Source organism: Peribacillus sp. NPDC097197 (genome assembly GCF_050278025.1).
Lineage (GTDB): Bacteria > Bacillota > Bacilli > Bacillales > DSM-1321 > Peribacillus.
Genome location: NZ_JBNNST010000001.1, coordinates 115,343 through 502,348, shown reverse-complemented (window position 1 = coordinate 502,348; position 387,006 = coordinate 115,343). Strand labels below are relative to the sequence as shown.

364 protein-coding genes, 1 tRNA gene, 1 other RNA gene, 5 pseudogenes and 4 riboswitches (1 of these 375 running past the window's edge) are annotated in these 387,006 nt (G+C 41.9%); of the genes and pseudogenes, 96 read left to right on the top strand and 275 right to left on the bottom strand.

Going from position 1 to position 387,006, the window contains the following annotated elements:
- Positions 1 to 162 precede the first annotated feature (162 nt).
- Together purT and katA are read right to left on the bottom strand one after the other, a co-directional pair.
- Positions 163 to 1,320: a phosphoribosylglycinamide formyltransferase 2 gene (gene purT / locus ACQKL6_RS02410; RefSeq protein ID WP_402989901.1), complete on the bottom strand. Its 1,158-nt coding sequence runs from the start codon at positions 1,318 to 1,320 to the stop codon at positions 163 to 165.
- A gap of 820 nt (positions 1,321 to 2,140) precedes the next feature.
- On the bottom strand, positions 2,141 to 3,595 hold the full coding sequence (gene katA / locus ACQKL6_RS02405) for a catalase KatA (protein ID WP_402871193.1): 1,455 nt from the start codon (positions 3,593 to 3,595) through the stop codon (positions 2,141 to 2,143).
- A gap of 528 nt (positions 3,596 to 4,123) precedes the next feature.
- Between katA and ACQKL6_RS02400 the strand changes: the two genes are divergently transcribed.
- The 3 genes from ACQKL6_RS02400 (at position 4,124) to ACQKL6_RS02390 (ending at position 7,490) form a co-directional block, all read left to right on the top strand.
- Complete coding sequence (locus tag ACQKL6_RS02400) at positions 4,124 to 4,456, top strand: phage holin family protein (RefSeq protein ID WP_402871190.1); 333 nt, start codon at positions 4,124 to 4,126, stop codon at positions 4,454 to 4,456.
- Between the two features lie 217 nt (positions 4,457 to 4,673).
- Positions 4,674 to 5,819 (top strand): endonuclease, encoded by a 1,146-nt coding sequence (locus ACQKL6_RS02395; protein WP_402989904.1) that lies wholly within the window; start codon positions 4,674 to 4,676, stop codon positions 5,817 to 5,819.
- Between the two features lie 303 nt (positions 5,820 to 6,122).
- A complete protein-coding gene (locus ACQKL6_RS02390; RefSeq protein WP_402871185.1) occupies positions 6,123 to 7,490 on the top strand; it encodes an amino acid permease in 1,368 nt (455 codons plus the stop codon).
- A 104-nt stretch (positions 7,491 to 7,594) separates the two neighbouring features.
- On the opposite strand, the gene ACQKL6_RS02385 is transcribed toward ACQKL6_RS02390, so the two are convergent.
- Positions 7,595 to 8,110 (bottom strand): GNAT family N-acetyltransferase, encoded by a 516-nt coding sequence (locus ACQKL6_RS02385; RefSeq protein ID WP_427650478.1) that lies wholly within the window; start codon positions 8,108 to 8,110, stop codon positions 7,595 to 7,597.
- 154 nt (positions 8,111 to 8,264) lie between these two features.
- On the opposite strand from ACQKL6_RS02385, the gene ACQKL6_RS02380 reads away from it, so the two are divergent.
- Positions 8,265 to 8,723 (top strand): TspO/MBR family protein, encoded by a 459-nt coding sequence (locus ACQKL6_RS02380; RefSeq protein ID WP_402871182.1) that lies wholly within the window; start codon positions 8,265 to 8,267, stop codon positions 8,721 to 8,723.
- Positions 8,724 to 8,854: 131 nt separating this feature from the next.
- Here the strand turns inward: ACQKL6_RS02380 and ACQKL6_RS02375 are convergent, their stop codons facing one another.
- The 5 genes from ACQKL6_RS02375 to ACQKL6_RS02355 form a co-directional block, all read right to left on the bottom strand.
- Complete coding sequence (locus ACQKL6_RS02375; protein ID WP_427650476.1) at positions 8,855 to 12,652, bottom strand: bifunctional 2',3'-cyclic-nucleotide 2'-phosphodiesterase/3'-nucleotidase; 3,798 nt, start codon at positions 12,650 to 12,652, stop codon at positions 8,855 to 8,857.
- Between the two features lie 219 nt (positions 12,653 to 12,871).
- Positions 12,872 to 14,419, bottom strand: coding sequence for a BCCT family transporter (locus ACQKL6_RS02370; RefSeq protein WP_427650474.1), 1,548 nt, complete (start codon positions 14,417 to 14,419; stop codon positions 12,872 to 12,874).
- Between the two features lie 370 nt (positions 14,420 to 14,789).
- The gene (locus ACQKL6_RS02365; RefSeq protein ID WP_427650500.1) at positions 14,790 to 15,248 is read right to left on the bottom strand and encodes a DinB family protein; all 459 of its coding nucleotides are present in this window, start codon (positions 15,246 to 15,248) and stop codon (positions 14,790 to 14,792) included.
- Between the two features lie 49 nt (positions 15,249 to 15,297).
- The gene (locus ACQKL6_RS02360) at positions 15,298 to 16,146 is read right to left on the bottom strand and encodes a GNAT family N-acetyltransferase (protein ID WP_427650473.1); all 849 of its coding nucleotides are present in this window, start codon (positions 16,144 to 16,146) and stop codon (positions 15,298 to 15,300) included.
- A 395-nt stretch (positions 16,147 to 16,541) separates the two neighbouring features.
- Positions 16,542 to 16,703 (bottom strand): YvrJ family protein, encoded by a 162-nt coding sequence (locus tag ACQKL6_RS02355; RefSeq protein ID WP_402871171.1) that lies wholly within the window; start codon positions 16,701 to 16,703, stop codon positions 16,542 to 16,544.
- A gap of 157 nt (positions 16,704 to 16,860) precedes the next feature.
- On the opposite strand from ACQKL6_RS02355, the gene ACQKL6_RS02350 reads away from it, so the two are divergent.
- Positions 16,861 to 17,481 carry a sigma-70 family RNA polymerase sigma factor gene (locus ACQKL6_RS02350; RefSeq protein WP_402871169.1) on the top strand — a complete coding sequence of 207 codons (621 nt, stop codon included), beginning with the start codon at positions 16,861 to 16,863 and terminating at the stop codon, positions 17,479 to 17,481.
- A complete protein-coding gene (locus ACQKL6_RS02345) occupies positions 17,474 to 17,692 on the top strand; it encodes a hypothetical protein (protein WP_402871166.1) in 219 nt (72 codons plus the stop codon). The genes ACQKL6_RS02350 and ACQKL6_RS02345 overlap by 8 nt, the downstream gene beginning before the upstream one ends.
- Positions 17,693 to 17,808: 116 nt before the next feature.
- Here ACQKL6_RS02345 and ACQKL6_RS02340 read toward each other — a convergent pair whose 3' ends face one another.
- The 3 genes from ACQKL6_RS02340 to ACQKL6_RS02330 all read right to left on the bottom strand — a co-directional run bounded on the left by ACQKL6_RS02340 (position 17,809) and on the right by ACQKL6_RS02330 (position 21,884).
- On the bottom strand, positions 17,809 to 20,181 hold the full coding sequence (locus tag ACQKL6_RS02340; RefSeq protein WP_427650471.1) for a penicillin acylase family protein: 2,373 nt from the start codon (positions 20,179 to 20,181) through the stop codon (positions 17,809 to 17,811).
- Positions 20,182 to 20,382: 201 nt separating this feature from the next.
- Complete coding sequence (locus ACQKL6_RS02335; RefSeq protein WP_427650469.1) at positions 20,383 to 20,820, bottom strand: hypothetical protein; 438 nt, start codon at positions 20,818 to 20,820, stop codon at positions 20,383 to 20,385.
- 197 nt (positions 20,821 to 21,017) lie between these two features.
- On the bottom strand, positions 21,018 to 21,884 hold the full coding sequence (locus ACQKL6_RS02330; RefSeq protein ID WP_427650467.1) for an STAS domain-containing protein: 867 nt from the start codon (positions 21,882 to 21,884) through the stop codon (positions 21,018 to 21,020).
- 168 nt (positions 21,885 to 22,052) lie between these two features.
- Here ACQKL6_RS02330 and ACQKL6_RS02325 point away from each other — a divergent pair, with 168 nt between their 5' ends.
- Positions 22,053 to 22,202, top strand: a complete 150-nt coding sequence (locus ACQKL6_RS02325) for a hypothetical protein (RefSeq protein WP_402871155.1) — start codon at positions 22,053 to 22,055, stop codon at positions 22,200 to 22,202.
- Between the two features lie 43 nt (positions 22,203 to 22,245).
- On the opposite strand, the gene ACQKL6_RS02320 is transcribed toward ACQKL6_RS02325, so the two are convergent.
- From ACQKL6_RS02320 to ACQKL6_RS02300, 5 genes are all read right to left on the bottom strand, one after another.
- Positions 22,246 to 23,499, bottom strand: coding sequence for a methyl-accepting chemotaxis protein (locus ACQKL6_RS02320; protein WP_427650465.1), 1,254 nt, complete (start codon positions 23,497 to 23,499; stop codon positions 22,246 to 22,248).
- 185 nt (positions 23,500 to 23,684) lie between these two features.
- Positions 23,685 to 24,014: a hypothetical protein gene (locus tag ACQKL6_RS02315; RefSeq protein ID WP_402871149.1), complete on the bottom strand. Its 330-nt coding sequence runs from the start codon at positions 24,012 to 24,014 to the stop codon at positions 23,685 to 23,687.
- 110 nt (positions 24,015 to 24,124) lie between these two features.
- A complete protein-coding gene (locus ACQKL6_RS02310) occupies positions 24,125 to 25,309 on the bottom strand; it encodes an MFS transporter (RefSeq protein ID WP_427650463.1) in 1,185 nt (394 codons plus the stop codon).
- Positions 25,310 to 25,452: 143 nt separating this feature from the next.
- Positions 25,453 to 26,772, bottom strand: a complete 1,320-nt coding sequence (locus tag ACQKL6_RS02305; RefSeq protein WP_402871145.1) for an APC family permease — start codon at positions 26,770 to 26,772, stop codon at positions 25,453 to 25,455.
- 530 nt (positions 26,773 to 27,302) lie between these two features.
- On the bottom strand, positions 27,303 to 28,130 hold the full coding sequence (locus ACQKL6_RS02300) for an undecaprenyl-diphosphate phosphatase (RefSeq protein ID WP_402871142.1): 828 nt from the start codon (positions 28,128 to 28,130) through the stop codon (positions 27,303 to 27,305).
- A gap of 155 nt (positions 28,131 to 28,285) precedes the next feature.
- Between ACQKL6_RS02300 and ACQKL6_RS02295 the strand changes: the two genes are divergently transcribed.
- Positions 28,286 to 29,026: a glycerophosphodiester phosphodiesterase gene (locus tag ACQKL6_RS02295; protein WP_427650461.1), complete on the top strand. Its 741-nt coding sequence runs from the start codon at positions 28,286 to 28,288 to the stop codon at positions 29,024 to 29,026.
- A gap of 57 nt (positions 29,027 to 29,083) precedes the next feature.
- On the opposite strand, the gene ACQKL6_RS02290 is transcribed toward ACQKL6_RS02295, so the two are convergent.
- Positions 29,084 to 29,287: a small, acid-soluble spore protein, alpha/beta type gene (locus tag ACQKL6_RS02290; RefSeq protein ID WP_402871137.1), complete on the bottom strand. Its 204-nt coding sequence runs from the start codon at positions 29,285 to 29,287 to the stop codon at positions 29,084 to 29,086.
- 167 nt (positions 29,288 to 29,454) lie between these two features.
- Between ACQKL6_RS02290 and ACQKL6_RS02285 the strand changes: the two genes are divergently transcribed.
- Entirely contained in the window at positions 29,455 to 30,741 is a 1,287-nt protein-coding gene (locus ACQKL6_RS02285; protein ID WP_402989940.1) for a glycosyl hydrolase family 18 protein, read from the top strand.
- A 241-nt stretch (positions 30,742 to 30,982) separates the two neighbouring features.
- Entirely contained in the window at positions 30,983 to 31,978 is a 996-nt protein-coding gene (locus tag ACQKL6_RS02280; RefSeq protein WP_402954255.1) for a potassium channel family protein, read from the top strand.
- On the opposite strand, the gene ACQKL6_RS02275 is transcribed toward ACQKL6_RS02280, so the two are convergent.
- From ACQKL6_RS02275 to ACQKL6_RS02265, 3 genes are all read right to left on the bottom strand, one after another.
- The gene (locus tag ACQKL6_RS02275; RefSeq protein WP_402871129.1) at positions 31,975 to 32,379 is read right to left on the bottom strand and encodes a YugN-like family protein; all 405 of its coding nucleotides are present in this window, start codon (positions 32,377 to 32,379) and stop codon (positions 31,975 to 31,977) included. The genes ACQKL6_RS02280 and ACQKL6_RS02275 overlap by 4 nt on opposite strands.
- Positions 32,380 to 32,639: 260 nt before the next feature.
- The gene (locus ACQKL6_RS02270) at positions 32,640 to 33,986 is read right to left on the bottom strand and encodes a glucose-6-phosphate isomerase (RefSeq protein ID WP_402989946.1); all 1,347 of its coding nucleotides are present in this window, start codon (positions 33,984 to 33,986) and stop codon (positions 32,640 to 32,642) included.
- Between the two features lie 126 nt (positions 33,987 to 34,112).
- Positions 34,113 to 35,276, bottom strand: coding sequence for an iron-containing alcohol dehydrogenase (locus tag ACQKL6_RS02265; RefSeq protein WP_402871123.1), 1,164 nt, complete (start codon positions 35,274 to 35,276; stop codon positions 34,113 to 34,115).
- A 199-nt stretch (positions 35,277 to 35,475) separates the two neighbouring features.
- Between ACQKL6_RS02265 and ACQKL6_RS02260 the strand changes: the two genes are divergently transcribed.
- Entirely contained in the window at positions 35,476 to 35,709 is a 234-nt protein-coding gene (locus ACQKL6_RS02260) for a DUF378 domain-containing protein (protein WP_402871121.1), read from the top strand.
- 118 nt (positions 35,710 to 35,827) lie between these two features.
- Here ACQKL6_RS02260 and yugI read toward each other — a convergent pair whose 3' ends face one another.
- Entirely contained in the window at positions 35,828 to 36,232 is a 405-nt protein-coding gene (gene yugI, locus ACQKL6_RS02255; RefSeq protein WP_402871118.1) for a S1 domain-containing post-transcriptional regulator GSP13, read from the bottom strand.
- Between the two features lie 332 nt (positions 36,233 to 36,564).
- On the opposite strand from yugI, the gene ACQKL6_RS02250 reads away from it, so the two are divergent.
- Both ACQKL6_RS02250 and ACQKL6_RS02245 read left to right on the top strand, forming a co-directional pair.
- The gene (locus ACQKL6_RS02250) at positions 36,565 to 37,914 is read left to right on the top strand and encodes a sodium-dependent transporter (RefSeq protein ID WP_402989949.1); all 1,350 of its coding nucleotides are present in this window, start codon (positions 36,565 to 36,567) and stop codon (positions 37,912 to 37,914) included.
- A gap of 143 nt (positions 37,915 to 38,057) precedes the next feature.
- Positions 38,058 to 38,417 (top strand): helix-turn-helix domain-containing protein, encoded by a 360-nt coding sequence (locus tag ACQKL6_RS02245; protein ID WP_402954270.1) that lies wholly within the window; start codon positions 38,058 to 38,060, stop codon positions 38,415 to 38,417.
- 160 nt (positions 38,418 to 38,577) lie between these two features.
- Here the strand turns inward: ACQKL6_RS02245 and ACQKL6_RS02240 are convergent, their stop codons facing one another.
- Both ACQKL6_RS02240 and ACQKL6_RS02235 read right to left on the bottom strand, forming a co-directional pair.
- The gene (locus ACQKL6_RS02240; protein WP_402954273.1) at positions 38,578 to 39,750 is read right to left on the bottom strand and encodes an aminotransferase; all 1,173 of its coding nucleotides are present in this window, start codon (positions 39,748 to 39,750) and stop codon (positions 38,578 to 38,580) included.
- Entirely contained in the window at positions 39,747 to 40,247 is a 501-nt protein-coding gene (locus ACQKL6_RS02235) for an Lrp/AsnC family transcriptional regulator (RefSeq protein WP_402871106.1), read from the bottom strand. Before ACQKL6_RS02235 ends, ACQKL6_RS02240 begins: the two co-directional genes overlap by 4 nt.
- A gap of 319 nt (positions 40,248 to 40,566) precedes the next feature.
- Between ACQKL6_RS02235 and ACQKL6_RS02230 the strand changes: the two genes are divergently transcribed.
- Positions 40,567 to 41,397 carry an alpha/beta fold hydrolase gene (locus tag ACQKL6_RS02230; protein WP_427650459.1) on the top strand — a complete coding sequence of 277 codons (831 nt, stop codon included), beginning with the start codon at positions 40,567 to 40,569 and terminating at the stop codon, positions 41,395 to 41,397.
- 50 nt (positions 41,398 to 41,447) lie between these two features.
- Here ACQKL6_RS02230 and ACQKL6_RS02225 read toward each other — a convergent pair whose 3' ends face one another.
- Complete coding sequence (locus tag ACQKL6_RS02225; RefSeq protein ID WP_427650458.1) at positions 41,448 to 41,693, bottom strand: DUF1871 family protein; 246 nt, start codon at positions 41,691 to 41,693, stop codon at positions 41,448 to 41,450.
- A 130-nt stretch (positions 41,694 to 41,823) separates the two neighbouring features.
- Between ACQKL6_RS02225 and ACQKL6_RS02220 the strand changes: the two genes are divergently transcribed.
- Positions 41,824 to 42,999 carry a MalY/PatB family protein gene (locus ACQKL6_RS02220; RefSeq protein ID WP_427650456.1) on the top strand — a complete coding sequence of 392 codons (1,176 nt, stop codon included), beginning with the start codon at positions 41,824 to 41,826 and terminating at the stop codon, positions 42,997 to 42,999.
- A 44-nt stretch (positions 43,000 to 43,043) separates the two neighbouring features.
- Here the strand turns inward: ACQKL6_RS02220 and ACQKL6_RS02215 are convergent, their stop codons facing one another.
- Positions 43,044 to 43,796 (bottom strand): TraR/DksA C4-type zinc finger protein, encoded by a 753-nt coding sequence (locus ACQKL6_RS02215; RefSeq protein ID WP_402954282.1) that lies wholly within the window; start codon positions 43,794 to 43,796, stop codon positions 43,044 to 43,046.
- A 142-nt stretch (positions 43,797 to 43,938) separates the two neighbouring features.
- Between ACQKL6_RS02215 and ACQKL6_RS02210 the strand changes: the two genes are divergently transcribed.
- Complete coding sequence (locus ACQKL6_RS02210; protein WP_402871092.1) at positions 43,939 to 44,796, top strand: manganese catalase family protein; 858 nt, start codon at positions 43,939 to 43,941, stop codon at positions 44,794 to 44,796.
- Positions 44,797 to 44,846: 50 nt separating this feature from the next.
- Here ACQKL6_RS02210 and ACQKL6_RS02205 read toward each other — a convergent pair whose 3' ends face one another.
- The 4 genes from ACQKL6_RS02205 to ACQKL6_RS02190 form a co-directional block, all read right to left on the bottom strand.
- A complete protein-coding gene (locus ACQKL6_RS02205) occupies positions 44,847 to 45,461 on the bottom strand; it encodes a PH domain-containing protein (protein WP_402954285.1) in 615 nt (204 codons plus the stop codon).
- 15 nt (positions 45,462 to 45,476) lie between these two features.
- The gene (locus tag ACQKL6_RS02200; RefSeq protein ID WP_402871088.1) at positions 45,477 to 45,953 is read right to left on the bottom strand and encodes a GNAT family N-acetyltransferase; all 477 of its coding nucleotides are present in this window, start codon (positions 45,951 to 45,953) and stop codon (positions 45,477 to 45,479) included.
- Positions 45,954 to 46,096: 143 nt separating this feature from the next.
- Positions 46,097 to 46,321, bottom strand: a complete 225-nt coding sequence (locus ACQKL6_RS02195; protein WP_402871085.1) for a hypothetical protein — start codon at positions 46,319 to 46,321, stop codon at positions 46,097 to 46,099.
- 131 nt (positions 46,322 to 46,452) lie between these two features.
- The gene (locus tag ACQKL6_RS02190; RefSeq protein ID WP_402871083.1) at positions 46,453 to 47,043 is read right to left on the bottom strand and encodes a peptidylprolyl isomerase; all 591 of its coding nucleotides are present in this window, start codon (positions 47,041 to 47,043) and stop codon (positions 46,453 to 46,455) included.
- Between the two features lie 180 nt (positions 47,044 to 47,223).
- Here ACQKL6_RS02190 and ACQKL6_RS02185 point away from each other — a divergent pair, with 180 nt between their 5' ends.
- Positions 47,224 to 47,610: a kinase-associated lipoprotein B gene (locus tag ACQKL6_RS02185; protein WP_427650453.1), complete on the top strand. Its 387-nt coding sequence runs from the start codon at positions 47,224 to 47,226 to the stop codon at positions 47,608 to 47,610.
- A gap of 40 nt (positions 47,611 to 47,650) precedes the next feature.
- Here the strand turns inward: ACQKL6_RS02185 and kapD are convergent, their stop codons facing one another.
- Positions 47,651 to 48,274 carry a 3'-5' exonuclease KapD gene (kapD, locus tag ACQKL6_RS02180; RefSeq protein ID WP_402871079.1) on the bottom strand — a complete coding sequence of 208 codons (624 nt, stop codon included), beginning with the start codon at positions 48,272 to 48,274 and terminating at the stop codon, positions 47,651 to 47,653.
- A gap of 289 nt (positions 48,275 to 48,563) precedes the next feature.
- Between kapD and ACQKL6_RS02175 the strand changes: the two genes are divergently transcribed.
- Positions 48,564 to 50,426, top strand: a complete 1,863-nt coding sequence (locus ACQKL6_RS02175) for a transglycosylase domain-containing protein (protein WP_427650451.1) — start codon at positions 48,564 to 48,566, stop codon at positions 50,424 to 50,426.
- 34 nt (positions 50,427 to 50,460) lie between these two features.
- Complete coding sequence (locus ACQKL6_RS02170) at positions 50,461 to 50,718, top strand: hypothetical protein (RefSeq protein ID WP_402989979.1); 258 nt, start codon at positions 50,461 to 50,463, stop codon at positions 50,716 to 50,718.
- A 77-nt stretch (positions 50,719 to 50,795) separates the two neighbouring features.
- Here ACQKL6_RS02170 and ACQKL6_RS02165 read toward each other — a convergent pair whose 3' ends face one another.
- Entirely contained in the window at positions 50,796 to 51,368 is a 573-nt protein-coding gene (locus ACQKL6_RS02165) for a DUF5366 family protein (RefSeq protein WP_402871073.1), read from the bottom strand.
- Positions 51,369 to 51,684: 316 nt separating this feature from the next.
- Between ACQKL6_RS02165 and ACQKL6_RS02160 the strand changes: the two genes are divergently transcribed.
- Genes ACQKL6_RS02160 through mnhG form a run of 7 tightly spaced genes read left to right on the top strand, consistent with a single transcriptional unit; the run spans position 51,685 to position 57,407 of the window.
- On the top strand, positions 51,685 to 54,084 hold the full coding sequence (locus ACQKL6_RS02160) for a Na+/H+ antiporter subunit A (RefSeq protein WP_427650450.1): 2,400 nt from the start codon (positions 51,685 to 51,687) through the stop codon (positions 54,082 to 54,084).
- Positions 54,081 to 54,503 (top strand): Na(+)/H(+) antiporter subunit B, encoded by a 423-nt coding sequence (locus tag ACQKL6_RS02155; RefSeq protein WP_402871069.1) that lies wholly within the window; start codon positions 54,081 to 54,083, stop codon positions 54,501 to 54,503. The genes ACQKL6_RS02160 and ACQKL6_RS02155 overlap by 4 nt, the downstream gene beginning before the upstream one ends.
- Entirely contained in the window at positions 54,503 to 54,844 is a 342-nt protein-coding gene (locus ACQKL6_RS02150; protein WP_402871066.1) for a Na(+)/H(+) antiporter subunit C, read from the top strand. The genes ACQKL6_RS02155 and ACQKL6_RS02150 overlap by 1 nt, the downstream gene beginning before the upstream one ends.
- On the top strand, positions 54,837 to 56,318 hold the full coding sequence (locus ACQKL6_RS02145; RefSeq protein ID WP_427650448.1) for a Na+/H+ antiporter subunit D: 1,482 nt from the start codon (positions 54,837 to 54,839) through the stop codon (positions 56,316 to 56,318). Before ACQKL6_RS02150 ends, ACQKL6_RS02145 begins: the two co-directional genes overlap by 8 nt.
- A gap of 6 nt (positions 56,319 to 56,324) precedes the next feature.
- Positions 56,325 to 56,801: a Na+/H+ antiporter subunit E gene (locus ACQKL6_RS02140; RefSeq protein WP_402871061.1), complete on the top strand. Its 477-nt coding sequence runs from the start codon at positions 56,325 to 56,327 to the stop codon at positions 56,799 to 56,801.
- Positions 56,802 to 56,848: 47 nt separating this feature from the next.
- Entirely contained in the window at positions 56,849 to 57,085 is a 237-nt protein-coding gene (locus tag ACQKL6_RS02135) for a Na(+)/H(+) antiporter subunit F1 (RefSeq protein WP_402871344.1), read from the top strand.
- Positions 57,069 to 57,407, top strand: a complete 339-nt coding sequence (gene mnhG / locus ACQKL6_RS02130; RefSeq protein ID WP_402954303.1) for a monovalent cation/H(+) antiporter subunit G — start codon at positions 57,069 to 57,071, stop codon at positions 57,405 to 57,407. The genes ACQKL6_RS02135 and mnhG overlap by 17 nt, the downstream gene beginning before the upstream one ends.
- Before the next feature lie 52 nt (positions 57,408 to 57,459).
- Here mnhG and ACQKL6_RS02125 read toward each other — a convergent pair whose 3' ends face one another.
- The 5 genes from ACQKL6_RS02125 to ACQKL6_RS02105 all read right to left on the bottom strand — a co-directional run bounded on the left by ACQKL6_RS02125 (position 57,460) and on the right by ACQKL6_RS02105 (position 61,573).
- Positions 57,460 to 57,852, bottom strand: coding sequence for a hotdog fold thioesterase (locus ACQKL6_RS02125; RefSeq protein ID WP_402871057.1), 393 nt, complete (start codon positions 57,850 to 57,852; stop codon positions 57,460 to 57,462).
- A 162-nt stretch (positions 57,853 to 58,014) separates the two neighbouring features.
- On the bottom strand, positions 58,015 to 58,581 hold the full coding sequence (locus tag ACQKL6_RS02120; RefSeq protein ID WP_402871341.1) for a 5' nucleotidase, NT5C type: 567 nt from the start codon (positions 58,579 to 58,581) through the stop codon (positions 58,015 to 58,017).
- Between the two features lie 16 nt (positions 58,582 to 58,597).
- The gene (locus ACQKL6_RS02115; RefSeq protein ID WP_402954309.1) at positions 58,598 to 59,692 is read right to left on the bottom strand and encodes an FAD-dependent monooxygenase; all 1,095 of its coding nucleotides are present in this window, start codon (positions 59,690 to 59,692) and stop codon (positions 58,598 to 58,600) included.
- Positions 59,693 to 59,713: 21 nt separating this feature from the next.
- Complete coding sequence (gene ribD / locus ACQKL6_RS02110; protein WP_402989990.1) at positions 59,714 to 60,808, bottom strand: bifunctional diaminohydroxyphosphoribosylaminopyrimidine deaminase/5-amino-6-(5-phosphoribosylamino)uracil reductase RibD; 1,095 nt, start codon at positions 60,806 to 60,808, stop codon at positions 59,714 to 59,716.
- A 15-nt stretch (positions 60,809 to 60,823) separates the two neighbouring features.
- Positions 60,824 to 61,573: a GTP cyclohydrolase II gene (locus ACQKL6_RS02105; RefSeq protein WP_402954312.1), complete on the bottom strand. Its 750-nt coding sequence runs from the start codon at positions 61,571 to 61,573 to the stop codon at positions 60,824 to 60,826.
- A gap of 241 nt (positions 61,574 to 61,814) precedes the next feature.
- Here ACQKL6_RS02105 and ACQKL6_RS02100 point away from each other — a divergent pair, with 241 nt between their 5' ends.
- Positions 61,815 to 62,213 carry a hypothetical protein gene (locus ACQKL6_RS02100; RefSeq protein ID WP_402871049.1) on the top strand — a complete coding sequence of 133 codons (399 nt, stop codon included), beginning with the start codon at positions 61,815 to 61,817 and terminating at the stop codon, positions 62,211 to 62,213.
- Positions 62,214 to 62,249: 36 nt separating this feature from the next.
- On the opposite strand, the gene ACQKL6_RS02095 is transcribed toward ACQKL6_RS02100, so the two are convergent.
- Both ACQKL6_RS02095 and ACQKL6_RS02090 read right to left on the bottom strand, forming a co-directional pair.
- Positions 62,250 to 63,755 carry a leucyl aminopeptidase gene (locus tag ACQKL6_RS02095; protein ID WP_402954320.1) on the bottom strand — a complete coding sequence of 502 codons (1,506 nt, stop codon included), beginning with the start codon at positions 63,753 to 63,755 and terminating at the stop codon, positions 62,250 to 62,252.
- A 123-nt stretch (positions 63,756 to 63,878) separates the two neighbouring features.
- The gene (locus ACQKL6_RS02090) at positions 63,879 to 64,415 is read right to left on the bottom strand and encodes a GNAT family N-acetyltransferase (RefSeq protein WP_402989993.1); all 537 of its coding nucleotides are present in this window, start codon (positions 64,413 to 64,415) and stop codon (positions 63,879 to 63,881) included.
- A gap of 280 nt (positions 64,416 to 64,695) precedes the next feature.
- Between ACQKL6_RS02090 and ACQKL6_RS02085 the strand changes: the two genes are divergently transcribed.
- Both ACQKL6_RS02085 and ACQKL6_RS02080 read left to right on the top strand, forming a co-directional pair.
- A complete protein-coding gene (locus ACQKL6_RS02085) occupies positions 64,696 to 65,178 on the top strand; it encodes a divergent PAP2 family protein (protein ID WP_402871041.1) in 483 nt (160 codons plus the stop codon).
- Between the two features lie 11 nt (positions 65,179 to 65,189).
- Positions 65,190 to 65,984, top strand: a complete 795-nt coding sequence (locus ACQKL6_RS02080; protein ID WP_427591394.1) for a cobalamin-binding protein — start codon at positions 65,190 to 65,192, stop codon at positions 65,982 to 65,984.
- A 55-nt stretch (positions 65,985 to 66,039) separates the two neighbouring features.
- On the opposite strand, the gene ACQKL6_RS02075 is transcribed toward ACQKL6_RS02080, so the two are convergent.
- From ACQKL6_RS02075 to ACQKL6_RS02060, 4 genes are all read right to left on the bottom strand, one after another.
- Positions 66,040 to 66,735, bottom strand: a complete 696-nt coding sequence (locus tag ACQKL6_RS02075) for a 3D domain-containing protein (protein ID WP_402871035.1) — start codon at positions 66,733 to 66,735, stop codon at positions 66,040 to 66,042.
- 137 nt (positions 66,736 to 66,872) lie between these two features.
- The gene (locus ACQKL6_RS02070) at positions 66,873 to 67,190 is read right to left on the bottom strand and encodes a YuiB family protein (protein ID WP_402871034.1); all 318 of its coding nucleotides are present in this window, start codon (positions 67,188 to 67,190) and stop codon (positions 66,873 to 66,875) included.
- 103 nt (positions 67,191 to 67,293) lie between these two features.
- Entirely contained in the window at positions 67,294 to 67,773 is a 480-nt protein-coding gene (locus ACQKL6_RS02065) for an NUDIX domain-containing protein (protein ID WP_427650445.1), read from the bottom strand.
- Positions 67,774 to 67,891: 118 nt separating this feature from the next.
- Complete coding sequence (locus ACQKL6_RS02060) at positions 67,892 to 69,109, bottom strand: NAD(P)/FAD-dependent oxidoreductase (RefSeq protein WP_402871029.1); 1,218 nt, start codon at positions 69,107 to 69,109, stop codon at positions 67,892 to 67,894.
- 379 nt (positions 69,110 to 69,488) lie between these two features.
- Between ACQKL6_RS02060 and ACQKL6_RS02055 the strand changes: the two genes are divergently transcribed.
- Positions 69,489 to 70,481 (top strand): NAD(P)/FAD-dependent oxidoreductase, encoded by a 993-nt coding sequence (locus ACQKL6_RS02055; RefSeq protein WP_402871026.1) that lies wholly within the window; start codon positions 69,489 to 69,491, stop codon positions 70,479 to 70,481.
- Positions 70,482 to 70,660: 179 nt separating this feature from the next.
- A complete protein-coding gene (locus ACQKL6_RS02050; RefSeq protein WP_402954331.1) occupies positions 70,661 to 71,302 on the top strand; it encodes an SDR family oxidoreductase in 642 nt (213 codons plus the stop codon).
- A 96-nt stretch (positions 71,303 to 71,398) separates the two neighbouring features.
- On the opposite strand, the gene ACQKL6_RS02045 is transcribed toward ACQKL6_RS02050, so the two are convergent.
- On the bottom strand, positions 71,399 to 71,533 hold the full coding sequence (locus ACQKL6_RS02045; RefSeq protein WP_427650501.1) for a hypothetical protein: 135 nt from the start codon (positions 71,531 to 71,533) through the stop codon (positions 71,399 to 71,401).
- A 383-nt stretch (positions 71,534 to 71,916) separates the two neighbouring features.
- Complete coding sequence (locus ACQKL6_RS02040; RefSeq protein WP_402871018.1) at positions 71,917 to 72,279, bottom strand: HesB/IscA family protein; 363 nt, start codon at positions 72,277 to 72,279, stop codon at positions 71,917 to 71,919.
- Positions 72,280 to 72,482: 203 nt separating this feature from the next.
- On the opposite strand from ACQKL6_RS02040, the gene ACQKL6_RS02035 reads away from it, so the two are divergent.
- Positions 72,483 to 73,208, top strand: a complete 726-nt coding sequence (locus tag ACQKL6_RS02035; RefSeq protein WP_402954334.1) for a DUF2225 domain-containing protein — start codon at positions 72,483 to 72,485, stop codon at positions 73,206 to 73,208.
- 70 nt (positions 73,209 to 73,278) lie between these two features.
- Here the strand turns inward: ACQKL6_RS02035 and ACQKL6_RS02030 are convergent, their stop codons facing one another.
- The gene (locus ACQKL6_RS02030) at positions 73,279 to 73,515 is read right to left on the bottom strand and encodes a YuzB family protein (protein ID WP_402871015.1); all 237 of its coding nucleotides are present in this window, start codon (positions 73,513 to 73,515) and stop codon (positions 73,279 to 73,281) included.
- Positions 73,516 to 73,818: 303 nt separating this feature from the next.
- Here ACQKL6_RS02030 and ACQKL6_RS02025 point away from each other — a divergent pair, with 303 nt between their 5' ends.
- Positions 73,819 to 74,886: an NAD(P)/FAD-dependent oxidoreductase gene (locus ACQKL6_RS02025; RefSeq protein ID WP_402871012.1), complete on the top strand. Its 1,068-nt coding sequence runs from the start codon at positions 73,819 to 73,821 to the stop codon at positions 74,884 to 74,886.
- A 73-nt stretch (positions 74,887 to 74,959) separates the two neighbouring features.
- On the opposite strand, the gene ACQKL6_RS02020 is transcribed toward ACQKL6_RS02025, so the two are convergent.
- Positions 74,960 to 75,286 (bottom strand): YuzD family protein, encoded by a 327-nt coding sequence (locus ACQKL6_RS02020; protein WP_402954337.1) that lies wholly within the window; start codon positions 75,284 to 75,286, stop codon positions 74,960 to 74,962.
- A gap of 154 nt (positions 75,287 to 75,440) precedes the next feature.
- Here ACQKL6_RS02020 and ACQKL6_RS02015 point away from each other — a divergent pair, with 154 nt between their 5' ends.
- On the top strand, positions 75,441 to 75,677 hold the full coding sequence (locus tag ACQKL6_RS02015) for a NifU family protein (RefSeq protein WP_402871006.1): 237 nt from the start codon (positions 75,441 to 75,443) through the stop codon (positions 75,675 to 75,677).
- 169 nt (positions 75,678 to 75,846) lie between these two features.
- Here ACQKL6_RS02015 and thrB read toward each other — a convergent pair whose 3' ends face one another.
- The 5 genes from thrB to yutH all read right to left on the bottom strand — a co-directional run bounded on the left by thrB (position 75,847) and on the right by yutH (position 81,360).
- Complete coding sequence (gene thrB, locus ACQKL6_RS02010) at positions 75,847 to 76,791, bottom strand: homoserine kinase (RefSeq protein WP_427650443.1); 945 nt, start codon at positions 76,789 to 76,791, stop codon at positions 75,847 to 75,849.
- Positions 76,788 to 77,849, bottom strand: a complete 1,062-nt coding sequence (thrC, locus tag ACQKL6_RS02005) for a threonine synthase (protein WP_402871001.1) — start codon at positions 77,847 to 77,849, stop codon at positions 76,788 to 76,790. Before thrC ends, thrB begins: the two co-directional genes overlap by 4 nt.
- Positions 77,846 to 79,144 carry a homoserine dehydrogenase gene (locus tag ACQKL6_RS02000; protein WP_402871000.1) on the bottom strand — a complete coding sequence of 433 codons (1,299 nt, stop codon included), beginning with the start codon at positions 79,142 to 79,144 and terminating at the stop codon, positions 77,846 to 77,848. Before ACQKL6_RS02000 ends, thrC begins: the two co-directional genes overlap by 4 nt.
- Positions 79,145 to 79,321: 177 nt before the next feature.
- Positions 79,322 to 80,239, bottom strand: a complete 918-nt coding sequence (locus ACQKL6_RS01995; RefSeq protein ID WP_427650441.1) for an SH3 domain-containing protein — start codon at positions 80,237 to 80,239, stop codon at positions 79,322 to 79,324.
- A 119-nt stretch (positions 80,240 to 80,358) separates the two neighbouring features.
- Complete coding sequence (gene yutH / locus ACQKL6_RS01990) at positions 80,359 to 81,360, bottom strand: spore coat putative kinase YutH (protein ID WP_402990005.1); 1,002 nt, start codon at positions 81,358 to 81,360, stop codon at positions 80,359 to 80,361.
- Positions 81,361 to 81,510: 150 nt separating this feature from the next.
- Here yutH and ACQKL6_RS01985 point away from each other — a divergent pair, with 150 nt between their 5' ends.
- On the top strand, positions 81,511 to 82,008 hold the full coding sequence (locus tag ACQKL6_RS01985) for a phosphatidylglycerophosphatase A family protein (protein WP_402870991.1): 498 nt from the start codon (positions 81,511 to 81,513) through the stop codon (positions 82,006 to 82,008).
- Between the two features lie 78 nt (positions 82,009 to 82,086).
- Here the strand turns inward: ACQKL6_RS01985 and ACQKL6_RS01980 are convergent, their stop codons facing one another.
- The 3 genes from ACQKL6_RS01980 to ACQKL6_RS01970 are packed head-to-tail and all read right to left on the bottom strand — an operon-like array spanning position 82,087 to position 84,637.
- Positions 82,087 to 82,854 carry a TIGR01457 family HAD-type hydrolase gene (locus tag ACQKL6_RS01980; protein ID WP_402954349.1) on the bottom strand — a complete coding sequence of 256 codons (768 nt, stop codon included), beginning with the start codon at positions 82,852 to 82,854 and terminating at the stop codon, positions 82,087 to 82,089.
- 24 nt (positions 82,855 to 82,878) lie between these two features.
- Positions 82,879 to 83,316: a DUF86 domain-containing protein gene (locus tag ACQKL6_RS01975; protein ID WP_402870987.1), complete on the bottom strand. Its 438-nt coding sequence runs from the start codon at positions 83,314 to 83,316 to the stop codon at positions 82,879 to 82,881.
- 22 nt (positions 83,317 to 83,338) lie between these two features.
- On the bottom strand, positions 83,339 to 84,637 hold the full coding sequence (locus tag ACQKL6_RS01970; protein ID WP_427650438.1) for an EAL domain-containing protein: 1,299 nt from the start codon (positions 84,635 to 84,637) through the stop codon (positions 83,339 to 83,341).
- A gap of 229 nt (positions 84,638 to 84,866) precedes the next feature.
- Here ACQKL6_RS01970 and ACQKL6_RS01965 point away from each other — a divergent pair, with 229 nt between their 5' ends.
- Positions 84,867 to 85,133 (top strand): DUF3055 domain-containing protein, encoded by a 267-nt coding sequence (locus ACQKL6_RS01965; protein WP_402871339.1) that lies wholly within the window; start codon positions 84,867 to 84,869, stop codon positions 85,131 to 85,133.
- Positions 85,134 to 85,199: 66 nt separating this feature from the next.
- Positions 85,200 to 85,493, top strand: a complete 294-nt coding sequence (locus ACQKL6_RS01960; protein ID WP_402870984.1) for a cytosolic protein — start codon at positions 85,200 to 85,202, stop codon at positions 85,491 to 85,493.
- Positions 85,494 to 85,534: 41 nt separating this feature from the next.
- On the opposite strand, the gene ACQKL6_RS01955 is transcribed toward ACQKL6_RS01960, so the two are convergent.
- Complete coding sequence (locus ACQKL6_RS01955) at positions 85,535 to 85,810, bottom strand: YutD family protein (protein ID WP_230159383.1); 276 nt, start codon at positions 85,808 to 85,810, stop codon at positions 85,535 to 85,537.
- A gap of 123 nt (positions 85,811 to 85,933) precedes the next feature.
- On the opposite strand from ACQKL6_RS01955, the gene ACQKL6_RS01950 reads away from it, so the two are divergent.
- Positions 85,934 to 86,587 (top strand): YhcN/YlaJ family sporulation lipoprotein, encoded by a 654-nt coding sequence (locus ACQKL6_RS01950; RefSeq protein WP_402871337.1) that lies wholly within the window; start codon positions 85,934 to 85,936, stop codon positions 86,585 to 86,587.
- A gap of 48 nt (positions 86,588 to 86,635) precedes the next feature.
- On the opposite strand, the gene lipA is transcribed toward ACQKL6_RS01950, so the two are convergent.
- Positions 86,636 to 87,550: a lipoyl synthase gene (lipA, locus tag ACQKL6_RS01945; RefSeq protein ID WP_402870983.1), complete on the bottom strand. Its 915-nt coding sequence runs from the start codon at positions 87,548 to 87,550 to the stop codon at positions 86,636 to 86,638.
- Positions 87,551 to 87,784: 234 nt separating this feature from the next.
- On the opposite strand from lipA, the gene ACQKL6_RS01940 reads away from it, so the two are divergent.
- Both ACQKL6_RS01940 and yunB read left to right on the top strand, forming a co-directional pair.
- Positions 87,785 to 88,750 carry a M23 family metallopeptidase gene (locus tag ACQKL6_RS01940; protein ID WP_402955114.1) on the top strand — a complete coding sequence of 322 codons (966 nt, stop codon included), beginning with the start codon at positions 87,785 to 87,787 and terminating at the stop codon, positions 88,748 to 88,750.
- Positions 88,751 to 88,840: 90 nt separating this feature from the next.
- Positions 88,841 to 89,599, top strand: a complete 759-nt coding sequence (yunB, locus tag ACQKL6_RS01935; protein WP_402954355.1) for a sporulation protein YunB — start codon at positions 88,841 to 88,843, stop codon at positions 89,597 to 89,599.
- 15 nt (positions 89,600 to 89,614) lie between these two features.
- On the opposite strand, the gene ACQKL6_RS01930 is transcribed toward yunB, so the two are convergent.
- The 24 genes from ACQKL6_RS01930 to ACQKL6_RS01815 all read right to left on the bottom strand — a co-directional run bounded on the left by ACQKL6_RS01930 (position 89,615) and on the right by ACQKL6_RS01815 (position 112,836).
- Complete coding sequence (locus tag ACQKL6_RS01930) at positions 89,615 to 90,199, bottom strand: HD-GYP domain-containing protein (RefSeq protein ID WP_427650436.1); 585 nt, start codon at positions 90,197 to 90,199, stop codon at positions 89,615 to 89,617.
- A gap of 41 nt (positions 90,200 to 90,240) precedes the next feature.
- Complete coding sequence (locus ACQKL6_RS01925) at positions 90,241 to 90,720, bottom strand: hypothetical protein (protein ID WP_427650435.1); 480 nt, start codon at positions 90,718 to 90,720, stop codon at positions 90,241 to 90,243.
- 143 nt (positions 90,721 to 90,863) lie between these two features.
- Positions 90,864 to 91,166: a YunC family protein gene (locus ACQKL6_RS01920; RefSeq protein ID WP_402870974.1), complete on the bottom strand. Its 303-nt coding sequence runs from the start codon at positions 91,164 to 91,166 to the stop codon at positions 90,864 to 90,866.
- Between the two features lie 60 nt (positions 91,167 to 91,226).
- Positions 91,227 to 92,612, bottom strand: coding sequence for a bifunctional metallophosphatase/5'-nucleotidase (locus tag ACQKL6_RS01915; protein ID WP_427650433.1), 1,386 nt, complete (start codon positions 92,610 to 92,612; stop codon positions 91,227 to 91,229).
- Positions 92,613 to 92,627: 15 nt separating this feature from the next.
- Entirely contained in the window at positions 92,628 to 93,455 is an 828-nt protein-coding gene (locus ACQKL6_RS01910; RefSeq protein WP_427650431.1) for a sulfite exporter TauE/SafE family protein, read from the bottom strand.
- An 84-nt stretch (positions 93,456 to 93,539) separates the two neighbouring features.
- The gene (locus ACQKL6_RS01905; protein ID WP_402870967.1) at positions 93,540 to 94,388 is read right to left on the bottom strand and encodes a DUF72 domain-containing protein; all 849 of its coding nucleotides are present in this window, start codon (positions 94,386 to 94,388) and stop codon (positions 93,540 to 93,542) included.
- Between the two features lie 288 nt (positions 94,389 to 94,676).
- Positions 94,677 to 94,856, bottom strand: a complete 180-nt coding sequence (locus ACQKL6_RS01900; RefSeq protein WP_427650430.1) for a hypothetical protein — start codon at positions 94,854 to 94,856, stop codon at positions 94,677 to 94,679.
- 232 nt (positions 94,857 to 95,088) lie between these two features.
- Entirely contained in the window at positions 95,089 to 96,486 is a 1,398-nt protein-coding gene (sufB, locus tag ACQKL6_RS01895; RefSeq protein WP_402870963.1) for a Fe-S cluster assembly protein SufB, read from the bottom strand.
- Positions 96,487 to 96,542: 56 nt separating this feature from the next.
- Positions 96,543 to 96,971 (bottom strand): Fe-S cluster assembly sulfur transfer protein SufU, encoded by a 429-nt coding sequence (gene sufU, locus ACQKL6_RS01890; protein ID WP_402870960.1) that lies wholly within the window; start codon positions 96,969 to 96,971, stop codon positions 96,543 to 96,545.
- On the bottom strand, positions 96,961 to 98,190 hold the full coding sequence (locus ACQKL6_RS01885; protein WP_402954373.1) for a cysteine desulfurase: 1,230 nt from the start codon (positions 98,188 to 98,190) through the stop codon (positions 96,961 to 96,963). The genes sufU and ACQKL6_RS01885 overlap by 11 nt, the downstream gene beginning before the upstream one ends.
- A complete protein-coding gene (sufD, locus tag ACQKL6_RS01880; protein WP_402870955.1) occupies positions 98,190 to 99,491 on the bottom strand; it encodes a Fe-S cluster assembly protein SufD in 1,302 nt (433 codons plus the stop codon). The genes ACQKL6_RS01885 and sufD overlap by 1 nt, the downstream gene beginning before the upstream one ends.
- Positions 99,492 to 99,506: 15 nt before the next feature.
- Positions 99,507 to 100,292: a Fe-S cluster assembly ATPase SufC gene (sufC, locus tag ACQKL6_RS01875; RefSeq protein WP_402870953.1), complete on the bottom strand. Its 786-nt coding sequence runs from the start codon at positions 100,290 to 100,292 to the stop codon at positions 99,507 to 99,509.
- A gap of 431 nt (positions 100,293 to 100,723) precedes the next feature.
- The gene (locus ACQKL6_RS01870; RefSeq protein ID WP_402870951.1) at positions 100,724 to 100,927 is read right to left on the bottom strand and encodes a hypothetical protein; all 204 of its coding nucleotides are present in this window, start codon (positions 100,925 to 100,927) and stop codon (positions 100,724 to 100,726) included.
- Between the two features lie 103 nt (positions 100,928 to 101,030).
- Positions 101,031 to 101,864 carry a MetQ/NlpA family ABC transporter substrate-binding protein gene (locus ACQKL6_RS01865; RefSeq protein WP_402870949.1) on the bottom strand — a complete coding sequence of 278 codons (834 nt, stop codon included), beginning with the start codon at positions 101,862 to 101,864 and terminating at the stop codon, positions 101,031 to 101,033.
- A gap of 15 nt (positions 101,865 to 101,879) precedes the next feature.
- Entirely contained in the window at positions 101,880 to 102,548 is a 669-nt protein-coding gene (locus tag ACQKL6_RS01860; RefSeq protein WP_402870946.1) for a methionine ABC transporter permease, read from the bottom strand.
- Positions 102,541 to 103,575: a methionine ABC transporter ATP-binding protein gene (locus ACQKL6_RS01855; protein ID WP_402870943.1), complete on the bottom strand. Its 1,035-nt coding sequence runs from the start codon at positions 103,573 to 103,575 to the stop codon at positions 102,541 to 102,543. The genes ACQKL6_RS01860 and ACQKL6_RS01855 overlap by 8 nt, the downstream gene beginning before the upstream one ends.
- Before the next feature lie 144 nt (positions 103,576 to 103,719).
- Positions 103,720 to 103,831, bottom strand: a riboswitch (SAM riboswitch).
- 112 nt (positions 103,832 to 103,943) lie between these two features.
- Positions 103,944 to 105,254, bottom strand: a complete 1,311-nt coding sequence (locus ACQKL6_RS01850) for an O-acetylhomoserine aminocarboxypropyltransferase/cysteine synthase family protein (RefSeq protein ID WP_402870940.1) — start codon at positions 105,252 to 105,254, stop codon at positions 103,944 to 103,946.
- Positions 105,255 to 105,590: 336 nt separating this feature from the next.
- The gene (locus tag ACQKL6_RS01845) at positions 105,591 to 105,899 is read right to left on the bottom strand and encodes a thioredoxin family protein (RefSeq protein ID WP_402870937.1); all 309 of its coding nucleotides are present in this window, start codon (positions 105,897 to 105,899) and stop codon (positions 105,591 to 105,593) included.
- Between the two features lie 3 nt (positions 105,900 to 105,902).
- Entirely contained in the window at positions 105,903 to 106,268 is a 366-nt protein-coding gene (locus tag ACQKL6_RS01840) for a toprim domain-containing protein (RefSeq protein ID WP_427650426.1), read from the bottom strand.
- Between the two features lie 67 nt (positions 106,269 to 106,335).
- A complete protein-coding gene (gene gcvH, locus ACQKL6_RS01835; protein WP_402870932.1) occupies positions 106,336 to 106,716 on the bottom strand; it encodes a glycine cleavage system protein GcvH in 381 nt (126 codons plus the stop codon).
- Between the two features lie 97 nt (positions 106,717 to 106,813).
- Positions 106,814 to 107,170 carry an arsenate reductase family protein gene (locus tag ACQKL6_RS01830; RefSeq protein ID WP_427650424.1) on the bottom strand — a complete coding sequence of 119 codons (357 nt, stop codon included), beginning with the start codon at positions 107,168 to 107,170 and terminating at the stop codon, positions 106,814 to 106,816.
- 142 nt (positions 107,171 to 107,312) lie between these two features.
- Complete coding sequence (locus ACQKL6_RS01825) at positions 107,313 to 109,100, bottom strand: acyl-CoA dehydrogenase family protein (protein ID WP_427650422.1); 1,788 nt, start codon at positions 109,098 to 109,100, stop codon at positions 107,313 to 107,315.
- An 89-nt stretch (positions 109,101 to 109,189) separates the two neighbouring features.
- The gene (locus ACQKL6_RS01820) at positions 109,190 to 110,368 is read right to left on the bottom strand and encodes an acetyl-CoA C-acetyltransferase (protein ID WP_402870923.1); all 1,179 of its coding nucleotides are present in this window, start codon (positions 110,366 to 110,368) and stop codon (positions 109,190 to 109,192) included.
- 77 nt (positions 110,369 to 110,445) lie between these two features.
- On the bottom strand, positions 110,446 to 112,836 hold the full coding sequence (locus tag ACQKL6_RS01815) for a 3-hydroxyacyl-CoA dehydrogenase NAD-binding domain-containing protein (RefSeq protein ID WP_427650420.1): 2,391 nt from the start codon (positions 112,834 to 112,836) through the stop codon (positions 110,446 to 110,448).
- A 204-nt stretch (positions 112,837 to 113,040) separates the two neighbouring features.
- Between ACQKL6_RS01815 and ACQKL6_RS01810 the strand changes: the two genes are divergently transcribed.
- Positions 113,041 to 113,172 (top strand): YuzL family protein, encoded by a 132-nt coding sequence (locus ACQKL6_RS01810; protein WP_402870919.1) that lies wholly within the window; start codon positions 113,041 to 113,043, stop codon positions 113,170 to 113,172.
- Positions 113,173 to 113,221: 49 nt separating this feature from the next.
- On the opposite strand, the gene ACQKL6_RS01805 is transcribed toward ACQKL6_RS01810, so the two are convergent.
- Positions 113,222 to 114,136 (bottom strand): proline dehydrogenase family protein, encoded by a 915-nt coding sequence (locus ACQKL6_RS01805; RefSeq protein ID WP_427650418.1) that lies wholly within the window; start codon positions 114,134 to 114,136, stop codon positions 113,222 to 113,224.
- Positions 114,137 to 114,289: 153 nt separating this feature from the next.
- Here ACQKL6_RS01805 and ACQKL6_RS01800 point away from each other — a divergent pair, with 153 nt between their 5' ends.
- A complete protein-coding gene (locus ACQKL6_RS01800; RefSeq protein ID WP_402990031.1) occupies positions 114,290 to 114,568 on the top strand; it encodes a hypothetical protein in 279 nt (92 codons plus the stop codon).
- A 13-nt stretch (positions 114,569 to 114,581) separates the two neighbouring features.
- Positions 114,582 to 114,917: a spore coat protein gene (locus tag ACQKL6_RS01795; RefSeq protein ID WP_402990034.1), complete on the top strand. Its 336-nt coding sequence runs from the start codon at positions 114,582 to 114,584 to the stop codon at positions 114,915 to 114,917.
- Positions 114,918 to 114,955: 38 nt separating this feature from the next.
- On the opposite strand, the gene rodA is transcribed toward ACQKL6_RS01795, so the two are convergent.
- From rodA to ACQKL6_RS01770, 5 genes are all read right to left on the bottom strand, one after another.
- Positions 114,956 to 116,125: a rod shape-determining protein RodA gene (rodA, locus tag ACQKL6_RS01790; RefSeq protein WP_402990037.1), complete on the bottom strand. Its 1,170-nt coding sequence runs from the start codon at positions 116,123 to 116,125 to the stop codon at positions 114,956 to 114,958.
- Positions 116,126 to 116,276: 151 nt separating this feature from the next.
- A complete protein-coding gene (locus ACQKL6_RS01785) occupies positions 116,277 to 117,158 on the bottom strand; it encodes a metal ABC transporter permease (RefSeq protein ID WP_427650416.1) in 882 nt (293 codons plus the stop codon).
- Positions 117,155 to 118,078, bottom strand: coding sequence for a metal ABC transporter permease (locus ACQKL6_RS01780; RefSeq protein ID WP_427650413.1), 924 nt, complete (start codon positions 118,076 to 118,078; stop codon positions 117,155 to 117,157). The genes ACQKL6_RS01785 and ACQKL6_RS01780 overlap by 4 nt, the downstream gene beginning before the upstream one ends.
- Before the next feature lie 10 nt (positions 118,079 to 118,088).
- A complete protein-coding gene (locus ACQKL6_RS01775; RefSeq protein WP_402870903.1) occupies positions 118,089 to 118,841 on the bottom strand; it encodes a metal ABC transporter ATP-binding protein in 753 nt (250 codons plus the stop codon).
- Between the two features lie 11 nt (positions 118,842 to 118,852).
- Positions 118,853 to 119,770 carry a metal ABC transporter solute-binding protein, Zn/Mn family gene (locus ACQKL6_RS01770; RefSeq protein ID WP_427650411.1) on the bottom strand — a complete coding sequence of 306 codons (918 nt, stop codon included), beginning with the start codon at positions 119,768 to 119,770 and terminating at the stop codon, positions 118,853 to 118,855.
- Positions 119,771 to 120,037: 267 nt separating this feature from the next.
- Between ACQKL6_RS01770 and ACQKL6_RS01765 the strand changes: the two genes are divergently transcribed.
- Together ACQKL6_RS01765 and ACQKL6_RS01760 are read left to right on the top strand one after the other, a co-directional pair.
- Positions 120,038 to 120,241 (top strand): helix-turn-helix transcriptional regulator, encoded by a 204-nt coding sequence (locus ACQKL6_RS01765; RefSeq protein ID WP_402954408.1) that lies wholly within the window; start codon positions 120,038 to 120,040, stop codon positions 120,239 to 120,241.
- On the top strand, positions 120,241 to 120,540 hold the full coding sequence (locus ACQKL6_RS01760) for a hypothetical protein (RefSeq protein WP_402870897.1): 300 nt from the start codon (positions 120,241 to 120,243) through the stop codon (positions 120,538 to 120,540). The genes ACQKL6_RS01765 and ACQKL6_RS01760 overlap by 1 nt, the downstream gene beginning before the upstream one ends.
- A gap of 1 nt (position 120,541) precedes the next feature.
- On the opposite strand, the gene ACQKL6_RS01755 is transcribed toward ACQKL6_RS01760, so the two are convergent.
- Positions 120,542 to 120,694 (bottom strand): hypothetical protein, encoded by a 153-nt coding sequence (locus tag ACQKL6_RS01755; RefSeq protein ID WP_402954412.1) that lies wholly within the window; start codon positions 120,692 to 120,694, stop codon positions 120,542 to 120,544.
- Positions 120,695 to 120,781: 87 nt separating this feature from the next.
- Here ACQKL6_RS01755 and ACQKL6_RS01750 point away from each other — a divergent pair, with 87 nt between their 5' ends.
- Both ACQKL6_RS01750 and ACQKL6_RS01745 read left to right on the top strand, forming a co-directional pair.
- A complete protein-coding gene (locus ACQKL6_RS01750; protein WP_402954415.1) occupies positions 120,782 to 121,744 on the top strand; it encodes a LacI family DNA-binding transcriptional regulator in 963 nt (320 codons plus the stop codon).
- 230 nt (positions 121,745 to 121,974) lie between these two features.
- Positions 121,975 to 122,157: riboswitch (Lysine riboswitch) on the top strand.
- A 97-nt stretch (positions 122,158 to 122,254) separates the two neighbouring features.
- The gene (locus ACQKL6_RS01745) at positions 122,255 to 123,706 is read left to right on the top strand and encodes an amino acid permease (protein ID WP_402870890.1); all 1,452 of its coding nucleotides are present in this window, start codon (positions 122,255 to 122,257) and stop codon (positions 123,704 to 123,706) included.
- A 47-nt stretch (positions 123,707 to 123,753) separates the two neighbouring features.
- On the opposite strand, the gene ACQKL6_RS01740 is transcribed toward ACQKL6_RS01745, so the two are convergent.
- The 4 genes from ACQKL6_RS01740 to ACQKL6_RS01725 form a co-directional block, all read right to left on the bottom strand.
- The gene (locus tag ACQKL6_RS01740) at positions 123,754 to 125,436 is read right to left on the bottom strand and encodes a glycoside hydrolase family 13 protein (RefSeq protein WP_427650409.1); all 1,683 of its coding nucleotides are present in this window, start codon (positions 125,434 to 125,436) and stop codon (positions 123,754 to 123,756) included.
- 187 nt (positions 125,437 to 125,623) lie between these two features.
- Positions 125,624 to 126,190, bottom strand: a complete 567-nt coding sequence (locus ACQKL6_RS01735; protein WP_427650407.1) for a YhcN/YlaJ family sporulation lipoprotein — start codon at positions 126,188 to 126,190, stop codon at positions 125,624 to 125,626.
- Between the two features lie 53 nt (positions 126,191 to 126,243).
- Positions 126,244 to 126,564, bottom strand: coding sequence for a quaternary ammonium compound efflux SMR transporter SugE (gene sugE / locus ACQKL6_RS01730; RefSeq protein WP_427650405.1), 321 nt, complete (start codon positions 126,562 to 126,564; stop codon positions 126,244 to 126,246).
- Between the two features lie 46 nt (positions 126,565 to 126,610).
- Positions 126,611 to 126,711: riboswitch (guanidine-I (ykkC/yxkD leader) on the bottom strand.
- A 44-nt stretch (positions 126,712 to 126,755) separates the two neighbouring features.
- Entirely contained in the window at positions 126,756 to 127,085 is a 330-nt protein-coding gene (locus ACQKL6_RS01725) for a DUF948 domain-containing protein (protein ID WP_427650403.1), read from the bottom strand.
- Between the two features lie 276 nt (positions 127,086 to 127,361).
- On the opposite strand from ACQKL6_RS01725, the gene ACQKL6_RS01720 reads away from it, so the two are divergent.
- The 4 genes from ACQKL6_RS01720 to ACQKL6_RS01705 all read left to right on the top strand — a co-directional run bounded on the left by ACQKL6_RS01720 (position 127,362) and on the right by ACQKL6_RS01705 (position 130,636).
- A complete protein-coding gene (locus tag ACQKL6_RS01720) occupies positions 127,362 to 127,898 on the top strand; it encodes a PadR family transcriptional regulator (protein ID WP_402870878.1) in 537 nt (178 codons plus the stop codon).
- 154 nt (positions 127,899 to 128,052) lie between these two features.
- Positions 128,053 to 129,174, top strand: coding sequence for an ABC transporter permease (locus tag ACQKL6_RS01715; RefSeq protein ID WP_402870875.1), 1,122 nt, complete (start codon positions 128,053 to 128,055; stop codon positions 129,172 to 129,174).
- Positions 129,174 to 129,854, top strand: a complete 681-nt coding sequence (locus ACQKL6_RS01710; RefSeq protein WP_402870872.1) for an ABC transporter ATP-binding protein — start codon at positions 129,174 to 129,176, stop codon at positions 129,852 to 129,854. Before ACQKL6_RS01715 ends, ACQKL6_RS01710 begins: the two co-directional genes overlap by 1 nt.
- A 161-nt stretch (positions 129,855 to 130,015) precedes the next feature.
- Positions 130,016 to 130,636: an RraA family protein gene (locus ACQKL6_RS01705; RefSeq protein WP_427650401.1), complete on the top strand. Its 621-nt coding sequence runs from the start codon at positions 130,016 to 130,018 to the stop codon at positions 130,634 to 130,636.
- Positions 130,637 to 130,694: 58 nt separating this feature from the next.
- Here ACQKL6_RS01705 and ACQKL6_RS01700 read toward each other — a convergent pair whose 3' ends face one another.
- The 5 genes from ACQKL6_RS01700 to ACQKL6_RS01680 all read right to left on the bottom strand — a co-directional run bounded on the left by ACQKL6_RS01700 (position 130,695) and on the right by ACQKL6_RS01680 (position 137,356).
- A complete protein-coding gene (locus ACQKL6_RS01700; protein WP_427650399.1) occupies positions 130,695 to 132,665 on the bottom strand; it encodes an LTA synthase family protein in 1,971 nt (656 codons plus the stop codon).
- An 889-nt stretch (positions 132,666 to 133,554) separates the two neighbouring features.
- Complete coding sequence (locus tag ACQKL6_RS01695; RefSeq protein WP_402990083.1) at positions 133,555 to 134,508, bottom strand: siderophore ABC transporter substrate-binding protein; 954 nt, start codon at positions 134,506 to 134,508, stop codon at positions 133,555 to 133,557.
- A 205-nt stretch (positions 134,509 to 134,713) separates the two neighbouring features.
- On the bottom strand, positions 134,714 to 135,472 hold the full coding sequence (locus tag ACQKL6_RS01690; RefSeq protein WP_402870864.1) for an ABC transporter ATP-binding protein: 759 nt from the start codon (positions 135,470 to 135,472) through the stop codon (positions 134,714 to 134,716).
- Positions 135,466 to 136,413 carry an iron chelate uptake ABC transporter family permease subunit gene (locus ACQKL6_RS01685; RefSeq protein ID WP_402870861.1) on the bottom strand — a complete coding sequence of 316 codons (948 nt, stop codon included), beginning with the start codon at positions 136,411 to 136,413 and terminating at the stop codon, positions 135,466 to 135,468. Before ACQKL6_RS01685 ends, ACQKL6_RS01690 begins: the two co-directional genes overlap by 7 nt.
- On the bottom strand, positions 136,406 to 137,356 hold the full coding sequence (locus tag ACQKL6_RS01680; protein WP_402870859.1) for an ABC transporter permease: 951 nt from the start codon (positions 137,354 to 137,356) through the stop codon (positions 136,406 to 136,408). The genes ACQKL6_RS01685 and ACQKL6_RS01680 overlap by 8 nt, the downstream gene beginning before the upstream one ends.
- A 354-nt stretch (positions 137,357 to 137,710) precedes the next feature.
- On the opposite strand from ACQKL6_RS01680, the gene ACQKL6_RS01675 reads away from it, so the two are divergent.
- The 4 genes from ACQKL6_RS01675 (at position 137,711) to ACQKL6_RS01660 (ending at position 143,226) form a co-directional block, all read left to right on the top strand.
- The gene (locus ACQKL6_RS01675; protein WP_402870857.1) at positions 137,711 to 137,983 is read left to right on the top strand and encodes a DUF1450 domain-containing protein; all 273 of its coding nucleotides are present in this window, start codon (positions 137,711 to 137,713) and stop codon (positions 137,981 to 137,983) included.
- A 119-nt stretch (positions 137,984 to 138,102) separates the two neighbouring features.
- Entirely contained in the window at positions 138,103 to 139,758 is a 1,656-nt protein-coding gene (locus ACQKL6_RS01670; protein WP_407406519.1) for a M14 family metallopeptidase, read from the top strand.
- Between the two features lie 122 nt (positions 139,759 to 139,880).
- Positions 139,881 to 141,776: a squalene--hopene cyclase gene (shc, locus tag ACQKL6_RS01665; protein WP_402870851.1), complete on the top strand. Its 1,896-nt coding sequence runs from the start codon at positions 139,881 to 139,883 to the stop codon at positions 141,774 to 141,776.
- Positions 141,777 to 142,149: 373 nt separating this feature from the next.
- The gene (locus tag ACQKL6_RS01660; RefSeq protein ID WP_427650398.1) at positions 142,150 to 143,226 is read left to right on the top strand and encodes a tetratricopeptide repeat-containing glycosyltransferase family 2 protein; all 1,077 of its coding nucleotides are present in this window, start codon (positions 142,150 to 142,152) and stop codon (positions 143,224 to 143,226) included.
- Positions 143,227 to 143,317: 91 nt separating this feature from the next.
- Here ACQKL6_RS01660 and ACQKL6_RS01655 read toward each other — a convergent pair whose 3' ends face one another.
- From ACQKL6_RS01655 to ACQKL6_RS01610, 10 genes are all read right to left on the bottom strand, one after another.
- Positions 143,318 to 143,869, bottom strand: a complete 552-nt coding sequence (locus tag ACQKL6_RS01655; protein WP_402954441.1) for a PepSY domain-containing protein — start codon at positions 143,867 to 143,869, stop codon at positions 143,318 to 143,320.
- Between the two features lie 64 nt (positions 143,870 to 143,933).
- A complete protein-coding gene (locus ACQKL6_RS01650) occupies positions 143,934 to 145,289 on the bottom strand; it encodes a sensor histidine kinase (RefSeq protein ID WP_427650396.1) in 1,356 nt (451 codons plus the stop codon).
- Complete coding sequence (locus ACQKL6_RS01645; RefSeq protein ID WP_402954447.1) at positions 145,286 to 145,981, bottom strand: response regulator transcription factor; 696 nt, start codon at positions 145,979 to 145,981, stop codon at positions 145,286 to 145,288. Before ACQKL6_RS01645 ends, ACQKL6_RS01650 begins: the two co-directional genes overlap by 4 nt.
- 155 nt (positions 145,982 to 146,136) lie before the next feature.
- Positions 146,137 to 146,658, bottom strand: a complete 522-nt coding sequence (gene msrA, locus ACQKL6_RS01640; RefSeq protein WP_427650395.1) for a peptide-methionine (S)-S-oxide reductase MsrA — start codon at positions 146,656 to 146,658, stop codon at positions 146,137 to 146,139.
- Between the two features lie 118 nt (positions 146,659 to 146,776).
- Positions 146,777 to 147,385 (bottom strand): response regulator, encoded by a 609-nt coding sequence (locus ACQKL6_RS01635; protein WP_402870835.1) that lies wholly within the window; start codon positions 147,383 to 147,385, stop codon positions 146,777 to 146,779.
- 11 nt (positions 147,386 to 147,396) lie between these two features.
- Entirely contained in the window at positions 147,397 to 148,515 is a 1,119-nt protein-coding gene (locus ACQKL6_RS01630) for a sensor histidine kinase (protein WP_403123891.1), read from the bottom strand.
- 93 nt (positions 148,516 to 148,608) lie between these two features.
- Positions 148,609 to 149,661, bottom strand: a complete 1,053-nt coding sequence (locus tag ACQKL6_RS01625) for a fatty acid desaturase (RefSeq protein WP_402870829.1) — start codon at positions 149,659 to 149,661, stop codon at positions 148,609 to 148,611.
- A 328-nt stretch (positions 149,662 to 149,989) separates the two neighbouring features.
- Positions 149,990 to 152,059, bottom strand: a complete 2,070-nt coding sequence (locus ACQKL6_RS01620; RefSeq protein ID WP_402954456.1) for a Na+/H+ antiporter — start codon at positions 152,057 to 152,059, stop codon at positions 149,990 to 149,992.
- A gap of 312 nt (positions 152,060 to 152,371) precedes the next feature.
- Positions 152,372 to 153,169, bottom strand: a complete 798-nt coding sequence (gene fdhD, locus ACQKL6_RS01615; RefSeq protein ID WP_402870822.1) for a formate dehydrogenase accessory sulfurtransferase FdhD — start codon at positions 153,167 to 153,169, stop codon at positions 152,372 to 152,374.
- A 61-nt stretch (positions 153,170 to 153,230) separates the two neighbouring features.
- Positions 153,231 to 153,593: a DUF2294 domain-containing protein gene (locus tag ACQKL6_RS01610; protein WP_402870818.1), complete on the bottom strand. Its 363-nt coding sequence runs from the start codon at positions 153,591 to 153,593 to the stop codon at positions 153,231 to 153,233.
- Positions 153,594 to 153,928: 335 nt separating this feature from the next.
- Here ACQKL6_RS01610 and fdhF point away from each other — a divergent pair, with 335 nt between their 5' ends.
- The 3 genes from fdhF (at position 153,929) to ACQKL6_RS01595 (ending at position 158,526) form a co-directional block, all read left to right on the top strand.
- Positions 153,929 to 156,862: a formate dehydrogenase subunit alpha gene (fdhF, locus tag ACQKL6_RS01605; protein WP_402870815.1), complete on the top strand. Its 2,934-nt coding sequence runs from the start codon at positions 153,929 to 153,931 to the stop codon at positions 156,860 to 156,862.
- A gap of 17 nt (positions 156,863 to 156,879) precedes the next feature.
- Positions 156,880 to 157,353: a DUF1641 domain-containing protein gene (locus ACQKL6_RS01600; protein ID WP_402870812.1), complete on the top strand. Its 474-nt coding sequence runs from the start codon at positions 156,880 to 156,882 to the stop codon at positions 157,351 to 157,353.
- 123 nt (positions 157,354 to 157,476) lie between these two features.
- Positions 157,477 to 158,526 carry an Mrp/NBP35 family ATP-binding protein gene (locus ACQKL6_RS01595; RefSeq protein WP_402870809.1) on the top strand — a complete coding sequence of 350 codons (1,050 nt, stop codon included), beginning with the start codon at positions 157,477 to 157,479 and terminating at the stop codon, positions 158,524 to 158,526.
- A gap of 15 nt (positions 158,527 to 158,541) precedes the next feature.
- Here the strand turns inward: ACQKL6_RS01595 and ACQKL6_RS01590 are convergent, their stop codons facing one another.
- The 5 genes and pseudogenes from ACQKL6_RS01590 to ACQKL6_RS01570 form a co-directional block, all read right to left on the bottom strand.
- Positions 158,542 to 159,531 carry a nuclease-related domain-containing protein gene (locus tag ACQKL6_RS01590; protein WP_402990065.1) on the bottom strand — a complete coding sequence of 330 codons (990 nt, stop codon included), beginning with the start codon at positions 159,529 to 159,531 and terminating at the stop codon, positions 158,542 to 158,544.
- Between the two features lie 415 nt (positions 159,532 to 159,946).
- Positions 159,947 to 161,601: pseudogene (locus ACQKL6_RS01585) on the bottom strand (FAD-binding dehydrogenase).
- Positions 161,602 to 161,797: 196 nt separating this feature from the next.
- Entirely contained in the window at positions 161,798 to 162,787 is a 990-nt protein-coding gene (locus ACQKL6_RS01580; protein ID WP_427650393.1) for a ketoacyl-ACP synthase III, read from the bottom strand.
- Between the two features lie 97 nt (positions 162,788 to 162,884).
- Positions 162,885 to 163,229, bottom strand: coding sequence for a hypothetical protein (locus ACQKL6_RS01575; RefSeq protein WP_427650392.1), 345 nt, complete (start codon positions 163,227 to 163,229; stop codon positions 162,885 to 162,887).
- Positions 163,230 to 163,531: 302 nt separating this feature from the next.
- A complete protein-coding gene (locus tag ACQKL6_RS01570; protein WP_427650390.1) occupies positions 163,532 to 165,292 on the bottom strand; it encodes a methyl-accepting chemotaxis protein in 1,761 nt (586 codons plus the stop codon).
- Between the two features lie 753 nt (positions 165,293 to 166,045).
- Between ACQKL6_RS01570 and ACQKL6_RS01565 the strand changes: the two genes are divergently transcribed.
- A complete protein-coding gene (locus tag ACQKL6_RS01565; protein ID WP_427650389.1) occupies positions 166,046 to 168,760 on the top strand; it encodes a class I SAM-dependent DNA methyltransferase in 2,715 nt (904 codons plus the stop codon).
- Positions 168,761 to 168,886: 126 nt separating this feature from the next.
- Here ACQKL6_RS01565 and ssrA read toward each other — a convergent pair.
- The 5 genes from ssrA to secG all read right to left on the bottom strand — a co-directional run bounded on the left by ssrA (position 168,887) and on the right by secG (position 173,416).
- Positions 168,887 to 169,249: a transfer-messenger RNA gene (ssrA, locus tag ACQKL6_RS01560) on the bottom strand.
- Positions 169,250 to 169,372: 123 nt separating this feature from the next.
- The gene (gene smpB, locus ACQKL6_RS01555) at positions 169,373 to 169,840 is read right to left on the bottom strand and encodes an SsrA-binding protein SmpB (RefSeq protein WP_402870780.1); all 468 of its coding nucleotides are present in this window, start codon (positions 169,838 to 169,840) and stop codon (positions 169,373 to 169,375) included.
- Between the two features lie 59 nt (positions 169,841 to 169,899).
- Positions 169,900 to 172,269 (bottom strand): ribonuclease R, encoded by a 2,370-nt coding sequence (gene rnr / locus ACQKL6_RS01550; RefSeq protein ID WP_427650388.1) that lies wholly within the window; start codon positions 172,267 to 172,269, stop codon positions 169,900 to 169,902.
- A gap of 33 nt (positions 172,270 to 172,302) precedes the next feature.
- Positions 172,303 to 173,049, bottom strand: a complete 747-nt coding sequence (locus ACQKL6_RS01545; protein WP_402991322.1) for an alpha/beta hydrolase — start codon at positions 173,047 to 173,049, stop codon at positions 172,303 to 172,305.
- A 133-nt stretch (positions 173,050 to 173,182) separates the two neighbouring features.
- The gene (gene secG, locus ACQKL6_RS01540; RefSeq protein WP_402870772.1) at positions 173,183 to 173,416 is read right to left on the bottom strand and encodes a preprotein translocase subunit SecG; all 234 of its coding nucleotides are present in this window, start codon (positions 173,414 to 173,416) and stop codon (positions 173,183 to 173,185) included.
- Between the two features lie 177 nt (positions 173,417 to 173,593).
- On the opposite strand from secG, the gene ACQKL6_RS01535 reads away from it, so the two are divergent.
- Both ACQKL6_RS01535 and ACQKL6_RS01530 read left to right on the top strand, forming a co-directional pair.
- Positions 173,594 to 174,142, top strand: a complete 549-nt coding sequence (locus ACQKL6_RS01535) for a hypothetical protein (protein ID WP_402954481.1) — start codon at positions 173,594 to 173,596, stop codon at positions 174,140 to 174,142.
- Between the two features lie 55 nt (positions 174,143 to 174,197).
- Positions 174,198 to 175,016, top strand: a complete 819-nt coding sequence (locus ACQKL6_RS01530) for a M15 family metallopeptidase (protein ID WP_402954484.1) — start codon at positions 174,198 to 174,200, stop codon at positions 175,014 to 175,016.
- A 167-nt stretch (positions 175,017 to 175,183) separates the two neighbouring features.
- Here the strand turns inward: ACQKL6_RS01530 and ACQKL6_RS01525 are convergent, their stop codons facing one another.
- From ACQKL6_RS01525 to ACQKL6_RS01480, 10 genes are all read right to left on the bottom strand, one after another.
- Positions 175,184 to 175,822, bottom strand: coding sequence for a hypothetical protein (locus ACQKL6_RS01525; protein WP_427650387.1), 639 nt, complete (start codon positions 175,820 to 175,822; stop codon positions 175,184 to 175,186).
- Between the two features lie 171 nt (positions 175,823 to 175,993).
- Positions 175,994 to 177,289, bottom strand: coding sequence for a phosphopyruvate hydratase (gene eno, locus ACQKL6_RS01520; protein ID WP_402870762.1), 1,296 nt, complete (start codon positions 177,287 to 177,289; stop codon positions 175,994 to 175,996).
- Positions 177,290 to 177,316: 27 nt separating this feature from the next.
- Positions 177,317 to 178,852 carry a 2,3-bisphosphoglycerate-independent phosphoglycerate mutase gene (gene gpmI, locus ACQKL6_RS01515; protein ID WP_427650385.1) on the bottom strand — a complete coding sequence of 512 codons (1,536 nt, stop codon included), beginning with the start codon at positions 178,850 to 178,852 and terminating at the stop codon, positions 177,317 to 177,319.
- Positions 178,845 to 179,606 carry a triose-phosphate isomerase gene (tpiA, locus tag ACQKL6_RS01510; RefSeq protein WP_402954493.1) on the bottom strand — a complete coding sequence of 254 codons (762 nt, stop codon included), beginning with the start codon at positions 179,604 to 179,606 and terminating at the stop codon, positions 178,845 to 178,847. The genes gpmI and tpiA overlap by 8 nt, the downstream gene beginning before the upstream one ends.
- Before the next feature lie 47 nt (positions 179,607 to 179,653).
- Entirely contained in the window at positions 179,654 to 180,838 is a 1,185-nt protein-coding gene (locus tag ACQKL6_RS01505; protein WP_427650383.1) for a phosphoglycerate kinase, read from the bottom strand.
- A gap of 200 nt (positions 180,839 to 181,038) precedes the next feature.
- Entirely contained in the window at positions 181,039 to 182,046 is a 1,008-nt protein-coding gene (gap, locus tag ACQKL6_RS01500; RefSeq protein WP_402870751.1) for a type I glyceraldehyde-3-phosphate dehydrogenase, read from the bottom strand.
- A gap of 35 nt (positions 182,047 to 182,081) precedes the next feature.
- Complete coding sequence (locus ACQKL6_RS01495) at positions 182,082 to 183,116, bottom strand: sugar-binding transcriptional regulator (protein WP_402870748.1); 1,035 nt, start codon at positions 183,114 to 183,116, stop codon at positions 182,082 to 182,084.
- Between the two features lie 138 nt (positions 183,117 to 183,254).
- The gene (locus ACQKL6_RS01490; protein WP_402870745.1) at positions 183,255 to 183,497 is read right to left on the bottom strand and encodes a glutaredoxin family protein; all 243 of its coding nucleotides are present in this window, start codon (positions 183,495 to 183,497) and stop codon (positions 183,255 to 183,257) included.
- A gap of 15 nt (positions 183,498 to 183,512) precedes the next feature.
- Positions 183,513 to 184,850, bottom strand: a complete 1,338-nt coding sequence (rpoN, locus tag ACQKL6_RS01485) for an RNA polymerase factor sigma-54 (protein WP_402870743.1) — start codon at positions 184,848 to 184,850, stop codon at positions 183,513 to 183,515.
- A gap of 258 nt (positions 184,851 to 185,108) precedes the next feature.
- Positions 185,109 to 185,180: transfer RNA gene (locus tag ACQKL6_RS01480), tRNA-Arg, on the bottom strand.
- 289 nt (positions 185,181 to 185,469) lie between these two features.
- Here ACQKL6_RS01480 and clpP point away from each other — a divergent pair.
- Positions 185,470 to 186,075, top strand: coding sequence for an ATP-dependent Clp endopeptidase proteolytic subunit ClpP (gene clpP / locus ACQKL6_RS01475; protein ID WP_402870740.1), 606 nt, complete (start codon positions 185,470 to 185,472; stop codon positions 186,073 to 186,075).
- 77 nt (positions 186,076 to 186,152) lie between these two features.
- Here the strand turns inward: clpP and ACQKL6_RS01470 are convergent, their stop codons facing one another.
- The 15 genes from ACQKL6_RS01470 to ACQKL6_RS01400 all read right to left on the bottom strand — a co-directional run bounded on the left by ACQKL6_RS01470 (position 186,153) and on the right by ACQKL6_RS01400 (position 199,616).
- Positions 186,153 to 186,410, bottom strand: coding sequence for an HPr family phosphocarrier protein (locus ACQKL6_RS01470; protein ID WP_402870738.1), 258 nt, complete (start codon positions 186,408 to 186,410; stop codon positions 186,153 to 186,155).
- Between the two features lie 24 nt (positions 186,411 to 186,434).
- Entirely contained in the window at positions 186,435 to 187,388 is a 954-nt protein-coding gene (whiA, locus tag ACQKL6_RS01465; RefSeq protein WP_402954504.1) for a DNA-binding protein WhiA, read from the bottom strand.
- Positions 187,389 to 187,453: 65 nt separating this feature from the next.
- A complete protein-coding gene (locus ACQKL6_RS01460; RefSeq protein WP_402954508.1) occupies positions 187,454 to 188,434 on the bottom strand; it encodes a gluconeogenesis factor YvcK family protein in 981 nt (326 codons plus the stop codon).
- Entirely contained in the window at positions 188,424 to 189,323 is a 900-nt protein-coding gene (gene rapZ, locus ACQKL6_RS01455) for an RNase adapter RapZ (protein WP_402991305.1), read from the bottom strand. The genes ACQKL6_RS01460 and rapZ overlap by 11 nt, the downstream gene beginning before the upstream one ends.
- 43 nt (positions 189,324 to 189,366) lie before the next feature.
- On the bottom strand, positions 189,367 to 189,825 hold the full coding sequence (locus ACQKL6_RS01450) for an 8-oxo-dGTP diphosphatase (RefSeq protein ID WP_402871330.1): 459 nt from the start codon (positions 189,823 to 189,825) through the stop codon (positions 189,367 to 189,369).
- Positions 189,826 to 190,262: 437 nt separating this feature from the next.
- The gene (gene trxB, locus ACQKL6_RS01445) at positions 190,263 to 191,213 is read right to left on the bottom strand and encodes a thioredoxin-disulfide reductase (protein ID WP_403079749.1); all 951 of its coding nucleotides are present in this window, start codon (positions 191,211 to 191,213) and stop codon (positions 190,263 to 190,265) included.
- Between the two features lie 101 nt (positions 191,214 to 191,314).
- Complete coding sequence (locus ACQKL6_RS01440; protein ID WP_402870725.1) at positions 191,315 to 192,817, bottom strand: tetratricopeptide repeat protein; 1,503 nt, start codon at positions 192,815 to 192,817, stop codon at positions 191,315 to 191,317.
- A gap of 168 nt (positions 192,818 to 192,985) precedes the next feature.
- Positions 192,986 to 193,642 (bottom strand): bifunctional phosphoribosyl-AMP cyclohydrolase/phosphoribosyl-ATP diphosphatase HisIE, encoded by a 657-nt coding sequence (gene hisIE, locus ACQKL6_RS01435; protein ID WP_402870724.1) that lies wholly within the window; start codon positions 193,640 to 193,642, stop codon positions 192,986 to 192,988.
- A complete protein-coding gene (gene hisF, locus ACQKL6_RS01430; protein WP_402870721.1) occupies positions 193,639 to 194,397 on the bottom strand; it encodes an imidazole glycerol phosphate synthase subunit HisF in 759 nt (252 codons plus the stop codon). The genes hisIE and hisF overlap by 4 nt, the downstream gene beginning before the upstream one ends.
- Positions 194,398 to 195,132 (bottom strand): 1-(5-phosphoribosyl)-5-[(5-phosphoribosylamino)methylideneamino]imidazole-4-carboxamide isomerase, encoded by a 735-nt coding sequence (hisA, locus tag ACQKL6_RS01425; RefSeq protein WP_402870718.1) that lies wholly within the window; start codon positions 195,130 to 195,132, stop codon positions 194,398 to 194,400.
- Positions 195,129 to 195,761 (bottom strand): imidazole glycerol phosphate synthase subunit HisH, encoded by a 633-nt coding sequence (gene hisH / locus ACQKL6_RS01420; protein ID WP_402954523.1) that lies wholly within the window; start codon positions 195,759 to 195,761, stop codon positions 195,129 to 195,131. Before hisH ends, hisA begins: the two co-directional genes overlap by 4 nt.
- Positions 195,762 to 196,349: an imidazoleglycerol-phosphate dehydratase HisB gene (gene hisB / locus ACQKL6_RS01415; RefSeq protein ID WP_402870712.1), complete on the bottom strand. Its 588-nt coding sequence runs from the start codon at positions 196,347 to 196,349 to the stop codon at positions 195,762 to 195,764.
- 107 nt (positions 196,350 to 196,456) lie between these two features.
- On the bottom strand, positions 196,457 to 197,737 hold the full coding sequence (gene hisD / locus ACQKL6_RS01410; protein ID WP_427650379.1) for a histidinol dehydrogenase: 1,281 nt from the start codon (positions 197,735 to 197,737) through the stop codon (positions 196,457 to 196,459).
- A 24-nt stretch (positions 197,738 to 197,761) separates the two neighbouring features.
- Entirely contained in the window at positions 197,762 to 198,394 is a 633-nt protein-coding gene (gene hisG / locus ACQKL6_RS01405) for an ATP phosphoribosyltransferase (protein ID WP_402870706.1), read from the bottom strand.
- The gene (locus tag ACQKL6_RS01400) at positions 198,387 to 199,616 is read right to left on the bottom strand and encodes an ATP phosphoribosyltransferase regulatory subunit (protein WP_427650377.1); all 1,230 of its coding nucleotides are present in this window, start codon (positions 199,614 to 199,616) and stop codon (positions 198,387 to 198,389) included. The genes hisG and ACQKL6_RS01400 overlap by 8 nt, the downstream gene beginning before the upstream one ends.
- 452 nt (positions 199,617 to 200,068) lie before the next feature.
- Between ACQKL6_RS01400 and ACQKL6_RS01395 the strand changes: the two genes are divergently transcribed.
- The 3 genes from ACQKL6_RS01395 to ACQKL6_RS01385 all read left to right on the top strand — a co-directional run bounded on the left by ACQKL6_RS01395 (position 200,069) and on the right by ACQKL6_RS01385 (position 201,935).
- Complete coding sequence (locus ACQKL6_RS01395) at positions 200,069 to 201,103, top strand: processed acidic surface protein (RefSeq protein ID WP_402991295.1); 1,035 nt, start codon at positions 200,069 to 200,071, stop codon at positions 201,101 to 201,103.
- Position 201,104: 1 nt separating this feature from the next.
- On the top strand, positions 201,105 to 201,725 hold the full coding sequence (locus ACQKL6_RS01390) for a class D sortase (RefSeq protein ID WP_402870697.1): 621 nt from the start codon (positions 201,105 to 201,107) through the stop codon (positions 201,723 to 201,725).
- Positions 201,726 to 201,788: 63 nt separating this feature from the next.
- A complete protein-coding gene (locus tag ACQKL6_RS01385; RefSeq protein WP_402870694.1) occupies positions 201,789 to 201,935 on the top strand; it encodes a hypothetical protein in 147 nt (48 codons plus the stop codon).
- A 14-nt stretch (positions 201,936 to 201,949) separates the two neighbouring features.
- Here the strand turns inward: ACQKL6_RS01385 and ACQKL6_RS01380 are convergent, their stop codons facing one another.
- Genes ACQKL6_RS01380 through hprK form a run of 5 tightly spaced genes read right to left on the bottom strand, consistent with a single transcriptional unit; the run spans position 201,950 to position 205,871 of the window.
- Entirely contained in the window at positions 201,950 to 202,468 is a 519-nt protein-coding gene (locus ACQKL6_RS01380) for an acyltransferase (RefSeq protein ID WP_402954544.1), read from the bottom strand.
- Positions 202,465 to 203,133, bottom strand: coding sequence for a pyrophosphatase PpaX (ppaX, locus tag ACQKL6_RS01375; RefSeq protein ID WP_427650375.1), 669 nt, complete (start codon positions 203,131 to 203,133; stop codon positions 202,465 to 202,467). The genes ACQKL6_RS01380 and ppaX overlap by 4 nt, the downstream gene beginning before the upstream one ends.
- A complete protein-coding gene (locus ACQKL6_RS01370) occupies positions 203,123 to 204,067 on the bottom strand; it encodes a nucleoside recognition domain-containing protein (RefSeq protein WP_427650373.1) in 945 nt (314 codons plus the stop codon). The genes ppaX and ACQKL6_RS01370 overlap by 11 nt, the downstream gene beginning before the upstream one ends.
- A gap of 27 nt (positions 204,068 to 204,094) precedes the next feature.
- Entirely contained in the window at positions 204,095 to 204,907 is an 813-nt protein-coding gene (gene lgt, locus ACQKL6_RS01365; RefSeq protein WP_402870683.1) for a prolipoprotein diacylglyceryl transferase, read from the bottom strand.
- 28 nt (positions 204,908 to 204,935) lie between these two features.
- Positions 204,936 to 205,871 (bottom strand): HPr(Ser) kinase/phosphatase, encoded by a 936-nt coding sequence (hprK, locus tag ACQKL6_RS01360; protein WP_402870680.1) that lies wholly within the window; start codon positions 205,869 to 205,871, stop codon positions 204,936 to 204,938.
- Between the two features lie 185 nt (positions 205,872 to 206,056).
- Between hprK and ACQKL6_RS01355 the strand changes: the two genes are divergently transcribed.
- The gene (locus tag ACQKL6_RS01355) at positions 206,057 to 206,734 is read left to right on the top strand and encodes an N-acetylmuramoyl-L-alanine amidase (protein WP_427650371.1); all 678 of its coding nucleotides are present in this window, start codon (positions 206,057 to 206,059) and stop codon (positions 206,732 to 206,734) included.
- A 47-nt stretch (positions 206,735 to 206,781) separates the two neighbouring features.
- Here ACQKL6_RS01355 and ACQKL6_RS01350 read toward each other — a convergent pair whose 3' ends face one another.
- The 5 genes from ACQKL6_RS01350 to ACQKL6_RS01330 all read right to left on the bottom strand — a co-directional run bounded on the left by ACQKL6_RS01350 (position 206,782) and on the right by ACQKL6_RS01330 (position 215,157).
- Entirely contained in the window at positions 206,782 to 207,888 is a 1,107-nt protein-coding gene (locus ACQKL6_RS01350; RefSeq protein WP_427650369.1) for a DUF4097 family beta strand repeat-containing protein, read from the bottom strand.
- A gap of 221 nt (positions 207,889 to 208,109) precedes the next feature.
- Positions 208,110 to 210,989 carry an excinuclease ABC subunit UvrA gene (uvrA, locus tag ACQKL6_RS01345; protein WP_427650367.1) on the bottom strand — a complete coding sequence of 960 codons (2,880 nt, stop codon included), beginning with the start codon at positions 210,987 to 210,989 and terminating at the stop codon, positions 208,110 to 208,112.
- 6 nt (positions 210,990 to 210,995) lie between these two features.
- Positions 210,996 to 212,981: an excinuclease ABC subunit UvrB gene (uvrB, locus tag ACQKL6_RS01340; RefSeq protein ID WP_427650365.1), complete on the bottom strand. Its 1,986-nt coding sequence runs from the start codon at positions 212,979 to 212,981 to the stop codon at positions 210,996 to 210,998.
- 219 nt (positions 212,982 to 213,200) lie between these two features.
- A complete protein-coding gene (locus tag ACQKL6_RS01335; RefSeq protein WP_402870665.1) occupies positions 213,201 to 213,431 on the bottom strand; it encodes a DUF2198 family protein in 231 nt (76 codons plus the stop codon).
- A 148-nt stretch (positions 213,432 to 213,579) separates the two neighbouring features.
- A complete protein-coding gene (locus ACQKL6_RS01330) occupies positions 213,580 to 215,157 on the bottom strand; it encodes a catalase (RefSeq protein WP_427650363.1) in 1,578 nt (525 codons plus the stop codon).
- Positions 215,158 to 215,504: 347 nt separating this feature from the next.
- Here ACQKL6_RS01330 and ACQKL6_RS01325 point away from each other — a divergent pair, with 347 nt between their 5' ends.
- The 3 genes from ACQKL6_RS01325 (at position 215,505) to ACQKL6_RS01315 (ending at position 220,298) form a co-directional block, all read left to right on the top strand.
- Positions 215,505 to 217,235: an SH3 domain-containing protein gene (locus ACQKL6_RS01325; RefSeq protein ID WP_427650361.1), complete on the top strand. Its 1,731-nt coding sequence runs from the start codon at positions 215,505 to 215,507 to the stop codon at positions 217,233 to 217,235.
- A 176-nt stretch (positions 217,236 to 217,411) separates the two neighbouring features.
- On the top strand, positions 217,412 to 219,604 hold the full coding sequence (locus tag ACQKL6_RS01320) for an MMPL family transporter (protein WP_427650496.1): 2,193 nt from the start codon (positions 217,412 to 217,414) through the stop codon (positions 219,602 to 219,604).
- Between the two features lie 160 nt (positions 219,605 to 219,764).
- Positions 219,765 to 220,298 (top strand): YceI family protein, encoded by a 534-nt coding sequence (locus ACQKL6_RS01315; RefSeq protein WP_402954577.1) that lies wholly within the window; start codon positions 219,765 to 219,767, stop codon positions 220,296 to 220,298.
- A gap of 69 nt (positions 220,299 to 220,367) precedes the next feature.
- Here the strand turns inward: ACQKL6_RS01315 and ACQKL6_RS01310 are convergent, their stop codons facing one another.
- From ACQKL6_RS01310 to secA, 10 genes are all read right to left on the bottom strand, one after another.
- Positions 220,368 to 220,850 carry a hypothetical protein gene (locus ACQKL6_RS01310; protein ID WP_427650360.1) on the bottom strand — a complete coding sequence of 161 codons (483 nt, stop codon included), beginning with the start codon at positions 220,848 to 220,850 and terminating at the stop codon, positions 220,368 to 220,370.
- Between the two features lie 79 nt (positions 220,851 to 220,929).
- A complete protein-coding gene (locus ACQKL6_RS01305) occupies positions 220,930 to 222,123 on the bottom strand; it encodes a PDZ domain-containing protein (protein WP_427650358.1) in 1,194 nt (397 codons plus the stop codon).
- Between the two features lie 199 nt (positions 222,124 to 222,322).
- Positions 222,323 to 223,747 (bottom strand): S41 family peptidase, encoded by a 1,425-nt coding sequence (locus ACQKL6_RS01300; protein ID WP_427650356.1) that lies wholly within the window; start codon positions 223,745 to 223,747, stop codon positions 222,323 to 222,325.
- 131 nt (positions 223,748 to 223,878) lie between these two features.
- Positions 223,879 to 225,252: a murein hydrolase activator EnvC family protein gene (locus tag ACQKL6_RS01295; protein ID WP_427650355.1), complete on the bottom strand. Its 1,374-nt coding sequence runs from the start codon at positions 225,250 to 225,252 to the stop codon at positions 223,879 to 223,881.
- A 113-nt stretch (positions 225,253 to 225,365) separates the two neighbouring features.
- Positions 225,366 to 226,259, bottom strand: coding sequence for a permease-like cell division protein FtsX (gene ftsX, locus ACQKL6_RS01290; protein ID WP_402870641.1), 894 nt, complete (start codon positions 226,257 to 226,259; stop codon positions 225,366 to 225,368).
- Positions 226,249 to 226,935, bottom strand: a complete 687-nt coding sequence (ftsE, locus tag ACQKL6_RS01285) for a cell division ATP-binding protein FtsE (RefSeq protein ID WP_402870638.1) — start codon at positions 226,933 to 226,935, stop codon at positions 226,249 to 226,251. Before ftsE ends, ftsX begins: the two co-directional genes overlap by 11 nt.
- A 276-nt stretch (positions 226,936 to 227,211) precedes the next feature.
- A complete protein-coding gene (gene cccB / locus ACQKL6_RS01280) occupies positions 227,212 to 227,556 on the bottom strand; it encodes a cytochrome c551 (protein ID WP_402870636.1) in 345 nt (114 codons plus the stop codon).
- Positions 227,557 to 227,609: 53 nt separating this feature from the next.
- Positions 227,610 to 228,473, bottom strand: coding sequence for a YitT family protein (locus ACQKL6_RS01275; RefSeq protein ID WP_402954594.1), 864 nt, complete (start codon positions 228,471 to 228,473; stop codon positions 227,610 to 227,612).
- A gap of 171 nt (positions 228,474 to 228,644) precedes the next feature.
- A protein-coding gene (prfB, locus tag ACQKL6_RS01270; protein ID WP_402870630.1) for a peptide chain release factor 2 occupies positions 228,645 to 229,743 on the bottom strand; the annotation gives its coding sequence in 2 pieces (ribosomal slippage) (positions 228,645 to 229,670 and positions 229,672 to 229,743; 1,098 coding nt in all).
- Positions 229,744 to 229,912: 169 nt separating this feature from the next.
- Positions 229,913 to 232,426 (bottom strand): preprotein translocase subunit SecA, encoded by a 2,514-nt coding sequence (gene secA / locus ACQKL6_RS01265; protein ID WP_427591441.1) that lies wholly within the window; start codon positions 232,424 to 232,426, stop codon positions 229,913 to 229,915.
- Between the two features lie 412 nt (positions 232,427 to 232,838).
- Here secA and ACQKL6_RS01260 point away from each other — a divergent pair, with 412 nt between their 5' ends.
- Positions 232,839 to 233,159, top strand: a complete 321-nt coding sequence (locus ACQKL6_RS01260) for a helix-turn-helix domain-containing protein (protein ID WP_402954602.1) — start codon at positions 232,839 to 232,841, stop codon at positions 233,157 to 233,159.
- 109 nt (positions 233,160 to 233,268) lie between these two features.
- On the opposite strand, the gene ACQKL6_RS01255 is transcribed toward ACQKL6_RS01260, so the two are convergent.
- From ACQKL6_RS01255 to flaG, 6 genes are all read right to left on the bottom strand, one after another.
- Positions 233,269 to 233,397, bottom strand: coding sequence for an anti-repressor SinI family protein (locus ACQKL6_RS01255; protein WP_427650353.1), 129 nt, complete (start codon positions 233,395 to 233,397; stop codon positions 233,269 to 233,271).
- A gap of 32 nt (positions 233,398 to 233,429) precedes the next feature.
- Positions 233,430 to 233,516, bottom strand: a riboswitch (cyclic di-GMP riboswitch).
- Positions 233,517 to 234,215: 699 nt separating this feature from the next.
- On the bottom strand, positions 234,216 to 234,773 hold the full coding sequence (gene hpf / locus ACQKL6_RS01250; protein ID WP_402870618.1) for a ribosome hibernation-promoting factor, HPF/YfiA family: 558 nt from the start codon (positions 234,771 to 234,773) through the stop codon (positions 234,216 to 234,218).
- A gap of 256 nt (positions 234,774 to 235,029) precedes the next feature.
- Entirely contained in the window at positions 235,030 to 235,374 is a 345-nt protein-coding gene (locus tag ACQKL6_RS01245; protein ID WP_427650351.1) for a flagellar protein FliT, read from the bottom strand.
- On the bottom strand, positions 235,374 to 235,775 hold the full coding sequence (gene fliS / locus ACQKL6_RS01240; protein WP_427650349.1) for a flagellar export chaperone FliS: 402 nt from the start codon (positions 235,773 to 235,775) through the stop codon (positions 235,374 to 235,376). The genes ACQKL6_RS01245 and fliS overlap by 1 nt, the downstream gene beginning before the upstream one ends.
- 24 nt (positions 235,776 to 235,799) lie before the next feature.
- Positions 235,800 to 237,353 carry a flagellar hook-associated protein 2 gene (locus ACQKL6_RS01235; protein ID WP_427650494.1) on the bottom strand — a complete coding sequence of 518 codons (1,554 nt, stop codon included), beginning with the start codon at positions 237,351 to 237,353 and terminating at the stop codon, positions 235,800 to 235,802.
- A 14-nt stretch (positions 237,354 to 237,367) separates the two neighbouring features.
- Positions 237,368 to 237,730, bottom strand: coding sequence for a flagellar protein FlaG (flaG, locus tag ACQKL6_RS01230; protein WP_402991236.1), 363 nt, complete (start codon positions 237,728 to 237,730; stop codon positions 237,368 to 237,370).
- A 213-nt stretch (positions 237,731 to 237,943) separates the two neighbouring features.
- On the opposite strand from flaG, the pseudogene ACQKL6_RS01225 reads away from it, so the two are divergent.
- The 3 genes and pseudogenes from ACQKL6_RS01225 to ACQKL6_RS01215 all read left to right on the top strand — a co-directional run.
- Positions 237,944 to 238,120 (top strand): annotated as a pseudogene (locus ACQKL6_RS01225) (recombinase family protein); the annotation flags it as partial.
- 146 nt (positions 238,121 to 238,266) lie between these two features.
- Entirely contained in the window at positions 238,267 to 238,854 is a 588-nt protein-coding gene (locus ACQKL6_RS01220) for an IS110 family transposase (RefSeq protein ID WP_427650347.1), read from the top strand.
- A gap of 22 nt (positions 238,855 to 238,876) precedes the next feature.
- Positions 238,877 to 239,482 (top strand): transposase, encoded by a 606-nt coding sequence (locus ACQKL6_RS01215; RefSeq protein WP_427650346.1) that lies wholly within the window; start codon positions 238,877 to 238,879, stop codon positions 239,480 to 239,482.
- Between the two features lie 67 nt (positions 239,483 to 239,549).
- On the opposite strand, the gene hag is transcribed toward ACQKL6_RS01215, so the two are convergent.
- The 14 genes from hag to ACQKL6_RS01145 all read right to left on the bottom strand — a co-directional run bounded on the left by hag (position 239,550) and on the right by ACQKL6_RS01145 (position 251,064).
- Positions 239,550 to 240,449 (bottom strand): flagellin Hag, encoded by a 900-nt coding sequence (gene hag, locus ACQKL6_RS01210; protein ID WP_427650344.1) that lies wholly within the window; start codon positions 240,447 to 240,449, stop codon positions 239,550 to 239,552.
- A 139-nt stretch (positions 240,450 to 240,588) separates the two neighbouring features.
- On the bottom strand, positions 240,589 to 240,822 hold the full coding sequence (gene csrA, locus ACQKL6_RS01205) for a carbon storage regulator CsrA (protein WP_427650342.1): 234 nt from the start codon (positions 240,820 to 240,822) through the stop codon (positions 240,589 to 240,591).
- Complete coding sequence (gene fliW, locus ACQKL6_RS01200) at positions 240,822 to 241,268, bottom strand: flagellar assembly protein FliW (protein ID WP_427650340.1); 447 nt, start codon at positions 241,266 to 241,268, stop codon at positions 240,822 to 240,824. The genes csrA and fliW overlap by 1 nt, the downstream gene beginning before the upstream one ends.
- An 8-nt stretch (positions 241,269 to 241,276) precedes the next feature.
- Complete coding sequence (locus ACQKL6_RS01195) at positions 241,277 to 241,855, bottom strand: DUF6470 family protein (protein WP_427650338.1); 579 nt, start codon at positions 241,853 to 241,855, stop codon at positions 241,277 to 241,279.
- A 50-nt stretch (positions 241,856 to 241,905) separates the two neighbouring features.
- Positions 241,906 to 242,787 carry a flagellar hook-associated protein FlgL gene (gene flgL, locus ACQKL6_RS01190; RefSeq protein ID WP_427650337.1) on the bottom strand — a complete coding sequence of 294 codons (882 nt, stop codon included), beginning with the start codon at positions 242,785 to 242,787 and terminating at the stop codon, positions 241,906 to 241,908.
- A 15-nt stretch (positions 242,788 to 242,802) separates the two neighbouring features.
- Positions 242,803 to 244,359, bottom strand: coding sequence for a flagellar hook-associated protein FlgK (gene flgK, locus ACQKL6_RS01185; protein WP_427650335.1), 1,557 nt, complete (start codon positions 244,357 to 244,359; stop codon positions 242,803 to 242,805).
- A 30-nt stretch (positions 244,360 to 244,389) separates the two neighbouring features.
- Positions 244,390 to 244,878, bottom strand: a complete 489-nt coding sequence (locus ACQKL6_RS01180) for a flagellar protein FlgN (protein ID WP_427650333.1) — start codon at positions 244,876 to 244,878, stop codon at positions 244,390 to 244,392.
- Positions 244,879 to 244,954: 76 nt separating this feature from the next.
- On the bottom strand, positions 244,955 to 245,218 hold the full coding sequence (gene flgM / locus ACQKL6_RS01175) for a flagellar biosynthesis anti-sigma factor FlgM (protein ID WP_427650331.1): 264 nt from the start codon (positions 245,216 to 245,218) through the stop codon (positions 244,955 to 244,957).
- A 247-nt stretch (positions 245,219 to 245,465) separates the two neighbouring features.
- Positions 245,466 to 245,876: a TIGR03826 family flagellar region protein gene (locus ACQKL6_RS01170; protein WP_427650329.1), complete on the bottom strand. Its 411-nt coding sequence runs from the start codon at positions 245,874 to 245,876 to the stop codon at positions 245,466 to 245,468.
- An 88-nt stretch (positions 245,877 to 245,964) separates the two neighbouring features.
- Positions 245,965 to 246,657, bottom strand: coding sequence for a ComF family protein (locus tag ACQKL6_RS01165; protein WP_427650328.1), 693 nt, complete (start codon positions 246,655 to 246,657; stop codon positions 245,965 to 245,967).
- Positions 246,650 to 248,119, bottom strand: coding sequence for a DEAD/DEAH box helicase (locus ACQKL6_RS01160; protein WP_427650327.1), 1,470 nt, complete (start codon positions 248,117 to 248,119; stop codon positions 246,650 to 246,652). Before ACQKL6_RS01160 ends, ACQKL6_RS01165 begins: the two co-directional genes overlap by 8 nt.
- A gap of 35 nt (positions 248,120 to 248,154) precedes the next feature.
- On the bottom strand, positions 248,155 to 248,997 hold the full coding sequence (locus ACQKL6_RS01155) for a DegV family protein (RefSeq protein ID WP_427650325.1): 843 nt from the start codon (positions 248,995 to 248,997) through the stop codon (positions 248,155 to 248,157).
- A 183-nt stretch (positions 248,998 to 249,180) separates the two neighbouring features.
- Positions 249,181 to 249,864: a response regulator gene (locus tag ACQKL6_RS01150; protein ID WP_402870571.1), complete on the bottom strand. Its 684-nt coding sequence runs from the start codon at positions 249,862 to 249,864 to the stop codon at positions 249,181 to 249,183.
- 48 nt (positions 249,865 to 249,912) lie between these two features.
- A complete protein-coding gene (locus ACQKL6_RS01145) occupies positions 249,913 to 251,064 on the bottom strand; it encodes a sensor histidine kinase (protein WP_402954656.1) in 1,152 nt (383 codons plus the stop codon).
- 634 nt (positions 251,065 to 251,698) lie between these two features.
- Here ACQKL6_RS01145 and ACQKL6_RS01140 point away from each other — a divergent pair.
- Positions 251,699 to 252,334, top strand: coding sequence for a YigZ family protein (locus ACQKL6_RS01140; RefSeq protein WP_427650324.1), 636 nt, complete (start codon positions 251,699 to 251,701; stop codon positions 252,332 to 252,334).
- A 161-nt stretch (positions 252,335 to 252,495) separates the two neighbouring features.
- On the top strand, positions 252,496 to 253,518 hold the full coding sequence (locus tag ACQKL6_RS01135) for an LCP family protein (protein ID WP_402954662.1): 1,023 nt from the start codon (positions 252,496 to 252,498) through the stop codon (positions 253,516 to 253,518).
- Between the two features lie 151 nt (positions 253,519 to 253,669).
- Here the strand turns inward: ACQKL6_RS01135 and ACQKL6_RS01130 are convergent, their stop codons facing one another.
- The 3 genes from ACQKL6_RS01130 to ACQKL6_RS01120 all read right to left on the bottom strand — a co-directional run bounded on the left by ACQKL6_RS01130 (position 253,670) and on the right by ACQKL6_RS01120 (position 256,664).
- Positions 253,670 to 254,722 (bottom strand): glycosyltransferase family 4 protein, encoded by a 1,053-nt coding sequence (locus ACQKL6_RS01130; protein WP_427591464.1) that lies wholly within the window; start codon positions 254,720 to 254,722, stop codon positions 253,670 to 253,672.
- A 72-nt stretch (positions 254,723 to 254,794) separates the two neighbouring features.
- Positions 254,795 to 255,901, bottom strand: coding sequence for a glycosyltransferase family 4 protein (locus tag ACQKL6_RS01125; protein ID WP_427650322.1), 1,107 nt, complete (start codon positions 255,899 to 255,901; stop codon positions 254,795 to 254,797).
- Between the two features lie 19 nt (positions 255,902 to 255,920).
- On the bottom strand, positions 255,921 to 256,664 hold the full coding sequence (locus ACQKL6_RS01120) for a WecB/TagA/CpsF family glycosyltransferase (RefSeq protein ID WP_402992086.1): 744 nt from the start codon (positions 256,662 to 256,664) through the stop codon (positions 255,921 to 255,923).
- A 111-nt stretch (positions 256,665 to 256,775) separates the two neighbouring features.
- On the opposite strand from ACQKL6_RS01120, the gene ACQKL6_RS01115 reads away from it, so the two are divergent.
- The 3 genes from ACQKL6_RS01115 to ACQKL6_RS01105 are packed head-to-tail and all read left to right on the top strand — an operon-like array spanning position 256,776 to position 260,952.
- Positions 256,776 to 258,200: an O-antigen ligase family protein gene (locus ACQKL6_RS01115; protein WP_427650320.1), complete on the top strand. Its 1,425-nt coding sequence runs from the start codon at positions 256,776 to 256,778 to the stop codon at positions 258,198 to 258,200.
- A gap of 4 nt (positions 258,201 to 258,204) precedes the next feature.
- The gene (gene murJ / locus ACQKL6_RS01110; RefSeq protein WP_427650318.1) at positions 258,205 to 259,731 is read left to right on the top strand and encodes a murein biosynthesis integral membrane protein MurJ; all 1,527 of its coding nucleotides are present in this window, start codon (positions 258,205 to 258,207) and stop codon (positions 259,729 to 259,731) included.
- 42 nt (positions 259,732 to 259,773) lie between these two features.
- A complete protein-coding gene (locus ACQKL6_RS01105) occupies positions 259,774 to 260,952 on the top strand; it encodes a glycosyltransferase family 4 protein (RefSeq protein ID WP_427650316.1) in 1,179 nt (392 codons plus the stop codon).
- Between the two features lie 13 nt (positions 260,953 to 260,965).
- Here ACQKL6_RS01105 and tagH read toward each other — a convergent pair whose 3' ends face one another.
- From tagH to ACQKL6_RS01075, 6 genes and pseudogenes are all read right to left on the bottom strand, one after another.
- The gene (tagH, locus tag ACQKL6_RS01100; RefSeq protein ID WP_402870547.1) at positions 260,966 to 261,763 is read right to left on the bottom strand and encodes a teichoic acids export ABC transporter ATP-binding subunit TagH; all 798 of its coding nucleotides are present in this window, start codon (positions 261,761 to 261,763) and stop codon (positions 260,966 to 260,968) included.
- A gap of 15 nt (positions 261,764 to 261,778) precedes the next feature.
- Positions 261,779 to 262,588, bottom strand: coding sequence for an ABC transporter permease (locus ACQKL6_RS01095; RefSeq protein WP_427591471.1), 810 nt, complete (start codon positions 262,586 to 262,588; stop codon positions 261,779 to 261,781).
- Positions 262,589 to 262,591: 3 nt separating this feature from the next.
- Positions 262,592 to 263,794, bottom strand: a pseudogene (locus ACQKL6_RS01090) (CDP-glycerol glycerophosphotransferase family protein); the annotation flags it as partial.
- Positions 263,795 to 263,971: 177 nt separating this feature from the next.
- Positions 263,972 to 265,510, bottom strand: a complete 1,539-nt coding sequence (locus ACQKL6_RS01085) for a glycosyltransferase family 2 protein (RefSeq protein WP_427650314.1) — start codon at positions 265,508 to 265,510, stop codon at positions 263,972 to 263,974.
- A gap of 74 nt (positions 265,511 to 265,584) precedes the next feature.
- Positions 265,585 to 268,914 (bottom strand): CDP-glycerol glycerophosphotransferase family protein, encoded by a 3,330-nt coding sequence (locus tag ACQKL6_RS01080; protein ID WP_427650312.1) that lies wholly within the window; start codon positions 268,912 to 268,914, stop codon positions 265,585 to 265,587.
- A 347-nt stretch (positions 268,915 to 269,261) separates the two neighbouring features.
- Positions 269,262 to 271,418 (bottom strand): CDP-glycerol glycerophosphotransferase family protein, encoded by a 2,157-nt coding sequence (locus ACQKL6_RS01075; protein WP_427650310.1) that lies wholly within the window; start codon positions 271,416 to 271,418, stop codon positions 269,262 to 269,264.
- A gap of 389 nt (positions 271,419 to 271,807) precedes the next feature.
- Between ACQKL6_RS01075 and tagD the strand changes: the two genes are divergently transcribed.
- From tagD to ACQKL6_RS01060, 3 genes are all read left to right on the top strand, one after another.
- On the top strand, positions 271,808 to 272,206 hold the full coding sequence (gene tagD, locus ACQKL6_RS01070; protein WP_402954698.1) for a glycerol-3-phosphate cytidylyltransferase: 399 nt from the start codon (positions 271,808 to 271,810) through the stop codon (positions 272,204 to 272,206).
- A complete protein-coding gene (locus ACQKL6_RS01065) occupies positions 272,199 to 273,368 on the top strand; it encodes a CDP-glycerol glycerophosphotransferase family protein (RefSeq protein ID WP_402954701.1) in 1,170 nt (389 codons plus the stop codon). Before tagD ends, ACQKL6_RS01065 begins: the two co-directional genes overlap by 8 nt.
- A gap of 105 nt (positions 273,369 to 273,473) precedes the next feature.
- Positions 273,474 to 275,198, top strand: a complete 1,725-nt coding sequence (locus tag ACQKL6_RS01060) for a transglycosylase SLT domain-containing protein (protein WP_427650308.1) — start codon at positions 273,474 to 273,476, stop codon at positions 275,196 to 275,198.
- Between the two features lie 36 nt (positions 275,199 to 275,234).
- On the opposite strand, the gene ACQKL6_RS01055 is transcribed toward ACQKL6_RS01060, so the two are convergent.
- The gene (locus tag ACQKL6_RS01055; protein WP_427650306.1) at positions 275,235 to 277,439 is read right to left on the bottom strand and encodes a PA14 domain-containing protein; all 2,205 of its coding nucleotides are present in this window, start codon (positions 277,437 to 277,439) and stop codon (positions 275,235 to 275,237) included.
- 263 nt (positions 277,440 to 277,702) lie between these two features.
- On the opposite strand from ACQKL6_RS01055, the gene ACQKL6_RS01050 reads away from it, so the two are divergent.
- The 5 genes from ACQKL6_RS01050 (at position 277,703) to ACQKL6_RS01030 (ending at position 284,972) form a co-directional block, all read left to right on the top strand.
- The gene (locus ACQKL6_RS01050; RefSeq protein ID WP_427650304.1) at positions 277,703 to 279,853 is read left to right on the top strand and encodes a S8 family serine peptidase; all 2,151 of its coding nucleotides are present in this window, start codon (positions 277,703 to 277,705) and stop codon (positions 279,851 to 279,853) included.
- Positions 279,854 to 280,023: 170 nt separating this feature from the next.
- The gene (locus tag ACQKL6_RS01045; RefSeq protein ID WP_427650303.1) at positions 280,024 to 281,091 is read left to right on the top strand and encodes a LysM peptidoglycan-binding domain-containing protein; all 1,068 of its coding nucleotides are present in this window, start codon (positions 280,024 to 280,026) and stop codon (positions 281,089 to 281,091) included.
- Positions 281,092 to 281,216: 125 nt separating this feature from the next.
- Positions 281,217 to 282,995, top strand: a complete 1,779-nt coding sequence (locus ACQKL6_RS01040) for a M14 family zinc carboxypeptidase (RefSeq protein ID WP_427650301.1) — start codon at positions 281,217 to 281,219, stop codon at positions 282,993 to 282,995.
- Positions 282,996 to 283,200: 205 nt separating this feature from the next.
- A complete protein-coding gene (locus ACQKL6_RS01035; RefSeq protein ID WP_427650299.1) occupies positions 283,201 to 284,127 on the top strand; it encodes an LCP family protein in 927 nt (308 codons plus the stop codon).
- Between the two features lie 437 nt (positions 284,128 to 284,564).
- Complete coding sequence (locus tag ACQKL6_RS01030) at positions 284,565 to 284,972, top strand: hypothetical protein (RefSeq protein WP_402954722.1); 408 nt, start codon at positions 284,565 to 284,567, stop codon at positions 284,970 to 284,972.
- A 111-nt stretch (positions 284,973 to 285,083) separates the two neighbouring features.
- On the opposite strand, the gene ACQKL6_RS01025 is transcribed toward ACQKL6_RS01030, so the two are convergent.
- Together ACQKL6_RS01025 and secA2 are read right to left on the bottom strand one after the other, a co-directional pair.
- On the bottom strand, positions 285,084 to 285,965 hold the full coding sequence (locus ACQKL6_RS01025; protein ID WP_427650297.1) for an accessory Sec system S-layer assembly protein: 882 nt from the start codon (positions 285,963 to 285,965) through the stop codon (positions 285,084 to 285,086).
- Positions 285,965 to 288,352 carry an accessory Sec system translocase SecA2 gene (gene secA2 / locus ACQKL6_RS01020; RefSeq protein ID WP_427650296.1) on the bottom strand — a complete coding sequence of 796 codons (2,388 nt, stop codon included), beginning with the start codon at positions 288,350 to 288,352 and terminating at the stop codon, positions 285,965 to 285,967. Before secA2 ends, ACQKL6_RS01025 begins: the two co-directional genes overlap by 1 nt.
- A gap of 241 nt (positions 288,353 to 288,593) precedes the next feature.
- Between secA2 and ACQKL6_RS01015 the strand changes: the two genes are divergently transcribed.
- The 4 genes from ACQKL6_RS01015 to ACQKL6_RS01000 all read left to right on the top strand — a co-directional run bounded on the left by ACQKL6_RS01015 (position 288,594) and on the right by ACQKL6_RS01000 (position 294,791).
- Positions 288,594 to 289,250 (top strand): NlpC/P60 family protein, encoded by a 657-nt coding sequence (locus ACQKL6_RS01015; RefSeq protein WP_402954731.1) that lies wholly within the window; start codon positions 288,594 to 288,596, stop codon positions 289,248 to 289,250.
- Between the two features lie 461 nt (positions 289,251 to 289,711).
- Complete coding sequence (locus ACQKL6_RS01010; RefSeq protein WP_427650294.1) at positions 289,712 to 292,591, top strand: YhgE/Pip family protein; 2,880 nt, start codon at positions 289,712 to 289,714, stop codon at positions 292,589 to 292,591.
- Positions 292,592 to 292,679: 88 nt separating this feature from the next.
- Positions 292,680 to 294,101, top strand: coding sequence for an alkaline phosphatase (locus ACQKL6_RS01005; protein WP_427650292.1), 1,422 nt, complete (start codon positions 292,680 to 292,682; stop codon positions 294,099 to 294,101).
- Between the two features lie 141 nt (positions 294,102 to 294,242).
- On the top strand, positions 294,243 to 294,791 hold the full coding sequence (locus ACQKL6_RS01000; RefSeq protein ID WP_427591510.1) for an undecaprenyl-diphosphatase: 549 nt from the start codon (positions 294,243 to 294,245) through the stop codon (positions 294,789 to 294,791).
- A 98-nt stretch (positions 294,792 to 294,889) separates the two neighbouring features.
- On the opposite strand, the gene ACQKL6_RS00995 is transcribed toward ACQKL6_RS01000, so the two are convergent.
- The 18 genes and pseudogenes from ACQKL6_RS00995 to ACQKL6_RS00910 all read right to left on the bottom strand — a co-directional run bounded on the left by ACQKL6_RS00995 (position 294,890) and on the right by ACQKL6_RS00910 (position 316,637).
- Positions 294,890 to 296,104: a right-handed parallel beta-helix repeat-containing protein gene (locus ACQKL6_RS00995; RefSeq protein ID WP_427650290.1), complete on the bottom strand. Its 1,215-nt coding sequence runs from the start codon at positions 296,102 to 296,104 to the stop codon at positions 294,890 to 294,892.
- Between the two features lie 179 nt (positions 296,105 to 296,283).
- A complete protein-coding gene (locus ACQKL6_RS00990; RefSeq protein WP_427650288.1) occupies positions 296,284 to 298,365 on the bottom strand; it encodes a SpoIID/LytB domain-containing protein in 2,082 nt (693 codons plus the stop codon).
- A gap of 436 nt (positions 298,366 to 298,801) precedes the next feature.
- A pseudogene (locus ACQKL6_RS00985) lies at positions 298,802 to 298,952 on the bottom strand (IS1595 family transposase); the annotation flags it as partial.
- 132 nt (positions 298,953 to 299,084) lie between these two features.
- Entirely contained in the window at positions 299,085 to 299,411 is a 327-nt protein-coding gene (locus ACQKL6_RS00980) for a hypothetical protein (protein ID WP_402954749.1), read from the bottom strand.
- A gap of 364 nt (positions 299,412 to 299,775) precedes the next feature.
- On the bottom strand, positions 299,776 to 299,910 hold the full coding sequence (locus ACQKL6_RS00975) for a hypothetical protein (RefSeq protein ID WP_427650286.1): 135 nt from the start codon (positions 299,908 to 299,910) through the stop codon (positions 299,776 to 299,778).
- 198 nt (positions 299,911 to 300,108) lie between these two features.
- Positions 300,109 to 300,984: a tyrosine-type recombinase/integrase gene (locus ACQKL6_RS00970; RefSeq protein WP_427650285.1), complete on the bottom strand. Its 876-nt coding sequence runs from the start codon at positions 300,982 to 300,984 to the stop codon at positions 300,109 to 300,111.
- 435 nt (positions 300,985 to 301,419) lie between these two features.
- On the bottom strand, positions 301,420 to 301,680 hold the full coding sequence (locus ACQKL6_RS00965; RefSeq protein WP_427650283.1) for a hypothetical protein: 261 nt from the start codon (positions 301,678 to 301,680) through the stop codon (positions 301,420 to 301,422).
- A 1-nt stretch (position 301,681) separates the two neighbouring features.
- Positions 301,682 to 301,996: a hypothetical protein gene (locus ACQKL6_RS00960; protein WP_427650281.1), complete on the bottom strand. Its 315-nt coding sequence runs from the start codon at positions 301,994 to 301,996 to the stop codon at positions 301,682 to 301,684.
- Positions 301,993 to 302,444: pseudogene (gene radC / locus ACQKL6_RS00955) on the bottom strand (RadC family protein). The gene ACQKL6_RS00960 and the pseudogene radC overlap by 4 nt, the downstream one beginning before the upstream one ends.
- A gap of 454 nt (positions 302,445 to 302,898) precedes the next feature.
- A complete protein-coding gene (locus tag ACQKL6_RS00950; protein WP_427650279.1) occupies positions 302,899 to 304,929 on the bottom strand; it encodes a hypothetical protein in 2,031 nt (676 codons plus the stop codon).
- Positions 304,930 to 305,115: 186 nt separating this feature from the next.
- Positions 305,116 to 305,961, bottom strand: a complete 846-nt coding sequence (locus ACQKL6_RS00945; RefSeq protein WP_427650277.1) for a tyrosine-type recombinase/integrase — start codon at positions 305,959 to 305,961, stop codon at positions 305,116 to 305,118.
- Positions 305,962 to 305,969: 8 nt separating this feature from the next.
- Positions 305,970 to 306,851 (bottom strand): tyrosine-type recombinase/integrase, encoded by an 882-nt coding sequence (locus ACQKL6_RS00940; protein ID WP_427650275.1) that lies wholly within the window; start codon positions 306,849 to 306,851, stop codon positions 305,970 to 305,972.
- Positions 306,852 to 306,869: 18 nt separating this feature from the next.
- A complete protein-coding gene (gene xerA / locus ACQKL6_RS00935; protein WP_427650273.1) occupies positions 306,870 to 307,703 on the bottom strand; it encodes a site-specific tyrosine recombinase/integron integrase in 834 nt (277 codons plus the stop codon).
- Positions 307,704 to 307,708: 5 nt separating this feature from the next.
- Positions 307,709 to 308,602, bottom strand: a complete 894-nt coding sequence (locus ACQKL6_RS00930; protein WP_427650271.1) for a tyrosine-type recombinase/integrase — start codon at positions 308,600 to 308,602, stop codon at positions 307,709 to 307,711.
- A gap of 319 nt (positions 308,603 to 308,921) precedes the next feature.
- Positions 308,922 to 309,089: a hypothetical protein gene (locus ACQKL6_RS00925; RefSeq protein ID WP_427650269.1), complete on the bottom strand. Its 168-nt coding sequence runs from the start codon at positions 309,087 to 309,089 to the stop codon at positions 308,922 to 308,924.
- A 351-nt stretch (positions 309,090 to 309,440) separates the two neighbouring features.
- Positions 309,441 to 312,452, bottom strand: coding sequence for a hypothetical protein (locus ACQKL6_RS00920; RefSeq protein ID WP_427650267.1), 3,012 nt, complete (start codon positions 312,450 to 312,452; stop codon positions 309,441 to 309,443).
- A 580-nt stretch (positions 312,453 to 313,032) separates the two neighbouring features.
- Positions 313,033 to 315,045 carry a penicillin-binding transpeptidase domain-containing protein gene (locus ACQKL6_RS00915; RefSeq protein ID WP_427650266.1) on the bottom strand — a complete coding sequence of 671 codons (2,013 nt, stop codon included), beginning with the start codon at positions 315,043 to 315,045 and terminating at the stop codon, positions 313,033 to 313,035.
- 152 nt (positions 315,046 to 315,197) lie between these two features.
- Positions 315,198 to 316,637 (bottom strand): hypothetical protein, encoded by a 1,440-nt coding sequence (locus ACQKL6_RS00910; RefSeq protein WP_427650265.1) that lies wholly within the window; start codon positions 316,635 to 316,637, stop codon positions 315,198 to 315,200.
- Positions 316,638 to 316,860: 223 nt separating this feature from the next.
- On the opposite strand from ACQKL6_RS00910, the gene ACQKL6_RS00905 reads away from it, so the two are divergent.
- Positions 316,861 to 317,007, top strand: a complete 147-nt coding sequence (locus ACQKL6_RS00905; RefSeq protein ID WP_402954797.1) for a hypothetical protein — start codon at positions 316,861 to 316,863, stop codon at positions 317,005 to 317,007.
- A gap of 31 nt (positions 317,008 to 317,038) precedes the next feature.
- Here ACQKL6_RS00905 and ACQKL6_RS00900 read toward each other — a convergent pair whose 3' ends face one another.
- Positions 317,039 to 317,371: a hypothetical protein gene (locus tag ACQKL6_RS00900; RefSeq protein ID WP_402870447.1), complete on the bottom strand. Its 333-nt coding sequence runs from the start codon at positions 317,369 to 317,371 to the stop codon at positions 317,039 to 317,041.
- A 536-nt stretch (positions 317,372 to 317,907) separates the two neighbouring features.
- On the opposite strand from ACQKL6_RS00900, the gene ACQKL6_RS00895 reads away from it, so the two are divergent.
- Positions 317,908 to 318,801, top strand: a complete 894-nt coding sequence (locus ACQKL6_RS00895; RefSeq protein ID WP_402954800.1) for a helix-turn-helix domain-containing protein — start codon at positions 317,908 to 317,910, stop codon at positions 318,799 to 318,801.
- A 211-nt stretch (positions 318,802 to 319,012) separates the two neighbouring features.
- Here the strand turns inward: ACQKL6_RS00895 and ACQKL6_RS00890 are convergent, their stop codons facing one another.
- Positions 319,013 to 319,561: an REP-associated tyrosine transposase gene (locus ACQKL6_RS00890; protein WP_402954803.1), complete on the bottom strand. Its 549-nt coding sequence runs from the start codon at positions 319,559 to 319,561 to the stop codon at positions 319,013 to 319,015.
- A 145-nt stretch (positions 319,562 to 319,706) separates the two neighbouring features.
- Between ACQKL6_RS00890 and ACQKL6_RS00885 the strand changes: the two genes are divergently transcribed.
- Both ACQKL6_RS00885 and ACQKL6_RS00880 read left to right on the top strand, forming a co-directional pair.
- A complete protein-coding gene (locus ACQKL6_RS00885; protein ID WP_427650262.1) occupies positions 319,707 to 321,329 on the top strand; it encodes a hypothetical protein in 1,623 nt (540 codons plus the stop codon).
- Positions 321,322 to 324,294: a DEAD/DEAH box helicase gene (locus tag ACQKL6_RS00880; RefSeq protein WP_427650261.1), complete on the top strand. Its 2,973-nt coding sequence runs from the start codon at positions 321,322 to 321,324 to the stop codon at positions 324,292 to 324,294. Before ACQKL6_RS00885 ends, ACQKL6_RS00880 begins: the two co-directional genes overlap by 8 nt.
- A gap of 35 nt (positions 324,295 to 324,329) precedes the next feature.
- Here the strand turns inward: ACQKL6_RS00880 and ACQKL6_RS00875 are convergent, their stop codons facing one another.
- The 9 genes from ACQKL6_RS00875 to ssb all read right to left on the bottom strand — a co-directional run bounded on the left by ACQKL6_RS00875 (position 324,330) and on the right by ssb (position 335,541).
- On the bottom strand, positions 324,330 to 324,752 hold the full coding sequence (locus ACQKL6_RS00875; RefSeq protein ID WP_402954813.1) for a hypothetical protein: 423 nt from the start codon (positions 324,750 to 324,752) through the stop codon (positions 324,330 to 324,332).
- Between the two features lie 199 nt (positions 324,753 to 324,951).
- Complete coding sequence (locus ACQKL6_RS00870; RefSeq protein ID WP_427650259.1) at positions 324,952 to 328,692, bottom strand: S8 family serine peptidase; 3,741 nt, start codon at positions 328,690 to 328,692, stop codon at positions 324,952 to 324,954.
- A gap of 221 nt (positions 328,693 to 328,913) precedes the next feature.
- Positions 328,914 to 329,816 (bottom strand): ABC transporter permease, encoded by a 903-nt coding sequence (locus tag ACQKL6_RS00865; RefSeq protein ID WP_402870427.1) that lies wholly within the window; start codon positions 329,814 to 329,816, stop codon positions 328,914 to 328,916.
- A 12-nt stretch (positions 329,817 to 329,828) separates the two neighbouring features.
- Positions 329,829 to 330,833 carry an ABC transporter permease gene (locus tag ACQKL6_RS00860; protein ID WP_402871314.1) on the bottom strand — a complete coding sequence of 335 codons (1,005 nt, stop codon included), beginning with the start codon at positions 330,831 to 330,833 and terminating at the stop codon, positions 329,829 to 329,831.
- 114 nt (positions 330,834 to 330,947) lie between these two features.
- Positions 330,948 to 332,567 carry an ABC transporter substrate-binding protein gene (locus tag ACQKL6_RS00855; RefSeq protein ID WP_402954819.1) on the bottom strand — a complete coding sequence of 540 codons (1,620 nt, stop codon included), beginning with the start codon at positions 332,565 to 332,567 and terminating at the stop codon, positions 330,948 to 330,950.
- Positions 332,568 to 332,608: 41 nt separating this feature from the next.
- A complete protein-coding gene (locus tag ACQKL6_RS00850) occupies positions 332,609 to 333,577 on the bottom strand; it encodes an ABC transporter ATP-binding protein (RefSeq protein ID WP_402954822.1) in 969 nt (322 codons plus the stop codon).
- Complete coding sequence (locus ACQKL6_RS00845; RefSeq protein ID WP_402870419.1) at positions 333,558 to 334,562, bottom strand: ABC transporter ATP-binding protein; 1,005 nt, start codon at positions 334,560 to 334,562, stop codon at positions 333,558 to 333,560. The genes ACQKL6_RS00850 and ACQKL6_RS00845 overlap by 20 nt, the downstream gene beginning before the upstream one ends.
- Positions 334,563 to 334,884: 322 nt before the next feature.
- Positions 334,885 to 335,157, bottom strand: a complete 273-nt coding sequence (locus ACQKL6_RS00840; protein ID WP_402954828.1) for a hypothetical protein — start codon at positions 335,155 to 335,157, stop codon at positions 334,885 to 334,887.
- Between the two features lie 18 nt (positions 335,158 to 335,175).
- Positions 335,176 to 335,541 (bottom strand): single-stranded DNA-binding protein, encoded by a 366-nt coding sequence (gene ssb / locus ACQKL6_RS00835; RefSeq protein WP_402990445.1) that lies wholly within the window; start codon positions 335,539 to 335,541, stop codon positions 335,176 to 335,178.
- A gap of 320 nt (positions 335,542 to 335,861) precedes the next feature.
- Here ssb and ACQKL6_RS00830 point away from each other — a divergent pair, with 320 nt between their 5' ends.
- Positions 335,862 to 336,308 carry a YwpF family protein gene (locus ACQKL6_RS00830; RefSeq protein WP_402870411.1) on the top strand — a complete coding sequence of 149 codons (447 nt, stop codon included), beginning with the start codon at positions 335,862 to 335,864 and terminating at the stop codon, positions 336,306 to 336,308.
- Positions 336,309 to 336,372: 64 nt separating this feature from the next.
- Here the strand turns inward: ACQKL6_RS00830 and ACQKL6_RS00825 are convergent, their stop codons facing one another.
- The 8 genes from ACQKL6_RS00825 to ACQKL6_RS00790 all read right to left on the bottom strand — a co-directional run bounded on the left by ACQKL6_RS00825 (position 336,373) and on the right by ACQKL6_RS00790 (position 342,898).
- The gene (locus ACQKL6_RS00825) at positions 336,373 to 336,687 is read right to left on the bottom strand and encodes a hypothetical protein (protein WP_402990451.1); all 315 of its coding nucleotides are present in this window, start codon (positions 336,685 to 336,687) and stop codon (positions 336,373 to 336,375) included.
- A 274-nt stretch (positions 336,688 to 336,961) separates the two neighbouring features.
- Positions 336,962 to 337,390, bottom strand: coding sequence for a 3-hydroxyacyl-ACP dehydratase FabZ (fabZ, locus tag ACQKL6_RS00820; RefSeq protein WP_402870407.1), 429 nt, complete (start codon positions 337,388 to 337,390; stop codon positions 336,962 to 336,964).
- 129 nt (positions 337,391 to 337,519) lie between these two features.
- A complete protein-coding gene (locus ACQKL6_RS00815; RefSeq protein WP_402870404.1) occupies positions 337,520 to 337,783 on the bottom strand; it encodes a DNA-directed RNA polymerase subunit beta in 264 nt (87 codons plus the stop codon).
- Between the two features lie 180 nt (positions 337,784 to 337,963).
- Positions 337,964 to 338,812 (bottom strand): flagellar hook-basal body protein, encoded by an 849-nt coding sequence (locus ACQKL6_RS00810; RefSeq protein ID WP_427591717.1) that lies wholly within the window; start codon positions 338,810 to 338,812, stop codon positions 337,964 to 337,966.
- 54 nt (positions 338,813 to 338,866) lie between these two features.
- Entirely contained in the window at positions 338,867 to 339,703 is an 837-nt protein-coding gene (locus tag ACQKL6_RS00805) for a flagellar hook-basal body protein (protein ID WP_427650258.1), read from the bottom strand.
- Between the two features lie 284 nt (positions 339,704 to 339,987).
- Positions 339,988 to 340,989, bottom strand: a complete 1,002-nt coding sequence (locus ACQKL6_RS00800) for a rod shape-determining protein (RefSeq protein ID WP_402870397.1) — start codon at positions 340,987 to 340,989, stop codon at positions 339,988 to 339,990.
- A gap of 298 nt (positions 340,990 to 341,287) precedes the next feature.
- Positions 341,288 to 341,560 (bottom strand): sporulation transcriptional regulator SpoIIID, encoded by a 273-nt coding sequence (gene spoIIID / locus ACQKL6_RS00795; protein ID WP_402870395.1) that lies wholly within the window; start codon positions 341,558 to 341,560, stop codon positions 341,288 to 341,290.
- 438 nt (positions 341,561 to 341,998) lie between these two features.
- A complete protein-coding gene (locus ACQKL6_RS00790; RefSeq protein ID WP_402954846.1) occupies positions 341,999 to 342,898 on the bottom strand; it encodes a peptidoglycan DD-metalloendopeptidase family protein in 900 nt (299 codons plus the stop codon).
- A gap of 152 nt (positions 342,899 to 343,050) precedes the next feature.
- On the opposite strand from ACQKL6_RS00790, the gene ACQKL6_RS00785 reads away from it, so the two are divergent.
- Positions 343,051 to 343,476 carry a VanZ family protein gene (locus tag ACQKL6_RS00785; RefSeq protein WP_402954849.1) on the top strand — a complete coding sequence of 142 codons (426 nt, stop codon included), beginning with the start codon at positions 343,051 to 343,053 and terminating at the stop codon, positions 343,474 to 343,476.
- Positions 343,477 to 343,497: 21 nt separating this feature from the next.
- On the opposite strand, the gene spoIID is transcribed toward ACQKL6_RS00785, so the two are convergent.
- The 45 genes from spoIID to ACQKL6_RS00560 all read right to left on the bottom strand — a co-directional run.
- Positions 343,498 to 344,532: a stage II sporulation protein D gene (gene spoIID / locus ACQKL6_RS00780; protein WP_402954852.1), complete on the bottom strand. Its 1,035-nt coding sequence runs from the start codon at positions 344,530 to 344,532 to the stop codon at positions 343,498 to 343,500.
- Between the two features lie 207 nt (positions 344,533 to 344,739).
- Positions 344,740 to 346,038, bottom strand: a complete 1,299-nt coding sequence (gene murA, locus ACQKL6_RS00775) for a UDP-N-acetylglucosamine 1-carboxyvinyltransferase (RefSeq protein WP_402990460.1) — start codon at positions 346,036 to 346,038, stop codon at positions 344,740 to 344,742.
- A 32-nt stretch (positions 346,039 to 346,070) separates the two neighbouring features.
- Positions 346,071 to 346,820 carry a YwmB family TATA-box binding protein gene (locus ACQKL6_RS00770; RefSeq protein ID WP_402990463.1) on the bottom strand — a complete coding sequence of 250 codons (750 nt, stop codon included), beginning with the start codon at positions 346,818 to 346,820 and terminating at the stop codon, positions 346,071 to 346,073.
- Positions 346,821 to 346,980: 160 nt separating this feature from the next.
- Positions 346,981 to 347,226, bottom strand: a complete 246-nt coding sequence (locus tag ACQKL6_RS00765; RefSeq protein WP_402870379.1) for a DUF1146 family protein — start codon at positions 347,224 to 347,226, stop codon at positions 346,981 to 346,983.
- A gap of 149 nt (positions 347,227 to 347,375) precedes the next feature.
- Positions 347,376 to 348,902: an NADH-quinone oxidoreductase subunit NuoN gene (nuoN, locus tag ACQKL6_RS00760; protein ID WP_427650256.1), complete on the bottom strand. Its 1,527-nt coding sequence runs from the start codon at positions 348,900 to 348,902 to the stop codon at positions 347,376 to 347,378.
- Between the two features lie 2 nt (positions 348,903 to 348,904).
- The gene (locus ACQKL6_RS00755; RefSeq protein ID WP_427650254.1) at positions 348,905 to 350,428 is read right to left on the bottom strand and encodes an NADH-quinone oxidoreductase subunit M; all 1,524 of its coding nucleotides are present in this window, start codon (positions 350,426 to 350,428) and stop codon (positions 348,905 to 348,907) included.
- Positions 350,425 to 352,296, bottom strand: a complete 1,872-nt coding sequence (gene nuoL / locus ACQKL6_RS00750; RefSeq protein ID WP_427650252.1) for an NADH-quinone oxidoreductase subunit L — start codon at positions 352,294 to 352,296, stop codon at positions 350,425 to 350,427. The genes ACQKL6_RS00755 and nuoL overlap by 4 nt, the downstream gene beginning before the upstream one ends.
- Positions 352,297 to 352,338: 42 nt before the next feature.
- Positions 352,339 to 352,653, bottom strand: a complete 315-nt coding sequence (gene nuoK, locus ACQKL6_RS00745) for an NADH-quinone oxidoreductase subunit NuoK (RefSeq protein ID WP_402870369.1) — start codon at positions 352,651 to 352,653, stop codon at positions 352,339 to 352,341.
- Positions 352,650 to 353,174, bottom strand: a complete 525-nt coding sequence (locus ACQKL6_RS00740) for an NADH-quinone oxidoreductase subunit J (RefSeq protein ID WP_402990474.1) — start codon at positions 353,172 to 353,174, stop codon at positions 352,650 to 352,652. Before ACQKL6_RS00740 ends, nuoK begins: the two co-directional genes overlap by 4 nt.
- Positions 353,171 to 353,590, bottom strand: a complete 420-nt coding sequence (gene nuoI, locus ACQKL6_RS00735) for an NADH-quinone oxidoreductase subunit NuoI (RefSeq protein WP_402870364.1) — start codon at positions 353,588 to 353,590, stop codon at positions 353,171 to 353,173. The genes ACQKL6_RS00740 and nuoI overlap by 4 nt, the downstream gene beginning before the upstream one ends.
- Before the next feature lie 33 nt (positions 353,591 to 353,623).
- Entirely contained in the window at positions 353,624 to 354,631 is a 1,008-nt protein-coding gene (gene nuoH / locus ACQKL6_RS00730; protein WP_427650250.1) for an NADH-quinone oxidoreductase subunit NuoH, read from the bottom strand.
- Complete coding sequence (locus tag ACQKL6_RS00725) at positions 354,632 to 355,732, bottom strand: NADH-quinone oxidoreductase subunit D (RefSeq protein ID WP_402870357.1); 1,101 nt, start codon at positions 355,730 to 355,732, stop codon at positions 354,632 to 354,634.
- 4 nt (positions 355,733 to 355,736) lie between these two features.
- On the bottom strand, positions 355,737 to 356,858 hold the full coding sequence (locus tag ACQKL6_RS00720) for an NADH-quinone oxidoreductase subunit C (protein WP_427650248.1): 1,122 nt from the start codon (positions 356,856 to 356,858) through the stop codon (positions 355,737 to 355,739).
- Positions 356,859 to 357,335 carry a NuoB/complex I 20 kDa subunit family protein gene (locus ACQKL6_RS00715; protein ID WP_402871312.1) on the bottom strand — a complete coding sequence of 159 codons (477 nt, stop codon included), beginning with the start codon at positions 357,333 to 357,335 and terminating at the stop codon, positions 356,859 to 356,861. It abuts the gene before it with no gap.
- A gap of 26 nt (positions 357,336 to 357,361) precedes the next feature.
- On the bottom strand, positions 357,362 to 357,736 hold the full coding sequence (locus ACQKL6_RS00710; protein WP_402870349.1) for an NADH-quinone oxidoreductase subunit A: 375 nt from the start codon (positions 357,734 to 357,736) through the stop codon (positions 357,362 to 357,364).
- Positions 357,737 to 358,084: 348 nt separating this feature from the next.
- Complete coding sequence (locus ACQKL6_RS00705; RefSeq protein ID WP_402870346.1) at positions 358,085 to 358,486, bottom strand: F0F1 ATP synthase subunit epsilon; 402 nt, start codon at positions 358,484 to 358,486, stop codon at positions 358,085 to 358,087.
- A gap of 24 nt (positions 358,487 to 358,510) precedes the next feature.
- Entirely contained in the window at positions 358,511 to 359,908 is a 1,398-nt protein-coding gene (gene atpD, locus ACQKL6_RS00700) for a F0F1 ATP synthase subunit beta (protein ID WP_402870343.1), read from the bottom strand.
- An 87-nt stretch (positions 359,909 to 359,995) separates the two neighbouring features.
- Positions 359,996 to 360,856: a F0F1 ATP synthase subunit gamma gene (locus ACQKL6_RS00695; protein WP_402870340.1), complete on the bottom strand. Its 861-nt coding sequence runs from the start codon at positions 360,854 to 360,856 to the stop codon at positions 359,996 to 359,998.
- 37 nt (positions 360,857 to 360,893) lie between these two features.
- A complete protein-coding gene (atpA, locus tag ACQKL6_RS00690; RefSeq protein ID WP_402870337.1) occupies positions 360,894 to 362,402 on the bottom strand; it encodes a F0F1 ATP synthase subunit alpha in 1,509 nt (502 codons plus the stop codon).
- Positions 362,403 to 362,426: 24 nt separating this feature from the next.
- Positions 362,427 to 362,963, bottom strand: coding sequence for a F0F1 ATP synthase subunit delta (locus tag ACQKL6_RS00685; RefSeq protein WP_402954879.1), 537 nt, complete (start codon positions 362,961 to 362,963; stop codon positions 362,427 to 362,429).
- Complete coding sequence (gene atpF / locus ACQKL6_RS00680) at positions 362,960 to 363,481, bottom strand: F0F1 ATP synthase subunit B (protein ID WP_402870335.1); 522 nt, start codon at positions 363,479 to 363,481, stop codon at positions 362,960 to 362,962. Before atpF ends, ACQKL6_RS00685 begins: the two co-directional genes overlap by 4 nt.
- Positions 363,482 to 363,649: 168 nt before the next feature.
- Positions 363,650 to 363,874: a F0F1 ATP synthase subunit C gene (gene atpE / locus ACQKL6_RS00675; RefSeq protein WP_402870332.1), complete on the bottom strand. Its 225-nt coding sequence runs from the start codon at positions 363,872 to 363,874 to the stop codon at positions 363,650 to 363,652.
- Positions 363,875 to 363,937: 63 nt separating this feature from the next.
- Positions 363,938 to 364,633, bottom strand: coding sequence for a F0F1 ATP synthase subunit A (gene atpB, locus ACQKL6_RS00670; RefSeq protein ID WP_402870331.1), 696 nt, complete (start codon positions 364,631 to 364,633; stop codon positions 363,938 to 363,940).
- Between the two features lie 22 nt (positions 364,634 to 364,655).
- Positions 364,656 to 365,024 carry an ATP synthase subunit I gene (locus tag ACQKL6_RS00665; protein ID WP_402870330.1) on the bottom strand — a complete coding sequence of 123 codons (369 nt, stop codon included), beginning with the start codon at positions 365,022 to 365,024 and terminating at the stop codon, positions 364,656 to 364,658.
- Between the two features lie 482 nt (positions 365,025 to 365,506).
- Positions 365,507 to 367,738, bottom strand: a complete 2,232-nt coding sequence (locus ACQKL6_RS00660; RefSeq protein ID WP_427650246.1) for a S8 family serine peptidase — start codon at positions 367,736 to 367,738, stop codon at positions 365,507 to 365,509.
- A 98-nt stretch (positions 367,739 to 367,836) separates the two neighbouring features.
- Positions 367,837 to 368,976, bottom strand: coding sequence for a non-hydrolyzing UDP-N-acetylglucosamine 2-epimerase (wecB, locus tag ACQKL6_RS00655; RefSeq protein WP_402870325.1), 1,140 nt, complete (start codon positions 368,974 to 368,976; stop codon positions 367,837 to 367,839).
- A gap of 21 nt (positions 368,977 to 368,997) precedes the next feature.
- A complete protein-coding gene (upp, locus tag ACQKL6_RS00650; protein ID WP_402870323.1) occupies positions 368,998 to 369,627 on the bottom strand; it encodes a uracil phosphoribosyltransferase in 630 nt (209 codons plus the stop codon).
- Between the two features lie 257 nt (positions 369,628 to 369,884).
- Positions 369,885 to 371,126 (bottom strand): serine hydroxymethyltransferase, encoded by a 1,242-nt coding sequence (gene glyA, locus ACQKL6_RS00645; RefSeq protein WP_402870321.1) that lies wholly within the window; start codon positions 371,124 to 371,126, stop codon positions 369,885 to 369,887.
- Positions 371,127 to 371,476: 350 nt separating this feature from the next.
- Positions 371,477 to 372,070, bottom strand: a complete 594-nt coding sequence (locus ACQKL6_RS00640) for a TIGR01440 family protein (RefSeq protein WP_402870318.1) — start codon at positions 372,068 to 372,070, stop codon at positions 371,477 to 371,479.
- A gap of 58 nt (positions 372,071 to 372,128) precedes the next feature.
- On the bottom strand, positions 372,129 to 372,575 hold the full coding sequence (gene rpiB, locus ACQKL6_RS00635; protein WP_402870315.1) for a ribose 5-phosphate isomerase B: 447 nt from the start codon (positions 372,573 to 372,575) through the stop codon (positions 372,129 to 372,131).
- A 127-nt stretch (positions 372,576 to 372,702) separates the two neighbouring features.
- The gene (locus ACQKL6_RS00630) at positions 372,703 to 373,992 is read right to left on the bottom strand and encodes a methyl-accepting chemotaxis protein (RefSeq protein WP_402870312.1); all 1,290 of its coding nucleotides are present in this window, start codon (positions 373,990 to 373,992) and stop codon (positions 372,703 to 372,705) included.
- Between the two features lie 19 nt (positions 373,993 to 374,011).
- Positions 374,012 to 374,455: a low molecular weight protein arginine phosphatase gene (locus tag ACQKL6_RS00625; protein WP_402870310.1), complete on the bottom strand. Its 444-nt coding sequence runs from the start codon at positions 374,453 to 374,455 to the stop codon at positions 374,012 to 374,014.
- Between the two features lie 214 nt (positions 374,456 to 374,669).
- Positions 374,670 to 375,236, bottom strand: a complete 567-nt coding sequence (locus ACQKL6_RS00620; protein ID WP_402870307.1) for a manganese efflux pump MntP family protein — start codon at positions 375,234 to 375,236, stop codon at positions 374,670 to 374,672.
- Between the two features lie 87 nt (positions 375,237 to 375,323).
- The gene (locus tag ACQKL6_RS00615; RefSeq protein WP_402870304.1) at positions 375,324 to 376,367 is read right to left on the bottom strand and encodes an L-threonylcarbamoyladenylate synthase; all 1,044 of its coding nucleotides are present in this window, start codon (positions 376,365 to 376,367) and stop codon (positions 375,324 to 375,326) included.
- Positions 376,368 to 376,659: 292 nt separating this feature from the next.
- Positions 376,660 to 377,427: a stage II sporulation protein R gene (gene spoIIR / locus ACQKL6_RS00610; RefSeq protein ID WP_427650243.1), complete on the bottom strand. Its 768-nt coding sequence runs from the start codon at positions 377,425 to 377,427 to the stop codon at positions 376,660 to 376,662.
- A 120-nt stretch (positions 377,428 to 377,547) separates the two neighbouring features.
- Complete coding sequence (prmC, locus tag ACQKL6_RS00605) at positions 377,548 to 378,417, bottom strand: peptide chain release factor N(5)-glutamine methyltransferase (protein ID WP_402870297.1); 870 nt, start codon at positions 378,415 to 378,417, stop codon at positions 377,548 to 377,550.
- Entirely contained in the window at positions 378,410 to 379,480 is a 1,071-nt protein-coding gene (gene prfA / locus ACQKL6_RS00600; protein ID WP_402870294.1) for a peptide chain release factor 1, read from the bottom strand. The genes prmC and prfA overlap by 8 nt, the downstream gene beginning before the upstream one ends.
- A gap of 160 nt (positions 379,481 to 379,640) precedes the next feature.
- Positions 379,641 to 380,093, bottom strand: coding sequence for a hypothetical protein (locus tag ACQKL6_RS00595; RefSeq protein WP_402870292.1), 453 nt, complete (start codon positions 380,091 to 380,093; stop codon positions 379,641 to 379,643).
- A 176-nt stretch (positions 380,094 to 380,269) separates the two neighbouring features.
- On the bottom strand, positions 380,270 to 380,875 hold the full coding sequence (locus ACQKL6_RS00590) for a thymidine kinase (RefSeq protein WP_402870289.1): 606 nt from the start codon (positions 380,873 to 380,875) through the stop codon (positions 380,270 to 380,272).
- 137 nt (positions 380,876 to 381,012) lie between these two features.
- Entirely contained in the window at positions 381,013 to 381,213 is a 201-nt protein-coding gene (gene rpmE / locus ACQKL6_RS00585; protein WP_034315847.1) for a 50S ribosomal protein L31, read from the bottom strand.
- A gap of 148 nt (positions 381,214 to 381,361) precedes the next feature.
- On the bottom strand, positions 381,362 to 382,651 hold the full coding sequence (gene rho / locus ACQKL6_RS00580) for a transcription termination factor Rho (protein ID WP_402870287.1): 1,290 nt from the start codon (positions 382,649 to 382,651) through the stop codon (positions 381,362 to 381,364).
- 314 nt (positions 382,652 to 382,965) lie between these two features.
- A complete protein-coding gene (gene glpX / locus ACQKL6_RS00575) occupies positions 382,966 to 383,928 on the bottom strand; it encodes a class II fructose-bisphosphatase (protein WP_402870284.1) in 963 nt (320 codons plus the stop codon).
- Positions 383,929 to 384,025: 97 nt separating this feature from the next.
- Complete coding sequence (locus ACQKL6_RS00570) at positions 384,026 to 385,309, bottom strand: UDP-N-acetylglucosamine 1-carboxyvinyltransferase (RefSeq protein WP_403124169.1); 1,284 nt, start codon at positions 385,307 to 385,309, stop codon at positions 384,026 to 384,028.
- 217 nt (positions 385,310 to 385,526) lie between these two features.
- A complete protein-coding gene (fsa, locus tag ACQKL6_RS00565) occupies positions 385,527 to 386,177 on the bottom strand; it encodes a fructose-6-phosphate aldolase (RefSeq protein WP_427650241.1) in 651 nt (216 codons plus the stop codon).
- A gap of 147 nt (positions 386,178 to 386,324) precedes the next feature.
- Positions 386,325 to 387,006, bottom strand: partial view of a class II fructose-bisphosphate aldolase gene (locus ACQKL6_RS00560; RefSeq protein ID WP_427650239.1) — the 3' portion only. 176 nt of this gene lie beyond the right edge of the window; 682 of the gene's 858 nt are visible here — the last part of the coding sequence; its start codon lies beyond the right edge, outside the window — the gene reads right to left on this strand; it ends in the stop codon at positions 386,325 to 386,327.

The following is a 387,006-nucleotide window of genomic DNA, read 5'->3' as shown; positions in this document are numbered from 1 at the left end:
TTTCAAGTTGATCTCGCTGAATAGAATCATGTTTCGAAAGCATCTTTATCACCTCAAGTTTTAATACTTTTATTTTAAAATAAAAAAGACTGTAGGCAAAGTCGATTTTCATCGAGTTTGTCTACAGTCTGAAGCACTCCATTCCTGGAGTGCTTTTGTGTTTTATTTTTCAACCTTCATGTAACTCAGTGCACGGGTTGCGGCTTCCCTCGCCGTTTCGACAGAATCAGCTGTGGATAATGCAACAGCAACCCTTCTGCCAACCTTCGTGACCGGTTTTCCGAAAACGCGCACCTGCGTATTCGGTTGAGCCAAGGCTTTATCTACCCCGACTATAGAATATTCTGATAACTCAACCGGTGCTTTCAAGGGACGGCTTGCTCCTGGGGTGATCAGTGTGATTTCAGGGATCGGGAATCCTAGAATCGCACGGGCATGAAGGGCAAACTCCGATAGGTTTTGGGTGACCAATGTTACTAATCCTGTATCATGCGGACGTGGGGAGACTTCACTGAAATAGACCTTATCCCCTGAAAGGAATAACTCCACTCCAAATAATCCATATCCACCAAGTTCATCTGTAATCTTCTTGGCAATCCTTTTTGCTTCGATGATTTGTCCTTCCGTCATAGCATGTGGCTGCCAAGATTCTATATAGTCCCCGCCCTCCTGGACATGACCGATTGGTGCACAAAACATCGTTCCGTTAACGGCACGGACAGTTAGCAACGTAATTTCCGAATCAAAGCGAATGAACTCTTCAATGATCACTCTTCCATTTTGGACCCGGCCACCTTCCATCGCTATTTTCCAGCAGGCTTCCAAATCATCTTTTGAACGACAAACGCTTTGCCCTTTACCAGAAGAACTCATTAGCGGTTTCACGACATTAGGAAAACCGATTTCTGTAGCAGATGAAACAAATTCTTCATATGTATTGGCAAATCGATAAGCTGCCGTTGGTAACTTTAGCGTTTCAGAGGCCAACCTTCTAATTCCTTCACGGTCCATCGTCAATTTAGCCGCTCTTGCCGTTGGGATAACCGCGAACCCTTCTTCCTCCAATTTAAGCAATTCGGAAGTGGCGATGGCCTCAATTTCCGGCACGATTAAATCAGGTTGTTCTTTTTCAACGACTTCCCTAAGCTGCTTCTCATCCAACATATCAATCACATAACTTCGATGGGCCACTTGCATGGCAGGTGCATGTTCATACCGGTCGACTGCAACGGTATCAATACCAAGCCGCTGAGCTTCTAGGATGACTTCCTTGCCTAATTCTCCTGAGCCCAATAATAAAACCTTTTTTGTTCTATACATATTCCACTTCTCCCCTCCATGTGTTCAAAACCATTATATACGAACTATATACTAATAAAAACATATTTTGTTCGCTTTTTATTTTAATTTTCCTCTAAAATCCTTGATTTCATATAAAATATTTTGTTTTTTAATCATATATCTTTATAAACAAAGGAAGATACCATTTGATTGGAGGACGGAATGCCAAGTACGCTCAGTGAAATCAGCACCGTTCTTTACAGAATGGAGGAGTGATATCTTATACATGTCGAAATTTGTACTACGATACTTTTTGAAAATGTAAGCGCTTTCCATTATAATGTAAGTAGGTTGGATGGCATGCGTGGCCGTCAAAGTATTCGGCGTAGGCGGGGCCAATACTAGCGTTAAAAGGAGGAAAACGCTTTTAACGCACAACTATTAGCACTCCTTGGATAAGGGCTGTTAAAGATTCTTAACAGTTACTTGCAAGATGTATGCACCATACATAGTCATGGACAAGGGTTGTCTAAAATTCCCTCGTCTTTGCAGCAGCCCTCATCGTTTCAGTCTAATAGTTTATAAGATTAAAAGCTCTTCCACTGAAAAATCAGAGAAGAGCTTTTTCGTTTGTACCTAACATTCTAGTTCCTTCCCCATCTCATCCAGGATGGTCAAGACTTTCAAAAATCCAATAGCAGACCATTTAAAAACACAAGCTGAGACTGTAGATGATGCATGTGCTGTGATTGACATGAACTGTATACCGACATCTCCAACTAGGTAGGACCTTCGCTTAATACGAAAAAACAGGCATCCATTGCACTAATGGATGCCTGTTTAGATGTTGATTCTATTCTTAGACTTCTTGCGGTACAGCTAATCCAAGTCCTTCAGCAATACGTGTTCCGTATTCTGGATCGGCTTTGTAGAAGTGTCCGATTTGACGAAGTTTAATTTCTTCTAATTCTACTGGTTTCATTGCACCCACGACATTTTCTACAAGACGTGTTTTTTCTTCGTCGCTCAACAGGCGATATAGATCTCCTGCTTGAGTGTAGTGATCATGATGATTATAGGCAACCTGAGCAGCTTGTCCAGACACTTCAAACGGCGCAAGTTTGTTTTCGTTTGATTCAGCTGGTCCCCCAAAGCTATTTGGTTCGTAATAAACGGAACCTTTCCCATTATCATCGGCACGCATGAAGCCATCGCGTTGATATGTGTTTGCTTCGACTTTCGGACGGTTAACCGGAAGTTGGTTATGGTTAGCACCTACACGATAACGATGGGCATCGCCATAAGCAAATAAACGGCCTTGAAGCATTTTATCTGGAGAAGCTTCAATTCCAGGTACGAATGTTCCTGGGGAGAATGTTGCTTGCTCTACTTCAGCAAAATAGTTTTCAGGATTTCTGTTCAATTCCACGCGGCCAAGTTCGATTAATGGATAATCTTTTTGCGACCAGACCTTAGTCACATCGAATGGGTCAAAGCGGTATGTGTCCGCGTCTTCCAAAGGCATGATTTGTACGCATAATTTCCAAGCCGGGAAATCACCTTTTTCAATCGCGTTGAATAGATCTTCCGTATGGTAATCAGGGTTTTCACCTGCAAGTTTAGCAGCAAGGTTCACATCAAGGTTTTTGATGCCTTGCTCTGTTTTAAAGTGGTATTTCACCCAAACAGCTTGTCCTTCTTCATTCACCCACTTGAATGTATGGCTTCCGAATCCATGCATATGGCGCCATGTTGCTGGAATCCCACGGTCGGACATCAGCGTAGTTACTTGATGAAGTGATTCTGGTGAATGAGACCAGAAATCCCATACGGCAGTCGGATTTTTCAAGTGTGTTCTAGGATCTCTTTTTTGTGTGTGGATGAAATCAGGGAATTTGATTGCATCACGGATGAAAAATACAGGTGTATTGTTCCCAACGATATCGTAGTTTCCTTCTTCTGTGTAGAATTTGACCGCGAAGCCCCTTGGATCACGTAATGTATCGGCAGAACCAAGTTCCCCAGCTACCGTTGAAAAACGGATGAACATCTCCGTTTCTTTCCCTACACCATTGAATACTTTGGCTTTCGTATATTTGGACAAATCATTCGTAACGGTAAAAGTACCAAATGCGCCACCGCCTTTAGCATGGACGACACGTTCAGGAACACGTTCACGATTGAAATGTGCCAGTTTTTCTAATAAGTGAACATCTTGTATAAGCACTGGTCCACGTGACCCAGCAGTAATTGAATTTTGGTTATCGCCAACCGGGGCACCCCAGCTAGTTGTCAGGTTTTTCTTATTCGACATAAATGAACCACCTCTTCATTAGTTTTAATATACATATAATAATATAGTTTCTTAGAAAAAAATCAATACTTATTTATAATAATTTTAATATAATAATAAGATTCAATAAGCATAATTTCTTTTCTAAATGCTAGTAAAGTATAAACTATGTAGAAAAAATGAGGTATTATGCATTTATTCAGGTATTCACTATCTATATATTGGTATAACTCCAGCGGTAGCACATTCTCTTTATTCTTTCTTTTTTATCAATTATAAGAAAAATATAATAGTAATCGAGAATACTAGAGGGTTAAATTGGAAGTGTTATCAATTATGATGCTTCGCTTTCTCTCATTTTATAGGAAATCAGCCTGTTTAATCAGTGAAAATTCCGTGAATTTTACTTTCACGTGTACCCATTCGCCAAACAGTCGAAAGATGCCTCTAAATATAGAAGATTTTTTGTGCCAATTCAGCAAATTCCCCCCTGATTTGCATGAGGTTTTAGTATAATAAGGAATGCATATAGTGTTTTAGGAGGTTTCCATGAATATAATCATGCGTTTTCTTGCCAATGGGCTGATATTACTTTTCATAGACTGGCTTCTCGACTCCATCACGATAAAATCTTATGGCACAGCTTTGCTGGCTATCTTCATATTATCGATTATGAACATGTTAGTTAAACCCATTCTACAGCTCATCACTTTACCAATCACGATCCTGACATTCGGATTGTTTTCCTTCATCATCAACGCTTTCACTTTTCTGATTACGTCGTATGTGGTCAGTGGTTTTGTCATTCATTCTTTTTGGGGCGCGCTCATCGGTTCGTTTTTACTAACCATCAGTCAAAGTTTACTAGTCAAAAAAGAGTAGGAACACTCGTCAGTCGACATGCTGACGATTTTTTTATCTCGTGACTTTTTCCATAACACCGTTCGATATTTCCTGGGCTATTTCCCTAATTTTTGCAAATCATCACTAGCAGTATTCACTCATTTTCGAAAAACAAAAAGGGAATGGAACCACCTTTGCATAAGTTTAACCATACATACGCTAAAAACAGGTATGAATCGACTTATGGAGGAATGACATGTACACCAATCGTAAACCAAGAATTCTTCTGTCCCTCATGCTCGTGCTCGCTTTCCTTATTCCAGCTTCATCCTTAGCCGCAACCGGGGATGGAAGCCCATCTTCTCCTTACTCCGTCTCTCAGGCTTTCGTAAACCAAAATAGTTCCATTCGTACTGTCAGTGGCTTTGTAATCGGCCAGCCCACTTCAGCCACTAGCGTCGAGTTCAGCAACTATCCAAGTGATTATGCGCTGGCAATTGCTGATAGTTCCTCGGAAACAAACGTATCGAATATGCTTTTTGTCCAAATTCCCTCCTCCTTCCGTTCTGAATTCGGATTGCAATCGAATCCTGATTTAAAAGGTCAAAAAGTCGCCATAACCGGAACACTGACTTCCTACTTTTCTCATTCTGGCTTGAAGGACCCCTCAGTCATGGTGAAAAACGGGAACACTCCAGAATCAGGAACTCCGAATGCCGGATCATATTATGACTCAGCTACCGGAAAAACCGGGCGTGCTCTAAAAGATGCCCTCCATGAAATCATTGATGACCATACGAAAATTTCCTACGCAAATGTGTGGGAAGCCTTGCGAGAAACCGATGAAGATCCAAACAACTCCAATCATGTCATTCTTCTATATACAGGGCGTTCACAGGCAAAGACCACCAATGGTGCAGGCGTGAATGACTGGAACCGTGAGCATGTCTGGGCAAAATCCCATGGCGGATTCGGGACATCCATGGGTGCTGGCACCGATTTACATCACTTGCGGCCGACCGATGCGTCCGTCAATAGTACGCGCAATAATCTCGACTTTGATAATGGGGGATCCGAACATTCCGAAGCCAAAGGGAACTATTACGACTCCGATTCATGGGAACCACGGGATAAGGTGAAAGGAGATGTGGCGCGGATGCTCTTCTATATGGCAGTGCGCTATGAAAGAGAGAACGGTGAAGTCGATTTGGAATTGAATAACCTAGTCAACAACGGCTCAGCTCCATATCATGGGAAACTGGACGTGTTGCTTGATTGGCATGAACAAGATCCAGTCGATGCATTTGAACGAAATCGAAATGAAATCATTTATAACGACTACCAACATAATCGAAATCCTTTCATCGATCATCCCGAATGGGCTGCTTCCATCTGGGAGTAATGAAACCGGCTGCCCATTTCCTAAGGGCAGCCGGTTTCATACAGACATCAAGTAGTAAGAAAAATTAGTTAATTAACTTTCGCTAAATAACAATTACCTTACAAACTTCATATATTCTCTTAAAAATTCCCTTATTTGGTAAGCGTTTTCATTTTTTTCTTTACAAATAAACTATTAGTATATATTATTTAATTGTAATATTTTGAGAAAAGACAATACATATTATGCTCCTCAACTCTACTAGTGATAAAATAGTAGAATGCGTTAAAAACCCATATTCCTACACAAGAAAAGAGGAAAATTATGCAAAACTCCAAAGATTCTCAATTACATAGAGGATTGGAAGAAAGACACATCGCATTAATGTCTCTTGGCGCTGCCATTGGGGTCGGGTTGTTTCTTGGCTCTGCATCGGCCATTAAATTAGCCGGTCCCGCAATTATTTTGGCTTATGCCATTGGCGGCTTTATTATTTATCTCATCATGCGGGCTTTAGGGGAAATGGCCATTAAAAACCCCGTTGCCGGTTCCTTCAGCCGCTATGCAAGCGATTTTATCGGTCCTCTCGCCGGATACATTACAGGCTGGAATTACTGGTTCCTTTGGATTGCAACGTGCATGGCCGAAATTACGGCTGTCGGCATTTACATGCAGTTCTGGTATCCAGACACTGCACAATGGGCTTGGGCATTAGGCGCACTTGTGATTATGACAACCGTTAATTTCCTTGCCGTTAAAGCTTATGGTGAATTAGAGTTTTGGTTTGCCCTAATTAAAATTGTCACGATTATCTTAATGATCGTTTTAGGATTTGGCATGATTTTCTTTGGTATCGGTAACGCTGGGGATGCAGTCGGATTCAGTAATCTATTCTCACATGGAGGCTTCTTCCCTAATGGTATCTCGGGCGTTGTTCTTTCATTCCAAATGGTGATGTTCGCCTATTTAGGCATCGAGATGCTTGGAGTGACGGCTGGGGAAGTAAAGAACCCTGAGAAATCACTTAAACGGGCAATCAATACCGTGTTTTATCGAATTTTACTGTTTTATGTTTTGGCTCTTACTGTCATTCTTTCAATTACTCCATGGGATCAAATGACAGGGGAAAACAGCCCGTTCGTTATGATGTTCGATAGAATCGGCATCCCAGGGGCGGCAGGCATCATCCAGTTCGTCGTACTGACAGCAGCTCTCTCTTCTTGCAATAGCGGAATCTTCAGTACGGGTCGAATGCTGTTTAACCTGGCACAGCAAGGCGAATCACCAAAAAGTTTCGGTCGTGTCACAAAGAATGGCGTGCCTGGCACAGCCATTATCGTATCGGCCGTCGTTCTCCTTTTTGGCGTCTACCTGAATTATATGAAAGCTGACAAAGTATTTACTTATGTGACTAGTGTGGCGACATTTGGAGCACTATGGACATGGGGCACCATCCTTATCACACACATCAGTTCCCGAAAGAAAATGAGTGGACAGGAAAAACAAAACTTAACATTCAAAATGCCGTTTTTCCCGCTCACTTCTTATTTCGCCCTTGCCTTTCTAGTATTTGTCATGGTCGTTCTCGGCTTTTCTCCTGATACGAGAATCGCTTTGATCGTTGGTCCGATCTGGATTATCCTGCTTGTCGTGTTGTACTACATAACAGGATTGCATAAGCGAAAAAAATAAATAGCGAAGAAAGGGTGCCCATTGAACACGGGCACCCTTTCTTTAGCTATTTTCCCTTCTTTTCAACCTTTGCTAGTCCACCTAGGGGAAACATGACAGCGACATTAAAGAAATAACTCCATTTCACTGCCTTTCTCACTGAAACCCATTTTCTTGTATAGATGTTTCCCGTTTTCGGATGTATGCAACCAAATCCGTTTAACGCCCCTTGTTTTACTGTTATCTATACAATGCTCGAGTAGACGCCCTGCCAACCCGTTTCCACGATGCTCTGGGACTGTATACATATTAAGAATATAGGCTTCAATCCCTTTTAGATTTTCTAAATATGGTGGTCTTTTGAATAAAACCATTCCACTGATGCTTACTGCTTTCCCATTCGCTTCTGCCATAAAGGATATAAATTCGTTGTCTGGAAGTGCTTTTTGTAAATACTCTCTTGTTGATCTTTCCATAAGCTGCTCCTCTTTTGGAGACTGTACCTCACCTAATTCCATTAAAAGCGCTAATCGCAAACCAACTATATGATCAATGTCTTCCATAGTAGCCCTAGTAATAGTAAACGGAGTATTGTTTTGAAAACCTGGTCCTTTATTAGACGTTAGATGTCTATCATTCATTTTTTCACCTTCCATTCGTTTTACTCTTACTTTCTCATGATAATAAAAAATGGAATAAAGTTACACTTAATAACCCATTAAAATGTTTTATTTAGACAATTAGAGGTAATGGTATAACAACGACCAAATATGTAGAAAGATGGTGGATGGCATTATGAATTATCGAAAATTAGCAAAAAGCGTGTTGATTCCTGTTGTCGGAGGGTCCATTGTCGGGGCAATTGCCACAAGAAACTCCAAAGAGATTTACAATGACCTCAAGAAACCTTCCTTTGCTCCCCCTTCATGGGTTTTCCCCGTCGCTTGGACAGGCCTCTATACCGTCATGGGAATCGCAAAGTATCGCGTATCCGTGAAGGAAAAAAACACAAAATCACCGGAACTCCTCTATGATACCCAGCTCGGACTGAACTTTTTATGGTCTTTCCTCTTCTTCAAATGGGGCTTGCGTGGAACGGCTTTCATCGAAATGGCTGCCCTATTGACCTTGATTACTTTGACGGCCTTCGAGTTTTACAGCATCGACCGTACGGCTGGCCTCGCCATGGTTCCTTATATCGGCTGGGTGACCTTCGCTTTGGGCCTTAACTACTCTATGTTCAGAAATAACTGATGGAGAAAAAAGAGCATTCCATGTTTCGGAATGCTCGCTTTTTTTGAATTGGACCGATAAAACATCCAGTTTGACCGATATATCTGCCAAATGGACTGATATCCTTCCTGAATGGACCGATAAAACTCATTTTAGTTATTGATGTTCGTGATTCTACCTTCCGTAACCGCCGTGATTTTTCCACCTTTAAAAGTGTTTTTCACATATTCAACGAAAGCCTCTAAATCGGCATGGCCGAATACTCGCTCTTTATCTTTTAACACGGTATAGTTATCGCCGCCGCTTGCCATGAAATCATTGACAGTCACGGTGTACGTTTTTGACTCGTCGATTGGGGTGCCATCCGCTTTCTTCATTTCCGTGACGCGCTCTGCCACTGGCTTACTGAAATCAGCGGTATAGCTCAATCCGGAGATTTGCAAAGTTTTCGGATTGCCTTCAACGACCCACTGCTGTTGCAGCAATGTTTTCACTTCCGCACCTGTTAATTCAAGTTTGACCAGTACGTTTCCGAATGGCTGGATTTTTGCCAAATCCGCATATGTTACTTCACCTTGTGGAATATCGGCACGAATTCCACCTGGATTCATGAAAGCGAAATCAGATTGTAGATCGGCTTTCATTGAATCCGCGATTAAATTTCCAAGACCCGTTTCCTGGGTATAGGCGTTCGCTCTTAAAATCTTTTCATCCGTCGTTCCTAGTGGCGCTTTCAGTTCTGGGAACTGATCCAAATATGAGTTTATGAACTTCGTCGTTTCAGCATCTGGTGTGATTCCGTCTTGTGTGACTGTCACGATCTCAGCTGATTTTTTGACAATGTCCTTTGTTTTCGGATCAATTTCCAAGTCAATGTCTTCAAAAGCCGTTCCGTAAGAATACGCTTGAACGATTAACTTTCCATCGACCGTACTATTATTCTTGGCATGATTGTCTCCAGCTAAAATGACATCGACTTCATCATCGATATCTTTTGCCAGTTCCGCCACTTCCCCTGTAATGACCCCATCTTTCTCAGTACCTGGATCATGCGAGACAACGACAATCGATTTGACGCCTTTTTCCTTTAACTCATCGACCGCTTTATTGACGGCTGGGGCCTGCTCAATGAATTCTACATTCTTGATACCGGCAGGGCTTACCTTTTGAGGTGTCGTATTCGTGACGACACCAATAAATCCGATTTCCACACCGCCGACCTCTTTAATGACATAAGGATCTAATATAGGTTTTTTTGTGTCTTTATACACGACATTTGCCACCACATACGGGAAGTTCAACTTATCGAAGACAACATCCGAAGTGGGTGACTTTCCGCCATTAATTTGGGCCATCAGCGTTTCGATTCCTTTATCGAACTCATGGTTTCCGACCGTTCCTACATCAAACCCCATATTATTCAGAAACTGAAGAGTTGGTTTGTCCTGTAATAGAGAGGAAACAGGAGCGCTCGCACCAACGGCATCCCCAGCTGAGATTAACAGGGTATTTTCCGGATTCTCTGCCTCACGCTTTTTTAAGTGGGCCGCTAAGTAATCGGCACGTCCTTGTTTGACTCCGCCAAACTCAGAAGTAGTATCCATTTGACCGTGAAAATCATTGATGCCCAACAATTGTACTTGAATGTTGTTATTGGCTAGATTGAATTTGTAGATACCAAATCCTTTATCATCCGTTTTGCCTGTATATGAAATAGCACTGTCTTCATTTAAATATTCTGCACCTTTTGGCGATGAAGTGAATGTAACATTCACCTTGTCGGAAATCGGGGCAATCGACCAGTTATTGTCTGCGGTCGGATTGATTTCCTTCTCTTGTGTAATGTAATCCATCAAGATCTGACGGTTTTCATCAGCGGAATCGACAATGTATTCACTGCCTTTGACGCCTGGGAAATTTCCTCCGCCCGAAGCACGGTAATTATTCGTTATGACGATGAATTCTTGATTTGGATCAACGGCTTTACCCTCGTATTTCAAGTTGGTGATCCTGCTTGAGTCTGAAAGCTTTTCGCCTTTTTCATCATAACGGGGAGCTTTCGTGACATCGACTTGATACGTCACGCCATCAATCACGTCAAAGTTATAGACTGCAAACTTTTCATTCAGTAATTTCTGTTCCTCTGTTTTCGCAGGATCGATTGTATTGAATTTCCCTGCGGACATTTCAAGCCATTCTTTGACCACGGACCCCTTGATTTTGATGGCTTTTAATGTATTATCGTACAAATATAGGTCGCCAGCGCTGCGGATTGTCAAATCACCCGTTTTTATATCGGTGTATTCCTCGACTCCATTGCGGCCAGCCTTGAATGGTGCCCCTACAGAAAGGATTGGTAAGTCCTTATATTCAGGACGATTGTTCTTAAGGTAATTTTCAACATACCACTTTTGTGCACTTGTTACGACCTGTACAGAAGGATCATCCTGCACAAGGGCAAAATAACTGTGGATTGGCGCTGTTGTTTTACCGATCGGCGTGTTAACATACTTAACCGTTGCCTCGTGGTCTTTTTTGACCGCCTTCACAACAGCCGCATCTTCCGCCGCTTTCTTACCGGTTACTTTGTCATTGATTGCCCGGGTTGAAGAATCTGAGTTGATGACTTTCCATTTTCCCTTGATATTCTGAATATCAAGGTCGATGATGCCAAGATTACTTCCACCATATCCTGCTTGGACGGCTGGTACCCCATTGATCGTTCCCTTTTTATTATCAACGCCCGCAAGGACTTTGCCTTGACTGTCTTTGAACAGGTTGTCCAATGATGCCTCATCTTGGGCCGGGAAGACTTTATGAGTATGTGAGAACGTGATGGCATCAATATTGGCCACTTTACTTAATGAATAGATAACATCCTCGGTATTTTTGGCGTCGCCGCTAAAACCGGAATGCGTAAGTGCCACGATGACATCAGCACCCTTTTTCTTCATTTCAGGAACATATTTTTTGGCTGTCGCAATGATTTCCTTTGTTACGACTTTCCCTTCAAGATTTGTTTTATCCCAATCCATGATTTGTGGAGGGGCAAATCCGATATAGCCGATTTTCACGGATTTTTCATTGCCATTTATATCTTTCACTTTCTTCGTCACGATCTTATAAGGCGTGTATTTATTTTTATCATTATTTGGATTTTTGTCTTTGTCTTTTTTATAAACGTTTGCATTTACATAGGGGAATTTCGCATCATTGATGGCTTCATCCAAATAGGATAAGCCATAGTTGAATTCGTGGTTACCGAATGTAGCCACATCATAGTCTAGTAGATTCATCGCTTTATAGACAGGGTGCACTTCTCCCTTTTTAAGCGGGGCTATATTCGCTTTGTATGTACCAAGCGGCGTGCCTTGAATGAGGTCCCCATTATCTACTAAGACACTATTTTTCACTTCTTTTCTTGCCTGTTTGATCAAGGTTGCCGTGCGGGAAAACCCTACTGAATCCGATACGGCATTTTTGTAATAATCATAACTTACTAGATTGGTGTGTATGTCTGTCGTTTCCATGATTCTCAGTTCAAATGGCGCGTCGGAAACCGAAGTGGCCAAGCTTGTTCCGAAATTACTCGTTTTTCCATTATAGTTGGAAACGACGGATACCTTGATCCAATATCCTGACTTGTACGTGTTGAAGTGAGCAGAAAACTTTTGTGCTGTCTTGATGTCCGTCTCTACTGCTGATTGCGAAACGACCTTTGTCCCATTCATTAACTGAAAAACAACGGCTTCTTTCCCCTTATTGCCCTTTTTGGGCGTAACGGTCACAGTGGCTTTTGCCCCATTTGTGTAACTTACCGAAGGAGCGGATATGGCAAACGGTTTCGCTTTTGCCTCTCCTTTAGCGGATGCATCCACCGGAAGGGCAAATGGTGCTGTAATTAAACTTACAGCAAGGATAGGGACTAGCATTTTGGACTTGAACGACATACTTCACAACCTCTCAGATTTTATCAAATTCTAGAATAATATAACATATTCTTATCAGAATTTTTACACATTTTATTATGATCTTACATTTTTTGATAAAATACTTCTTTTGCATCATTTATTTATTGACAACAAGGGAGAATATACCATTTTATTTTTCTTATATACTTGCAAAAAAAGACCGGCTCATTATATGAACCGGCCTACTAATCTATTTGATTATCTTGTGATTTCCTCTTCCCTTAACGGTGTTTTTTTCACTGTTGCAGGTTTAGAGGCCTTTCTAAAGTCCTTACGCAGCGTTTTATAAAAGGCAACCATGATGAGTATCAGTATGATCGTGAATGGCAAGGCCGAAACCACTGATGCAGACTGTAATCCGGTCAATCCACTCGATAAGAGAAGGACCAAGGCAATTGCCCCCATCAGGACGCCCCAAATCACTCTGACGAGCACTGGAGGGTTCAAGCTACCATTCGTCGACATCGAGCTTAAGATAAAAACGGCTGAATCGACTGATGTCACAAGGAAAGTCAGGATTAAAATCAAGACGAAAACCGTGACGCCACCTGTGAAGGGAAGCCCTTTAAGCATGGTAAAAAGGGCACTCGTTATATCATTATTCACAGCTGTTGCAATTTGCGTCCCTTCAAACAAGTCCATATGAAGGGCTGTACCACCAAATATGGCAATCCAGACTAACGCGATGACTGGTGGTGCGACCATCACACCTATGATAAATTCACGGATGGTGCGCCCCCTCGAAACGCGGGCGATGAATGATCCGACGAACGGCGACCAGGCAATCGCCCAAGCCCAGTAGAAGATTGTCCATTGATAGACCCAAGGATTGCCCGTATATGGATTCAACCTTAGACTATACGATACGAAATTAGAGATATAATCACTAATCCCCACAATGAATGTATCCAGGATAAATTGGGTCGGCCCCGTAATGAAGATGAACAGCATGATCACGAATACCGCAAATAAGTTATAGTTACTTAACCATTTCATCCCTTTGTTCAAACCCGTGATGGCAGAAGTTAAAAAAAGGGCTGTCATCGCGATTACGATGATAATCTTGATCCAGTTTGCATCCGGCACATTATAGGCGAAACGCAAACCACCATCTATCTGCATGATGCCTAATCCCAATGAAGTGGCAACACCCATGATCGTTGCGGTGATGGCAAGGATATCAATGATTTTTTTTGTTGGTTTCACATGCCGTCCCTTCCCGATTACAGGAGAAAGCGTGGTTGAAACCAGACCGTTTTCCTTTTTCCGGAACTGAAAATAAGCCATGGCAAGTCCCACGATTGCGAATATGGACCATTGACTGACGCCATAATGAAAGAAGGAATACCCCATTGCCAATCGGGCGCTTTCTGTCGTTAATGGTTCGACGTCTTTGTATGGTGGCGTAAAGAAGTGGGTCATCGGTTCTCCTATCCCGTAGAATACTAAAGCAATGCCAAACCCACAGGAAAATAACATGCCAATCCATGTGAACATAGGGAATTCCGGACGTTCATCATCCCCGCCCAAACGAATTTTTCCGTATTTGCTAAAAACGAGATAAATCAGGAAAACAACGAATAAGAAGACAGCGGCCAAAAATAGCCAGCCAAAAGAAGATGTAGTAAATGCTAGAGCGGCATTGGCCCCTTTCGCAAAAGTGTTAGGAACCATCGCTCCTATAATGACAACTAACGATACAATCATAGCAGAAATCCAAAAAACGCTGTTTAATTTTAAACGCATCGATTCTTCCTTTCTAAGGTGCATGGTTTTTTATTGAAATGGGTTATGTTATACGAATGGTCATTCGAGGGGAAAGAATTGAATTGGATGAAAACAAGAAGATAAAAAAGGAGCTTGCCTATTCATGAATAAACGCTAACCTGTGCTGCTTATTTCATTTTTTTAGATCACGGAATGCTGGAATCCAAAAATCTTCTACGTCCCTTTAACAAAATCAATTCTTTAATATAGCTACCATTTCTAACCGGCTTTTTGAAAACATATCAGTCTAAATTTCTATATACCCCATTTTTTAATTGATAATCATAAAATTTGGCCATACAAGAAAGGAACTGGAAATGTGGGTACATTCACCAGTTCCCCTTTGTCCTTATAAATGACGGTCAATCAAACTGGCGGAGACCGGTTGGATGCCCATCTCCCTCGACCAAATCGACAGTTGCCCGATATGATGGATTTCGTGGGCAATCAGGTGCCTTAATACCTTGCCCTTTTCATAACTCCCTTCCATCCATGGAACCTCTATACATTCAAACTCCATGGCAGGTGACCACGTCTCCAAGAACTCTTTCACTTCCGGATGATACCTTGCGGATAAGTCCTGAATCGCTTCAACTGTATGAAAGGAATCCAAATCTATCTCGAGATCCGGCTTTCCCTGTATGGCCCTGATCCAACTACTTTCGACATCGATGACATGGGCGAGCGTCTTCAATATTTGGCCCATCCCCCCGTTCCTCTTCCTTAGTAGTTCATCAGAATGGAGTTCGTGACACCAACGAAACCACTCGCTTCTTACTTGCCAGTTATAGCTAAAAAGTGTAAGCAGACCATCATCTCCTTTACCTAAAAGCTCGAACGCCTCCTATTTAGAGAACTCATAGATGAGCGGATCGAGCCTCCCTGTTCTCTTCCTTATACCGATAATAATCCTGCCGCTGTATCGTCTTGAACCCACATGATTCATAGAGCCTGAGGGCATGGGCGTTCGTCGCTTCCACTTCCAAAAAGATTTCATAGCCTAGACCATGCTGTTTTGCCACTATCTTTTTCAACACCTTTTTGCCAATGCCTTTCCCCTGATATTCCGGAAAAATGGAAAACCCGTAAATCCACGCTTCCCCTTCACTATGATCGACACGGATCTTGCCGACGGTCTTCCCATCTGCCTCGATCATCAAGGTCTTCAATGTATGTTCAAACTGAATGCGCTGATAATATTCCCTCGCTTCCTTCTCCAGAAATTGAAAACACTGAATGTCCAACTGAATCTCCGTTTCTGCATCCATTTCTCGTGAAGGGCGAATGACAATATCTTCATAGTCTGACAGTTCGGTAGGCGTCCATTTCATTTGGTACTCCGAGAAAGCAAATTCACAAGGTAGCCGTTTCAAAAACTCCTTCCCCGATTGTGATGGTCCCGGAGTGTTCAGGATGATCTCTCTGGCCTCCCTTCCCAACGCAGCATCCAATGCTTCATTCACCAGGTTAGTGAAAATCCTCCGCCTCCGGAACTCCGGGTGAACCATGCCACACATCTCCAATTTACTTCCGAAGTCATATAACCCCACAAACCCGACAAGCTGTCCTTTTTCGTAATGAAGAAAATCATTTTGCATGATGCCATTCCGGCTCCGGAGTGTATCCCAATTCAGCTTCAATGTAAAATCTCCTTGTTCACTTTCTTTTTGTAAGCATTCAAGGTCCCTTAGTTGTTTTTTATTCAAAATAGTTCGCCCCCATCCTTCATTCCATTTTATTCCTATTCAATAAAAAATACAGCATCCTCAAATGGATTGCTGCATTTTTTTTCATATCTTATAAAAATGTTGTTTTTTCAAAAGTATTTTCACTTTACTCTATAAAACTATAAACGTATGGAAGGGGGATTTCCACTAATTCTAAGGACCGATGCATTATATCAATAAAATGATTCTATTTGAGGATTATTTTTTCCATTTTTTGTGTTATATTCCAAGCTAGGGGAACATAATATCCTATTCGGGCAAAATATGAATAGAAGGAAATAGGCTTCGTCACCTCATGTTCAATCAGATTTTGGATCCGATTGAATATAGGATCCAAAATCCATTTTTCAACCTAGCCCCTCGTTACCTTTATGTCAACTTCTCTTTTTATGGCCTGTTTTCTTTAGGTTTTCTACTTCTACAGTTAGTTCGTTTAGTTTTTTTCCGAAGCGGAAGAGCAAAAACATTGAAACGACGAATGGATAGCCAAAATCGCTAACTAATGATACCCACACAGTAGCATCCTCAATCATCATCCTCTTCACCCCTTTTCTTGTATCTATTAAGTAAAGTGAATAATGTCCGAGCAAAATCAATCTAGCACTATCGGTTTATAGCAAAAAGAACAAATGTTCGTATATAATTGATTTATTCCCCTTGTCCATCACTTTAGAACTTAAGGAGGGATAATAAATGAACAAGTTAACGGCCCATTTCTTTTCTTATTCACTTGATGTGTTACATCAGAGATATGCTTCATTCTTTGATCAACCCATCATCCAGGTTTTTTTACAGAATCCTGAACATTTGAAGATTTTCACGGATACGCTTGAATCCCCTTCTACCAACAACCTTTGTCATCTCAACGAGACATTCCAAATTTTCTATTACAGGGCCAAGGTGTACAAATACTTATGCTCTTTAATTTACTTTTTCTCAGTTGATTATGATAAAAGGGCGCGAAAGCAACGGGAACGCTATCGAATGGATCTCGACATGACCTCGGATAGCGGCGGTATCATCGACCGAATCGGAAATGTAGATGTTCAACTTGAAAAGATGGGGGAAACCGGCGACCTTTCTTCCCACATTAGTGATGAACAACTGGTGAATGCGCTGCAAAAACTAACGCCCAAACAAAATAGGGTACTCACGATGGTCTATTCCTACGGCCTAACCAACAAAGAAATCGCAGCTTATTTCAAAGAATCACCCCAGAATATTTCAAGCATTCGCAAACAGGGACTCGAAAAACTGCGAAAACACTATTTGAATGAGATTTATGTTAGGAAGGAGAACAGGTACTGTGGATAACAAACTATCAAAGAAAGAATTGATGGAAATGATTGATTCTTTAGACCCCAAAATAAAAAAGTCCTTAAAGAATACACACCATCAGGACAGAAAAGACCTGGAACAAGAGATAAAGCTCAAAATCATAGAATCCTATGAAAAAATTGCAGCCATCGAAGCTCCCAACTTCGAGGAATTCCTGACAGAATTCTTGAACAAACAGAAACGGTAAGGAGTGCCAAGTTCAGCTCTTGCTGGGCTTGGGGCTCTTTTTTTATGTGGCTTTTCGTCCAAGCCTTTTTCAAGGACAAAAAGGACCTCACTTTTTAGAAAGTGAGGTCCCTTCTCCTATTCAGGCTTCAATGTCAGCGTATCGCCTTTTGGTTTATCTAGCCTGGTTTTGTGATACTTCCCTTCCGCCCAATCTTCGAGCTGGTCATGATACCATTTACTTTTGACATGTCCGGATTGCCCAGGACCGACGAGGTGATAAGCTTGATTCATATCGGAAAGATCCATGACAAACCTCCAGGAGCCGCCATGATTGACGGTACCGTCGTCAAGAAATGCAGCGGCCTGGACAGTGACACTGCTCCCGCCAACGGGAATCCCTCCTTCTCCGTTAAACAAATAGTTTAATGGGGAAACGCTTGAAAGCGGATGATCGAAGCGGACTTGGTGGTACTCTCCCCACTCCCAATCGGTTAGGTCGCCTCCTTGCGTTTTCTCCAATTCTTTCAATGTCTCCTGTAATGACTTCGCCAATACCTGCTCAAGTCCTCCTGCTTCCTCGATCCATGGACCTGGCTTTCCGCTCAGGGCCTCCCGCAGCAATTCATCAATCGCCGATTTCCTTCCATTAAAAAGCTTAAGGGTTTCCTCTGGAATTTCATCCGTCAGCAGGACATCCCCGATTTTTTTCATCCACACATTGAAGATCATCGGTGCAGTGGCATCTGCAGAATCTATCTGATTCCATTTTTGTAGAATTTCTAACGCCTTTTGTTCCTGCTTTCCTGATGGCCCGTTTAAGATCGTTAAGAATTGCGGGACAAATTCTCTCGCCTGCAAATTCACCTGATCCATCTGCAGACTTTGCATATCCACTGCAGTCAGTTTCTTATTCGCTTCCAAGAACTCCTGAATCCTCATCTGACGATAGGGCTGTGCCCAGTTATTACTGATGTGGTACGGATAATCATCTGAAATGACCTTGTTATTCGCGGTCGAGATGAATCCCTCCTTTGGATTGATCGTTTTTGGAAGTTCATCGAAAGGAATATAGCTTTTCCATTCATATTCATCCGTCCACCCTGGCACCGGCAACATGCTATCCCCTTTTTTACGGATTGGAATCTTCCCGTTCGCCTTATACGCTATCGTCCCATCGTTGGAGGCGAAAACGAAATTCTGTGCAGGCGTTTCGAATTTCAAAAGCGCCTTTTCGAATTCATTCCAATTCTTTGCCTTATTCATATTCAAAACCGCTTCCAGTTCTGCTGACGGATCTAGTGCCGTCCACCTTAATGCCAGGACCGTATTTTTCCCGCTTTTACCGGCGAATTCAGAAACGACCGGGCCATGACGTGTAATGGTCACCTGGTAATCAATCGTCTTACCGTCTTTCACCTTGATCGGTTCATCGATTATTTTGGCCTTTTCCCATTTCTCCTTATAAGCAAATTCATTCTCGTTCTTTGGGTTCCTCTTCTCAATATACAGATCCTGAACATCCGGACCCGTATTCGTCACACCCCAGGCAACGTTTTCGTTATGACCCAATATGATGCCAGGAATTCCTGCAAAAATGACCCCACTCACATTGACGGTCGGTGCCTTCAGATGCATTTGGTACCAAACCGAGGGAGTGGCGAGTCCAAGATGGGGATCGTCGGCTAAAAGCGGCTTTCCCGTATCCGTCTTTTCACCGGAGACCACCCAGTTATTACTGCCATTGAATTCATAAGGTATGACGGCACCAGCAAAGCTCTTCTCAATGTCCAGCTCTTCCTTGCCGATGATATAAGGTGCATCCTTTGGATAATCCGGGAATAAGTCATAGGCCTTTTCCTTTGGGAACGTTTGGAGTAAGTACTGTCTGAATGCCTGATCTTCCCAGTTCCCGCCTAGATCAAACGCCATATACTTCCCAATCGTCAATGAATCCACAGGTGTCCAGGGTTTCGGCTCATAGCCAAGCAAAGTGAACTCGACCGGCCATTTTCCATTATCCTTCAATTCGTCGATATAGAGATTCACACCTTCAGCAAATACATCCAATGCTGCTTTCCCCTCACTTGAGTAGCCAGCGTAAGAAGATTCGGCAGCCCGCCTTAACCCAAGCGTTCGAAAGTATTTATCATTTTTCACGGTCTTCTCACCAATCACTTCACTTAATTCCCCGGATGCCTGACGCCTGCTTAGGTCCATCTGAAACAAACGGTCCTGCGCCTGAATATACCCTTGAGCCAAATACAGATCATGTTCATTATCAGCCGTAATATGTGGAATCCCACTCGAATCACGTATCACTGTAACCGGTTTCAAAAGACCGGGCAATAATAAATCCCCCTTCGTTTCAGGAAGCGACCTGGATAAAAATACATTTGCCGCAATCACGGCTATCACTAAAAGCAAGAGCAGCGATACAAAAACCCAAAGGACACGTCTTTTCCATTTTCTTTTTGGTTTTGGCTTTGACTGAGGTAGGACTGCTTCCATTGTTTCATCTCCTTTTCTAGTAACTCTCTCTTTCTACTTTAAAGTATTCGCTTTCATATCCGACTTCCCTACCAATCCTTCAATATTTTTCTACTTATTCTGAAAGCATTGGATATATGCCTCTCCTTTTTCCTATGTACGATTAAGGAAAAATTCCTTCTAAACGCAAATGAAACGCATCGATGAACCGATGCGTTTCATTTAGGCGTTAAGGTTAAGATATTCAATCACTTTCTCCACTTCATCCGTATACAAAAGGGACTTATCAAAATCATGGACGGCTTTCGTCTCCGCTTCGAGGTAGTCATATCGGGAAATTAGATTCAAGTATCTTTTCCACTTATGTTTTTCCTGCAAAAGCCTCTTTTCCCTTTCAATATCTTCCGGAATCACTTCATTAATGATAAAGCAAGGATCCGAAAGAACCGGATGATCGAATCGTTCGTTTAAGGTAATCAATTTTGCTTTATCCCATTCGACCCTGACCAGGTCCGATATGGCCCCTACATTATCGACTGAATCAAGGATACGCTTTGATAGCGCCTCATACTCTTCATATTCGAGGCCGTTATCCGTCATGATCCCCACACTGAACCATTTTACTTGTGGATCGAGCGTGTTTTTTTGTTTGAAAGCCACTATTCATTCATCAACCTTTCGTCTATGTAAGTCATGTTTTCCATATATACGATTGAAGATAGCAGGCACCCGTTTCTTATGCTTTTCTTTTGATCTTATCATGATTCTTCAAAGTAAAGAAATACCGGTCACTTTTGGTCAAAAACATCATCACTCTATATGCTATAAAAAAAGGATCCTCATTCATAAGGATTCCTTCAATTCGAATACTGGATTGTAATTCCCCTCTGTTTAACGATATACTCCATGGCTTGGGCGAATGATAAGAATGATTTAACCTGGTGGGAGAAATCAAGCTTGATAATTTGCCTGACTACGGCCGGTGTAAACCCGACAAACATCGTTTCTGTACCCATCAATGCTAACGCGCCAACCAACTGGTCGAGCAGGGAAAACATGTTATCATCCTGCGTATAAGTGATGCCGGAGAAATCCAAAATCATTACTTCAGCATGGGAATCGTTACACTTTTGCAGGACCGTCGACTGCAAGGACCCCATTCGCCATTCGTCGATACGTCCGATTAACGGTACGAGCAACACATCGCTTAACATGGTCTGGACGATTGGCGTCGCCAACTCCTCCATGACTTCTTGATTTTCTTTTACTTTTTTTAAAGACTCGTTTGCCGATTTGGCAATTTTCTTATAATAGTTCACAAAACTCACACTCATGCAATAGAGGAACTCGTCCAATACGGCATCAATGATTGAACTAGCTTTCAACAAGACTTCGATAGAATAGTGTCGATTGCTGACTTCCTCTTCAATGAAGCTCCAGAAAAGGTTACGCGCCAGCTGAATCTCCCCAATGATTTTATCTAACGAAACGCCCATCTCCACAATTCGATTCCCAACTCTCATCCCGATTTCACTCATGCTTTCCATCGCCTGGGCTTTTCCATGGATCAAGGCATCAGCATGGATTTGAATGATTTGTGCCCGAATCACCTTGCTGGTTTCCAAATCATATGGCGAATCTTCTTCGAAAAGTTCGAGATGTTGGACCAATATATATTTGAATTTTTCGATTTTTCCTCCAATCAATACCAATTCTTCCTCCAAAACGGCAACAGCCTCCATTCAGCTCTTGATTTAAATATCAAGCCTTTTTTTAATTTTAGCAAATTTTTATTTAAAAGCGATATAAAAACCTTATATTACCAAAAGGATAAAAGAAGTTTCATTTTATTAAAATAAGGGTATTACAATAACTTGGAGGAGGGATTCCTAATGAAAAAAGAACAACAAGACTTTGAAGCAGAAAATATGAGTGATTTAGTTGAACTGATCAATAGTAAAAATAATAGCCGGAGAATCTTAGATGTACTTCGTCGTAATAAGAAAGACAAAAAAGAAAATAGAGATGAAAAAGGCAAATGAAAACCCAGACCAAAAAGGTCTGGGTCTTCATTTCCGATGAGGCTTAAATTTTGAAAGTATGGATGATGCCATCCATTTCTCCGGCTAATTTCCGCAAGTGTTCAGCAAAGGCGCTGATTTCTTCTATTGCGGCAGATTGTTCCCCCGTAGCGGTCAAGACATTTAGTGTCGCCGCCTCTGATCCCGCCGCTGCAGTGGATATCATCTCCATCGACTGTACAGCCATCCTCGTTCCCGCTTCCATTTTTTCAATCGTCTCCCCCACTTGCCCCACTTGATCAGAAAGATCGTTTATGGAGTGGTGAATTTCTATAAATGTATCTCCAGCTCCGGTCATCACGTTGATTCCTTCGCTTACCTCGCGATTGACAGACCCCATTTGCTCGGCCACCTTCTTTGTTTCTTTTTGGATATGGTTGATGATTTCACTGATTTGCTGAGTTGCATGGCTTGATTGCTCTGCAAGGTTCCTCACTTCATTGGCCACCACGGCAAACCCTTTTCCTTGATCACCAGCCCGTGCCGCCTCTATGGAAGCATTCAAGGCCAATAGATTCGTCTGAGCAGCTATCCCTGTAATCACTTCAACTATTTTCCCTATCTCGACGGAACGTTCCCCCAATCCATTGACGACCCTTGCCAATTCATTCACATTCGAATAAATGGACTCCATTTGTTGGCCCGCCTGTTCGATTGAGTTTTTTCCTGCATTCGCTTTCTCCAAGGACTTATGGATGGAGCCAGATACCTTCTCCGCCCCGATTGTTACCCTTGAAAGGCTGGATGACATCTGATAAATCACCTCAGTAGTCTCGTTCACTCCCTTTGCCTGATTTCTGGCTCCTTGTGCGACATCTTCTATCGAGCAGGAGATTTCTTCCGTCGCGCTGCTTGTCTGATGCGCTCCTTCCGCCAATTCATTGGAATAGGCGTTCATATTCTTCGATGCATCCTGAACCTTTTTCAATACGTCGCTCCAAGATTCCACAGTGTGATTGATATGAAGTGCAATCGTTTTCAAAAAACCTAACTGATCTTCACTTATCCTTTGTTTAAGGTCACCGTCCGCAATTTTCTCTAGATAACGATTAATCAATCCAATCGGACGAATGAACCTTCGATGGTTGATCACGGAGGAAATAATTCCGACAACCACACCGCAAATTGTAATGAAGACCAGATTCCATAGCATGGGCATTCCCGAAATACCATTTGCGAGACAAACGAACAGCCCAATCATGAAGGTACCTGGTACCACAACCAAGCTCGTCCGAATGATATATTGAATTAGTCTCATTAGTATCCACTCCTATGATTTTAAATTTTTAAAAATGTTCACAGAATTATCATACTATTTTCCTATTATAATTTCCACATTTATCCTTAAATAGTACTTATTTATCACAAATAAAAAAAGCCGATTTTGTTTAGCAAGGACAAAATCAGCTTTCTATTCTACTATTCACTTATTTAAGAACGGCGCTATCTTTTCCTTTGGATAGTCTTGACTTCATCACCGTCCGAAGAGATATAGACCGTTTCATCTACTTTATAGGATAAATACCGGTCACAATCTATTTCCAATATCTTTCCGTTATCGAATTTCATTGCGCAATTCGAACCCTCTTCTGTTTTGCTCACGTTAATGACTTCATTCGTCTTAAAGCCAATCGCCTTGCCATCGGAAAAATGAGGGTAGTACTTCTCGACGATCACCACTTTGTCCAACCGGCCTGGACCTGTTAAATATACAACCAATAATATGATTAAAACGGCTATTAAACCACCTAGGATTACTGTTTTTCGTTTCACTCTATCTATTACCCCTTCTTTTTATCAATCTATTACTTACTATCCTTTTTCAATAGATTATATTCAGAAACCTAGTAAATATGATAGAAAAGAGACTTTGTTTTCCTCTTTTATTTTACCTTTTTCACCATCCATATACAAATGGCCGCCAAAATGATCAAGATGGATACAACGGAAATGACTCCTCCCCAGCCGAACCGGATTAAGAATATACCGCCCGTGGCCCCCACTATACTGGATCCTCCATAATAGAAGAAAAGGTACAGAGCCGAGGCTTGGGCCTTCTCGTTTTTATCCGCCAACCTTCCGACCCAACCACTCGCAATCGAATGGGCCCCAAAAAAACCAAAGGTGAAAAGAGCCAATCCCAATATTTTCATCGATAGAGGAACTGCCAAGGTCAGGAGGGCCCCTGCTAGCATGATCAGAATCCCGGTTAGTAACACGCGTCCCCGGCTATAGCGGTCAGCGAGCTTCCCCATCCAAGTCGAGCTGAAGGTACCGACGAGATAGATAAGGAAAATGAAACCGATCAGTGTTTGTGATAATTGATAAGGCGGTTCCATCAAGGGAATTCCCACGAAGTTATAAACGGTGACAAAGGAACCCATTAATAAGAAAGCCATGCCAAATAGCCATAATAATTGTGGATTCTTCATGTTATGTCGTAAGGATTCTATCATTCTCTTCACAGACATGTTCGTGTGCGTGACATGCTGAGAGGAAGGCAGCATCCACCAAAAGAACAAGCTGATAAGTAAGCTTAAAACGCCAAGACTTCCAATCGCTACATTCCATGAGTAGTGATCCGTCAACACCCCGACAATCAATCTCCCTGCCAGCCCTCCAATTGACGACCCACTAACGTAGATGCCCATCACATACCCCAGGCTTTTCGGATGGAATTCTTCATTGATATAAGCCATGGCGATTGCCGGGAACCCTGCAAGGACTGCCCCTTGAACCGCCCGGATGGCAATCAACAGGTAGATGTCATCCTGGACAAAACTGACACTGATCGACAGCAAAGCAGACATGGTCAGAGCTACACCCATTATCTTCTTTCGATCAATGCTTTCCGAAAAAAAAGAAACCAGCAATAGGCATATGGAGAGCGTCCCGGTTGCAAAAGACAACGTAAGACTTGCCATTGGTGGAGAAACCCCAAACTGCTTCGCAAAAACCGGTATGACCGGTTGCGTACTATATAAATCTGCAAATGTTACAAAGCTTCCAAGAAATAAAGCCAAAATCGTTTTCCGAAATGATTTACCCGCAGGTTCAATATAATTCAATTCTGCTCAGACCTTTCAATTCCTTATTTCTTATGTTAATACGTCTGGACTCAATTGTCTATTTTACGAATAAGGAGCAGGCCCATTGGATTGCCAGGCATAAAAAAGTCCCTTCACAGTTACCGTGAAGGGATGGAAAATCGTTAATGAACTTGTCTATCCTTCCGCTCACTCTTGACCATCAGCCAATATACAGGTAAGCCGATTATCAAAATAATTATGGAGTAGAGGGCATCCATCGGTGTATCGATTAATGTGCTAAGCACTATGTATACCGCACCGATAATTGCCAGGATAGGGATGAACGGATAAAGCGGCACTTTATACGTTTTTGCATCCGGATCTTTTTTACGTAGAATGAAGACTGCAAAGAAGGCTAGCCCATAAAAAGAAAAGACAGAGAATATCGCCATATTCGATAGCTTATCCGGATCTGTCACAATCATCATGATGATTGCAATGACCACTTGTAGAATCGTGGCATTGACAGGTGTCCTGAATCTAGGTGATATCTTCCTTATCTGTTTATGACCAGGAACCATCTTATCCTCAGCCATCGCAAGTGTAATCCTTGGGAAGGTTAGAAGCTTGCCGTTCAGGCACCCGAAGATTGAAATCAAGATTCCGATTGCAATTAATTTTCCGCCTAGCTCGCCAAAAAGAACGGTGGCTGCAACATTAGCGGAATTCGTTCCATTCGCAATGATTCCATCAGGGCCCAGAACGTGTAGCATGGCCAGGTTTACAGCTAAATAGGCTACCATGACCACGACTATCCCCGTGATGATGGCCCGTGGTAATGTCTTCTGTGGATTCTTCATCTCACCAGCCATAAAGCCGACATTGATCCAGCCATCATACGCCCAAAGTGTTGCAAGAATGGCCCCTGCCATACTCACCTTCACCGTCGTTTCAACATCCATGTTGAAAACAGGCATCTCGCCTTGAGCCATACCGAACACAGCTATGAAGACGATTGGAATCAATTTGGCAACCGTTGAAACGGTTTGGATCAACCCGCCATATTTCGTCCCCAACAAGTTCATGGCCGTCAAAAAGACAATCGTGATTATTCCAATACCCATTGTATAATCCATGGATATATTAAATAAACCGGCCACCAACGCTCCAAAGTATAAACAAAGTGCGCCCATTACTGCAGGTCCATAAACTAGCGTTTGAACCCAACCGCAAAGAAAGCCCCACAACTTTCCATACACTTCTTCTAAATACGCATATAAACCGCCCGTTTTAGGAATTCGTGTACTCACTTCGGCGATTGTCAATCCACTTGCCAGCGTAATCAAGCCACCAATCAGCCAAGCCAATAAGGACATCGTTGAATTACCACTTAACTCAAGTACCACTCCTGGCTTCATGAAAATACCAGAGCCTATGACTGTACCCACTACTATAGATGTTCCAACCCAAAAGCCAATCGTTTTCTTCAATTGATCATTCACATAATGTCCTCCTTCCGTGTACACACCTTCTATTTTCTCAGAAAAATTATACCACGAAAAATATACAAGAATAGTTTATCGAATAATCTAAATAGTCAATTTACTATTTCAGATGTTGTTACCTCTATATTGTATCCGTTTTCATAATTAATTAATATTTCCCTCTTTCTTCTTAAAATCCGAATTATTTTTTCGTTAATTGAATTTATTATGTTTCAAAAGGATTTAAAACGAATTATATAGTTAATTAAAAGTGCAATCATTCGTATTTGATGATTCCACCTTCATTATTTCATTTTATTTCATTTATCGTCACAATGTGAATCGGATGATGCACGTAAGGTCTATCAGATTCATATCTTTATCCTTAAATAGAGATTTAATCCAATATGAATATAACATTAACATTCTTTTGTGCTCGCTAAGCCTCACTCTTTTAATGAAGCTCTATCCTTTATACGAAAAAAGGCAGAAATGTTGATGTCGCAACATTTCTGCCTTTTTCTTTTCATTTTGTTAAACCCTGCTTCTTACCAAACAATAAATAACAGGATAATGGCTAAGACCATACGATAAATAGCAAATGGCGTCAACTTCACTTTATTAATCAATAATAGGAAGAAACGTATGCAGAATAACGCAAATATGAAGGCACTGATAAACCCTGCGATAAAGAATGGTAACACGTCAGGCGTAAAGTACTCCCAGTATTTTACGATTTTCAGCAAACTGGCTCCTGCCATGATAGGCACAGCCATGATAAACGTGAAATCGGAAGCTGCACGGTAACTCATCCCCAGCAGTACGCCGCCTGATATGGTGGAACCCGAACGGGAGAAGCCTGGCCAAAGGGCTAGACATTGTATCAACCCGACACCTAAGGCTTGTTTATAAGTAATCTGATCAACCGTTTCGGCTGTCAATTTCGGTCGGAACCTATCCGCTGCAATCATCAGCAAAGCACCGAGGAATAATCCGACGATTACCGTCTTTACAGTGAATAAATGGTCATCAATATAATCTTCGAACAATAAACCTAATACGGCCGCAGGCAGCAACCCTACGATGATTTGAAGCAAATTCAACTTTTTCCCTGCCACGGCAGAGGGGTTCTTCATCTTTCGTAATCCGAGCAAGTCCATGAACCGCCCCCAAAAGAGCACAACAACAGCCAGTATCGATCCCAGCTGAATGACGACCTTGAATGCATTCGCTACTTCACTACCAAATATTTCGGTAGATTTCAGCCATAGATCATCCACTATGATCATATGCCCCGTAGAAGATACTGGTGCAAACTCCGTCAGGCCTTCCACAAGGCCAAGGATAACGGCCACAAAAATTTCCCATATATTCATTGTTTTCACCTCATTATTTCTCCGCTTGTAAATGGAAATACCATTGTATTTTACTCGTTGTTTAAAATATTGTCTATTAATCATTGCTGAAAGAAAGAAGAGATACATGTATCATAGATTCAAGGTTCTTTTTTTCAGAAAAAGGAGTGATGCATGTGAAAAACACCCAAATCTATGCCCACCGTGGATCCAAAGGAACGCATCCTGAAAATACGATGATTGCATTCAAAGAAGCCCTACGAGTCGGGGCGGATGGCATCGAGTTCGATGTCCACCTCAGTTCGGATGGGGAATTGGTAATCATCCATGATGAAACACTTGACCGGACGACCACTCTTTCCGGGTATGTAAAGGATTTCTCCGCAGAAGAGTTAAAATCAGCGGATGCGGGAAGCAAATTTTCCGAGGAATTCCATGGTGAGAAGATTCCATTCTTGGGTGAAATTTTCCAATGGGCGAAGGAACATACATTGTGGATGAATATTGAGCTTAAAACAGATAAGCTCCCTTACGAAGGCATCGAAAAAAAAGTTGTGGATGTAATCCGGCAGCATCACATGGAAAATCGAGTGATTCTTTCTTCTTTCAATCATCAATCGATTGAAAACGTAAAGACGCTGGCCCCGGAACTGGAGCGGGCTTTATTATTCGAGGGACTGCCAGCAAACGTCGAGGAAATTTTAGCCGAGAAAAAAGAAGCTGGCTTTCATCCTGACAAAAATAGCCTGACCCCATCCATTCATGCCACTGCGAAGAAACTTGGATACAAAGTCCGCCCTTGGGTGGCCAATAAACCAGAAGATATCGAGCGGCTAGTCAAATGGGGAGTCGATGTCATCATGACCGATTTTCCTGAGAAAGCCATCACGACTCTGAAAGGCATGTCAGCTAAATAAAATGTGAAAGAGAAGGGGAACATTCCCCTCCTCTTTCAATCCATGTTTATTCAGTTATTAACGAGTCGATCCGCCTAATTGTTGTTCAGCCATTTGCACTAAACGTTTTGTAATTTCTCCACCAACTGATCCATTAGCACGTGATGTTGTGTCTGCACCAAGGTTTACACCGAATTCAGAAGCAATTTCATACTTCATTTGCTCTAGAGCTTGTTCTGCACCAGCTACTACTAGTTGATTGCTGCTATTGTTGTTTGCCATGTGTTTCTCACCTCCTTATATATATTTATTTACATCTCCCCCTCCAATTATGTTTTCCAATTTATTGAATAATCGTAACTTTATGAAGATAACTTCTTCGCTCGCTATCATGAATTTCTTCCTATGCTCATAAACTGTTAGGAAACTTTCAGTAAGGGGGAAAAGACGTGCAAATTCATGTGGTTAGGCCTGGCCAAACGTTATTTGGCATCGCCCAAACATATAGCGTGAGCGTTGACCGGCTCGTTGAATCAAATAAAATTCCTAACCCAAATAATCTTGTCATCGGGCAGGCCATTGTCATTCCAATCGTCGGCAGCTATTATTTTGTCCAGCCTGGTGACACTTTATTTTCGATTGCTCAAAAAGTGGATGTACCCTATCAAGAATTAGCGAGGATCAATGGCATTTCCGATCAGGACTCCTTATCCGTGGGGTACCGCCTATATATTCCTGCCCGAAAAAAACGGACTGCTGAATTCAACGGCTATGTCGAGCCCCGTGGTACAACAGTCGCTCCTGCCCTTGAAACAGCTGCTCAGGAAGCCGCGCCTTATTTGACATACTTAGCGCCATTCAGCTTTCAGGCACTGCGAGATGGCACCTTAAAGGAACCGTTGCTCAATAACTTTCCCACCATTGCAAAAGAAAACAAGAATGTCCTCATGATGGTCATCACCAATCAGGAAAACGATCAATTCAGTGATGAACTTGGTCGGATCATCCTGACGAACACCTCCGTGCAGAATAAGTTCCTAAACAACATTGTGACCACAGCCAAGAAATATGGATTCAGGGATATTCACTTTGACTTTGAGTTTCTCCGCCCGTCCGATAAAAATGCCTATAACCAATTCTTACGTAAAGCAAGGGATCGTTTCAAAAAAGAAGGTTGGTTCATCTCGACGGCACTTGCACCGAAAACCAGTGCAGAGCAAAAAGGTGGCTGGTATGAGGCACATGACTATAAGGCACATGGTGAAATTGTCGACTTCGTGATCATCATGACGTACGAATGGGGATACAGCGGCGGTCCAGCACAGGCGGTATCCCCGATAGGACCGGTTCGGGACGTACTGGAATATGCCATCACCGAAATGCCGGCCAATAAGATTCTGATGGGCCAGAACCTATACGGATATGATTGGACATTGCCTTTTGTCCAGGGCTCCATCGCCAAAGCGATCAGCCCTCAGCAGGCCATCCAGATTGCTGCCGCGAACAATGTATCCATAGAATACGATGAGAAAGCGCAGGCGCCCCATTTCAATTACACGGATGCAGATGGGAAGGAGCATGAGGTCTGGTTTGAAGATGCCCGGTCCATTCAAGCAAAGTTCGATTTGATCAAAGAATTGAACCTTAGAGGAATGAGTTACTGGAAGCTAGGCCTTGCCTTCCCGCAAAACTGGTTGCTCATCAGTGAGAACTTCAATGTCCGACGACGGGTCTGAGGGATTTTCATATTTTTTTGCATAAACCATGTGGTCCTCGCATATCATCAAGTATTGAGCATGAAGTCCTTTTCTGGATACGTGACTCCACATGATAAAAACCTTCCGTCAGGTCACGGAAGGTTTTTATCATGTATTTGATCTCATGTTCTTACTAGAACTTCTATATATATATCCGTTAAATCCTTATGAGTTCAGTCCATTTTGTCCATACTAAAAGGACTGTCGTAGGGGGGATAACATGATCCGAATCAATCCGTTCAGCAACACTTTTAAAAGGTCTCCACGTTTACTCAAACTATTTTTGACCATCATCCTATTTTTACTTGTATTCGGTTGGCTGATTCATCTAGTCGAGCCTGATAATTTCCCTTCCATATTCGAGGGAATTTGGTGGGCAATCGTCACGATATCGACCGTTGGATATGGGGATTTCACCCCACTTACGAAGTTTGGGAGAATCCTCGGGATGCTTCTCATCTTATCGGGTGTCGGGCTCATCACTTCTTATTTTGCCTACATCGCCAAAATGTCCATCTCAAGCGACCAACAATTCCTTTCCGGAAGAAAGGAGTTTAGCGGCACCGGTCACTTTATTATCATCGGCTGGAATGGACGTTCAAAACGAATCATCAAGAACATTCATGAACGCATGCATAACCAATATATTGTCTTGATTGACGACACATTGACCAAGCACCCTTTGCCACGGACGAATATACATTTTGTCCAAGGGAAAGCCAGTTTGGATTCCGTTTTGCAACAGGCCAATATTAAACAGGCGGCACGGGTCCTCATCACTGCCGATCTCCAACAAAACGAACTGCAGACCGACATGTTCACCGTGTTGGCTTTACTGGCTATAAAAGGACTGAACCCTCATGTATATTGTCTTGTTGAAATTTTAACGCAGGAACAGAAGGAAAATGCATTACGTGCGGGAGCAGATGCCATTATCGAAACGAATAAGTTTGCGAGTGATTATATGCAGGAATGTTTATGGAGAGGAATGGAAAAGCGGGAAGAAGAAAATTCGGCCACCGAAAATGGTTTAAAGATTGAACAGATGCCCGTCCAATTCGATTGGAACGGGCAAACATTCAAACAATTGGGGATTACATTATTAGATAAGGATATTCTCTTGGTTGGCATCATTTCAGGAGGCGAGACACGTATCAAGCCTCCTGCAGATGCAATCATCCATCAAAATGATATCTTGCTCATCATCGATCGTTAATCCAATAAGATTTTTTCAAGGTCCCGAACGAGAGATTTCCCATACGCAATATATTCCTGAGGAAATTCAGCATCGGGGTCTTCCGGCTCGGCAAATTGATTAAATGAAGCGGAGAGATTCCCGATATTTCCCTCGCGGTCGATGCCATCTTCATACTTATGAGATAATAAATACGGCGTCATGATTTCAACCATGGCCCCGTCCGTATCAAGTGATCCATCGACAGCTTTGAAGGGAACACGTAAAAACTGATAGCCATCTTTGTCGTCCATTTTGAAATCGAAGGTGCCGTGGTCATAATCCCAACCGCCACCGATCATATACCCTTCTGGTTTAAGCTTCGTTTCCAAATCGAATAATCCAAAAGTTTTCCCTTCCAACTTAGAAGATATTTCAATCATGTTAAAAACCTCTTTTGCTAATTTTAATAATTAGCTTACCCAAAAGTCTTAAAATAACCCCTATTGATCACTACCCTCTTTCGATTGGGTAAAAAGCAAATTGGCTTCGTCACTGATTTCAAGGCGATCTTTTTGTCTTTTTTCTAGGTATCGGATTACATAGCATTATCAACCTTTTTTCTTAACCTTTTCTTAAGCCGATAAATAAAAGCATCATGCGTGGACAATCTAGTCCAGCATGATGCCTTCTTCACTTAATTTTATAAACGCTGTTCGAGTTCCGCCTTTTTCTCTTCATACCCTGGTTTTCCTAGCAGGGCAAACATATTCACCTTGTAAGCTTCGACCCCAGGCTGATCAAACGGATTGACCCCCAACAGATAGCCGCTCATCGCGCAAGCCTTCTCAAAGAAATAAACAAGGTAGCCGAATGTGAAGGCATCCAGTTTTGGTACGGAAACAATCAGGTTAGGAACACCGCCATCCGTATGAGCCAATAAGGTACCTTCAAATGCCTTGTTATTGACGAATTGTACGGTTTCACCAGCCAGATAATTCAAACCATCTAAATCATTTTCTGCTGCTTCAATCGAGATTTCATGACGTGCCTCTTCCACTTTGATGACCGTTTCGAAAAGGTCGCGTCGCCCTTCCTGTACATACTGCCCCATCGAATGCAGGTCCGTAGAGAAGTTGGCGGCTGCCGGGAAAATCCCTTTCTGGTCCTTCCCTTCACTTTCGCCGAACAACTGCTTCCACCACTCTGAGAAATATTGCAGACCAGGTTCATAGTTGATCAACATTTCAATGGTTTTCCCCTTATTATAAAGGACGTTACGGACGGCCGCGTATTGATAAGCCTGGTTCTCGGAAAGCTCCGATGAACTGAAGTCCGCTCTAGCGCTCTCCGCCCCTTCCATCACTTGATCTATATCCGCACCACTTACAGCAATCGGAAGCAAGCCCACTGCAGTAAGTACAGAATACCTTCCACCGACATCATCCGGAATGACGAACGTTTCAAATCCCTCTTCCGTGGCCACTGTCTTTAATGCGCCCTTTTCTTTATCGGTAGTCGCGAAGATACGGCCTTTCGCTGCTTCTGGACCATACTTTTGCTCGAGAAGCTTACGGAAAATCCGGAACGCAAGGGCAGGCTCCGTCGTTGTGCCCGATTTGGAAATCACATTGATTGAAAAGTCCTTGTCGACCAATACGTCCATGACATCTTGCATATATGTAGAACTTATATTGTTACCAACGAATATGATTTGCGGAGTGTTTCTTTTATCAGAAGGTAAAAGGTTATAGAAACTATGTTGCAGCATTTCGATGGCTGCACGTGCTCCTAAATACGAACCACCGATTCCGATGACCAACAGGACGTCCGAATCTTCTTTTATTTTGGCGGCAGCTTTCTTGATCCTGGAGAACTCTTCTTTATCATAATCCTTCGGTAAATCAACCCAGCCCAGAAATTCATTGCCCGCACCGGTCTGTTCGTGTAGAGAATGATGTGCCACTTTTACAGCATCCTGTAAATAGGTCATTTCGTGCTTTCCGAAAAACGGTAGAGCTTTTGAATAATCGAAATGTAGATGGGACATGCCAATTCCTCCTTTATTCTTTGGTTACTCTTTTACTTTATCTGATGTATTTAGCAGAATCAAGAAATCGCTAAGTCTTTTAGAAAAACTCCCACTATCGAATAGTGGGAGCATATCGTAAGGTTCTTATAATGAAGCACGTAGAATCGCAAGGACATCTTCGCGATTCAATACTTTAAACCGACCGAATTCTCCATTGCTCATCGCTTTATCGGCAATGACTTCAAGTTGTGAATCGTCGATATCGTAATCTGCAAGACGCGACGGGGCCCCTAAGCTGCTCCAGAATGACTGAAGGCGTTCAATTCCCTCAAGCGCAACCTCTTCACTGGATTTGCCCTCTGGGTCGACCTGAAAGACACGGACGGCAACTTGTTTGAACCGCTCGACATTTTCATGGAGCACATGTTTCATCCAATTAGGGAATAATATTGCCAGGCCTCCCGCATGGGGAATATCATAGACCGCAGAGACGGCATGTTCAATATTATGAGTGGCCCAATCGCCAAGATATCCTACTCCCAGTGAACCATTTAACGCCACATTGCCCGCATACAAAATCGTAGCACGATTTTCATAATCCTCGAGATCTTCCAATAACTTTGGAGCCGTTTCCATGACCGTCACCAGAAGTGATTCACAAAAGCGGTCCTGAAGCGGAGCATGCGTTTCTTGATGGAAATACGTTTCGAAAACATGTGACATCATATCGACCATGCCATAGACGGTTTGATTTTTTGGAAGTGAAAAAGTATTTTCAGGATCAAGGACCGAGAATTTAGGAAATAACAAAGGACTTCCCCATCCGTATTTCTCTTTCGTTTCCCAATTCGTAATGACCGAACCCGAATTCGCTTCAGAACCGGTGGCAGCAATCGTAAGGATTGTCCCAAAAGGAAGGGCTTCTTTGACGGGAGCCTTTTTGGTGACAAGATCCCAAGCGTCTCCTTCATACTTCGCACCCGCAACGATGCCTTTTGTTGCATCGATAACACTTCCGCCGCCTACCGCTAGCACGAAGTCGATTTGATGTTCCTTACACAACTCCACACCTTTACGGACAGTCGTGATCCTTGGGTTTGGTTCAACTCCTGCTAGTTCATATACTTCCACCTGGATTTCTTTCAATTCCGCCATCACTTTATCATACAGCCCGTTTTTCTTGATGCTTCCGCCACCGTAGACGAGCAGCACTCTCTTTCCGTAGGCAGGAATTTCCTCTTTTATGCTTTTCAATTGGTTTCTACCAAAGATGATCTTAGTAGGATTCTTATACGTGTAATTTTCCAATATATATAATCTCCTTTTGCATTGCCTTTTTTCAGCGGCCCCATGCCACTGCAGCAATGGATATTTTATCCCTTCATTATGACGAACATTCCATATAAATACAAAATATCCGTTTAGAAGTTTTTTCTGGGGTGTATATAATTATCTTCAAAAAGCATGATAAGTAAAGAAAGATGCTTATAAAAAAGGAGGCTATACAATGAGTGGATTACAAAAAACGGCCCTTGTTTTAACAATCATCGGAGCCATCAACTGGGGACTAATTGGATTTTTTCAGTTCGATCTAGTCGCAGCGATATTCGGCGGACAAGATGCTGCTTTGGCTCGCATCGTTTATGGCTTAGTGGGAATCGCCGGGCTTATCAATCTTGGTCTTCTCTTCAAGCCAAGTCCCCAAACGTCTCGTGAAACTGAAACAAAACCAACTCAATGAATCGCTAAAAGAAAATATGTATAAAATAAAGCCGGTCCATGAAACATGTCCCGGCTTTATCAATTATTGAAGAATAATAAAAAAACCGGATGGTCCTATGACCATCCGGTTAAAAAAATTATTTTTTGATTAAGTCTTCGCGTTCAGATTGATCGATCCACGCTTGAAGTTTATCTTTTAAAGAGTTGAATCCTTCAGTAGACTCGATGTGTGATGTTGCTTTAACAGATGCTTGGCGTTTTTTTGGAGCTTTCTTAGGAGCTTCAGTACGCTCAGGAGCTTCTTCTGTTGCGCGGATTGATAAGCCGATTTTTCCAGCTTTTGAATCGATTGAAAGTACTTTAACTTTCACTTCATCGCCCACTTTTAAATGTTCGTTAATATCTTTTACGAACCCGTGAGTGATTTCAGAAATATGAACTAATCCTTGAGTTGAATCATCTAAAGCAACAAATGCACCGTAAGGTTGAATACCAGTTACCTTACCAGTAACTACTGCACCAATTTCGAATTTTTCAGACATGGTAACACTCCTATTTTATATATATTTTTTCGGCTTTTCACGCAATACAAAATTATATCACAGAGCTGGAAATAATCAAAGTTAAGTATACCATACTTTTTCCGCTAAAACGTAAAAATTTTGTAATTGAGTGTCCATTACGATATATGGCTATTATTTATAACTTATCCTAAAAGTTTTCATTTAATTCTTTGTCCCCATTTTTTCGATCATTAATTTTTCAAAAAATTAGCATAACAAAAAACTACCAAATTGAGATTAATCGTAGTAAGATGAGAAAATGTTTATCTCTACATTCACGTATTTCTATACCTCTAAAGGAGTTTTTCACCATGGCAAAACAAGAGCAATGGTCTTCCAAAATCGGATTCATTCTAGCAGCGGCTGGGTCCGCTATTGGTTTGGGTGCCATCTGGAAGTTTCCATATATGACAGGGACAAATGGAGGCGGCGCTTTTTTCCTTTTTTTCGTGATTTTCACCCTCATGATCGGCACACCCTTACTTATTGCCGAATTCACCATCGGCCGGAATGCACAAAAAGATGCCATTCGGGCCTACAAGCACATTTCACCAGGTAAACCCTGGGTGTTACTAGGATATGGCGGAGTTCTAGCATCCATCATTTTACTTTCCTTCTATAGTGTTGTTGGTGGCTGGATCCTTTCCTATTTATGGAGAAGCTTTACCGGGTCCCTATCAAATTTAACCCAATCGGAATACAGTGGCCTTTTCAATACCGTTATCAGCAGTCCTTATGAAACGGTCATTGCGCAGCTTCTTTTCATGGTCTTGACGATTTGGGTCGTTCAAGGTGGCGTATCCAAAGGGATTGAAAAGGCCAATAAGTACATGATGCCTTCCCTGTTCGTCCTTTTTCTTGTCCTTCTCGTTCGTTCCATGACACTTGAAGGTGCGATGGAAGGTGTCCGTTTCTTTTTGAAACCGGATTTCTCCTCCTTGACGGAGCAGACGATTTTATTAGCGCTAGGACAATCCTTCTTTGCATTGAGTGTAGGTATTTCCGTGATGGTCACCTATGCTTCGTACTTAAGTAAGAATGATGATATTACAAAATCGGCATTATCCGTAGTCGGGTTGAATATTTTCATTTCCTTATTGGCGGGCTTGGTCATTTTCCCGGCCGTATTTGCCCTTGGTTTCGATCCTTCAAGTGGACCAGGACTCGTCTTCGTCGTGTTGCCTGCGGTCTTTAATGAAATTACCTTCGGTGGCATTTTCATGGCGATTTTCTTCGTATTATTATTATTCGCTACGCTTACTTCAGCGTTCTCCATTCTGGAAATCATCGTAGCATCCATGATAAAGGGCGATGCTCGGAAGCGCCGGAAATCTTCATGGATAGCCGGCCTTGTTGTTTTCGTGATCGGGATTCCAAGCGCATTATCATTTGGCGTACTCTCTGATGTGAAGATTTTCAACTTGACCTTCTTCGACCTCGCTGATTATGTGACAAGCAACATCGCCTTGCCTATCGGAGCCTTATTCATTTCTCTTTTCATTGGCTATCAGATGAAAAGGCTCCAAGTTCAGAATGAGTTCGAAATGGGGGCAAGCCCAGGATTCTCTTTCTTTAAACTTTGGTACTTTCTCATTCGCTATATCGTTCCGGTAGCGATACTCGTCGTCTTTTTGAGTTCAATCGGTCTATTTGACAAGTAATGTTTCTTCATTCAAAACGCCGCATCGGTAATCGATACGGCGTTTTCTTTTCACAAAATATCCATATCATTCCCACTGTGAACAAGTTAAAATATGGTAAAATGACCTTATTACTACTATTTCCTGAAAAAGGAGTGATTGACATGTCAAATATCGCAAAGAATATTCGGCAATACCGGGAAGATCATAATCTCACTCAACAAGAACTGGCTTTGAAACTACGTATGGGCACCAAAAAAATTGAAATGTATGAATCAGGGGAAGTCACGCCTGATACCCAGACCATTTTACGGCTTTCCACCGTTCTTGATATCCCTGCCTCAGAGCTAATCCAAAATGGCCCCGTTGCGAATGCTTCAGGTTTGGATGAAGAAATGGAAGAACTCATTCAGGAAATTGGACTCAAACAGGCTAAGCTCATCCTCCGTACCGCGAAAGATTTCAGTGAAGAACAAATTTTAAATATCATGCATCATTTATATAACACACAAACTAAATTGTAAAAATATCCATATCAGGCGTATTATTTTCTATAAACTGGATATACTATGATTAACACTTTCTATGTTAATCCATTAAGATTAACTCTTTTTTCTAATTCCCCCTATGGATAGGGATTCGCCGTATATTACGGCGAATCCCTATTTTTTTGCGTATGGGGTTTTAGTACTTGCTATATTTCTGCATGAACCGATCCATTCTTTTAATGGCTTCCTGAAGCTGTTCCATGGAAGAAGCATAAGAACAACGGATATGCCCCTCACCACTTTCCCCGAAAACATCTCCCGGTACCACGGCCACAAGTTCTTCAGTAAGCAGTTTTTCTGCGAACTCCATGGAAGTCATGCCCGTTTTCTCAATGGATGGGAAGGCATAAAAAGCTCCGCCTGGATTATGGCAGTCCAGACCGATTTCGTTAAATGACTTTACGATATAGTTGCGTCTTCCTCTGTAGCTGCGGCGCATATCTTCCACATCTTGCATTCCATTCTTCAAAGCTTCCAATGCTGCAAACTGTGCCATGGTCGGAGCGCACATCATCGCGTATTGATGGACTTTGAGCATCGCTGCGGAAATTTCCGGAGGCGCACATACAAATCCAAGACGCCATCCAGTCATCGCAAACGCTTTAGAGAACCCGTTGATGACGATCGTACGCTCAAGCATGCCGTCGATGGCGGCAAATGACGTATATTTCTCATCATATGCAAGCTCCGCATAAATCTCATCGGAAAGGACTAATAAATCATGCTTTTTGATGATTTCAGCAAGTGCTGCCAACTCCGATTTCTCTAACTGAGTTCCAGTCGGGTTATTCGGCGAACAAATCAAGATTGCCTTCGTCCTTGGTGTGATGACCGCTTCGAGTTGCTCCGGCATTAACTTAAAGTCATGCTCCCTGGAAGTTTGGACAGTGACCGGCACCCCTCCTGCCATCGTTACCAATGGTGCATAGGCAACGAAACAAGGTTCGACGACGATGACTTCCTCACCAGGATTCAAGATTGTCCTAAGGGCAATGTCGAGGGCCTGACTTGCACCCACCGTAACAATGATTTGATTCTCGGGATCATACGAAACCTCAAACTGCTTTTTCATATATCCACTGATTTCCTGCCTCAATTCCATCAAGCCGGCATTAGCTGTATAAGAGGTGTATCCTTCTTCCAATGAGTTGATTGCCGCTTCCCGGACTGCCCAGGATGTAACGAAGTCCGGTTCTCCCACTCCAAGTGAAACGACTCCTTCTAGATTGGCAGCCAAGTCGAAAAATCGACGGATACCCGATGGTTTTAGCTCTGAAACCGTTTTTGACACGAAACTCGTTTTAATCATGGTGATACCACTATCCTTCTGTCTTCTTCTGTTTGTTCAAAAATTGTCCCATCATGCTTATATTTCTTCATAATAAAGTGAGTTGTCGTGGAAATGACAGAATCGAGCGTCGAAAGTTTTTCCGATACAAACCTTGCCACTTCATTCATTGAACGACCTTCCACGATGACGGAAAGGTCATACGCACCGGACATCAAATAAACGGACTCCACTTCTTTGAATCGATATATACGTTTGGCGACTTCATCGAAACCAACTCCGCGTTTTGGGGTTACTTTAACATCGATCATGGCTGTCACACCGTGATATTCATCTACTTTTGCCCAGTTAATCACGGTCAAGTAACGTACAATCACACGCATATCTTCCAATTTCTTCAACGTTGCTTCAATGTCCGCTTCAGATAACTCGGTCATTTTAGCCAAATCCTTCTGATCGATCCGGCTGTTATTTTCAATGATTCTTAAGACTTCCAATTCCCCTTCATTCAAATGCATTGGAAAACCTCCCTATTAGAATTCATAAATGTAGACATGATGGTTTGGCTGGCAGAAAGCCCGATCAATTTCCTTTTAAAGCCTTGTTTAAAGGCATGTATGACACGATTAAATTAATAAGTTCTATTCTGTCAGGATAAACTTACACTATTATACCAAAGTTCACGTAATATCTGTTATAGTAATTGTATTTTTTAATGGGGATAATTTCTGGTATTGTTATGTAACAGGATAAAGAGGAAATTATTTAAAACTAAGGAAGATAAGCAACAGCAGTAGCTTCTTATTTTGCTTAGGAATGGTAGAGGAGAACACGAATATGGAAAGTTACGTAAAGAAAGACATTGAGCAGATCGGGGATATCGATATGTATTATGAACACATTCATGTTCATGACTCTTTCCCCACCCTGGTATTAATCCATGGGTTTTTATCATCAAGCTTTAGCTTCCGGAAACTGATACCCCATTTAACGAAAGACTATAATGTCATCTCGATAGACTTGCCTCCATTCGGTCAAAGTGGGAAAACTAATCGCTATACATACTCTTTCCGGAACATCGCAGGTTCCGTCGTACAGCTTTTGGAAGAAAAGAACATCAAGAAGTTCAGCATCATTGCGCATTCCATGGGTGGACAGGTTTCCTTGCAACTCATCAAAGCTTATCCTGGCCTGGTCGAGCGCGCCGTCCTTCTTGCCGGATCCGGGTACGAGCCAAGCTTCCCGAGAAAGATGAAGATGCTCAGCTACTTCCCTTTCTTTTCATTTGGGGTAAAGGGATATCTCCAAAGGTCCGGCATCGAAAAGAATCTAAGGAATGTCGTCCATAATCAGACGATGATCGACGATGAAATGCGCCAGGGCTATCTCGATCCTTTCATGAAGAAGCATGATATATTTCGTGCCTTAGGAAGGATGTTACGTGATAAGGAAAGCGATTTATCATCCGAACAACTTCATTTAATCGATACGCCCTGCCTGCTTGTTTGGGGGCGGTATGATCGAGTGGTTCCGCTCGACATTGGAAGAAGACTACATGAAGACCTCCCCAATTCCAAGCTCATTGTCATGGAAAACACGGGCCATTTACTTCCGGAGGAGAAACCCGAAGAAGTGTATCAGTTAATCAAGGAGTTTTTAGACGAATAGACGAAACCATATAAAGAGGGATGACCCGAATTCGGAGTCATCCCTTTTCTTTAAATCGAGCAGCTGGCATCATTTTTGATGATCAGCAGTTTTTGTGCAACCTGTAGACACCGTTCCAACTGGACGGGTTCATCAAATGCAAATTCGTAGATGGACTTGATTTTTTCCGCCAGTTCCTGAAGGTCATCTATATCGCGTAAGGCCACGACCGTGTCGGCAATCTCCGGTTCATATAATTCCCCGCCAATCCCATACGGATCCCATTCTTGCAAAGTAGCCACAAACGCTATATTCATTTGTTGTGTATCCATTATAATCACCTGCTCCATAATTTCGGAAAGAACATGTTATCATAGTATCATAACAAGTATCTTTTCGTTAAGACGTTAACAGGGCATGAAAAAAAATGATTTGGCGGTGAATATATTGAACAGATCTATTTTTGATGAACACATCAGTAGGGAACATACCGGTTCTGTTAAGTGGGACAAAATGGCCCTTACATCATTGTATGGCAGGGAAGACGTCCTGCCTATGTGGGTGGCCGATATGGATTTCCCTTCTCCTGAACCTATTCAAAAAGCATTAATCGAACGAGCGAATCATCCGGTCTTCGGATATACCGTCCCTTCAGAGTCGGTGTACGGCGAGATTCAAAAATGGGTGAAAGACCGGCATCAATGGTCCATCACAAAAGACATGATCACATTCAGTTCTGGCGTCGTTTCAGCCATCGGTTCCACCATTCAGGCCTTTACGGAACCTGGGGATAAGATTCTGGTGCAATCTCCTGTCTATACCCCTTTCTTCGACATGATTAAAAACAATGGACGGGAAGTGGTCAATAGTCCCCTTCTCTTGGAAGCTAACGGATTTGCCATCGACTTTGAAGATTTTGAGGAAAAGTTGAAGACCGGCGTTAAGCTATTCCTCCTTTGCAGCCCCCATAATCCTGGCGGTCGCATTTGGACAAAGGAGGAGTTATTGCGCATCGGGGAACTTTGCTTGGCCCATCATGTCACCATTGTCAGCGATGAGATCCACGCAGACCTCTTTCACTCAACAGCCATGCATCATCCTATCGCTTCATTGGCGGACAAGTTAGCCGATATCACGGTCACGTTAATGGCACCAAGCAAAACGTTCAATATCGCTGGTCTCCAGGCCTCGTTCTTGATTACCAGCAATAAAGAGCTCCAGATCAAACTGCAGAATGCCCAAACAAGACAGGCCTTTCACGGTTTGAATATTTTTGCCTTAACGGCCATGGAAGCCGCCTACCGGGATGGGCTTAGTTGGCTCACCGATTTGATTGAGTATATTGAAGAAAATGTTAAAGTGGCCGAGGAGTTCATTTCTGCTGAAATTCCTTCCCTTCGCGTCATGCATCCTGATGCCTCTTACCTCCTATGGATTGACTGTCGCGAACTCGGTCTTTCCGATAAGGAAATACAAGAACGACTGATCCATAAAGGAAAAATCGCCTTAGAGCCTGGAACAAAATATGGTGCAGGCGGAGAAGGATTTGTCCGGATGAATATCGGCTGTTCACTCAGCCTGCTGCAAGATGGATTAACTCGTCTCAAACTGGCTTTTTCATAAAACAGACAAAGAACCAGGCGAATTGCCTGGTTCTTTGCTTTTGGCTATTGGTTTTCTTCCTCGACATACGGAGCTTTTTCATAACGCGGCAAATCTCCAAAGGGAGTCTGAGTATCCTCTTCTATTAAATCATCTTCTATTTCCTGGTATTGGACGTTATGATAAACCGTTAAGTTTTCCCCATATAGATCCACACCGGCTATATTCTCATAGTTCTCGACGAATCCTACATTTTCAGACGAATCGATATACGTATCCTCATAATCACTTGGTGGATAGGCAAAGTCGGAAGGCGTCTCCGATGTACCATATCTAGCTACGTCTTGCCAGCTATCTTCCGCATCATATCCGACAGAGCTCGTCCCATCACAATCATATGTGGCGAAGCTTGGACCAAGCACCTCCTCTTCGACCGGACGATTATGGGAAGTCTCTTGAGATGGGCTATGCTCCACACAAAAAGTCGTGGTCGGAACAATATTCAGCCTTTCAAGCGGAATCTCCTTCGAACAAACCTCACATTTTCCATAATTCCCTTCATCAATGGCCTTAAGCGCTCGATCGATATCCCTGATTTCATCACGATAATGCTCCCCAAGTGCCAAATCTTTTTCACGTTCGAATAATTCCGTTCCTTGATCCGCCGGATGGTTATCATACACGGATAGTTCCCCTGTCCAATTTCGTACGTTCTTTCTTAAGCCAAGTGCGTAAGATTCCTCTAATTGCTCTCCCAACCGGTGCTTCGTTTGCTGAAGTTGCTGTTGGAAGCTATTTAGTTGCTGATTGGATAGCATATGCAACACCCTTTCATAATCAACCTTTCCCTAGTATTTCTCTCTTTGGCGCATTCCATAAAGGTATTTTTTCCCTCGAGAATAAATTGAACAATCCTGCAAAAACTAACTAATGATACCAAATCTTAAAGGAGGCTAATCATTGTATTTTTATAAAGAGGATCTAATTAATATGATCGTACCGGACAAACCGGATCCACATGCTGCAAAAGTCCTTCAAGAAGCGCTCGGTGGCCAATTCGGAGAGATGCGTACGTTGATGCAGTTTTCGTTTCAAAGCGCCAACTTCCGTGGTAAGGAAAAAAAATATAGAGATTTAATACGCGGCATTTTTATAGAGGAGCTAAGCCATGTAGAGCTTGTTCAGACCACAATCAATCAGCTGCTAAATGAAGCGGGTGGAAATCTACCGGGAAATTCAGGTCCGAATGGTGCACCACTTGAGGAAGTGATTCAGTCTGGTGCGAACCCCCACCATTTTATCATCGGTGCCAAAGCTTCCCTTCCCGTAGACGCGGGAGGTAACCCTTGGAATGGGTCATGGGTATACGATCATGGAAACTTAATTGCCAACCTTTTAAACAATGTGATGCTTGAATCGACGGGGGTACTCCAAAAATCGAGAATTTATGAAATGAGCTCCAATAAAACCTTGCGTGAAACCATTGCGTTCCTCATGGTACGTGACAACGCCCATCAAAATGCGTTTGCAAAGGCTTTAGAAACACTGGGAGTGGATTGGGGTAAAATCTTCCCTGTCCCAAATTATGACCTGAATAAATATCCGGAATGCCGGAAATATGTAGATTTGGGCTACCATAATGCCCAATTCAACTTCAGGCTTGACCAAACCCAGATCGGCGAAGTATTCCAAGGGGAGACACCAAGCCGTAATGGCGGCAATCTTTCTGTCATGGAACCACCTAAAGGATTTCCAGTTCCAGAGATGCCGGACATGCCTAGTGAACATGCTCCAGGTTTGAATGACCTCAATAACTAAACGAAAAAGCGGACACATCGCTGTGTCCGCTTTTGTATGGATTGTGGATATTAATTATTGATATATTTTTCGAACACATACCCGAAATCTTTCACATGGTACTTCTTGCGGCTATCCATCAACCAGTCAAACGCAGCGGCATTGATATCCTTGAAGCTGGACACCATTTGGCTGCCATCTGTACGGACTTGATTCAATGTCGATGAGGCCAAATTTACGCTTTGTTGCGCAAATTGAAGGGCATAGGCATTCTCATGGCAAATTTCCGAAATTTTAACGAGTGATTTAAATAGATCCTTCAATTCCTCGATGAATTTCTTATGCACGTCAATCGAGAAGGTTTTAGCACCGATCGAGAATTTAATCTCAGCATCTAAATCGACGGTACCAGCGGTTTCTAATGTCACATGCGAAAACTCATACTGGCTATAGCTATATCTGGTCAGCATCCGTTTCTTGCTGATGGCACTTGTTCCGTCGAGATGGATGAACGCTTGGTTCGTGAAGCAATATTCATCCGTTTTCGATTTAATCAAGAAATAAATTTTCTCGTCATCTTCATGCATGATGTAATCATCAGCATCGACCTTATCATAATCAGCAGGCTTAATCACACTTCCTATATCACTGAGACCCAGAGCATCTGCTGCCATTTTCTTAAACATATCCATTCCTCCTATTTAAACTAGTTTTTCGAGAATGATTTCATCCCGTATTGGAATGCCATCGGAGCTGTAAAACGGGATTTCCGGTTTTGTCTTTCTTGATTCTTCCACGGCATTCCTCACAATCTCGGAAATGACATACCCACGTTTTTGAAAGAACTTCAAAGCCTGTAAATTATCATTCGTGGTAATGGCTTTAATGGAGTGGCAATTCTTTTCCTTGGCGATATTCTCAATCACATAAAGTAAGGATGAGCCCACGCCCTGATTCTCATGCTCACTGTTCAGGGAAATGATTTCACATTGTTGATTCAGCACTTTATACGTGACCATCCCCGTGATTTTCTCATCCCCATCCATTACCGCAAATCCATCGAGTTCCGCATAATGGAACATGCCGATTGAAAAGACGACTTGAGTCGTCTCCCAATGTTCCATGAAGAAGCTCTTGACCGTATCTGTCGCAATCATTCTCTTCGCTATGATTTGCATAACACTTTCCGCCCCCAAAACTCTCTCTCTATAGCTTATAGTATAAAATGCTTATGCCAAAATGGGAACTAGTTTATTTGTTTCATTTTTTTCTAAAGTATTCCCGTTTTGCTAAAACGAGGTAGTCAGAAGCACAAAGCCGTTCAAGAAAGGGAATCATCTTGTAGATGCCGGTTTCTTTTCGTCACTTCCTCCTCGAACTTCTTCGTCTTCAATTCTTCTTTCTTCGAGTATCTGATGATGGCCCTCATCGTAAACCCAGCTGCAATCAAAAAGATGACACAGGTAATGCCTGCGGGAATATATTCACTTTTGTCTTCCGGAAAATAAAGAAACATGCCTAATAGTGCGGAGTAGAGAACGTCCATCTATTTCATCCTTCCTGAAAAATGATCTTTTTCCTCATTATAGCAATTATTGAATCAATCCACTAGTCAAGTTCCTCCCCTAGAAACTAAAAAGCGAGAGGCCCTATGCCCCCCGCTTCACGTACCTTCGTTTATAAAATCGTAATGCCTTTAATGACTACATCCACAGCTGGCTTGTCTCCCGCAACCGTCTCTACATTGGCGATCGTATCGACAACATCCATGCCCTCGATAACTTGGCCAAAAACGGAATGTTTGTGGTCTAACCATGGTGTTCCGCCATTTTCCATATACGCACTGATGATTTCTTCCGGATATCCGGCTTGCTTCATTTGTTCACCCATTCTGCTGTCTACATGCTGTGCCTGAACGATGAAGAATTGGCTTCCGTTCGTTCCTGGACCCGCATTCGCCATGGAAAGGGCTCCGCGCAGATTGAACAGTTCCATGGAGAATTCATCTTCAAAATTCGTGCCCCAGATGCTTTCCCCACCCATTCCTGTACCTGTCGGATCTCCGCCTTGTAGCATGAAATCCTTTATGACACGGTGGAAGATGATTCCATCGTAATATCCATTCTCGGCATGTGTTAAGAAGTTTTCTACTGTTTTAGGAGCATGCTTGGGAAACAGCTTGATTTTAATATCACCAAGCGTCGTCTGCATGATCACCGCTTTTTCATTTTCCGATATTTCGGTTGTTAATTGTGGAAATGTTGTCATGGTTCATTACCTCTTTCGTTTTTAAATAAATGGCTCATATCTCCATTCTTTAACCTTCATTTCTACACTTTACACGACTTCGGAAAAAAATGCATCTTTGATACAGTAAACAAATTCATTGTATAAAATCATCGTACTTATGTATCATGTAGGGAGTGAACAAGAAAGGTGGATGAAGGAATGTCCGAGCATGAATTCAAGGTTGGCGATAAGGTAACCGCCATTTATAAAACAGGGAAATATATCGGGGAAATCACCGATATCCGTCCTTCTGCATATCTTGTAAAAGTATTGGCAGTCATGAAGCATCCTATGCAGGGAGACCTTCATAATCCGAAGCAAACGGAAGTATCCATGTTTCATCAACGACGTGCCCTTGCATTCCGGGAACAAACCAATGTCCCGATGAATATGGTGAGGGTATACGATGGGGACATTCCAGATTATAAGGAATCCTTACGGGTATCTGTTGAGAAGATGTCCCGCACTTTAACCGAAAGCCAAACAGAATGGAACAACAAAAGTTTGGAGCTGCTTGAAGACCTAGCAGCGGATTATTTTAAATAACATATAATAAAAGCCAAATCAATAGAAATTGATTTGGCTTTTATAACGCTAAATGATTCAATACTTTGGATAAATCGATGCGGTCACCGATTGTCGTCGGTTCGTGATTTTTCATATAACTTTTGTCTTTCTCCACCAGTTTAAAGATATTATACGTGGTAATGGCATCATCAAGGGCCCTATGATGCTTACCTGTCCCCTCTTTTCCATAGGCCTGTACGGCTTTCCATAATCCCGTTTGATTTTGATCTCCGAAGAAACGCTTGTATTCCAGGCAAAGATCGCTCTGTTTCCCCGTGAAAGGGAAATTCAGACCTGCTTTTTGACAGTTCTGACGAAGCACCTTCATATCCATGTTACCCCAGGTGACGATGGTCGTTGGATGCTTCTCATCCAATTTTGCTAAAAAGGAAACCAATTCTTCAAATGAAATTCCACGATCCACCTGGTTTTGGGTAATATTCAGGAATTTCTTGCATCGATTCGTCAATTCTGGAAACCTTGACGGATTAACGTAGGAAGAAAACTGTTCTTGGACTGTATCGTTTACGACTGCGATTAAACCGACCTCAATGATCTCCGGATAGAAACCAACTGGATTTGCCTTTCCTTCGGGCATTGTAAATTCAAAATCAATGAATACATACTGCTGTTGTCCATCCATTTTCCGAACCCTCCTTATTCATGACATCTTTCCGCCGACTAAATTTGGTTATTTTTTCCGTAAGAATATTATAACAGAAGATTGAAATAAGTTTTTATTTGATTTTCATTAAGCCAGAGCCATTCACCCAGCCAGTTTTTCCCCATTGCGTTAAGCAACTTCAGAAGAAACCCTTTATCATCTTCCTTATTTGGATTATGATGGATGAAACGGAGCGAAAGGACCACTCTTTTTTACCCACATATTTTCCATTAAGTTACTAAAAATATATTAGTTAGGAAGTTGAACTATGCGCGCGTACCTTGGCTATATCACGATTTTCTTCTTAGTTCCTGTCTTATCCATCTTCATCTTTCTTTCCTATCAGGAGTGGTCTTTAGCTGAAACTCCCCATCATGTCTTGGATGAACGCATCCCCTTCGATCAGATTGACCTGGCTCAGACCAGTTACATGACGGCCGCAAATGGGAAAGTGATTAGTGAAATTCCCAATGGAGAAAACCGGATCTATTTGAAGCTTGACGATATCCCCGTGTTTCTAGAAGACCTGTTCATTGTCACGGAAGATCAAAAATTTTATGAGCATAGGGGAATTGATATAACCGCGATCAGTAGGGCCTTGCTTGTCAATTCACAGAAGAGTGCGATCAAACAAGGCGGGAGTACCATCACCCAGCAATTGGCCAGGAATGTTTTCCTTACCCATGACAAGACGTATAACCGAAAGCTAAGTGAACTCTTTTACGCCTACCAGCTAGAACGGAAACGGTCCAAGTCCGAAATCATCGAGCTCTATATGAATGCCATTTACTTCAACAACGGGGCTTACGGAATCGAGGCGGCTTCCCAACTCTACTTCAGCCGATCGATCAAGGATCTATCAAAGGCCGAAGTGGCCTTTCTTGCAGCCATTCCTAATAATCCCGAACTCTATAACCCTCTTAAACACTTTGATAACACGAAAAAGCGTCAGGAGCGGATACTAAAACAAATGGTTGTCCAAGGTAAACTTGAGCAGAAGGAATTCGATAAACTCATTAAAAAGGAAATCAGGTTGGACTTGTCCACCAACATCGATTTATACCCTGATTATGTGACATATGTCCATCAAGAGTTGAAAAACCTGGTCGCTTCGGCGGAAGGTCTGACAAAACCATTGAAAAGCTCGGATGAAGTCACACGCAATCAAGCGGAAGCCAAACTGAATGAACAGGTCACAAAGCTTCTGAAATCTGGCGTGACCATTCACACGGCACTCGATATCAATCTACAGACCCAGGCCAAGTCGGCCATGCAATCGAAAATCGGATTCAATGATATCGAAGGTGCGTCAGTGGTTATACAGCATCATACGCACCAGCTTGTCTCTTTGATTGGGGGAAAGGATTATAAAAAAAATTCTTTCAACCGGGCATACCAAAGTTACAGGCAACCTGGTTCGACCATAAAGCCTCTTCTGGATTATGCACCTTATATAGAAGAAACGGGAGCGGAAATCGATCAGCTTGTTAGCGGCGCAAACTATTGTAGCAACAGCTACTGTCCACAAAATTACAATGGGGCGAGCTACGGCATGGTCACGATAAGGAATGCTTTTGCACAATCCTATAATACGCCGGCCATCAGGCTTTTTGAAAAGACCGGCATAGAAAAGAGCTTCAGCTATCTTAATGCCTTTCAATTCAAAAAGGTGTCCATCCAAGATCACCACATCAGTTCGGCCATCGGCGGATTTGAATACGGGATGAGCCCTCTCGAAATGACCAATGCCTTTACATCATTCAATGATGGCCGCTACCAGCCTGCACGGGCAATCACGAAGGTCACGGACCAAGAAGGAAACGTTCTTTATAAATGGAAAAATCAATCGAAAAAGGTGTGGAATAAAGAAACCGTCAGCAAAATGAGGCAGCTTCTTCACGAAGTCACCATGAATGGGACGGCACGCTCAGCCTATTTCCCGTCTGAATATATCGGGGGGAAAACAGGCACAACCAATGATGCCAAAGACATTTGGTTCGTCGGCCTGACAGGAAACTATACAACCGGCGTCTGGGTTGGGAAAGATAAGCCAGCCAACCTGCAAGCCGTCTATTCGCGACAGCCCCAGATAGAGATATGGAAGGCAATCAGCCAAGCCGCTGAATGGTAAAAGCAAGTCATGATAAGACGACGGAGGGATTATGATGCTAGGAATCGCAATTGAAAAATCACAGGATCATTTACTCATTAAATGGCAACTATCCACAATAGAAATACCCATTTCCGAAATCATAAAGGTGACTCAAGATGATACATATGCGGGTGAAGATAAACGTGCGATCAGAATTGGCACGCCATATGCTACAACGGATCGTATCGTGCTTCATACTGTATCTGATACGTATATCTTGTTCACAACGAATGCCACTTCCATACAAAACAAGATCAACGCACTCATATAAGGAACCAAGTACACGATGAGAAAAGAGCTGCCGGATGTTCCCGGCAGCTCTTTTCTCCGTATATGGATGAGTATTCGCTATATCGGTAGGCTGGCAATCACGCTGTTATACAACTTCAACCCTGAATAAGCGACGATGGCGACTAACGCGGTCCATACGAAGATGGGAAAGAAGATGAGTCCGACCAGCCCAGATACATTCACACTGGAGCTTAACTTAAACACAAAGTAAATCAGGGCCACGACATTCGTGATAAGGAAGATGGAAATGAGCCCCGGGAGGAATTGGACGCTGAACAATGAACAAGCTCCGCCGATCACATAAATGACCGACCCCATCCTGATGCTCGTCAATGCTTTCCCATCCGAATCTTTGGAAAAGAATAGAAGGGAAAGCTCAATGACCGTGTCCGAGATTAACTTCAGCGCTGCAAACACCATGAACATGACCAACAACAACACAATCATCAAGGCAAGCTTAATTCCTGTCTCGGAAAAGAACTCCAACATCCCTTGATAGATTCCTAAATTCCCGAATAAGATAAGCACCTGCATTTCCCCATAAATCGCAAAGGACAGACTAAACAGTAGTATCGCAATGATCGGGAAATAACTAAGTAAATACGTGTTTTTCATTTTTTCTCCATCCATGTATCTTTTATCCTATTATTATGCAAGATATAAAAGGATTTCACAATGGATTTTTACATATATTCCCCTCTTTGCACCCCTCTGAAAATATTTTTTGAGCCGTTTCACGCTCCTTTTCTACCTATATATAAAACTCGATATCAATCAGTATTCCTCGCTCCTTATGTCATGCAAACCCTCAAAAATTGGGTTATACTTTTAGGAATGACACGTAACACATATAAAAAAAACACATTCAACGAAGATACTTTACCGTCTAGGATTGTGTAAAAAAATGCATGATAAGGCGATGACTTCGTTTATAAGGGGGGAGTTTATGTCTTTGCTTCATTGGGCGGTATTATCACCATTTCTTTTGGCCATCTTAATACCGTTTTTATACAAGTATTTACGTCGAATACATACTGGCTGGTTTGTACTGATTTTACCCGTTCTTCTATTTAGCTATTTTTCCCGGTTCATTTCTTCAACCAAACAAGGGGAGACCATAACTGAACGGGCTACTTGGATTCCTTCACTAGGAATACATATTGACTTTTATGTAGACGGACTAGGTCTTTTGTTCGCTCTGCTCATAACGGGGATTGGTTCACTCGTTATTTTGTATTCCATCTTTTATCTATCAAAAGAAAAAGAAAAACTGAACCAGTTTTATGTCTTTCTCTTACTATTCATGGGCGCCATGCTTGGTGTGGTCCTTTCCGACAATTTAATCGTTCTCTATTCATTTTGGGAATTTACAAGTTTGTCATCCTTTTTACTCATTGGGTATTGGAACGAAAGGGAACGCTCACGTTATGGAGCTCAAAAATCCCTGCTGATCACCGTCTTTGGCGGATTAAGCATGCTTGGGGGAATCGTGCTCCTTTCCATCATGGGAAACACCTACAGCATAAGGGAACTGATAGCTCAAAGCAGCGAACTGTTGGATCATCCGCTTTTCATCCCTGCTCTTCTACTCATTTTACTGGGTGCCTTCACTAAATCGGCACAGTTCCCATTTCACATCTGGCTACCTGATGCCATGGAAGCACCGACACCAGTCAGTGCCTATCTCCATTCCGCGACAATGGTCAAGGCTGGCATTTATCTGGTTGCCCGTCTAAGCCCGGTGTTTGCGGAATCCGGTGTCTGGTTCTGGCTCGTTTCGATTGCCGGGTTGGTCACCTTATTCTGGGGTTCATTCTCAGCTGTGAAACAAACGGACTTAAAGGGGATTCTTGCCTTTTCCACCGTCAGTCAGCTTGGTTTGATCATGTCTCTATTGGGAATCGGAGCCGCTGCCCTTCACTATGACACGCTGGGAGACAATATATACCTGGCCGCAACAGTGGCCGCCGTCTTCCACTTGATTAACCATGCAACCTTCAAAGGAAGTCTATTCATGGTGGCAGGTATTATTGACCACGAAACTGGTACAAGGGACATCCGCAAGCTTGGTGGCTTGATGCAGCTGATGCCCATCACCTTTACGGTGGCCATCATCGGTGCCTTTTCCATGGCCGGGCTTCCTCCGTTCAATGGGTTCTTAAGTAAGGAAATGTTCCTGGCTGCCATGGTGAATGTATTGGAACTGGATATATTCAATATGGAGACATGGGGCGTGTTATTCCCGGTAGTGGCTTGGGTTGCTAGTGTTTTCACTTTCATTTACAGCATGATTGTCGTTCTTAAGCCTTTTACAGGGAAACTTCGACATTTGGATAAGAAACCGCATGAAGCACCGATTGGCATGTTGATTTCACCGATTATCCTTGCGTCTTTGGTCCTTGTATTCGGGATTTTCCCTAATCTACTATCTTCGTCAATCATCGAGCCGGCTGTGGCGAGTATACAGCCAAGCTTGGCAGACCCGGATTATCATGTTCATATCGCATTCTGGCATGGTTTCCAGCCGGAAGTATGGATGACGATCGGAATCATTGTGGTAGGGATCATTTTATACAAAACGTTATCCAAATGGAACGGCATCTATCGGATAGTGCCAGACCGTTTTTCATTGAACTCCCTTTATGATCATGGATTAAAGGGGATGGAACGCTCGGCATCTACCATCATGAAGTTTCTCATGACAGGGTCGATTCGAAACTATCTGCTCTCGATTTTCCTTTTCTTCATCCTTTCCTTAGGCTTTTCCCTTTACTGGAAAGATGCCTTTGTACTCGATACAGGAAACTTTGCTCCATTCGGCGTCTATGAAGTCGTTTTGGCGGCTATCATCGTGATTGGATCGATTGCCATTCTATTTGCGAAATCCCGTTTAACATCGATCATCCTCTTAGGGGCGGTCGGCTATACCATTTCCCTATTTTTCGTCTTGCTTAGAGCACCGGATTTGGCATTGACGCAACTTGTCATTGAAACCATCTCCGTCGCGCTTTTCCTGCTCTGTTTCTTCCATTTACCATTACTTGCAAGCAGGAAGGAAGAGCGGATGACATTCAGGTTGAATAATGCCTTGATTTCAATTGGCGTTGGCGTGATCGTCACATTGATTGCTTTATCAGCGCATAGCAATAAGCTATTTGCTTCCATTTCAAGTTATTACCTTGAAAATGCGTATAAGGAAGCAGGAGGAAAAAACGTGGTCAATGTCATTCTCGTTGACTTCCGCGGACTTGATACGATGTTTGAAATAAGTGTTCTTTCCATCGCAGCACTCGGGATCTTCGCGATGATTAAATTGCGACTGACTGGGAGGAAAGATAAATCATGAAACAAAATGACTTGATTCTTCAAACGGTGACAAAGGTTGCGGCCTTTGTTATCCTACTTTTTTCCGTTTCCATCTTTTTAGGCGGCCACTACTCACCGGGGGGCGGGTTTGTCGGCGGATTGATGACATCAGCGGCGATTGTCCTTCTTTTACTCGCCTATGACATTAAAACCGTCGCGGAGATCTTGCCGATTGACTATAAACTGATGATAGGTGCAGGTTTATTCATCTCTGCCCTGACTGTAGCCGGTTCGCTCCTGTTCGGGGTTCCGCTCATGACTCATGTGTACCGTTATATCGATTTTCCCATCCTTGGTCACATCTCGCTTCATACAGCGGTACTTTTTGATTTAGGCGTTTACCTCGTGGTTGTTGGTGTAACGATGACCATTATTCAAACGATAGGGGAGAGTGAATAATGGAACTTTTAATGGCCATTGTCATAGGAATTCTATTTATGTGTGCAACCTACTTGATGCTATCCAAGAGCATTTTGCGGATCATCATCGGTACAGGGTTGCTTAGTCATGGGGCCCATCTTTTGATTTTAACGATGGGTGGTTTAAAAGGAGGTTCCGTCCCATTGCTTGGGGATGTGGCGACGTCTTATGTTGACCCGCTTCCACAAGCTCTCATCTTAACGGCGATCGTCATCAGCTTCGGCGTCACTTCCTTTTTATTAGTGCTTGCCTACCGCACCTACCAGGAACTGGGGACGGATGATATGGAAGAAATGAGAGGTACCGACACAAATGATTAATCTACCATTATTGCCTGTTTTATTACCGCTTTTTACAGGCATCATCCTTATTTTCTTTTCAAAAAAAATCAAGCTTCAACGAGGGATTTCTTTCATTTCATCCCTCATCGGAATCGGGATTGCTATCTATTTGGTCCTTTCCGTTCATAATGAAGGGATCTTGACACTGGGAGTCGGCAGCTGGGATGCGCCTTTCGGTATTGTGATTGTCGCTGACATGCTTGCCTCCTTACTCGTTCTGACCACGAATATCATTGGATTGGCGATACTGGTTTACTCGTTTTACTCCATAGGGAAAGAACGTGAGGCCCATTATTACTATCCTGTCTTTCAATTTTTACTGATTGGCGTGAATGGGGCATTCCTTACCGGTGACCTGTTCAACCTATTCGTCTTTTTTGAAGTCATGTTGATGGCCTCCTACGTACTCCTTGTCTTGGGAGGAACGAAAATTCAGCTAAGGGAATCATTGAAGTACATCATCGTCAATGTTCTTTCTTCCTCCTTTTTCGTCATCATGGTCGCTTATCTGTATTCGGTGCTCGGCACGTTGAATATGGCACACCTGAGTCAGCGGATAGCAGAGGCAGGACAACCTGCCATCCTATCGGTCATCGCGATCGGCTTCTTGATCGTCTTTGGCTTGAAGGGAGCCATTTTTCCGCTATTCCAGTGGCTTCCGGGTTCTTACTATGCACCGCCTATCCCCGTGATGGCCTTATTTGGAGCCTTGCTTACCAAAGTCGGGGTCTATTCCATTTTCAGGACCTATACACTCATGTTTCATCATGACCAAGATTTCACCCATATGTTTCTCCAAGTCCTGGCGATTTTAACCATCATCATGGGAGTCATCGGTGCAATCGCCTATTGGGATGTTAAAAAAATCATCATTTATAATATCATCATTGCCGTCGGCGTCATCATCTTCGGAATTTCGTTGATGAATGAACCAGCCTTATCCGGATCGATCTTATACATCATTCATGACATGTTGATCAAAGCCGCACTGTTTTTATTGGTGGGCATCATGATTAAGATCAGTGGCTCTGATGATTTACGGAATATGGGCGGATTGATCAAGCAATATCCTGGCCTTGCCTGGACCTTCTTCATCGCAGCCATATCACTGGCCGGAATCCCTCCATTCAGCGGATTTGCCGGCAAGCTGATGATCCTTCAAGGGGCAGCCGACAAAGGAGCCTATATTGGCTTGGCAATGGTCTTGCTATCAAGTTTGATGGTCTTATATTCTGTGATGAAAATTTTCATACACGGTTTTTGGGGAACCCCGAAAGTCGCGTATACCCTAGGTAAGGCAACGGTCAACACAATGCTTGTCCCTGCGGTCCTGCTTGTCGCCATTTCCGTCTTATACGGAGTGGGAACAGAAGCGGTTTACCCCTATATTTCACAAGCCGTTGACACATTAATGAATCCCGATATTTATATCGATGCGGTTTTAAAGGAGTAATGCCTGATGTCCTTTCAAATTTTACTGAATGTATTCCTGGCTATCATCTGGATGTTTTTGAAAAATGAATTCAACGGAAGCACCTTCATCATTGGCTATGTTTTAGGACTTGGCATCCTGTTTATCTTCCGTCATTTTTTCACCAGCCGTTTTTATCTCAACCGAGTGTATGCCGTCATCCGGCTGTTCTTCATTTTCGCCAGGGAGCTCCTGTTATCCAATATTAGCGTACTTAAGGTCATACTTAAGCCAAGGCTCGATATGAAACCGGGTATCTTCGCATACGAGACCGTGCTTACGAAGGATTGGGAGATTACCGTCCTATCCAATTTAATCACGCTGACCCCAGGCACCCTGGTTGTGGAGGTTTCGGAAGACAATCGCATCCTTTATATCCACGCGATGGATATCGCTGATAAAGAAGAAGCCGTCGACAGCATTAAATACACATTTGAAAAAGCAATCATGGAGGTGAGCAAATAATGTTCGATCTTTTACTTAAAATCGCTTTGCTCGGTGTCTCACTATCCATGCTCGGGTTTCTATACCGGTTAATTAAAGGACCTTCTGTTCCTGACCGGGTCATTGCCCTGGATGCGATGGGCATCAACCTCATCGCTCTCGTGGCGCTCGCATCCATCGTCATGGATACGAATGCTTATTTAGAAGCCATCCTGTTGCTCGGCATCCTGTCATTTATCGGAACGGTCGCTTTCGCCAAGTTCCTTGAGAAAGGGGAGATCATCGAAAATGACCGAAATCGCTGAAATTCTTTCTGCAGGCTTTATTTTGATCGGTGTCTTTCTATTCTTGGTATCCGCCTTCGGCATTATCCGGTTGCCTGATGTTTATACACGAAATCATGCCGTATCCAAAAGTTCCACCCTCGGGATCATGTTCATCCTGATTGGGACACTCTTATACTTTTATTACAAGCACAGTCATTTCGATTTCCGTGTCGTACTAGCCATCATCTTCATCTTCATGACCAGTCCAGTAGCCGGACATTTGATCAACCGCTCCGCCTACCATTCTGGCGTTAAAATGTGGGATCAAAGTGTCCAGGATGATTTGAAGAAAAGCCGATGAAGCAAAAAAGGAGCTGCCGTTTTACCCAACGGCAGCTCCTTTTTGTTCACTCTCACTTTGGCAGGTCGATGACTGCCAGCGTACATCTGGAAACGCAGACCAGGTTTCCTTCTTCATCCCGGATCTTCACATCCCATATCATGGTCGTTCTCCCATGATGAAGGATGTTCCCTTCTGCAGTGACAAGGCCCGAACGGACACCCCTTACATGATTTGCGTTGATTTCAAGCCCGACGACCGCTTGTTTCGTGCCGTCGACCAGCTGGAAACCACCGATGCTCGCAACCGACTCGGCCAGGGCGACCGATGCGCCTCCATGCAATAGACCAAATGGCTGTTTTGTCCGTTCGTCGACGGGCATGGTCGCAATGACTTTCCCATTACTCAATTCCTTCATTTCTATCCCAAGTGCGCCAATCAACGAACCTTCCACATTGATATCCATCTTAGACCCATCCCTTTCATTTTAGAATTCTATCATTAAAACCATTCTACCTTGTCTGGGTGAGTTATAACAGATATAAATGAATAACCATTCATTATTGATGAAAAAAGAGGATGATCCGGGTACCTTCCAGTCATCCTCCATCTCATATGCATGCCTGTCTTACTTGGATATAACCTGCTTCAGCTCCGACCAGTTTGTCAGTCTAGGGATGGATTCTATCTCACGGTTATAGGAATTATCGATGGCATATACCTTCGTTTGAATGCCCACCAACGTTTCCAAAACGGCCGGTTTATCATCGAAATAATAGTCCAGCTCCAATTTCTTGATCGTTTCAATTTTTTCATGGTCTTTCATGCCGCAATAAAAATGGTCGTCCTTTACAGGGAATCCATTCTCGATCATCCATTGTTTCGTCCGTTCACCATGCTCGGCTTTTCTTGCCGTAATATAAAAGATTTCATGTCCTTCGTTTTCAAGGGTCTGTAATGCTTCCACTGCCCCCTCAAACGCCGGGCACGAGGAATAATAGATTTCTTCGGCAAGGCTATTCCACATTTTTCCGCCTTCTTCTTTACTCATCTCGAACAATTCATGAATCTCCAAGGTTTTCAAGGCTTTGAATTTTGTTAACTCTACATTTTTATTGAGCTTTTCATTATATAACTGGAATGCATATTCCCTTAAATTAATCAAAGTATCATCTATATCAAAACCGAATCTCATCTTCTTCACTCTCCATTTAAACATACGCGGTAAACAAGGATTCAAAAGATTTCTCCATGTCCACCTGTAAGGCCTGTAGCTTTTCAATATAAGCTCTTCTTTTTGGCTCCGCCCTTTTGAGCCCAGTTAATCCGCTATCTCCCAGAAGGATGTGTTCATAAATTTGTTGGGCCACTAGCTCAGCGTCCCCAAGGGCACAATTGAGTCCGAAAGCACCAGTGGGGGTCATGGTATGGGCCGCGTCCCCCACTAGCAGAACACCATCTTTGGTCCACGTTTCACATGAGCAACTATGAACGTCCAATAAAATGAAGTCCTGCCAGGATTGGATATTTTCACGGACTACACTCCGTAACTCTGGGAAATTCATGATCAACTTTTCAATAAAAGGTTCAAAAGGCTGTTTCCGAAGCTGAGGGTACGAACCATGTTCTATATTCCATCCGATTTGGATGAAACCCCCCGCCTGAGTGAAGAGTGCCAACTGGGAACCATTGACCAATGCATTCTTGATCGATGGCTTCCATCCGTAAGGGGCCGGTATTTTAGCCCAGAGTAAATCATAGCCGTGGTTCTTGACCTCAACCGGGATTTTCGCTTTTTTCCGGACCGTTGAAAACCTTCCATCCGCCCCGACAATCAATCGGCTTTGAATGGTGAATTCACTCCCATCCTTAACGGCTTTCACTCCACAGAACCGCCCCTCTTTGTCCTGGACGAGATCTGTCACCCTCGTGTTCAGCATCAAGTGGAAGGAATCTAACTTTTCAGCTTCATCCAAGATCACCTTCAACAGATGCTTCTGCGGAACATGAATGCCCAGATTATCTTGATGGTCGTCCGGATAAATCTCTTTTACCAGTCGCCCCTCCTGCCAATATTCAATCTGTTCCATTCTAAGCAGGCCCAGATTCTCCACTTTCGCAAATAAGCCAAGCTTTTTAAGGATGCTCTCCCCTTCATCGTTTAAGAATTCCCCTCGAAATTCCTGTGCGACTGCCTGATTTCGCTCAAGGAGGATGACCGAAATGTTCTGTTTGGCCAATAAATAGGCTAAAAGCGCCCCTCCAGGTCCTGAACCAACAATGCAAACATCCGTTTTACCCATCATGCTTCTCACCTGTTGTCTATTTTATTTTGGATAAGCCGTTATGCGGATGTCTTCCCCAAACGTATCAACATGAGAGATGGAAACATCCAAGGCTTCATCCATTTGATCTACATCGTCCCCTGAAAAAGGAGTAAGTGAGTTTCTTCCACCCAATAGTTTAGGAGCTACATAGATTAGATATTTATCGATGAGTCCTGCCCTTAAGAATGAAGCATTTACCTCGCTTCCGCCTTCAAGCAAGACATCCGTTATCCCCTTTTTATATAGTTCGGCCATCAGGATCTCCAAATCCAACCCTGCTTCTGTTTTGGGGACCATGATGAATTCGACTCCTCTTTCGCTTAGGGAGGCGATTTTTTCCAACGAGGCATTTTCATGCGTGACAATGACCGTTCTCGCTTCTTCTACCTGTAAGACATGGGAATCTAGAGGTACGCGGAGTTCACTATCCAAAATGATGCGGACCGGATTTTTTCCCCCGCCTTCAGGAAGCCGGGTCGTCAAGGATGGATTATCGGCCAGGACCGTTCCGATGCCGACTAAAATTGCATCGACCTCATTACGTAGCAAGTGGACCGAGTGACGGGATTCTTCCCCTGTAATCCATTTCGAATGTCCAGTGTGGGTCGCCAGCTTCCCATCGAGCGTCATCGCAAATTTGGACAGGACAAAAGGCCGCCCTGTCGTCATATTATGGATAAAGCGTTCATTCAGCCTTCGTGCTTCTTTTTCCAAAATGCCCACTTCTACTTCAATGCCTGCCTCTTTAAGAAGCGCGATTCCTCTCCCTGCAACTTCCGGGTTGGGATCTTCCATGGCCACTACGACCCGTTTAATTCCCGATTCCTTCACCAAGTTCGCACATGGTGGTGTTTTCCCATAATGGGAACAAGGTTCAAGCGTCACATATAAAGTTCCACCTTTGGCATACTCTCCCGCCATTTTGAATGCATGGACCTCGGCATGCGGTTCACCGGCTTTGCGGTGAATCCCTGTTCCGGCAATCACGCCGTCTTTCACAATAACAGCCCCGACGATGGGGTTCGGGTTCGTCTTCCCTTTAGCACTGCCCGCTAGGTCCAAAGCCAGTTTCATGTAATATTGATCATTATTCATCATCACAGCTCCCCTTCACACAATTACAGTGGGATCCTCTAGTGGGATATGCCCGGATTTCTTGATTTTTGTATCCAGATAGAAACTATTCGTTTCAGTCAAACCACCCCAAAGCGGGATATGATTCTTCGCCGTCAAGCCATGCTCCTTAAGCGCTGCCAGCTTTTTAGGATTATTCGTAATCAGCGTTACGGGTTTATGACGCAGAGCTTTCAACACCGTGATCGCTCCTTCATAAGATCTTGTATCATCTTCGAATCCCAAAGCATGGTTCGCTTCAACGGTGTCAAATCCTTCTTGCTGAAGCAAGTAAGCCAATGATTTTGTAAATAAGCCAATACCTCTTCCCTCATGATCCGCAAGGTAAAAAATGGCGCCGGTTCCGGCGTCGGCAATCATCCTCATCGATTGGTGAAGCTGGTATCCGCAATCACAACGTTGACTGCCAAATATATCCCCCGTATGGCAGATGCTGTGCATACGGACGAGTGCATCCTCCGCTTTCTCGAAATCACCATACACCAATACCGAAGATTGCTGGCCAAAAGCCAAGTTGGCAGTCGAAAGCGATTCGAGCACTGCTTCTTCAACATTATCCTCGCCATCAAGCTGAAGCCAGGTGTACCATTGGAAGACAGCCGAAAAGTCACCTTGCTTAACAGGGAGATTCACGGGACCGACCAGGCATAGATCATCTTTACCCGGTGTTTTCAGGATGTTCATTTTATCTATTAAAAGGTCTTTTATTTGCTTTGTTATTTTCATAGTAAAATCACCTATTTTTTAGTTTTATATAGTACGGTCTCGCTACTTACTTAAGGTAAGCAAGTATTTTAAGTATACTACCAAGTGAGGATTTTTACAAATAATAGTGTACACTTCTTTCTATTTTCCAAGTAAGAAAAACGGCTTTCTAAAACACTATCATAATCTTCTACATCCACTCATATTTTAACCTATATAATAAACCTGTCTATGGAAAGACATAGGAAAGGGAGGCAAACCTTTGGCTGATATCCCTTATTTTTTTTTCGACCAAGATTTTTTCCAGAGAAACCGTGATTGGGGAATGCCTTATCGCAATCAGGTAGATCCGCTGCTTCGCCCTTTCTCCGCCGGAAACCCCGACCTCTTGATTCAATCGGCTAAATCTTCGCAATCGTTAATGGATGATGCAAAAAAAGTAGTGGATATGATTGCCTCGTCCAAACCATTTTCGACACGGCTCATGTCCGCCGCCCAAGAATCGAAAACGGCTGCCGTCACCGACATGATCAAAAAGACAGGTATTAAAAACGAACCAGATATCAAGTACAATCCCGATGGCATCCGTTTTGATTTTTATCCGAAAAAAGGAGAGATAAATTGCCATGTCATCATCAGTTTGAAGTGGAGCAACATATGAAAAAACCGAAGCCTCTTTCCGGCTTCGGCATCGATCCTAGTTCTTGCCCGGATTGAATGTTTCCACAAGAAGGGCAAGGGTACGGGTCATGACTCCAGTCGCCCCGGCCGTACCCAGTTCATTTGCGCTCGCTGTCGTGGATGTTCCCGCAATATCGAGATGGACCCATGGGGTCGATTCGGCAAATTCACCGACAAAGGCACCACCCATGATGGCATGCCCGGCTCCTCCCGGCGAATTATTCAAATCCGCAATCTTACTATTACGCACACGCTCTTTATCCTTTTCGGTAATCGGCAGGCGCCACATTGGCTCACCGGCTTCCTCAGAGGCCTTTTGAACTTGTTCATAGAATTCCACGTTATTGGTCATGGCACCTGTCATATCATTGCCCAAGGCCGTTATAACACCACCCGTTAAGGTGGCAACATCGACAAGGTATTCCGCACCATGGTGTTTCGCATATGTCACGGCATCCGCCAATACAAGCCGTCCCTCGGCATCCGTATTCAGCACCTCGATGGTTTTACCACTCATGGCGGTAATCACATCATCCGGTTTAAATGCATTTCCACTGATCATGTTATCGGTAGAAGGAATGACGGCAACGACATTTTGATCCGGGCCCAATTCCCCGATGATTTCCATCGCACCCAAGACGGCCGCTGCACCGCCCATATCCGTTTTCATTCCAACGATTCCAGCCTTCGTTTTTAATGAGTAACCTCCTGTATCAAAGGTAATTCCTTTTCCGACCAACCCGATTACATCCGTCCATTCTTCTTTTCCCTGATATTTGAGGACGATCATTTTCGGTGGTTCGACCGATCCTTGATTGACCGCTAGAAGAGCACCCATTCCAAGCTTGAGCATGTCTTCCTTCTCGAGGATTTCAACCTCGAATCCATACCGGTCCCCCAATTCCATGGAATAGTTCGCTAAATCCGTGGAAGTCAGTAAGTTCCCAGGTGTATTAACTAGCGTCCTCGCTGAATTCGTCGCTTTCCCAAACACACGGCCGACATGTAGGGCCGCTCCCACTTCATCCGTTTGGCACTCACTATAAACCGTGATGGCTTCCAAACTTTTTTCTATCTGGTTCGATTTCTGTTTATACCCGGCAAATTTATAGCCTGCCAGCTCAAATGCCTCGGAGAATGCATGCGCCGCATCCAGTGCGTCCAACTGTTCAGTCGTGAAGGTGTCCAAAGCGATGCTGATTGTGGTAAGCCTTGATTCAGCCACCACTTTGCGGGCCTTCCCTAAAGCTTCCCTTAAAGTCTCGAAAGATAGTTCTTTTTCTTTCCCTAGACCGACAAAAATCAGCCTCTTTACGCCTAGTTTTCCTAAAGTATGTATTTTAGTGATGGACTTCTTCTTGGAAGAGATATCACCATCCTTCACCAATTGTGTAAGATGTCCCGATAATTTCTCATCCGCTTCCTGCCCAATCCCCGTGAATTTAATCGGCCGATCAAACACACCCATTAACAGGCATTCTTCCGTAACATCTAAGTTTAATGTATGTTTCACTGTAAACATTCTGATACGCCTCCATTCGAATACTCCTATTATAACCAAATTCCCCGAAATTTCCGAATTCAATGCACAAAGTGGATTTAAAATGCCCGCTTCATTCATTTAAACGAGATGATCCATTCGATTTCACTTAACCAGTTTGTACATCAGGATATCATCGACATATTCATTTTCACTCATTTTAAATTCTTTAACCTTGCGACCTTCTTCAATGAACCCCATTTTCTTGTACAAAGAAATAGCACCGTGATTTGATGCGAAAACGCCTAAACTCACTTTTTCGATGAAGGGATTGCTCTCTGCCCAATCCAATAATGCCTGTAGTAGCATACTTCCAATCCCCATTTCTCTGTAACCCTTTCTTATCATCATGCCAAAGGTGCCTGTATGGGACAATCGCATTCTATTTTTGGCCATTTCGAATACTATCCAACCAACGACTTCTCCCTCACTTTCAGCTACCAGTAATGTTTCTCTTTCATGATCCAATATGCTCTGAACCCATTCGCTTTGTTGGGAAGATGTTTTATTGAACTCTGTGGATAACGCGATTAGGAATTCACCTTCTGACACAACGGATTTCTGGATGTCTAAAATCGCCTCGGAGTCTTCCAGTTTTCCAGGACGAACCATGTAACTAACCGGGTCTTTTGAAATAGACAATACTATCTCCTCCTTATAAAACATATGATTACTATTCATATTCTTTATCGACCTACCTAGACCTTCTAAAGAATCGCCTCTTCTTTCTAAATCTTAGCTTTATTTCACCTGCCTAGTAAGGAAGTAGTTTAGAAAGCCGCCCTTTAGAGAAATAGTATAAGAAAGATCATATTTATTTCCAATAAGCAGGGAATCAAGAGGATATGATGGAAAGTATTAGTAAGAATGAATATTTTTCCGTCTAACCGTTACTTTATAAATGGAAAGAAGGCTGAAACCTTTGGAATTTTTTTTAAACTTCCCTTTAATTGCCGCTTTAATCGCCATCTTCTTTGCCCAATTCATTAAAGTCCCGATTCATTTCATCGCCTTTCGTAAATGGGATTGGTCGTTGATCAACTCTACGGGCGGTATGCCAAGTTCACATTCGGCCGCCGTGACTGCACTTACCGTAGCAGTGGGGATTGAAACGGGCATGGACTCACCCATCTTTGCCGTTGCGACACTTTTTGCCATCATTACGATGTTTGATGCAACGGGTGTTAGGAGGCAGGCAGGGGAACAGGCTGCCGTCCTGAATCAGCTTGTCACAGATTTCAATTTATTTGTCGAACAAGCGAAGAATTGGCAGAAGAAAGAGGAGAAGCAGAAGCAACAGCAATTGAAGGAATTATTGGGCCATAAACCGATTGAAGTCTTTTTCGGAGCATTGACTGGAGTATTCATCGCACTTGTTCTTCACTTTTTAATCTTTCAAGGGTAGGTGACTTATAAATGAAATTAATCTCTCTTTGCCCAAGTAATACCGAACTCTGTACATATCTCGGAATCGAAGACCAGTTGATTGCCATCGATGACTATTCGGATTGGCCCGACTCCATACAGCATCTGCCTAAAGTCGGTCCGGATCTGTCCATTAACATCGATCTCGTGGAATCATTAAAACCTGATTTGGTTCTTGCTTCCCTCAGCGTACCTGGTATGGAAAAAAACATCGAGGCACTCAAAAAACGACAGATTCCTTATATCATCTTTAATCCGCAATCGCTTGAAGATATCGCCCAGGATTTACTGACCCTTGGGGAAGCCGTTCAGGTACAGGAAAAGGCCGCGTTGCAGGCGGACAAATTCCGTTCCACCATCCGGCAATATAAGATGGTAGCGGACAGCATCGACCATCCCCCTTCCCTCTACTGGGAATGGTGGCCCAATCCCCTTTTCTCACCTGGCGGGGTCAATTGGTTAACGGAAATCAGCCGTCTGGCTGGAGGGTATAACCTCTTTGAAGAAGTACACATGGCAAGCATTCAAGTGCCATCGGAAGAAGTCCTAGAAAAGGACCCGGACCACATTTGTTTAGCATGGGTCGGCGTCCCGTTACATAAGGTCAACCCTGAATTAATCAAGAAACGGAAGGGCTGGTCCGAAATGAAAGCCGTCCAAAACCATGCGATTCATATCATGGAAGAACCCTTATTCTGCCGGCCGTCCCCCAGATTGCTGGATGGACTATCCAAACTGGCTAGGACGCTTCATCCCGAAGCCTACCTCCACATCCCTACAGATTGAACGGCAAAAAAGCCGGCTCTACATTGAGTCGGCTTTTTTGCGAGCATTCATGTATTTAAAACACAAAGGAAGACATGCTTGTATGGACCGCTTTTTCGGCGATCGTATGTTTGAAGACCTGCCTCACTTTCATTTCATTCAACTCATATAACTGTTCCTCTGAAAAACGCCCGTTTCCTTTTTGTACAAGATAGACCTCCAGGGTTTTCTTTCCCCACTTCTCATACACATCTTGCACAGTGTCGTAATACAGGTCAAGGTGGTTCCCTTTAATCGCCCCACCCTTATCGGCTACCACCCCAAAACCATAATCAGGGATCCAAAGGATGGTACCTAGCGGAAACACGGATAGATCAGCAGCAATGGTCGAAAACATATCCCGCTTCACCTTCACCCCAGAATAGGTAATGCCATAAGACGGGCTATCCGGATATTTACCGGTGGATTCATAGCCTGCTGTATATCCCGTTGCCAACACCTTATGTTTTGGATACTTCGAAAGCTCTATAGCCTCTTCTATCGTTGGCGGTCCCCCACTTTTTTTCGTGGACGATGCTATAAAGGTCGCTTTATGGTGCCCACGATGAAAGGCTTTGTATTCCAGCTCGAATACCGTATTTTTCCTAATCGTTTCTTCCAAAGGATGGACTTCGGGCTCGGCTCCAAAAACATGATGAACGGTTGATTCAATAGCCAAGAAAAACAATAGGATGATGGCAACCCGCAAAAATAATGTCCGTATGATTTTCATATGTATGTCATTCCACTCCTCTCACAAGGATATTTGTTCCCTAACATGAGGAAAAGTATTCATATAGACCCAAAAATGACTACATATCACTAGAAAAACAGAAAAAAGGACCACCACTAAATGGCAGCCCTACCTATTTAAAACATTTGGTACCCCTTATTCCTCAATATCTTAATCGTGATTCCAGCCCCTATTGCACCAATTAATCCACTTGATAAAATCATCAGATCCGCCGCATGCAAGGATGCTAGGCTCGTCCCAAGTTCGGAAAACGTGTCACTGGGTTGTCTGAAATATTCAATCAACTTGGCTTTATTCACTATGACAAGGAATACGATAGGAAAAAGGACGACCATGATCCATGATGATCGAAAAAGCATGTTAAGTAAAAAGCCTATCCCGAAAAACAATACAAAGAATAAAAGTATTGAGATGACCAATACCGGTAATGGCATAATCTTCTAGACCTCCTTAAAAGAACCACTTTTAGTTTACAGAATACATAATTGGTTCGTCAACGACATAATACCAATTAATCCCTTGTGATGCATCATTGTCTTACATAAATAATTTATAAGAGGTATATCCGAAATGATTCCCTGGATTGACTCCGTCGAGCATCGTCTGCATTCTTTCTTTTTTAAAGGATAAAAGATGATTCAATAACACAGACTGCTTGCCTTCCGCAATGAGGGCTTCCGGATCATAGACCTTAGCTTCATATAGCTCGTCCATTTGAGCCGATACATCAAAACTAAGCGGCTTAAGTAAAAACACCAACATATTATCACTTATTTCCCCTTTGATGACTCCACTCCTGACGCCTACCATCCCTTCAATTTCCGTATGAATCCCCGTCTCCTCCAGCACTTCTCTAATGACTGCCTCATCCACCGTTTCATCATTTCGAACGAAGCCGGCAGGGAGGGACCATTGACCTTCCAATCCTCCATACCGTTTATTAACGACAAGCCATTCGCCTTTATCGGAAATCACGAGACCCGATACAGCCAACCAGACATTTTTGCAACGTTCCAATCATTTCACTCCTCATTTCTCTCAATATTTGTATTATAAACCTTTTTTTTCAGTCATACACAATAGAAAAAAGCCATCCCGGAAATTTCTTGAATGGCTCATACCTTTTATTATGAAATTACAGGATGTTGAATTTACCCTTTTTCGCAACCAAATAAGGGCCGCCTATCAATAATAACGCTCTGTTATCCACCATTTTCTTCATGAACGAGGCCGTTTTCCCCGTCACTTTCTTACCAAAAACAACCCCGATTGCATCATGCTCACCAAGTGAACATACCGTCCCTTTGTTTTCGAACGTAAAGGTATCTAGGTCGGTTTGGTTGCGGACCAACTTGGTAATGTTCTTCGCAATGACTTCTCCTTGCTGCATGGCAATCTGTGCGGTAGGGGGATATGGCCGGTTTATTTCTTCATTGATGATCAATGAACAGTCACCCACGATGAAGATATCATCATGACCTGGTGCCCGCATATCGAGGTTCACTTTTATGCGACCACGCATTGCATCGAATCCCGAAGCTTCAATGACGGAATTCCCACGAACTCCAGCTGCCCACACAACGGTCCCTGCCTTGATCTCCTCGGTTTCCTCTTCACCAATTGCCACGATGATTCCTTCAGGGGTAGCTCCCTTTATGGGCGTGCCAATCTTGAATTCCACTCCTTTTTTTTGAAGATATGAAACGGCATAATCCACTAATTCGGGATCGAAACCAGGAAGTACCGCTGGTGCAGCTTCTACACAGTACATGCGGACTTTCTGAGGGTCAATATCATATTCCTTACACAGCACAGGAACACGATTGGCTAACTCCCCAAGGAATTCAATGCCCGTAAACCCAGCTCCACCGACTACGATGGTCAAGCGATTTTCGTCTTTTTCCATTTCCGAGCTATATGTGGCAAATTGCAATTGGATATGATCCCGTATTTTCCGGGCCGAGTTTAAATTGGAAATGGAGAAGGCATATTCCTTTAATCCTGGAATGCCGAATGTTTCTGATTCTGGGCCAAGCCCGACCACTAAGATGTCATACGAAACTTCGCCATTTTCTAGAATGACTTTTTTCTGTTCGGTCTTGATTTCTAAAACGGAGTCTTGAACGAACCTCACTTTACTTTTGTTGATGACATTCTTGATGGGATAGCGCACACGATCATGATGAAGGGTTCCGGCAGACGCCTCATGCAACCAGGTTGTTTCATAATGATAATCATTTTTATTCACTAAGATGATTTCCGCTTCATTTTGTCCCAATGCTTTTTGTAATCGGGTTACGGTCATCAAACCGCCATAACCTGCTCCCAAAATAACGATAGTTGGTTTTTTCAAGTAATCTTCCACCTTTACAGTTTTTTCTTTATCCCGCTTTCCATCTCAATTTCTATGCGATATCCTTAATTTCCATTAAAGAAGGCAATCCTATTCATATGTGATGCCTTTCACTAATTAAAGTTCACGAATGAACCAAAAAATTCCATATAATTGAATATTATTCCATTCTCTCTCATTTTTCAAGGAAACCGATTTCCCCTTGATTAATGGAAAATCCGTCTACTTGATACCGTAACTTTTCATTTTGATGATTAGTATGCCTGATTACTCGCACGAACTTTCTCATTTTTCAAAAAATTTATCCATCTTCTTTAACTTCAACTATGTTAAAATGAAGAAAGAATTTCAACAAACCTAGTATATCGGAGGGATAGCGTTGGAAGTAAATGAAAAAGTATATGATATTACCATCATTGGTGGTGGACCTGTAGGCTTATTTACCGCATTCTATGGTGGTATGAGACAGGCATCAGTCAAAATCATTGAAAGCCTCCCACAATTGGGTGGACAATTATCCGCTCTTTATCCTGAAAAATACATCTATGATATCGCAGGTTTTCCTAAAGTGCTGGCTCAGGAATTAGTCAATAATTTGAAAGAGCAAATGGCGAAATTCGAACAAACCGTCGTCTTGGAACAATCCGTTCAAGAAGTGGAGAAACAGGCCGATGGCGTCTTCATGTTAACCACGGATAAAGAAGTACATTATTCCAAAACAATCATAATCACTGCCGGAAACGGGGCTTTCCAACCTCGACGCATCGAAATCGAGAATGCTAAGCAATATGAGGGTACGAACCTTCATTATTTCATTGATGACCTTAACCGTTTTGCAGGGAAAAAAGTGGTGGTCTTCGGAGGCGGCGATTCCGCAGTGGACTGGGCACTCATGTTAGAGCCTATCGCTGAAAAGGTGAGCATTGTCCATAGAAGGGATAAATTCCGCGCTCACGAACATAGTGTCGAAAATCTAAAAAATTCTAAAGTAGAAATTAAAACCCCTTACATACCTGCAGATTTAATTGGTACGGAAGATCGAATTCAAACAGTCGTCCTTAAGGATACGAATGGAGAAGAAACCGAAACATTGGATGTTGATGCAGTCATCGTCAACTACGGCTTTATCTCCTCTCTTGGTCCCATCAAAGAATGGGGGCTCGATATTCAGAAAAACAACATCTTAGTCAACTCCAGAATGGAAACGAACATCCCCGGAATCTACGCGGCTGGTGACATCGCAACCTACGATGGCAAAGTCAAATTAATTGCCAGCGGCTTTGGCGAAGCCCCTACTGCCGTCAATCATGCGAAGCAATACATTGACCCAAAAGCAAAAGTGCAGCCCATGCACAGCTCTTCCATGTTTTAGCATTCTATCGCTCATTTCACTTTTAACCGGCTCTGAATTGAGCTGGTTTTTTTATTTGTTTTATTAACTTGTGGATAACTTCCGGGAAAGCAGTTATCCACAATGGGTTCTAGATGTTTTCGGACTCTTCGATAAAGGGTAATGAATGTAAGAGAAGAAAAAGAAAGGAGTTTACATTCATGAATATCTTAATAGCAGGCGCGAATGGAACGACTGGTAAGAAAATCATCGAAGAACTATCAAAAACCCAACAGGATACGGTATATGGAATGATCCGGAAAGAAGAACAAGCACAAGGGATAAAAGACCTTGGCGGACAGCCCATCCTCGCTGATTTAGAGGAAAATGTGGATAAAGCGGTGGATAACATGGACGCCATCGTATTTGCTGCAGGTTCAGGTCCGAAGACAGGACCTGATAAGACCACGGCTGTGGATAAGAACGGAGCAATCAAACTGATTGATGCCGCTAAGAAAAAAGGCGTCGGGCGCTTTGTCATGTTAAGCTCCGTCGGTTCCGATCAGCCCCAACAAGGCCCCGAAGGAATGCAACACTATCTCGAAGCCAAGCATGATGCGGATGAACATTTAAAGGAGAGCGGTCTCACTTATACCATCGTCCGTCCCGTCGCATTGACTAATGACCAAGCGGTTGGGAAAATTAAGGCAGATGCAAAAGTCAATCATGTCGATACTTCCATACCACGAGCGGATGTCGCTAAAGTATTGGCCCAAGCCATCTCCGAAAAAAACACCTTCAATAAAACGTTCGAAATTCATAGTGGTGACCAACCGATCAAGGAAGCCTTGAAAACCCTATAAGAATGATGAAAAAAAGGGGGGACACTTCAAATGTGTCTCCCTTTTTCCATAAGAAAACCCTAGGGAGATTTTAGTCTTCCTAGGGTTTCATTCATATTATTTATCTGTTTGTTTTTGCTTTTTTTTCAAATACTCCGCACGCAGATTTTCAATATGCTGCTTTTTATCAAATTTGGCAGTCGTCTGCTTTTCCTGATATCTTGTCACAGCTGCCTGGCCTTTGTAATCCAATTGATATTTTCCCACTATGTTCACCTACTTTTCCTGTCTTTAAAGAGAATCTATTCAATAAATATATCATACCTTATTTTTGTGAAGTAAACCTTATTACTTTATTTGTGTCCTGCTAACCTTCCATATATACGGTTCGTGCACACACGTAATACTAACATAGCAAGGGACTTTATGCTTTAATCGACAAAAGACGACGAATCCACATAAGCATTTCATTATCATTTTAGAATGCTCGCTTCTACGTGTTTATTGGATAAGTCTTTTATCCTGACATAAAAAGACGCCTCCCAACGTATCGTTACATACGTCAAGAAGCGCCAGATATAAACGTTGATATCGAATTAACTAAACGCTAACGATCACTGACCGTCAACCAACCATTAACAGTTCTCCGGCGTACCTTTTTCGGTAGCCGTCCTGAAGGAAGATCCACAACCGCATGACGCGATGGCATTAGGATTTTCAATCGTAAATCCTCCACCCATCATCGTTTGTTTATAATCGATGACCGTTCCATTCAATATGCTGGCATCCTCTTTGTCCACAAGGATATGGATCCCAAATTGCTCCAACTTCTCATCCTTCTCGCCAGGTTCCTGTTCCAACCCCATGCCATAGGATAATCCACTGCAGCCTCCGCCTTTTACAGCCACTCTTAAAAACGATCCCTCTTCTTCGTTTTGCTTCATCATTTCTTTTATCTGAAAAGCAGCTGCTTCCGTAATCTGAACAACTTCACTCATTATAAACCGCTCCCTCTCCTAAAGATGTGAGATAGAATCTTTCTTTACTTATAGTATATACCAAAGAAATTCCCCTGCTCAATTTTCCAGCTTGAAAAAAATTAAATGTTCCAGATCATTATCCCCCCACATTTCATGAAAAAACTAGATTAAATCGTGATTTATGGGTATAATTACCTGTGTAATTAGTCTTACAAGATTTTATGAAGGAGGTAATCTCTATCGAAGAATTACAGCCTCTATATGATAAAAGTATAGAATGTCTTCATTGTAAACAAACATCAACCACTAAGAAAATACGTTCACGCTTTATTAAAGTATCCCGTTATGACACTGATTTTTGTCCTATATATGAAAACCCGGACGCTAACGCCCTTTACTATTATATTCACGTTTGTCGACACTGCGGTTTTTCCTATTCTGAAGATTTCTCACGATATTTCCCACCTACCACAAAAGAAGTCATCGAAGAGAAAATCTGTTCTAAATGGAATCCCCATCATTTCAGTGATGTACGTTCCGTTGAAGATGCAATCAAAACCTATAAACTGGCCAGTTATTGCGGTTCCTTGAAAAAGGAGAAACATATCATCCTGGCCGGTATTCATTTACGGATTGCCTGGCTGTATAGATTTCAAAATAAACAGGAGCAGGAAAATAGGTTCCTACGACTTGCTCTTCAGGAATATGAAGCATCTTATTCATCAGGGGACTTCAGCGGCACGCAAGTATCGGAAGTCAGGATTTTATACCTTGCCGGCGATATATCCAAAAGGATCGGAAATACACAGGCAGCCATTAAATTTCTTTCCATGGTACTTGAAAGGCAAAAACACGCCAGGGAATCGTCCATTATCCAAATGGCCAGAGACCGGTGGCATGAAATCAAGGAAGAATCGGAAATGGGTGGTATCGCGGCAAATGCCTGAGGAAATGTATCCTCCACCAAAAAGGAGGCGGCCCAACATGTTATTCGGCTGCCTCCTTTATTTATGTCGATTAAAACATTTGATATTCATCAATAAATTTATATATATTTTTCACAAGTTCATCCGTTGTATCCCCAGAAACTACTTCGCCATTAACAAGGGCATATAAAGAACTGGAACATTTCCCACAATATCCTAGGCAACCATATTCAATAATATCTAAATTAGGATCCTTCTCTAATCTTTCGAAAGCTTCCTGTGCCCCACTGGCCAGATTGCTTACACAGAACTCAATGATTGGATACATCGTTTCACCTCGCTGTCATTAACAGTTTATCCTAAACCTTTTCACATTAACAGTCAATAAATACGCACAAAAATACGCCGTTTTTAAGATATCGGTTGTGATTTACAGTTATATTCGTTATACTTTTGTCGGGGTATGTAAACAAGAAATCATATAATATTTTTATTATTCTACAAATTAGGCATATATTTATTCACATAATTCCATAGGATACAAATGGGGAATCCTATAGTAGGATAATTTATTTTCACAAGTGAAATACTTAACATTATTTCTAGAGATCAAACAAAGGGGAAAAAACATATGAAGAATTTAGTCATACTTGGTGGTGGGTATGGTGGTATGCGCATGTTACAAAGATTGCTGCCTAATCAGCTTCCTGAAAACGTGAGCATCACACTAATCGACCGCAATCCTTATCACTGCTTAAAAACCGAATATTATGCACTAGCAGCAGGTACTATTCCTGATCAGCACATCCGTGTTGCATTTCCAGAACACCCTCGCTTAAAGAACGTATACGGAGAAGTACTTTCCATTGATATGGAGAACAAACAAGTCATTATCGAGAACCAAGAGCCCGTTGCTTACGACGATTTAGTTATCGGCCTTGGATGTGAAGATAAATATCACAATATTCCTGGTGCTGATACACACACATATAGCATCCAAACCATCGATAAATCACGTCGCACTTATTCAGCTTTGAATAATTTGGGCGCTGGTGCAACCGTATCAATCGTTGGCGGAGGCCTTAGCGGTGTCGAGTTAGCCAGTGAATTAATTGAAAGTCGTTCTGATTTGAACGTAAAGCTTTTCGACCGTGGACCACATATTCTATCTGCTTTCCCAGAAAGACTAAGTACGTTTGTCGAATCATGGTTTGATAAACATACCATCGAAATCGTTCATCATTCTAATATCACTAAAGTTGAACCTAACCTGCTTTATAATGGGGATGAAGCGGTTCATAGTGATGTTATTGTCTGGACAGCCGGCATACAACCAAGCAAGATCATTCGTGACATGGATATCGAAAAAGACCGTCAAGGAAGAGCCGTTCTTACACCACAGCATTTCCTTCCTACCAATGACAGCATTTTTGTAGTCGGCGACTGCGCTAGTTTGCCACATGCACCGAGTGCTCAATTAGCGGAATCTCAAGCCGAACAGATTGTTCAAGTTCTCTTGAAAAAATGGGCCAATGAACCACTTCCTGAAAGTTTCCCTCCCGTAAAATTAAAAGGGACATTAGGTTCTCTTGGGAAGAAACAAGGTTTTGGACTTGTCGCTAACCGTCCTATCACAGGAAGAGTGGCACGCCTAATGAAATCCGGGATACTTTGGATGTATAAATACCATAACGGTTAATCTAAAATTTCATGAACCTATTCTTGAACTGACTCAAAAAGCTGCTATAAAGCTTCCTCCTGGGTCAGTTTTTTCATTTCCCTTTATATCCGTAGTTCTCCATTAATTCCACAATTTTTTTCAGGTGAACGTTCCCTTCGGCCACAATCTCATCTTCAATGAGGACAAGTGGATAAAATAAATCTTCTTCGACCATCTTCGCCGCCATGTTTTTTTGCCTATCAACATCAGGCGGATTCAACATATCAATATAAGTAATGGAAAATGGTTGCTCTGGAAACTTTCGTGTCAATGCGGCTTGAAGCCATTCATATGTATCTTTCGAAGAGGGAAGATTAACACAACTCGCACATATTTGCGTCGCCCCATATACCTCTATTTCAATTTTTTTCTTTATCATCTGTTACCTCCACCATGTATTTTCTCTGTGATTTTTGGAATCTTTTCCCTATTAATGACAGATTCGAAAAGAATAGATTTAATTTCCGCAAAGTTACAGTTGGATTTTTTACTATGTTCGCATTATAATATGATTAGGAAAGGAGTCGATTGCAATGTCTGACCAACAAATGGAAACACAAGTTCAAGATGTTCTAGATAAACTTCGTCCGTTTCTACTTCGTGATGGCGGTGACTGTGAACTAGTTGACGTAGAAGATGGAATTGTAAAATTACGATTACTAGGAGCATGCGGAAGCTGCCCAAGTTCGACCATTACTCTAAAAGCTGGGATTGAGCGCGCACTTCTTGAAGAAGTTCCCGGGGTAGTGGAAGTTGAGCAAGTTTTCTAATTAGCCTTTAATAACGGGTTGAGCATTCAACCATATTAGATACAACACATACAGACTAAATATATTTAGTCTGCTATAGAAATAAAGCTGACTCCGCTTTATCAGTCCTATCAATCCTTGATTGATACGGCTTAAAGGGAATCAGCTTTTTTACTGTTGCAATGAACATCTATGATTTATTAAAGCTCCATTCCTTCTTCTCTTCCTCTGATAGGATCGCCGTCTGGCTTCCATCATTGTCGACCCTCAGCTCTTTCACCTGAAAGTCAGGAAATGCTTCCTTCAAACTTCTTAGCAGTTGTGCTGTTTTTTCGCCAGACACTAGGCTGAGGACGGTCGGACCTGCTCCACTTAGAGAGGCACCATAGCCGCCTTCCCGACGTACAATTTCTTCGATTTCCGCTAAATGCGGCACTAAGCCAGCGCGAAAGGGTTGGTGAAACCGATCGTTCTGCATCATTTGACCGACAAGATTCCAGTTATTCGTCAAGATTCCCGCAAGTAGCACATTAGCTGCCGCACTTCCGCTTATTGCTTCTTTATACGGAAGTGTTTCGGGAAGGACATTCCTTGAATCCTCTGTAAGCAATTCAAAGTTAGGAATCACGGCAATGACATTTACCCCTTCTATCGGAAATGAAAGAACATCCGTTTTTTCATCCGTATGCATACCGACGACCAAACCACCATGAACAGATGCCCCTGCATTGTCCGGGTGTCCCTCAAAAGTAGAGGCATGTCTGTTTTTTTCCTCAGCGGATAAGTTCAGTTTAGCGACTAGATTCGCTAATTCAATCCCGGCTACGATGGCTGAAGCACTGCTTCCAAGTCCCCTGGCAAGCGGGATTTCACTAGAAACGGAAATCCGGCACGGTGACAGGTCTTTCCCATAATATGCCGCCGTTTTCTTTGCGATTTGAATGATGTAATTCGTGTCATCTTTCGGGAAAACGGACATTTCCTCAGAAAGCGGAATGACTTCCCAATGATTCGATAGGGATCCGTGTATCTCCAAGTACAATCCAAGGGCAAGACCGATTGAATCGAACCCGGGCCCAAGATTAGCCGTACTTGCTGGCACACGGATCAAAAACATCTCCGATTCCGCACTCATGCCTGGTTCACACCTTGTAAATGTTCTAAAATGATTTTTTCATCCATTGGTAGTAATGTCGGATGAATCGTGCTTGTATCGACAGCCACGTTCGGATCCTTCAATCCATTTCCAGTAAGGACAGCCACAACTTTGCTTCCTTTTTTGATTTCGCCGCTTTTTAATTGTTTATACACGCCGGCAATGGAAGCACATGATGCCGGTTCAGCAAATACGCCTTCCTTTTTAGCCAGGAAGTGATAGGCTTCAAGGATTTCCTCATCCGTTACCTCATCAATTTTACCATTTGATTCGCTTGCCGCTTCCACAGCAAACTTCCAGCTGGCAGGATTACCAATTCGTATCGCGGTTGCGATCGTTTCAGGGTTTTCAATGACCGCATCACGGACAATCGCTGCTGCCCCTTCGGCTTCGAACCCTCTCATTTCAGGTAGCCCTGTCTGTTTTCCTTCATTGTACTCCTTAAACCCTTTCCAGTACGCGGTGATATTCCCCGCATTCCCGACTGGCAATGCCAAAATATCAGGCGCAGATCCAAGCGCATCACAAATTTCGAACGCAGCCGTCTTCTGGCCTTCAATCCGATATGGGTTAACTGAGTTTACTAGAGTGATAGGTGAATGTTCGCTAAGGGACCGGACGATCTTTAAAGCTTGGTCGAAATTGCCTTCAATCGAAATGATCTCTGCTCCATACATAACCGCTTGAGCCAATTTACCCATGGCAATCTTTCCTTCTGGAATGACAACAATGCAACGGATATTGGCACGCGCCGCATAAGCAGCAGCCGCAGCTGATGTATTCCCCGTGGATGCACAGATGATCGTATCACTTCCAGCCTCGATCGCTTTGGCAACGGCCATGACCATTCCACGGTCCTTAAATGATCCCGTTGGATTGGCTCCTTCGTATTTTACATGGAGCTCAATTCCCCACTCTTCTGATAAACGGTCCAATTTAATCAAAGGTGTATTTCCTTCTAAAAGGGATAATGCCGGTGTATCTTCATTTACAGGTAAAAATTCTCTATATTCGCTAATTAGTCCTTGCCAACTCATTTGTTGTCCTCTCCTTCTACACGGTATGTGCTTTTCACTTCTTTTACCATATTGTAATCATTCAATTCGTATTTAATTTGATCGAAAGCCGCCATTGGGGCTTTATGGGTAACCAATACAATTTCCGAGGACTCTTTTTCATCCAGCGGCAATTGTAGGATCTTATCGAAACCGACCCCATGCTCCGCGAATAAATTCGTGATCCTAGCTAGGACACCCACTTCATCCTGTACATGGAGTCGAATGAAGAACTTAGCCAGAATCTCCGTATGATCTTTTAATTGTTTCGGGTATTGAGGAGAAACGGCACTTCTCCCGTTCACGCCCAATCTCATATTCTTGATGACCGTTACCATATCCGAAACGACAGCCGTTGCTGTTGGCAGGCTACCTGCCCCAGGGCCGTAAAACATCGTTTCCCCCACTGCTTCACCATAAACGTACACTGCATTATACTCATTGTTTACAGAAGCTAGTGGATGTTCCTCCGGAAGCAAAGTCGGCTGCACGCTAACTTCGACCCTATCCCCCGTTCTAGTCGCTACGCCAATCAGCTTCATGGTATAGCCAAGCTTTTGGCTGTATCTCAGATCCTCTTCGGTTATTTCTGTGATTCCCTGCACTTCGACATCATGCAAGCCGATATTCATGGAAAAACCGAGAGTCGATAGGATGGCCATTTTCCGTGCGGCATCCAGTCCACCTACATCCGCGGTCGGATCGGACTCGGCAAAACCCAGTTCCTGAGCTTCTTTCAGCACGTCTTCATAAGCCCTTCCTTCTTTGCTCATCTTCGTTAGGATGAAATTTGTCGTTCCATTAACGATTCCCATCATTTTTGTGATCCGGTCCGAAGATAGCCCATCAACTAAACCGCGCAATATCGGGATGCCCCCGGCCACGCTTGCTTCATAGAATAAATCACATTGGTTTTCCGTGGCTAACTCCAAAAGTTCCGGACCATACAGGGCCATCAGGTCCTTATTGGCCGTTACGATATTTTTTTTATTTTTCAAGGCTTTGATTAAGTATTCACGCGTTTCTTCAATTCCGCCCATCACTTCAATAACTAAATCGATTTCAGGGTTTGAAAGAATATCCTCCGGATTGGAAGTTAGCATACTGTTATCCACCGATACGAGTCGTTCCTTTGACGTATCTTTGACCAGTATCTTCTTAATGGTGATTGAGCAACCTACTTGGTGCATGAGCTTGTCTTGATGTCTCTCAATGATTTGTACGACTCCGGACCCGACAGTGCCCAGCCCCAATAATCCGATCGAGATGGCTTTCATTTTGGTTCCCCCTTAAAGTATCTGTTTTCCCCAAGAAAACATTTGTATTTGCATAGTAGACATTATATGTTTTATTCGTTCAATTATCAATAGTTAGAATATACAGTTTTCAATTCTTTTTCGAAGTCCTTGCTAGGTATGACAGGAAAAACCGACGTTTAAGGGCGAACCTCGTATTTATTTCACAGAGTTCAACGAATCATACGTCCCCATGATTATGTGCGGATTCTTCTCGGGATCCATCCACTTCAGCAAGCTAAGGACATTCTTCTCGGAAGTAGCTGTACAACCCGCTGTTGGCTTGTTTTCCCCTCTCCATATATGAAGGAAGATTGCACTGCCCTTTCCCTTGATGATCGGATTCCTATTATAATTGATGACGGCTCCATATTTATAAAGTTCATGGTTCATCCTTTCGAAAGATTTCCATTTCTCATACGGATTCTTTCCTTTATACGTGACCCACTTGTTATAGTCCTTGGACGCCGGATCATCGATCCAATAATCATACTTGGTTGTTTTCCGGTAATCCATCTTCACTTTATCTGGCTTGGATGTGCTTCCAAAGGCCGTTCCGAAAGAATACATCCCGACAGGTGCTTTCCCGTCGCCCTCTTTCTTATTCTTCGTGAATCCATTCTTCCCGGTAACGCCCTTCATATCGCCTAAGGCTCGCCGCCATTCACCCTTCTTCTTCTCATAGGTTCGGATTGTCACCTTCATCCCACCCATGGTTTTGCCTGTGGCGGCTACGAGTTGGCTGATATCTTTCCGCTTATCCAATTTCTTGAGGATGGTCTTCTCGCCTGAGCTAAATACTTCCCTGGCATTTTTCATGGCAATATAACCAGTATGGTTGGAATGGCAAACCTTATACCAATTACCCGTCTTCCCAATAACCGATAACTCTTTATTTTTCCGATATGTCTCTACTGTTTTACTGTCCTTCGATGCCGACTCTTTCAAATCCGTTGTCGTTTTAAGTACAATTTTGAACTGCGTCGCATCACAGCTGGTTTTGATTGTTGTCTTGGCAGAAACCGCAGCTGGAAAAACGAATAGGACAATCAATAAAGCCAGCATTGTACGTTTCATTGCATGCATCCTTTCTCCACTTGAACAAGTTTCGAAACCACTTATCGAACTATTCTAAAAAATCATATTATTATCATAACATAGTAAATGAGGTGGTATCATATTTCTTCCAGTTTTTTTTAAATCCAATCAATCTTCGGAAGGTTAAAATGGTTAACTGGAATTTCGGCCAAATCGTAAAACTGCTTGAGAAACGTCTCATACTTCTCCGATGTATTCGTGATGGAGGACAGCTTATCTTCCAATTCATTCGATCTTGCTTCTGATACTTTTGAGAAATACTCTTCAACTGCCTCAAAGTAATGAATGGGAAACAGCATTCTTGAATACAGTAAGCGTGCCGAGAAACTGGAGAATGGTTCAATGCCTTGATATTCACGAAAAAAGGTGGTGATGCCCCGTTGATGCGTATGCACATTTTGAAAATAATGCTCCCTCACCCATTCCGCGGCATCCCGTGTCCCATGGTCAAATACCCAATCAAACGGATTCTTCATCCACTTATTGTTCTTCCAGGTATCATTTAAAAACCGCTCATAACACACTGTACCGCTGTCTATAGGTTGTGGTGTATCATCGATTTCCGTGTCGACTAAATATTGAATCGCATTCTCACCTAGTACCATATAATAGGGAAAGGTTTCTACAAACATTTTTTCGAATGGGTTATCCGGATGGGCTTTTAATTTGTCCCTCCAAATGTTCTCCAGCTGATCGATTCTTTGCTCCCAAAGTTCTTTCCATTGGCCAATCCGTGAACAGGATCGAATCGTCTCCGTTATGGCTCTTCCACGTTGGTGGAACCTTGCTATGTGACGTCCCGGATTGAAATTTTTCGGCCCTTCCAAGTCCTCATTGGCAAGGAGGATAAATAATTGGTCCTCAGCTTCCGAAACAAAACTGCCGTGATTGGCAAGGACGAACGCTGAAACATGACGATCTCCTAGGGCAATCATGTGCTCAGCCATTCTATGGCGCTCTGCCAATTCCTCTTGTTCCCTGTCTTCTAATGGAACGATGCTGTAAATGAAAGGCCCGGAACGAAAGCTAGGAAACCGGCTATTGGCTTCCTCCCGCTCCACCTCGATTCCGTAATTATTAAAAATGATTTCTTCTATCATAGCGTTTTCCTCCCTTTTCAAATGGATACAAACAAATTGGGCATCATATACTTATATATATGAGGAATACGCTCTTTTCTGAATAACTATCGATACCGAAAATTCACGCATGAAAAATTTTTCCTATAAATATGGAGATTGGATGATGAAATGACTAATATAAAACAATCAATGTCTGAACAAACAGCGCGAAAATGGCTTGGTGAACGAGGAGTGAAAGTGGAGGATATCGCAGAGCTGGTCATGTATCTACAATCAAGCTACCATGAAGACTTGCAAATGGCAGACTGCCTCCACAATGTTGAACGGGTCATTTCGAAACGCGAAGTGCAGAATGCGATCCTTACCGGCATCCAACTGGATATGTTAGCCGAAAAAAAACTGCTTGAAGAACCCCTTCAAAGCATCATTGAGATCGACGAAGGACTATATGGCGTGGATGAAATATTGGCTTTATCCATAGTCAATGTATACGGGTCGATTGGCTTCACCAATTATGGATTTATCGACAAGCAAAAACCGGGTATTCTAAAATATTTAAACGATAAAAGCACCGGCAAGGTCCATACCTTCTTGGATGATATCGTCGGTGCCATAGCCGCTGCTGCATCCAGCCGGCTCGCACATAGGGTCGAAAACGTGGAATGACGCCATAATGGAAAGCGGGGAGCACGTAGGTTAAAACAAAAAAGATCCAGGTCTGCATCTGCAAACCTGGATCCTTTTTTACTCAAACTGCCATAAATCGAGGGTATCCACCACATAAGTCGGTTGTTTTTCGTATTCCTTTAACCGTTCCTTTGTCGTGACGCCCGTATGTACAAGTAAGGTATCAATCCCTGCATTAAGCCCTGCCAAAATATCCGTATCGTAATTATCGCCGACCATGATTGTCTGTTCTTTAGGCACACCTAATACCCTAAGGGCCTGCTCAACGATGACAGATTCCGGTTTACCGATGAAAATCGGCTGAACTTGCGTAGAAACGGAAACGACAGAAGTCAACGCCCCGTTCCCTGGTAAAAGACCCTGTTCGGTAGGAATGGCGATGTCGCCATTCGTCGAAATGAAAACGGCTCCATTTCTGACAGCAAGGCATGCTTTGGATAACTTTTCATAATTCACGCCACGATCAATGCCCATGACCAGGAAATCAGGATGTTCATCAACAAGTTTCATACCCTTTTCTCTCAACGCCTCGGTAATGCCTTCTTCACCCACGACATAGACGGACGCATTTTCCTTTTGTTCAGCAATGTAGTTTGCCGTCGCCATGCTTGTCGTGAATACCTGGGCATCGTCAGTCGCAATTCCGATACTGCGCAGCTTTTGGGCCACTTGCTCAGGTGTCCTGGATGAATTATTGGTCACGAATAAATAAGGGATGTCCCTTTTTCTTAACTCATTTATAAAACCGGCCGCTTCCGCTATTTGCTCGGTGCCACGGTACATTGTGCCATCTAAGTCAATTAAATATCCTTTATACGCCTTCATGCACATTCCCCCTATTTAACCAAATTAGTTTTTGAATGCTGAAACTGGGCCCAATTCGTTTAATAAATAGTTCCTTATTAACTCAGGGAATTGCTTGAATGCTTCAATGTTTTCCTTGAAAACGGTTAGGAGCACTGTATGATCCACTTCAATGAAGTCCTGAACGAGCATCTTTCTTAATGGCAATGCCTTTTTAAATTGTAAGGAAATCGGTTCGGTAATGACCTTTTCGTCTAGCAGGATATCGACAATATCTTCATAGCTGCCTGGGTCACGCATAATGAAACCATCGATCATGGCATTCCCCGCATCCAAAACGGAATCAATGGAGGTTTGAATGATCCTCTCGACACTATGTTCCATAAGTTTCCCGTTCCAGCTTTCCTGTCCTTCAAAAAGCTCCAATTGTTTTTCCAGATACTCTAAAATCCGTCCGATTTTTTGTCGGTCTACAAAGTACATACTCCCAGATCCTTTCTGATTCTTAAGATGATATAGAAATTTTATCTACAGTTGAAGGTCTAGCGTAGTAATACCCCTGCGCCAAATCAACCCTATTCCTTGATAATACCATAGCTTCTCCTATACTCTCAATTCCTTCTGCCACGACAACGGATCCTGTCTCCTTGGCAATCAGTAAAAGTCCTTTTAACATCGTTTCTTTCACGGCATTATGATCGATATTCTCGATGACCGATCGATCGATTTTTATAATCTCCGGCATGATTTCTATGATCGCGTAGAGACTTGAGTATCCTACTCCCGTATCATCCACTGCTAGACGGAACCCCAATTCACGTAACCCTCTAATGCTTTCAATGAATTCTTCTATATTTAGAATCGGGTCTCTTTCGGTAATTTCCATGACGATCTGATTAGCATACACACCTTTGTATTTCTTGAGCATATCCTTTACTTCATTTACGAACCGGGGATCACTGAGCGTTACCGGGGTGAAATTGATAAACACATTCTGAGGGGACTCATTCTCGGAAATCTGTCTGAAGGACTTTTCCAAAACGATTTTCTCCAAATCATATAACCGCCCCGTCTGCCTGGCCACTGCGAAAAGCGCCAATGGGTTCTCGAGCTCTGTACCACGCGGGCCACGGGTCAGCACTTCATATGCCTTGATTTGATTGGTCGCCACATCAAAAATGGGTTGTGCCAGTAAGTTAATATTCCCATTCTCGATAATTTGATTAATCGATTCCCGCATTTCATTCATCGGTGATTCAGCTTCTGCCATGGTGACCGCTTGCCTATGCGCTTTATCAAGGGCTCCCTCAATCGAATAATGCTTATGCTCCACGAACATGTATCCTGTGTTTAAAGTGACCGGTTGTTCAGGGTTAACACTAAGCAACCTTTCTTTCACTTCCCTGGAAATGGAACGGATTAATTCATCCATATAGATCAATGATTTCGACGACCCTTTTATGTTCATTAAGAGAGTAATGCCGTCTGAATAATAGTCATGTATCGTCAATAGGTTTTCTTCCCGTACTTTATCTATTACAACCTTTTTAAATGCCTGTTTCAAACTGGTAATGAACTGGGGAAGTTCTTCGTGCTGGCCCTTTTCTTTAAGTTCGAGTAATTCTTTTACGTTAAAAACTATGACTGCCACTTCATAATCATGGGAAATAGCCGCTTCCACCGCCCGAACCACTGGCTTTCTTAGGGCGAACTGTGGCGGGTAGAACCGAAGTTTGGCTGATGAGGAAAATACCTTGAACCATTTTCCTAGTAATATATACCCTTTACCCTTTAACGATGTCATAGAATCTTCCTCTATTCCGGGTTATTTTTCCTATATTCTAACATAAATAGGGATTTTTTTAGCTTAAAACAGAAAAAATTTGTCGTTTTATCAGAAACTTCATACTAAATACTCATTTCTTGAAGAAACGGCAACTTGGCAGGCGACAAAAATGTCTGTTTCCCTATGGCAGCCGTTTTGTTATGATGATGGTACTACCAATTGCAGGCAAGGGGAAAGGTGTGATACTGTGGAAGATCGTTTTTATTTATACAATGATTTAGTTGATACGAAAACCAGGTTCATTAGTTTTATGGGAGAGGAATCCAGATATGATTTTGCCATTACGATGACCGACCGTTTTTATGGAAAAAAACTTGTGCTGAATATGCAGAGCAATCGTTTTGCCATTATCGGGCCGGATGATTTGGAAGAGGAAGGCTATCTTGAACATGCATTTTCACTGACAGAAGCGGAAGCGGAGGAACTTACCCACTTTTTAATGGAAATCATCTAAGTGCGCCGTTTTTTCTTAAAAGAGGGTAACCTACTGAATGTATGGAGTACATGAGGAGGGATTGCCTTGGATAAAAAAGAGGAAACATACCACGATTTTTCAACCGTGCAAAAACAACAGGACTTTCTAATTCCAGAAGAGTTTCCAGAGGGACCGTTCGGATCGCCCATAAATCAGGATGCTCCCGTTGAGAATAAAACCACGCCGTGGCTGGAAGGACAACGTTATCAGAGTGCATTCAATTATGAAAATAAATCGCTTCATGAAAACCTACAGCGGAAGTATCCCGGTGCTCATCCTACCCATGATGACCCGGAAAAACATATTCAACCTCCATATAAAGGATACGGAAACTCGTGATCGAGAGAAATGAAAAAGGCCAGAATCCATTCTGGCTCTTTTTACTTTTTGATTTTCTTTACGACGAAATACGGGCAACCAAAATTACAGTATTCATATAGATATTCACTGAGCGTGCTAATTTTCGTGTCAAAGGTGGCTTTCTGATTAGTGTCGTCGAAAAAACCGCGGAGTCTCAATTGACCGTAACCCCAATCCCCGACAATATAATCATACTTCGTTAATATCTCACTGTATCTTGCCTTAAATGCTTCTTCATTATAGCCTTCTCTTTCGTCTTCAATGATTTCATACGTCAGGTTATTGATGTTGATCATACGTTTCACCTCTTTAAAATGCATTCCTTCTTTAAATTATAACTGATTCCCCATTAATTACTAAGCGAAAAATCAAGAAATATGTTCACCCTATTAGACAAGGGGGTGTTTCCGTTGAAAAAAATGATCCTAACGGTAGGTTTAAGCTCAATTATTGCTCTAACGGGCTGCTCGGGCAATCAAGATCAAAGCAACGGTTTGATGAATAATGACAGGGGTGCAGGTGACCCACAAAATGTAAATAACCCGTCGAAGTATTATGACGAGGATAATCGTAATCAAGACACCAATCGTGACGATTTCGGCTTTACCCGTACGAATAAAACGACCGTTGATGGAAGAAACATCGACAATAAAACGGCCTCCATCGATCGCGAACAGCTAGCTGATATGATTTCAACACTAAGCGTTCAGCTACCAAATGTCAATGACGTCGCTACACTCGTCACGGATGAGGAAGTACTAGTCGTTTATGATACGGATTCAAAAAACCGGACTGAAACGGCTGACCAGGTGAAACGTACTGCCATGGGCGTCGTACCCCGTTACTATCATGTATATGTAAGTGACGACCAAACACACGCACAGGATATCGAGAACTTCGCCACACTGGGTTCTGGCAGTCAAGGAATGGATTATACAATTGAACAAACCATCAAAAATATGCTCAAGTCCCCTCAAGGCTACAAGATGAGTAATGTAGAAAATGAAAATGGCGAAATGATGAATGACAAAAGAGATCGTCATGATAACATTCGTCAAAAGACCATGGATTAACTAGCATGAACCTAAGAAAGGACCGAATAAGAATCGGTCCTTTCCTTTTTATTTCAGTAACTCTTCACCTTTACTATGTTTATGCTTGGCCGCAGCATTCACCTGTTCATCTGCATGGTAGGAAGAACGGACGAGCGGACCGGATTCACAATGGCTGAACCCCTTTTCCAATGCCCTTTCCTTTAATTCCGCAAACTCTTCCGGTGTATAGTATTTCAACACCCTTAAATGCTTTTTCGTCGGTTGTAAATATTGGCCGATCGTCATGATATCCACATGATGTGCTCTAAGGTCATCCATGGTTTCAAGGATTTCTTCACGCGTCTCCCCTAGCCCTACCATTAAACTGGATTTTGTCGGTATTTCCGGCTGTAATTCTTTTGCCCTTTTTAATAGCTCCAATGATCGCTCATATTTCGCTTTAGCCCGTACTTTATCGGAAAGGCTTCTTACCGTCTCGATATTATGGTTCAGGATATCAGGCTTAGCATCCATCAACATCTTAATATTGTCGTATTCGCCACCCATGTCAGAAGGTAAGACTTCAATGGATGTAAACGGATTCTTACGCCGGATAGCCCGGACTGTTTCAGCAAAAACAGCGGCGCCCCCATCCTTTAAATCATCACGGGCCACGGCCGTAATCACCACATGCTTTAGATTCATTAACACGACGGAATCCGCTACACGTTCAGGTTCGGCCCAATCCAATTCATTGGGAAGGCCTGTCTGGACTGCACAAAACCGGCAAGCCCTCGTGCAAATTTCACCTAAAATCATGAATGTGGCTGTCCGTCTAACCGCCCAGCATTCATGGATATTCGGACATTTTGCCTCTTCACAAACGGTATGAAGATTTTTTTCCCTCATCATATTTTTCAGACCCATATAATTTTCATTTGTATTTAATTTAATTTTCAGCCAGTCTGGTTTACGAAGAATTTCTTTATTAGTAGTAGACAAGAAAGTCACTCCATTCTGAGAAATTATGACACCCTACTTTAACAATAATAACGCAAATATACAAGTTATAGGAGGTTTACCATTATTTATTTTTCATGTTTAAAGCTAAATCAGTAAAACTATAGAAGAAGCAGAAAGAAAAGCATTTAGGCTCGATGTCCAGCTACACGAAAGGATGAATACGAATTGTCTACGAAAGGAGCTGCCTCTTTGAAAAAGGGATTACTTTTCTTCATCGCCTGTTTGTTTTGTTTGAATACCCATATACCATCAGTATCGGCAGCCGAAACCCCGGATCCCTATCAAGGGAGGATGGAACTATATAAAAACATGGAGGCCACCTTGCAGATTCCTTGGTATTACCTTGCAGGAGCCGACCAATACGAACATAGCCTGCGACTTTCCCGGAACGATTTGGAACCGGCCAAGGGCCTGATAGGGATCCACATGGAGCCTTCGAGGTGGAGAGGGGCCCTCAATCCTAACCTCACCGACTCAAACCCGCTTTCCATCTCTTTCTTCGATGGATTGGGGCAGGATGGCAACGGGGACGGAAAAGCGGAACTGGAAAACGACACCGACCGTTTATATGCCTTTGCCAAGCATCTCCTGTATTACGGCACAGATGAAGATAATATCCGGATTGGACTATTTGATTATTATAAAAGGGACAAGACAGTCAGCATCATCATTGGCCACGCCCATATCTATAAAAAGTATGGCAGGCTAGATTTACAGGAAAAAGCCTTCCCTGTACCCGTACGGACTCATTATACGTATTTAAATACATGGGGGAGTGCTCGAGGATGGGGAGGCCGAAGGATTCATGAAGGAACGGATATATTCGCGGACTATAGCCTTCCCGTCCGTTCTACGTGTTATGGGATCATTGAAATGAAGGGGTGGAATAAATATGGAGGGTGGCGGATTGGCATACGTGACCTAAACAATACGTACCATTACTTCGCCCATTTAAGCGGTTTTTCTGAAGGTTTGAAGGTGGGACAAATCGTCGAGCCTGGTCAGGTCATCGGCGGTGTGGGCAGTACGGGTTACGGACCGCCCGGGACATCCGGAAAATTCCCGCCTCATCTCCATTATGGGATGTATAAAGATAATGGAATCACCGAGTGGAGTTTTGATCCCTATCCTTATTTGAAAATGTGGGAACGAAAGGATTTAGCAAAAAAAACAAGATGAGCGGCGTTGGGTTCCTCCGCTGCTTTTTGTTATATAACGAACATAAACCCCCGAACTTTATGCATAAGTATTAGTAAAGGGGGCTAAAGTGTGTTTCGAAAAAGATTCCGCCCAAAAAAGTTCCGCAAAAAAGGACCTCTTCCTACCAGAAAGGTTTTTCTTTATTCATTCATCCTTTTTATCCTATCAAGCATCCTGACGCTTCGTTACGTTGATAAGGAAATTGAACCGGTCATCATGAAAGTGGCAGAAAATGAAATCAAGCGGATTGCAACCGAGACCATTCACGAAGCTGTTGATGACAATATCTCTAAAGTCGATATGGAAAAGATCATCGTCACCAACAAAAATGACGATGCCAACCCCTCCTACAGCTTTAACCCTGGGATCTATAATGAATTACGTTCCAACATCACAAAGGATATTCAAAATAATCTCGGAATTAAAAAGGGAAATCCCTTCAACAAAAAGGAACCAGCCAAACTTAATGATGAACAATATAAAACAGTGGTGTATTATGTCCCCTTAGGGGTGGTAACCGGAAATAGCCTTCTTTCCAATTATGGACCCAAGATTCCCGTGAAAATGTCCGTCATCGGGAATGTCCAGTCGGATTTAAAAACCAAACTCACAAACGCCGGCATCAATAATGTGTATTACGAAATGGCCGTCGATTTCAATGTCAATATCCAGATTGTCATCCCCTCATTCACAAAAGAAACCAAAGTCAGCCAGGAAGTGAAGGTTGGCAGCATTTTGATGCAGGGGGATGTCCCAAGTTATTATAGCAACGGAAGCGGCACGGTCGCTCCTGCCATCATGAAGGACGAGAAGGAAGATAAGAAGTAAAAAACAGCTTGCCCTTTATAAGGTTAAGCTGTTTTCTTGTATATTCAGGCACTCCTTTATCAGCAAATGGAGGTCTGTCCGTAAATCCACCTCATATGGATGCACTACTTTATTGTTAGGTTCCTCAAGGATACGTACAACGGGTCGATCCCCTATTCCCTCGTTTTGGGAAGAGACGATTCCTTTTCTCCCATCATTCAGTTCCACAGTTAATCCGTTAGGATAAATGGCCACCGCCCGGCGAAAAGCCTCGATTATCTGTTTGTCGAACTTTTTCCCTGCACCTGCATATAAGATTTCCAAGCCCTCATGGGGAAGCATCGCCTTGCGGTAAACGCGATTAGATGTAACCGCATCGAATACATCGGCGACCGCAATGATTTTACCGTAATAATGAATTTCGTCCCCCTTGACCCCACGGGGATATCCAGACCCATCCAGCCTTTCATGGTGTTGATAGGCGCAATTCGCGACGATGAGTGAAACCGTATATACGTTTTTAATTAAATGAAATCCATACTCGGGATGCTTTTGAATTTGCTCAAACTCTTCCTCGGTTAGCTTACCCGGCTTTCTCAAGATATCCACTGGTACAAGCATCTTGCCGACATCGTGTAGAATGGCGCCCAGCCCAAGAACTTCTAACTGTTTTTTTCTAGCCTCAATTCCATACCTAAAGCAAGTGTGTATAGCGTCACATTAAAGGAATGAGTAAAAATATAATCATCATATGTATAGACGTCAGCCAGTAAAGTCAGCAATTCGTTGCTGTTTTTCAACTCTTCCATGATACTTCGTACGAGATGGGTGAATTTCAACGCGGCCTTCTCGATGGTAAATGCACTATTCACCTTGACGCCATTTTTGATTTCAAGAAAAGTGGCTTCTATCGTTTGAAGGGCCTCTCGCCTTAGTTCCCCAGAAATCGGTGGCTTTGGCATGATGTCATCCGTTCTAGAATCTTGAATATAAACAAAGGGAATATTAAGGGCAACCAATCGATTGATCATTTTTTGTGTCAATGTTAGCCCCTCGCTCAAAAGGATGGTGCCCTGCTCATTATAGATGTTCATACCGAGCCGCTCTCCCGGATTAAGCGACGCTGTAATGGATAGCCTCATACTAATACTCCGTTTCAGATTCAAAATTTTAAATAGTTCCTTTTAGGAAATATCGGCTATATTTGTGGAAATTCAACCTGAAACCTATTTATTTTTTTCAATTAAAAATAAGGCTCCCTCTATTTAAAGGAAAGCCTTTATAATTAAATCATTTTCATTAATGCCTTCCTTCCAATCATTCCCCGGTAAATGCCCTTTTCTTCAGCCTCCCACGTAACGGTTTCGAGAGGTGCATCCAGTAACTCTTCTATCGTTTTAACGCCTATAGCCCTTCCTGCAAGGATTTTCCGGTCCTTTAACGTTTCATTCAAAAGACCGACGTCTAATGCTCCGCACATGATATATCCCTTTTCGGATGCTACGGCAAGCAGATTGGTTTTGGGCAGTTGGACGGAGATGGCTAAGAATGTTTTGCTATCGATCATTATTGGCATCATGTTAATCAATTGGTTTCGCCCCCTCTTTCTCATATATTATGAAAAAGAGGGAGGAACCGTGATATATACCTAGTTGTCGGGATACATTTTTTTCAACTTCCATAAAAGGATATCACGTAAAAATTCTGGCATTAAGTACTCCTTTTGTTTGGAGCGCTGAATGCTTGGGAAGAAGTGCCCGAACGTAAACATATCTGGTAGGGCCAGTTTATAAGTTTGATCCGGTTGAATCTTTGTACCTTTCACGCTGATTTCTTTAATGATTCCGTTTTTCGTCCGTTTAAATTCTAATTGATCATAGTGCATGACTCCCATGATCTTTCCTCGGAATCCGAAGCCCTTCACCTGGATATGGGGCCACTCCTCATTTCGGGAAAGCATGAGGATTTCCTTCAATTCCCGGCCATTCACTTCAACGATGCACGGATTGATCGGATGGGGACATATTTGGTGAATATCCCCTTTGGAGACGGGACCTTGTGGCAAGCCTTCCAATAACAGCCCAGCATTCACAAAGGAACAGTCCGCTTCGCTCCACTCTCGTAACGCTTCACCTAGAATCTTCGTAAGCGGCGACACTTTAAACCAATCATTCTCCAAAGGTTCAGGTAAGGATAGGACAACTTGTTTGAGAGCATCCCTCCCGACTTGGTTCATCTCTTCAATCCAGCTCCGCTCGCCCTTCAATTCGGGAAGGTCGTTGGTATCGTAGAGCATGGCCGTCTTCTTGATTACTTCTTTTTTGTCATTAAGGGTCAATTCCACTTGACCAATATAAAACCCATATTTTCCCGCGCCACAAAGTAATGCTTGGTTGACGAGTTTTCCTTGGTGAAGAATATGATGGGTGTGAGCACCAAGAATGATATCTATTTCCGGAAAGTCTTCTGCCATTCTTTCGTCATCATGTATGCCCAGATGAGAAAGAACGATCACTACATCCGCCATTTCCTTGATCTTTTCTATCTGTTTTTGTAACTCCGCAAATGGATCGGCAATATGCCAATCCAATGCACGATAAAACTTTTGGAAAAAGGCGGTCAGCCCGATCATGCCAAGCTTTGTACCTTTTTTCGTGGTATGTATCCAGTAAGGAAGCGCCCATTGGGGCCTAGTATCGTTCAGGTAATAGATATTCGCTGCCAATACCTTGAAATGAGCTTTATTATACAAAGTATCCAACGCTTCATGAGGCAATGTAATGCCTTCGTTATTGCCGATCGTTACATATTGATAACCCGCTTCGTTCAGAAGGTCAATATTCCCCTTACCCATCGTACCTTCTGAGAATGGGTGCCAGCGGTCGACATGGTCTCCTATATCTAGTATGACCGCTTCCTCTCCCGTTTCTTGATGAAGTTGTCTTCTTTCTTTAAGAAACTTATCAATACGAGGCCAATTTTCAAAATGACTGTGAAAATCATTGGTGTGATATAGATGTATGATTTCTGACATCATTTTTCCCCCTCGTTATCCTGTTATACCTTGGTAAATAAGACGTAGCCCAATAATGATCAGAACCAATTTCAGCATGTTCTCAAGTGCTGAGCTGTTCAGGCGTGTATTCACAAAAGCTCCAAGTTTCGCACCAAGCCAAGCCCCTGGAATCAAGGCAATCACATATGGCCAATGAACATTCCCCAGAGAGATATGCGTGATGGAATTCGTAATGGAAGACAAAAATACCATGAACATCGATGTCGCCACAGCCACATGGGGCGGGAAGAAAAATACCAGCATCATGACCGGGACCATGAGCGATCCTCCGCCAATGCCAAATAACCCGGAACTGATCCCCACGACAAATGAGATGGATATGGCCGCCAAGGGCTGATATCCATAAGTGGATGCCTGTCCATTTTTGTTTATATAAGTCTTGGTGATTTTTCCGGTCCCCGGTTTGAAGGTGATCGGTCGCAATCTATCTTTCACCAATAAGACGATGGCCATCACTATCATAAAAAGGCCGAAGTACAGCGAAAATGCATCCACATTGAGAACTTTGTTCACATAAGCTCCGATGATCCCCCCTGGGGCGCTTCCAGCAAAGAAAATGAAACCGGCCTTATAATCCACCACTTTATGCTTCATATAAGATAAAGTGGAGGCCAATCCAGTGAAAATCATGATGACTGTTGAAACACCGACCGCTACTTGTGGCGTCAAGGCGCCCATCACCTCTGTGGAGCTACCTAGAAATAAGAGCGAAGGCACTATGATGATTCCGCCCCCTAATCCTACAAGGGCCCCGATTGTACCTGCCAATAAACCCACACTAATTAATAATACCCATATCATGAAGAAATCCGCCTTTATCGATTTGTGAGCTAAAGCCCTTCTTCTAGTTTGCCCACCCAGTCTTTATTCATTATATAGTCCAAATTAAAACAAACCAAGTTGCTTAGGAGCCAATCCTTCATATGTAAGGCCTAGCAAATCGATAAATTGTTTGGCATTATCCGCCGCGTCCCCACCAGAGTTATTGTTGAACAATACATATACATCCTTACTCTGCTTTTCTAATAGGCGAAGTTTCTCCACCCAGTCGGTTAATTCCTGTTGGTTATAGCGATATAAATAGCGCACTTCCCGCCAGTTTGCTCCAGAGGCTGGTTTCTGCCAACCGTGGATATTGCGTCCATGAAAGCGTACTAACGTTTTATCTGGATGCGTAGCCTTGAGGACAAGGGGGATGGAACCTTCTCCTGCCTGTGGTTCGTCACATACCGTGTGAATCCACCCTTCTTGCTCGATGAACTCGAGTGTCTGCTGGACCCTATTCGGTCGGTACCAACTTTGGTTCCTGAACTCAATGGCCACAGGAATATCCCCCATCTCCGCCCTACACCATCGGAGATACTGAACATTCTCCCGTTTGCAATCAAACCATGGCGGAAACTGAAAAAGGACCATCGCGAGTTTACCCGACTTTTGAAAAGCTTCAAGAGATTCCCGGAATGCAGTGAACATCTCTTTTTTACTTTCAAAAGGAATCTCACCTCTTTGGTGACCAGTCATTCCCTGATAGGCTTTTACAACAAATTGAAAGGAATCTGGTGTCTCGGCTATCCACTTCTCTATATTCCGCCTCGGCTGAATGGCATAAAAAGATGCATCCACCTCAACCGTTGGAAAATGCGCTCCATATACCTTCAGCTTGTCACGAGTGGGAACTTTATCGATTGATAATGAATCATGGTCCCCCCAACCTGTTAAGCCAATGTATATCACTCTTCACCCCTCCTAAACCACTTACACTATACTTTTTTTACCCTTTCACTACTGACTTCAAAACGTATAAGCACTGTCACTCGATTCACTCTTCCTGCTTCTCATACGACTGGTTTCCTATTCCTTTATCATATCAAAATCTACCGGTTGTTACACATACATCCAGCAAGGATTCTTCCCTTTTAACCTATCATTTCGTGCAGATAATGAGTAAATGAAAAAGGCCCTTGGATAAGGACCTTTTTCAGACTTAATATTTTAGAACCATTCTAGCCAAAACGGTTCAGTTTATTCATCATGATGCCTAATCGCACCACTATGATCCCTTCCATGACTCTTAGAACGACTCCCTGAGACCGGCTGGGAGTTTGGTTCCCCCTTTTTCAGGAATATCCCAGTCAGCCCTAAAACAAGGCTAACACCGATTCCTACGAAAACCCATTCTTTATTCTGAATCAGCCATTCCACAATATCCACCTCTACCTATATGTACTTTCTTTTAAAGACAAAAAAAGTACCTGCTTGATTGGTACTTTCCCTTCAATCGTCTAAACCCTTTAAGAGGATCAACAGAAAAAAATAGAAGAAGACGAACTAAGTTCGCCTTCTTCCGGCAAAGGAAAACCGAAATGGCATGTGCACACCCGGTTTCCTTCACTTTATTCCATCTACAACGTTTGTTTAAAACATATATAGATGATTAACCAATAGAACCTTCCATTTCGAACTTGATTAAGCGGTTCATTTCTACCGCATATTCCATCGGAAGCTCTTTCGTGAATGGCTCAATGAAGCCCATGACGATCATTTCTGTTGCTTCTTGCTCAGAGATTCCACGGCTCATCAAGTAGAACAATTGCTCTTCTGATACTTTGGAAACCTTCGCTTCATGCTCAAGAGAAATATTGTCATTTAAAATTTCATTGTATGGGATTGTATCAGATGTTGACTGATTATCCATGATTAATGTATCACATTCGATATTTGAGCGGGCTCCCTCGGCTTTACGTCCGAAATGGACCATACCACGGTAAGTTACTTTCCCGCCTTGTTTAGAAATCGATTTTGATACGATTGTTGAAGAAGTGTTAGGAGCAAGGTGAATCATTTTCGCTCCTGCATCTTGATGTTGACCTTTACCAGCAATGGCAATGGATAATGTCATACCACGAGCGCCTTCACCTTTTAAGATGACGGCTGGGTATTTCATCGTCAGTTTAGAACCTATGTTTCCATCAATCCATTCCATCGTTGCATTCGCATCACAAACCGCACGTTTCGTAACCAAGTTAAACACATTGTTAGCCCAGTTTTGAATTGTCGTATAACGGCAATATGCGTCTTTTTTGATGACAATTTCCACGACCGCACTATGAAGGGAATTGGTTGTATAAACTGGTGCTGTACAACCTTCAACATAATGAACGGATGCTCCTTCATCGACGATGATCAGCGTACGTTCGAATTGACCCATATTTTCTGAGTTAATACGGAAGTATGCTTGAAGCGGTGTATCCACTTTCACGCCTTTTGGTACATAGATGAATGATCCACCGGACCATACAGCTGAATTCAAGGCAGCGAATTTATTATCCGTTGGCGGAATCGTTTTACCGAAATGCTCGCGGAAGATATCTTCATTTTCACGAAGAGCGGAATCCGTATCTTTAAATACGATACCCATGTCTTCTAATTCTACCTTCATGTTGTGGTAAACCACTTCGGATTCATATTGAGCAGAAACCCCTGCTAAATATTTTTGCTCCGCTTCAGGAATTCCTAATTTATCAAACGTTTGCTTGATTTCATCAGGCACTTCATCCCATGATTTCTCGGACTTCTCAGATGGTTTCACATAGTAAGTGATTTCGTCGAAGTTCAAGCTTTTTAGGTCTCCGCCCCACTGAGGCATCGGCATATTGTAAAAATGCTCCAATGATTTCAAACGGAAATCTAGCATCCATTGTGGTTCACTTTTCATGCGTGAAATTTCTTCCACGATTTCTTTTGTCAGGCCGCGCTTTGAACGGAAGATGGAAATATCTTTATCCGCAAAGCCATATTTATAATCGCCAATTTCAGGCATCTTTTTAGCCATAGCTTGTATTCCTCCATTTCAAATGGCTGAATCTACAACAGCTCATTTAAATTTAATTATTCCTTTAAACCTTTTTCCATGGCCTTCCAGGCTAGAGTCGCGCACTTGATTCGTGCAGGGAACTTAGAGACCCCTTGAAGTGCTTCAATGTCACCAAGGTCGATTTCATCATCATACTCTTTTCCTTGTATCATTTCTGAAAAAGTCTTGGACATCGCTAAAGCCGTATCTATATCTTTTCCTTTGATGGCTTGAGTCATCATGGAAGCCGAGCTCATTGAAATCGAACAGCCATCGCCATCGAATTTAACATCACTGACCTTATTGTCTTCGATTTTCATCGTTAAACGAATACGGTCGCCGCATGTGGGATTATTCATATCGATGGTCAAACTTCCATCTTCAAGCATACCCTTGTTACGGGGTTTCTTATAGTGATCCATGATGACCTGACGGTAAAGTGTATCTAAGTTATCAAAAGACATTACTGAAATACTCCTTCGTTTTGACAAGCCCGGACACTAGCTTATCGATCTCTTCTTCCGTGTTATATAGATAGAAACTTGCTCTTGCTGTCGATGATACGTCCAGCCATTTCATTAAAGGCTGAGCGCAGTGATGACCGGCACGGACAGCGATTCCATCTGCATCTAGGACGGTAGCGACGTCATGTGGATGGACGTCATCTATATTAAAGGTTACTACACCGGCACGTTTTTTCGGATCTTTTGTGCCATAAATCGTAAGGCCTTCCACTTCAGACAACTTATCGATCGCATAGGCAGCAAGTTTGTGTTCATGCTGTTCGATTTGATCCATGCCGATTTCTTCCAAGAAATCAATGGCAGCACCAAGACCGATGGCACCTGCGATGATTGGAGTTCCGGCTTCGAATTTCCAAGGGAGTTCTTTCCAAGTAGATTCATACAAACCTACGAAGTCAATCATCTCTCCACCAAATTCAATCGGCTCCATTTTTTCGAGAAGTTCCTTTTTACCATATAATACGCCGATTCCAGTCGGACCGACCATTTTATGGCCTGAAAGAGCAAAGAAATCACAATCTAAATCACGGACATCCACTTTCATATGCGGTGTACTTTGCGCTCCGTCCACCACCATGATTGCATGATGTTCATGCGCGATCTTTGCGATTTCCTTAACAGGATTAATCACACCAAGCACATTGGAAACCTGCATGACAGACACGATTTTCGTGGCATCCGTAATGGTAGCCCGCACATCATCAAGCGAAATCGTTCCATCCTCTTGTAGCGGAATATATTTCAGTACAGCACCCTTTTCTTTAGCGAGCTGCTGCCATGGAATGATATTACTATGATGTTCCATATAGGAGATGACAATTTCGTCACCTTCTTTAATATTTGCACCACCGTAACTCTTCGCTACGGTATTTAAGGATGTAGTCGTTCCTCTAGTGAATATGATTTCTTCAGTAGAGGATGCATTGATGAATTTACGAACTTTTTCACGTGCACCTTCATACGCATCCGTAGCTTTTGTTCCAAGTGTATGCACACCACGGTGAACATTAGAGTTGAAACCGCGGTAATAATTTTCAATCGTTTCAATGACAGCAGCCGGTTTTTGAGATGTTGCAGCGCTGTCTAAATAAACTAATGGCTGACCATTGACTTCTTGATCTAATATCGGAAAAAGCTTACGAATTTCGTATGGGTTCATTACTGTACTTTCCTTTCAATGACCTCGACTAGTTGTTTTCTAACTCCTTCGATTGGAAGTTGATTTACAACAGGGGCCAAGAATCCGTGAATGACAAGTCTTTCTGCTTCTTTTTTCGCGATACCACGACTCATCAAGTAATAAAGTTGAAGGGGATCAACACGGCCGACAGACGCAGCATGTCCTGCCGTAACATCATCCTCATCGATTAACAGGATTGGGTTAGCGTCTCCACGTGCCTTTTCACTTAACATCAATACACGTGATTCCTGTTCCGCATTGGCCTTTGTGGCACCATACTCTATTTTACCAATACCATTAAAGATGGTTGATGCACTGTCTTTCATAACACCATGCTTAAGGATGAAGCCTTCAGAGCGTTTTCCGAAATGAACAACGGCTGTCGTGAAGTTTTGTTTTTGTTCCCCGCGTCCAACCACTACGGATTTTGTATCTCCGTAAGAGCCATCACCTATTAGATTGGTTGTATTATCTGAAATCGTATTACCATCGTTCATCAATCCAAGTGCCCACTCAAGACGAGCATCGCGTGCAACTACCCCACGACGGTTCACATATGTTGTGAATCCTTTGGATAGAGTGTCAACAGCGCCATATTCCACTTTCGCATTTGCATTCGCAAACACTTCCGTTACGATATTAGCGATGCCTTCATTAGACTCAACGGCCGAGAAGTAGTTCTCCACGTATGTTACAGAACTATTATCTTCCGCTACGATCAATACGTGATTGAACAGTGTAGTTTCAGGATTATCCACCAAGAATACTGCTTGGATTGGTTCCTTGATTTCTACATTTTTCGGAACATATAGGAATGCTCCCCCGTTAAGCAATGCAGCATGTAGAGCCGTTAAACGGTGTTCATTCACTTTCACGCCATCTTTCATGAAATACTTCTGTACTAACTCAGCATGATCTCGAGCCGCTGTGAAAATATCCGTGAAGATAACGCCTTGTTCTTTTATAGCTGCTGACAAATTAATATGTGCCGGCGTATTATTGCGTTGAATGTATAGATTTTCATTTTCTTCAATGATCGATTTAATCTCTTTTGGAAGTTCTTCTAAAGAAGCAAATGCTTCACTTTCAACCGTATGGGTTTTGAATGAAGTGAAATTCCATTTATCTATCTTCGTTTTATCCGGTCTAGGCATCGGAAGCTCTTCTAAATCTGAAAAAGCTTTGATTCGAAGGTCTGATAGCCAAGATGGCTCATTATTTTTTGTTGAATAAGAGCTTATGTCCTCTTTTTCAAGCGATAATTTCATTTCTGTAGTCATTGCAAATCCTCCTACTTACGCTTCTTCGCCAACAGTTTCGTCTTCAATGCCCAATTCTTGTTTAATCCAGTCATAACCTTCTGCTTCTAGTCGTGCAGCTAATTCAGGACCGCCTGATTTAACGACGCGACCTTGCATCATAACGTGTACGAAATCAGGTGTGATGTAGTTTAGTAGACGTTGGTAGTGAGTGATGATCAAGCAACCGAAGTCTTCTCCACGCATTTCATTGATTCCTTTAGAAACGACTTTAAGTGCATCGATATCAAGACCTGAGTCAATTTCATCCAAAATGGCGATTTTTGGTTGAATCATCATTAATTGAAGGATTTCATTACGTTTTTTCTCTCCGCCAGAGAATCCTTCATTCAAATAACGTTGAGCCATATCTTCATCCATTTCAAGGAATTCCATGTTTTTATCCATTTGACGGATGAATTTCATAAGTGAAACTTCGTCGCCTTCTTCACGGCGTGCATTGACAGCCGAACGCAAGAAGTCTGCATTTGTAACACCACTGATTTCACTTGGATATTGCATAGCAAGGAAAAGACCAACACGAGCACGTTCGTCAACTTCCATTTCCAATACGTCTTCACCATCAAAACTGATGCTTCCGCTTGTTACTTCATATTTAGGGTGACCCATGATTGCTGAAGATAAAGTGGATTTACCTGTTCCGTTCGGCCCCATGATTGCATGGATTTCTCCGCCTTTTACTTCCAGGTTAACCCCTTTTAAAATTTCTTTGCCTTCTATTGATACATGAAGATCTTTTACCGTTAATGTTGAACCTGACATAATAATACCTCCGTGAACTTAATTCCTATTTTATTACAGAAAGTGAAAATCACTTTCTTGACTATAGTTTTCAAAAAATCATTCTCACTTTATTCTCATTACAATTTTATAACAAATCCAATTTAGAATCAACTAATATAGATGGAGGTTTTTACTCGCTAGGGAGTGGAAACCTGCCCTATTGTTATAAAACGACCGTATAAAGGCTTTTCACTGCAAATATGCCCTTATTTTAGTTTTCGTTAATGTAAGCTAATTATTCGGGATTCCATTCATAATAAGATATTCCCGAAAAGTTCAAGGGGAAGACGGTTGGCCCTTATCATGAAAAAAATCGATCTGCAGGAGTAATGAGCAGGATCCGGTACGTACAACAGATCACTTTTCATTTTACCTCTACAGACCGATTTTTGAAAGACTCTAATATATGCTTATCCGTGGATTTTACGTTGTAATTCCAGAACCATTTTATTGCATTGCTCATGTTCCCTATCTCTTACTTTTTCAACCTCGATACGAAGGTCTAAATTTCTGCTGTATTCACTGTACCCAACCCCATGTGATAACTGCATAGCTTTTTCCATTTCGCTCGTTACGTTTAAATCTAAAGTATTGATAGTGAACCATCCTTTCAAATTTGTGAATCATTTTGTTTCTTCGTCTATTCTATACCCTTTGCTTTCAACTTTAAACCCCAACTTAAAAACGACCTGGAAATCCAGGTCGTCTTTCGTTGCTTTATTCCTTTGCAGGTACGACTGCACCCTCATATTCCTCAAGAATGAAATCTTGAATTTCTTTGGAATGTAATACTTCCACAAGCGTCTTGATTTCTTCTTTGTCTTCGTCACCTTTATTAACAGCGATCACGTTCACATATGGTGATTCAGAATCTTCTATTGCAATGGAATCTTTAAGTGGATTCAAGCCAGCGTCGATTGCATAGTTAGAGTTGATTAGGACCGCATCTCCTTCGCCGCTTTCATAGATCTTCGGAAGTAATGCCGCTTCATAATCTGCATCGAATTTAATGTTCTTCTTATTCTCGACAATATCTTTTACTGTAGCTGTCGTTTTATCAATGCCTTCTTTAAGAGTAATCAGGCCATTCTTTTCTAAAAGTGATAAGGCACGTCCATGGTCTGCAACAGAGCTGCTTAAAATGATTGTTGCTCCTTCTGGAAGCTTATCAATGCTTTTATATTTTTGTGAATACAAAGCAATTGGTTCAATATGGATGCCGCCTGCATTAACAAAATCATATCCATTTTCCTTAATTTGAGATTCTAAATAAGGAATGTGCTGGAAGTAGTTCGCGTCCAGTTCTTTATTGTTCAAAGCCTTGTTTGGCAAGATATAGTCTTGGAATGTTTCCACTTCCAATTCAATGCCTTTTTCTTTAAGAAGAGGAATCGCTTTTTCAAGAATCTCTGCATGTGGTACATTCGATGCACCCACCACTAACTTCTTCGTATCATCGCCACTACCTGTATCTTTCTCTTTATCCGTTCCGCAAGCCGCCAATGCAATTGATAAAACTAGAACGAATGCAAACCCTAAAAACTTTTTCATCCTTTTCATCTCCCCTTATCTTTTATCCAATTTAGAAGTAATCACATCACCGATAATCTGTATGATGAAGACAATAATTAATATGACAATCGTCGCTACCAGGGTAACGTCGTTGTGATTCCGTTGATAACCGTCCAGATAGGCTAAGTTACCCAATCCACCAGCCCCGATGACACCTGCCATTGCCGTGTATCCAACCAATGCAATCGATGTTACCGTGATGCCTGATATAAGGGCCGGCATCGATTCTGGAAGGAGGACCTTATAAATGATGGTGCTGGTTTTGGCTCCCATTGATTTAGCCGCTTCAATCACGCCTTTATCAATCTCACGAAGGCCGATTTCGACCATCCGCGCATAAAACGGTGCTGCACCGATAATGAGTGCTGGTAATGCCGCATTCTCACCAATCATGCTACCGACAAGTAATTTGGTGAACGGAATTAATAATACAATCAAGATAAGGAATGGAATCGAACGGAAAATATTAACGAAAGCACTTAACACACCGTTAACGCCCCGATTCTCCCACATATTCCCCTTGCCTGTTAAAAACAGAAGCAACCCCAATAGTATCCCTATAAAAAAGGTCGCTACAACTGAAATACTTGTCATATACAGCGTTTCTTTCGTCGCTTCTATGATGTCTTCCCAATCTACATTCGGCAATAATTCTTCAAGCATGAGTAATCACCTCCACGCCTACCTGCTGTGCTTTTATGAATTCGATTGCGCGGAGCATTTCATCTTCACTGCCATCAAGGTGGATGAACAATGTTCCATATGAGCCGCTTCTCGTTTGTGATATCTTCCCCTGGACAATGTTCACATCCAACTCAAAATTACGTACCAATTTTGTGATCAACGGGCTTTCTGCATGATCCCCCACGAATGTCAGTTGAATCACTTTTCCTGCTGGATACCGTTCAAACAAATGCTCCATCGTTTCTTTTGTCTCTTCTGGTTCCGTCACCTGCTGAACAAAACGCTTAGTCATCTGTTCTTTAGGGTTTCTGAATACTTCCAGGACAGCTCCCTGTTCGACTACCCGTCCACTTTCCATCACAGCCACTCGATTGCAAATCTTCCGAATGACATGCATCTCATGTGTAATCAAGACAATGGTTAAACCAAGGCGTTGATTTATATCCACAAGCAATTCCAGGATGGAATCGGTTGTCTGGGGATCTAGAGCGGACGTGGCCTCATCACACAAAAGCACTTTCGGGTTATTGGCAAGAGCCCTCGCTATTCCCACCCTTTGCTTCTGTCCACCACTTAGCTGCGATGGATACGCTTTTTCTCTTCCTTCCAATCCAACTAACTTAATGAGTTCATTGACGCGCTTGATACGTTCTTGCTTGGAGATGCCTGCAATTTCCAAAGGAAAGGATATATTTTCTTGAACGGTCCTTGACCACAAGAGATTAAAATGCTGAAAAATCATGCTAATCTCTTGACGGGCTTTACGAAGCTTAGACCCTTTAATTGTTGAAACTTCATTTCCCGCAACGTTCACGGAGCCCTCAGTAGGCCGTTCCAACCCATTCAGCATACGTATGAGCGTACTCTTGCCAGCCCCACTGTATCCGATGACTCCGAAAATCTCACCTTTATTTATTTCTAAATTCACACTATTCACGGCATGAATCGTTTCGCTATTTCCTTTTCCTGTTCGAAAAAGTTTACTGACGTTTGACAATGTAATCATGTATGCTCACCTCTTTATCCAATTAAGCCTATGAATTTAGTCGATTTATTTTTATGGCCTCCTGATGAATCTATCCTCTATGATTCAAAGAAAATAGAAAAAGCCCTTCTGCATGAGCAGAAAGGCAGGGAAAAGCAGGCCTTCCTCTCATCTCCCAAAGCCTCTACGCTTTGTGTGAATTGGCACCTTTCCAAGGAAAATCCTTGTCGGTTGCCGGGTTTCAACGGGCACATCCCTCCACCTCTCTTGATAAGAGCTATATATGGACTATTCTTTTTTGTCTTAACATTCACTTTACTATGTCTGAAATTTTAACACAGATAAAAAAGGAGTGCAATGTAAAATCCTAGGGTGTACCTGTTTCTCCATTAAACTCTTTGAGAATTCACTGACACGATATTCGTCGCTTTTTCAATCGCTTGCTCTAGATCTTCAAGTAAATCGTCTACATTTTCAATACCGATTGAAAGGCGAACCTGGTCGGCGCTGACACCGGCCTTGACCAGTCCTGCATCATTCAATTGCTGGTGAGTTGTACTTGCTGGGTGGATGATTAGGCTTTTAGCATCCCCGACATTGGCGACATGCGACCATAACTCTACCGAATTGATGAGTGTGGAACCTGCTTCACGTCCACCCTTAATTCCAAACGTCACCACAGATCCGGCTCCCTTAGGCAAGTATTTATCCGCTAGGGCTTTATCGGGATGATCATCGTTACCCGGATAAGAAACCCATGAGACTGCCGGATGGTTCTCCAAGTATTGAATGACCGTCCTCGTATTCAACAGGTGTTCCTTCATCCTGACATGGAGCGTTTCCAGGCCAAGCGTGAACTGGAATGCACTTTGAGCACTTAACGTCGGTCCCAAATCCCGAAGCAATTGCACACGCGCTTTCGTGATAAAGGCAGCAGGCCCTACCGCTTCGGAATAGACAAGTCCATCGTAACTAGGGTCAGGTTCCGTAAAGCCTGGATAATTAGGCGAATTCCAATCGAATTTACCACCGTCGATGATGACTCCCCCTAATGTCGTACCATTACCCAATAGCCACTTTGTAGCTGAATGGATGACAATATCCGCCCCAAAGTCTATTGGTCGGCACAGATACGGCGTTGCGAAAGTGTTATCAATGATAAGAGGTATCCCTGCTTCGTGGGCTATTTCCGCCACTGCTTCGATATCAAGAACCCTTAAGCTTGGGTTGCCGATTGTTTCGGCAAATATGGCCTTCGTTCGTGGAGTGATTGCCCGTTTGAAATTTTCCGGATCATCAGGTGAGACGAATTTCACTTTGATTCCGTATTTAGGGAGTGTATTTTCAAATAAATTATAGGTCCCGCCGTACAGTGTTGAAGCAGAAACGATTTCATCCCCCATACCAGCGATATTAAGGATGGAAAGGGATATAGCGGCCATGCCGCTTGCAACTGCCAATCCACCGATTCCCCCTTCTAACAGGGCCATTCTTTCTTCAAAGACACTGACAGTGGGATTGTGAAGCCTCGTATAGATATAGCCATTCTCTTTTAATCCAAACAGATTCGCTGCATGATCTGTATCTTTGAACAAATAAGCATTACTTTGATAAATGGGCACGGCGCGGGCACCCGTTTCGTCGACTTTTAAACCGCCATGCACACTCAACGTCTCAAAGCGGTAATTTTTTTCTGTCATTATTCTCCCCTTCTTCCATTGTTTTAGTAGGGATTAAAGCGATATTGCCTCTTCTCTTGTTATATGCAAGGAACCTTATAATATGAAGAAGTCGGAACTTCCCGCCACCGTCCATAGAAATTTCCCTATTGAACGATGTCGCCTGGATAAGCGCGTTTTGTAAATGGCAGACATTCCATCCTCGTGTATGATGCGTCTATAACGTATGTACTTCATACAAAATATAGCACTTTAGTAACAGGTAGTCAATTAGTTATTAGAATATTCAATCATTAATACGAATGCTATTTCCCCCCATGACTTCAACAAAAAAACCAATCCATGTAGGATCGGCTTTTAGCTTATCTCTTTCAGCAATCCATACAAATAAGGAACAGACTGAAAGGCATATATTTTTTTTGTCATCTTTCCTTTTTCAAAAAGCAAAAGACAAGGTACGCTCTCAATTTCATATCGTTCAGCCAATGTCTGGACATAATTCATGTTCATTTTTCCAGCCTTCATTTCCGGGAACAGCTCTAGTGTTATGGAAAGCATTCTTGAAGCCACCTGGCAGGTTCCACACAAAGGTGTGTATAGATATAAACTAAAAGTGTTCCCTTGATCAACAGCTTGCTTAAAGTCTTCTTCTTTCCATTCCTCCATCAGTTACTCTTCCATCCCTTTACTTATAAATTTAGTTTTCACTTTCATATTTGCAGTCAGTAGCACGGAAGCGATGTGATGTTCTGGGGTATCCTCGACTTCCTTGTACATCCTATCTATGTACAAATGCCTTGCTTCCGGCAGTTCCCGACGAAATTGTTTCCTTAGCTTTTCCCCTGACTCATCTGCGTCAAAAAGGATGTAAACATCCCGGCCTATCAATTCATCCACCATTTCATCCAACTTCGTTAAAGAAATGGTGCCATTGGTACATCTGATTTCCACTTCTTCGTCCAGAACGGATGCCACTTTGCGCTTGTCTGAAAGGCCTTCAACCATGATCACTTTCTCGGATACACCCCATTCCATCTCATCACCCCGTCTCCACTCAAATTGAAAAAGAGCAGGCTTAATTAAAGCCTCCCCCTCACCTTACTTACCCGTTTATCAGGCTATCATATTCGTTTGCACTCATCAGTTTTTCAACTTCACTGCTGTCTGATGGTTCAAGGACGATCATCCATGCTTTTTCAAACGGAGATTCATTAACGAATTCAGGATTGTCATTTAACTCTTCATTGATTTCAACGACCTTGCCGCTAATAGGAGCATAAAGTTCAGAAACCGTTTTAACGGATTCTACACTACCAAAGGGCTCGTTCGCTTTCAGTTCAGATCCGACCTCTGGAAGTTCAACAAAAACGATGTCCCCAAGTTCAGACTGGGCGAATGCAGTAATCCCTATGCGTACTGTACCCTCTTCCGTTTTGACCCATTCATGTTCTTTTGTATAACGAAGTTCTTTTGGCGTTGACATATTAATTCCCTCCATATTACAGCTTATATTTTATCTATTACATTATAAGGTAGATTCTTTGTTATGATAAGGAATTATCCAAATGTTTTGTAAAGTCTTAGCTCCAGGTCTGATCGAATTGTTCTTCTTTGAAACCTACTGTCACTTTTAAGCCGTCCGTCACAATTGGTCTTTTCAAAAGCATGCCATCCGTAGCCAATATATCGAGCATCTCTTTCTCTGAAGCTTCTTTGAGTTTGTCTTTTAAACCGAGCTCGCGATATTTTTGCCCGCTCGTATTGAAAAACTTCTTCAACTCTAGTCCACTACTTTTATATATTTGTTCAATTTCTGCCCGAGAAGGGGGATTTTCCACGAGATGAATCGCTTCATATTGCAACTCATGACGATCCAGCCACTTCTTTGCATTACGGCATGTGCCGCATTTTGGGTACCAGTATAAAGTTAAGCCCATCGTTTCACCACCTTCCCTTAGAATACCCGTTTTTTTGGGGCAATACAACGATAGACTCTCTCTTCGCATCCCCATGAAAAACCTACAAAATAAATCAAGGGAATACCCGATATGGGCATCCCCTTGATTAAGACTTTAAGAATTAAAGTGCATATTTTTCATTTTCGATTACTTTGACGGAAGCTTCACGTTTTTTCGCAATAACATTGATTGGATTATGTCTAGTCAACTTGCGAAGGGAAGAAAGCATGATGCGCAACGTATCGCCAGTTTCAACAGCAATCAACGTTTCTTTTGCATGTTGCTCGATTTCATTGAAAGCTTCTTGAACGAAGATTTCAGTGTAAAGCACTTTTTGTTGGTTCTTTTCTAGACCTGTAGTCACGATTGCTTTTTCCGTACGTAGCACCACTGATTCAGCAGCATAGGCAAGAGATACGATATCAGCAATATTTGAAAGGATTTCTTGTTCTTGATCAAGTTTTTTACCGAATTTTTGTGCAGCAAGACCTGCAGCCAGGATGCCAATTTTCTTAGCATTTCTAACCAGCATTTTTTCTTGTGCCAACGGCTCATCGCCTGGCTCTTCCGGCATCATCATCATTAACTCTTCTTGTAAGCCTTGTGCTTTTTGAAGAAGAGGAAGTTCACCTTTAAGTGCCTTTTTCAGGAATGTGCCTGGAACGAGCAAGCGGTTGATCTCATTTGTCCCTTCAAAGATGCGGTTAATACGAGAATCACGGTACGCTTTCTCAATTTCATATTCTTGCATGAAGCCATACCCACCATGAAGCTGAACCCCTTCATCAGTTACATAATCCAACACTTCCGAAGCGAAGAATTTATTCAATGAACACTCGATTGCGTATTCAGCAACGGCTGCGGCCATGGATTTACCGTCTTTTACTTGCTCATCAGTCAGTTTGCTTTGTCTTTGGTCATAAAGGCCGACCGTACGATAAACAGAGCTTTCCGCGGCATAGATTTTAGAAGCCATCGTCGCTAATTTTTCTTTTGTTAGGTTGAAATCAGAAATTTTCGTTTTGAACTGCTGACGCTGATTTGTATAAGCAGCTGTAAGTTCAAGAGCACGTTTTGAACCGCCTACTGCACCGACACCCAATTTATAACGTCCGATGTTCAAGATATTGAAGGCAATGACATGGCCTTTACCCGCGACACCTAGAAGGTTCTCAACCGGAACGGCTACATCTTCAAGGATCAATGTACGTGTAGAAGAACTCTTAATGCCCATTTTCTTTTCTTCGGCACCTGTAGATACACCAGGATATTCACGTTCTACGATGAAAGCGGAAAACTGTTCGCCATCGATTTTTGCGTAAACACAGAATACATCTGCAAATCCTGCATTCGTGATCCATTGTTTTTCTCCATTTAAAATATAATGAGTGCCTTCTGCATTCAATTTTGCCGTTGCTTTCGCACCCAACGCATCAGATCCCGAGCTCGGTTCAGTTAAAGCATATGCCGCAATTTTTTCACCTGTTGCAAGTAGTGGAAGGTATTTTTGTTTTTGCTCTTCATTACCGAATAATACGATTGGTAAAGAGCCGATTCCTACGTGCGCACCGTGCGTAATTCCGAATCCGCCAGCAAGTGCCATTTTTTCCGTAATTAATGCAGAGCTGATTTTATCAAGGCCAAGACCGCTATATTCTTCTGGTACGTCAGCGCCTAGTAAGCCAATTTCCCCAGCATGCTTCAGCAATTTTACAGAACGGTCAAATTCATGGTTTTCTAAGTGTTCAACTTGCGGAAGGACCTCGTTCACTACGAAATCTTCAGAAGTTTTGGCAATCATTTTGTGCTCATCAGAATAATCCTCTGGTGTAAACACTTGATCATACGTAATATCTTCGACTAAAAATGCTCCACCTTTAATCAAGTTTTCTGTTGTTGGATTGGACATAAAAATTCCTCCTATATGGTAAGTTTCATTATAGTAAGTTTCATTGAAGGCCGGATACAGTGATTACACCTGCATCCGGATAAAAGGTTCTATGCTAATAATTCGAATACTCCGGCAGCACCCATACCGCCGCCGATACACATGGTGACGACTCCGAATTGTTGGTTTCTGCGTTTCATTTCATGAAGCAGGCTTAGGGTCAATTTGGCACCCGAACAGCCAAGTGGATGACCAAGGGCGATGGCCCCTCCATTGACGTTGACAATCTCTTCGTTCAAGCCAAGCTCCCGGATGATTTGAATGGATTGAGAAGCGAACGCCTCATTCAATTCGAACAAACCGATATCAGATAGCTCAAGCCCTGCAAGTTTTAATGCTTTAGGAATCGCAGCGATTGGGCCGATCCCCATGATTTCAGGCGGAACTCCCGCTACCGCAAAGGAACGGAACTTACCAATTGGCTTCATGCCTAAAGAGGAAGCTTTCTCTCCCTCCATCACCATGACGGCAGCAGCTCCATCACTTGTTTGCGATGAATTTCCTGCGGTAACGGATCCAGTTACAGAAAATGCCGGTCTTAGCTTTTTAAGGACTTCGACTGTCGTCCCCTCACGGACGCCTTCATCTTGAGTGAATTGAAATTTCTTTTCCTGCAGTTTCAAATCCGGACCTACAGAACGGAGAGTTACGTCTACCGGAACGATTTCATCAGAGAATTTCCCTTCTGCAATGGCCTTCGCCGCTCTTTGATGGCTGCGTACAGCAAATGCATCTTGGTCATCACGGGAAATCCCATATTTATTCGCTACAGCTTCGGCTGTGTGGCCCATACCCATGTAATACTCAGGAGCCGTTTCAGCAAGATGTGCGTTTGGACGGGTAACATGCCCCATCATTGGCACTAGACTCATAGATTCTGCGCCACCTGCGATGACCGTATCGCTTTGGCCGAGCATGATTCTTTCCGCTCCATATGCAATGCTTTGCAAACCACTCGAACAGTAACGATTGATGGTAATGGCCGGCACCGTGTATGGCAAGCCCGCCAATGCTCCGATATTCCTTGCCATATTCAGGCCTTGCTCTGCCTCCGGCATCGCACAGCCGATGATCAAATCATCGATATTGCCTTCATAATTTCCAGCACGCTTCAACGTTTCCTTTACCACAAGAGCCCCTAAATCATCTGGACGAACGTTAGCAAGAGAACCTTTTTTTGCTCTTCCTACCGGAGTCCTTGCTCCAGCTACTATTACTGCTTCTTTCATGAGGATCCCCCTTACTTCATTTTTAAGCTATCAACCTATTGAACTTTAGTTATTTGACTCTATCTTTGGACGATCAATTAGTTACGAAGTGGTTTTCCCTTAACAAGCATGTGTTGCATCCTTTGTTGTGATTTCGGTGTTGAAATCAATTTTAAGAATGCTTGTTTTTCTAGGTCCAGGATATACTGTTCATCTACTTCTGTACCGAATGGAAGTTTCCCACCAGCCAGGACATACGCAAGCTCTTTAGCGATGACTAGGTCATGCTCGGAGAGGAAGCCTGAAAGACGCATCGCTTCTGCCCCTAAAAGAAGTGCGGCATAACCGGTCTCACCAACCACAGGGATTTTCGTGCGGGTTGGTGCTGTGTAACCTTGGTCATACATCGAAATGACGGACTGCTTCGCATCATATAACTGATGATCGGAATTCACACTGATTCGATCAGAAGCACCAAGGAAATTATTTCCCCGCGCCTCTTCGGCAGAAGTAGAAACCTTAGCCATGGCAACCGTTTCAAATACCCGATTCGCTACCTTCTGCAAATCAAAGTCGACGCCTTTTGGCATGCTCTTCAATGTTTTCACATAAAGTTCTTTGGTTCCGCCACCACCAGGTATCAAGCCAACGCCAGCTTCCACTAGACCCATATACGTTTCCGTAGTCGCCTGAATGCGTGCGGCAGGAAGGGAAACTTCTGCACCTCCGCCAAGCGTCATATTGAATGGCGCTACGACGACAGGGACCGCACTATATTTAATTTTCAACATCGCTTTTTGGAATTGGCTGATCACCATATCCAATTCGAATATATTGTCATCCTGGGCTTCCATCAACATCATGGCAATATTGGCGCCTACACAGAAGTTTTTGCCTTGGTTTCCAATGACCAAGCCTTTATAATTTGCTTCAGCCTCATCAACAGCCGCATTGATCATCTGCATGATATCCAGACCAATTGCATTGTTCGGTGACGTGAACTCAAGAAGTACGACACCGTCGCCAATATCAATCAAACTTGCACCACTGTTTTTCTTGATTACGCCTTTTTGCTTCTTGATCGCTTTCAGGTTGATCACCTTTGGATTCTCAAGAAGTTCCTTATATTCACCATTGTGATAGTAGGAAACTACACCATTTTCTTCTTTATAGAATGAAGTGATGCCTTTTTCCAGCATTTCCTTCACCCATTGAGGAACAGTGACACCTTCTTGTTCTAAGCGTGCTACTGATTTTTCGACACCAATTGCGTCCCACGTTTCGAAAGGTCCTGTAGACCAACCGAAGCCCCATTTCATTGCCTGGTCAATTGCCACAATATCGTCAGCAATGTCCCCTAGCAGTTGTGCAGAATACACAAGGGCTGGATTCAACACATTCCAAAGCAGGAGGCCAGCACGGTCATCACTATAAACAAGCGCTTTCATTTTATTAGAAAGACCTTTTGCCTGTTTCGCCATTTCTATAGAAGGCGTTTTCAGTTTTTTCCGTGGTTCGTATTCAAGTGTTTCAGGGTTCAGTTCAAGGATTTCCTTGCCTTTTTTCAGGAAAAATCCTTGTCCGGATTTGCTTCCAAGCCAACCGTTTTCAAGCATTTTATTCATGAAGTCAGGAATGCGGAAAACTTCCTTTTCCTCTCCTTCAACCTGGTCATATACGTTCTTCGCAACATGTGCAAAAGTATCAAGACCAACTACATCAAGCGTACGGAATGTTGCGCTCGTCGCCCTGCCAATCAATGGACCTGTTACAGAATCCACTTCACCCACGCTGTACCCGCCTTTTTGCATTTCACGAAGGGTAACTAGCAGCCCATACGTACCGATGCGGTTGGCGATGAAATTCGGTGTATCTTTGGCTTCGACCACTCCTTTACCAAGAACGTCTTCACCAAATTGCTTCATATATTCAAGCACTTCAGGAGCAGTGGCTTTCGTAGGAATGACTTCCAAAAGTTTCAAATAGCGTGGAGGGTTGAAAAAGTGAGTTCCCAAGAAATGCTTTTGGAAATCTTCAGAACGTCCCTCGGCCATCGCCTCAATTGATATACCTGATGTATTGGAAGAAATGATGCTGCCCGATTTACGGTATTTATCAACCTGAGCAAACACACTCTGCTTCACATCAAGTCTCTCCACGACCACTTCAATTACCCAATCTACTTCATTTAAACGGCTTATATCATCTTCCAGGTTCCCCGCTTCAATCAAGGCCAGATTGCCTTTTGCTGATAACGGAGCTGGTTTTTGTTTTAGAAGTTTAGTAATCGCAGTCTGACTAATGCGGTTACGTACTTGTTTATTTTCTAATGTAAGACCTTTTTTCTTCTCGTCCTCCGTGAGTTCACGAGGTACAATATCCAATAATAAAGTCGGAATGCCGATGTTAGCAAGGTGTGCAGCAATCCCTGATCCCATAACTCCTGACCCTAGAACAGCAGCCTTTCGTATTTGTCGAACCAAGTTCATATCCCCCTTACACAATGTATTGAATGAATGCTCATTCATTTTTGTCCCAAAAAATTTTTGAATATTTATTCTTATTACTAATATAGAATAAATTTGGAAATTCTGCAATGATTAAACAGGAAAAATTAAATATTTTTATCGTAAAACCCCTGGTTATTTTTCACTCTTTAGAAGAAAATAACGAACAGGAGGTGACGTATACTCATGAAGCATAAAGATAATCCTTCCAAAGGAGCCGTAAGTGCCGCAAGCGTGAAAGGAAACGCGGGTCCTGGCGGTGAACGTAACAACGGAAAGAATAAGGTGAACAGCCAGAACAATCAATTTAAAAAATAGATTCCAAAGTAGAGTAGCCGTCCCTTATCCGGGCCGGCTCTTACTTCTGCTACCTTTTCCATATCCCCTTTAAAACGAAGGAAACATTGGCTGGCCTCTCCGCAAGGCGGCGCATGAAATATCCGTACCAATCCGTACCATATGGAACATACACCCTAACCTTATAACCCTCATCAGCTAATTCCAATTGCTTTTCATTCCGGATGCCGTATAACATTTGAAATTCGAACCGATCCGGGCTGATGCCATGTCTCTTGACGAGGTTTTTCGTGTAATCAATGATTTTATCATCATGGGTGGCGACCGCCGTATAGTTCCCATTTAGCAGATGCTTTTTAATGATTTTCTTGAAGTTTGCATCCACCTTCTCTTTTTCTGGGAAGGCGATGTCACTTGGCTCTTTATATGCTCCTTTAACCAGTCGAAGATTCGGATGGAGGAAATTCAACTCGTCGAGATCTTTCTCCGTCCGATAAAGATATGCTTGTATAACCGTACCAAGATCATTATATTCAGCTTTTAGTTTTTTGAACACTTCTAATGTTGGCTGACAGCGCGGAAAATCTTCCATATCTAGCGTAACGAATACCCGGGCGGCTTTTGCTTCTTCTAAAATCCTTCTCATATTCTTCATGACAACATGTTCCGAGATATCCAAACCCATCGAAGTCGGTTTCAAGGATAACTGGGAATCGAGACCATGCTCGGAAATGGCTCGAATCGCATCGATGCACTGGTTTGCCATCTCTTCTGCTTCCTGCTCATGATCTATGAATTCACCTAGATAGTCTATCGTCACAGATAACCCTTTCCGATTTAGTTCTGCAATGACCTTAGTCGCTTCAACCAAAGTTTCTCCGGCAACAAAGCGGGCTGCCCCAAAACGCAATCCATATCTCCGTGCAGCCTTAATTAATGGTTTATTCTTCGATAGGTAGAGAAAGAAGTTCCTCATTAGTTCCATCTGCGTTCCCTCCAAATCCCCGTTTGAAAAAATAGATGTTAGGGTTAGGCTCTTATATCCTTCATGTATATTCAGTCACTTGCTCTTCTCGAATATAAAATTAAAAACAGGGGAAATTAATCTCGTTCAGACCACAATGAAGGAGGTAAGATGATGGAACAACAAAACTCGATGAACAATCAGCAACAAACGACCGGTTTCATGAAACAGCCACCCGAAATGGTATCTGTAAAAGATAGTATGTACCTTACCGATATGCTTTCCTGGAACTTGATTGCGATTAAAAAAGCACACTTTTACGCTAAACAATGTAAAGATCCTCAAATCATAAACGCTTTAACCCGCTGTGGACAGATGCATCAACGTCATTATGACACCATCTTGTCCCACTTAAATCCAAACCAACAGCAAAGCCAACAACAATTCCAGTAAAGGAGGTTTCTTGATGCCTAATCAAAACAAGGTCCAAAATCCCGAATCAACCATTGCTAAAACACCAGAAATGAATGACCGCGATTTTACAAATGACATGCTGGCAACAGAGAAGTATTTCTGTAACTCTTATTCAGTTGCCCTCCATGAGATGAGTAACCAAGCTTTATTTCAAGATGTTTTCTCGGTCTCAAAAGAAACCCAGGAAATGCAACGGGAACTTTATAACCTGATGTTCGAAAAAGGATGGTATGGCTTGGAAAAGGCACAAACCGATAGTTTAGGCCAGTCCTACCAACAGTTCTCTGGATATAAAGATCAATTCCCATCCGGTTCAAAGCTTCAATAACTATAAAAACGCCGGCCATGGTGAATGGCCGGCGTTTTTTATATATCCGTCGAAAACATGTACTTTTTATAATGATACCTTATGCTGAATATCAAGCCCATGGCCATCATATTCCCCATGAGCGAGCTTCCCCCGTAACTGATGAACGGAAGCGGAATTCCGGTGATCGGTAATACGCCGACCGTCATTCCGATATTTTGAAACACGTGAAACGTTAACATGCTGATGATGCCCACACAAATATATGTATAGAAATTATTCCGCGTTTCCATGCCGGTTTTTGTAATATGGTAAACCAATAAGAAGAACAAGGAGATAATGATACTGGAACCGATGAAGCCGAATTCTTCCCCGATGATACTAAAGATGAAATCCGAATGACTTTCCGGTAAATATACTTCCCTTGACCCAATACCCTTACCTGTGGTCTGCCCCGAACCTATGGCCAGCAAGGATTTTGTCAAATGATACCCTTCCGAACTCGCATAGTTATAAGGATCCAGCCATGAATAAATACGGCCGAACTGATACGTTTTCACACCTATTTTCTCAAGCAGTTCCGGATGCCAGAGGACGAAGTACATGATGGTGGAAACAGCAACGATACCGGCTGTCACGATTGGAAGCAAGATTTTCCATGATATCCCCGAAATGAAGATCATTCCGATCATGATTGACATTAAAACAAGCGATGTACCTAAATCCGGCTGTTGCATGATCAACAGCAACGGAGCTCCTGTCACAAGCCCTATCTTAACAAGGAGCCAGAGATCGGTTTGGATGGTTTTCAACGTATTCTTGAGATGATGATTTGAAATGACATTCGCCAAGGCCAAAATGAGAAAAACCTTCATGAATTCCGAGGGCTGTATCGATCCCAGTGGCTTAATGATGAACCAACTTTTCGCACCATTACGTACGGGCGCAATGGAATCTGGCATGACAAGCAATAATAACAATAGCAATAATCCGAATCCATATGCATACCAAGATATCTTCTTCAACTGGTCTGAATCCAGCGTGATGATTCCGAGAACAATCCCGACTCCAACCGCATACCAAAATATTTGTTTTATTAAGAAGTTTTCTTCGTATTGTCCAGTAGTCTGCGCACTGTATATGGCCAAACAACTACCAATACATAACAACAATAATATCGTGACCAAAGAAAAATCTATTCGCGATGAAAATTTATTTTGTTCTTCCATAATGAACTCTCCCTTAAAAAGGTTCCTGCTTCTTTAAATTACACTTACTCATTATACTTTAAACAAAGAAAATCACAACTATATCTAAGGATAGTTTGATGGCAAAAAGGCCACATGAAGTGAAAATCATGCAGCCTCTAAGTGGAATGTACTATAAATGGGTTTCCCTTGCCCTTCTTCGTTTTATAAACCTAGTGGCCACCCCGTTGATCGGTGAAAAAAGGAAAGCCAAGCCGAATAAGAAAGCGGCTGAACCAACCATGCACCCTGAGATGGAAGCATCAAGAAAAGTTGCTGAATAATACCCAATGACCGAGCTCAAGATCCCGACCCCGATGCTGACGACAATCATCCGACTTAATCGGTCCGAAAGCAAATAGGCCGTTGCCGCAGGAATAATGAGCATCCCCACCACCAAAATCGAACCTACACTATCAAATGACGCCACAGTTGTCAGCGAAACGAGACCCATCAGTAAATAGTGAAAAAATATAACCGGTATGCCCATCGCTGCAGCAAGTGCGGGATCGAAGGAAACCAGCTTAAATTGCTTGAAGAAAAGAAAAAGTAAGAGAAGATTGATCATGAAACAACTTCCTACAATCCAAACGGCCTTTGGCCCTGCCATAACCCCACCGATTGACATCATATTCCATGGGGTATATGCAATCTCGCCATACAGGACATGATCCAGATCAAAATCGATTTGCTGTGTATATAAACTGACCAATACAATCCCTACTGCGAATAGGGAAGTGAACACGATGCCTATCGCTGCGTCGGATTGAACCCCGGATGTTTGGAATAGCTGGATTAAGAATACGGTAAGTAAACCGAGTGCTGCTGCACCAATCAGCATGGGAATCGAATCACGCGACCCCGTTATTAAAAACGCCAATACGATGCCGGGTAAAACCGAGTGACTGATTGCATCGCCAATCAAGGTCATCTTCCTTACTATTAAAAAACACCCCAGTACACTGCAGGAACTCGCTACAAGTGCCCCGACTAAGATAATCCAAAAATCGTTCATGCTGAATGGCTTCCTTTCCTTTTTTCCTGTTCATGTACATAGATCTTTTTTGCCGAAACCCTTCTCCACGTCTTGGAGATGACTCCACGTTTAGGAGCAAAAAGCATGGAAAAGAAAAACCAGACCGTGGCCGATAAAACAATCAAAGGGCCTGTTGGCAGGTTATTGACCGACGTGCTGATTAATGTCCCGGACACCCCACTCAACAAACCGAAAATTCCAGAGAGGATGACCATGATATGCAGGCGCTCCGTCCAGTACCTGGCAGAAACGGCTGGGGTAATCAGCAAGGATGCCATCAACACCACCCCTACCGCCTGAATGCCGATGACGACAGCCGCCACTATCAGCATCATGATGAAATAGTCGAGGAATACGACCGGCAATCCCATCCCCTTGGCAAATCCAGGATCGAAGGACAATACCTTAAATTCCTTGAAAAATAACGTACAAGTGAAAATGAGTATAAAGGAAACGGCCATCATCATATACACATCCGACATCACCATCGATGCCGTTTGCCCGAACAGAAAAGTGTCCAGTCCGCTTTGGTTGCCATATTCACTCTGCTGGATCTGGGTCAGCAATACGATTCCCAATCCAAAGAATGAAGTCAATACGATGCCTAGTGCCGCATCCTGTTTGATTTTACTGTACCTCGTCAGTATGCTAATCAGAAAAACCGCCACTAAACCTGCGACGGCCGCTCCGATCAGAAAGAAGGAGGTCGACTTCACCCCTGTTACTATGAAAGCGACGCAAATCCCAGGCAAGGCCGCATGTGCGAGCGTGTCACCCAGTAAGGATTGCTTTCTCAAGTAAGCAAAACTTCCGATGACTCCACTGCTTAAGCCAAGGAACATGGTGCCTAGCAATATCCATCTTGTGTTGGGGTCCGCAAGTATATCCAGTACGTTCATCGTGTACACCTCATTTCAATAGCAAGCCTGACTCAGCATCGGATAATATCGCTAACCGTCCTCCATATGTCTCCTGCAAAAACTCAGGAATGAAGACCTCTTCTGTCGGACCAATCTTCATCACCTTTTTATTCAGCAACATCGTCCAATCGAAATATTCCTTCACAGTCGACAAATCATGATGCACTACAAGAACTGTCTTCCCTTTTTCTTTCAGCTCCATCAATAGCTGGATGATTGCCTTTTCCGTTGCGGCATCAACACCAACAAATGGTTCATCCATGAAATAGATGTCCGCTTCCTGCGCCAACGCCCGTGCCAGGAAAATCCGTTGCTGCTGCCCGCCGGAAAGCTGACTAATCTGACGGTCGGCATACTCAACCATCCCTACCTTTTCCAGACATTCCATCGCCTTCATTCGTTCAGCCTTCCCGGGACGCTTCAACCAGCCCAGGTGCCCGTACCTGCCCATCATCACGACATCGAGTGCATTTGTCGGGAAATCCCAGTCCACCGATTCTCGCTGTGGTACATAACCGATACTCTTCCTCATGGATTTATAAGAAGCACCATGGATCGTGACTTTCCCGGCTAGTCTTGGAACCAATTCAAGAATCCCCTTGATCAAGGTGGATTTCCCCGCCCCATTCGGACCGATGATACCAATCAGATTCCCTTCCGGAACCTCGAATGTAACATCTTCGACCACCGGCTTTTTATGATAAGCTATCGTCAGATTCTCGACTTTCAACGCATAATTCATCCCATTTCCTCCTATTTTAATGCCTTCACGATCGTATCGGTATTATGCCGGACCATTCCGATATAGGTTCCTTCTTCCGTGCCTTTTTCCCCCATTGCATCCGAGAACAGCTCGCCGCCTATTTCCACGCTATGGCCTTGCTTTTCAGCTCCCTGAATGACCGCTTCGATAGCCTTTTTCGGTACGCTTGATTCCACGAAAATGGCTTTGATTTCATTTTCCACAAGATATTCACGCATATCCGTTACATCCTTCGAACCATATTCCGATAGAGTATTCATCCCCTGAAGCCCTCTCACTTCCAATCCATATGATTTGCCGTAATACCCAAAAGCATCATGTGCCGTGACGAGGACCCGCTGATTCTCCGGAATCTTATTTATCTCCTCATGGACATATTCATCAAGTTCCTTCAACTGGATAACATAGGCTTCATAATTTTCTAGATAACTAGCTTCATGGTCCGGGTCATTTGCAATCAGCTCATCCTTCACGGCTTCCGCTGCCACCATCCAAAGCTTTACATCAAACCAGACATGCGGGTCATGTTCCGTTTCACTGACCTTATGAAGCTGATCCCCCGTAAAGTCTTTCGTCACCGCAATCGTCGGTTTCTCCTTACTCATCATTTCAAAGATATCCGTCATTTTCCCTTCAAGGTGCACACCGTTATAAAAAATCATGTCAGCTGAATCAAGTGTTTTCACGTCCCCCTGCGTTGCCTTATATAGGTGGGGGTCGACTCCCGGCCCCATTAAACTTGTGACCTTCACATGTTCACCGCCGATATTCTCGACCAAGTCCCCAATCATCCCCGTCGTAGCTACTACATTCAGCTTTCCTTGAACGTGATTCGATGGTTCATTGCTACATCCTGATATCATGACCACTGCCATAAGCAAGCTTCCAACCCATTTCAAAAACTTCATGTATTCCCCTCCATTTTATAGCCCTATATAAAAAAGTTTACCAAGGGCAAGATTTAGGCCAAAAAAAATCCGTTATATTTTGTCCTACGCGCTAAAATGTTTCCTCTATACAACTTATTTTATACTATACACAATTATTCGTAAAAAGTGCAAATTTTTAAATGTTGGACTGAAGAAATTTAATGCAGGAAAATATATACAAAACAACTTTTGTAAAGTATACTTTACGTACAGTGAGCTTTACATTAAAGAAAGGAGCCTGAGGGGTTGAAAAACAAATTACGGGATATGCGCAAGTCTCATCAACTTACACAAGAAAAGCTATCCGAACTAACGGGCGTATCCCGGCAGACGATTATTTCTATAGAATCCGGAAGATTCGATCCATCCATCAAGCTTGCTTACAAACTGGCAAAAGTGTTCGATTTGACCATTGAGGATATATTTCTATTTGAGGAGGAGGAAATGTAATGGATTTTAACTGGTGGGCTTTTTTAGGAAGTACCCTTGGCATCATCGGAGGGCTGGCTGGATTAAGGGGAGGTCGCCGTGCCGCTGCCAAGCGACGGGGATTGGATGAACGATTTGACCTCATCCGAACTAAAGCACGGGCAACCAGCTGGTTTTTCACCCTTTTTGGGATCTATATCTTTTTCTTCTTATTATTTTTTGGCGTAAAACTCTCTGTTGCCCCTGTTCTAGGTATTCTCTTACTTCTTCATCTCGGGTCATGGGCGATTTCCGTTTTTTATTATGAAGCAAAGCTTTAAATCATTTTTGTGATTTTACTGCTAGATAAGCTAACCCCAACTCAATCCCGCAAAGCACGATCAAACAAAGCAAAGTCGTTAACATCTTCATCCCTCCTTCAAGACTTTTATTAATCTTAAAGGATGAAACCCATACCAGAACAAGTCCCAGCATGAAGGCATTTCCCCTTTATGCTTTCGTTCTCTTGCTCTGAAATGGGTTTCATAGGGTAGACTGTAAAAAACGAAAAATGGTGATCTAATGACGAACATAAAAAAAATCGCTGAATATGCAGGTGTATCGATTACGACCGTATCTCGCGTGATGAATAACCATCCTTATGTAAGTGAGGAAAAGAGAAAGAGTGTACTAAAGGCCATCGAGCAATTGAACTATACGAGAAATATCAACGCCATCCATCTTACGAAAGGCAAGACTCATCTGATTGGCGTCATCATTCCATACACCAATCACCCCTATTACGGAGCAATCATCCAGGGAATTAATAAACAAGCAAATGTCCTTGGTTACCATATTGTCATCTTCCAAACACAATATGAAAGAGAGAAAGAAATCCAAGCACTGAAAATGTTACAAATGAAGCAACTCGATGGCATCATCGTCTGTTCTAGAATCTCAGAAATGAAAGTGCTCTTGGAGTATCATGTCTACGGTCCGATTATCTTATGTGAAGATACATCGCAGTCAGAATTTTCTTCGATCAGCATCGACCATTATGCCGCCTTTTCCTCAGCCCTCGACTACTTGGTAAACAAGGGATATAAGAAAATAGGCTACAGCCTTGGGCGAAAAAAGAGCAGGAATAGTTCACTTCGGATAAAGGCGTTTGAAGATAGCATGAAAAAACATCATTTTATAAGTAAAGAGGAATGGCTGTTTGAAGGCAGTTACTATATCAAAGACGGAGAAAGGGCCTTTCAAGAATGGGTCGCCATGCAGGATAAGCCGGAGGCCATCATTATAACGAACGATGATACGGCAGCTGGCTTCATCATTTCCGCTCAAAAAGCGGGAGTTAAGATACCTGAAGACGTCGCCATCCTTGGTTTCAATAACGATAGTATTAGCGAAATGCTGGACATCTCGACTATATCCCTACCCTTGGATTCGATTGGGAGAATGGCTGTTGACCTTTTTGAGGATCCTGCCACGATCAAACATGTAAAGCTAGGTTTCAGCCTTATAACGCGAAAAAGTGTATAATAATCAGAATTATTTGATTTTATTATTCACCTATATTATCCATTTGAGCGCGAAATGGTTTGATTCATGTCTAATTAGGGAAAAAGATACTTGAAAAATAAACATTGCGCTCTCTAGAGGAATATTTTATAATTTTAATATAGCAAATTTCACTCGGTGACTCACCAACTGTATGTCACCATTTAAAATTCGCGTTATTAACAGTACGAATTGAATACTTCCTCATTTACCGATGAGTTAGAGGCTGCGGCTTATAAAAGTAACACGGACGAGATTCAGGAAAGTTGACGACTCCGTATGAAAGGATAAGTTGCCGAAGTGTAGAAATATTCCTTGTATTTCTGGGCTGGCGATGTTTTCGAACAGGAACATCACTGTCACGTTTTCATAAAACGTGGGGAGCTATCTTCGGAAGGATTAAACGGGTATCTATATACAGCCGTCGATCTTTTTCGACTGCTGTTTTTTTTATATTCCGTCCCCTTCCCATAAAAAGGAGTGTAACATCAATTGAAAAATCAACAACAAAATTCAAATCCTACTGAACTGAAAAGGAGTCTGAAAGCTAGGCACCTTATGATGATATCTCTAGGTGGAACAATCGGTACCGGACTATTTTTAGCGAGTGGTGGTGCCATTCATACGGCTGGCCCCGGTGGTGCATTAGTCGCTTATGCGGTAATTGGCGCCATGGTCTTTTATTTAATGACAAGCCTTGCCGAGATGGCTGCTTATATGCCAGTTGCCGGTTCGTTCCGCGTTTATGCATCCAAATTCGTCGATCCCTCTTTCGGTTTTGCGATTGGGTGGAATTATTGGTATAACTGGGCCATTACGATTGCAGCTGAACTGGCGGCCGTTGTCCTGATCATGAAATTTTGGTTCCCGGATACCCCATCATTCATTTGGAGTGCCGTTGCATTACTCATCATGTTCTTAATTAACTATATGTCCGTTAAGGGCTTTGGCGAAGCCGAATATTGGTTTGCGATGATTAAAATCGTGACCGTCATTATCTTCTTAATTACTGGTTTTTTAATCATTTTTGGCATCATGGGCGGAAATGATCCGATTGGTTTTTCTAATTTCACCATGGGTGATGGGCCATTTAATGGAGGCTTCTTTACCATTCTAGGAGTCTTCATGGCAGCTGGCTTCTCCTTCCAAGGAACGGAATTGCTTGGAGTAACCGCTGGAGAAAGTGAAGATCCTGAGAAAAACATCCCTAGGGCGATCAAATCCGTTTTTTGGCGCATTATCTTATTCTATATCCTTGCAATCTTTGTCATAGGAATGATCATTCCTTTCACGGATGCACGTTTACTAAGTGAAGATGTTGCCGTCAGTCCATTTACGCTTGTTTTTGAACGCGCAGGCCTTGCCTTTGCCGCTGCTGTCATGAACGCAGTCATTTTAACATCCGTACTTTCAGCTGGTAACTCTGGTATGTATGCCTCAACCCGTATGCTATGGGATTTAGCACGTGACGGAAAAGCACCGAAGTTCCTTGGCAAGCTTGATAAAAGAGGCGTACCTGTAAATGCCCTTATCGTGACTTCTTTAGTCGGATGTCTTGCTTTCTTGGCTTCCTTCTTCGGGGATGGAGTCGTGTATATTTGGTTACTGAACGCTTCCGGTATGGCTGGTTTCGTCACATGGGTCGGGATTGCCCTTGCCCACTATCGATTCCGAAAAGCTTATATCGCTCAAGGTCTGGATTTAAATGACCTCCCATACCGTTCAAGAACCTTTCCGTTCGGTCCGGTTTTTGCGCTTGTCCTTTGCCTCTTCATCATCCTTGGACAAGGCTATCAAGCTTTCAGCACGGACGGAATTGATTGGAACTCCATGTTTGTTTCCTACATTGGTCTTCTTTTGTTCTTCGTTCTCTGGCTCGGATATAAAATTAAACATAAATCCAAAATCATTCCCCTTGAGGAATGTGATCTAAAAGTGAAATAAAAAAAAGGACCTGAATCTCTCTTCAACAGAGAAGTTCAGGTCTTTTCTTATTTTAAAAGGTAGACACGGCATTCATATGGACGCAACGGTTCACTGGAGACCGTGTCGCTTTCCTCCTGCTCATAATTGCCGATCAACAGGGTAGCCTTTAATGAATGTAACTCCGTCGGTATCGTCAAAGTCGCTTCTTGTCCCTTAAAGTTGCATAGCACAAGCACCTTTTCCTCACCTAGCGTCCTCGTATAGGCAAAAATCTGTTCATCATCCGGACAAAGTAAATCAAAACGACCATATACGATAATGTCATGTTGTTTACGTAATTGAATGAGCTTTTTATAAAAATGAAAAATGGATTGATGATCATTATAGGCCTTCTCTGCATTGATTTCCGGGTAGTTGGCATTCACGCCGATCCATGGAGTTCCTGTCGTGAATCCCGCATTCCGTCCATCATTCCACTGCATGGGTGTTCGCGCATTATCTCGACTACGTGCATGAATGGCAGCCATCATCTTTTCTTTTGGCCATCCATACGTATTCACTAATTCTTCATAGGAATTCATCGTTTCTATGTCACGATACTCTTCTATGCTTTCAAAAGCGATATTGGTCATTCCCAGCTCTTCCCCCTGGTAGATATAGGGTGTCCCCTTTAACATATGAAGACAAGCAGCAAGCATCTTCGCACTTTCCACCCGATACTCCCCATCATCTCCGAACCTTGATACAACTCTTGGCTGGTCATGGTTATTCCAGTACAAACTGTTCCAACCTACCTCTTCCAACCTATATTGCCATTTTGAGAGAATCCCTTTTAAATCGCTCAGATCCCATTTTTCATTATTCCATTTTCCTTCCGGTCCTCCCCCTATATCCATATGTTCAAATTGGAAGACCATATGTAATTCCCCACGATCCTCCCCTGTGTAGAGTACCGCGTCATCTGGTGAAACACCGGGCATTTCTCCAACTGTCATCACATCATAATCAGAAAGGACGCGTTGATTGACTTCCTGCAAGAACTCATGAATTCTGGGTCCATTCAGGAAATAGGGACTTCCATCGCCGTGCTGTTTTCCATCCAAAATGTTTCCATCCATGTATCGCTGGTCCTTCGATAGAAAGTTAATGACATCCATCCGGAATCCATCAACCCCTTTATCCAGCCACCACTTCATCATGCTATAGATTTCCTCACGAAGTTGAGGGTTCTCCCAATTCAAATCGGGCTGTTTTTGGCTAAATAAGTGTAGATAATATTCATCCGTTCCCTCATCATATTTCCATGCCGAACCTTTGAAGACAGACTCCCAATTATTCGGTTCCTTTCCATCCTTACCAGGTCTCCAAATATAGTAATCTCGCTTCGGGTCATCCACGGAGGAACGGGAAGCCAGGAACCATGGGTGTTCATCTGACGTATGATTCACTACGAGATCCATCATGATTTTCATTCCCCGTTCATGGACCGCACTTAAAAGCCGATTAAAATCATCCATCGTCCCGAATTCCGTCATGATTGACTGATAATCACTAATATCATACCCGTTATCATCATTCGGTGATTTGTATACGGGAGAAAGCCAAATTACATCCACACCAAGCTCCTGTAAGTAATCAAGCTTGAGTAAGATTCCTTTCAAGTCACCTATTCCATCTCCATTGCTATCCATAAAACTACGAGGGTACACTTGATAAACAACCGACTCTTTCCACCACGTCTTTTCCATACCTACCACTCCCTCCATAACCTTTACATAATTATACAATAATCTTTCTATTATAAAGAGTGAAACTTCAGAATATTACCAATAACATATTTTCTACACCTAAAAAAAGGCTCACCCGCTTTATCTTCAAGCTCTTCAGCTGAAAATCAATCGGACAAGCCTTGATCATGAATGGATATATGCTAGTTTAACTAGGGAAAACCCTGTGTACAAGATTCTGAAACTCATCTGTAAACCCTTCAACCGGTTTTCCACTTTTAACATCTTTCACGTATTGATCCATCCTCTTTACAAAATCGGGGTTGGTCGATACATGAACATCATTGATGGAAGTATCACTGTTTCTTACAGCACCTTCAATTTTGTTTTTCACTTCCGTGGTAAGGGAGTCTTCCCCTTTTCTGAGTACGGCACCCACATATGCAGCATTATCGATCACGATAACTCTAGCTCTTTTTACTTGCTTCAATTCCTCGATGCGGTCAGCAATATTCTCAGTTACCCTCATCTGATTGTTACCTTGACCAGCGTTGTTGTTGTTGTTGTTGTTGTTGTCGTTATTGTTATTATTAGTTTTAGTATCCGTTCTATCGTTCACCGTCGTAGGATTATAACCAGTTTGACTCAAATCTCTATCCTGATTGGTCCGATTCAGCCCGAGGTTTTCGTTTGCTCCTTCATTTTCATTCGCGGAACATCCTGTAATGAATAAAGCCACCATTGCGCTTGTCACTAACGCTTTGTATTTTTTCATTTTTTTCCCTCCTCACATATGGTTTCCCTTACTATTTGCAAGGAGGGAAGGAATTATTCAGAAGAAGTGATTTTCAACCCGAGAATCCCCACGACAATACAACCAACGAAGACCAGGCGCATGGCATCCTTCGGTTCGTTAAATGCAATGATGCCCACCAATACGGCGCCGACTGCTCCAATTCCCGTCCATATCGCATACGCCGTTCCCATCGGTAGCGTCTTTATTGCTGAGGACAGAAAGTAAAAACTAATAATCATGCCTACAATCGTGATGACAGAAGGAAATAATTTCGTGAAGCCTTCCGTATATTTCAAACTTGTAGCCCAAACCACTTCAAATAATCCAGCAATAACGAGTTGAATCCAAGCCATCTTATTTTCCTCCAATACAGAATAAGCCCGGGAGGTCACGAACATAACCTCCCGGGCTTTTATCCCTCCGTGTACGCAGAGTTTTTCTCTGCGCGTCTCTCTCGGACCAGTCCGGCCTTGGACCGCGGAACCCTAGAAACATTTCATTACCTGTACTATATCATTTCGATTTAATGGGGGTCAAACGTTTCTTACCCATTTCTTCTGCTCGTCATTGTCCCTTTATCGCCTTTAATGGTATGCCAGATATTCTTAAATGGTTGTGGTGTTTGTTTCGCGGCATCCACCGTATACTGAACCGCTTCTTTTTTATATTGAACATCTTCTGTGATTTCCTGCTGTGTCTCCGCAAGATGATCCGTCTCCGACTTAATCTGATCTGTTTTCGCCTGCATGCGCGCAACAGTTTCATTTACATTATCAATGGTTGGTTTAGAATCCTTAAATGTCTTAAAAGCAAAAAATGCTAAATAAATAATCGAACCAATAAAGAGGGCCAGACTAATATATACAATGATCACGTATCGTTTCCTCCTTCTTCTTCTCTTCTTTCCACTACTATACCCATTATACCCGCTAGAAAACAGTACACATGTAATTTCTCATAAGCCTGGGTTTAACAAAGCGAGGCAGCAACACCGAATGATGCAATCCCCGGTAGACCCGCTTCGTCCATTGGTCTCTTTTCAGAAAAGACTATGGGCCTCGCTTCATCCATTTATCGACCAACTCTTGCTATAGATTTGATGTAAAACATGCTACTATAAGAGTAGATACCATCGGAAAGGGGCCCCATTATGGATACTCGATCACTTATTTTACTTGGATTACTTATGGCCCAGAGTCAACATGGCTACCAAATTAATGAATTCATAGAAAGAAACTTAAGTACCATTACAGATATGAAGAAGCCAACCGCTTATGCAACATTAGATAAATTAAGTAAACAAGGCTACATTGAGGTACACACTGAGCAAGAAGGCAACAGACCACCTCGTAAAGTGTATTCCATTAATGAAAAGGGAAAACAATATTTCTACGAGCTGCTCATTCAAAACCTCTCCTCTGCGGAAAGTGTAAAGTTCAGCGGGGATATCGGCCTGATGTTCATTGATCACCTCCCCTTGGAAAATGTCATTCCAGCTCTTGAAAACAAGCTCACAGAGAATGCGAAACTGATTACCGTGTTAAAAAAGACTCCCGTACACGGTTCAGGACATGGCGTCGATTTTGCCGTAGCTCATAAGATTGCCATGCTTGAAGCAGAAACGGAATTCATCAAGAACACCGTACTCACCCTTAAGGATCAGCTGAAAGAACTGAAAAGTACATGATAGTCTAAACCCTTGCCAAGTAGCCTGCACTTCCTACTCGGTGGGGTTTTTTGTTTGCATGGAATTTCTATTTGACTATTAATACAGACGGTACTATACTTTAGGAGTAATAGTCATAACTGACTAATCACTATAAAACTAAAGAGGTGTTACGATGTATCTTGCACTAAAGGAACTCAAGCACGGAAAATTCCGATTCATGATGATAGGTATCATCCTAGTGCTCATATCTTGGCTAGTCTTCATCCTTTCAGGACTTGGCAATGGACTTTCTACATTAAGTGCCGCATCCTTCAAGAATATGGATGCCGATTATGTAGTCTTTGAAGAAGGATCCCGAAACTCGATGACACGGTCCATGTTTAGTGGAGATCTTGCAGATGAACTAAAGGAATTCCCGGAAGTCAAAGCTGTATCTCCCATGGGACATTCAATGGCAACTGTTTTAAAAGGGGATACTGACGCAACGGAGGAAAAAACGGATATCGCCTTGCTTGCGATAGAACCCGGTAGCTTCCTGGAGCCTGAAATCATCGAAGGACATGCTCTATCTAAAGATCGTCCCAAAGATGTTGTCGTAAATGATTCATTCAAGGAAGAAGGCTTTAAGCTTGGCGATACCTTGGAATTGGAAGGAACGACAGAGAAAGTTACGATTGTTGGATTTACAGAAAATCAAACATACAACCATGTGACATCCGTCTTTACAACACTTGATAAGTGGCGGAGCATTCACTATGCAGCTCCTGGTTCCGATAATGGAGTCAATGAACCTGTTAACGCCATTATGCTTCAAGGCAAAGATATTGACGTTGATTCCATAAATAAAGAATTCAAGGGTTATGATATCGTTACTAAATCCCAAGCGGTTCAAGGTATGCCAGGTTACGTGGAAGAAAATGGGACAATCGTTATGATGCTTGTCTTCCTTCTTGCGATTTCAGCTTTCGTCCTAGGTGTATTCTTCTATGTACTAACGCTACAAAAATCCAACCAATTTGGCATCATGAAAGCGATTGGAGCAAGCAATGGGTTCCTTGGTAAAGCGATTGTTTCCCAAGTGTTCCTATTATCACTTATCAGTATAATCGTAGGTATCCTCTTAACATATGGTACGGCACTTATCTTACCAGCAGGCATGCCATTTGAACTGGATACGAAGTTAGTGATTATCTACAGCATAATTTTACTTATCATATCCGTTGTAAGTTCATGGATTTCAGTTCGTAAAATCACGAAAATCGATCCATTGCAAGCTATTGGGAGGGCAGAATAATGACTGGATTACAACTTGAACATGTATCGAAATTTTACGAAGAGGGTGGCCATAAGATAGCGGCCCTTCAAGATGTTTCTTTATCCGTCGAACAAGGGGAATTTGTGGCCGTCATTGGCCCATCCGGTTCTGGTAAAAGTACCTTCCTTTCCATAGCAGGAGCCCTCCTTCAAGCTTCTGCAGGTGCAGTCAGCCTGAATGGTAAGGATCTAGGTGGCCTCAATGCGAAAGAACTGGCCAATGTCCGTTTGAACGATATCGGTTTTATCTTACAAACATCGAACCTCATACCGTATTTAACGGTACTTGACCAATTACTTGTCGTGAAAAAAATGGCAGGCAAGATCACAAAGCAAGATAAAGCATTTGCTAAAAGTCTACTCACTGACTTAGGTCTAGGAAGTAAAATGAGTAAGTTTCCAAACGAGTTATCAGGTGGAGAACGCCAGCGGACAGCCATCGCCAGAGCCTTCATGAACCAACCCAATATCATACTTGCAGATGAACCAACTGCAAGCCTTGATTCCAAACGAGGACATGAAGTCGTCCAACTTATCGCCAAAGAAGTTAAGTCACGGAAGAAAGCAGCCATCATGGTAACCCATGATGAACGCATGCTACAATATTGCGATAAAGTGTATAAGATGGAAGACGGTCAATTATCACTCGTCTCCAACTGATATATAAAGCCCATCCTTGTATAAGGATGGGCTTTACTAATGGAATAATGTGAGCAGGTCGACTAGCGAAATCCTCTGGGACCTATCCGGATTTAGTTATCAGAAAATTAAAATAACATGTATAATGAAGGTGTCTTTTTAAAATGAGGAGGATGAAGAATATGGATCATTTAATTCAACAATTCAAAGAGATTCCTACCACGGCCATTTCAGATGCAATGGAGGGCATGAACAACGTAGATTCAGGCATTAAGCCCTTAAAGGAAGGGTATAGATTTGCCGGACAGGCTTATACGGTTCAATTACCCGTTGGTGATAACTCAGCCGTGTTAAAAGCAATCGGCGAGGCACGTCCAGGGGATATATTGGTGGTCGACAGTAAAGGAGATACATACCGGGCCATTGCTGGTGACTTCGTCATTGGCATGATGAAGACGATGCAAATTGGGGCACTCGTGGTTGATGGAGTGATACGTGATCTCGGTGCTATTAAGGAACTTGATTTTCCTGTATTCAGCAAAGGCACCACCGTTGCCTCAAGTGGAAAATATGGAGTGGGAGAGATCAATTTGCCCATTTCCTGTGGTGGAGTCACCGTAAACCCAGGGGACTTGGTTATTGGGGACATGGATGGAGTAGTCGTCGTCCCTCAGTCAAAAGGTGAGGAAATTTTAAAAAAGGCAAAAGATAAACTACTTAAAGATGAACAGCGTGCCGAAAAATACGCCGGAAATCCCGAAGAAATCAAAAAGTACATTGCCATGATGACTTCAAAGTCTTAACGTACCTAAAGAAAGCAGGGTGGGAAGCATTTGCTTCCCATCCTGCTTTCTTTCATTATTATTTATTATCCGGATCAACCTGGTTCGATTCATCTTCTTTGTACGTATAATCGTAATCTGCTGGATCGATTGGTTCAAAGCCCTTCGGTGAATAGAAACGAAGCAAGTCACCATTCACGACTTTGTCGGACAAATTGAGCATGGTCTCCACTCTCGATTTAGAGTTGAGGATGTCTTCATTTTCCTCGACCAATTCCCCAGTTTTCGAATCATAGTATTTTCCTTTGATAGAAGTAACTTCTGGCGATACGAAGTCTCCATTCCGGAAAGGTACAATTTCATTATGATCTTTTGACAATAAATCTGAACCGAATTGTACATAATCATTGGATTCTATTCCGAGTAAATGAAGCATGGTTGGAAGAAGATCGATTTGACCTCCGTATTGGTGCATTTCCCCACCTTCAACACCTGGAACGTGAATCAATAATGGTACACGTTGTAGCTGAGCATTTTCAAACGTGCCCACTTCTTTATCAAGCACTTTTGACATCGCATCTGTATGATTTTCCGAGATACCGTAATGATCACCATACATGATGATGACAGAGTTATCATACAAACCTGATTCCTTCAGATAATCGAAGAATTCTTTAAGGGCTTCGTCAGCATAGCGAGCTGTCTGGAAATAACTATCAACCGATGCATCCCCTGTTGTATGTTTTTCGATTGTTGTTTTCTCTTGGTCCATGGCATAAGGGAAATGATGGGATACAGTTATGAACTTTGTATAGAAAGGCTGTTGAAGCGTTTCTAACATAGGAATCGATTCTTTAAAGAAAGGCTTATCCATTAATCCATAACTCAACACTTCATCTTTGTTGTCCATATTGTAATGTGCGGCATCAAAGAAATTATCGAATCCAAGTGACTTATACATCTTATCCCGGTTCCAGAAGGATTTATAGTTACCATGGAACACGGCGGAAGTGTATCCATTTTGTCCTAGGATAGCTGGTGCTGCTTGATACGTATTTTGCGATTGAGTAGTGAATGCTGCTCCCTGTGGTAAACCGAACAATGAATTCTCAAGCATGAATTCAGCATCCGCTGTCTTTCCTTGACCAACCTGATGGAAGAAGTTATCAAAATACATGAAGTCCGACTCATTATGTGCAAGTGAATTTAGGAAAGGAGTAACCTCTTCTCCATTCAACTTATAGTCGATCAAGAAATTCTGCATTGATTCCAAATGCAAGTAAATAACGTTCTTGCCTTTTGCTTTACCGAAGTATTCCGGATTCGGCTCTGCACTTGTCGCTTTTGTGTAGTTGACGACTTCTGCAATATCCGTGCTGTTGGCCGTTGCACGCTGAGCGTACGTTTTGGTGTTTTGAACGGCATCGTATACAGTATAGTTGAACATGCCAAGATACTTAACAATGTAGTTCCGATCAAATGTTCTTGATAATAATTGTGGGCGGTCTTTTTCAGCCAGTCCCAAATTGATAGCGAAAATCACAAGTCCAGTAAGGTAAACCAATGCTATTGTACGACGTTTAACTTTAACGTTTTCCAATTTAACGTCTTTGAATTTATATAGAACCATTAAAAGAACCGTATCTAGGAAATAAAATACGTCATAAGATTTAAATAATGCTAAAACACTCGGTCCCAAATCTCCGGCATTTTGCACTTGCGTCAAGGTTGGTAGTGTAATGAAATCCGTAAAGGAACGGTAATACACGATATTAAAGAATAACCATAAGGACATCAATAGGTTTAACCTGATCACCCATTTGAACGACTTTTTACCCCTCACCAATAATGCCAAGCCGAAAATCAAGATAGCCGAGCTAATTGGGTTAATGAAAAGTAAGAATTGTTGTAATCCATTCTCTAGGCCTAAATTGAATTCCACTCGATAACCAATGTAGGTCTTTATCCAAAACAAGACTATAGCAACAACAAAAAAGCCTAGTATGTTATTTACAAATAAATGCTGGCCTTTTTTCAAGAAATTTTTCATGCTTTCACCTCTATTAAACTAGTGGTATATAGTAAACTTTTACTTTCTTACAGAAGACGGAAATTCGCAAACCTTATGATAGCACTCTTTTGCTTCTATAGTCAAGAATGCACAAAACTTTCAAATGTCACGTGTTTTTTCTCGTCTGTCATTATTCCCCATCTAAAAAAGTTCGAATACCTATACCTTTAAATATATAGGAAGCTCCTGTTACATTCCAATAAATATAACCCATGTTTCCTGGCAATGACGAATGATATTTCCATCCCGTTTTCAAATCCCTAAGCCTTTACCATTATAAACGACTCCTTACGAAAAGACCACAACTTTACAAAATATGTAAATGTAATTTCGGAAGGTCTTGGAAAACCCATCATATTATTTTGCCGTCCCTTTACTATAATTCCTTTTTTTCTTGTCCGATTATTCGACATCATTAAATCGACTGCAGTTTTCACCCGATGAAGTTCTAAACCCATTCTCCTCCCCCCACTTCATAACGGTTTGAGATGGCTCATACGATTATGAGCGGGCTAATGTCATCCACAAGATATCATCTTCTATCGACACCATTCTCCTTCTTTCCTGGTTCTCCAATTTCCCTTAAGACATTCCTTAATATATACGGATTGTCCTCAAAAATGATTCATTCTCCATAAAAAAATAATTTTGTAACCTGCATGAGATTTTTCTCATTTCGATTTATTGTAAGATACATACCATCTTACTCGTTTTCATGAGCACTCCGTGAGCAGCATTATAATAGGAAGAAAAATATTTTTGCGCACTCTGTTTCGTAGATTATGTTTCCACCTCTGCGATTGTGTTAGCCAATAAAAAAATGCCTGTTCTCACATAAAGTGGGAACAGGCATTTCGGGATTCATGAATTACTTAAGGCCTTCAGAGATTTCATTAACCATTTCATTAACGGATTCTAATCCGCCACCTGATAAGTACCAGTAGTTAGGGTCAAGATAAACGATGTGGCCATCTTTATAAGCGTTTGTGTTCTTCACAATGTCATTTTCAACAGTTTCTTTCGCAGCAGCACCATCACCCACTACAGCATCTCTATCAATAACGAAAAGGTAGTCCGGGTTTTTTTCAGCAATATATTCGAAAGAAATGCTTTGACCGTGTGTTGATACTTCTAATTTATCGTCTACAGCAGGAACGCCGAATACATCATGGATGATACCGAATCTTGAGTTAAGACCATATGCACTTACTTTTCCACCATTAGCAAGAACGATTAAACCTTTTTTATCAGCAGGAACTTTTTCCTTCAAAGCATCAATATTTTCTTCAACGCTTGCAAGTTCTTTAGCTGCTTGGTCTTCTTTACCAAAGATCTTACCTAAAAGTGTAACGTTTTCTTCAAATGATTCCATATATTTTGTAGTATCCACACCAACGAATACAGTTGGGGCGATTTCACTTAATTCTTCATATGCTTCTGATTGACGACCTGAGATCAGAATAAGGTCAGGAGCCATTTCGTTGATCTTTTCGAAGTCAGGTTCTTTCAAGCCACCTACATTTTCAGTGCTTTCCTTGTAGTCAGAAAGGTATTTAGGAAGGCTATCTTGAGGAACACCCGCTACCTCTACGTCTAATTTATCCAGAGTATCAAGGGCACCCATATCGAATACAACAACTTTTTCAGGGTTCGTTTTAACTTTTGTTTCGCCTAATTGGTGTTTAACGGTGAATTCTTCACTTTTAGCTGTTTCACTTGTATTTTTTTTTGTACTTGATTCTTCTTTTTCATCATTCGATCCACAAGCTGCAGCTACGACTGCCAACATTGCCAATAAAAGCAATAAAGATAATTTTTTCATCATTAGATAGTCACCTCGAAAGTTATTTTATATTTGAAATCACCTTTGAAACCATTAGCCTTCTGTAACCATATCTTCCTATAACCCCTTTCAGCTGGCCATATCATGGGCGCCTGCCAACTGAAACAGTTTGAAAAGTAGTGAGATTAAAGTAGGTCCAAGCTTTGAATCCTAGGTGATTTTAAATCAATATGAACGGATTAACTCAAGTAAAGTACACACAAATCTTATTATCATTGATGTTTTGGATTTCAATGTCCATATCATATATTTCCTTTAAGACATTGGAGTTGATGACCTGTTCGGTCGGTCCATTATGGACAACCTTTCCATCCTTCAATGCAACGATGTAATCGGAGTAACAAGAAGCAAAATTAATATCATGGATGACGATGATGACCGTTTTTCCCAATTCATCGGTCAGTCTTCTTAAAACCTTCATGATTTGAACGGAATGCTTCATGTCCAAGTTGTTCAATGGTTCGTCAAGAAGCACATATTCTGTGTTTTGAGCAATGACCATGGCAATGAATGCCCGTTGTTGCTGTCCACCACTAAGCTGGTCTAGAAACTTGTCCTGCATATCGGCAAGTTCCATATATTCAATCGCTTCATCGACATATACCCAATCCTCTTTCGTCAGTTTCCCTTGTGAATAAGGAAAACGGCCAAAAGCGACGAGTTCACGAATGGTTAAACGAATGTTAATGTGGTTGGCCTGCTTTAGAATGGCAATCTTCTTCGCAAGCTCGTTACTTTTGAAATTGTTCATATCTTTTCCATCAATCAGGACGTCCCCTGAATCTTTGGCAATGAGCCTGCTTATCATGGAGAGGACCGTACTTTTTCCTGCACCATTGGGTCCAATGAAAGAAGTGATCTTTCCTTTTTGGATTTTCAAAGAGACATCCTCAACGACCGTTTTATTATTGTACCGTTTGAATAATTTTTTAACTTCTACCATGATTTATTCTCCTTTAATAGAAGATAGATGAAATATACACCGCCGATAAAGTTGATGATGACACTTAATGTAGTCGAGAAGGTAAAGATCCTCTCAACAATGAACTGACCGCCGACCAAGGCGATGACACTGATCAGCATCGCACCCGGAAGGATGATTTTATGCTGATAGGAATTGATGAATTGATACGCGACATTGGCAACCAGCAAACCGAGGAATGTGATGGGACCGATCAGGGCCGTTGAAATCGAGATGAGTATCGTGACAACGATCAATACTCGTTTGGTGACGTAATCATAATCCACACCCAAGTTGACGGCCTGATCCCTACCAAGGGACATGACATCTAAATATTTCATGAATCTAAAGAAGTAAGCGATAGCCGCGATCATGAGTACAATAGCCAAGATTAAAAGATCTGTATTGACATTATTGAAACTCGCGAACATTTTGTTCTGTATGATTTGGAACTCATTCGGGTCAATCAACACCTGCATGAAGGATGACATACTACCGAATAATGTTCCAAAGATGATTCCAATCAGCAGTAGGAAATAAATGTTCCGGTTCTGCTTGAACATGAATTTGAAAAGCAAACTGGCAAAGATGAGCATGATGGCCAACGTTACCAGGAAGTTAAGGTTTTTATTCGTGATCAAGATATGCGTCGAGCCAAGCAAGAAAATGACCGCTGTTTGGATGAGCATATACATGGAATCTAATCCCAAGATGCTTGGTGTCAGTATTTTGTTATTGGTGACCGTCTGGAATATCACTGTAGCAAAGGCTATCGCACACCCCACTACGATGATGGCGATAATTTTCCAGACCCGCCTCGGAAGGGAATAATCCCAATTCGGGCCAAGGTCCCAAAAGATGTAAAAGGCTGTTAAAACGGCGGCAAGAACCGCCAATATTATGATCTTACTCTTATTATTCATATGCCTTTCTCCTCATTATCAAATAGATAAATATGGCGCTTCCTATTACTCCCACCACAAGGCCAATCGGAATCTCGAATGGATAAATGATGATCCGGCCCAAAATATCGCAGATTAATAGGAAAACAGCCCCTAGCAATGCTGTATGAGAAAGACTCTTCTTCAAGTTATCACCAAGGTAAAGGGAAACAATATTAGGTACGATCAACCCGATGAAAGGAATTGTTCCTACCGTTAATAAAACGAGCGTGGAGGCAAGCGCCACGATAACCAATCCAAGGTTGACCACAAATTTGTAATTGAGGCCCAGATTGATGGCAAACTCTTCCCCCATCCCTGCCACCGTGAATTTATTGGCAAAGATATATGCGACGATGACTAACGGGATACTAGCATATATCAATTCATACCTACCCGACATGATCATCGAGAAATCCCCATTCATCCAAGTGTTGAGGCTTTGGATTAAATCATACTTATAAGCAAAGAAAGTTGAAATGGATCCAACGATATTACCAAACATCAATCCCACTAATGGTATGAAAATAGTATCCTTATATTTTACTTTGTCCAGTATTTTCATGAATAGAAAAGTACCAGCCAAGGCGAAGATGAAGGCAAATGCCATTTTCTCTATAAGGGCTGCCGATGGGAAGATGATCAGAGCAAGAAGAAGACCTAGTCTTGCTGAATCCATCGTACCGGCAGTTGTAGGTGATACAAATTTGTTCCTGCTCAATTGCTGCATGATAAGACCACTGATGCTCATGACGACACCAGCTATAATAATGGTTACCATTCTAGGAAAACGGCTTTGCAACATAATTTGGACTTTATCATCACTTAAGTCCAATAAATCCAAGGGCGTAATATCCTTAACACCTATAAATAGAGAAGTAAAGGATAAAACGATTAACATAAGAACTAAATATCTAATCTTCATCTACGTTTCCTACTCTTCCTATCTCAGTAAATATACAGTGATATATGATTGATTTGAAACTATGTATTAATGCTTGAATGAAAATTCATTTCAAATGAACGATAGAATGATGTTTGTCACTTAAATATGATAATGAGATTCATTATCATTATTACCTTTTCATTCTACCATGTCTCCGCTATGTGTCAACTTAATAAATCTAATTACTTGGGTATAATGTAATTGTCTGGATGACTCTTTACCGAGAATTCCTTTCATTCTTTAGGACCGTTCGTCCAGCTCTACCTATGCACCCCCCTTCCTACATGATAAAATGGAAATAACATCTATTTACTCTTCAACGAAAGTAGCGATATGATGAAAACCTTTCTAACTAAACTTTTCACAAAAAAAGAACATGTCAAAATAGAATTTTGCCAAAATAATCTTGATCGTTTCCTCAATGAACAAACTTCGGAGGTCTATGGAAAATTCTTAAAGAGTCCCCGGATTCAGTATAAAGAATATGAATGTTTAAGTGAATGTGCGCTTTGCAAGAAATCTCCTTACGCCAAGGTTAATGGAGAATTGGTTATTGGGGCCGACACAGACGACCTTTTAAGCCAGTTACAAAACACATTAAAATAATATATGGGCATAAACACTTAGGTTCTATTAATCATTTTTACCATATCGTTAGCTTTGACTACTTTTCTTGTGCACATTATGTTAATTTATGGTAAATGACTTTTCCAGGAGGACTATCTGTGAAAAAAATCGTACCTACCTTAGTTTCTGTCATCTCTCTTAGCCTTGCCACTGGATTGCCGAGCCATAGCAACGTCGCTCAAGCAGAAGAATTCACTCCTTACTATGGGAGTGGGCCAAGTTACATTCAACCTGATAATCTCTCCTACCTCTTTCCTGTACCTGACACTTCATTCAAGACGCCTGCCTTTCAACAAGATCGACTTGCTTTTACCAGTCAAGAAGAAATGAACACATTCATCGAAGGTCTCACCCATAAAAATAAGCATATTCAAATGAAGACCATTGGTCAATCCACAGAAGGTCGCGATATTCCCATGCTTCTTTTCAGTAAGGACTCAAAAAAACTGCAAAAGAATTCAAAGAAACCATTGATCTGGATTCAGGGACAAATTCATGGCAATGAACCCGCTGCCGGGGAATCCACCTTAGTCATTGCCCAATGGTTAGCAGAAGGGAAGCTTGGCAATGTCCTCGATAAAGTGAATATCGCCATCGTCCCACGCGTGAATCCGGATGGATCCTATTACTTTAAACGCACGACGGCCACTAACTTGGATGCCAATCGGGACTATTTAAAAGTGGAGCATCCTGAAGTCCAGACAATCCACCGGGCAATAAATGCTTACGAACCAGAGGTCATTCTTGACGTACATGAGTACACGGTCAACCCTGCCCCGCTTAAAAAAGTCGGCAAGAATGGCGCAATAGCTTCATATGATTTGCTCATCTCTTCAGCAAAGAATCTAAATATCCCGCAGCAGCTGCGAAAAGCATCCGATGAATTGCTTTTGCCGAAGGTTTTTAAGACATTGGAAAAAGAAAAGCTATCCTATAAGGACTACTATACTCTCGCTACCTCTGAAGATGGGGTGCTGACGGCCACAGAAGGAAGCACGGAGGCACGGATTGGACGTAACGCTTTAGGCTTGAAGAATACGATGTCTTATTTAATAGAAACTCGCGGAATCAATATTGGTCGGACGGATTTCACGCGACGTGTGCATGCACAAGCTACAGCACAGGCTGCCTTCATAAAAGCAACGGCTGATCAGGCAACCAAAGTGAAAAAAGTGGTTCGCCAATCAGAAAGTGAAGTCGTCAAAAAAGGCGCAAAAGCAAATGACAATGATAAGGTTGTCATAAAAAGTGAAAATAAACGAATCAAGAACCAAAAACTAACGGTCATCGATCTGGAAAAAGCCAAAAAGGTGGATACGTCCATCGATTGGTTTGATTCGACCGACGCTTACCCTACACTGGTCAGAAATCGTCCAACGGCTTATATCCTCCCTTCCGAGTACAAAGAGGTAGCAAAAAAACTGGAGCGATTGGGTGTTCAAGTGAATACACTTAAAAAGTCCATCACTATACCGGTTGAAAGCTACAAAGTAACAGATTTGAAAGTTTCCGACGAACTGGAAAATGGACATGCAACGAAAGAAGTGACGACCTCCGTCCATACGAAGAAACAAAGCTTCCCAAAAGGTAGCTATGTATTCAATATGTCCCAGCCTGATGCCAACTTCATTGCCCTAACCCTTGAGCCCGAAGGCATCGACAGTTACGTGACCTTCAATTTCATCCCTGCGGCCAAAGGCGATGAACTTCCGATTTACCGTTACATGAAACAACCACCCTTACCGGTAAAATAGACTGAGAACCCGAAACGAAAACACGCCTGAGCATTAGTGCTCAGGCGTGTTTTCGTTTCTTTTGGAATGGAACAGTGGTGGGTGAATATATTTAAAAGGATGACTAGAAAGGGGGAAAGTCTTTGAGCGAGCATGTATATACGGAAATCAACCGCCTTGTTAACCGGTTAAAGCAAGATCAGTCTTCGGATGGATCGTGGAATTATCCGTTTGACACCGGGATTACGGCGGATGCCTATATGATTATCTTACTGAAAATACTGCAAATAGAGGACGAACCGCTTATAGAGGCATTGGTGAACAGGATTGAAAGCAGACAGACGGAAAATGGTTCGTGGAAACTCTTCCATGATGAAAAAGACGGAAACCTATCCGTTACCATCGAGGCTTACTATGGGCTTCTCTATAGTGGCCTCCGGAAAAAACAAGATCCCCATATCAAAAAGGCGAAGCAATTCATCCTTGCCCATGGCGGAATCAAAAAAGCCAAAATGTTAACGAAAATGATGCTGACCGTCACCGGCCAATACAAATGGCCACTCATCTTCCCGTTGCCTCTAGAAGTTATATTATTGCCGCCCGTCTCTCCCGTTAATATGTATGACCTCTCCGTATTCGGACGGGTCAACATGATTCCGCTACTTCTTCTAGGTCATAAAAAATTCCAGATCAAATCTCCCATCACTCCTAATCTAAAAGATTTATATCACACCCGGGAGGAACGATCAAAGGAACACGTATGGGAAGAATATCGAACTGATGAGTACCGGTCCTTCTTCTCTACCGTACAGAATGCCGTTAAGTCCTTGATTGGATTTCCCGATTACCTTCATTCGCTAGCCCTTGAAACAACAAAGCGCTTTATGATTGACCGCCTTGAGCCCGATGGAACGCTCTATAATTATTTTGGCTCCACCTTCTTCATGATTTTTGCCTTGCTATCAGTCGGCTATTCAAAAGATGACCCCGTCATCCTGAAAGCTGTTGAAGGCTTGAAGGGCATGGCCTGTTCAATCGATGGCCATACCCATATCCAGTTCACTACGCCTCATGTATGGAATACCTCATTGATTAGCTATGCTTTACAGGAAGCTGGCGTATCTTCAAAAGACCAAACGGTGAAGGCTGCTAATCAATATTTGCTTAGCCGTCAGCATCATATCTTTGGCGATTGGCGGATCCATAACCCAAAAGCTGTTCCTGGCGGTTGGGGATTTTCCGATTTGAATACCATGAACCCCGATGTCGATGATACGAGTGCCTCGTTGCGCGCATTGGCATATGAATTAAAGCACAATCCAACGAATCAGGACAGCTGGCAACGTGGAGTCGCGTTCATGATTTCCATGCAAAATGATGATGGGGGATTCCCTTCATTCGAACGGAATAATGATCATCAATGGCTCCACCTTGTTCCTTTCGAAGGATCGAAATACCTGTTAACGGACCCCTCCACCCCCGATCTAACAGGGAGGGCACTCGAATTCTTAGGTAACTATACAAATATGAAGAAACCTGAAAAAGTCAGCAAAAAAGCCGTCAATTGGCTATTGGATAATCAAGAACCGGATGGATCATGGTATGGACGCTGGGGAATTTGCTATCTTTATGGGACTTGGTCTGCTTTGACAGGACTAAAGGCGGCCGGACACTCTTCAGACCATCCTGCCATAAAGCAATCTGTGGGCTGGTTGAAGAAAATCCAAAATAAAGATGGTGGTTGGGGGGAGTCTTGCTATAGCGATATAAAAGAAAAATATGTTCCACTCGGTACCAGTACTCTGACCCATACGGCCTGGGCAGTGGACGCCCTGATATCCACTTCAGAAGAGCCAACACCTGAAATCAAGAAGGGAATAACCTATCTCATTCGTGAAGGGTCAAAAGAGTGCTGGGCCAATGAGTATCCAGCAGGCCAAGCAATGGCCAACTTTTTGTATATTCATTATCACAGTTATCGTTATATTTATCCCTTATTAACATTAAGTCACTACAAAAATAAGTTCATGAATGATTAAAGACCGGTTATCCACCATTCAATTAAGGAATGGTGTTAGGATGTGGATGAATTGTGGAAAACAATCCTGGATACCGGTTCAGTTATCCACATTCCTTGGTTATCCACACCAAATGACGTCGGATTTTTTTTAAAACAGTACACTTATCCACAAATTTCAATATCTGTATCACATTTCAAGAATCTATAGGCCGAAAATTGTGCACATCCCCTTCTAATATGAGCTCAACCTGTACGTTTTGTGGATAGATTGGGGATGACTCTTTCATTGGATACCTTTCAAAGGTTATAAATGGGGAAACCCATGCCCTTTTACCTTACCGCGTAACACCCATACGAGTAGTCATTAATATGCTGGTAGCGGAGGTGAAAAAATGGCTATCTCGATTAGTCTTTGCATGATAGTAAAGAATGAAGAAGACACGCTTGCTGCCTGTCTTACTTCCGTAGGTGAAGTGGCAGATGAAATAATCATCATCGATACAGGGTCTGCAGACCAGACGAAACAAATCGCTGCCACTTTCACAGATCATGTATATGATTTTGAATGGATTGATGATTTTGCCGCAGCGAGGAATTTTGCTTTTTCGAAAGCGACAAAGGACTATATTCTATGGCTCGACGCAGATGACATTTTAACAATGGAAAATAAGCAAAAGTTATTAACGCTCAAAGAAACGCTTCCTAGTTATGTTGACTCCGTCATGATGTTCTATCATCTCTCATTTGATGAGCATGGCAACCCTAGCTTCAGCTCGCGTCGAAACCGGCTCGTAAAACGAGAAAAGAACTTCCGGTGGATTGGATTCGTTCATGAATACCTCGATGTGAAGGGGAATATTTTTCAATCGGATATTGCGATTGTTCATAAAAAGGAAAAGGTCCATAGCGACCGGAATTTGAAGATCTATGAAAAAGCACTCAAAGCAGGACATCCTTTCACACCACGTGACAAATATTATTTTGCAAATGAGTGCAAGGACCACGGCCACTACGAAAGAGCCATTGAATGGTATCAAAAGTTCCTCGATGAGGGCAAGGGCTGGAGCGAGGATAATATTCAAGCATGTGGAAAGATTTCCGATTGCCTTCTCCAGACCAAAGATTGGCTTCCAGCCATCCAAAGTTGCTTAAAATCGTTTGAATACGATACCCCAAGAGGAGAAAACTGCTGCCGGCTCGGCTCTATTTATCTGCAGCAAAATGATTATGAACGCGCCATATTCTGGTACAATTTAGCGACACAAGTTGCCATTCCAGAAAATAAAAGCCCCTTCATTGACCGAAGTTGCTATACATGGCTGCCTCATATCCAGCTCTGCTTGTGCTATGACCGTCTTGGAAAGTACGGTGAAGCTAACAAGCATAATGAGTTAGCATCTGAATTCGTGCCTAATCACCCTGCCGTGCTCTATAATCGGAAATACTTCCAAGACATGAACGAGACATGAAAACACCCCCGTTTATCTTAAACGGGGGTGAACCTATATCAGTCATTAAGCTAATAGGTGCTTCTTCTTGTTGAAAGGCAGCCCGGTCTTTTTAATCGTCCAAATCCACTTTTAACACTTTGCCTGTATTCGCGTCAACTTCTAGATCGTATTCCTTCTGGTCTTGCTTGATTTCCAATTCATAAACAAGGATGCCATTTTCCATATCCGCTTCTAGATCCGTTATTTGACCCTCCACCTGCTTCAGGGCGATCTTTTCAGCTTCTTCCATGCTGATTTTTGCCGTTTTCAAAGCTTCCTGGATCAATGCGTCCTCATCCTGATCATCGTCCATCTCTTGAGATAGGACCGTCCCCTCTTTCGCATCGACTTCCACATCCTGATAACCTTCTTCCGTTTTAACGGTCATGTCATACGTGATCGGATATTCGTCCCACTCTTTTTCGACTTGGACAACCTCGCCACCAAGTTCTCCAGATATCATGTTGATAGCATCCTTTTCAGATAACGTTCCCTGGTTGACCGCATACACTGCCGTTCCGGCAACACCACCGAATAGTAAAACCGCTGCCCCTGATATCGTTATGATTGCTTTTTTCCTTTTGTTGATGTTTTCTTTTATTTTGCCCCATGTCTTTTTCATGAATGAATTCCTCCTTTAAGTTGTACCTTAAGAATAACCATTCTCTATGAGGCCACCATGAATGCTAGATTAGAATTTGATGAGAAAGACTAATCGTGACGGTTGTACCCGTTCCCTTTTCACTTTGAATCTCCAATCTTCCGCCAAGAGACTCAACTAGGGAGCGAGCAATCGATAGACCGAGCCCATTCCCCCCCGTTTTCCTTGCCCGTGAGGAATCTACCCGGTAAAAACGCTCGAACACGTGCGGCAGATGCTCTTCAGAAATGCCTACACCCTGATCCTGTACCTCTATCAACAGTCTTCCGTCCTTCACATGAATGGAAATGTGAATCGCTGAATCACTATATTTCATCGCATTGTCCAATAAGATTATAAGAATCTGTTCGAGCTTACTTGAAACCGTCTCCGTATGGATGGAAGAAAGCTCTGAACTGACAGTCACTTCACGTTCCGTAGTCCGTCTGAACGTTTGGGCAATTTGCTCACAAAATGAAATCAGTTCGATCTCTTCCTTCATATCGGAAGACGGTTCCGTTTGGGAAGCGGCCTTCAGTAGATGTCCCGTCAGCTGCTTCATCCGGAGCGCTTCATGATGAATCGCCTCAACTCCCTCTTCTAGAATCGCCTCATCCTTCATGCCCCAACGTTTTAATAAGGAAGCGTAGCTTTCTATCACGGTTATCGGCGTTTTCAGTTCATGCGAGGCATCCGAAAGAAATTGCTGTTGCTGATTAAAGTTCCGTTCAAGTCTTCCGATCATCCTGTTAAATGCAACCCCCATTACCTGAAGTTCATCCTTTGATTTCTCCGGCAATGGGATCTCTTTGAATTCTCCGCTTTCCTCAATATCCGACATGGTCCGGCTCATGATGGAAATCGGTTTTAGGATAAGGTTTGCCAACCACTTCCCGGCGATAACCGATAAGAGAATGACAAATAAGGATGAACCAACGAGCACAAGCGCCAGCATGGATAACTGTTCAAGGAGGGCATCCTGTATTTGGGTGACCTCTATCATCCCCGACGGAGCGCCTTCCTCCGGATAGGGCGATCGGTAAGTCAATACGTATTCACCATCCACTTTTGCGAAGTTATACCCCTTATCGTCAAATGATTTCACCGCTAGCTCCTCAAGTCCATCTTCATCAACAAAGCGATTTACCAAGGAACCGTTCGAATTGAAAATCCGCACCATCCCATCGTCCGGCGTATAGGGCTCAATCGCCTTTGAATCTCCGGAAAAGAGATCTCCCACCTGTACGTTTTCTTCTAGTAGCTTTGCCTGATTTTCGAGTATATCCTGTTCCCGCTCTATAGAAATCCAAAGAAAAGCAACGAGGACGAAGACACTTAACAAGACCAGCATGATGGTCAAAAACAAACTCGAGTACCATTGGATTTTTGTCCGGATCTTCATAGCGGCTCCTTCAAGCTATACCCCACACCGCGATAAGTATGAATGAGAGGCACATCATAAGGATAGTCGATTTTTTTACGCAAATACCGGATATACACATCCACCACATTCGTATCTCCAGAAAAATCATATCCCCATACATGGGAGATGATCTGATCTCGTGACAGAACCTGATTCTTATTTTGTAAAAGATAGACCAGCAAATCGAATTCGCGGGAAGTCAGCTCAATCCGCTTACCGGCACGCAGGATATCTCTTGTGCCCAGTTCCAATTGTAAATCGTGAATCGTTAGACTATCCTCTTTTACATCTTTAATGCCGCCGCCAGTTTGGCTCCTAAAGCACGCACGGATCCTGGCCAGCAATTCCTCTATTTCAAAAGGCTTGGTTACATAATCATTCGCTCCATGATCAAGCCCATTCACCTTATCCGGTACCGCATCCCTTGCCGTCAGAAGGATGACCGGCGTATGAACATTCTTTTTCCTGAATCGTCTTAATACTTCGATCCCATTTAACTCAGGGAGCATCACATCCAGTAAAATCAAATCCCAGTCTTGCGCTTCCGCCCTCTCGAGTCCTGTTTTTCCGGTAAAAGCCGATTCGGTTTGATACCCTTCATGGTTGAGCTCCAACGTCAGCACCCTTGCGATTTTCTCTTCATCTTCTATGATCAAAATTCGTTTATCCATCATTCAACACCACCTAAATCTTAGTGTACTGAAGAAATATGAAAATATCATGAGAAATGGACGATTCCCATTGAAAAAATTAAAAAGAAAACAGCCATCTTTCTAGAAGAGGGCTGCTTTCATATTGAAACAAGAGGTTTGGGAATCGAGATGAATTATTTACCCGTCCAATTCTGACTGATAAATTCGTCACGGCCAGATTTCTCACGGTCCTCTTTATAATGTTTTTCGTTTTTCTTGTGATAATCCTGATGATATTCCTCAGCAGGATAAAAAGTTTGGGTCGGAAGGATTTCCGTAACGATCGGTTTCTTGAATTTTCCGCTTGCACTTAGTCGCTCTTTGGATTCAAGAGCTAATTGGTGCTGTGTCTCATTATGATAGAAAATGGCCGTCCGATATTGGCTTCCTCTGTCATGGAATTGTCCTCCATCATCGGTTGGGTCAATTTGCTGCCAATATAATTCAAGCAATCTCTCATAAGCAAAAACTTGAGGGTCGAACGTAATTTCAACAACTTCATAATGCCCCGTCGTCCCCGTTTTCAACTCCTCATAGGTAGGGTTTTCAACCTGTCCACCTGAATAACCAGAGATGATGCCTTCTATGCCTGGCAGTTCATCGAATGGTGTAACCATGCACCAAAAACAACCACCAGCAAATATTGCCTTTTCCATACCAATCGTCCCCCTTTACTCATCTAATGTAATAAAAACCAATATACCATAACCATTTGTTTTATGTAGTGGTTGCTGATTTCATAAGAAATAGGATAAGCCATATGGCCCATCCTATTTAATCTTTAGACCAGCCTTTTTCCTTGAACCGAACAATCGCTTCCACACGATTACTGACATCGAGTTTATCGAGAATGACCGAAATATAGTTCCGGACCGTCCCATTGGTAAGAAAAAGCTGGTTGGCAATTTCCTTTGTATTCTTTCCGTCCGCTATCAGCCCAAGCACTTGCGTTTCTCGTTCAGTCAATGGGTTCTCTTCTTCAAAGGCCATATCCACAAGCTCTGGGGCGTAGATGCGCCTTCCATCCATGATGACACGGATGGAATTGGCCAGTTCTTCACTTGGACTATCTTTAAGTAAATAGCCGCCCACTTCAGCTTTTCTGGCTCTTTCAAAATAACCGGGACGGGCAAATGTCGTCAAAATGATGACCTTACATTGGATTCCTTTATTCTTAATCTCTTCCGCAACATCCAGTCCGGTTTTCACTGGCATCTCTATATCCGTGACACAGATATCTGGTTGCAATCGATTTATGAGATTCATGGCTTCTTCTCCATCGCTGGCCTTCCCGACAACCTCCATATCCTCTTCCAAGTCGAGGATGGACCCAAGCGCTCCGAGTAACATCCGCTGGTCTTCAGCGATCACGATTCGAATCAAGTTAATCCCACCTATTCATTTTTAATTGCATTCGGAACCTTTATATAAACGATGGTCCCGTTGTTTGATTCTATGTCCAGGCTTCCATTCACAAACTCCAGCCTTTCTTTCATACCTTGAAGTCCATTTCCTTTATAGAAATCCGAAGTTTGAGTAAGACCCACCCCATTATCTTCGACTTTAATCATTACGCCCGTCTTCAATTCTTCAATGGAAATTTTACATAGCGTGGCCTTACTATGCTTAACGATATTGGTCACGGCTTCTTTCATGCACATGCTCAAAACCGTTTCGACAAACAAGGGTGTTGCTCGTAAATCCGTAGAGCCATCCAACTCAAAGCCTATTTGGGCAGCTTTCAAAATCTGCTTGACCCGAATGACTTCGTCGCTAAGCTTAGCCCCACGCATTTCCGACACCATTTCCCTCACTTCTTTTAACGCTGTCCTCGCCGTTTGACGTATATCCTTGATCTCTTTCTTAGCCGACTCAGGATTCAAATCAATCAACTTTCCAGCAAGGTCACTTTTCAACCCAATCAGTGAAAGCTTCTGCCCCAATGTATCATGCAAATCACGCGCGATACGCTGACGTTCCTCCATCTTCCCAAGTTCCGAAATTTGCTTGTGGGCATCTTCGAGCTGTTCTTCTAGCTTATCCCGCTTATTTCGATTATACGTATTGAACGGGAGTAGAATCACGCCCACTATACAAATGAGCATAAAGGGAAACTGTGAAAAGAAAATGGGGTCTTTCATGATGAACCCAATATTGACGGACACGATGGTAGCCAATAGTTGAACCGAATATAAGACAAAAAAGCCTACCTTATTTTGAACATTGCCTACGAAGAACGCTAGAAAAAGAGAAAAGTAAATAAAACCGAAAAAGATGGTCATCGATATGGAAATGGCAATTTGTATCCCTGTCCAAACATATACGGCCCATCCCTTGGAGGCGAACGAAAATCCGTAGGAGATGAAAAATAAAATGATCATAATTATACCGAAAATGATTTCGGACATCGAGGATGATCTAAAAATGAAGTAAAAAGGAAGAATACAGAAAATAATCCAGACATACGGGCTTAATCCAGTATTCTTCGGAAAAATATGATACCAACTTTGCATAGCGTCCCTCTGTTCCTTTTCCTTCTAGTATATACTACGAAGTTTTGTCAAAAAACCATTCAATCGAAACTGAATGGTTTTTTGACGGGATATTTATTTTTCTTGTAAACTTGGTCGTTTAGAAGTCATTTCAACTTTAGTTTTCGTTGCATTCAAACGTTCCTTAATTTCTTTAAAGCTTACAAACGTTTTATTTTCTCCATCATATAAGCGGAAACGGAGAGATTTCAAACTTGAGCCGAGCGTGATCGTCGTAGCCTGTTGTAAGGGCAGCGTCGAATCATGGACTTTCTCCAGATTATAGTTCGGCACTCTAGGGCTTAAATGATGCACATGGTGGAAACCGATGTTACCCGTTACCCATTGTAAAACCTTTGGAAGCTTATAATAAGAGCTTCCATCTATAGCTGCCTTCACATAATCCCAATCAGATTCTTCTTCAAAATAAGAATCTTCGAACTGATGTTGAACATAGAACAACCAGATGCCCAGTGAACCCGATACAAAAAGGATCGGTAATTGAATCATAAGGAATGCCTGCCAACCGATTGCCAAACATAATAGGCCGTATATCAACACGATAGCCGCGTTTGTAAGATACGTATTCATCCGTTCTTTTTTTCTTGCTCCCTTAACATTCAAACGATTGGTAACGAGGAATAGATAAAAAGGTCCTAATCCAAACATGACAATCGGATTCCGGTATAAACGGTAAGCAAGACGTCCCCAGAATGAAGCCGCAACATACTCATCAACCGTCATGACCCAAATGTCGCCTGTGCCACGTTTGTTCAGATTACTACTTGTTGCATGGTGAATCGAGTGACTGTGCTTCCATTGTTCATAAGGAAATAAAGTGACAATCCCACTAATCGTACCTAGGATATTATTCGCTTTCTTGCTTTTGAAAAAAGAGGAATGACAGCAATCATGGAAAATGATGAAAATCCTGATGACGAACCCTGAAGAAAGAATGGCGAATGCCAGTGTCAGCCAATAGGAAATGCTCAAACTCTGGTAAGCCAAGAACCAGAGTAGAAAAAATGGTGGAAATGTATTGATGATCTGCTTCACGCTTGATTTCGTATTCGACTTTTCAAAAGGCGCAACTTCTTTTCTTAACTGCTTTTGATCGTGTTTACTCATAGTTTCCTCCTTAAAATGTAAAAAATATGGAGTGTTTCAATAACGTCTATTCAATGGCATGAATCAACTTCTATATAGTAGTGATGAATGTTTTCTTTTCTATATTTCAATTATAGTTACATTCTTCAACCTACTGTAGTCATAAACGTCAATGAACTCATATGACATCTGTCATATACCCGTCTTACAGTCGCATTTAACCACCCTATTATTTCCTTTTTTTCTTGTTTTACGCATGAAATGATGGAAATGACAAGAACCTACCTGATATTCCAGAAAAAAGCAGATTCACCTCGAACGGCCGAAACACATACTGGGAATCATCAATTTACTGACTTTGGATCATGAGCATTTCATCATAAACCAAGTTTTGTCTAAGCTCCGTTGCTGTTTTAGTGGATATTTGATCCTCTTCAACCATTTGCTGAATGATATCACGTTCGATCTGCATCGCATTCAATTGAAAACGACTGACCATCTCTTCGAAACGATTTACTTCTTTTTCACTTAGTGTTCCGAATGGATTCAAATAATGATTATATCTTTGAATGACCAGCATGACTTCATGACGGTTTTCTGGAGTAGTTTGTTGTTTGATTACCATCATCGCTTCTTTTTGTGCCTCTTTTTGTGCTTTACGGAACTCCCGGATCAGGTCCGCATTTTTATTAATAGAGTTCTCTAATTTGTTTTCCCACTTTTTATCCCATTTGACATTGATCTTGTTTTTGATAAAGAGGGTCTTCCAATTAATCCACGCTCTTTTCAGAGGTGATTTTTGCATATAGTTTAACGTTCTTGAAACATACACCTTATAAAGCTCAAAAGTTGTTTCGGAGATAGCCCCTTTTTGAACTAACCCAAAAACGACTTCCATTTCCTTGCTGGTCCCTAGCTTCATCAAATCCTGTATGGTCTTATTATCCGGCCTTTTCGTTATTCCACGTTCCAAATCTATCAATTGTTCATTTAAATCTTCCATTACTTGATGAATCGCTTTCTGATTATCCATGGTTGCCTCTTTACTCAGCAGTTGGATTGTCTTATTTAACACAATTTTATAAGCTTCTTCAGTAGTAAGACGTTCATCCTCAGATTCAGTCGGTTTCCTTATTAATATCGGTAAAAGAAATGTAGCCAAAAAGACGCTTAGCAAAATTACACAGGCCGCGATAAATAAGACTGTATTACGCATCGGGAACGCCGTGTCATCCGGCATTAAAGTTGGTATGGATAAAGCGGTAGCTAAAGTTATGGTACCATGTATGCCACAAACTGATGCCAAAAGGGCATATCGCGATTTTGACACATTCTTATCATCCACAACGTTATTATCTTCAGGATGAACCCTGGACATAATAAATTGTTCCAATGGATTCACTCTGTTTTTCGTGAAAGTATCATGAAGAATGTATACCCAAATAAAACGGATCACCAATAATAAAAGTACAATCAAGACGCTAATTCCAAAAAGAGTTCCCCTATTTAAGTTGGACTCAATTTCCTGATAAACACTCGGTATCATGAATCCTAATAAAGTAAATACAAGACCATTCAAAAGATAACCTAATACAGACCATGTATTCGTAGATATAATTTGCAACTTGGTTGTGGAACTCTGAAGGCGATCCCGCTCAATGCCATGTATGACTCCTGCGGTAACCACTGCTAAGATTCCAGAAACATGGAACTCTTCAGCAACCATATAAATCACAAATGGTGTAATCAGCTCAATAACAATGGACATAGGAATTTCCTCTAGTCCATGAACCCGTAGGAACAATCGCAATTTAACGATTAAATAGCCCAGAAGGAGACCTATAATAATCCCACCTAAAGACACAAATAAAAAATTAAGCGAAGCATCTTTTATAGAAAAGACGCCCGTCAATGCAGCTGCCAAAGCCACTTTAAAAGCAACGATTCCGGCTGCATCATTGAAAAGCGATTCTCCTTCAAGGATGGGCATCATGTTTCCGGGCAATTTCAAGCCTTTTGTAATGGATTGTACCGCTACTGCATCCGTTGGGGTAATGGTCGCTGCTAAGGCAAAAGCCACAGCCAAAGGCATATCTGGAATTAACCAGTGGATAAAAAAGCCACCTGCAAAAACAGTCACGAATACTAACCCAAATGCCAATAACAGAATCGGCTTACGCAACTCAAGCATTTCTTTCCGAGATGTGTTTTTTCCTTCTGTAAATAGGAGGGGAGCAATAATACAAATCATAAATAATTCAGAATGAAAGTCTAATGATAAGTGGAGCGGTAAAAATGAAATGACTGCCCCCATGGCTATCTGATATATCGGGAGCGGAATACGAGGCCATTTAGCATTTAAGATTGTAGCGACTATTGTGGAAACTAATAAGCCGAGCAAAGTGATTAAAAATGACATAGAATCCTCCTATCTTCTAATATTTTGTACGATTTCCTCTAAAAAGGTGAAAAAGCATAGATATTTTAAAGCGATTATCACCACTTTAATAATAGTCCCTACTTATAATGTGTATTTTTTAAATGAAACTCTCGCATTAATCATGCATATTTTGTTGTATTAACGATAATTGATATACCCCTTAGTTATTCATTACAAACAGGTATGACAACTTTCAAGTTTCATTTTATTATCAACTGATTTTTCATTTGCAGCTAAAAGACGTCAAAATAAAACCCGAGGGATCAGCCATCCACTCGGGTCTAATAACTTCTATTCATTTAGTTGAATCCGATCAGGGCAGGTATAAATATTCATGGAATCATTACGGATAAACCCGACTGTTGTAATGCCCAATCCCTCTGCCAGCTCCAATGCCAATTCAGTTGGCGCGGATTTTGAAAGAATCAATTCGCAACCAATCTTCGCCACCTTCAACAGTATCTCCGATGAGATGCGTCCACTGAATACAATCGCTTTTCCTTCTAAAGATATCCCATTCTTCAAGCAATACCCATAGATCTTATCCAATGCATTATGACGCCCGATATCCATTCGGCTTAATACAAGCCCATTCACATCACACAATGCCGCATTATGGACACCGCCGGTTTGCTGGAACGTCACCGCGGACTGTTGCAGGTCTTTCATTAAGCGGAAGCAATCTTCCGGCGTTAGCCTTACTGTCATATTCTCCATCTTCTTGGCAGTCAGGGCATCGTTTACAAAGACGAAACCTTGTCTACTTCCTCCACAGCATGAAGTAATATAGCGTTTATTTTGAAACTCTTGGTAATAAGGATTTAGCTTATCCGTTTTGACGTGAACATATCCTTCTTTTTCCTGAAACCAAATTTCCTTGATTTCCTCATATTTCCGGATAATCCCTTCCGAGGCTAAATAACCGATGACCATATCTTCGATGTACTCGGGTGTACACACCATCGTCACGAATTCTTGCCCATTGATCTTCACCGTGACGGGAAATTCCGTCACAACCGTGTCTTCCGTTTGCTGGACTTCCCCTTTGCTAATGCGGATGATCTCCCGTTTTTTCTCTATCTCCTTCATGCCTTCACTCCTCATTATCTACGCGAACTTTCTGCCTTTTATAAAAAACAGTAGAATGATATCAGTTCGATTTTAGTTTTCCTGCTATGTCCTGGTCAAATACAAACACAGAAATGGCTATATTTTCCTTCACTTTAATATCAGAAAACAAATGAACCAGGTTCGCACCGACCAACTCTTCCATTCCCTCTGGAGGAGCAACTGAATAAAGATCCTGAATCATTTTTGTCCTAGCTGAATGAACCATGTCTTTGCCCTCTTCCGTACTCGAAATGAATATTTCCGTCGGAGTCAAATTCCCATATAGCGTGGAAACAGCCATATTATCTACAAAAACCGTATGAATACGCTCTGGCCCTTTTCCGAATAGTTCTTTTCGGAGCTTTCGAATCATATCATTGAATTCATGGATTACTTTTGACATCTTGATTTCGCTCCTAACATATGATATTTCATCTAGTATTTCCTTATCATAAAGCAATAAGATTAAAAAAAAAAGTTTATTGAAAATAACTACTTTTCTCATACTGATTGTTTCTTTTTATAATTAAAGGTATAATACCTTTGTGAAAGTTGGTCACATAATAAGATTTGTTATGTTTCTATCTTTTATCCATCATTTATATAATGGTTTGGATTGGTATATTGGCAAGATTTGCTTTTAAACTTTTCCACCATGACTTACATCACTGTTCAGAGACAGAGGTGTAATCATGGTGGTTTTTTTCGTGTTTTTTGGTAATAAGAGGGGGAAAAATTATGAGCGATTCAATTACTATTAAAATCAATGGCTTGGATTATAAAGCAAAAACTGGATCGACAATCTTGGAAGTTATCAATGAAAATAAGATAGCCCATCCACAGGTTTGTTATGTTCCTGAAGTGGACCCGATTCAAACATGCGATACGTGTATCGTGGAAGTGAATGGGAAACTTGTTAGATCATGCTCGACAAAAGTCGATAGCAGCATGGATATCTCATTGGATTCAACAAGTGCAAAAGCAGCACAAAATGAAGCGATGGATCGTCTTCTTGAGAATCACCTATTATATTGCACAGTTTGTGACAATAATAACGGCAACTGTAAACTGCACAACACTGTAGAATTAATGGAAATCCCGCACCAAGACTTTACGCCTAAAACTACACCGGATTTGGCTGTGGACATGTCCCATCCATTCTACCGCTATGATGCGAACCAATGTATCGCTTGCGGACAATGCGTAGAGGTTTGTCAAAATCTACAGGTTAATGAAACGCTATCCATCGATTGGGAAGCAGAACGTCCACGTGTTATTTGGGATGAAGGAACTGAAATCAATAATTCATCATGTGTGGGTTGCGGACAATGTGTAACTATCTGTCCATGTAATGCGTTAATGGAGAAATCCATGCTTGGAGAGGCTGGCTTCATGACAGCCATGAAAGAAGATATTATGGAACCAATGATCGACCTAGTTAAAGATGTCGAGCCTGATTTCAGCGTAATTTTCCCTGTTTCTGATATAGAAGCAGCTATGCGTGATACACGTACGAAGAAAACGAAAACGGTTTGTACGTTCTGTGGTGTCGGCTGTTCATTCGAAGTTTGGACAAAAGGGCGCAAAATCCTTAAAGTTCAACCTACGCATGAAGGACCAGTTAATGCGATTTCCACTTGCGTTAAAGGGAAATTTGGTTGGGATTTCGTAAACTCTGAAAAACGTATCACTAAACCATTGATCCGTAAAAATGGTAGATTCGTTGAATCAAGCTGGGATGAAGCCCTTGACTTGGTTGCATCAAGACTTGGTTCAATCAAACAACAATACGGTGGCAATTCCGTAGGATTCATTTCTTCATCTAAAATCACGAATGAAGAAAACTATGTGATTCAGAAATTAGCACGTCAAATGTTCGAAACGAATAACGTCGACAACTGTTCTCGTTATTGTCAATCTCCTGCGACAGACGGATTATTCCGCACAGTCGGTATGGGTGGAGATGCTGGTACGATTAAAGATATCGCTGCAGCAGGACTTGTCATCATCGTCGGTGCAAATCCAGCCGAAGGACATCCTGTTCTAGCCACACGCGTAAAACGTGCACATAAGCTACACGGACAAAAACTGATCGTTGCCGATGTACGTAAAAACGAAATGGCTGAGCGTTCTGACATCCATATCAGTCCAAAACAAGGTACTGACCAAGTTTGGTTGATGGCCGTTACTAAATATATGATCGACCAAGGCTGGCATGATCAAGAATTCATCGATGAAAATGTTCACTTCTTTGACGATTATAAAGAGATACTAGAAAAATATACCCTTGATTATGCAGAGTTAAACACAGGAATTTCAAAAGAAACATTGATCCAAATTGCAGAAGCGATTCGCGATGCAGATGGTACTTGTATTCTTTGGGGAATGGGTGTTACACAAAACACTGGTGCTTCCGATACGTCGGCTGCCATCTCTAACCTTCTATTGGCTACAGGTAACTACCGTCGTCCAGGGGCTGGAGCTTATCCGCTTCGTGGCCATAATAACGTTCAAGGTGCTTGTGATATGGGAACTCTACCGAACTTCCTACCAGGATACCAACGTGTTACGGATGATGTTGCCCGTGCTAAATTCGAAGAAGCATATGGTGTCAAAATTGACAACAAACCAGGTATGCACAATATTGAAATGCTGGAAGCCATTGAAAAAGGCGACATGAAAGCGATGTACCTTGTCGGTGAAGATATGGCACTTGTTGATTCTGATGCAAACCATGTGGATAAAGTATTATCAAGCCTAGACTTCTTTGTTGTTCAAGATATCTTCCTTTCTAGAACAGCCCAATATGCAGACGTAGTATTACCGGGAGCTCCTTCTCTTGAAAAGGATGGAACATTCACGAATACAGAGCGCCGTGTCCAACGTCTATATAAAGCACTTCCTACTTTGGGAGATTCTAGAGCGGACTGGGAAATCACCCAAGAAATCGCTAACCGCTTAGGTGCAAATTGGAATTACACTCATCCTAGTGACATCTATGATGAAATGGCAAGCCTGTCACCTATTTTCAGCCAAGCCAATTACGAAGTACTTGAAGGCTGGAACAGCTTCCTATGGGGAAGTCATGATGGATCAAGCACACCGCTTCTTTATACGGATGGCTTCAACTTCCCTGATAAAAAAGCTCGCTTTGCCATAGCTGACTGGGTAGAACCACATAAATTCCCTGAAGAATTCGATCTTCATATCAATAATGGACGTATGCTTGAACATTTCCATGAAGGAAATATGACGAATAAATCAAACGGAATTCAATCTAAAGTTCCTGACATTTTCGTTGAAGTTTCTCCGGAGTTAGCCAAGGAACGTCAAGTGAGTGATGGCGGATTAGTTCGATTGGTATCACCATATGGTGCCGTCAAATTAAGAGTGCTTATTACAGACCGAGTGAAGAAAAATGAACTATTCCTTCCGATGAATTCAGTCGACAAGGATTCAGCCATCAACTTCCTGACTGGTCCTATATATGATCAACGTACAAGTACACCTGCTTATAAACAAACAAAGGTACGTATGGAAGTGCTTAAAGAAAGCGGAGAAATTCCATTGCCGGGATCTAACCCACGTAATAAAAAACGTCATCCTCAAAATGGTGTTGAGGTTCAACGTAAGTGGGCACGTCCGGGTTATGTACACTTAACTGATAAATAATAAGGAGGGTAAAGATCATGGCAGCTCCTATCACGGAAATCCATAATCCTATAACAGAGGAAGATATCAAGTTACAGAAAATCGAAGAACTAAAAATGCTAGTCACCGATAATGAAGAGGTGTTAAACAGTCTGTTTAACATCCTCGGTGAGCTGAACGACTCTGGCGTGCTTGATGCCGCCACTTCTATGCTTAGAGGAAAAGAACAAATAGCAAAAGTCGCTCTTGGACAAGTAACCAGAGAACCCGTAACCAACTTAATCAATACGCTTATGGGTGCAACTGGAGCCTTGATGAAGGCTGATACCGACCAAGTGACAAAGCTTCTTAGCAGCGCACTTGCCGGCATCGATGAAGGTAGCAAATTCATTGAGACCGATAAAAAAATCGGTGTGATGAGTTTAGTAAAAGTATTGAACGACCCCGACATTAATCGAGCAATTGGTTTCGGCGTCCATTTCTTAAAAGGAATGGGTAAAGAACTAAAATAGTAACAATAATTTAAACAGACTATCCCCAAGTCGAATGTAAACAATAAATAGAATGAAGGCTTAGAAGAGGCATCAGCCTCTTTTGAGTCTTTTTTAAAATAATAACTATAAAGGACGGATGAAATGCTAACAAAAGAAAACGTCATAGATGCCTTAAAACACGTTCAAGATCCGGAATTGAATAGAAGTATCGTTGAACTGAATATGGTTCGAAACATTAAAATCATGGAGGGACATGTTTCACTAGAAGTAGTCCTTACCATTCAAGGATGTCCACTAAAAGCTAAGATTCAAGATGATATCGAGAGCTCTTTAAGAAAAATCGGTGCTTTAAGTGTATCCTTGAAATTTGGTTCAATGACCAAAGAAGAACGGGAAACATTGACGAAAGTATTAAAAGGCAATGCGACGACCGAAACCGGTATGCCAAAGATGCTTGCTCCTGATTCAGGCGTGAAGTTCATTGCCATCACAAGTGGTAAAGGCGGCGTCGGTAAATCTACCGTGACAATCAATCTTGCGGTTGCACTAGCACGTCTAGGCAAGCGCGTCGGTATTCTGGATGCTGACATTTACGGATTCAGCGTTCCTGCAATGATGGGCATCACCCAAAAGCCGACGATGATCGACCAAACTGTCATCCCGGTTGAGAGCCATGGTGTGAAAGTCATGTCGATGGGCTTCTTTGCAGCCGATGATAACCCTGTAATGTGGCGCGGACCAATGCTGAACAAGTGGATCAAAAACTTCCTTGTGAACACGCACTGGGGAGAATTAGATTACATGTTGCTTGACTTACCTCCTGGTACAGGTGACGTAGCGATTGATGTCGCTGCCATGATTCCACAAGGTAAAGAAATCATCGTAACTACACCACATAATGTCGCCTCTTTTGTTGCGTCAAGAGCAGGTGCAATGGCCAAGCATACGAAACATGAAATCGTCGGTATAATCGAAAACATGGCTTACTTTGAAGAACAAGATGGATCGAAGAACTACCTGTTCGGAAAAGGCGGCGGAGAAATGCTTGCGAAACGTCTTGGAACAGAAGTGATCGCGACCATCCCATTCTCGAACCGTAAAGAAAACAACGACGCCAACGTTTTTGATGAAGAATCCTACATTGGTGAAACTTTCGCATCATTAGCGGAAGACTTAGTTAATCAATCCTAATAGGTAGAGGCTGGCTCAATTGGAGTCAGCCTCTTTTTCATATTCGAAAGGCAACCTATACACTTTCCCCTTATTCATCCCCTCACTGACAAGATTCATGGAACGCAAAATTCTCGTCGCGCTAGCAGAAGATGAAATACGTAAAAACTCCCTTAATTGTCGATTCGTTATCGTGGGACCGAGTAGGAAGTAATAATCTTTTAACGCTCGGATATGTCCGTCTTTACTCTCGTGCTCACACCTGGAGCATTTCCATTCCCTACGCTGCTTCAATAATGGAGACATCAAACACTTCTCGCAGATGACTCCTCTTATAAGGTCCTCCATGGAAAGATTGAACCGTTCGAGAACGGAAGCATCCGCTTCAATATGATGCTTATTGATGATCTTGATGATTTTTTTCAATTCTTTATCACTGAGACTTGGTTGGTTGATGGATTTTTCGATTTGGTGGATTTTAAAAGGTAGGGTATCACGATGGATGACTTTGTAATGAAGATTGCGGTTTTCAGGATTCGTGCGGATAATTGTTTGAGGATTACTAATTACGACCAGAGAGTAAATTGGGGGTTCTGTCAGCCCATGTTTCATAAGCCAACTCTTCAATTGTGATTCATGACGCTCAATTTGAATCAGGGGATCTGGAAACCCCATCTCTTTTCCGTCTTTCGTCCGTATGAGCTGATTAAAAGTGGAATCGAAATAGAGGGAACCTGCTATATTCTTCACTTCGATGACGAGGATGAATTTTCTGGATAGTAATAACGTATCAATTTGGAAAAAACGAGTTTGATCCTGTAACCTGATATCATGGAATATGAAATACTCCTTCGTTTCAAGAAAACTCAAAGGAAAATCGATAGCGCACTCTCCCCTATAGCCAGCTTCCTTTTTACTAAGTTCACTCATAATAAAGGGGATTTTCGGATGGGCTGGTGGAAGCCTGCGCAACAAAGCCTGTAATTTCAGGATAGAAAGCGGGATTTTACGTTCCCTTATAATCATTTGATCACTCCAATCTTGTTATTCTCTCCATAAATTCTATGGCAGAACGTGATATTCCTTTAAACTCTCGATTTATATCCTCCGAATGAGTTTTATCTTCGCTTTCCGAATATTTATCTTCACAAATAGGATTTTATCTTCAGAAAATGCTCTTTTATCTTCCCATTTATCTGATATATCGATTTTTCGACTATATCAGATAAATTTCATTAAGGACTTGCTGATATTACAGTCCGTCCTTTGACGTTTTATCTTCAAACTTTGGATTCTAATTGTGAAAATAGTTATATCTACCAAAGTAAGTACTTTATCTTCGCTTTCCGAATATTTATCTTCACAAACAGGATTTTATCTTCGCAATTGCATATTATATCGATTTTTCGACAAAAAAAGGACCAGCGCCCAGGCAAGTCCATCAATCTATATTATCTGCAATCGCACGTCCAGCCTGTCGCCCCGAGAATAGGCACCCACCCAGAAATGTCCCTTCCATGGAGCGATAACCGTGGACACCGCCACCTCCAAATCCGGATACTTCGCCTGCTGCATAAAGTCCTGGCACTGGCTTTCCTATTGCGTTAAGGACTCGACCAGATAAATCCGTCTGCAATCCTCCCAGCGTCTTTCTACTGACTATATGTAACCGTACAGCAATTAGCGGGCCCTTTTTTGGGTCCAGGATTTTATGGGGAGAAGCCACTCTCACAAATCGGTCACCGATATAATTTCGTGCCCCCCGCATGGCCGTGATTTGCAGGTCTTTCGTGAATCTGTTGTCAATCTCCCGGTCCCTCGCTAAAATTTGCCTTTCAATCTCTTCAGCACTCAGTAAGTTCTCCCCAGTAATCTTATTCATCCCGTCTACTAGTTCCGATACTGTACCTGCAATGACAAAGTCCTCTCCCATATCCATAAAAGCTTGTACGGGAGCTGGAGCACCGGGCAGTACACGAGATAGAACCTTTCGAATGCTCTTCCCCGTCAAATCGGGGTTTTGTTCAGAACCTGACAACGCAAACTCTTTTTCAATGATTTTCTGCGTCAAGATGAACCAGGAATAATCATATCCGGTCTTCTGGATCGCCTCAAGCGTCCCCAGCGTATCAAACCCAGGAAAATTCGGGGCTGGAAATCGTCGTCCTTTTGCATCCAGCCAAAGCGACGACGGACCTGGGAGAATGCGAATCCCATGCTTATCCCAAACCGGGTCCCAGTTTTTGATTCCTTCCGTATAGTGCCACATCCGGTCGCGGTTGACAATCCTCCCACCCGCTTTTTCCGTGATGGCCAGCATCCTTCCGTCCACATGCTCCGGTACACCGGAAATCATCGTCTTCGGCGCTTTCCCAAGTCGGGCAGGCCAGTTTCTTCTAATCAAATCATGATTGGCACCAATTCCACCGCTTGTGACAAGAACAGCCTTCGAATGAAATGTAAAATCCCCGACCACTTCCCGGGAACTCGCCTCACCTCGGCCTGCCGAGCTTGGAACGAGTATCGATCCTCCCACCCCGATTACCGCGTCATTTTCCGTCATCAATTCATTGACCCGATGGCGGGGTCGATAGTCGACAAGCCCCTTTTCCATTGCCCTGCGAACTCTCTCTTCAAACGGTTTAACGATGCCAGGCCCTGTCCCCCATACGATATGAAACCGCGGAACCGAATTGCCATGGCCTTCAGCCAGATAGCCACCACGCTCAGCCCATCCGACTACCGGAAAAAAGCGTATACCCTGGGCAGATAACCATTCCCTTTTTTCCCCGGCAGCGAACTCGACATACGCCTCCGCCCATTTCTTGCCCCAATAATCTTCGTCCTCTTCCCTATCAAAACCAGCGGTCCCCAGCCAGTCCTGCCAAGCAAGTTCCTTAGAGTCCCTGATTCCAAGCCTACGCTGCTCAGGTGAATCCACAAGGAATAAACCACCAAAAGACCACCATGCCTGCCCACCCATAGACGCTTCAGGCTCTTGATCCAAAAGTAGACCCGCTTTCCTGCATCAGCTAGCTCCGCCGTGGCCACTAACCCTGCAAGACCAGCTCCGACAACGATTACGTCTATTTCCATTTATATTCCCCCGTTTTTTAAAATGTACCCGCCTTCGATTCTATGCTTTAGTCCTTATTCCCTGCAAGATCGTGATTTCCTTCTTAAATATAAAAATGCCTAAACTGTCTACGACAATTTAAGCATTGGTTTTCAACCGATATATGATTTAAAATATATGTTTACAAGACTTCTTCATAATGAAAATGCGCGTGGTTCAATACTTAAATAATATAGCAATCAATTCAAAACCTGCACCAACAGTCCAGAACAAGACATAGTCACCGCGTTGAATCTGGTCCGTTTCTATTGCTTCATGAAACGCAATGAAAGGACTACTTGTACCTGTGTATCCAAAGCGATCTCCCACGTAGGTAATTTGCTTATCCTCGATTTTCAGATTTTCTTGAATCTTAAGGATGTTCCCTAAAGCGAATTGAGAGAAACAATAGGATTTAATATCGCTTACCTTCAAGTTATTTCTTTCTAGAATCTGATTGATCATATTATATGTAGGCGGTAGAGAATCTGAAGCATCAAAAGGAAGCCATTTTATATATCTTCCGTTGCCCGTGCCTTTTAGTGTCTTTGACAATCCGTTTGCCGGATAGTTAATGAATTCTTGATGCATCGGATCCGTATAATAAATGGAATCAATAAAACCAGTATTTTCTTCTGTTTTTTCTAGAATCACTGCCGCAGCCGCATCTCCATAATTAGCATATGTAATTTCATCATCCGGGCTACTCAATAATGAATTGTAATCTGAACCCACGATTAATGCTTTTTTAACATAAGGATTGGATAACATATATCGACTAGCTTGATCTACTGCCACTGACATACCAGCGCAGTTTGCATTGGAATCTAAAACAATCGTATGATTATTTGCCTCTATTGCTTGATGGACAAGCACTGCATTAGTTGGATAAGTGGTTTCAGGAATCTGGGTGCTAAATACAATCATATCCATATCTTTTCCTGACAAGTTAGCTTTTTGAAGCACCCGTCTAGCTGCTTCAATTCCCATCGTTAAGCCATTTTCTTCATCATTATCAATCAAATACCGTTCTTTTCTTCCCATAACATTTAAAAAGTTTTGAATGTTTTTTCCTTTTTTCTCTTGGAAATGTTTTAGGTAAAAATCATTACTTACGGATTTTTCCGGGTGATAGATTGCGACGTTCTTAATTCTGATGTAAGACATATCGTGTTGAGTTTCCCCTTTATATTTTATGACATTTAGAACCTGTGAAGTTTCTTATCTCTTTTAAAAGCAAAGATTTTTTTAGGACGAGCATCTTTTATATTTTCACTACTTCTACTTGTGAAAGACCCGTATTTCGCGCTAAACGTGCCAATTGCATTTTCAAGATTGTACTATCTTTAATTTTGAAGATGATTTTTTTGAATCCGGACTGTTTATATAGTTTATAAGAACCTTCTAATTCAGGAATCATTTGCGATGTAACGACATTCATTGTCGTACAATCAATTTCCAATGTGTAAACAGATGCGTCGATTGACCCTACCATTTTGTGATAATCGTTCGTGAATGCCTGTGCGTCGGCTGGTGTAAATGAACCACCTACAAACATCTCTATTACCTTTTTGCTTGAATTGATATTAATATCGTACTTCTTAGTCATGATGAACCCCACCTTTTAAGTAGATGAAATATAAATCCGTCCTGAAATGAGTATAATGTTCCATTTCCTTTTACCTATATATATTTTATCGGCCACTCTATATTTTTTTTAACATCAAAAGTCATTTAATATTCTCTCGGTGAAGGAAAGATCAAAAGCGTATGTCCCCTGTTTGCGCACTCAATTGACGTTTTAACACTTTTATTTTTTTGTAAGATTTATCCTCAGAAAAACTGCACCCCATTTGTTAGATACAATTGGGGTACAGGTAAGTTCATTATAACTTGATGCTTTTTTTATATTTACACTTTGAATTGGTCCACTAGTTCTTGAAGGTTGCCTGCCATAGTGGTAAGTGCATTGGCTGATGAAGTGATTTCTTGCATAAAGGCTAATTGTTCCTCTGTCGCTGAAGCAACATTTTGAGAATGCATAGATGTTTCTTTTGAAATGTTCGTGATATCAGCAACTGTTAAGGAAACCTCATGGGCGCCTGCAGAAATGATTTCAGATATGAATGCCATTTGTTGGACAAGTTTACCCGATTTATCCAATGCGAGACGAATATCACTAAAGCTTTCTTCAGTCTGTCTAACAATTTCAAGTCCTTCATTTACATCTGTTTTTACTTGATTAATAGAAAAATTAGACCGTTCCATATCTCCTTGAATTTCAATAATTAATTCCGAAATTTGGATAGCTGATTTCTGTGATTGTTCCGCTAACTTACGCACTTCGTCTGCCACTACTGCAAACCCCTTACCTTGTTCACCCGCTCTTGCCGCTTCAATTGCTGCGTTTAATGCAAGTAAATTCGTTTGATTCGCAATCTCTGTAATTGCCTTTGTGATGTCACCGATTTCTTTAGACCTCTTGCCTAGCAATTTAATTACCTCGCCGCTTTCATGAACAGAAGTATGAATAGCTTTCATTTGATTCACAGTTTTATTAACAAACCCTTCACCATCATAAGCCTTTTCAGAGGCATGAGAGCCTGCAAGGGCAATTTCGGCAGAATTATTGGCCATGGTCTGAATACCCTGTGAAACTTCTTCCATCGCCTCGCCAGTCTCTTCTATTGAAATCGTTTGACTTTCTGCTCCACTAGCTACTTCTTGTATAGACTCCGTAATCTGTTCAGTAGCCTTACTTGTTTGTTCCGTACCAGCTGTTAGTTGTTCTGATGAGGAGGCAACTAGCTCGGAAGTCCGCAAAACTTTTTGAATCATGGTTTTAAGATTATTACTCATGAGATTAAAATGATTTGATAATACACTGATTTCATCTGTTCCATTGTCTTTTAACACAGATCTGAAATCTCCCTTGCCTGCTAATTCTAATACATGTGAAACATTCGTTAATCTTTTCTTAAGTCTCTGTGTAAACCAGATTGTAAGTATTCCAGATAATACAATGATTCCGATTAAGACTATGATGAAGATCTTGAAGAAGGATGACAGTGTTGAGTCAACAATTTCTTGTGATACTCCTACATACAAAACTCCGATTGCTTGTCCATTTCCATCTAATAGTGGCATATAAGCAGTCTGTAATATACTACCAACCACTTTAGCTTCACCTCTATAATTTTTACCTTGTATTAAAACGACATCTTTCACTTCTTCTGAAATTTTCGTTCCAATAGCCCGTTCTCCATTATTCAGCACATTCGTAGCAACTCGGGTGTCTTCTTGGAATAATGTAACTGTGTCACCGGTATCTTTTCCAATAGTATCAACGAGGTCGAAATTCCCGTTCATTGCCACAGTACCCTTATATAATTTTCCTCCGTCGATTTTCCAATCTCCAGGATACTTCGTATCTATGAATCTGTAAGCTGAAGCTAAATCTCCTTTTGCTTTCTCGACTGATACTGTTTTAACTCCTTTTGATACTTGTTGCACTACCACAGCACCTACGATTACGGAAAAAAGCAATATGATTCCTAATACAATGAAATTTATTTTTGCGCCTAAGGTAAGCTTGAATTGCATTTTTCTTAGCTTCCGCCTCTTATTCCTTGGCTCGTTCTTACTTTCCGATTTGTCTATCGAGTTATCCATTTCTAACTCTCCCTTATATCTAGTAATGTTGACCACTCTCTTGTACGTTGAACGGATAAGAGTTTTCTCTAAATAGTTATCGGCAGATATTTTAAATTATAAAATCCACTATCTGGTAACCATAAGAAATCCAGCGTATATCTCGTTAGAAAAATGGATTTTTCCTATGATATAAAGGAATTATTTTAATTGTTAGGAATCAAAATTATTAGGATAGTTCTATTGGGAGAGGATATTCATTAGTAAGGTGCTTATTCTTTAGTAGTTGACGCATTTGGCTCTATAGGAGTATTAGGAGAATAAAAAGAGGGAATTTATTTTATTATTGTAAGTTCAACTATAAAATGGCCACTGATTTAATCATAAACTGTCCATAATAATCGTTTTATTAATAATGCAACTAACTAAATCAAACAAAATTAAAACTATAATTTGTCTGAAAGTCAAATACATAACCATAAATTGTCTGTTATTCCAAATAACATTAAAGCTCTTTAAGTATTTTCTTTTTCATATTATGCTTATTTTGTTTTACATAAGCATTTAAAGTCATTGTTGTAACCTTTTCCAATAAAAATATTAGGATTTTATAGAAATAATTTCATTTTCTCTATTTAATGAAATTACACAATCGTCAGCTAAACCGATATGCTTTGGATTATACAAAGATAATAATTTTTACACCATATCTTATCTCTAGGGTATGTTATAAAATTAAATAAAACCGATATTAGATGAATGGAGGGGATTTAATTGTTAGGTTGGGATGATATCAAAATAAATGCACTCGCATTTTCTAAAAGATGGAAAGGTGCTAGCAGAGAAGAAGCAGATGCTCAATTATTTGTACATGAACTTTTAGCTTGTTTTGGAGTTGATTCAAAGCGGATTGGCACATTTGAATTCAAGGTAACTCAAGGTGAAAGAAGAAATGGCTATATAGATATGTTATGGAAGGGCCGTATACTTATCGAAATGAAATCTCGAGGAAAAAGTTTAGAAAAAGCCTTTGACCAAGCAAGATCCTATGCCTTTTCTATTGCTAACGATGAAGATTTACCCGAATATATTATGGTTTGTGATTTTGAAAACATTCGTCTTTATAGACAAACCACTAACCAACAATGGAACTTCAAAGTAAAAGATCTTTCGAAGCATATTAAGAAACTTTCGATTTTAACTGAACAAGCAACAAAATTAGATTTCTTCGTAGATAAGGAACTCAATGTCAAAGCTGCATATAAGATGTCTGCATTACACGACATATTGAAGGAAAATAAATATACTGGACATGAACTTGAAGTATATCTAGTCCGATTATTATTCTGCTTATTCGCCGATGATACAGGGATATTCCACAAAAATCAGTTTCATCAGTACATATTAGAATCTGCAATTGATGGTTCTGATTTATCTGGTCGCCTAGCTACACTATTTGATGTTCTGAATACCCCAAAAGAAAATCGTTCAAATTTACTCCCAGAGGATGTACGTTCATTTGAATATATTAATGGAGGTTTATTTAAAGAAACACTCCGTCCGGCTTCTTTTAATAGTAAAGCTAGAAAGATTTTATTAGACTGTTGCGGATTTTATTGGGGTGGGATTTCACCTTCTATTTTCGGTTCTATGTTCCAAGGAGTAATGAATAAAAAAGAACGACGAGAACTAGGTGCGCATTATACTTCTGAAAGCAATATTTTAAGGGTTATCAAACCATTATTTCTAGATGATTTATATGCAGAATTCGAACGAGTTAAAAGCAACGAGAGACAACTAGATTATTTTCATAAAAAGCTATCCAGACTGAAATTTCTTGACCCAGCATGTGGTTGTGGAAACTTTCTCATTGTAACATATAGAGAACTACGTCTATTGGAACTAGAAGTTTTAAAAATGAAAATTGATAAAAGTGGCCAACTGGTGATGATAAATATATTAGAAGAATATATTCAAGTAAATGTAAATCAATTCTATGGAATTGAATATGAAGAATTCCCAGGGCAAATTGCACAAGTAGGAATGTGGCTTATGGATCACCAAATGAATAATCTTGTAGCTGATCATTTTGGTATCCCATTCAACCGATTGCCATTAAAAGATATAGCAAGTATTCATTATGGTCCTGAAGAAGGGAATGCACTAAGAATTAATTGGGAAGACGTAGTTGCCAAAGAAGAGTTATCTTTTATATTAGGTAACCCCCCTTTTCTTGGAAAGAAAGAACAAAATAAAATTCAAAAAGAAGAATTACTAAATACTTTCGGAAAAAACACTAAAAATGTTAGTAAACTGGATTACGTTTCTGCTTGGTATTATAAAGCAGCCCAATATATGCAAGGTACTCCTATCAGAACCGCCTTTGTATCTACCAACAGTATAGTTCAAGGGGAGCAAGCTCTAATTTTATGGGGAGTAATATTGGAACAATTTAAAATGAAAATTGATTTTGCTCGTAGATCTTTTGTTTGGACTAATGAAGCTAAAGGAAAGGCGGCAGTTCACTGTGTCATTATTGGTTTCTCAACAGGCGCTCTAAAACAAAAGGTAATTTATGACGGGGACGAAGGAATTATTGCGAAAAATATTAACCCTTACTTGGTAGATGCCCCAACTGTATTTATAAAAAGTAGAAAGCAACCTCTGAATGCTGGTCCAAAAGTCAATTATGGAAGTATCCCTATTGATGCGGGATTTCTAGTATTATCAAATGACGAGAGAGATGCATGCATAAAGGAAAATCCAGACACAACTAACTTCATAAGGCCTTTCGGAGGTGGGGAGGAAATAATCAATAACACTACTCGGTGGTGTCTCTGGTTGAAGGATGCTGATTTAAGAATAGTTAAAAAATCAAAGTTTATAATGGAAAGAATAAAAAAAACCAAGGAGTTTCGACTATCCAGTTCAAGGATTGCCACTAACAAATTAGCTGACTCTCCTATGCTTTTCGGTGAAATTAGACAACCTGATAATATGTATATAGCTATCCCAAAGGTTTCCTCCGAAAAAAGACGTTATATCCCTATTGCGTTTGTTGAGTCTGACTTAATCGCTAACGGAAGCACCCTAATTGTTAAAGACGCTACAATGTATAACTTTGGTATTTTGTCATCAAATGTGCATATGGCATGGATGAGAACTACCGGTGGAAGGATGAAAAGTGATTATCAATACTCGGCTAGTATTGTATATAATACTTTTCCTTGGCCTAATCCTACAAAGGAACAAAAAGAGGCTATAGAAATTACTGCAAAGAAAGTTTTGGAAGTAAGGAGTTTATATCCGAATAATACTTTAGCTGAGCTATATGATCCATTAACAATGCCAATTGATTTATTAAAAGTTCATCGTGTACTTGATAAACAGGTATGCAAAGCATACGGGGTAATTTGGAAATCCGAAGCTACATGTGTAGCTGATTTAATGAAACTGTATCAAGAGATAACAGAAAATAAGGATTCTTGATTAAGAAGTATAGATAAGTATACATCATCAAAAAACTATAGTTAGCTTGACACAACCATAAATTGTCCATATGGGCACTTTATGGTTTCAATTAAACAAAACACAAAAAACCACCAATATATGTATTGGTGGAGACGGTGGGAGTCGAACCCACGTCCAGACATAACGGCACTTAAGCTTCTACGAGTGTAGTCGATATATTCGCGTTTCGCGAACTCATTAGCCTATCGACAGGCGGCAGAGCAGCTAGTCTGATTGGTCTCTTCCTTCATCCTCAGACGGTGGATTCCGGCGTATCCCACTTAGAGTGAGTCCCTTACCCTACCACGTGGGCCATGGAGGGAGGAACAGCTTAACGTCTGTTGTTACGCAGCGAAAGCTAGGTTGTTGTTTTGTTTGCCAGTTATAGGCGTTGACGTTTTAACGAGGCCGATCCCCTCGACTCGCAACTTAAGCTCGAACTATCCCTGTCGAATCCGTAACGTCCCCATGATAAGAATGGAGCGTACGAGAAAAGAATAGTCAGCAAGTTGGCTGATATTCAGTTGTCATCGGTACAGGTTTAATTATAACAGATTGAATCAAAAAATCAATTGTAAGGTCTTGGTAACCCTACATCTTTTGACGATCGCGGAAAGCACGCTCGATATCACGTTTTGCTTCTTTCTTCTTCAGGTCATCACGCTTGTCATATTGTTTCTTCCCTTTACCCAATCCGATTAAAACCTTAGCGAAGCCATTTTTTAAATACATTTTCAATGGGACGATGGTGTAACCCGTTTCCTTCGTTTCACCGATCAGTTTATTGATTTCCTTCTTGTGTAAAAGAAGCTTCCTTGTCCGCAAAGGATCATGGTTAAACTGGTTCCCCTGCTCATAAGGGCTGATATGCATATTGTAAAGGTAGATTTCGCCGTTTTCTATCTTGGCAAAGGCATCCTTCAAATTCAGCCGTGCTGCACGGATGGCCTTGATCTCGGTCCCTTTTAATACGATACCCGCTTCAAATGTTTGTTCGATAAAAAAATCATGGTACGCTTTTTTATTTTGCGCTAATTGCTTTCCTGAGCCTTTTGGCATCTAACTCTCCCCTTTTATCCAATCGGAGAGAGGATGACTGGATCATCCTCTCTTCCGTTTTATCTCTTTTTAGGTTTTCTTTTACGCTTCGCTGCCGGCGCATTTTCAAAGAACTTTTTCTTCTTTTTCGGCTTTTTGTCAGAAGACGCTCCACCGTTTCGGGTGTCACCACTACGGCCGCCTTTGCGTTCCGATCCTCTTGAATCTCCGCCTTTGCGCTTTCGGCCGCCTGGACCTGAATTGGCCTTGAAGATTTTCTTCTCGCCTGAAGGACGCGGACGGCTTACTTTCATGCCGATGATTTCAAAATCAATCGCCCGTTCTTCTTTATTGACGTTGGATACCCGAATGTCGATTTCGTCGCCAATCCGGAACACTTTTCCTGTCCGTTCCCCGATCATTGCAAGCTGACGCTCATCAAAGCGGTAGTAATCGTCTGTCATGAAGCTGACATGGACAAGCCCTTCGATGGTGTTCGGCAACTCGACAAACATTCCGAAGTTCGTAACGGAGCCGATGATCCCTGTATATTCTTCTCCGATTTTATCAAGCATATATTCTGCTTTCTTTAAATCATCCGTTTCTCGTTCCGCGTCAACGGATCGACGTTCGCGTTTCGATGTATGGTCTGCGATATCCGGTAAAATGGCATTCCACTTCTCTTTAGTCGCTTCATCAAGTTTCCCTTCAATCAAATACGTCCGAATTAAACGGTGGACGATCAAATCTGGGTAACGGCGGATCGGTGATGTAAAATGAGTGTAAAACTCGGCCGATAGACCAAAGTGACCCAAGCTTTCCGGATCATATTTTGCTTGTTGCATGGAACGGAGCATGACGGTCGAGATAACCGTTTCTTCCGGCTTACCAGCAACGGCTTCGATGATGTCCTGCAAGGCCTTTGGATGTACATCATTGGCAGATCCACGGACGATATATCCGAAGTTCGTGATGAATTCAAAGAAACGTTGTAATTTCTCCGGTTTCGGATCCTCATGAATACGGTAAATGAATGGCACATCAAGACGGTTGAAGTGTTCTGCAACAGTTTCATTAGCAGCAAGCATGAATTCTTCAATCAGCTTCTCTGCGACTGATCTTTCACGTAAAACTACATCCGTTGGGTGGCCTTCTTCATCAACAATCACTCTGGCCTCATTGAAATCAAAGTCGATTGCCCCGCGATTCATCCGTTTTTTACGAAGGATGGCAGCCAATTGTTCCATATTCTGAAACATTGGAACAAGGGATTCATAGCGTTCCATTTGTTCTTCGTCTTTTTCGACAAGAATCTTGTTCACATTTCCATATGTCATCCGTTCCGCGGTTTTAATGACACTATCGAAAATATCATGTGAAACGACTTCCCCATCCGGTGTGATTTCCATTTCACACGATAACGTGAAGCGATCGACCTGCGGATTCAATGAACAAATCCCATTCGATAAACGATGCGGGATCATAGGAATGACCCGGTCAACCAAATACACGCTCGTCCCTCTTTCAAGAGCTTCCTTATCAATCGGTGAACCTTCTGTCACATAATGGCTGACATCGGCAATATGTACGCCAAGCTTATAGTTGCCGTTTTCAAGTTTAGTCACTCCAACAGCATCATCCAAGTCCTTCGCGTCTGCTCCATCAATCGTAACCAATACTTCATTTCGTAGATCCCGGCGGTTTCCAATTTCGGATTCTTTGATGGTATCCGAAACGGCATTAGCCTGCTCCATCACATCTTCAGGGAATTCCATCGGAAGGCCATATTTATGGATGACGGATAGAATGTCTACACCTGGATCATTTTTATGACCGAGGATTTCAATGACTTCCCCCTCCGCACTGACGCGTCCTTCCGGATAAGAGGTAAGCTTGACGACAACTTTATGCCCTTCCACCGCTCCATGGGAAGCATGCTGGGGGATGAAGATATCATTGGCGATTTTCTTATCATCTGGAATGACAAATCCGAAACTTTTGCTTTCAGAATATGTACCAACCACTTGTTTGATCCCACGTTCAAGGATCCTGATGACTGTACCTTCCTGTCTTGAACCAGATGTTTCCGAAGAAACCCGGACCATGACAATATCTCCATGCATTGCTGTTCCTGTTTCATTCGGCGGGATGAAAATATCATCCATTCCCGGATTATCCTCCGGCGTCACAAAGGCAAATCCCTTTGCATGTCCGGTTAACTTACCTCGGAATAGATTCATTTTTTGAGGCAGGCCATAACGATTGCTTCTCGTCCTGACCACCAACCCCTTTTCTTCCATCTTAACTAGTGCCTTCACGAAATTCTTGAAGTCCGCCGAGTCTTCGATTTTAAGGGCCTCTTCTAATTCTTGTACCGTAAGTGGCTTATATGCTTCATCTTTCATGTATGTCAGAAGCTTATTTATATGTTCTTGAATATTATCTTCCATAAAAACCCTCCTATTCAGGGTATGATTAATTTATTATTCGGACCAATCCAGGCTTTCTAAAAATTCTAATACATCTTCATGCAGCTGTTCACGCTCTTTATCAAGGGTGATGACATGGCCGGACTCTTCATACCATTTGATTTGCTTAACGGGCGACTCGACAGCTTCATAAATAATATCGGCACTTTTTGAATTGATAACATCATCATGTCGACCCTGCACGACAAAAGTCGGTGCGTAGATATGATCTACGTGCTCACGTACATCCGTTATCAATTCTTGAAGAGCTTTTAATGTACACATGGGTTTATCAGCAAAGCGGCCCATTTCCTCTTCGATTTGATCTTGTTCTTTTCCCTCGTACTTTTTAAATTCTCTAGCGTAGTCCAATACTCCTTTATACATTGCTTCTTCACTTTTGATATACATAGGCGCACACATTGATACGATACCCTTTATAGGTACAGTGTAACCTAATTTGAGAGAAAATACGCCTCCTAATGACAGTCCGGCAACAGCAATTTCCGTATGGCCTTTTTCTTTTAGAAAATCATAGGCCATCATCACATCTTTCCACCAGTCAGAAGGACCCGTTTCCACCAATTCTTCAGGTGGGACACCATGTCCTTTATAGTGCGGCGCATGGCAGGTATATCCTCTCTTTTCGAGATATCGTCCAAGCATTCGTACATCGGCGGAATTACCCGTAAATCCATGTAAAAGTAAGACCGCCCTTTTTCCACCTTCAAAGGTAAAGGGCTTTTGCAGCTTCATTTTCATATGTAATAGGCTCCTTTAACTGTAACTGTCATATCTACTTGTTTTATAATTTCTAAATTAACTATAGCTATTCCTGCAACTATTGTGCAAAGAAAAAAGCCTAGCTATTTAGCTAGACTCATTTTTTGATCCATTACACATCAAAGTACGCAACAAGTAAAGTTAAAGCAAAGAATAAAACAGCTAATACGATAGTTGCCCGATGAAGAACAAGGTCTAAGCCGCGTGCTTTTTGCTTTCCGAATAACTGCTCAGCACCGCCAGCAATCGCACCTGATAAACCTGCACTTTTTCCTGATTGAAGCAATACCGTCACGATAAGCGCGATACTGACAATCACCAAAAGCGTTATGAGTAATGCATGCATGCAATTACACCTCCTGAAGAACCAATAAACAATTACCTTAACTTTACCACACCCATAAGGTATCCACAATCATTGTTATGGAATAATGGAAAGAATTCCTAGACTTCATCGTCATTGTTTTCTTTTTGAATCAAAATTTGAGATAATTCACTTAAAAGAGAAGAAAGAGGTGTTCCTATGTTTAAGCCCATACTCCGGATTCTTGATATACTGACCATCCTATTCTCCGCGGTAGCCGGTTACTCCCTTTGGGCAAACGGCAGTAATTTAATAAGTGTCCTGTTAATCATTCTCTCACCACTTCTACTGCTTCTAGCCAAGTATCATGGAAACCGATATTTATTATTTACTGCATATATCACGACAACCATTTATTTTACTGCTATTATTTATAATGGACTTTCAGATAGCAGCATCGACTTTTTCCAATCGGGCATCAGCGTCTTATTACTAGGATTAGCGGCCTTTTTATTGAGTATCATAGCCGCCGTCATAGGGTTTGGTACGAATACGCTTACCATTCTCTGGCTCGCCTTACATGCGCTTGTCAGCTTTGAAACAGTTACGATGAACAGTGCTTCCGGGTTCCTTTCCCACTTTTGGACAACCCCCGTGGTCGAAGCCGCCATCCGTAATGATTTTCCTTTTTTATTGATGATCATCTGGATTGGCTTGTTTCTAGATAAATACCAGCGGGAGTTAACAAGGGACTATTTATCCCGATAATATTCTTAGAACCTTATTTTTTTGGAAATCTTATTTATACCAAGGAGCTTTTCGTATGTTAAAACCTATATTCACCGCAACCGCTCTTTCTTCCTTCATCTTACTAGCTGGATGTTCGTTCGATTTTTCATCGGATGAGAAGAAAGAACAAAAAGAAGAACAATCATCCCAGAATGCCTCAGAAGAAACGCAGAAGGATGATTCTGCAGGGCAAGTCAAACATCAAGTTGCCGTCGATACAACGGCAAAACCTGCCCAGGAAGGCCTTCAGACATTAGCCGAGCCTGAAAGTATACCAGTCTTGGTCAATAAACAATACAGCCTTCCCGAAAGTTACAAACCGACTGACCTGATCTATCCAAAAGTCGATTTCATCTTCGAGGATAAAATCGAGAAACGGATGATGAGAAAAGAAGCCGGTAAAGCGCTAGAGAAAATGTTCCAAGCGGCTGAAAAAGACAATATGCATCTAGCCGGCGTTTCCGCTTACCGCTCGCACCAAACTCAGATCGCCATCTTCAGCAACTATGTCGCACAGGACGGCGAAGAAAAGGCTAAAACATACAGTGCCCTGCCTGGAACAAGCGAGCATGAGACAGGGTTATCCATTGATGTCACAACACATGACGGGGCCTGTGCTGCCCAAGACTGCTTTGGTGACTCAGAAGAATCTGCATGGCTTGCAAAGAACGCCCACGAGTATGGATTCATCATCCGGTATCCTGAGGGGAAAGAGGATATCACGGGCTACAAGTATGAACCATGGCACATCCGCTACGTCGGTGTCGATGTCGCTACAGAGATATTTGAGGCCAACAGTACATTGGAAGAATATTATAACGCTGTACCGGTAGAAGCCAGTACTAAGAAATAACAAATGGGGGTGTCCGAGGGTGGACGCCCCTTTTTTTGAGTTTAATCAAACGTTTGATTAAACCCATTACTTGCTGGCATCTCTAGCTTTAGACGTTTATGGAACAAAAGAAAGTGCCTCTAGTTTCAATGGTAATTCACTGCTCTCCCTTGATCAACACGGGGATATTAATGAACCCGTAACAATTGGATTAATTCTATGATTCTTTCATCCTCACTCGGGTCAACGTACACGCGCTTTGTTTGGGTAATCAGGTCTGTATAGAACTTTTCACCAGCGGGATACCTGCCGTCCCAGCGTAAAGGGACATTATATACATGAATCGTACCGTCCCCATTGCTAGAATATGTAACGGATCCATCCACCAAGCGAGAACCTGCTAACTGAACAACATCTTTTGGATAGGCAGCACTTGTGTCATCATTAGGATTGAGCGGAGTGCCTGCCGGAAAATGCCTCACATTCAATTCATCAACATCCTGATTCGCGCCAAGCTGCAACCAAATTCTAGCATACTCAATCTGTTCAGTAGAGTACATGGATAGTGTTTCTTTCCCTTTCTTATCACCTGTTTGTTTCCCATCACTTTCCGGTGAGGGAGCGATGTCATTCGCCGCTTCGTCATCTGCCCCCCCTAGCTCATCTGTTGCTCTACTCTCATCTATGCCGGATACTTCTTCTGAATTCGTCATGACATCGTTTTCTAAAGAACCCAATGTGGATTCTTTGCCAGCACATCCTACAAGCATTCCTGATAACAACAATGAAGCCCCATAAAATAAGAGTTTCCTAATTAGCTTTTTCATCGCCCCAGTCCTTCCTATTCCCACGGTTATATTTACCGTTCTCTAAATTGTAGTATATTGGAAATTTATACTAAAATCATTATCAAAAATATGAGGAGTGGGTTTGATGATGATTGTGACAGCAAAAAAAATAAGGCACCGCTTCTCGTCAGAAGCGGCGCCTTTTTTTCATTATTTCTTCAAGTTATAGAAAGATTTCAAGCCACCATAGACAGCCAAGTCACCAAGTTGGTCTTCGATGCGAAGAAGTTGGTTGTACTTAGCAATACGATCCGTACGGGACATGGAACCTGTTTTGATTTGCCCTGCATTTGTCGCAACAGCGATGTCAGCGATCGTTGCATCCTCTGTTTCACCTGAACGGTGAGAAACGACTGCTGTATAACCAGCGCGTTTAGCCATTTCGATGGCATCGAACGTTTCAGTCAATGTACCGATTTGGTTTACTTTGATTAAGATGGAGTTGCCGATACCTTTTTCGATACCTTCAGCCAATTTTTTCGTGTTCGTAACGAATAAATCGTCACCAACCAATTGAACCTTTGTTCCAAGGCGTTCCGTTAGAAGCTTGTGACCATCCCAGTCATTTTCGTCCAAGCCATCTTCGATAGAAAGGATTGGGAACTCATTCACTAGCTCTTCATAGAAAGCGACCATTTCTTCAGAAGTCACGCCATTGCGTCCCTCGCCAGCAAGGTCGTATTTGCCTGTTTCTTTGTTATAGAACTCAGAAGAAGCAACGTCCATACCAAGATAGATGTCTTCGCCAGCTTTGTAACCAGCTTTATCGATTGCTTCGATGATAACTTGAAGGGCTTCACGGTTTGAACCAAGGTTTGGCGCAAATCCACCTTCATCACCAACAGCTGTATTTAAGCCTTTAGATGAAAGAACCGATTTCAATGCATGGAATACTTCTGCACCCATACGGACGGCTTCTTTAAAGCTAGGAGCACCGACAGGAAGAATCATGAATTCTTGGAAGTCCACATTGTTGTCCGCATGTGATCCACCGTTAATGATGTTCATCATTGGAGTCGGAAGTTGTTTAGCATTGAATCCTCCAAGGTAGCGATACAATGGTAGTCCTGAGAATTCTGCTGCAGCATGGGCAGCGGCCATGGAAACACCAAGAATCGCATTAGCGCCCAGGTTCCCTTTGTTTTCTGTTCCATCTAATTCAATCATCGTTAAATCAAGACCAGCTTGATTGGTTACATCCAAGCCGATGACTGCTTCAGCAATGATATTATTTACGTTATCAACTGCTTTTTGTACCCCTTTGCCAAGGTAACGAGATTTATCTCCGTCACGAAGTTCAACCGCTTCGTGTTCTCCTGTTGATGCACCAGATGGCACGATCGCACGGCCAAAGTATCCTGACTCTGTTTGAATTTCTACTTCTACTGTTGGATTACCACGTGAATCTAGTACTTCGCGTGCATATACATGTTCGATATACGGCATTTAAATCTCTCCTTTTTTATTGCTGTTTTATTTAGATAATAGGGATTTACCCGTCATTTCGACAGGTTTTTCAACTCCAAGCAAATCAAGCATCGTTGGAGCCAAATCACCTAGAATTCCACCTGTTCTTAATGTTACCTGATTTTTTGTGACAATGACAGGTACAGGGTTTGTTGTATGTGCTGTCATTGGGTTCCCTTCAAGCGTCACGACTTCATCGGCATTTCCGTGATCGGCCGTGATGATGGCTGTACCGCCCTTTGCAACGATTAGGTCGACAATATTACCAAGGCATTCATCGACGGTTTCAATCGCTTTAATAGTAGGCTCTAGCATCCCTGAGTGACCAACCATATCCGGATTGGCAAAATTCAAGAGAATCGCATCAAAGCGGTCCGCCTCAATTTGCTCCAGCAAAGCATCCGTCACTTCATAGGCACTCATTTCAGGTTGTAGATCGTATGTAGCAACCTTTGGAGAATTAATTAGGATTCTCTCTTCGCCAGGAAACTTCTCTTCACGGCCACCGCTCATGAAAAATGTCACATGTGGATATTTTTCCGTTTCAGCGATACGAAGCTGTGTAAGATTGTTTTGAGAAAGTACTTCTCCTATTGTATTATCAAGATTTGTCGGCTTAAAAGCAACATATCCGTCAACAGTTTCCGAGAAATGTGTCAAACAGACAAAATGAAGGTGCTCAGGATGTCCCGGACCACGATCGAATGAACGGAAGTCCTTGTTCGTGAACGTATTGGATATTTGAATGGCACGGTCTGGACGGAAGTTATAGAAAATAACGGCGTCTTCGTCCTGTATTGTCGCTACAGGCTTACCATCTTCAGCGGTAATGACAGAAGGAATCACAAACTCATCGAAAATACCATGTTCATACGAATCGTCCACACACTCCATTGCCGAACCGTATGCTGGTCCATCTCCGTATACCATGGAACGGTATGATTTCTCCACGCGCTCCCATCGTTTATCTCGGTCCATCGAGTAATAGCGTCCGGAAATGGTAGCAAATTGTCCTACACCAATTTCCTTCATTTTGGCTTCGGCATCTTTAATATACCCTTTTGCCGTTTTCGGTCCGACATCTCGGCCATCCAAAAATGCATGAACAAATACATCTTTGACGCCTTCTTTCGCTGCCAGCTTCAGAAGGGCATATAAATGCTCAATGTGACTGTGTACGCCACCATCTGAAAGTAAACCGAACAAGTGAAGGGCCGTACCCTTTTCCTTGGCATGGGTCATGGCATCAAGTAATGTTGGGTTTTCCGCGAATTCGCCTTCACGAATGGCAAGATTGACACGCGTCAAGCTTTGATAGACGATCCGCCCTGCGCCGATATTCAAGTGTCCTACTTCAGAATTCCCCATTTGGCCCGCAGGTAGACCAACCGCTTCCCCACTTGCAGTTAAATGCGAGTGAGGATATTGTTCCCAAAATCGATCGAAATTAGGCTTTTTTGCATGATAAACTGCATTTCCCTCTTCTTCTTTCCGGCATCCAAAGCCGTCTAAGATGATAAGAGCGACAGGCGATTTACTCATATTGACCAGCCTCCAACAATTGTAAAAATGAATCGGGTTTCAAGCTTGCGCCACCAACCAAAGCACCATCGATATCTGGTTGAGCCATATATTCCTTGATGTTTTCAGGTTTCACACTACCACCATATTGAATGCGCACCGCTTCTGCCGCTTCTTTAGAAAACTTGTCAGCCACAACTGAACGGATATGGGCACACACTTCATTGGCATCCTCAGCAGATGATGACTTGCCAGTTCCGATGGCCCAAATTGGTTCATAGGCGATGACCGTTTGTTTCAATTGATCTTCAGTTAGACCGGCAAGGCCTTTTTCAATCTGCCCTCCAACGAAATCATTGGTTTCGCCAGCTTCCCTTTGCTCAAGTGTTTCCCCACAGCAAACGATAGGTGTCAGGTTATGTTTAAAAGCGGCATGCACTTTCTTATTCACGGCTTCATCCGTTTCATTAAACATTTCACGGCGTTCAGAATGACCAAGGATGACATAGGAAACGCCGATATCAGCAAGGGAAATCGGGCTGATTTCTCCAGTGAATGCGCCATTTTCTTCATAGTGCATATTTTGTGCACCAATCTTCACATCTGTTCCTTGTGCTGATTGAACAAGTTGATTCAAAAATAATGCCGGAGCACAGACTACCGAATCAATCTTATCCGCTTTTGGAATTAGTGTATTGACTTCTTCTAAAAACCCGGTCGCTTCTGATAATGTTTTATTCATTTTCCAGTTACCTGCAATAATCGGTTTTCTCATTCGTTCTCCATCCCTTCTAGAGTTGTTATTTTCTCGGATTGTCATTCTTACTTATCGTTCAAAGCCACGACGCCTGGTAATTCCTTACCTTCCATGAACTCTAGAGAGGCACCGCCACCCGTTGAAATATGGGACATCTTCTCGGCAAGACCGAACTTCTCCGCTGCTGCCGCTGAATCGCCGCCGCCCACGATGCTGTATGTATCTTTTGCATCCGCTAAGGCTTCAGCAACCGCTCTCGTACCATTCGCAAATTTATCAAATTCAAAGACTCCCATCGGTCCGTTCCAAATGACCAGCTTAGATCCTTTAATGACATCTGCAAAAAGTTCACTTGTTTTAGGTCCAATATCAAGACTCATTTTATCACTTGGGATTGAATCGATATCGACAATTTCCGTTTCCGCATCAGGAGAAAATTCCGCTGTAACGACCGCATCGATCGGCAAGTGCATTTTGACGCCTTTTTCCTTCGCACTTTCAATGAATGACTTGGCCAGTTCGATTTTATCTTCTTCCAATAACGACGTGCCAACTTCATGGCCTTGGGCTTTAATAAAGGTATAACCCAATCCACCGCCAATTATCAAGTGATCCACTTTTTCCAAAAGATTTTCGATGACGCCGATTTTATCTTTCACTTTAGCTCCACCGATGATTGCGGTAAATGGACGATCAGGTTCGGATAATGCTTTTCCTAAAACGGAAAGTTCCTTTTCCATCAACAATCCGGCAACGGCTGGAAGATGGTGGGCAATTCCCTCTGTTGACGCATGGGCACGGTGAGCTGCCCCGAAAGCATCATTGACATAGACATCCGCAAGTTTAGCAAATTCCTTCGCCAATTCTGGATCATTCTTCTCTTCCCCAGGATAAAAGCGTACGTTTTCCAGCAATAGAAGCTCGCCATCCTTTAACCCTTCGATGATTGATTGTACGGCCTCTCCATATGCTTCATCAGCTCTCTGCACGTCTTTGCCGATCAGCTGGCTCAATCTTTCGGCAACGGGAGCTAAGCGTAATTCTTCGACAACTTGTCCCTTAGGACGACCAAGGTGACTGGCTAATATAACTTTTGCCCCTTGTTCGATTAAATAATTGATGGTCGGTAATGCAGCCTTGATTCTCGTATCATCGGAAATCTTACCATCCTGCATCGGAACGTTGAAGTCCACTCGACAAAATACGCGTTTTCCTTTTAATTCAATATCTTTAATCGACTTTTTATTCATAATCCAAGAACCTCCTTAGATATAGTTACTATATTTTCCACTCTATTAGTAAAAAGGGAGTCAACGACTTTCCAACTCCCTTTTTCTCTTTTCCATTATAATCTGTAAACGGATAATTATCCAAAAACAAGCGTTTTTTATGCTGTTATAAAAAAAACCTCACCTTCGTGAGGTTTTTTACTATTCATAATTTAAGCGAATTACAGACCTTTTTTAGCAAGATATCCAATTAAGTCTACAACACGGTTAGAGTATCCTGTTTCATTATCATACCAAGATAATACTTTTACCATGTTACCTTCCATGACCATTGTAGAAAGCGCATCAATTGTAGAAGAAGATGGGTTTCCGTTATAGTCACCAGATACTAGTGGAAGTTCACTGTATTCAAGAATGCCTTTAAGTTCGCCTTCAGACGCTTTTTTGAACGCTGCATTTACTTCTTCAGCTGTCACGTCTTTTTCAAGCTCAGCCACTAAGTCCACTACAGACACGTTTGGTGTAGGTACACGCATTGCCATACCATTTAATTTTCCTTTTAACTCAGGAAGGACAAGCGCTACAGCTTTAGCTGCACCTGTTGTTGTCGGAATGATATTTTCAGCAGCTGCACGTGCACGGCGATAATCTTTATGAGGTAAGTCTAGAATTTGTTGGTCATTTGTATATGAGTGAACAGTTGTCATCATTCCACGTTTAATACCAAATTGTTCTTGAAGGACTTTAGCAAAAGGAGCTAAGCAGTTTGTCGTACAAGATGCATTTGAAATAACGTGATGGTTTGCTGCGTCATATTTTTCTTCATTTACACCCATGACAATTGTAATATCTTCATCAGAGGCAGGAGCAGAGATGATGACTTTCTTCGCACCAGCTTCTAAATGTTTAGCTGCATCGGCACGTTTTGTAAAACGTCCTGTTGATTCAACGACAACTTCTACGCCAAGTTCGCCCCAACCTAATTGTGCTGGATCACGTTCAGCCAATACTTTGACTTTATGTCCATCAACTACCAGGTAATCCCCGTCCACTGTTACTTTCTCTTGTAGAGAACCATGAATGGAGTCATATTGTAGAAGGTGTGCCAACATATTAGCATCCGTTAAGTCGTTAATAGCGACGATGTCCACCTCTGGATTTTTTAATGCTGCGCGGAATACGTTACGTCCAATACGTCCAAAACCATTAATACCAACTTTTACTGTCATGAAAAATTCCTCCTCTTAAGTTCGAAAATATTTTATTAAAGGGTATGATATCCCTGAATTAACTCCATTGCTGCTGCCTCATCCGTAATCAAAACCGTGGATGAAGGAGCGCCCTTCATATAGGAACGGATTGCCTTCGCTTTAGTCTTTCCACCAGCGACAGTTATCACTCGCTTTTCTGGGCTAAGATCCTCTAATTGAATGCCGACGGTCAAGACTTTGTGGACAACAGTTCCATCTTCATCGTAATAATAACCAAACGCTTCACCTACAGCATTTCCATCATGTAGCTTTTTTAACATATCAGGTGTTGTATTTCTTCGCTTAGCCATCGCTAAAGCATCACCGATACCATGGATAATCATATCTGCAGATTTAATTTTGGTGATGACCTCTTTCATGGCAGGCTCCTTCATGAAGGAAGCATACGACTCATCGCTTAGCTGATCGGGTACATACAATACCCGGTATGATGCGCGAGCTTTATGTGCCATTTTTTCTACAATCGTGTTTGCTTGGTTCTGTGTTGCTTCACCAAGACCCCCTCGGGCTGGAACAAATGTCAATTGCATCGATGCTTCATCTGGTGATAAAGAATTGGCTACTTCGGCCATTGTCGACCCGCCAGTAACCGCTATGGTGTTTTTCATGCTCCATTCCCGCTTCATACGGTTTGCACAGGCTTTACCCAAATCTTTTTTTACCCAAGGCGATTCATCACAGTTTCCTGAGACGATAATGACCTCGTCAACCTGTAGCATTTCCTGCAATTGCCGCTCCATAATGTCTATACCCATTACTTCTCGCATTATTCCTTCCAATTTTTCCAGGATTTCAATCCCTTCTTCAGAAAGCAACATGCCAGAACTAAATATATTTATGAGGTTCTGACCTTTTAGAAAATCAATTTCACTTCGAAGGGTCCGCTCCGTCAAATTAAGGCTCACAGCCAGACTTCGCCTTCCCACTGGTTGCAACATTTTGATATAACGCAGGATATCATACCTTTTTTGCATAACCGAAAGGAAATCGGGCAATAATTTTCTTTGTACTTCGAGTAATGTATGCATGTTAAAACTCCTAATAAATCTTTATGGACATATTATGTCCCACATAGTCATTTTTTGTCCCACTTAAAATAAAAAAATATTCCTGCTACATACTTTATTCTAGCAGGAACGGAATGTTTCTTCAAATGATTTGATAGTTTATTTTTCCAAAAAGCTGCGAATCGTTGATATATCAACATTTCCGTACTGAATGATTCTTCCATCCTTCTCAATGACTGGAATCATTAGCCCGTACTTTTCTAGTAGCGCATCATCAGAATGAATATCGATTTCTGAATAATGCAGGTCGGATTCCCGTTTTAATTCATCCAGGACCCGTTTTGCCTTCACACATAGCGGGCATTGTTCCCTGCTATACAAAATGAATGTCTTCTTTTCCACCGTTACTCATCCTTTTCAATCATATCTTTTTCGTTTAGACGAAGAGGGAATGCCCAGTTGCTCCCGGTACTTCGCTACGGTTCGCCGTGCCAGGATGATTCCCTTCTCTTCTTTTAACCAAGTCACCAAATCTTGATCGGAAAGCGGCTTTTGCTTATTTTCGTTTTGGATGGCTGCCTGCAGATACTTTTTCGCCTGCATGCCTGACATATCTTCCACATGGCCGACCGACTGCAAGGACGTAGTGAAAAATATCCTCATTTCTAATGTACCAAAAGGTGTTTGAACATATTTCCCTTTGACAGCCCGACTTACGGTGGACTCATGAATACCGATTTCGTCCGCGATCTCCTTCATCGTCATTGGCTTTAAATAATTCAGCCCATGAAGAAAGCAGGCAGGCTGCTTTTCGACGATCGTTTGCATGACCTTTAGAATGGTTTCCTTACGCTGTTGGATTCCTTTTGAAATCCATTGAAACTCCTGCCACTTGTCCTGAATGAAACGCTGTACACCTTGATCTTTGTAACTCTTCATTTGGTTCAGATACCCTTTATCTACATGTAGATTCGGCGAATTCCCATCTGAATTTCCGACTAGCAGGATACCATCGATCGCTTCCACGACTACATCCGGTACGATATAGGAGGGCTTTTCCTGAAAAAAGAGTGACCCGGGCCTTGGGTTCAATGTCTGGACATAATCAAGCACTTGTTGTATTTCCTTCAAAGAGACACAAATCTTCTTACTCAAGTCTTTCCAGCGCTTTTCCACGAACTCAAGGAAATAGTTTTCAAGGATGGACTCCGCCAGTGGATTCACCCCTTCTGCTTTTGCCTGAAGAAGGAGGCACTCCTGCAGATTCCTTGCCCCTAGACCATGTGGCTCAAGCTCTTGTAACATTCCTAAGCTTTCTTCCAAAACGGCAGAAGACATACCGGGTTCACATATATCATCCAAATGAATCCGCAAATAACCATTTTCATCAAGGTTACGGATCAAGAACAATATAGCCTTTTGGTGTTCACCGGTTAGCTTTTGGTGATTTAATTGTGACATGACATGCTGTTCAAGTGAAAATGTGTCCTCACTCAATTGTTCAATCCAATAGTTCGAGTCATACGTGTTTTTTATATGTTGTTTTCCTTTTTTACGATCATAGGTAGGTTGAAATAAAGCGGAAACTGGTTGTTCCAGGGATATTAGAGGATTTTCCTCCACTTTGTTTTCTAAAAAGGATGTAAGCTCTTGTGTGGAATACTGCAACAATGTAATAGATTGCATTAATTCCTGGGTCATAGCCATTTTTAATGTTTGCTGTTGAAAAAGACCTGCCTTCATGTTCATACTCATCGATTCATCCCTCCCCCATTCCATTTTACATGATTAGGAGATAATTCTACACAAAAATTTGGAAACGCTTACTTTTTTCTGGAATGGTATAGTCGTATTTTATATAGCTTATGCTGAGGCAAAGCCCATCACGACTACTTTCCTGGAAATGACAAAGTTTCCTTGGAACAGATAAAAAATCGAGGATTTCAAACAAGAATCGAGTCTTTTTTCCATAAAAAAATCCCCTGCTTAATACATAAGCAGAAGATTTAGTAATGCCCTCGGCAGGAATCGAACCTGCATTTCAAGCTTCGGAGGCTTGCGTTCTATCCGTTGCACTACGAGGGCAGAATGGGAAGTTGGTTAACAACAGACTTAATTATATGATATAAACCGTTTGTTTGCAAGAGGCATTCAGGTTTAAAACCTTAATATATGGGTAGTATGGATAAAGTGGAAATTCATCCCTGAACGGCATAATTCAAATTAAATATAATTTGAAAGGAGCATTCACAGGAAATTGTCGAACGAATAATCAAATATCGGGTTTGTTTTGTTTGACCTTAATTGACCAAAAAGTGTATCATACATACATAAAGAATTTAAATGATTCTCTTAATCGAAGGAGGAAATGAACATGAATTTAATTCCTACAGTAATCGAACAAACAAGTCGTGGGGAGCGTGCCTACGATATTTATTCCCGTTTATTAAAAGACCGGATCATCATGCTTGGAAGTGCTATCGACGACAATGTATCCAATTCAATTGTCGCTCAATTACTATTCTTAGAAGCAGAAAATCCTGAAAAAGATATCACATTATACATCAACAGCCCAGGTGGAAGCATCACTTCCGGTATGGCTATCTATGATACGATGCAATATATCAAACCTAATGTCTCTACTGTATGTATCGGTATGGCGGCTTCAATGGGTGCATTCCTATTGGCTGCTGGGGAAAAAGGAAAACGTTTTGCCCTTCCTAACAGTGAAGTCATGATTCACCAACCACTTGGAGGCGCACAAGGACAAGCAACGGAAATCGAGATTGCTGCCCGCCGTATCCTTCACTTGAAAGATAAATTGAACCAAATCTTAGCCGACCGCACTGGTCAACCTCTTGAAGTTCTTCAAAGAGATACAGAACGTGATAACTTCATGACTTCTGAGAGAGCTCTTGAATATGGCTTGATTGACAAAGTCATCACTCGTAGCCACCTTGATGAAAAGAAAGAATCTTAATACGAAAACTGAACGGACTCCATTCGAGTCCGTTTTTTCTATAAAAAAAGGGATGCCGTGTAAGCATCCCATTTTTCTTATCCTTCTTGCTGTACGAATTCTACCAACGCTTCCATCGCATCCTGTTCGTCGCGACCGTCTACAATAAGCTTGATGGATACACCAGAACTAATGGCAAGGCTCATTAAACCCATGATGCTTTTGGCATTCACCTTTTTCCCTTCTTTTTCAAGGAAAACATCTGAATGAAAGCGGTTAGCCTCTTGAACGAAAAGAGCCGCCGGGCGGGCTTGTAAACCTGTCTTCAGTTTTACTTCTATTTGTTTTTCCACCATCTTGATCTCTCCATTTACACCTTATTATTTTTTCGCAGAAAAAGCTTCTCCCCCACGGAGTCTATCAGCTATTTCATCAATTTTTCGCAGTCTGTGATTAATGCCGGATTTGCTGATCGTCCCACCAGAAACCATTTCACCCAGTTCCTTTAGGGTAATATCCTGAAAAGCGATCCGTAGCTCCGCGATTTCCCGTAACTTATCCGGTAAGATACTTAGCCCCACCGTGTCTTCGATATAATGGATATTTTCAACTTGCCGTAGCGAAGCCCCAATCGTCTTATTCAAATTAGCAGTTTCACAATTTACGAGCCTATTGACGGAATTACGCATATCCCGGACAATTCGTACATCCTCAAATCTTAATAACGCTGAGTGCGCACCAACAATGCTTAAGAACTCGGCAATTTTCTCGGCTTCTTTTAAATAAATGATATATCCCTTTTTTCGTTCAAGCGTCTTTGCCTTTAAATCAAACTTATTCATTAATTCACATAAGGCATCATTATGTTCTTTATAAAGAGAGAAAATTTCCAGGTGATAAGATGACGTTTCTGGATTATTGACCGAACCTCCAGCAAGGAAAGCACCTCTTATATACGAACGCTTACAGCATTTCTTCCCAACTATATTATCGGATATGTCATGGAGAATTTCAAATCCTTCTCCTAATATTTCTAAATCGGTCAAGATCCGCTGTCCTCCCGCTGACATCCTGACAATATACACATTATTCTTTTTGAGTTTCATCTTCTTACGAACGAGCAGTTCGACCTGGACCTCATAACTCTTTTTCAAAAGTGTATAGATCCTTCTGGCAATCGCCGCATTTTCCGTTTGTATATCCACGACAAGCTTACGATTCGAAAAGGAAAGGGATCCGTTCATCCGGATGAGCGCACACAACTCGGCTTTCACGCAACAATCCTTACTTTCCAATGTAGTCAGTTCTTTTTTTGTTTCCGAAGCAAAAGACATTCATTTCACCCCCAATTGAACATAGGTCATCTATTTTTTAGTCAAAAGACAGTCTCCACCTATATTTAAGGAGCTATATGACTTTCATGTATCAGCATATTATATAGTAAATCCGCCACCTTTTTGGTGTCATGGCGAATGACGTCCCCCTCAAAGCTGAAAATGTGCCCCTGGATGATTTCAAGACCCATTCTTTTTAAACTCTCGACATCATACACAACCGGTTTTGCATACTCCGCATGATACCGTTGCTGAATTTCGGATGGTATTTCTTCAGCATTGACAAGAATGCGATCTATGTAGGCATTCCCCATGTGATCATATATCGCTTTTATATGGTCGCTCGCGCTATAATCCAGTGTTTCCCCTGCTTGGGTCATTAGATTGCAGATGTACACTTTCTTAGCTTTGGAGCGGGCTATTTCTTCTCCGATACCTGGAACAAGTAAATTAGGAAGGATGCTCGTGTATAAACTACCTGGACCAATCACAATCAGGTCGGCCTGCTTAATTGCCTGAATCGTTTCACTGAGCGGCTTTATGTGTTGAGGAGATAGAAATACTCTTTTTATCTTCTTACCTGATAAGGGGATTTTCGACTCTCCCGTTACAATCGTTCCATCTTCCATTTCAGCATGAAGGACCACACTTTGGTTAGCAGCAGGAAGGACTTTGCCACGGACATTCAGGAACTTACTCATTTCCTGGATTGCATGGACAAAGTCCCCCGTCAATGAAGTCATGGCAGCAAGGATTAGATTTCCTAATGAATGACCGGACAACTCATTTTTACTTTGAAAACGGTGTTGAAACATCTGCTCGACAAGTGGCTCTACATCCGAGAGTGCAGCCAAGACATTACGGATATCACCTGGAGCAGGGATGTGCATATCTTCGCGGATACGTCCGGAGCTTCCACCATCGTCAGCAACCGTCACGATTGCCGTTATATCTACTGGGTATTTCTTCAACCCCCTAAGTAGGACTGGAAGGCCCGTTCCCCCTCCAATGATCACTACTCTAGGCTGTTTCTCTTTATCTGGCATCTACTTTCCCCTTACTCTTTTCGATATCACGATGGGACACATGAACCGTATAGCTCTTTTTAAAAAAATTAGAAATGTATTCGGTCAAAGCTACAGAACGGTGCTGACCACCAGTACATCCAATCGCAATAACAAGCTGGGCTTTTCCTTCGCGTTTATAATACGGAAGCATGAACGCAAGCAAATCCGTCAGCTTTTCTAGAAACTTTTGAGTCTCGCCCCATTTTAAAACGTAACTGGACACTTCCTTATCAAGGCCAGTCTTTGGTCTCATTTGATCGATATAGTATGGGTTAGGCAGAAAACGCACGTCAAACACAAGGTCAGCATCAATTGGCAAGCCATGTTTGAAACCGAAAGACATGACATTAACAGAAAATCCAACCTGTTTATCCTTTGAAAACTCAGATGCAATCTTTTCCCTTAATTCGCGTGGCTTCAGCTGGGACGTATTGAAAATTAACTGCGCCCGACCTTTTAATTCATCCAAAAGGTCCCGTTCCAATTTAATGCCCTCTAACGGCCGGTCCATCGGAGCTAATGGATGAGTCCTTCTCGTTTCTTTATATCGACGGACCAAAGCTTCATCATCCGCCTCAAGAAAGAGGATCCTAGGGGAGACCCATGATGTTTCCGTCAATTGATCCAAGGCAAGGAACAAAGAATCGAAAAACTCCCGCCCCCGTAAATCCATGACAAGGGCTACTTTATTCATCTTATTTCCAGAGTCTTTCATCAACTCCAAAAACTTTGGCAATAAAGCGGGCGGCAAATTATCGACGCAAAAAAAACCGAGGTCTTCAAAACTTTGAATAGCCACCGTCTTTCCTGCTCCTGACATTCCTGTTATGACGACCAACTGCGTATCATTCATCTGCCCATCACTCATTCTTTTCGCCCCCTGGAGTAGTAATCGCTTTTATAAATAATCATTAACCTGGATCAAGTCGATAGGAAAGTAACTTAAACTCGGGTGTATAGGTAAAGGTACCGTAGATTACTCCGCTTCCCTGAACCATATAATCTAGAATATGATAATCCCCTTCGGCCATGTCCAGTTTTTTAACATCTTCAATAGGGTGCCAAAATAGCTCGCCTTCTTCACACACATCCACATTGATGCCATCGGAATCAGTAGCAAAGAAAGTAAACATCATCCATTCGGATAATACTTTGTCTCCATCCTTCATAATGAAGGTGAAGATTCCTTTAATGGTGGGGTTTTTCAAGTAAACGCCCGTCTCTTCACGGTATTCCCTAATACAAGCATCCCGGATTGATTCACCAGGCTCCATCTTGCCGCCTGGGGCTACCCACCATCCACGTCTTGGTTTCTTTAATAAAAGGATCTTATTGTCCTTAACTAATACACAGTTTGTGACACGTTGCACGTTCTTCACCTCAAATTGGCCTATGCTCGACTATAGAAACTTCTCCTCTGACTTCCTTAGAGTATCCGTTCAATTCTTAAATCACCGCTAGACATCCATCCGGCGATTTACCAAATGCTTATAGTACAAACAAGCTGTATTTTACATCTTACCTCTATGATTAAACTATGTGTAGTATATCTTATCATTATACTATTTTTGAAATAAGCTAACAATAAAGGAAACTTCCTGGTTTGGTTGATTATTCATGACCACACAATCACTTTGTACCCATAACCCATGTCCCCCATACAAAAAAAAGACACAGATTCCTCTGTGCCCAACACGTTATATAATAAAGGGGGTCAATACTACCCTAACTATACCCAATCTTTATTGCATGGATGTTACAGCCTCGTTAAAACACAATGACGAAGTGTAAATTTTTGTATAAGCGGTTACGCTTTAATTTGCAACTTTTCTTTTAGTTCTTCCACATAGTGCTGAACCGATTGTGCAGCGATACTACCGTCCCCAGTAGCCGTCACGATTTGGCGCAATGTTTTTTCACGAACGTCTCCAGCTGCAAAGATGCCTGGAACCCGTGTTTCCATTACATCGTTCGTCTCGATATAGCCCGTAGCATTCAAGATGCCCAGATTTTCAAAAGGCTTGGTTAAAGGAAGCATACCGATATAGATGAATACTCCGTCTGCCTTTAGCTCTTTTTCTTCTCCGTTAGCCGTTGAAACAAGTGTGACACTACCGACTTTTCCGCTCTCTTCATTGATTTGCTTCAATGTATGATTCCAGATGAAGTCGATTTTTTCATTAGCAAACGCACGATCTTGAAGGATTTTCTGTGCACGAAGTTCGTCACGTCTATGAACGATCGTCACCTTAGAAGCGAAGCGAGTCAAGTAGACGCCCTCTTCAACAGCAGAGTCTCCTCCACCGATGACGAACAGTTCTTTCTCTTTAAAGAAAGCCCCATCACAGACAGCACAATAAGAAACACCGCGGCCACCCAACTCTTTTTCACCCGGGACGCCGATTTTCTTATATTCCGCACCTGAAGAAACGATGATAGAACGTGCTTTGAATTCCTTGGAGCCTGCTTTGATGGTTTTGTACTCTTCCCCATCAATGATTTCCTTAACATCTCCATAAGCGTATTCCGCACCGAATTTTTTAGCATGGTCAAACATTTTTGTAGATAGCTCAGGCCCAAGAATGGTGTCGAATCCTGGGTAGTTTTCGACTTCTTCCGTATTGGCCATCTGGCCTCCTGGCACTCCGCGTTCTAGCATCAATGTTGAAAGGTTCGCACGTGATGTATATACAGCAGCAGTCATCCCAGCAGGACCCGCTCCGATAATCACAACGTCATAAATTTTTTCAGACATAATTCTCACTCCTTCATATTCCATTACAAATGGAACTTTCACTACGGTTAGTGTTCCCTACCTATTATCCTATATAACAAATAATTTTTCGTCCAAATATTTGCTCAACCTAACAGGTTTTGAACAAGCTTTACATACTTCGACAAAGTGGACACCGATATGAAATATTTATCCGCGATGACCTGTTTACTCATCTTTTCGTTTTTCAGCTTATTCCATACATATTCGACAGCTGACGCCCAACCTGCTGGATTGTTCAGCTTCTGATTCGCATGGGTAGCCTCGACGAAGACAGAAAACCACATTAAATAAAGACCTGCTTCATTTAATTGGATAGGGTGAAAATGCTGATATAACAATTCTGCCGTCCGATCGGCAAAACCAATCGCTGTCAGTTGGCGGTCTTTATTAGGTTCCTGCACCATGTCGGCATAATCCTTTTCCCATTCGGTGAAATTCTGCTTCATGCCGAAAACCTGGTTTTTCAAAAGCTTCGGTTTATGAACGGAGTGCTTTAATAGGAAAATAGCAAACAATCTTTCTTCGATAAATTCACTATCAAGCCGTTTTATAATAGAAGGAAGGTGATTTTCAAACCCATCAGAGGTAGCGTTCATATCCCCCCATGGCTCCATGCCTTCTTTTTCTGGATTCATTTCAATGACCTTTTTCCATGCTTTTCTGGCGGCCTGTTCATGTCCTAAATGATGAGCCGATATCGTCAGCCAATAGTAGAACGTTCCGTCACCTTCAAATCCTTGCTTTTGTAGCACATTTAACCATTTATATGCAGATGCATAGTTTCCGATTAATGCAAAAGTGGCACCGAGCTTGAAGCGATGTTCCGATAGCATCGGCCGGATCTTTTCGAGCATCGAAACAAGTTCATCCACCTTCTCATCTTCCTGCTGATAATGATAAAAGACGACTAAATTGCATAGCGCATGCAGGTTTCCTGGGCTTTTTTCCAGGACCTCATCCAATGTGGAGAACGCCTCATCTTCCTGCCCAAGGTAAAAGTAGGCTAACGCAAGGTTATTGTAAGCGGACCAGTAATCCTTATATTCGGCAATCGTTTCTTTTAACACTTCAATCGCTCTAGGGAAGTCGCCCGCTTCCAAATATTCACGCGCTTTCTCCTGTTTGGCAATCAGGCCATCATGCTTGAAGGGATTTTCCTCCGAACCATCTGACTCAAAGGTGATCAGTTCAAGAAGATCCTCAGCGTCGTCACTGAATTCCCCGTCTTCCTCTTTATCCAGGTAAGCACTCGCATGGCGGTATGCTTCCTTGAACATGCCTAAATGGGCATAATTATTGGCTAGGAAGTAATGGCATTCCGACATAAAGGGATCCATTACATCCAAGATATTTTCTAGAAGGTTATTGGAATAATTGTATTCTCCGATTTCCGAACAAGTAATTGCCAATTGGCATGCAATCATCGGTTCAGCGGGTTCAAGTTCCAAGGCACGTTCCAGGTATTTTTTTGACTTTGGTAATTCATGTCTATGATATGCTTTTAAACCCTTGGTGAAGTAATACTCACCAGTTGGGTGAAAGGTTAGAATTTTTGCCTGTTGGCCATAATTAGAGTCTTTACTCATGTAATCCTCCATCTACAAGTTGATTAACTATAGTATTATACCATATGGAAGGATTTTTGCCGAACGATTCAAGAAACTGGAAATTGATATTTGACTTCCTTTTTCTCGATTTGACGGGTGGCCTTTGTAAAAAAAACACCCTCCGAAGAAGGAGGGCAATAGACCTGCTTAGGCCTTTGATTTTGGCTCGTCTTTTACGGAATGCCTAGCTTTTAATACATCAAGAACGGCCTGGAAAGGTAATTCCTGTTCTTGTAGCAGGACGAATAAGTGATAAAGGAGATCGGCACTTTCCATCGAGAGCTCTTCGGCATCGCGGTTTTTGGCAGCTATGATGACTTCAGCCGATTCTTCCCCCACTTTTTTCAGGATTTTATCAACGCCTTTTTCGAATAAGTAGGTCGTATAAGATCCTTCAGGCATTTCTGCTTTTCGCTCTGCAATCAACCCTTCCAATTCCGTTAGGAAATTCACGTTCGTTGGTCCAGATTGTTGCACTTCTTCATCTTTATAAATCGTTGTGCCAAAGCAACTAGTTGCACCAGTGTGGCATGCGGGCCCTGCAGGTACAACCTTCACGACTAATGCATCCTGGTCGCAGTCATATTTCATTTCGACTATTTTTTGTGTATTTCCGCTCGTTTCCCCTTTATGCCATAACTCATTGCGAGAACGGCTATAGAATACCGTCTCCCCTTTTGCGATGGAAAGATTCAAGGATTCTTTGTTCATGTAAGCAAGTGTAAGCACTTCTCCTGTACCAGCATCCTGGATAATCGCTGGAATAAGGCCTTTTTCATCATATTTAATAGTATCGAAATTCATCGTACAACCACTCCTTGTTGTTTGAGAAACGTTTTGACTTCTTTAACTGATGTTTCTTTATAATGGAAAATTGAAGCCGCCAATGCCGCGTCCGCTTTTCCTTCTTCAAATGCAGTCTGGAAATGCTCCGCATTCCCGGCACCACCCGAGGCAATGACCGGAACGGAAACAGCTTCAGATACCGCTTTCGTTAATGCAATGTTAAACCCTTGCTTCTCGCCATCACAATCCATGCTGGTTAATAAGATTTCACCGGCACCACGGCTGACCGCTTCCTTTGCCCACTCTATGACTTCCCATTCTGTCGGTTTTCGGCCCCCATGGGTATACACACGCCAAGAACCAAGTGCTTCATCATATCGTGCATCAATGGCAATGACGATGCATTGCGCTCCAAAGTAATCGGAACCTTCATTGATTAAGTCAGGTCGTAGGACGGCGGCTGTATTTAGAGACACTTTATCAGCGCCTGCTCGTAGAATCTTCTTCATGTCCGCTAGCGAGTTAATGCCACCGCCAACCGTAAAGGGGATGGCAAGGCTACCTGCCACACTTTGAACGACGTCGACAATGGTTTCCCGTCCCTCATGCGAAGCAGAAATATCAAGGAAGACCAGTTCATCGGCTCCTTCTTGATCGTAAAAGGCCGCAAGTTCGACAGGGTCCCCCGCATCTCTTAAGGAAACAAACTGAATCCCCTTAACTACGCGTCCATCCTTTACATCCAAACAGGGGATAATCCGTTTTGTCAGCATTTAACCACGCACCTTTTCCAGCGCTTCTTTTACCGTGAAGCGGTTCGTATAAATGGCCTTGCCGATAATCGCCCCTGCAACACCTTGGGCTTCATATTCTTGGAGTTTGATAAGGTCAGCAAGCGAACTGATGCCTCCTGATGCGATCACATTCTTACCGGTTGCTTCAGCCATCGCGACAATCCCCTTCACATTAGGACCCGAAAGCATCCCGTCCGTCGCGATATCTGTCACGATAAACGTTTCCGCACCGGCATCAGCAAGAATTTTCCCAAGATCGATGGCCAGTGTTTCAGAGGTTTGCAGCCAACCATGCGTGGCCACTTTACCATCCTTCGCATCTATTCCAATCGCGATGTGTTTCCCGTATTTTCTAATCATTTCTTTTGTGAATTCAGGATTGGAAACGGCTGTGCTGCCAAGAATGACACGCTCTACACCGTTATCGAGATAATGGGCAATATCCTCCTCCGTCCGAATCCCGCCGCCGATTTGGACACGCGCCCCCAACTCTTTTGCCGCTTTAATCACGTATGAGTCATTGATGCGCACGCCTTCTTTGGCCCCATCCAAATCAACCATATGTATCCACTCTGCTCCTTGGTCCGCAAAGCTTTTGGCCATATCAAAGGGAGAATCTCCATAGACCGTTTCCTGATTATAGTCTCCCTGGATTAAGCGGACGCATTTGCCGCCCCGCATATCAATCGCCGGGTAAATCGTAAAGTTGCTCATGCTTTTTCCTTCCCTTCCACTAACGACAAATAATTTTTCAAGAGAGACATGCCCATCTGCCCGCTTTTCTCCGGATGAAACTGCATGCCGAACACATTGCCTTTCCCCACGATCGCCGGTACCTCCACATCATAGGTTGCTGAAGCGATCATATACGATTCATCGGTATCCGCATAATAGGAATGTACGAAGTACACATGCTCTTCTGCAAGACCGTCGATTAATGGCGAAGATTGTTTAAATTCAAGGTGGTTCCAGCCCATATGTGGTACTTTATATGTTTGTTCGTTAGCATCGACACCAGTAAAACGAACGACTTTCCCTGGAATAAGAGAAAGCCCTTTTGCCGGTCCATTCTCTTCACTTTCATCAAATAGAAGCTGCATGCCAAGGCAAATCCCGAGTAAAAATCCACCATCGGCGACGTATTGTTTCAGGAACTCATCAAGCTTCTGTTTTTCCAAAAGACTCATCGCATCTCTGAATGAACCGACGCCTGGTAGGATGATGCCTGTCGCTTTGGCCAGCTCGGCTGGGTCGTCGGAAATGAATGAATCAGCTTCCAAACGTTCGAGCCCCTTACTGACGGAAAATAAATTCCCCATTCCGTAATCGACGATCCCGATCATTTACAACATTCCTTTCGTCGATGGAATCCCTTTTTCTCGCGGATCGATGGACGTAGCTTCATCCAATGCACGCCCAAGCGCTTTAAAGATTGCCTCGATCATATGATGCGTGTTATGGCCATAATGAACGACGACATGTAGGTTCATTCGTGCTTCAAGCGCAAACTTCCAAAGAAATTCATGCACCAATTCCGTATCGAATGTACCGACCTTCTGCGAAGGGAACTCTGCACGGAACTCAAGATGCGGCCGATTACTTAAATCGATGACCACTTGAGCAAGAGCCTCGTCCATCGGTACGAAGGCATTTCCATAACGTTTGATGCCACGCTTGTCCCCAAGGGCTTCCAATAACGTCTGCCCTAAGCAAATGCCGATATCTTCAGTTGTATGATGATCATCAACCTCCGTATCCCCCTTCGCATCCACAGTAAGATCGAACTTCCCATGCTTCGTGAACAAATCAAGCATATGCGTCATAAACGGAACACCCGTCTCAATCGACGAATTCCCTTCCCCATCGACACCAAACCTCAAACTTATATCCGTCTCATTCGTCTTCCGCTCCACACTAGCAAAACGCTCCATAACTAATCCTCCTCAAATCGGGGGTCAGACCCCATTTCCCAAGTTCGTAAACTCTTTGAAAACGCTTATATATCAATACTTTCAATGATTTATTTAGGGGTCAGACCCTATTTCCCAAGTTCATGCACACCTCGGGATTCGATGGCGCGTGCGTGGGCTTCGAGTCCTTCCATTCGGGCAAATGCGGCAATTTTTGCCGCGTTTTGTCGGAATGCCGTTTCACTGTACATGATGATGCTCGATTTCTTTTGGAAATCGTCAACATTAAGTGGACTAGAGAAACGGGCCGTCCCGTTCGTAGGTAAGACATGATTCGGTCCTGCGAAATAATCCCCCACCGGCTCCGAACTGAAACGGCCGATAAAGATGGCCCCGGCGTGGCGGATTTTCGCCATCACTTCAAGAGCATCACGAGTCACAATTTCCAAATGCTCTGGTGCCAGCTCATTTACGGCACCAATGGCCTCTTCCATATTCTCACAGACAACAATCCGCCCGTAATCCTTAATCGCAGCTTCTGCAATTTCCCGCCGTGGAAGTAATGCAACCTGCTTCTCCACTTCTTTAGCCACTTCCGTTGCAAGGACCATTGAAGTCGTCACAAGGACACTACAGGCACGAGCATCATGTTCTGCCTGTGATAACAGATCCGCGGCCACTTCCGAAGCAACAGCCGTATCATCTGCAAGGACGGCAATTTCACTAGGGCCTGCAATCATGTCGATTGCCACGTCCCCGAATACTTCCCGTTTCGCCAATGCTACATATATATTGCCGGGACCGACGATTTTATCGACATGCACAATCGTTTCTGTTCCATAAGCAAGTGCCGCAATCGCTTGAGCCCCACCGATCTTGTAAATCTCCGTCACACCGGCAATTTTCGCAGCGGCTAAAACGGCCGGTGTCAACTTCCCGTCTTTCCCAGGTGGAGATACCATGACGATTCGCTTCACACCCGCCGCTTTGGCAGGCATCACATTCATCAGAACGGATGATGGATAGGCAGCCGTTCCACCGGGAACATAGACCCCAACCGCATCAAGGGGCGTCATTTTCTGGCCCAGCATCGTTCCATTCTCATCGGTTGTGATCCAGGAGTTCCTAATTTGTTTCTCGTGAAACATTCTGATATTATCGGCCGCTTCCTGAATGATCGCTACCTGCTCCTCAGTTAAATCCGCTGTTGCCTGTTCGATTTCCTGTTCGGTAACTAGAAACTCATCAAGACGAACGCCGTCGAAACGTTCCGTAAAATTATGTAATGCTATATCCCCATTTTTTCTCACAGCATAAATGATATCCTGTACCGCTTTTCGTTGATCGGCAGTACCTGCATCAACTGAACGCTTTAAGGAAATGCCTTCTGCAAACCGTGCAATTTTCATGTTTCCACCTCATAAACGTACGTATTATTGTTCTATGATTTCAGCTAAACGATCGACAATTTCCGTAATTCGCGCCTCTTTAATTCGGTAACTGACAGGATTCGCCACCAACCTTGAAGTCACATCGGCAATTTTCGCATATTCGACCAAACCATTTTCTTTCAATGTTTGACCTGTTGAGACGATATCCACGATTCTCTCTGCCAAGCCAATTAATGGGGCTAATTCAATCGAACCATTCAATTTGATGATTTCGACCTGCTCACCTTGCTGGCGAAAATAACTCGAGGCCACATTCGGGTATTTACTGGCAATTTTAGGGGCAAATGAGCTGATTTTCGTTCCTGGTAGACCGGCCACCGCTAAGTAGCAAGCACTGATTTTCAAATCCAGCAACTCATAAACATCGCGTTCTTCCTCTAACATTACATCCTTGCCCGCAATCCCCATGTCCGCAACTCCATGCTCCACATAGGTTACGACATCCATCGGCTTCGCTAAAATGAACCGAAGATTTTCCTCTTCCACTTCGATGATTAACTTACGGGAATCATCAAACTCAGGAGGTAGACGGAAGCCGGCCTTCCTTAATAGCTCCGCCGCTTCTTCAAAAATTCTGCCTTTAGGCATCGCTATTGTTAAAAAGCTATTACTCATCTTGTCCATTCCCCCCATTCCCTACAAACATATGCACATCAGAAAAAGTTCTTGTAAACGCATCGACATTTTGTACGACCGTAATATCTTGAATCGTGATTCTCTTGCCTTCCAATCGTTTCGATTTCGCAAAATCAAGGGCTTCCGCTCGGCGCTCCGGACTGAACAAAATGCATTCCGGTGCAATTAGCTGACTAGGTTCACCTAGTGCTTCGGCAAGGCGGTCGACACGAATTGCAAAACCAGTGGCAGAGGCATCCCATCCGAATTTTTCAAGTAAGTTGTCATAACGTCCACCATTCCCGATCGGCGACCCGACTTGACCTGCATACACTTCGAACAGCGTTCCGGTGTAATAACTCATATGACTGACTAGCGTTAAATCAAGGTTCACATACTGATCGACACCGAATTCCTTCAGCTGTACAGCCAATTCCCCCAGTTCATCGAGTGAATCCTGTCCTTTTCCATTCTCAAGCAGCGCCATTGCTTTTGACAAAGTGCCCTCACTTCCTCTTAAGGAAATGAATTCGATGAGCCTTTGTTTATCAATAGAAGAAAGCGGAAGCGATTTTACATGTTCACGAAAACCAACATAGTTCTTCTCATATAACAATTTTCGTAAAATCGAAGCTCTTTCTTCCGTCCCTAATATGCTTAAGAAGAATTCCTGTAAAAATCCGATATGCCCGATGGATATTTTGAAATCCTCGAGGCCGGCAGCCTTCAGGACATCGGTAAGTAACGCGATCATTTCCGCATCTGCACTGATTGATTTGTTTCCAATACATTCAATCCCGATTTGCTCGAACTCAGCCGGTCTCCCGCCTTCACGTTGCTGGGCGCGATACACATTCGCTGAATAGGCTAGACGAAGTGGGATTTGTTGTTTAAGCAGTTTCGATGCCGCCACCCGGGCGATCGGAGCCGTCATATCCGGTCGAAGCACAAGCGTATGTCCCTGAGCATCAAGCAGTTTAAATAATTGCTGATCCAAAATGGCAGAAGCTTCCCCGATCGTTTCGTAATATTCCAAAGCAGGTGTTTCAATAAATTGATACCCCCACTTCTTGATCTCATCACTCATCTTATTTCGAACCGATACTTTGGTTTCGTATAGCATCGGTAATGTATCTCTCATCCCTAACGGTTTCTCAAACATAAATGGCTTAGTCACGACTGCACATCCTTTTGGAATAATGGGTACTGTATGTATTTCCATTCGACCCCCCTCTTTTAAAATGCAGGGCCTTGATAAATTAAATATGTGTATACTTATATCTTTCCTATATGCCAATCTTAAAACCCCACTATGGGTCACATGTAAAATACTATCAAAAAAACTAACATAATCCTATAAATAATCGCAATTATCTATCAAATTGCTTTAGTTCGCTAATATGGTAACAAGATGAAGTTATTACTAGTGTACTCCTGCCCCCACCTCCCGTCAATGAAAAAAGGGGGTCAGACCCTATTTCCCAAACTCCTTATAAGCACCCGAGACTTACAGCGGCGTGGTTTTTGAAAAAAACAGGAGGGGTCAGACCCTATTTCCCGGTCCTTTTCTACTATCTTTGTTCGATTTTCATTATTGTTGTATATCTTTTGGTATGGAGGATTTATAATTTTTAGTGGTTTAGGTGTATTTTAACTTCTTAGGGGGAAATGATTTTGAAGAGATTTTTGTCGTTTATTGTTGCAAGTGTCATCATTTTTACGTTCGGGTTTGGCGGGGATAAGGGATTTGCCGCAATGAAAATCAATCAAGATGAGCTGAATGCCTATCTTGCTGAAATAAGAATGACGGAAGACGAGTTAAAAGAGTACTTGGACTACTATGATTTAACTTTGAAAGATTTCGATTCATTGGAAGAGCTACGCGATACTTGTGGTCCCATCGTTACTCCAGAATCTTTACAGGAGCTCCTGGATGAATATGAAATGACCGAAGAAGAGGTTACGAGCTTATTAGTGGAATATGGCGAAATGGAAAAAGGGGAAACCATTCTCGATTCGTTTCACTTCATTTACGATATTCAAGATATCATTGATATGGATTTAGAATCAGACATGGATTATGCCGACGAGGATCTTCTTGATTTGATGGATGGTCTATTTACCGAAGTCGATCTCACAGAAGAAGAACTCGACCGCCTGATGAACCATTTGTTGCCCATCGTCGAGGACCCTTCCTTCGAATCACGCTTAATGGCGATTGCCGATAAGATGGAACAATTGGAATACTTCGATACAATCGATGAACTTTCCGCTGAACAAGTGGCTGAAATGCTTTCAATTTATGATGAATTGCAAAACTTGTTGCAGATTCAATTCAAGTTTTCCTTAACTCATGAAGGCGTTACCTCCACTCTTTCTCTTGAATCATTATTCCAGCTAGAGGATTTAACGAATGCTAGCTTGCTAGTCTCCATCTATGACTTAAGTGGCAACCTCTTGCTTGATTTTAAATTGACTGGGGAAATGATTGGTTCCAATTTAGTGAAAGAAACAGGAAATGACCTTAAGCAAACAACGAAGGTCATAACCAAAGTGGCTGATGTAAAACAAGAAAAGCCTACACATAAAACGGAAAAAGGTGCTTTGATGCCCAAAACTTCCGGTAACTATCTTTTTGGTGCGTTAATCGGCTTAGTGATGATTGCCCTTGCCTACAGGCTGATCAGAAAAGCGACACTCGTAAAATAAGATGAATCCCAAGCAAAAGAAAAAGTGGCTGCTCCTTGTAGCTTCCTGCCTCATAATTGTAGGGTTTTATTTTACGACGACGAATGCCTATACGCTGTTAAAAGGCTATGCCCTCTATAAATGGAACAAGCCGGATAGTGTGGAGTCGACGGCGACCCTACACCAAGAAAAAAAGGACCCTGTTCCTGATCAACTATATGAAAAAAGGCCAGAAATGGGCGACCTGGTGGGTGAACTGTATATCCCCAAGCTCGAAGCAACCTTACCGATTTATCATGGAACAGATGAGGATGAGCTTGAAAAGGGAGTCGGCCATTATGCAGGTTCTGTCCTGCCTGGGGAAAAGGATAATTCCGTTTTATCTGGCCATCGGGACACTGTATTCCGGAAGCTAGGTGAGGTTGGTAAGGGGGACTTGCTGATCACAAAGACAGAAGCAGGCACGTTCACGTATAAGGTAAGAAAGGTCCGTATTGTTGATGCCGATGACCGGACCGTGATCGTACCCAAGCCCAAAGCCACGCTAACGGTAACAACCTGCTATCCTTTTTCATATATTGGTAGTGCACCAGAGCGATATGTATTGATTGCTGATTTACTGAAATCGGAAGTGGACAATTAAAAGAGAGGGCTGCATCCTTTTTGCAGCCCTCTCTCCATTATAAGAGAGTAGGAGGACGGGCGCGTGACCGATAAAAGGGCGCAGGAAAAGTTCTTTCAAATCGTAAGAAACACATATGAAATCACGTCTAGTGAAGAGAATATATCATTGGCAGAGGTTATGGATCAGCTAAAAAAGGATTTGTCCCAGCTAAAAGGACTTACTCATTGAGCAAGTCCTTTTTCTTATAAAGAAGTTTGCTGTTCACGCTTCAGCATTTCTTCTTTGGTATAAATCAGCTGCATCGGATTCCCACCAACGAAAGCTCCCTCTGGAACATCCTTATGAACAAGCGTCCCAGCTGAAACAATTGCCCCATTTCCGATTGTCAGTCCAGGCAGAATGGTGGAATTGGCTCCAATCAGTACTTCGTCCCCAATGACCACCTCTCCCAACCGGTACTCGTCGATCAAATATTCATGAGCAAGAATCGTCGTATTATAGCCGATGACTGTATTCCGCCCCACTGAAATCTTTTCAGGAAACATGACATCCGGCATGACCATCAAGGCGAACGAGGTATGCTTTCCCACTTCCATTCGCAGAAAAGTCCGGTACAACCAATTTTTCATGCCTAAAAACGGTGTATATCTTGCTAGTTGAATCACAATAAAATTCTTCACGACTTTCCAGAACGGGACGGTTTTATACACATGCCAAAGTGAATTGGCCCCTTTCACTGGAAAGCGGGTCGTCCGTCTCATCCCTTAACCTCTTCAAACTTCTCAGCCTCTACTATATCCAATAAATCAGACATGTTCTCCAACATGTAATCTGGATGAAAGCTTTCCAGGAACTCCCGGCCCTTTATGGACCACGCAACACCGGCCGTTCTCGTTCCGGTGTTTTTTCCACCAAGAATATCATGATGGCTGTCGCCAATCATCACCGCTTCTTCTGGGATGGAGTCAAGCTGCTTTAATGCTTTTAACAGCGGCTCCGGATCTGGTTTTGCGTGTTTCACTTCATCCAAAGTGACTACGACATCAAAGAATTGATCAAGTTTGCTTAAGCGTAAGCCTCTTTCGACAATATCCCTTTTTTTCGTCGTCACGACAGCTAGCTTATAGCCACTTTGCTTCAACGTTTGGACCGTCTCGAAAACCCCATCAAATTGGGTTACCAGCATATCATGGTTTTTCCAATTATGTTCGCGATAGCGGGCGATCATTTCATCCGCGCGTTCCGGGTCTATCGAAGTAAACGTATCGACCAATGTCGGGCCTATGAATGGGATAATGTCCTCCCGCTTGAATTGTCCGGGATAATAATGGTTCAACGTTTCCGTAAAGGAGGCGATGATTAATTCATTCGTATTGATCAACGTTCCATCCAGGTCAAATAATAGTGTAGTTATTTTACTGTTCATATGCGGCATCCTTCCTCTGTACACTGCTGTATCGATTCCATATATAAGCGACTACCATCGTCAAGACAATGGCAGTGACCAGCCTTATTAGTAATAAAGGCAAAACCGGAATCCCCAGTGGTATAAAAATCAATGTATCTTCTATAACGGCATGACAGGCTACTAAAAAGATGAACGCGAGGGTCATATCCTTCTTCGAGACATTGTCTTCCTTGGCAGCCTGAATCATCACACCCGCTCCATAAGCAAGGCCAAGTGTCAGCCCTGCCACAAATGGCATTGATGTATTTGGCTTCATCCCCAGGATTTTCATAAAAGGAGCAAGTGCCTTGGAGAAGGCCTCCAGCCATTTTAAGTCTTTCATAATCTGAACAACGACCATAAGGGGTATCACGATGAGCGCCAGCTGTCCAATTCCGTATAGAGCCTGAATGACCCCATGTAATAGAATCGCACCCGTCCCGGTAATCACGACTGTCTCCGGAACCGCAAAACCTTGGGCCATTTCCGTTCCACCTTGCCAAACGAGATTGATGATGACGGCAGACACTAGGGCGAGACCAAACCTGACCAGCAAAATGACCCACAGCTTGACGCCCGTTTTCATGGCTACCCCCGATTCGATAAATAAATTGTGTGAAAAGGATAACATCACGGCAATGATGAAGACTTCCTTTACCGTGAGATCGAGCGTCAAGATTCCTGCAATTGCCGCATATAAATTCAAGAAGTTCCCTAGTACAAGCGGGATGGCCGCATCACCAGGGAGACCGATTAAATTCATCAGTGGCGCAATTAAGTCAATCATCCATGGTAATACAGGTGTATACTGAAGCACCGTCACAATCAATGTAACCGGAAAAATGATTTTCCCCAATGTCCAAGTAGTATTTAAACCAGAAAGAATTCCCCTCTTAACGGAATCTACTATCACTATGCCCTCTCCCTTTACACATATTCTCTATGCATCTAAATATCGTTTATCCGCATGACCACGGAACCTTCTATAAAGAATGAAAGCAACAGCAATAATGATCAAGACAATGGAAATCACTTGGGCAATCCGAAGTGAATCCGTTAGCATCAAACTATCGGTCCGCAGCCCTTCAATGAAAAAGCGACCAACTGAATACCATAGAACGTATGTTAAAAATAACTCTCCCCTACGCAAGTTCACTTTACGCAATAATAGGAGGATGACCACGCCAACTATGTTCCAGACCGATTCGTATAAAAAGGTCGGGTGATAATACGTTCCATTTATGTACATTTGATTAATAATGAACTCTGGAAGATGTAAGTTTTCCAAGAAGGCCCTGGTTACTTCCCCACCGTGCGCTTCTTGGTTCATGAAATTGCCCCAACGGCCAATGGCCTGACCTAGCAACAAACTTGGAGCAGCGATATCCGCCAACTTCCAAAATGATACGTTCTTTACCTTTGCGAAGATGATGGCGGTTAGGACCGAACCGATTAATGCCCCATGGATGGCAATTCCGCCATTCCATATTTTAATGATGTCCCCGGGGTTTTGTGAATAATAATCCCATTGGAAGATAACATAATAAATGCGTGCACATATAATCGCAATGGGCACTGCAAAAAGGATCATATCCGTAAATAGTTCCTTGTCCAGACCTCGGCGTTCTGATTCCCTTAAGGCAATGATAAGGCCCAGTAGTACCCCAAACCCGATAATCAGCCCATACCAATGTATCTGGATGGAACCAAGTTCAATCGCGATCGGATTTAGTGGTTGAATTCCTTGCTCCATTTTGTCCCCTCTTTTCTGATAACTTTACTTAAAATTCATCGTTGTCCGAATCGGCAATAGCATTATTTAAACGATCCGAAAATTGTTCCGCCGCATTAACACCCATGCGTTTTAACCGGTAATTCATGGCGGCCACTTCAATGATGACAGCTAAATTTCGTCCTGGACGAACCGGAACGGTGATTTTCGTAATCTCTGTATCAATGATTTTCATTGTCTCTTCATCCAGACCGACCCGGTCATATTGCTTATTCTTTTCCCAAAGTTCCAGATTGATGACGATGGAAATTTTCTTGTGGCTCCGAACAGCTCCGGCCCCAAATAACGTCATAACATTGATGATGCCCAGTCCCCGGATTTCAAGAAGGTGCTCAATTAAATCCGGAGCATTCCCGACAAGCATATCCTGATCTTCCTGGCGGATTTCGACGCAATCATCGGCTACAAGACGATGTCCTCGTTTAACCAGTTCGAGCGCCGTCTCACTCTTACCGACCCCGCTTTTTCCGGTAATCAGTACACCCAATCCATAGATATCCACTAACACACCATGAATCGCTGTAGTGGGGGCTAATTTACTTTCGAGAAAGTTCGTCAGACGGCTGAATAACCTCGTTGTCTTCATGGAGGACCGCATGACAGGAACGGACTCGCGTTCCGACGCTTCAATCAACTCGATAGGCACTTCCTGACCACGAGTGATGATGATTCCTGGTGTATAGTCTCTACATAGTTCTTCCATCCTTTGAATTCGATCGGCCTCATTCAGACGGTTGAAGAACGACATCTCCGTCATTCCCAGGAGTTGTACGCGATCTGCAGGATAATAGTCGAAGAAACCGGCTATTTCCAATCCTGGTCGAGAAAGGTCACTTGTAACGATTGGACGGTTGATGCCTTCTTCACCACTGATAAGTTCAAGATCAAATGCTTCGACTACATCCTTTGTACGGACTTTTGCCATATATCTTTCCTCCTTTTTTGGAGCGATGTTTATTTTTAGCGATACTTTTTCATTTTAGCATTATTCTGTAAATAACCAAACCACGCATGATCAATTTATTCTTTTTTCCTATCTGGAAGCTACTTTACCCCTTTCCCATTTGATTATAATGAAGAATACAGGATTTCGAAAGGAAGGGATAACCCATGAAAATCGTACTTGATGCCGGCCACGGTTATTCGACTCCCGGCAAGCGATCTCCCGATGGCATGAAGGAATATGAGTTCAATCGCGAGATGGCTGCCTTCATTAAACACTATCTAGAAAAGTCAAAAGGCATCACGGTTTATTACGCCCACGAAGATGAAAGGGACGTCCCTCTTGGTGAACGAACCCGGAAATCCCATGCCCTCGGAGCTGACCTATATCTCTCCATCCATGCGAATGCCGCTGGATCAGGGAAATGGCATGAGGCAAACGGGATTGAAACTTATGTTCATACCTCTAAACCAAAGGAATCGCTCTCCCTCGCCGAAAAGGTCCAACATGATTTGGTAAAAGCCACACAATTGAAGAACAGAGGAGTGAAGACGGCAAACTTCCAGGTTCTTCGTGAAACAAAATGCCCTGCACTATTAATCGAATGTGGGTTCATGACCAATCAACAGGAGGCCTCCCTTTTAAGAACGGAAGCCTTTCGGAAAACATGCGGAGAGTCCATCGCCAAAAGTGTCCTTGCCCATTATAAGCTTAAAAACGAGGGCTCCTCCACCATTCTGTATAAAGTCCAAATCGGAGCCTTCACGGATAAGAAAAAAGCTGAAACCCTTGTCAAAAAGTTGGCCAAAGATGGTTATGATGCCTTCATTACCAAGCAAACATAAACAAAGCCCGTCAGTCTAACTGGCGGGCTTACGCTTTTTTTTTACTTTTAAGAAACCGTGATGGCTGCCGTTTTCGTGTCGGCGAATACATGGAGGACCGAATCATCAAAACTAGTCGTTTTAAACTTAAGCACTTTTTGAACCACATCACTTTTCTCTTCGACGATGGTCATTCCCTCTAAGCTTACGTTAAAACTTCCTAAGTTAGACTTCAACTCTCCTTCAATCGCCTTTCCTGGAGGCAAAATCAGCTGGACCTTCCCAGTAATCGATTTGGCATGGATTGCTTCACAATCCTGCGCTTGATTCTTGCAGACGATTTCCCCGTTAAAGGACTGAACATCCATTTTCTTGAAGTGCCCATCGGCATTAATTGCCCCATTTAATGTTTCTGCCTCGAGCTCATCATAATTCGTATCTGAAATGGTGATGGTTCCGTTACCCGTTTCAAGTTCGCACGTTTCACCTTTCCCTTGTTGGATATGGATGACACCATTTGCTGTTTTGGCCTTAAGTTTCTCTGCCGTCAGGGATTCTGTAGTGATTGCACCGTTAAACAGCCTAACCTGAATGTCTTCATAGGCCTTGCTCGGAATATACAACACCGTATCGACCTTCATCGTCTTTTCACGGACCTTGAACTTCATTTTCCCAGCGTCGATTGCGAAATGAACTTCCTCTAGGAAGGTTTCCCTCGCCTTTTCTATATCTTCCACCCGATACACTTTAGCAAGACATTCCACTCGTACATCCTGCTGGTCCCAAGTTGCGATTTTCACTTTCCCATTTGCGATATCGATATCGATTTCATCCAGGTACTCATAATCATGTTGAAAAATATGACTGACCTCGACGGATTTCCCAAAGTTAAAATCCAAATCTGTTTCTTTAATCTTTTTATATGCACTTTCAACGAAGCCTAAGATTTTTTCCTTAGAGGATTGTACATTCTTCTTGAAGCTATCCTGGGCACTGTCATCACTTTTCTGATTGACAACAACGGTGGATAGCTCATTTTGCAACTTCTGCTCTTTTGCATCACTTTCCAAACTAGCCTTTTCTAATTCCTCCAACAGATTCAATGCTTCTACTGCTGTCAGCTTTCCTTCTTGTACCATCTCTAATATTCTCTGTTTTTCCGCTTGCATAGACATCCCCACTTTCTTAGAGTACCTTACACATACATACGCCCAGACAGGTGAAAAGTTTCATAATTATCCCAATTCCATTTATCGACAAAGAGTGGCGACAATTTCTGAAAAGGGAAAGAACACATTTCCCCGGAAATAATGGAGTTCAATCGATTTTAATCAACTGATTAATTAAAAAAAACCTGCCATATTTCTACAAAAAGCAAGCCGAAATTGGCTTGCTCTTAAACATGTTCATGCTCTTGTTCCTTTTCTTCGATCCATTTTTCCATCCGGATTTTATCACGGGTCAACACAGGCTTTAAATATTTCCCTGTATAAGATTCAGGCACTTCACAAATATCCTCTGGTGTTCCGTAGGTTACGATGGTCCCGCCTTTATCTCCGCCTTCAGGACCCAAATCAATGATATGGTCCGATGCCTTGATGACATCAAGATTATGCTCGATAACGAGAACGGTATCCCCATTGTCCACAAGTCGCTGTAAGACTTCAAGCAACCTGGCGATATCATGGACGTGCAGACCGGTAGTCGGTTCATCCAAGATATAAAATGAACGGCCAGTTGAGCGGCGATGCAATTCGGAAGCGAGCTTCACCCGCTGGGCTTCACCGCCTGAAAGTGTGGTTGCCGGTTGCCCAAGCTTGATATATCCTAGCCCCACATCAAATAGCGTTTGTATTTTCCGTTTGATTTTCGGGATATTTTCGAAGAAGCTGACACCTTCCTCGACAGTCATATCAAGGATATCAGAAATGTTTTTCCCTTTATATTTCACTTCCAGTGTTTCACGGTTATACCTTTTTCCATGGCAGACTTCACATGGAACATAGACATCAGGAAGGAAATGCATTTCGATCCTAATGATTCCGTCACCTCGGCAGGCTTCACAACGGCCGCCCTTCACATTAAAGCTGAAACGTCCTTTTTTATACCCACGGATTTTCGCTTCATTCGTTGATGCAAAAACGTCACGAATATCATCGAACACGCCTGTATAGGTGGCCGGGTTAGAACGAGGCGTCCTGCCAATTGGCGATTGATCAATATCAATCACTTTATCTAAATGTTCAATCCCTTTAATTTCACGGTACTCCCCAGGTCTAGCCTTGGCACGGTTCAGTTTTTGCGCTAGAGACTTATGAAGGATTTCATTCACTAACGTACTTTTACCAGAACCGGAAACCCCAGTGACCGATGTAAACACCCCAAGTGGGAATTTAACATTGACGTTTTTCAGGTTATTTTGCTTAGCCCCTTTGATTTCAATAAACCGTCCGTCGTTTTTTCGGCGTTCTAACGGAAGAGGGATGAACTTCTTTCCGGAAAGGTATTGGCCCGTTAATGATTGGGGATTATTCATGACTTCTTCCGGGGTGCCGGCAGCTACGATTTCTCCACCATGTTCACCAGCTCCCGGTCCCACATCAATCAGATAATCCGCCGCAAGCATCGTATCTTCATCATGCTCGACCACGATGAGCGTATTGCCGATTTCACGCATGTTTTTTAGCGTGTCAATCAATCGGTCATTATCACGCTGATGCAGACCGATGGAAGGTTCATCTAAAATATACAGCACCCCCGTCAGACGTGAACCTATCTGGGTAGCCAACCGGATACGCTGAGCTTCCCCACCCGATAATGTTCCTGCTGCCCGGCTTAACGTCAAATAATCCAACCCGACGTTATCAAGGAAACCAAGGCGTTCGCGGATTTCCCGTAAAATCAACTTCGCAATCGCGGCTTCTTTTTCGGTCAACTCGAGGTTATCGAAAAACTGCAAGGAGTCTGAAACCGATAAAGCCGTTGTTTCGCTTATATGGACACCTTGAATGAGGACAGCGAGGCTTTCTTTTTTCAATCGATGCCCCTTACATGTGGGACACGGATTCTCCGACATGTATTTCTGCATTTGCTCCCGTATATAATCGGAGTTCGTATCCTTATAGCGCCGTTCGATATTTCGTAAAACCCCTTCAAACGGAATATGGCCTTCCTGCACTCTTCCAAAATCATTTTTATAGCGGAAATAGATCTTATCCTTACCAGATCCCAGTAAGATTTTCTCCAGTTTCTCTTCCGGAAGGTCTTTGACCGGGATATCCATATCGATGTCATAATGAGTCGCTACAGCTTCAAGGAGCTGCGGGTAATATTGAGAACTCGTCGGCTCCCATGGCGCTATGGCATGCTGGCGAAGACTTAACTCTTTATTCGGGATGACCAGATCACGGTCCACTTCAAGCCTTGCACCCAAACCATCACAATCCGGACAGGCCCCGAATGGACTATTAAAAGAAAACATCCTCGGCTCTAACTCCCCAACAGAAAAACCACAGATTGGGCAAGCATGATCCTCACTGAAGAGTAATTCTTCTTCGCCCATCACATCTATAATGACCTTGCCATCCCCAAGCTTCAAAGCGCTTTCCAAGGAATCTGCAAGTCTTGCCCGGATTCCTTCTTTGATGACGATCCGGTCAATGATGACTTCTATTGAATGCTTTTTATTCTTTTCAAGGGTGATATCATCACTGAGGTCATACATCTCCCCATCAATCCGTACACGGACATACCCTTGTTTCTTCACTTCTTCCAGCACTTTCACATGCGTTCCTTTTCTTCCTGAAACGAGTGGTGCCAATACTTGAAGCTTTGTCCGTTCCGGATAGTCAAGTATACGGTCAACCATTTGTTCAATCGTCTGGGAACTGATTTCGATATGATGGATCGGACAAGTCGGCCGGCCGACCCTCGCATATAGCAATCTTAAATAATCATAAATTTCCGTTACGGTTCCCACAGTGGAACGAGGGTTCTTGCTCGTCGTTTTCTGATCGATCGATATCGCAGGAGATAACCCTTCAATCATATCCACGTCTGGTTTATCCACCTGCCCTAAGAATTGGCGGGCATAAGCCGAGAGTGATTCGACATAACGTCTTTGTCCTTCCGCATATATCGTATCAAAAGCCAAGGACGACTTCCCGGAACCGGATAATCCCGTTAGCACTACAAGCTTATCCCTCGGTATCGTGACGTCGATATTCTTGAGGTTGTTGGTCCTTGCACCCTTAATCACAATTTTATCCATTGCCATGTTTCGTCACCCTTCCGCTTTTAACTCTAATATTAAATCACGCAGTTCGGCAGCCCGTTCGAAATCCAGTGCCTTTGCCGCTTCTTTCATTTCTTTTTCCATGCTTGCCACCATTTTTTCGCGCTCTTTTTTCGGAAGCTTAGACAGTTTGATAGCCGGATCTTCCTGATACGCTTCCCCATCTTCAGCAACTTGCGTAGCCCGGATGGAATCCCTGATATCCTTTTGGATGGTCTGTGGTGTGATTCCATGCTTTTTGTTGAATTTTTCCTGGATTTCCCGTCGGCGCGTCGTTTCACTGATGGCTAGTTCCATCGAATTCGTTATCCGGTCAGCATACATGATGACGTGCCCGTTTGCATTCCTGGCGGCACGGCCCATCGTTTGGATGAGTGAACGTTCCGAGCGGAGGAATCCTTCTTTATCAGCATCGAGAATGGTCACCAAGGACACTTCGGGGATATCCAGACCTTCCCGCAAAAGATTGATCCCGACAAGGACATCATATTTCCCCATCCTCAATTCCCGGATGATTTCAATTCTTTCCAACGTTTTTATCTCAGAATGAAGGTACTGAACCTTGATTCCTATATCCTTCAGGTAATCCGTTAAATCCTCGGACATCTTTTTCGTCAATGTCGTAATTAAAACCCGTTCATCCCGTTTAGCCCGTTCCTGGATTTCACCTATCAGGTCATCAATCTGCCCTTCAATCGGTCGCACTTCAATGGTAGGATCAAGCAATCCAGTAGGTCGGATAATTTGCTCGACCATTTCCGGCGTATGTTCCAATTCATATGGTCCTGGAGTTGCCGAAACGAATATGGATTGATGGACTTTCTTTTCAAACTCCTCGAATCTGAGTGGCCGGTTATCTTTCGCAGAGGGTAGGCGGAATCCATGGTCCACCAATACCTGCTTCCGAGCCTGATCGCCATTGAACATGCCGCGGATCTGTGAAAGGGTCACATGTGACTCGTCGACAATCAATAGGAAGTCTTCCGGAAAATAGTCAATCAAGGTGTAAGGTGTAGCTCCTGCGGGGCGTAGGGTTAAATGACGGGAATAGTTCTCGATACCTGAACAGAAACCCATCTCCCTCATCATTTCCAAATCGTAACGGGTCCGTTGCTCCAATCGCTGTGCTTCAAGAAGCTTTTCATCTTCACGAAGTTCTGCCAATCGTTCTTCAAGTTCCGTTTCAATATTTTGAATCGCCACATTCAGTTTCTCTTCACGTGTGACGAAATGGGATGCCGGAAAGATGGCGATATGTTCCCGTTCACCAGTGATCTCGCCAGTCAGGGCATCGACTTCCCGAATCCGGTCAATCTCGTCCCCGAAAAACTCGACCCGAACGCAGTGTTCATCTTTTGAGGCCGGGAAGATTTCAACTACGTCTCCGCGGACCCTGAACGTTCCACGTTGAAAGGCAATATCATTTCTCTCATATTGAATATCTACAAGTTTATGCAGCAGTGCATTTCTGTCTATCTCCATACCAGTACGCAGCGATACCACCATCTCCCTGTATTCTTCCGGGGAACCTAACCCATAAATACAGGATACACTGGCGATGATGATGACATCTTCCCGTTCGAACAAAGAGGATGTCGCCGAGTGGCGGAGTTTATCGATTTCATCATTGATACTGGCATCTTTCTCTATGAAAGTATCAGTGGAAGGCACATAGGCTTCTGGCTGATAGTAATCGTAATAACTGACAAAGTACTCAACCGCATTATTGGGGAAAAACTCTTTGAACTCACTGTAAAGCTGCCCTGCCAACGTTTTGTTATGGGCAATGACAAGGGTAGGCTTATTGATTTGTTGGATGACATTGGAGACAGTGAATGTTTTCCCTGTCCCTGTCGCACCAAGCAGCGTCTGCATACTCTTTCCTTCTTTTATTCCAGCAACAAGCTTTTCTATCGCCGCTGGCTGATCTCCCTGTGGAGAATATTTTGAGACTAACTCAAACGTTTCCTTCACCAAGCATGGCCTCCTACTGAATAAGTTTTATATGAAAAAAGGGATATGATTTATTCCTTCTATTTATTCCGTTTAAAGAACTATATATACACATTCTACCACAATATCCTCAAAACAAACCACCGAAAAGCGAACAAACATTCTGTTTCGCGTTTTATAACCTAGCAGGTCAAAGAGTCCTTTTCATAGAAATCGAGACAAAAAAAGCACCTCTATAAATTAGGCGCTCTTGGCTGTTCGTTTCATCATTCTTTTTGATAACCAGAAACCCACCGTCAGTGATAGTGCATCAATGATTATTAATAAGTTCGTATGTGTATAACCTTTATATGCGGAAGCGGCGATCAATGCAACCGTTAGTATAAGACCTACAATATAGTTATAGGTGACCCTTGAAAATAGCATGACTAGAAGACCGGGTAATAGAAGGGCTGAAAGAAATTTAATCATTTTTTCATCTCCTTTGTAAGAGAAAAATAGAGTAGTTACAGTTTAAATGATTCCTTGTTTTTTTGCCAATCTATTTCCTGCAAAACGAACAAGCGATATACAAAAGGGAAACCCCCTTCAAGGAAGGGAGTTCACTTTTTGCATCCTATTAATATGAATCGGCGTCATGACCTTTTTCGACCGCTTCCTCTGGATTGTCCGTACCACCCATTGGTTTGGAAGACTCGGTATGTTGGGAAGCTACCGCTAATCCTTCTTTCAAACGACGGCCATAATCTTTATCGGCCTCTTCTGCAAGGGCAATCATCTTCTCTTGAATGCGTGGATCGGCAGGTGCGAGTGCATCCACTAGATTGGAGATCAATTCGTCCCTTTCCCAATCCTCGAATTCACGATACGTTTCACCTGCTTGTTTCGTGTTGCTTTGGCGATCTATCGTTTCACGGACCAGTTTGCCCTCTACAAAAGGGGTATACTCTTTACCCGTCTGCTCAGCCTCTTTCAATCCTCCTACAGTCGATGGTTCGTAGTTGATATGAGGACTTTGGTTTCCTCTACCCACTTCATACTGCATTTGGCCGCCCGTTTGATTAGTCGCCGTCCGTTTTTTCGGTGCATTGATCGGCAGTTGCAGATAATTTGCACCTACGCGATGACGTTGTGTATCCGAATACGAGAATGTGCGGCCTTGGAGCATCTTATCATCCGAGAAATCCAACCCGTCTACAAGGACTCCCGTTCCAAAAGCAACCTGCTCGACTTCAGTGAAATAATCTTCCGGGTTCTTATTCAAAACCATCGTGCCGACATGCAGCCATGGGAATTGGTCCTTTGGCCAAATCTTCGTATCATCCAATGGATCGAAATCCAGTTCAGGATGGGCATCATCACTCATGATTTGTACATTTAGATCCCATTCTGGGTAATCCCCACTTTCGATTGCTTCATATAAATCCTGTGTAGCATGATTGAAATTCGTCGACTGAATCTCATTCGCTTCTTTCTGCGTCAAGTTTTTGATCCCTTGCTTTGGTTCCCAATGGTACTTGACCAGGACTGCTTCCCCCTCTTGATTCACCCACTTATACGTATTGACCCCGGAACCTTGCATCATGCGGTAGCTAGCCGGAATGCCCCAAGGCGAAAATAAGAAGGTGATCATATGGAAGGTTTCCGGAGAACTTGAGCAGAAATCGAAAATCCTTCTGCCATCCTGAATGTTTGTAACAGGGTCGGGTTTGAAGGCATGGATCAAATCGGGAAATTTCATGGCGTCGCGGATAAAGAATATTTTGAGGTTGTTCCCTACTAAATCCCAGTTTCCATCTTCCGTATAAAACTTAACGGCAAATCCACGAGGGTCACGTAATGTTTCAGGGGAGGTTCCCCCATGAATGACCGAAGAAAACCTGACGAAGACCGGTGTTTTTTTACCCGCTTCTTGAAAGACCTTTGCTCTCGTATATTTAGAAACCGGCTCGTCTCCCGCCTTGCCTGTCGGAACAAAATATCCATGTGCACCTGCACCTCGTGCATGTACCACCCGCTCCGGAATCCGCTCTCTATCGAAGTGACTCATTTTTTCCAGGAAGTCGTAGTTCTCTAATGTACTTGGTCCCCTGTTTCCAACAGTCCGGATGCTTTGATTATTCGTTATGGGGTGCCCTTGTCGGTTGGTCAAGGTTTCTTCCGATTCATTATTCGTCTCTTTTGGTTGATCAGACACTAAATTTCCTCCTTTGTAAATATCATCCATCACTCCAACTAACATCCCCAATTCCTCAAACTTCACTCACATTAATTCAAAATTCTTCAATTAATGTAAATTACGTTCTAATTACCTACAAAAAGTTCCAAAAAACACCTACTAATTGATGTGAGTATATTGTACTATTATTAATGAATCTCCTTCACACTATCGCCAATGCTACCGATAAAAATCATGGAGATTACTCCAATGAAGGCATCTCCGCAGTATATGTGCACTTATATTCACTTACCAAGTCTGACCCAACCACTGGATGAACCATAACCATTCGATTATTTCAGCATAATTTAAAGGAGCGAGCTTTAATGAAAAGAAGAATAATCACCTTATTTGCAGCAACCTTGGTTTTTTTGACGATTTTCTCGTATCCACACGCCACCGATCAAGTTCAGGCCGCTTCCAAAACGGCCAAAGTTACAGCTAGTTCCCTCCATATAAGAGAACAACCTAAGACCACCGCAAAATCTCTGGGCTTAATAAAAAAAGGAAAAGAAGTGACGATCTCTTCACAAAAATCCGGATGGTCGAAAATCAAGTATGGAAAACTAACGGGCTGGGTTTCCACCACGTATTTGGACGAGTTAGGTTATGTGACAGCTTCCTCGTTAGTATTAAGAAAATCAAATAATACAAGCAGCAAGTCTCTCGCAACCTTACCTAAAGGAACCGCCGTAGAAATTAAATCGACCAAAGGCAATTGGCTACAAATCTATGTATCTTCCAAAAAGAAAACCGGTTGGGTTTCTAAAACATACATATCTAGTTCCAAGCCTACAGCTACCGCTAAACCGGCAGCTGTCAGCACAACCAAGTACTATGTTACAGCCAGTTCATTGTATGTCCGTAAGTCTGCCAATACCACGTCAAAGAAGCTGGCGACGATCAATAAGGGCGCTGCCGTTACCTATATTAAAAAATCGGGGAACTGGGCAAACGTGAAGACGGCATCCGGCGTGACCGGATGGGCTTCCTTAACCTATCTATCTAAGAAAAAACCTACTGCATCTCCTTCAGCCGTTAAGCAAACGACTTACTATGTAACAGCTGCCGAGCTATATGTAAGGAAATCGGGTAACTCAAAAGCTGACAAAGTCACCACTCTAAAAAAAGGGGAGGCTGTCACGCTTTATGAAGAGAAAGACAAATGGGGAAGAATCAAAACGGCTTCCGGGAAAACAGGTTGGGCTTCCCTTACCTATCTAGCAAAAACCAAGCCGAAAGAAACAAAACCAGTAACAACCACACCACCTAAAGTAGAAGCACCTACAAAAGAAGAACCTGTCAAAACCAAGCCAACCAAATACTATGTCATTTCCGACTCGTTGAACATTCGCAATGGACCTTCGGCAACGAATAAAATACTAGGGGCCGTCGATAGAAGTGATAGTGTCATAGTGACGGAAACACAAGGAGATTGGGGCAAGGTCGAAACACAATCCGGTTTGGTAGGATGGGCCTCCCTCACGTATCTGTCGAAGACCAAACCGAGTGATGGATTTAAAGGCAAGGTGATCGTCCTTGATCCGGGGCATGGCGGGTCTGACCCTGGGGCATCCGGGAAAAATAATCGGGAAAAGGATTTAACTCTTTCCACGGCTAAAAAGCTGAAAGCCAAATTGGAGGAGGCCGGTGCAAAAGTCGTCATGACACGAACAGGCGATACGTATCCCTCTTTAAGTAAGCGAGTGGAAATCAGCCAGGCCAACAAACCCGATGTCTTTATCAGCATTCACTATAATGCTGGTCCCAGCTCAGCCAACGGTATTGAAACATTTTATCTAGCATCGAATGTCAATGAAAAAGAGCTCGCACAAACCGTACAAGCTGAAATCATTAAAGAAACAAAATTGAGGGACCGCGGTGCCAAAACGGGGAACTTCCAAGTCATCCGGGATAACAAGCAAGCTGCGATATTACTAGAATTAGGGTTCATCTCCAATTTGGAAGAAGAAAAGCTCATTGCCACGAGCGCCTATCAAGACACGGCTGTCACTGGTATCTTTAATGGGTTGAAGAAATACTTCAATTTATTTTAATGAATCAAAAAAGCTTTGGAGGGATTTACCTTCCAAAGCTTTTTTTTAGAAATTTAAGAAACCGCATACCCAGTTTTGCAAATAGGAATGTTTCCCCTTTATAATTAAGAGTGGATTATGATAAAAATTTTAAAAGTGAGGTGCCTTCATTGAACATATTAGGAAGATTAAGCAAGATGATGACCGGAACAATTAGCCGTTGGGTTGTCATCGCCATCTGGATTATTGCGACAGTGCTGTTAACCTTCACGTTACCGGCAGTGAACGATAAAACGGAAAATGTTCCTACTGATTTACCTGCAGACTCAGATTCTGTCGTAGCGGATGAACTGATAAAAAAAGAATTCCCTAATTCCTCAGGGATACCTGCCTTGCTTACATGGCATCGGGAAGGTGGACTGACTGATGCAGATTTAGCTGAGATTCAAAACCTTTCCAAAGAGCTTACAGAAAGTCCCTTAAAACAGCAATCCTTCTTACCTCCTCTTCATAATGCTCCACTGCCCGCACTAAAGGGCTCTGTTTCTGAAGATGGTACGACTTTCGTACAGCCCCTCTTCTTTGAGGAAAGTGCCGGGACAGCCGTTTTGGAAAAAAATATTGAACGCATCAATAAGTTAGTAACCGAACGCGTCGGTACGGACCCTTCAAAGGTTAAAATCGACTCTGAAGACCTGTCCCTTCGTGTAACGGGTCCTGTCGGGATCTCCGTCGATGCGACTGGATTATTTGCCGGTGCCGATATTCAATTACTTCTGGCAACGGTTATACTCGTTCTTGTCGTCTTATTACTTATTTATCGCTCACCACTTTTAGCGATCATTCCATTAATCGGGGTCGGTTTCGCTTACCTTGTCACAAGTCCTATCCTAGGATTCATGGCAGACCACGGCTGGATTACAGTCGATGCGCAGGCCATTTCGATTATGACCGTATTGCTATTCGGGGCGGGAACCGATTATTGTTTATTCTTGATATCCCACTACCGTAGTGAATTGAGAAGACACGAAAGCAAACGAGAAGCCATGATGGCTGCCTTTAAAGATTCTTCAGGCGCCATTGCGATGAGCGGTCTGACGATCGTCGTCTCCCTATTAACATTGCTCGTGGCTCAATATGGTGCTTATCATCGTTTCGCCGTACCATTCAGCTTATCCATATTAATCATGATGATTGCTGCCTTAACTCTCGTTCCTGCACTACTTTCTGTTTTCGGCCGGGCCTCTTTCTTCCCGATCGTTCCACGTACACCCGAAATGGAAGAAGCACGCGCGAAGAAAAAGGGCAAACCCGTCAAGATACACAAAGAAGGCGGACGCATTGGAAAATGGATTGGGAATATCGTTACAACCAAGCCGTGGACCGTCATCCTTACTTGTCTGATTCTTTTCGGCCTTTTAGCTGGCTATTCATCACAAATAAAATATTCCTATGATATCCTCTCTTCTTTCCCAGAAGACATCAACTCGCGTGAAGGGTATACCGTCATTTCCGATGCCTACTCACCTGGTGAACTTGCACCAGCTACAGTCGTCATCGATACGGATGGCAAGGATATCGATTTAACGGATTCCCTGAAGGATATGAGCCTGATCGGAAGTGTCTCAGAACCTGTAAGGAGTGAGACCAATAAGGATTTACAATCCTATGAAGTCAAATTCAATATCAACCCATACGATACAAAAGCAATCGACGCCATTCCGGATATACGCAGTTCCGTAGAAAAAGAACTGAAAGATGCGAAGATCTCATCCGTTGATGAAAAAGTATGGATTGGCGGCCAGACAGCCGAGCAGCACGATAAACGCGAAACGGTCAAGGCAGATGAATTCTTGGTTTTCCCAATCATCATCGTCTTGATTTCATTGCTACTGTTAGCCTACCTTCGTTCCGTAACAGCCATGGCTTATTTAATGGGAACGGTTATCCTTTCCTTCTTTGCCGCTATGGGCTTAGGCTGGATCATCCTTCACCACTTCATGGGTGTGGCTGCAATTGAAGGCACGATTCCGTTGTATTCATTCGTATTCCTTGTCGCCTTAGGAGAAGACTACAACATCTTTATGGTATCCAGCATATGGCGCAAGAAGAAGACGATGCCAATCAAGCAAGCCATAAGAGAAGGTGTAACCGAAACAAGTGGCGTCATCACTTCAGCCGGCATCATCTTGGCAGCTACATTCTCTGTGCTCGCTACGTTGCCGATTCAAGTGCTTGTCCAATTCGGACTCATTACCGCACTCGGTGTACTGATGGACACATTCATCGTTCGCCCATTCCTAGTGCCGGCGATTACCGCTCTGCTTGGTCGCTATGCTTTCTGGCCAAGTAAAGCCCCGATTCACGAAGAAAAAGAACGTTCTAACTAAGAGTTTCTTTCTTAGACCTGTGTCCGCACACATGCGGCACAGGTTTTTTCATTTTCTAAATAAAGGAAAAAACGTTTGACTCTGGAACCCCCAGCTCATATAATTACAATATGTTAAATTATCTCAAATTAAAGATATATGAAGTGGAGGAATATACAAAATGGCTAAAACAAAATGGATAGTCGACCCTACACACAGCGCCATAGAGTTTTCTGTAAAACACATGATGATTGCAAAAGTAAAAGGAAGTTTCAATAAATTTGACGCCAACATTTCTGCAGACCCAACCGACCTAACAACAGCGGAAATTGATTTCACCGTCGATTTGTCCAGCATTGACACTCGTAATACAGACCGTGATAACCACCTGCGTTCTGCTGACTTCTTTGACGTTGAAAAGAACCCGGAACTGATATTTAAAGCTACAGACATCAAAAAAACGGATGACGATGAGTATGCCGTAACCGGTGATGTCACGCTTCATGGAGTGACAAAAGAAGAAACATTCGTTATGACATTCGAAGGGCAAGGAAAAGATCCATGGGGTACGGAAAAAGCAGGATTCAGTGGCAAAGGCAAGGTGAAACGCAGCGACTATGGTTTAACCTATAATGCTGCCCTGGAAACGGGCGGGGTACTGATCGGGGATCAAATCACCATTTCCATTGATATCGAAGCCGCAAGAGAAGCGTAAAATGTTTCATTAATAAACCCCCAATGAGCAGAGCAACCTGCCTTTTGGGGGTTTCCTGTGAAAAATCGTTCAATAACTGGATTTAGAAAAAACAAGCGTATGCTTATCCTGTTTATCTTTGTAACTCATATATAATTTTTCCCCTTTTATTTCATACAACAGAGTATCGGAATGCTTTAATCCTGCCCATTCTGCAGGTACATCAAAATCTGCTTCATCCCCGGTCTTCATTTTCAGAGATTCCCCATCATATTGTGTAATCTCTCCTTGGATGCCCGGGTTCCCCGCTTCAGCATCATACAAAGAAAATCTCCCATTTTTCTCGATGTCAAACGCGTAAAATCCCGTATAACGCTTTCCATCTAAACTCATTTCTTCCCCATGCCACTCCCCTATAAGGTCAACGGGGGCAGAACTTTCCTTTCTCCCGTCTTTCCCACCTGGTTGACATCCATATAAGAACAAGCATGATAATACTATCAAAATACTCTTCATACTCTTTATACTCTTCATCTTCATCGTCATATCCCTATTCGCACCTTCACTTTTCATTTCGTCTACCCATATAAGAAACCACCTAGATCTATCATCTAAGTGGTTTCAGTTACTATTCAGAAAGATCCGGCCGTTTCTATCCTGCTTGGCCACTCTCTTTCAATTGATCATCCACAAAAAGGATGCCCAATTCATAATGTTCCCCTTCAAATAAGGCCCGTTGCACAAAGCGCATTTGTTGATTAATGCCGATGACCTCGAGCTTACAATAGGCCCGATTCTTTTGCAGCGCCCGGTACAACTCTTCTTCTTCCCTGACGACAACCCCATTGATCTTTGAGATGATTTCACCCTTGACCAATCCCATCTTGTCAGCCGGTGATTCAGGGATAACGCCTAGAATCTGGACGCCAAGCTTGCTTTTCGAAAAGTAAAACGGTTGCTTTTCGTCCAAATTCTTTTGCGCATAATGGATGAATTCCCGACCAAGGATCGCTAAAACAGCTGTTATGATTGCCAATAGTGGGTACCAGTAGCTTACGACCGCCAAGACTGTAATCAATATGCCAAGTGTCCCTACCTGCTTACCTTGGGCCTTTATTGCCTGTTCCGGAAGCGATCCATGAACCTTCTGCCTAAATCCAATCAAAAATGGCAGAACGATTGGAGAAACGAACACTTCACCAATGGAGAATACGGGATACCAGTCAAAAGGAACGGGCAGTTCTCCCCCAGGAATCAGTACGAACATCGGAATCAGCCAAATACGTTGCGAAACATAAACGCCAATCGGCTGCCCGCGCTTCGAAACCTCTAACTGCGGTGATGCCTTTTTACTGCCTTTCTTAACGATAAGAAAACCTTCCGCAATCAACAAAAGCCCAATCAATATCACAAGTGTCGGATAAACCGATTGATTCAGTTGGTCAAATGCATCCGTGAAAATAGGAAGTGCCATATCCTTACCATTTAGAAAGAAAAGGATAAAGAACGTGACACCCAACGTATAAACAGGTGATACCAGTCTCCTTTTCATGGTCAAGACGGCTAGGACCGAGACTGCCGCCATGATGACCACCGCCGCCATCGGTATGACAAGGCCAGACACCAGCGCGAGGAGTGACAGAATCACCCCAGTGACGATTCCCTGTAGAAGCAAAGCCCGAAGCTCCATGGTTTTCCTATAAATCTTCGTATTGAAATCACGGCGCTCCCGTTTAACCCGAAGATAGCCGATGAATAAACAATAAGCAATGGAAACGTAAAGCAATGGATGAAGGAAGAGTTTTCCCAATCCTATTAAGCAATCAATAAGCCAATCCGTTGTCAATTTCTCTCCACCATCCCTATAAGTGATTAAAAGTATGTATCAATCGTTCTAGTCAGTTACTTCCTATTCTATCAAATATGTCAGCTTTCTGCCTATTAAGATGTAGAAAAAACTGTATCCGCTCTAATAGATGAAATGAAATTATCCCCTTTCCTGCCAAGTAAAAAGGCAACACCCCGATGGGCGTTGCCTCCTTCTTCTATTTCGCCAAATAATTCAAAGCCGTCCGTAGCTGAATATCATTATCTTCATCCTGAATTTTTTCCAAGATGACGGTTTCTAGCTTAGCTGCGGTCTTAGCATCCAACTTACCAGTCACTTTCATCCCATACTGCTTCTGAAAAGCCTTGACCGCAATCTCTGTATTCCAATCGTAGTACCCATCCTCACGCCCTGTTTCAAAACCAATCCCTTTTAGGATCGTTTGCGCATACTGAATTTGGTCGTCTGTCATGTCCCGTTTCAATACCTTTTCGATGGTTAACTGATGGGCGCTGAAGTACACCGGTTGCTTGACTTCAATCGTCGGTTCGATTCCCTTTTTGTGAATCCAGTTACCAGATGGTGTCAGCCACTTGTACAGCGTAAGCTTGATATTGCTGCCATCTCCCATGGGGACTGCCTGTTGAACCGTCCCTTTACCGAACGTCTTCTCGCCAATCAGCGGGTATCCCCCGGCCTCCTCCATGGCACCGGCAAGGATCTCCGAAGCCGAGGCACTGCCTTTATCCGTCAGGACGGCAATGGGGTAGTCCTTCTTTTTCTTCAGCTCGGTGAAAAAGGATTGCGTCTCACCCGTTCTTTCGGCTATTTTCAAATATGGTTTATCTTTCGTAATAAACTCGCCTAAAATCGTTTCCACACTTGAAAGGAGACCGCCCGGATTCCCCCGGACATCGATCACCAGCCCTTCGATTCCCTTCTTCTCAAGTTCCTTCAACTGCTTTTTAAAATCCGATGCGGTATTTTCCGAGAATGTGGTCAACTCCACATACCCGATTTCCTCACCCGCTACTTCCTTGGTCGAAGAAAAAACCGTGTCCAATGGAATTTCAGCACGAACCATATTGAATTCGATCGGATTGGATACGCCGGCACGTTTTATTTCCATTTTGACTGGAGAACCCTTTTTCCCACGGATCTTCAACCGAGTTTCATAGAGGTCCAACCCTTCGACACTTTCCCCATTCACCTTTAGAATTTGGTCCTTCGGCTTTAATCCTGCCTTTTCAGCCGGGGAGTCCTTGTAGGGAGAGACAATGATGACCTTACCGTCCTCCATCCCGATTTCCGTACCGATCCCCTCAAATGAGGAATCCAAGGTCTCATTGAACTGTTTTGCTGTCTCCTTGTCCATATATACCGAGTATGGATCCTTCAATGTTGTCAGCATGCCTTGAATGGCACCTTCGATGAGCTTTGAGCCGTCTACCTGTTCAACATACTGGCTCACGATCAACCCATAAGCTTGTTCCACTTTTGCCCACTCCTGATCTTTTATGCCCTCTTGACTTTCCTGTTTCGCCTCGTGTTTATCCTGGGTGCTTGTCCAATACATGCCCCCTGCTGCCCCAATAACTAATGACATCATGATTGCCAGAGGAATTACCCATTTTTTGACCATATTTATCCCCTTTTCTACCTCGATATGTTTTTCACTATATGAGTAGTTTCAGGTAAATATGCTTTTGAACAGAGCAAAAAAAACAGACCAGGATGTGATCCTGGTCTGTTTTATGATTCATATATTGGGTATTAGTTAGGTATGTAGCTTAATGGATTGACTGCATTGGACTTGCTGTAATTCCACGTACCTTTGTGAAGCTCAAAGTGCAAATGCTGTCCATAAGAATGTCCGGTATTCCCCATGATCCCAATTTGTTGACCTTTGGCAACGACTGCACCTGTACTAGCTTGTCTTGAACTTAAATGTGCATAAACCGTTGTCCACGTTTGTCCACTAATATTATGGGTAACAAAGATTACATTACCGTATGAAGAGGACGTATACGAACGACTTACGACTCCGTCTGCCGCTGCTACAACAGGCACTGTTCCGCTTGCAGCAATATCAATGCCGGCATGCTGTTTATTCCAACGTTCGCCCATTGTCGAAGATACATAACCTGCACTTGGTCTTGTAAATGTTCCTGACGATACAGCCGGTGCAGAACTTACACTAGCCGGAGCTTGTGATGATGAAGAGGATGAACTGCTATTAGAACTAGAGTTAGAATGGGAAGGAGCTTGTTTTTTCGCTTGAGCTGCTTGCGCTGCTTGTGCTGCCGCTTCTTGTTCTGCACGTTTTTTCGCTTCAGCTGCTGCTTTTTTACGAGCTGCTTCTAATTCAGCTAGACGATTCTTCTCTAAGTCGATGGCTGACTTGATTGCTGTTTCTTGAGCAGCAAGGTTCGCCTTTTCTTCCTCTAAGCCCATTTTATTTTCTTCTTCTTTTTTCGTTTGTTTCTTTAATTTCTTAACTAACGCAGCTTTTTGTTCTTTCTGCTGTTTTTGTTGATTTTGGATTTGTAAAAGTTGAGCTTTAGCCACTTCTAAACTAGCAAGCTTCGTTTCTACGGCCTTTTGTTTTTCTTCAAGTTCTTTTTTATCCAGCTCATGTTGTTTCAAAATCTCGCGATCGGCTTCTGCAATGGCTGCAACAGCTCCTACACGGTCAATTAAATCGCTAAAACTAGATGATCCGAACAATACTTCCACATAATTCAAATCCCCACCGGACTCCTGGAAGGAAAGGGCACGTTCCTTCAGAACATCGTTACGCTTAGCGATACGTTCTTGCAACACTATAATTTCTGCTTTCAATACTTCAATTTCTTCTTTTGTTTGAGTGATTTCAGCATTTTTCGCATCAATTTTCTTTGCTGATTCTGCAATTTTCGCATCAATGGCAGCGATTTGCTCCTCAGCTGTCAGTTGTTTATTCTGGAGGTTATTGATTTTTTCTGAGGTAGTGGAAATGTCCGCTTCAACACCCGAACGTTTTTCCTGTATAGATGCCTTCTTTTGCTCTAAGTCTGAAATGGATTCAGCAAAAGCTGAAGGAGCAGCCAAAATGCTCCCCAAGCCGATCATGATTGTCGCGTTCACCGCGATAATGTTCTTTTTCAATGTTCCATTTCCCCTTTCAATCTCGTTACAACTCGTGCCATGCAACGTCTCTCTATTTTGAATGAATTTCTTCTTCGTATTTCGAGTGTAAAAGAATTGTAAAGTTTGTTCGCTTATGCTTTTAAGAATTTTCTAACGGACATTAAGCTTCCCCATATTCCAATCACGGCGCCCATGATGATAAGAATCGCCGACACTTGGTAAATGAATGGACTTGCTGGTAAAAAGTCTACGAATTTAAACGTAATCTGTGGTGATATATAATTGAACAGATTGTAGTAGAGTACTGAAATCAGGGCGATAGGCACGACAGAACCAAGGATTCCTAACCAGAGTCCCTCTAAGAAGAATGGCCAACGAATGAAGTTGTTTGTTGCCCCTACCAATCTCATGATCTCGATTTCTTTTTTCCTAGCCACAATCGTAATTTTAATCGTATTCGAGATGAGGAACATGGCTGTGAAAAGCAACCCTACGATAAGTACAATCCCGATATTTCTAGCAATTTCGACAAAACTAAATAGGTTTTCAACATAACCTTGTCCATACTTAACGCTTTGAATATAATTGATGCTTTCGATTTCTTTAGCTACCTTGATCACATCTTGAGGTGTTTTCGTTTTAATGATATAAACATCCCGTAAAGGGTTGTCTTGTTCAAATGGTTTAAAGGCATCTCCATTATCGCCTAGATCATCAATTAAATTGGTGAGCTCTTCATCCTTAGGGGAGAAGACAACACTATCAATTCCACCTATACTCGTTATCTGCTTGCTGATTGCTTGTATATCCTCTTTACTCGCTGCATTATCAATATGCGCACGAATTTCGACATCGTTTTCGACATTACCCGCGATATGATTTAAATTCATCATAATCACTAAAAAAACGCCAACCAATGTTAGAGTGACTGTTACAGCACTTACTGATGCAAACGTCATCCAACCATTACGACCAATGTTTTTAAAGCTTTCACGGAAGTGACGGACGAGTGTTCTAAATTTCATATCCGTATTCACCTCTATGTTCATCGCGAACGATTTTTCCACCTTCAATGGCAATTACACGACGTTTAAAGTTATTAACAATATCTTTATTGTGCGTAGCCATGATAAGTGTCGTTCCGCGCTTGTTTATTTCTTCAAATATGCTCATGATTTCCCATGATGTTTCAGGATCCAGATTCCCTGTAGGTTCATCCGCAATAACCACCTTGGGGTCATTGACGATTGAACGGGCAATCGCAACCCTTTGTTGTTCTCCACCTGATAACTCTGCAGGACGCATTCTAGCTTTATGCTTGATCCCTACTAGATCGAGAACTTCCATGACTCTCTTTTTAATGACTTCAGGTTCTTTTTCGATGACTTCCATTGCAAAGGCAACATTTTCGTAGACTGTGAAAGTTTGAAGGAGTTTAAAATCCTGGAAGACCATCCCGATATTACGGCGAAATAGAGGAACTTTCGAATTGCGGATTTTTGGTAGGCTGACACCATTAACCAAGATATTTCCACTTGTCGGCTTTTCTTCCCGATACATCATTTTGATGAAGGTCGATTTGCCGGCACCACTTGGACCCACTACATAAACAAACTCGCCTGGTTGTATTTTTACATTCAACCCATTAATGGCTATGACGCCATTAGAATAGGTCTTTTTGACATCTATCATCTCTATCATTCTAAAACCACCTAATTTGCTTGTTAACTTATCTATTAAAAGCGTTTTTTTCGACAGCATTTTTTAAATAACGACAGGAATCATTTCGTTTTAAGCACAGGAACATTATAACATCAAAGTTTGTCAAATTAAGCATAAAAATATTACAGTTTCATTTCAATGATTGTGCTAAGACTATCTATCTAGTATACGGAAAAACGAATGGAAATAATAGGGGATTTTATGAAGAGGATGGATGAAACGCCCAGCCTAAAGGAGGACGTTTCGGTAGAAATGTTACTTATGTTCGGAAAGCCAATCGGCTACTTTTGATGCATCATCACCAATGATGACGCCTTTTGGCATTCCACCTTGGCCTTTCAAGATGATTTGCTCAATTTCATCTTTCGACAAACGCGAACCGACTTCCGTCAAATTCGGGCCTACGCCGCCTTCAAGATTCACAGCATGACAACTTGAACATTTATTTTCATAAATCTTGGCTGCATCACCGGCACCAGCAGTGGTCGTTTCATTAGTATCCGTTGCCGGCTCTTTATCTGCGTTATTATCGTCATTCCCTCCGCAAGCAGTAAGCGCAAGAGATGTACCTAATAGTAAAGCTAACCATTTCTTTTTCATTGGACAAGCCCCCTTCTTCTTAAGTCTACCAGTACAGAAACATTATACCAATCTCAATCGAGTTTAAAACCCTCTCCAAGTACTTCTGAGGCATCCATTACGATCACGAATGCTTTAGGGTCAACGACTTTGACCAATTGTTTCAATTTGGTGAATTCAGATTGATCGATGACACACATTAAAATCGGACGGGAATCGTCCGTATAGCCGCCATGCCCGGAAATCCGTGTAACACCGCGGTCTAGTTCATGTATAATAGCATCCCTAACTTCGGGTTCATTATTCGTGATAATTAATGCCATCTTGGAACGGTTGAATCCAACTTGGATAAGGTCGATGGTCTTACTTGTGACATATAAGCTGATCAAGGCATACAGCCCTTTTTCAATATCAAAAACAATGGCCGCGCTCAACACGATGAGGCCGTCAATGATTGCCACACAGGTCCCCAATGACAAATTGGTATACTTATGAATGATTTGCGCCGCTAAATCCGTTCCCCCGGTGGAAGCCTTCCCGCGAAAGACTATGCCCAATCCTAATCCGACCAGGATACCGCCACAAAGTGACCCGAGTAATGCATCGTTCGTCCATGGTTCCCAATCCTTTGTCAGGAAGACGACAAACGGTAAAAATAACGTACCGATGAACGTTTTTGCTCCAAAATTCCTTCCAAGTACAATAAGTCCGGCAATGAATAAAGGAATATTAAATGCCCACTGAACATACGCTGGTTCCCAACCTAGCGTGGTATATAGAATCGTGCTGATTCCGCTGACACCGCCTGAAGCGACCTGGTTAGGTAGTAGAAATACATTGAACCCAATCGCGATGATGCCTGACCCTATCAACACTAGACCATATTCCATCAAAATTTGTATCAAAGGGTGCTTTGGCTCCCGATATCTCTTTCTCATTCTGGTTGTCTCCTCATAATCCTTCTTATTTAATTAGTCTTAACCGAAAGTAGTATAGCATCCCTGTTCATTTCCTGTAAATAACAGCCAGATGACGTGGTAAAGGACTAATGAATTGAAATGTTGTACAAAAAAATCGAACCGAATAAGATCCGGTTCGATTCATACCTCTTATAATTTAGAACGTAAATAAGCATCGATGAACATATCGATATCCCCATCCATCACTGCTCCAAGGTTTCCGGTCTCCGCACTTGTACGGTGATCCTTTACCATGGAATAAGGGTGGAAGACGTAAGAGCGGATTTGGCTTCCCCAGCCAATTTCCTTCTGTTCACCGCGGATTTCATCCAAATCGGCTTGTTGCTGTTCGATCTCAAGTTGATATAATTTGGCTTTCAGCATATTCATCGCTTGGGCCTTGTTTTTGATTTGCGATCTCTCATTTTGACACGTTACGACCGTATTCGTTGGTAAATGGGTAATCCGGACAGCTGAGTCAGTCGTGTTAATATGCTGACCGCCGGCGCCACTTGCCCGGTACGTATCGATTTTCAAATCTTCCGTACGGATATCTATATGAATCGTTTCATCGAATTCCGGCATGACTTCGCATGATACGAACGAAGTATGACGGCGGCCTGATGAATCGAAAGGAGAAATCCGGACAAGACGGTGCACGCCTTTTTCCGCTTTCAAATAGCCATATGCGTTATGGCCTTTGAATAGGAGCGTTACACTCTTGATTCCCGCTTCATCACCTGGAAGGTAATCAAGGGTTTCCACCTTGAATCCTCTTTTTTCGCCCCATCTAGTGTACATGCGTAGCAACATGGAACCCCAATCTTGGGACTCTGTTCCGCCTGCACCAGGATGCAGTTCCAGAATGGCATTTTTCGAATCATACTCTTCACTTAGTAGAAGCTGTAGTTCAAAGTCATTCATCTTTTGGGAAAGAATCGTGATTTCTTCCACTAACTCCGTCATAAGATCTTCATCATTCTCTTCTTTGACCAGTTCATACGTCAAATCGAGATTTTCATATGAATCATTCAGCTCGGCCAATTGGTCGACTTGTTCTTTCAATGCGTTTGTTTCATTGATGACACCTTGAGCCTTTTGTTGATCATTCCAAAAGTCAGGATGCGTCATCTCATTTTCTAGTTGTGCAATGCGTGCCTCTTTTTCATCTAAGTCAAAGAGACCCCCTAAAGTCCGTTAATCGTTGCGCTGTTCTTTCTAATTCGTTTCTGATTTCTGCCATTTCCATTTCTATTCACCTCATTAGTATGTTAAAAAAAATCCCGTATCGGGATTTGCTTCATGCAAATATACCTCTTCAAAACGATATGCATCCAGTCCGCTTTCATAAACGAAACATGAAAAGAGGCGGTAAGTTCATTTAACTTATCCGTCTCTTCTCCATTATACACCTATTTTCAGGCTAAGTTGCCATGACAATTCTTATATTTTTTTCCGCTGCCACATGGACATAAAGCATTTCGCCCGACATCTTCCGACTTACGAGCCGGCGCCTTCTTCACTTTGCCGCCTTCGTCTTCTTTTGGATTGACCGCTTGTCCTTTTATGACTTCTTTCCGCTCCAAGTTGTTGCGGATTTCAGCTTTCATAATGTACTTAGTGACTTCATCTTCCATCGAAGCAATCATGCTTTCAAACATCGCGAAGCCTTCTGATTGGTATTCACGAAGCGGATCGATTTGACCATATGCTCGTAAGTGAATCCCTTGACGCAATTGTTCCATCGCATCGATATGATCCATCCACTTGCTGTCCACTGCCCGAAGCACGATAACTTTTTCAAACTCGCGCATTTGCTCTTCTGAAAGCTCGGCTTCTTTTTGATCATAACTTTCTTTTACTTTTCCTAGAATGAACTCAACCAGTTCCGATTCATCTTTCCCATCCAAATCGGCGATTGTAATCTCACCCTCTTGGAATAGATTGCCGTTCAAGTAATCGACAAGTCCTTGCAAGTTCCAGCCTTCTTCATCGCCCATCGGCGCAAAAGCTGCAACATTACGTTGAATGGACGCCGTGATCATCGTTTCAACGATTTCACGCAAGTTTTCGCTTTCCATTACATCGAAACGCTGTTTGTATATGATTTCACGTTGCTGACGAAGAACATCATCATACTGCAGCAATTGTTTACGAGAATCGAAGTTATTACCTTCAACCCGTTTCTGAGCGGATTCAACGGCTCTTGACACCATTTTGCTTTGAATGGGTTGGGAATCATCCATGCCAAGGCGCGCCATCATACTCTTCATATTATCCGAACCAAAGCGACGCATCAATTCATCTTCCATGGATAGATAGAACTGAGTGACCCCTGGATCTCCCTGACGACCAGAACGACCACGCAGCTGGTTATCAATCCGGCGACTTTCATGACGTTCCGTCCCGATGACGGCAAGCCCGCCCACGTCTTTGACGCCTTCACCTAGCTTGATATCCGTACCACGGCCAGCCATGTTTGTGGCGATCGTAACCGCTCCCTTATTCCCTGCATTCAAGATGATTTCCGCTTCACGCTCATGGTTCTTCGCATTCAACACGTTATGAGGAATGCCTTTTTTCGTCAAGTAATTAGAAATGATCTCCGAAGTCTCAATGGCGACCGTACCAACCAGCACGGGCTGTCCTTTTACATGACGCTCTGCAATATCTTCCACGACCGCTCTGAATTTCCCGTCCATTGACGCATAAATGAGATCTGGGCGGTCATCCCGGACGATATCCCGGTTCGTAGGAATCGCAATAACATTCATATTATAGATGTTACGGAATTCCTCTTCTTCCGTCTTGGCCGTACCCGTCATACCGGAAAGTTTTTCATACATCCTGAAATAGTTCTGGAAAGTAATCGTCGCAAGGGTCATGCTTTCATTTTGAATTTCCAGTCCCTCTTTTGCTTCAATGGCCTGATGAAGTCCTTCACTATAACGGCGACCTTTCATTAAACGGCCCGTAAATTGGTCAACGATGACAATCTCGCCGTCTTGGACCACATAATCCACATCCAAATGCATGGCAACATGTGCTTTCAATGCCTGATTGATATGATGGTTCAATGTCACATGAGTGATATCGAATAAATTATCAATATTGAACGCTCTTTCAGCCCTGTTCATACCTTCTTCAGTCAGTTGAACACCTTTGGTTTTCTCATCATACGTGTAATCCGTATCTTTTTTCAGGGTACGTACAAACGCATTCGCCTGGATATAAAGCTGGGCTGATTTTTGCGCTGCACCGGAAATGATCAATGGCGTCCTCGCTTCATCAATCAAGATGGAATCGACTTCATCGATGACCGCATAATGCAATGGCCGTTGTACCATTTGTTCTTTATATAGCACCATATTGTCACGCAAGTAATCGAAACCTAACTCATTATTCGTGCTATACGTGATATCCGCATTGTATGCTTCTTGCTTTTCTTCTTTAGAATGACTGTTGAGATTCAAGCCGACAGACAGTCCGAGGAAATTGTATAACACACCCATATCAGTCGCATCACGTTGTGCGAGGTATTCATTGACGGTCACGACGTGCACGCCTTTTCCAGTAATCGCATTTAAATAAACGGGCATGGTTGAAGTCAACGTTTTCCCTTCACCTGTTTTCATTTCGGAAATATTCCCATCATGAAGGGACGCCCCACCCATGATCTGAACACGGAAAGGATACATGCCAAGCGCCCGCTTTGCTCCTTCACGTACGACAGCAAATGCTTCAACGAGCAAATCATCCACAGTTTCCCCGTTTTGATAACGTTTCTTGAATTCTTCCGTTTTGGCAGTCAGCTGCTCGTCCGATAACGAAGCCATCTCATCCGCCAGCGCTTCGACCTGATCAGCCACTTTCTCTAACCGCTTAAGTTCTCGCTTATTCGGATCAAAAACTTTATTTAATATATTAAGCATTCATTAACGCTCCTCTATTGGGAAAATGATCATTCAATATCGTTCATTCATATAAGTATGAAGGAACACACCTTCTGCCGATAATAATCTAGTCTTAATTTTACCACTTCTATTCATGAGGTACAACTTCATGTCACTTTCAGGACTATGGGCCAGATATCACTTCTTGAGAAAAACAATGGATAAAACAGGACAAAAACTGTTAAAATAGAGGGAAGATTTAAAATACATATGGGTAGGCCCACGTTTGCACAGATGGTCTTTAAAAAAGGCTATATATCTCAACTACTATAAATGGGTTTAATAGATAGTTGACTCCATTCGCTTGTAAACCTGGATAGTAGAAGACACTGTAAGTGGGTTAGCAAAGCTTATTCTGTGGGATAAATAGAACTAGTTCGAGGTGGTAATGATGATCGGTGAGCGTGTTAAAAAGCTGCGGGAAGAAAAGAAAATGTCGATGACTGAACTAGCCGAGAAAGCCGGGGTAGCCAAGTCCTACTTAAGTTCGCTCGAACGGAACTTACAAACGAATCCTTCCATTCAATTTTTGGAAAAAATCTCTGCAGTGCTTCATGTTCCTGTTGATGCCCTTCTTTACGATGCTCCCAATAAGGAAATCCTGGATAACGACTGGATAAAAATCGTTGAAGATGCCATGCATTCAGGTGTTTCAAAACAACAATTCCGAGAATTTATTGAGTTTAACAAATGGAAAAAGAACAACGAATAGAAAAATAGATAGGAAGCATAGCACTCTATCAATCTATTTACGCAAACGAAAGCATCCCTATAAACAGCCATGCTCCATACTGTTTATAGGGATGCTTTCCACATCTTTCTCATTTTTCGCAATTCCCCTTCGATGACTCCCGTGCAAGATAATCACGGATCTCTTCTTTCGTTAATCCTAAGCTTTTTGCCTCTTTGATCAACGTCATCCACTCTTGATCCATTTCCGTCGTAATCATATTATCAACCTCCTAAAATACTACCTTGTATTTCAGGCAGACCAGCCATCATAGCCACTTACAGCCTTAGACCTGTGCCTTTGCGCTCTCACCTTTCGATAAGTTTGCCTTTTTCACGGTAAATATTACTAAATACATAGTTTACAATCTTATTATAGGGAATACACCCTACATATGTTGCTAGTTTATGTCGCCAATTAACCAATATGAGGAAATATTTATCGACAAATTACAACAATAGGGAGAAAATCAAGGATAGATTTACATGAAACGAAAATCACGTTCGCTTTTTCAGATAATAAAAAACCTTGTTCTTTTCATTCAGGCGATGAGACATATTAATTCGCTCCACCGACAGTGCATCAAAGGCCTTTTGCACGGTCAAATCCTCGCCGCAGGTAGGACAAAACCAATTCCCCATTTCAGAACTACTAAACGAAGCCCTATTGCATGTATGGCAATTTTTCCGAAACAACATCCCATCCCCTCTGCACCTTATTAACCACTTGTTCGTTTTAAAGAACGATTAAGTCGATTATATGCCAAATTAAGGGAATATAGAAATGGGTATAAAAACCTATCTTTCTCACAAAAGAACACTTTTTGTTCGTTTTAAAGAAACTTCAAATTCACTCTACTTCATTTGAGAGCACTTATTATGAAAGGAATGTACCTATTAAATCTTTAACGTATTTCGAATTTCAGAAAACAAAACTAATACTTTATACCTAACGCGATGTTAAATAAATAGAAAAGGAGAATACCTAAAAAGCACCGCCCAGAGTCTGGACGGTGCTTCCATGCATTTCATGATTAACTTAACTTGGTTCTATTAATCCGTATCGTCCATCTTTACGGCGATACACGACGTTGGTTGTATTCGTATCCGCATTCGTGTAAACGAAGAAACTGTGACCAAGCATATTCATTTGCAGAATCGCTTCTTCACTGTCCATCGGCTTCAAATCGAAGCGTTTGTTACGGACCACTTCTATATCGCTGTCATCTTCGAATTCATCCGCCACTTCATCGACTTCCGTAGCAAAAGCGAATGCTTCTGGTGTATTGGATAAATTGTTGCGGAATTTTCGGTTGACCTTCGTTTTATGTTTACGAATTTGGCGTTCTAGCTTGTCATTGATCAAATCAATCGCGGCATACATATCCGCATTCTCTTCTTCAGCGCGAAGAACCAAATTCTGCATCGGAATCGTCACTTCGACCTTGGACGTATTATTGTTCACTTTCAAATTCACTTGCACATTTGCATCTGGCGTATTGTTAAAATATCTTTCTAACTTGCCAATTTTCTTTTCGACGTATTCTCGAATTGCTGGAGTTACCTCAATGTTTTCACCGCGTACGTTGTAATTCATAAAGTGAGTCCTCCTTAAATTAAGACTATACAGTTAGATTCTACAATACCCCTCCGGTTTCCTTTAGAAACACATCATGAAATATGTCGAAATTATGAAACAATTGTCGGAAGGTTTGAAAAAGGTTGATGTCTACCTTAGCTCTATTATACCAAACACTGCCCAATAAAGAAAAAATTAGCCATCGTAATTTACAGAAACTTTAGAAAAAATTTACACAAAAACCGTTTGAAATTCAAACGGTTTGGGTAAGGACTTATTTCTTTTTGTCGTAAAACATGCCATCCGTGGAAAGATTCTCATAAGGATTGGTGTATTTGTTCGAAGTTTTCTTTTTCTGGTTTAATTCCTTGATATCCCGCTGAATCTCTTGCTTTTGAAGCAACAACAATTGATCGACCTGCTGATTCAGAAGCATGGATTGACGCCCCAATTGTAGCTCTTCATCAGAAAAAGGCGGTTTGATATGCGAAAGAAACGCTTCACGACGGTCAAGCAACTTTGTGATTCGCTCGATTCGATCATCGCGTTCGACAATCGTCTGGTCCTGCAAGACGGTTAGTAATTCAGTGGTGACATCATGAAAATCTTGAAGCATCATCAAACTTGACCACTTTGAACAAATTGTTTTTGGCGGTTCAATTGAATGGCTTCCTTCCATGTGTTACGGAACTCGGTAACAAGCCCCTCCACTTCTTCTAGGGCCGCAATATCATTCTTCAAATTAGATTCAATCAGACGACGATTCATATAATCATAGAGGCTCATCAAGTCTTTCGATACGGCAACATCCATATTCAAGGTAACCATCAATTCATGAACGATGTTTTGGGCCTTTAAGATATTCGTATTCTTTTCTTCGATTTTACCCGCTTCAATGGCTTTTTTACCAAGTAGAATGAACTTCAGGCATCCGTTATAAAGCATGAGTGTAAGCTCTCCCGGCGACGCTGTATTCACCGAATTTTGTTGATAAGATTGGTATGGATTATTTATGGCCATTTCTTTTTACTCTTCCTTTCTTACTTAGCTAAAATATTGCGATAAACTAGAGCTCTGACTATTCGCTTTTGATATCGCTTTCTCCATGGCTGTGAATTGATTATAGTAACGGGTTTCAAGTTTTACTAACTTTGCCTCGAATGCTGAAATTCTTGTATCTAGTCCATTGACCGCTTTTCCGATGGTGAAATTATTATTAACATAGCCAGCCTTACCGGCTTTTTCTGTAATCACCTTCATGGATGATTGGATATCCGCACGCAAACGACGTGCCAGACCTTGTGAACTTTTCTCCGTATCTTTACCTTCAGACATGAATAATTTATAAATCGCATTCGGATCCTCTGAAATGGCTGCACGCAGTTTATCCTCATCAATGGTTAGTTTACCACCTTCTAAATAATTACTTGTGGTAGTAATCCCTAACTTGCTAAGCGTGTTAGTCCCTGTCATACCACTGACTGAAGTATAAAGAGAGGACCTCATCGTTGTGAGAAGGTTCTTTAGAGTAGAGTCATTTTTTAACGTCCCACTCTTCGCCTTTTCTTCCCAAAGCTTCACCTCATCTTCGCTCATCGCTTTCTTTTGCTCTGTAGTAAGAGGAGTATACGAACGATATTTTGATTCACTAGTTTTGTCTTGAATTTTTTTGATGATTTCATTGTATTTGTTCACGAACTGAGTGACTGTGTCTAAGATGGTATCCACATCAGCTTTGGAGGAGAACGTGACCGGTCCAGTTTCTTTAGTTGTTTGCTTTATTGTTATTTCCGCTCCGTTGATTTGAAAGGTGTTGGATGGTCGGGAGATTGTGAGACCATTGTATTCTACCGTAGCGTTTGAACCTAATGACCCTCTAGCATTTTTAGAATCGGCAGCTATATCATTGGTGGTATCCATTCTTAATAAACCAGTAAAAAATTCACCATTTAATTCAATCTCAGCCGAATCCTTTGCATCACCTGTATTTTTAGCAGTAATAGAAAATTGTTGAGAGGTTTGATCAAAAAAGATAGTGACGCCAGAATTAGCATTAATTTCTTTAATAACACTATCTAATGTATCAGTTGGTTTGATGGTAAGGTTATAAGGTTTCTTCACCTTACTATCATCCATATCAAATCCACCATCTTTATTAATAGCAAATATAGAAATTTTTTGCTCCACCAATCCATATATAGATAACGGCTGTTGTAAATCAATCATTACAGTCTCACCCTTAGTTGAATCTTCTTCATTAATCGGTTTACTAGTCATAGTAGCCGCTGTAGCAAGTTTCGTTACATTTATGGTGCCTGAAAAATCACTTGTTGAATTCACATTTTTAACTGAAATTGCATTTGGATTTGAAACAGACACCGTCTTTTTAATAAACGAAGATTGTTTTCCAACCCCATCTGAAATCAGTTTATCCAATTCAGATAATGCTGTATTTACCGACCGATAATCATCTCGTTGCCACTCAGAATATTGCTTTTTCTGCGTTAATTTATCCAAAGGCACTCGTTCTGCCTGCATCATACTTTTCACTATTTCATCAATATCCATCCCGCTTGCTAATCCACTGACACGTACCATCATTCATCACCTGCTTATATTTTTTCGTCCACCATTATTCCGACAAATTCCGTCATTGCAGCATAAAAGTCTAAAAGCTTTTTTGGAGGAATTTCTCTGATTGTTTCATTCGTTATGTCATCAACGACCTTAACATAATACTCATCCAGTTTTTCATGATATTCAAAGCGTACCGCTGTATGTGTTGGATTTAGAAAGGTATTTAAACTTTCAGTTACCTCCTGAACCTTTTCTTTCGTTGGCTTGTCATTCGACTCTACACTTTGTTCTGAATATGCTACTGTATTGATTTCTCTCTGATAATACGTACTGATTCCTTCTGAGATTGCTGTTCTAAGTTGCGAGGAAAGAATATTCGTCGATAGACTCTCCAACATCCCTTTTGCCCCCAATAAGATATCTTTACTTTTTATATCGGTATTTGCCAGTTTATATTTAGTGATTGGAATGGGGTTATGTAGATTTAGCGAATATCAGAAAGGGTTCATTTTAAAATTATTTGAAGGCAACCCTTTTGTTTAAGAAAAATAGTAAGCACGAAAAGACCCTAGCTAAAAATTAGGGTCCGCTTCTTACCATCAAATAGTGACTGGTCACTCCAAAAAGTAGCTGATCAACTCAATATAGAAGGTCATAAAACTAATAAGGGAAAACAGTTTACCAAAGTTCAAGTAAAACGAATTTTAGATCGTGAAGATTTTTATAAAGGTACATATCATTATGGAGATGTAACCACCTCACAAGGTCAACATAAAGCCATTTTGTAATCCGAATTTCAGTTTGGTAGATAAGAGATTGTTAGACTAACGTACATTGCGAGTCTCCTTTATTGGCGGGCTAACGCTATAACTGACGCTGTCACATTCTCTTATTGACCCAAATAAATAGAAATTACTTAGGAGGAATCATTTGAATGAACCAGCTAGACAGAACTAAATGCGTATTTGTAGGAGTAGACCTACATAAAACCAATCATGTTGCAGTATTAACTGACTGTTTTGGAGATAAAATTAAGACATTTAACCTAAAGAATGCATTCTCTGCTTTCCCCGCATTCGTTGAACAAGTGAAGAAGAAGGCAGACGGGAAAGAAATTGTATATGGTTTAGAAGATGTTAATTTTTATGGTAGAAGCCTTGCCAGATACCTACTCGACTCAGGTTTCATAGTAAAGGAAGTTAATTCTTCTTATACAAAGAAACAAAGAAGTATTGGAACTAATCACAATAAATCTGATGAGCTTGATGCTCTTGCGGTTGCTAAAACTCTCATTTTTGAATATAAACATCTCCCTCTTGCCGATCCTCAAGATGTATATCTTGCCATCAAACAAACACTCAATACTAGAAACAATTATGTTCAAATGACAGCCAATATCAAAATGTCACTTCAGAATATCCTTGTTCATCACTACCCCATGCATAAAGAATTTTTAAAAGATCTAGAAAGTAAAAACGGCAAAAGGTTTCTTCAAGAAATATCCATCACCAAACTTACTTGAAGCTGTCAACGAGGGAGAACTGATGGAAGACCTAAAAAAATTTAATAAATCAGTACCTAAAAAGAAGGCAAAAGAGATATTAGAAGCGGTTGATAGTAACGGCTGGAATAAGACAGATTATCAGAAGGAACAAAATGAAAGTGTGATATCTTTCATAAATTCCCTCGAACATATAGAAAGTCAGATTGTTGATCTTGATAAAACCCTTGATTCTTTAATCGAAGTAACAGGATATCCGCTAAAGAATATAAATGGAATTGATACAGTACTGGCAGCTACCTTCATAGCCAATATTGGAGATGTCACTAGGTTTCCTAAGGCAAATAAACTAGCTAAATTGGCTGGAATAGCTCCACTTGAACACAGTTCGGGGGAGAGCCAAAGAAATTACTCAAACAAATTAGGTAACAGAGAACTTAACAAAGCCTTCTACTCCCTTGCCTTAACACAAATTAGAAAAAATATGAACCCAATTATGTATGAATACTATAAAAGTAATATCAAAGAGGGGCGCAATAAGAAACAAGCCATGGTCTATGTAGAAAGGAGGCTAGTAAACATAGCATTTAGTATTATGGAGAATAAAACACCTTATAGACAGCCCGTCTTAGAGATTGAGAGTGCATAAAAAGAGACCCTAGGAAAATTCCCTAGAGTCTCTATTTTTTTAGCTAATCTAAGCCGTGGGGCGAAGATTAACGAAGTAATTGAAGTACGCCTTGTGGCTGTTGGTTAGCTTGAGCCAACATTGCTTGTGCTGCTTGAGAAAGAATAGAGTTCTTAGTTTGTGTCATCATTTCTTTCGCCATGTCTACGTCACGAACACGTGATTCAGCAGCAGTTAGGTTTTCAGAAGAAGTGCCTAAGTTATTGATAGTATGCTCTAAACGGTTTTGGTTTGCACCTAACTTAGAACGCTCAGCAGAAACTGTTTCAATGGCTTTATTAATTGTTTCGATAGCTGCTGAAGCTGTTGCAGCATCCGTTGAGATATCCAATCCGCCTTTTGTGTCGGCTGGAGTAAATGGTACAGCAGGAGAAGCAGTCGGATCAGCTGCAGTTACAGCTGCTGAAGCTGCGCTTGCAATCTTCAATGTACTAGCGTCCATTGCATTAATCTTTAAAGTCATAGTTTGGTCTTTATTTGCACCGATTTGGAACGTTAATTCTTTAGCTCCGTTACCATCTAAAAGTTTTTTGGTGTTAAATTCAGTGTTGTTTGCAATACGAGTAACTTCAATTGCAAGCTGGTCAACTTCTTTTTGAAGTTCTCCACGGTCTTCTTTAGTGTTAGTGTCATTTGAAGATTGCACTGCTAATTCACGCATACGTTGAAGGATATCATGAGTTTCATTAAGAGCACCTTCAGCAGTTTGAATTAGAGAAATGCCATCTTGAGCATTACGTGAAGCTTGGTCCAGTCCACGAATTTGCCCACGCATTTTTTCAGAGATTGCAAGACCTGCTGCATCGTCCCCTGCACGGTTGATACGAAGACCAGAAGCTAATTTCTCCATTGATTTAGACTGTGCAGAAGATGCACTTGATAACTGACGATGTGTGTTAAGTGCTGCGATATTGTGATTGATAATCATTTTGTATTTCCTCCTTGAGTTTTCGGTTCCCACATCCATGTGGTTTTTTACGATAAGCAGTGAATAAGTCGGCCGCCTATTTCACTATCTATCGTTGTATATATAATATCGACAGTCTAAGAAACATATTAAGCAGTTTTTAAGGTTTTTTCTTAAAATATTCATTTATTTTTTCCAGAATATTGGTTTCTGTTTTAGCGGCTTCATTATTTTCTTGCTGGATGGACAGGTATACTTCTTTTCGGTGAATATCTACATTTTTTGGTGCATTAATACCAAGTTTGATCTGTTCTCCTTCTATTGCTAGCACTGTAATTTCAATATCATTTCCTATTACGATCGATTCATTTGGTTTCCTAGTTAATACGAGCATTAGTATTCCCCCTGTTCTACTTCTAGAGGTTCAATTAGCAAATGCTTATTCATATAGCCGCTTCCATTCATGATAAACTGCTTTCCAGTTCTTTTATGAGTATTTAAAATGATAGGAGCCTGAAGATTGGCAGTTGTTTGATTGAAAGGATCATGAATGGTTAAAATAACAAGCGTTATGACTTCTTTTTCTGTTTCTATCTCTAAAGTAGAAAGTACTTCATCCGGCAGCTTCACTTCATAATCACGAAAAGTATCAAAAGGGTTTGTAACAATGAATGCTACTTCTTTTGTTTTAATAGATTGAAGAACGAAAAACGGCGTTTCTTCTAATGGCAATAAACTAAACTCCTTTTCTTCTAAAAACCCCGGTATCCCGCCATCAAACGTATAAATATCTTCCTGCCCTATTTCTATTTCTCCATGAAATTTTGTTGATCTAATCATATATGTCTTCACTCACCTATCTCATCTGGAAATAAGTTAACAAAATCTATATCCAGTGAATTTTTTTGTAAAACTTCCACACCCGTATGACCTACCGTATATTCATGAGTTGGTCTATTAATCTGAACATCAATGTTTGGTTTTTGCGGAGTTACTTGAATATCAACTTGTGCCGGTTGATAGTCCAGCTTCACACTGAAATGGGAGGGAATCCAGCCAAGATTGAATTGCTTCTCTGGATTTCTGCCGTTCTGTTTCGCCTGAGACGCTATCGCATTCCCTCCGTTTTCAATATGCCTCAATTCCGTCCCCTGTTGTGATCTTCTTGCCATACCAGCCAGCCAATCCTGGTAACCCTGCTGGGCAAATTCCTCAACCCGTTTTGATAGGCTCTTCAAATCCATATCTTCTCTAGCCTTTGACTGATCAATCGTTAGCTGCCCAGGAGTTGTTTGAATCTCTAAAGCTGCCATTGGCTGTTCAATGGATAGATCTGCTGCTTTTTGTTCCAGTTGCTGTACCGGTTGTTCGATATTCAATCCGATTTGCATCGATGTAGACTGCATGCGAATTTGTGGCATTTGCATTTTTACCAATCCTCTCTTTATAGAAAAAAAGCTATCCGGTTACGAATAGCTTAGCGAAGAAAATCTAGTAAACTCGGTTGCATGATTTTTGCACCGATACTTAATGATGCACTATGAACACTTTCTTGTGTCGTTAAATTCATGATGGCTTTTTCGATATCAACATCTTCATTCTTCGAAAGGATTTCCGTTGCAAAGACTTCCTGCTGGCCTAAGCGGTCGGTCATCAAGTCAATCCGATTCTGTCTCGCACCCACTTGGGCCTGCGTAGATAAGAAGCTATCAATCGTTTTATCAAGTTCTGCCAACATCGCACCAACATCACCATTGCCTTCGAGCGCATCAATTGTTTTTTGAATACTACCATCCTTGGCAAGAGCATCTCCAAAAATCTTGGATCCATCTGTATTGATTTGAATCGAAATTCCAGAAAACACTTCAAGGTTAATTGGTTCCGAACCATATGTGATTTTCCCGGTTGCAGCATCTAAACTATCAGAAGGTTTCACATTCGTATTTTGCCCATTAAAAATATACTTACCACCAATTTGTGTATCACCGATACTCACAAGATGTTCTTTCAATTGCTTGATTTCTTCTGCAATATTACTCTTCTGATTTTCTTCATACGTCCCATTACTGCCTTGCACAGTTAACTCCCGAATCCTTTGCAATGCAGAAACAGCTTCGGTAATCGCATCATCCGTACTATTGATCCAGTTCTCTGCTTCCGAAATGTTGCTCTTATACTGCTGGATTTGATTGAGGTTGGTCCGGTATCCCATCCCCATCATCGCTGCGACCGGATCATCGGAAGGCTTCGAGAATTTCTTTTGCGATGAGACTTGTTCCTGCAGTTTGCCTAACTTTTCATAGCTACTGCTAAGGTTGGTTAACATATTATTGGTTAGCATCGATTGCGTTACACGCATCTATATTCACTCCTATTATCGGCCTACAGTTCCCATTCCGTTAATGATTTTATCGAGCATCTCGTCGACCATCGTCACCATTCTTGCTGATGCATTGTAGGCCTGCTGGAATTTGATCATGTCAGTCATTTCTTCATCCAAGGATACAGAACTAACAGATGCTCTATTTTGATCTACGGATGCTGCAAGCACTGATGAGTTAGAAAGGTTCTTTTGGGCACTTTGAGAATCAACACCCAAGTTCCCAATAATTCCGGAATAATAGGTGTCAAAGCTCCCTGTTAAATCCTTAGAATTTAAATCCTTTGTCGAATACTCACTAAAAGCCTTCTTTTTCAAATCAGCCAAAAGCTTAGCATTTTCATTATCTCCTGAAGCTCCACTAGTTTTCCCAGCAGCAATTTTAGAAGAATCAGCCAAAATAGCATTGTTTACCTTAATGCTTTGAGCTGCACTTCCACCAGGACTGATTTCAAAAAAGTTGAGTCCTGATTTTGCAGCAGCACCTAAAGCAAACCCTTCTTGATGAATCGCATTAAATTCATTCACAAAAGCCTTCGTCATGTTATCGAGCTTTTGCAACATATCGGGATAAGAGCCCCCCGTGGTGCCATCACTCTTCTTATATCCGAAGCTTTCAATCAACCCAGCCAGTTCTCCAGAAAAATTGAAGTCCGTAATCGTTTTCGAACCAAACTTCACTCCATCTACTGCACCTGACGTATCATCATAGCTCACTGCAACTTTGGCTGTCCCAAGCATGCCCGTCTTGTTCACACTGACTAGATTGATGGGCGGTACATAAGAAGAGCCGTCTTCATTCATTAACTCGATGTTGTATAGTCCTGTCGCAACGTCGCTTGCTATGCCGTAGGCGCTTGGTTTGACGCTTTTTACATTGATACTGACAAGCTGCGATAGGTTGTCGACGAGCACGTCCCGTTTATCGTAAAGGTCATTCGGAATATAGCCATGCGGCTCGACTTTACTGATTTGCTGGTTCAGTTGATCGATGCTGTCAATGATGGTATTGATTTCGTTCGCTTTGACATTGATTTGGTTGCCAATGTCCGTTTTCACGCTTGTTAACGAGTTGTAGTAGTAATTCAATGTATCAGCGACCATCACGCCTGTGGAGGCCACGACTTCACGGGCACCAGAATTTTCGGCGTTGGCCGTTAATCCTTGGATTGAATTCCAGAACTTCTCCATCGTGGCAGCCAAGCCGCTGTCGGTTGGTTCGTTCATGATGCCTTCCATCTTCGATAGCGATTCGCTCATGGCGCCATAATAACCGATTTTATTACTTTGAGTTCTGTATTGTGCATCCAAAAAGCTGTCGCGGATACGTTGCACCGTTTCTGCCGCTACACCCGTTCCGATTTGACCCGCTACACGGGGGCTGTTCATCCCGACGGTAGGGAAACCGGATGTTTGCTCCAAGTTGACCCGCTGCCTTGAATAGCCTACCGTGTTAGCATTGGACACGTTATTTCCTGTCGTATACAAGGCACCTTGCGAGGTGGATAATCCACGCTTTGCTGTTTCGAGCCCCATAAAGCTTGAAATCATAAGTTCAAACCTCCATCTATTTTCTCTATCTTACGCTTTCGAATCAAACATGCCCAAGCCACTTTTCGTAGCCTTCTTGGCCGTTTTGCCATAATTCATATTCTGATTTTGCGGCCGTAGCATATTCAGGGAGACATTTATGAATTGAAGAGATTGATAGATTAACTGTTGATTTAAACTGTTTTGCTCTTTCAACTGAGCTACCTCTTCAATCAGTTCCGTTTTTAAATGTTCAAGCGCAACCGTTTCAAGTGGATCTGTGAATTTCGTTACAGTGGAAATGGAAGCCTCCTGATTCGCTGCACCATTTTTCGTAAGAAATCTTTCCACAGCTGCTTCTCTTTCTTGATCCGTTTGGCTGATCGCTTTAATATGCTTTTGTTCATCAATCAGCAGGGCGGAGATAGCCTCCGTGTCGCCGGCTTTCAAGATGTTTGTTTTTCTTTGCGATAATTGGTTGAAGCTTTTATGAAGGGCAACCAATTTTTCAAGCGAGTCGATGATCTGTCGTGCAGACATGTTCGCTGCCTCCTCTGCTCATAGATGATGGACGGAATGCGGTTCCGTCCATTTTAATCAAACGTTTGATTAAGGGTCATTTTCGGTAGAAATCGATTAATCCCTTGGCTGTTGCCTCTGCATTTATCTTATAAGTTCCGTTTTCCACTTGGATTTTCAGTTCATCCACCTTCGCCTGTCTAGCAGCTGGAATGGGTGATAATTGCTGCATCTCTTTTGCGGCTGAAGATATTTCCACTTTGTCTGAGGGGTTGACCTTGGACTCTTTGACATTCCCCACTTTATTAATTTGAGTATTATAGGGATTCACACCCGTTACACCGACGTTATTGATTTTCATATTCCAGATCCTCTCCTTCGGTCGATTTTTTTTATCTATTCTTATCAACATCCACATATTTACGATTCCTTTAACAGGCGATGAGAAAGACTCACGGCTGTGTTTATTATCCATACTAGTATTATCGACAAGGAATAGATTTATTTGATGATTTCCAGGAATCTTTCCTTCGACATCCTTTGTCGAATTCTGTTCTCAATACAGAATATTCTAACAAAATTCCAGCCAAGAAGCTAAGATTTACACTTTATAGATCTTTCGTAAAGTATGTATTCTTTTTATCGCGTTCTTCAATCTCAAGGCGACGCTTTTCTTCATTTTCATACGTTTCTAGACCCGAACGAATGGACTGGCTACATGAATCACATAATCTCCCGCTCCGGATGACTGTCCCGCACTTTTCACAGGGAATGCCCAGGTTCGGAAATTGAGCAATTCTCAGCTTTCCCGTTTTCACAAACTTAATGATTAGTTCTTCCTCGATACCTGTCGCATCCACCACCTGTACCATGGAGGCCGTACGATTGCTTTTCTTCCGGATGTAATCATACACCTTATCAAATTGTGCTTCTTCTTCTTTATAGCAAGCATCGCAAACATCGCGGAATTTCGTTTTAACAAATAACGAGTTACAGTTTGGACAGTTGAATAAATCCATTTCGGGTGTCCCCCTTGACTATATTCTTATACTGTATATATCGAATGGAAAAAGCGATACTTTAGGATGTTTGTAAAAATACTCACTTTTACCTAGCTAGCGTGATCGAGGAAATGTCTCCCGCACCAGCAAGTTTCAAGGCTTTGGCTGCGTGCCTTAGCGTAGATCCCGTCGTGTAAATGTCATCCACGATTACAATCGATTTGTTCTGTATCGCGTCCAGCTCGATAACTCGAAAGACCTGCGGCAATGATATCCGCTCCTCACGTGACTTTTTCGATTGCTTTTCGGTATGAAGGCGTGTAAGGAGCTCCATTGTTTCAAGACCCAATAGATCTGTTAAGGCTTGTGCCTGATTGAACCCGCGCTCCTTCAACCGCTCCCCGCTAAGCGGAATCACCGTCACAATATCAAATTTCAGTTCCTTCATTCTTTCTCTTAAAAAGGGGACGAAGGCTTCAGCCAATGCGTAATCTCCTCGGTACTTATACTTCGCAATGATATCTTTCAGGTGTTCATTATAATGAAATAGCGAGATATTCTGCGTTAAATGCCCTTTCCACTTTTCATCTTTTTCCCATCTCACACAATCTAAACATCGGTCCCCCACCCGAAACTTCTCATCCAGCTCCCTTGAGCACATCGAACAGGTCTCGCCACTTATCACCTCAAGCCTTGATTCACATCCCTCGCAGATCAATTTCGCTTCGACCTTCAGCAATAAACTCCTCCATGTCTGGACGTCCTTCATCTCTTCGTCGCAAAATAAACATCTACGCATCCAGCAGCCCCCTTTTCCTGGCCTCCAGGTTCATCTTTTCAATATGACGAATGCTCTCTAGCATCGCCTGGCTTTTTCCATAATGAAAAAACGTGACCGTGCCCCTCGGATAAGCAAAGCTTCTGCCCACACGTCCGGCAATCTGGACGAGGGCACTCTCGGAAAACACCTCGTGTTCGGCACCAATCACTGCAACCTCCAGACGTTCGATCGTGACGCCACGCTCCAAGATGGTCGTCGTCAACAACCCTGCCACCTCACCATTTCTCAGAGCCTGCACCCTTTCCTTTCGCTCCGGATGCTTTGAATGAACGGCTTCCACTTTCGGGTCCAGCTCTTGAAACAGAGGAAGCACCTGCTCCATCACTTGTATGCTCGGAAAAAATAATAATAGAGGCGTCTTTTTCTGTAGGCGGTCGCTTACCCACTTCTTGATCACAGAAGGAATCTTTTTTTGGAGAAATTGCTTTTGCCAATTGCCAGCCCACTTCATTTCAGGTACAGTTATGGGCTGCCGGTGATAACGTGCTGGAATCGTCACCGCTTGCAGTTTTCCGTTTTGGTAAGCTAGTTGCATTGGTTTGGAGGGTGTCGCCGTTAAGTAGATGGTGGTAGAGGATGGTTTCTTGGATTTCTGAACCGCAAAATGCAGCGATTTATCCATGGAGTACGGAAACGCATCGACTTCATCAATGATGATGACATCGAATGCTTCGGAAAAGCGAAAAAGCTGATGGGTGGTGGACACGGTAAGGGGGGATGGTTTATGTCGATCTTCGCTACCGCCATAGAGGGCGGATACTTCGGTTGCCGGGAAAGCCCTTTTTAACCGCGGAGCTAGTTCTAGTACGACATCGGTACGGGGTGTCGCTATGCAAATCCTCTTCCCAGCTAGCAAGCCTGCCTCGATTCCTGCAAACAGGACTTCCGTCTTCCCGGCACCGCACACAGCCCATACGAGGAATTCCCCGTTCTTTTGGATGGCTTGAACGACACAGTCCGAGGCCGTTTGCTGCCCGGCCGATAGTGTTCCCTCCCAGCCCATGACCTGATCCGGAATAGGAAACGCGAGTGGAGGACCACTCCAACTGTATAATTTGCTACATTCACTGACCCGCCCCATCATGATACAGGACCGGCAGTACGTACAATCTTGATGGCACACTTTACATGGAAACGTATAAAACAAGGAAGGATCCTTGTTCCCACAGCGTATGCATGTGAAGCGCCCATTCTCGCGCCGTACGCCACTTATTTCCGAAACATGGCCTTTTGTAATATGTTCAGTAAGGATTTCTTTTGGGAAAGGGATTTCCCCTGCCAACAGCAGCCGTCCAGCGAGGTGTTTCTGAAGTTCTTTTGAAAAGGGGAGAGTATTCACATTCCTACCTTCTTTCTTGTAAACTGATAGCTCTTGATTAGAATTCTCGCATTCTATAAATGAATCCTCTTTTATTCGCAAAAAAAACGCCTCTCCTCTGGAAAGACGTTCATCCTTTAGATTTTATACCAGCCCATTCCCATTGCGCCTTCACCCAGATGCGTCCCGATGACAGGGCCGAAATAGCCAAGGCTGAACTCCACATTCGGGAACCGCGCTTCAAGCTCCGTTTTCCATTCCGTCGCTTCCTCTTCCCGCTTGGCATGGATGATGACCGCTCTATACGGTAGCCCGCTTGCCGCGTCTTCACCAAGTAAATCCGCAATCCGTTTCATCGCTTTCTTTCTCGTACGGATTTTTTCAAACGGGACAATGACCTTGTCGACAAAGTGAAGAAGAGGCTTTACTTGAAGGAGACTTCCGATCAACGCTTGAGCACTACTAAGTCGTCCGCCACGTTGCAGATGGGATAAATCATCTGCCATGAAATAGGCCCGGACGGACTGCTTCATTTCCCAGAGCCTCGCCATGATTTCGTCTGCAGATTTGTCATCAAGGGCCATCTGTGCTGCTTCAAGAACATAAAGCCCTTGGACCATGCAGCTGATTTCGGAGTCAAAGGCATGGACCCGAATCCCTTCAACCATGTCACCGGCTGCAATGGCCCCTTGGTACGTCCCGCTTATCCCACTCGATAGATGAATCGAAATGACATCGTCGTAATTCTGCTTCAGTTCTTCAAACTTCTCGACAAACAAACCAATCGGAGGCTGTGAAGTGGTCGGCAACTTTTCTTGCTTTTTAACTTCTTCATAAAATTCATCTGCTGTAATATCCACTTCTTCCCGGTATGCCTCATTCGAGAAAATCACATTAAGCGGCATCATATGTATATGTAATCGTTCACGCATTTCCTTAGGTATATATGCAGTGCTGTCTGTTACGACTGCCGTTTTCATAGTATAGTACCATCCTTAACCATATTTACTCTCTGTACTTATTCAACATTCTATAGGAAAAAGCCTTTATTTGCATTAAATAGCTTTCCTTTCTCCTATGATTGTCATGATAAGTCAAACAAAAAAAGCCGGCCCTCCCTACGCGATGCGTAACGGAAGAACCGGACAAGATCATGAATTTATTTATTTCACTTCGACCCAGCCGTTTTTGATAGCCATGACAACAGCCTGCGTACGGTCATTTACATTCATTTTCTGAAGAATGTTACTTACGTGGTTCTTGACGGTTTTCTCACTGATATAAAGCGTTTCACCGATGGCACGGTTACTTTTTCCGTCAGCTAGAAGTTGAAGGACTTCACACTCGCGTCGAGTCAACAGGTGAAGAGGTCTTCTGATTTCCACAGCGTATAGGGAATCGCGATCAGCCCCTTCTTCAGCGGCCAAACGGCGATATTCCTTGACCAGATTGTGCGTCACTTTTGGGTGAAGGTATGAACCGCCTTCAGCAACAACACGAACTGCATCGATCAATGCATCTGCGTCCATTTCTTTTAACAGATAGCCTTGTGCTCCTGTTTTCAATGCATGCTGTACATAGTTTTCATCATCATGAATCGATAAAATGATGACCTTTGTATCAGGATAACGTTGTACAAGCATCTTCGTTGCTTCTACCCCGTTCATATTCGGCATGTTGATATCCATGATAACAACGTCTGGCTTGTGCTCTTCTACGAGGTCCATAGCCTCGCTTCCGTCATCGCCCTCGGCGACAACGTCAAAGGATGATTCAAAATCTAAAATACGCTTAACGCCTTCGCGGAAAAGCTGATGGTCATCGATAATGATGATACTTGTCTTCAACGGCTTCTTCCTCCTAATTTCTATTTAAATGCCTCTGCATTTGGATGTTTATTTTAATTGATAAGGGACTTGGATCAATACCAACGTTCCTGCCCCCGGCTGCGAGTCTATCGTCATGCTTCCTTCGAGGAGCTCGACTCTTTCCCTCATTCCGACTAAGCCGAAAGAACCCTCTTTTTGGATGGCCGCATCGAACCCTTTTCCATCATCTTTAATGACGACGGTCACTAGCTCTTTGGAAATGGATAGTTTGACACTAATATGTTTGGGCTGAGCATGTTTTAATGAATTCTGCACGGCCTCTTGAACCAGACGGAACAAAGCGACTTCCATATCGGAGGGAAGCCTTATGACTTGGCCCATATTGACAAAATTCAGACGCACGCCGCTATTGATATTATAGTCTTCGGTTGTTTGTAGATATTTTCTGAGGGTAGGAACTAGTCCTAAATCATCAAGCGCCATAGGACGAAGATCATAAATGATTCTGCGCACCTCATATAATGCATTACGCACCATGACTTTTAAGCTGCGGATTTCCACAAGTGCTTCATCAGGACCTCTCTCCCGTTGGACACGTTCAATTAAATCCGAACGCATCATGACGTTGGCGAGCATTTGTGCCGGACCGTCATGAATTTCCCGTGAAAGCTTTTTCCGCTCCTGCTCCTGGGCTTCGATGATCTTCAAGCCGAAGTCTTGCTTACGCTTAGCTTCTTGAAGGGCTTCCCCTACAAATTTCAAGTCCTGGGTTAAATAATTCTGTACAACAGAGATTTGCGAGACAAGATGTGCGGCTTTATCAATCGTGTGTTGCAATCCTTTTATTCTGAGTTCAAGTTCATCCCGTCTATTACGAAGCTCTTTTTCAAGCTGCCTGTTCATTTGTAAATCGACTTGCAACTTATGAGCCCTTTCATACGCATCGCGCACCTGTTCCTCAGAAAAATGGTTGAAGTGCATACTGACTTCAGAAAGCCTCTTTCGAGCAAATCTTGCTTTAGAATCCAGTGAATCGCTGTCATTTATCATTATCGCAACTCTTACTTTCACATCTTCAAGCTCTTTTGTCAGTGATTCGAAATCTTTGCGGCATTGCTCTTCAATATCAAAGACTTCATTCCTGCTTTCACTGACCGTGCTTACCATTGTTTCTAAGATCTTGTCCAATGCTTTAGCATCAACCTTGTGTATGGACATCAAGATCCCTCCACTTAAATCAACACACTTTAACCATGTTGTTGTCATTTAGACTATGTATACGGAAAAATATTCTTTTTCCTAATTCATGAATGTTTATATTACAGCAGGTAACATTTAAGAAGAAACCTTCATGAACATATTGTACCAAAAAAAGAAGAAAAATACGTTACTTTCAATAATGGATTTACACAAAATATACATATTTAGCATACTTCGAGCTCACTGGGCTGATACAGAATTGAGGATGAACGGCCCACTTGTAAAGATAAGAAATCTCATTATCCCATACAACTTATCCTAATCAAACAAAATTGAATATTCTCCAACCTTAATTATTATACGAAACAGAAAATTACTAAAATGGCATAATTCCTTATATGCATGAACTCTATCAGGAAGAGTCAAGAATATAGTCCAAAACGCATTGATTTAGCCATAAAGATATTCTTTTAAGCATAAAAATACAACTACGAAAGATTTACAGTCAATAAAATTAATTATAACACGTACAAATTTTTCTTATATTAAAGTTTCTTTACACATGTATGATTTACGTCAAACTTCGTTGCCACAATTCAAGCTAAGATTTATAATTAATCGATTATATAGAAAGAACGAAGGTGGAAAAGTCATGCTCCCTCATTATTTAACGGTAAAAGGACGAGGGGAACACGAAATCGTCATTGAAAAATCCCGGTTCATTTCCCATGTCGCCCGAGTCGAAACAGAAGAAGCAGCACAGGCCTTTATTCAGGAAGTAAAGAAAAGACACAAAGATGCAACTCATAATTGTTCAGCTTATATGATTGGCGAACAAAATCAAATCCAAAAAGCCCTTGATGACGGCGAACCAAGCGGAACAGCAGGTGTACCCATCCTTGAAGTCCTTAAGAAGAAAGACCTCAAAGATACAGCCGTCGTGGTTACCCGTTATTTCGGAGGCATCAAGCTCGGTGCTGGCGGCCTCATCCGCGCTTATAGCAAAGCCACTTCAGAAGGAATCAATACAACAGGTATGGTCGTTCGGAAACTAATGCGTGTGATGTCTACAAGCATCGAGTATACGTGGCTCGGAAAAGTGGAAAATGCACTACGCTCCTCTATTTATCAAATGAAAGATATCCAATATCTTGATCAAGTCATTCTCCTTGTTTATGTGGAGGAAGGACAGAAGCAGGCGTATGTAAATTGGATGACTGAGCTGACGAATGGCCAAGGAAGTATAGCAGAAGGCGAGATTCTATATCTGGAAGAGGAACTCCTGTAGGACGTGTTATTTCCTTTTTTTACTATTTTTCACTTGAAAAAGAAATATTTATTTTACGAATTCATGATATCCATGTAAAATTAACTGTAATACTTGACGATATATATTGAAGGATTCGAAGAATAGCGGGTTAAATCTGCTATTTAAAAGGAGAAGAAAAGATGTCTACTACTAGACGTGTTTATAAAATTAAAAAAACAAAGAGAAAAAGACGTAAAAGACTTTGGCTAGTTCTAGTCCCCCTGTTGGTTCTCGTATTAGGCGCCACAACGTATGCCGCTAGTTTATATGCGAAAGCACAGAACGTTTTCGATGGTTCCTACGACCCTGTTGAAGCTTCAGCGAAGCGGGATGAAGCAATAGACCCGCTCGAAGACAACTTTTCTATCCTATTTATTGGAATCGACGATAGTGATGAACGGGACTACCAAGGAAATTCACGATCGGATGCCCTGATTTTGGCTACATTCAATAAAGATCAAAAATCTATTAAGCTTTTGAGCATCCCACGTGATTCATATGTGTACGTCCCAGAAAAAGGCGTGACCACGAAAATCAATGCGGCACATGCAGCAGGTGGGCCAAAAGCTACGATGGACACAGTGGAAGAGTTGTTTGATATCCCGGTTGATTATTATGTCAGAATGAACTTTAACGCCTTCATTGATGTTGTCGATTCTTTAGATGGCATCGAAGTCGATGTGCCTTATGAAATGCATGAAATGGATTCTCATGACAAAAAGAACGCCATTCATTTAAAAGAAGGATTACAGACAGTCGATGGTGAAGAAGCATTGGCCTTTGCCCGGACACGTAAGCAGGACAGTGATATCCAACGTGGTGAACGTCAACAGGAAGTCTTGAAAGCCATCATCTCCAAAGCAACTACGGTTGGCGCTATATCAAAGTATACCGATGTAATGGAGGCTGTAGGCGACAACATGACAACGAACCTTCAATTTTCACAAATTAGAGGCTTCATCAAATATGTGACGACGGATAATGGCCTTAACCTCGAAACGGTCAAGCTTGAGGGTACCGATTCGAACATTAACGGAACGTACTATTATCAATTAAATGAAACCTCCGTTGAAAACATTAAGCTGCTTTTAAAATCCCACATGAACCTGGGACCGACAAAGACTAGCAGTCAAGCAGATGCCGCAGAATCACAGATTGAATAATGAAAAAGGGACTCGACCTCGAGTCCCTTTTTCATTTGACTGAGCTATAGATTCCTTCCCCATCTGCCCTTTAAACTCCATAAATCACAAGCTTATAAAAAGCGTAAAATAAAGAAAAGGCTGTCCTGAAAAATCAGGAACAGCCTTTCGTTTATTTTTTCATATTACGTGCATTAAGCATTTTCAACAGCGGCTGGTAATCGGAACCGACCAGCCCGATTTTCTCGACCAATATCTCAATGAGCACGAGGATACCGGCTACAAGAATCAACGCTCCCCATAATGTCGCAAAGGAGAAGATTATCGCAGCGAGTCCAAAGCATGCTGCTAATGCATAAATGAGTATAACCGTCTGCTTATGAGTGAAACCTAAGTTCAATAAGCAATGATGTAAATGCGATTTGTCAGCGGCCGAAATCGGTTGCTTATTGACAAGCCGGCGAATGATTGCAAAGAATGTATCCGAAATGGGAACCCCCAAGATGATGATCGGGACAATCAAGGAAATCATCGTTACGTTTTTGAATCCAAGCAAGGAAAGTACCGCAATGATGTACCCCAGGAACAGGGCACCTGTATCCCCCATAAAAATCTTTGCCGGGTGAAAATTGTATTTCAAGAACCCGAGGGTGCTACCAATGACAATCAAGGCAATCGTCGCAACAAATAAATCTCCTTTGATAAGGGCCATCGTCGCGATGGTCACCAAAGCGATCGTCGAGACCCCACCTGCAAGTCCGTCTAGGCCATCAATCAAATTGATGGCATTGATGATGCCGACAATCCATAAAATCGTGATGGGAATACTGAAGATCCCAAACTCAAGCTTATCCGTGAAAAATGGAAGATTAATAAATTCCACTTCAAGCCCGCCCCATAACACGATGATGAGAGCAGCTAAAATCTGGCCTAAAAACTTAGGCGCAGCCCTTAATTCATATATATCATCCGCAATACCAATCAAAATGATGACAAGGGCGCCGACCAACAGTGGCAACTGCCCTAAAAAATCATCCGTGAAAACCAGTACAGTAATTAAAAAACTCAAGAATATCGCCAAACCACCCATGCGTGGCATAATTTTTACATGAACTTTCCGCTCATTCGGTTTATCGGTTGCTCCAAGTTTAAAGGCGAGTTTCCCGACAAATGGAGTCAAAAGAAGAGATAAAAAGAATGCTACAAATAAGGCCCCTATTAACATCAAGAACCACCTCTATTCAACTTAAAATCTAATACCCTAATAATCTATAAAACAAACTATATATGTCATTACTTAATTTTTATTCATCCTCAAATAAATATTATATATGTTTTCAGCTAAAATCTCTATAGGAAAGTTGTTTTTTGCAAATTTTTGTAAGTTAATTCCTATCTTTGTCAACTTTCCGTCTTTTTTCAGGTTGATGGCCTCGCGGATGCTTTCCGTGATTTCCTGGACATTGCCCACCTGGGTAATCCAACCATGTTCTCTATCGGGTATGAGTTCCTTCACCCCTCCGACATCACTCGTAAGGGCTGGCAATCCAGCCCTCGCCCCTTCCAATAAAACAAGCGGAAAACTCTCGCTTATCGAAGTCAGCAAGGTCATATCTGCCAAAGGATAGAGCCTTTCCATATCATCACGGTACCCTAAAAAGAACACATGGTCAGATAATCCCTTATCCAAAACCACCTGTTCTAATGCACGCCTTCTTCTGCCATCTCCAACAATCAACAGCCTTATATGAGGAAAATCCGAAACCATGTCAGCTACTGCTTCCAAGGCGAATTCATGCCCTTTCACCGGTTCAAGCCTGGCTGTCATGATCATGACGAAATCATCCGCTTCCAAACCTAATTCCGCTCTTTGATAAGGTTCGTCTATCTTCTGTTCAAAATTTATGCCATTCATGATTTTCGTGATTCTGGTGGGTGATATTCCCTGACCAGTCAATTCATCTTTAAATTCATTGGAAATCGCCAATAGATGATCCGCTTGCTTTAATGACAATAGATGCAAGCTTGTATAGAGCTTCCCTTTTAGCCCCATCCCTAAAAAATCATAAGCAGGGGAGCTGTGTACAGTAAGGACCCACGGACATTTTACCAGCCGCTTTAAAAGCACCCCGTAAATATTAGCCCGTGGTCCATGTGTATGAATGATGTCTATATGATGTAGACGGATAAAATTCCGTAAAGGTTTCAATATGGTCAAATCAAATTTGGATCGTTGCCTGAAAATTTCGGTTTGAATGCCAGAAGCCACTGCCTGACGATACAATTCCCCTTCTTCAAACACGCCAAGCAGGCACTCTTCTTTATTTAGTTGATTCAGCAAGGACAGAATATGGAACATACCACCGCCGGTTTCATTTCCAGCGTTTAGGTGCAAGATTTTCATCCAGTCCACTCCTTATTGTTTAGGAACGCTGTACCTTTCTCCTTATCCGCCTGACCTTCCATACGAATTGTGGCAACACCAGCATCCGCTTCCATCGGGAAGGCTCCTGAATCAGCCGGTACATCCATTCAAGACGCATTTTTTGCCACACAACGGGAGCCCGGTTCACCTTCCCTGCGAGAACATCGAAGCTTCCGCCGACTCCCATGAAAAGCCCTTTCTTAAACAAGGGATAGTGGAGCGATGTCCACTTTTCCTGCCGTGGAAAGCCTAAGGCCGTCAAAACGATGTCCGGTTCAAGATCCGCTATCGATTTCGCCAAGGTTTCATCCTCAATATCAATATAACCGTGATGATGGCCGACCAGGTTTAGTCCAGGATACTGCTGTTGGACTTTGGCGGCCGCTTTTTCAATCACGGATTCCTCCGCCCCCAATAAATACACTTTAAGTGCTTGTTCATTGGCAATGGAGAAAAGTTCATTCATCAAGTCGAACCCTGTAATTCGCTCCTGTAGTGGCTGATCCAGCCATTTGGACGCCATAATGATACCTATGCCATCCGGGGTAATGTAATCCGCGTTCGTAATGATGTCCTTATAATCCTGATGTTCATTTGCATACTCCACAATTTCGGGATTTGCCGTTACGACAAACGTTTTTTCTTGATTTCTCATTCTTGGATAAAGCATCTGATTTATAAATTCATCCATATTCGTATCTATAAAGGGAATCGTTAAGATTTCCACAAACTTCTCGCTCATATTTTTTCAGCCTTTCATATGTACTATATATTTAGAGGGTCAGGAATTATTCAAGGTTTTTCTCATACACATCTTATAACGGAACCTTCATGCAAAGGTGGTTTATCGTCATTGAAGCTTCTTGAAAAATATTCACTGCCCATTCTGATCGCGTGCCTACTCTTCCCATTAGCCATGCCTAATCCGATTGTCGGCTACGCCGCAACCGCAACGATGGTCGTTTTTGCATTCATCCATAAAAAACATCTGCTATTCATTCTATTCATGTACTTCCCTGCCCGACCCTTATTCATGGAACTAAATAACGGATTAACCTATACCGGTGACCTTATCATCCTCATTTTGTTTTTGTCTATGCTGATTGAAAAAGTGAAGAATAAAGAGTGGTCCACCGCAAACTATCATTTTACGGTTCCATTTTTGTTGTTCTGCTTAGTCGGGGTGATCGCCGCGTTCATGACCGGTGTGAGTCTCATTCCGATTCTATTTGAACTACGGGCATTGCTCGTGACCTTCTTGCTCCTCTACATTATCGGTGAACTACATCTAGAAAGAAAGGATATCTTACTCTTTTTAAAGGGGATGCTCCTATTTGCGGTCGCACTTTCCATTCACGGTTTAATCGAGAAAGGTTTCTCGCGCACGATTCTCATTCCTGACAGTTGGGGCGCATGGGATCTCCCTCCTATAAACAACATGAGAATTTATGGAGCAGCCGCCAATCCCAATGTATTTGCCTTATTTTTAGGCATTCAGTTCTTTTTTAGTTTCTTTCTCTTCCAAGCTGCCAAAAAACATAAAGTCTGGATCTTTCTTTCGTCCGCCTTGATATTCGGGACTTTTTTATTCACCTATTCCAGGGGTACGATGATTGCATTCGGGTTGGCCTCTCTCCTGTACATCATCCTGACAAAAAACAAACCGCTTTTTCTATATGGGTTGGGTTCATTCCTTTGTGGCCTGCTTCTCATTTACTTTCCCATTTCATTCACATCAAGCAATGATGATCTGTCCGCTTCCGTTCCTGTCGACACGATGATAGGGAGCCTACCTCCCGAAGGTGATCAGGCCCTCTCCAAGCGGTTTTCAGAGATTTATTCTGATGAGAGCTTAAGCCAGAGTACAGAGTGGGGTCGGTTATATGTGGTGATCAAAGGAATGGAGATTTTCATGGACCATCCTGTAATCGGTACAGGGCTTGCGACTTTCGGAGATTCCGCCACCCTTTCTTTTTCATCGCCGATTTATCAGGAATACGGAATTGGCGAAAACATGTATACAGATAACCAATACATCCAGGTTCTGGTCCAGACCGGCCTGCTCGGCTTGGCGGCCGTTTTCGGATTTGTTTTTTTAACCTATCGCACACTACTTCACAGCAGCAACCGGTCGGCGGCCACCTTCACCATCTGCCTATTGCTGGCAGCGCTTATAGCCGGACTTTTTTACAATATCCTTGAAGATAAGACATTTACGCTCTTCTTTTATAGTTGTTTAGGCTTTTGTTTACAAAAGGACATCTTTTCAAAGGGTTGAACCTATGCCTGCACTTTCACATGTTGTTAAATCGGTAGGAATCGTCACCATCATCGGTGCCATTGGAAAAGTCCTGGGCTTTGGGCGGGAATCCATCATCGCTGCGTACTTCGGTGCATCATCGACGGCCGACATCTTCTTTGTCGCAAGCCTTATTCCGACCATACTATTTACCGCACTCGGCAGTGGCCTTCAAGCGGGTGTCATCCCCATCTATTTGGAGAAAAAAGAGAGAAACCCAAGAAAAGCCGATGAGTTCATCAGTGTTTTGGGCTCCTTTTTCGTGATGGTTGCCATCATCCTGACCCTCCTCTGCCTTCTCTTCACAAAGCCGCTCGTCTGGATGGTAGCCCCAGGGTTCACGGGTTCTGCACTCGAATTAACGGAAGTATTGACTAGGATCATGCTGCCAAGTTTACTGTTTTTCACACTTGCCTACATGGCAACAGGAATCCTGCAAGCCAATCAGCGTTTCCTGCTTCCCGCCTTCACGTCAACGGCTCACAATACGGTGATCATTGTAGCCACGGTCTTATTCGCAGCACCCTTTGGTGTGAAAGGATTGGCCTGGGGATTTTCAATCGGGGCCGCCAGTCAATTCTTGATTCAATTCCCGGCATTAAAAAAGGACCATTTTCACTTGGTGTTTTCTTTCAAATCACATAAACGGGAAATCATTGAGGCATTGTCGATGTTTTACCCGATCATCATCGCGGCATTGGCACTCCAGCTGAATAGTGTCGTCGACCGGATCATCGCGACCTCACTTGAGTCAGGAAGCGTGTCGGCCCTTAACTATGCAAACCGGCTGCTTTGGCTGCCACTGAGCATTGTCCTTACACCCATCATTACCGTACTTTATCCTTCCATCGTCGGTCGTGCCCTTGAAAGTTATCGTGCTTTTCTCACTCTTACCTTAAAAGGGCTGAAGGCACTTGCCTTTTTATCAGTCCCCTTTATGATCGTCATGTTGGTCAGTGGGAAAAGCTTGATCGCACTTGCCTTTCAACGTGGTGCCTTTGATGCGTCCGCAACAGACACCACCTATGCCGCTTTCTTCTTTTATGCGGCAGCCCTTCCCTTTTTTGCAGCGAGGGATTATTTGATGAATGCCTTTTACGCCTTGAAAAAAACGAAAATGGCGATGTATTCCTGCTTGAGTGCCGTTTTACTGAATATCCTGCTCAGCTGGGTGCTATCGCGTTTTCTCGGTGTCGGAGGAATCGCCCTTGCAACAGGCCTTTCGATGCTCCTCCAATGTATCTTCCTGTTCAGCTTGCTACACGTGAACACGACAAAAGCGGATGCATCCTTATTCACTGACATTCTTCAAGAGATGGGCAAGCTTTTGGTCATGGGTAGCATCCTCTATGGAATCGCTTCATGGCTTCATCCATATAGTATAGAGTTTCCGATTTTCCTTGAATTGAGTATGATCAACGCTCTCGTATTCGGAGGTTATCTCCTTCTATCCTTCCTTTTTAAAAGCAGCAGCCTGCACATTTTAAGAAACATCCGTTCAAGAAATTAAAGAATTCCATTGAAAAGAAAGGATCATCGTATGAACATTTTGATGACAACGATATTTTCCTATCCCCACGAGGGAGGCCTGTCCAGTCACATCACGACGTTGAAAAGCGGCTTAGAATCGATGGGACATACGGTGGATATTTTATCCTTCTCGCACTTGCCGCCATTCAGGAAAACGCTTCTTGCAAAAGCCCCTGGCTTTCTATTGAATTCAATGAAAAAAGGAAGCGGACAGTTGTTTAACGACCGGCAACGGATGAAATTATTGACTGCAACCATTAAAAAATCAACGAAAAGGTACGACATCATCCATGCCCAGGATATCTTTGCGACCCTTGCTTCCATTGAAGCCGGAATCCCGACGATTCAAACGGTGCATGGATATTATTCATTTGAGGCAATTAGCAGGGGCGCCATTTTCGAGAACAGCGAGGAGGACTTACTGCTTCAAGAGTATGAAAGAAAAGCCTATCGTTCGGCGGCAAAAGTCGTGACGGTCGACCGGCGCATCAACGAATACATCGGCCATGCTGCACATGTCGAGGCCACCACCATTAAAAACTTCATTGATGTCACTGCATTCAAACCCAAAACCACCAACCGGGAAGAAACGCAAAAACGATTCCTAATTCCTTCACATAAAAGGATGCTTCTCGTCCCAAGGCGGATGACGGAAAAAAACGGTGTCATCTACCCCCTTCTTGCTCTTCCAGAAGTGCTGAAAAAGAATCCTGATACGGTGTTAGTCTATGCCGGGACAGGGGAGCAACAAAGCAAGCTTGAAGAAACGGCAACAAAGCTTTGTCTACAAGAGTCCGTGCTCTTCCTCGGTTCTGTTCCCTATGAGAATATGAATAACGTGTATGGCGCTTCTGATATCGTCCTTATCCCGAGTGTCCATTCACACGGAGTGGAAGAAGCCACCTCCATTTCAGCCTTAGAAGCGATGGGCTCCGGGTCACCCGTCATTGCCAGCAGGATCGGCGGACTTAAAGAAATCATCACAGATGGGGAAGACGGACTGCTAGTGGAGGAAAAGAATCCCGTGGAACTCGCTCAAGCCATTTCAAAGTTGCTTAATGATCCCTCCCAAGGCGAGAGGCTTGCCATAAAAGCCAGAGAAAAAATCGAGCTGGAATACTCTCACCTGGCAGCCGCCAAGCATTTTATGGACGTGTATCAAGAAGTGATCGACGCAAAAACAGGCAGACCCAAGTTTTGAGTCTGCCTGTTTTTTATACCGTTGCTTTACTGCGTTTCTCCATTTGTTCTTCGCGATATTTTTTTTGTTCCTTTTTGGACATCGCCTTATATTCCTTCAAGAACGTTTCATATTGTGGCATGACTTCTTTCATCGTGCCATATGCTTTAACTTCCCCATATTCGAGCCACAATGCCTTCGAACAGAACTTCTTCATCTGACCGATTGAATGGCTGACGAAGAACATCGTTTTGCCTTTTTCCTTGAATTCATTCATCTTCTCTAAACACTTTTCAGCGAAGTTTTTATCGCCGACCGATAAAGCCTCGTCAATGATCAGGATATCCGGGTCGATATGCACCGAAATGGAGAATCCAAGTCGTGACTTCATCCCACTTGAATAGGATTTTACCGGTTGATTGATGAATTTGCCCAGTTCCGAAAACTCGATGATTTCAGGCTCCAGCTCACGGATTTGCTTTTTATCGAAACCGAGCATCAGCATTTTCAATTCGATGTTTTCTCTCCCGGTCAATTGATTGTTAAGACCGGATGAAACGGCGATCAATGCCGTCTTACCATTGGTCACGACGTTTCCATCCGTTGCCGGTACGATTCCGGCAATGATATTCGATAACGTGGATTTCCCTGAGCCATTGACCCCGACAAATCCGATGACGTCACCTTTTTCCGCTTCAAAGCTAACGTTTCTCAGCGCATAATACTCTTCCCCATAGCTTTTGGGCAAAAGGAGGTCGAGAAGCTTTTCCGAGTTTTTATTATATAATTTATATTTCTTCGTTACGTTTTTGACAATTACCGATTTTTCCAATATCTCACTTCCAGTTTACTTAAAGTCAACAAAGCGATCTCTAAATCTAACATGCAGCGAGGAACCTATCAAAAAGAAGACGAGTACGACTGCCCAGAAATAAAGTGTGTATTCCCAATGACCGATGAAGTACCATGATTCCCCCAACAACGAAGCGCGATACCCTTCCACTATATAGTATAGGGGATTCAGCTTCATAATACTGACGATCGTCGGATGCTGGGTCGCATTTAGTATCCAAAGGATGGGTGTTAAATAAAACAAGATTTTCATCAATGACTGGATCATATTGTGTACGTCACGGATGACAGTCGATAACGTCGACGTGATCAATCCGAACGAAAACAGCAACGCTACCGTTGCAACGATGTAATATGGCAGTTGAACGATGTAAAACGTCGGGACATATCCCGTGAAAACTAAAAGGATGATGATGACTGCTAGTAACATAAAGTGCTGATACAACTTCGCAAAAATGACATAAGAAGGAATGACACTCATGGGAAAGTTCATCTTGGACACCATATTCAATCTCGAATAGATCGATTTGGACGCCTGGGTCGTGGCTGGGTTCACGAAGAACCAGACGACAATCCCCGCCATCAGCCATGGTAAGAATGGATGGCCATCTACATCTTTACGATTGAAGATCCCGAAACCGAACACGAACCAATAAATCGCAATCTGAATCATCGGATTGATGATTTCCCAGAGGATCCCCAGGTAATTATTGCTGTTGGCGCTTTTCATTTCATAGGCTGACAAGCGTCTAACCAAATAAAAATTATTGATTTGTTCTTTTAAAACGGTCAAAGCTGAACTCATATATTACACAGACCTTCCTAAAAACACTTTTTCTACGATACGGCGTGAAGCCTGACCATCCTCGAGTGCACAAAACTTCTCATGGAACTGATCCAACTCTACGGGCTTCTCCAATTCCATCGCCTTGATGCTTTCAATGACAGCATCCGACGACCTTACTAACGGACCTGGTGCGGTCCCTTCAAAATCGAAATAAAACCCGCGAAGCTTGTCCCTGTATTTTTCAATATCATATACATAGAACAACATCGGTCGCTGTAAATTTGCGTAATCAAAGAAAACCGATGAATAATCCGTTATTAATAAATCTGAAATGAGATACAAATGGCTAATATCCTCATAACTCGATGCATCGTAAGCAAAGCCTTGATAAGCCGACAAATCCAAGTTCTCGGAAATCAAATAATGAAGACGGAGTAAAATGACATACTCATCCCCTAATTCCTGTCTCATTTGATCCAAATCCAGCTTTATTTCAAACTTATATTTTCCTTTGCTATAAAACTCATCGTCTCTCCAAGTGGGGGCATATAAAATGACCTTTTTCTCCACCGGTACCCCTATTTTCTGTTTCAATGAGTCGATTGTAACACGATTATTCCCATTATACAGTAAATCATTGCGTGGATAACCGGTTTCCAGAATTTTAGAGGGGTCGACATTAAAAGCGCGCGCAAAAATCTCGCTGGAATAGGCATTCGGAGAAATCAGATAATCCCATTTGCTTGATTCAGCATGGAAATTCTCTTTATAGCTCTCCGTCGTCGTCCCAGGCATATGGACTTCCTTCATATCTGACGCAAGTTTCTTCAATGGTGTACCATGCCAGGTTTGCAAATATACGGTGTGCTTTGGCTTTGGAATCCATAGCGGCATCCTACTATTCGTCACCCAATAATGGGCACGCGTCATCTTAAGCAACCACCCTACCGAAAATCGTTTGAGGTGTGGAATGCCCGCCTCTTCAAACAGCGCCGTATACCTTTTGTCGACACTCCAATACATTTTATATTCAGGATGGTTACTCTGCAAGTATTCATATATCGCACGTGGATTACAACTGTATTGTTTTCCTAAAAAGCTTTCAAAAACAACAAGCTTTTGATTGACGGGCAACACTTTCCCTGCCATGCTGAATGCCATTTTATATGCTCTAAAAAAGATGGCTTTCAAACTTTTTTTCAATATGGATAGCAAGGAAGGTTTATTCGGCGTTTTCGGTTTTTCAATTGACATATCTTTTCTCCCTGTTTATTGAGTAGTAGTAGTGGTGGTGATTGAATGCTTTAACCCAGAGAATAGAACCTACTTCTTTAAAATATTCAAAACTAAAAATAAGCTCGCCCATATCAGGGAGAGCTTATTTCCGTGTACACGTAACAGCTACTCCAAAGACTTTATTGCTAGTCCTAAATTATTTGCCACTGTTGTATAAAACTCCACATTTTTATTATTATAGATCATCTTATTTTTCAGGATCCTTTTAATATTCACCAATTGATAATCATTATAGCGAATGAATACTGCAAATAATGACTTTTCCATTCGATCAATTTTATCTAAAGAAACAGTGAAATGACCTCTATTATCTTCTATTTGGACTTCACAATTGATTTCATTGTCAATTCTTTTTCTATCACGTATCAATACAGAGTCTATGTTATCTAGATCATCACCATAGATCTCAAAACTCTGATGATAGACATTATCCATAACAAAGGAATCTATTGCACGAGCTAGCATCGGTATCCTTACGTAGCGATAATCATCTTTCAGAAATGGAAGTTCATAATAAGGTAAACCATCTATAATATGATATTTTTTATTGGAATCTCGTTTTAACCATTCAAATAACTTTACGAAATCATCAATACGATCCTCCATAAATAAATCAATGGCACATTTATAAATAGGTTCTTTAAATTCATTCTTAAAGTCATATGACAGAGTTTTCGTTGTTTCGACAGCTTCCCTTAATATTTCTATAAAATCATTTTTATGCTTAGATTTCACAAAAGTTTGACTATCGAACGTTTTAACAATATCGTACTCATAAATCCGGTTAAGAGCCGCCTTTTTCAATTCATTGGCAATATCCTTGGATTGAATATATCTTATTACCTCTAGATCCGCTTTTCTTTTATCTAACACATTCGTAGCACGTGTTAAGGACGATGGGTTCTCAGAAGTTCTATTGACATAATAAATAGGTTTTTTAGTAGTTGATACTGCTCTCACTTTAAAGAAAACATCCGTAAAAAACCATTTATCTTCACCAAATTTCAAATTAGGAAAACCAATTTCATTTTCTTTAACCATAGGCAGTTTCATCATTCTAGCCGTTGGACCCATATGATAAAAAAAGTGTGAAACATCCATTGGGGTAATACTTCTTCTTTCTTTAATGGAAGCAAACTCACCTATAACACTCTCTGACTTAGATTCGACTTTTACCGTTTTCCCCACTACATAATCATCGCCTGTTTCTTCGAGGATGTTATAGAGGGTTTCCAATCCATCATGAGCAAGCCAGTCATCCGCGTCTAAAAAAGTTATATATTTGGATGTCCCCAATTCTATTCCAATGTTTCTGGGGGTACCAGGTGACCCATTATTTTCTTGTAGGGTAACTGAACAGATATTTTTATACTTAGCTGTATACTCTTGAATGATTTTATTAGTCCCATCTGTCGAACAATCATCAATAATGATATATTCGATCTGATCTATACCTATGGATTGATTTACTACTGAATCAATCGTTTTTCTTATGAATTTTTCGGCATTATAAGCAGCAGTAACTACAGTAACTTTTCTAACTTTTCCTAAAAATTTATTTCTTAAGCTTGAAGGATTATTTTTTATAAGAAAATTACCGCTCTTTAGAAGTTCCCTCGCTTTTTGACGCACCAAAAAATTCATTCGATACACTCCTTTTAAGTCTAAAGTACATATTTCAATAAAACAGCTTTTGTACTATATACCCTTTTAAGGAATCAATTATCAAAGAATTTATCAACGATTCTTTTCGCTGCCTGTCCATCTTCTATTCCACAATACTTTTCTCTAAATAAACTATATCTTGTTTCATATTGCCTATTGATTTCATCAATATTGGTAATGGATTCAATAATATCCTCAGTCGTTTTAAGGAATGGCCCTGGTGCTTCACCTTCAAAGTCGATATAGAATCCACGGATATTATCTCTGTAATCTTCAAGATCATAGGTGTAATACAAAATTGGACGAGCCGTATTAGCAAAGTCAAACATGACTGATGAATAGTCAGTTATCAATATATCACTAATTAGGTAAAGTTCCTGTATGTCTGAATACTTGGACACATTTATAACAAAATCTTCATACCCTTCTGGAATTTTGAGCTTGTTACTAATCACTACGTGCATTCTTAGTAATAGAACATATTCATCTCCAAGTGCTTCTTTCATTTTCTCTAAATCTAAATTTAAATCAAATGTAAATTTATTATTTTTTGAGGTTTGATTATCCCGGAAAGTAGGAGCATACAGGATAACCTTTTTCCCTTTCGGTAACTTCAATCTATCTGTTACAACATTAGCAATCGTTGAAACGTCTTCTCTATAAAACAGATCATTCCTCGGGTAGCCAGTTTCTAATATTTCTCCTTCATAACGGAATGCACTCCTGAAGGCATTAGAGGCATACGAGCTTGGTGACACTAAGTAATCCCATGTCTTTGTTGCACTGTGCACTCGATTTAAATATCCATCATCTCTACCTTGAATATTTTCAATGTCGAATTGCATTTTTTTCAAAGGTGTACCGTGCCATGTCTGTATATAAGTAGTTTCTTTCCTTTTACTTAAATACGTAGGGAAGTTTTGATTATTTACCCAATAGCCTGCTTTCGCTAAGTAATAATAATATTCCGGACTTAAACGTTTTATCCGTATAGTATTCTTATCCTTCACAGGTAAATTACTGTTGTAAACCCAAACCTTTTTATAGTTATTATCCCTTTTCACTAGTTCTTCAAAAATGTACTTAGGACTATCGGAATATTGCTTCCCGATTCCACTTTCAAAAAGAATAAGATTTTGATCAACTGGAATGACTTTAGACATGATTTTATATACTTTCTTCATAACAGGGAAGTAATATTTACTCTTTCTAAAACGATTCATTAAGAGCTTGATAACCGGATGATTGTAAATTTTCACTGCCGTCTTTTCATCTTTGCCTACATTTTGAATGACTTCAAAGATTCTCTCACTAGCATGAACATCACGATATTTAATAAAGCGATTGGCTCTGTCAATGTACTTATTCTCCATTGTAAAATCATTTTTGGCATACTTATCAAGTATAGCAAGCAGTTCATCCAATTCATTACTGATTTCACCCGGAAGATCGTTATCTAAATCCAAATGCGATGGTCTTCTCCCGATGAAACGATCTCTATCAAATTGATAGTAAATCACTGGCTTATGCAGGAAGCTAAAGTCGAAGGCCACACTAGAATAATCCGTTATCATAATCGAGCTTTCCTTAATCAACCTTTGAACGTCCACTTCTCCCTGACTAATCACCCTTACTGGAGCATCTTTAAAATAAGAAGTGAATTTCTGCATATTGGGGTGCAAGCAAAATATGATTTCAAAGCCGAAATTCTTAGAAAGAGCATGTAAAAACGGATGATTTACTAATTCCTGATAACGCTCAAAATACTCGCTTTCCAAAAAGATTTCATCGGATGTAATCCAATCTCTCCAAGTTGGAATAATCAACAGTTGTCGTTTTACTGAAACATCATTATTAAAAAGGGAATCAAACCTAGATAAACCCGTAGCAAACACTTCTTTTTCATTGTAGCCAAAATCTGTAACAATCATATTCTTTTCAAAATCTGAACTCACTAGAAAAATATCCGTTTTGAAACCAGATGTTGAGTTCTTCCCGTAATTAGCCACCATATTTTTTGTGCCCATTACACCATGTTGAAGAAAGACTTTAATCGACTTAACCCGCTTTTTAAAGGTAGACGTTCTTAGAGGGTATAAATAATCTGGATGATGTGAAGAAATAACACGTGTCGATTCCAATGTCTTTTTAATATGTTCCTTGGATTTGAAGTAGAGTACATTTCCAAGTGGCTCTACGTTCTTAGCTTCAACAGAGCCTTCTTCAATCACATAATAAACTGCTTTATCCGGATGATTCTCTCTCATATATTTAAAGAAATGATATCCTGTATCCTGTGCTTTATAAATTCTTTCACCAATCAGCCAGACATCTTTCTTCTTTTTAAATACATTCAGGAATCTTCTCCATCCCATTTTCCTTCTTAGATATTCATACGTATCTTTCGGGAAGTTAAACACTTCTAAAGACAGATTGGAAGCTTTAAACGTATAGTACGGATTGATAATCGCAACGGTACGATTTCTACTAACGTTGGTCTGTTTAGTAAATAATTTAGCTCGAGTCGTTGGTCTCCCAATACGGACCAGCTTCGGTTCTTCCTGATCATGTAACTGCAGCCTCATATAAATATCATATACATCATCTTCTAAGGATTCACTTACTATTTGTTCCAGATCTAATTTAATATTATATATATAGCGATTCAGACCAAACTTCTTTATATTCATTTCTTGGTTATATATAAAAGAAATATCTGCCTTATACTCTTGATCGCTTTGTCGTCCTTTGATTACACCTTCTCCAGATAAAATTTTTGAATGTCTAGTGAAGATTTGACCATCGATAAGCATCATTTTTGGTTTATTGATTATTTTTTCAATTTGAGATTTTATCGAAGTATTAGGTGTGACATTCATATAAAGAGACAAATTCCCTTTTTTAGTTATAGAGAATATACATTGTCTATCTTTATCGTTATAAAAATCTAATTGACCAATGTTCGTCTCCTGGAAACGGCCAAGTCGAATAAGATATTCAATATTTAAATGCCCATCAACTTCTACACAGTCGGCCCCATGCTGCACTTTGAATAATGTCTTTTCTCCAATCAGTTCAACAGGAACGGTGACCTTTATATAACAGTCATAAACAGCTGGTTCATCCTCTTGTATACTTTGGATTAAATGTTTCAGGTTCAATTCAAAGTTAAAGTCAGATGAAATAACAGTTTCAGCTATTTTTACTTTTTTTTCTTCATCTTCTCTAGAAAAAAGCCAAAGTTCTTTTGCACAATAATATTCTTTAGAGAACTTCCCTTTGATCAATACAAAATCTTTATCTTGAGTAATGGTCAGACTTTGTTTTAATTTAATTTTAGGAGATTTTCTTGCTTTCCCTATTCTAAAAAGCTTGTTTATCATGGCGAACCACCTATAATTTATTATTTAAAAAGAACTATTTTAAAATATATACTTTAAAATCATAAACTTTTTTCATATTTTTCTCAATGTTGATGATAATAAGGTCCAATTAGCCAGGCGGATCCTCATTTAAGATATGTCTTTTGCCTTCTAAGTAATTAACTCTATGCAGAAGAGTACATTATATAATGTAAATCACTAAGACAGACATTTAAAGTAATTACTCAATAAAATTTGTACATACTAAAGTAGAAATCAGAAAGTATCACCAAAACACGTACTATATAATAATCCACCGAAAGGACATTGTTTTCAAATTAAAAAGACCCGCTGTCAAAACAGCGGGGTCATTCACGTTCCACATCCATGGTCACTTTCTCCGTTTGCACAAATGCCTCTACGACACGTTTAGTTGATTGTCCACATTCAAGATAACAAAACTTCTCATAAAATTCTTCAAATCGTTCACTTACCTTAAATTGCCTACTTTGAATATCTTTCACACCGGCAATAAGCTCTTCTGTCGTTTTTGTCAGAAGGCCCGGTGCCTTTTCTTCAAAATCAAAATAAAATCCCCTTAAGTTATCACGGTAATCTTCAAGATCATATGTAAAGAAGATTATCGGTCTTCTTAGGTTTGCATAATCAAAGAATACAGATGAATAATCAGTTATAAGGATATCCGATATTACATACAATTCTCGAATATCTTCTAAGTGGGAAAAGTCATACGCAAAGCCTTCAAATTCAGTAAGGTCCATATTTTGGCTCACTAAATAATGCATACGCATAATAGTAATATAGGAGTCGCCCAGCTCTTCACGCATTCGCATTAAATCCAACTCTAGATTGAATCTGTATTTCCCTTTCCTGTAAAACTGATTATCTCTCCACGTAGGGGCATACAAAATAATTTTTTTATCAAGTGGCAGATTGAATTTCCTTTTAAGATCATTTATTGTTTCTTCGTTATTAGAGTTCTTCAGGAAGTCATTACGCGGATAACCTGATTCAATCACGTCCTTATTAAATTGAAACGCCCGTTGGAAAATTTCCGTTGAATAGGTATTTGGTGACACTAAGTAATCCCATTTACCTGCCTCTTTTAAGAAGTTCGCTTTATATTTACTGGTATTTGTTCCAGGCATATGTACTGCGTCCATGTCCATAGCTAGGCGTTTAAGTGGCGTACCGTGCCATGTTTGCACGTAAATCGTGTGCTTTGGCTTTGGAAGCCATATCGGAAACCGAACGTTATTCACCCAATATTTCGCCCTCGTCATAATTAGAAGCCAACGTATTGAAAATCGTCTAACATACTCGACGTCTTTTTGAGCAAAATAGTTCATAGAAGCACGGTTCACACTCCAAATCAGCTTATAATCCAGACAATGTTCCTTCATATATTCGTAAATAGCCCTTGGACTATCACTATATTGCTTTCCGTGGTAACTCTCGAATACCACCAGCTTCTTATTGGTTGGCACCAACATCCCGATAACTGTGAAAGCAGCTTTATACCAGCTTATAAGCCGCTTGCTTCTACGAATTTTCACCCATCTCTTTTTAATCCCTTGAACAACCTCAGCTTTGAGGTTATAACGGGAAACGGAAAGAGATAAGTACTCTGAGACTTTTGTCGATTTAATTCGCAGCTGTACCTTTTTGTCCTTCACCTTTAAAATATATCTAACAGGAAGACCTTGAACCGAATTGCATTTCATTCTTAAACTCAACAGCTGTTTCTGAACACCATTGATTTTATAATCAAGCACCATGTAAAACGAAAAGTGCTTAACTTGTTCTAACTCTAATTCCTCCAGGAGATTAACTTCACCTTGAAAACCTATATTTTCGGGTAATTTACTTCCGATATACTTTTTGCCCTGTTCAGCGCGATTTACGCTTTTTAAAGGAACCATCCTTTCATTTTCCGTTAAATTATCCTTAACGAGCAGCGTCATCTGACCAAACTCATAACCGTTTATTTGAAATAATGGTGGATAATTAAAATAACCAGAAAATTGAATAGTTCCATCCTTTTTTACATGTAATTCATCGAACATAGAAAATAGTTTATAATCACTCGCACAAAAAGAAAAATTCCCCTTTTTAGTAGTATAAGGATAAACCACTTTTTCTAGGTCTTCTTGTACAATGGAATACAGATTTAACTCGTGCCCTTTGCTTTTAATTCTAGACTTAACCTCGTTATTATCTAATATCCTTAAAATATGAAGGTCCCATATTTCGCCTTCAACGAGCTTCTCTATATCTGAACTGAATGGCACCATTATTTCAAACAAATCAAAGTCATTCAGTTGATCCTTTTTCACAAAATCCAAGTACATACGATTATCTTCATTATATCTATTCGTTATAACAAAAAAGAAATCTTCCACACCTTCCAAGTACGTCTGCTTAATGACCACTTCAATGCAATAAACATCTTTATCTAAGCGCACACTAATTATCTTTCTATTTTTTAGTAAACTATTCTGCATCCGTAATCTTTTCTCCTCCCGAACTAATATAAAGAATATTGCGACTATTATAAAAACACGAAGTTCAACGAAGCAGTCCCCGTAATTCTTCCACTTAAGAAATACTTAAAATCCACTTTTCAAGTAATACCATCATAACTTAGAAATAGAAATTTTTGAATTACGTCAGAAAAAAATGTAAAATTATATCCAAGTTGATTAGATATGTTATATCTTCAACAAGATTGTAAAAATTTTGTGGTTCAATTGTAAATTTAATAAGGTATAATTAGGTGTACTGCTTACTATCTAAAAAGTTTAAGAATAGTGCTTTACTATTGATTCCTTACTATTTGACCATTCAGATTTCTGCTAAATATATAAATTCACAAGTACAGGAGGAGAAAATCATGAAAAAAGTTATAACTTACGGAACCTTTGATTTACTTCATTGGGGACATATTAATCTACTTAAACGCGCTAAAGATTTAGGAGATTATTTAATCGTTGCTATTTCCACGGATGAATTTAACGCATTAAAAGATAAAAAGTCCTACCATAGCTTTGAAAACAGGAAAATGATTCTTGAATCCATACGATACGTAGATGAAGTCATTCCGGAAAATACTTGGGAACAAAAAAGAGAAGATATCATTCGTGAAGGTGTAGATGTTTTTGTCATGGGCGATGATTGGAAAGGCAAATTCGATGAATTAGCTGAAGTTTGTGAAGTCGTATACCTGCCAAGAACCATTGGAATATCCACTTCACAAATCAAAGATGACCTTTTAAAAGTTACAAATGGCTAGGGAAATTGCGATCGAGATTTATTTATTAGGCTTCAAAGTTCTTTTCTCACTTTTCAAGCTATTCCCATTAAGAAATAAAACAACTTTCGTCACTACATTCGGAGATAACTGCCAGTACATTAAAGATGAAATGGACAAGCAAAACATTTCTTCCCAAAAAGTGATTCTAACGAAGGCAGGCAGCCATATACAAGTAAAGGACGATGGGACAACCATCGTCCTTCCGTTTGAGACCAAGAATATCATTGCCTTAATCCGATCCATTTATCACCTGGCCACATCCAAATGGATCATTATGGATAACTATTTTGGTTTTCTCTCGACGGTAACATTCAAAAAGCCCGTAAGCCTTGTGCAAGTCTGGCATGCGGCTGGTGCCGTCAAGAAATTCGGCGCCATGGACCCTTCGATTGTCGATCGTTCATCCAGGGCCAGAAAACGATTTTTAAGCGTCTATCAACAATTCGATTATGTCACGACCGGTTCAGATAAAATGGCCGGGATTTATCAGGAAAGTTTTCAGTTGCCGGATTCCCATATACTCAGAACAGGAATTCCGCGTACCGACTTCTTTTTTAATGAAAGTGCAAAGCAGGATGCAAGACGGGCACTGTTGACCAAATATCCCGAACTTGAGAATAAGAAAATCATCTTGTATGCTCCCACTTTTCGGAATGCCGACTTAAACTCGGGAAAAGTAGCGCTCGATTTAGATTTGCTCTACAGAGAACTACAAAATGAGAACTATGCGGTACTACTCAAGCTTCATCCAGCTGTAACAGCTGAACATGATGTCATGCATCAGTTTCCTGGATTCGTGTATCCCGTTACCGGCGATTTTCACGTGAACGAGCTTCTTGTAAGCACAGACCTTCTCATAACGGACTACTCATCGATTCCATTTGAGTTTTCCATTTTACAAAAGCCCATGATCTTCTTTGCCTATGACTTGCAAGAATACGAAGAAGAGCGTGGGTTCTGGGAAGACTACAAATCTTCGATGCCAGGGCCCATCGTCACAACAACAGAAGAACTTCTCGAGAAAATTCGTACAGCTGATTACCAGTTAGAAAAAGTCGAACCCTTCAAGCAAAAATGGAATCAGTATTCAAACGGGGATTCGAGCAAAAATCTGGTCGACTTCCTTTTTCCTAAAAAATAGACTATTTCAACCACCCCAAATACAAGGGTGGTTTTTTATGTAAATTCATATATTTTCTGGTAGAATACTAGTAACGTAGACTATTTTACTAGGAGGTTTCATTTCTTGATACAAGCTAAAAAACTTTTCCTTACCCTCTGTACCCTTTTTCTCTTCATTGCCATTCTACAGCCAAGTTCAACGCATGCCGTTTCCAAAACAGAGACCGCAGTCGCCAATGCGGAAAAGGCAGCGTCCACTTTATATACGTTGAGTTATCTCCCTGGTAAAGCGACCGGGAAAAACCTGCCTGAGAAAGAATATAAATCGGCAAACACCAAGTATGCGACAGCTCTAAAGGAAGTCAATAAGCTATCCAACGGCAAGGCGAAAACAAAGTATAACAATCGTCTCAAGAAAGTGAAGACAAAAGTGGACACTGGAAAGGTTTATATCGCCGCTGTTAAAGCCGGGAAAGAAATAGACAAAAAACGGATGAAACTAGAAAAGGCTTTGAAAACCGGGCCCTACACGCAATCCGCTCATACGGCATACCTTTCCCTTATAGCCACCTTTGATAAGCAATCCATTAAGGTCACTCAGGTAAAAGGAACCAAAACAAAAGAAAAAATGAAATCACTGTATATCAAGCCTGTCGAAAAGCATAAGAGGAATTTAAAAACGGTTTCGACCGTGAAACAGGCCATTAACGATACCAAGAAAAATATGAATGCCACTAGCCTAAAGATCCTGCCATATTATAAAAAGGTCATTCTATATATCGATACGATTTCCAACACAAAACAAAAGGCACAACTGAAGAAGGAATTCAGCGCAATACAGAACGACCTTGCCAAGAAGGAATTCTCAAAGAAAGATCAACTTGGCGAATGGGTTGCCCTTCAATCTGACTACGATAAGGTAGATGGCCTTATCTCTCGGGGAAAGTCAGATGCAAAGGTCCCACAAATTCGTGATTCCATTATGAAAAAGATAAAAGCTCTTCCTTCTGAAAGAAACTTATTGGAGCAAAAACTAACGACCATCATGTCCGACGTGTTTCTAAGCACGAAAGAATTAAAAGCCTTGCTAACGAAGAAGGCAATCGAAAAGAACATTCCACCTGAGGTTGTTAAAGCCATTGCCAAAACGGAGAATGGAAAGTGGCACCAATTCACGAATGCCGGCGACGTGTTCACAAGTTCGGATGGTGGGTACGGAATCATGCAGATCACGCCCCAATCCAAAGAAGACAAAAGCTATGATTGGGATAAAGTAAAGTATGATACGGAGTATAATATTCAGGCCGGCGTAGAGATCCTACTAAAAAAGTGGGACTATGCCAATGTGAAGAGACCTGTATTGCCTAAGGTCAATCACTATAAAACAGACATTCTTGAAAACTGGTACTTTGCCATCATGGCCTATAACGGTCTATCCGAACGGAACCACCCGGCTGCAAAGGCTCCTTATCAGGCAAAGGTCTATCATTTGATTAATCAACAAGCCTTTGTAAATCCTTATATCTTCACCAAAGATGATGTGGATATCAAGGTTAGCGACAGCATCCTGAATTTCCAAAATAAGCTGTCTTATCAAACACCTAAACAAACAAAATCCACTCAGCTCCATAAAAAAGGAGCCTCATTCACGTTAAAGAAGGATACGCTATTTAGAAATGAGCCTTCGACAACCAGTTCCAAAAAGCAAACATTTAAAAAGGGAACGACATTCAAGATTGTAGAAAGCTCCATCGAAGACAATAATGCCGCCAACTTGTTCAATTGGTACAAGATCCAAGTATCAGGTTCGAAAACAATTTGGTATATCGCCTCTTCCAATGTTCAATAACGAAAAAAAGGTACCGATCGGGTACCTTTTTTTCGTTTATTTATAACTCGGAACATCATACACGACCGTATAACTATTGAGTAGAGAATAAAGCTCTACATAATTTTTGGTCTGTTTAACGGCCCAGCCAATATCACTGGCATATTGATGGGTGGCATACCCTTTCTCCACCAACTGATCTGGATTCCATCTCATTTTATAAAGCGTATCCTGACCGGCATAAATATAGTTTTCCGCTGCGAATTGCGCACCTTCCACGATAGCCTTGCTTGGGGTTGTCCAGCCTTCATTGAACGCCCTTCTTGCACCGCACTCCAAAGCGCAGCTATCATAGGCACCGATTCCGTACATATTGTAAACCTTGGCTTCATAATCCTTCGCATCATCCGCCAATACAACTATCTCTTTTTCCTTATTGGCTGCATAAACGATGTTGCCTTTGCTGTCTTTTTTCGTTTTCACTTTGATTCCCTTAGCCAGCCTTGAGGACCCTCTTCCCGTTTCAAGATTAGCATGGGAAATAAGATAGATTTCGTTCACGCCATACTTGAACCCAGCCTCTAAGAATGAACTTGCTTGATCTTTCAAGATCCCCTTATCATGGAGGATTTTTTGATTGATTTCACTTTCATTCAGTGCGGAGAACATTGATAGTTTAGCAAATTGATAATAGGACGTATCCGATTTCGTAAAGTTACTCGGATCCATATAATACTTCGTATCAGCTTTGGAAGCACTAACCCAACCAGTTGTAATTTTATAATACTTCTTCTTATCGATCGTTTTATTATCTTGGATCGTCACCTTCGCGTTCTTCGATAACGAACCTAATTTCCTTGAGTCCGTTGTAATGATGTTTACCTTTTCCTTCGTTGTCCCGCTCGTCTTCGTCGAAGCAAGTTTCACACTGCTTGCAGGGATGAAAGCTTCATATTTTTTATCAGTTTGCGGGTTAGTCGACATTTGCTTCGACAGGGCGGAATCCAAGGTCACATTATACCCGGTCTTTGCTGCCCTGGTGATATTCGATTTCTCTTTTAAATCCACCTCAACTTTAGCAAACCCCGTATTGTCATAGTACTCCACTTTGATGACATGAATGCCTGCATCCAATTTCATCTCTATGTTAAAAGGATGTGTTCCATTTTTCCATTGATCTACTTTTTTCGTTCCATCTACATATACCCGTATCCCATCATTAGCACCGCCTGATAAGATATACGTACCCGAGCTTGTCAGCTTTGTCCGTTTCTCGAATATCGCTGAAAAATGATTGGTCGGGATTCCAGTGGCTGGCTTTTTCGTGCCCCAATCATAGTCCAATGTAGCGGCACTTTGATAGACCTTGTTCCCCGTCAAATCCTGGTTACCATATAAGGTCACTGCCCATCTTTCTAACGGTGTAACCTTTTCCGATTCCTTAAGATCGACTTGTAATTGCGCACTTCCACTTTTATTATAGTATTCTACTTTTATCGTATGAGTCCCTTTTTTCAACGTGAGGTTCTTTTCGAAGTTACGCGTGCCATCCTTCCACTCGTTTACTTTCCTTACGCCATCCACATAAATGCGGACGCCATCGTTCGCTTTCCCCATTAACACGTATTTCGTATCTTTTTTCACGACCACTTTCTTTTGATAGATAGCCGAATATGTACCTTTTGCTATTTTATCAACCGGGGCTTTTGAACCCCAAGAAAATTTCAGATTGCTAGCCGTGGTACTTACTGGCGTTCCCGTGAAGTTAGAACTTGGGAAAAACAAGCCTGTCCATTTGTCTGTTGGGATGGTCTCCGGTACCTTTTCAACGTCGGCATTCAAGTAGGCATTGCCCTTTTGATCATAATATTGCACTTCCACCTTATGATCTCCCTTTGCCAACATAAGGTCCTTCTTAAATGAATGAGACCCATCTTTCCAATAGTCTACTTTCTTCTTACCATTTACATAGACTCTTACACCGTCATTCGCTTTTCCGGAAATACGGTATTTCGCGCCCTCTTTGACCGTAAGCGTTTTCGTCAACTTAGCGGAAAATTTATTGACCGGAATCTTTGCTGCCGGGGATTTAGTGCCCCAGGCAAAATTGATATCACTTACCGTCTTCTTGACGGCGGTTCCTTTGAAGTTAAGTTTCGGATAATACGTTACGCTCCATTTACCACTGCTCGCCTCAGCAGTCGTCCCTGAAAATCCTCCGCTTGAAAATAACACCAATCCTAAGGTAACTACGCCAACCATTAACCACTTTGTTTTGATAATTAACTCACTCCTAGTCCAATTTTATCGATATACTGTTAATAATATCGTATATATACATAAATTGTTAAGAAAAATGAGTAATTTTAGCATAAATAGGGTACTAACCACCTAGGTTGAATCACTCATAGACATTTTTAGAGGTGATTCGACACACTTCTCAAAAGGAAAATACTAGGTTGCGCTTCAATCCATGATACTATTTAGATATGAATCTTCTAGAACAACTCAGGAGGAATATGTTAATGAAAAAATGCATTCCCATGCTCTTTATCCTTCTATTCTTTTCGACGGACTGGTCACTTGCCTATGGTTCCGAAATGAATTCGAAGCCGAATGATAATCAGAATCAAGTGTCTTCTTCCACCACAAGCTATCAAACCGAACAACTAATCATTAAGTTCGATAGGGAGACTACCTATAACGTTAAAGAATCCATATTACAGAGCATTCAAGCAAAAGAACTCCAAACCATCCAAAACGGAAACTTCACCCTCATTTCCCTCCATGAAGGAATGGATAGGCAAGAGGCCATCACCTCTCTTAAAAAGTGGGATGAGGTAGAGGCGGTAGAGCCCAACTATAAAGTGAGGACGAGCTATATTCCTACAGATTCGGGTTACTCCAAACAATGGTACGCAAAGAAAATCAATATGGATACAGCTTGGGACCTAACCAAAGGATCGCCAGACATTAAAGTAGCCGTCATTGATGCTGGCATCCAAGCCACTCATCCCGAACTGAAGGACCACATCATCATGCCATTTAATGCTGTTACCGGGAGCAACAAAACGCTACCTTCGAATGACCACGGTACCCATGTTGCCGGCATTATCGGTGCTTCTCTAAATGGAAAGGGAATCGCTGGGATTGCCCCAAACGTCAAGATTATTCCGGTCAACGTATTCAGTGAAAATGAGGCGGATATCTTCACAATTGTCGATGGGATCGATTATGCCGTTAAATCTGGGGCGGATATCATTAATCTGAGTCTGACAATGGAAGATTATACAGAGGTATTGGATTACTCCATACAAAGTGCGTGGAAGAAAGGGATCCTCATCGTAGCTGCAGCCGGAAATGAGGATACAAAGACTGAACAGTATCCGGCCGCGTTAGAGCATGTATTAGGCGTCAGCGCCACAACAAAACAAGATAAGAAAGCTGATTTCTCCAACTATGGTGCATCTATCGATTTAGCTGCACCTGGTCTGGATATCTACTCTACTGTTCCTTGGAATTCCTATGATGTCATGAGTGGGACATCCATGGCTGCTCCAGTAGTCAGCGGCGTGTCCGCATTGGTTTTATCGAAGAATCCATTCCTTACTCCAGCAGAAGTGGCGGATATCTTACAAACATCCAGTAAGGACCTTGGAGTGATGGGCCGAGATGATTTCTATGGACATGGCCGTGTCGATGCCTATAACGCATTGACCCATACTCCAGGACCCTTATCAAAGCTGACGACATCAAGCCAAACACTGATCGAAGACGGAACGAATTCCCTTTCCCTTTCGTTCAAGGCAAAAAAGGGAACGAGTATATCCGTTTTCATTCATGATGCCAACAATAAATCCATCCGGAAACTTGTGACAAATAAAAAGTCGGACGGGCAGGTCTTTTCAACGAAGTGGGACGGGAAATTGGATAATGGCTCCTATGCTCCTTCCGGGAAAGTGAAAGTCACTGTGAAGATTTCCAGCAAGAAACATAGTGTTTCCAAGAGCACGTATGTCACGGTAAAAGATGAGGTAACGCCTGAGCTTACTTTCAATCAGAAATCAATTAGTTATTCCCCACTCGGAGGCGATCAATTGGAAATTCCTTTTCATCTGAACAAAGTTGCTGTATTAACATCAACTCTAGTGGATAACACCGGTTTGAAAATAGATACCCTATCAAAATCTAAGACTTTCAAAGGTGGGAAGAACACACTTTTCTGGGATGGAAAAACCAATAGCAATAAACAGGCGAAGGATGGGGTTTATTCGCTCCAAGCCTCACTACTTGATATGGATAAACATACAGGAAAGAAGAAGATACTTAAGGTAGTCGTTGATACTAAAGCCCCTAAAGCAACCATGAAAAATTCAAGCACAGTTTTTAAAATGACGGGGGCTTCTACAATCACCACAACCATCACCAAGAATGAATCGGTTGCTTCTACTATTTCCATTATCAATTCAAAAGGTGACACCATAAAAAAACTAGAATCGTTGCGAAATCATCAAAAAGGAAATCATATAATTACCTGGGATGGAAGGATATCCAATAATATCTATACAAAAGAAGGAACCTATCAGTTTAAAGGAAAGTTAACCGACACCGCCGGAAATACCCGCATATTAACAAGCACCCCTTTTAAAGTAGTCGACAAAAGAATAGGAAAGTGAGTGAGATACATTTACCATGGTGAAAAAACACTCACAATATAGGAGAAAACAACTGAAATTACACAACTATTTTACAACAAAATAAGTCAGTTAATTTATACCATTTTATCCATGTAACATAAATGTAATATATTTTTTTCCATTTAGTTTGTTAGAATAGGGAAAAAGACATGTTAGAGGTGGAATACGTGAAAAAGAGTATCGTTGCAATTTCGACATTAGCCGTCCTATCTTCGACTTTTGTTTCTCCAGCCCTTGCCAACTCGTATACAGTAAAAAGCGGTGATACCTTAAGCAAAATCGCCCAAAAACACAAGACGACCGTAAAAGAGTTAAAACTACTTAATAACTTACAATCAGACATGTTAAAGATCAATCAAAAGATTATTACGTCTAAATCTCAAACAACAACTAAAATAAAAGCTACAACAGCGTCAGTTTCCGTAGAAAAAACAAAAAACTCCACTTATACCATCGTACCTGGAGATACGTTAACAAAAATCGCCAACAAACATAATCTTACACTCGCTGAATTAAAAAAACTAAACAACCTGAAATCCGACATGATATATGCCGGTAATAAACTGATTGTTTCAAGCTCTAAAACAACCACGACCATTGATTTACCGAGCAGTGCCAAGCCAGCGAATGTCTCAACACCTAAAGTCAATCCCACTTCGAATACATATATCGTTGTAAAGGGCGACACCCTATCAAAAATCGCTAGACAGGCAAACATATCAGTAGCTGACCTTAAATCATACAATTCCTTAACCTCCGACATTATAAGAATCGGTCAGAAATTATCCCTGGTTAAATCGGCAACTCCAGCTTCTGCAGTAGAAACTCCTGAAAAAGTAACAGACTCAGGTAATAAAGTGGATACACTCATTTCTGAAGCAAAAAAGTTAATCGGCACCCCTTATTCCTGGGCAGGAGCCTCCCCTTCAGGATTTGACTGCAGTGGATTCATTTACTACACGTTTAAAAAAGCAGGCTATGAAGTATCCAGACTTTCTTCTTCCACCTATTATGATATGGGCAAGAAAGTGTCTTCGCCAAAATCAGGTGATCTCGTTTTCTTTGCGACTGGATCAAGTAAATCCGTCGTCAGTCATATGGGCATCTATTTAGGAAATGGACAATTCATTCATGCTTCTTCAAGCAATGGAATAGAGATTAACAACGTTTCAAACTCCTATTACAAAAGCAAACTTATAGGCTACAGAAGTCTATAATTCTTTTCACCAGACTATATTTCTATAAGTCTGGTATTTTTTATGTAAAAATTATAATTTATTCTAGTTATTTATGTTAATATAGTCATTATTAACTAGATACTAACTAGAAAAGGTGGCACAATATGTCCAGATTTCGTCTTTTATTACTTTCACTCATCGTCCTCTGTGGAACTTTCCTATTCTCGAATTCTACTTTTGCCAAGTCAATTGTTAATCCTAACCAAACCTATTCCACTACCACAATGTTAAAAGATATAAAAAAACTAGAACAGACCTATCCAGGACTAGTCAAAAAAGAAGTCATTGGGAAATCCGAATACGGTCGTAATATCTACGCTGTCTCACTTGGAAAAGGAGAATCCAAAGTCTTCATTAATGGATCTCACCATGCACGTGAATGGATCACGACCAATCTCAATATGGATATGTTAGATACATATGCCGCTGCATATAAAAGCAACTCCAACATAAACGGCTACAATGTTAAAAAGCTTCTCAATAATACGACCATTTGGTTTGTGCCAATGGTCAACCCGGATGGGGTCACCTTACAACAATACGGTCTAAAATATTTTCCTACAAAAGACCATGCCAAAATCATTAAAATGAATGGTGGCAGCAAGAATTTCAAGCGCTGGAAAGCCAATGCCAAAGGCGTGGATTTAAACCGACAATATAGTCCTAATTGGAAATACCTTGGTGGTCCTAAGGTTCCCTATTATAAAAATTACAACGGATCAAAAGTGGCGGTCGCATCCGAAACGAAAGCTCTACTATCATTTGTAGATAAAATCGACCCAGAAATGGCCATTTCATACCATTCGAGTGGACAAATCATCTTCTGGAAGTATCAGCAAACCGGAAGCCGTTATGCCCAAGATGCCAAATATGCAAGTAAACTAAGCAAAATAACTGGCTATAGCTTGGTTAAATCGAAATCATTCGGTGGAGGTTTCAGCGACTGGTTCTCCAATGTAGAAAAAAAACCAGCCTTCACTATTGAAGTGTCGCCAGCAGTTGGTGAAACCCATGTACCCCTTAGGAATTACGCTAGAATCTGGAGTCAAAATGCAAGCATCGGCCTATATACAGCACAAGAAGGATTCAAGCTTTACGATACCCGCAATACTGCAGCTAGTGATAAAGTGACCACGCAAATCAAAACATATAATAAGACAGCAGCAAAATTAAAAAACTATTACTCTACCGACATTAAAAGCCAAAGTAAATTGAAAGTGACCAGCGCACATCTGTCCCTATATAACAAAATGAATAAAGAAATTAAAAAACAGGAAAAGGCAATCGCCAAGCTTCCCGCTAAATATCGTACAAAGCCAAATGCAGCATTAAAAACGACTAAATCATATCGCGATAACTCTCTGGCCTTTATGAATGCTATTCATGCTGGAGACGATCTTATTCAAACAAATAAGAAGTTAGCGGATCACTTAACAGCAGGAAAACTAAATAGTACAACATTTACTACCTATGATAAATTGGTCAAGCAGACCAGCACTACCGAAAATAAAATCAAAAAAATGTTCAGTAAGAGTGTTCAAAAATTGGCCACACTCAAATATGTCACTCCTGCTAAAACCAACAAGAAAAATGCAGACTACGATATAGCAAGATATGAATTATTATTGGATATGGAAGAACAAGTGAATAATGAACAATACGATGATGTGAAAAAAAATATTACTAAATATAAAAAATTAAAATCTACTAACTCCTACAAAAAACTAGAAACTATGTTCAAAAATAGGCTAAGAGCAATTGAGAATGAGCTTCTTCTGCTAGAACCAGATGTCCCGACAGTACCTGAACAGCCTGCGCCAATTGAAGACCCGGAAGTTCCGGACCCAGATTCTGAAGTTCCAAAAGACGGCTCAGACGCTTAATAAGAATAACCACCAATCCCAGTGAGCGAAGGAATCTTTGTCATTTAGATTCCCTCGCTTTTCCCATTTAAAAAAGGTAAATATGTACTGCATGTACAAAAAGAAACTATTCTTTTTTTAGTAAAAAAAAGGTATATTAGACATACCATCTAGGTATTTTTTCACACTTTTCCATTTAAGTGGAATGGTTCGAGGAGGAACACAAATGAGATCAGAACGTAAAAAAAAGAAAAGAAAACGTAAATCGTTAAAAGTATTGGGATTCATCCTTCTTATCCTTTTCATTGGTGGAGGAGCTTATGCAACATCTATATACCAGTCCCTATTAGGAACAATAAACACTATGCAGGGTACTGAGCATAAAACAGATAAACGCGTCGAAGATATAACGTTTAAAAACAAGGACCCCTTTTCATTACTGATACTAGGAGTAGATGAAAGAAAGAACGATAGTGGTCGTTCAGATACGATGATTGTCATGACAGTAAATCCTAAAAAAGAATCAATTCAATTGTTAAGCATCCCCCGAGATACGCGTACAGAAATTATCGGGAGAGGTACAACGGAGAAAATGAACCATGCTTATGCCTACGGTGGCGTTACTATGTCGATCAACACAGTCGAAGCCTATTTAGATATACCAATAGATTATTACGTAAAGATGAATATGAAGGGCTTCCAGGACATTGTTAATGCTGTTGGCGGCATCACAGTCAATAATGATATGAACCTCAACTATAAAAATTACAGCTTTGCAAAAGGAACAATTGATTTAGATGGTAAAGAAGCTTTGATATATTCCCGCATTCGAAAAGAAGATCCTCGCGGTGATTTCGGTCGACAAATGAGACAGCGACAAGTGATACAAGCGGTCATTAAAGAAGGCGCAAGCTTGTCCACTTTGACCAATTATGATGATATCCTTAAAGCCATCGGAAAAAATGTAGAAACTAATTTAACGTTCAATGAAATGTTAAGCATTCAGAAAAACTACAAATCTTCCCTCAATAATATTGAACAATTTACACTTGCAGGAGAGAACCAACGAGTTGATGGACTTTGGTATAACATTGTATCCGATGAAACAAAAACCGAAGCACAAAATCGTTTGAAGATGCATCTTGGCATATAAGAAAATGAGGGAGCCACTCCCTCATTTTCCAAATCAATCACCTCAGGTAAGGCTTCCCCTAATTTAATCAAACGTTTGATTAAATCATTAAACCTTCAACCATTCTTAATTTGGATTCTATGGAATAGTACTGCCTAATCATCAACATTCTATAGGCATCCCTCTAATCCAAAGAAACTTTAACTTTAATGTGGTGTCAGTTCTTACTAAACTACCTAGTAACCTTCAAATGGCTAATGAACCCTCTCATACAAAGCAATCGGAATCATTAATTGTAAGCGAACACATTCATGATACAGCATGACTACTCAGTATTTTGTCAGATAGATATTTTACCTAATAGAAAAAGATAGGTATAATATTAATGATTGAATTATTTGAAGCTTTTTACATAGTTGCCATAACAACGAATTATCATTGGAGGGAACAAAACATAAATGGATAATCATGACGAAACAAATGATCTTTTAAAGAAGTTGCAGGAGAATCCTCCTAAAATCATTGGTGGTTATAAGAAACAAGGATGGGCAGTAAAAACTCTCGAGAAAACGAGTAACCCAGATGTGGAAAAGGAAGAAGATAACCTTATTACCGCTAAAGCCGTACTTATGGCTAATGATGAAACCTACTACCCTGCCTTCTTGACTTTGGACATGGAGAAACATGGACAAATTAAAGGTGTGTATCTTATTTCTGAAACGGAAGAAGAATTCACTTTGATCCCTTTTGAATTAGCCCTACCACATACCGGTAAGGGAGAAAACGAGCTATTACCCTTGAACTATCGAACCCTTGTGAAAATTGAAGGCGATCAAGTACAAAAAAACTGGCCGGAATTTTCTTAATTCCTCAAAAAACCTTGCTATCTAAAAACCTAAATATTCTTAATCCCATAACTAATTAACTTTTATGGGACCATAAAAGCCCTCATCGCTTATGAGGGCTTTTCAGGATCTTTATACAGAACTAGGCGGATATACTTTCCAACGTGACAAATCAGGATTTTTCTTTTTCACGAGTTCTCCTGGAAAAATAAATGTCCAGGGCTTACTTGTATTTGATTTCACTTCAAAGTTATCAAGGGAAAAACCACCTTGGCAAACTTGATCTCCATCCGCATCCTCGACAATCAATGGCAGTTTTTCAATCTTAATTTGCTTTTCACTACCATTCCGAATTAAAACCGTGACGGCTAATTGATCATTCTCCTTGAACGTAGCTTCTAGTCCCATGAAGTTCACTTCGCCTTGGTTAAGCTTGGGTAACCCGGCAACAAGTTGTTGCAGATTCTTCTGTTGAGCATCCGAAAGCTGCTCTCTCCATGTTGGTGCCAAATCCAATGCATGTTCTTGAGGCGCCTGATTTTTCAGTTCAAAAGCTATCTTCCAGCCATTGTCCGGAATCTCGGCTAAGGTATCTTCTTCTTCAAATAAGAAGCTCCATGGCATACAAGAAACAGCAGGGATTTCGCCCATTTCCGATAAATCAAATGACTTCTTCGCCAAAGCTTGCCCGTTTTCATCCAATAATAATAAATCCACTACTTCAAAGCGGACCGCTTTATCTAATGTATTACGGATGAAGGCCATAACCACTACTTCCTCTTCAAACCTTGATAATTTAACTCCTGAAATGGAAATTTGATTTGGTTTTAATGACGGCAATTGTTGATGGTGGAACTGGTAAACATACTTTTCTTGCTTGGAAAAATCAGAGTCATCATGAAAAACCAAGGTAGTATAGATCGCATCTTCTGCATTTGAGACAGACTCTTCCGCTGTTGCTGTCTCGATTTTGACTTTTTCTTTTGCTTTTCCACTTTTACTAAACAGACCCATTATTCATCTTCCCCCTTCTCATCAAGTTCCTCTTCTTGATCCCTTTGGCTTTTTACATACTCCATAAAGTGGACACTGATGCCTGACTCGATTTGACCTATAAGCTGTTCGAATTGTACAAGCGCTTCTTTTTCGAATAACATATAAGGGTCTTGTTGACCATACCCGCTTAACCCTATGCCTTCCTTCACTCTATTCATTTCGTCTAAATGACTCATCCAGTTCGTATCAATTTGTTTCAACATAAAGGCACGTAACCGGCTTCCCCACTCAGCATCCTCTTGTAAAGTCAACAACATAGGTTCCATTTCATTGAATGCAGTAAGTGCCTTTGCTTCCACTTCAGAACGGTTAAGACTTTGCAAATCGTCCTCTTTCCAATCCAACGATAAGTAGACAAGGGACAGCTCTTCAATAAAAGCCTTCGAATTCGGCTCTTCCATATATTCAGGATAATACTTCGCCACGAGCTTACGGATGTAATTCTCAATATATTCAAGGAGAATTGTAAACATTTGATCCGTTTCCATGTCCAGAATCCGATCTCTCATCGAATAGATAATTTTACTTTGCTCATTTAAAGCGTGTTCCAATTTCAGCAAATGATTACGGCTAGACTGATGTGTTTGCTCAATCGTTTCCTGAACCATTTTCACGAATTTTTCCGGAGCAGGACTTACGACCAAACCGGTTTCATCTGTTTTAACTTTCTTTACGTACCGTTCAATTTCTTCTTCCTCATAGTAGACAAACAAATCGTCCTCTAAAGAAATGATAAATTGTGTAGAGCCCGGGTCACCTTGCCGACCCGAACGACCACGTAGCTGCATATCGATACGATTGCTTTCATGTCGCTCCGTACCGATAATATGAAGACCGCCCAATTCCTTAACATCTTCATCCAGCAAAATGTCCGTACCTCTTCCAGCCATGTTCGTTGCTAACATTACTTGACCCTTTTGTCCGGCCTTGGCGATAATTTCCGCTTCGCCTTTTTCCGTTTTCGCATTGAGGATCTGATGTTGGATTGTTTCTTTCTTCAAATGAATGGACAACGTTTCCGATTGCTCAATGGAAGTCGTTCCAATCAAAATTGGCCTTCCTTCATTATGGATACGTGTTACTTCTGAAACGATTTTTTTGATTTTACTTAATTCATCTTTAAAGATTAAATCTGGTTTATCCTGTCGTTGAATGGGCTTATTCGTTGGAATTTCAATAACAGGCAGCTGATAGGTTTCCCAAAACTCCTTTTTCGAAGGCATGGCACTTCCCGTCATCCCTGAAAGTGAATGATATAAACGGAAATAATTTTGGATGGTAATTGTAGCCTGGGTTTCATTCTCTTCAGAAATCTCCAAGCCTTCCTTTGCTTCAATGGCCTGATGGAGACCTTCACTAAAACTTCGGCCCTCCATCACCCTGCCAGTAAATTTATCTATCAAGGATATCTGTCCATCCTTGACGATATAATCGACATCCAATTTCATAATGGCATGTGCTTTAAGTGCTTGCGTCACATTATGCAGTAGCTCTTGATGCTCTATATCATATAAGTTATCTACTCCGAACGCCTTTTCAATCTTGGATGCGCCTTGATCTGTTAAAAAGGTAGCCCTTGATTCGTTAGCAACCTCAAAATCCTCATCCTCTTTAAACGACTTCATAATTTGAGCAGTAATATGAAACAGCTCAGTTCCATCGCTTGATTTGCCTGCAATGATTAACGGGGTCCTTGCTTCATCAATCAAGATGCTGTCAATCTCATCGACAATGGCAAATCGATGTCCTTTTTGCACTTTCTCTTCTTTTCGAAAGACCATATTATCCCGAAGGTAATCGAAACCGAATTCCGTACCTGTCCCATAGGTAATGTCTGCAGCATAGGCTTCCTGCTTTGCAGAAGGAGCCATTTGTGAAATATTCAAGCCGACTGTCAGACCCAAAAATTCATGCACCTGCCCCATCAAATCCTTATCCCGGCTGGCGAGATACTCATTTGCCGTGATAATATGGACGCCTTTACCTTCCAATGCATGTAAATAACTCGGCAAGGTTGCAACAAGAGTTTTCCCTTCACCCGTATTCATTTGAGCGATTGCACCCTCATTCAAGACAAACCCACCTACGAGCTGAACATCATAGTGCCGTAGACCCAATACACGTTTCGATGCTTCCCGCACTACGGCAAAAGCCTCAGCTTGAATATCCATTAACGTTTTTCCAGAAGCTAGCAAACTTCTAAACGTATCTTTCATACCTCTTAATTCATGATCCGAATATTTTTCAAACTTACCCTCTAGTTGGTTCACATTATCTACAAGCTTATAAATTCGCTTTAAGTCTTTAGAACTCTCATTAAATATCTTTTTCATACCAGTTAACATAGGGTTTTCTCTCCTATAAAATCAATTGAACGCACTATAGAAATTATATCATATATAGTTATAAACTGGAGTGTTAGCAATAATTACCTATATGAAGTAATTAATAGAATTAAAGGTTTAATACTCACTTTTTTATGCATAATTTGACTTTTGTAACAGAAATGTAATGTAAAATGTCGTTTATTGTAACAAGACTATATTACTATGTAAGAACCAATATTTGTTTCAGGAGGAAAATTCATTGAAAAAGTTATTTAGTAGTCTAGTTGTCGCTGCCGTCTTATTGCTTTCACCTCTACAGCATCAAGCATCTGCTAATATTGGTGATCAAACGTTAGAACCGAAAATGAAACATTCCGACGTACGCCAACTTCAAAAACTTCTGAAGTTTAAAGGTTACTATAAACCATCAGGCTCCTACTCAAATAATTATAATGAATCTACTACAAAGGCAGTAAAAGCTTTTCAAAAAGACCACAAGTTAAAGAAAAATGGGATATCCAACCGATCGACCTTTAATGCCTTGGGCGTATACAACATAGATAATGACAAATTAATAGAAAAAGCTAAGAAATATATGGGTGTACCATATAGATGGGGCGGAACTTCTCCCAAAGGTTTCGATTGTTCTGGGTTCATCTACTATGTCTTTGAAAAGTCACAAGATGTCGTCTTGCCACGTACAGCTGCAGATTTGTATTCTAAAGTTGGTTTGAAAACATCAGAACCTGAACCAGGGGATCTTGTATTCTTTAAAAATGGCAAACGTGTTTCACATGTTGGAATATACATAGGTGATAATCAATTCATCCATTCTGCCACTTCTAGAGGAGTTAGCATCTCAAGCATGGACAACTCCTACTGGAAGCCGAAATATATCGGGTCAAAAACCCTATAATAAAAGAAGGTTCACTGAAATAAATTTCAGTGAACCTTCTTTTATTAGTACACTCTTTTTCCTCTCTGCACTATAAATGATTTCCGACTATCTTCATATATTAGAACTCGGTAAACTAACATTTCATACGATTTCCTAAAAATACTTATTGTTTTTTTAGAATTGTTATTCAGGTTTTAAAGATAAGTATCTTAATTATTAAATCACCCAAAAAGTGAATGAATAACCATTCATATACATTGTTCTTAAAGAAATTTAAATTAAAATCCTACTTTAGTATCTTTTGTTTGTCCAAATAATTACTATTTTATGAAACTTTAATCCTAAAAATATCTAATTTCAAATAATATTTTGTCAAAAATAAGAAGGAATTAGAATAAATGGTCAGAATATACTTATAAAAGTTTGATTGGACGGCTCCCAGTCATCCTTTAAAAATAAGAGTTTATAGGGGGTTATGTATGAAAGGATCAGGATTTCAGTTTGGCGGCTCCCAAAATAGGACGGGGTGGATCATTGCTATCGTCGCTGTCTTATTAATCCCATTTATCTACGCAGCACTTATACTTACTGCAAAATGGGGGCCCTACGACAATTTATCCAGACTTCCTGTCGCTGTCGTCAATAAGGATATAGGCGGCACTTCAGGCGGGAAACCGATTAATGTCGGCAATGATTTGGTAGCTGAGTTACGGTCTGGCGATACCCTTGGCTGGGACTTCGTTGATGAAAAGACCGCTAAAAAAGGGTTGGAAAATACCGATTACTACATGGTCATTGAAATTCCGGAAAACTTCTCACAGAATGTAACAACAGTCTTGGATACAAATCCGGTAAAACCTGAATTGATCTATACACAAAATGAAGGGCTACACTTTATGGCTGCTCAAGTAACCAAAAGTGCTACAGAACGTATTCGTGAAAGCTTGGCGGATAAGGTAACAGCCACTTATACGACAAGCTTGCTCAATCAACTGGGTGATATTGAAAACGGTTTCAAAGATGGGGCAGATGGTTCTCAAAAAATCAATGATGGAGCCGGAGAACTGAAAAATGGTACCGCTCAAATCCTTGACTCCCTGAAACAAAAGGCACCAGACATCGCAAGGCTTGCGAGTGGGGCAGCAGAATTAAAAGCTGGAACAAGCGTGATGTATAGCTCTCTTGCTGGTAAACAGGGAGACATCGGCAAGTTAGCGGATGGTGCTAAACAAGTAGACAATGGCGCTCAGACCTTAAATGGCGGAGCTAGAAAATTAGATGCTGGTGCCAATGAGTTAAACGCCGGGGCAGGTAAGCTTAATAATGGAGCTCAAGCACTGAATAGTGGTGTGAACCAAGTCAATAACGGGGCCCGAAAACTCAATGGCGGTATTAGTCAGGTTAACGATGGCGCTCAAAAGTTGAACACTGGTGCCACTTCTCTGAATGCCGGGGCTCAGCAATTAAACGGTGGGGTTAATCAAGTCAGTGATGGCGCTCAAAAACTGAATGCGGGTGCCAGTTCTATACATGCCGGTGCTGCTTCTCTGAAAGGTGGCGCTAGTCAAGTCAATGATGGAGCCCAAAAATTGAATAGTGGAACAAAAGAATTAGTGAATGGAGCCTCTACTTTGCAAGGTGGTGCCAAGCAAGTATTAGATGGCTTAACAAGTGCGGAAGCAGGAAGTAATACATTAAAGGCAGGCATTTCAACTCTTGCTGAAGGTAGCAAAGGAGTTTCTACAGGTGCAGCGGACGTAAACTCTACAATAAAACAATTAGCCCCAGGCGCTAATACTGTTGCATCAGGCTTAGCCGAACTTGCCGAGCAAGTACCTGGACTTAAGGCAAGTCCAGATTTTCAAAAGCTATTAGAAGGAAGTCAACAGGTTGCTGGCGGTCTCGGGTTATTAGCAGAAAAAACTCCTGGTTTAGTAGCGGGAGCTAATCAGATATCAGGAGGATTAGCCAGCGCATCAACAGGGGCTAACACTTTAGAAGCTGGACTAAACACTTTAGTAGCAGGACAAAAGCAAGTCTACGGAGGAACGCAAACTCTTGCTAAAGGTGCAGGGGACCTCTCCACTGGAGCCAGTCAGCTTGCAACAGGTACCGGTTCATTAGCGGCAGGTACCACAACTCTTGCAGCCGGAACTGCTACTTTGGCTTCTGGTAGTAAGGACCTTGTAGCCGGAACTGGAACGCTTGCTAAAGGCAGTAAAGATCTTGCAGCCGGAGCTGGCACGCTTGCTAACGGCACTAAAGACCTTGTGACTGGAACCGGAACACTTGCAAAAGGAAGTAAAGACCTTGCAGCTGGAACCGGAACGCTCGCTAAAGGCAGTAAAGATCTTGTAGCCGGGGCTGGCACGCTTGCTAACGGTACAAAGACCCTTGCTTCTGGAACAAGTACTCTAGCGGAAGGTGCTGGTAAGCTTGCCGCTGGAACGGGAACGCTTGCTGCAGGTAACCAAACTGTGAAAGCCGGATGGAACGACCTTACAATTGGTGCAAACAAACTCGATAACGGAATGACGCAAGTGAGTGACGGCACGAAGACCGTGAAAACAGGTTGGAGTACTTTATCCGATGGTGTCCAACAAGTAGACGGTGGCGTCGGACAAATCAAGGATGGCAGTAAGACATTGACAACCGGCTTATCTGGCGGTGCTGATAAATTAAGTGCCATTAACACGGATGAAAAGAACATTGCCATGTTTGCGGCACCAGTGGAATTGAGTGGAAAGTCCATCAATACATTCCCTGGATACCGTTATGCGAATGCTCCATATATCCTTTCGTTAGCATTATTCGTAGGGGTTTTGGTCATGGCTTGTCTCTTCAACTTACAATTGCCAGCGGTGACAGAGGGTTCCGCATTTAGATGGTACGCGATCCAATTCAGAAACATGGCAGTGCTCGCGATAGCTCAGGCGCTCATCGCATCTGTTTTCGCTTCCTTCTATTTAAAATCAACCTTTACAAACGGGATCATGTTAATCCTATTCTCGGTATTCATCAGCTTAACTTTCTTGGCCATCGTGTTCTTCCTAGTGGCTTTAGCTGGAAATATCGGACGTTTTTTAGCTTTTACTTTCTTAGTTTTACAACTATCCACAACAGGTTCAAGCTTACCAGTTCACATGCTCCCAGAAGGATTGCAAACATTAAGTCGTTTCTTACCACTTACGTATACAATTAACGGCTTTAAATCAGTCATAACCCTTAACAATTTTAGTTTATTCTGGTCAAGTGTCAGCGTTATCGCCATATTCCTAGTCGTGTTCGCTGCCCTTTCCCTTGCAGTTATTTGGTTCAAGTCCAGCAGAAATTCAGAACGTGCAGATGTTGCAGCATAAAAGTTTTTACCTTCCTGATATTCAGGAAGGTTTTTTTTATGGATCTCTACTAATAATAGAAAGACATACATCTAATGGAGGATTCCACATGACTAATAAAATCAGATGCATTCAACTATTCATACGCCCGTATGGTCTAGCATTAGTATCCCTCCTCCTCATTTTCCTGGCCTACCCGATTCATGGACAAGCTCAAAAGCCTCCCAAAAATGTAATCCTGCTCATTGGCGATGGCATGGGTGTAGGGGCCATCGAAATTGCCCGCCAATTCGAATATGGTAAATCCGGGGTGCTTCATATGGAAAAGTTAGAACATGTCGCCCTGATGCGCACCTATTCCGCTAATAATTATGTGACCGATTCAGCGGCCGGAGGGTCAGCCATCGCCACTGGCATCAAGACCAATAACGAATCGATCGGGGTTGACTCGACTGGAGTAGAGATCGACAGCATTCTTGATGCCTTTCAAGCACATGGAAAAAAGGTCGGGCTCATTTCCACTAATATGGTTGTCGATGCCACCCCCGCCGCTTTCGGCGCCAGCGTAAAAAACCGCTGGACAGGTGGTTCCCAGATTGCCCGGCAGCTATTTGATCATCGGATTGATGTCATTCTTGGCGGTGGCGCTTCCTATTTCGAGGAGGAACGGCAAAATGGCGTCGACCTTGTCGCCAAATTTAAAGAAGCCGGTTATTCATTTACGGCGAATAAGGAAGAACTCGCTTCCGTTCAACACCCTAAAAAACTGCTAGGGCTATTCCACCCCACCTATATGAATTTCAAGCTGGATAGAGAAGTGGTCCACTCACAGGAGCCCACGCTCTCCGAAATGACGGCAAAAGCACTTGATGTCTTATCTCAAAGTGACAACGGATTCTTTTTAATGGCGGAAGGGGCACGTATCGATTCAATGGAACATGCCGCAGACTATCCAGGAATTTGGAAAGAAACGATCGAATTTGATCAGACGGTAAAGAAAGCTGTCGAATGGGCCAAACAAAGGAAGGATACCTTGATTGTCGTGTTGGCTGACCATGAAACGATGGGAATCTCCGCTTCGGAAACGATGGATATCACTGCATTGAAAAAAATCAAAGTATCTACTCAGTTTATGGCCAAGCAACTTACCTTTGATAAAGACAATAAAATTGAACCAAACAGCGTCATTTCCGCATTCAAGAACTATGCCCAGATCTCTCTTACACCTGAAGAGGCACAACAATTCATCGAACACGTAAGAAGCAATAGAACGCTTGTCTACCCGCAGCATAGCATCGATTGGGAAATCGGCAGTACCATCGCCAAACATTATAAAGCTGGAGTAGCGGACCGAAGTATACGTGCAGCCAGTTCGACAGGAGGGCACACCGCCAATATGGTACCTGTCTTTGCAACCGGACCTGGAAGTGAGGCATTCGACGGCGTACTCGACAATACAGACATCTCACAAATCATTGCAAAAGCGGCCGGCGTTCCCTTTACCCCAGGCCAACAATTATCCCAAAACTAGGGCTGACACATAGTCAGCCCTAGTTTTTTATATTTCATGCTTTAGCCAAAAGGGATCGAACATGTATTATAATGATTCATATATCAAGTTTTACATAGAAAGGAAAAGACCATTTTGGAATTGAATATCACGTTATTTAGGATGATTAATGATTTAGGAAAAGAGCACGCTTATCTAAATCCTGTGTTTGTTTTTCTTGCTGACTATTCATTGTATTTCTTAGCTTTGGCTGTTGTCGTTTTCTTTTTTACACGTAATGGTAGGAATAGATTGATGGTTGTATGTGCAGGCCTTACATTTATTTTGGCAGAGGTAGTGGGGAAACTAGTGAGCAACCTCCATACCAATTATCAACCATTTTCCGTTTTGGACGATGTGAATAAATTGATAGAGAAAGATATCAATAATTCTTTTCCTAGCGATCACACCATCCTCTTCTTTTCCTTTTGCATGACCTTCTGGTTATTCAGCAAAAGCCGATATCGTTTTTTATGGTTGATTGTAGCAGTACTTGTGGGAATATCGCGTATAGGGGTAGGCGTTCATTATCCCGCTGATGTTCTTGTCGGCGCATTGATTAGCACGGTCGTATCATTTATTGTTTACAAAGTTGTCCCAAAATCAAAGAACATTCAGCGTCTTTTGAATAAGCAAGAGAATGTAGAAAAAACTAAATCGGCAGATTTATAACACATAAGAACCGCTAGTTGAATTCAACTAGCAGTTTTTTGTTTACTACTCATGAAAGACATCTTCTTTAGGAATTTAATCATAGCTGGTTTGTTAGTCTATTTTGAGACAAGGTAGATTTTTTCGGTATATAAGATATATTCGTTATATTTGTTATTGATCCGGATAAAATTTTCTGCGGTATTTATCGCTAGATTGTTTGAAAGATCATGTTTGTTTTTCTTACTCAATACATTGTAAGTAATATCGTATTGAGAACCTGGTCCTGCATTCTTCCAGGTGGTAAATTGAACAGGTCGGCCAACTTTTTGAAATGTATTATTCTTGAATGTCGGGTTTTTCGCACCACTGGCTAAAATCCCTCGTTTTCCAGGCTCGCCGTTTTCCACATTTTTTATTGTATTGTTAATGATTTGTGCATCAGACCAATTCATAACCCGAATCGCATCGCTACGTGTTTTCTCTATGTTATTTTTTTGGATAACTACTTTATCATGATATTTTGCGCCGGAATACTTATGAGTCCCTATCGCACGATCAAGATTTTTGAACGTATTATTTTCGATGGTAATATGTTTGTTGGCTGTTTTATCAAACTTACTCCAAGTTTGGCTCCACCCAAGCGTGGTTCTGTCTGGTGTATCAATATTAATCGCTTCTTTATTTACATTTTTGGATACTTTCGAATCTATAAACGTATTCTTACGGATCATGACATGATCCGAGGCATCCATTTCAATAAAATGGCCGGAGAACATATTCTTAAAATGGATATTCTCCACCTTGATGTTTTTATTATGACCCATGATGATGGCGATGCTGTCTTCTATATACTTTAAATCGACAGTAACATTACCTTCGCCGATGAAGGATATATTCTTCTCTCCATTATATTTTCCATACACACCCTTCTTAGAGGACTTGGATGGCCTTATAAGTTGGAACATGGATTTGGCTGCAACGAACTGGTTCGTTCCCGTTTTCTTTCCTTTAACCAGCTTTACGCCATCCTTCATCTTGATTGTTACGTTCGAAGGAACATAGAGTGTATTACTGATTGTATACGTACCTTTTTTCAGGACAAGCGTACCGCCACCTTTTTTCTCTAACTCTTCAAGGTATGAACGCAATAAATAATAATGCTTCGTATACGAGTTATATGTAGAAAAATTCATCATATTATTCTTATAGGTTTTGCTTGTTGGTGATATGGTATAAGTTGGTTTTGCCGCTGCCTCTGCTGAATATGTAGGTAATAACACGCTGAACAATAACATAGCGGCTATCCATAAAAATCCAATCCTCTTTCTCATGTAGCAAACTCTCCTTTTTCCTGTTTAATTCTCCATATTAATAAAGTCATTTTTTAACATACTTCCCTATAATATCATTCATTCGTTTGTTATGAGTAGATTCAGCTATAAAAACCCCATTTTTTTCTAAAATTTATTCAAAAAAATGCCATCTCTCAATGAAATGGCGTCTCGAATCGTTATTTTTTTATATAGGTTTTGGATACATACCCGCTTTTAGTACCGTACTTCACTTTGTACCAGTTCCCTTGTTGTGCTAAGATTGTAACGGTCTGATTTTTCTTAAGCTTACCGACAATCTTCGAGGTTGTATTGGCTTTCTCTCGTATATTTAAAACAGTTGCGGTCACTTTTCCTGTTGTTTTCTTGATCGTGATTTTCGTTGTAGCCATTCTTTGGTTATCACTTGCGTCACTCGCGGTGATGAGGGCTGTATACGTGCCGTTGGATACATTTTTAAAATTCCATATAGCCGACTGATTCCCCTTCTTCAACGATTTTGCACTAGTTGGAGTGGCAATTACTTGCCCTTTGCTATTTTTGATTTGCATCGTAACCTTAGCATCTTCGTTTATATGATACGAAATGCTTGCCTTTTCAGTGCTGTAATTCCCTGATGTGTCGATGCTTGTAATTTTCGGTGCCGTTGTATCTTTACTTACCTGAATCACCTGTGTTGCCATACCCCTATTTCCGCCTCGATCTGTTGCGATAATCTCTGCGATATAGGTTCCACTACTGACATCTTTTATGTTCCATGTAGCGGACTGACTCCCCTTTTTCAAGGCTTGTTCACGAACAGGAGTGGCTACAACATTTCCCATGCCATCTTTAATCGTTAAGGAAACGATCGCATCTTCATTCATGCTATACGTAATGCCGACCTTATTATTAGAATAATCCTCTGTCGCCTTTACAGCAGTGATGCTCGGTGCTGTTGTATCCTTATTCACTACAGGCTCCTGTTCAGGCTCAGCATCGGCATACTCCCTTACAATCGTCGTGTTCGGGTAATAAAATCCTAAAATCTCTTGATACGTTTGGCCAAATTCAGCTCTATATTTCGCTCCATACTGACTCATTCCAACCCCATGGCCAAAACCTAGCCCATCTATGGAAACTCTCTCCGAATTGGTTGATATGGAATCCACTACTAAATAACTCTTCATCTTATCCGTACCTACCATAGCCCGGATCTTTGAAGCAGGGACATTCAGTTCCGTAACTGTTTGCTGTACTAATTTGCCTTTCTCATCAAGCATATCCTTCACATAGAAATTCAATTGGATGGAGCCCTTTGTCACTCGTCCTCCAGAAGTTTTATCTGATAAAGCTAAAACAGGAATATCCGTAATTTTAATATCCTTTTTGTTATAGCCATTACTTTGAAGCCAACTTTTCAAGTTAGGAACGACGGCTGTATCCTTTTCCTTAACACTTGTCCACCAATCTCCCGGCTTCGATAAATCTTTTTTGGAAAGATCAATTTGCTGCTTATCCAGTGAAACCGACCATTTTATTTTCGGATCAAACGGATCCTCTTTAATGTCCAGATAAGCTAGAGGTTTACCGCTTGTCCAGACATTGGAATTCAGTTCCGTCATGCCGCCATTGCTTGAAGAAAAAAGCGCCTCAATCAACTTTCCATCATGCTTGATAACAAGCCCCTTTGTTTGTTCCACCGCCAAATTAGAGCGGTCATGACCGTCGGCTCCTCCATATACTTGGTAAGAAACCGTATCATCAATCACCTTAGACTGAAAACGGAGTGCGTAGGTACGGGCTGCGATCGTTTGGGCTTTCACGGCCTCAATATGCCATAGGGCCGGCATTTCCCTAGGAACGACTCCCTTTACATACTCCTCAATATGAACATGGTTGATTGGCCGTACATAACCGCCTTCAACCGTGAACTCCAGTGCTCCAGGATACTGACGGTTGTTAATGGTTAATAGGGAATCTTCCTTAACCGGTGTTACGGTAAACGAAGAATATGCTTCTAGCTTCTTTGCATTCTTGTATACAACAAGCCTTCCGGTCTCCACTTTAACCGTCAGTTCCTCCCCGCTCTTGATAAAGAGCGCATCATCAGATGTTAGATAGTCACCTGTTGCCGTTACCGTCACGGATGTTTGATTACCCAAATAGTTTCTCAGTTTCACCTTCATCTCTGTAGATCCTTCTGCTGCCACTGCTTCATATGCTGGAAATGTAGAAAAAATGATAAAGAAAGCCATACATATATACCTCAAACTTCTCATCTTACTTCCGCCTCATCTCTATACTTTTTTATAGATAAAAACTTTGATAGATTGCTATATTAGTAATATCGGCAAAGTTAGTAGGATTCTAAGAGGTATATAGTAAATTAGTCACAAATAAGAAATTTCTAGCAGACCAGCTTATACCATATGTTTTAATTACCTTGGCTTGAATTTAGCTTATCTTTTAACTTCTTGATGTGTTCATTATTATCCTTCTGAAATACGTTGTTATTTCTTGAGGTTTATTAAATTCTAGGCTTTTTTATTTTTTTCAATTTTTGCATGGGATTTTTCTAAATGAAGGGAATGTTAAAGAGGGTTGTATTTCTTGGTTATTTATTTTAAAAATATATCTCTCAAGCCCATTAGAAATTTGCTATCTCGCATCGTGGTCTGGGAAGGTTACTAAATGTTCAGCAATGAATAATAGTAGCCTTTGACGTTTATTGATGGTTTCGTATTGTAAACCATTGATTTTAGCGAACCTTTTGGTAGTAAGTTGTTGTATCCGTACAAAGCATACAAGATGGATGAATATACTTCCCATTCACTGCATCAAACTCTTCAGCTTTTACACGCCATGTTCAGCCTTAAAAGCAACAATAAATTTGATTGTTCATTCTTATCAAATTTTCTTCTCTACAATAAAAACGCATACGTAATCCATTGCGGATTCGTATACGTTCATTTGTTGATGAAACATTTCTTTGATCAAATTACTGCTTTTCATAAGTAATAATAAATGAGCCAAGTACACTCTTTACTTCCTTGGCCTTCAGAACTACTTCATCTCCTTTTTTAACCTTCGGATTGTCGGTTGACACGAAATTCAAATGTTCTCCAGTCTCGATATTGTAACCAAAAGCACTATCAGGTACAATCTCATCTACTTTAACTGATACAGTTTTCCCTTCCAAGTTATCTCCTTTATTTAGTGCAGATTCAAATTGTTCAGTTGTATAGTCTGGTTCATCAGCTCCACAACCAGCTAATAATAATGCAAAAATCATACAAGAGCTCAATATTACAACTATTTTTCTCATTTTCATCGTTCTCCTTTAGACATGAAAGTTTTAACGCCCTATATTCTAAAATGATAAATTTTTTATAAAGAATGTGCGTTCGCGTTATTATACTCTATATATGAACTACTTAACAATTAGGAGTTTACTATACTTGAAGCTAGCCAAAAATAAGCTAGAGAGAATGAAGTGGCCAAGCGCTTAGGTTTACCCTAAACACTAAACGAGCCATGGAATTAATTCTATGGCCCGTTCAAATTCTCGTCTCATGAAATAATCAAATATCTCTAAGGCCTTAGCTCTTTTTCCTTGATACTATTCAATTAGCTTTTCAACCCTTCTCTATAATTTTTGTACTCGCTCCCCATAGCTTTGAATGAGCGATTCAAATGAGCACTTGATTAAATGATATTCCATAGAGGTTGAGAAAGTCTTGTTCAATTTCTTTAATTAATTCGATTGGTATTTTATTTATTGCTTTTGGATATTCAATATCGCTTAACGTTTGTATCATCTTCATTGGTAACTTCTCCTTTATCTTCCCGTTCTATCTTGACTGCCTAAGCCGACTGGATCATAAGTCAAATCGCCTTCCATTTGACCTCCGTGAGCTTTCATACTCCCTCTCCAAAATCGAGCGATTTTAGAAATTTATCTTTGTAACCGTAAGCATAGACTGCCGATTCCACCATTTCATTTTCCGTCCTGCGTGCATACTCTACAATAAATCCAAAGCTGACTGCTTATCGGCTCTAGAAGTCTGAATATAGGTTTTCGAAGTAAGCTCTACTGAATAATGACCCAGTATCTTACTGACCGTGACCACCGGAACTCCTCGCCTTAAAAGCAGGGTTGCACAGGTTCTTCTAAACAGATGTGGGTATAGTTTCATGCCAATATCATCAGAGATTTTAGCTAACCAATTCCTAACCGCATCTCTATGCATTTTAGGACTTCTTTGAGTGACAAATAGATATTCGCTATCATGATATTTTGACTCTTTTCTCTCTCCTGCTTGATAGATTTTCATTAATTCCATAAGATCATTTCGAATTCCAATTTCTCTAACCTTTCCGGCTTTGCCCCGAACGGTGAGAGTAGAGGTTAGTGGTTCAATGTCTACATGCTTAATATTAATGAGTTCAGAGACTCGAACAGCTGTATAAAGCAAGGTATGAACAATCAAACGGTTTCGAATGCTCACTTTCAAATCATCCTGGACATAGGCCAGCACCCTCTCGACTTCTCCATCTGTTAGTGCTTCGACAACCTTCTCACTTCCATTTGCGATGGGCACTCGGTCCTTCCTTAGTTGAATAAAGTTTTTCCTTACCAGCCCTTTCATCTGTAAGAAATCATTGAATACCTTCAGGCTGTTCACCTTTTTATTTATAGTGGATATCTTTAAATTTTCGTCTAACATATATTGTTTATAGCGGACAAAAGAAAAGCGGGAAAGTGGCTGGTTCTCATCAGCAACTTTCTCCACAAGGTACAACTGAAATTGCTTTACATCATTACAGTATGATTCAATGGTTTTTGGACTCTTCCCATCTTCGATAAGCCACTGTCTGAATGCATCTAATAAGGCCAAGTGGTTTCCCTCCTAAACAAAAAAGCCATCGATGTATATTAGGCACCCATGACCTTATTCTATAAAATTCCTTGTAAACTTTTTGTACGTATTATTAATCTCTTGCCAGTCGTTACTCCAGGCGTGGCGTATATTTTGTGAATCAATGATCCGATAATGTTCGGAGAGTATGTTCTGTTGTAGTCTCCATCCGTTACTGGATTCAATTGTTCTCCAAAATATTTTTCCACCAAAAGTTTTCATAGGGAAATTAGGTAATAACATTTCGCACTCTCCTATTCCTGTTTTTTTGTCCGTCTGACGACATTCTTATGATAAAGTCGTGAGTCTTCAGTACCCTAAACTAGCTACTTTGCATGGGAAGGATAAGTTCTACTGGTTAGCTTTTAATGAGCTTAGTTTTGTCGTGAATTTCTGAAAAGAAATGTCGGGGGTTCACTCCAATGACTCGGCCACCATTTCCAAATAGGTGATGTAATTTTGAACGGATTCCCGCTGACTGTAGCTTGGAATACTCCTGATGGCTTGATTTATTTCTTCCTCGTCTATTTCGACAGATGATTCAATTACTTCATCCATAATTTGCTCGACCAATTCCTCCTTCGTTAACTCATCCAGACCATAATATCCACTAGCCGAATTAAACTCCCGAAAGAATGTCACTCCGTTTATCGTGATTTTGTGGTAATTCCCCATTTTAATCCCTCTCCTTTTTAATCTCTTTTTTATATACGACTTCTTCATTTTTCAGAATGAGTTGCAAATGCCACTCTCTTGTCCCTATATTCATCGCAATGATTCCAAGCCACTCCGTTCCATCTTCTTCACGATCAAACACCATCGTCTCGAAGAGAAACGGTTCAGGAAGTCCATTCAGCATGTCAGGTGGAATGAGTAATTCATCTATCTCATCCAGGTACAGTTCACTTCCTTCGTAGCTTATCTGTCTTTTATCGGCTTCTATATGAAATTCGTTTTCTAGGGTTTTTACGAACCAATCTAGTTCCTTCAAATGCATCCCTTCTCCTTTAATGAGACGAAGTTGTCATCGCCTACGATGATGTGATCCAATAACTTTATCCCTATAATCTTTCCAGCTTTGACTAGTCTCTTCGTGACCTCTATATCTTCACTTGATGGGCTACTCTATCCGCTGGGATGATTGTGTCCCACCATGATAGAAGCGGCATTCGATATAATCGCAGACTTCATGACTTCCCGGGGATTTACGATACTCGCATTCAGGCTACCCACGTGGCAGATGTTTATTGAAAGCGGTTGGTTCTTCGTATCCAGACTAATTACGATAAAGGCTTCTCTATCTAAGTCTCCCAGGAATTGATTCATCAGATGATATCCATCTTCAGGCGATCGTATAGATCTTTCTTTGTATAACGAATTGATTCCTTCATTAATTTCACACTAACGATGTTTATTCTCTTTGCTGGATGGTTTTCCATTTAGATTTCACCTCCAATAGAAATAGCCCTAATTCCTTGAAAGGAATTAGGACTATTATCTTGATTTACTTCAAAATCATAATATATGGTTATCTTTCTATTTGATTCGATTTCGTTTTTTATGTAAACAAAATGCCCTTCAGTGTTTCTCTCCATGGCTAAGTTCGTGCATCTTTGATTACAACATGGAAAGTCTTTCTCATTCTCCATACAAAACAAACCATACAACGTGTATTATCCTCCTCAATTAGAAATAGCCCTAACACCTCGAAAGGAATTAGAGATGATATGGATACTTTACACTATCATAAAAAAAGCTTATTTTTCTATTTGATTCGGGTCCCTACTACCTGATGCAGATAGTCATGTCAAAAAGAAAAACCCTGCGGAGATTTCTCTCCACAGAGTTTTAAATATTGATTAGTGTATCATTCACCTATTCAATAACTTTAAATTACTTAACTAAAGTTACATTGATAGATACAGGAGCCGCTAATAGGTCTGCATTAGCTGTTGTGCTAACTGCAGGTACTACAATTGTTACAGTACCAGCTTTAGAATCATCAGTTAAAGTAAGTACCCCACTAGCATTTGAAACATTATTTAAATTAGTTACGACTGGTGTAGAATTTACTGTCAAACCATTAGCTAACAAGTCTGTTGCTGTTGCAATTTTATAGCTCATAGTTGCAGCAAATTGGTCTTGAATAGTTAGTGCAGGGTTTAACAAGTATTTTGTTCCAGCTGTATTTAGTTTACCAAACAGTAGTTCCTTCGAAGTTACTGAAGTACCACCTAGGTTTGATAAATCCACAGTACGGTTTGAAGTGTTTACTACAGCTTTTGTAGCTACAGAGTCAGTGTTTTTATAAGCAACACTAATTGTATCAACTGCTACTCCACCTACTGTAGCAGTAACATTTACTGTTCCAGAGTTAACAAGTTTAACTACCGCATCACTGTTGAAAGCAATAGTTCCAGTACCAGCAGCATAAGCTGTTGCAAGGAAAGCGGCATCTTTAGCAGTAGATGTAGTAAATGTTAATGCTGCAGCACTACCATCAAGTGCTTTAGTATTAATTACATTACCGTTTTTATCCAACTCGTTAAGTACGAATTTTACTGCATCATCAACATCTGCACCAGTTTCTGACGTATCATCATCGGCATCTAAAACGGCGTTTTTAGAAGCTAATGCTAATTTATAGGTAGCAGTTTCAGTATCAAATTCGCTAACTGTTACAGCAATAGATTTTGTAAATACTACTGTTCCAGCAGCATTTTTATATTCTACAGTGACAGTTGAAGAACCTTTTGCTACTTTATCAATAGTAACTGTTCCATCAGCAGCAACAGTAGCTGTAGCAGCCTTAGTATTGCTTGATTTAACAGTTAATTTGCTATTATCTCCAAAAGTTACTACTGTTCCCTCTGTGTTTAATACAGGTGCAGGTGTAGTAGGGAAGTCAATATCCTCACCATACTGGTCTAATAAAGAAACTGAAACTGTATCACTTGTTTTAGTTGCACCTGTAGCTGTATCAAGTGAAACTTTATCTTTACTTAATTTTGCATCAGTAATTTTTTCGTTAGCAACTACTTCAAATGATACAGTAGTTTCAACATCGCCAACTTTAATTTTAGCTTGTGCTTTTCCAGCCGTAATCGTTTTAATTACAAATTCTCCATTAACAACCTCTACGTTAGCTACAGTTGGTGTTAAGTTTGTAATTTTATAGTTAGCAGCAGTAGAACCACTTGCTTCAACTGGGCTTAATGCAACAACATTACCATCTACATCTTTACCAAATAGGTTCAATACAGCACCATCTTCATTGACTTTCAATGTAGTGTTCAACTTGTTTAGCTTTTTAGCATTCTCATATGTTGAAACATTAGTAGCTGCTCCAATATGAATCCCATCAAATGATGTTACTTCTAATTCTGGTGCTACTGTTACTTTCACCGCTCCAGTAGTTGCTAAAGTATCAGAACCTTCTTTTACTTTTACTTCTACATAGAATGATTTGGTAGTCGATGTTGTTACGTCGCCATTTGCAGCTACTGCACCAGCATCAGTTGAAGAAATTTCAAGAGTTAATGAATCATTATCTAATACTAAACCATTTTTGTCTTTAACAACTACTGAATCAAGAATACTTTCTCCATCGTAGAATTTTGTAGTTGATAATGCAACTGAATTAACAGCAGCAATTTCATATTTAAATTCTACAGTTTGGGCTTCTTTTAATTCAGAACCTGTAGCAGATTTAACACCATTTACCGTTACTTTATAAGTATCTTTATCTGTCAAGGCTTTATTGAAAGTCAATTTAACTTCTTTTTTGTTATCAGCACTAACTTCAGCTTTGATTACTGTTACGTTATTATCAACAGTAAAGTTTTCAGCAGTAGCTTCGCCAATTTCTCCCTCAAAAGTTACAACCGCTTGTGTAGCGTTAATCGCACTTTCATTCTGTTTCAACCGACATCAAAAAACGCCATTAACCCTTGAATATATAGGGTTTATGGCATTTTTTATAAGCCACGGTTTAGTACGGGTAATACTGATTATCATGCATTGGCCCCTTTTGCCTTTTTATTAAGAAAAAGAGTCAAGCACAATACATCAATCGCCGTTCTATATCCTTAAATTTACAAGTAAATAACTTTACATCCATTCATCATACAATTCCTTTCGTGCTTGAACATTGAATTGAACATATACTTTTGTACACGTCCATTCTTCATGTCCTAGTAATGCTTGTATATACTCTAGAGACATTCCTTTAATTGCAAGGTGTGTAGCGAATGTGTGACGTAATGTATGAGGAGTCACCCTAAAACCAAGTTCTTTGCTGTATTGTATAAACCAATCGCCTATCGAATACCGTTTAATCGGCCCATCCTTACACCTATTTAAAAATAAGAAAGGAAAATCCCCAGTTCTAGTTTTTAAATAAGTTTTTAAATATTCCTCACAATCTTTTGTAAAAAGAACCAGCCTATCCTTTTTACCTTTCCCTTTCTTAACTACAATAGATCGCTCTGACCAATTAATGTCTTCTATCTTCATGGCACATAATTCACTTATCCTGACACCTGTTGTATAAAGAACTTCAACAACTGTTCTTTGTAACACTCTTCCTTCTACAAGGTTTCTCAACTCTCCCAGTTGTTTCACTGTTAAGTATCTCGGAGGTTTTTCTCTGTGTTTTTGCACTGGATTTGGTATTGCCCAAAAAGGATTTTTAGTAATCATTTCTTCCTCAAAGCAATAATTAAAAAAACGTTTCACTCTAAAAAATTTGGTATTTACCGTTACCTCGGCATATCCTTTTGCAATTAATTGATTCAACCAATTACGTATATCCCTAGCTTGAATTTCTTGAATAGATTTTTCACTATGACCTACCAGTTCCTCCACATTGAATTGGATATATTTAAGGGTACTTTGCTCAAACTTGAACTTATTATCCTCTAAAAATTTCATCATTAACTCTTCCATTTTATTCATATCTCTAATCAACCCATGTATTTTCTGTAACGGACAATAATTTCACTTTTTAGAAGCCTAGCATATATTTGCGTTGTCGCAATATCATTATGGCCCAATTCTTCCCCAATAAATGATAATTCTGCACCTTTAGCTAGTAGTTCCGTCGCGAAGGTATGACGTAGTTGGTGAGGATGCAAGTTTTTAAGACCCGCCTTTTCTCCAATCGATCTTATTGTCCTATAAATTTGACTAATAGATAAACGCTCTCCTCCTAATGATAGGAAAAGGGCAGGGGATGTCGATTCCTTTCTAGTTATCATATAACGTTCTAATAGAATTGCACACTTTTCCGTAAAATGGACTTGACGAATTTTTTTACCCTTCCCAACTATGGTTGCAGTCCGGTTATCCACATCTATATCCGCATAGTTGAGCCGATTTACCTCTCCAATTCTGCAACCTGATGTTAGCATAAATTCCAATATCGTTTGACTTCGTAGAGAATCTTTTTCACTTTGCTGTCTTACTTTTGCAATCTCTTCTTTTCCTAAGTATTTTGGTGCTGATTTCGGAAGCCTCGGAAACCATCGGCTCTTGATTAGGGAGCGTTCAATTAATTCTTCTTGAACACAGAACGTATAAAAAGACGATAAAATACTTAAACGTACTTTAAGTGACCTCTCTTTTACATGCCCTTGATTTTCACAATACCATTGATAAATGGTTTCTGATGAAAGTGAAGCAAAGGACTCTGTCTGCATAACAAAAAACTGTTCTAAAAAACTTCGATACATTCTAATTGTTGTCTCACTACGATTTGTTAGTTTCAAACTTAACAAAAATTCACTGACTGCATTCTGATTTTCTATATTCGGAAACTGTTTTGCTAACTCCCAATAATTAATCATTATATCTCCTTTCACTATTTATCCTTGGTAGCGGTCATATTGTTTTTTACGAGCATGCTCCATCAACCGAGTATAAATTCTTGTAGTATTTATATTGACATGACCAAGCAGTTCTTGAATGTAGCTTTGAGGCATATTCTTTTCTGCAAGATGAGCTGCAAATGTATGTCGCATCGTATGTGGCACGACTTTAAAACCCAATTCTGATGTAAATTCCTGAAACTTTTTTTCAACAAAAACCCGACTTAAATGTCCTCCTCGATTGTTTGCGAATAGATAAGGATTGGCGTTCTTTCGATTACTAAGATACGTTTTCAAGCGTTCTGCACATTCGTGGGTGAATAGGACAAAACGCTCCTTGTTTCCTTTTCCTTTCCGGATCCATATCTGTCGTGTTTCCCATTTGATGTCTTCGAGCTTAATCTCAAGGAGTTCACTTACCCTGACACCTGTTGCATATAAGGCCTCAACGATGGCACGGTCTCGCGGGTCACTTCTGGTCAGTTCTTGAAGAAAAGCTACTTGTCGCTTTGTTAAGTAATAGGGAAGGGAATCATCTTTCTGAGGTGTATGTACAGTTGCTGTGGGATTTTTCGTAGTTTTATTTTCTTCCATACAATATTGATAGAAGGACTTCAACGCACTTAATTTTAAGTGAATTGATCGTGGTTTTAAACCCTGATCTTCCATAGAGGCAAGCCAGGCACGCACATCGTTCGCCTTCACTTCATCATAATTCTTATCACAGAAAGCAAAGAATTGTTTCAACGATATAGTATAACTGCGGATTGTTTCTTTAGTAAATCTAGTTTTATGATCATCAAAGAAAGATTTTTGGATTTTCAGATTCATTGTTTTCACCCCATTTTATTTTGGTAGGCTAAGAGCATATCTTCTGTTGGAATCCGTGCATAGACACGTGTCGTATTCAAATCTGCATGACCCATTTCATCCGCAATAAATTCTATATTGGCCCCTCTTGCCAGCATATTTGTCGCAAATGTATGACGGCAGCAGTGTGGATGGAGAGATTGTGTGAGACCTGCCTGTTTACCTAATTTAGTCGTGATGGCATAGATTCCACTCTTAGTCAGGCGCTGCCCAAACTTGTTTTGAAAGAGAGGGCCTTCTAGATCGCTAGAACGTGTTGCTAAATATTCCTTTAGAACAAGAGCACATTCCTCCGAAAAGTGAATATGCCGGATCTTTTTTCCTTTTCCCTTTACAATGGCTGTACGCTTTTCAAGTTGAACATCCGGAATATTTAATTGGGAAGCTTCTGAGCTTCGGCATCCCGATGAGAAAAGAAACAAGATGAGCGAGCGGTTACGAAGGGATAAACTTTCTGCTGCCATTTTTACACGGGTATACTCCTGCTCGGTCAGATATTTAGGCAGAGCATGGGGAATTTTTGGACGCCAGCGTTTTTTTATGACCATAGTATCCATATACTCTTCAGCTAAACAGAATTGAAAAAAAGAAGAAATCGCTGAAAGAAAAAGATCTATGGTCTTTGGCTTTTTACCCTCGGAAAACTCGTTTAACCAGTGTAAAACATCATCTGAAGTTAGCTCCTCCAACTGAATTGTACATTCTCTGAAAAAACGTTCTAATATCCATCGATATTTCTTAATCGTTGCTTCTGCTTTGTTAGACAATTTCATACTTAATAAGTATTCGTTTAAAATAACTCTTGTTTCTAAAGGGATGGCTTCACTATTGCTCTGCCAATAGTTATCCGAATTGTTCACTTACTATTTCTCCTCCTTTCTATTTAAATTTTCTGTCATCAATGATAGCTACATTGTTATCAACTATTCTATTTTTAAACATAGGGCATAAGAAAGAGGGTTATTGCTAATATCTACAATAACCCAAATCTTAATTATTCCGTTTTAATCTTTCAACTAAATAAACATTATGTTGAAAGTTGGTTAGAAAAGTTTACTTCGTTTTAATAAATATATTTAATGTTGTATTTTAATCTTTCAACTAAAAAAATATTATGTTGAAAGATTCTTAGAACAATTATAGTCAAATAGAAGGATAAATATTCAGTCCAAATTTTTTTTAGAAATATTTAAATATATCTAAATTCCCTGCTATATGTATCCCATTATTTCTTGCATATTCCGATTTTACCTGCCGCGGATAACCAATAATTTCTTCTACTGATTTATTTTTAATTTTTGTAGATTTTCTATAATAGCTAATTGCTAACCTGTTATTTTCAGACATAAAAAAATACACACCTTTCTTTAAGATAAAAGTAAGATGTGCAATAGATATTTGTTGTATACGTTGAAATGTACCTAGGGATTCAAAAACATTAAAAATTATGTGAGTAGCTACTACACTCTAATTTTTAATTATAAACACGGCTCTAAAGAATTTTATAATATCCTCCCCCAACAGAAATAGCCCTAACTCTTTTAAAGGAATTAGGGCTGATGTTACTCTTATACACGATTATAATATAAGCTTATTTTTCTATTTGATGCAGGTTCGTTTCTTTTATGTACAAGAAAACCCTGCAGAGATTTCTCTCCACAGAGGCTTCTATCTTAAATTCTTATTTAAATTAACTTTTTATGCTTCTTCAGCTGGGTCTTTTACTTCTTCAGCTGGTGCTTTTACTGCGTCAAGATTAATTTTAAACTTCACAGTAGTAGTTACACCATTAACTGAAACTTTTGCTGTTAATGTAGCACCGTCTTTCAAGTTAGACACCTTCGCAGTTTCGGTACCATTACTCTCAATTTTAGCTTCAGTTTTATCAACATTAACTACACTAGAGAAAGTAACTAAAGCATCTTTATGGCTATCATCAGCAAACGTAATGACTAAGTTTCCTTTTTCACTAGTAGCAACAGTTCCTTCTACTCCATATTGGTCAGTAACAGCAATATTAGTTAAATTACCTGCTGTTAGAGTACCAGTAGTAATAGTAAGTTCAGCTGAATCTACAGTTTTTTCATTTTCTACATATTCAACCTTTGCAGCTTTTGGAGCTACTGCAGAGATTTTACCTTTAACAGAAAGTTCGTCACCAGTATCATTAATGATCACTTTTGCAGTTGCGTCCTTAGTTTCAGGCAATCCGTTTTTGCTATTTGTTTCTACTTGTGACTTATCTCCAGATAGCTTATTTGTATCTGAGTTGTATTTAAATCCGCCATTTCCTACTACCACATTATACTCATCTTTCGGTAACTTAACTTCTTTACCATCCTTTGTTACACCATAAACTTCTAGGTCTTTGGCATAATCAACATCATCTGTAGCTAACAAAGTTCCTGCATCAGTAACTTTATAAGAAGCGAATTCCGACTGAGCTACTGTAGTAAATCTTACATCTACAGATGACTCGTTCGTTTTACCTTTATTAATTGTAAAGGTTACTAAGGCAGAGTCTTTAAGAGCTGTAATTGAAATAATACCAGATTTTTTTTCAACTTTAATTTTAGCATCATCTGCTGATTCCACATCGACAGTAAAGCCATCTGTAATAGTTCTGCCATATTGATCTTGAACGATAAAGTTTTTATCTTCAAGAGTTATTTTTTGATTTTGATAGATAGAAGTTGATACTTTAGAGTCAAGATTAACTAAAGTTTGAGCAACTGCATCAGTCTTAACTTGGAAAACTTTATTACTGAATTTATTAGTTGGCGTTGTTACAGAGACAATTAAGTTTCCTACTTCATTAGCCTTGACAGAATCCGTAGTTAATTCAATGTAAAGTTTTCCGTCTTTTTCAACAATTTTTCCTTCTTTTGAAGTAGCTCCAGCAAGAGTTACTTTAACACCAGTAGTGTCGGCAACTTTTGTTACAGCCGCACCTTTGTTATTTGTAATTTCTACTGGCACTAGTACTTTTTCACTTCCAGCAATAACGCCTTCAGGGGAACCAATTGTAACCGTATCAACTTTAACACCTTCTGCAACAGTTACTAATTGGCTTACTGATTTACCAGTTGAATTAGAGATCAATGTAACTAAACTATCACCTTTTGTACCTGGAACCACTTTTAAAGCTAATTTCTTAACTTTATTTACTTCAATTTCTTCAAAGATTGCTTTCCCATCTTTATCTTTTGAAAAATCAGCAACTGTTGTGTTAGAAGCTAGAACAGTAAGTTCATTTTTCAACTTATTTACATCAGTAATTTCATTACCATACTGGTCTTTTACATCCACTAATACATAGAAATTATCAGATTTAGTATCTTCAGATAAAGTTTTGCTATCTTTGTTATAAATACCATTTACCGCTACTTCAGAAACTTTTGCCTCTGATGCAACTGTTAATGTTGCATTAGCTGTTTTTGCAGTATTCTTATCAATAACAGTTACAACAACTTTATCTCCAGCTTTCAACACACTAGAAGACTCAAGTGATAATTTACCTTTTTCAGCTTTTAATTCACCATTTGGTGAGCTAACTGCTAAATTAGCTAAAGAAGTTGATGTTACGTCTTCTCCATATTGATTAAGAACTTGGTAACCTACAGCGCCTGTTTTTTCACCTGATTTAATTAGACTATCAGAAAGAATTTTAATTTCAGCTACCTTTTCATTTTCAACAGTAACTGAACCATTAAGTGCTTCTTCAGAAAGACCTTTTACAGAGATATTATAAGTACCTTCAGTAAGTTTAGAATTAATTTCTAAAGTTGCTGATTTCTTATCCTCACTCCACTTAGTAGCACTTACTCCAATTGTAGAAGCACCTTTTTTGACTTCAAATTGAGCTTTGCTAGTATCTTTAACAGGAGTTGAGAAAGTTACCTGAACAGTTTTAGTGTTAATCGCACTTACTTCTTTAACTGCAGGTACTTGAGCATCTTCGAATTTTTTGTTGATTTTCACAACAGCATTTGTGATGTTTTTAGCTAATTTAGTATCTAACTTAGCAACTTTAGCTGCTGTTTCTTTTGTATCAACGATTAATTTTTCAGCTGCTTCAAGGTCTTCTTTATCAACAAGGACAGAGATTTTTTTGTAAGCTTGGTAAACTGTCATTTCGTCGTTTACAGAGTTAACAAGTTCATTTGCTGCATCTGCATATTTTGCAGTTAGAAGTTCACGAGCATCTGGTCCGTAGACTTTCTTCACGTTTGCTTCGAATTCTTTGATTTTTGCTTGGTATGCTTTTTGTGCAGATAAAACTTTAGATTGTGTTCCACCAGCTACAGCCGCTGTGAATGCTTCTTTAGTAGGTTTAAGGTTAGTAGTAACTGCTTTTAAGTATAGTTCAGCGCGGTCTAGATATTTTTTGTTAGTATCTAGTTTTTTTGTAAGAGTCGCTTTTTGAGCTTTAGTTCCGCCTTTTGAAGCGATTTCTTTTGCAGCTGCTGTATAAGCATCTTGAGCTGATTTTACATCTTTTTTGATTGTTGATAATGCAGGAAGCTTACCTTCCACGCGAGCCGTTTTGTTATACGTGTTGAATGCTTTAAGCATTGCTGATGAAGCTTTTGTAATCGCTTTGTCAACTGAGCTAGTAGCTGCCTCTGATTGTGTTGGTGCTACTGCGACGAACGCTGATGCGGCAATTGCAGTTGCCGTTGCTAATTTAATTGCTTTCTTTTTTCCCATGTTAGAAAAAACTCCCTTTCAATATCTAAAGTAGTGCGTTAGGAACGCAAGCTCATATAGAGCGAAATAACTAACGACTTACAAAAAAACGCATTTAATACTAAATGACCAATTCATAATTCCTACGACAAGTAATAATATCAATGACTAGTTCTTTTAAACTAGAGAACTATAATTGGGTTAATTACCAATCCGTTCTACTTAATCTATAATAATACAAGTTTTTTGGAATTTCTACCTTTTTATAAATATTTATTGGGAAAAAACCTAGTAATTGTTTCCAATTATTCTTTTAACTAGATTTAAAGCTAACTAAATTTGATAATAATAGTTTTATATTCCATATAATCAAATAAATGAATTAGATATTACTATTTTGTCATTCACAAATACTATTGACCTATATTTTGTTATGTTATGACATTTTAATGAAGTAATCGTTAATTACCAGCCTTATTCTTGATTTAAACTGGGCGAAACTAAGGATTTTTCAGGTATAATTTTCTTCGTCCACTCTCCTTTCTACGGGTATTTAGTGACACAAAAAAGACACCTATTGGAAATAGGTGTCTTTTTTGTGTCACTTCAAGTATTTCTTCAGAACCGGCTTCATTTTATCACTTACCAAATGGCTGCCGCCCCGTCCTTTTACGTCTTCCATCATCCAGGCCATGATCAGCTCTGGGTCTTCAGTATCCATGGCAACCAGCCAACCATTTTCGGTTCCGCTGGAATTCTTGGATGCTTTGGTCTCGGCTGTGCCTGTTTTCGTAGCCAGCTTCACTCCAATATCGTTTAAATCATGTGCGGTTCCTTTAGGATGCTCCACGACCTGTGTGAGCATCTTGGTGATCGTAGTTGCTTGATCTGCAGAAATGATGTTTTCTTTCAACGGTTTCTTTTCCGTTTTATCGCCTGTCACTAAGGAAGGGGCCATGATGTTTCCTTCATTTAAGAAAGCCGAGTAGGTCATTGCCAAGTGAAGGGTGCTCATTTGGACTTGGGCTTGCCCATAGCTCGCATCAGCCAGGCGTCCTTCGCTATCGAGCTTTCCAATACTTGATGCTTTAATCGGGTAGTCAAAGTTCAGGGATTCATCAAAACCGAAGTCTTGGAGCCCTTTTGAGAATTTATCTTTGCCAAGCTTCAATGCTTGTTGGGCAAAGTAAATATTATCGGAATAGATGAGGGCCTTTTCCATATCGATCGGCACTCCAGGGTTCGAGACCCTTGTGATGGAATGGTCTTTCCAGTTCGATTTCGCCCATTTTGTTCCTTGAATGCTGAGTGCAGCTTTAGGGTCGATTCCATTTTTCAATTCAATCGCCGCCGTTAGTGCTTTAATCGTCGATCCCGGTGCAAAGGTTGAACTGAACCGGTTCAGCAGTGGCTTGTCCGGGTCATCTTCCAATGCCTTCTGTTCCGCATTCGTGATGCCCAGTACATATTTGTTCGGATCAAAAGAAGGACTGGATACGAGCGCCAGTGTCTCGCCGGTATTCGGATCAAGTGCTGCCGCCGATCCCGCTTCGTTATCATATTGTTTGAAGATATCCTTTTGAAGTTCGGCATCGATTGTCAACGTGATCGTTTCGCCTTCTTCAGCCGGCTTCTCGGCGATGATTTTTTCCTCGCCTTCTTCTGTCTTGATGAAGATCTTGCCGCCCGGTTTCCCTTTTAGGCGTTCTTCTAGAATTTGCTCGAGGCCACGTTTTCCGATGACGTCATTCGCGGTGTACCCCTTGCCTTTTAATTTCTCCAGATCTTCCGCCGAAGCCTCCCCCACATAACCGATTAAATGCGCAGTGGCCTTTTTATAAGGATAGATCCGTTCCTCGGAACTGTTGGCAGAGACCCCTGGGATGCTTAGCAACTTATCCAAGGTTGCTGTCTCATCAGAAGATATTTGCTTGATGGGCACGAAATAACTAGGCTGCACCCATGATTGGTTCAATTTCTTTTCGACTTCATCCGTTGTCATATTAAGAGTACCGGCCACCTGTTTGACGGTGGCTTTTTTGTCACCCATTTTCTCTGGTACGATTCCGATTTCCGAAACCATCCCATTCATCGCCAGGCCACGTTCATTCCGGTCGACAATTTCGCCACGGATGGCCGGGTAGGACTCGACTGATATCTTTTCACCAGCTTTGAGATCCGGGAAGATATAGCTTTCATCCCATTTAATGTACCAATTTTCTTCCTTATCTCTCTCTTCTTTGACAAGGGTCGCCTTATGGTCGGAACTGACAGTTCCCGCTAGCGTGTCCATGTCGACGGTATAAGCCAATTTCACCTTTTCATCATCTTTATGTTCTTTTGCTTCTTCTTCTTTTGGTTGAGTATAGCCCACCTTGACTTGGTCGGCTTCGATTCCTTTATAGATCTTTTTATATCGCTCTGCAAATTCATCTGCACTGACTTGTTTCTTCGTATCAGCTGACAGATAATCATACATTTTCGCAAAATCTTGTTTATTCCATAGTTTCGTATAGGCCGCAAAGCGTTCTTCTGGACTAGGTTCTTCCGAGCACCCCGCCAAAAACATGACACTCATCAACAAACAGCCGAAAACTAATGCTAATCTTTTCATAATCTCCTCCTAGTGAACAGTAAGAATGATATCTATAGTTTATCAAAGGTTGGGAGGAAAAGGGGAAATTTGTAATGACACTTTCCCTCTTTTTACTATTTAGGATCATTAACACAAACAAAAGTCCTGCACATATGCGCAGGACTTGATTGTTATAGCACTTTCTTTTTCCGGCTTTTTTGTTCTTGAAGCCATTTTTTCAAGAATAAGAAGCCCATGACAAAGGAAATGATCAGGCCGGATGATGTTACCAATACAGCGACCCATTCATACAGTGTGTAATTCATATAATCTTCCAACGTCAATTTCTTTTGCCAATCCTCTATATACAGGTTCATCCCGAATATGCCGGAGATGACCGTATAGATGGTAAGGATTTGCAGCAGGTAATTACTACTTTTCCCGGAAAGCTTATCTTGGTTTTGGTACAAGTAGGAAAGCGTTTCTTTCACTTCTTGATAGAGCGGTTCGATCCTGAATACTTCTTTCGTCATTTTGAAGAGCTCTTTCCCTGTGAAGGTGCTGTTCACTTCAGCAAATAAGTACTTCGCCGAAAACTCGGTGATCATGAAGATTAACAATTCCGTATCCGACTGGTCTTTTTCCACATCGATTTGGGAATGGTCATGAGCCAGTTTCAACAGGACTATTTTATAATAGAAGTAAAGCAGCATGGAATAGAAGTGTTGCCCGTACATTTCACTCGCAAGTTGGTTCTCTAGCTTGCCTGTCGCTTTTGTGACACAGGCAAAATGCCCCTCGCTCGTGACATAATACGTTTCCTCCCCCCAACGATCGTACACCCTCTCCTTGTAATACTTGTCAATATAGTTCGGGTTCAGGGCGCCGACATAGGGTTCTCCATCATTATCATATCCATTTAACTGACTCGTTCGGTATAAATCCGATTTGTTAATTTCCCGATCCTTCGGGAGATTCGTATAACTGAGGACAAACATGCGTTCATCCACGAAGAAAGGCAAACTTCCGAAGTAGGATGTGTGGTCTTCTTCGTCATCAATATATTTCTCAGCAGGAGGGATTAACTCCTCAAAGATGAAATCTTTCACGTATCCATACTCATTATTCCTACAGCCGACCTTCATCTCGATTTCATCTTCCGCAATGGGTTCGAGAATCCGGAACGTATCCGTGAAATAAAGGACATCATCATAAGGAAGGTTCTCAGGCAATGTAACCCGGATATTAATCATCCCGATATGAAACGGGCAAATGTAGATATCAATGGAGTTGATTATAAAAGCCGTTTTTAAGAATGGCGAACGGAACGTGCAGCCCAGATCCATTTTCTTCGAGAAACGGCGTATGCCCTCTTTCTGTTTTGAACTGCTCGGAAACAAAATGGGGACAATATTCGGCATAAAGTATTGCTCCAAGTTACGATGGGAAACTTTATGATCGCCATAAAAATCGTCCTGCAGGTCCATATTATCCAGGTCCAAAAAGACAAAGTCATCCTTAAGCAACCGTTTGACAAACCCTTCGATTTTATTTCCTTCTAGCATGAACGGAAAAATAAATTGTTGGAAGGAGCGCTTGGTACGGTCGTTTTTTTCATTACTCATAGCCATAATTTTTGCCTCCGCCTTGACCGGGGTTCTCCGGTTCTCATTCACGTGCTCTTATTCACTTACCCCAGTTCTATCAAATAAAAACGAAGCATAATATGGTAAGAAAACGGACAAGCTTTTATTTTCCACCCTCCCCTCCTTATTGACGGAAGGTAATTTCTGGTTTAAACAACCACAAAACGGGTACAAAATAATAAGAAGAATTTGGTAAGGGGGCGACAACGTGAAATCTGATACGAAAAAATACCATTTCGAGTTATTAGAACGGGTAAAACCTACGGAATCAAACGACCGGAAGCGGATGAGCGAATTCATAAAAAAAATGAAAAACAATGCACAAAACTCCCAATTAACAAGCAAAAACTCATGACATATGAGATGTCATGAGCTTCTTTACGTTCTTAATACGCAACTTTTTTCTGATGATCTTGCCCCACGCAATTTTGAATGCCAATTACGTCCAAAAAGTGTTGAATTTTTTTCATAGAGCTCGCCTGGTATTCATCCACGATGGAAAACTCTTTTATATAAGCGATTTTTTCTTGACTACTCGGGTCAAGGAGTTCATCTGTATCTATATCATCCTGGTTGTATTTTTTCTCATTTGATTTCTTGCATGTGTAAACCACAGCTTCCCCAACCTTCTTGGCAGCCCTATCAAAGTAAAAAGAAAATACAATGGCACATTCGTCATCATAAAAAGAGGGTTGAACTTTCATATTAATATCAATCATCATTCTTCCACCTCTCTCTGTTTTGTTATTCTTACTATAGCAAACTTTCTACATGCATCCATGTGTTCATATAGCCCCTCACGTTTCTTCCACATCTTCCTATGCCCCCTTATATTGACAAATCATGGATAAATATAACTAAAGGCATATGCTTGAAAGAATATTTTAGATAAAGGCAAAAAAAAGACACCTCCTGAAGAAGATGTCTGAAAAACATCAATTTTTAGCTTTTTACATGTAAGCCTGGCAATTCATGAAGACCTGGCAATTCAGTAGGAGCGATTACAAAAGCAGCGATAATAAGTAAAGAGATCGCTAATGCCTTAGTATTTTTTTTCATAGGTCATTCCTCCTCTTTTCGGTAAAAAATATTGGTTAATATAGAAAAAAATTCTATAGTTATATTTAACCACACTTTTTAATACTACAAATTTCTACTTAGAAATCTTTTTACACCGTTAAACAAAGATACTTGGCCATTTTACCGATTTTTCGTTATGAAATATAACTCTAGGCATATTTTAAGGAGAATCAATATGGATTTTTTCGCTGTTGGACAAAAAATTAAAGAACTACGGAAACAGATTGGGCTTTCACAGGAGGAATTAGCATCGGGAATTTGTACGCAGGCTCAAATCAGTAAAATTGAAAAGGGAGATGTATATCCCTATGCCTCTACTCTCTACCTAATTTCTCAACGTTTAGGCGTTGATGTGAACTATTTTTTCGATATTGGAATGACCCCTCGGCTAGATTATGTTGAGGAAGTTATACATCAGCTTAAAATAGCTAGAAGAACCCGAAATTATGAAGAAATGCAACAAATCGTGAAGATGGAAGAAAAGAATCCTCTTTTCATCCAAAATAAAAAGAATCATCAACTGATTCTTTGGCACAAGGGCATCTATGAATATGAAAAAAATAAGAATCTAGAAAAGGCAACGGATTTGTTTAAACAGGCTATTGCCCTTACCCATACTACAGATAAAATTTTTTCTGAACGAGAACTAGAGATCTTAAGTAGCCTCGGTGTACTATATATGGATGAAGAACAATATGATAAAGCGTTTTCCCTACTTCAGAAGGCATTGGACCATTTAATAGCCCTTCCTTTTTTGACAGACAAGACGTTAAGAACTCGTTTAACCTATAATTTTGGTAGAGTATTAACACGTTTAGAACGATATGAAGAATCTATTAACTATTGCCGTGAAGCAATAAAATGGTGCTTAGCTAATGATCAATTGTATGCTTTAGCTGACTTATATTATCACCTTGGATATAATTTTGAACTACTAGAAGACTACGAATCTGCCATATCTTTCATAGAAAAATCTGAATTTCTCTTTACTCTCCAAAAGAATGAAGTTTTTATCACGTTTATCCAAAATAAGCTTAACAGTTTAAAAAGACAAAAGAAAAACCAGTAAGGCTTGTCAAACTCTCGCCATTCCCAACCCGGGAATGGCTTTTCACATTCCGACCACAAACATATTCCAAAACCTGTATACAACATTTCAAATTCCAAGCCCAAATGAAGTATAATAAAGAGATGACCTCGAAATGGGTGCCGGGTAATGGGGTCTGACCCCTTACCGAATACTCCATACCCCTTGACTGGCAAAGGTTTTTTGATTTTTGTTAAGTCTGGGAAATAGGGTCTGACCCCCGCATGACGTAGGTTTCATAGTTCTGTGGGGTTTGGAAGTAATGAAGGATTTGTGTGGGGTTGACGTGTTTGCTTGGTTTTCCTGTTTGGAAGACTTTGTAGCTGCTCCACTTATAATCGGCGGGGTTTTTGACGATATTGGCTTGTACAGGGTTTAAATGGATATAACGGCTCGTGGCAGTGAATTGCTCGATCGATTCGATTAAGACGGAATGGTAACGGCCTTGAAAGAGGTGACCATCATGGTCATGCCGTTTATTGAAGGAGATGGCATAGCGGGAATTCAGCTTATGCATAATATCACTAATCGGGTGTTGTTTCGTTTCGAGGAGAAGATGCACGTGATTCGTCATGAGGCAGTAGCTATGGAGTTCGAAGTAATACCTTTCTTTCGTTTCCTCTAAATAACGCAGGTAACGAAGGCGATCCTTGTCGTCTAAAAAAATATCACTGCGGCGGTTGCCGCGGCTAGTAATATGGTACATCGCACCAGGGTACCATATCCTCGGTCTACGAGGCATGAACATCATCCTTTCCTATGCCGGGAAATAGGGTCTGACCCCCATCCGGTGTTGTTAAAGTACTGATATATCAATGATAATACAAAAATATAATTTTGGGAAATGGGGTCTGACCCCTAAAAGTGACCCCAAAAAGGAGGAGAGTATGGAGCGGGAGTTGTTGTTTGTTGGGGATCGGCTGGCGGAGTTGTTGGAGGCCGGTGACGCGGATGATTTGGCTGTTGTGAATGAGGGTCTTCAGTTATATCGCCAGGGGCTCGTTGATCTGAAAGAGGAAGCGGAAGACTTGATTACCGCGGAGGTGCAGGATGGCACGCGCTTTAAGGCAAGGCTGAATTTGCTTTTCCCTCAGGATGGAAGCTGCACCTGCGATTCCAGGTTTATTTGCCGACACCAAATGGCCGTATTCTTCTCCGGATATTCCGAGCACGCCAGTGTGTCCGATTGGGTTAGCGAATGGAACGCGCCAAAATCCACACCTACCCAGGCTTTGCAGCAGGTAAAGCGGGCAAGTGAAATATTTAAACATACAAAGGAGAAATCCATCATTTTAGAAAAAAGCTATCCATCATGGAAGCAATTCGTGCACGATACCTTCACTGAGCAAGTGGAGCCTTATATAGAGGAACCGCCTTACATGATTGAGAATCATATACAGACTTTCTTTAAACGTCTCAGCTCCAAAACCCCGATGGAACGGGAATGGAAGCTGCTTTATCATTTTGTGACCCATTTTTGTACGTTGCAGCTGACTATGAGAATGATCCAGCTACATAAAAGCAACACCCAAGCGGTCCGTGTCTTTTATGCGCTCGCCGCCGATTTGGCCGAAGAGCTTCATGAGACGGTGCAGCCACTGAGCAGACAGGCCCGTCCCTTTGCTTTCGATCCCTTCGTCTTTAGCATTAAGGAAGATGTAGCGAAGCTACTGGATGGCAGCGAAGGGCTGGAGTATGAAAAAATCGACCTCTACCGGGAAATCTGGAGCTACCTGTTCACCACGTCTTCGTGGCGTAAAGAGGAGCTGAACCGGGTTCAGGAGGAACTGCCCAAGCAATATGCAGGCACGACGGAGCGCATTTCCTATACCCTGGCTACGATTCACCTATCTCTGATGGAGAACCAGGACCGACAAGCGATCGAGCTTCTCCACGAATTGAAGAAGGAAGCGTGTCCGTATATTTTTTATTGGCTGGAGTTCCTTTCCGATTCAGAGGACCGTACCCGGGCCATTCCTTTCATTGAATTCATCAACGCCCATGTTCAGGAATTCTTGATTGACCTATCCGATTATTATCAGCGGGTCGATTTTGTCCGGACCTTCACGACCCTGATCACAAGCTGTTGCTTTAAGTTGAAGCGGAATGACTTGCTTGAGAAATTCTTTCGGGCTACCCTTCCCCATAGCTATTGGAACTATGCGAACTTTCTTTTTGAACAGGGCCAATATAAAAAATGGGTGGAGATGCATATCTACTCCGAAATCAGCATTGACTTAATAAGCACTGAATCCATCAAGGAAGTCGTCTCAAAGGATCCGGAAGTGATGCTTCCCCTCTATTATCATGCGGTACAGGAAAAAGTGTCCTTGAAAAACAGGCCAGCCTATAAACAGGCAGTCCGTTATTTGAAAAAGATGCGTACCATCTATAAAAAGATGAAAAAGGAAGAGGTATTCGAACGGTATATGCAATATGTAGTCGATTCGACGAAACGACTGCGCGCTTTTCAAGAAGAATTAAAAAGGGGAAAGCTAATCGATGTTTAATACAGGAAAATTAAAAATCAAAATAGCGGCTCTCGAAAATGGATCCTACGTCCTTGGTGTCGTCAATGAAGAGAATAGCTTCCTCAATACAAGTTACATTCGAAGACTGCTGTTCAACTGGGATGACGCCAGTTTTTATGGCACAAAAATGACGACAGATACAATAAACGAAAACCCTGTTTTCATTCTTGATGCCTGGGGACTGCTGAACTTTTTCGCGAAGGAAAGCTTTAACTCCTTTATAGAATGGGAATGGTCCGAGCTCTCATCCTTATGCCTATCCGCAGCCCCCGTACTTCATGAATCGATTGAAGCGGGGATTCCTGTGCCCGATTTCACGAATTTACAGTTGGACTCCATCGGTTGGAAACTGCCGGAAGAGGTCGAAGAAGAATTCCTTCCTTCCTTTTGGGAAGAGGAGATTCCTTTGGACCTCCCTTCACCTGAAGTGGAAACCAATCGGACCTTTATCGAGAAATGGTATAATGGCGCCGCTAATATGTATTTGAAGACCTACTCGCCGATGCACAATAAATGGAGCGAAGCAGTTGGGGCCTTAAAGGATTCAAGGCTTTCTCCGGAAGAGTTGCAGGCCTTTTTCGATCAGGACAGCTGGCAGGAATGGCTTGGCGTTAACCCGGATCCTAAACCCTTCACCATCGGTCTACGCTTAACCGAACCACCTGAAGGAAATGGCCCATGGAAGCTAGACGTCACGCTTCGCTCTAAAAAAGATGAAAGCATCATCGAAACGTATACTGGCAAGAAATTGCCGCGTGGCTGGAATAAGTACGCAAGTGAAGTCGTACGGGCGACGAAACGCTGGCAGCTTGTCGTCCCATGGATCGGGGAAAAGGGCCGGTTAAAAAGCGAGCTATCCGAAATCGATGCCTGGGAGTTTTTGACCGATGCAAGCGAAAAGCTGCTATTTCTCGGTGTCGAAATCCTCCTTCCATCCTGGTGGGTCGCTTTGAAGGAATCCTCCCTCAAAGTGAAGGCAAAAGTGAAGAGCCAATCGAATCGCGGCCCTTCCTACGTTGGGCTGAAAGCATTGATGGACTTCGACTGGAGATTCTCCCTGAATGGTAAGGAGCTCACTGAGTCCGAGTTCGCGGAGCTCGTCGATGAGAAACGCAGGCTTGTCTATATCCGCGGCCAATGGGTCAAGCTCGACCCCGCTTTCATCAAGCAAATCCAGAACCTGATGGAAACTGCCAATGAAAAAGGCATCCAACTGACCGATTTGCTGCAACAGGAGCTTTTAAATAGTGAAGGGGAAGAAATCGAGGATGACCCGGAAAACGGCGAAATGCTCCGAATTCAATTCGAATTGAATCAGGAGCTTAGAAAAATGGTCGGACGACTGCGGGAAACCAAGAACATTTCGATCATGCCAGTCCCTGGGACACTGCAAGGTGATTTACGTCCCTATCAAAAACTGGGCATGAGCTGGCTTCTGTTCTTAAGGGAATATGGTTTTGGCGCGTGTCTCGCCGACGATATGGGACTTGGGAAAACTGTCCAGATGATTGCCTACCTCCTTTATGTCAAGAATGCCGAAGCGACTGACAAGGAGCTACCTACCCATGAAGAAAACGTGCAAACGAGCGAACCCATCATTGTCGATGAGGAAAGTGAAACGGAAAGCGCCGATGAGGTCGAAGTAATCACCAACCCGCCTGAGCATGTTCCTGTTCAGGCAGCGTTGATTGTCTGCCCTACATCGGTACTCGGCAACTGGCAGAAGGAACTGGAAAAATTCGCTCCATCACTCAAGGTTCACCTTCATTACGGTTCGAGTCGGTCCAAGGGTGATGCGTTCATTAAAAAAGCTGCTACCCACGACATCATCCTGACTTCGTATGGCCTGACCCACCAAGATGTGGAGGAATTGTCCTCCATCCATTGGAGCAGCGTCATCCTTGATGAAGCACAGAATATCAAAAACGCCCAAACGAAGCAATCCAGGGCGGTCCGCAAGCTTGATGGACGTCATCATATCGCCTTAACGGGTACACCTATGGAAAACCGCTTAAGCGAGTTATGGGCCATCTTTGATTTCATTAACAAAGGCTACCTGGGAACGCTTGGTCAATTCCAGGAAAAATACGTGACCACCATCGAGCGGGAAGAACAAAAAGATAAAATCAAAGAGCTGCAACGCTTAATTCAGCCCTTCCTGCTTCGTCGGACAAAACGGGATAAAGAGGTCGCATTGAACCTGCCTGATAAGCAGGAACAAAAAGAATTCGTGCCGCTCACCACCGAGCAGGCTTCATTATATGAACAGCTAATCAAGGATACCTTTGCAGACATCGAGCAGTTGTCCACCTTTGAACGCAAAGGGATCATTCTGCAGATGCTGAATAAACTGAAACAGCTCTGCAATCACCCTGCCCTTTATCTAAAGGAAACTGAAAAGGAAAACATCATGATGGCAGCTAGCCGATCCGGGAAGCTTGAGAAGCTAACGGAAATCGTGGATGCTGTCCGCGAGCAGGAGGAAAGCTGCCTCATTTTCACCCAATACATCGGTATGGGGAACATGATGAAAAAACTGCTCGAAAAACGCTATGGCTTTGAAGTTCCCTTCCTGAACGGAAGTGCGAACAAGAAACAGCGTGATGATATGATCACCCGCTTCCAAAATGGCGATTTCCCCATCTTCATCCTTTCGTTGAAGGCTGGGGGCACAGGTCTGAATTTAACGGCGGCAAACCATGTCATTCACTATGATCGCTGGTGGAATCCTGCGGTTGAAAATCAAGCCACTGACCGTGCCTACCGCATCGGGCAACAGCGGTTCGTTCACGTTCATAAATTGATATGTACCGGGACGCTTGAAGAAAAGATCGATCAGATGCTCGACAAAAAACAGGCGCTGAACGATGAAATCATCAGTAGTGATAACTGGATCACAGAACTTTCCACTGATGAAATCAAGGACCTCGTCTCTCTTCACTAAGTTTTGCTAGTTAGACCACTCAATAGCTTTCCTGATTAATCGGGTTTCAAGCTATGGGTGGTTTTTCTTTTTGTGTTCCAATCTTTCGGATTGACTATAAAAAAAGATTGGTAATTTCCATGACTGATCATGATATGCTCCAATGCCGTTGTAAGCGCTTCACCTTTATTGGGCAAATATCTCTCTGAGCGTTCTTCAATGATGACCTTTTCTCTATGGGGATCATATGTGATCGAAGTCTTAGCCATATCCTTTTCAAAAAGCGAAAGGGTTACATCCGGAATAAGCGGATATTCTTGATAAGACGAATCGTGCCGGGGTTCCTTTTCAAATGGAGAATTAGCAAGTTGAAGTGCATCAAAGAAACTCGTTTTTGCTAGTGACCTATCATAATTTTCATATTTAACTGTAACACCACGACCATATTCCTTCGTAGTCAGACCTTTTTTAAAATTCATCGATTTCCTCCTCTTATTTAGTTCCATATACCTATTTCGGTATCATCATTTTATTTTCCTTCTCTATTTCAAAAAAAGAATGCTTCTCATGGATTACGTTATAAGCAACGTAATAATCCATCAAACGTGTGAAAGGGTGTATACGCAGCCTAAACATAAGAAAAGCAGCCCCCTCTGTAAAAAGGGAACTGCCATTCTATTATCGTTTCGCTTTATAGATGTAGGTCGTTTTCTTCGTCTCATTTCCGGCAATATCCGTGACCTTCCATTCGAATGTATTGTTGCCCACTTCAAGTGGCAACTCAACATCCTCTATCGTTTCTTTAAAAGAACGCATTTTGTATGGTTCTTTAAATTCATGATAGAATACTTCACTTCCATTCAAGTAAAGGCGGATTTCATCGAAGTTGTCCTCGACGGTCACATCCACTTTCGGGTTCGGTTTTTTGGCCCCTACCATCAGGGGTGCTCCTTTGACCTTCAAGCTTGGTTTCTTTGTGTCCACCATGAACATCCGTTTGAAGGAAATTGTATTACCGACTATGTCCGTTGCTTTAACCACGAAGCTTTGGACGCCGTCATTGTATTTCTTTTTATACGAGAATTCGTATTGTTTCTTCTCTTCATTATATTTCACTGGGACATTTTTATCGTCGATCTTGAATTCCTTGATGCCAGATGCTTCTTTAATGTACCCCGTAATCGTCACATTCTTCGTATTGGTCACGCTCAACACTTCAGGACTCGTGATAAAGACGGATGGGGCCGCTTTATCTTTTTCAACCGGCTCCGTATCCTGAGTCAAGTCCGATTCATCTGTCTTTTCATTACCTGCGAAGTCTATGGCAACAACCTGTACTTTCTCACCCTTCACATCCGGCAAAGTATATTCTTTTGTATCCGCAGCTAGCGGTTCTGTTATGATTGATTTCCCGTCTATCTGTACATCGTAATACGCCAAGCCTGACCCTTTGGCATTATCCGATCCTTCAATGGTGACCACCTTGCCATTTTTTGAAATCTTGACCGTAGGTGCCACTGTATCGACTTTGACAGGGATCTCAAACGTCTGCCATTTAGCTCCCTCATAATCGATCACTGCTTTGACTTCATAGATATATTCACCGTCTGCAACGAGCTTATTATTGATTTTGCCCTCCCATTTACGGGCGGGGTCTAACGTATAGGCCGTCCCGCTTCCGCCGTCATAATAGTCCTTCCGCACCTGATTCTCCGTACGGATTGTCCGGACCGATTTTTTCGCAGCATCCATGATGTTGTATTCTACTTTTTTCGCATTTCTCAAGAATGATAGAATCGGGATGAAATCATCCTGCGCTCCATCACCATTCGGGGAGATCGCGATATATTTCCGGTCAAATATCTTTCCAACCGGCTCATAACCCAGGTAGGTAAAGTCTTCACCTGCAGTTGATACCGCCCCAGCCATGCCGTAGTATGATTCTTCATCATATTTCGTTCCGTCCAAGATAGGTGCCTTGTCCCATTCTCCTTTGAACCCTACATATGGAACGTTCAGTTCTGGATTATTGTCTGCCGGGTCTTTCAGTGTCACGAACCCTTCAACAAAGTACCCATTTGGAAAGACCTTATCGATTGCGACTGGCGTCTGGAGGTCGTCCCCAAGCACCTTAGCCTTGGACAGGTCCACCTTCACTTCAATGTTGACCGATTTCTTTGCAGGTATAGTGATTTCTTCTTGTTCACGGTTATTGATTTTTATCGTAGCATCCTGAATTTCCTGTGCTTCTAATTGATTGGCTGCATAACCTAACTGTCCCTGAATCGAATAGTCTGTTTGGATATTCCCCAATACATCATATTTGACCGCTTCGTCACTTATATTTTCAACCTTCAAAGTAAAAGCGAACGTGTTTCCTACCTCTTTCAATGCAACCTTCGCTACATTCGTAAATGCCTCGGTCACAACCACCGGCGTAGCCAACGCGGAATTCAATTGCATGATCCCGGCTCCCTGCCTGCGCGGCGAGTAGGGAATATCCCATCCAAATGCAGCATTGACCATGCCTTGATCGGTTACAGGTCGAGAGGTATTCATCATTAGGTTTTTGGCCAGGTTTGCCCGGTCGAACCCTCTTGCATTCAAGTCTTTATCGACTCTTTCCAATACGAGGGCAGAGCCTCCCGCTACGTGAGGAGCCGCCATCGATGTACCGCTCATCATGCCGTATTCATCATTGTTCAATGTCGAATAGATTTGTCCGCCCGGCGCTGTGATTTCCGGTTTGAAATCAAGGTTCGGCGCGACGCCCCATGAAGTAAAGGCACTCATTTTCCCAGCCTCGGGATTAGCTGATTTCACCTTATCCCCCTTGAAAGTGAGTGTCACTTTTTCACCTTCCGATAAGGCGGCTTGCAGCTTCGCACCATCCGATTTAAGCATGAATAGCTGTGGAATCGTTATGCTAGGCTCTGTTGCCATGGATACGTATCCATCGGCATTGTTATAGATGATGGCACCTGTTGCTCCTGCCTTCTGAGCATTTTGCGCTTTTTCGATAAAAGTGATTCCCCCACGCTCGATAAGGGTAAACTTGCCTTTGACATCCACCTTGGCTAGCTCCTCAGGGGTTCCAAGGCCTGCATCGACTAGTTCGTGCGTCTTTTCCTTTAAAGCGTTAGGATGTACACTGGAAGCCGACATGAACGGTGCTTTCCCTTCCTGCCCGTTCAACTGATAGGTAGCAGCATCTAAATCAAGATAGTTGTTTTCAATCGATGCCACTTGAAGCGAATCATAGGCAAGTCCCGGAGAACCCGCTATGCCGATGTCTGGATTCGTTGCCCATGGATTCGCGAACCCATTTCCGAAGTGGGCAGAGTTTCCTGCCGAAATCGACATCACGATTCCATTTTCCACGGCCCTTGATACGGCCTGTTGCTCAGGATCTTCCTCTGAGACGAAGCCTGCCGTCGAACCAAGACTCATGTTCAAGACATCTGCCCCAAGAATAATGGCATCATCAATGGCCTTGATGTAAATATCCCCCCAGGTCGTCTTCACAGCAGGGTCATTCCCGAACACCTTCAAAGCTAAAAGCTGGGCTTCAGGGGCCACCCCTTTAATGCCGCCATTCTCTTCATCCCCATTAGCCGCTGCGGTCCCGGCAACGTGCATCCCATGCATCGAAGCTCCCTCAGCAAGATCGAGGATTTCTTGATTGTCATCCATATAGTTATATCCGTAAGGGACCTTTTCCGTATAATACTTTCCAAGTAACTGGTTGGCTTGTATCATTTCACTGATTTCCGTTTTCGTCAGTTCCGCCTTTGAAGCATCACTGAGGATCATGTCACGGTGAGATGGGTCAATCCCGGTATCAATGATTCCTACGACCATCCCTTCCCCCGTATAGCCGTACTCCCTCCAAGCTTCCTGGGCTTGGACCAGTTCCTTGCTATATACCATATCCGGTTTTTCAACAGGTCGTTTATATTCATTCGCAATATGTACTTCAGCCACTTCAGGCAAAGCTGCCACTTCTTTGACTTCTCCATATTGTAGCTCTGCACTGAACCCATTCAAGACTGTCGTAAAACTTTCAAATTCCTTTAAAGCTATCTTCTTCTCTTTTACTTTATTTTTCACTTTTTTCTGGCCTGATAGTTTTTTAGACTTTAATTCTTCCCTTTTGCTTTTAGAAAGGTCTTTAAATCGTTTACCTTCCTTAGAGGCATATTCAATGGCCGGGGCTTCCTTCATCTGTACGATAACCCTGACCTTTTCATCGGTTTTGTACTTCTTATCTGTCTCTTCTTTCTTCAACTTCAGGATACTTTCCTGATTTTTCTGTCCCGCATTCTTTCCAATCGAAGGATCAGGAAGATTGGCAGCGGAAACCGTTGCTGTAAATACTAATAGAAAGATTGCTAGAATGGGCAAAATGCGTTTAATCAATGAACGATTCCTCCTATAAAATTAGAATTTTCTATAATTTTCCTTATAGGTATAAAAGTATCACACCCTTTATCATGAATTTAAGAGATAATAGTCACTATTTTCCTAGAAGACTCTAGTATAATATGTTTATTTTTCAATACCTGTCATCATTAAGAGATTATGGAAAATATCAAAGCATAAAAAAGGCGGTGATTATGAAAATCACCGCCTCTTCCTCTTTAGTTTTTCATTCTTGGATCCAATGCATCACGTAGGCCATCGCCCATCAGGTTGAAGCCAAGTACGGTCAACATGATGGCGATCCCTGGGAATAGAACGGTCCAAGGCGCCTGAATGATGAACTGTCTCGAATCAGCAAGCATTTTTCCCCATTCAGGTGAAGGTGGTTGTGCACCCAGCCCAAGGAATCCAAGCGCTGCACACTCAATGATGGCGGTCGCGATCGCTAAAGTCCCTTGAACGATGATGGGCGCAAGGCTATTCGGCAGGACGTGGTGAATCAAAATCCGACCATCCCCCATACCAATCGCCTTAGCGGCCGTTACATACTCCTCTTCTTTTACAGTCAGAACCCGTGATCGCAAAAGTCTACCGAACGTAGGCACATTGACGATTGCAATCGCGATGAGTGCATTGCGCAGGGATGGTCCCAATACGGCAACAACCGCTATGGCTAGCAGGATGCTCGGAAACGCCAGTACAATGTCAAAAAGCCTCGAAATGATCGTATCGATCCACTTGCCATAATACCCGGCAATGATGCCGAGGAAAGATCCGACCACTACAGAACCGGCCACTGATAAAAAGCCGACCCATAGAGATAAGCGAGAGCCATAGATGATTCGGCTCAAGATATCGCGGCCGAATTCATCCGTGCCAAACCAATGCTCTGACGAAGGGGACAAATGTTTATCGCTGAGCTTCTGCCCTTCGTAGGAATAGGGTGCAATAAGCGGGGCGAAAATAGCCAGTATAATGAAAAATAGGACAATGCCGAGGCCAACCAGGGCTACCTTATTTTTCTTGAAGCTTTTCCAACCTTCCTTCCAGGGAGAAATGGCTTTTTCCTCTACCTCTTGAGGGGGAATGATCGGCGGTGTATTCGTAACAATTTCAGCCATGAGATATCCTCCCTATTTATATTTAATCCTAGGATCAATCGCTGCATACAAAAGGTCCACAATCAAGTTAATCATGACGAACAAAAAGGCGATGACGAGAATTCCCGATTGAATGACCGGATAATCCCGGTAAAGGATAGCTTCATAGATATATGTTCCAATACCCGGCCATCCAAAGATGGTTTCCGTTAAAATCGCGCCACCCAATAGTAGACCCGTTTGCAGACCGATAACGGTGACCACTGGAATTAAAGCATTTTTCAGGGAGTGCTTATAAACCACCCAGAACATTTTCATGCCCTTCGCGCGAGCCGTCCGGATGAAATCGGACCTCATGATTTCTAGCATGGATGAGCGTGTCATTCTCGCAATGATCGCCATCGGGATGGTTGCAAGTGCAATTCCCGGTAAGATAAGATGTTTCACCACTTCAATGAATTGATCGAATCTACCGGAAACAAGAGTATCTATTAAATAAAAGCCCGTTATCGCTTCCACAGGGTCTCTTATATTGTCCCGTCCCGTTGTTGGAAGCAAGTCCCACTGAATCGCAACGAGATACTGTTCCATAAGACCAAGCCAGAATATCGGCATCGATACGCCAATTAAGGCGACGATCATGGCCGTATAATCAAACCAGGAATTTTGGAACCATGCCGAGATGATTCCGGCATTTACGCCGATGATGACCGCAATGATCATCGCAATCAGGGCCAATTCCATCGTGGCCGTCAAGTAAGGCCAAATTTCCTCTGAAACAGGGGTATTCGTTTTTAGAGAAACCCCCAGATTGCCTGTTAACAGGCCAATTAAGTAATCCCAGAACTGAATGAACCATGGTTGGTCCAAACCAAGCTCCTTTGTCATGGCAGCGACGGCTTCTTTCGTTGCCTGCTGCCCTAATATTACCTGGGCGGGGTTTCCCGGTATCGCCCGAATCATCATGAATACAATAAACGCCATTCCGAGAAGCACCGGAATGAGAGAACCCAAACGTCTTATGGTATAGGAAAACAAAACACTCACCTGCCTTTTTTTACACATGGGCTTTTAATCGCCCTTCATTCTTTAAATCTTTAATTCACATGACAAAACCGGGGAGCATACATTCATACCCCCCGGTCCGTACAATTAATTTTCGATTGACACGTTAATTAGAGACTGAGAACCTGTAGGATGCGGAACGAATCCTTTGATTGTCTTAGTACCAGCTAATTGTGGCAACGAATGTACAAGTGGTACCCAAGGTGCTTCTTCATGTATGATTTCCTGTGCTTTTCCGTATAGCTCATTACGTTTCGCTTCATCTGCAGTAGATTGAGCTTCAATCAATAATTTATGAACTTCTTCGTTTGCATAGCGAGAGTAGTTGTTCGAGCCGATTGTATCTTTATCCAATAATGTATAAAGGAAGTTATCGGCATCTCCATTATCACCAGTCCAGCCAAGCATGAATGATGGAGCTTCACCGGCTTGTACTTTTTCCAAGTATGCAGCCCACTCATACGTCATGATATTGGCTTCAATATTGACTTGTTTCAGACTTGCTTGAATGGCTTCAGCGACTTTTTGTCCATCAGGCATATATGGACGTGGTACCGGCATGGCCCATAGATCCATTTTGAATCCATCTTCAAGACCAGCCTTTTTCAAAAGTTCTTTTGCCTTTTCTACGTTGTAATCATAGTCTTCAATTTCATCATTGTATCCAGAGACGGATGGTGGCATTGGATTCTTCGCAGGCTCAGCCGTTCCTTCAAAGAAGTTATCGATGATTTCCTGTTTGTTGATCAAATGGGAAATGGCTTGACGCACTTCCTTTTTATCAAATGGCGCTTTTTCAACGTTAAATCCAAAGTAGCCAACGTTCATGGATGGACGTTCAAAGATTTGAAGGTTTTTGTCCCCTGTCACTTTGCTGATATCACTTGGGTTCAATCCGTCCATTAGGTCGACTTCACCTTTGATTGCTGCATTCAAACGAGCCGAGTTATCTTTGATGACTTTAAACGTGATGCCATCAAGTTTTGGCAATCCTTCTTGCCAATAGTCTTCATTTTTCACGACTTCAATCGTGTCGCCTGGTTTCCATGATTTGAACTTGAAAGGACCCGTTCCAGACGGATTCTTGCCGAAATTGTCTCCATCTTTCTCAACTGCCGTTGGACTTGCAATGGCAAATGGTGACATCGCAACGTTTTTCAAGAATGGTGCTTGTGGGCGTACTAGTGTGAATTCCACTGTGCTATCATCAAGAGCTTTTACTTCTTTAATCACGTGGCCTTCGTCACCTTCAAAGCCACCGAACATGGAAGCATAGTAAGCAAATTTCGCTTCATCCTTACTTGTTGCCCAGCGCTGAAAGTTCTTAACGACCGCTTCCGCGTTGAAATCCGTGCCATCGTGGAACTTAATGCCTGTTTTCAGCTTGAACGTATAAGTTTTCGCATCTTCGGAAACTTCCCATGACTCTGCAAGACCCGGTTCGATTTCCGTATTGTCTTCTCCGTATTTCACAAGTGTTTCATAGATTTGCTGTGTGACGATATAAGACTCGCCATCCGTTACGATAGCAGGATCAAGTGAAACCGCATCTCCGCCTTTACCGTAGATTAAAACCCCGCCGCCCTTTGCCTCGCTTGAGCCGCCTTTTTCGTCATCCTTATCTTTCGATGTTGATGATGAACAGCCAGCAAGCGCAAGTGAAATGGCTAAAATACTGGTTAACAATAAAGCTAATGTCTTCTTCATATTCTTCCCCCTATTTTCTATAAATTTATGTATACGTCCTATCAATTATATAAATGACAAGAGACGTAGTGACCTGGTTTGTGTTCCTGTAAAATTGGTTTTACAGTCTTGCATTCTGGCATCGCTTTCGGGCACCTTGTATGGAATGTGCATCCGCTAGGCGGGTTGGATGGACTCGGGACATCGCCCTGCAATATGACCCTATCGCCCTTATATTCTACATCCGGAATCGGAACCGCCGATAGTAAGGCTTGTGTATACGGATGTAGCGGATCTTCATAAAGCCCTTCACTTTCCGTCAATTCAACAATATGTCCTAGATACATCACGCCTACCCGATCCGAGATATGCCTGACGACTCCGAGATCATGGGCAATGAAAAGATAAGTGAGGTCAAAATCCCTCTGCAAATCTTGTAGGAGATTTAACACCTGTGCTTGAATGGAAACATCCAAAGCCGAAACAGGCTCATCCGCGATAATCAGCTTCGGATTGACGGCTAGTGCCCTGGCGATGCCAATGCGTTGCCTCTGACCACCACTGAACTGATGTGGGTATCGTTTGGCATGGTAACTGCTTAACCCAACAACCTTAAGTAGCTCCTGCACACGCTTTTTCCGTTCTTTCTTATCTTTGACACCATGGACGATGAGTGGTTCTTCCAATATCTTTTCAACCGTGTGCCTAGGATTGAGCGAGGCGAATGGATCTTGAAAGACCATTTGCATTTCGCGGCGCATCTTCCTCATTTCACGGGTGGATAGTGTCGTCAGGTCCTTACCCTCAAAGTAGACATTGCCTTCACTTGGCTCGAGTAATCGAAGCAAAAGTCTGCCCGTCGTCGATTTACCGCACCCGCTTTCACCGACAAGGCCAAGCGTCTCACCTTTGTTTATGGAGAATGACAAGCCATCGACGGCTTTCACCTCACCGATCGTTTTACCGAGCACTCCCCCTTTGATTGGGAAATGCTTCTTCAGGTTTTCTACCTTAACTAATGGTTGAGTCATGCAATGGTGCTCCTTTCGCATCTTCGTACAGCCAACAACGTACTTGTTGCCCTTCATCAAACGCCAGAAGAGACGGGGTTTCATTCAGGCATTGCTCCATCGCATGAGAACAGCGAGGGGCAAACTGGCAGCCAAGTTTGCTCGTACCCGGTTTTGGCACATTTCCAGGGATTGAATAAAGCCGTTCCTTCTTTACGCGCATATCAGGAATCGATTGCAGGAGGCCAATCGTATACGGATGCTTAGGGTTTTGAAAAACCGTTTGCACTTTTCCCTCCTCGACCACCCTTCCGGCATACATGACAATGACACGCTCACACATTTGTGCCACTACACCAAGGTCATGGGTGATCATCATGATTGCTGTATCTGTCTCCTTGTTCAGGTTCTTCATCAATTCTAAAATCTGGGCTTGAATCGTGACATCCAAGGCCGTGGTCGGCTCGTCCGCTATTAGAAGCTTTGGCTCACAAATCATGGCCATGGCAATCATGACACGCTGTCTCATCCCGCCCGAAAGCTGATGAGGGTATTCATCTATCAGTTCTTCGGCTCGTCCAAGCCCAACCAACTTCAACATTTCGACCGCTCTTTGGCGGGCCTGTTTTTTATTCCATTTTCTATGTATCCGAAGTGTCTCCACCAATTGTTCTCCAATTGTGAAGACAGGGTTCAAGCTTGTCATTGGTTCCTGGAAGATCATAGCGATTTCATTTCCCCGAATCTTTCTCATTTTAGCTTCAGATGCGTTGGCAATGTTACTTCCCTTAAACAATATTTCCCCTTCTACCTTACCGGTAGGCGAAGGCACAAGCCCCATGATCGACAAAGAGGTTACGCTTTTCCCACAGCCCGATTCCCCGACAATTCCTAACACCTCACCAGGATTGATATGAAAATCGATGGAGTTCACGACAGGAATTTCTCCATCGTCAGTACGAAAACTCGTTCGTAACCCGTTGACTTCAATAATTGGAACACTCATAATATCACTTCCTTTATATCCATATTTTACATTTTTAATATTATTTGGTTTATTATTACATCAAACTTAACATTTTACAATATATTTTCTTAAAATTCTAACTTAACAGAATAATATTTTTTAATTAGTTCTATAGTATTAGCTTCATAAAAAGAATGACTGTACAAGTACAGTCATTCCAAAAAGGGGAAGAATCAAGCTTTTGATTCTTTTTATGAGGGGATTCGGGGACACTTGCGGGGAAAAGCCAAGTCGGCTTGGGGAAATAGGAAAATAACAGGGACTTGCCACTATTAGTATACTTTTCGAAGGGTATCGCTTTTTATAATTCACCAACTTTCTCTAAATTTGTAACCCTTTTGTCTAATTTTTCATTATGTTCATGTAAATACTTGTTATACGATTCTAATTGGGCTACTTTTAACCTGAGGTGTTTCAACTCATCTTCATTCTCTTTTGTTTGGACATGGGTCTTGGCCACATGCCCAATTAAGTCACCAATGAGTTGTTCTACTCGTTGCTTATCCTGCATCGAACTGAACAGGAGTCGGTTTCGCTTCTGCCCGTTGGAAAGCATTCCACTTTTTTCACTCATGCTTCACCTCCAAGTAAGCTATAAACCAATATGTTCGAATTCCTTTGCCTTGCCATCATTCTGTTGCTTAGTCCCTATGAATTGAACCAGCTCGGCAATAACTTCGGTGACATATACTTTTTTACCCTCTTGGTTGTCATATCTCCTCGTTTGAATTCTGCCCGTAATCCCGACAATCGAACCTTTTTTACAATATTGTGCTGTATTTTCGGCTGTTCTTTTCCAAAGGGTACAGTGTACAAAGTCAGCCTCGTAATCCCCTGCATTATTACGAAAATTACGGTTCACAGCTAAAGTAATATTGGAAACCGCCTTGCCATCTGGCGTATACCTTAATTCGGGATCCTTCGTCAATCGTCCGACAAGGGTTACCTGATTTATCATCTTCTTCCTCCTTTCCTTTCATGATTTAATCATAAGATTTTCTTTTAAAAAGGGGAAATCAACAAAATGGACGAATGCCACTCATTTTGGCTTTAAAAACCGTTATATTACACCCATAACTCTTTTTTGCAGAAAAATTGTTTACTAAAAAGCTTAAACCTATCAATTTGGACTTTTTTTTACTTTTAGCGTATTTTTAGGTTTATCATTTTAAAAAATCAAAATATTCTAGTATGATATAATTACCTTTAAAAGGAATTAACAGGGATAAATGGGCATTTGACTGTCTTCTTCATAAAGGCAAGGAATGGAGGTATTTAATGAAATCTTTCAAATTAATCTATCTACAGATTGTTACAGAGGATTCACGATTAATTGATATACCCTTAGCCGATGGACTCATCATTAATAAAGAAAATGATATCAGCTCGTGGCTCCTAGAAGCCTTTGTGGCAGAAAAACATTTTCATGAGTTTGCATCCTCACTTCCTGATATTGATGGAGAAGTGACCATTCAGGCTGTTATAACGAAAAAAGACAATGAACCCGCTTTATTCGATACCGTCCTGCGTACCATTAAAAAAGTCGATGGTCACTATAGCCTTTTATTTGTCGGCCATATCAAAAAAAACCACACAAAATATGCAGAACTTCTTCTTGAGGATTTAGTCTATAAAGGCTTGGAGGGCGAGGATTTAATCAGGGAATTCAAGAAAAAAATTAAATCCAGACCTAAACTGGCCACCTATAAGTCGTCCATAAAATAAAAAACTGGCTTAGCTGAAGGGAATTACACCCGCCATTGCTAAGCCAGTCCTCTTTATATGCCTTTTATTTGTTATCTTCGCCTTTTTTCTCAGCATCTTCAATTAAATCGTCAGAATCATTGTTGTTGTTCGTTGTATTGTTATTGTCATCGCCATTCATCGTATCATCATTTTCGATCATACCGTCGTTATCCGTATCAAGATTGTTATTATCGTTTCCAGTGCCTCCATTATCATCGACACCATCATTTTGATTTTCTTCGATCATGTTGTCATTCTCGGGTGCAGGATTGTTGTCATCATCATTTCCACATCCAGCAAGGAACATGGCAGACATCAAAGATCCCCCGATTAGCGCATAAAGTCTTTTCTTCATCATGAGTAGGTAACCTCCCTTCATTCTTTATCATTTAGTATTTTGCCCGAATGTAAAAATAACTTGCGCCTTATTTTTAATTAGTAAAATATGCTTGAACTTCTGCATATAAAAGATGCCGGACATAAATGTCCGGCATCAAAGGGAGAAAAAATGGTTGTAAACAACTAACTGCAATCATTGTAGCTTTCAGCTGCATCGTATATGTATTATGTACACCTAATTCGTTCTTCTTAAACATTCTTGCTCAAAATGGCCATATTTAGCCCTTTTAAGCTTATTTATCTCCAAAAGCGAACATGATTTCCGTTTCACAGGCAACTTCGCCATCTACTGTTGCGACCGCTTTTCCTTTACCAACCGATCCCCTTAACCGAATAATTTCTACTTCGAGGCGGAGTTGATCTCCCGGTTTTACCTGGCGCTTGAAACGACAGTTATCGATTCCTGCAAAAAAGGCCAGCCGCCCTTTAAATTCTTCTTGTTTCAATACAGCTACAGCACCTACTTGCGCTAACGCCTCCACAATCAATACACCCGGCATAACAGGGTAATCCGGAAAGTGACCATTGAAAAATTCTTCATTGGCTGATACATTTTTTAATCCTACAGCTCTTTTCCCATCTTCCACTTCAATAATCCGGTCAACTAATAAAAAAGGGTAACGATGGGGGATGATGTCCTTTATCTGCGTAATATCTAACATGGCTTTTCCTCCTAATAATGATATTGCCTACTTTTAACGAAAACTCGCCCCTCCCTTACATAGGGAAGAGGCATGTTGTTGCCAATTGAAATTTTCTAAAACGGTGGCAACTGCGTCGACAGACTATTTCTATGCATCTTCATTTACAATATCGATGATATGGGTCCATGTGGATTTCTTGAAAACATCCGTTGCCTGCCCTCCGCCAATCACACTATAGCCTATTAGTGAACCGGCAAGTAAAGCGATGAATATCAATCCGATGATCATAAGTAAACGCAGCCAGATCGGCAAAAGCCGGACCTTGATTCTTCGGTTCGGTTGCGTTGTTTTTGCTTCCTTGACCTCTTCACTCACTTCTTGTCTCATTACACTTTTTTGTTCCATACCCATACAAAAGCTCCTTTTTTCAGAAAACTCGCCGAATAAAAGCGTCTTGGCTTATACATAAATAGAAGCATCAAATCACATGCCATGTCAAAATGAATGAGCGTCAACGGTCCTCTTTGCTAAAGTATAATGAAAAACGCTTCAATATGAAACCTAAAGCCATGATTTTATACCCTATCACGCTTACCGAATCCCATTAATCAGTCCACCCATTTGATCGGCCATCGTTATCGCCCGGGATTGAAATTGATATTGACGTTGGGCATTGATCAAATCCGTCATCTCTTTTGATAGATCGACGTTTGATGATTCAAGTGAACCTTGTTTCACTGCGATTTCCGTACGGTCATCCCCCGTCAATAGCGTCATGATGTCGTCTTCCGCAACACCCAATTCACCGAGGTTGCCCGGGAGCCCCAACAGATTCCCCCCCAATTGTTCCAGGAATTGCGGTTTTTTTACAGAAACGATACCAAGACCGAAGCTTCGCTCTCCATATTCTTCTGTATCCACATTCAATAAACCTTCTTCCGAAACCTTAATATCTTTGATGCTGCCATCAATTAGAATCGGATTCCCATATTCATCAAGGACTTGATGTCCGGCTGAGTTAACGAGCATCATTTGATCTGGGTTCGCCTCGTTAGGAGAAAGATAAAAAGCGCCATCTCTCGTTAAACGAGTGTTGGTCCCTCCGTCATCCTGTACGTTTACCGTGAAAAATAGATCTTCCTTCGTCAATGCCACATCCAGGTTGCGATCGGTATTCTTTAGCGAACCTTGTGTCAGCACGATTTGGGATGGATTTAATTTGGCACCCGTTCCCTGACGAATGCCCGGTGTGGTCAGTCTTCCGATTTCCTTCGTCTCACTCGGCTGATTATTAAAACTTTGGGTTAACATATCACTAAAGCTGGTTTGCGTCTTTTTATAAGCCGTGGTATCCACATTAGCAATATTATTGCTGATCTGATCAATTTGACTTTGAATTTGGTTGAGTGTATTCGTCGCGGATAACATCGTTCGATTCATAGACATTCCCCTTACTGTTCAAATTTCCTAAAGATTCCTTCTACAAATCCGTAATTAGAGTTTCCCCACTTCATTAACCGCTTTATCGAGACTCTTATCATAAGCTTGAAGTACTTTTTGATTCGCTTCAAAAGATCGGTACGCCGACATCATTTCCGTCATCGTCCTCGATTGATCGACATTAGATCCCTCAAGAAAACCTTGTTTCGTGGAGAAGGTCAATCCTTCTGCTGCATACGCATTGGGCAATTCATTATCGACAGCCCTATATAACCCTTCGCCATCTTTCACGAGCTGTTTAGTGGGGTCGTCTGCATAACCGATGCCAAGGCGGGCCGCTTGATTATTGCCTTCAAAGATCATTCCCTTTTCGGTCACGGTGAAGCGATCATTCTCAAGCTGTATCCGTTCATGGTTCTCGTCCAAAACATAATAGCCTTTAGAATTCGTCAAATAGCCTTGACCATCCAGAGTGAAACTGCCGTCCCTTGTATAACGCATTTGCCCGTCTTTATCTTGGACGGTATAAAGGACCGACCCGGCCTTCCCCGTTTCCTCATTGATGGGAAGATTTTCATCTGCTAAGGCAATATCGGTACTAAGCTCCGTTTCTTCAAGGGTCCCTTGCGTGAACAATGGACTCGCTTCTTGTACATAAACGCCTGTACTAAGACTGCCCACTTGCGATAACTTGGGCACGCTTAAATTGTTTTCGGTAGGTATTGCATTACGCTGCATATTGCCAAGTAACATTTCCGGAAAAGACCGTACACTGGTTTGATCGGCTTTAAACCCGGTTGTATTCGCATTGGAGATATTATTCGTTAGCATTTCTGTGCGTCTTTGCTGTGTAAGCATTCCAGAAGCGGCTGTATAAAAACCTCTTAACATTTTATTTCACTCCTCATTCCACAAAAGTATTCCGTTCATTTCCTATATGTATCTTATCGGATATAATCGTCTGTATTTAAGGGGAAAATAAATGCTTGGTCCAGAATCATTCATTTCTTGTTTTAGGATAGGTCAGATTTAAAGGAATAGTGTTAAAGTTCCAAACTAAAAGAATAGGGTCTATTGCTCATCAGTACTAGAACTGCACGGACTTTCACTATGCTTCATGTGTGTCTGAACCTTAGACCCTTATCTTATAATGCAGCTTTTTACGGCCGCTTTTTTTAATTGAATTTGCGCCTTGGCAACTTATCCATATTATCTAACATGATTCCCGTTCCAATCGCTACGCAATCCATTGGATGCTCTGCAACGAGTACAGGGACTTTAAGTTCTTCTGCTAAAAGCAGGTCGATGCCATGAAGCAATGCTCCACCACCTGTTAATATCACGCCACGGTCAATAATATCAGCAGAAAGTTCTGGTGGTGTCCGTTCAAGCACAGCTTTGGCAGCTTGTACGATAACGGAGACTTGTTCACGCAGCGCCTCCTCGATTTCTTCCGAGTTAACGGAGATTGTCCTAGGTAAGCCTGAAACCATATCACGTCCGCGTATATCAATTTCTTCGTTGCGTGAACCTGGGAATACCGTCGCCACCTGCATTTTGATATTTTCAGCTGTACGTTCACCGATTAGGAGCTTATACTTACGTTTAACGTAGTGTAAGATTTCATTATCGAATTTATCACCGGCCATTTTGATCGAAGAAGACGTAACGATATCTCCCATTGAAAGAACCGCGATATCCGTTGTACCACCGCCAATATCCACGACCATGTTACCGCTTGGTTGGAAAATATCCATGCCAGCACCGATTGCAGCCACTTTAGGTTCTTCTTCAAGGAATACTTTTTTCCCGCCACTTTTTTCAGCAGCCTCTTTGATTGCCTTTTGTTCAACACTCGTGATGTTTGTTGGACAGCAAATCAAAATCCGTGGCTTAGAAAGAAAGCCTTTCACATTTAACTTATTTATAAAATGCTTAAGCATCATTTCCGTTACATCGAAGTCAGCAATGACACCGTCTTTTAGAGGGCGAATTGCAACAATGTTTCCTGGTGTCCGGCCTACCATTTTACGAGCCTCATCACCAACAGCAAGAACACGGTTCGTATTCTTATCAATGGCTACTACCGAAGGCTCATTTAACACTATTCCTTTACCTTTGACATGTATTAGAACATTGGCTGTTCCAAGATCTATCCCAATATCTCTAGCAAACATTTCTTAAATCCTCCTTGAATATCCTCACATAAAACCTAATTCTGTCCTAATTGTTTATTTTACCATATCGCCTTGTCAAGAAGAAGTATGAAATACAAATAAAAACGAAACCTGCCCCGGATTATCCTATTTAACATAGATATATAAAGGATTTCCATATTAACAAAATTAATCCATAAAAAAATTCCGGGTTGGAGGTTCCTGACTTAGGTGTAGAAAAGGACATGTTTATATGCCATCCTTTGTCTTTACCCTAATCCCTTGGAATCATTTCCAATTTCCGGAATGGATTTGTGGTTTACTTAGCGATTTCTTCTTCTTTTTCTGACCGTTTATATTTGAGCTTGGTCGCTTCTCCACCCCGAAGGTGACGAATGGATTTATGGTAATCCAATATATCCTTCACTTCGTTAGCCAATTCAGGATTAATTTCCGGAAGCCTCTCCGTTAAATCTTTATGGACTGTACTTTTAGAGACACCGAATTCTTTTGCAATGACGCGGACCGTTTTTCTAGTTTCCACGATATACTTGCCTATCTTGATAGTTCTTTCTTTGATGTAATCGTGCACACCACTCGACCTCCCCAAATTGGATGTGAGAAGTGTGAAATGAGATTCGTATTTTTCGAATCGAATACCCCTGTCTTATAAACAATGAAAGATAGAATGATCAACTATTAGATTATTTGTAATAAACGACCCCTCACCTCAAACACTCTCTTTGCATGGTTTATAACATCTTATTAGCTTGGTTAAGAATATATGCCTAATGGACAGGGTGTTTCGTTTTATTTATCAACATTCTGCCGTTCCTTTTCCAGTAACTGCATTATTTCCCGAGAAATATGTCAGATACTCAGACTTTTTCTCATATATTCCACTATCTCCCCGAAATTAAAAAAGGGAGCCGTTCAAATTGAACGGCCCCCTTTTTACCAAATTTTCAGTTGTTGTACTTCTTAACGCTCATGGTTTATGTTTTGATTGTATTTGAATTTTTTATTGTGATTAATTTGCTTCCTTTAATGAATCTTCCAAAGAATCGCTTTTCTCGGTAGAATCTTCAGCTGGGGTGGAGTTATCATCTTCAGTGCCACTTTCTAGCTCAGTGCCTGCATCAGATTCGCCCGTTGCTGGTGATTCCTCTGTCCCTTTTTCAGAACCCTCGGAAGCAGGTGCTTCTTCTTTGCCTGCTGAATCATCCTTGTTACCTTCTGTTTCTTCAGTTGCTGTTTGTATAGCGGATGCTTGCTTTTCAATAAAATCAACTGGATTCAACGCGATGTCGTCTTTTCTGATTTCGAAGTGAACGTGAACGCCTGCCTCTTCATTGATTTGGCTTTTGCCTGAAGTTGCGATAGCTTGTCCTTGTTTCACTTTGTCCCCAACGGCAACCTTGATATCCTTAACAGATTGATAACGAGTAACGACGCCATCTTCATGCTCAACTTCAATCAAATTGCCAAGTAGAGCGTCTTCCTGTACTTTCGATACATTACCGCTCAATGATGCTTTCACATCGAAAGATTTTCCATCTTCCATTGCAATGTCGATCCCTTTATTCTGCTCATATCTATTGTTGTAGAAGACCAACGCATCTTCTTGTGCCTTCTCATCTGCATTCACGTCATAGAATTGTTTTTTGATGACCGTTTTATCGGCATTGGCTACAGGCATCTTAACGGTTTCCAGATCACTATTCACTTCGACTGAAGGCTGATCATAGTTTTTTCCTGTTTCAGCTGAATCCTTTTTCTCGTCCTTAGCTGAATCATCAAAACTATTTTGTAATAAAAAGGCCGCGGCTAAGATTAAGGCTGCACTTGCGATATAGATTGCTGATAATGCCCAACGCTTTTTGAGTATTCGTTGGATTTTGGAAGTTGGTCTTTTTTCTTCCTCTCTCATATTAATCACCTCAGCAACCATTCTGAACATTTTGCCAAGATTATATACATCCGAGTGAAAAAAATTTTAGATTTATTTTATGAAAAAGAATCCGATTTTATTCGTAGAATGGTAAAATGTTTGGTATCTTGCTATTGAAGGATGTTTAATTGATGAAAAAGACCATTAAAATCTTAGTAACGATTCTACCTTTTCTTTACATGATTGCTATTTGGATAATGTCGAGTAAACCTGACGACATCATCCTTGACCTCCCGTCCTCAACAGTGGATCGATTCATTAAAGAGGCGCTCCATTTAGTCGAATTTGCGATTTTGTACATATTATTCGTTTCTGCACTTGCTGTTAATCATAAGCTGAAGCCTGGATTTAGTTTGGTAGCCGCATTCGTTGCCGGTCTATACGGTATCGTTGATGAATATCACCAGTCATTCATCCCATACCGCTCTGCATCCTTGATTGATGTGGCGAAGGACATCATTGGCGTGCTCGCTGTCTATTTTCATGTGCAGTATCACTACTTCAAGCATAAACGAGGCTTTCTGACCCTACTAGAAAAATTCGGCGCAAAAAAATGAGAGCTGGGAAAACCCCTACTCTCATTTTTTTGCTGTCATGGTATTGATCCACTTACTTGAGGACTGTACTTTGACGCCTTTGTAATAATACTTCACGATGTCTTCATAGTTTTTCCCTTCCCGAGCCATCCCATTGGCACCATACTGACTCATTCCCACTCCATGACCATATCCTTTTGTCGTAATGACGATTTGATTCCCTTGACGCTCCCAATCAAAGTCGGAGGAATTCAACCCGAGTTTTTCCCGGATTTGCATCCCCGTCAATTTCTTCCCTCCAATTTCAACTAGAGCCACTCGATTTCCGGTTGTCCTTTGAACGACTGTACCGATTGTCGTCCCCGATGATAAACTCACTCCTAACTTCCTCTCGAAATCTCCCGCATCGACCACCATCTTATTATAGAATTTCGGCGATTCTTTATCCCATGGGCTAGACACGCTTTTCAAGTAGGGAAACTCTGCTTGCCAATATTCCTCGGAGTTCTCCGTATACCCATTGCTTGTCGAAAAGAAAGTGGCGGTGATCGGTTTTCCATCATAGGTCAATATCTTGCCTTCCGTTGCCTTAATGGCTTTATCTATCTTTTTCATTTTCCATTTATAATCAGAGCCCCACTGCTTCTTCAGCTCGTTATCATTCTTATACACTTGATGCATTACCGTATCCCCTACATCAGCTCCTTTTGGCAACCCCCGGCGATTATTGCTCATCAACTGATTCACGATGTAGGTCCTTGCCGTCAATGCTTGCGCCTTCAACGCTTCTTCCTCAAAGTCCGCAGGCATCTCTGCTGCCACAACACCAGATAGATATGTTTCAAGTGGAAGCTTTTGAATCTTTTGGGTAGCCGTCCGGTACACGGCCACATCAATGGAACTCATTTTATTTGCAGCCACTTCTTTTCCTTCTTCCTTCTCTTTTTTCTCTAATTGTTCAGCTAACTCCCCACTTGTTACATCATTGGAAAACGGAAGCACAAGCACTGCTGGAATCATGATAATGACGAATGCTACAGCTATGGATAGTACAATCACAGGTTTCATTGCTTTCAAATTCCTGGGCCTCCCTAAACTTGTTCTCTGCTTTTTTACAAACTAAATCCAGCAGGTTTCTCTACATGATAAATGTATGTCGAAGGACAAGCTTTTATGAATAGAAAAGTGTCAGGTGCCCAGGTTAGCTTTCTTTATCCCAGCACACAACAAAAAACCCATTCGGGCTTCAATGAATGAAGCCCGAATGGGTTTTAATAAGTAATCTTAAGCGTTCAAATCCGCTATTTTCGTTTCTGCTGGAACCTCTTCATTAATACGTTCCACATCAGCACCCAATGATGCTAATTTACCATGGAAATTCACGTATCCTCTGTCAAGATGCTTTAATTCTGTAACACGGGTAACGCCCTCTGCAACCAATCCAGTCAGGATAAGCGCAGCAGCAGCACGCAAGTCAGTGGCAGAAACTTCTGCACCTTGAAGGTTGGTTGGCCCGTTAACAATAACAGAACGACCTTCTATTTTAACATTGGCATTCATGCGACGGAATTCTTCAACATGCATGAAACGGTTCTCGAAGACGGTCTCCGTGATCATACTTGTTCCTTCAGCACGCAATAATAATGCCATCATCTGTGATTGCATATCAGTCGGGAAACCAGGATGGGGCATTGTTTTAATATCAATGGCTTTCAAGGTTTTAGGACCAATTACACGCAATCCATCTTGTTCTTCGATGATCGTAACACCCATCTCTTCCATTTTGGCAATGAGGGACGTAAGATGTTCAGGAACGGCACCTTGAACAAGAACGTTACCACCAGTAAGTGCAGCAGCAGTCATAAATGTTCCAGCCTCGATGCGGTCAGGTATAATTGAATGTTCAGCACCATATAATTTATGGACACCTTCGATTTTCAATGTACCCGTACCAGCGCCCTTAACTTTGGCACCCATTTTATTAAGGAAGTTAGCTAGATCCACGATTTCAGGCTCTTTCGCCACGTTTTCCAGAATAGTCGTACCTTCAGCAAGTGTCGCTGCCATCATGATATTTTCAGTGGCACCTACGCTTGGGAAATCAAGATACACTCTTGCTCCCTTAAGTCTGCCATCTACCTCAGCGTCAATGAAACCATTGCCGACCTTCACTTTTGCTCCCATCGCTTCAAAGCCTTTTAAATGCTGATCGATAGGACGGGAACCGATGGCACAACCACCCGGTAAAGCAACTCGGGCCCGGCCATTCCTTGCTAATAATGATCCCATTACTAAAACGGAAGCTCTCATTTTACGTACATATTCAAATGGTGCTTCGTCTAATAACTCTCTTGATGCATCTACAGTTACTTGATTATCATGAAAGGCAACATCTGTGTTTAAGTTGCGCAATACTTCGTTGATTGTATATACATCGGAGAGCGTAGGAACGTCTTTAATGATACTTTTCCCATCACTTGCTAATAATGTTGCAGCGATAACTGGCAAAACGGCGTTTTTAGCACCTTCTACTTTAACTGTCCCGCTAAGCCTGTTGCCGCCGCGGACGATGATTTTTTCCAAAAGTATTCCCCTCCGCGTCCATTTTCTCTATATTAATATTCAAACGTTATGATTGGTGTGCCAATTACAAAGTTCGTCCGGTCACCCAATCCTTCTGTCCGTAGCCCAAACTGCAAATTTAATTTTTCTTTAGTCAAAGGTTGTTTAAACAAAGTTGAATGTGCAGATATAGATGTAAAGTTTGTTTCATGCACACTCTCAATTTCCCTCGCTTGGAACTTATCTAACAGGCTTTCGGTTTTAGAGTTTAAAATCGAATCCATATTATCATTGATAGACCCCGTAATACAAGAAAAAATTGAAGGAGTTCCCTTAAATATGTCTTTCACTCTATTTTGGTACGTACTGGTAAAGTAAGCAGGGTAGCCTTCCTTCCATTCTTGTCCCTTGACTTCGTAAATGACATAGGTAACTTTATCAGATTCATCCTCGGTTGTCATCAATTTAATAGACTCCGTCAGGCCCGAATCGGCATGGTAAAGTAACGCCTCAGCCTTCTGTGCGGAAGCGCCGTCTTCCCGGTTCCAATCAAATTGAGGATATTTTCGTTTTAATGCGATCACTTCTCTTTCAAACTCTTGTTTAGTTGTGATCTCTTTATTTTTCTCGCGCGCGTACACAGACCAATCTCCTATGTTTACCGCTTTATCTTGTTGCAGTAGCTCCACCAATTTCACTATATCGGCTTTGCCTTTTGCCACAATTGTACTATTCCCAATTAAAAACACCGTCAAACCAAGAATTACTATGTATAATAACATTTTTTTACTCTCTGCAAACATGTTAAATCCCTCCCCTTTAAAGCATTATTTCCAAAAAAGGAGAGTTCATACTTTTCATTTCCTGACATTTGATGATGCTTTCTGCTAATGCTATAAAAATCAGTAGAATAATGGCGAATACAAGAAGAATCATATTTTGCTATACATGAAATCTTATAGCTTATTTATCATCGCTAAACATATAAGGAAGTTGGTTAGCAAGTCCTAGGTAGTCAAGGAAGAAATCACTCACAACAGAACCAATGGCCACCGTCAATAAAATATAAAGTACCCTAGCCTTAATGACCGAATTGGATCTTAATATCTTATCAAAATGTAAAGCCTGCAGAGCCCACCATGTAACTGCGATGAAGAACAAGTGGGAAACGATACCCAGCAAGGCCTGCTGTCCCATTGTTGAAAACATGTACATACCTCCTAAAAGACACCCGTCTTTCATTCTATCACAAATCCCCTTTAAATTTGGAATTTAAAAGGAAAAATCGTGAAAAATCTTTCAGAATTGAAAGACAGAGACTGTATCCATTGGAACCAGCCTCTGATAAAGGCATTATATCACTCACTTGAAATAAAGTCTTTAAAATCCCCAAAATGGTTATGCAGGAAATCAAAGGCAAGATTAGGAGCTAATCCAAATAGGATCGTGCCGCCTATACAAACCATTATAACGATGGACAAACCCGAACGCACCTTTATTAACTTACCGGAATGGTCCGGCCGGAAAAAGACTTGGACCAATAATCCAAAGTAATAGACATAGGACACGATTGTTGCCGCAATCATGATCCCTGCAAGGACATAATGTCCCGGTTCCGTAATGAAGGCGCCGAGAAAGATATTCAGTTTGCCAATAAAGCCTGCCGTTCCCGGGATGCCTGCCAACGAGAGGATAAACACGGTAAAGGCTATGGCCAGATATGGTGACTTCTTCCCTAGCCCCGCAAGGATACTGATGTCCTCTGAACCGCTTCGGATTGAGATCACTTGAATAATTGCAAAAGCACCAATGTTCATCAGTGTATAAGCAAGTAAGTAAAACCAGACTGTATCCAACAAGAAGTACCCGCCGCCCAATGTGGTTACGGCTACAAGAAGGTATCCTGCATGGGCGATACTCGAATAAGCGAATAACCGTTTTAAATTTTGCTGTCTTAATGCAATCACATTCCCTACGATCATCGTCACCGCTGACACTAAAGCGATATATCCACTGTTTTTCTCGAAAAAGTCGAATGCCCCGAGAGTATCCCCAGGTGCAGTCAGGAATAAGGAGAGAAAAATACGCAGAAGGATTACAAATCCAGCTGTTTTCGAGATGACGCTTAAAAAGGCAGTGACGGGCGTAGGTGCCCCTTCGTAAACATCCGGAGCCCACATGTGAAAGGGGGTAGCGGCAATTTTAAAAGATAAACCGATGAAAACCATGAAGAAAGCGAGCCCCGTAATGTAGAGCAGTTGACCATCTGTCATGCCTGCCATCGTTCGGCTCATTTCCCCCAGATTCACCGATCCCGTCACACCATACAAATAACTCATGCCAAACAGAGTGATGGCTGTAGAGATTCCTCCATTAATTACGTATTTCATGGCCGCTTCATTGGACTTCGTATTTTGTTTACGTATGCCCGATAATATATAGGAAGAAAGTGATAGCAACTCCAGCCCAATAAATAAGGTGATCAAGTCCCCACTTGATGTCATGATCATTGCTCCAAGCAACGCCGCCAGGAACAGATAATAAAATTCCCCGCGATGCTCCTTCAACCCTTCCTTGGGCTCATAGCTCTCTGCAAGCAGGATGATTAACCCCGCTCCTAACAGTAAGATTAGCTTAAACGCTTTTGCAAAAGAATCTAACCGAAAAGTATCGGATAAGATACTTACCGTTTCAAAAGAAAACAAACTTATCAAGGAAAAAAAGGCCAGTATGATACCGGTAAGGGCCAACCAGGCCAGCTTTCTCCGATTAAAATGCTTTGGCCAGAATAAGTCCAATATGGAAAGGGCCATCGCCGTTCCAAGGATGACGAATTCCGGCATCATCGCTCCCCAATGATATGAAAGCATCGTATTCCAATCCATCTTCATCGCCCCCCTACGGCTAGCATGATTGCGTCAATCGTTCCTTGAAGAGGCCTGCCGAGTAGATTCGGATATACACCGATCGCTATAATTAAGCCGAGAAGCACTGCCGTCGGTACCATTTCCTTACCCTTAAGATCATATATCTCTTTCTCTATTAAGCTATTATCCTTGCCGAATGTCATCGTCAGGACAGCCCTCAAGACGTAGATAGCTGTTAAGATGAGACCGATGGCGCCAATTGCAGCAAGCACCGGCTGGCTCTTAAATAGGCCAAGGAAGACCATGAATTCACTGATGAACCCTGACATGCCCGGCAAACCAAGAGAAGCCATCCCCCCGGCCAGCAGAAATCCGGAAAAGAGCGGCATCGACTTGGCTAGGCCTCCAAGCCGGTTAAGCAACGTCGTACCTGTCCGTTCATACAACACAGCAACCAAAAAGAATAGGAAAGCGGCAATCAACCCGTGTGATACCACTTGAAAAATAGCCCCCTGCAAACCCGCTTCATTCAAGGCACCAAGCCCCATCATCACGATTCCCATATGTGAAACGGACGAATAGGCTAAAACAAGCTTGAAATCTGTCTGCACTAACGCTAAGAAGGCACCATACAACAAGCTGATGACCCCAAAGAGAACAATGATGGAGGCAAGCGTTTGATATTGGTCTGGAAAGATTCCCATTCCAAACCGGATGATTCCGTAAGCGCCTATCTTCAAGAGAATCCCTGCATGGATCATGACAATCGATGGTGGCGCCTCGGCATGAACCCGCACCATCCATGTATGGAAGGGAAACATGGGCAGTTTAATGGCAAAAGCAATCAGGAGGGCCAAGCATAGTCCATATTTCATCGAGCCGGAAACCGGTGCAAATAGAGATACACCACCCATTGTCATCATCTGTGTCAAAGCCGCGATATTCGTCGTACCTGTCCGGGCGAACAATATCAGAATCACCACCAATAAAATGGCCGATCCTATTCCGTTATAGATCAAAAACTGATAAGAAGCTTTTTCTTTCTCAAGATATCCCCACTTGCCAATCAAGAAGAACGTCGGGACCAAGGTCATTTCAAAGAAGATGAAAAACAAGATGAGGTTTTCCGCCGTAAAGACGCCAAGCATCCCAATCTCTAAAAGTAAAAATAATAGGTAATACCCTTTCCACTCCCTCTTTATGTAAAAGGATGCCAGGGCCGCCAAAGAGGAAATGATTGTCGTCAACAATAGAAAGACGAGGGTTAAACCATCCAGACCCAATTCAAAATTCACCGCGAATAAATTTGGGTCATACATCGAAAGATTCCCAAATCGAATCCAGTTCACCTTGATGTCAAAAGAAGAGAGTGCTATCCCCGAATAGTACTGTACAAGTAAAAATAACGTCAGTATAAGGGGCGGCAGTGTCCCAAAGAAACCAAATTGCTTAATGGTCCTTTCCTCGGTTCTAGGCATGAGGGCCACCATCACCATACCAAGCAGCGGGGAAAACACCAACAATGTGAGTAAGTATACGTTCATCTTAAATACCCCCCAGTGAACGCAAAGATGACCATCAGAACCGCAAGTCCGAGAAAGGCTATAACGCCATATTGCTGTACCTGTCCCGTTTGAAGTTTAGCCCCCATTTTCCCTAAACCTTCTATGGAGTTACTCACTGTGGACACCAATCCTCCGATAATGAACTTTTCCATATAAGATAGAAACAAGCTAAGGCCTCTGGTAAGATAGCCTACGGTAAAGTAGTACATCTCATCTATGAAGTACTTATTATCTAAAACTCTATATATCATGGAGTCCTCTCCCACCAGCCAACTCCGTGATAGCGCCCTTTTTACGTAGATGAGATACGCCAGGAATATACCAGCAAGTGAAACGAGAATGGCTAACAACATGATCCAAACCGGTCCCTCATGATGACTGACGCCTAACAGCGATTCATTTCCATCGATGAGCCAGTCTCCAAGAAAGGCCCCAAACCATGGAGTTTGTATATATCCGCTGAGCACGGCAAGCACCGCAAGGACCATCATTGGAACCAACATGAAAGAAGAAGGATCTTCGACTTGATTGGCAGGACCTCTTGATTCTCCGGCGAAAATCATGAAAAACAAACGGAACATATAAAAGGCCGTCAAAAAGGAGGTAATCAAAGCGAGCGTGAATAGTAAGTAGCTCCCATTCCCCCAGGCCGACATCAAGATTTCATCCTTACTGAAAAATCCTGATAAAAGGGGAAACCCCGATATCGAGAGCGTGCCAATTAGGAACAACGGACCCGTCAGCTTCAACTTCTTCCATATCCCACCCATTTTTTTTGCATCCTGTGTATGTAAAGCATGAATAACACTACCTGCTGCCAAGAACAGCAAAGCTTTAAAGAAAGCATGGGTCATTAAATGAAACACCCCTGCGACATACCCCGCCGTGCCCAACGCCAGCATCATGAATCCAAGCTGGCTGATGGTTGAGTAGGCCAGCACTCGCTTCACGTCTTTTTGGACGAGAGCAATGCTAGCGGCGAAGATCGCGGTAAAGCCACCCGTCACGGCTACGACCTGCATAGCTGCCGAACTTGCAAGAAACAGAGGAAACATCGTGGCTACCAAGTAAACGCCTGCCGCTACCATAGTTGCCGCGTGGATCAAAGCGGAGACCGGTGTGGGCCCTTCCATCGCGTCAGGAAGCCATGTGTGAAGTGGAAACTGTCCGGATTTCCCGACAGCCCCGATAAAAATCAGAATGGCGATTAGCGTCAACCTTCCCATCGAGATATCCCCCGTTTGAACAGCTGAGAAAATATCCCCATATTCGAAGCTTCCAGTTTCCCAGAATAATAGAATAATTCCAATGAGAAGTCCCACATCGCCAATCCTGGTCATGATAAATGCCTTTTTCGCAGCGAGCTTCGCTTCCTGTTTATGAAAATAAAAACCGATTAATAGGAATGAGCCAACTCCAACAAGCTCCCAGAAGATATATAGCTGAAGTAGATTCGGTGCTATGACAAGCCCAAGCATGGAAAAGGTAAAGAAACCAAGGTAAGCATAGAAAGTGGAAAACCGCTCTTCCCCTTTCATGTATTCCACCGAATAAATTTGAACAAGCAGACTCACCAGAGATACGACCACAAGCATCAAGGCATTCAGCTGATTGATTTCAAATCCTGCCGTGAGTTGCGTCCCACTGATAGAAAGCCAATCCATCGCCATCTTATAAGTAGGTCCCTGCAGCCGTTCCACCAAAACGATTACAGATAAAATGAACGATGTGAGTGTGAACAGTATTCCAATATAGGCGCCTTTTTCCCGCCACCGTCTACCGTATAAAAGCAGTAACACGAACGAGACGAGTGGAAGGATCGGTATGACCCAAGCATTCTCCATCATCGTATCAAATCCCCTTCTTCATACCTTCATTTGTATGAACCGTCAATGCTTCATCGTATCCATTTCATCCACATTGACTGTTTTTCGATTTCGGTACAGAGCCATTAAAATGGCTAGCCCCACAGCCGCTTCGGCTGCAGCGATTGTAATCGTAAATAATGAAAACACCTGACCCGTAATAGACGGAGTTACCCCAAATTTACTGAAGGCAACCAGATTGACATTCGCGGCATTCAGCATCAGTTCAATCGATATCAAAACAATAACTGCATTTCTTTTCGTCAAGGCACCGTATAGCCCGATGCAAAATAAAACGAGTGCCAAGACGAGGTAAGCAGACAAGGGAACACCTGTCATAACTTTCCTCCCCCCTCTTCCTCATCATCTTTTTTTGCCAAGACTATGGCACCGACCAAAGCGACGAGCAGGAGCACGGAAAGCACTTCAAATGGAATCACATACTTTGAGAACAGCTCGATTCCGATTTGTTTCGTATTTTCCTCATGCAGGGTCGATGGCTGAACCGGTATATCCAGGTTGTAAATGCCTAGATAAACCACTAAGGCAAAGCCGGCAACCCCTAAGATCAAAAAGAACTTTCGCCAACCGTCCTTTGCCGGTTCCTCCTTTTCATGATGGCGCGTCAGCATGATTCCAAACAGCATCACGATCGTAATCGCCCCGGAATAGATGAGGATTTGTACGACAGCGACAAATTCCGCCGATAAAAGCAAGTAAATGCCTGCAATGCTTAGGAATGTAAAGACCAGTGCAACCACCATGTGCACCACTTTCGTTAACGTAATCAGCAGTACCCCGCCCACTATCGCGACGGTTGCCAAGCCGATAAAAGCAAGTAATTCACCAGACACACTCATACCTTATTCACCTTTCGAATATTCTCATCATTCTCATCCAACCACTCCAGATTTTTAAATAACTGATCCCGGCTATACTCAGCCAGTTCAAATTCGTTCGTCATCACGATTGCTTCGGTGGGACAAACCTCCGTGCATAAATCGCATAAAATGCATATTTCAAAATTGATGTCATAGGTATCGATGATCTTTCCTTTTTTCGTAGGATCTGGATGTCTTTTTCCCGTTAACTGAATGCAATCCGTCGGACAAATCGTCACGCACTGATTACAAACAATACACTTTTCAGGATAGAATTTTTGAATTCCCCGGAACCGATCAGGGAGTGGCAGTGGCTCATTCGGATAGTCATACGTCACCTTTTTCCGGGTCAGGTTCTTCAGCGTGTACGTTAGACCTTTTGCTAACCCCAGCATATGGATCCCCCACTTTCTGAAAATCTTTAACGTCTAAAATAGTTTGAATAGTTCTTTGAAAAGCGCAGTCAAAAATATATTGGCTAACGCTACGGGCAACAAGACCTTCCAACCAAACTCCATCAATTGGTCCACTCTTATACGTGGAAACGTAACGCGAATCCAAACCAATACGTAAAAGACTAAACTAAACTTCAAGCCAAACCAGATGGCTCCCGGAATAAAATCCAGAAACGGCATAGAATTCCATCCACCTAAAAATAATACAGTGGTTAACGTAGCCATTGCAAACATATAGACATATTCCGATAACATAAAGAAAGCCCAACGAAAGCCGGAATACTCGACATGGTAGCCTGAAACGAGCTCTGATTCCGCTTCTGGAAGATCAAAAGGTACCCGATTCAACTCGGCCACCGATGCGATAAAGAATACGAAGAATGCAATGGGCTGAAGGAAAATGAACCAAACTTTATCCTGAGCGGCAACTATTTCGTTCAGGTTCAGGCTCCCCGTCAAAAGGACGATTCCCACTACTGACATGACAAGCGGGATTTCATATGAAATCATTTGTGCCGCCGCGCGCATCCCGCCAATCAAAGAATACTTATTGTTGGATGCCCATCCAGCGGTCACGATGCCAATCGTCGATATGCCCGATACCGCCACATAATAAAGGAGGCCGACACCTATATCCGCAAATTGAAAAGCTTCTGTGAAAGGCAAGGTCGCCAGGACCATGAAAGCCGGAGCAAAGGCGATCACGGGAGCTAATATATACAGCAGTTTATCCGCTTTTTTCGGTATGGTGTCTTCCTTAATCAAAAGCTTTAAAACATCGGCAACGGTCTGTAAAAGCCCCCATTTACCCCCAAGTTGATTCGGACCCACCCGCATCTGCATGAACCCCATGATCTTCCGTTCCGAGAGGATGCCATAGGTGACAAACCCTAACACTACGAATAGGAGCAGGACCGCCAAGCCAAAGAAGATGCCAAAGTTGAGAAGGCTAGGAGCTGATTGAAGTAGATTGTGGATCATCTAGCCATCCACCTCCCCTAAAACGATGTCAATCGCCCCAAGTATCGTTATCAGATTCGCCATATTTTCCCCTTCAAGCAATTTGGGCAGGATTTGCAGATTATAAAAGGATGGTCGCCGGAATTTCAAACGGTACGGCTCCTTTTTCCCTTCACTCGCAATATAGCAGCCTATTTCCCCTCTTGGCGATTCGATTCGGACGAACGCCTCCCCTTTTGGGACCTTGATGATTTTCGGGACCTTGGCAAGGATCGGCCCCTCAGCAGGAAATTGCTTTACGGCCTGTTCCAGGATTTTCAAGGACTCTTCTATTTCTTCCATCCTGCAATGATAACGGGAAAAGGCATCACCTTCTTCACGGGTGGGTACATCGAATTGGAACCGGTCATAAATGGAGTAAGGCTCATCTTTTCTTAAATCAAATTTCACACCCGTACACCTTAAATTAGCGCCGCTCAATGAATAGGAAAGTGCATCTTCCTTTGAATAAACGCCCACACCCCTGACCCGGTTCATAAAAATCTCATTGCCTGTAACCAGTTGGTGGTACCCAGCCAGTTGCTCCCTCATGTAGGGGACAAACTCTGCCACCTTTTCTATCCAATCCTCCGGAGCGTCCCACTTCACGCCTCCAACCCTCATGTAATTAAACGTCAGCCGTGCCCCCGACAATTCGGTCAATAAATTGATGATCATTTCCCGTTCACGAAAGGCGTATAAAAAGGGACTTGTCGCTCCAATATCAAGTAAGTACGTTCCCCACCACACAAGGTGGCTGGCCACACGGCCCAACTCCATCGCGATAACACGCAAATATTCCGCGCGGTCAGGTACCTCCACCCCCATCATGGTTTCAACTGCATGGCAAAGTACATAATTATTAGTCATCGCCGCTAAGTAATCCAACCGATCGGTATAGGGGATGATCTGTGTATATTGCAGATTTTCAGCCAGCTTTTCCGTTCCCCGATGAAGGTACCCAATGACTGGGGTGGCCTCTTTAATGATTTCACCGTCGATTTTGATGATAAGCCGGAACACGCCATGCGTACTGGGATGCTGTGGCCCGACATTAAGCAACATCTCTTCCGTCCGTAACATTGAGCTACACCTCCACGTCATAGGGCTGATAATCTTTACGAAGCGGATATCCAATCCAATCTTCTCCAAGCAAGATCCGCTTTAAATCCGGATGCCCTTGGAATACGATGCCGAGTAAGTCGTATGCCTCACACTCCGGCCAATTTGCTCCCGGCCATAAGGGCACCAACGACGGGACAGAAGGAGTATTCCTATCAAGTTTCACCTTCAGTGCAACTGAATGATTTATTAGAAAGGAGTACAGCTGTACATACATTTCCATATGGGTCTCAAAGTCGGTGCCATGCAACTCTGATAAGTACTGAAAACTTAACGTTTTATCATGGCGTAGAAAGTCTGCAATTTGGAAATATGTATCAGGTTTAGCTACCAAGGTGGGAATATCTTTGGAAAGGGTATTAATATAGTAATCTACTAGGACATCTTCTCCCAAATGCCGTTCAATGGCCTGAATAAGTTGATCGAGGATAGGTTGGTTGGGTGAAGGTGCTTCTGGGGTCGCTTCGGGACTTTCTTTTACAGTATTCTTTGCCTTTGCGGCCGCCGCTGCCTTTGCTTTTGCTGCAGCGATGGCTTTAGCCTTCGCCTTTTCGGGATCTTCTTCTTTATTGGTCGCTCCTTTCTTTTTGGCTAGTGCAGCAGCCTTGGCCTTCGCTACGGCGGCTGCCTTCTGCTTCGCTATATCTAAGTTGTCTCCTCCCCCTTCTGTTCCGCTCCCTTTTGCCTGTTTTCGTGCCAGGGCTGCTGCTTTTGCCTTTGCTGCGGCAGCTGCCTTCTGTTTCGCTATATCTAGGTTGTCTCCTTCTCCTCCTTCTGTTCCTCTCTCTTTAGCCTGTTTTCGTGCCAGGGCTGCTGCTTTCGCTTTTGCCGCGGCGGCTGCCTTCTGCTTCGCTATATCTAGGTTGTCTTCTTCTCCTCCTTCTGTTCCGCTCTCTTTTGCCTGTTTTCGTGCCAGGGCTGCTGCTCTCGCTTTTGCCGCGGCGGCTGCCTTCTGCTTCGCTATATCTAGGTTGTCCCCTTCTGCTTCTGATCCACTCTCTTTTACCTGCTTTCGGGCCAGGGCTGCTGCTTTCGCTTTTGCCGCGGCCTCCTTTTTCTGCTGAGCTAAGTCTTGCTCATCACTCATTTAAATCACCCGCTTTCCGGTTTTGGCTTCATATCTGATTTTTTCTTTCAATTTATTGATTCCGTAAATCAGTGCTGCCGGATTAGGAGGGCACCCAGGAATATAAACATCAACGGGCACAATCTGGTCTACCCCTTTAACCACTGAATAGGAATGGACATATGGGCCTCCAGCCGTTGCACAGGATCCCATTGCAATCACCCATTTCGGTTCTGGCATTTGGTCATATAGGCGCCTTAAAATAGGGGCCATTTTTTTCGTCACTGTGCCAGAAACGATCATGACATCCGATTGTCTCGGTGAAGTACGAAAAAAGGAACCAAATCGATCCAAATCATAATGGGAGGATCCCACCCCCATCATTTCAATGGCACAACATGCGAGCCCGAAAGTCATTGGCCATAATGAATTGCTTCTAGCCCACGCCTTTACTTGCTCAAGCGTGGATAAAAAGACACTTTGACGCATTTCTTCCATTTCTTCACTGGTAAGGTTATCTAATTTCAATTCCACTTTAACACCTTCTTTTTCCAAGCATAAATTAGGCCTAACAATAGGATAAGGACAAAAAATAGCATCTCAATCAGAGCAAACAATCCCAATTCATCATATGCAACCGCCCAAGGATAAAGAAAAACGGTTTCTACATCAAAGATGACGAACATCAATCCAAATAAATAATACCTGACATTGAACTGAACCCTGGAGTCCTGAAAAGGTTCCACTCCACTTTCGTAGGTCGTATATTTCATCTCATTCGGTTTATTTGGTCTAAGAAGCTTTCCAAGAAATAGTGCCACTAGTGGAAGTAAGATTCCTAAGCTGAGAAAAACGAATACAATTAAATAATTATTTTGGTAAATATGCAGCTGTCCCATGTCCATCACCCTTTATAGAAGAATCATGTTTAAATGGTACACTTGTCTTCATTTTAGGTAAGTAACCCCGTTTTAAAAAAGTATGCGGGTACACCTTTTTTTAGAAGCAATCTGATATTCCGAGACTACATCCAATAAATGTAAGCGTATACATTATAACATTCCGTAAAACGCAGTGTCATGGCTCAGCGAATCAAATAGGGAAATACTTTTCCTCCAAATCCGATAATTTTTTATACTTGTCAACATCATACTACATGATGTGACAACCGATTAATTCAATGTGGCCTTTTGCTAAAACATAAAAAAGCACCCCACTTTCCAAGTGGGGTGCTTTTTCTTTGAAATTTATCGCATTTCTGCAATTTGAATCCGGTTTACAGCCCGTTTAAGTGCTAAATTAGCTCTTTTCGAGTCATTAGATCCATCATTGTTCTGCAATCTTTGTTCTGCACGTGTTTTTGCTGCTTGAGCACGTGCAAGATCGATAGTTTCAGCTCTTTCAGCAGATTGAGCTAAAATGGTTACCACATCAGGGCGAACTTCTAGGAAGCCACCATTTACAGCTACATAGTCTGTGTTGTTTCCATTTTTAAGACGAACAGCACCGATAGTAAGGGGAGCTACGGTTGGAACGTGTCCAGCCATAATTCCCAGCTCACCACTTTTAGCTTTCGTGCTTACCATTTCAACTTCTGCTTCATATACTGGGCCATCGGGAGTAACAACATTGACTTTAATGGTCTTCATTTCATTACCTCCTAGTTCCCTTAATTAAGCCATTTCTTTTGCTTTAGCAATAACTTCTTCGATACGGCCAACTAAACGGAATGCATCTTCAGGAAGCTCGTCATATTTTCCAGCTAGGATATCTTTGAATCCTTGAACTGTCTCTTTTACTGGTACGTAAGAACCTTTTTGACCAGTAAATTGTTCAGCCACGTGGAAGTTTTGTGACAAGAAGTTTTGGATTCTACGAGCACGAGCAACGATTACTTTCTCGTCTTCGCTTAATTCATCCATACCCAAGATTGCGATGATATCTTGAAGTTCTTTATATTTCTGTAATGTTGATTGTACTTGACGAGCAACATTATAGTGCTCTGCTCCAACAACCTCTGGGCTAAGCGCACGAGAAGAAGAAGCCAATGGATCAACCGCAGGGTAGATACCCATTTCAGAAAGTTTACGTTCAAGGTTAGTCGTTGCATCTAAGTGAGCGAAAGTTGTAGCTGGAGCCGGATCCGTATAGTCATCGGCAGGTACATAAATTGCTTGGATAGATGTAACAGAACCTTTATTAGTTGAAGTGATACGCTCTTGTAATTGACCCATTTCTGTAGCAAGGGTAGGTTGGTAACCAACCGCTGAAGGCATACGTCCTAGTAGGGCAGAAACCTCAGAACCTGCTTGAGTGAAACGGAAGATGTTATCGATGAAGAAAAGAACGTCTTGTCCTTGTTCGTCACGGAAATATTCAGCCATTGTCAAACCACTAAGAGCTACACGCATACGTGCACCTGGTGGCTCGTTCATTTGTCCGAATACCATCGCTGTTTTCTTAATAACACCAGAGTCAGTCATCTCGTAGAAAAGGTCATTCCCTTCACGAGTACGCTCACCTACACCAGCGAATACGGAAATACCACCGTGTTCTTGGGCAATGTTGTTAATAAGTTCTTGGATAAGTACAGTTTTACCAACACCGGCTCCACCGAAGAGACCGATTTTACCACCTTTGATGTAAGGTGCAAGTAAATCTACTACTTTGATACCAGTTTCAAGGATTTCAACTTGTGTTGAAAGTTCCTCAAAAGTTGGTGCTTGTCTGTGAATTGGATCACGACGTACATCTGCTGTAAGTGGATCAAATAGATCGATATTTTCCCCTAATACGTTGAAAACGCGACCTAGAGTTACATCACCTACAGGAACGGAAATCGGTGCTCCTGTATCAAGTGCTTCTGCACCACGAGTTAAACCGTCCGTGGAAGACATTGCAACAGTACGAACTGTATTATCACCTAGTTGAAGGGCTACTTCGAGAGTTAGTCCTGTACCAGACGCTTTATTTTCGATTCTTAACGCGTTATAGATCTTAGGAAGTTGTCCGTCTTCGAATTTCACGTCAACAACCGGACCCATAACTTGAGTAACGCGTCCTATATTCATCGTTTTCCCTCCTTACGTTGCTTATAACGACTATCATATTTATGGAACGGCCAAGCATCGTCCGCCGGACCGCCCCCATCATTACATCTATTCTAAAGCAGCTGCGCCACCGACAATTTCGGTAATTTCTTGAGTGATTGCGGCTTGACGTGCACGGTTATATTGCAATGAAAGTGAATCGATCAATTCTTTCGCATTGTCGGTTGCATTTTTCATTGCTGTCATACGTGCAGAGTGCTCACTTGCTTTACCATCTAACAATGCACCATAAATTAAACTTTCAGCGTACTGAGGAAGTAAAACCTCTAGAATTTCTTCCGCATTCGGTTCAAATTCATAGGATGTCAATTGAGCATTGGAAGTATCAAAGTCCGATAACGGAAGGACTTGCTTTTCCGTTACGTCCTGTTGGATTGGGCTGACATAATGGTTATAGTACATATAAAGCTCATCACACAGTTCATTTAGATACAAATTCACTGTCGATTTAGCAAGTGTGTTGATGTCAGCGAAAGACGGCTGATCAGGAACACCGATTACTTCAAGCTCTACATGCATGCCACGGCTGACAAAGAAATCACGGCCAACCCTTCCGATTGCGATAATGACAAACTCATCATTGGATTTATGGCGTTCAAGAATTGTTTTATGAACTTGACGAAGGACGCTACTGTTGTATGCCCCTGCCAAACCACGGTCCGATGTGATCACCAGGTAACCGGTTTTCTTCACTGGACGCTTGGCAAGCATTGGATGAGATGCATCCGCGCTTCCGTTCGCAATACTAGATACTACTTCTTGAATTTTTTCCATATATGGAACATATGCTTTAGCATTAGCTTCCGCACGGTTCATTTTTGAAGCGGATACCATTTGCATCGCTTTTGTAATTTGACTCGTCTTTTTCGTTGAAGTTATCCGAGACTTAATATCGCGTAAAGAGGCCATTCATTCTCACCACCCTTTAAAAATTATTTAGACCTTATTATTCAGAAATAACGAAGTTCTTTTTGAATTCGTTAATAGCAGCAACCATAGCAGCGTCTTCAGGAAGACCTTTTGTTGTGCGAATGTGATCTAATAATTCTGGATGAGAACGATCTAGGAACACATAGTATTCTTCTTCGAAACGAAGGATATCCGAAACCGGAATATCATCTAGGAAGCCTTTTGTTAATGCGTAGAAAATCATAACTTGTTTTTCTACTTTAATTGGTTTATTCAAATCTTGTTTAAGAACTTCAACTGTACGAGCACCACGGTTAAGTTTAGCTTGAGTAGCAGCATCAAGGTCAGATCCGAATTGAGAGAATGCTTCTAATTCACGATAAGAAGCCAAGTCAAGACGTAATGTACCGGCAACTTTTTTCATCGCTTTAATTTGCGCAGATCCACCAACACGTGATACGGAAAGACCAGCGTTAATCGCAGGACGTACACCTGAGAAGAACAAATCAGATTGTAAGAAGATTTGTCCATCAGTGATGGAAATAACGTTTGTTGGAATGTATGCAGAAATGTCGCCTGCTTGTGTTTCAACAAATGGTAGTGCAGTGATTGAACCAGCACCTAAAGTGTCGTTCAATTTAGCAGCACGCTCAAGTAAACGTGAATGCAAGTAGAATACATCCCCTGGGAATGCTTCACGACCTGGAGGACGGCGAAGCAGCAAGGAAAGTTCGCGGTATGCAGATGCTTGTTTAGAAAGATCATCGTAAACCACTAGAACGTGCTTGCCTGAGAACATGAATTCTTCAGCCATAGTTACACCAGCATAAGGAGCTAGGTATAATAGTGGAGCTGGTTGAGAAGCTGATGCAGATACAACGATTGTGTAATCTAGAGCACCATTCTTACGTAGTGTTTCAACTGTTCCACGAACTGTTGATTCTTTTTGACCGATAGCTACGTAGATACAGATCATATCTTGGTCAGCTTGGTTCAAGATTGTATCGATTGCAACTGATGTTTTACCAGTTTGACGGTCACCGATGATTAACTCACGTTGTCCACGTCCGATTGGAACAAGAGCATCGATTGCTTTAATACCTGTTTGTAGTGGTTCATGAACGGATTTACGGTCCATAACACCTGTAGCAGGACTTTCGATTGGGCGAGTTTTTGTAGTAGCGATTGGACCAAGACCATCAATAGGTTGTCCAAGCGGGTTTACAACACGTCCGATTAATTCTTCTCCAACTGGTACTTCCATGATTCTGCCCGTACGGCGTACTTCACTGCCTTCTTGAATATCTCTGAAAGGTCCAAGAATAACAACACCTACGTTATTTTGCTCAAGGTTTTGTGCTAATCCCATTGAACCATTAGAAAATTCTAAGAGCTCCCCAGCCATTGCATTATCTAAACCATGAACGCGAGCGATACCATCACCAACAGTGATAACTGTACCTACATCGCTTACTTTAATTTCCGACTGATAGTTTTCAATCTGCTTTTTAATCAGCGCACTGATTTCTTCAGCTTTGATGCTCATGAATTTCACCCCTATCTGTGAATATTAACCTAATAGTTGTTTGCTTAGGCGATCAAGCTTACCGCTAATCGTTCCGTCATAAATACGGTTACCGATTTGAAGTTTGATGCCGCCAAGAATATTGCTATCCGTAACATTAGTGATGCGTAAATGTTTTTTGCCGATTTTTGCAGCAAAAGATGAAGACACAGCTTCCATTTCGTTTTCAGTTAATGGACGTACTGTATAGACTGTAGCGTCTGCCACTGAATTTTCTTCATTCGCAAGTTCTATAAACTCTTGTGCCATGGCAGGTACTTCATCTGTACGATGACGTTCTACCATTAACAGTACAGTGTTTAGAATGGAAGGAGAAATGCTTGTAAAAGCATTGATAAGTACAGTACGCTTAGCATCTTTAGTCATTTTAGGATGAGCTAAAAAGCTTAATAGCTCATTATCGTTTGTAAAAACTTCATTCACTACGCGAAGTTCAGCTTCAAGTTGGTTAATGAGATTTTGCTCTTTCGCAATTTGGAAAAGGGCAACGGCATAACGTTTTGCTACTGTTATATCGCTCATTTACCTTCTCCTGCCTCTTGAATGTATTCATTAATCAATTGCTCTTGATCAGCTTCAGATAGTTCTTTTTCAATTACTTTAGAAGCAATAAGAACGGATAAAGATGCCACTTGCTCGCGTAATGCATTGATGGCTTTTTCTTTTTCCTGTACGATTTCACGCTTCGCTGATTCTTTCACACGATCAGCCTCAAGACGTGCTTGTTTCACGATATCTTCACGCTGCGCTTCACCTTGAAGTTTTGCATTTTCGATAAGTTGTCCAGCTTCAGTGCGAGATTGCTTAACGATCTCACGTTGTTCTTCTAAATATTTAAGTGCTTCTTGTCTGCTAGCTTCAGCTGCTTGAATTTCATTTGCAACGTGTTCTTCACGTTGAGTCATGATGCCCATTAGAGGACCCCATGCAAATTTCTTCAGCAACGCTAACAAAATAATAAACATAACTAATTGGAAAATCATATCTCCGCCATTGAAGCCGGCAGTTGATGACCCAAGTACAAAGCTGCTTGTTAACACGCTTGGTTCACTCCCTTCACGAGTTTCACTTCTTAAGCGTTCATTTATAAATGAACTTTTAGAAAACTGTGCTCTTAAAATGTATTAAAACAGGATTGTGGACATAAAGGAAAGGCGAAGGTTCACATGGAACGAACTTCGCCATTTTTGAACTTTTTAAAGGTTCTATTAACTACCGTATACCATGAATGCGATAACTACTGCGATGATAGGCATCGCCTCAACTAAACCTACCCCGATGAACATTGTAGTTTGAAGCATACCGCGAGCTTCTGGTTGACGAGCGATACCTTCTACTGTTCTTGAAACGATAAGACCATTACCAATACCAGCACCTAGTGCTGCTAAACCAATTGCGATTGCTGCTGCAAGAAGACCTACTGAACCTGTCATTATAAATATCCTCCTTAAAATTGTATCAAAATTTTATTATTTCAGTTCAAAATGAACTTATAATTAATGGTCGTCACTGACTTTATGAGACAGATAAACCATTGTTAACGTAACAAAGATAAATGCTTGGATACTGCCGACGAAAATACTATAGCCTTGCCATACTAAAGTAGGAACGATCGCTCCGACAAAACCTAGAGCTCCACTCATAGCTAAAGAACCAGCTAATAGACTTAATAAAACCTCACCAGCATAAATATTACCATACAGACGCAGACCAAGTGTCAAGGAATTGGTAAATTCCTCTACGAAAGTCATTGGGTTTTTATAAGCTTTGAAATAACCCTTCGCGCCTTTCATTTTTATAGCATAATAATGCGTTAAACCTAGGACCATGACTGCTAGAGTCAATGTGATAACTGGGTCGGCTGTTGGTGATTTCCACCAAAGGACACCATCGTAACTAATTGCAAATGGAAGACCGAGCATATTGGACACAAAAATGTACATCAGCAAAGTCATACCAAGCAGTTGAAACTGACCACCTGTTCTCCAGTCCATGTTACTATTGATAATACCCTTAACGAAATCCATAATCCATTCCATGAAATTCTGCATGCCAGTTGGCTTCATCGCAAGTTTGCGTGTGCTAATTACTGCAAGGATAAATACAACCAGGCTTGCTATCGTTATCATTAGGACATTACTTAAGTTAAAGGTTAGACCCATAAATTCATGTAAGGGTGCTTCATGATTCAACTATATTCACCTCTCTTCCCCGCTATCGACGTATTAATTGGATGAAAAAATCTATAAAAATGACAATATAAGCTGTCATTAATCCCCATACAACACTAATCAGATGAAAATGCTCCGGATATTCCAATGCAACGAGTACCGCAAAACCTGCGGATGCCATTCGTGTCAATGTACCAAGAGATTTGACTTTTTTGCCCTCATCAAGCGCTCGACTGAATTTCTTGATTTTTTGATTGATCAGCCATAAATTATATAAACTCAAAATCGTACCCAGTATAAGCCCCGCAAACACGGCTTGGTAACTCGTAAGTCCCCATCCAACAACATAAACCGCCAGAAGATAAACTATATATTTACTCTGCCTGTTGAACATGATTTTTATTTCTGGCATTTTACATTTAATCTCCTGAGAAATATTTTCGTACTGAATGGAGCATTGCTTGTAAACTAACTGACGCAAGTTCACAAAGAAGGCCAATTATTATAATTGCAGCGGTTCGAATCATAGTTCGTCCATTCATTTCCCTTAGAAGGTGAAATGGATTGACAAAAGATCCGACTAGTTGAGAAAGAATCGCTGACATCAAAACAACAGCCCCTGCCATAAAGGAAGGCAATTCTTTTGATGCAAAGTTGCATCCTCGCGGTTGAATTTGGTGGAGGATAGAAAAAAAATCCATGCTGTAAAATTCTGCATGTCGGGCATTTGAAAACCCTCTCATTTTACATCCTTAGTTAGCATACAATAGGCTAGAATCAATGTCAATGTGTCGTTAGTGAAATTTGTCACAGGTTTGTAAATATTACTGAATTGTTCACAGAATATCTTTTTTTGACTATTGACATCAGTTTTATTTTACACATCTGTCATGTTCACTCAATAAGTAACGTCTTTTCTATCCGATCTTCCCTTCCTCCCCTCCTCGCAAAGATAATCGCTTTATACACTCCATTGGGTGGTAAATCCTTTTTGAAAATGGTTTTTTTCGTCATACCGGATGAAGCTGGTCTGGACCAATCCATGAACCCAGCAAATCTCAGACTATCTGCCTCATAGAGTGCAATCCCGAATTCCTCTGCTCCTCGTGGGAGATACATTTCATAACGGTACGTACTCGCTTGATCTCCTTTTCCGAATTCAAATCCCATCACCCTTGGGTAATCGGGCTCTTCTTTTACATATAAATAAGGGAGCGATATTTTCTTATTACCTTCCATTATCAAGAGATAGCCATCATACACACCCTTACTAAGTTTCTCTGGACTTACTTGAAGCCCCAATTGTACTTCCTTCTTTTCCCCAGGGTTTAAAGTAAGGGATTGTGGCAAATCCCAATTCAGCCCTTTTTCTTGTAAAGGAACGAGCATCGTGTACCGTTTTTTATTCTTTCCTGTATTTTCAAGAATCAATGCTTGTTGGTGTTCCTCGATACCGTCCCTTTTAGTGTACATTCCAAATGATAAGGAACTCGGGTATAAGAGTGTATCCGCTTTTATCGCTTCATCAATTTGGATTCGCCCTGCCCCTTGCTCATAGGTATGGTACAAATGCTGAACGGATTTACTTAATGGCTTGGACGTGCTCATCAATGCCGACTTCACTTGTTCGGGTGTCCAGTTCGGGTGCTTTTGCAAGATAAGTGCACATGCTCCGGCTACATGCGGAGCGGACATGCTCGTTCCCGCTAGAGCCATGTACCCTTTTGGAATTGTGCTCGTGATTTCCACTCCTGGGGCAAGCACATCTGGTTTAATATCCCATGACACCGTCACAGGACCTCTTGAGCTGAAATCAGCCAGCCTATCTTGCTCCTTCTTGTTTACAAAGTGAACTTTTCCATGTGCTTGACCTTCCAATTCCTTTTTAAGGCGTAACCCATCTTTTCTTTTAATAGAAGCAACTGGTATTCTCATCTCTTTCTCCAGGCTACCGGTGAACATACCATTTGTATTATTAAAGATGATGACGCCCTTTGCCCCAGCCTTCTCAGCATTGATCGCTTTTTCTTGAAAAGTGAGTACTCCGCGCTCCATTAAAACAATCTTATCCTTCACCCTCTTTAGGTCACTTTCCTCCCCAATACCTCCATACATGATATCTTCCGAAAAGGTCAGATTCCATTTTTTCGACCCTTGCAACAAGGTTAAATCTGATTGATAGTGGTTTGAACCAAGCCCGTATTCCATAACAGGCACTTTCAAAGGAGGAGTCGAGGCCCCGACGGATATCGCTTTCTCCGCCGTTCCGGGTGATCCGACCGTCCATACGGCCGGACCTGAATTACCATTGGATGTGACAGCAACAATTCCGGATTCCACCGCCTTATTTAGTGCAAGTGAAATCGGTAAATCAGGTCCGTTAATATCATTCCCAAGAGAAAGATTCAAAACATCGACTTTATCCTTGATGGCCGACTCGACGGCCGCCAAAACTTGCTCAGTATCTCCTGCCCCGCCAGGTCCTAATGCTCGGTAAGCATAGATTTCAGCTTCCGGAGCCACTCCCCTCATCTTGCCATTTGCGGCAATGATGCCAGCCACATGAGTTCCATGAATCGTGTTCATTTCCCCCTGATTCGTTGTCTCCATCGGGTCAGAATCGTCATCCACTAAGTCCTTACCGCCTCTGTACGCATGCTGTAAATCCGGATGGGTATAATCCATTCCCGTATCGATAATACCGACCTTCACTCCTTTTCCAGTTATGCGACGATGTTTCTGATCGAAGAAGCTCCTTACCCGATCGCCGCCAATATATGGGACGCTTTCATCAAGCGCCGGATGATATTTTGACACTTCCGAAACAGCTTGTATATGATTTTCCTCCCAAAGCCGCTTAACCTCCTCCCTGTTCCCTTGTACGGAAAACCCGTCAAGGGCGACCGTAAAAACATTGCGCAGATTCAATGATGGATATTTAGAAAGTACCTTTATAATCTCCCTATTGCTTAGCGGTCGATCCGTCGTGACAACAGCCCTAACTTTTTTGGATTCAGCCGTTTTGGGTAGTGGGGGCAGTATGACAGACGCCACTACCCTTTCAATCGGAAGGGGGAATGTGGATAAAAAAATAAATATAAATATACCTATAATGATCGCTCTCATTTTTATGCACCCTCCTTCCCCATTATCTTCTTCTCAACGATTGAGGAGTATACAATAAAAAAAGGAAAAGCCCTTGGATATTGGCTTTTCCTTTTTTATTATTCAAATCTTGTTGGTGGTTCACTTATTTGCTTGAAATAGTATCGGACCGCTTCAGCAATCCGGGCTGATGCGTTGCCGTCACCATATGGATTTGAGGCCTTTGACATTCTTTCGTGCTCTTCGGGATCGTTCAGCAATTCATGCGCCATTTGTACAATTGTCCGCTCGTCCGTTCCTGCCAGCTTCAAGGTACCCGCGTTGATTCCTTCAGGACGTTCAGTCGTATCCCGCAATACAAGGACAGGGACCCCTAGTGAAGGGGCCTCTTCTTGAATCCCGCCGGAATCCGTCAGAATCAAATACGCTCTGGAAGCAAAGTTATGAAAATCCAAAACATCCAGTGGTTCAATTAAATGGACACGGGGATGATCGCCGAGAATCTCATTGGCAAGTTCTTGTACAGCAGGATTCAAGTGTACTGGATAAACCACTTGAACATCTTCATGGTCCGCCACGATTCTTTTAACGGCCCTGAAGATATTGCGCATCGGCTCTCCTAGATTTTCCCTACGATGGGCCGTCAGTAAAACGAGCCTGTCTTTGCCCAACCCAGTTAAAACCGGATGGGAATACGTGGAGCGAACCGTCGTTTTCAAAGCATCCGTTGCCGTATTACCGGTCACGAAGATATTGCCTCTCTTGTTTTCATTCAACAAGTTCTCTTCCGCTTTGGCAGTCGGTGCGAAATGAAGGTCAGCCATCGTGCCCGTTAATTGGCGGTTCATCTCTTCAGGGTAAGGGGAATATTTATTCCACGTACGCAACCCCGCTTCCACATGTCCAATGACGATTTGATTATAAAAGGCGGCTAAGCTCGCCACAAAAGTTGTGGTGGTATCACCGTGTACCAGAACAATATCGGGTTTGGCTTCTTTCATTACGGAATCAAGCCCACTTAAAGCCCTGGTTGTAATATCCGCTAACGTTTGCCTTTCCTTCATTATATTCAAGTCATAATCGGGAACGATGGAAAACAAGTCCAAAACTTGATCTAGCATTTGTCGATGCTGTGCCGTTACAGCAACTATAGGTTCGAAAAATTCTGGGTGCTTTTGAAATTCGAGTACTAAGGGAGCCATTTTGACAGCTTCCGGCCTCGTTCCGAAAATCGTCATGACCTTGATCGGTTGTTTCATTCGTGACACCTCAGTTTCTTTCTATTTTGTGCCGAATAAACGATCTCCTGCGTCACCTAGACCTGGAACGATATATCCGTGTTCATCCAACTTCTCATCAAGTCCTGCAATGTAAATATCAACATCGGGATGTGCTTCTTTTAATGCTTCCACTCCCTCTGGAGCCGCAATGAGACACATGAACTTGATATTGATTGCCCCACGGTTCTTAATCGAATTGATCGCTTCAATAGCAGAACCGCCCGTAGCTAACATTGGGTCAACAACAATACATTCTCTTTCAGCCAAATCGCTTGGCATTTTCACATAGTATTCAACAGGTTTTAATGTTTCAGGGTCACGGTATAGACCCACATGTCCTACTTTTGCAGCTGGGATCAACTTAATGATTCCGTCAACCATCCCTATTCCCGCACGTAGGATCGGAACGATGCCCACTTTCTTACCGGCAAGCATTTTCACCTTCGCCTTGCTTACAGGTGTTTGGATTTCAACTTCTTCAAGTTGCATGTCTCTAGTGATTTCAAATGCCATCAATGATGCCACTTCATCCACTAGTTCACGGAATTCCTTTGTTCCTGTATTTATATCGCGTATATAAGCTAATTTGTGTTGAATTAACGGGTGGTCAAAAACAAAAACTTTTCCCATTTTTCATCTCTCCCATTCCAGTGCCTGATTTTGTTTATATTTCATACTTGCCATAGTCATCTAAAGTCTTTTTATGCCCTTTAAATTTCACTTCTACTCATTTTACAGAAAAAAGATTCAATCTTCAATAAGCCTTTAGATGTCAGACCTATTTTTAGTATTTAGATTTTTCGGAACACGATGACTTATATATCTTTTTTCCATCACGTGCACTACGTAAAAAAACCACTTCCCCAGAAAGGAAGCGGCTCTACATATTAGAATGAAGGATACAAATCGAATTTACTTGTCAAAGCTTCAACGCGTTGTTTCGCTTCTTCAAGTTTCGCTTCATCTTCATTATTTTTCAAAACAAGACCAATGAGTGAAGCAATTTCATCCATGTCTTCTAACCCGAAGCCACGAGAAGTCACGGCCGCCGTTCCGATACGGATACCACTTGTAACGAATGGTTTTTCCGGATCATAAGGAATTGCGTTTTTATTGACGGTGATTCCGATTTCATCCAATGCTTTTTCTGCAATCTTTCCTGTAAGTCCTGTTGAACGAACATCAAGTAAGATTAAATGATTATCCGTACCGTCAGATACAAGTGTGAATCCTTCTTTCTTAAGACCTTCACCCAAGCGTTTAGCATTATCGATGATTTGTTGAGCATATCCTTTAAAATCATCTTGAAGCGCTTCACCGAATGCCACTGCCTTAGCCGCAATAACATGCATTAACGGGCCGCCTTGAATACCAGGGAAGATAGATTTATCGATTTTCTTGCCGAACTCTTCTTTACAAATAATCATTCCGCCACGTGGTCCGCGAAGTGTTTTATGGGTTGTTGTCGTTACGAAATCAGCATATGGAACTGGGCTTGGATGCAAACCTGCAGCCACTAAACCGGCGATATGTGCCATGTCCACCATTAAATATGCTCCAACTTCATCGGCAATTTCACGGAAGCGTTTAAAGTCAATTTCACGTGGATATGCGCTAGCACCCGCTACGATCAATTTCGGTTTATGCTGACGGGCTTTTTCCAATACATCATTATAATCGATACGGTGATCTTTTTCGTCCACACCATATTCAACGAAGTTATAGTTCACTCCACTGAAGTTAACAGGACTGCCGTGCGTTAAGTGGCCACCATGGGAAAGGTTCATCCCAAGCACTGTGTCACCTGTTTGAAGAACAGTAAAGTATACGGCCATATTCGCTTGGGCACCAGAGTGAGGTTGTACATTTACATACTCGCCACCAAATATTTCCTTTGCGCGATCGCGTGCCAAGTCTTCTACGATGTCGACATATTCACATCCACCATAGTAACGTTTCCCAGGATACCCTTCAGCATATTTATTCGTTAGAACAGATCCTTGAGCCTCCATGACAGCTTCACTAACGAAGTTCTCAGATGCAATAAGCTCAATCTTGCTTCTTTGTCGCCCTAATTCCAGTTGGATTGCGTTAAATACTTGTTCATCTTGTTTTGCCAAACGATTCATTCCGTAACTCCTCCTCAAATTGTGCGGGATTATTCGCTTTTTCCATTATGTACAACATGCCCTCAAAAGGACATGAAAAAGCCTCAGCTATAATTGTTTGAAAATTCTACTCTATTTTAACATGTCTATTTTAGAAGTGGTAGTTTATTTTTATCGAATATTCCTTCTATAATATTAAAATATTGTTCGTATTTTATAGAGTTTTCCCGAAAAAACCCTTAGTATCCTTAGATTTAATCAGCAAAAAAAACATTTTCCATACAATCAATTTGCGATTATTTAAGATTGTTCCTCTGTTATTTGAAAACAGCATCCCCTCATTAAAGGAATGCTGTTTGCCTTTTTAATTATCATGTACAACTCTTATTTACAGAAGCAGCTTGATAAACGGCCCGTTCCCCACCAATTAGTTTAGGACGGGTTCTAGCCATTGTCACATGGGCATGGCCTATTTCCTTAATGGATGTTCTAACTGGAACAGCTACATGTTTCAAATGCATGCCGATAAACGTATCGCCAATATCAATCCCTGCATCCGCCTTGATGTGCTCGACAACTACAGCATCATCCCATTGCTGATAAGCGTGGGTGGCCATTGACCCTCCAGCTGTGCGTACGGGTACAACCGCAACTTCTTCATAGCCTCGTGAATCCGCCGACTCCCTTGGGAGGACGAGCGCCCTATTCAAGTGTTCACAACACTGATAGGCAACCTGCACTCCGGTTTCTTCTTGAAATTCCTTCACTACAGAAAAAAGCATGCCCGCCACATCAACCGATCCTTCGGTACCAATCCGTTTCCCAGCCACTTCACTTGTAGAGCAACCAATTACAAGTAGCTGGCGCTTCCCTAAAGCGGCGGTTTCCTGGAACTCCTGTAACAGTTTTTGAAACTGGTTTTTCCATATCTCAAGCTCTTCTGATAATAAAGCATCACTTGTCATGAAAAACGCATCCTTTCATTGTGGATACCTCGCATTAGCATTACGGATGATGAATGACTTAGTTACTTTTGTCCTCATACTCTGCAATCTTGCCAATCCGATTTTGGTGACGACCGCCCTCAAATTCATAAGTCAACCATGTTTGGGCTATCTCCCTTGCAAGACCAGGCCCAATGACACGTTCCCCCATCGCCAACACATTGCTGTCATTATGCTGACGGGTTAATTTTGCACTATACACATCATGAACCAGCGCACAACGTATCCCTTTGACTTTATTGGCAGCAATGCTCATTCCGATGCCTGTACCACAGATTAGGATGCCTCGATCAAATTCGCCTTTCGCCACTTTTTCAGCAACCGGCAGGGCAAAGTCGGGATAATCCACGGATGTACTGCATTCACAGCCGAAATCCTCATATGGAATATTCAACTCATTCATCAAGTTCTTTATTTCTTCACGGATTTGAATTCCTCCATGGTCTGAAGCAATTGCAACTTTCATAATAAAGTCCTCCTAGATGTTCTCATTTATTTTTATTGTGTCACAAAGTTATGAAAAGATAAAGGGAAGCAGGTCCCCTCTATACAAAAGCAGGAAATCAGCGACTGATTTCCTGCAAGGAAGCGGTTTACGTATGAAAACGGGTGATGGTCTGCTTAAGTTTGTCGGCTTGATCCTTAAGTTCCATGGCCAACTTATCTACATTTTCCATAACGGAAGCCTGTTCATGGGTTGCAGCCGTGACTTCTTCTGCACCAGCGGATGTCTCTTCAGCAATGGCAGCGACTTCCTGTGACTGCCTGGATGTTTCCTCCACACTTTCCATCTGACGATCAACAAGCTCGGTAATATCCTTGACCGCTACGACAACGTTATGTACCGTTTTTGTCATGCCTTCGATCGCTATGTCTGTATCGGTCCCTTTTTGCGCTTCTTTATTCGCCGATACCACCTGCTCACTGATTTGTTTGACGACCGCCTGAACTTCAACTTGAATGTTTTGGATAAGACTTGAAATGCCCTGAACAGCTTTCGCGCTCTCATCCGCCAAGAGACGGACTTCCTCCGCTACAACGGCAAATCCTTTACCGTGTTCTCCGGCTCGGGCTGCTTCAATCGAGGCATTCAAGGCCAAAAGGTTGGTCTGAGCTGCGATATCACCGACGAGTTCAATGATTTGTTCTACCTTTTTCGCATTTTCCTCCAAGCGCTTCACCGTTTTGAGTGACTCTTGGTTTTCTTGAGCCAATTGTTTAATACCGGAAACCAAAGAATTGACGACTTCCTTACTCTGAAACAGTTCTTCCGCCATTTCACTTGACAGTCCAACCGATGCCTTCGCCTTGCTTTGAACCTGCTGCGCAATCATGATGACATCATCGATGGATTCAGCCGTATTCATGATGGAGACTGCCGAGTTGTCGGCACCTTTGGATATTTCTTCAATGGTCCTTGCGATGTTCTCAGCCTGGTCCGAAGCTCTCGAAGACTCTTGGGAGATATGAATGACTTTATTATTGGTCTCTTGAAAGTTCTCTTCAATGCTCTGTACCATTTCCCGGAGGTTAAACAGCATCAAGTTAAAAGCCATGCCGAGTGAACGTATCTCATCATCCGCCTTCGATAGGACCACTTCTTCGTTAATGCTTCCTTGTGCTGCACTTAGAGCAACTTTTTCTAACCTTTGTAGTGGTTTAGTAATGACACCGGCTGCAAAAAAGGCGAGAAGGCCCGACCACATTATGCCTAGTAACAACGTAGCAATGCTAAAACTTATCGAACTGATATTTTCAAAAAACATTGGGTGTACAACGAAAATGAAAAATGCCGAGGTTGAATACGTGATTAAAGCAAGGACTGTAATGAAGACAACCAATTTCTTTCGTAAACCAAACTTATAATGTGCTCTTTCTGCCATTCTCTTTCCCCCTGTAGACTTACTCTTTGAGCCTTTTAACCAATTCTACAATTAAACCATGAAGCTCCTTGAACGTTTCCCGATACAGGTTTTCCGAACCGCCAAACGGATCTAGTATGTCTTTATCATATTTATCGTCCTGAATGAATTCTTTTAAAGTGAAAGTTTTGTGATCTATGGTTGGGAATGTATTCAGAATGACCGATTTATGTCCTTCCGTCATCGTAAAAATATGTGTGGCCCAGTCTAAATCCTGCTGGGATAATAGTGTGGAGCGATGGTGATTCCACATATCATTTTCGTCCAATACTCTTTTGGCATATTCTGATGCGTCCTGACCAGGTGTAGCATATACGCCTGCGGACCTCACTTCGATGCCCGATATGTTCTTACTTTTTAAAATTGCTTCTGCCATGGGGCTCCTGCACGTGTTACCGGTGCATACAAACAATACTCGGATCATATGTAACGCCTCCTTTTTTATTCATTATAAGGCATAGATCCAATTTGAATAGTCCGTCTAAAAGCCTACTCTTAATTAAAATAACATAAAAAACATCGATAATTTGAATAAAATAAGGCGATTTTATAAACCTTTTTACCTAGTCCTGATAAAAATAAAAACCGCTCCGGCATTCGGAACAGTTTGATGATGAAAAGATAGGATATGAATATGTCTAAAAAGAGAATAATAGCTTTAAGCCGAATGCACATAGAATACTTCCACCAAGGATCTCACTGTATACTCCCAAGAGTCCCTGCATCTTTCTCCCAAGCAGAAGTCCCGCCCACGTTAAAAGAGTGGCAGCAAGGCCAAAGCATAAAATGGTCACGAGCGTTTTCGCCCCATAGATTCCGAGAGTCAAACCCACTGAAAAACTATCCAGGCTCACCCCAAGCGCAAATATGAGCAACCCTTTTCCCACCGGGGCAAGTAGTTTTTGATCTCTGCTCCCTGATTCATTCACCTTCCCGGGTAGGAACATCTGGATGCCAAGAAAAATCAACAAGAGGCCGCCCGCATATGTAGCAAAAGTTCCGAATTTATCAGAGATAAAACGCCCCGCCCCCATTCCAAGCAACGGCATCCATACATGAAAAAAACCGACTGTCAGCCCGATGAAGAAAATCTGCCTCAGCCTTAGCTTGAACATGCCCATTCCCAATCCCACAGAAAAGGCGTCCATGCCTAACGCAAAAGCCATGATCAATAAGGTGATGATTTCCCCAGAAACCGTATTCATTCCAACCCCCCTCGGACGTGCCTACTACATGTTATGCATGTCCGAAAAGAAATAGAAGGAAAAATCCTGTGTTTTAGCTTTGATTATCTATCCCTCGATAGTTTGGTGACCGGCAGCTTTAACGAGCCTGTTCATGATGGCAACGCCAATCCCGGACTCCGGAAACATTTCGCTAAAGATGATATCCGTATCAAGGGCATCAAATTGTCTTAACGTATCGTACAACCCGGCTGCAACCGTATGCAAGTCTGCCAATGATCCAGGCGCTATGACATAATCCGCTTTATATTCAGGTTGATGCTCAGTAGAACATATGACGCCAACTTTCAGCCCATCTTTTCTTTTTTCATCCACAAGTCTTTGAAGAAAAGCTTGATTGCCCTTCACTAAAAAAAGTGGCGCTTTCGGTGCATAATGTGTATATTTCATTCCCGGTGCTTTTGGGGCCGCATCTTTACTTTTCAAAGCAACATCATGCCTTACCGTACCGATGACCGCTTCGATTTGTTCGAGTGTAATCCCACCGGGTCTTAATATAACCGGGGTTTCTACGGTACAATCAAGCACCGTGGACTCAACGCCTACCCCTGTTGCCCCGCCGTCGACGATACCTGCAATTCGACCTACCAAATCATCTTCGACATGCTTAGCGGTAGTCGGGCTCGGTTTCCCCGAAGTATTTGCACTCGGTGCCGCTATCGGCAAGCCACTCGCCTTAATAAGGGCCAAGGCAATCGGATGATTCGGCATCCTGATTGCAACGGACTCCAAGCCAGCTGTCACTATGTCCGACAACTTTCCAGGTTTTCGTTTCATAATGAGAGTCAATGGCCCCGGCCAAAACTCATCCATCAGTTTCCTTGCTTGTTCTGGGACCTCTTCAACTATCTCGTTTAATTGCTTCTCAGAAGCGATGTGGACAATCAATGGATTGTCACTTGGTCGCCCCTTTGCTTCGAACACCTTTTTTACCGCTTCATCACTTTTTGCATTAGCTCCCAAGCCGTAAACGGTTTCAGTAGGAAAGGCTACCACCTGATTGGCCTCTAATAATTCGGCCGATTGTATGATCTGGGGATAACTTTGTAAATTATCCACATCTTTATCCACTAACCAGACTTTCGTTTCCATTATTAACACCTTCACTTTTTTACTTATCTTATTTTTGATAATTGCTTATATATGAACGGTTTTTCAGCCGTTTTAGATGGTTTTTGCTTAAAAGATACTTTGAAAGTATAAAAGAAGTATACACAATATTCAAGTGTTATCCACAAATTGTGGGTAACTACAAGTAAACTGTGGATAATATTGTGGATATTGGCCATTAAAGACTGACTTTTTCGATATTTTGTTAATAAGCCTGTGGATATGTACGGTTTTCCCTTTCTCAACCTGAAAATTGGGGGCAATCGCCCCCCTTTCAAAAAATCTCATGGAAAATTTCCGCAAATAGGGACTTCACTTCAACTTCGGGTTCATCTTCTCCGTCGTACACTTGTTGGCCCTTATCCGCAGAAGCCGTATATTCGGCATTCTCTACTTCTTCATCCTCTTCCTTCACATCTTCTACTATCTTATCCTTCGCTTTTGCCTTCGTGTCCTTTACAGCCGCTGACACTTTTGCCTTTTCCACCGTCACCGTTTCCTTTTCTTCATTTTCTACAATCGGACTTTGGCTTACCGCCGTACCATTTGAAAAATCAAGGAAGCATAACGGAGGAAACAACACACACCACCAGTTAGCCCCTTCCCCTTCACCAAGCGTGATGATCACCGCTTCGTATGCACCTGCAGGGTATAAATATTGGCCATAAAGCTTTGTAGGAAATTCTGCTTGCCCAAAATCCACGGAAACGGACTGTTCCAAACCATTCTCCTGTACCACTTCCCTGGCCGTGGCTTCAATATCACCCAAATGGGATTGAATTACTTTTCTCGCTTCATCTAATGAGGTAAGATCTTTTACCCACTCGCTAATATCGGCATTCACTTCGTCACGGATCAAGCGTTTAACCGATTGGTCCGCTTCCTTATCGCTGTTAGCCAAGATTCTGAGACGAATCGCCTCATCCGGTATAACCATTGTCTCCTCGGTTCCGACCGCTTCCGCTTTCGGCATGTATATACTTATAATCGTTCCTATTGTTAAGATTAATAGATAAATAATGGCTAAATGTTTAGTTTTCATTACTCTCGCCCCCCTCATACAAACTAGTCTCGCCAATACCCGGCTATCTTAAACTAGTAAATATGATTTAGGGTTCACGATTTTCCAAAAGGAAAAAAATCCGTCCCCAACGGAGACGAATCAACTCAATATAGCAAAGACCATTCGATCTTTCCCATTAATATCATGTTCAACAGAAACATCCGCGTGCACAAACGTTTCTTTCAGTAATCCAGCCACAGCTTTCCCTTGTCCTGCCCCCACTTCAAAACCGATGAAACCAGGCACTTGCATGACTTGCGGCAATTGTTCCATAAACCGGCGGTAAAAATCGAGTCCATCGACACCTGCAAATAAAGCACGATGGGGCTCATGATCCGTTACGACCGTAGACATCGTCTTTTCATCTTCATCCGGGATATATGGAGGATTCGATAAAAGGATGTCCACCTTCTTATTTTGCTGGATGAAGGGCTGAAGTAAATCACCTTGGATAAATTGCACATCCGCATCCAGTAATCCAGCATTCCTTCGCGCCACCTCAAGTGAAGGTGCTGCGATATCCGTGGCCGTCACGTGCAGTCTTGGTTCCTCCAGTTTCATCGTTATGGCAATTGCTCCACTACCCGTCCCGATATCTGCCATATTCAGCTTCTGGGCCCCTTTAAAAATGCCGGGAAGTTTTCGAAGCGTATAGTATATCAATTCTTCCGTTTCCGGTCTGGGAATCAATACTTCTTCATTCACAAGGAAGGTACGGCCATAAAACTCCTCGCTTCCGATTATATACTGGACCGGTTCTCCTTTTACGTGTTGCGCCACTCCCGACTTGAATTGTTCAAGCTGTTCTGGACTGAGTTCTGTGTGCAGATTGGCCAAAAGTTGCGATCTCGTCTGTTTTAAATAATGTTGCAGCAAAATCTCTCCCGCATTGGCATCGCGACCATTCTCCATTAAAAAAGAAGAAGCCCACTTCAGGGCTTCATATACTTTCACAACCGGATTATTCATCTGCATTTTCCAGCCTTGATGATTGATCTTCCATGATCAAGGCATCCACGACATCATCCAGCTTTCCTTCCATGATTTGATCCAGCTTTTGAATCGTTAAGCCAATCCGATGGTCGGTAACACGGTTTTGCGGGAAATTATACGTGCGGATTCGTTCTGAACGGTCCCCTGTACCAACCGCAAGCTTCCGGTTCTGGTCATATTCTGCCTGTACTTCGCGATTGATTTTGTCATATACCCGAGCCCGTAATACTTTCATCGCTTTGTCTTTATTTTTGATTTGTGATTTTTCGTCCTGACAAGACACTACCGTATTCGTTGGTATATGTGTTAAACGTACGGCAGACATGGTCGTGTTAACACTTTGCCCTCCAGGTCCGCTGGATGCAAAAGTATCTACACGTACATCCTTATCATGGATTTGTATTTCCACTTCTTCCGCTTCTGGTAAAACGGCGACCGTTGCCGTTGATGTATGAATTCGTCCACCCGACTCCGTTTCAGGGACACGTTGAACACGATGGGCTCCATTTTCAAACTTCAACTTGGAATAAGCACCATTCCCATTGATCATGAAAATGATTTCCTTATAACCGCCAAGCCCGGTAGGACTCGCTTCAATGACCTCAGTCTTCCAACCTTGCACCTCAGCAAAACGGCTGTACATGCGGTAAAGACTTCCTGCAAATAGAGCCGCTTCATCTCCGCCTGCCGCTCCACGTATTTCCATGATAACGTTTTTGTCATCATTAGGATCTTTCGGAATCAGCAAGATCTTCAGCTTTTCCTCGAGTCGTTGTATCGTGGATTCGAGTTCACTGATTTCTTCCTTAACCATATCGCGCATATCCGCATCCAATTTATCCTCAAGCATTGCTTTAGCTTCCTTGTGTTGATCCCGGACCTCTTTGTATTCCTTATAAGTGGAAGCCGTTTCCTGAATACTAGCTTGTTCCTTCGAATATTCCCTTAGCTTATTCGTATCATTGATGATTTCAGGGTCACTCAATAGTTCATTCAATCTCTCATATCTATCTTCTACTGCTTGCAGTCGATCAAACAAGTTATTCACCTCTTAAGTTATCCAACACCTACTTGGCATGATGTTGAAAGGATCTTTTTATTTCTACATATAATTAATTCAGTGCCCCATTCGAGTTCACTTCTAAGGTTAATTATAGTATAGGTGAATAATCAACGTCAAAGCTGATTCAAATATGTGGTTATTTCTTTACTTTCACATCTATATTATATTGGGGAACGGCCCGTAAGATAAGATCCTCGATCCGTCTCTTTTCCTTTTCTCTTTCCTGATCCGTCTTTATTTTGCCTTTGGCAAGGACGGTCACATGAATCGTATTGCCATTATGCCACACCATCCCAGTATCATAATCGGTTTCCGATTTAATGACCGCTCGGATTTTATCTACTTCTTGCCCCATTGAGGGTGAATTATTACTTGTATGATGAGGTGTATTCAGCAGCTGATCAGACGGGCGTTCCGTTTCATTGTCCCAATCAGGAGTGACATTTTTCATATGATTACCAACAAATTCTTGACCATTTCTAGTTTGATCTCTGTATTCTGAATCATTATCAATTGCATTGTCATTTTGACCGCAAGCTGTCAATATACTAAGAAAAACAGCCGCCAAAAAAGGCAAAGTGATTTTCATGTTTTTACCTCCATTAGGTTATGTCTTATTAGAGTGCTTCCTCTTCAGCATTCCCAAAATGAAGGTAAAAGTTTCTTTAATTCTCTTCCATGTATTGGGATGACCTTTCTTCTATATGTTCCCTTTACCTAATAAAAAATGCCCTAGGATCGGAATCCTAGGACATCGTTTTACATTCATATTTGTTCTTTTACTTCCACCGCTTGTTTACCTGGAACTTCGTGATGATGACGGCAACGGGGCTCATATGACTCCGATGCACCAACAAGAATGATGGGTTCATCATAGGAAGCAGGCGAACCATCAATCAAACGCTGAGTCCTACTCGCAGGTGACCCACATACTTCACATACAGCTTGCAGCTTCGTAACGGATTCAGCAAGTGATAATAAAGTAGGCATGGGGCCGAATGGTTCACCTCTGAAATCTTGGTCCAGTCCAGCCATAATCACTCGATAACCGCTGTCCGCAAGATGCTGGGCAACCCCGATAATTTCAGGATCAAAGAATTGAACTTCATCTATCGCAATAATATCCAAGGGCTGATCCAGATACTTAAATATATCTGTTGAATGGGCAATCGGCTTTGCCATCACGGAGGAACCGTTGTGTGATACGACAGCCTCTTCCGCATAGCGGTTATCTATAGCTGGTTTAAAAACCGCTATACTCTCTTTTGCAAATTGAGCACGGCTGACCCGTTTTATCAATTCCTCAGATTTACCTGAAAACATGCTTCCGCAAATAACCTCGATCCAGCCTGTTTGTTTCATTACATACATGGAAACAGCTACTCCTTCCACCTGTCGATCCCTTGGCCATAATTTTTTTGGACCCGGTTTTATATAAAATCTCATTAATTTTCAGAAAAGAAAAAAACAGGCAAGAAGAATACTTGCCTGTTTTTTGAAAGTCCGGCTTATTTAATACCGTATTTTTTGTTGAAGCGATCAACACGTCCGCCAGCTTCAGCGAATTTTTGACGACCAGTGTAGAATGGATGGCATTCTGAACAAGTCTCAACTTTGATTTCTTCTTTAACTGAACCAGTTTCAAAAGTATTCCCGCAAGAGCAAATTACTTTTGATAGTTTATAATTTGGATGAATTCCAGTTTTCATTCTTTTCAGCTCCTTCTGCCCTGAATCATTCGAAACAGAGTTATATACTTCAAGATGAGGAAAATGCATCCTCACATTTATTGTAAAAACACATGACCTCATTATAGCAATTTAAAACTCGTTGTGCAACATTTTGTTTTCAACCTGTTTAAGAGCGCTTTAAACTCGATGATCCTTTTTTCATTTCAAGCATCTCTTCGTCCAACTTACTGAAAAATTCCTCATTGCTTTTTGTCTGTTTTAGACGGCGAAGGAATTTCTCTGCAAAATCTGGGGAATCGGACATCGTTTTACGAATGGCCCAAAGCTTATCCAAACGGTCTTTCGGAATTAATAATTCTTCTTTACGGGTACCTGAACGGCGAATGTCAATCGCAGGGAAAATGCGTCTTTCAGCAAGGGAGCGGTCTAAGTGAAGCTCCATATTCCCCGTACCTTTAAATTCTTCATAAATAACATCGTCCATACGTGATCCAGTATCTACCAAAGCTGTAGCAAGAATAGTTAAGCTACCGCCTTCTTCGATGTTCCTGGCTGCTCCAAAGAAGCGTTTTGGCCGATGGAATGCAGCGGGATCAATCCCACCCGATAACGTTCTACCGCTTGGGGGAATCACTAGGTTATAAGCACGTGCCAAACGAGTAATACTATCCATTAGAATGATGACATCGCGTTTATGCTCAACTAGGCGCATTGCCCGTTCCAATACCAGTTCAGCCACTTTGATATGGTTCTCCGGCACTTCATCGAATGTCGAACTAACGACGTCACCAGCCACTGAACGTTCAATATCCGTTACTTCTTCGGGGCGTTCGTCAATGAGTAAGACAATTAACTCCGCCTCGGGATGATTCGTTGTAATGGCATTGGCCATTTCTTTAATCAACATCGTTTTACCCGCCTTAGGGGGAGCCACGATTAACCCACGTTGGCCAAACCCGACAGGAGCAAGGACATCCATAATTCTTGTTGATAAATTCTTCGTCGTTGTTTCTAATGTAATCTGTCTATTTGGATACAACGGAGTCAACCCAGGGAAATGGACACGTTCCTTAGCAGACTCAGGATTGTCGCCATTAACGGCTTCTACATGTAATAATCCATAATAGCGTTCGTTTTCTTTCGGCGGCCTAACCTTTCCGGATACCTTATCACCATTACGCAAATCAAACCTGCGGATTTGGGAAGCTGAAATATAGATATCCTCCGAGCTTGGAGAGTAATTAATCGGACGCAGGAAACCAAATCCCTCTGAAGGGATAATCTCTAAAACACCTTCCATGAATAGAAGGCCATCTTGTTCGGCTTGAGCTTTCAGGATCGCAAATATAAGTTCTTTTTTCGACAGCTTGCTGTAATAAGAAACTTTATATTCCCGTGCATGCTCATAGAGATCTTTTAATTTCATGTTTTCTAAATTGGAAATCGTTAAATTCATCATGACACCACACTTTTATTAATTAAACGTTTTCACCCATACTGAAAAAGGATTGGTTTGTTAAATGGAAGAGAATCCACAATCCATGTACCTGACCAGAGTTTTCGTAGAAAGGATGATACATTTTACATGTAAAGAAGAAAATTATTTGAAGGCTTCTTGAAGTTTGGAGTGAAAGGGCAGAATTAAATCAATTAGTAGAACAAGCTTTATTTTACTTTTTTTAATTAAATTATTCAACTTAATTTTTTAAAAGAGAAAGCGTGCATGAAACACGCGCGCTTTCCCTCATAACTATTCAAGAGTAAATGGTCTTATCTAATCAAGCCGTTTGGCTTCATTTTCAGAATATGGCGTCCATCGATGAAACGGACCGTTCCTGATTTGGCACGCATGACCACGGATTGTGTCTCGCCATGATGAGCCTTAAATTGTACGCCACGAAGAAGTTCACCATCCGTAACGCCAGTCGCAGCAAAAATCGCGTCATCACCACGGACAAGGTCTTCCATTCTCAAGACTTTACCAAGATCAAGTCCCATTTTCCCACAGCGTTTCACTTCTTCTTCATTTTGAGGAAGAAGCTTACCTTGGATTTCTCCTCCAAGACATTTTAATGCTACAGCTGAAATGACTCCCTCAGGAGCTCCACCAGATCCGAATAGAATATCAACACCTGTATGATCGAAAGCCGTATTAATGGCACCGGCTACATCTCCATCGTTGATCAACTTGATACGGGCACCCGCATCGCGAAGTTCTTCGATGATTTTAGAATGGCGTTTACGGTTCAAGACCGTAGCTACCACGTCTTGAATATCCTTATTTTTCGCTTTGGCAACTGCCTTAAGGTTATCTAATACGGATGCGTTGATATCGATCAGGCCTACCGCTTCAGGGCCGACGGCAATTTTATCCATATACATATCAGGAGCATGCAGCAAGTTCCCTTGATCGGCAACAGCCAAAACTGCTAGTGCGTTCCAACCGCCTGAGGCAACGATATTCGTTCCTTCTAAAGGATCGACTGCAACATCCACTAGCGGTCCAAGGCCTGTACCAAGTTTCTCACCGATATAAAGCATGGGTGCTTCGTCCATTTCCCCTTCACCGATAACGACCGTACCTTGCATGGGTATGCTATTAAAAACATCCCTCATCGCCGTTGTTGCCGCATCATCTGCTTCTTCTTTCTTTCCTCTACCCATCCAACGCGCAGATGCAAGAGCAGCCGCTTCCGTTACACGGACAAGCTCCATCGACAAACTTCTTTCCATTTTTCGTTCCCCCTCAATGTGCAAACATGTTTTATTTATATAATAGTATAGCACATTAAAGCATATAACGTAACACAATAAGGCAATAAGAAAGGGATCAGCTTTTCAGCTGCTCCACTTCTTCTTCTGTCATTTTTTCACGCCAGATCGTTGCACCTAAGCCAGAAAGTTTCTCTACAAGATGACTATATCCACGGTCTATATGTTCAAGACCCGTCACTTCCGTTATTCCTTCTGCCATTAAACCTGCAATTACCAAAGCTGCTCCTGCACGCAAATCGCTCGCTTTGACCTTTGCCCCATGAAGTTGGACCGGACCGCTAATGATACCCGTCCTGCCTTCCGCTTTAATCTTTGCATTCATGCGGCGTAATTCGTCTATATGCTTAAAGCGTGCTCCGTAAATCGTGTCAGTCACCATGCTTGAACCGCTTGCTTTTGTTAATAACGACGTAAAAGGCTGCTGTAGGTCAGTCGGGAACCCCGGATAAACCAAGGTCTTTATATCAACAGACTTCAGGACCTGACCAGGAGCCACAAATACTTGATCGTCCCCCGCTTCAATTCCGACGCCCATTTCCCGCATTTTGGACGTGAGTGACTCTAAATGTTGGGGAATGACATTATCGATCAATATGCCCTCACCAACAGCAGCAGCTAGAATCATGAAAGTTCCCGCTTCTATCCGATCGGGGATAATCGTATGTTTGCACCCATGAAGGCTATCCACACCATCAATCCGAATGATATCCGTTCCGGCTCCCTTGATTTTCGCTCCCATATTGGTCAACAAGGTAGCCACATCAATAATTTCTGGCTCTTTTGCGGCATTTTCAATTACGGTCCGCCCTTTAGCCAAGACAGCAGCCAACATGATATTAATCGTTGCCCCGACACTGACTACATCCAAATAGATACGGGCACCACGTAGCTCGTCCGCCCTTAAATAAATGGCGCCTTGTTCATTCGTCACTTGTGCTCCTAGTGCTTCGAACCCTTTAATATGCTGATCGATTGGACGAGGCCCTAAATGACATCCTCCAGGCAGTCCAATTACAGCTTTTTTAAATTTCCCTAGCATCGCACCCATCAAATAATAAGAGGCACGCAATTTTTTCACCTTTCCGTTAGGTAGAGGCATAGAAATCATTTTGCTGGGATCGACAGTCATTTCACCATCGTCAAAAACAACAGTACCGCCAATTTCCTCCATTAATTCTTTTAGCATCTGTACATCAGAGATATCCGGCAGGCCTTCTATCGTGACTGGGGAATCTGCCAAAATCGTTGCAGGAATTAAAGCGACAGCACTGTTTTTCGCACCACTGACCCGAATGGTCCCCTTAAGAGGATAACCACCGGCAATTTTAAGTTTTTCCATAATGAACTCCCTTCCACGCTAAGCACTCAAGAAGCTGTATTTTAAATAAAAGTAATATTTTACCACAAGAAAATTGCGTAATCCGACATCATTCACTATCTAGTTTCTTAGTTTACACAAAAATAGAAAAGTCATGTAGAAAAATGAGAAAAATTTCTAATTTTTTTCTTTTTCATCCAATACTCAGCATTCTTTTGCAACTTAGCGGTAGGATTCATTATGCTTCTGTACGAGAGTTCCAGTCTTTCAAGAATGCTTCGATCCCTTTATCCGTTAAAGGATGGTGGAATAATTGCATTAACACTTTATAAGGAATTGTTGCGATATGAGCTCCGTTTAACGCAGCTTGTGTGATATGCATCGGATGGCGAATTGAAGCCGCGATGATTTCTGATTGGATGCCATGGATTGTAAAGATGTCTGCGATATCGGAGATTAAGTCCAATCCATTTTGACCGATATCATCTAAACGTCCTAAGAATGGAGACACATATGTCGCTCCTGCCCTAGCAGCAAGTAACGCTTGGTTGGCACTGAAAATAAGGGTAACATTCGTTTTAACTCCTTGTTTTGTTAAAGCTGCAACAGCCTTCAAGCCATCCGGTGTCATTGGTACTTTGATTGTGATATTTGGTGCAATGGAAACTAGTTCTTTTGCCTCTGCCATCATTCCTTCAAAATCAAGGGAGATAACTTCCGCAGAGACGGATTCCTTTACAAGGCTTGTAATCTCTTTTAGACGGTCATGAAAAGAAACGCCTTTTTCTCTTGCTACAAGCGATGGGTTGGTCGTAACCCCTCCTAAGACACCAAGTTCGTAAGCTTGTTTAATTTCTTCCATATTAGCTGTATCAATAAAGAATTTCATGAAAAGTTCCTCCATATGTAAATGAATTTTACGTGCTTGTACACTGCATTTTAATGGTTTGATGAACGAAGGGCAATACCGCCTTGTTCCTATGTCGCCATCAGAGAACAAAAAAATCTCTGATGGACAAATTACCTTTTAAAAAAATTAAGCTTTGTTATTGGAACCGAATTCGCGAATTTTACCAATGACCGTTTGTTTGATTGCTTCCCGACCAGGTCCTAAGAATTTGCGTGGATCATATACATCCGCATTACTATTTAAGACTTCTCGAACAGCTTTAGTGAAAACGATTTGGTTTTCCGTATTCACATTTATTTTTGATGTTCCCAGTGAAATGGCTTTTTGGATATCTTTTGTCGGAATACCAGTGCCACCATGAAGAACAAGCGGTTTTTTAGTTAGATCACGAACCTCTTCCATTTCCTTATACCCAAGGTTCGGTTCTCCTTTATATGGACCATGGACAGAACCCAATGCCGGAGCAAAGCAGTCTACATCCGTTTCCTTAACAAGAAGTTCACATTCCTTAGGATCTGCATAAACGACACCATCTGCGATGACGTCATCTTCTTGTCCACCTACTGTTCCTACTTCAGCCTCAACGGACACATTGCGGGCGTGAGCGAATTCCACAACCTTCTTAGTCGTTTCAATGTTCTCTTCAATCGGGTGATGGGAAGCATCGATCATTACTGAAGTGAAACCAGCCTCGATAGCTTCTTTACACTTATCAAAGTTAGAACCATGGTCAAGATGAATGGCCACAGGTACGGTGATTTTCATATCTTCCATTAAACCTTGAACCATCATCACAGTTGTTTTGAAT

Excerpts from the sequence above, each read along its gene's own strand:
- purT (WP_402989901.1), bottom strand. The coding sequence starts at position 1,320 with ATGTATAGAACAAAAAAGGTTTTATTATTGGGCTCAGGAGAATTAGGC.
- katA (WP_402871193.1), bottom strand. The coding sequence starts at position 3,595 with ATGTCGAATAAGAAAAACCTGACAACTAGCTGGGGTGCCCCGGTTGGC.
- ACQKL6_RS02400 (WP_402871190.1), top strand. The coding sequence starts at position 4,124 with ATGAATATAATCATGCGTTTTCTTGCCAATGGGCTGATATTACTTTTC.
- ACQKL6_RS02395 (WP_402989904.1), top strand. The coding sequence starts at position 4,674 with ATGTACACCAATCGTAAACCAAGAATTCTTCTGTCCCTCATGCTCGTG.
- ACQKL6_RS02390 (WP_402871185.1), top strand. The coding sequence starts at position 6,123 with ATGCAAAACTCCAAAGATTCTCAATTACATAGAGGATTGGAAGAAAGA.
- ACQKL6_RS02385 (WP_427650478.1), bottom strand. The coding sequence starts at position 8,110 with ATGAATGATAGACATCTAACGTCTAATAAAGGACCAGGTTTTCAAAAC.
- ACQKL6_RS02380 (WP_402871182.1), top strand. The coding sequence starts at position 8,265 with ATGAATTATCGAAAATTAGCAAAAAGCGTGTTGATTCCTGTTGTCGGA.
- ACQKL6_RS02375 (WP_427650476.1), bottom strand. The coding sequence starts at position 12,652 with ATGTCGTTCAAGTCCAAAATGCTAGTCCCTATCCTTGCTGTAAGTTTA.
- ACQKL6_RS02370 (WP_427650474.1), bottom strand. The coding sequence starts at position 14,419 with ATGCGTTTAAAATTAAACAGCGTTTTTTGGATTTCTGCTATGATTGTA.
- ACQKL6_RS02355 (WP_402871171.1), bottom strand. The coding sequence starts at position 16,703 with ATGATGATTGAGGATGCTACTGTGTGGGTATCATTAGTTAGCGATTTT.
- ACQKL6_RS02350 (WP_402871169.1), top strand. The coding sequence starts at position 16,861 with ATGAACAAGTTAACGGCCCATTTCTTTTCTTATTCACTTGATGTGTTA.
- ACQKL6_RS02340 (WP_427650471.1), bottom strand. The coding sequence starts at position 20,181 with ATGGAAGCAGTCCTACCTCAGTCAAAGCCAAAACCAAAAAGAAAATGG.
- ACQKL6_RS02325 (WP_402871155.1), top strand. The coding sequence starts at position 22,053 with ATGAAAAAAGAACAACAAGACTTTGAAGCAGAAAATATGAGTGATTTA.
- ACQKL6_RS02320 (WP_427650465.1), bottom strand. The coding sequence starts at position 23,499 with ATGAGACTAATTCAATATATCATTCGGACGAGCTTGGTTGTGGTACCA.
- ACQKL6_RS02300 (WP_402871142.1), bottom strand. The coding sequence starts at position 28,130 with ATGAATATATGGGAAATTTTTGTGGCCGTTATCCTTGGCCTTGTGGAA.
- ACQKL6_RS02290 (WP_402871137.1), bottom strand. The coding sequence starts at position 29,287 with ATGGCAAACAACAATAGCAGCAATCAACTAGTAGTAGCTGGTGCAGAA.
- ACQKL6_RS02280 (WP_402954255.1), top strand. The coding sequence starts at position 30,983 with ATGATCCGAATCAATCCGTTCAGCAACACTTTTAAAAGGTCTCCACGT.
- ACQKL6_RS02275 (WP_402871129.1), bottom strand. The coding sequence starts at position 32,379 with ATGATTGAAATATCTTCTAAGTTGGAAGGGAAAACTTTTGGATTATTC.
- ACQKL6_RS02270 (WP_402989946.1), bottom strand. The coding sequence starts at position 33,986 with ATGTCCCATCTACATTTCGATTATTCAAAAGCTCTACCGTTTTTCGGA.
- ACQKL6_RS02260 (WP_402871121.1), top strand. The coding sequence starts at position 35,476 with ATGAGTGGATTACAAAAAACGGCCCTTGTTTTAACAATCATCGGAGCC.
- yugI (WP_402871118.1), bottom strand. The coding sequence starts at position 36,232 with ATGTCTGAAAAATTCGAAATTGGTGCAGTAGTTACTGGTAAGGTAACT.
- ACQKL6_RS02250 (WP_402989949.1), top strand. The coding sequence starts at position 36,565 with ATGGCAAAACAAGAGCAATGGTCTTCCAAAATCGGATTCATTCTAGCA.
- ACQKL6_RS02245 (WP_402954270.1), top strand. The coding sequence starts at position 38,058 with ATGTCAAATATCGCAAAGAATATTCGGCAATACCGGGAAGATCATAAT.
- ACQKL6_RS02240 (WP_402954273.1), bottom strand. The coding sequence starts at position 39,750 with ATGATTAAAACGAGTTTCGTGTCAAAAACGGTTTCAGAGCTAAAACCA.
- ACQKL6_RS02235 (WP_402871106.1), bottom strand. The coding sequence starts at position 40,247 with ATGCATTTGAATGAAGGGGAATTGGAAGTCTTAAGAATCATTGAAAAT.
- ACQKL6_RS02230 (WP_427650459.1), top strand. The coding sequence starts at position 40,567 with ATGGAAAGTTACGTAAAGAAAGACATTGAGCAGATCGGGGATATCGAT.
- ACQKL6_RS02225 (WP_427650458.1), bottom strand. The coding sequence starts at position 41,693 with ATGAATATAGCGTTTGTGGCTACTTTGCAAGAATGGGATCCGTATGGG.
- ACQKL6_RS02215 (WP_402954282.1), bottom strand. The coding sequence starts at position 43,796 with ATGCTATCCAATCAGCAACTAAATAGCTTCCAACAGCAACTTCAGCAA.
- ACQKL6_RS02205 (WP_402954285.1), bottom strand. The coding sequence starts at position 45,461 with ATGTTTAAGAAAATGGCAGCAGATGCTCTGGGTCTCAGTGATATAGGA.
- ACQKL6_RS02200 (WP_402871088.1), bottom strand. The coding sequence starts at position 45,953 with ATGCAAATCATAGCGAAGAGAATGATTGCGACAGATACGGTCAAGAGC.
- ACQKL6_RS02195 (WP_402871085.1), bottom strand. The coding sequence starts at position 46,321 with ATGGACGTTCTCTACTCCGCACTATTAGGCATGTTTCTTTATTTTCCG.
- ACQKL6_RS02190 (WP_402871083.1), bottom strand. The coding sequence starts at position 47,043 with ATGACAACATTTCCACAATTAACAACCGAAATATCGGAAAATGAAAAA.
- ACQKL6_RS02185 (WP_427650453.1), top strand. The coding sequence starts at position 47,224 with ATGTCCGAGCATGAATTCAAGGTTGGCGATAAGGTAACCGCCATTTAT.
- kapD (WP_402871079.1), bottom strand. The coding sequence starts at position 48,274 with ATGGATGGACAACAGCAGTATGTATTCATTGATTTTGAATTTACAATG.
- ACQKL6_RS02175 (WP_427650451.1), top strand. The coding sequence starts at position 48,564 with ATGCGCGCGTACCTTGGCTATATCACGATTTTCTTCTTAGTTCCTGTC.
- ACQKL6_RS02170 (WP_402989979.1), top strand. The coding sequence starts at position 50,461 with ATGCTAGGAATCGCAATTGAAAAATCACAGGATCATTTACTCATTAAA.
- ACQKL6_RS02165 (WP_402871073.1), bottom strand. The coding sequence starts at position 51,368 with ATGGATGGAGAAAAAATGAAAAACACGTATTTACTTAGTTATTTCCCG.
- ACQKL6_RS02160 (WP_427650450.1), top strand. The coding sequence starts at position 51,685 with ATGTCTTTGCTTCATTGGGCGGTATTATCACCATTTCTTTTGGCCATC.
- ACQKL6_RS02155 (WP_402871069.1), top strand. The coding sequence starts at position 54,081 with ATGAAACAAAATGACTTGATTCTTCAAACGGTGACAAAGGTTGCGGCC.
- ACQKL6_RS02150 (WP_402871066.1), top strand. The coding sequence starts at position 54,503 with ATGGAACTTTTAATGGCCATTGTCATAGGAATTCTATTTATGTGTGCA.
- ACQKL6_RS02145 (WP_427650448.1), top strand. The coding sequence starts at position 54,837 with ATGATTAATCTACCATTATTGCCTGTTTTATTACCGCTTTTTACAGGC.
- ACQKL6_RS02140 (WP_402871061.1), top strand. The coding sequence starts at position 56,325 with ATGTCCTTTCAAATTTTACTGAATGTATTCCTGGCTATCATCTGGATG.
- ACQKL6_RS02135 (WP_402871344.1), top strand. The coding sequence starts at position 56,849 with ATGCTCGGGTTTCTATACCGGTTAATTAAAGGACCTTCTGTTCCTGAC.
- mnhG (WP_402954303.1), top strand. The coding sequence starts at position 57,069 with ATGACCGAAATCGCTGAAATTCTTTCTGCAGGCTTTATTTTGATCGGT.
- ACQKL6_RS02125 (WP_402871057.1), bottom strand. The coding sequence starts at position 57,852 with ATGGATATCAATGTGGAAGGTTCGTTGATTGGCGCACTTGGGATAGAA.
- ACQKL6_RS02120 (WP_402871341.1), bottom strand. The coding sequence starts at position 58,581 with ATGAGATTCGGTTTTGATATAGATGATACTTTGATTAATTTAAGGGAA.
- ACQKL6_RS02115 (WP_402954309.1), bottom strand. The coding sequence starts at position 59,692 with ATGATGGGTAAAACGGATGTTTGCATTGTTGGTTCAGGACCTGGAGGG.
- ribD (WP_402989990.1), bottom strand. The coding sequence starts at position 60,808 with ATGAATAATGATCAATATTACATGAAACTGGCTTTGGACCTAGCGGGC.
- ACQKL6_RS02105 (WP_402954312.1), bottom strand. The coding sequence starts at position 61,573 with ATGAAAATAACAAAGCAAATAAAAGACCTTTTAATAGATAAAATGAAC.
- ACQKL6_RS02095 (WP_402954320.1), bottom strand. The coding sequence starts at position 63,755 with ATGTTTACAGTGAAACATACATTAAACTTAGATGTTACGGAAGAATGC.
- ACQKL6_RS02080 (WP_427591394.1), top strand. The coding sequence starts at position 65,190 with ATGAAATTAATCTCTCTTTGCCCAAGTAATACCGAACTCTGTACATAT.
- ACQKL6_RS02075 (WP_402871035.1), bottom strand. The coding sequence starts at position 66,735 with ATGAAAATCATACGGACATTATTTTTGCGGGTTGCCATCATCCTATTG.
- ACQKL6_RS02070 (WP_402871034.1), bottom strand. The coding sequence starts at position 67,190 with ATGCCATTACCGGTATTGGTCATCTCAATACTTTTATTCTTTGTATTG.
- ACQKL6_RS02050 (WP_402954331.1), top strand. The coding sequence starts at position 70,661 with ATGAATATCTTAATAGCAGGCGCGAATGGAACGACTGGTAAGAAAATC.
- ACQKL6_RS02040 (WP_402871018.1), bottom strand. The coding sequence starts at position 72,279 with ATGAGTGAAGTTGTTCAGATTACGGAAGCAGCTGCTTTTCAGATAAAA.
- ACQKL6_RS02035 (WP_402954334.1), top strand. The coding sequence starts at position 72,483 with ATGAAGGAGGTAATCTCTATCGAAGAATTACAGCCTCTATATGATAAA.
- ACQKL6_RS02030 (WP_402871015.1), bottom strand. The coding sequence starts at position 73,515 with ATGTATCCAATCATTGAGTTCTGTGTAAGCAATCTGGCCAGTGGGGCA.
- ACQKL6_RS02025 (WP_402871012.1), top strand. The coding sequence starts at position 73,819 with ATGAAGAATTTAGTCATACTTGGTGGTGGGTATGGTGGTATGCGCATG.
- ACQKL6_RS02020 (WP_402954337.1), bottom strand. The coding sequence starts at position 75,286 with ATGATAAAGAAAAAAATTGAAATAGAGGTATATGGGGCGACGCAAATA.
- ACQKL6_RS02015 (WP_402871006.1), top strand. The coding sequence starts at position 75,441 with ATGTCTGACCAACAAATGGAAACACAAGTTCAAGATGTTCTAGATAAA.
- thrB (WP_427650443.1), bottom strand. The coding sequence starts at position 76,791 with ATGAGTGCGGAATCGGAGATGTTTTTGATCCGTGTGCCAGCAAGTACG.
- thrC (WP_402871001.1), bottom strand. The coding sequence starts at position 77,849 with ATGAGTTGGCAAGGACTAATTAGCGAATATAGAGAATTTTTACCTGTA.
- ACQKL6_RS02000 (WP_402871000.1), bottom strand. The coding sequence starts at position 79,144 with ATGAAAGCCATCTCGATCGGATTATTGGGGCTGGGCACTGTCGGGTCC.
- ACQKL6_RS01995 (WP_427650441.1), bottom strand. The coding sequence starts at position 80,239 with ATGAAACGTACAATGCTGGCTTTATTGATTGTCCTATTCGTTTTTCCA.
- yutH (WP_402990005.1), bottom strand. The coding sequence starts at position 81,360 with ATGATAGAAGAAATCATTTTTAATAATTACGGAATCGAGGTGGAGCGG.
- ACQKL6_RS01985 (WP_402870991.1), top strand. The coding sequence starts at position 81,511 with ATGACTAATATAAAACAATCAATGTCTGAACAAACAGCGCGAAAATGG.
- ACQKL6_RS01980 (WP_402954349.1), bottom strand. The coding sequence starts at position 82,854 with ATGAAGGCGTATAAAGGATATTTAATTGACTTAGATGGCACAATGTAC.
- ACQKL6_RS01975 (WP_402870987.1), bottom strand. The coding sequence starts at position 83,316 with ATGTACTTTGTAGACCGACAAAAAATCGGACGGATTTTAGAGTATCTG.
- ACQKL6_RS01970 (WP_427650438.1), bottom strand. The coding sequence starts at position 84,637 with ATGACATCGTTAAAGGGTAAAGGGTATATATTACTAGGAAAATGGTTC.
- ACQKL6_RS01955 (WP_230159383.1), bottom strand. The coding sequence starts at position 85,810 with ATGATCAACATCAATAACCTGACGTATGAAATCATTGAAGACGAAAGA.
- ACQKL6_RS01950 (WP_402871337.1), top strand. The coding sequence starts at position 85,934 with ATGATCCTAACGGTAGGTTTAAGCTCAATTATTGCTCTAACGGGCTGC.
- ACQKL6_RS01930 (WP_427650436.1), bottom strand. The coding sequence starts at position 90,199 with ATGCTTGTACCAGTGGATATCTTGAGAAAGCCGGGTAAGCTAACCGAG.
- ACQKL6_RS01925 (WP_427650435.1), bottom strand. The coding sequence starts at position 90,720 with ATGAGGCTATCCATTACAGCGTCGCTTAATCCGGGAGAGCGGCTCGGT.
- ACQKL6_RS01915 (WP_427650433.1), bottom strand. The coding sequence starts at position 92,612 with ATGTCAGAAATCATACATCTATATCACACCAATGATTTTCACAGTCAT.
- ACQKL6_RS01910 (WP_427650431.1), bottom strand. The coding sequence starts at position 93,455 with ATGATATGGGTATTATTAATTAGTGTGGGTTTATTGGCAGGTACAATC.
- sufB (WP_402870963.1), bottom strand. The coding sequence starts at position 96,486 with ATGGCTAAAAAGATGCCTGAAATTGGCGATTATAAATATGGCTTTGCG.
- sufU (WP_402870960.1), bottom strand. The coding sequence starts at position 96,971 with ATGTCTTTTGATAACTTAGATACACTTTACCGTCAGGTCATCATGGAT.
- ACQKL6_RS01885 (WP_402954373.1), bottom strand. The coding sequence starts at position 98,190 with ATGAACCCATACGAAATTCGTAAGCTTTTTCCGATATTAGATCAAGAA.
- sufD (WP_402870955.1), bottom strand. The coding sequence starts at position 99,491 with ATGACTACAGAAATGAAATTATCGCTTGAAAAAGAGGACATAAGCTCT.
- sufC (WP_402870953.1), bottom strand. The coding sequence starts at position 100,292 with ATGTCAGGTTCAACATTAACGGTAAAAGATCTTCATGTATCAATAGAA.
- ACQKL6_RS01865 (WP_402870949.1), bottom strand. The coding sequence starts at position 101,864 with ATGAAAAAGTTTTTAGGGTTTGCATTCGTTCTAGTTTTATCAATTGCA.
- ACQKL6_RS01860 (WP_402870946.1), bottom strand. The coding sequence starts at position 102,548 with ATGCTTGAAGAATTATTGCCGAATGTAGATTGGGAAGACATCATAGAA.
- ACQKL6_RS01855 (WP_402870943.1), bottom strand. The coding sequence starts at position 103,575 with ATGATTACATTGTCAAACGTCAGTAAACTTTTTCGAACAGGAAAAGGA.
- ACQKL6_RS01850 (WP_402870940.1), bottom strand. The coding sequence starts at position 105,254 with ATGACAGAAAAAAATTACCGCTTTGAGACGTTGAGTGTGCATGGCGGT.
- ACQKL6_RS01845 (WP_402870937.1), bottom strand. The coding sequence starts at position 105,899 with ATGGAGGAATGGAAAGAAGAAGACTTTAAGCAAGCTGTTGATCAAGGG.
- ACQKL6_RS01840 (WP_427650426.1), bottom strand. The coding sequence starts at position 106,268 with ATGGAATGGGGTGTATCCGAGAAAGTGATCATGGTTGAAGGCCTTTCA.
- gcvH (WP_402870932.1), bottom strand. The coding sequence starts at position 106,716 with ATGTCAACGCCAAAAGAACTTCGTTATACAAAAGAACATGAATGGGTC.
- ACQKL6_RS01830 (WP_427650424.1), bottom strand. The coding sequence starts at position 107,170 with ATGGGCTTAACTTTATACTGGTACCCAAAATGCGGCACATGCCGTAAT.
- ACQKL6_RS01825 (WP_427650422.1), bottom strand. The coding sequence starts at position 109,100 with ATGTCCAATCCAACAACAGAAAACTTGATTAAAGGTGGAGCATTTTTA.
- ACQKL6_RS01820 (WP_402870923.1), bottom strand. The coding sequence starts at position 110,368 with ATGAAAGAAGCAGTAATAGTAGCTGGAGCAAGGACTCCGGTAGGAAGA.
- ACQKL6_RS01815 (WP_427650420.1), bottom strand. The coding sequence starts at position 112,836 with ATGAACTTGGTTCGACAAATACGAAAGGCTGCTGTTCTAGGGTCAGGA.
- ACQKL6_RS01810 (WP_402870919.1), top strand. The coding sequence starts at position 113,041 with ATGAAGCATAAAGATAATCCTTCCAAAGGAGCCGTAAGTGCCGCAAGC.
- ACQKL6_RS01805 (WP_427650418.1), bottom strand. The coding sequence starts at position 114,136 with ATGGAACTAATGAGGAACTTCTTTCTCTACCTATCGAAGAATAAACCA.
- ACQKL6_RS01800 (WP_402990031.1), top strand. The coding sequence starts at position 114,290 with ATGGAACAACAAAACTCGATGAACAATCAGCAACAAACGACCGGTTTC.
- ACQKL6_RS01795 (WP_402990034.1), top strand. The coding sequence starts at position 114,582 with ATGCCTAATCAAAACAAGGTCCAAAATCCCGAATCAACCATTGCTAAA.
- rodA (WP_402990037.1), bottom strand. The coding sequence starts at position 116,125 with ATGGAAGAACAAAATAAATTTTCATCGCGAATAGATTTTTCTTTGGTC.
- ACQKL6_RS01785 (WP_427650416.1), bottom strand. The coding sequence starts at position 117,158 with ATGAACGATTTTTGGATTATCTTAGTCGGGGCACTTGTAGCGAGTTCC.
- ACQKL6_RS01780 (WP_427650413.1), bottom strand. The coding sequence starts at position 118,078 with ATGAACGTACTGGATATACTTGCGGACCCCAACACAAGATGGATATTG.
- ACQKL6_RS01775 (WP_402870903.1), bottom strand. The coding sequence starts at position 118,841 with ATGAATTATGCGTTGAAAGTCGAGAATCTGACGATAGCTTATCATAAA.
- ACQKL6_RS01770 (WP_427650411.1), bottom strand. The coding sequence starts at position 119,770 with ATGAAGTTTTTGAAATGGGTTGGAAGCTTGCTTATGGCAGTGGTCATG.
- ACQKL6_RS01760 (WP_402870897.1), top strand. The coding sequence starts at position 120,241 with ATGGATTTTAACTGGTGGGCTTTTTTAGGAAGTACCCTTGGCATCATC.
- ACQKL6_RS01755 (WP_402954412.1), bottom strand. The coding sequence starts at position 120,694 with ATGCTGGGACTTGTTCTGGTATGGGTTTCATCCTTTAAGATTAATAAA.
- ACQKL6_RS01750 (WP_402954415.1), top strand. The coding sequence starts at position 120,782 with ATGACGAACATAAAAAAAATCGCTGAATATGCAGGTGTATCGATTACG.
- ACQKL6_RS01740 (WP_427650409.1), bottom strand. The coding sequence starts at position 125,436 with ATGGAAAAGACGTGGTGGAAAGAGTCGGTTGTTTATCAAGTGTACCCT.
- ACQKL6_RS01735 (WP_427650407.1), bottom strand. The coding sequence starts at position 126,190 with ATGAAAAAATACAAAGCGTTAGTGACAAGCGCAATGGTGGCTTTATTC.
- sugE (WP_427650405.1), bottom strand. The coding sequence starts at position 126,564 with ATGGCTTGGATTCAACTCGTTATTGCTGGATTATTTGAAGTGGTTTGG.
- ACQKL6_RS01720 (WP_402870878.1), top strand. The coding sequence starts at position 127,362 with ATGGATACTCGATCACTTATTTTACTTGGATTACTTATGGCCCAGAGT.
- ACQKL6_RS01715 (WP_402870875.1), top strand. The coding sequence starts at position 128,053 with ATGTATCTTGCACTAAAGGAACTCAAGCACGGAAAATTCCGATTCATG.
- ACQKL6_RS01710 (WP_402870872.1), top strand. The coding sequence starts at position 129,174 with ATGACTGGATTACAACTTGAACATGTATCGAAATTTTACGAAGAGGGT.
- ACQKL6_RS01705 (WP_427650401.1), top strand. The coding sequence starts at position 130,016 with ATGGATCATTTAATTCAACAATTCAAAGAGATTCCTACCACGGCCATT.
- ACQKL6_RS01700 (WP_427650399.1), bottom strand. The coding sequence starts at position 132,665 with ATGAAAAATTTCTTGAAAAAAGGCCAGCATTTATTTGTAAATAACATA.
- ACQKL6_RS01695 (WP_402990083.1), bottom strand. The coding sequence starts at position 134,508 with ATGAAAAAATTATCTTTATTGCTTTTATTGGCAATGTTGGCAGTCGTA.
- ACQKL6_RS01690 (WP_402870864.1), bottom strand. The coding sequence starts at position 135,472 with ATGGTAGAAGTTAAAAAATTATTCAAACGGTACAATAATAAAACGGTC.
- ACQKL6_RS01685 (WP_402870861.1), bottom strand. The coding sequence starts at position 136,413 with ATGAATAATAAGAGTAAGATCATAATATTGGCGGTTCTTGCCGCCGTT.
- ACQKL6_RS01680 (WP_402870859.1), bottom strand. The coding sequence starts at position 137,356 with ATGAAGATTAGATATTTAGTTCTTATGTTAATCGTTTTATCCTTTACT.
- ACQKL6_RS01675 (WP_402870857.1), top strand. The coding sequence starts at position 137,711 with ATGATGAAAACCTTTCTAACTAAACTTTTCACAAAAAAAGAACATGTC.
- ACQKL6_RS01660 (WP_427650398.1), top strand. The coding sequence starts at position 142,150 with ATGGCTATCTCGATTAGTCTTTGCATGATAGTAAAGAATGAAGAAGAC.
- ACQKL6_RS01655 (WP_402954441.1), bottom strand. The coding sequence starts at position 143,869 with ATGAAAAAGACATGGGGCAAAATAAAAGAAAACATCAACAAAAGGAAA.
- ACQKL6_RS01650 (WP_427650396.1), bottom strand. The coding sequence starts at position 145,289 with ATGAAGATCCGGACAAAAATCCAATGGTACTCGAGTTTGTTTTTGACC.
- ACQKL6_RS01645 (WP_402954447.1), bottom strand. The coding sequence starts at position 145,981 with ATGGATAAACGAATTTTGATCATAGAAGATGAAGAGAAAATCGCAAGG.
- msrA (WP_427650395.1), bottom strand. The coding sequence starts at position 146,658 with ATGGAAAAGGCAATATTTGCTGGTGGTTGTTTTTGGTGCATGGTTACA.
- ACQKL6_RS01630 (WP_403123891.1), bottom strand. The coding sequence starts at position 148,515 with ATGCAAAGTTGGTATCATATTTTTCCGAAGAATACTGGATTAAGCCCG.
- ACQKL6_RS01625 (WP_402870829.1), bottom strand. The coding sequence starts at position 149,661 with ATGAGTAAACACGATCAAAAGCAGTTAAGAAAAGAAGTTGCGCCTTTT.
- ACQKL6_RS01620 (WP_402954456.1), bottom strand. The coding sequence starts at position 152,059 with ATGTCATTTTTAATCACTTTGCTCGGCTTATTAGTTTCCACAATAGTC.
- fdhD (WP_402870822.1), bottom strand. The coding sequence starts at position 153,169 with ATGAAGGAGATAGAGAAAAAACGGGAGATCATCCGCATTAGCAAAGGG.
- ACQKL6_RS01610 (WP_402870818.1), bottom strand. The coding sequence starts at position 153,593 with ATGTCAAAAGTAATCCATGAATTCAATGATATGATTCGAAAGCTCCGA.
- fdhF (WP_402870815.1), top strand. The coding sequence starts at position 153,929 with ATGAGCGATTCAATTACTATTAAAATCAATGGCTTGGATTATAAAGCA.
- ACQKL6_RS01600 (WP_402870812.1), top strand. The coding sequence starts at position 156,880 with ATGGCAGCTCCTATCACGGAAATCCATAATCCTATAACAGAGGAAGAT.
- ACQKL6_RS01595 (WP_402870809.1), top strand. The coding sequence starts at position 157,477 with ATGCTAACAAAAGAAAACGTCATAGATGCCTTAAAACACGTTCAAGAT.
- ACQKL6_RS01590 (WP_402990065.1), bottom strand. The coding sequence starts at position 159,531 with ATGATTATAAGGGAACGTAAAATCCCGCTTTCTATCCTGAAATTACAG.
- ACQKL6_RS01580 (WP_427650393.1), bottom strand. The coding sequence starts at position 162,787 with ATGTCTTACATCAGAATTAAGAACGTCGCAATCTATCACCCGGAAAAA.
- ACQKL6_RS01575 (WP_427650392.1), bottom strand. The coding sequence starts at position 163,229 with ATGACTAAGAAGTACGATATTAATATCAATTCAAGCAAAAAGGTAATA.
- ACQKL6_RS01570 (WP_427650390.1), bottom strand. The coding sequence starts at position 165,292 with ATGGATAACTCGATAGACAAATCGGAAAGTAAGAACGAGCCAAGGAAT.
- smpB (WP_402870780.1), bottom strand. The coding sequence starts at position 169,840 with ATGCCAAAAGGCTCAGGAAAGCAATTAGCGCAAAATAAAAAAGCGTAC.
- rnr (WP_427650388.1), bottom strand. The coding sequence starts at position 172,269 with ATGGAAGATAATATTCAAGAACATATAAATAAGCTTCTGACATACATG.
- ACQKL6_RS01545 (WP_402991322.1), bottom strand. The coding sequence starts at position 173,049 with ATGAAAATGAAGCTGCAAAAGCCCTTTACCTTTGAAGGTGGAAAAAGG.
- secG (WP_402870772.1), bottom strand. The coding sequence starts at position 173,416 with ATGCATGCATTACTCATAACGCTTTTGGTGATTGTCAGTATCGCGCTT.
- ACQKL6_RS01535 (WP_402954481.1), top strand. The coding sequence starts at position 173,594 with ATGTTTAAGCCCATACTCCGGATTCTTGATATACTGACCATCCTATTC.
- ACQKL6_RS01530 (WP_402954484.1), top strand. The coding sequence starts at position 174,198 with ATGTTAAAACCTATATTCACCGCAACCGCTCTTTCTTCCTTCATCTTA.
- ACQKL6_RS01525 (WP_427650387.1), bottom strand. The coding sequence starts at position 175,822 with ATGAAAAAGCTAATTAGGAAACTCTTATTTTATGGGGCTTCATTGTTG.
- eno (WP_402870762.1), bottom strand. The coding sequence starts at position 177,289 with ATGCCGTATATCGAACATGTATATGCACGCGAAGTACTAGATTCACGT.
- gpmI (WP_427650385.1), bottom strand. The coding sequence starts at position 178,852 with ATGAGTAAATCGCCTGTCGCTCTTATCATCTTAGACGGCTTTGGATGC.
- tpiA (WP_402954493.1), bottom strand. The coding sequence starts at position 179,606 with ATGAGAAAACCGATTATTGCAGGTAACTGGAAAATGAATAAAACATTA.
- ACQKL6_RS01505 (WP_427650383.1), bottom strand. The coding sequence starts at position 180,838 with ATGAATAAAAAGTCGATTAAAGATATTGAATTAAAAGGAAAACGCGTA.
- gap (WP_402870751.1), bottom strand. The coding sequence starts at position 182,046 with ATGACAGTAAAAGTTGGTATTAATGGTTTTGGACGTATTGGACGTAAC.
- ACQKL6_RS01495 (WP_402870748.1), bottom strand. The coding sequence starts at position 183,116 with ATGCATACATTACTCGAAGTACAAAGAAAATTATTGCCCGATTTCCTT.
- rpoN (WP_402870743.1), bottom strand. The coding sequence starts at position 184,850 with ATGAGTATGAACATGAAGGCAGGTCTTTTTCAACAGCAAACATTAAAA.
- clpP (WP_402870740.1), top strand. The coding sequence starts at position 185,470 with ATGAATTTAATTCCTACAGTAATCGAACAAACAAGTCGTGGGGAGCGT.
- ACQKL6_RS01470 (WP_402870738.1), bottom strand. The coding sequence starts at position 186,410 with ATGGTGGAAAAACAAATAGAAGTAAAACTGAAGACAGGTTTACAAGCC.
- whiA (WP_402954504.1), bottom strand. The coding sequence starts at position 187,388 with ATGTCTTTTGCTTCGGAAACAAAAAAAGAACTGACTACATTGGAAAGT.
- ACQKL6_RS01460 (WP_402954508.1), bottom strand. The coding sequence starts at position 188,434 with ATGCCAGATAAAGAGAAACAGCCTAGAGTAGTGATCATTGGAGGGGGA.
- rapZ (WP_402991305.1), bottom strand. The coding sequence starts at position 189,323 with ATGAGTGATGGGCAGATGAATGATACGCAGTTGGTCGTCATAACAGGA.
- ACQKL6_RS01440 (WP_402870725.1), bottom strand. The coding sequence starts at position 192,817 with ATGAGTAAAGACTCTAATTATGGCCAACAGGCAAAAATTCTAACCTTT.
- hisIE (WP_402870724.1), bottom strand. The coding sequence starts at position 193,642 with ATGAATTTCGATACTATTAAATATGATGAAAAAGGCCTTATTCCAGCG.
- hisF (WP_402870721.1), bottom strand. The coding sequence starts at position 194,397 with ATGCTGACAAAACGGATTATCCCCTGTTTGGATGTAAAGGATGGACGC.
- hisA (WP_402870718.1), bottom strand. The coding sequence starts at position 195,132 with ATGAGCAACTTTACGATTTACCCGGCGATTGATATGCGGGGCGGCAAA.
- hisH (WP_402954523.1), bottom strand. The coding sequence starts at position 195,761 with ATGATCGGGATCGTCGATTACGGAATGGGGAATTTATTTTCCGTCAGT.
- hisB (WP_402870712.1), bottom strand. The coding sequence starts at position 196,349 with ATGGAGCGTTTTGCTAGTGTGGAGCGGAAGACGAATGAGACGGATATA.
- hisD (WP_427650379.1), bottom strand. The coding sequence starts at position 197,737 with ATGAAAATTGCACGGTTTGCAGAAGGCATTTCCTTAAAGCGTTCAGTT.
- hisG (WP_402870706.1), bottom strand. The coding sequence starts at position 198,394 with ATGAGTAATAGCTTTTTAACAATAGCGATGCCTAAAGGCAGAATTTTT.
- ACQKL6_RS01400 (WP_427650377.1), bottom strand. The coding sequence starts at position 199,616 with ATGGAAATACATACAGTACCCATTATTCCAAAAGGATGTGCAGTCGTG.
- ACQKL6_RS01390 (WP_402870697.1), top strand. The coding sequence starts at position 201,105 with ATGAATCCCAAGCAAAAGAAAAAGTGGCTGCTCCTTGTAGCTTCCTGC.
- ACQKL6_RS01380 (WP_402954544.1), bottom strand. The coding sequence starts at position 202,468 with ATGAGACGGACGACCCGCTTTCCAGTGAAAGGGGCCAATTCACTTTGG.
- ppaX (WP_427650375.1), bottom strand. The coding sequence starts at position 203,133 with ATGAACAGTAAAATAACTACACTATTATTTGACCTGGATGGAACGTTG.
- lgt (WP_402870683.1), bottom strand. The coding sequence starts at position 204,907 with ATGGAGCAAGGAATTCAACCACTAAATCCGATCGCGATTGAACTTGGT.
- hprK (WP_402870680.1), bottom strand. The coding sequence starts at position 205,871 with ATGGCAAAAGTCCGTACAAAGGATGTAGTCGAAGCATTTGATCTTGAA.
- ACQKL6_RS01355 (WP_427650371.1), top strand. The coding sequence starts at position 206,057 with ATGAAAATCGTACTTGATGCCGGCCACGGTTATTCGACTCCCGGCAAG.
- ACQKL6_RS01350 (WP_427650369.1), bottom strand. The coding sequence starts at position 207,888 with ATGTCTATGCAAGCGGAAAAACAGAGAATATTAGAGATGGTACAAGAA.
- uvrA (WP_427650367.1), bottom strand. The coding sequence starts at position 210,989 with ATGGCAATGGATAAAATTGTGATTAAGGGTGCAAGGACCAACAACCTC.
- ACQKL6_RS01335 (WP_402870665.1), bottom strand. The coding sequence starts at position 213,431 with ATGATTAAATTTCTTTCAGCCCTTCTATTACCCGGTCTTCTAGTCATG.
- ACQKL6_RS01325 (WP_427650361.1), top strand. The coding sequence starts at position 215,505 with ATGAAAAGAAGAATAATCACCTTATTTGCAGCAACCTTGGTTTTTTTG.
- ACQKL6_RS01320 (WP_427650496.1), top strand. The coding sequence starts at position 217,412 with ATGATGACCGGAACAATTAGCCGTTGGGTTGTCATCGCCATCTGGATT.
- ACQKL6_RS01315 (WP_402954577.1), top strand. The coding sequence starts at position 219,765 with ATGGCTAAAACAAAATGGATAGTCGACCCTACACACAGCGCCATAGAG.
- ACQKL6_RS01310 (WP_427650360.1), bottom strand. The coding sequence starts at position 220,850 with ATGAAAAGTGAAGGTGCGAATAGGGATATGACGATGAAGATGAAGAGT.
- ACQKL6_RS01300 (WP_427650356.1), bottom strand. The coding sequence starts at position 223,747 with ATGGTCAAAAAATGGGTAATTCCTCTGGCAATCATGATGTCATTAGTT.
- ftsX (WP_402870641.1), bottom strand. The coding sequence starts at position 226,259 with ATGAAATTTAGAACACTCGTCCGTCACTTCCGTGAAAGCTTTAAAAAC.
- ftsE (WP_402870638.1), bottom strand. The coding sequence starts at position 226,935 with ATGATAGAGATGATAGATGTCAAAAAGACCTATTCTAATGGCGTCATA.
- cccB (WP_402870636.1), bottom strand. The coding sequence starts at position 227,556 with ATGAAAAAGAAATGGTTAGCTTTACTATTAGGTACATCTCTTGCGCTT.
- ACQKL6_RS01275 (WP_402954594.1), bottom strand. The coding sequence starts at position 228,473 with ATGAGAAAGAGATATCGGGAGCCAAAGCACCCTTTGATACAAATTTTG.
- secA (WP_427591441.1), bottom strand. The coding sequence starts at position 232,426 with ATGCTTAATATATTAAATAAAGTTTTTGATCCGAATAAGCGAGAACTT.
- ACQKL6_RS01260 (WP_402954602.1), top strand. The coding sequence starts at position 232,839 with ATGATCGGTGAGCGTGTTAAAAAGCTGCGGGAAGAAAAGAAAATGTCG.
- ACQKL6_RS01255 (WP_427650353.1), bottom strand. The coding sequence starts at position 233,397 with ATGATTACGACGGAAATGGATCAAGAGTGGATGACGTTGATCAAAGAG.
- hpf (WP_402870618.1), bottom strand. The coding sequence starts at position 234,773 with ATGAATTACAACGTACGCGGTGAAAACATTGAGGTAACTCCAGCAATT.
- ACQKL6_RS01245 (WP_427650351.1), bottom strand. The coding sequence starts at position 235,374 with ATGATGCTTCAAGATTTTCATGATGTCACCACTGAATTACTAACCGTC.
- fliS (WP_427650349.1), bottom strand. The coding sequence starts at position 235,775 with ATGGCCATAAATAATCCATACCAATCTTATCAACAAAATTCGGTGAAT.
- ACQKL6_RS01235 (WP_427650494.1), bottom strand. The coding sequence starts at position 237,353 with ATGGTACGTGTCAGTGGATTAGCAAGCGGGATGGATATTGATGAAATA.
- flaG (WP_402991236.1), bottom strand. The coding sequence starts at position 237,730 with ATGTTGGAGAGTCTATCGACGAATATTCTTTCCTCGCAACTTAGAACA.
- ACQKL6_RS01220 (WP_427650347.1), top strand. The coding sequence starts at position 238,267 with ATGAACCAGCTAGACAGAACTAAATGCGTATTTGTAGGAGTAGACCTA.
- ACQKL6_RS01215 (WP_427650346.1), top strand. The coding sequence starts at position 238,877 with ATGGAAGACCTAAAAAAATTTAATAAATCAGTACCTAAAAAGAAGGCA.
- hag (WP_427650344.1), bottom strand. The coding sequence starts at position 240,449 with ATGATTATCAATCACAATATCGCAGCACTTAACACACATCGTCAGTTA.
- csrA (WP_427650342.1), bottom strand. The coding sequence starts at position 240,822 with ATGCTCGTATTAACTAGGAAACCAAATGAATCGATCGTAATAGGAAAT.
- fliW (WP_427650340.1), bottom strand. The coding sequence starts at position 241,268 with ATGATTAGATCAACAAAATTTCATGGAGAAATAGAAATAGGGCAGGAA.
- ACQKL6_RS01195 (WP_427650338.1), bottom strand. The coding sequence starts at position 241,855 with ATGCAAATGCCACAAATTCGCATGCAGTCTACATCGATGCAAATCGGA.
- flgL (WP_427650337.1), bottom strand. The coding sequence starts at position 242,787 with ATGCGTGTAACGCAATCGATGCTAACCAATAATATGTTAACCAACCTT.
- flgK (WP_427650335.1), bottom strand. The coding sequence starts at position 244,359 with ATGATTTCAAGCTTTATGGGGCTCGAAACAGCAAAGCGTGGATTATCC.
- ACQKL6_RS01180 (WP_427650333.1), bottom strand. The coding sequence starts at position 244,878 with ATGTCTGCACGACAGATCATCGACTCGCTTGAAAAATTGGTTGCCCTT.
- flgM (WP_427650331.1), bottom strand. The coding sequence starts at position 245,218 with ATGAAAATCAATAACGTCGGTGTAACGGGTGTGAATCCCTATAATACT.
- ACQKL6_RS01170 (WP_427650329.1), bottom strand. The coding sequence starts at position 245,876 with ATGGATTTATTCAACTGTCCAAACTGTAACTCGTTATTTGTTAAAACG.
- ACQKL6_RS01165 (WP_427650328.1), bottom strand. The coding sequence starts at position 246,657 with ATGCGTAGATGTTTATTTTGCGACGAAGAGATGAAGGACGTCCAGACA.
- ACQKL6_RS01155 (WP_427650325.1), bottom strand. The coding sequence starts at position 248,997 with ATGAAAACGGCAGTCGTAACAGACAGCACTGCATATATACCTAAGGAA.
- ACQKL6_RS01145 (WP_402954656.1), bottom strand. The coding sequence starts at position 251,064 with ATGTCCATACACAAGGTTGATGCTAAAGCATTGGACAAGATCTTAGAA.
- ACQKL6_RS01140 (WP_427650324.1), top strand. The coding sequence starts at position 251,699 with ATGCTCCCTCATTATTTAACGGTAAAAGGACGAGGGGAACACGAAATC.
- ACQKL6_RS01135 (WP_402954662.1), top strand. The coding sequence starts at position 252,496 with ATGTCTACTACTAGACGTGTTTATAAAATTAAAAAAACAAAGAGAAAA.
- ACQKL6_RS01130 (WP_427591464.1), bottom strand. The coding sequence starts at position 254,722 with ATGTTAATAGGGGCCTTATTTGTAGCATTCTTTTTATCTCTTCTTTTG.
- ACQKL6_RS01125 (WP_427650322.1), bottom strand. The coding sequence starts at position 255,901 with ATGAAAATCTTGCACCTAAACGCTGGAAATGAAACCGGCGGTGGTATG.
- ACQKL6_RS01120 (WP_402992086.1), bottom strand. The coding sequence starts at position 256,664 with ATGAGCGAGAAGTTTGTGGAAATCTTAACGATTCCCTTTATAGATACG.
- murJ (WP_427650318.1), top strand. The coding sequence starts at position 258,205 with ATGCCTGCACTTTCACATGTTGTTAAATCGGTAGGAATCGTCACCATC.
- ACQKL6_RS01105 (WP_427650316.1), top strand. The coding sequence starts at position 259,774 with ATGACAACGATATTTTCCTATCCCCACGAGGGAGGCCTGTCCAGTCAC.
- ACQKL6_RS01095 (WP_427591471.1), bottom strand. The coding sequence starts at position 262,588 with ATGAGTTCAGCTTTGACCGTTTTAAAAGAACAAATCAATAATTTTTAT.
- ACQKL6_RS01085 (WP_427650314.1), bottom strand. The coding sequence starts at position 265,510 with ATGAATTTTTTGGTGCGTCAAAAAGCGAGGGAACTTCTAAAGAGCGGT.
- ACQKL6_RS01080 (WP_427650312.1), bottom strand. The coding sequence starts at position 268,914 with ATGATAAACAAGCTTTTTAGAATAGGGAAAGCAAGAAAATCTCCTAAA.
- ACQKL6_RS01075 (WP_427650310.1), bottom strand. The coding sequence starts at position 271,418 with ATGCAGAATAGTTTACTAAAAAATAGAAAGATAATTAGTGTGCGCTTA.
- tagD (WP_402954698.1), top strand. The coding sequence starts at position 271,808 with ATGAAAAAAGTTATAACTTACGGAACCTTTGATTTACTTCATTGGGGA.
- ACQKL6_RS01065 (WP_402954701.1), top strand. The coding sequence starts at position 272,199 with ATGGCTAGGGAAATTGCGATCGAGATTTATTTATTAGGCTTCAAAGTT.
- ACQKL6_RS01055 (WP_427650306.1), bottom strand. The coding sequence starts at position 277,439 with ATGGTTGGCGTAGTTACCTTAGGATTGGTGTTATTTTCAAGCGGAGGA.
- ACQKL6_RS01050 (WP_427650304.1), top strand. The coding sequence starts at position 277,703 with ATGAAAAAATGCATTCCCATGCTCTTTATCCTTCTATTCTTTTCGACG.
- ACQKL6_RS01045 (WP_427650303.1), top strand. The coding sequence starts at position 280,024 with ATGTTAGAGGTGGAATACGTGAAAAAGAGTATCGTTGCAATTTCGACA.
- ACQKL6_RS01040 (WP_427650301.1), top strand. The coding sequence starts at position 281,217 with ATGTCCAGATTTCGTCTTTTATTACTTTCACTCATCGTCCTCTGTGGA.
- ACQKL6_RS01035 (WP_427650299.1), top strand. The coding sequence starts at position 283,201 with ATGAGATCAGAACGTAAAAAAAAGAAAAGAAAACGTAAATCGTTAAAA.
- ACQKL6_RS01030 (WP_402954722.1), top strand. The coding sequence starts at position 284,565 with ATGGATAATCATGACGAAACAAATGATCTTTTAAAGAAGTTGCAGGAG.
- ACQKL6_RS01025 (WP_427650297.1), bottom strand. The coding sequence starts at position 285,965 with ATGGGTCTGTTTAGTAAAAGTGGAAAAGCAAAAGAAAAAGTCAAAATC.
- secA2 (WP_427650296.1), bottom strand. The coding sequence starts at position 288,352 with ATGTTAACTGGTATGAAAAAGATATTTAATGAGAGTTCTAAAGACTTA.
- ACQKL6_RS01010 (WP_427650294.1), top strand. The coding sequence starts at position 289,712 with ATGAAAGGATCAGGATTTCAGTTTGGCGGCTCCCAAAATAGGACGGGG.
- ACQKL6_RS01005 (WP_427650292.1), top strand. The coding sequence starts at position 292,680 with ATGACTAATAAAATCAGATGCATTCAACTATTCATACGCCCGTATGGT.
- ACQKL6_RS01000 (WP_427591510.1), top strand. The coding sequence starts at position 294,243 with ATGATTAATGATTTAGGAAAAGAGCACGCTTATCTAAATCCTGTGTTT.
- ACQKL6_RS00995 (WP_427650290.1), bottom strand. The coding sequence starts at position 296,104 with ATGAGAAAGAGGATTGGATTTTTATGGATAGCCGCTATGTTATTGTTC.
- ACQKL6_RS00990 (WP_427650288.1), bottom strand. The coding sequence starts at position 298,365 with ATGAGAAGTTTGAGGTATATATGTATGGCTTTCTTTATCATTTTTTCT.
- ACQKL6_RS00980 (WP_402954749.1), bottom strand. The coding sequence starts at position 299,411 with ATGAGAAAAATAGTTGTAATATTGAGCTCTTGTATGATTTTTGCATTA.
- ACQKL6_RS00975 (WP_427650286.1), bottom strand. The coding sequence starts at position 299,910 with ATGAAGATGATACAAACGTTAAGCGATATTGAATATCCAAAAGCAATA.
- ACQKL6_RS00965 (WP_427650283.1), bottom strand. The coding sequence starts at position 301,680 with ATGGGGAATTACCACAAAATCACGATAAACGGAGTGACATTCTTTCGG.
- ACQKL6_RS00945 (WP_427650277.1), bottom strand. The coding sequence starts at position 305,961 with ATGAATAAAATGGAAGAGTTAATGATGAAATTTTTAGAGGATAATAAG.
- ACQKL6_RS00940 (WP_427650275.1), bottom strand. The coding sequence starts at position 306,851 with ATGATTAATTATTGGGAGTTAGCAAAACAGTTTCCGAATATAGAAAAT.
- xerA (WP_427650273.1), bottom strand. The coding sequence starts at position 307,703 with ATGAATCTGAAAATCCAAAAATCTTTCTTTGATGATCATAAAACTAGA.
- ACQKL6_RS00925 (WP_427650269.1), bottom strand. The coding sequence starts at position 309,089 with ATGTCTGAAAATAACAGGTTAGCAATTAGCTATTATAGAAAATCTACA.
- ACQKL6_RS00920 (WP_427650267.1), bottom strand. The coding sequence starts at position 312,452 with ATGGGAAAAAAGAAAGCAATTAAATTAGCAACGGCAACTGCAATTGCC.
- ACQKL6_RS00915 (WP_427650266.1), bottom strand. The coding sequence starts at position 315,045 with ATGAAAAGATTAGCATTAGTTTTCGGCTGTTTGTTGATGAGTGTCATG.
- ACQKL6_RS00910 (WP_427650265.1), bottom strand. The coding sequence starts at position 316,637 with ATGGCTATGAGTAATGAAAAAAACGACCGTACCAAGCGCTCCTTCCAA.
- ACQKL6_RS00900 (WP_402870447.1), bottom strand. The coding sequence starts at position 317,371 with ATGATTGATATTAATATGAAAGTTCAACCCTCTTTTTATGATGACGAA.
- ACQKL6_RS00895 (WP_402954800.1), top strand. The coding sequence starts at position 317,908 with ATGGATTTTTTCGCTGTTGGACAAAAAATTAAAGAACTACGGAAACAG.
- ACQKL6_RS00890 (WP_402954803.1), bottom strand. The coding sequence starts at position 319,561 with ATGCCTCGTAGACCGAGGATATGGTACCCTGGTGCGATGTACCATATT.
- ACQKL6_RS00885 (WP_427650262.1), top strand. The coding sequence starts at position 319,707 with ATGGAGCGGGAGTTGTTGTTTGTTGGGGATCGGCTGGCGGAGTTGTTG.
- ACQKL6_RS00880 (WP_427650261.1), top strand. The coding sequence starts at position 321,322 with ATGTTTAATACAGGAAAATTAAAAATCAAAATAGCGGCTCTCGAAAAT.
- ACQKL6_RS00875 (WP_402954813.1), bottom strand. The coding sequence starts at position 324,752 with ATGAATTTTAAAAAAGGTCTGACTACGAAGGAATATGGTCGTGGTGTT.
- ACQKL6_RS00865 (WP_402870427.1), bottom strand. The coding sequence starts at position 329,816 with ATGGCTGAAATTGTTACGAATACACCGCCGATCATTCCCCCTCAAGAG.
- ACQKL6_RS00855 (WP_402954819.1), bottom strand. The coding sequence starts at position 332,567 with ATGAAGAAGACATTAGCTTTATTGTTAACCAGTATTTTAGCCATTTCA.
- ACQKL6_RS00850 (WP_402954822.1), bottom strand. The coding sequence starts at position 333,577 with ATGACTCAACCATTAGTTAAGGTAGAAAACCTGAAGAAGCATTTCCCA.
- ACQKL6_RS00845 (WP_402870419.1), bottom strand. The coding sequence starts at position 334,562 with ATGAGTGTTCCAATTATTGAAGTCAACGGGTTACGAACGAGTTTTCGT.
- ACQKL6_RS00840 (WP_402954828.1), bottom strand. The coding sequence starts at position 335,157 with ATGAGTGAAAAAAGTGGAATGCTTTCCAACGGGCAGAAGCGAAACCGA.
- ssb (WP_402990445.1), bottom strand. The coding sequence starts at position 335,541 with ATGATAAATCAGGTAACCCTTGTCGGACGATTGACGAAGGATCCCGAA.
- ACQKL6_RS00830 (WP_402870411.1), top strand. The coding sequence starts at position 335,862 with ATGAAATCTTTCAAATTAATCTATCTACAGATTGTTACAGAGGATTCA.
- ACQKL6_RS00825 (WP_402990451.1), bottom strand. The coding sequence starts at position 336,687 with ATGATGAAGAAAAGACTTTATGCGCTAATCGGGGGATCTTTGATGTCT.
- fabZ (WP_402870407.1), bottom strand. The coding sequence starts at position 337,390 with ATGTTAGATATTACGCAGATAAAGGACATCATCCCCCATCGTTACCCT.
- ACQKL6_RS00815 (WP_402870404.1), bottom strand. The coding sequence starts at position 337,783 with ATGGGTATGGAACAAAAAAGTGTAATGAGACAAGAAGTGAGTGAAGAG.
- ACQKL6_RS00810 (WP_427591717.1), bottom strand. The coding sequence starts at position 338,812 with ATGAATCGAACGATGTTATCCGCGACGAATACACTCAACCAAATTCAA.
- ACQKL6_RS00805 (WP_427650258.1), bottom strand. The coding sequence starts at position 339,703 with ATGTTAAGAGGTTTTTATACAGCCGCTTCTGGAATGCTTACACAGCAA.
- ACQKL6_RS00800 (WP_402870397.1), bottom strand. The coding sequence starts at position 340,989 with ATGTTTGCTAGAGATATTGGGATAGATCTTGGAACAGCCAATGTTCTA.
- ACQKL6_RS00790 (WP_402954846.1), bottom strand. The coding sequence starts at position 342,898 with ATGAGAGAGGAAGAAAAAAGACCAACTTCCAAAATCCAACGAATACTC.
- ACQKL6_RS00785 (WP_402954849.1), top strand. The coding sequence starts at position 343,051 with ATGAAAAAGACCATTAAAATCTTAGTAACGATTCTACCTTTTCTTTAC.
- ACQKL6_RS00770 (WP_402990463.1), bottom strand. The coding sequence starts at position 346,820 with ATGTTTGCAGAGAGTAAAAAAATGTTATTATACATAGTAATTCTTGGT.
- ACQKL6_RS00765 (WP_402870379.1), bottom strand. The coding sequence starts at position 347,226 with ATGTTTTCAACAATGGGACAGCAGGCCTTGCTGGGTATCGTTTCCCAC.
- nuoN (WP_427650256.1), bottom strand. The coding sequence starts at position 348,902 with ATGGATTGGAATACGATGCTTTCATATCATTGGGGAGCGATGATGCCG.
- ACQKL6_RS00755 (WP_427650254.1), bottom strand. The coding sequence starts at position 350,428 with ATGAACGTATACTTACTCACATTGTTGGTGTTTTCCCCGCTGCTTGGT.
- nuoL (WP_427650252.1), bottom strand. The coding sequence starts at position 352,296 with ATGATGGAGAATGCTTGGGTCATACCGATCCTTCCACTCGTCTCGTTC.
- nuoK (WP_402870369.1), bottom strand. The coding sequence starts at position 352,653 with ATGACAGGTGTTCCCTTGTCTGCTTACCTCGTCTTGGCACTCGTTTTA.
- ACQKL6_RS00740 (WP_402990474.1), bottom strand. The coding sequence starts at position 353,174 with ATGAGTGTGTCTGGTGAATTACTTGCTTTTATCGGCTTGGCAACCGTC.
- nuoI (WP_402870364.1), bottom strand. The coding sequence starts at position 353,590 with ATGCTGGGGTTAGCAAAAGGTCTAACGTACACGCTGAAGAACCTGACC.
- nuoH (WP_427650250.1), bottom strand. The coding sequence starts at position 354,631 with ATGATCCACAATCTACTTCAATCAGCTCCTAGCCTTCTCAACTTTGGC.
- ACQKL6_RS00725 (WP_402870357.1), bottom strand. The coding sequence starts at position 355,732 with ATGTTACGGACGGAAGAGATGTTGCTTAATGTCGGGCCACAGCATCCC.
- ACQKL6_RS00720 (WP_427650248.1), bottom strand. The coding sequence starts at position 356,858 with ATGAGTGATGAGCAAGACTTAGCTCAGCAGAAAAAGGAGGCCGCGGCA.
- ACQKL6_RS00715 (WP_402871312.1), bottom strand. The coding sequence starts at position 357,335 with ATGGAAGAAATGCGTCAAAGTGTCTTTTTATCCACGCTTGAGCAAGTA.
- ACQKL6_RS00710 (WP_402870349.1), bottom strand. The coding sequence starts at position 357,736 with ATGGGACAGCTGCATATTTACCAAAATAATTATTTAATTGTATTCGTT.
- ACQKL6_RS00705 (WP_402870346.1), bottom strand. The coding sequence starts at position 358,486 with ATGAAGACCATTAAAGTCAATGTTGTTACTCCCGATGGCCCAGTATAT.
- atpD (WP_402870343.1), bottom strand. The coding sequence starts at position 359,908 with ATGAATATAGGACGCGTTACTCAAGTTATGGGTCCGGTTGTTGACGTG.
- ACQKL6_RS00695 (WP_402870340.1), bottom strand. The coding sequence starts at position 360,856 with ATGGCCTCTTTACGCGATATTAAGTCTCGGATAACTTCAACGAAAAAG.
- atpA (WP_402870337.1), bottom strand. The coding sequence starts at position 362,402 with ATGAGCATCAAAGCTGAAGAAATCAGTGCGCTGATTAAAAAGCAGATT.
- ACQKL6_RS00685 (WP_402954879.1), bottom strand. The coding sequence starts at position 362,963 with ATGAGCGATATAACAGTAGCAAAACGTTATGCCGTTGCCCTTTTCCAA.
- atpE (WP_402870332.1), bottom strand. The coding sequence starts at position 363,874 with ATGACAGGTTCAGTAGGTCTTCTTGCAGCAGCAATCGCAATTGGTTTA.
- ACQKL6_RS00665 (WP_402870330.1), bottom strand. The coding sequence starts at position 365,024 with ATGCCAGAAATAAAAATCATGTTCAACAGGCAGAGTAAATATATAGTT.
- ACQKL6_RS00660 (WP_427650246.1), bottom strand. The coding sequence starts at position 367,738 with ATGAGAGCGATCATTATAGGTATATTTATATTTATTTTTTTATCCACA.
- wecB (WP_402870325.1), bottom strand. The coding sequence starts at position 368,976 with ATGAAACAACCGATCAAGGTCATGACGATTTTCGGAACGAGGCCGGAA.
- upp (WP_402870323.1), bottom strand. The coding sequence starts at position 369,627 with ATGGGAAAAGTTTTTGTTTTTGACCACCCGTTAATTCAACACAAATTA.
- glyA (WP_402870321.1), bottom strand. The coding sequence starts at position 371,126 with ATGAATCGTTTGGCAAAACAAGATGAACAAGTATTTAACGCAATCCAA.
- ACQKL6_RS00640 (WP_402870318.1), bottom strand. The coding sequence starts at position 372,070 with ATGACAAGTGATGCTTTATTATCAGAAGAGCTTGAGATATGGAAAAAC.
- rpiB (WP_402870315.1), bottom strand. The coding sequence starts at position 372,575 with ATGAAAGTTGCAATTGCTTCAGACCATGGAGGAATTCAAATCCGTGAA.
- ACQKL6_RS00630 (WP_402870312.1), bottom strand. The coding sequence starts at position 373,992 with ATGGCAGAAAGAGCACATTATAAGTTTGGTTTACGAAAGAAATTGGTT.
- ACQKL6_RS00625 (WP_402870310.1), bottom strand. The coding sequence starts at position 374,455 with ATGATCCGAGTATTGTTTGTATGCACCGGTAACACGTGCAGGAGCCCC.
- ACQKL6_RS00620 (WP_402870307.1), bottom strand. The coding sequence starts at position 375,236 with ATGAATACGGTTTCTGGGGAAATCATCACCTTATTGATCATGGCTTTT.
- ACQKL6_RS00615 (WP_402870304.1), bottom strand. The coding sequence starts at position 376,367 with ATGGAAACGAAAGTCTGGTTAGTGGATAAAGATGTGGATAATTTACAA.
- spoIIR (WP_427650243.1), bottom strand. The coding sequence starts at position 377,427 with ATGAAAACTAAACATTTAGCCATTATTTATCTATTAATCTTAACAATA.
- prmC (WP_402870297.1), bottom strand. The coding sequence starts at position 378,417 with ATGAATAATCCGGTTGTGAAAGTATATGAAGCCCTGAAGTGGGCTTCT.
- ACQKL6_RS00595 (WP_402870292.1), bottom strand. The coding sequence starts at position 380,093 with ATGAAAATCACTTTGCCTTTTTTGGCGGCTGTTTTTCTTAGTATATTG.
- ACQKL6_RS00590 (WP_402870289.1), bottom strand. The coding sequence starts at position 380,875 with ATGTATGTAATGAAACAAACAGGCTGGATCGAGGTTATTTGCGGAAGC.
- rpmE (WP_034315847.1), bottom strand. The coding sequence starts at position 381,213 with ATGAAAACTGGAATTCATCCAAATTATAAACTATCAAAAGTAATTTGC.
- rho (WP_402870287.1), bottom strand. The coding sequence starts at position 382,651 with ATGAATTTAACGATTTCCAATTTAGAAAACATGAAATTAAAAGATCTC.
- glpX (WP_402870284.1), bottom strand. The coding sequence starts at position 383,928 with ATGGAAAGAAGTTTGTCGATGGAGCTTGTCCGTGTAACGGAAGCGGCT.
- ACQKL6_RS00570 (WP_403124169.1), bottom strand. The coding sequence starts at position 385,309 with ATGGAAAAACTTAAAATTGCCGGTGGTTATCCTCTTAAGGGGACCATT.
- fsa (WP_427650241.1), bottom strand. The coding sequence starts at position 386,177 with ATGAAATTCTTTATTGATACAGCTAATATGGAAGAAATTAAACAAGCT.